Source organism: Streptomyces sp. AA4 (assembly GCF_000158875.1).
Lineage (GTDB): Bacteria > Actinomycetota > Actinomycetes > Mycobacteriales > Pseudonocardiaceae > Amycolatopsis.
Genome location: NZ_GG657746.1, coordinates 5,497,149 through 5,823,129, shown reverse-complemented (window position 1 = coordinate 5,823,129; position 325,981 = coordinate 5,497,149). Strand labels below are relative to the sequence as shown.

At 69.2% G+C, this 325,981-nt stretch carries 305 protein-coding genes, 4 tRNA genes, 5 pseudogenes and 1 riboswitch; of the genes and pseudogenes, 187 read left to right on the top strand and 127 right to left on the bottom strand.

Annotated elements, in window-relative coordinates:
• Positions 1-136: 136 nt before the first annotated feature.
• Together SSMG_RS26625 and SSMG_RS26620 are read right to left on the bottom strand one after the other, a co-directional pair.
• The gene (locus SSMG_RS26625) at positions 137-1,012 is read right to left on the bottom strand and encodes an SGNH/GDSL hydrolase family protein (protein ID WP_009081110.1); all 876 of its coding nucleotides are present in this window, start codon (positions 1,010-1,012) and stop codon (positions 137-139) included.
• A gap of 93 nt (positions 1,013-1,105) precedes the next feature.
• A complete protein-coding gene (locus tag SSMG_RS26620; protein ID WP_009081108.1) occupies positions 1,106-1,738 on the bottom strand; it encodes a bifunctional 2-polyprenyl-6-hydroxyphenol methylase/3-demethylubiquinol 3-O-methyltransferase UbiG in 633 nt (210 codons plus the stop codon).
• A gap of 169 nt (positions 1,739-1,907) precedes the next feature.
• Between SSMG_RS26620 and SSMG_RS26615 the strand changes: the two genes are divergently transcribed.
• On the top strand, positions 1,908-3,587 hold the full coding sequence (locus SSMG_RS26615; protein WP_037714949.1) for a folylpolyglutamate synthase/dihydrofolate synthase family protein: 1,680 nt from the start codon (positions 1,908-1,910) through the stop codon (positions 3,585-3,587).
• On the top strand, positions 3,584-4,003 hold the full coding sequence (locus tag SSMG_RS26610; RefSeq protein WP_009081105.1) for a DUF4233 domain-containing protein: 420 nt from the start codon (positions 3,584-3,586) through the stop codon (positions 4,001-4,003). Before SSMG_RS26615 ends, SSMG_RS26610 begins: the two co-directional genes overlap by 4 nt.
• Here SSMG_RS26610 and SSMG_RS26605 read toward each other — a convergent pair.
• Positions 3,994-4,374, bottom strand: coding sequence for a VOC family protein (locus SSMG_RS26605; protein ID WP_009081102.1), 381 nt, complete (start codon positions 4,372-4,374; stop codon positions 3,994-3,996). The genes SSMG_RS26610 and SSMG_RS26605 overlap by 10 nt on opposite strands.
• 53 nt (positions 4,375-4,427) lie before the next feature.
• Here SSMG_RS26605 and SSMG_RS26600 point away from each other — a divergent pair, with 53 nt between their 5' ends.
• The 5 genes from SSMG_RS26600 to SSMG_RS26580 all read left to right on the top strand — a co-directional run bounded on the left by SSMG_RS26600 (position 4,428) and on the right by SSMG_RS26580 (position 11,364).
• Positions 4,428-4,904: a GNAT family N-acetyltransferase gene (locus SSMG_RS26600; RefSeq protein ID WP_009081099.1), complete on the top strand. Its 477-nt coding sequence runs from the start codon at positions 4,428-4,430 to the stop codon at positions 4,902-4,904.
• Between the two features lie 97 nt (positions 4,905-5,001).
• Positions 5,002-6,561, top strand: a complete 1,560-nt coding sequence (locus SSMG_RS26595; RefSeq protein WP_037714945.1) for an alkaline phosphatase — start codon at positions 5,002-5,004, stop codon at positions 6,559-6,561.
• Positions 6,562-6,631: 70 nt separating this feature from the next.
• Entirely contained in the window at positions 6,632-7,042 is a 411-nt protein-coding gene (gene ndk / locus SSMG_RS26590; RefSeq protein ID WP_009081097.1) for a nucleoside-diphosphate kinase, read from the top strand.
• A gap of 136 nt (positions 7,043-7,178) precedes the next feature.
• Entirely contained in the window at positions 7,179-7,904 is a 726-nt protein-coding gene (locus tag SSMG_RS26585) for a maleylpyruvate isomerase family mycothiol-dependent enzyme (RefSeq protein ID WP_009081096.1), read from the top strand.
• 94 nt (positions 7,905-7,998) lie between these two features.
• A complete protein-coding gene (locus SSMG_RS26580) occupies positions 7,999-11,364 on the top strand; it encodes a phosphodiester glycosidase family protein (RefSeq protein WP_286156978.1) in 3,366 nt (1,121 codons plus the stop codon).
• A gap of 35 nt (positions 11,365-11,399) precedes the next feature.
• On the opposite strand, the gene SSMG_RS26575 is transcribed toward SSMG_RS26580, so the two are convergent.
• Positions 11,400-11,747, bottom strand: coding sequence for a hypothetical protein (locus tag SSMG_RS26575; protein ID WP_009081094.1), 348 nt, complete (start codon positions 11,745-11,747; stop codon positions 11,400-11,402).
• A gap of 58 nt (positions 11,748-11,805) precedes the next feature.
• On the opposite strand from SSMG_RS26575, the gene SSMG_RS42635 reads away from it, so the two are divergent.
• Genes SSMG_RS42635 through SSMG_RS26555 form a run of 4 tightly spaced genes read left to right on the top strand, consistent with a single transcriptional unit; the run spans position 11,806 to position 14,910 of the window.
• Entirely contained in the window at positions 11,806-12,279 is a 474-nt protein-coding gene (locus SSMG_RS42635; protein ID WP_009081093.1) for a MarR family winged helix-turn-helix transcriptional regulator, read from the top strand.
• Between the two features lie 47 nt (positions 12,280-12,326).
• Positions 12,327-13,268, top strand: a complete 942-nt coding sequence (locus tag SSMG_RS26565; protein ID WP_009081092.1) for an ABC transporter ATP-binding protein — start codon at positions 12,327-12,329, stop codon at positions 13,266-13,268.
• Entirely contained in the window at positions 13,268-14,071 is an 804-nt protein-coding gene (locus SSMG_RS26560) for an ABC transporter permease (RefSeq protein ID WP_037714943.1), read from the top strand. Before SSMG_RS26565 ends, SSMG_RS26560 begins: the two co-directional genes overlap by 1 nt.
• Positions 14,071-14,910, top strand: coding sequence for an ABC transporter permease (locus SSMG_RS26555; RefSeq protein ID WP_037718014.1), 840 nt, complete (start codon positions 14,071-14,073; stop codon positions 14,908-14,910). The genes SSMG_RS26560 and SSMG_RS26555 overlap by 1 nt, the downstream gene beginning before the upstream one ends.
• A gap of 219 nt (positions 14,911-15,129) precedes the next feature.
• Here SSMG_RS26555 and SSMG_RS26550 read toward each other — a convergent pair whose 3' ends face one another.
• The gene (locus SSMG_RS26550) at positions 15,130-16,560 is read right to left on the bottom strand and encodes a S8 family serine peptidase (protein ID WP_009081089.1); all 1,431 of its coding nucleotides are present in this window, start codon (positions 16,558-16,560) and stop codon (positions 15,130-15,132) included.
• Positions 16,561-17,070: 510 nt separating this feature from the next.
• On the opposite strand from SSMG_RS26550, the gene SSMG_RS26545 reads away from it, so the two are divergent.
• The 5 genes from SSMG_RS26545 to proB all read left to right on the top strand — a co-directional run bounded on the left by SSMG_RS26545 (position 17,071) and on the right by proB (position 23,763).
• Complete coding sequence (locus SSMG_RS26545) at positions 17,071-20,235, top strand: translation initiation factor IF-2 N-terminal domain-containing protein (RefSeq protein ID WP_009081087.1); 3,165 nt, start codon at positions 17,071-17,073, stop codon at positions 20,233-20,235.
• A gap of 146 nt (positions 20,236-20,381) precedes the next feature.
• Positions 20,382-20,711, top strand: a complete 330-nt coding sequence (gene rplU, locus SSMG_RS26540) for a 50S ribosomal protein L21 (protein ID WP_199785993.1) — start codon at positions 20,382-20,384, stop codon at positions 20,709-20,711.
• A gap of 48 nt (positions 20,712-20,759) precedes the next feature.
• The gene (gene rpmA / locus SSMG_RS26535; protein ID WP_009081082.1) at positions 20,760-21,017 is read left to right on the top strand and encodes a 50S ribosomal protein L27; all 258 of its coding nucleotides are present in this window, start codon (positions 20,760-20,762) and stop codon (positions 21,015-21,017) included.
• A 119-nt stretch (positions 21,018-21,136) separates the two neighbouring features.
• On the top strand, positions 21,137-22,660 hold the full coding sequence (obgE, locus tag SSMG_RS26530) for a GTPase ObgE (protein WP_009081080.1): 1,524 nt from the start codon (positions 21,137-21,139) through the stop codon (positions 22,658-22,660).
• Positions 22,657-23,763, top strand: coding sequence for a glutamate 5-kinase (proB, locus tag SSMG_RS26525; RefSeq protein ID WP_009081078.1), 1,107 nt, complete (start codon positions 22,657-22,659; stop codon positions 23,761-23,763). Before obgE ends, proB begins: the two co-directional genes overlap by 4 nt.
• Here the strand turns inward: proB and SSMG_RS26520 are convergent.
• Positions 23,760-24,383, bottom strand: a complete 624-nt coding sequence (locus SSMG_RS26520; RefSeq protein WP_009081075.1) for a TetR/AcrR family transcriptional regulator — start codon at positions 24,381-24,383, stop codon at positions 23,760-23,762. The two genes, proB and SSMG_RS26520, sit on opposite strands and share 4 nt — an antisense overlap.
• A 91-nt stretch (positions 24,384-24,474) precedes the next feature.
• On the opposite strand from SSMG_RS26520, the gene SSMG_RS26515 reads away from it, so the two are divergent.
• Entirely contained in the window at positions 24,475-25,719 is a 1,245-nt protein-coding gene (locus SSMG_RS26515) for an NAD(P)/FAD-dependent oxidoreductase (RefSeq protein WP_009081073.1), read from the top strand.
• A 2-nt stretch (positions 25,720-25,721) separates the two neighbouring features.
• Here the strand turns inward: SSMG_RS26515 and SSMG_RS26510 are convergent, their stop codons facing one another.
• From SSMG_RS26510 to SSMG_RS26490, 5 genes are read right to left on the bottom strand one after another with little or no spacing between them, the layout of a single operon-like run.
• Positions 25,722-26,189 (bottom strand): hypothetical protein, encoded by a 468-nt coding sequence (locus tag SSMG_RS26510; protein ID WP_009081071.1) that lies wholly within the window; start codon positions 26,187-26,189, stop codon positions 25,722-25,724.
• A 28-nt stretch (positions 26,190-26,217) separates the two neighbouring features.
• Positions 26,218-27,843, bottom strand: a complete 1,626-nt coding sequence (locus SSMG_RS26505) for an AMP-binding protein (RefSeq protein ID WP_009081069.1) — start codon at positions 27,841-27,843, stop codon at positions 26,218-26,220.
• 13 nt (positions 27,844-27,856) lie between these two features.
• Positions 27,857-28,591, bottom strand: coding sequence for an SDR family NAD(P)-dependent oxidoreductase (locus tag SSMG_RS26500; protein ID WP_009081067.1), 735 nt, complete (start codon positions 28,589-28,591; stop codon positions 27,857-27,859).
• A gap of 10 nt (positions 28,592-28,601) precedes the next feature.
• Positions 28,602-29,747, bottom strand: coding sequence for an acyl-CoA dehydrogenase family protein (locus SSMG_RS26495; protein WP_009081065.1), 1,146 nt, complete (start codon positions 29,745-29,747; stop codon positions 28,602-28,604).
• Positions 29,748-29,749: 2 nt separating this feature from the next.
• On the bottom strand, positions 29,750-30,544 hold the full coding sequence (locus SSMG_RS26490) for an enoyl-CoA hydratase-related protein (protein WP_009081064.1): 795 nt from the start codon (positions 30,542-30,544) through the stop codon (positions 29,750-29,752).
• 115 nt (positions 30,545-30,659) lie between these two features.
• Here SSMG_RS26490 and SSMG_RS26485 point away from each other — a divergent pair, with 115 nt between their 5' ends.
• Positions 30,660-31,286: a TetR/AcrR family transcriptional regulator gene (locus SSMG_RS26485; RefSeq protein WP_009081063.1), complete on the top strand. Its 627-nt coding sequence runs from the start codon at positions 30,660-30,662 to the stop codon at positions 31,284-31,286.
• Position 31,287: 1 nt separating this feature from the next.
• On the opposite strand, the gene argS is transcribed toward SSMG_RS26485, so the two are convergent.
• The 3 genes from argS to SSMG_RS26470 all read right to left on the bottom strand — a co-directional run bounded on the left by argS (position 31,288) and on the right by SSMG_RS26470 (position 37,057).
• On the bottom strand, positions 31,288-33,006 hold the full coding sequence (gene argS / locus SSMG_RS26480) for an arginine--tRNA ligase (RefSeq protein ID WP_009081062.1): 1,719 nt from the start codon (positions 33,004-33,006) through the stop codon (positions 31,288-31,290).
• A 57-nt stretch (positions 33,007-33,063) separates the two neighbouring features.
• Positions 33,064-34,353 carry an MFS transporter gene (locus SSMG_RS26475; protein WP_009081061.1) on the bottom strand — a complete coding sequence of 430 codons (1,290 nt, stop codon included), beginning with the start codon at positions 34,351-34,353 and terminating at the stop codon, positions 33,064-33,066.
• A 595-nt stretch (positions 34,354-34,948) separates the two neighbouring features.
• Positions 34,949-37,057, bottom strand: coding sequence for a RecQ family ATP-dependent DNA helicase (locus SSMG_RS26470; RefSeq protein WP_009081059.1), 2,109 nt, complete (start codon positions 37,055-37,057; stop codon positions 34,949-34,951).
• 165 nt (positions 37,058-37,222) lie between these two features.
• Between SSMG_RS26470 and nadD the strand changes: the two genes are divergently transcribed.
• From nadD to SSMG_RS26445, 5 genes are read left to right on the top strand one after another with little or no spacing between them, the layout of a single operon-like run.
• Positions 37,223-37,822 (top strand): nicotinate-nucleotide adenylyltransferase, encoded by a 600-nt coding sequence (nadD, locus tag SSMG_RS26465; RefSeq protein ID WP_078560899.1) that lies wholly within the window; start codon positions 37,223-37,225, stop codon positions 37,820-37,822.
• A 44-nt stretch (positions 37,823-37,866) separates the two neighbouring features.
• Positions 37,867-38,274: a ribosome silencing factor gene (rsfS, locus tag SSMG_RS26460; RefSeq protein ID WP_009081056.1), complete on the top strand. Its 408-nt coding sequence runs from the start codon at positions 37,867-37,869 to the stop codon at positions 38,272-38,274.
• Positions 38,271-38,885, top strand: a complete 615-nt coding sequence (locus SSMG_RS26455) for a histidine phosphatase family protein (RefSeq protein WP_009081054.1) — start codon at positions 38,271-38,273, stop codon at positions 38,883-38,885. The genes rsfS and SSMG_RS26455 overlap by 4 nt, the downstream gene beginning before the upstream one ends.
• Positions 38,886-38,889: 4 nt before the next feature.
• Positions 38,890-39,618, top strand: coding sequence for a diglucosylglycerate octanoyltransferase (octT, locus tag SSMG_RS26450; RefSeq protein WP_009081052.1), 729 nt, complete (start codon positions 38,890-38,892; stop codon positions 39,616-39,618).
• A 4-nt stretch (positions 39,619-39,622) separates the two neighbouring features.
• Complete coding sequence (locus SSMG_RS26445; protein ID WP_009081050.1) at positions 39,623-40,471, top strand: DegV family protein; 849 nt, start codon at positions 39,623-39,625, stop codon at positions 40,469-40,471.
• Here the strand turns inward: SSMG_RS26445 and SSMG_RS26440 are convergent.
• Positions 40,464-41,282, bottom strand: coding sequence for a DUF3626 domain-containing protein (locus SSMG_RS26440; protein WP_078560896.1), 819 nt, complete (start codon positions 41,280-41,282; stop codon positions 40,464-40,466). The two genes, SSMG_RS26445 and SSMG_RS26440, sit on opposite strands and share 8 nt — an antisense overlap.
• Before the next feature lie 5 nt (positions 41,283-41,287).
• Positions 41,288-41,440 (bottom strand): annotated as a pseudogene (locus tag SSMG_RS46395) (GNAT family N-acetyltransferase); the annotation flags it as partial.
• Positions 41,441-42,192: 752 nt separating this feature from the next.
• Between SSMG_RS46395 and SSMG_RS26430 the strand changes: the two are divergent.
• Both SSMG_RS26430 and SSMG_RS26425 read left to right on the top strand, forming a co-directional pair.
• Complete coding sequence (locus tag SSMG_RS26430; RefSeq protein WP_234392751.1) at positions 42,193-42,960, top strand: ComEA family DNA-binding protein; 768 nt, start codon at positions 42,193-42,195, stop codon at positions 42,958-42,960.
• Complete coding sequence (locus SSMG_RS26425; RefSeq protein WP_009081043.1) at positions 42,957-45,335, top strand: ComEC/Rec2 family competence protein; 2,379 nt, start codon at positions 42,957-42,959, stop codon at positions 45,333-45,335. The genes SSMG_RS26430 and SSMG_RS26425 overlap by 4 nt, the downstream gene beginning before the upstream one ends.
• 24 nt (positions 45,336-45,359) lie before the next feature.
• On the opposite strand, the gene thrC is transcribed toward SSMG_RS26425, so the two are convergent.
• The gene (gene thrC / locus SSMG_RS26420; RefSeq protein WP_009081041.1) at positions 45,360-46,625 is read right to left on the bottom strand and encodes a threonine synthase; all 1,266 of its coding nucleotides are present in this window, start codon (positions 46,623-46,625) and stop codon (positions 45,360-45,362) included.
• 13 nt (positions 46,626-46,638) lie between these two features.
• A riboswitch (SAM riboswitch) is annotated at positions 46,639-46,772 on the bottom strand.
• A 131-nt stretch (positions 46,773-46,903) separates the two neighbouring features.
• Between thrC and holA the strand changes: the two genes are divergently transcribed.
• A complete protein-coding gene (gene holA / locus SSMG_RS26415) occupies positions 46,904-47,875 on the top strand; it encodes a DNA polymerase III subunit delta (protein WP_009081039.1) in 972 nt (323 codons plus the stop codon).
• Positions 47,876-48,363: 488 nt separating this feature from the next.
• Here holA and rpsT read toward each other — a convergent pair whose 3' ends face one another.
• On the bottom strand, positions 48,364-48,624 hold the full coding sequence (gene rpsT / locus SSMG_RS26410; protein WP_009081037.1) for a 30S ribosomal protein S20: 261 nt from the start codon (positions 48,622-48,624) through the stop codon (positions 48,364-48,366).
• Between the two features lie 401 nt (positions 48,625-49,025).
• Between rpsT and SSMG_RS26405 the strand changes: the two genes are divergently transcribed.
• Entirely contained in the window at positions 49,026-49,889 is an 864-nt protein-coding gene (locus tag SSMG_RS26405; RefSeq protein ID WP_009081035.1) for a DMT family transporter, read from the top strand.
• Positions 49,890-49,911: 22 nt separating this feature from the next.
• On the top strand, positions 49,912-50,286 hold the full coding sequence (locus SSMG_RS26400) for a VOC family protein (RefSeq protein WP_009081033.1): 375 nt from the start codon (positions 49,912-49,914) through the stop codon (positions 50,284-50,286).
• On the opposite strand, the gene SSMG_RS26395 is transcribed toward SSMG_RS26400, so the two are convergent.
• Positions 50,283-50,894 (bottom strand): class I SAM-dependent methyltransferase, encoded by a 612-nt coding sequence (locus SSMG_RS26395; RefSeq protein WP_009081032.1) that lies wholly within the window; start codon positions 50,892-50,894, stop codon positions 50,283-50,285. The two genes, SSMG_RS26400 and SSMG_RS26395, sit on opposite strands and share 4 nt — an antisense overlap.
• Before the next feature lie 116 nt (positions 50,895-51,010).
• Between SSMG_RS26395 and lepA the strand changes: the two are divergent.
• Positions 51,011-52,859: pseudogene (gene lepA / locus SSMG_RS26390) on the top strand (translation elongation factor 4).
• A 120-nt stretch (positions 52,860-52,979) separates the two neighbouring features.
• On the top strand, positions 52,980-53,546 hold the full coding sequence (locus tag SSMG_RS26385; protein WP_009081027.1) for a Uma2 family endonuclease: 567 nt from the start codon (positions 52,980-52,982) through the stop codon (positions 53,544-53,546).
• Positions 53,547-53,592: 46 nt separating this feature from the next.
• On the opposite strand, the gene SSMG_RS26380 is transcribed toward SSMG_RS26385, so the two are convergent.
• Complete coding sequence (locus SSMG_RS26380) at positions 53,593-54,039, bottom strand: pyridoxamine 5'-phosphate oxidase family protein (protein ID WP_009081026.1); 447 nt, start codon at positions 54,037-54,039, stop codon at positions 53,593-53,595.
• A gap of 60 nt (positions 54,040-54,099) precedes the next feature.
• Here SSMG_RS26380 and SSMG_RS26375 point away from each other — a divergent pair, with 60 nt between their 5' ends.
• On the top strand, positions 54,100-55,149 hold the full coding sequence (locus SSMG_RS26375) for a nitronate monooxygenase family protein (RefSeq protein WP_009081025.1): 1,050 nt from the start codon (positions 54,100-54,102) through the stop codon (positions 55,147-55,149).
• A gap of 357 nt (positions 55,150-55,506) precedes the next feature.
• Here SSMG_RS26375 and SSMG_RS26370 read toward each other — a convergent pair whose 3' ends face one another.
• The 3 genes from SSMG_RS26370 to SSMG_RS26360 form a co-directional block, all read right to left on the bottom strand.
• Positions 55,507-56,979, bottom strand: coding sequence for an amino acid permease (locus SSMG_RS26370; RefSeq protein WP_009081024.1), 1,473 nt, complete (start codon positions 56,977-56,979; stop codon positions 55,507-55,509).
• A gap of 119 nt (positions 56,980-57,098) precedes the next feature.
• Positions 57,099-58,121, bottom strand: a complete 1,023-nt coding sequence (locus tag SSMG_RS26365) for an alpha/beta fold hydrolase (protein WP_009081023.1) — start codon at positions 58,119-58,121, stop codon at positions 57,099-57,101.
• 162 nt (positions 58,122-58,283) lie between these two features.
• A complete protein-coding gene (locus SSMG_RS26360; RefSeq protein ID WP_009081022.1) occupies positions 58,284-59,249 on the bottom strand; it encodes a zinc-binding dehydrogenase in 966 nt (321 codons plus the stop codon).
• A 60-nt stretch (positions 59,250-59,309) separates the two neighbouring features.
• On the opposite strand from SSMG_RS26360, the gene SSMG_RS26355 reads away from it, so the two are divergent.
• From SSMG_RS26355 to SSMG_RS26345, 3 genes are read left to right on the top strand one after another with little or no spacing between them, the layout of a single operon-like run.
• On the top strand, positions 59,310-59,510 hold the full coding sequence (locus tag SSMG_RS26355) for a hypothetical protein (protein ID WP_037714937.1): 201 nt from the start codon (positions 59,310-59,312) through the stop codon (positions 59,508-59,510).
• Positions 59,511-59,521: 11 nt separating this feature from the next.
• Positions 59,522-59,974, top strand: coding sequence for a ribonuclease domain-containing protein (locus SSMG_RS26350; protein ID WP_009081021.1), 453 nt, complete (start codon positions 59,522-59,524; stop codon positions 59,972-59,974).
• Positions 59,971-60,321 carry a barstar family protein gene (locus SSMG_RS26345; RefSeq protein ID WP_009081020.1) on the top strand — a complete coding sequence of 117 codons (351 nt, stop codon included), beginning with the start codon at positions 59,971-59,973 and terminating at the stop codon, positions 60,319-60,321. The genes SSMG_RS26350 and SSMG_RS26345 overlap by 4 nt, the downstream gene beginning before the upstream one ends.
• Positions 60,322-60,385: 64 nt before the next feature.
• Here the strand turns inward: SSMG_RS26345 and SSMG_RS26340 are convergent, their stop codons facing one another.
• On the bottom strand, positions 60,386-61,159 hold the full coding sequence (locus tag SSMG_RS26340) for an enoyl-CoA hydratase-related protein (RefSeq protein ID WP_037714935.1): 774 nt from the start codon (positions 61,157-61,159) through the stop codon (positions 60,386-60,388).
• A 96-nt stretch (positions 61,160-61,255) separates the two neighbouring features.
• Between SSMG_RS26340 and SSMG_RS26335 the strand changes: the two genes are divergently transcribed.
• Both SSMG_RS26335 and SSMG_RS26330 read left to right on the top strand, forming a co-directional pair.
• The gene (locus SSMG_RS26335; RefSeq protein ID WP_037714933.1) at positions 61,256-61,831 is read left to right on the top strand and encodes a helix-turn-helix transcriptional regulator; all 576 of its coding nucleotides are present in this window, start codon (positions 61,256-61,258) and stop codon (positions 61,829-61,831) included.
• A gap of 91 nt (positions 61,832-61,922) precedes the next feature.
• Positions 61,923-63,047, top strand: a complete 1,125-nt coding sequence (locus tag SSMG_RS26330) for a S9 family peptidase (RefSeq protein WP_009081017.1) — start codon at positions 61,923-61,925, stop codon at positions 63,045-63,047.
• Between the two features lie 246 nt (positions 63,048-63,293).
• Here the strand turns inward: SSMG_RS26330 and SSMG_RS26325 are convergent, their stop codons facing one another.
• From SSMG_RS26325 to SSMG_RS47750, 7 genes are all read right to left on the bottom strand, one after another.
• Positions 63,294-63,923, bottom strand: coding sequence for a hypothetical protein (locus SSMG_RS26325; protein ID WP_037714930.1), 630 nt, complete (start codon positions 63,921-63,923; stop codon positions 63,294-63,296).
• A 232-nt stretch (positions 63,924-64,155) separates the two neighbouring features.
• Positions 64,156-64,893 (bottom strand): sirohydrochlorin chelatase, encoded by a 738-nt coding sequence (locus SSMG_RS26320; RefSeq protein ID WP_009081015.1) that lies wholly within the window; start codon positions 64,891-64,893, stop codon positions 64,156-64,158.
• On the bottom strand, positions 64,890-66,152 hold the full coding sequence (locus SSMG_RS26315) for a sulfate adenylyltransferase subunit 1 (protein WP_009081014.1): 1,263 nt from the start codon (positions 66,150-66,152) through the stop codon (positions 64,890-64,892). The genes SSMG_RS26320 and SSMG_RS26315 overlap by 4 nt, the downstream gene beginning before the upstream one ends.
• Positions 66,152-67,072 carry a sulfate adenylyltransferase subunit CysD gene (gene cysD / locus SSMG_RS26310; protein WP_037714927.1) on the bottom strand — a complete coding sequence of 307 codons (921 nt, stop codon included), beginning with the start codon at positions 67,070-67,072 and terminating at the stop codon, positions 66,152-66,154. Before cysD ends, SSMG_RS26315 begins: the two co-directional genes overlap by 1 nt.
• A gap of 10 nt (positions 67,073-67,082) precedes the next feature.
• Positions 67,083-67,778 (bottom strand): phosphoadenylyl-sulfate reductase, encoded by a 696-nt coding sequence (locus SSMG_RS26305; RefSeq protein WP_009081010.1) that lies wholly within the window; start codon positions 67,776-67,778, stop codon positions 67,083-67,085.
• A complete protein-coding gene (locus SSMG_RS26300) occupies positions 67,775-69,475 on the bottom strand; it encodes a nitrite/sulfite reductase (RefSeq protein ID WP_009081008.1) in 1,701 nt (566 codons plus the stop codon). The genes SSMG_RS26305 and SSMG_RS26300 overlap by 4 nt, the downstream gene beginning before the upstream one ends.
• Before the next feature lie 101 nt (positions 69,476-69,576).
• Entirely contained in the window at positions 69,577-69,663 is an 87-nt protein-coding gene (locus SSMG_RS47750) for a putative leader peptide (RefSeq protein ID WP_350540000.1), read from the bottom strand.
• Positions 69,664-70,018: 355 nt separating this feature from the next.
• On the opposite strand from SSMG_RS47750, the gene hemW reads away from it, so the two are divergent.
• Both hemW and SSMG_RS26290 read left to right on the top strand, forming a co-directional pair.
• Positions 70,019-71,236, top strand: a complete 1,218-nt coding sequence (hemW, locus tag SSMG_RS26295; protein WP_050788287.1) for a radical SAM family heme chaperone HemW — start codon at positions 70,019-70,021, stop codon at positions 71,234-71,236.
• Between the two features lie 70 nt (positions 71,237-71,306).
• Positions 71,307-72,227, top strand: a complete 921-nt coding sequence (locus tag SSMG_RS26290; RefSeq protein ID WP_009081002.1) for an NADP-dependent oxidoreductase — start codon at positions 71,307-71,309, stop codon at positions 72,225-72,227.
• On the opposite strand, the gene SSMG_RS26285 is transcribed toward SSMG_RS26290, so the two are convergent.
• The gene (locus SSMG_RS26285) at positions 72,217-72,924 is read right to left on the bottom strand and encodes a TetR/AcrR family transcriptional regulator (protein WP_009081000.1); all 708 of its coding nucleotides are present in this window, start codon (positions 72,922-72,924) and stop codon (positions 72,217-72,219) included. The genes SSMG_RS26290 and SSMG_RS26285 overlap by 11 nt on opposite strands.
• Positions 72,925-73,018: 94 nt before the next feature.
• Here SSMG_RS26285 and SSMG_RS26280 point away from each other — a divergent pair, with 94 nt between their 5' ends.
• From SSMG_RS26280 to SSMG_RS26265, 4 genes are read left to right on the top strand one after another with little or no spacing between them, the layout of a single operon-like run.
• Complete coding sequence (locus SSMG_RS26280) at positions 73,019-73,426, top strand: SgcJ/EcaC family oxidoreductase (protein WP_037714921.1); 408 nt, start codon at positions 73,019-73,021, stop codon at positions 73,424-73,426.
• Complete coding sequence (locus SSMG_RS26275) at positions 73,423-73,776, top strand: hypothetical protein (RefSeq protein WP_037714919.1); 354 nt, start codon at positions 73,423-73,425, stop codon at positions 73,774-73,776. Before SSMG_RS26280 ends, SSMG_RS26275 begins: the two co-directional genes overlap by 4 nt.
• A gap of 57 nt (positions 73,777-73,833) precedes the next feature.
• Positions 73,834-74,652 (top strand): siderophore-interacting protein, encoded by an 819-nt coding sequence (locus SSMG_RS26270; RefSeq protein WP_037714918.1) that lies wholly within the window; start codon positions 73,834-73,836, stop codon positions 74,650-74,652.
• 10 nt (positions 74,653-74,662) lie between these two features.
• A complete protein-coding gene (locus SSMG_RS26265; protein WP_009080995.1) occupies positions 74,663-75,895 on the top strand; it encodes a serine hydrolase in 1,233 nt (410 codons plus the stop codon).
• Here the strand turns inward: SSMG_RS26265 and SSMG_RS26260 are convergent, their stop codons facing one another.
• From SSMG_RS26260 to SSMG_RS26245, 4 genes are read right to left on the bottom strand one after another with little or no spacing between them, the layout of a single operon-like run.
• Positions 75,896-76,894 (bottom strand): TIGR03842 family LLM class F420-dependent oxidoreductase, encoded by a 999-nt coding sequence (locus tag SSMG_RS26260; RefSeq protein WP_009080992.1) that lies wholly within the window; start codon positions 76,892-76,894, stop codon positions 75,896-75,898.
• A gap of 10 nt (positions 76,895-76,904) precedes the next feature.
• Positions 76,905-78,287: a dihydropyrimidinase gene (gene hydA, locus SSMG_RS26255; protein ID WP_037714916.1), complete on the bottom strand. Its 1,383-nt coding sequence runs from the start codon at positions 78,285-78,287 to the stop codon at positions 76,905-76,907.
• Positions 78,287-79,129 carry a nitrilase-related carbon-nitrogen hydrolase gene (locus SSMG_RS26250; protein WP_009080989.1) on the bottom strand — a complete coding sequence of 281 codons (843 nt, stop codon included), beginning with the start codon at positions 79,127-79,129 and terminating at the stop codon, positions 78,287-78,289. The genes hydA and SSMG_RS26250 overlap by 1 nt, the downstream gene beginning before the upstream one ends.
• Positions 79,122-80,627 carry an NCS1 family nucleobase:cation symporter-1 gene (locus SSMG_RS26245; RefSeq protein ID WP_009080987.1) on the bottom strand — a complete coding sequence of 502 codons (1,506 nt, stop codon included), beginning with the start codon at positions 80,625-80,627 and terminating at the stop codon, positions 79,122-79,124. The genes SSMG_RS26250 and SSMG_RS26245 overlap by 8 nt, the downstream gene beginning before the upstream one ends.
• 220 nt (positions 80,628-80,847) lie before the next feature.
• Here SSMG_RS26245 and SSMG_RS26240 point away from each other — a divergent pair, with 220 nt between their 5' ends.
• The 3 genes from SSMG_RS26240 (at position 80,848) to SSMG_RS26230 (ending at position 84,652) form a co-directional block, all read left to right on the top strand.
• Positions 80,848-81,540 carry a response regulator gene (locus tag SSMG_RS26240; protein WP_009080985.1) on the top strand — a complete coding sequence of 231 codons (693 nt, stop codon included), beginning with the start codon at positions 80,848-80,850 and terminating at the stop codon, positions 81,538-81,540.
• The gene (locus tag SSMG_RS26235; protein WP_009080983.1) at positions 81,537-82,607 is read left to right on the top strand and encodes a HAMP domain-containing sensor histidine kinase; all 1,071 of its coding nucleotides are present in this window, start codon (positions 81,537-81,539) and stop codon (positions 82,605-82,607) included. The genes SSMG_RS26240 and SSMG_RS26235 overlap by 4 nt, the downstream gene beginning before the upstream one ends.
• A 563-nt stretch (positions 82,608-83,170) precedes the next feature.
• Positions 83,171-84,652 (top strand): DUF4153 domain-containing protein, encoded by a 1,482-nt coding sequence (locus SSMG_RS26230; protein WP_009080981.1) that lies wholly within the window; start codon positions 83,171-83,173, stop codon positions 84,650-84,652.
• A gap of 5 nt (positions 84,653-84,657) precedes the next feature.
• Here the strand turns inward: SSMG_RS26230 and SSMG_RS26225 are convergent, their stop codons facing one another.
• The 3 genes from SSMG_RS26225 to SSMG_RS26215 all read right to left on the bottom strand — a co-directional run bounded on the left by SSMG_RS26225 (position 84,658) and on the right by SSMG_RS26215 (position 87,669).
• Positions 84,658-85,512 carry a hypothetical protein gene (locus SSMG_RS26225; protein WP_100266886.1) on the bottom strand — a complete coding sequence of 285 codons (855 nt, stop codon included), beginning with the start codon at positions 85,510-85,512 and terminating at the stop codon, positions 84,658-84,660.
• A 110-nt stretch (positions 85,513-85,622) separates the two neighbouring features.
• Positions 85,623-85,991, bottom strand: a complete 369-nt coding sequence (locus SSMG_RS26220) for an SSI family serine proteinase inhibitor (protein ID WP_286156977.1) — start codon at positions 85,989-85,991, stop codon at positions 85,623-85,625.
• A gap of 31 nt (positions 85,992-86,022) precedes the next feature.
• The gene (locus SSMG_RS26215) at positions 86,023-87,669 is read right to left on the bottom strand and encodes a PucR family transcriptional regulator (protein ID WP_009080978.1); all 1,647 of its coding nucleotides are present in this window, start codon (positions 87,667-87,669) and stop codon (positions 86,023-86,025) included.
• A gap of 130 nt (positions 87,670-87,799) precedes the next feature.
• On the opposite strand from SSMG_RS26215, the gene SSMG_RS26210 reads away from it, so the two are divergent.
• Positions 87,800-89,293 carry a CoA-acylating methylmalonate-semialdehyde dehydrogenase gene (locus SSMG_RS26210; protein ID WP_009080976.1) on the top strand — a complete coding sequence of 498 codons (1,494 nt, stop codon included), beginning with the start codon at positions 87,800-87,802 and terminating at the stop codon, positions 89,291-89,293.
• A gap of 7 nt (positions 89,294-89,300) precedes the next feature.
• On the opposite strand, the gene SSMG_RS42630 is transcribed toward SSMG_RS26210, so the two are convergent.
• Genes SSMG_RS42630 through SSMG_RS26185 form a run of 5 tightly spaced genes read right to left on the bottom strand, consistent with a single transcriptional unit; the run spans position 89,301 to position 92,431 of the window.
• On the bottom strand, positions 89,301-89,813 hold the full coding sequence (locus SSMG_RS42630; protein ID WP_009080974.1) for a hypothetical protein: 513 nt from the start codon (positions 89,811-89,813) through the stop codon (positions 89,301-89,303).
• Entirely contained in the window at positions 89,810-90,388 is a 579-nt protein-coding gene (locus tag SSMG_RS26200; RefSeq protein WP_009080973.1) for a hypothetical protein, read from the bottom strand. The genes SSMG_RS42630 and SSMG_RS26200 overlap by 4 nt, the downstream gene beginning before the upstream one ends.
• Positions 90,385-91,617 carry a hypothetical protein gene (locus SSMG_RS26195; protein ID WP_009080971.1) on the bottom strand — a complete coding sequence of 411 codons (1,233 nt, stop codon included), beginning with the start codon at positions 91,615-91,617 and terminating at the stop codon, positions 90,385-90,387. Before SSMG_RS26195 ends, SSMG_RS26200 begins: the two co-directional genes overlap by 4 nt.
• Positions 91,614-91,934, bottom strand: a complete 321-nt coding sequence (locus tag SSMG_RS26190; RefSeq protein ID WP_009080969.1) for a type VII secretion target — start codon at positions 91,932-91,934, stop codon at positions 91,614-91,616. The genes SSMG_RS26195 and SSMG_RS26190 overlap by 4 nt, the downstream gene beginning before the upstream one ends.
• Positions 91,934-92,431: a YbaB/EbfC family nucleoid-associated protein gene (locus tag SSMG_RS26185; RefSeq protein WP_009080968.1), complete on the bottom strand. Its 498-nt coding sequence runs from the start codon at positions 92,429-92,431 to the stop codon at positions 91,934-91,936. Before SSMG_RS26185 ends, SSMG_RS26190 begins: the two co-directional genes overlap by 1 nt.
• 215 nt (positions 92,432-92,646) lie before the next feature.
• Here SSMG_RS26185 and hrcA point away from each other — a divergent pair, with 215 nt between their 5' ends.
• The 18 genes from hrcA (at position 92,647) to SSMG_RS26095 (ending at position 108,009) form a co-directional block, all read left to right on the top strand.
• Positions 92,647-93,678 carry a heat-inducible transcriptional repressor HrcA gene (gene hrcA / locus SSMG_RS26180; RefSeq protein ID WP_009080966.1) on the top strand — a complete coding sequence of 344 codons (1,032 nt, stop codon included), beginning with the start codon at positions 92,647-92,649 and terminating at the stop codon, positions 93,676-93,678.
• Between the two features lie 51 nt (positions 93,679-93,729).
• Positions 93,730-94,893 (top strand): molecular chaperone DnaJ, encoded by a 1,164-nt coding sequence (gene dnaJ, locus SSMG_RS26175; RefSeq protein ID WP_037714910.1) that lies wholly within the window; start codon positions 93,730-93,732, stop codon positions 94,891-94,893.
• A gap of 2 nt (positions 94,894-94,895) precedes the next feature.
• Positions 94,896-95,648, top strand: a complete 753-nt coding sequence (locus SSMG_RS26170; RefSeq protein WP_037714907.1) for a 16S rRNA (uracil(1498)-N(3))-methyltransferase — start codon at positions 94,896-94,898, stop codon at positions 95,646-95,648.
• A gap of 417 nt (positions 95,649-96,065) precedes the next feature.
• Positions 96,066-96,443, top strand: coding sequence for a histidine triad nucleotide-binding protein (locus tag SSMG_RS26165; RefSeq protein WP_009080962.1), 378 nt, complete (start codon positions 96,066-96,068; stop codon positions 96,441-96,443).
• 169 nt (positions 96,444-96,612) lie between these two features.
• Positions 96,613-97,584, top strand: a complete 972-nt coding sequence (locus SSMG_RS26160; RefSeq protein WP_286157065.1) for a PhoH family protein — start codon at positions 96,613-96,615, stop codon at positions 97,582-97,584.
• On the top strand, positions 97,581-98,132 hold the full coding sequence (gene ybeY, locus SSMG_RS26155; RefSeq protein ID WP_009080958.1) for an rRNA maturation RNase YbeY: 552 nt from the start codon (positions 97,581-97,583) through the stop codon (positions 98,130-98,132). Before SSMG_RS26160 ends, ybeY begins: the two co-directional genes overlap by 4 nt.
• 9 nt (positions 98,133-98,141) lie before the next feature.
• Complete coding sequence (locus SSMG_RS26150; protein WP_009080956.1) at positions 98,142-99,467, top strand: hemolysin family protein; 1,326 nt, start codon at positions 98,142-98,144, stop codon at positions 99,465-99,467.
• On the top strand, positions 99,460-99,798 hold the full coding sequence (locus SSMG_RS26145; RefSeq protein ID WP_009080954.1) for a hypothetical protein: 339 nt from the start codon (positions 99,460-99,462) through the stop codon (positions 99,796-99,798). The genes SSMG_RS26150 and SSMG_RS26145 overlap by 8 nt, the downstream gene beginning before the upstream one ends.
• Complete coding sequence (era, locus tag SSMG_RS26140) at positions 99,795-100,694, top strand: GTPase Era (RefSeq protein ID WP_009080953.1); 900 nt, start codon at positions 99,795-99,797, stop codon at positions 100,692-100,694. The genes SSMG_RS26145 and era overlap by 4 nt, the downstream gene beginning before the upstream one ends.
• Before the next feature lie 76 nt (positions 100,695-100,770).
• Positions 100,771-101,100 carry a CD225/dispanin family protein gene (locus tag SSMG_RS26135; protein WP_009080951.1) on the top strand — a complete coding sequence of 110 codons (330 nt, stop codon included), beginning with the start codon at positions 100,771-100,773 and terminating at the stop codon, positions 101,098-101,100.
• Positions 101,097-101,546: a DUF2752 domain-containing protein gene (locus tag SSMG_RS26130; RefSeq protein ID WP_009080950.1), complete on the top strand. Its 450-nt coding sequence runs from the start codon at positions 101,097-101,099 to the stop codon at positions 101,544-101,546. Before SSMG_RS26135 ends, SSMG_RS26130 begins: the two co-directional genes overlap by 4 nt.
• Positions 101,547-101,720: 174 nt before the next feature.
• Positions 101,721-102,707: an RDD family protein gene (locus SSMG_RS47190; RefSeq protein ID WP_009080948.1), complete on the top strand. Its 987-nt coding sequence runs from the start codon at positions 101,721-101,723 to the stop codon at positions 102,705-102,707.
• Between the two features lie 45 nt (positions 102,708-102,752).
• Positions 102,753-103,211 carry a CD225/dispanin family protein gene (locus SSMG_RS26120; protein WP_009080946.1) on the top strand — a complete coding sequence of 153 codons (459 nt, stop codon included), beginning with the start codon at positions 102,753-102,755 and terminating at the stop codon, positions 103,209-103,211.
• Positions 103,212-103,263: 52 nt separating this feature from the next.
• Positions 103,264-104,037 carry a DNA repair protein RecO gene (gene recO / locus SSMG_RS26115; protein WP_199786341.1) on the top strand — a complete coding sequence of 258 codons (774 nt, stop codon included), beginning with the start codon at positions 103,264-103,266 and terminating at the stop codon, positions 104,035-104,037.
• Between the two features lie 26 nt (positions 104,038-104,063).
• Positions 104,064-104,882 carry an isoprenyl transferase gene (locus SSMG_RS26110; protein WP_009080944.1) on the top strand — a complete coding sequence of 273 codons (819 nt, stop codon included), beginning with the start codon at positions 104,064-104,066 and terminating at the stop codon, positions 104,880-104,882.
• Positions 104,879-105,298, top strand: coding sequence for a YbjN domain-containing protein (locus SSMG_RS26105; protein ID WP_009080943.1), 420 nt, complete (start codon positions 104,879-104,881; stop codon positions 105,296-105,298). The genes SSMG_RS26110 and SSMG_RS26105 overlap by 4 nt, the downstream gene beginning before the upstream one ends.
• 1,023 nt (positions 105,299-106,321) lie before the next feature.
• Positions 106,322-107,263 carry a permease gene (locus SSMG_RS26100; protein ID WP_199785992.1) on the top strand — a complete coding sequence of 314 codons (942 nt, stop codon included), beginning with the start codon at positions 106,322-106,324 and terminating at the stop codon, positions 107,261-107,263.
• The gene (locus tag SSMG_RS26095; protein ID WP_009080941.1) at positions 107,260-108,009 is read left to right on the top strand and encodes a TIGR03943 family protein; all 750 of its coding nucleotides are present in this window, start codon (positions 107,260-107,262) and stop codon (positions 108,007-108,009) included. Before SSMG_RS26100 ends, SSMG_RS26095 begins: the two co-directional genes overlap by 4 nt.
• Before the next feature lie 661 nt (positions 108,010-108,670).
• Here the strand turns inward: SSMG_RS26095 and SSMG_RS26090 are convergent.
• Positions 108,671-109,084: a Fur family transcriptional regulator gene (locus SSMG_RS26090; RefSeq protein ID WP_086024912.1), complete on the bottom strand. Its 414-nt coding sequence runs from the start codon at positions 109,082-109,084 to the stop codon at positions 108,671-108,673.
• Between the two features lie 2 nt (positions 109,085-109,086).
• The gene (locus SSMG_RS46385) at positions 109,087-109,779 is read right to left on the bottom strand and encodes a metalloregulator ArsR/SmtB family transcription factor (protein ID WP_286156976.1); all 693 of its coding nucleotides are present in this window, start codon (positions 109,777-109,779) and stop codon (positions 109,087-109,089) included.
• A 618-nt stretch (positions 109,780-110,397) separates the two neighbouring features.
• Between SSMG_RS46385 and SSMG_RS26080 the strand changes: the two genes are divergently transcribed.
• From SSMG_RS26080 to SSMG_RS26020, 13 genes are all read left to right on the top strand, one after another.
• A complete protein-coding gene (locus SSMG_RS26080) occupies positions 110,398-111,507 on the top strand; it encodes a hypothetical protein (RefSeq protein ID WP_037714904.1) in 1,110 nt (369 codons plus the stop codon).
• Between the two features lie 3 nt (positions 111,508-111,510).
• Positions 111,511-112,149 carry a class F sortase gene (locus SSMG_RS26075; RefSeq protein WP_009080937.1) on the top strand — a complete coding sequence of 213 codons (639 nt, stop codon included), beginning with the start codon at positions 111,511-111,513 and terminating at the stop codon, positions 112,147-112,149.
• Positions 112,150-112,345: 196 nt separating this feature from the next.
• Positions 112,346-112,936, top strand: coding sequence for a class F sortase (locus SSMG_RS26070; RefSeq protein WP_199785989.1), 591 nt, complete (start codon positions 112,346-112,348; stop codon positions 112,934-112,936).
• 85 nt (positions 112,937-113,021) lie between these two features.
• Positions 113,022-114,410 carry a glycine--tRNA ligase gene (locus tag SSMG_RS26065; RefSeq protein WP_037714902.1) on the top strand — a complete coding sequence of 463 codons (1,389 nt, stop codon included), beginning with the start codon at positions 113,022-113,024 and terminating at the stop codon, positions 114,408-114,410.
• A gap of 150 nt (positions 114,411-114,560) precedes the next feature.
• Positions 114,561-115,490 carry an ABC transporter ATP-binding protein gene (locus tag SSMG_RS26060; protein WP_009080934.1) on the top strand — a complete coding sequence of 310 codons (930 nt, stop codon included), beginning with the start codon at positions 114,561-114,563 and terminating at the stop codon, positions 115,488-115,490.
• Positions 115,487-116,227 carry an ABC transporter permease gene (locus tag SSMG_RS26055; protein WP_009080933.1) on the top strand — a complete coding sequence of 247 codons (741 nt, stop codon included), beginning with the start codon at positions 115,487-115,489 and terminating at the stop codon, positions 116,225-116,227. Before SSMG_RS26060 ends, SSMG_RS26055 begins: the two co-directional genes overlap by 4 nt.
• A 23-nt stretch (positions 116,228-116,250) precedes the next feature.
• On the top strand, positions 116,251-117,480 hold the full coding sequence (locus tag SSMG_RS26050; protein WP_037714900.1) for a sensor histidine kinase: 1,230 nt from the start codon (positions 116,251-116,253) through the stop codon (positions 117,478-117,480).
• Entirely contained in the window at positions 117,477-118,082 is a 606-nt protein-coding gene (locus tag SSMG_RS26045; protein ID WP_009080931.1) for a response regulator transcription factor, read from the top strand. The genes SSMG_RS26050 and SSMG_RS26045 overlap by 4 nt, the downstream gene beginning before the upstream one ends.
• Positions 118,083-118,161: 79 nt before the next feature.
• Positions 118,162-118,809: a YdcF family protein gene (locus SSMG_RS26040; RefSeq protein ID WP_086024911.1), complete on the top strand. Its 648-nt coding sequence runs from the start codon at positions 118,162-118,164 to the stop codon at positions 118,807-118,809.
• A 114-nt stretch (positions 118,810-118,923) separates the two neighbouring features.
• Positions 118,924-120,222: a deoxyguanosinetriphosphate triphosphohydrolase gene (locus SSMG_RS26035; RefSeq protein ID WP_009080929.1), complete on the top strand. Its 1,299-nt coding sequence runs from the start codon at positions 118,924-118,926 to the stop codon at positions 120,220-120,222.
• Between the two features lie 429 nt (positions 120,223-120,651).
• Positions 120,652-121,725 carry a serpin family protein gene (locus SSMG_RS26030; protein ID WP_009080926.1) on the top strand — a complete coding sequence of 358 codons (1,074 nt, stop codon included), beginning with the start codon at positions 120,652-120,654 and terminating at the stop codon, positions 121,723-121,725.
• Entirely contained in the window at positions 121,722-123,575 is a 1,854-nt protein-coding gene (locus tag SSMG_RS26025; RefSeq protein WP_009080925.1) for a glycosyl transferase, read from the top strand. Before SSMG_RS26030 ends, SSMG_RS26025 begins: the two co-directional genes overlap by 4 nt.
• Positions 123,576-123,638: 63 nt before the next feature.
• Positions 123,639-124,205, top strand: a complete 567-nt coding sequence (locus tag SSMG_RS26020; protein WP_009080924.1) for a carboxymuconolactone decarboxylase family protein — start codon at positions 123,639-123,641, stop codon at positions 124,203-124,205.
• A gap of 64 nt (positions 124,206-124,269) precedes the next feature.
• Here the strand turns inward: SSMG_RS26020 and sigJ are convergent, their stop codons facing one another.
• Positions 124,270-125,211, bottom strand: coding sequence for an RNA polymerase sigma factor SigJ (gene sigJ / locus SSMG_RS26015; protein WP_037714899.1), 942 nt, complete (start codon positions 125,209-125,211; stop codon positions 124,270-124,272).
• Positions 125,212-125,261: 50 nt separating this feature from the next.
• On the opposite strand from sigJ, the gene dnaG reads away from it, so the two are divergent.
• Genes dnaG through SSMG_RS25995 form a run of 4 tightly spaced genes read left to right on the top strand, consistent with a single transcriptional unit; the run spans position 125,262 to position 129,092 of the window.
• A complete protein-coding gene (dnaG, locus tag SSMG_RS26010) occupies positions 125,262-127,175 on the top strand; it encodes a DNA primase (RefSeq protein WP_009080922.1) in 1,914 nt (637 codons plus the stop codon).
• A gap of 1 nt (position 127,176) precedes the next feature.
• On the top strand, positions 127,177-127,698 hold the full coding sequence (locus SSMG_RS26005; RefSeq protein ID WP_009080921.1) for a hypothetical protein: 522 nt from the start codon (positions 127,177-127,179) through the stop codon (positions 127,696-127,698).
• 51 nt (positions 127,699-127,749) lie between these two features.
• Complete coding sequence (locus SSMG_RS26000; protein WP_037714898.1) at positions 127,750-128,517, top strand: trans-aconitate 2-methyltransferase; 768 nt, start codon at positions 127,750-127,752, stop codon at positions 128,515-128,517.
• Positions 128,517-129,092: a trans-aconitate 2-methyltransferase gene (locus tag SSMG_RS25995; protein ID WP_037714895.1), complete on the top strand. Its 576-nt coding sequence runs from the start codon at positions 128,517-128,519 to the stop codon at positions 129,090-129,092. The genes SSMG_RS26000 and SSMG_RS25995 overlap by 1 nt, the downstream gene beginning before the upstream one ends.
• Positions 129,093-129,105: 13 nt before the next feature.
• Here the strand turns inward: SSMG_RS25995 and SSMG_RS25990 are convergent, their stop codons facing one another.
• Entirely contained in the window at positions 129,106-129,285 is a 180-nt protein-coding gene (locus tag SSMG_RS25990) for a hypothetical protein (RefSeq protein ID WP_037717996.1), read from the bottom strand.
• A 164-nt stretch (positions 129,286-129,449) separates the two neighbouring features.
• On the opposite strand from SSMG_RS25990, the gene SSMG_RS25985 reads away from it, so the two are divergent.
• Both SSMG_RS25985 and SSMG_RS25980 read left to right on the top strand, forming a co-directional pair.
• Positions 129,450-129,522 (top strand) — tRNA-Asn (locus SSMG_RS25985).
• A gap of 1,580 nt (positions 129,523-131,102) precedes the next feature.
• Positions 131,103-132,176 (top strand): recombinase family protein, encoded by a 1,074-nt coding sequence (locus tag SSMG_RS25980; protein WP_009080916.1) that lies wholly within the window; start codon positions 131,103-131,105, stop codon positions 132,174-132,176.
• A 902-nt stretch (positions 132,177-133,078) separates the two neighbouring features.
• On the opposite strand, the gene SSMG_RS25975 is transcribed toward SSMG_RS25980, so the two are convergent.
• The 3 genes from SSMG_RS25975 to SSMG_RS25965 all read right to left on the bottom strand — a co-directional run bounded on the left by SSMG_RS25975 (position 133,079) and on the right by SSMG_RS25965 (position 138,850).
• On the bottom strand, positions 133,079-133,624 hold the full coding sequence (locus SSMG_RS25975; protein WP_009080912.1) for a hypothetical protein: 546 nt from the start codon (positions 133,622-133,624) through the stop codon (positions 133,079-133,081).
• Positions 133,625-134,363: 739 nt separating this feature from the next.
• The gene (locus SSMG_RS25970; RefSeq protein ID WP_158688097.1) at positions 134,364-137,018 is read right to left on the bottom strand and encodes a DEAD/DEAH box helicase; all 2,655 of its coding nucleotides are present in this window, start codon (positions 137,016-137,018) and stop codon (positions 134,364-134,366) included.
• A 359-nt stretch (positions 137,019-137,377) separates the two neighbouring features.
• The gene (locus SSMG_RS25965; protein ID WP_199785988.1) at positions 137,378-138,850 is read right to left on the bottom strand and encodes a Fis family transcriptional regulator; all 1,473 of its coding nucleotides are present in this window, start codon (positions 138,848-138,850) and stop codon (positions 137,378-137,380) included.
• A gap of 167 nt (positions 138,851-139,017) precedes the next feature.
• On the opposite strand from SSMG_RS25965, the gene SSMG_RS25960 reads away from it, so the two are divergent.
• The 7 genes from SSMG_RS25960 to SSMG_RS45610 all read left to right on the top strand — a co-directional run bounded on the left by SSMG_RS25960 (position 139,018) and on the right by SSMG_RS45610 (position 150,453).
• Entirely contained in the window at positions 139,018-140,883 is a 1,866-nt protein-coding gene (locus SSMG_RS25960; protein WP_199785987.1) for a hypothetical protein, read from the top strand.
• 14 nt (positions 140,884-140,897) lie between these two features.
• Positions 140,898-142,523: a class I SAM-dependent DNA methyltransferase gene (locus tag SSMG_RS25955; protein WP_009080908.1), complete on the top strand. Its 1,626-nt coding sequence runs from the start codon at positions 140,898-140,900 to the stop codon at positions 142,521-142,523.
• Positions 142,495-143,742, top strand: a complete 1,248-nt coding sequence (locus tag SSMG_RS43805; RefSeq protein WP_158688096.1) for a restriction endonuclease subunit S — start codon at positions 142,495-142,497, stop codon at positions 143,740-143,742. Before SSMG_RS25955 ends, SSMG_RS43805 begins: the two co-directional genes overlap by 29 nt.
• Entirely contained in the window at positions 143,742-146,951 is a 3,210-nt protein-coding gene (locus SSMG_RS25945) for a type I restriction endonuclease subunit R (RefSeq protein ID WP_009080906.1), read from the top strand. The genes SSMG_RS43805 and SSMG_RS25945 overlap by 1 nt, the downstream gene beginning before the upstream one ends.
• A gap of 186 nt (positions 146,952-147,137) precedes the next feature.
• A complete protein-coding gene (locus tag SSMG_RS25940) occupies positions 147,138-148,922 on the top strand; it encodes an AAA family ATPase (RefSeq protein ID WP_100266884.1) in 1,785 nt (594 codons plus the stop codon).
• The gene (locus tag SSMG_RS25935; RefSeq protein ID WP_009080903.1) at positions 148,919-150,268 is read left to right on the top strand and encodes a hypothetical protein; all 1,350 of its coding nucleotides are present in this window, start codon (positions 148,919-148,921) and stop codon (positions 150,266-150,268) included. The genes SSMG_RS25940 and SSMG_RS25935 overlap by 4 nt, the downstream gene beginning before the upstream one ends.
• A 32-nt stretch (positions 150,269-150,300) precedes the next feature.
• Entirely contained in the window at positions 150,301-150,453 is a 153-nt protein-coding gene (locus SSMG_RS45610; protein ID WP_158688095.1) for a hypothetical protein, read from the top strand.
• 332 nt (positions 150,454-150,785) lie between these two features.
• On the opposite strand, the gene SSMG_RS25930 is transcribed toward SSMG_RS45610, so the two are convergent.
• Positions 150,786-151,142 carry an alpha/beta fold hydrolase gene (locus tag SSMG_RS25930; RefSeq protein ID WP_009080902.1) on the bottom strand — a complete coding sequence of 119 codons (357 nt, stop codon included), beginning with the start codon at positions 151,140-151,142 and terminating at the stop codon, positions 150,786-150,788.
• A gap of 593 nt (positions 151,143-151,735) precedes the next feature.
• On the opposite strand from SSMG_RS25930, the gene SSMG_RS25925 reads away from it, so the two are divergent.
• The 9 genes from SSMG_RS25925 (at position 151,736) to SSMG_RS45605 (ending at position 156,982) form a co-directional block, all read left to right on the top strand.
• The gene (locus SSMG_RS25925) at positions 151,736-152,107 is read left to right on the top strand and encodes a hypothetical protein (RefSeq protein ID WP_009080900.1); all 372 of its coding nucleotides are present in this window, start codon (positions 151,736-151,738) and stop codon (positions 152,105-152,107) included.
• A gap of 75 nt (positions 152,108-152,182) precedes the next feature.
• Positions 152,183-152,737: a DUF3558 family protein gene (locus SSMG_RS25920; protein WP_009080899.1), complete on the top strand. Its 555-nt coding sequence runs from the start codon at positions 152,183-152,185 to the stop codon at positions 152,735-152,737.
• A 1-nt stretch (position 152,738) separates the two neighbouring features.
• Positions 152,739-154,022, top strand: a complete 1,284-nt coding sequence (locus SSMG_RS25915; RefSeq protein WP_009080898.1) for a hypothetical protein — start codon at positions 152,739-152,741, stop codon at positions 154,020-154,022.
• Positions 154,023-154,027: 5 nt separating this feature from the next.
• On the top strand, positions 154,028-154,750 hold the full coding sequence (locus SSMG_RS25910) for an ESX secretion-associated protein EspG (RefSeq protein WP_009080896.1): 723 nt from the start codon (positions 154,028-154,030) through the stop codon (positions 154,748-154,750).
• 15 nt (positions 154,751-154,765) lie between these two features.
• A complete protein-coding gene (locus tag SSMG_RS25905) occupies positions 154,766-155,221 on the top strand; it encodes a YbaB/EbfC family nucleoid-associated protein (RefSeq protein ID WP_100266883.1) in 456 nt (151 codons plus the stop codon).
• Positions 155,222-155,226: 5 nt separating this feature from the next.
• On the top strand, positions 155,227-155,553 hold the full coding sequence (locus tag SSMG_RS25900; RefSeq protein ID WP_037714889.1) for a YbaB/EbfC family nucleoid-associated protein: 327 nt from the start codon (positions 155,227-155,229) through the stop codon (positions 155,551-155,553).
• A complete protein-coding gene (locus SSMG_RS25895) occupies positions 155,550-155,918 on the top strand; it encodes a hypothetical protein (RefSeq protein ID WP_009080891.1) in 369 nt (122 codons plus the stop codon). The genes SSMG_RS25900 and SSMG_RS25895 overlap by 4 nt, the downstream gene beginning before the upstream one ends.
• A gap of 110 nt (positions 155,919-156,028) precedes the next feature.
• Complete coding sequence (locus tag SSMG_RS25890) at positions 156,029-156,703, top strand: hypothetical protein (RefSeq protein ID WP_158688093.1); 675 nt, start codon at positions 156,029-156,031, stop codon at positions 156,701-156,703.
• Between the two features lie 24 nt (positions 156,704-156,727).
• On the top strand, positions 156,728-156,982 hold the full coding sequence (locus tag SSMG_RS45605; protein WP_009080888.1) for a hypothetical protein: 255 nt from the start codon (positions 156,728-156,730) through the stop codon (positions 156,980-156,982).
• Between the two features lie 65 nt (positions 156,983-157,047).
• Here the strand turns inward: SSMG_RS45605 and SSMG_RS45600 are convergent, their stop codons facing one another.
• From SSMG_RS45600 to SSMG_RS25880, 3 genes are all read right to left on the bottom strand, one after another.
• Positions 157,048-157,446 (bottom strand): hypothetical protein, encoded by a 399-nt coding sequence (locus tag SSMG_RS45600; protein ID WP_009080886.1) that lies wholly within the window; start codon positions 157,444-157,446, stop codon positions 157,048-157,050.
• 491 nt (positions 157,447-157,937) lie between these two features.
• A complete protein-coding gene (locus tag SSMG_RS25885; protein WP_009080885.1) occupies positions 157,938-158,126 on the bottom strand; it encodes a hypothetical protein in 189 nt (62 codons plus the stop codon).
• Between the two features lie 671 nt (positions 158,127-158,797).
• Positions 158,798-160,003, bottom strand: a complete 1,206-nt coding sequence (locus SSMG_RS25880) for an IS110 family transposase (protein WP_009080881.1) — start codon at positions 160,001-160,003, stop codon at positions 158,798-158,800.
• A gap of 347 nt (positions 160,004-160,350) precedes the next feature.
• Between SSMG_RS25880 and SSMG_RS25875 the strand changes: the two genes are divergently transcribed.
• On the top strand, positions 160,351-161,226 hold the full coding sequence (locus tag SSMG_RS25875) for a hypothetical protein (protein ID WP_009080880.1): 876 nt from the start codon (positions 160,351-160,353) through the stop codon (positions 161,224-161,226).
• Positions 161,226-163,010: a GMC family oxidoreductase N-terminal domain-containing protein gene (locus tag SSMG_RS25870; RefSeq protein ID WP_009080878.1), complete on the top strand. Its 1,785-nt coding sequence runs from the start codon at positions 161,226-161,228 to the stop codon at positions 163,008-163,010. The genes SSMG_RS25875 and SSMG_RS25870 overlap by 1 nt, the downstream gene beginning before the upstream one ends.
• Before the next feature lie 811 nt (positions 163,011-163,821).
• On the opposite strand, the gene SSMG_RS25865 is transcribed toward SSMG_RS25870, so the two are convergent.
• The gene (locus tag SSMG_RS25865; RefSeq protein WP_009080875.1) at positions 163,822-164,421 is read right to left on the bottom strand and encodes a hypothetical protein; all 600 of its coding nucleotides are present in this window, start codon (positions 164,419-164,421) and stop codon (positions 163,822-163,824) included.
• Positions 164,422-164,626: 205 nt separating this feature from the next.
• On the opposite strand from SSMG_RS25865, the gene SSMG_RS25860 reads away from it, so the two are divergent.
• The 5 genes from SSMG_RS25860 (at position 164,627) to SSMG_RS25840 (ending at position 171,090) form a co-directional block, all read left to right on the top strand.
• Positions 164,627-164,893, top strand: coding sequence for a DUF2845 domain-containing protein (locus SSMG_RS25860; RefSeq protein WP_009080874.1), 267 nt, complete (start codon positions 164,627-164,629; stop codon positions 164,891-164,893).
• A 993-nt stretch (positions 164,894-165,886) separates the two neighbouring features.
• Complete coding sequence (locus SSMG_RS25855) at positions 165,887-167,206, top strand: MFS transporter (protein WP_199785985.1); 1,320 nt, start codon at positions 165,887-165,889, stop codon at positions 167,204-167,206.
• Between the two features lie 78 nt (positions 167,207-167,284).
• Positions 167,285-168,652 (top strand): glutathionylspermidine synthase family protein, encoded by a 1,368-nt coding sequence (locus SSMG_RS25850; RefSeq protein WP_009080871.1) that lies wholly within the window; start codon positions 167,285-167,287, stop codon positions 168,650-168,652.
• Between the two features lie 10 nt (positions 168,653-168,662).
• On the top strand, positions 168,663-169,886 hold the full coding sequence (locus SSMG_RS25845; RefSeq protein ID WP_158688092.1) for an acetyl-CoA carboxylase biotin carboxylase subunit family protein: 1,224 nt from the start codon (positions 168,663-168,665) through the stop codon (positions 169,884-169,886).
• Between the two features lie 52 nt (positions 169,887-169,938).
• A complete protein-coding gene (locus SSMG_RS25840; RefSeq protein ID WP_009080867.1) occupies positions 169,939-171,090 on the top strand; it encodes a GNAT family N-acetyltransferase in 1,152 nt (383 codons plus the stop codon).
• 82 nt (positions 171,091-171,172) lie between these two features.
• On the opposite strand, the gene SSMG_RS25835 is transcribed toward SSMG_RS25840, so the two are convergent.
• Genes SSMG_RS25835 through SSMG_RS25820 form a run of 4 tightly spaced genes read right to left on the bottom strand, consistent with a single transcriptional unit; the run spans position 171,173 to position 174,788 of the window.
• On the bottom strand, positions 171,173-172,696 hold the full coding sequence (locus tag SSMG_RS25835; RefSeq protein WP_037714882.1) for an AbgT family transporter: 1,524 nt from the start codon (positions 172,694-172,696) through the stop codon (positions 171,173-171,175).
• Between the two features lie 25 nt (positions 172,697-172,721).
• Positions 172,722-173,753 carry an MAB_1171c family putative transporter gene (locus SSMG_RS25830; RefSeq protein ID WP_009080865.1) on the bottom strand — a complete coding sequence of 344 codons (1,032 nt, stop codon included), beginning with the start codon at positions 173,751-173,753 and terminating at the stop codon, positions 172,722-172,724.
• 17 nt (positions 173,754-173,770) lie between these two features.
• Positions 173,771-174,247 (bottom strand): hypothetical protein, encoded by a 477-nt coding sequence (locus SSMG_RS25825; protein ID WP_050788283.1) that lies wholly within the window; start codon positions 174,245-174,247, stop codon positions 173,771-173,773.
• Positions 174,248-174,299: 52 nt separating this feature from the next.
• A complete protein-coding gene (locus SSMG_RS25820; RefSeq protein ID WP_009080861.1) occupies positions 174,300-174,788 on the bottom strand; it encodes a helix-turn-helix domain-containing protein in 489 nt (162 codons plus the stop codon).
• A gap of 421 nt (positions 174,789-175,209) precedes the next feature.
• Between SSMG_RS25820 and SSMG_RS25815 the strand changes: the two genes are divergently transcribed.
• The 5 genes from SSMG_RS25815 to SSMG_RS25795 all read left to right on the top strand — a co-directional run bounded on the left by SSMG_RS25815 (position 175,210) and on the right by SSMG_RS25795 (position 181,014).
• Positions 175,210-176,130, top strand: a complete 921-nt coding sequence (locus tag SSMG_RS25815) for a hypothetical protein (RefSeq protein ID WP_009080859.1) — start codon at positions 175,210-175,212, stop codon at positions 176,128-176,130.
• A 5-nt stretch (positions 176,131-176,135) separates the two neighbouring features.
• On the top strand, positions 176,136-177,416 hold the full coding sequence (locus SSMG_RS25810; RefSeq protein ID WP_037714877.1) for an NAD/NADP octopine/nopaline dehydrogenase family protein: 1,281 nt from the start codon (positions 176,136-176,138) through the stop codon (positions 177,414-177,416).
• Entirely contained in the window at positions 177,406-178,692 is a 1,287-nt protein-coding gene (locus SSMG_RS25805) for an aspartate aminotransferase family protein (protein ID WP_009080857.1), read from the top strand. Before SSMG_RS25810 ends, SSMG_RS25805 begins: the two co-directional genes overlap by 11 nt.
• Complete coding sequence (locus SSMG_RS25800) at positions 178,689-179,657, top strand: TauD/TfdA family dioxygenase (protein ID WP_009080855.1); 969 nt, start codon at positions 178,689-178,691, stop codon at positions 179,655-179,657. Before SSMG_RS25805 ends, SSMG_RS25800 begins: the two co-directional genes overlap by 4 nt.
• Positions 179,658-179,913: 256 nt before the next feature.
• On the top strand, positions 179,914-181,014 hold the full coding sequence (locus SSMG_RS25795; RefSeq protein ID WP_009080854.1) for a M20 family metallopeptidase: 1,101 nt from the start codon (positions 179,914-179,916) through the stop codon (positions 181,012-181,014).
• A 41-nt stretch (positions 181,015-181,055) separates the two neighbouring features.
• Here SSMG_RS25795 and SSMG_RS25790 read toward each other — a convergent pair whose 3' ends face one another.
• On the bottom strand, positions 181,056-182,651 hold the full coding sequence (locus SSMG_RS25790) for a gamma-glutamyltransferase family protein (protein ID WP_009080852.1): 1,596 nt from the start codon (positions 182,649-182,651) through the stop codon (positions 181,056-181,058).
• A complete protein-coding gene (locus tag SSMG_RS25785) occupies positions 182,648-183,610 on the bottom strand; it encodes a 3-keto-5-aminohexanoate cleavage protein (protein WP_286156975.1) in 963 nt (320 codons plus the stop codon). Before SSMG_RS25785 ends, SSMG_RS25790 begins: the two co-directional genes overlap by 4 nt.
• Positions 183,611-183,838: 228 nt before the next feature.
• Between SSMG_RS25785 and SSMG_RS42625 the strand changes: the two genes are divergently transcribed.
• Positions 183,839-184,858, top strand: coding sequence for an alanine racemase (locus SSMG_RS42625; protein ID WP_158688091.1), 1,020 nt, complete (start codon positions 183,839-183,841; stop codon positions 184,856-184,858).
• Entirely contained in the window at positions 184,855-186,081 is a 1,227-nt protein-coding gene (locus SSMG_RS25775; RefSeq protein ID WP_037714872.1) for an MFS transporter, read from the top strand. Before SSMG_RS42625 ends, SSMG_RS25775 begins: the two co-directional genes overlap by 4 nt.
• Positions 186,082-186,306: 225 nt before the next feature.
• Here SSMG_RS25775 and SSMG_RS44910 read toward each other — a convergent pair.
• Together SSMG_RS44910 and SSMG_RS43800 are read right to left on the bottom strand one after the other, a co-directional pair.
• Positions 186,307-186,441: pseudogene (locus tag SSMG_RS44910) on the bottom strand (IS110 family transposase); the annotation flags it as partial.
• Between the two features lie 303 nt (positions 186,442-186,744).
• Positions 186,745-187,149 (bottom strand): annotated as a pseudogene (locus SSMG_RS43800) (IS110 family transposase); the annotation flags it as partial.
• A gap of 850 nt (positions 187,150-187,999) precedes the next feature.
• Between SSMG_RS43800 and SSMG_RS25770 the strand changes: the two are divergent.
• From SSMG_RS25770 to SSMG_RS42620, 4 genes are all read left to right on the top strand, one after another.
• Complete coding sequence (locus SSMG_RS25770) at positions 188,000-188,584, top strand: hypothetical protein (protein ID WP_037714869.1); 585 nt, start codon at positions 188,000-188,002, stop codon at positions 188,582-188,584.
• A 71-nt stretch (positions 188,585-188,655) separates the two neighbouring features.
• On the top strand, positions 188,656-189,927 hold the full coding sequence (locus tag SSMG_RS25765) for a 7-cyano-7-deazaguanine synthase (RefSeq protein WP_050788281.1): 1,272 nt from the start codon (positions 188,656-188,658) through the stop codon (positions 189,925-189,927).
• Entirely contained in the window at positions 189,924-191,135 is a 1,212-nt protein-coding gene (locus SSMG_RS25760) for an ImmA/IrrE family metallo-endopeptidase (protein WP_009080839.1), read from the top strand. The genes SSMG_RS25765 and SSMG_RS25760 overlap by 4 nt, the downstream gene beginning before the upstream one ends.
• Positions 191,136-191,137: 2 nt before the next feature.
• The gene (locus tag SSMG_RS42620) at positions 191,138-191,668 is read left to right on the top strand and encodes a hypothetical protein (RefSeq protein WP_158688090.1); all 531 of its coding nucleotides are present in this window, start codon (positions 191,138-191,140) and stop codon (positions 191,666-191,668) included.
• Positions 191,669-192,135: 467 nt separating this feature from the next.
• On the opposite strand, the gene SSMG_RS25750 is transcribed toward SSMG_RS42620, so the two are convergent.
• Positions 192,136-192,666, bottom strand: a complete 531-nt coding sequence (locus tag SSMG_RS25750) for a hypothetical protein (protein ID WP_009080836.1) — start codon at positions 192,664-192,666, stop codon at positions 192,136-192,138.
• 809 nt (positions 192,667-193,475) lie between these two features.
• Here SSMG_RS25750 and SSMG_RS47185 point away from each other — a divergent pair.
• The 3 genes from SSMG_RS47185 (at position 193,476) to SSMG_RS45595 (ending at position 196,198) form a co-directional block, all read left to right on the top strand.
• Positions 193,476-194,039: a helix-turn-helix domain-containing protein gene (locus SSMG_RS47185; RefSeq protein WP_234392749.1), complete on the top strand. Its 564-nt coding sequence runs from the start codon at positions 193,476-193,478 to the stop codon at positions 194,037-194,039.
• Entirely contained in the window at positions 193,994-194,542 is a 549-nt protein-coding gene (locus SSMG_RS47180) for an integrase core domain-containing protein (RefSeq protein WP_037714865.1), read from the top strand. The genes SSMG_RS47185 and SSMG_RS47180 overlap by 46 nt, the downstream gene beginning before the upstream one ends.
• Positions 194,543-195,220: 678 nt before the next feature.
• On the top strand, positions 195,221-196,198 hold the full coding sequence (locus SSMG_RS45595) for an MFS transporter (protein ID WP_158688089.1): 978 nt from the start codon (positions 195,221-195,223) through the stop codon (positions 196,196-196,198).
• Positions 196,199-196,983: 785 nt separating this feature from the next.
• Here SSMG_RS45595 and SSMG_RS25735 read toward each other — a convergent pair.
• The 5 genes from SSMG_RS25735 to SSMG_RS25710 all read right to left on the bottom strand — a co-directional run bounded on the left by SSMG_RS25735 (position 196,984) and on the right by SSMG_RS25710 (position 205,936).
• Positions 196,984-200,226, bottom strand: coding sequence for a carboxyl transferase domain-containing protein (locus SSMG_RS25735; protein ID WP_037714862.1), 3,243 nt, complete (start codon positions 200,224-200,226; stop codon positions 196,984-196,986).
• Positions 200,227-200,314: 88 nt separating this feature from the next.
• A complete protein-coding gene (locus tag SSMG_RS25730) occupies positions 200,315-200,962 on the bottom strand; it encodes a TetR/AcrR family transcriptional regulator (RefSeq protein WP_009080832.1) in 648 nt (215 codons plus the stop codon).
• Positions 200,963-201,055: 93 nt separating this feature from the next.
• Positions 201,056-202,399, bottom strand: a complete 1,344-nt coding sequence (locus SSMG_RS25725) for an MFS transporter (RefSeq protein ID WP_009080831.1) — start codon at positions 202,397-202,399, stop codon at positions 201,056-201,058.
• Positions 202,396-204,135 carry an AMP-binding protein gene (locus SSMG_RS25720; protein WP_009080830.1) on the bottom strand — a complete coding sequence of 580 codons (1,740 nt, stop codon included), beginning with the start codon at positions 204,133-204,135 and terminating at the stop codon, positions 202,396-202,398. Before SSMG_RS25720 ends, SSMG_RS25725 begins: the two co-directional genes overlap by 4 nt.
• A 1,312-nt stretch (positions 204,136-205,447) precedes the next feature.
• Complete coding sequence (locus tag SSMG_RS25710; RefSeq protein ID WP_158688088.1) at positions 205,448-205,936, bottom strand: peptidase inhibitor family I36 protein; 489 nt, start codon at positions 205,934-205,936, stop codon at positions 205,448-205,450.
• 214 nt (positions 205,937-206,150) lie between these two features.
• On the opposite strand from SSMG_RS25710, the gene SSMG_RS45590 reads away from it, so the two are divergent.
• Positions 206,151-208,007: a hypothetical protein gene (locus SSMG_RS45590; protein ID WP_158688087.1), complete on the top strand. Its 1,857-nt coding sequence runs from the start codon at positions 206,151-206,153 to the stop codon at positions 208,005-208,007.
• 16 nt (positions 208,008-208,023) lie between these two features.
• Here the strand turns inward: SSMG_RS45590 and SSMG_RS25700 are convergent.
• Positions 208,024-209,252 (bottom strand): IS3 family transposase gene (locus SSMG_RS25700; RefSeq protein WP_234392748.1). Its coding sequence is split into 2 segments (ribosomal slippage): positions 208,024-208,973 and positions 208,973-209,252, totalling 1,230 coding nucleotides; the frame shifts between segments, so codons are not numbered across the junction.
• Positions 209,253-210,084: 832 nt separating this feature from the next.
• Here SSMG_RS25700 and SSMG_RS25690 point away from each other — a divergent pair.
• The 4 genes from SSMG_RS25690 to SSMG_RS44425 all read left to right on the top strand — a co-directional run bounded on the left by SSMG_RS25690 (position 210,085) and on the right by SSMG_RS44425 (position 213,204).
• Positions 210,085-211,338, top strand: a complete 1,254-nt coding sequence (locus tag SSMG_RS25690) for a glycoside hydrolase family 27 protein (protein ID WP_009080826.1) — start codon at positions 210,085-210,087, stop codon at positions 211,336-211,338.
• Between the two features lie 147 nt (positions 211,339-211,485).
• A complete protein-coding gene (locus SSMG_RS25685) occupies positions 211,486-211,965 on the top strand; it encodes a hypothetical protein (RefSeq protein ID WP_009080825.1) in 480 nt (159 codons plus the stop codon).
• A gap of 292 nt (positions 211,966-212,257) precedes the next feature.
• Positions 212,258-212,512 (top strand): hypothetical protein, encoded by a 255-nt coding sequence (locus SSMG_RS25680; RefSeq protein ID WP_009080824.1) that lies wholly within the window; start codon positions 212,258-212,260, stop codon positions 212,510-212,512.
• Between the two features lie 200 nt (positions 212,513-212,712).
• Positions 212,713-213,204 (top strand): hypothetical protein, encoded by a 492-nt coding sequence (locus SSMG_RS44425; RefSeq protein ID WP_050788277.1) that lies wholly within the window; start codon positions 212,713-212,715, stop codon positions 213,202-213,204.
• Between the two features lie 115 nt (positions 213,205-213,319).
• Here SSMG_RS44425 and SSMG_RS45585 read toward each other — a convergent pair whose 3' ends face one another.
• Positions 213,320-213,466, bottom strand: a complete 147-nt coding sequence (locus SSMG_RS45585; protein ID WP_158688086.1) for a hypothetical protein — start codon at positions 213,464-213,466, stop codon at positions 213,320-213,322.
• Positions 213,467-213,973: 507 nt separating this feature from the next.
• Here SSMG_RS45585 and SSMG_RS25670 point away from each other — a divergent pair.
• Both SSMG_RS25670 and SSMG_RS25665 read left to right on the top strand, forming a co-directional pair.
• The gene (locus SSMG_RS25670; protein WP_037714853.1) at positions 213,974-214,429 is read left to right on the top strand and encodes a hypothetical protein; all 456 of its coding nucleotides are present in this window, start codon (positions 213,974-213,976) and stop codon (positions 214,427-214,429) included.
• Between the two features lie 181 nt (positions 214,430-214,610).
• Complete coding sequence (locus SSMG_RS25665; RefSeq protein WP_158688085.1) at positions 214,611-214,892, top strand: hypothetical protein; 282 nt, start codon at positions 214,611-214,613, stop codon at positions 214,890-214,892.
• 813 nt (positions 214,893-215,705) lie between these two features.
• On the opposite strand, the gene SSMG_RS43780 is transcribed toward SSMG_RS25665, so the two are convergent.
• From SSMG_RS43780 to SSMG_RS25635, 5 genes are all read right to left on the bottom strand, one after another.
• Positions 215,706-218,879 carry an RICIN domain-containing protein gene (locus SSMG_RS43780; protein WP_009080815.1) on the bottom strand — a complete coding sequence of 1,058 codons (3,174 nt, stop codon included), beginning with the start codon at positions 218,877-218,879 and terminating at the stop codon, positions 215,706-215,708.
• A 929-nt stretch (positions 218,880-219,808) separates the two neighbouring features.
• Complete coding sequence (locus SSMG_RS25650) at positions 219,809-221,257, bottom strand: alpha/beta fold hydrolase (protein ID WP_255409889.1); 1,449 nt, start codon at positions 221,255-221,257, stop codon at positions 219,809-219,811.
• Between the two features lie 918 nt (positions 221,258-222,175).
• Positions 222,176-222,340, bottom strand: coding sequence for a hypothetical protein (locus SSMG_RS45580; protein WP_158688083.1), 165 nt, complete (start codon positions 222,338-222,340; stop codon positions 222,176-222,178).
• 537 nt (positions 222,341-222,877) lie between these two features.
• Positions 222,878-223,504: a LysE family translocator gene (locus SSMG_RS25645; protein ID WP_199785984.1), complete on the bottom strand. Its 627-nt coding sequence runs from the start codon at positions 223,502-223,504 to the stop codon at positions 222,878-222,880.
• Between the two features lie 373 nt (positions 223,505-223,877).
• Positions 223,878-224,216 carry a hypothetical protein gene (locus SSMG_RS25635; protein ID WP_009080809.1) on the bottom strand — a complete coding sequence of 113 codons (339 nt, stop codon included), beginning with the start codon at positions 224,214-224,216 and terminating at the stop codon, positions 223,878-223,880.
• Positions 224,217-224,329: 113 nt separating this feature from the next.
• On the opposite strand from SSMG_RS25635, the gene SSMG_RS43775 reads away from it, so the two are divergent.
• Positions 224,330-224,815 carry a DUF6010 family protein gene (locus SSMG_RS43775; protein ID WP_234392745.1) on the top strand — a complete coding sequence of 162 codons (486 nt, stop codon included), beginning with the start codon at positions 224,330-224,332 and terminating at the stop codon, positions 224,813-224,815.
• Here SSMG_RS43775 and SSMG_RS25630 read toward each other — a convergent pair.
• Positions 224,754-225,167 (bottom strand): hypothetical protein, encoded by a 414-nt coding sequence (locus tag SSMG_RS25630; protein ID WP_009080805.1) that lies wholly within the window; start codon positions 225,165-225,167, stop codon positions 224,754-224,756. The genes SSMG_RS43775 and SSMG_RS25630 overlap by 62 nt on opposite strands.
• A 94-nt stretch (positions 225,168-225,261) precedes the next feature.
• Here SSMG_RS25630 and SSMG_RS44905 point away from each other — a divergent pair, with 94 nt between their 5' ends.
• A complete protein-coding gene (locus SSMG_RS44905; RefSeq protein WP_037714842.1) occupies positions 225,262-225,501 on the top strand; it encodes a hypothetical protein in 240 nt (79 codons plus the stop codon).
• A 17-nt stretch (positions 225,502-225,518) separates the two neighbouring features.
• Positions 225,519-226,730: an MFS transporter gene (locus tag SSMG_RS25620; protein ID WP_199785982.1), complete on the top strand. Its 1,212-nt coding sequence runs from the start codon at positions 225,519-225,521 to the stop codon at positions 226,728-226,730.
• Positions 226,731-226,734: 4 nt separating this feature from the next.
• Here SSMG_RS25620 and SSMG_RS47175 read toward each other — a convergent pair whose 3' ends face one another.
• Complete coding sequence (locus SSMG_RS47175) at positions 226,735-226,857, bottom strand: hypothetical protein (RefSeq protein ID WP_255409769.1); 123 nt, start codon at positions 226,855-226,857, stop codon at positions 226,735-226,737.
• 103 nt (positions 226,858-226,960) lie between these two features.
• Here SSMG_RS47175 and SSMG_RS25615 point away from each other — a divergent pair, with 103 nt between their 5' ends.
• Positions 226,961-228,280, top strand: coding sequence for a GGDEF domain-containing protein (locus tag SSMG_RS25615; protein ID WP_009080804.1), 1,320 nt, complete (start codon positions 226,961-226,963; stop codon positions 228,278-228,280).
• Between the two features lie 16 nt (positions 228,281-228,296).
• On the opposite strand, the gene SSMG_RS25610 is transcribed toward SSMG_RS25615, so the two are convergent.
• The gene (locus tag SSMG_RS25610; protein ID WP_037714840.1) at positions 228,297-228,608 is read right to left on the bottom strand and encodes a hypothetical protein; all 312 of its coding nucleotides are present in this window, start codon (positions 228,606-228,608) and stop codon (positions 228,297-228,299) included.
• A 418-nt stretch (positions 228,609-229,026) separates the two neighbouring features.
• On the opposite strand from SSMG_RS25610, the gene SSMG_RS25605 reads away from it, so the two are divergent.
• Positions 229,027-229,623, top strand: coding sequence for a bifunctional DNA primase/polymerase (locus SSMG_RS25605; RefSeq protein ID WP_037714837.1), 597 nt, complete (start codon positions 229,027-229,029; stop codon positions 229,621-229,623).
• 524 nt (positions 229,624-230,147) lie between these two features.
• Here the strand turns inward: SSMG_RS25605 and SSMG_RS25600 are convergent.
• Positions 230,148-230,351 (bottom strand): hypothetical protein, encoded by a 204-nt coding sequence (locus SSMG_RS25600; protein WP_009080798.1) that lies wholly within the window; start codon positions 230,349-230,351, stop codon positions 230,148-230,150.
• Between SSMG_RS25600 and SSMG_RS45575 the strand changes: the two genes are divergently transcribed.
• Entirely contained in the window at positions 230,341-230,496 is a 156-nt protein-coding gene (locus tag SSMG_RS45575) for a hypothetical protein (RefSeq protein WP_158688082.1), read from the top strand. The genes SSMG_RS25600 and SSMG_RS45575 overlap by 11 nt on opposite strands.
• A 225-nt stretch (positions 230,497-230,721) precedes the next feature.
• Complete coding sequence (locus SSMG_RS45570; RefSeq protein ID WP_009080796.1) at positions 230,722-230,988, top strand: hypothetical protein; 267 nt, start codon at positions 230,722-230,724, stop codon at positions 230,986-230,988.
• Here the strand turns inward: SSMG_RS45570 and SSMG_RS42600 are convergent.
• Positions 230,975-231,376: a hypothetical protein gene (locus SSMG_RS42600; RefSeq protein ID WP_009080795.1), complete on the bottom strand. Its 402-nt coding sequence runs from the start codon at positions 231,374-231,376 to the stop codon at positions 230,975-230,977. The two genes, SSMG_RS45570 and SSMG_RS42600, sit on opposite strands and share 14 nt — an antisense overlap.
• Before the next feature lie 105 nt (positions 231,377-231,481).
• Here SSMG_RS42600 and SSMG_RS25585 point away from each other — a divergent pair, with 105 nt between their 5' ends.
• From SSMG_RS25585 to ligD (SSMG_RS25575), 3 genes are read left to right on the top strand one after another with little or no spacing between them, the layout of a single operon-like run.
• Positions 231,482-232,039: a DNA polymerase ligase N-terminal domain-containing protein gene (locus tag SSMG_RS25585; protein ID WP_009080794.1), complete on the top strand. Its 558-nt coding sequence runs from the start codon at positions 231,482-231,484 to the stop codon at positions 232,037-232,039.
• The gene (ligD, locus tag SSMG_RS25580; RefSeq protein ID WP_009080793.1) at positions 232,036-232,980 is read left to right on the top strand and encodes a non-homologous end-joining DNA ligase; all 945 of its coding nucleotides are present in this window, start codon (positions 232,036-232,038) and stop codon (positions 232,978-232,980) included. Before SSMG_RS25585 ends, ligD (SSMG_RS25580) begins: the two co-directional genes overlap by 4 nt.
• On the top strand, positions 232,977-233,840 hold the full coding sequence (gene ligD, locus SSMG_RS25575) for a non-homologous end-joining DNA ligase (RefSeq protein WP_009080792.1): 864 nt from the start codon (positions 232,977-232,979) through the stop codon (positions 233,838-233,840). Before ligD (SSMG_RS25580) ends, ligD (SSMG_RS25575) begins: the two co-directional genes overlap by 4 nt.
• Positions 233,841-233,888: 48 nt before the next feature.
• On the opposite strand, the gene SSMG_RS25570 is transcribed toward ligD (SSMG_RS25575), so the two are convergent.
• Entirely contained in the window at positions 233,889-234,632 is a 744-nt protein-coding gene (locus SSMG_RS25570) for a trypsin-like serine protease (RefSeq protein WP_009080791.1), read from the bottom strand.
• Between the two features lie 187 nt (positions 234,633-234,819).
• Between SSMG_RS25570 and SSMG_RS25565 the strand changes: the two genes are divergently transcribed.
• The 10 genes from SSMG_RS25565 to SSMG_RS25520 all read left to right on the top strand — a co-directional run bounded on the left by SSMG_RS25565 (position 234,820) and on the right by SSMG_RS25520 (position 240,545).
• Positions 234,820-235,734 (top strand): hypothetical protein, encoded by a 915-nt coding sequence (locus SSMG_RS25565; protein ID WP_009080790.1) that lies wholly within the window; start codon positions 234,820-234,822, stop codon positions 235,732-235,734.
• Between the two features lie 258 nt (positions 235,735-235,992).
• Positions 235,993-236,259, top strand: coding sequence for a gas vesicle protein (locus SSMG_RS25560; protein ID WP_009080789.1), 267 nt, complete (start codon positions 235,993-235,995; stop codon positions 236,257-236,259).
• 24 nt (positions 236,260-236,283) lie between these two features.
• A complete protein-coding gene (locus SSMG_RS25555) occupies positions 236,284-236,715 on the top strand; it encodes a gas vesicle structural protein GvpA (protein WP_199786339.1) in 432 nt (143 codons plus the stop codon).
• Positions 236,712-237,440 carry a GvpL/GvpF family gas vesicle protein gene (locus SSMG_RS25550; protein ID WP_009080787.1) on the top strand — a complete coding sequence of 243 codons (729 nt, stop codon included), beginning with the start codon at positions 236,712-236,714 and terminating at the stop codon, positions 237,438-237,440. The genes SSMG_RS25555 and SSMG_RS25550 overlap by 4 nt, the downstream gene beginning before the upstream one ends.
• Positions 237,440-237,667 carry a gas vesicle protein GvpG gene (locus SSMG_RS25545; protein WP_009080786.1) on the top strand — a complete coding sequence of 76 codons (228 nt, stop codon included), beginning with the start codon at positions 237,440-237,442 and terminating at the stop codon, positions 237,665-237,667. Before SSMG_RS25550 ends, SSMG_RS25545 begins: the two co-directional genes overlap by 1 nt.
• Positions 237,668-237,688: 21 nt before the next feature.
• Positions 237,689-238,264, top strand: a complete 576-nt coding sequence (locus tag SSMG_RS25540; RefSeq protein ID WP_009080785.1) for a hypothetical protein — start codon at positions 237,689-237,691, stop codon at positions 238,262-238,264.
• A complete protein-coding gene (locus SSMG_RS25535) occupies positions 238,257-239,270 on the top strand; it encodes an SRPBCC family protein (RefSeq protein ID WP_009080784.1) in 1,014 nt (337 codons plus the stop codon). The genes SSMG_RS25540 and SSMG_RS25535 overlap by 8 nt, the downstream gene beginning before the upstream one ends.
• A gap of 14 nt (positions 239,271-239,284) precedes the next feature.
• Positions 239,285-239,623 carry a gas vesicle protein gene (locus tag SSMG_RS25530; protein ID WP_009080782.1) on the top strand — a complete coding sequence of 113 codons (339 nt, stop codon included), beginning with the start codon at positions 239,285-239,287 and terminating at the stop codon, positions 239,621-239,623.
• Entirely contained in the window at positions 239,620-240,366 is a 747-nt protein-coding gene (locus SSMG_RS25525) for a GvpL/GvpF family gas vesicle protein (protein ID WP_009080780.1), read from the top strand. The genes SSMG_RS25530 and SSMG_RS25525 overlap by 4 nt, the downstream gene beginning before the upstream one ends.
• 8 nt (positions 240,367-240,374) lie before the next feature.
• On the top strand, positions 240,375-240,545 hold the full coding sequence (locus tag SSMG_RS25520; RefSeq protein WP_286157064.1) for a gas vesicle protein: 171 nt from the start codon (positions 240,375-240,377) through the stop codon (positions 240,543-240,545).
• A 23-nt stretch (positions 240,546-240,568) separates the two neighbouring features.
• Here the strand turns inward: SSMG_RS25520 and SSMG_RS25515 are convergent, their stop codons facing one another.
• A complete protein-coding gene (locus SSMG_RS25515; protein WP_009072274.1) occupies positions 240,569-241,801 on the bottom strand; it encodes an IS110 family transposase in 1,233 nt (410 codons plus the stop codon).
• Between the two features lie 359 nt (positions 241,802-242,160).
• On the opposite strand from SSMG_RS25515, the gene SSMG_RS44415 reads away from it, so the two are divergent.
• The gene (locus SSMG_RS44415; protein ID WP_009080778.1) at positions 242,161-242,469 is read left to right on the top strand and encodes a gas vesicle protein K; all 309 of its coding nucleotides are present in this window, start codon (positions 242,161-242,163) and stop codon (positions 242,467-242,469) included.
• 8 nt (positions 242,470-242,477) lie between these two features.
• On the opposite strand, the gene SSMG_RS25505 is transcribed toward SSMG_RS44415, so the two are convergent.
• Positions 242,478-244,085 carry a hypothetical protein gene (locus SSMG_RS25505; RefSeq protein ID WP_009080777.1) on the bottom strand — a complete coding sequence of 536 codons (1,608 nt, stop codon included), beginning with the start codon at positions 244,083-244,085 and terminating at the stop codon, positions 242,478-242,480.
• 207 nt (positions 244,086-244,292) lie between these two features.
• Here SSMG_RS25505 and SSMG_RS25500 point away from each other — a divergent pair, with 207 nt between their 5' ends.
• The 5 genes from SSMG_RS25500 to SSMG_RS25480 all read left to right on the top strand — a co-directional run bounded on the left by SSMG_RS25500 (position 244,293) and on the right by SSMG_RS25480 (position 249,180).
• Positions 244,293-244,832, top strand: coding sequence for a PH domain-containing protein (locus SSMG_RS25500; protein WP_037714827.1), 540 nt, complete (start codon positions 244,293-244,295; stop codon positions 244,830-244,832).
• A 44-nt stretch (positions 244,833-244,876) separates the two neighbouring features.
• Entirely contained in the window at positions 244,877-245,428 is a 552-nt protein-coding gene (locus SSMG_RS25495; RefSeq protein WP_009080775.1) for a (2Fe-2S)-binding protein, read from the top strand.
• Positions 245,425-246,429, top strand: coding sequence for a xanthine dehydrogenase family protein subunit M (locus SSMG_RS25490; RefSeq protein ID WP_009080774.1), 1,005 nt, complete (start codon positions 245,425-245,427; stop codon positions 246,427-246,429). Before SSMG_RS25495 ends, SSMG_RS25490 begins: the two co-directional genes overlap by 4 nt.
• Positions 246,426-248,516 (top strand): xanthine dehydrogenase family protein molybdopterin-binding subunit, encoded by a 2,091-nt coding sequence (locus tag SSMG_RS25485; RefSeq protein ID WP_009080773.1) that lies wholly within the window; start codon positions 246,426-246,428, stop codon positions 248,514-248,516. The genes SSMG_RS25490 and SSMG_RS25485 overlap by 4 nt, the downstream gene beginning before the upstream one ends.
• Before the next feature lie 67 nt (positions 248,517-248,583).
• Positions 248,584-249,180 carry a gamma carbonic anhydrase family protein gene (locus SSMG_RS25480; RefSeq protein ID WP_009080772.1) on the top strand — a complete coding sequence of 199 codons (597 nt, stop codon included), beginning with the start codon at positions 248,584-248,586 and terminating at the stop codon, positions 249,178-249,180.
• A gap of 207 nt (positions 249,181-249,387) precedes the next feature.
• Here the strand turns inward: SSMG_RS25480 and SSMG_RS25475 are convergent, their stop codons facing one another.
• The gene (locus SSMG_RS25475) at positions 249,388-250,248 is read right to left on the bottom strand and encodes an NAD(P)-dependent oxidoreductase (protein WP_009080771.1); all 861 of its coding nucleotides are present in this window, start codon (positions 250,246-250,248) and stop codon (positions 249,388-249,390) included.
• A gap of 227 nt (positions 250,249-250,475) precedes the next feature.
• Here SSMG_RS25475 and SSMG_RS25470 point away from each other — a divergent pair, with 227 nt between their 5' ends.
• On the top strand, positions 250,476-251,687 hold the full coding sequence (locus SSMG_RS25470) for an IS110 family transposase (protein WP_009082077.1): 1,212 nt from the start codon (positions 250,476-250,478) through the stop codon (positions 251,685-251,687).
• On the opposite strand, the gene SSMG_RS25465 is transcribed toward SSMG_RS25470, so the two are convergent.
• Positions 251,586-252,566 (bottom strand): NAD(P)-dependent oxidoreductase, encoded by a 981-nt coding sequence (locus SSMG_RS25465; RefSeq protein WP_009080768.1) that lies wholly within the window; start codon positions 252,564-252,566, stop codon positions 251,586-251,588. The two genes, SSMG_RS25470 and SSMG_RS25465, sit on opposite strands and share 102 nt — an antisense overlap.
• A gap of 95 nt (positions 252,567-252,661) precedes the next feature.
• Between SSMG_RS25465 and SSMG_RS25460 the strand changes: the two genes are divergently transcribed.
• A complete protein-coding gene (locus SSMG_RS25460) occupies positions 252,662-255,820 on the top strand; it encodes a BTAD domain-containing putative transcriptional regulator (RefSeq protein ID WP_009080766.1) in 3,159 nt (1,052 codons plus the stop codon).
• Here the strand turns inward: SSMG_RS25460 and SSMG_RS25455 are convergent.
• Complete coding sequence (locus SSMG_RS25455; RefSeq protein WP_009080765.1) at positions 255,749-257,161, bottom strand: amidase; 1,413 nt, start codon at positions 257,159-257,161, stop codon at positions 255,749-255,751. The genes SSMG_RS25460 and SSMG_RS25455 overlap by 72 nt on opposite strands.
• A 111-nt stretch (positions 257,162-257,272) precedes the next feature.
• Between SSMG_RS25455 and SSMG_RS25450 the strand changes: the two genes are divergently transcribed.
• Complete coding sequence (locus tag SSMG_RS25450) at positions 257,273-258,238, top strand: Lrp/AsnC family transcriptional regulator (protein ID WP_009080763.1); 966 nt, start codon at positions 257,273-257,275, stop codon at positions 258,236-258,238.
• Positions 258,239-258,241: 3 nt separating this feature from the next.
• On the opposite strand, the gene helR is transcribed toward SSMG_RS25450, so the two are convergent.
• Positions 258,242-260,422, bottom strand: a complete 2,181-nt coding sequence (helR, locus tag SSMG_RS25445) for an RNA polymerase recycling motor ATPase HelR (protein ID WP_009080761.1) — start codon at positions 260,420-260,422, stop codon at positions 258,242-258,244.
• 720 nt (positions 260,423-261,142) lie between these two features.
• Complete coding sequence (locus SSMG_RS25440; protein ID WP_050788275.1) at positions 261,143-261,535, bottom strand: aldo/keto reductase; 393 nt, start codon at positions 261,533-261,535, stop codon at positions 261,143-261,145.
• Between the two features lie 160 nt (positions 261,536-261,695).
• Here SSMG_RS25440 and SSMG_RS25435 point away from each other — a divergent pair, with 160 nt between their 5' ends.
• Positions 261,696-263,942: an ATP-binding cassette domain-containing protein gene (locus SSMG_RS25435; protein ID WP_037714824.1), complete on the top strand. Its 2,247-nt coding sequence runs from the start codon at positions 261,696-261,698 to the stop codon at positions 263,940-263,942.
• A gap of 242 nt (positions 263,943-264,184) precedes the next feature.
• Here SSMG_RS25435 and soxR read toward each other — a convergent pair whose 3' ends face one another.
• A complete protein-coding gene (soxR, locus tag SSMG_RS25430; protein ID WP_009080755.1) occupies positions 264,185-264,637 on the bottom strand; it encodes a redox-sensitive transcriptional activator SoxR in 453 nt (150 codons plus the stop codon).
• 96 nt (positions 264,638-264,733) lie between these two features.
• Here soxR and SSMG_RS25425 point away from each other — a divergent pair, with 96 nt between their 5' ends.
• The 4 genes from SSMG_RS25425 to infA all read left to right on the top strand — a co-directional run bounded on the left by SSMG_RS25425 (position 264,734) and on the right by infA (position 267,488).
• Positions 264,734-265,369 carry a DsbA family protein gene (locus tag SSMG_RS25425; protein ID WP_037714818.1) on the top strand — a complete coding sequence of 212 codons (636 nt, stop codon included), beginning with the start codon at positions 264,734-264,736 and terminating at the stop codon, positions 265,367-265,369.
• Complete coding sequence (locus SSMG_RS25420; protein ID WP_234392892.1) at positions 265,369-266,301, top strand: NADP-dependent oxidoreductase; 933 nt, start codon at positions 265,369-265,371, stop codon at positions 266,299-266,301. Before SSMG_RS25425 ends, SSMG_RS25420 begins: the two co-directional genes overlap by 1 nt.
• 184 nt (positions 266,302-266,485) lie before the next feature.
• Positions 266,486-267,277 carry a GNAT family N-acetyltransferase gene (locus SSMG_RS25415; RefSeq protein WP_009080750.1) on the top strand — a complete coding sequence of 264 codons (792 nt, stop codon included), beginning with the start codon at positions 266,486-266,488 and terminating at the stop codon, positions 267,275-267,277.
• Positions 267,267-267,488 carry a translation initiation factor IF-1 gene (gene infA, locus SSMG_RS25410; protein ID WP_009080748.1) on the top strand — a complete coding sequence of 74 codons (222 nt, stop codon included), beginning with the start codon at positions 267,267-267,269 and terminating at the stop codon, positions 267,486-267,488. Before SSMG_RS25415 ends, infA begins: the two co-directional genes overlap by 11 nt.
• 44 nt (positions 267,489-267,532) lie before the next feature.
• On the opposite strand, the gene SSMG_RS25405 is transcribed toward infA, so the two are convergent.
• A complete protein-coding gene (locus tag SSMG_RS25405) occupies positions 267,533-267,982 on the bottom strand; it encodes an SRPBCC family protein (RefSeq protein ID WP_009080747.1) in 450 nt (149 codons plus the stop codon).
• 45 nt (positions 267,983-268,027) lie between these two features.
• On the opposite strand from SSMG_RS25405, the gene SSMG_RS25400 reads away from it, so the two are divergent.
• On the top strand, positions 268,028-268,606 hold the full coding sequence (locus SSMG_RS25400) for a TetR/AcrR family transcriptional regulator (protein WP_009080746.1): 579 nt from the start codon (positions 268,028-268,030) through the stop codon (positions 268,604-268,606).
• Positions 268,607-268,617: 11 nt separating this feature from the next.
• Here the strand turns inward: SSMG_RS25400 and SSMG_RS43765 are convergent, their stop codons facing one another.
• Complete coding sequence (locus SSMG_RS43765; RefSeq protein ID WP_100266879.1) at positions 268,618-268,878, bottom strand: hypothetical protein; 261 nt, start codon at positions 268,876-268,878, stop codon at positions 268,618-268,620.
• 156 nt (positions 268,879-269,034) lie between these two features.
• Between SSMG_RS43765 and SSMG_RS25395 the strand changes: the two genes are divergently transcribed.
• The 7 genes from SSMG_RS25395 to SSMG_RS47170 all read left to right on the top strand — a co-directional run bounded on the left by SSMG_RS25395 (position 269,035) and on the right by SSMG_RS47170 (position 274,382).
• A tRNA-Ile gene (locus tag SSMG_RS25395) sits at positions 269,035-269,111 on the top strand.
• Between the two features lie 130 nt (positions 269,112-269,241).
• The gene (locus tag SSMG_RS25390) at positions 269,242-269,529 is read left to right on the top strand and encodes a hypothetical protein (protein WP_009080744.1); all 288 of its coding nucleotides are present in this window, start codon (positions 269,242-269,244) and stop codon (positions 269,527-269,529) included.
• 385 nt (positions 269,530-269,914) lie between these two features.
• Complete coding sequence (locus SSMG_RS45565) at positions 269,915-270,073, top strand: site-specific integrase (protein WP_009080742.1); 159 nt, start codon at positions 269,915-269,917, stop codon at positions 270,071-270,073.
• A 244-nt stretch (positions 270,074-270,317) separates the two neighbouring features.
• A complete protein-coding gene (locus SSMG_RS25385) occupies positions 270,318-272,042 on the top strand; it encodes an alpha/beta hydrolase (protein ID WP_234392744.1) in 1,725 nt (574 codons plus the stop codon).
• 391 nt (positions 272,043-272,433) lie between these two features.
• Positions 272,434-272,685: a hypothetical protein gene (locus SSMG_RS25375; RefSeq protein ID WP_009080739.1), complete on the top strand. Its 252-nt coding sequence runs from the start codon at positions 272,434-272,436 to the stop codon at positions 272,683-272,685.
• A 366-nt stretch (positions 272,686-273,051) separates the two neighbouring features.
• Positions 273,052-273,882: a hypothetical protein gene (locus tag SSMG_RS25370; protein WP_234392743.1), complete on the top strand. Its 831-nt coding sequence runs from the start codon at positions 273,052-273,054 to the stop codon at positions 273,880-273,882.
• A 95-nt stretch (positions 273,883-273,977) separates the two neighbouring features.
• Complete coding sequence (locus SSMG_RS47170) at positions 273,978-274,382, top strand: helix-turn-helix domain-containing protein (RefSeq protein ID WP_009080736.1); 405 nt, start codon at positions 273,978-273,980, stop codon at positions 274,380-274,382.
• Here the strand turns inward: SSMG_RS47170 and SSMG_RS25360 are convergent.
• Positions 274,327-275,544: a hypothetical protein gene (locus SSMG_RS25360; RefSeq protein ID WP_199785981.1), complete on the bottom strand. Its 1,218-nt coding sequence runs from the start codon at positions 275,542-275,544 to the stop codon at positions 274,327-274,329. The two genes, SSMG_RS47170 and SSMG_RS25360, sit on opposite strands and share 56 nt — an antisense overlap.
• Before the next feature lie 87 nt (positions 275,545-275,631).
• Positions 275,632-276,498, bottom strand: a complete 867-nt coding sequence (locus SSMG_RS25355) for an SAM-dependent methyltransferase (protein ID WP_009080733.1) — start codon at positions 276,496-276,498, stop codon at positions 275,632-275,634.
• A 562-nt stretch (positions 276,499-277,060) separates the two neighbouring features.
• Here SSMG_RS25355 and SSMG_RS25350 point away from each other — a divergent pair.
• The gene (locus tag SSMG_RS25350; RefSeq protein WP_037714807.1) at positions 277,061-277,639 is read left to right on the top strand and encodes a hypothetical protein; all 579 of its coding nucleotides are present in this window, start codon (positions 277,061-277,063) and stop codon (positions 277,637-277,639) included.
• A gap of 48 nt (positions 277,640-277,687) precedes the next feature.
• Complete coding sequence (locus SSMG_RS25345) at positions 277,688-278,509, top strand: hypothetical protein (RefSeq protein WP_009080730.1); 822 nt, start codon at positions 277,688-277,690, stop codon at positions 278,507-278,509.
• Between the two features lie 240 nt (positions 278,510-278,749).
• Here SSMG_RS25345 and SSMG_RS47745 read toward each other — a convergent pair whose 3' ends face one another.
• The 3 genes and pseudogenes from SSMG_RS47745 to SSMG_RS25335 form a co-directional block, all read right to left on the bottom strand.
• A complete protein-coding gene (locus SSMG_RS47745) occupies positions 278,750-279,874 on the bottom strand; it encodes a VOC family protein (protein WP_353611771.1) in 1,125 nt (374 codons plus the stop codon).
• Between the two features lie 83 nt (positions 279,875-279,957).
• Positions 279,958-280,563, bottom strand: a pseudogene (locus tag SSMG_RS47740) (sugar phosphate isomerase/epimerase family protein); the annotation flags it as partial.
• Complete coding sequence (locus SSMG_RS25335; RefSeq protein ID WP_009080725.1) at positions 280,553-281,452, bottom strand: shikimate dehydrogenase; 900 nt, start codon at positions 281,450-281,452, stop codon at positions 280,553-280,555. The pseudogene SSMG_RS47740 and the gene SSMG_RS25335, both read right to left, overlap by 11 nt.
• Before the next feature lie 146 nt (positions 281,453-281,598).
• Between SSMG_RS25335 and SSMG_RS25330 the strand changes: the two genes are divergently transcribed.
• The 3 genes from SSMG_RS25330 (at position 281,599) to SSMG_RS25320 (ending at position 284,904) form a co-directional block, all read left to right on the top strand.
• Positions 281,599-282,258, top strand: a complete 660-nt coding sequence (locus SSMG_RS25330; protein ID WP_009080723.1) for a TetR/AcrR family transcriptional regulator — start codon at positions 281,599-281,601, stop codon at positions 282,256-282,258.
• 130 nt (positions 282,259-282,388) lie between these two features.
• Positions 282,389-283,759, top strand: coding sequence for an MFS transporter (locus SSMG_RS25325; RefSeq protein ID WP_009080721.1), 1,371 nt, complete (start codon positions 282,389-282,391; stop codon positions 283,757-283,759).
• A gap of 200 nt (positions 283,760-283,959) precedes the next feature.
• On the top strand, positions 283,960-284,904 hold the full coding sequence (locus SSMG_RS25320; protein WP_009080719.1) for a hypothetical protein: 945 nt from the start codon (positions 283,960-283,962) through the stop codon (positions 284,902-284,904).
• Positions 284,905-284,914: 10 nt separating this feature from the next.
• Here the strand turns inward: SSMG_RS25320 and SSMG_RS25315 are convergent, their stop codons facing one another.
• From SSMG_RS25315 to SSMG_RS25300, 4 genes are all read right to left on the bottom strand, one after another.
• Positions 284,915-285,883, bottom strand: a complete 969-nt coding sequence (locus SSMG_RS25315; protein WP_199841090.1) for an ornithine cyclodeaminase family protein — start codon at positions 285,881-285,883, stop codon at positions 284,915-284,917.
• A gap of 19 nt (positions 285,884-285,902) precedes the next feature.
• Positions 285,903-287,378: a sodium:solute symporter gene (locus tag SSMG_RS25310; protein ID WP_009080715.1), complete on the bottom strand. Its 1,476-nt coding sequence runs from the start codon at positions 287,376-287,378 to the stop codon at positions 285,903-285,905.
• Complete coding sequence (locus SSMG_RS25305; RefSeq protein WP_037714803.1) at positions 287,375-287,599, bottom strand: DUF3311 domain-containing protein; 225 nt, start codon at positions 287,597-287,599, stop codon at positions 287,375-287,377. Before SSMG_RS25305 ends, SSMG_RS25310 begins: the two co-directional genes overlap by 4 nt.
• A gap of 256 nt (positions 287,600-287,855) precedes the next feature.
• Positions 287,856-288,464 carry a TetR/AcrR family transcriptional regulator gene (locus tag SSMG_RS25300; protein ID WP_009080711.1) on the bottom strand — a complete coding sequence of 203 codons (609 nt, stop codon included), beginning with the start codon at positions 288,462-288,464 and terminating at the stop codon, positions 287,856-287,858.
• A gap of 80 nt (positions 288,465-288,544) precedes the next feature.
• Between SSMG_RS25300 and SSMG_RS25295 the strand changes: the two genes are divergently transcribed.
• Positions 288,545-289,486: an NADP-dependent oxidoreductase gene (locus SSMG_RS25295; protein WP_009080708.1), complete on the top strand. Its 942-nt coding sequence runs from the start codon at positions 288,545-288,547 to the stop codon at positions 289,484-289,486.
• Here SSMG_RS25295 and SSMG_RS25290 read toward each other — a convergent pair.
• From SSMG_RS25290 to SSMG_RS25275, 4 genes are read right to left on the bottom strand one after another with little or no spacing between them, the layout of a single operon-like run.
• Positions 289,483-289,923, bottom strand: a complete 441-nt coding sequence (locus SSMG_RS25290) for a nuclear transport factor 2 family protein (RefSeq protein ID WP_009080707.1) — start codon at positions 289,921-289,923, stop codon at positions 289,483-289,485. The two genes, SSMG_RS25295 and SSMG_RS25290, sit on opposite strands and share 4 nt — an antisense overlap.
• A gap of 16 nt (positions 289,924-289,939) precedes the next feature.
• Complete coding sequence (locus tag SSMG_RS25285; RefSeq protein ID WP_037714801.1) at positions 289,940-291,682, bottom strand: FAD-dependent monooxygenase; 1,743 nt, start codon at positions 291,680-291,682, stop codon at positions 289,940-289,942.
• A gap of 57 nt (positions 291,683-291,739) precedes the next feature.
• Positions 291,740-292,663, bottom strand: a complete 924-nt coding sequence (locus tag SSMG_RS25280) for a VOC family protein (protein WP_009080702.1) — start codon at positions 292,661-292,663, stop codon at positions 291,740-291,742.
• Between the two features lie 16 nt (positions 292,664-292,679).
• Positions 292,680-293,531 carry a fumarylacetoacetate hydrolase family protein gene (locus tag SSMG_RS25275; RefSeq protein ID WP_037714799.1) on the bottom strand — a complete coding sequence of 284 codons (852 nt, stop codon included), beginning with the start codon at positions 293,529-293,531 and terminating at the stop codon, positions 292,680-292,682.
• Between the two features lie 114 nt (positions 293,532-293,645).
• Between SSMG_RS25275 and SSMG_RS25270 the strand changes: the two genes are divergently transcribed.
• Positions 293,646-294,326 carry a GntR family transcriptional regulator gene (locus SSMG_RS25270; protein WP_037714797.1) on the top strand — a complete coding sequence of 227 codons (681 nt, stop codon included), beginning with the start codon at positions 293,646-293,648 and terminating at the stop codon, positions 294,324-294,326.
• Positions 294,327-294,370: 44 nt separating this feature from the next.
• On the opposite strand, the gene SSMG_RS25265 is transcribed toward SSMG_RS25270, so the two are convergent.
• Together SSMG_RS25265 and SSMG_RS25260 are read right to left on the bottom strand one after the other, a co-directional pair.
• Positions 294,371-295,375, bottom strand: a complete 1,005-nt coding sequence (locus SSMG_RS25265) for an FAD-binding oxidoreductase (RefSeq protein WP_009080697.1) — start codon at positions 295,373-295,375, stop codon at positions 294,371-294,373.
• 1 nt (position 295,376) lies between these two features.
• Complete coding sequence (locus SSMG_RS25260) at positions 295,377-296,606, bottom strand: cytochrome P450 (protein ID WP_009080695.1); 1,230 nt, start codon at positions 296,604-296,606, stop codon at positions 295,377-295,379.
• A gap of 135 nt (positions 296,607-296,741) precedes the next feature.
• Between SSMG_RS25260 and SSMG_RS25255 the strand changes: the two genes are divergently transcribed.
• Entirely contained in the window at positions 296,742-297,671 is a 930-nt protein-coding gene (locus SSMG_RS25255; RefSeq protein ID WP_009080693.1) for an AraC family transcriptional regulator, read from the top strand.
• Positions 297,672-297,716: 45 nt separating this feature from the next.
• Here the strand turns inward: SSMG_RS25255 and SSMG_RS25250 are convergent, their stop codons facing one another.
• Positions 297,717-298,055, bottom strand: a complete 339-nt coding sequence (locus SSMG_RS25250; protein WP_009080691.1) for a hypothetical protein — start codon at positions 298,053-298,055, stop codon at positions 297,717-297,719.
• 191 nt (positions 298,056-298,246) lie between these two features.
• Here SSMG_RS25250 and SSMG_RS25245 point away from each other — a divergent pair, with 191 nt between their 5' ends.
• From SSMG_RS25245 to SSMG_RS25230, 4 genes are all read left to right on the top strand, one after another.
• A complete protein-coding gene (locus tag SSMG_RS25245) occupies positions 298,247-299,110 on the top strand; it encodes an alpha/beta fold hydrolase (protein WP_009080689.1) in 864 nt (287 codons plus the stop codon).
• Between the two features lie 68 nt (positions 299,111-299,178).
• On the top strand, positions 299,179-299,454 hold the full coding sequence (locus SSMG_RS25240; protein WP_037714794.1) for a hypothetical protein: 276 nt from the start codon (positions 299,179-299,181) through the stop codon (positions 299,452-299,454).
• A 15-nt stretch (positions 299,455-299,469) separates the two neighbouring features.
• Complete coding sequence (locus SSMG_RS25235) at positions 299,470-299,745, top strand: hypothetical protein (protein WP_009080687.1); 276 nt, start codon at positions 299,470-299,472, stop codon at positions 299,743-299,745.
• A 71-nt stretch (positions 299,746-299,816) separates the two neighbouring features.
• Positions 299,817-304,331 (top strand): cation-translocating P-type ATPase, encoded by a 4,515-nt coding sequence (locus tag SSMG_RS25230; protein ID WP_234392742.1) that lies wholly within the window; start codon positions 299,817-299,819, stop codon positions 304,329-304,331.
• Between the two features lie 27 nt (positions 304,332-304,358).
• Here SSMG_RS25230 and SSMG_RS25225 read toward each other — a convergent pair whose 3' ends face one another.
• The 3 genes from SSMG_RS25225 to SSMG_RS25215 form a co-directional block, all read right to left on the bottom strand.
• A complete protein-coding gene (locus tag SSMG_RS25225) occupies positions 304,359-305,111 on the bottom strand; it encodes an HD domain-containing protein (protein ID WP_009080684.1) in 753 nt (250 codons plus the stop codon).
• Between the two features lie 13 nt (positions 305,112-305,124).
• Positions 305,125-306,072: a GlxA family transcriptional regulator gene (locus SSMG_RS25220; RefSeq protein ID WP_037714792.1), complete on the bottom strand. Its 948-nt coding sequence runs from the start codon at positions 306,070-306,072 to the stop codon at positions 305,125-305,127.
• A gap of 76 nt (positions 306,073-306,148) precedes the next feature.
• Positions 306,149-306,619 carry a MarR family winged helix-turn-helix transcriptional regulator gene (locus tag SSMG_RS25215; RefSeq protein WP_009080681.1) on the bottom strand — a complete coding sequence of 157 codons (471 nt, stop codon included), beginning with the start codon at positions 306,617-306,619 and terminating at the stop codon, positions 306,149-306,151.
• A gap of 95 nt (positions 306,620-306,714) precedes the next feature.
• Between SSMG_RS25215 and SSMG_RS25210 the strand changes: the two genes are divergently transcribed.
• Positions 306,715-307,542 (top strand): SAM-dependent methyltransferase, encoded by an 828-nt coding sequence (locus tag SSMG_RS25210; protein WP_037717938.1) that lies wholly within the window; start codon positions 306,715-306,717, stop codon positions 307,540-307,542.
• Between the two features lie 2 nt (positions 307,543-307,544).
• Here the strand turns inward: SSMG_RS25210 and SSMG_RS25205 are convergent, their stop codons facing one another.
• Positions 307,545-308,027, bottom strand: coding sequence for a hypothetical protein (locus tag SSMG_RS25205; protein WP_158688080.1), 483 nt, complete (start codon positions 308,025-308,027; stop codon positions 307,545-307,547).
• Between the two features lie 58 nt (positions 308,028-308,085).
• Between SSMG_RS25205 and SSMG_RS25200 the strand changes: the two genes are divergently transcribed.
• Positions 308,086-308,679: a TetR/AcrR family transcriptional regulator gene (locus tag SSMG_RS25200; protein ID WP_009080675.1), complete on the top strand. Its 594-nt coding sequence runs from the start codon at positions 308,086-308,088 to the stop codon at positions 308,677-308,679.
• A gap of 94 nt (positions 308,680-308,773) precedes the next feature.
• Positions 308,774-309,184 (top strand): hypothetical protein, encoded by a 411-nt coding sequence (locus SSMG_RS25195; RefSeq protein WP_037714789.1) that lies wholly within the window; start codon positions 308,774-308,776, stop codon positions 309,182-309,184.
• Here SSMG_RS25195 and SSMG_RS25190 read toward each other — a convergent pair.
• From SSMG_RS25190 to SSMG_RS25170, 5 genes are all read right to left on the bottom strand, one after another.
• Positions 309,181-311,460 carry a hypothetical protein gene (locus tag SSMG_RS25190; protein WP_009080672.1) on the bottom strand — a complete coding sequence of 760 codons (2,280 nt, stop codon included), beginning with the start codon at positions 311,458-311,460 and terminating at the stop codon, positions 309,181-309,183. The genes SSMG_RS25195 and SSMG_RS25190 overlap by 4 nt on opposite strands.
• 22 nt (positions 311,461-311,482) lie before the next feature.
• Positions 311,483-311,555: transfer RNA gene (locus SSMG_RS25185), tRNA-Asn, on the bottom strand.
• 9 nt (positions 311,556-311,564) lie between these two features.
• A tRNA-Leu gene (locus SSMG_RS25180) sits at positions 311,565-311,639 on the bottom strand.
• 71 nt (positions 311,640-311,710) lie between these two features.
• Positions 311,711-312,514: a hypothetical protein gene (locus tag SSMG_RS25175; protein WP_009080670.1), complete on the bottom strand. Its 804-nt coding sequence runs from the start codon at positions 312,512-312,514 to the stop codon at positions 311,711-311,713.
• A 53-nt stretch (positions 312,515-312,567) separates the two neighbouring features.
• Positions 312,568-313,173, bottom strand: a complete 606-nt coding sequence (locus SSMG_RS25170; RefSeq protein ID WP_009080668.1) for an aldo/keto reductase — start codon at positions 313,171-313,173, stop codon at positions 312,568-312,570.
• Between the two features lie 157 nt (positions 313,174-313,330).
• Here SSMG_RS25170 and SSMG_RS47735 point away from each other — a divergent pair, with 157 nt between their 5' ends.
• Positions 313,331-313,660: a hypothetical protein gene (locus SSMG_RS47735; protein WP_009080666.1), complete on the top strand. Its 330-nt coding sequence runs from the start codon at positions 313,331-313,333 to the stop codon at positions 313,658-313,660.
• Entirely contained in the window at positions 313,602-313,736 is a 135-nt protein-coding gene (locus tag SSMG_RS43760; RefSeq protein ID WP_353611804.1) for a hypothetical protein, read from the top strand. The genes SSMG_RS47735 and SSMG_RS43760 overlap by 59 nt, the downstream gene beginning before the upstream one ends.
• Positions 313,737-313,769: 33 nt before the next feature.
• On the opposite strand, the gene mmsB is transcribed toward SSMG_RS43760, so the two are convergent.
• The 8 genes from mmsB to SSMG_RS47165 all read right to left on the bottom strand — a co-directional run bounded on the left by mmsB (position 313,770) and on the right by SSMG_RS47165 (position 323,759).
• The gene (gene mmsB / locus SSMG_RS25165; protein WP_009080664.1) at positions 313,770-315,011 is read right to left on the bottom strand and encodes a multiple monosaccharide ABC transporter permease; all 1,242 of its coding nucleotides are present in this window, start codon (positions 315,009-315,011) and stop codon (positions 313,770-313,772) included.
• The gene (mmsA, locus tag SSMG_RS25160) at positions 315,008-316,528 is read right to left on the bottom strand and encodes a multiple monosaccharide ABC transporter ATP-binding protein (RefSeq protein ID WP_009080663.1); all 1,521 of its coding nucleotides are present in this window, start codon (positions 316,526-316,528) and stop codon (positions 315,008-315,010) included. The genes mmsB and mmsA overlap by 4 nt, the downstream gene beginning before the upstream one ends.
• Positions 316,525-317,631 (bottom strand): multiple monosaccharide ABC transporter substrate-binding protein, encoded by a 1,107-nt coding sequence (gene chvE, locus SSMG_RS25155; protein ID WP_009080661.1) that lies wholly within the window; start codon positions 317,629-317,631, stop codon positions 316,525-316,527. Before chvE ends, mmsA begins: the two co-directional genes overlap by 4 nt.
• Before the next feature lie 17 nt (positions 317,632-317,648).
• Entirely contained in the window at positions 317,649-319,154 is a 1,506-nt protein-coding gene (gene araA, locus SSMG_RS25150; protein WP_009080659.1) for an L-arabinose isomerase, read from the bottom strand.
• A gap of 26 nt (positions 319,155-319,180) precedes the next feature.
• Positions 319,181-319,858: an L-ribulose-5-phosphate 4-epimerase gene (locus tag SSMG_RS25145; RefSeq protein WP_009080657.1), complete on the bottom strand. Its 678-nt coding sequence runs from the start codon at positions 319,856-319,858 to the stop codon at positions 319,181-319,183.
• Positions 319,858-321,528: a ribulokinase gene (gene araB / locus SSMG_RS25140; protein WP_037714787.1), complete on the bottom strand. Its 1,671-nt coding sequence runs from the start codon at positions 321,526-321,528 to the stop codon at positions 319,858-319,860. The genes SSMG_RS25145 and araB overlap by 1 nt, the downstream gene beginning before the upstream one ends.
• Positions 321,529-321,633: 105 nt before the next feature.
• Positions 321,634-322,650 carry a LacI family DNA-binding transcriptional regulator gene (locus SSMG_RS25135; protein WP_009080654.1) on the bottom strand — a complete coding sequence of 339 codons (1,017 nt, stop codon included), beginning with the start codon at positions 322,648-322,650 and terminating at the stop codon, positions 321,634-321,636.
• Positions 322,651-322,784: 134 nt separating this feature from the next.
• Positions 322,785-323,759, bottom strand: coding sequence for a helix-turn-helix transcriptional regulator (locus tag SSMG_RS47165; protein WP_009080652.1), 975 nt, complete (start codon positions 323,757-323,759; stop codon positions 322,785-322,787).
• 157 nt (positions 323,760-323,916) lie between these two features.
• On the opposite strand from SSMG_RS47165, the gene SSMG_RS25125 reads away from it, so the two are divergent.
• Positions 323,917-325,089: a glycosyltransferase gene (locus SSMG_RS25125; RefSeq protein ID WP_009080650.1), complete on the top strand. Its 1,173-nt coding sequence runs from the start codon at positions 323,917-323,919 to the stop codon at positions 325,087-325,089.
• Positions 325,090-325,095: 6 nt separating this feature from the next.
• Here SSMG_RS25125 and SSMG_RS25120 read toward each other — a convergent pair whose 3' ends face one another.
• A complete protein-coding gene (locus SSMG_RS25120; RefSeq protein WP_009080648.1) occupies positions 325,096-325,890 on the bottom strand; it encodes an IclR family transcriptional regulator in 795 nt (264 codons plus the stop codon).
• Positions 325,891-325,981: the final 91 nt, after the last annotated feature.

Below are 325,981 nucleotides of genomic sequence, written 5' to 3'. Positions count from 1 at the left end.
CCGCAGGGCGGCTTTGTATCGGGGTTGGGGGAGGGGTGGGTGCCCCGAGGGTTGGGTGGTTTGGCGGCGGTTTTAATGCCGTGAGGGGAACCCTGAGGGACTCTGAGTCCCTCAGGGTTCCCCTCACGGCGTTTTTTTAGCGGAGTTGTTGGAGGATTACCTTTGCTTCGCCTGCCATTCCTTCGTAGAAGGGGTGGTAGGGGGCGGCGGCCAGCAGGTTCAGGTCTTTGCCGTTGATCCATGCCACGCCGTGGGGCTGGCAGGCGTCGTGGCCGAAGGACGGGGTGTAGGTGTCCACATAGGACGACTGGCCGTCCGCGGCTACTGCGTTGCTTACTGCTGCGTTCAGGCCTTCTTCCACGCTGGAGAGCCAGGCGTAGTCGCCGTTCGCGAAGGGCAGGGTTTTCGGGCAATAGCCGTGTGCGGGGGCGATGCGCGGGTAGCCGATGGCCAGGACCGTCGCGTGGGGGGAGCGGGCGTGGATTCCGGCCAGTACTTGCTGGACGGCGGCTTGCGTTTTCGGGAGCAGCGCCTTGATCGTGTCTACGCCGTCTACGGTGAAGTGGCGTTGGCACGGGTTGCCGGTCGGGTCCGAGGCGCGCAGGGTCGGGCAGGTGTCGACCAGTTTGCCGAACAGGCCCGAGTCATTGCCGCCGATGCCGACGGTTACCAGGTCGGTGTCGGGGCGCAGGGCGGAGAACTGCGGCGGATTCTGGCCCAGGGGCACATTTTGCGGGGCGGTCATGTGCGAGGTGTTCGCGCCGCCGCAGCTGACGTCGGTGAAGCGGTCCACATCCAGTGAGCTGGCTACCAGCGACGGGTAGTTGGACGTCGAGCGGAAGCAGCCGAACGGATCCAGCCGGGGCAGCGGGATGAGCGGTCCCGACGTGTACGAGTCGCCGAGGGCGACGTAGTGGCGGTAGTGCCGGGGCGCGGCGCTCGCGGCCGCCGCCGTCGACAGAAGCAGTGCGATCGCGGCGATCGCGGACAGCACTATTCGGATGATGCGCATGCGAACCCGTCCTCCCTAGCGGTACGACCCGCTTTAGCTTTCGGCGCCGCGGGCGCTCGCGCTCTCCGCCGATCGGGTGGTCGGGGCCGGTTTTCACCCGGCTGCGGGGTGATCCGTGGGTTTCCGCCAGGTCAGCAGGTACCGCCAGAACAGCAGCGGGCGGACTGTGCTGCCGGGGAGCAGGCGCGCCGAGTCCCGGCGGACGTCGTTCAGCGGCGGGAATTTCAGGTGCACCGGGGCCTTGGCGACCGGGTCCGGGCCGCCGTTGAGGCGGTCTCCGGCGAAGACGAGCAGCCTCGCCAGTGCGTTCGCGGGGACGGCGACGAGTTCGCGGGCGTAATCGCCAGGACGGCTGGGGCGGGCGCAGCCGAGAACGGCCAGGACGCCTCCGGGGGCGAGGGCGTCGCGCAGTCTCGTGACGGTTTCGAACGGGACGTGGTGCAGCGAGGCCAGGGCGGAGATATAGGCGTAGGACTCGGGTTCCAGCGGTTCGGTGGTGATGTCTGCACGGCGGTATTCCACTGTGCCGGGTCCGGGGGAGCCGGTGACGGTGGCTCGGGCGATCATTTCGGCCGACGTGTCGATGCCTTCGACAGTCATTCCGGCGGCGGCCAGTTTGCGGGCGAAGCGGCCGTCTCCGCAGCCGACGTCCAGGGCGCGTCCGGGGCCTGGCGGCAGGAGCCGGAGCAGGGCCGGGTGGTAGTGGTGGTTGTGGTCGAAGGGCATGCGCCCGACCTTGCCACGGATCGCCGCGGGCGTGATCGCGACCGACGCCCCGGGGCCGTCGGGCGCGAGGCGGCCCCGGGTACGCTCGACGGTGTGCCAGGCCGAACCTTTCGCCTGGTCTTCCCGGTCGCGCGACCGCGCCGGGACAGCGACTTCAAGGAGTGCACGAGTGCCGCGCGGTGAGGAGCCCGAGGAGACCCGGCGTCCGGATCTCGCCGATCCGGACAGTTTCGCGGGGGTCGACGAACTGGGCGCGCTCGCGCACAGCGACGACGAGGACGACCCCGGCAACGAGCTGGAGCCGGACCTCGACGCGCCCGACGCGGCCTACACCGTCGGCGGCGGTTCGCGCGGCGGCATCGGCGGCATCGGCCAGCTCGGCGACAACCTGGCGCTCGGCCCGGTCCCGGACCTGCGTCCCGAAGACGGCGCCGAGCTGCACGAACTCGACGACGAGGGCGCGCCCGCCGAGTTCGGCGACGAGAACGGCCCGGAGGCCCGCCGCGACCTGATGGCCGCCGAGGCCGAGCTGAACCAGCGCTGGCCGGAGACGAAGCTCGAACCGTCGCTCGCCCGGATCCAGGCGCTGATGACGCTGCTCGGCGAGCCGAACCACGGCTACCCGGTGGTGCACGTCGCGGGCACGAACGGCAAGGGCTCGGTCGCGCGGATGGTCGATTCGCTGCTGACCCGCATGGGCCTGCGCTCGGGCCGCTACACGAGCCCGCACCTGCAGCTCGTCACCGAGCGGATCGCGCTCGACGGCCGTCCGGTCTCCGCCGCCCGCTACGCCGAGCTGTACCAGGACATCGCGCCGTACGTGGCGATGGTCGACGGCGCGAGCGAGGACGGCGTGCCGATGAGCAAGTTCGAGGTGCTCACCGGGATGGCGTTCGCCGCGTTCGCCGACGCGCCGGTCGAGGCCGCGGTGCTCGAGGCGGGCATGGGCGGCGCGTGGGACGCGACGAACGTGGCCGACGCCCAGGTCGCGGTCATCACGCCGATCGGGCTGGACCACACCGAATACCTCGGCCCGACGCCCGCCGACGCGGCCGCGGAGAAGGCCGGGATCATCAAGCCCGGATCGGTCGCGGTGATCGGCGAGCAGGACCCCGAGGTGCTGAACGTCCTGCTGAAACGCACGGTCGAGGTCGACGCCGCGGTGGCGCGCGCGGGCAGCGAGTTCGGCGTGCTCGAACGCGAGGTCGCGGTCGGTGGGCAGATGCTGAAGCTGCAGGGCCTCGGCGGCGTCTACGACGAGATCTTCCTGCCGCTGCACGGCGCGCACCAGGCCGCGAACGCGGCGCTCGCGCTGGCCGCCGTCGAGGCGTTTTTCGGGGCGGGCAAAGACAAACAGCTCGTCGTGGAGGCGGTGCGCGAGGCGTTCGCCGAGGTCGAGAACCCGGGCCGGCTCGAACGCGTGCGGGCCGCCCCGGCGGTGCTCGTCGACGCCGCGCACAACCCGATGGGCGCGCGGGCGCTCGCCACGACGATCGCCGACGAGTTCAACTTCCGCCGGCTCGTCGCGGTCGTCGGCGTGCTGGCCGACAAGGACGCGCGCGGCATCCTGGACGCGCTGGAGCCGGTGGTGTCGGACGTCGTGGTCACGCGCAGTTCGTCGCCGCGGTCGCTGCCGGTCGAGGACCTGGCGGAGCTGGCCGCGTCGATCTTCGGCGAGGACCGCGTGCTCGCCGAACCGGATCTGGAGACCGCGATCGAGACCGCGATCGGCCTCGTGGAGCAGAACGACGACCCGGAGGAACCGCTCGCGGGCGGCGGCGTGCTGGTGACCGGATCGGTGGTCACCGCGGGCGACGCGCGCACGCTGTTCGGGAAGGAGCCAGCGTGAGCGAGACCCCGGAAACGCCCGATACGCCGGTCAAGCCGCCCGCGAAAGACCCGATGAAGGGCTTTCGCGGCGTCATGGCGGGCACGCTGATCATGGAGGCGATCACCGTCGCCCTCGCGCTGCCGGTCGTCGCGAAACTCGGCGGCGGCATCACGAGCTTCACCGGCTGGACGGTCATCGCGCTCGCGGTGGTGCTGATCGTGCTGTGCGGAATGCTCAAGCACGTCTGGGCGGTGCCGGTGATCCTGCTGCTGCAGCTGGCGATCATCGCGGTCGGCATCACGCAGCCGGCGATCGCGATCATCGGCATCATCTTCCTGGCCGCGTTCCTGTGGTTCCTCTGGCTGCGCCGGGACGTCGCACGCCGGATGGCCGCGGGGACGCTGCCGAGCCAGCAGCCGCAGGCTCAGCGGTAGACGCTGACCTCGATCAGATTCCGGTCGGGGTCGCGGAAGTACACGCTGCGGATCGGCCCGGTCGCGCCCGTGCGGTCGACCGGGCCCTCCTCGATCGGCACCCCGGCCCCGGCCAGCTCTTCGACAACCTGCTCCAGCGAATCGCTCGTGATCAGGCACAGATCCGCGCTGCCCGGCGTCGGCCGGTCCGCCTTGGGCTCGAATTCGCGCCCGGCCTCGTGCAGGTTGATCTTGCTCGTGCCGAACGCCAGCGCCTTGCGCCCGGGCCCGAACGTCACCTCGGTCATGCCGAGGACGCGGGTGTAGAAATCGACCGTCGCGCCGAGGTCGGCGACGGTGAGGACGAGGTGGTCGAGCCGGTCGATGCGCATGATTTCACCCTATTCCGATGTAACGGCCCGGCCGCCACGGCGACGGTGCAAGTGTGATCGTGGTGCGCGAGCTGAGCGCGGAGAACTGGGCGGAGTGGCGCGACCTCCGGCTGGCCGCGCTGCGCGAGAACCCGGAGGCGTTCAGCTCCGCACTCGCGGACTGGCAAGGCGAAAACGACGCCGAACCGCGCTGGCGGGCGCGGCTGCGCGACGTGTCGCTCAACGTCCTGGCGGACCTCGACGGCGTTCCGGCGGGCATGGTCAGCGGGCACCTTTCCGAACGCGGCGACCGAGCGGAGCTGCTTTCGATGTGGGTTGCTCCGCCGGCGCGCGGCAGGGGAGTCGGGGACGCGCTCGTCCGGGCCGTGGTGCGCTGGAGCGAGGGGCGTGGGGCGAGCGAGCTGGCGTTGCGCGTCGCGGGCGGCAACGAGCACGCGCTTGCCCTGTACCGGCGGCACGGGTTCGTGGCGCGTCCAGCCCCGGAAGGCCCCTGCGAGCACGAGATGGTTCGGGAAGCGCACCGAGCGTGACGACCGGTTGTGAGCTTCCTCCTGACGAGTGAGGCGTTCACCCGGCGGTCAGCCCGAGTTGGCCGCTTGGCCGTGGTCGCCGGATAGAACGACCGCCATGACCGAAACGACCCCTTCCCGCCGCTCCGTGCTCAAAGCCGGAATCGCCGTCCCCGCGCTCGCCGCGGCGAGCGGGCTGCTGCTGCCGGGCGCCGCCTCGGCCGCCCCGCTCGTCCGCCGCGACCGTCCGGTGCTCGCCCACGGCGTCGCGTCCGGGGACGTGACCACCGGCTCCGGCATCGTGTGGTCGCGGGCCGACCGCCCGGCGCGGCTGACGGTCGAGGTCGCGCGCGACCCGTCGTTCCGGCACGCCCGCCGCGTGCCCGGCCCGTTCGTCACGCCGGCCACCGGCGGCACCGGAAAGGTGCGCGTCGCCGGGCTGGCTCCGGGCACCGAGTACCACTACCGCGTCACCGCCGTGGACCTCGACGGCCGCAGCGCGAGCGAACCGGTCGCGGGCCGCTTCGCCACCGCGCCGGTCGGCCGCGCGAACACGCGGATCCTGTGGAGCGGCGACGTCGTGGGCCAGAACTACGGCATCAACCCGGCACTCGGCGGCATGACGATCTTCTCCGCGATGGCCGACCGCCGTCCGGACCTCTTCCTGCACAGCGGCGACACGGTGTACGCCGACGGCCCGCTCACCGAAACCGTCACGCTCCCCGGCGGCGGGGGCACCTGGCACAACATCGTGACGCCGGAAAAGTCGAAGGTCGCCGAAACCCTCGACGAATACCGCGGCCAGCACGCCTATAACCGGCTGGACGCGAACTTCCGCCGGTTCGCCGCGGAAGTTCCCGCCTATGTCCAGTGGGACGACCACGAGGTCGTCAACAACTGGTACCCGGGCGAAATCCTCAACGACCGCCCCGAATACACCGAGAAGCGGGCCGACGTCCTGGCCCAGCGCGCGTTCCAGGCGTTCCACGAATGGCATCCGATCGACCGCCGCCAGGCCGTCGACGGCCGGGTCTACCGGAACTTCCGCTACGGCAGCCGGGTCGAGGTGTTCGTGCTCGACATGCGCACCTACCGCGACGCCAACACCTCGGACCAGACCAAGCCGGGCCACATCCTCGGCGACGCGCAGGCCCGCTGGCTGGCCGACGCCCTCCGGCGGAGCACCGCGACCTGGAAGATCGTCCAGGCGGACATGCCGATCGGCCTCGTCGTCCCGGACGGCAAGGACATCGAGGCGGTCGCCAACGGACTGCCCGGCGCGCCCGGCGGACGCGAGACCGAACTCGCCTGGGTGCTGAGCCAGATCGCGCGCCACCGCGTGCGCAATGTCGTGTGGCTGACCGCCGACGTGCACTACACCGCCGCGCACCATTATTCGCCCGAGCGGGCCGCGTTCCAGGACTTCGACCCGTTCTGGGAATTCGTCTCCGGCCCGCTCAACGCCGGTGCCTTCGGCCCGAACAAACTGGACCCGACGTTCGGCCCGGAAGCGGTGTTCGTGCATGCCCCGCAGACGCAGAATTCCTCGCCGGTGCAAGGATTCCAGCACTTCGGCGAGGTGAATGTGGACGGTGCGAGCGGGGAGCTGACCGTCGACCTGCGCGACGCGACCGGGGCCTCGCTGTGGTCGAAGACGCTGCGGCCGCAGCGGCGCTGACCGGCCCGGAAAGGGCGTCGGATAGGCTCACCGCCGAATAACACGAATCCGCACAAGGAGAAATACCGTCGTGACTGAACGCACGCTGGTCCTCGTCAAGCCCGATGGCGTCGCGCGCGGCCTCGTCGGCGAGGTCGTCTCGCGCATCGAGCGCAAGGGCCTGAAGCTGGCCGCGCTGGAACTGCGCACCGTCGAGCGCTCGGTGGCCGAGGAGCACTACGCGGAGCACAAGGAGCGCCCGTTCTTCGGCGACCTGCTGGAGTTCATCACGTCCGGCCCGCTCGTCGCGATCGCCGTCGAGGGCCCACGCGCGATCGCCGCGTTCCGCCAGCTGGCCGGCGGCACCGACCCGGTCGAGAAGGCCACCCCGGGCACCCTGCGCGGCGACTTCGCGCTGGAGACCCAGTACAACCTGGTGCACGGCTCGGACTCGCCGGAGTCGGCCGAGCGCGAGCTGAAGCTGTGGTTCCCGGACCTGTGATCCGGAGCTAGACCCCCCGCGACGCCGGGCCGGGACTTCGGTTCCGGCCCGGCGTTCGTGTTTTTCCTGGACCCCGGTGCCGCCGTCGACGCGCAGGACGGTGCCCGGAACCCAGCGGATCGGTTAACCTCCACCGGTGACTGCTCTGCCGCTGCCGCCGCGCGACTACCTGCCCCATCTGCGCTCGCTCACCGCGGCCTTCGCCGCGGAAGCCGCGGGCGATCTCGACAATCCGGTCCCGCACTGCGGCGACTGGACCAAGCGCGACCTCGTCACGCACCTCGGCAACGTGCACCGATGGGCCGCCGGGATTGTCCGGACCGGGGAGCTGAGCAAGCAGGAATTCGACGTCTCGCCGGGCGACGACCTCGCGCCCTGGTACGCCGAGAGCGCGGCCGAGCTGCTGGACGCGCTCGAAGCGGCCGATCCCGCCGACGCGTGCTGGGTTTTCGGGGCCGCGGAGAAGACGAAGGCGTTCTGGTTCCGCCGTCAGGTGCATGAAACTGCCGTGCATCTGGTCGATCTGTTCGGCGCACGCGGCCTAACGACGCAGCTTGATCCGTTGATCGCCGCCGACGGTGTCCACGAGGTGCTCGGCACGATGCTGCCGCGCGTCGACCGCTGGAAGCACGAGGTTCCGCTGGCCGCGCCGATCACCTTGCGCACCGCCGACACCGGGCATGCGTGGACCGTCGTGCCCGGCGAACCGCCCGAGCTGGGCGAGGGCGAAGCGGTCGCCACCGTCACCGCACCGGCGCAGGATTTGCTAGTGCTGCTGTGGAATCGCTCCGACGCACAGCCCGAGATCGCTGGCGACGAAGGCGTCGCGAAGGAGTTTCTCGCCGCGCGCATGACTCCCTGAGCGGATAATCCTGCGCCATTCAGGTCCCGTTCACCGGAGGGACTTCCCGCGGTCGCGCCGATGGATTTGGCTGAGCTGAGCCATTTTCGCGACTGTGGGGTACCTGGTGAAAAGATCAAGATCCGTGCTGCTCAGCGCCCTGCTGGTGCTGCCGCTGGCCACGCCGGCGCATGCCGACCCGCTCTCCGCTCCGCTCGGCTCGCCGCCGGTCGAGAGCGCCTCCGCCTTCTCCTCGTCCCGGGAGGCCCCGGCCGTCGCCGCGGCTCCCGCCGCCGACGACGGCCTCGAGACCAGCAGCGCCACCAACGCGGTGGCGCCTGGTCTGAACCTCACTCAGTTCGACCGCTTCGACCCGAAAGGCTGGATCCGCGGCGACGCGCTGAGCGTCGACCTCACCAGCAAGGTCCTGAAGCCGACCTACCTCAGTCCGGGCACCGTTTCCGCGCGCACCCCGCTGTCCCAGCAGGTCGCTCGCGCCGGTGCGGTCGCGGGCGTGAACGGCGATTTCTTCGACATCAACGCCTCCGGCGCGCCGCTCGGCGTCGGCATCGACAAGGGCGAGCTGCACAACGCGCCCGCTTCCGGCCACAACACCACCGCGGCGATCACCGACCAGGGTCGAGCGAAGCTCGCCGACATCTTCCTCGAAGCGTCGGTCACCCTGCCGGACGGCCGCGCTGTCCCCGCCACGAACTTCAACAGCCCGGTGCTCGCGAAGGACGCTCTCGGCGTTTACACATCGCTCTGGGGCGCTTCAGCGCGCGCGACGTCGGTTGCCGGTGCGCAGAAGGTTCTTGAGGTCGAGATCCGCGACGGTGTCGTGACGCAGGTGCGTCCGAATCCTGCGGACGGTCCGATTCCGGCGGGCAGCACGCTGCTGCTCGGCCGCGAAGCCGGCGCGGACGCGTTGTCGACGCTGCACGTCGGTGACCGCGTGGGTGTTTCGTACGCGCCGCGGACCGACGCGGGCAAGATCGCGGTCGCGGTCGGCGGGAACAAGACGCTGCTGAAGGACGGACAGCTGCAGCAGCTCGACGACGTCACCCTCGCCCCGCGGACCGGCGTCGGCTTTTCCGCGGACGGCAAGCGGATGTGGCTCGTCACCGTCGATGGCCGCCAGGCTGACAGCCGTGGCATGACCGAGCTGGAAATGGCCCGGCAGCTGAAGCGGCTCGGCGCCGACGACGCGATCAACCTCGACGGCGGCGGCTCCTCGACCTTGCTCGCCCGCGGCGAAGGAGAAGCCGCGCCGTCGGTGCGCAACTCGCCTTCGGACGGCGGAGAACGCTTGGTGCCCAACGGCATCGGCGTCGCGACCGTGCCCGGCAGCGGACGGCTGACCGGCTTCGCGCCCGCCCCCGCGCAGGAGGGCGACAATTCGACGCGCGTGCTGTCCGGTTTGAGCCGCGCGCTCGTGCCGAACGGACACGACGAGACGGGCGCCGCAGTGGCGTCGCGGCCGTTCTGGACCACGTCGAATCCGTTCCGCGGCACGGTCACGAAGAACGTTTTCACCGCACACCCCGACTTCCTGCACCCGGACGCGCGAGCCGACGTGACGGTCACCGCGCACCAGAACTTCGTCAACGGCCGCACGAAGCTGACCGTGCTGGGCACGCCGGTCCGCCTCGGCGCGAGCACCAAGCAGGTCGCGCTTTCCGGTGCGGAGGCGCGCGGCGAGTTCCAGGTCTACGGCTACGACGCGGACGGTTACGGCACCTGGATCGAACCGTCGGACGTGAAGCTCGAATACGACCCCGCCGTGGTGAAGATCGAGCCCGCGGGCAAGGGTTTCGCGGTCAGCGCGAAGACCGCTTCCGGGGCCACCGCGATCACGGTCCACGCGGGCGGGAAGACCATGCACCTGGCGGCTTCGGTGGGCACTGAAGCGAAGGTCGCGGCTCCGCTGGCCGGTCCCGAAGGCTGGTCCGCCACGGTGTACCCGGCTGTCGTCGGCGCCGCGCTGTCGTCGGCGGACGGACGCAACGGCGGCAAGGGCCTCGCGCTCGACTACCGGCTCACCGGCACCACCGCCACCCGCGCCGCGTACGTCAACGCCGCCAACCCGATCCCAGTCCCAGCGGGCACGCAGAAGATCGGCATGTGGATCAACGGCGACGGCAAGGGCGCCTGGATCCGCGCGGAACTCCGCGACGGCGCCAACACGGCGTCCATTGTGGACCTTTCGCGGAGTGTCGACTGGACCGGCTGGCGGTACGTGACCGCCGTGGTTCCCGCCGGACTGCCGGACGGACAGCGCCTCACCCGGTTCTATGCCGTGGAAACCGTGGCGGACAAGCAATACGAGGGCAAACTGGTGTTCAACGACCTCACCTTCGAGGTCGCGCCGACCACTGCGGTGCCGCACGATCCGGCCGTCCCGGACCCGGCGCTGGTCGCCAACGGCACGCTCGGCAAGGGCGGCCTCAAGATCGCCGTCGTCAGCGACGCGCAGTTCACCGCCGACGCCCCGGACGGTCCGCTCGTCGCCCAGGCTCGCCGGGCGCTGCGCGAAGCCGTTGCGGCGAAACCGGATCTCGTGTTGATCAACGGCGATTTCGTCGACCGCGGGACCGCGCCGGACTTCGTCCTGGCCCGCAAGATCATCACCGAAGAGCTGGACGGCCGCGTCCCCTGGTACTACGTCCCCGGCAACCACGAGGCGGAGGGCGGCAACGGCCTGAAGAACTTCCAGGACGCCTTCGGGGAAACGCACCGCGTGGTCGACGTCCACGGCGTCCGGCTGATCCTGCTGGATTCCTCGCGCGGCTCGCTGCGCGCGGGCGGATTCGACCAGGTCCGCATGCTGCGCGAGGCGCTCGACAACGCGGCGCGGGACCGTTCGGTGCGCGGTGTGGTCGTCGCGATGCACCATCCGGTGAAGGACCCGAGCCCGACCGGGAATTCGCAGCTGGGCGACCGGAAAGAGGCCGCGCTGCTGCAGACGTGGCTGACCGGTTTCGAGGAAAAGTCCGGCAAACCCGCTGCTTCGCTGGCCTCGCACGCGGGCGTGTTCGGCCTGTCGCGCACGGACGGCGTGCCGTACCTGGTGAACGGCAACTCGGGCAAGACCCCTGCCGCGGCTCCTGGCGACGGCGGTTTCGCCGGCTGGACCCTGGTGCAGGTCGACCCTTCGGACCGCAGCCAGCCGGTGCGGTTCGAGACGCGTCCGAACGTCGACGCGCTGACCGTGACCGGTCCGGGCACTCTTTCCTGGGGCGGGACCGGAAAGGTGACCGCCGCGGTTACTCAGGAGGGCCGGTCGATTCCGGTGGCATACCCGGTGAGCGCGGTGTGGGGCGGCCGCGGGGTGCACATCGGCAGCTGGCCGCCCGCGCCGTGGGACGTGGTTTCTCTCGACCCGGCCACCGGAACGGTGCGAGGCCTGCGTCCGGGAACGGCGGAGATCTCGGTGACGGTGAACGGGGCGACCCGCTCGGTGCCGGTGACGGTGCGCTGAGGTGTGACGGGCGGGGCGGTCTTCGGGCCGCCCCGCTATTTCCTCGCGGTGCCGCGCCAAAGGCTGATCGCGAGCGGAACGATCACGACGTCGAGGATCGGGTGGAACACGCTGAACGGGTTGGGGTGGACGGCGACCAGCCGGTAGAGCCCCAGCAGCCCGCCGATCGCCGGGAAGACCGCGGCCGCGAGGAAGAACGGCCGCGCTCGCCGGAACACTCCCGCCGCGATCACCGCGTAAAGGACCCCGAAGGCCGCTGATCCGACGGTGTCCGAACCGGTTCCGTAGACGGCCAGCTGGCTCACGTGGGTCACCGCCGACAGGGCGAGGACCGAGCCGAGCAGCCGGGAACGGGTCTGCGAAACCGCGGGGGAGAGCAGCACGGCCGGTCCTCCAAACAGTCAGGTCACCTGACCAAAAAAGTAAGGTAGCCTGACGGGTGTGTCAAGCAGTCCTCCGGAGCCGCCCGCCCTCGTCGCGCTGACCGGCTCGTCGCGGCTCGGCGCGCTGGCCCGGCGGCTCGCCCAGGCGGTGACCGCTGGCGTGCTCGCCGGGGTGCAGCAGCGCGACGCCCGGATCCGCGCGGTCCACCTGCGGGTGTTCGCGTCGCTGGAAGACGGACCGGCGCGGGCGGTCGCCGTCGCCCGGCTTCTCGGGACGACCAAGCAGACGACCGGGCCGGTGATCGACGAACTCGTCGCGTGGGGCTATCTCCGCCGTCGCGAGGATCCGGCCGACGCCCGGGCGAAACTCGTCGATTTCACCGCGGCCGGGCGGGAGCTGGCGGAGGCGGCGGCGGAAGCGGTTCGCGTACTGGAATCCCGGATGGCCGACGCGGTCGGGCGCGAGGAGCTGGACCGGTGCCGGGAGACGTTGTGGCGGGCGATCGGAGCGGTGGAGCCGCCCGGCCGCTGAGCAAACCGGTCGAGAATTGTCGGTGCCTCCCTCTACTGTCGTTCCTCGTGGGAGAGTCGGCATCGGGACCCGCGCTCGTGCAAGCGAAGGCGCTGGTCAAACGGTTCGGAGAATTCGAGGCAGTACGCGGCATCGACGTCGAGGTGCGGCCGGGGGAGGCGTTCGGCTTCCTGGGGCCCAACGGCGCCGGGAAGTCGTCGACGATGCGGATGATCGCGTGCGTGTCCCCGCGCACCGACGGCGATCTGCGCGTCCTCGGCATGGACCCGGACGTCGACGGGCCGCGGATCCGCGCGCGCCTGGGCGTCGTGCCGCAGGAGGACAACCTCGACGTGGAGCTGACCGTGCGGCAGAACCTCCACGTCTACGGGCGCTATTTCGGCCTTTCCCGCGCGCACGTGCGGAAGAAAGCCGTCGAGCTGATGGAGTTCGCGCAGCTGTCCGACCGGGCCGAGAAACCGGTCGATTCGCTGTCCGGCGGCATGAAACGGCGGCTCACCATCGCCCGGTCGCTGGTCAACGACCCGGAACTGCTGCTGCTCGACGAACCGACCACCGGGCTCGATCCGCAGGCGCGGCATCTGTTGTGGGACCGGCTTTTCCGGCTCAAGGCGCGTGGCACGACGCTGATCGTCACCACGCATTACATGGACGAAGCCGAACAGCTCTGCGACCGGCTGGTCGTCATGGACGGCGGCCGGATCGCCGCCGAAGGCTCGCCCGCCGAGCTGATCGCGCGGCATTCCACCCGGGAAGTCGTCGAACTGCGGTTCGCGCCGGGGGAGCAGCAGGGCGCGGCCGACCGGCTCGACGGGCTGGCCGAACGCGTCGAAGTCCTCCCGGACCGGGTGCTGCTCTACACGATGACCGGCGAGGCCACGCTCGAGCGCGCGCACGAACGCGGCCTGCGCCCGCTGTCGAGCCTGGTCCGCCGCAGTTCCCTGGAGGACGTCTTCCTCCGCCTCACCGGCCGGACGTTGGTGGACTGATGACCGCACCCGCCACCGGCCGCGTGGTCGGCCGGTTCCACGGCGCCTGGCTGCGCGTCGAGGGCTACTGGACCTGGTACCGCAGGCACTGGCTCAGCACGCTCTACTCCACCGGCCTGCAGCCGGTCCTGTTCCTCGCCGCGATGGGGCTCGGCTTCGGTTCGCAGGTCAAGGCCGGTCCGGCGACCGGCGGGGTGTCCTACCTCGTCTACGTCGCCCCGGCGCTGCTCGTGGCCGGCGCCGCGCAGCAGGGCGTCAGCGAATCGAGTTATCCGGTGCTCAGCGGATTCAAATGGCAGAAGGACTATCTGGCGGTCACCGCGACGCCGGTGTCGCCGGGCCAGGTCCTCGGCGGCCACCAGATCTGGACCAGCCTGCGGCTCGCACTTTCCGGCACCGTCTACGCGTTCGTCGCGCTGCTGTTCGGCGCCTGGGCGAACGCGGGAGCGCTGCTGGTGATCCTCGTCGGCGTCCTCACCGGGCTCGCCTGCGGTTCGCTAATGGCCGGGATGGCGGCGTGGACCTTCGACGAGGGACAGCGGATCGGGCTGGTCTTCCGCTTCGTCGTCATCCCCATGACGCTGTTCTCCGGCACGTTCTTCCCGATCTCCCAACTGCCGCTGTACCTGCGCTGGCTGGCCTGGATCTCCCCGCTGTGGCACGGCACCGAACTCTCGCGCGCCGCCACGCTCGGCGGGCGCGAACTGCTCCCGGTGCTCGGGCACGTCGCGTACCTGGCGGTGCTGGTCGCGGTCGGCTGGACGATCGCGCACCGCGGCTTCTACCGACGGCTGGTGGCGTGATGACCGATCTGCGAGAAGCCCCGATTCTCCCGCAGCGGCGCGGGATTCTGCTCCGCGTCCTGCCCGCGGGCATGTACAGCGGCCGGGCGACCGCGCTGATCGAACGCGCGCTCACCGTCTACGGACGCTCGTGGACGATGCTCGTGTCGGGCGCGCTCGAGCCGTTGTTCTACCTGCTCGCGTTCCAGGTCGGCTTCGGCAAACTGGTCACCACCGTGGCCGGGCCGGACGGCCAGCCGATGAGCTACGTCGCGTTCGTCGCGCCCGCGCTGCTGGCGTCGTCGGCGATGAACGGCGCGGTCTTCGAGTGCACGTACAACCTGTTTTTCAAACTGCGCTACGCCAAAACCTACGACGCGATGCTGGCGACCCCGGTCGGCCCGCTCGACGTCGCGCTCGGCGAGATCGCGTGGGCGATGATCCGCGGCGGCCTGTATTCGGTCGCGTTCCTGGCGGTCACCGGAGTCATGGGGCTGCTCACGTCATGGTGGGCGCTGCTGCTCCTGCCCGCCGCGCTGCTCGTGTCGTTCGCGTTCGCCGCGATCAGCATCGCGCTGGTCAGCTTCTTGAAGTCGACGTCGCAATTCGACTACATCCAGCTCGTCCTGATGCCGATGTTCCTGTTCTCCACCACGTTCTTCCCGCTCACGGTCTACCCGGAGGCACTGCAGTGGCTGGTCCGCTGCTTCCCGCTGTACCACGGGATCGAGCTGATGCGCGGGCTCGCGACCGGCATCTTCTCCTGGAGCATGCTGGGCAACCTCGCGTACCTGCTGGTGCTCGCCGGGATCGGAATCTGGGGCGCGACAAGGAGGATCGCGAAGCTGCTGCTGACTTGAGGGTGTCGGGTCAGCGGGAGGGGCTGGGCAGTCCGGTCTGCGCGGGGGCCACCGCGGAACGGGCGTCGATGAGGCCGTGGGCGTAGGAGCTGTCGTGGCCGGAGCCGTAGCGTCGTCTTGCGTGCCGCCGCCGGTCAGGTCTGCTGGTGCTCGCCGGGATCGGAATCTGGGGCGCGACAAGGAGGATCGTGAAGCTGCTGCTGACTTAGGGGTGTCGGGTCAGCGGGAGGGGCTGGGCAGTCCGGTCTGCGCGGGTGCCACCGCGGAACGGGCATCGACGAGACCGTGCCCGTAGAAGCCGTTGTATCCGTCATAGCCGGAGCAGTAGGCGTCCTGCGCGCCGTCGCCGGTCAGGTCGTAGTTGTCCGGGCACGGCATCGGCGTCGCGCGGGAGTCCAGGGCTCGGCGCAGTTCGGCGGCGGTCCACGCGGGGTGCACCGACTTCAGCAACGCCAGCACTCCGGCGACGTGCGGCGCGGCCATCGACGTCCCGCACATCGGCGCGTATCCGCCCGGCACGGTCGAAACCACGCACCGGTCGTCGTCGCCGCCCGGGGCCGTGACATCGACCACACCGAGGCCGTACGAGCTGTAGCCCGACTTCACCCGGTCCTGGCTGATCGCCGACACCGTCACCGCGTCGCGCAGCCCGGCAGGCAGTGCTTCGCACTTCCCGGCGGCGGAGGGCGAACCCGAATGGGCCGACGGCGTCAGGTCGACCGCCTCGTTGGTCGCGGCGGCGACGTTCAGCGTGCCCTGCGAAGTCGCGTACTCCACGGCCCGCGCCAGCACTTCGTGCACCACGCCGCGGTCGTTGCCGCGCACACAGGACAGCGACCACGGGTTCACGAACCAGCTGCTGTTGGCAATCGGCAGATGCCGCGCCGCCGACCACATGATCCCGCAGACCGCCGCCTCCGGGTCGGCGTAACCGCGGTCGTCGATCACCTTCACCGAGGCGATCCGCACGCCGGGGGCGACGCCGGTGATGCCCTTGCCGTCGTCGGCCGCGGCGATGATGCCCGCGACGTGCGTGCCGTGCGCCGAGGTCGTCGGCTGCCACGCGGCCGGGCTCGGGTCCGGGACGCCGGTGAGACAGCCCGCCGAATCGTCCGGGTCGATCGCCGCCGCGAGGTCGGGATGCTTCGGGTCGACGCCGGAGTCCAAGACGCCGACGACCACCGAACGGCTGCCGCCGGTGACCTGGTGCGCGGCCGGCGCGTTGATCAGGTTCATGTCCCACTGCTGCGAGGACAGGTCCGACGTGGACACCCGCGCCGGGTCGCTGAGCGGCAGCGCGGCGCGCGCGGGCTGGGCGGCGGCGCCCGGCTGTTCGGCGGCCGTCCGGGTGGCTTGCGCGCTGAAGGCCCGCTCCGGGCCGAGCCGGTCCGCGAACGCCCGATCGGCTGACGTGACGACCGCCACGGAAATCTGCGGGTAGTAGCCGACGAGCTGCCCGCAGCCGGCGCTCGTCTGCTGGCGGGCGGAAGATTCCGGGGTGCCGCGGTCGAACGCGACGACGTAGCGCACCTCCCGGCCGCCGGAGGAGCATCCGGGACTCGCGTCGGCGGCGGGGGAGACCGCGGCGCAGCCGGCGAGGACCAGCAGCGAGCACACGGCCGCCCGCAGCGGCCGCGCCAGCACAGACACCGGACCTCCCACCGTGCGCGGGGCTCTGCCGGGCGCCCGCGCGAGCGCCCGAGCCCGCACGCTAACCACCCCGGGCCCGGCGCGACAAGCGAACCGCGGAAGTTCGCCCGGGCGCATGATCGCGGCACGCCCGGGCGCCTGCCGCGGGGCACCGACTACACCGGGTGTCCCCCCGGGTGTGGGATACTCGCGGTGGCCGCTGCGCCGACGGGCATCCCGCCCGCGTCGTGAGCGGCCCGGAGGAGTGCCGGACCGGCACCACGCGCGTCGCCCCCGGGAGGCCGGGCCAAGGTCGATGTCGTGGCGGGTGGCCCGGGGGTCGCGAGCAGGCCGGCACCCCGCCGAGCAGACCAGGAACCGAGCGGCCGCCGACCCGGCGGACCGCACGGCTGCCAGCAGGATTCCCGCCGCTGGTCACCACCACGGCGGGCACGGAACAGAAAGGGCCCCTGCGCGGCCGCGTCATCACCGGTGCGAACCGGCTGACGCGCCCGGGGGCGGAGGAGACATATGTCGAACGCGGACACACCCGCCGATCAGACCGGCGGGAATACCGCCGCACCCACGACCAGCAGGCTGGGCGAGCTGCCGCCGCGCATCCGCGTGCACGCGCTGGCCAAGCTGCTCGGCCTGAGCAGCCGCGACCTGCTCGGCAAGCTCGCCGAGCTGGGGGAGAGCCCCCGCAGCGCCCAGTCGAGCGTGACCAAGGAGGTCGCGCACCGCGTGGCCGTCATCCTCGACGCGGAGGCCGCCGGATCGGGCGACACCGCCGCCGAGGCCGCCGACCAGGGCGCGACCGCCGGGAACGAAGCCGCCGGGCAGGCCGCCAGCCAGCCGGCCGCCGAGGCCCAGGACAGCGAGGCCGCCCCGGCTGCCGCTGCCCAGGAGACCGCGGACGCCGCTCCGGAAACCGCCGCCGCGGAGGACGCCGCTTCGCCCGAGTCCGGCACTCCGGAAGCCGCTGCCGCGCAGGCTTCGGAACCCGCCGCTGAGCAGGAGGCCGCCGCGGCGGCGGCGACCCCGGCCGGCCCGTCCGCCGCCGAGACCGCCGAGCCGGAAGCCGCTCCGGAGTCCGGCGAGAAGCGCACCCGCACCCGTCGGGCCCGCCGGGCCGTCGCGCCCGCGATCCCGGCCGAACAGCAGGAAACCGAGCAGGCCACCCCGGCCCGCGGCCCGGTGCACGTGCCGGTCTTCGCCGCGCCCTCGCCGGTCTTCCTGCCGCCCGAGCCCGCGCAGCCGGCGCGGAGCAAGCCGGAGCCGTTGTTCGGCGTCGGCGAGGCTCCCGCGCAGGCCGAGCGTCCGGGCCGGACCGAGAGCGCCGCCGAGGAGGAAACCTCGGACGAGGCTCGCGACGAGCGTTCCGACGAGGACAACGACGACGCGGGCGGCCGCCGCCGGCGCCGTCGCGGCCGTCGCGGCCGCGGCCGGGGCAAGGGCGGCGACGAGGCCCAGTCCGAGAACGAGGACGAAACCTCCGAAGACCAGCAGGTCCAGCAGTCGAAAGACGGCAAGGACAGCAAGGACAAGACCGAGAAGCCGGACGAGGCGGGCGAAGCCGACGCGGACTCCGACGACGACGCCGAGTCCGAGAGCGGCACCAAGCGCCGCCGCCGTCGCCGCCGCCGCAAGGGCGGGGAGGACGACGCGGCCGAGACGACCGGCAGCGACGACCCGCCGAACACCGTCACGCACGTCCGCCAGGCCAAGGCCGCCGAGGCCGAGCGCCCGGCGCGCGACGAGGTGCGCAGCGTCCGCGGCTCCACGCGGCTGGAGGCCAAGCGCCAGCGCCGCCGCGACGGCCGCGAGGCGGGCCGCCGCCGCGCCCCGATCCTGTCCGAGGCCGAGTTCCTCGCTCGCCGCGAGTCGGTCGACCGCACCATGGTCGTCGCCGAGAAGGGCGACTCCACGCAGATCGCCGTGCTCGAGGACGGCGTGCTGGTCGAGCACTTCGTGACGTCGTCGGGCACCGGCTCGATCGTCGGCAACGTCTACCTCGGCCGCGTCCAGAACGTGCTGCCCAGCATGGAGGCCGCGTTCATCGACATCGGCCGCGGCCGCAACGCCGTGCTCTACGCGGGCGAGGTCGACTGGGACGCCGCCGGCCTGGAAGGCAAGGCGCGCAAGATCGAGCAGGCGCTGTCCACCGGCGACAGCGTGCTGGTGCAGGTCACGAAGGACCCGGTCGGGCACAAGGGCGCCCGGCTGACCACGCAGATCTCGCTGCCCGGCCGCTTCCTCGTCTACGTCCCCGCGGGCGGGGCCACCGGCATCTCCCGCAAGCTGCCGGAGAACGAGCGGCGCCGGCTCAAGGACATCCTCAAGCGGATCGTCCCGGAGGACGCGGGCGTCATCATCCGCACCGCGTCGGAGGGCATCAGCGAGGAGGAGCTCGACCGGGACGTCCAGCGGCTCAAGGCGCAGTGGGACGTCATCAAGGAGAAGGCCTCGGCCGGGTCCGCCAAGAAGGGCGGCGCCCCGACCATGCTGTACGAGGAGCCGGACCTGCTGGTGAAGGTCGTGCGCGACCTGTTCACCGAGGACTTCGCGAAGCTGGAGGTCCAGGGCTCGACCGCGTGGGAGACCATCCACGGCTACGTGCAGCACGTCGCGCCCGACCTGACCGACCGGCTCAAGCGCTACACCGGCAACGGCGACGCGTTCGCCGACCACCGGATCGACGAGCAGATCACGAAGGCGCTCGACCGCAAGGTGTGGCTGCCCTCGGGCGGCTACCTGGTCATCGACCGCACCGAGGCGATGACCGTCATCGACGTCAACACCGGCAAGTTCACCGGCTCGGGCGGCAACCTCGAGGAGACGGTGACCCGCAACAACCTGGAGTCGGCGGAGGAGATCGTCCGCCAGCTGCGGCTGCGGGACATCGGCGGCATCATCGTCATCGACTTCATCGACATGGTGCTCGAGTCCAACCGCGAGCTGGTGCTGCGCAGGCTCACCGAATGCCTCGGCCGCGACCGCACGCGCCACCAGGTGGCCGAGGTCACGTCGCTGGGCCTGGTGCAGATGACGCGCAAGAAGATCGGCACCGGGCTGCTCGAGGCGTTCTCCACGCCGTGCGAGCACTGCAAGGGCCGCGGCGTCGTCGTTTCCACCGAACCGCAGCGCACCGCGGGCGGGGGCACCGGGAACGGCCACAACGGCGGCAACGGGCACAACGGCCACAGCCACGGCGGCGGCGACACGAAGAGCTCGCGGCGGTCCCGCGGCCGCGGCAAGGGCGAGGAGCAGCACCACGAGCCCAAGCCGGAGCCGGCCGCCCCGGCCCCGACCCCGGTGCAGCGCGAGTCGGTCGTGTCGGCGGTGCAGGCCATGGCCAACGCGTCCAAGGCGAAGCACGAGCACCACGCTCCGGAAGCCGCCGAGGCGAAGGAGCCGGAGACGGCCGCACAGCCGTCCGAGCAGGGTGAGCAGCAGCCCGAGCCCAAGACGGAGGCCCCGGCCCCCGTCCAGCAGCCGGAGCCGACGCAGCCGGAGCCCGCGGTCAGCGAGGCCGCGCCGGCGGCGGAGGCCCCGAAGGAGACCGCCGAGGCGGCCTCCGAAGAAGAACCCGAGGTCGACGTCCCGGCCCCGGCCGTGCGCAGCACCCGGCGCCGTCCGCGCCGCGCCGCTTCGCGTCCGGCAGGGCCGCCGGTGAAGGCTTCGGAGCAGAGCTGATCCACCACGGGTACCCCGGGTGCAGCAGCGCCCGGGGCCTCCCGTAACCTGTAGTACGGCTCATCGCAAGCATGAGCCGCTGCGCGAGCACCTGGACCGCCTTCGGGCGGGCCGGCCGCGCCAGCCCCCTAACCCATTGTCGAGTAATGCAGGAGACTTCCGTGTCGGCGTACGCGATCGTCAAGACCGGCGGCAAGCAGTACAAGGTTGCCGTTGGCGACGTCGTAGAGGTCGAGAAGCTCGAGGGCGAGCCGGGCACCGAGCACACCTTCCCCGCCGTGCTGTTCGTGGACGGTGGCGAGGTCACCACGGACGCCGACGCGTTGGCGAAGGTCTCGGTCACCGGCAAGGTCGTCGAGCAGACCAAGGGTCCGAAGATCCGGATCCACAAGTTCAAGAACAAGACCGGCTACCACAAGCGCCAGGGTCACCGGCAGAAGCTGACCCGCGTCGAGGTCACCGGCATCTCCAAGTAGTTCTCCGGATCTTCGAAAACCGAAACTTTCCCAGAAGGGGCTTGAGCGATGGCTCACAAGAAGGGTGCGTCCAGCTCCCGCAACGGTCGTGATTCGAACGCCCAGCGCCTGGGCGTCAAGCGCTTCGGCGGCCAGGAGGTGAACGCGGGCGAGATCCTGATCCGCCAGCGGGGCACCAAGTTCCACCCCGGCGTGAACGTCGGCCGCGGCGGCGACGACACGCTGTTCGCGCTCGCTGCCGGTGCGGTCGAGTTCGGCTCGAAGCGCGGCCGCAAGACGGTCAACATCGTGCCAGTCGAGGCCTGATTTTCGGTCTCGGCAGCGTCAGAACCTCCAAGCGAGGGGTGGGACCGGAATAACTCCGGCACCACCCCTCGTTTGTTTTTGTCCGGATACTTTTTTCGCACGTGAAGTGAGGCAGAACCATGGCGTCCCGGTTCGTGGACCGCGCGGTCATCCATCTGACCGCCGGGGACGGGGGAAACGGCTGTGCCTCGGTGCACCGCGAAAAGTTCAAGCCGCTCGGCGGCCCGGACGGCGGCAACGGCGGCAACGGCGGTGACGTCACGCTCGTCGTCGACGCCAACGTGCACACCCTCCTCGACTTCCACTTCCGTCCGCACGCCCGCGCCGGCAACGGCAAAATGGGCATGGGCAGCAACCGCAACGGCGCCGCGGGCGAGGGCCTCGAGATGAAGGTCCCGCCGGGCACCGTCGTGTTCACCGAGGACGGCGAACTCGTCGCGGACCTCACCACCCCCGGCACCCGGTTCGTCGCCGCGCAGGGCGGCCGCGGCGGGCTCGGCAACGCCGCGCTCGCGTCGAAGGCCCGCAAGGCGCCCGGGTTCGCGCTGCTCGGCGAGCCCGGCGAGAGCCGCAACCTCGTGCTGGAGCTGCGTTCGGTCGCCGACGTCGGCCTGCTCGGCTTCCCGTCCGCGGGCAAGTCGTCGCTGATTTCCGTGCTGTCCGCGGCGAAGCCGAAGATCGCCGACTACCCGTTCACCACGCTCGTGCCGAACCTCGGCGTCATCACCGCCGGGTCGTCGGTGTTCACCATGGCCGACGTGCCGGGCCTGATCCCGGGCGCGTCCGAGGGCCGCGGCCTCGGACTGGACTTCCTGCGCCACATCGAACGCTGCGCCGTGCTGGTGCACGTGGTCGACTGCGCGACGCTGGAGCCCGGCCGCGATCCGCTGTCCGATGTGGACGCTCTCGAGGAGGAGCTGGCCCGCTACACACCGGGGCTGGGCGGCAAGCTCGAGGAACGCCCGCGCGTGGTGGTGCTGAACAAGATCGACATCCCGGAAGCCGCCGAGCTGGCCGAGTTCGTGCGCCCCGACCTGGAGGCTCGCGGGCTGCGCGTGTTCGAGGTGTCCACCGCTTCGCGCAAGGGCCTCAAGGAGCTGACCTTCGCGCTGGCGGAGGTCGTCGAGGCTTACCGCGAGGCGCAGCCGGTGCTGGAGCCGGAGAAAATCGTGCTGCACCCGCACGCGATCGACGACAGCGGGTTCACCGTCGAGCGCGATCCGGAGGAGGAAGGCGGGTTCATCGTCCGCGGGTCGCGCCCCGAGCGGTGGATTCGGCAGACGAACTTCGCCAACGACGAGGCCGTCGGCTACCTCGCGGACCGGCTCAACCGGCTCGGCGTCGAGGAGGCGCTGGCGAAGAACGGCGCCCGCCCGGGCAGCCCGGTCACCATCGGCGACATCCAGTTCGAATGGCAGCCCTCGACCCCGGGCGTCGCGGTGCACCTGTCCGGCCGCGGCACGGACGTGCGGCTGGAGCGCACCGACCGCGTCAGCGCGTCCGAGCGCAAGGAAGCCCGCCGCGTGCGCCGCGACGGCACCGGCGAGGACGAGGACCTGGTCGAAGAGGAGGCCGCCCCGTCCGTCGACGCCGAACTGGACGACGTGTGGGACGACGAGGAGCAGGCGGAGCGCGACCGGTGAGCGGCACGCGGCAGGAGATCGCGGAAGCCCGCCGGCTGGTCGTCAAGGTCGGGTCCTCGGCATTGACCACCGCGGGCAGCGGACTCGACGTGGCTCGCCTGGACGCGCTCGTCGACGCCATCGCGGACCGCGTGGCCCGCGACGCGCAGATCGTCCTCGTGTCCTCGGGCGCGATCGGCGCCGGGCTCGCGCCGTTGAAGCTGGGCAAACGCCCGCGCGACCTGGCCACCCAGCAGGCCGCGGCGAGCGTCGGACAGCTCGCGCTGGCGCACGCGTACGCGGAATCGTTCGGCCGTTATTCGCTGACGGTCGGGCAGGTGCTGCTCACTTCGGACGACGTCGTCCGCCGCGCGCACTACCGCAACGCACAACGCACGTTCTCCCGCCTGCTCGCGCTCGGCGCGGTGCCGGTCGTGAACGAGAACGACACCGTTGCCACGCAAGAGATCCGCTTCGGCGACAACGACCGGCTCGCTGCTTTGGTGGCGCACCTCGTCGGCGCCGACGCACTGGTCCTGCTGTCCGATGTAGACGGTCTGTACGACGGCGACCCGCGCGACGGCGCGACCCGCAAGATCACCGAGGTGCGCGGCGAGTCCGATGTGGAGGGCATCGCGGTCGGCATGTCGTCCTCGGGCCTGGGTACCGGCGGCATGGTCTCGAAGCTGTCCGCGGCGCGCACCGCGGCCGGCGCCGGAATCCCGGTGCTGCTGGCCGCTGCCGCCGACGCCGGGGACGCGCTGCGCGAGGCGAACGTCGGCACCGCGTTCGCGCCCGCCGACACCCGCCTGTCCGCCCGCCGCTTCTGGCTCGGGTACGCCGCCGACACCTCCGGCCGCCTCCGCCTGGACGACGGCGCGGTCCGCGCGATCCTCCGCCGCCGCTCGCTGCTGGCAGCGGGAATCACCGGCGTGGACGGCGATTTCGAAGCAGGCGACGTCGTGGACCTGGTGGACGCGGCAGACGTCCCGGTAGCGCGCGGCGTGGTGGGCTTCGACGCGGGGGAGCTGCCTGCGTTGATCGGACGGTCGAGCCACGAGGTCCCGGTGGAGCATCGCCGGGAGGTCGTCCACGCGGACGATCTCGTCCCGCTCCGCCGCTAAGACCCCGCGAGATGCCGAGCCACCCGGGCCAACTGCTCGGCGTAATACTCCACAAAGGACTCTGACGACGGGTCCTCCCCGGTGAGCGCTTCCGCGACCCGGGGCAGCGCCGTCGGTGCGCTGGCCGCCGCCATCAGCATCAGGAGCAGCGTCTTCGGGTCCACATCGGACGGAAAGTCGCCCGCTTCCTGCCGCGCGCGCATGTACTTGAGCTGGCCTTGCAGGAACTCGCGCTGCGCCTGCGCGCCCGCTCCGTTCGAGGCGCCCTCGGCCATGTTCTCCCGCAGGAACAACCGGGCCTGGTCCTGGTCGGAGAGCCCGCTCCGGGCGAAGTCCGCGAGCACGTCCGCGAGCGGACGGTCCGGAGTGGTCATCGACGAGAACCCGGCGAATGGTTCGCTCGCGACCTCGGTGTACAGCCCTTCCTTGCCGCCGAAGTAGTAAGAGATCAGCTGTTTGTTCACCCCGGCGCGCTGGGCGATGTCGCTGACCCGCGCGGCCGCGTACCCCTTGCTGCCGAATTCGGCTTTCGCCGCCTCGAAAATGCGAGCCTTCGTGCGTTCGGGATCGCGCTGACGCTCGCCAGGGCGCGGCGCGCGGCGCGGGGTCGTCTCGGACACCTCAGCAGCCTAACCGACGGATAATCATCCTGTGGGTTGACGTAATCATCTGCATGGATGATTCTGGATCCAGTCGAGGAGAGGAACGACCGTGAAGAAGATCAAGGTGGCGGTAGTGGGCGGCGGCACCGGCGGACTGTGCCTGGCGCACGGCCTGTCCCGGGCGGGGATCGAGGTGGCGGTGTACGAGCGCAGCCGCACGCGGACCGAGCGGCTGCAGGGCTACCGCGTGCACATCGCGCCGATGGGCTCCGCCGCGCTGCACGAGTGCCTTCCGCCGGCGGCGTGGGAGCGGTTCCTGGCCACCACGGGGGCAAGCGAGGGCACGTTCGGTTTCGTCACCGAGAAGATGCGCGAGTTGGCGGCCTTCGACCCGCCGCCCAGCTCGAATCCGGCCGCCGCGCACCATTCGGTCAGCCGGATTTCGCTGCACCAGGTGCTGTCGTCCGGACTGGACGGAATCCTCTGGTACGACAAGGAATTCGTGCGCTACGAGACCGATGCCAAAGGCGTCGGCCTGCATTTCGCGGACGGCACCACTGCCGAGGCGGATCTGGTCGTCGGCGCGGACGGCGCGAGTTCCCGGGTCCGCGCGCAGTTGTTGCCGCACGCGAAGCGGGTCGACACCGGAATCCGGAACGTCATCGGCAAATTCCCGCTGACCGAAGAGTCCCGCGCGCTGCTTCCGCGACGACTGGCGACCGCCCCGACGCTCGTGCTGCCGCCGGCGGGCTGCGGGATGTTCACCGCACCGCACGAATTCCCGGCCGCTTCGGTCAACGACGAGACCGCGACCGTCGACCCGGTGCTGTTCGACAACACCAGCAGCTACGTGATGTGGACCTACGGCGCGAAAGCCACGCATTTCCCGGCCGGCCTCGCCGAATTGGACCCTCCCGCGCTCCGTGCGCTGATTCTCGACCGGCTCCGCGACTGGCATCCCGCGTTCAGCCGCCTGGTGCGGGATTCGCCGGACGCGACGGTGGCCGTGCTGCCGATCCGCACGTCGGTGCCGGTCCGCGAGTGGGAAACCGGTCCGGTCACCCTGCTCGGCGACGCCGTGCACAGCATGACGCCCTTCCGCGGCATCGGCGCGAACATCGCCCTCCGTGACGCACAAGTGTTGTGCCGCAACCTTTCCCGCGGCGGCGACGTGACCGCCGCAGTGGCCGACTACGAGCGGCAGATGCGGAAGTACGCGTACCCGCAGGTGCGCGGTTCGCTGCGCAGCGCCGGACAGTTCGTCACCGAGAGCCGCTTCAGTCGCGGAGTCATGCGTGCGTCGATGGCCGCGGTGGGAGCGGGACTTTCGCTGCGGCGGAGGCTGCGCCGCTGACCTCAGCCCGCGCTGTACCAGCGTCCGCCCGGCGGCATGGCGTACTCCGTGTACAGAAGTGCGGCCAGGGTTTGCCATCCGGTTTCGTCCGCGGTGAACGTTCGGCCGCCCGGCGCGATCAGCACGGCCTGGCCGCTCGCGTCGGCGACGAGCGAGATCGGCACTCGGTACTCGTCGTAGTCGTGCCGCACGAGCCAGCGCCACCCGATCGTGAACCGGCGGCGCGTGGGCACCGGGCAACGCTCGGCAATCCCGGGGCCTTCGATTGTCCACAACGGAATCACCCGCAGTCCGGCGAGGTGCACGAGCTGTGGTTTCTTGCCGTCCGGTTCGAAGCGGTAGTACGGACGCTTGCACCACCGCTCCCAGCGCAGCCGTCGCCGTTCGCGCCGGATCGGGCCGCGCAGCCGGGAGACTGCTTCCTCGACCAGCGCGAGGGCGCGGGTGTAGTCGGGATCGTCGCGGGACACGAGATTCTCCCCTCTCTCGCGCCCGAAGCTACTGAAGCGGCTGGGGACCGGTCCCGCTCTGTTTGTCCACCAGCGCGCGGAGCTGGAACTTCTGGATTTTGCCGCTGGCGGTCCGGGGAAGGTCCGGAAACAGCTCCACGCGCTCCGGCCAGTACTGTTTGGCGACGCCCTTCTCGGCGAGAAAGCCGCGCAGCTTCTCCAGATCCAAGGAAGCACCGGGGGTGAGCACGAGGCAGGCGCACGCGCGTTCCTGCAGCCGCGGATCGGCGACCGCGACCACGGCGACCGCCTCGACGTCCGGGTGTTCGTAAAGGACGTTCTCCACGTACGCGACCGGGATGTTCTCTCCGCCGCGGATGATCACGTCCTTGGTGCGGCCGGCGATGCGGAGATAGCCGTCGGCGTCGACAGCCGCGAGGTCGCCGGTGTCGAACCAATCGCCGGTGAAACTCTCGCGGGCCAGCTCGAGCCGTTCCGCGTAGCCGACGAACAGGAACGGCCCGGCGACCTGCAGCCGGCCCTCGGCGCCCGGCGGCAGTTCGGTCCCGTCCGCGTCGACGACCCGGATCCGCATTCCGGGCCACGGATAACCGTCGGTGTCGATCAGCTTGTCGTCCGGATCGCCCGGGATGCCGAGCGTGACCAGCGCGTCCTCGCTCTGCCCCCAGCCGCCGAGCACGACGAGTCCGGGGAGTTTCCGGCGTGCCTGCCGCACGAGCGCGCGGGGGATCGGCGCGCCCATGCAGCAGAACCGTTGCAGGGAGCTGAGATCGTGCTCGGCGAGATTCGGTGCGGACAACAGGTCGTGCAGGAACGGCGTGGCGGCGGAGGTGTAGGTGATGCCGTGTTCGGCGACCAGCTCCACGAACCGCGCGGCATCCCACACGTCTTGCAACACGCACGTCGCACCGTTCTGCACGCCGAGCCTTGCGCCGTAAAGGAAACCAGTGAGATGCGCGAGCGTCGAAGCCATGTGCAGGACGCTGTCGGAGGTGATGCCGAGTCGCTGGGGGAGCGGATTGTTCGCCGCGACCGCGGTGTTGTGGGTGTGCATCACGCCCTTGGGCTCGCCGGTGGTGCCGGAGGTGAAGATCAGCAGGGTGACGTCGTTGGGATCCGGCCGCCAGGACGGCAGTTCGCGCCGTTGCTCCCAGGGCGTCGCGGCGAACTCGTCCCAGGACGACCCGACCACCAGCACGTGCTCCAGTTCCGGCCACTGCGGACGGAGCCGCCGCGCCATCGCCGGATAGTCGAAACCGCGGAATTCCCGCGGGATCACCAGGACTTTTGACCTCGCGAGCGCCACCATGAAGCCGACCTCGCGGTCCCGGTAGATCGGGATGAGGGGATTGCTGACCGCGCCGATCCGGCTCGCCGCGTAGTGCACGACGATCCACTCGATCCGGTTCGGCAGCTGGAACGACACGACGTCGCCGGGCCGGACGCCCAGTTCCAGCAGCCCGAGCGCGCACCGGTCGACCTCCCGTTTGAGCTGGCCGAACGTGATGCTGCGCTGCGAATCGACGAACGCGGTCTTGTCCGGCGCGGCCGCGGCGGCGTCGTCGAGGTAGTCGGTGATGGTCCGGTTCACCCAGTACCCGGCGCGGGTGTGGGCTTCGATCGTCTCGTCGTCGAGGATCGTCGCGAACGGCATGGCGGGCTCCGGGTCAGCTCATCGTGAGGCCGCCGCTGACGCTGACGGTCTGGCCGGTGACGTAGGCGGCCTCGTCGGAGGCCAGGAAGGCGACCACGTTCGCGATGTCGGACGGCTGCGCGAGCCGGCGGAACGGGATGGCTTTCGTCAGCGCTTCGCGCAGTTTCGGGTTGTCGCCGCCGAGCGAGGCGAACAGTTGGGTGTCGGCAGGACCGGGACAGACGACGTTGGCGTTGACCGTGTTGCGCGCCAGTTCCCGGGCGATCGACTTCGTGAACGCGATGATGCCGCCCTTCGCCGCCGAGTACACCGCCTCGCCCGACGAGCCGACCCGACCGGCGTCGGAGGCGATGTTGACCACCGAGCCGAAGCCCTGCTCGACCATCACCGGCAGCACCTCGCGGCACGTGTTGAGCACGCCGTAGAGGTTGATCTGCACGACGCGGTCCCAATCGGCGCGATCGGACTCCACGAACGGGCCGGCTTTGTCCCATCCGGCGTTGTTGACCAGCACGTCGATCCGGCCGAACTGCGCGCGGACCTGCTCGACCGCGGCGGCGACGGATTCCGGCGAGGTCACGTCGGTCTTTATGCCGATCCCGCCGATCGCGGCCGCGGTTTCCTTCGCCGTGGTCTCGTTGAGGTCGCTGACCACGACGGTCGCGCCCTCGGCGGCCAGCTTCTCGGCGATGCCGCGGCCGATGCCCTGACCTGCGCCGGTCACGATGATGACTTTGTCCTTCAGCATGTTTTCTCCATCAGGGTGCGTAGGCGCGGCCCAGCAGGTTGCGCGCGATGACAAGCTTCGACACCTGCGCGGTGCCGTCGCCGATTTCGAGGCCGATCACGTCGCGAAGCCGTTGCCCGACCGGGCTTTCGCTGGAGTACCCGAGGTGCCCGAACGTCAGGAGGCACTGGTGGATCGTCTCGGCGGCGAGCTTCGGCGCCCAGAACTTCGCCATCGCGGCCTCGGTGCTGTGCTCGACGTCGTTGTCCTTGCGCCACAACGCCTCGTAACAGACGTGCCGGGCGCCACGCAGGTACGTCGCCTGCTCGGCGAGCGGGAACGCGACACCCTGGAAGGTGCCGATCGGACTGCCGAACGCCTCGCGGTCGCGGGACCACTGCAGTGCCTCGTCGAGCGAAACCTGTGCTGCGCCAAGGCAAGCGAGCCCGATGATCGCGCGTGAATAGTCGAAGCCCTGCATCACGGAGACGAACCCGTGGCCTTCGCCGCCGACCAACGCTTCCTTCGGGACGGGCAGTCCGTCGAAGTGCAGGGAGGCCCGGCCGATCGCCCGGCTGCCGAGGTCGTCGAACGCCGCCCGCGAGACGTACGCGTCGTCCAGTTCGACCCAGAACGCGCTTACCCCGCGGGCGCCGGGGCCGCCGGTGCGGGCGAGCACGAGCGCGACGTCGGCGGACATGCCCAGCGTGATCGACGTTTTCTCGCCGGTGAGCCGCCAGCCGGCCCCGTCCGGCTCGGCCTTCATCTCCAGCGTCGCGGCGTCCGTGCCGTGCCCGGGTTCGGTGATGCAGAACGCGGGCACGACTTCGCCGGACGCGATCGGCGGCAGCCACGCCGCCTGCTGCTCCTCGGTCGCGTTGCGGGTGAGGATGTCGCTGACCAGCGCGCTGACGATGATCAGGTAAGCCGCGTTGAAGTCGCCGCGCGCGACCTCCTCGGCCGCCATCCCGGCGACGACCGCGCTGGCCTCCTGGCCGCCGTGCCGTTCCGGGATGCGCAGGCCGGTCAGGCCCATCGAGGCCAGGTCCGCGACGAGCTGCGGGCGCAACGTCGCCGCCTTGTCGTCGGATTGATAGTGCGGCGCAAGGACTTTGATGGCGAACCGGCGCAGTTCTTGCCGGTAGGCGTCCTCGTCGTCGGTGAACGCGAAATCCATCGTCAGTGCCAGTTCACGTGCGAGACGAAGTCCGGCTTGCGCTTCTCCGCAAACGCTTGCGCGCCCTCCAGGCCCTCCGGCGAGGCGGTGAACAGGTCGAGCGCGGACATGGCCAAATTGGACAGTCCGGCCTGGTGGTCGGTGTCCGCGTTGAAGGACTGCTTGAGAAACCGCAGGGCGGTCGGGCTTTTCTCGGCGGCCTCCTCGGCCCACGCCTTGGCGGTCTTGAGCAGCTCGCCTGGCGGGACGACCGCATTGACCAGGCCCATCCGCTCCGCCTCGGCCGCGTCGTACTGGCGGCAGAAGAACCAGATCTCGCGCGCCTTCTTCTCGCCGACGACGCGCGCGAGATACGCCGAACCGAACCCGGCGTCGAACGACCCGACCCGCGGCCCGGCCTGGCCGAACCGCGCGGTTTCGCTGGCGATCGTGACGTCGCACAGGACGTGCAGCACGTGCCCGCCGCCGATCGCGACCCCGTTGACCGCGGCGATCACCGGCTTCGGGATGTCGCGGATGACCTTGTGCAGGTTGCCGATCTCGAACATGCCGCTCTCGGTCGGGCCGTAGTCGCCCGTCTCCGCGCGCTGTTTGACGTCGCCGCCGGTGCAGAACGCCTTCTCGCCGGCCCCGGTGAGGATCACCGCCTGGACCTGCTTGTCCGCCCACGCCAAGCGGAAGGCCTTGATCAGCTCGTCGACCGTCCGCCCGCGGAAGGCGTTGTAGCGCTCCGGCCGGTCGATCGTGATGACCGCGGCCGGACCGTCGATTTCGTACCGGATGTCCTCGAACTCCATCGTCCGCTCCCGTCTGTCGTCTGACCACGGTGACAAAATTTGACTGTTGAGTCAAGAGTTGAACTCATGGTCAACCGGTAGGCTTCCGGGACAGCGGAAAACCGGGAGGAGCAGGATGGGCGCGGTGAAACCGCCGTCCGAGCGCGTGCGGCGCAAGCGGGGCAAGCGGATCCAGGAGATCCTGACGGCGGCGGCCGAGCTGTTCGGCGAGCGCGGCTACGACGCGGTGAGCCTGGAGCACGTCGCCGAGCGCCTCGACGTCACGAAGGGCTCGCTGTACTACTACTTCTCCAGCAAGGACGAGCTGGGCACGGCGGCGATCGAGACGCTCGGCGACGAGTGGACGGCCCGGCTGGAGCAACTGCTCGAGCGCACTGAGGGCACGCCGGAGGTCCGATTGCGCGCGCTCATCCACGAGCACGTCACGATCGCGGTCAACGACTATCCGGCGGCGCTGCGGCTGTTCCTGATGCCGCGCGAATGGCCGAGCGCGCAACGCGAGCGCATCAAGGAACTCCGCCTCCGCCACGACGCGCTGTTCCGCGCGCTGATCGAAGAAGGCCTGGCGAGCGGCGAGTTCACCGTCACCAGCGTCGACACCGTGCTGCAGTGCATGCACGCCGCGATGAGCCAGGCGCCGACGTGGTGCGGTGAACTGCCGCCCGCCGCGCGGGGGAAAGCGGTGGCCGAGGTCGCCGACACGTTGATGGCGCTCGTCCACATCGGACAGTTCGGCCGGTGAGTCAGAGGCGGCGCGGGGCCTCGATGCCGAGCAACGCCAAGCCCTGCACGAGCGTGCGCGACGTGAGCTTGGCCAGCTGTACCCGCGAAGCCCGCAGCTCCGGCGTTTCCGCGGTCAGCACCGGGCACTGTTCGTAGAAGCGCGAGAACGTGACCGCGGTGTCGTACAGGTACGTACAGAGCTTGTGCGGCGCGTACGCGGATGTCGCCGCGCTGATCGCTTCGCTGAACCGCAGCAGCGTCAGCGCGAGCGCGCGTTCCGCCGGTTCTTGAAGCACGACTGGCGCGTTGTCGTCGGTTTCGCCTGCTTTGGCGAGAATCGACTCGATCCGCGCGTGCGCGTACTGCAGGTAGACGGACGTGTTGCCGTCCTTGGCGAGCATGCGGTCCCAGTCGAACACGTAGTCGCGCTCGCGGTCGCTGGACAGGTCGGCGTACTTCACCGCGCCGATTCCGACTGCGCGCGCGACCTCCCGCTGCTCTTCCTCGCTGAGTTCACTGCGCTCGGCAACGACTTCCGCGGCCTGCGCGACCGCTTCGTCGAGCAGGTTGGCGAGCTTGATCGTCTCGCCGGCGCGGGTGCGCATCACCTTGCCGTCCGCGCCGAGGATCGAGCCGAACCCGATGTGCTCGGCGTGCACGCCGTCGAGCCAGCCGGCCGCGCGGGCCACCGCGAAGATCATCGCGAAATGCTGTGCCTGCGGGGTGCCGACGACGTACAGCAGGTCGGTCGCGCCGCGTTCCGCGGTCCAGTACCGGATGGTGGCGAGGTCGGTGGCCGCGTAGCCGTAGCCGCCGTCGCGCTTGCGGACGATGAGCGGGAGCCGGTCGCCTTCGCGGTTGGCGAAGCCTTCGGGGAACACACAGACCGCGCCGTCGCTGATTTCGGTCAGCCCGTCGGCTTCGAGTTCGTCGACGACCTCGCCCAGGTACGGGTTGTAGAAGCTCTCGCCGTAGATGTCGTCGTCGGTGAGCGTGATGCCGAGTTGGCGGTAGGCCGCGTTGAAGTGCCTTGTCGACTCGTCGACCAGTTCCTGCCAGAAGGCGAGCGTGTCCGGGTCGCCGCTCTGGAGCTTCACGACGCGCTCGCGGGAGCGGGTCGCGAAGGCCTCGTCGGCGTCGAACTTCCGGCGCGCGGCCTGGTAGAACGCGTTGAGGTCGCTGCGGTCGCCGGACGGTTCGTCCAGGTGGTGCTCGATGAGCATGCCGAACGGCGTGCCCCAGTCGCCGAGGTGGTTGTGCGGCAGCACCTCGTGCCCGACGACGCGCAGCAGCCTGCTGATCGCGTCGCCGAGCACCGTGGAGCGCAGGTGCCCGACGTGCATTTCCTTGGCCACGTTGGGACTGCTGTAATCGAGCGCGACCCGGCGCGGCTGCTCGGTTTCCGGGACGCCCAGCCGGTCGTCGCGCGCCTGCTCGGCGACGCGCTGCTCGAGCCATTCGCGGCGCAGCACGAAGTTCAGGAACCCGGGCCCGGCGATCTCGGGCCGGTCGGCGACGCCGTCCAGCTCCAGGTTCTCGACGATCCCGGCCGCGACCTCGCGCGGCGGTTTGCCGAGCCGCTTGCCGAGGCTCATCGCCAGGTTGCACTGGTAGTCGACACCGTCGCGAGTGGACACCGCGACGAGCGCCGCGGACGGGTCGAGGTCGACGTCGAACGCGCGGCGGAGCGCGGCCACCACGCGTCGGGCCAGTTCCTCACTAACCTCGGGCTTGCGCACGGTGTCCCTCCTTCGCGTAGTCGATCGGTGAAGCCTACCGACCGCGCGCGAACGGGTTTACCGCAGTTCGCTGCCCTTCGTTTCGGGCATCCGGAGGATCACGACGAACGCGATCACGGCTCCGCCCGCGACGTACCAGAAGAAGGCCGTGGCCGCGCCCGCCGCGGACAGCGCGCTGAGCACGAGCGGCGCGGTGCCGCCGAACACGGCGACGGTCAGGTTGTACCAGGCGCCGATGCCGAGCCCGCGCAGTTCGGTGGGGAAGAGCTCGCTCATGATCGCCGGCGCGAGCGAGGTCATCGCGGTGTAGAGCGCGAGGCCGACACAGAACACGATGAGCAGATTCCCGATCCCGGGCCGCACGAGGTAGGAGAGCGGCACGATCACCAGCGCGGTCGCCGCGGACCAGACGAGCAGCTGAGGCCGCCGCCCGTACCGGTCGGCGAGCGCGCCCATCGGGTACTGGAGGACGACGAACAGCGCGGTCGCGACGGAAAGCGCGAGGAACGTGTCGACGTCGTTCGCGCCGCGCCCCTTGACCGCGAACGACGGGAGGGCGCTGAAGAACGTGTAGTAGCACAGCGTGTTGAGCATCGAGAACCCGATGAGCTGCCCGACCGCGCGCGGATGCTGGGTGATCGTGGTGAGCAACGGCCGCCGAACTTGTCGTGCGACGTCCTTTTTCTCGTGGTACAGCTCGGTTTCCGCGAGACTGCGGCGCAGCCACAGCCCGACCAGTCCGAGCACGCCGCCGAGCAGGAACGGAATCCGCCAGCCGAACGAGGTGAGGTGCGCCTTGTCCATGGTGCGGGCGAGCACGAAGCCGAGGACGGTCGCGATGAGGACGGCGGACCCGGTGGAAATGTAGAAGAAGGCGGAGTACCGCCCCCGCCGCTCCTTGGGCGCGACCTCGCCGAGGTACGCGGAAGCGTTCGACACCTCGCCGCCGAGCGAAAGCCCCTGCGCGATCCGCGCGAGCAGCAGGAGGATCGGAGCCAGCCAGCCGACCTGCGCGAACGTGGGAAGCACCCCGATCGCGACGGACCCGCCCGCCATCAGCGAAATGGTGAGGATCATGGCGGGCTTGCGCCCGTGCACGTCGGCGAACCGCCCGAGCAGCACGCCGCCGAGCGGCCGGAAGAAGAACGCGAGCGCGTAGGTGGCGAACGTGTTGATCAGGGCGAGCGTTTCGTTGCCGGGAGGGAAGAACGCGCCGGCGAAGTAGATGCTGAAGGTCGCGTAGATCGTCCAGTCGAACCACTCGAGCGCGTTGCCCGCACTGGCAGCGAACAACTTCCGCACCGGCAACCGATGCCGGGCAACGCCTTCGGTCGCAGGACCGGCCATCGGCAACCTCCACACGTCCGCACGGGTGGAACGGGACTTTGCCAGAAATGCCCGGAGATCGGTAGATCTCGGCAAAGGATGGCAGTTAGTGCATGTCCCACTGCGGTGGGTGATGCGGGAGTGCTTTGGCCGCAGGGGATCGTGCGGTGATCCGGGAGACGGCGCGGATAGCTGCCGTACCCGGGACGGGTCGTTGCGCGGCCGGTTGCCGTGCGGGGACGGGCGACGGACGCGGGTGACGGCCGGAGATTGAGCGGCGGCGCGACCGGCCGCCGTGCGAAGCGACGCGGGCGGCACCGGACGGTAGCTGGCAGCGCGAGCGGTTGCCGTGCGAAGCGACGCGGGCGGCATCGGACGGGAGCTGGCAGCGCGACCGGCCGCCATGCGAAGCGACGCGGGCGGCGGCCGCCGGAGATTGAGCGGAGGAGCGGTCAGCCACCGCACGATGGCCAGCCGTCGTGTGGTGGCTGATCGGCGACACGGATGCGCAAACCGCTCTGGCCGAGGCCGACCGCCGGGCTGCTTGGCGGAGCGCACTCGCCAGCCGCCGCCCCCGGCCACCAAGCCAACCCGGCCAGCCCGATCCCAGCGCACCTCAAGCAGTAGTCGCCAACGCGAACGGCAACACCCCCTCCGCCCCGGCCTTGCGCAGCAGCCGGGCCGCCAGCGTCATCGTCCAGCCGGTGTCGATCAGGTCGTCCACCAGCAGCACCGGCCCGCGCGTTTGCGCGACGTTCGCCGCCACGTCCTCCGGCAGGCTCAGCCGCCGCCACAGATCGGCCAGTCGCTGGGCGCTGTTCGCTTGCCGCGGCGGCGGTCCGGCCGACGCCAGCTCTCCCAGATAGTCCAGCCGGCCGATCGCCGACAGCCGCAGCGCGAGGCTGTCGACCAATTGCGGACGCGTCGCCGACGGGATCGCCACCACCGCCACCGGGCGTTGCGCCCACTGCCATCCCGCGAGCACCTTCACGCACGCGTCGAACACCGAGTCGGGGACCTCGGCGTCCGGCGCGCCCGGGCCGAGCAGTTCGCGCAACCGGCCGCCCCAGCCCACGTCCGTGAGCCGGCCCAGCGCCTGTCCCGGCTCGGCCTGCTCCTCCGTCTTGATCCGGCCCGACAGCGGCACGTCGAGCCCCTTCATCCCGCTGGGCCACTGCTTGCGCGGCGCCACCTCAACGCCGGGCCGGTCCAGCCGTTCCCGCGTGGCCCCGGCGATTTCCTCGGACACCGCCGTGCTCCAGTGCTCGCCGGTGCAGTTGTCGCACCGGCCGCACGGCGCTGCCTCCGGGTCGTCGAGCTGCCGCCGCAGGTACTCCATCCGGCACCCGGCCGTGCGGATGTACCCGAGCATCGCCTCCTGCTCGGCCGCCCGCGCGACGCCGACGCGTTCGTACCGTTCCCGGTCGTACTCCCACGGCTGCCCGGTGCTTTCCCAGCCGCCGCGCACCCGGCGCACCGCACCGTCCACATCGAGCACTTTCAGCACCATCTCCAGACGGGACCGGGAGAGCTCGACCGACGGCTCCAGCGCGGCTGTCGAAAGTGGACGGTCGGCGTACGCGAGCGCGTTGAGCACCTGCGTGACCCGCAGTTCGTCCGGGAACGCCAGCGACCCGAAGTACGCCCAGATCGCCTTGTCCTCCCGTCCGGGCAGCAGCACCACCTCGGCCCGCTCGACGCCGCGACCGGCGCGGCCGACCTGCTGGTAGTAGGCGATCGGCGACGACGGCGCGCCGAGGTGCACCACGAACCCGAGGTCCGGCTTGTCGAACCCCATGCCGAGCGCCGACGTCGCCACGAGCGCCTTGACCCGGTTCTCCAGCAGGTCGTCCTCCGCGGCCTGGCGGTCGGCCGGATCGGTTTTCCCGGTGTAGGCGGCCACCGGATAGCCGCGATCGGACAGCAGCGCGGTGACGTCGTGCGCGGCGGCGACGGTGAGCGTGTAGATGATGCCCGACCCGGGCAGCTCCGCCAGGTGCTCGGCGAGCCAAGCGAGCCGTGCCTCGTCGCTGGGCAGTTCGGCGACCGCCAGCCGCAGGCTTTCCCGGTCGAGCGGACCGCGCAGCACGAGCGTGTCCGTCTCGCCGCCGATGCCGAGCTGCTCGGCGACGTCCGTGGCCACGCGGTCATTCGCGGTCGCGGTGGTGGCCAGCACCGGCACGCCCTCCGGCAGGTCTCCCAGCAGCGTGCGCAGCCGCCGGTAGTCCGGCCGGAAATCGTGGCCCCAGTCGGAAATGCAGTGCGCCTCGTCCACCACCAGCAGGCCTGCGCTCGCGGTGAGCTTCGGCAGCACGCTGTCGCGGAAGTCCGGGTTGTTCAGCCGTTCCGGACTGACCAGCAGCACGTCCACCTCGCCCGCGGCCACCGACGCCTGGACCTGGTCCCACTCCTGCGCGTTCGCCGAGTTGATCGTGGCCGCGTGGATCCCCGCCCGGGCGGCGGCGGAGATCTGGTTGCGCATCAGGGCGAGCAGCGGCGACACGATGACCGTCGGCCCCGCTCCCTGTTCCCGCAGCAGCGCGGTGGCCAGGAAGTACACGGCCGACTTCCCCCAGCCGGTGCGCTGCACGACGAGCGCGCGCCGGTGGTGCGCGACCAGTGCCTCGATGGCGGTCCACTGGTCCTCTCGGAGGGCGGCGTTGTCTCCGGCGAGCGCGCGGAGGAGGGTCTCCGCGCGGGTCCGTAGAGCTTCGGTGGTGTCCACGTCCCCGGTCTACCCCATGGCCCCGACAATTCCCGAGCCGCCCGGACCCGAACGGACAGTTTCCGGCCGGAAACGCAGAGTTATGTGACTCATGTCACAACAGTAACCTAGGTCGCAGCCGGGACGGGAAGCCCTCGCGTGCCCGCGCGTATAGGCTCACCGGCTATGTCACCACGCCGGATCGGGGTCATGGGCGGCACCTTCGACCCCGTGCACCACGGCCACCTCGTCGCGGCCAGCGAGGTGCAGTCGCGCTTCGCGCTCGACGAGGTCATCTTCGTGCCGACCGGGCAGCCGTGGCAGAAGTCCGGCCGTCGCGTCACCCGCGCCGAGGACCGGTACCTGATGACGGTCATCGCCACCGCGTCCAACCCGGTCTTCTCGGTGAGCCGGGTCGACATCGACCGCGGCGGGCAGACCTACACCGTCGACACGCTGCGGGACCTGCACGAGGAATACCCCGACGACGAGCTGTTCTTCATCACCGGGGCCGACGCCCTCGAACAGATTCTCACCTGGCACAAGGCCGACGAGCTGTTCGACTTCGCGCATTTCATCGGCGTCACCCGCCCCGGCTACCGGCTCAACTCGCACCATCTGCCGAGCGGCAAGGTGAGCCTGGTCGAGGTCACTGCCATGGCCATTTCGTCCACCGGATGCCGCGAACGCGTCGAGCGCGGCGAGCCCGTCTGGTACCTCGTGCCCGACGGCGTTGTGCGCTACATCGCCAAGAAGGACCTCTACCGCAAGGACGCCGAGGCCTGACCGGGTACCCTCGTCCGGGCGTACCCGAAATCTGAAGGAGCACTGTGGCAGCGACGTCCGAGGCACGGGACCTGGCGGTGGCGGCCGCGCACGCGGCGGCGGACAAGCTGGCCAGCGACGTGGTCGTCCTGGACGTGTCCGAGCAGCTCGTGATCACCGACGCGTTCGTGATCGCGTCCGCGGCGAACGAGCGGCAGGTCGGCGCGATCGTCGACAACGTGGAGGAGAAGCTCCGCCTGGAAGGGCACAAGCCGGTGCGGCGCGAAGGCGCGCGCGAGGGCCGCTGGGTGCTGCTCGACTACGTCGACGTCGTCGTGCACGTCCAGCACGCCGACGAGCGCTCGTTCTACGGCCTCGAACGGCTGTGGAAGGACTGCCCGCGGATCGAGGTCGAAGGACTGGCGACGGTCCCCGCCAGCGACGCCGGCGACGCGGACGGTCCGGAGGCGTGAGCCCGCGGCGGCTGCTGCTCTGGCGGCACGGCGAGACGGACTACAACGCCGCCGGCCGCATGCAGGGACACCTCGATTCGGCGCTGACCCCGGTCGGCTGGAACCAGGCGCGCTTCGCCGTGCCCGCGCTCGCGCGGTTCGCGCCGGACCTGGTGATCGCCTCCGACCTGCGCCGCGCCACCGACACCGCGACGGTGCTCACCGACGCGATCGGCGTTCCGCTGCAGATCGACAAGCGGCTGCGCGAGACGCACCTCGGCGAATGGCAGGGCCTCACCGGAGCCGAGGTCGACGAGGGTTATCCCGGCGACCGCGAGCTGTGGCGCGCCAACGCCGCGTGGGCCCCGCCCGGCGGCGAGTCCCGGGTCGAGGTGGCCGAACGTGCCGCCGAGGTGGTCGACGACCTGATGCAGCCGAACTCCGACGCAGGGGAATCGGTCCTGCTCGCCTCGCACGGCGGCCTGATCCTCGCGCTGACGGCGAAGCTGCTCGGCCTTCCGGTCGAGGTCTGGCCGTCGCTCGGCGGGATCATGAACTGCCACTGGGTCGATCTCGGCCACCGCGAGGGGAAGTGGCGGTTGCACGCGTACAACGCGGGCATCACCGGCTGACCCGATGAGCCCGCAGCTGCTCGTCTTCGGCGATTCACTCTGTTTCCACGGCCCCGAGGGCCCTTGCGCGGCCGACGATCCGCGCCTGTGGCCCAACGTCGCCGCGAACGCATTGTCCGGCCGAGCCGACCTCGTCGCGGGCATCGGCTGGACCGCGCGCGATCTGTGGTGGTCGCTCACCGGCGACCCACGCGTGTGGGCGGACCTGCGTCGCGTTGACGCTGTAGTGCTCGCGGTCGGCCACATGGACACACTGCCGTCGCCGTTGCCGACCTATCTGCGTCAGGGACTTCGCTACCTTCGCCCCGACGGCGTGCGTCGCGTTGTACGCGGTGCCTATCTCGCTGCGCAGCCTCGGTTGTCTGTCCTCATGCGAGGACGTCCCCGTGTGCTTCCGGCGCGGCTGAGTGTGAGCTACCTGGACCAGTCCGTCGAAGCGTTGCGCGCGTTGCGACCTGAGTTGCCTGTGTTCGGAATGCTTCCTTCGGTACACCGCGCTGATGCGTACGGGCGCGTACACACAGGACGCGCCGAAGCAGCCGCTGCACTCGCCTCGTGGGCCGCGCGACGCGAAGTGCCGTTGCTCGACACGCCCGGCGTAGTTGGCGAACATGTCTTGAGCGGCGCGGGAAATCCCGACGGCATGCACTGGGGATGGGCCGGGCACGAAGCCGTCGGCACCGCGATGGCGAAACTCGTTGCCCCGCACCTCGGCTCTGGCGACGTAGGCTGACGACGTGTCGGTCGCCGTGGTCACGGACTCCACCGCGCACCTGCCCGAAGGCTTCGCCGAGCGGCACTCGGTGCGGGTGGTGCCCCTGCATGTCCTCGTGGAAGGCGTGTGCTCGCTCGACGGCGTCGAAATGGGTCCCGCCGCGCTCGCGGAAGCGCTGGGGGAGCGCAAGATCGTCACGACTTCCCGGCCCACTCCGGCTGAGTTCGTCACCGAATTCCGCGCCGCACTCGACGCCGGCGCGGACGCGGTCGTGTCCGTGCACCTGTCGCGCGAGTTGTCCGGCACCTGGGAAGCCGCCGTTCTGGCCGCGGAAGAAGTCGGTTCGGACCGGGTCCGCGTCGTCGATTCCCGCACCACAGCGATGGGTTTGGGCTTCGCCGCCCTCCACGCCGCCGACGCTGCCGCTGCCGGAGCCAGCCCGGCGGAAGTCGAAGAGGTCGCGACGAAAGCGGCCGAACGGTCGTCGACGTTGTTCGTGGTCGAGACGTTGGAACACCTGCGCCGCGGCGGCCGCATCGGCTCGGCCGCGGCGTTGCTCGGCACCGCGCTGGCGGTGAAACCGGTGCTGCACATGTCCGACGGGCGGATCCTGCCGCTGGAGAAGGTGCGCACGATGAACCGCGCGATCGGGCGGTTGGTCGAGTTGTCGGTGCAGGCGGCGGGCACCGGACCGGTCGAGCTGGCGGTGCATCATCTCGCCTCGCCGGAGCGGGCCGTCGAATTGGCGAACCGGCTGGAGGAAGTGATTCCGGGCTGCGCCGGGGGATGCGTGGTCTCGGAGATCGGCGCGGTCATCGGCGCGCACACCGGGCCTGGCGTGCTCGGCGTGGTCGTACAGCGAGCTAGCTGAGTTCCTGGTTGCCGAACCGGGCGAGCAGGTGCCAGACGCGCTTGCGATCTTGCTCGTCGTGACCAGCGGCTTTCCCCAGGATGCGCGGGTCGAGCCGTCCGTCCTCGGCGAGTTCGGCACCGAGCGCGGTGAATGCCGGCCCGCGGTAATCGGGTTGTCGAAGCAGTTCTTCAGCGGTGATCCGGAACCCGTCGTGCCATTCGACCGGGCCCAATTTTCGCGCCGCTGTCTCGATTTCCGTCCCTCGATAGGACGGATCGAGAACCAACGCTTCGACGTCCCGCGCCAAGTCCACCTCGCCGTGCACCTGCGCCTCGATGTAGTCCTCCAGAAGATCTTTGCCGTCCGCTTCCGCGATCGCGACCAGTTCGGACAGGTGCTCCTCGACGCCGAAGGACGTCGGCTCGAAAACACTGTCGGGATAACTGAAAGTCGTTCGCGACATAGTGTGCCGGGCGAGTCGCAGATGCGCCGAACCGAACCTCGGCGACCCGCCCGCCTTCCGGCCGCGGAAATTCAGCGACCCGTATTTCGGCCGATGCGCCGGTGCGGCCTCGTCGTAGGCACCGCCGAACAACCGGCTTTCCCAGCGCCAGCGTTCTCCGCCCGGATGCGCGGTCAGCCCACCGTTGCTCACGCCGGTCTCGAACTGCGAGCGGTACCGGCCGTCCCGGGCCATCCGTTCCAGGATCGGCACCCCGCCGACCAGCCGGTCCGGGTGGAAATGCGGCGTGACCCGCCACGACGGATCGGCCCGGTTGCCGGTCGCCAATGCGGCGATGTGGGCGACTGCGCGCTCCCAAGGTTCCATTCGGATCACTGCCCGGCCATGGTGATTGTGCGTTCAAAGTTGACGTATCCGGCGCGCCGGAACGCGTTCGCCATCGGGGCATTGGCGAGGTCTGTTGCCGCCCGGATGCGAGAAACCTCTTGTGCGGCAAGGATTCGAGTGCCCTTGGCGAGTTCGTCGCCTCGGAGCGCGATCCACATCCATTCCAGCCTCCGCCGCCGAGCCGCGAGATCGTCGGCGAGTTCGTGCTCGAGTTGGCAAAAGAGATCGAGTTCGTCCGCCCCGGAGATCGGGCGCAAGGTCAGATCGCTGTGGTCCACGGCGACATGCTCTCGTTCGACGGCTGGCTACCAGGTCTAGCGGATGCCCGGCGGCGGGCGCGAACGCTTTTCGATGACCGGTACCGCAGGCCAAACCCGCCAGTATGACCGCGTATCCCGACTGATTCGGGCGCGTCACCGGCGATGACGGCCGAGTTGTCCCCAAGGGGCGGGTTGTCCACAGATCGCGCGGAACCCTCTCGCCGCCGGGCCGGCCGACGCCTAGCGTCGATCGTGTGTTCGAGCAGTCCGCCCGAGATCAGGGCACTCCCGTCAACGTCAGGCTCACCTGGCTGGCCGACCAGCTGGCCGCGATCCCGCATGCCGCCGGCCCCGGCGGCCGGTCGGCACGCCGCTGGCCGCCCCTCGGCCGGGCGGTGCGCGACCGGCGGCCGAGTGCGGAGGATTCGCTGCCCACGGTCGCCGACAGTCGCCTGCTGGCAGACGTAGGCGGCACGCACGCTGGGCTGTCTGCAGTTGCCGACAGCTCGCCGCTCCCGGACAGCCGATCGGGGCTCGACGCCGCTCGTGCGCCGGTGCTGCGGACGCGGGGCCGCACAGCTCGATTGTCTGCACCTGCCAACAGTTCGCCGGTCCCGGAGGGCCCATCGGTGCCCGACGCGGCTGGTACGCCGTTGTTGCGGCCACCAGACCGCACCGCCCGATTGTCCGCACTCGCCGACAACCCAGCCCCACCGGAAAATCAGCTGACCGCCGGAAAACTGGTCCGCAGCTGGCTGCCCGAACACACCGAACACCGCCTGACCCGTCGCTGGCTCCCCGGCTCAACCGGCCTGCCCGGCTTCCTGGGCCGGAGAGGAATGATCTTCGCCCTCGCTTTGCTGGCAACTGCCGCCGTCATCGCCGGAGGGCTGGCAATCTTCGGCCGCTCACCCGCGGCTGAGATCGCCCCGCCCCTCCCGACCGCTCGCGCGCAAGTGCCGCACGCGTCGAAAGCCAACGAGAACCTGGTAATCAGCGTGGTCGGCCACGTGCGTTCGCCCGGCCTCGTCACGGTGCCGTCAGGTTCGCGCGTCGCCGACGCCCTGCGCGCAGCCGGTGGCGCCAACCCAGGCGTCGACCTGACGACACTCAACCTCGCCCGCAAACTCACCGACGGCGAGCAACTGGCAGTCGGTGTCCCAGCCGCCCAAGCGGCACCGGTCGGCTCAAGCGCGGCGGCCAGCAAGATCGACCTGAACTCCGCGACCGCCGAACAACTCGACAGCCTCCCGGGCGTCGGCGAGGTCACCGCCCGGCGCATCACCGACTGGCGCACCCAACACGGCGGATTTTCGAGCGTCGAACAACTCCGCGACGTCGACGGCATCGGTGAGAGCAAATTCGAAAAGCTGCGCGAGCAGGTGACCGTCAGATGAAGCTGGAAACCGAAGAAAAGTCGCGGCGGGACCACGATTTCCGTCTCGTCCCCGCTGCCGTCGCCGGATGGGCGGCCACGCTCGCCGGACTGCAACTCGGCTGGTGGGTCGCGACCGCGATCGGAGCAGTAGCAGCGATCGGTGCCGTGGTCCTGCTAGCGCGCGGCCGCGCCAGATACCTCGGTGCCGGGGGAGCCCTCCTACTCGTAGGGCTCGTTGCCGCAGTGCCCACCGCTTTGCGCATCCACGACGCAGCAGCCGACCCGTTGGCAGCCGCAGCCACGCATGCCGTAACAGCGACGCTGCGAGTCGAGATCAGCGAACGTCCACGCCCGATTCACCAAGCTGGCTACGCCGATCAGCAGGCAGGCACTCGCTCAGTGGCGATTCCGGCACAGGTCACCAGGGCCACAGTGGACGGTCAGCCGGTCGCATCGACCGGCCGGGTCCTGTTGCTGGCCCCAGTCACCGGATGGAGCGGCCTGCTGCCCGGCCAGGAAGTAACGACGTCCGGTCGCCTCATGCCCGCCCGCGGCGGCGAACTGACCGCCGCAGTCCTCTCCGTCCGTGCCGCGCCAGTCGATATCGGGCCAGCGCCATGGTGGCAGCGCGCCGCCTCGGCACTGCGGAACAGCCTGCACTCGCTCTGCGCGATCCTCCCGGAGGAACCAGCGGGACTCCTGCCCGGACTGGTGCTGGGCGACACGACTGCGTTGCCCCAACGGGTCGAAGCGGAATTCAAGGCCTCCGGACTCACCCATCTGATGGCGGTGAGCGGTGGGAACCTCGTCATCATCGGCGGAGCTGTTCTGCTGCTGTGCCGATTGGTCCGAGCGGGCCCGAGGTTTTCCGCGACGGCGGCCGGAGCCTGTCTGATGGGATTCCTCGTCCTGGTGGGCCCCGAACCGAGTGTGGTGCGAGCAGGCGTCATGGGCGGCATCGGGTTGCTCGCGCTGGCCCTCGGACGGCGTGGTTCAGCATTGCCCGCATTGGCCTTCGCGGTGTGTGTCCTGGTGGCATGGGATCCGACGATGGCGGGGAATTTCGGTTTCGCGCTCTCGGTTCTCGCGACGGCAGGACTCGTGCTACTCGCGCCGCGCTGGGCAGATTCGTTGGTACGAAAGGGAGTCCCACCTGGTTACGCCGAAGGCCTCGCGGTGCCGCTGGCCGCGTTCGTGGTCACCGCGCCAGTCATCGCCGGGATGGCGGGCACGGTCAGCCTCGTCTCGGTGGTCACCAATGTCCTTGCGGCACCGGTCGTCGCGCCGGTCACGGTGCTGGGAGTGCTGGCAACCGTCGTCGGACCGTGGTGGCCGGGTGCGGGTCACCTGCTGATTCATGCCGCAGAGCCGGAAGCCCAATGGCTGATCACCGTCGCGCGGCACGGAGCAAGGGCGCCGGGCGCGGCGCTGTCCTGGCCCGGCGGTTGGTGGGGCGGATTGTGCGCGGCTGCCTTGCTGGTCGTAGTCGTGGTGGCGGCGCGGTTTCGGCGGCTCCGGCTGCTGGTGGCGATCGGGCTGGTCCTCGTGCTGCTGACGGTCGTGCCGGCCAAAGTCCTGGCACCTGGCTGGCCGCCGGACGGCTGGGCGATGGTGGAATGCGATGTCGGGCAAGGAGATGCGGTCGTCCTGGCCACCGCCGAGCCCGGTCGCGCCGTGGTCGTCGACACCGGGCCGGAGCCGGGGCCGGTCGACGAATGCCTGCGGAGGCTGGGCGTCGAACGGGTGCCGTTGCTCGTGCTGAGCCACCTGCACGCGGATCACATCGGCGGTCTCGCCTCGGTATTCGACGGGCGAGCCGTCGGCGCGATCGCGGTCGGACCAGGGCGCGCGCCCGCGTGGGCGTGGCAGTCGGTCTCCGGCGAGGCGCGGCGTCGGGGTGTGCCGCTGGTGCAGTTGAGCGAAGGGCAGCGGCTGGAATGGCCGGGGCTGTCGCTGGACGTACTAGGTCCGCGCTACGCCACCACGCGGTCACCAGCGTTGCAGGACGGCACGATGATCAACAACAGTTCGGTCGTCCTGCGCGCGGACACCGGCGCCGGCCGGGTCCTGCTGACCGGAGACGTCGAACTTGCCGCACAGGCGGATCTGCTCGCCGAGGGCGTCGACCTGCGGGCTGACGTGTTGAAGGTGCCGCACCACGGTTCGAGGTATTCGCTGCCGCAGTTCCTCGCGGCGGTGCGGCCGCGCACGGCGCTGATCAGTGTCGGCGCGGGCAACGGATACGGGCATCCGAGCAAGTCCACAGTGGACGTTCTCGGGACGATGGGAGTGCTGGTCACCCGGACCGACGTCGACGGCGACACCGCCGTTGTGCCCGAGGGAAGCGGGCCGGCGGTCGCGCGCCGGGGCGAGCCGCGGGGTCCGCCGCGGTAGCGCGACGGACCCCGGGCCGGTGCGTCAGTAGCCGAGCGCCTTGGCGACGGCTTCGGCGGACGGCGGCACGGTGGCCTTCGGGCCGAGGTGGTTCTCGACCGCGTCGAGGGTCTTGAGGCCGTCGCCGGTGATGAGGAGGACGGTTTCGGCGTCCGGGTCGAGCTTGCCGGTTTCGACGAGCTTCTTCGCGGTCGCCACGGTGACGCCGCCGGCCGTCTCGGTGAAGATGCCTTCGGTGCGCGCGAGCAGCCGGATGCCTTCGACGACCTCTTCGTCGGTGACGTCCTCGATCGCGCCGCCGGTGCGGTTGACCACGTCGAGCACGTACGGGCCGTCGGCCGGGTTGCCGATCGCGAGCGAGCGGGCGATGGTGTCCGGCTTGACCGGCTGGACCACGTCGTGGCCGTTGCGGTACGCGGTGGAGACCGGCGAGCAGCCGGTGGCCTGCGCGCCGAACACCTTGTACGGGCTGGCGTCCACGAGGCCGAGCTGGCCGAGTTCGCGGAAACCCTTGTCCACCTTGGTGAGCTGGGAACCGGAGGCGATCGGGACGACGATCTGCTCGGGGATGCGCCAGCCGAGCTGCTCGGCGACCTCGTAGGCGAGCGTTTTCGAGCCCTCGGAGTAGTACGGGCGGACGTTGACGTTCACGAACGCCCACTTCGGGTGCTCGGCGGCCAGCTCGGTGGCGAGCCGGTTCACGTCGTCGTAGTTGCCGTCGACCGCGATCAGGTCGCCGTCGTAGACGGCGGTGGTGAGGATCTTCGCGCGCTCGAGGTTCTTCGGGATCAGCACGACCGACCGCCAGCCGGCGCGCGCCGCGGCGGCGGCGGTCGCGTTGGCCAGGTTGCCGGTCGAGGGACACGCGAGGACCTCGAAGCCGAACTCGCGGGCGGCCGCGAGCGCGACGGCGACCACGCGGTCCTTGAACGAGTGCGTCGGGTTGCCGGTGTCGTCCTTGACCCACAGGCTCTTGAGGCCGAGCTCCTTCGCGAGCCGGTCGGCGCGCACGAGCCGGGTACAGCCGGGTTCGGTGTTCGGAGTCTCCTCGACGGTCGAGGGGACAGGGAGGAGTTTCTTGTAACGCCAGATGTTGCGCGGGCCCGCCTCGATGTCCTCGCGGCGGACGCGGCCGAAGTCGTAGGCGACCTCGAGCGGCGAGAAGTCTTCGACGGAGACGAATTCCGGAGCGAGCGGCTGCCGGTGCCCTTCTTCCTTCGACACCAGTTCGACGGCCGGACCGAGGTCGATCGTCTTGTTGGCGGAGGTGGCGCTGAGGGCTGCAGTCATCGCGAGGTTCCTTTCCTCATCTGCCCCGCCGAAGCGGGCCGGAATTGGCACCGTGGTCGTCAGCTACCCCGCGATCGCGGGATGACAGGCTGCACGCCGGTTGCCGGGGCTTCGTCGGGCCGTTCCCTCTGCCCCTCTGGATGAGCGGTATTCGGTTGTCGGAGCGCCGCAGGGCGCGTCCTCGGCTACACCGTACGACATCCCGATCAGCTCGTGCCACGGAGGCGGGCCACATCACCGGAGCGGACGGCCCGGCGGCCGGGTGAGAAGATGGCCGGGTGACCACCGCACCCGCGCCGCTGCACCTCGTCACGGGCGAGGAAGAACTGCTCATCGAACGGGCTGTGCGAGCGTCCCTCGACGCGGCCAGGGCCGCGGACCCGACGGCGGACCTCACGCGGACGCGGGTGTCCGATCTCACACCGCCGGCGCTGGCCGAGCTGGTGAGCCCGTCGCTGTTCGCCGAGGGGCGCGTGATCGTGCTGGAGTCGGCCCAGGACATCTCGCAGGAGCTGTCCGACGCGGTCCTCGCGTACGTGAAGGCGCCGGCCGACGGCATCGTCCTCGTGGTCGTGCACAGCGGCGGCGGGCGGAGCAAGGCCGCCAAGGCGCTGCCGGGCGCGTTGAAAAAAGCGGGCGCGGAGATCACCGAATGCCCGAAGCTGACCAAGCCCGCCGAGCGCGAGGCGTTCGTCCGCAACGAGGTGCGCCGCGCGGGCGGCAAGATCGACGGCGCGGGCCTGATGGCGCTGCTCGACTCGGTCGGCTCGGACCTGCGCGAACTGTCCTCGGCGGCGACCCAGCTGGTCGCCGACACCGGGGGAGTCGTCGACGAGCAGGCGGTCCGCCGCTACCACACCGGACGCGCCGACGTGACCGGCTTCGCGGTCGCGGAGAAGGCCGTCGCGGGCGACCGGGCCGCTGCGATGGAGTCGCTGCAGTGGGCGATGCAGCTGGGCGTCCCGCACGTCCTGGTGGCCGACGCCCTCGCCGACGCGGTCCGCACGATCGCTCGTGTGTCCGCAGCCGGGCGCGGCAACCCGAACCAGATGGCGGGCGAGCTGGGCATGCCGCCCTGGAAGATCCGCAAGGCGCAAGGCCAGTCCCGCGGCTGGGGCCAGGACGGCCTGGCCACCGCGATGCGCGTCGTGGCGCGGCTGAACGCCGAGGTCAAGGGCGCGGCGGCCGACGCGAACTACGCCCTGCAGCGCGCGGTCCTCGACGTGGTCGCGGCCAAGGGAGACCGCTGAACTCCAGGCGGGACCGCCTTGGCGGAGTTGTCGTGGTGACGCTGTCGGGGCTTTGCGGTTGCGGCCGAGGGATGCCGCTGCTTCTCGGGTGACGGGATCACTTGGCGGGAGTCGCAGCGGGGGAGCCGGTGAACGCTGTCGGCGCTCGGCGGTTGCGGCCGAGGGGCACCGCTGCTTCTCGGGTGACGGCAGCACCTCGCGGGAGTCGTCGGGAAGCCCGTGAATGCCGCTGGGATTCTGTGTTTGCGGCCGAGGGCATCGCTATCCCTCGGCTGACGGATCACCTGGTGGGAGTCGTCGGGAAGACCACGAATGCCGCCGCGACTCTGCCTCTCGGCCGAGGGTGCCGATGTCCCTCAGCTGCCGGGAGCGCCTCGGCGGGACCCGTCGGCAAGCCGGTGAACCGCCGGATCCGCGGCGGCCGCGCCCCCCGGGACACGGAAAAGGCCCGGCAGCCGAAGCCGCCGGGCCTTCCGGAAAGACTGCGCTCAGAGCTGGTTCGCGCGCTTCGCGAGAGCCGACTTCTTGTTCGCGGCCTGGTTGGCGTGGATGACGCCCTTGGTGACGGCCTTGTCGAGCTTGCGAGCGGCGTCGCGCTGCAGTTCGAGGGCCTTGTCCTTGTCACCGGCTTCGGCGGCCTCGCGGAACTTGCGGATCGCGGTCTTCACCGAGGACCGGATCGCCAGGTTGCGCTGCCGCGCCTTCTCGTTCGTCGTGATGCGCTTGACCTGCGACTTGATGTTGGCCATGGAGGCGTTCCTCTTTCACTCGGTGAAGGTCGCTGCCGCGTTCGTGTGGCTCCGGACCAGCCCCGAGGGACTGCCGGGTTTCCTCCCTGACGGAATGCCGCACGGCAACAGTCGAAAATCTTAACAGCCCTGCTCGCGGCGCTGGCGAGGGCCCCGCAGCGCGCGACCGCCCGGCATCCCGGCGCCGGCTCGGTTACGGTGGGCTTCGGTAGTGCCTAGGGTTCCGTCGCCTGCCCGTGGCCCCCGAGGCGGGGCGCGAAGACCGCGAAGACAACGAGGGCGGGCGGGCCTGGTCCGAGCGGCACCTTCGGCGGGACACCGAGCCCCGCCGTTCATCTGACGGGACAAAAGCCTGGAGGACCCGGTCTTCGGCGTGCGCCGAAAACCTGAAAGGGTCGCAGATGAACACCACCGCCCTCGCCATGGTCCTCGTCGCCGCGGTCGTGCACGCCGCGTGGAACCTCGCCGCCAAACGGGTTTCCGGCGGCGGTCCGCGCTTCGTCTGGCTGTACTACACGGTTTCGGCGGCGGCGATGCTCCCGGCGATCGCGGTCGCGCTGGCCGTCGAACCGGAACGTCCACAGTGGACTTGGCTGTTCGCCGCGCTGGGCACCGCGGTGCTGCACGTGGTCTACGGGATCGTGCTGCAGCGCGGCTACGAGGTCGGCGACCTGTCGATCGTCTACCCGCTGGCCCGCGGCACCGGACCGCTGGTGTCGGTGCTCGTGGCCGTCCTCGTCCTGGGGGAGCGGCCCGGCGTGCTCGGGCTGGTCGGGGCCTTCCTCGTCGTCTCGGGCGTCCTGGTGATCAGTCTCGGCGGCAGCACCGGCGACGCGAAGGCCCGTCGCGCCGGGGTGTTCTACGGCGTCGCCACTGGAACGGTCATCGCGGCGTACACGCTGTGGGACGCGCACTCGGTCACGTCGCTCGGCGTGCCTCCGCTCGTGTACTTCGGCGGTGGTGCGATTGGACAGAGCATCCTGCTGGCGCCGACCGCTGCCCGCGGCCGGTCCGAGATCAAGCAGCTGTGGCGGGACCACCGGCGCGAGGTGCTGATCGTCGGGCTGGCCTCGCCCGCCGGATACCTGCTGGTCCTGTACGCCCTGCGGATCGCGCCGGTCAGCCTGGTGGCTCCGGCGCGCGAGTTGTCGATCGTCTTCGGCGGCGTCGCTGCCTGGCTCGTGCTCCGCGAACGCAACGCCGTCCGCAGGCTGGCCGGATCGCTGGTGGTGCTGGCCGGGATCGCCGCGATTGCGGTCGCTTGAGCCGCTCGGGTAGGCAGGAGCCATGGACGTACTGAGCAGCCGGGTGCTGATCCACCCCCGCGACCACGAGGTGTCCACCGCGTTCTACCGCGACGCGCTCGGCCTCGCGATCGAGCGCGAATTCCCTGGCGGAACGCGGTTTTTCGCCGGGGGCGGGTCGATCGAGGTGGTCGGCACGGGCGAGGCCGGGCCCGGCCCGGACGTCAATCTCTTCCTGCAGGTCCGCGATCTCCCGGCGACCCTGGCCGAACTGGCCGGACGCGGGGTCGAACCGGTGCGCGAGGCCCGGCGCGAACCGTGGGGCACCGACGAGGCGTGGATCGCCGACCCGGACGGGCTGCGGATCGTGCTCGTCGAGGTCCCGGAGGACCATCCGCTGCGCCGCGACCAGCGCTAGCCCGGTTTCACGGCCCGCAGCTGGGCGGCGAGCGCGGCGAACCCGGGCGGGTCCCAGGTCCAGGTCTGCAGGTCGGTGAATCCCGCTGCGGCGGCCTCGTCGGCCAGCTCGTGCCGGGTGACCGGAAGCCACTTCTCGTGTGCCGAGAGCAGCAGCCGTCCGCCTGGCCGCAGCACTCGGAACAGTTCGGCGAATGCAGCCGGGCGGTCCTCCCAGAACTGGACGTTGTTGACGGTCAGCACGACGTCCGCGGACGCGTCCTCGCAGCCGGTCCGGGCCGCGTCGCCCGCGCGCACCTCGGCGCGGTCGCCGCAACGGTCCGTGCAGAGGGCGCGCATCTGCGGGGAGGGTTCGACGCCGATGACCTCGCCGGCGAGTTTGCTCGCCGCGTCGAGGCCGACCCCGGGTCCGGGTCCGATGACGAGGACAGTTTCGTCGGGTTCGAGGCGGGCCAGGTCGACGACGCGGTGCTCGGTCGCGGCGTTGCCGGCCGCCATCAGCTTGCCGCCGAGCCTGCCCAGCAGCCCGCTGGGGTGGCCGAACGCCCGGTCGAGCGCGGCCTCGAGGACGCCGGGGCCGGGCGGCGAGGGGGAGGGTGAACTGGTCATGCTTCGAGGTCATCACGAGACGCGCGGGGCCGCATCGGGGATGACCCCCACCCGCACCCGGAGGTCCATGGGACGATGGGGTACGGACATCCCCCACCATCCCGAGGACAGCCCGAGTGACAGCGCCCAAGACGTTCGCCGACACCACCTTCACGCCGCCGGAGTTGATCCGCAACTTCTGCATCATCGCCCACATCGACCACGGCAAGTCGACGCTGGCGGACCGGATGCTGCAGCTCACCGGCGTCGTCGAGGAGCGAGCCATGCGCGCGCAGTACCTCGACCGCATGGACATCGAGCGGGAACGCGGCATCACGATCAAGGCCCAGAACGTCCGGCTGCCCTGGCAGGTGGACGGCAAGGACCACGTCCTGCACCTGATCGACACGCCCGGCCACGTGGACTTCACCTACGAGGTCTCGCGCGCGCTCGAGGCGTGCGAGGGCGCGATCCTGCTGGTCGACGCCGCGCAGGGGATCGAGGCGCAGACGCTCGCGAACCTGTACCTCGCGCTCGAGAACGACCTGCACATCATCCCGGTGCTGAACAAGATCGACCTGCCCTCGGCGGACCCGGAGAAGTACGCGGCGGAGATCGCGCACATCATCGGCTGCGAGCCCTCGGACGTGCTGCGCGTGTCGGCGAAGACCGGCATGGGCGTGACCGAGCTGCTGGACGAATGCGTGCGCCAGGTCCCGCCGCCGGTCGGCGACGCGGACGCGCCCGCCCGCGCGATGATCTTCGACTCGGTCTACGACACCTACCGCGGCGTCGTCACCTACATCCGCGTGGTGGACGGCAAGATCACGCCGCGCGAGAAGATCAAGATGATGTCCACCGGCGCGACGCACGAGCTGCTCGAGGTCGGGATCATCTCGCCGGAGCCGAAGGCCAGCAAGGGACTCGGCGTCGGCGAGGTCGGCTACCTGATCACCGGCGTGAAGGACGTGCGCCAGTCGAAGGTCGGCGACACGGTGACGTCCGAGCGCAACGGCGCGAAGGAGGCGCTGGCCGGCTACCGCGACCCGAAGCCGATGGTGTTCTCCGGGCTGTACCCGGTGGACGGCTCGGACTACCCGGAGCTGCGCGAGGCGCTGGAGAAGCTGCAGCTCAACGACGCCGCGCTGACCTATGAGCCGGAAACGTCGGTGGCGCTGGGCTCGGCTCCGCTGCGGCTTCCTCGGCCTGCTGCACCTGGAGATCACCCGCGACCGGCTGGAGCGCGAGTTCGGCCTGGACCTGATCTCGACCGCGCCGAACGTGGTGTACCGCGTGGTGCTGGAGGACCGCAGCGAGGTGATCGTCACGAACCCGTCGGACTGGCCGAGCGGGCTCAAGATCGCCGAGGTGCACGAGCCGGTGTCGAAGGTGAGCATCCTCGCGCCGTCGGAGTTCGTGGGCACGATCATGGAACTGTGCCAGGCGAAGCGCGGCACCCTGCTGGGCATGGACTACCTGTCCGAGGACCGCGTCGAACTGCGCTACACGATCCCGCTGGCGGAGATCATCTTCGACTTCTTCGACACGCTGAAGTCGCGCACGCGCGGCTACGCGTCGCTGGACTACGAGGAGTCCGGCGAGCAGGTGGCGGACCTGGTGAAGGTCGACATCCTGCTGCAGGGCGAGACGGTGGACGCGTTCTCCGCGATCGTGCACAAGGACGCTGCTTATACCTATGGAAACCGCATGGCGACGCGCCTGCGGGAACTGATTCCGCGCCAGCAGTTCGAGGTCCCGATCCAGGCGGCGATCGGCTCGCGCATCATCGCGCGCGAAACGATCCGCGCCATCCGCAAGGACGTCCTGGCGAAGTGCTACGGCGGCGACATCTCGCGGAAGCGGAAACTGCTGGAGAAGCAGAAGGAAGGCAAGAAGCGCATGAAGACCGTCGGCCGGGTGGAGGTGCCGCAGGAAGCGTTCGTCGCGGCACTGTCCACTGAGGACAACGGGAAGAACAAGAAGTAGGCCCGCTTTCGGGTGAACGGCGGCTCCGGGTTTCCGGGGCCGCCGTTTTTTGTCGGTGGCGGCTGGTGTTCTCAATTGCGGACAGGGAGTCTCTGGCGCGAACAGGGAAAGGAGAGCACCATGACGGTCATGACGGAAATCCAGAATCCTCCCGGGTCGGGGCCCATGACGGTGCACGACCTCGAGGGGATGCCGCAGGATGGCCGCCGTTACGAACTCATCGACGGAGTGCTGCTCGTGACTCCGGCGCCCGGATACCGCCATCAGAAGATCGGATACCGGCTCTACCACGTGCTGGAGGAGGCGTGCCCGCCCGAGTTCGACGTCCTCGGCGCGCCGTTCGCCGTGCACGTCGGCGACCGGATGGAGCTGCAACCGGATGTCCTGGTCGGCCGCAGCGAAGACTTCACCGCCAAGGATCTGCCGGTGCCGCCCGTGCTCGCCGTCGAGATTCTGTCGCCGAGCACGTCGATCCACGACCTGAACACCAAGAAAGCGGTCTATGAACGGCTGCGGGTGCCGAGTTACTGGGTGATCGACCCGGCGGCGCCTGAGCTGACTGTGTTCGAACTGGACGAGGACGCCTTGTACCAGCAGGTCGCGAAGGCCGGGGGAGCCGAGGTCTTCGAAGCGCGACAGCCGTTCCCGGTCCGGGTGGTGCCCAAGGCGCTTGTCGAGAGGGGCTGAACGGAGCGGGCCGAACTCCGCGCGTCCGGCACGCGCCGCTGGCGGATCAACCGTTCCCGATGATCCGGCCCACCTCCACGAACACCGCGGCCCGGCGTTCGGCGGCCATCACCCGGTCGTACTCCGCCCAGTCGTCGTGGGTTCCGGTGGCGGCTCGGAACACCTCGCGCAGCAGGGGCGGGAGACCGTCGGCGGGGAAGGACGGGTCGGGGTCGTCCGGGCCGATCAGGCGGACCGGGCCGGTCACCGACAGCCAGCGCCAGCCGCGGCGGAACGTCACGGTCGCGTGGCCGTTGCGGCGCAGCAGCGTGAGCTTGTGCGCGCCGCCGACGGCGACGAAGCCTACGCTCGGCTTGCCGGTCACCGGGTCGTCCAGGATGCCCGCGTTCACCACGGACGCGTGCACGGTGCCGTCGGCGCGGGTCGTGGCCACGGTGGCCAGGCCGTTCTCCTCCACCGTCAGCGCGCGGAGCTGTTCCAGGGTTGCCGTCATGCTGTTCTGCAACGCGGCGGCGACCCGGCACATTTCCGGTGCGGCGCTACGCTCGGGGACATGTTCGATGATCTCGAGTTCCCGGTGATCGCGGCGCCGATGGCGGGCGGCCCGACGACTCCGCAACTGGTCGGCGCCGTCACGAACGCGGGCGGGTTCGGCTTCCTCGCTGCCGGCTACCTCAGCCCGGAGACGCTGGACGCCCAGATCGCGCACGCCGCCGACCTCACCGGCGGGCGGTTCGGCGTCAACCTGTTCGTCCCCGGCGGCCGGTCGGTGGCCGACCTCGGCGCGCACCGCGAACGGTTGCTCGCCGAAGCCGTGCGCTACGGCGTCGAACTCGGCGACCCGGTCTGGGACGACGACGAGTACCCGGCGAAACTCGACCTCGTCGTGCGGCACCGGGTTCCGGTGGTGTCGTTCACCTTCGGCGCGCCGACGTCCGCCGAAGTGCAGCGGATCCACGAGGCGGGCGGCAAGGTCGCGGTCACCGTCACGAATCCGGAGGAAGCCGACCTCGCCGCCGCGCGCGGAGCCGACGCTCTCGTCGTGCAGGGCTTCGAAGCCGGCGGCCACCGCGGCGTGTTCACCGACGACTCGGGCAACCCGGCCGGCGGCGAGGAGTACGGCCTGCTCGCGCTGCTGCGGTTGCTCGGCGCGCGCACGAGCCTGCCGTTGATCGCGGCCGGAGGACTGATCAACGGCGCGGACATCGCGGCGGTCCTGGCCGCCGGCGCGTCGGCGGCGCAACTGGGGACGGCGTTCCTGCTCGCGACCGAGGCAGGCACCGGCGACACCCAACGCCGCGCGCTCGCCGAAGCCGGCCGGCCGACGGCGTTCACGCGCGCCTTCAGCGGACGCCCGGCGCGGGGCATGGTGAACCGCGTCCTGAGCGACCTCTCCTCACACGCGCCCTCCGCGTACCCGCAACTGCACCACCTGAGCAAACCGGTCCGCGCGGCGGCCGCCAAAGCCGGGGACCCGGAAGCGATGTCGCTGTGGGCCGGGCAGACGTACCCGCTCGCCAGCGACGGCTCAGCGGCCTCGATCGTCGCCCGCCTGCGCACGGAGGCGAAGGCAGCAGCGGAACGGCTCGACCGGCTGCGCTGAGGCTTTCGCTTCGGTGAGGCAAGGCCGCGACGGCTCGACTGGTTGCGTTGGCTTCTTCGCTGTGGCGAGGGCTGGGCCGCCGGGTTTGCGTCGTTGCGTTGCCTTCTCCGTTTTGGCGAGGGCTGGGCCGCGATGGCTTGATCGGCTGCGCTGAACACCCTGGGTGGCGAGGCGGCTAGACCCGTTGCGGCGGCCCGTTACGGCGAAGGGCACGGACATGGCCTCGGCCGGTCGCTGTGTTCTGGCTGCGCGGCGGAACTGCTGGCTGCGCTGAAGTTCCGCCGCGTCAGCAGAGCAAAAGAAGCGGGGGACGCCAGCCAAAGGCGTCCCCCGCAACAAACAACCCAGCCGAAGCGATCAGTCCGAAGTGGACTCGACCCCTCCGGAATCATGGTCGCCGCGTTCCATGGCGGAGTGGCGTTTGCCGTAGGCGAAGTAGATCCCCATGCCGATCACGAACCAGATCGCGAAGCGCAGCCACGTTTCCGGCTTCAGGAACGTGATCAGCCAGACCGAGAACACGACTCCGATGATCGGGACCACCGGCATGCCCGGCGTCTTGAACGTGCGCGGCAGTTCGGGGCGCTTGTAGCGCAGCACGATCACCGCGATGCAGACGACCACGAAGGCCAGCAGGATGCCGATGTTCGTCAGTTCCGCGGCCTCTCCGATGGGGAGCACGCCGGCGATCAAGGCCGAAGCGACGCCCAGGATCCACGTGATGCGCGACGGGACCTTGCGCACCGGATGGGTCTTCGAGAACCACTTCGGCAGCAGGCCGTCTCGGCTCATCGAGTAGCCCACTCGGGTCGCGCCCAGCAGGAAGGTGAACAGGACCGTCAGGATGCCGATGATCGCGCCTACCGCGATGATCGCGCCCAGCCAGCCGAGTCCGACCTTCGCGAAGGCGCTCGAGAACGCGGCTTCCGGGTTGATGTCGGTGTACTTCACCATGCCGGTCAGGACCAGGCAGGCCAGCACGTACAGCACCATCGAGATCGCCAGCGAGTAGATGATCGCCTTCGGCATGTGCTTCTGCGAGTCCTGCGATTCCTCGGCCGCGGTAGACATCGCGTCGTAGCCGAAGACGGCGAAGAAGACCGTTGCCGCGCCGGTGAACGCGCCGCTCAGGCCGAACGGGAAGAAGTTGCTGTAGTTGCCGCTCTGGATGTGGAAGGCGCCGACCACGATCACCAGGACCACGAGTGCGACCTTCAAATACACCAGCAGCGTTTCGAAGCGCGCCGCGTTTTTCATGCCCTGGTTGAGAATGAAGGCGATCAGCAGGCAGAGCAGCACCGCGAACAGGTTGATCTTGTACGACCCCGGTTCGACGCCCGCCGGTTCCGTCCCGGGCGCGCCGGACATCCAGTGCGGCAGCGAGATGTGCAGGAAGCCCAGCAGATCGTTGAAGTAGCCGGAAATCCCGATCGCCACCACGGACACGATCGCGGTGTACTCCAGCAGCAGGTCCCAGCCGATGAACCAGCCGACGATCTCGCCGAGCACCGCGTACCCGTAGGTGTAGGCCGAGCCCGCGCGCGGGATGAGGCCGGCGAACTCCGCGTAGGAGAACGCGGCCGCGGCGCTCGCGATGCCCGCGATCAGGAACGAGATCAGCACGGCCGGGCCCGCGGTCTTGTTCGCGACCGCGCCGGCGAGCGAGAAGATGCCCGCGCCGATGATGCCGCCGACGCCGATCGCGGTCAGCTGCCGCAGGCCGAGCGTGCGCTGCAGGCCGCTTTCGCCTGCCTGCTCGATGGTTTCGATCGGCTTCCGCCGGAAGATCCCGGACCCGGAGCCCAGGTTAGGGCCGCGCGGAGCTGACATCGACGTCTCCTCAGACTGGTGGTTCGCCGGACCCGGGTTCCGGGCCCTGGCAGGGCACCGTACCCGGAGGCGCCCCGCCTGTCACCGACTCCGGAGTGTGACTATCTCGGCGGCGCGGGTCACCCGGTCGCCGAGTCGTCCTCGACGGCGTTGACCGTGGGCGCCGGGCGGGCGGCGGAGCGGACCGCGCCCGCGGCGAAGAACGTCAGCAGCTCCGCGACCTCGGCCGGGTCGTCCAGTTGCGGGCAGTGGCCCCAGTCTTCGCGGACGACGAGCCTGCTGTGCGGCACCAGGGTGTGCAGCTTCCGCCCGGATGCGGCCGTCACCAGCTTGTCCTTGCCGCACGCGACCGCGAGCAGCGGGATCTTGATCAGGTCGAGCCGGTACGCGTCGGCCAGCTCCGCGACGAGCTGGCGGGCCTGTTCGAGCCGGGACGTCGTGGCCCGGTAGTCGGGGAACAGCGTGGTGAACCGCCGGACCTGGCCCGCGTCGGCGTGCTTCGAGTCGGCGTAGAGGATCCGCGGCACGAGCTGTTCGGCGACCGCGCGGACCAGGAAACCCGGCACTGGCAACGGAAGCGAGGAGTACAGCCGGAGCGGAAGCGGGTTGCGGCCGACCGTGCGCACCAGCCACGAGTCGACGAAACCGGGCGCGGCGATCGAGACGACGCCCGCGGTCGGCAGCCGGTGGTTCTGCGCCGCGCGCAGGCTCATCGTGCCGCCGAGCGAGTTGCCCGCGAGCACCACTGGACCGAGCACGGCCTGTTCGCGCACCACGGCGGCGGTGAACGCGTCGAGCTGCGGCAGCATCGGTCCGGGACGCAACGGCTGCGCGTCGCCGAAGCCGGGAAGGTCGACGGCGATCGCGGCGATCCCCGCGGCGGCTAATTCTCCGAGTACCGGACGCCACGTGTCGGCACTGTCGCAATACCCGTGGAGCAACACGAGCCGGGGGGCGCGGGGTTTCTCCCCGCCCTTGCGGCGCGTGCGCTTCGGTGCGGGCGCCTCGGCGACGGACGGCCCGACCTCGAGCACGCGCGTGCGGATCCCGGCGAAGCGCCGGAACGACTCCCGGACGGGCGCCGGGTCGCTGGGGTGCCGGCCGCCCCGGTCGGCGGGTGCGGGCCGCTGCGTCGCGGTCATGTTCTCCAGGTTAACCGCCCAAGGTCGACTTCTGGTGGAACTTCGGGGGTCACTATCTGATTGCGAAGCCGGGGTGTTGACGATTCACTGGAGAACGGGTAAAAGCGCTGGCCCGGGCGCAGGCGAACAGCAAAAGCCCAGGCCAGCGCGGTGCGATCAGGATCAGCGGGTGAAAACGATCTTGCCCGCGGTGTCCCCGGCGGCCATCGCGGCGAATCCCGCGGGGGCCTCCGCAAGGGGGAGCTCGGCGCCGATCTGCGGCTTGATGCCCTTCAGGTCGAGGTAGGCGAGCAGGTCGGCCAGCTCGTCGCGGGTGCCCATGGTCGAGCCGACGACCCGCAGCTGCAGGAAGAACACGCGCTGCAGGTCGGCCGACGGGTCGGGGCCGCTGGTCGAACCGGACACGACGACCACGCCGCCCGGCTTCAGCGACTTGAGCGTGTGGCCCCAGGTGGCCTTGCCGACGGTCTCGAACACCGCGTCCACCCGCTCGGGCAGCCGCGCGCCGGACTCGAACGTCTGGTGCGCGCCGACGCTCTCGGCCAGCGCGCGCTTCTCCTCGGTGCGCCCGGTGACCCACACCCGGAACCCGGCCGCGCGGCCGAGCGCGATCAGCGCGGTCGACACGCCGCCGGACGCGCCCTGCACGAGCATCGTCTGACCCGGCCGCAGCTCCGACTTCACGAACAGCATCCGGTACGCGGTGAGCCACGCGGTGCCCATCGTCGCGCCCTCGGCGAAGCTCAGGCCGGCCGGCTTCGGCACCGCGTTGCGGGCCGGGACCACGACCTGGTCGGCGAACGTGCCCTGGTGCTTCTCGGTGAGCAGCGTGCGCTTCGGGTCGAGCGTGTCGTCGCCCTGCCAGCCCGGCGCGTTGATCACCGAATGCAGCACGACCTCGGTGCCGTCGTCGAGCGTTCCCGCTCCGTCGCAGCCGAGGATCATCGGGAACTGGTCTGCCTTGATGCCGACGCCGCGCAAGGTCCACAGGTCGTGCATGTTCAGGCTGGCGGCTTTCACGTGCACCCGGACCCAGCCGTCGGGCACCTCGGGTTCCGGCCGCTCGCCGACGACCAGCGAATCGAGCGGGGACTCGGCGTTGGGTTCCTGCGCGTATACGGCGAACATGGCAGCAACCTACCTCCCCTGCCCGGCCCGGCGCAGGCGAGCGCGCGTAGGCTCACACTCGTGTTCGACGGGCTGGCCAACTGGTGGGACGGGGTCGAGCTGTGGCTCGCCCAGGCGTGGTTCCCCGTGCAGTTCGTGCTGGTGATGGCGGTGCTCGTGCCGCTGTGCCTGCTCGCCGCGTGGGCCATCGACAAGCTGGTCGAACGCTTCGGCCGCCGGTTCGGCACGGCCCGTGACGACGAGCGTCCCGGCCGCTCCTAAGCTGGCACACCATGGTCAACCGAAGGCGGATCACCGCTGCGCTCGTCGGTCTCCTCGTGCTGGTGCTCGGCGGGTGGCTCGTCAAGGAAACCGCCGGCTCCTCGGATTCGCCGGCGCCCTCGTCCTCGTCGGGCGCTCCCGCCGCCGCTTCCGGGAAGGTGCCGGGGGCCGATTCGAAGCTGCCGGTCAAACCGTTGTCGTCGCTGCCGCCGCAGGCGAAGGACACGTGGAACCTGATCGAAAAGGGCGGGCCCTACCCGTATCCGCGCAATGACGACGTCGTCTTCCAGAACCGGGAAAAGAAGCTTCCCGCGGAGAAGAACGGCTATTACCACGAATACACCGTGAAGACGCCGGGCAGCCCGGACCGAGGGGCGCGCCGGCTGATCACGGGGGCAGGGAAAGAGTTGTATTACACAGGGGATCATTACGCGTCGTTCGTCGTCGTGGACCCCGCGCGGTGAGCGGGGACACGGCGCGGGCCGCGGCGGACGCGGCTTTCGCGCGCGGGGCTTACCCGCATCAGGTCGACGGAACTCGGACAGTGGACAAGCTGTCGACGCTGGACGCGATCGGCGAGGCGCTGTCTTTCCCGTCTTATTTCGGGCGGAATCTCGACGCGCTGTACGACATGCTCACGGATTTGTCGTGGTTGCCGACCGGCGAGCACGTGCTGATCTGGACCGGGTCGGACGGATTGAAAGCCGCCGAGCCGAAGGCTTATCTGGCGGTGCGCAGCGTGCTGTCGGACGCGCAGCGGGCGATGGGCTCCGGCGACCGGCGGCTGACCTTGGTGCTGGTGGACGATTAAAGGTCCGTGAGGGGAACCCTGAGGGACTCAGAGTCCCTCAGGGTTCCCCTCACGGACAGCAACGTCAGTCCTGCGGAACCCAGTTCGGCTTGCGCTTCTGCGCGAAGGCCTGGATGCCTTCCTGACCTTCTTCGCTGGCGAAGAAGCCCGCGGACAGGGCGTTCATGTCCGCGAAGCCCTCGGCCGGGGTCGCCGGACGCGGACGGGCCAGCAGTTCCTTCGTGGCGGCCAAGGCTTTCGGGCCGCCCAGGGTCAGCGACTTGAGGTAGCCCTCGACGGTCTTGTCCAGCTCTTCCGCCGGGACGCAGGCGTTCAGCAGGCCGATCTCCACCGCGCGCTTCGCGTCGAAGACGTCGCCGGTCAAAAAGAGTTCGTGCGCGGCCCGGGCGTTGAGCCGGGGGAGGACCGTCAGGCTGATGACCGCCGGGACGACGCCGATCCGGACCTCGGAGAAGGCGAACGTCGCTTCCGGGACCGCGACCGCGATGTCGCACGCGGCGACCATGCCGATGCCGCCCGCGCGAGCCGGGCCGGCCAGCCGCGCGACGACCGGCTTCGGGCTCGTCCACAGCTGGTCCAGGATCCGCGGGAACTCGTTCACGCCCTGGTCGGACGAACCGGCGCCGCGGGCCTCCTTCAGGTCCATGCCCGCGCAGAAGACCGGGCCGGTGTGGGTCAGCTGCACCACGCGCACCGCGTCGTCCTCGCGGGCCTTGTCCAGCGACTCGCTCAGTTCCCGCCGCAGCTGCGCCGACAGCGCGTTGCGGTTGTGCGGGGAGTCCAGGGTGATCGTGGCGATGCCGGCCGCCACCTCGTAGTGCACCAGTTCGTCAGCCATGCCTGACACTTTCGCACACCGCTTCCTCGGGAGCCGGGGCGAAGTTCATGCACGAAAAGTCATGCACGAGAACTCGTGCACTGCTACCTTGAGGGCATGGCAGACCCTCGCACCGCCGATTCGAAGGCACTCAAGGCGCTCGCGAACCCGTTGCGGCAGCGGATTCTCGAACTGCTGGCCGCGTCCGGGCCGGCGACCTCGACGACGCTCGCCGAGCGGCTGGGCGTGACCAGCGGCGGGACGAGCTACAACCTGCGGGTACTGGCGGAGAACGGGTTCGTCGAAGAGCTTCCCGAACGCGCGCGCGGGCGGGAGCGCTGGTGGCGCGCGGTGCCGCATGACGTGCGGTTGCCGCCCGAGGCGGAGCGCGATGATCCGGCGAAGGCGGCGATCGGCGAGCTGCACCGGCTGTGGCTCGCGGGCGACACCGAACTGTACGAACGGTTCGAGCGCGAGCGGCCGCGGCTGGGCGAGTGGGCGGACGCGATTCCGTACTCGCGCGGCGCGATCACCGTGACGCTGGACGAGCTGGGCGACTTTTTCGAGGCTTATCTCGCTCTGCTGCGGCGGTATCAGCGGCCGGCCGACGAGACGCCGGAGGGGGCTCGCCGGGTCGAGACGCGGATGCTCGCGTTCCCGGCTCCGGGCGGGGAGGGAGCCGGCCAGGACTGAACCGGAGGAAGGCCTGGGTGCCGAGCGGCCACTCGGCACCCAGGAACAAGGGAAAACGTCGCACGATCTCCCGAAGCAAGGAGAACACTTCATGCTGCCCTGGGGCAAATCGCGGCTCGCCGCCGCGATCCTCGTGCTGGGCTCGGTCCTCGCGACCGCCCAGCCGGTACAAGCACAACCGTCCGCTGACGTCAGTTTCGCCGGAGCCGGCGGAATCACGTTGCACGGCACGGTGTTCCGGCCGGACGGGCCGGCGAAGTCCGCGATCGTCCTGCAAGGCGGGTCGGACTGGAAGACCCGCGACAATCTGCGCGTGCAGGCCGAGATGTTCAAGCGGATCGGCGTCACGACGCTCGTGTACGACCGGCGCACCAGCGGTTATTCCAAGACCCAGCGCGATTACGGCGTGCTGGCGGACGATCTGGTGTCGGCGGTCCGCGCGTTGCGGGCGCAGACGGGAGCCGCCGACGTCGGGGTCTGGGGAGTCAGCGAGGGCGCCTGGGTCGCGCCCCTCGCGGCGACGCGGTCGGACGACATCTCGTACGTGATCACCGTCGGCGGATCCGGGTTGGGCGGAGCCCGGCAGACGTCGTGGTACTGGGGCAATGTCCTTCGCCACCAAGGGATTGGCGGTTCGCTGCTGACGACGTTGCCGGTGCGGGGCACGCGCTTCGCGATCGGCGCGGGACTGTTCCCGGAGGCGGATTACGACCCGGTGCCGGTGCTGCGGCGGCTGAAGCAGCCGATCCTGGCGTTGTGGGGCGACCTCGACATCAACCACGCGCCGGTCGAGAGTTCCCGGATTTTCGCGGACGCGCTCGCGAAGCACCCGAACCACGCCATTCGCTTCATCGCTGGCGGCGGGCCGGATCTCTACGCGACCAGCGACGCCGGATTCAACCGGCTGCCCCGGGTCGTGCCGGGATATGCGGAGGCCGTCGGGGAATGGCTGGCGAATCGGCAGGGCGTGCACGTCGAAACCGCGGCCTTCGCGCAGCGGCCGACGGAAGCACTCCGACCGTTGGCGTGGTGGGAATCTGTGATGGCGCAAGGGATCGCGCTCGCCTTGCTGCTCGGCGGGTTCGCGGTCGGCGGCTTGGTCGCGCTGATTCGCCGCCGGGGGACCAGGTCGTCGCGGTGGCTGGCCGGGCTGGGGACGGCGACGGTCGCCGGGTTCGTCGGAATCCTCAAAAAGGGAAAAAGATGTCCGGGATGAAAAATCTCGGACCGGTGCTCGCCGGGCGTCCGTTGCCGTGGCTGGCAGTGCAGTTAAAAAACGGTCGCGACGGTGGCGGCGCTGGCGGTGACCCTGGCGGGGCTGCGGAAACCGGATCGGCGGCGCGGGGCGATCGCGCCGCTCGTCGCCGGGCTGGTGTTCGTACCGTGGGCGCTCTACTGGGGACTGTTGCTGCCGTGAACCGAGGCGCGGCCACCCGGGCGCAGCGGGTGGCCGCGGTCCGGGTCAGCCGATGGTCGTCGTGGTGAAAACCGGGCTGGGGTTGGGGAAGCACGCGGTCGGCGCGGTCACGTCGCCGATGATGCTGCCGGCCACGGCCTTGAAGGTCAGGCCGGGGTCGCGGTAGCTGGTGCCGGACAGTTTCGTCTCGATGGTGCCGGAGTCGCCCGCCTTGAGGTGCGCGGTGATGGTTGGCAGTTCAAAGGTCGAACCGCCGGCGATCGGGCCGGGGAAGCTCAGCGTTGCCACGCCGTTGGCGACACTGATCGTCGGCGGGGTGTCGCCGAGGCCGGAGCCGCCGGCGAGGTCGGCGCTGACGTAGGTCGAGTTCGCCGGGATCGGGAACTTCAGCGCGAAGGTGTTGATGTTCTTGACTTTGTTGCCGCCCACGTCGCTCGGGACGGTGTTGGGCGCGGGGTCGATGACGACGTCGAACGCCCCGCCGGGCGCGACCGTCGCGGGCGCGGTGACGTCGGCGTTCTGGGTCAGCGACACCTGCTGCGGGCCGACCACCGGCGCGTCGGCCTGGCAGTCGAAGTTGATCGCGGTCGCGGCGGACGCCGGGGCCGCGCGGGCGAGCGGAAGCGCGGCGACCGCCGTCAGCGCGGCCAGCCGGTAAGAGTGAGGTGCTTTCATCTGTGTGCTCCTACCTGCGGGTTTCACGGGGGAGAGAGAAAGCTGCGCAGCGATTAGAGAGTTACCGGCAAGTTAAGTAATACGTCAAGGAGTGACCGTTCACAGGAGCGCACCGTGACGGAAAATGTGAATATCGCTCACCTTGTGGCGGTAGGGGCGGGCCTGATCGGCCGTTCGGGCCTACCGACCGTGGTCCGGCCGGGCGAGCCAGCGACCAGAGCGGGCCGCCCGGTCAGGCGGCGGTCCGCAGCAGGCCGGAGATCGCGGCCGCGTACCGGCCGATCACGACGTCCGCGACGCGCGGGTCGTCGGCGAGCGGTTCGGCGATGAACGCGCCCGGGTCGGCTTCGCGGGCCAGCGAGGCGATCCGGTCCGGCAGCAAGCCCGGGGCCAGGAACCACGACGCCACCACGAGATGCCGGACGCCGCGCTCGCGCAGGCGGGCGGCGGCGGCCGGGATGTCCGGCTGGGCGGCGCTGGCGAACGCCTCGCTCACCGGCATTCCGAGCCGCTTTTCCCAGCGGGTGGCCAATCCGGCGACGACCGCGTTGGCCTCTGGGTTGGAGGAACCGACGGCGCTCAGCAGCACCCCGGTTCCGCCGCGGCGGCGGGCACCGGCGAGCCGGTCCAGGGCGACGGCTTGCAGTGCCGGGTCGGCGCCGAGCACGTCCGACACCTGGATCCGGAACCCGGGGCACTCCGCGGTCACCTCGTCGACCAGCGCGGGCAGGTCGACCCGGGCATGGAAAGCGCTGCCCAGCAACAACGGCACGACGACCGCAGAGCGGTGCCCGTAGGCGTACAGCTTGCGCAGCACGTCCGTGACGCGCGGCTCCGACAGGTCAAGGAACGATTCGTGCACGTCCAGCCCCGACGCCTGCGCACGGACGACGTCGACCAGCGCCCGCACCGTCGCGGCGGAGCGGGGGTCGCGACTGCCGTGCGCGACGGCGACCAGGGGCGGCGTCACGAGAACCGCTCGCCGACGAGACCGGCGGCGAGCGTGTCGCCGTCCTTCGGGTCGATCACCAGGAACGCGCCGGTGCGCGGGCTCACGCCGTAGTCGTCCACCGGCAGCGGCTCGGCCAGTTGCAGGCTGACGCTGCCGATGTCGTTGAGTTCCAGGCTTTCTGGAGAGTCCACACTGGACAGGGTCTGCTCGTCGAACCGGGCGTGCAACTCGGTGGCGAGCCCCTGCACGGTCCGCGTGCCGTGCTTGATCAGCACCCGTGCGCCGGTCTTGAGCGGCTTCGACGACAGCCAGCACAGCGTGCCGGTGATCTCGTCGGTCACCTCCGGCGGCGCGTCGGCGGCCGCGATCAGGTCGCCGCGGCTGATGTCGATGTCGTCGGCGAGCAGCAGGGTCACTGAGGTTCCGGCACCCGCTTCCTCCAGCGGTCCGTCCGCGGTGTCGATCCGCTCGACGCGGCTGCGGATCCCGTGCGGCTGCACGACGATCTCGTCGCCCGGGCGCACCGTGCCCGCCGCGATCTGACCGGCGTAACCGCGGTAGTCCGGGTACTCGGCCGTGCGCGGGCGGATCACATACTGGACCGGGAACCGCAGCGCGGAATCGTGCGGATCCGGGGCCGCCGGCACGTTTTCCAGGTGCTCCAGCAGCGACGGCCCGTCGTACCACGGGGTTCGCTCGGACCGCGTCGCCACGTTGTCGCCGACCAGAGCGGAGACCGGGATGGCGACGACGGACGCCGAGTCGTAGCCGAGGGATTCCGCGTGCGCGGTGAACTCCTTGGCGATGACGCCGAAGGTGTTCTCGTCGTAGCCGACGAGGTCGATCTTGTTCACCGCCAGCACCAGCTGCGGCACGCCGAGCAGCGCGAGCACGGCCGCGTGCCGCCGGGTCTGCTCGACCACGCCGTTGCGCGCGTCGACCAGCAGCACGGCCAGCTGCGCGGTGGACGCGCCGGTGACCGTATTGCGGGTGTACTGCACGTGCCCGGGCGTGTCGGCCAGCACGAACGACCGCTTCGGCGTGGCGAAATACCGGTACGCGACGTCGATCGTGATGCCCTGCTCGCGCTCCGAGCGCAGGCCGTCGACGAGCAGCGACAGGTCCGGAGTGGACAGTCCTTTGTCGACAGACGCGCGGGTGACCGCGTCGAGCTGGTCGGCGAGGACGGACTTGGTGTCGTACAGCAGCCGGCCGACCAGCGTGGACTTGCCGTCGTCCACGCTGCCCGCGGTGGCCAGCCTCAGCAGGCTCGACATCAGAAGTAGCCCTCCCGTTTGCGGTCTTCCATGGCCGCCTCGGACATCCGGTCGTCGGCGCGGGTGGCGCCGCGTTCGGTGAGCCGCGAGGCCTGGACCTCGGCGATGACTTCCTCCACAGTGGACGCCGTGGACTCGATCGCGCCAGTGCACGAACCGTCGCCGACGGTCCGGTAGCGCACGCTCAGCTCCCGCACTTCCTCGCCGGGACGCGGCCCGCCCCACGGGCCCTCGCTGAGCCACATGCCGTCGCGCTGGTAGACCGCGCGCTGGTGGGCGTAGTAAATCGAAGGCAGTTCGACCTTTTCGCGGGCGATGTAGTTCCACACGTCCGCTTCGGTCCAGTTGGACAGCGGGAACACGCGGACCTGCTCGCCCGGACGGTGCCGTCCGTTGTAGAGGTTCCACAGCTCCGGCCGCTGCCGGCGCGGCTCCCACTGGCCGAAAGCGTTGCGCAGGCTGAAGATCCGTTCCTTCGCCCGCGCCCGTTCTTCATCGCGGCGGCCGCCGCCGAAGACCGCGTCGAACTTGTTCTCCGCGATCGTCTCCAGCAGCGGCGTGGTCTGCAGCGGGTTGCGCAGGCCGTCGGCGCGCTCCTCGAGCCGCCCGTCGTCGATCCAGTCCTGGACCTTCGCGACGACCAGCCGCAGCCCGTGCTTTTCCACCACGCGGTCGCGGAACTCCAGGACCTCGTCGAAGTTGTGCCCGGTGTCCACGTGCAGCAGCGGGAACGGCACCGGCGCGGGCCAGAAGGCCTTGATCGCCAGGTGCAGCATCAGCGTCGAGTCCTTGCCGCCGGAGAACAGGATCACCGGCCGGTCGAACTCGCCCGCGACCTCGCGGAAGATGTGGATGGCCTCGGACTCGAGTGCGGCGAGATTGTCTACCGCGGCGTCGGCCGCCGGTTCCAAAGTCGTCATGCTTCCTTCCTCAGCCATGCAGTCCGCACTCGGTTTTGGCCTGCCCCGCCCACCGGCCGCTGCGCGGGTCCTGCCCCGGCTCGACCTTCGCGGTGCACGGCGCGCAGCCGATCGAGAGGTAGCCGATCGACACCAGCGGGTTCTCCAGGATCCCGTTCGAGTGCAGGTAGCCGTTGAACTCGTCGTCGGTCCACGCCGCGATCGGGTTGATCTTCACCAGGCCGTTGCGCTCGTCCCAGGTGACGATCGGCGTGTTCGCGCGGGTCGGCGCGTCCACCCGGCGCACGCCGGTGACCCACGCCGAGTACTTGCCGAGCGTCTGCCGCAGCGGCACGACCTTGCGCAGGAAACAGCACTGGCCGGGGTCGCGTTCGTGCAGCTTCGGCCCGTACTCCGCGTCCTGCTCGGCGACGCTCTGCTCGGCCTGTGCGTTGACGATCCGCACTTCCGGGTACACCGTCTGCACCGCGTCGCGCACCCCGAGGGTTTCGGCGAAGTGGTAGCCGGTCTCCAGGAACAGCACGTCCACCGCGGGCTTGACCTTCGTGACGAGGTCGATCAGCACGGCGTCCTGCATGTTCGAAGCCACGATGAAGTCGTCGCCGAAGGTCTCGGCCGTCCAGCGCAGCGCCTCCTCGGCGGTCGCGTCGGCCAGTTCCTTCTCGGCGCGTCCGGCCAGAGCCCGGTAGTCCGCCACGGCGGTCACTGCAGCACCCCTTCGTCCGCCCGCAGCGCCCACTGCGGGAACCGTTCGCCCGGCTCGCGGCCCGCGACGTACGCGCGCACCACGCGTTCCACGTACTCGACCAGTTCGCCCGCGGTGACCTTGTGGCCGCGCAGCTTCCGGCCGAACCCGGCGTCGAGGCCGAGCCCGCCGCCGAGGTGCACCTGGAACCCCTCGACCTGGTTGCCGTCGGCGTCGGTGACGATCTGGCCCTTGAGCCCGATGTCGGCGGTCTGCACGCGGGCGCAGGAGTTGGGGCAGCCGTTGAGGTGCACCGACACCGGCGTCTCCAGCTGCGCGTTGATGTCGGCGAGCGACTTCTCCAGGTCCGCGACCAGCTGCTGCGCGCGCACCTTCGTCTCGACGATCGCGAGCTTGCAGAACTCCAGCCCGGTGCACGCCATCACGCTGCGCCGCCACGGCGACGGCTTGGTCTGCAGGCCCAGTTCGGCCAGCTCGGTCTCCAGCGCCGCGACCTTCTCCTCGGGCACGTCGAGCACGACCAGCTTCTGGTGCGGGGTCAGCCGCACCCGCCGCGACCCGGCCCGTTCGGCCGCGTCGGCGACCGCGACCAGCGTGCTGCCCGACACCCGCCCGGCGACCGGCGCGGCCCCGACGTAGTAGTTGCCGTCCTTCTGCGGATGCACGCCGACGTGGTCGACCGGCGTGTCCGGGTTCTCCGGCGGCGGGCCGTCGATCAGCTTCCGCTTGAGGTACTCGGTTTCGAGGACCTCCCGGAACTTGTCGATGCCCCAGTCCTTGACCAGGAACTTCAGCCGGGCCCGCGAACGGAGCCGCCGGTAGCCGTAGTCGCGGAAGATCGAAACGACGCCTTCCCAGACCTGCGGCACCTCGTCCAGCGGGATCCACGCGCCGACCCGCTGCGCGAGCATCGGGTTCGTGGAGAGCCCGCCGCCGACCCACAGGTCGAGGCCGGGGCCGTGCTCGGGGTGGTTGACGCCGACGAAGGCGACGTCGTTGATCTCGTGCACGATGTCCGGCAGGCCCGAGATCGCGGTCTTGAACTTGCGCGGCAGGTTGGCGAACCGCGGGTCGCCGATGTACCGCTCGCGGATCGCGTCGATCGCCGGGGTCGCGTCGAGCACCTCGTTCGCGGCGATGCCGGCGACCGGCGAGCCGAGCACGACGCGCGGGCAGTCGCCGCACGCCTCGGTGGTGGACAGGCCGACGTTCTCCAGCCGGGACCAGATGGACGGCACGTCCTCGATCCGGATCCAGTGGTACTGCACGTTCTGCCGGTCGCTGATGTCGGCGGTGTCGCGCGCGTGCTCCCGCGAGATCTCGCCGACCACCCGCAGCTGCTCGGTGGTGAGCGCCCCGCCGTCGATGCGGACGCGCATCATGAAGTAGCGGTCGTCCAGCTCTTCGGGCTCCAGCAGCGCGGTGCGGCCGCCGTCGATGCCCGGCTTGCGCTGGGTGTAGAGGCCGAACCAGCGGAACCGGCCGCGAAGGTCGCCCGGGTCGATGGAGTCGAAGCCGCGGTGCGCGTAGATGTTCTCGATCCGCGCGCGGACGTTCAGCGGGCTGTCGTCCTTCTTCGAGCGCTCGTTCGGGTTCAGCGGCTCCCGGTAGCCGAGCGCCCACTGACCCTCGCCGCGCTTCTGGCGAGTCCGAGGCGCGCGGGCCTTCGCGGGCGTCTCACGCGGGGGTGCGGACATGGAGATCCTCCGGGCGGGGTGGTCGAGGCGGCTCCGCCGCGGCGTCGGTGCGGGGCGGGCCGGTGGTCCAGGTGGCGGGCTGGGCAGGCTTTGCGCGGGAGTCAGCGAACAGGCCGGCAGAGCGCGCTCGCGACCCGCAGAAGGTCGACGTGGCGGCGCGCCACGAGAAGGACACCGGCAGGACTCACCGGCTCAGATTGCCACGCGGGCCGAACGTCGTCCAAGGGCGTCCGGATCGTGGGAGAAGGCTCACTCCAGCGGTGCGAAACGGCCGCGGATGTGCATTGGCCGGGCGATCTGCCAGGTATTTCCCGGCTTTCGGACGCATCGTGGGACGGTTTCGGGCGCTTGTCAACCGGGTGCTCGGCGGGCGGCGCATCGTTCGGCGGCCGAACTTTCCTCCACTGTCCTGCGGCGCTGCACCGTACGTGAGGGGAACCCTGAGGGTCTCTGAGTACGTGAGGGTTCCCCTCACGTACGGTGCCTTGCCTGTCGCGGCTCGGGGGCCGGGGCTGCGCGGCGACCCGGGCGCGGCGGGGGAGAATGGACGTCGTGCCTGTTCCCGACACCCACCGTCCTCCAGCCGGACTGCCCGAGACCGCGCTCGCCGGCCTCGGCACCCGGCCGTTCGGCGTGTACGTCCACGTGCCGTTCTGCGCGACCCGCTGCGGTTACTGCGACTTCAACACCTACACCGCGGGCGAACTCGGCTCCGCCGCCTCGCCCCGGTCGTGGCTGGACGCGCTGCGGCGCGAGCTGGAGCTGGGCGCGGAGATCCTCGGCAGCGCGCCGCCGGCGGAGACGGTGTTCGTCGGGGGCGGGACGCCGTCCCTGCTCGGCGCGGACGGGCTGGCCGAGGTGCTCGACGGCGTGCGTTCGGCGTTCGGGCTCGCGCCGGGCGCGGAGGTGACGACCGAATCGAACCCGGAGTCCACTTCGCCCGAGTTCTTCGCGGGCATCCGTGACGCGGGTTACACCCGGGTGTCGCTGGGCATGCAGTCCGCGGCCCGGCACGTGCTGAAGGTGCTCGACCGCGTGCACACGCCCGGCCGTCCGGTCGACGCCGCGCGCGAGGCCCGGGCCGCCGGGTTCGAGCACGTCAATCTCGACCTCATTTACGGCACGCCGGGGGAGCGCGTCGAAGATCTGCGGGCGTCGCTGGACGCGGTTCTGTCGGCGGGTGTCGATCACGTGTCGGCGTACGCGTTGATCGTGGAGGACGGCACCGCGCTGGCCCGCCGCGTGCGACGCGGCGAGCTGCCCGCTCCGGACGACGACACGCTGGCCAGCTACTACGAGTTGATCGACTCGGTCCTCGCCAGTGCGGGCTTGACCTGGTACGAGGTGTCGAACTGGGTGAGCGACGAGGCCGCACGGTGCCGCCACAACCTCGGCTACTGGCAGGGCGGCGACTGGTGGGGCGCCGGACCGGGCGCGCACAGCCACGTCGGCGGCGTGCGGTGGTGGAACGTCAAGCATCCGGCCAAGTACTCCAGCCTCCTCGCCGAGGGGCAGAGCCCGGAGGCCGACCGCGAGGTGCTCACGCCGGAAGACCGGCACTTGGAGCGGATCATGCTGGAGCTCCGGATCTCCGACGGCCTCGCGTTGTCCGCGCTCGACGAGGCCGGGCTCAAGGAGGCCCGGGCGGCCGCCGCGGAAGGCTTGCTCGAACAGTCCGATTTGGACAGTCAGGGCCGCGCGGTGCTCACCGATCGCGGCCGCCTGCTCGCGGACGCCGTGGTCCGGAGGCTCGCCGGCTGAATTTTCGCCCGCCGGGCATAAATCCGTTCGATCGTTTGTTGGGCTAACCATACGAGCGAGGGAGACGCGTATGCCGCAAGCGGTCAGATACGGCGAACACGGCGGGATCGAAGTGCTGCAGCTGGCCGAAGTGCCCCGGCCGGCGCCGGAATCCGGGCAGGTGCTCGTGCGGGTCCGGGCCGCGGGGATCAATCCGGGGGAAACGAAGATCCGGGTGGGCGCGCTGGCGGAGCGCTGGCCGTCGACCTTCCCGTCCGGGCAGGGCAGCGACCTGGCCGGAGTGGTGGAGGAACTGGGCGCGGACGTCGAGGAAATCCAGGTCGGCGACGAGGTCGTCGGATTCGTGCACACCCGCTCCAGCCACGCCGAGTACGTGCTCGTCCCGGCGGAGCACCTCGTCCCGAAGCCGAGCGGGCTGTCGTGGGAGGTCGCGGGCGGGTTGTTCGTGGCCGGAACGACCGCGTACGCCGCGGTCGCCGCGGTGTGCCCGCGCGAGGGCGAGACGGTGGTCGTGTCGGGGGCCGCGGGCGGGGTCGGCTCGCTGGCCGTGCAGCTGGCGAGGCTCACTGGGGCGACCGTGATCGGCATCGCGAGCGAAGCGAACCACGAGTGGTTGCGCGAGCACGACATCGTCCCGATCGCGTACGGCGAAGGGCTCGAAGAGCGGCTCCGCGAGCTGACCGGCGACCAGGTGCACGCGTTCGTCGACACCTACGGCGACGGTTACGTCGAACTCGCCCTGCGGCTCGGCGTCTACCCCGGCCGGATCGACACGGTGGTCGACTTCGCCGCCGCCGAGAAGTACCGGGCGAAGACCGACGGCAACATCGCCGGGGCCAGTGCCGAGGTCATGCGCGACCTCGTGGCGTTGGCGGACAAGGGATTGCTCGACGTCCCGATCGCCGCGACGTACCCGCTCGCCGAAGTCCAGGCCGCCTACCGCGAACTGGAACAGGGCCACACCCGCGGAAAGATCGTGCTTACCTGCTGACCATCGCCGCCAGCCCCGCCACGAACGCCTCCAGGGCGAAGTCGAGGCGGGGCCGGCTGGTCTCCGCGGTGAAGAATTCCCCGGCCCGCAAGAGGTTCGGGAACGCGCTCGCGGGCAGCGACCGCATGTAGTCGGCCATCTGCCGCCCGCGCTCGCTCATTTTTCCCGGGTCGTAGTCGCCGAAGGTCCAGCCGCTGGCCTCGTACGCGAATGCCTTGGCGTACGTGCTCAGCGCGTCGCCGGCGAACACCGCCCGTTTGAGGTCCAAGCCGCCCGCGCGCAGCAGCTGCAGCATGACTTCGCCCTGCCGCAGCGAATTCGGCGTCACCGGGATCGGCGTCTGCCACGCGACTTTCGCGATGCCCGGATACGCCATCATCGCCCGGATCTGGTGCCGTACTTGCTCTTTGACCTGTTCGGTCCACCGCTGCGGATCCGGTTCCGGGCACGGCACCTCGCTGAGCGCCGCGTCGAGCATCAGCTCGTCGAGTTCCTCTTTGTTGGCCACGTACGCGTAAAGCGACGCGGGCCCGGTCTCCAGCTGCTGCGCGACCCGGCGCATCGAGACGGCGTCGATGCCCTCGGCGGCGAGGATTTCGAGCGCGGTTTTCACGATCAGTTCCTGCGACAGCATCTGCTTCGCGGCGCGCCGGCGCGGGCTCGGCGTCCGGCGCCAGGGCGGGGGCGGTGCGGTCATGTCCGAAGCCTAGCCGACCCCGCCCTTGACGCGAACGGTGTTCGTGAGTACACCTGGGGTTGTACGCGAACGACGTTCGTTAAGGGGAATCAGCATGTCGCAGCGCGAAGAAGTCCTGTCCGTCCTCGCCCGCCTCGCCGACGCCTGGAACAGCGGCGACGCCACCGCTTACGGGAACCTGTTCACCGAAGACGCCGATTACGTGACGTTCTTCGGGCACCGGTCGGCCGGCCGCCAGGCGATCGCGGACTCGCACCGGGAGCTGTTCGAGGGACCGCTGAAAGGCTCGAAGCTGACCGGATTCGGCGACCCGCGGGTGCGGTTCCCGCGGGACGACGTCGCGGTCGTCGTGGCCGGCGGCGGTTCCTCGCTGACCGGCGGCGGCGACCCCGCCGCGGAGGGCCGGGAAAGCACGCTGACCTACGTCCTGGTGCGGGACGACGAGGGCTGGAAGATCACCGCGTTCCAGAACACGCGGGTGTCGAAGCCGTGGGAAGCATGAGGACGATCGTCGAGGTGTCCGGAGTCGTCCCGGCCCCGCCCGCGGAAGTGTTCGCGCGGGTCGAGGAGCGGCTGACCGCGCCGGGCCCGTATCCGATGAAGCTGGAAGTGGACCGCGAACGCCGGTTCCTCGCCGTGCAGGGCGGCTGGTGGTACCGCGCGGAGTACGAGGTCGCCGACGATCCGGCCGGTTCGCTCGTCACCCACCGGATCCGGAACGCGGCGACCGGGCAGTGGTGGGCGGTGCTCGCGGCGAACCGGTTCTTCGTCGGGTTCCGGGAACGGGTCACGGCCGGTTTCCTGGCGACGCTTCCCGAACTCTCCGGCGGCGGCACTGGGCGGAAAGAGTGAAGGCGCGTACCGTGGGAGCCACGACTTAGGTAAACCTTACTGAAACAGGGGTGTTCGATGGCCGAAGGTCCGGCGCGCAAGGGGAGGACCGCGGTGCGGCTGGAGGTGCTGCGCAAGGAGCACCTGACGCCGCACATGATCCGGATCGTGGCCGGCGGCGAGGGGTTGAAGGAGTTCCGCCCGAACGAGTTCACCGACGCGTACGTGAAGGTGATCTTCAAGGTGCCCGGGGTGGAGTATCCGGAGCCGTTCGACCTGAACCGGATCCGCGAGGAACTGCCGCGCGAGCACGCTCCGCGGCTGCGCACGTACACGGTCCGCTCGTACGACGAGGCGGCGGGCGAACTGGTGCTCGATTTCGTGGTGCACGGCGACGAGGGGCTCGCCGGTCCGTGGGCGCAAAGCGCGCAGCCGGGCGACGAGCTGCTGCTGGCCGGTCCGGGCGGGGCGTACGCGCCGCGTGCCGACGCCGGCTGGCATCTGCTGGTGGGCGACGAATCGGCGGTGCCCGCCATCGCCGCCGCGCTCGAAGCGCTGCCGCCGGGGGCGCTGGCGCACGTGTTCCTGCTCGTGGCGGACGAATCCGAGCACCAGCCGCTCGCGACGAAGGCCGACGCGCAGGTCACGTGGCTGCACCGGTCGGCGTCCGACGACCTGGTCGCCGCGGTGAAGGGGCTGCCGTGGCCGGACCGGGACGTGCACGCGTTCGTCCACGGCGAGGCCGGTTTCGTGCGGGAGCTGCGGCGGTACCTGTTCGACGAGCGCGGCGTCGCGCGGGACGCGGTGTCGCTGTCCGGATACTGGCGCGAGGGCAAGAACGACGAGGCCTGGCGCGAGGAAAAGGCAGCGGAGCGGAAAGCGGCCAGTACGGCGTAAGGTCGCCGCCATGGCGACCGAGGTGAAGGTGGAGGCCGATCCGGCCGACGCGGGTTTCGACGGGGCACGGCTGCGGCGGATCGACCGGCAATTCGCCCGGTACGTCGACGACGGCCTGCTGCCGGGCTACCTCGCGGTGGTGAGCAGGCACGGCCGGATCGTGCACGTCGCGTCGCACGGCGCGCGGGACGTCGAGGCCGGCGCCCCGGTCGAGACCGACACGATCTGGCGGATCTTCTCGATGTCGAAACCGGTCACGTCGGTGGCCGCGATGACGTTCGTCGAGGAGGGCCTGATCGACCTCGCCGACCCGATCTCGCGCTGGCTGCCGGAATTCGCCGAGCCGAGGGTGTACGCGAAAGGTTCGGCGCTGGCCCCGGTCACCGAGCCGGCGGCCGAACCGATCCGGCTGTGGCACCTGCTTTCGCACACCGCGGGCCTCACCTACGGCTTCCACCACACGCATCCGGTCGACGCGATCTACCGCGCGGGCGGGTACGAATGGGGAACGCCGTCCGGGCTGGATCTGGCGGAGTGCACGCGGGCGTGGGCGCGATTCCCGCTCGTGTTCCAGCCCGGGGCCGAGTGGAACTACTCGGTGGCGACCGACGTCCTCGGCCGGCTGGTCGAGGTGCTCGCGGGCAAGCCGCTCGACGAGGTGTTCGCCGAGCGGATCTTCGGCCCGCTGGGCATGACCGACACCGGGTTCTGGACCTCGGACACCGACCGGCTGGCGGCGTTGTACGTGCCCGCGCCGAAGACGAAAAAGCTGGTGCGCAACGACGTCTTCGGCGCACTGGGCACGTCCCGCCCGACGTGCCTGTCCGGCGGCGGAGGCCTGGTCTCGACGGCGGCGGACTACCACCGGTTCACGCAAATGCTGCTGCGCCGCGGCGAACTCGACGGCGTGCGAGTGCTGAGCCCGCGCACGGTGGACCTGATGACGGCCAACCACCTGCCGGGCCACGTGGATCTGGAGGCGTACGGCCGCCCGCTGTTCGCGGAGATGCCCTTCGACGGGTACGGCTTCGGTCTGGGCTTCTCGGTCCTGATCGACTCGGTGAAGGCGAAAACCCTTGCCACGCCTGGTGAGTACGCGTGGGGAGGGGCGGCTTCGACAGCGTTCTGGGTGGACCCGGACGAGGATTTGACGGTGGCGTTTTACACGCAGCTGCTGCCGTCGTCGACTTATCCGATCCGGCAGCAGCTGCGGCAGCTGGTTTATCAGGCGATGGTGGACTGATCAGGCGGTCAGCTTAGGAATCACCTGCGCCCCATAAGCCGCCAAGGTCTCCTCCCGCTCGTCGTGCATCAGGTACAGCGCGAACTGGTCCACTCCCAGCTCCGCCAATTCCTCCAGCCTCGCGATGTGCGCCGAGGCCGGGCCGAGGAGGCAGAAGCGGTCGACGATCTCGTCCGGCACGAACGCGGTCGACGGGTTTCCGGCGCGGCCGTGGTGGGAGTAGTCGTAGCCTTCTCGCTCGCGGATGTAGTCGGTCAGCTCGTGCGGCACCGGGCCGGACGAGCCGTAGCGGGCTACCAGATCCGCGACGTGGTTGCCGACCATTCCGCCGAACCAGCGAAGCTGTTCCCGTTGGTGTGCCAGGTCTTCGCCGACGTATGCCGGGGCCGCGACGCAGATCGTGATTCCGCCGGGATCGCGGCCCGCGGCGCGCGCGGCGTCTCGGACCGCGCCGATGGTCCAGCGGGCGATGGCCGGGTCGGCGCATTGCAGGATGAAGCCGTCCGCGTGTTCGCCCACGGTCTGCAGCGCCTTCGGACCGTACCCGGCCATCCACATTTCCAGCCGCCCGCCGCGGATCCACGGGATGCGGACCGCGGTGTCGTTCATCGTGACCTCGCGGCCCTCGGCGAGATCCTTCACCACGCGCATGCATTCCCGCACGGTGGCCAAAGTGGACGGCGGACGGCCGACGACGCGGTGCGCGGAATCGCCGCGGCCGATGCCGCACACCGTGCGGTTGCCGAACATGTCGTTGAGCGTCGCGAAGGTCGACGCCATCACCGACCAGTCCCGCGTGCCCGGGCTGGTCACCATCGGGCCCACGACCAGCGAGGACGTCGCTTCGAGGATCCGCGAGTAGATCACGAACGGTTCCTGCCACAGCACGCACGAGTCGAACGTCCAGCCGTACCGGAACCCGGCGTCCTCGGAGGCCTTCATCATCCGCACGACCTCCGCCGCGGGCGGGTCGGTCTGCAGCACGATCCCGAAATCCATCAGGAAACCCTCAATTCAGATACTGATTGAGTTCGCGGGACAAGAACTTTCCGTGTCCAGGGCTGCCGTGGAATCCGTCCGGCGACACCACGACGCGACCGCGCGACAGGACAGTGTGGACCTTCCCGGTGAGCGAAAACCCTTCGTACGCCGAGTAATCCACGTTCATGTGGTGCGTAGCCGCCGAGAGGGTCTGCGCGGCCGAAGGGTCGTACACCACGATGTCCGCGTCCGAACCCGCCGCGATCACGCCCTTGCGCGGGTACAGGCCGAACATCCGCGCGGGCGTCGCCGAGCACGTCTCGACCCAGCGGCCCAGCGAGATCTCGCCCGCGACGACGCCCTGGTGCAGCAGGTCCATCCGGTGCTCGACGCCCGGCATCCCGTTCGGAATCGCCCGGAAATCGCCGCGGCCCAGTTCTTTCTGGTCCTTGAAACAGAACGGGCAGTGGTCGGTCGAAACCACGGACAGGTCGTTCGTCCGGAGGCCGCGCCACAGGTCCGCCTGGTGCGATTTTTCCCGCAGCGGCGGCGAAGCCACGAACTTGGCACCCTCGAAATCAGGTTTCGCCAGGTCCTCAATGGACAGATAGAGATACTGCGGGCAGGTCTCGGCGAAGACGTTCTGCCCGTTGTCCCGAGCCTCGGCGACCGCGGCGAGCGCCTGCGAAGCCGACAAATGCACGATGTACAGCGGGGATCCGGTCACCTGGGCGAGCCGGATCGCCCGGGAGGTCGCCTCGCCTTCCAGCTCGGGCGGCCGGGTGAGACCGTGCTGCACCGGGTCGGTGTGCCCGGCGGCGACCGCCTGCGCGGCGAGTTCGTCGATCGCGATGCCGTTTTCCGCGTGCATCATGATCGTCGCGCCGATCTCGCGCGCCTGCTGCATGGCGCGCAGGATTTCCCCGTCGGTGGAATAGAAAACCCCGGGGTAGGCCATGAACATCTTGAAACTGCCGACGCCGCCGTCGACGCACGCCCGCATTTCCTTCAGCGTGGAGTCGTTGACGTCCGACACGATCATGTGGAACCCGTAGTCGATCGCGCAGTTGCCGTCCGCTTTGGCGTGCCACTTGTCCAGAGTGGACAACAGCGAGGTGCCCTTGGCCTGCACGGCGAAGTCGATGATCGTCGTCGTGCCGCCCCACGCGGCGGCGATCGTGCCGGTCTCGAAGGAATCGACGGAATGCGTGCCGCCGAACGGCATTTCCATGTGCGTGTGCGCGTCGATTCCGCCGGGAAGCACGTACTTTCCGGTCGCGTCGAGAGTTTCGTCGCCGGTCAGCGTCCCGGGCGCGCCGACCGCCGCGATGGTTTCGCCGTCCACCAGCACGTCGGCGGCGACCGCGCCGGACGGCGAAACTACTTGCCCGCCGGAGATCAGGACACTCATCAGGCCTCCGCGAGCGGGCCGTAGGTGTCCGGGCGGCGGTCGCGGTAGAACTGCCACAGGTCGCGGACCTCGGCGAGCTTGCCCAGGTCGAGATCGCGGACCACGATCTCCTCCTCGGTGTCCGAAGCCGCCTCGCCGACGAGCTGGCCGCGGGGGTCCACAAAGTACGATTGGCCGTAGAAGTCGTTGTCGCCCAGCGGTTCCACGCCGACCCGGTTGATCGTGCCGACGTAGTACTCGTTCGCCACCGCGGCCGCCGGTTGCTCCAGCCGCCACAGATACTCCGACAGTCCGCGGCTCGTCGCCGACGGGTTGAACACGATCTGCGCCCCGGCCAGCCCGAGTGCACGCCAGCCTTCGGGGAAGTGCCGTTCGTAGCAGATGTACACGCCGATCCGGCCGACCGCGGTGTCGAAAACCGGATACCCGAGGTTGCCCGGCTTGAAGTAGAACTTCTCCCAGAAGCCTTTCACCTGCGGAATGTGGTTCTTGCGGTGCATGCCGAGGTATTTCCCGTCGGCGTCGATCACCGCCGCGGTGTTGTAGTAGACGCCCGGCTGTTCCTGTTCGTACATCGGCACCACGAGCACCACGCCGTGCCGTTCGGCGACCTCCTGCATGAGCTTCGTGGTGGGGCCGTCCGGGATCGCCTCGGTGTAGGAATAGAAATCGGCGTCCTGCACCTGGCAGAAATACGGGCCGTAGAACAGTTCCTGCAGGCACACCACCTGCGCGCCCTGCGAAGCCGCCTTGCCGACGGCGTCGACCGCGTTCGCGATCATCGATTCCTTGTCACCCGTCCACCGCTGCTGGATCAAGCCGGCTCGGACCGTGTCAGACACTGGTTTCCTCCTCGTTCCGGTGCGCGTTCAAGGGAAGGCTGAACAGGGTGTAGGCGATCAAGGCGCCGACGAATCCCACTGCCCAGTTGTAGTCGTACAAAGGTTTCAGGAAAGGAATGAGCCCGTCCGCCGGGAACGGCCCGCCGTAGGCGCCGCCGACCGCGAGCACCGCGCCGATCAGGGTCGCGACGAGCGCACGCCAGTGCCAGCCCGCGGTGAACCAGTACTGCCCGCTCTCCAGGTACAGGTCGGCGAGCTTCAGCCGGGTCCGCTTCACGACCCAGTACCCGGCGACGAGCACCCCGGCGACCGCGCCGAGCAGGCCGCCGTAGAAGCCGAGCCAGGCAAAAATGTAGATGTCCGGGTCGGAATAGAGCCGCCACGGCTGGATCAGGATGCCGATCACACCGGTGATCAGGCCGCCGAGCGCGAAGGTGATCCGCTTCGGGAAGGCGTTCGAGAAATCGTAGGACGGGCTGACGACGTTCGCCGCCAGGTTGGCCGAGATCGTCGCCAGCACCAGCGCGATCAGCGCGACGACCACCACGACCGGGCTGGAGAACTTGTCCGCCAGCTGCGCCGGGTCCCAGATGTCCTGCCCGTAGAGCACGTGCCCGCCGGACGTGGTGAGGATGGCGACGATCGCGATGAACGTCATCGTCGTCGGCAGCCCGAGGATCTGGCCGCGCATCTGCTTGCGCTGGCTGCCGCCGAAGCGCGTGAAGTCCGGCATGTTCAGCGACAGCGTCGACCAGAACGCGATCATCGCCATCAGCGACGGCGCGAACACCTTCCAGAACCCCGGTCCCCAGCCGAGCTTCCCGCCGTCGTGCAGGATCGGGCCGAATCCGCCCGCCTTGACCAGCACGTAGCCGAGCAGGATCAGGAACCCGACCGACACCAGCGGCGCGGTCCAGTTCTCGAACTTGCGGACCGCCTCCATGCCGCGCCAGATGATCAGCATCTGCACGAGCCAGAACACCGCGAACGACAGCCACAGCGTCCAGTGCTGCCCGGCGAGCACCGCCGAATCGCGCCAGCCGGATCCGGCCAGGCGTCCGACGATCACGTAGATCGCCTCGCCGCCCACCCAGGTCTGGATGCCGAACCAGCCGCACGCGATGAACGCGCGCAGCAGCGCGGCGAGGTTCGCGCCGCGCAGGCCGTAGAACGCGCGGGCGAACACCGGGAACGGGATGCCGTATTTGGTGCCCGCGTGGCTGTTGAGCAGCATCGGCGCGAGCACGATCAGGTTGCCGATCGTGATGGTGATCAGCGCCTGCAGCCAGTTCATGCCGAGCGCGATGAGCGACGCGGCCAGCGCGTACGAAGGGATGTTGTGCGCCATCCCCATCCAGAGCGCGAAATAGTTGTAGGTCGTCCAGGTCCGTTTCTCGACCGGGACCGGGGCCAGTTCGTCGTTGAAGAACCGGCTGCCCCGCAGCGCCCGCACGTCGCCGAGGTCCACCCGGCTGTGCTCACGTGTCGTCGGCTCCATTGCGGAATCCTGCGCGCCGGGCGGGGGCCGGGGGCAGAGACAGACTGTTCACTGTTCGGCCGCCCTCGGCGCAGTCTGTCGATTGCGCCGGACCGCGCGAAAGTGCATGACGTACGTCACAACACGGCCGACATCCGGGGGCAAAACGGCGGAAACATCTCCACCGGATCTCCACATCTCGCCCGGACGGCCTCCACGGCGATTGCCTAAAGTCGGCGGCATGGACAACGGGGGAAGACGGGTGCTGGTCGTCGAGGACGACCTCACCATCGCCGCGTCGATCGACGCCCGGCTGAGCGCGGAAGGGTTCTCCGTGACGGTCGCGCACGACGGTCCGGCGGCGGTCGAGGCGGAGGCGGCGACCAGTCCCGACCTGGTGGTTCTCGACGTGATGCTGCCCGGTTTCGACGGTCTCGAGGTCTGCCGCCGGATCCAGGCGCGGCGGCCGGTGCCGGTGCTGATGCTCACCGCCCGCGCCGACGAGACCGACCTGCTGGTGGGCCTCGGCGTCGGCGCGGACGACTACCTCACGAAGCCGTTCTCGATGCGCGTGCTGTCCGCGCGGATCCAGGCGCTGCTGCGCCGGGTGGAGCGCTCGTCGGCCGCGGCGGAGGAGCGGATCGTGCTGGGGGACTTGGAGATCGACATCGCGGAACGGCGGGTTCGCCGAGGGGGCGAACCCGCCCAGCTGACGCCGATCGAATTCGATCTCCTGGTGCATTTCGCGCGCCGGCCGCGTGCGGTGCAGCCGCGGGAACGGCTGCTGAGCGAGGTGTGGGACTGGGACGTGCAGGCGACCGGGGCCGGCACCCGGGCGGTGGACAGCCACATCAAGGCTCTCCGGCGGAAACTCGGGGCCGATCTCATCCGGACCGTGCACGGAGTCGGGTACGCGTTGGAGGTTCCGGCGTGAAGCCGTTTTTCGCGAAAGCCGTCGAGGTGCTGCCGAGGCCGCTGGACGGGATCCGCTCGATCAAGCTGAAACTGGCGATCCTGATGGTCGCGTCCGGCGGGATCGCGTTCGCGTTCTTCCGCTACCAGATCGGCTGGCTGCCGCCGCGCACGACGGTGACCGCGGTGGTGATCGCGCTGCTGACGTCGCAGGTCCTGGCGCACGGCATGACGCGGCCGCTGCGCGAGATGACCGCCGCCGCGCGGGCGATGGCGAAAGGCGACTACACGCGCCGGATCCGCGCCACCGCCCGCGACGAGGTCGGCTCGCTGGCCGCGGCGTTCAACCAGATGGCCGCCGACCTGTCCACCGCGGACCGCCAGCGCCGGGAACTGATCGCGAACGTGTCGCACGAGCTGCGGACGCCGATCACCGCGTTGAACGCCGTGCTGGAGAACCTCGTGGACGGCGTCGCCTCGCCGGATCCCGCGACGCTCCGCACGGCTCTGCACCAGACCGAACGCCTGGGGCGGCTGGTCACTGAGCTGCTGGACCTGTCGCAGATCGACGCCGGGACCATGCCGCTGGACCGGTCGCCGGTCGACCTCGAGGACCTGCTGGCCGAGGTCGCCGCGGAGGCGGAAGCGATGGCCGCCGCGGCGGGCCGGGGAGTCCGGTTCGCGGTTTCGGTGACCCCGCCGGGCGCGACGGTGCCCGCCGACCGGGAGCGGATCTACCAGGTGGTGCTGAACCTGCTGGAGAACGCCGCCCGGCACGGCCCGGCCGGGGGAGAGGTGGCGGTGCTGGCGCGGGTCGAGGCCGGGGAAGCGCGGATCGAGGTGCACGACCAGGGGCCGGGTATTCCGGAACCCGACCGGGACCGGGTGTTCGAGCGGTTCACCCGGGGAGAACGCGCCGGAGGCGGCGGGACCGGACTGGGCCTGGCGATCGTGCGGTGGGTGGTGGAACTGCACGGAGGAACCGTCGCGGTGGTCGACCCGGAGCCGGTCGAGGCGCTTCCCGGGGGAGGCCCGGCAGGCGGCGGTGGCGGGCCGGGGTGCCGGATCCGGGTGACGTTGCCTGCTTGAGGCTCGGCTTCGGGCGCGGTCGGCGGTGGTGGGCTCGCAGTCCGGGTGACGTTGCCTGTTTGAGGCTCGGCTTCGGGCGCGGTCGGCGGTGGCGGGTTCGGGCTCGCAGTCCGGGTGGCAGCTGCTTGAGGCTCGGCTTTGGCTGTGGTTGGCGGTGGTGGGCTCGCAGCCCGGGTGACGTTGCCTGCTGGGGGCTGCGTCTCGGGCGTGGTTGACGGTGGTGGATTCCGGCGGGCGGTTCGGGTGCCGGGCGACGGCGCCCGCCTGGCGGCGGGTGTCGGGCATGGCGGTCGTTGATCCGGGTTTCCCGGAGGCGGTCGGTTCTGGAGCCGGGTTCTCGTCGAGGGCGTGCTGCGTGTCTCCGTCAGAGTCCGTGAGGGGAACCCTGACGGACTCTGATTCCGTCAGGGTTCCCCTCACGGACCGCCGAATCGCGCACCGGCCGGGCGGGAACTCCCGCACGCCAGCCGCCTCCGCAGCACCCTCCCGAGCAATTGCGGTCGTCGAGTTTCTCCCGCGGCCCATCACACATTCAGCTGTTTGCTATCGCGAAGAGAGGTTTCATGTCCCAGCAGATCCAGCAGCACCCCGCCCATGCCGTTCCGCCCTGGGTCGTGCGGGTCGTCCGGCAGCCGGGGCCGCGGCCGTTGTTCGAGCGGGCCGAATCCGCGGTGCCTGCCGGGGCGAAACCGGCCGCGCTGGCGGTCGCGGTCGCAGGGGCGGTCGTCGTGCCGGTGGACCGGCCCGGGATCGGCTGGGTGCTGGCTCTGCTGATCGCGACCGCGGTGTTCTTGGCGTGCGCGCGGCGGTTCGGCACGAGAAACGGAACGAGGCGGTGGCGGCAGGCAGCGTGGGCGCTGCTGGCGATCGCGCTGCTCGCGGTCGGAGCCGTGCGGGCGGCGGAATGGCTGTTCGCCTTGTGCGCGCTCGCGGCGGCAGTCGCGGCGTCGCTCGCGGTCGTCGGCAAGCGGACTGTGCACGGCACGACGTACGACGTTCTCGCCGTCCCGCTCGAAGCGTTCCGCGCGGTGCCGTGGCTGTTCCGCCGGGGTCCCCGTTCCGGTCGGCGGCAGGGACGGGTCCTCGGGGCGGTTCTGCTGTCCGGGCTGGTCCTCGTGGTGTTCTTGCCGTTGCTGATCAGCGCGGATCCGCGGTTCGCGCAGTTCGTCGGCGACCTCGTTCCGGAAGTGCGTCCCGTTTCGGTCGTCCAAGGCGCGCTGGTGTTCGCCGTGGGTTTCGCGGCGATGGCGGCCGTCTTCCTGATCGCTTCGGATCCCTTGCCTGAGAAGGAAAACCAGCCAACGACGTTCGGCGAGCGGCTGTCGTGGACGTCCCTGCTCGGCACCTTGTCCGTGCTGTTCACCGCGTACGTCGGCGTGCAGGCGACCGCTCTGTTCGGCGGCACGGGCTACGTCCTCCGCACCGACGGCCTCACCTCGGCGGACTACGCGCGCGGCGGTTTCTGGCAACTCTGCGCCTGCACCGTGCTGACCCTCGGCATCGTCGCCGCGGCACTGCGCTGGGCACCGAAAACCACCCGCGCCGACCGGACGGTGTTGCGGGTGCTGCTCGGCGCGCTCACCGTGCTGAGCCTGGTCGTCGTGCTGTCCGCGTTGAGTCGCATGTGGACATACCAGCAGGCCTACGGATTCACCGTGCTGCGCCTGCTGGTGGAGGTGTGCGAGATCTGGCTGGGCGTGGTGTTCGTCCTGATCGGAGCGACGCTCGGCACGCTCCGTGCGGGCTGGCTGCCGCGGGCGGCGATCGCGACCGCCGCGCTGGCACTGCTGGGATTGGCCGCGGTGAACCCGGAAGCGGCGATCACGACCGCCAACCTGGACCGGGCGGCGGAAGGCAAGCCGCTCGACATCCGCTACTTGAGCCGGTTCTCCGCCGATGTGGCCCCAGTCGTAGCGGAACGCCGTCCCGACGCGGCTTGCCTGTTGCGTCCGCTCGCCGGTTCCCTGCCCGACGACCCGTGGCCTGCCTGGAATTTGAGCCGTTCGCGGGCCAGGGAGATCGTCCAGGCGAAGCCGTGCGCGTGACGGGTTCAGTTCCGGGGCACGGTCAGCCGCCAGTCGGCCGAGGGCTCTTCGACCTCCGGGAGGTACGAGGCGGGCGTGACGGCGCAGCGGTGGCGGACCAGGTCGCGGCGCTCCGCCGGAGTCAGCTCCGCGGTGCTGAACGGGCTCTCGTGGTCGATGTCCGCGTTCGCGTCGACGTGGAACCGGTAGGCGTCCGCGGTCAGGTAGTCGCGGCGGAAGTCGGTCTTCCATTGCGAATTGTGGCCCCAGCCGAGCGATCCGTCGCTGGTCGGCCGATGGCGGCGGAGGAACGATTCCTGGAGCGTCGACCGGTCCGCGAGCCCGGCTTTCGCGTGGCGTTCCCCGGCCCGCACGCGCACGCCCGCGCGGACGAACAGCAGTTCGCCGAACATCAAGCACGGCCACTGCTCGGCGACGATCTCGATCGGCTCTTCCGGATCGCCGCTCTGCTCGACGGCCGCGATCTCGTGGAAGAACGGATCGAACCGCGCGACCTCGACGCGCCGCATGCCGAGTGCGGAGAAAAAGCGGACGTACTCGTCGGCCGTGACGCGCACGTCGTGCTCCGGCAGGTGCAGGTGGTGCGCGAACGGCGTTTCGGCACCGTCCGGGAGACCGGACTGGAAGCCCAGCAACAGGAGGTCGCTGATCCGGCTGAGCGCATACGCTTGCTCGAGCAGATCGCCCCAGACGTATTCCGTGCGCTGCCATTGTCCGCAGACTGCCAGCGGGGCCAGCATTTCGCGCATTCCGACGGCGTGCTCGTCGAGCCACGGGGACAGCACGTCGGAGAACAACGCCGAGCCGGGGTAGCCGTGCACCGCGTAGTACAGCTCGCGCAGGGTCGTCGGGGTGAGCACGACGACGCAGCCTAGGCGGAATCGCGACGGAGTCCCACCGAATTGTCCGCCGCGGCAACCGATCCCCGGGGTCGCCGGAACCGATTGCCGCGGTCGCGAGCGGCCGGACGCTAGAGCGCGAACACCCCGTTGGACTGGCTGTCCGCCGCGCATTTGTTCGGGTACGTCGCCCGGTACGTCACCGGCGTGCCGCGCCAGCTGCCCAGCGCCGTGACGTCCACCGGCGAGTAGATCATCGTGCACTTCTGCCGGTGCGGCGCGATGCGGGAGAAATCGCCGTCGACCGCCTTGAGGGTCGCGCAGGCGGTGTCGCGGTGGCGGTGCGTGCCGCCGGTGGGGTCGCAGGTCAGGGTCGCGCTCGTGACGCGCCCGGAGGTCTCGTGCAGGGTCAGCTGCAGCATGGACTCCGGGACGTGCGGCGCGGCCAGGCCGCCGAACCCGAGCAGGGCAGCTGCGACCGGAGCGAAGGAAGAGAACACCATGGGAGGGATATCGGCGCCGCGAACCCGATCACTGTGCTCCTCGTCCGGGTGGGTTTTCCTCGCTCGGACGGGTGGCGGCGCCGAGGTCGTGCGCGAGCAATGCCACGTACAGCGACAACATCGACTCCGGATCTTCCAATCGCACTCCCAGCACCTGTTCGATCCGGGCGAGCTGCTGGTAGTACGCCGTCCGCGAAGTGTGGGCGGCGACGGCCGCGGCGGACTTGTTGCCGCCGTGTGCGCAGTAGTGCCGCAAGGCCGGGACGAGGCGACTGCCGGAGGCGGCGTCGCGTTCCAACAGCGGGCCTAATTCTCGAGCGGCGAAGGCGTGTACGCGCTCGTCGTCGGCGAGAAGGTGCAGCAGGCCGCGTAGCCGAACATCTTTGAGACGGTGCAACGGCTGTCCGTCGTCCTCGTCGAGAGCAGCGGCAGCGACATGTGCTGCTTCGACCAAAGTACGGTGCGCTTCAGCGGGGCCTGTGACAGTCGTGCCGACGCCAAGCGCGGCTGGCGCGGATGTGCGCGCGTCGTGGATGTCGGTGGCTAAGCGCTCGAGTACGGCGTCGGCGTTGGCTTCCGGCGAGAGCGCGAGAAGCGCGCGTACGGCGGTTTCGTCGGTCGAGACCAGCGCGGACACCTTCGCGCGTCGCGTCGCGAGCGCGGTCGCTTCGGCCAGTTCGCGCAGCAGCGGCGGCGTGGACAGCGTTGGCCGCGCCGTGGCGGTAATACGCGGCCGTACCGCGAGGCCGACCAACTGTCGTCCGGTCAACGGCACGGCGAGCGCGGAAGAGCGCGCGAGGATTTCCGCGGTCGGCGCGGGCGAATTCAGCAGTTCGGTCAACACCGCGCGGTGTGCTTGCCGTTCGAGAGTGTCGGAGTCGCGCGCGACGAGACGGTGCACCGCGAGCGCGGACGCAGCCCGTTCGGCGACCACCTGATACCGATGCGGCGGCGGTTCGGCGCACACCAGCACCAGCCGTCCCCAGTCGTGCCCACGCGCGCCGACGACGGTGACCAGCCAGCCCGCTGCCGAGTGGTACCCGGTGCGCTCGCCGACCTGCACCACCCGCGACCGCGCTGGCCAGCCGATCAGCAGCTCGCCCGGATCCGTGCCTGCCGTGTCGTAGGCGAGGACTTCGTGTTCCAGCGTTTCCAGCACGACCGGCTGTTCGGTCAGCCGCGCCACCTCGGCCAGCACCGCGGATGGCTCGGCACCGGCGACGGTCAGCGACGTGAACGTTTCGTGCACCCGTTCCGCCGCCCGGAGCTCGGCGAGCTGCGCGTCCACGATCATTCCGTTCACTGCCTCGGTCACCGCGACATAGCGCGTCTCGCGGGACAGCGTCACCAGCGGCAGCCCGCGTTGCTCGGCCGCCGTAACGAGGGCGCGCGGCAGCCGGTCGTTCCAGTGCCGCACCAGCTCGACCACCAGACCCGCGACGCCCACCTCAGCGAGATCGGCGACGTACCGGGTCAGCGCCGCGTCGTCGTCCGGGAGTGCGACGCCGGTGGTGAGCACCAGTTCCCCGCCGCGCAGCAGGTGCGCGATGTCGGCGACCTCGGCCGCGTGCGCCCAGCGCACCCGCCGTTCGAGCCCGGTGCTGCCCGCGACCACGCGCGGGCACCCCTGGCGCAGCACCGGCAACGCGAGCGCCTCGGCGACGGTCGGGTACATCGGTCCCCCTTGCTGGCCGGCAGGGCACAGACTGTACGGCGGAGAGGGGTAGTCCGTACACGTTGTCGATGGCGGAGGCGGGCGCCTCGCCCGGAGACTCGTGGACACCCGACCGGAAGGAGCGGACGTCGTGACCGACCGCATCAGCCATTGGATCGACGGCAAGCCGGTCGTCGGCTCCGGACGCACCGGCGACGTGTACGACCCGGCCACCGGCCAGGTCAGCGCGCAGGTGGACTTCGCCGGACCGGCCGAGGTGGACCAGGCCGTGGCCGCCGCGGCCGCCGCGCTGCCGGGCTGGCGGGGCACGTCGCTCGCCGGGCGCACGCGCGTGCTGTTCGCCTTCCGCGAGCTGCTTCAGGCGCGCAAGGACGAGCTGGCGAAGATCGTGACGAGCGAGCACGGGAAGGTCGAATCGGACGCCGCGGGCGAGGTCGCGCGCGCGATCGAGAACGTCGAATACGCGTGCGGCGCGGCGCAGCTGCTCAAGGGCGGGTTCAGCGAGAACGCTTCCACGGGCGTCGACGTCTACTCGATCGCGCAGCCGCTGGGCGTGGTCGGCGTGATCTCGCCGTTCAACTTCCCCGCGATGGTGCCGCTCTGGTTCGTGCCGAACGCGCTGGCGTGCGGCAACACCGTCGTGCTCAAGCCGAGCGAGAAGGACCCGTCCGCCGCGTTGTTCATCGCGGAGCTGCTCGCCGAAGCGGGCCTGCCGTCCGGTGCATTCAACGTGCTGCAGGGCGACAAAGTCGCGGTCGACGGGCTTCTCGCGCACCCGGACGTCAAGGCGGTCTCCTTCGTCGGCTCGACCCCGATCGCCCGCTACGTCTACGAAACCGGCACCAACCACGGCAAGCGAGTGCAGGCGCTCGGCGGGGCGAAGAACCACATGGTCGTGCTCCCGGACGCCGACCTCGACCTGGCCGCGGACGCCGCCGTGTCCGCCGGTTTCGGCTCGGCGGGGGAGCGGTGCATGGCGGTTTCGGTGGTGGTCGCCGTCGAGCCGATCGCGGACGAGCTGGTGGCCAAGATCGCCGACCGGATGCGGAAACTGCGCGTCGGGGACGGCCGCAAGCCGTCGTCGGAGATGGGTCCGCTGGTGACCCGGGCGCACCACGAGAGAGTTTCGTCCTATGTGGACACCGGCGTGGCCGAAGGCGCGGAACTCGTGATGGACGGCCGGGGCGTGGAAGCGGACGGCGCGGGCGAGGGATTCTGGCTCGGTCCCACGCTTTTCGACCGCGTGACGCCCAGTATGGCGGTCTACACCGACGAAATCTTCGGGCCGGTGCTGTCCGTCGCGCGCACGACGAGCTTCGACGACGCGCTCGCGCTCATCAACGCCAACCCCTACGGCAACGGAACGGCCATCTTCACCGCCGACGGACGGGCGGCGCGCCGCTTCCAGAACGAGGTGGAAGTGGGCATGGTGGGCGTGAACGTGCCCATCCCGGTCCCGGTCGGCTACTACTCCTTCGGCGGCTGGAAGGACTCCCTGTTCGGCGACACGCACGCCTACGGGCCGGAGGGATTCCACTTCTTCACGCGGACGAAGGTGGTCACGTCCCGCTGGCCGGACACCTCGCACGCCGGGGTGAACCTGGGGTTCCCGAAGAACTCCTGACCCGGGTTCACCACACGCCGTTCTCGCCGACGATGCTCGCCACGGAGCCACTGTTCCCCAGCAAGCACACCGCGACGACCCGCTCAGTCGCCAGCCGCTTGCCTCGATCCGGACTGACGGCGTGGGTGCGGCCGCCCACGCGAAGCTGCCATTTTTCGGTGGTTCCCGGACCTCGCGGCACGTGCTTGAACCCGACCGGATAGTCGTCGGTGATCGGACCGGCGCCGAAATCGTGCGCCGGCCCGGGCACGACCGTCAGCGGCGCGCGGCAGTCGGCGAACTGCCGCCGCCCGAACCGGATCGCCAGTACGAGAATGATCAGGGCGACCGCCACCGCCACCAGCGCGGACGCGGTGAAGCCGGCCTTGACGACCGCGACGACCGCGATCGCCACCTCGATCGCGACGAACACCCAGATCGCCCAGAAGAACCAGCCCAGGACCACCCCGCGCTGGCTCGGGTGCAGCCGCCCGGCGAGATTGGCGGCGGCGACCTCGCCGGGATCGGCCTTCGCGGTCACGCGGCGACCACGTTGACCAGCAACTTGCTGCGCGGGGTGAAGACCGCGCCGTTGGTGCGGCCGCCGAGCACCCGGCTCTTCAGGTCGGGATCGAGCCGATAGCTCTTGCCGTTCACGACGAGGTAGGTGAAGGGGATCCGTTCCGTGATCTCGTACAGGTACATCGGGGGCAGGACGCCGGACGGCCGGTGCTGCACGTGCCCGAAATCGTGCGTCAGGCCCGCCACCACGTCGACCTTGCCCCCGCGCCAGTCCGCCAGCCGCCGCCGGATCGCGCGCCCGGGATACACCGCGAGGACGAGCCACACCAGCGACATCACGAACAAGGGCGCGTTCTGCGACCAGTACGAGGTCAGCGGCTTGTGCAAGAAGGCGGCGAGGTCGTTGGACGTCCGGATCTCCGAGGGGCTCATGCCGATCTTGATCGGCGTCAGGACCGCCAGCGCGATGAGGACGAGAAGCACCACGACGAGCGTCCAGAAGTTGCCGTCCAGCACCATCCGCCGCTGGGACGGATGCAGTTTGCCTTCGCGGTTGGCCTGGTCCGCGGCTGCCTGCACCGCTTGCTCGGTCACTCGCCGGAGCCGCCCTTCGCCTCTTCGGCCTCGCGTTCCTTCTTGGCGGCTTCGGAAGCTTCCGAGTACCGGTCGTACTGTTCGTTCTCCTGCCGCCGGGTCTCGGCGCCGACGCCGACCGTGTCGGCGGGGCTCCACTTCGGCAAGCCGCCCTCAGCTTCCCTCCAGGCCTTCGGGCTGAGCACCTTGCGGCCGTCCTCCGAGTAGGTTTCGCCCCAGTCGTCGACCCGTTTCTTCCAAGTGTCGTTCAGCGGGGACTGCACCTTGTCCTTGGCCGCGTCCTTCCAGCCGTCGGCCTTGGCCGCGGCGGACTCGGCCTTGCCCGCGTCCTTCAGCTCCCCGGCCTTCTTCTCCAGGTTCACGGCGACGTCGACGCTCTTGTCGGTGATCTTGCCCGCGGCCTTGCCAGCCTTGCGCAACGCGTTCGCGGCCTGCTCGATGGCGGCTTTCGACTTGCCCGCGCTCTCCGCGAGCTTGTCGAGCTTCTCCACGACCTTCGCGATCCGGGTGCCGATCTTCTCCGCCAGGATCCCGCCTTCGACGACGGTGTCGGCGATGAACGCGGCCACCGTGCCGCCGAACGTGCACCACGACGACGCCAGCGCGGCAAGGCCCTTGACGATCAACTCGCCCACGAACGACGAGATCATGTCGCGGATCAGCCCGCGCTCGGTGCCGACCAGGGCGCCGGCGACGTTCATCGCGGTGGACGCGCCGTTGGCCTGCCCGGCCGCGTTGCGGAGCTTGTCCGCGTACTCCTTCGCGCGGCCCTGGTAGGCCTGGCCGCCCTGGCCCTGGAAGTTCGGTGCCACCTTGCTCGCGGCCTGCTCGTACTGGTCCGCGCTCTCGGTCAGCTGCTTCGAGATGTTCGACCAGGTCACGGCCTTGGCGGTGACCGCTTCCGGGTTGCCCGCGAGCTGGTCGAGACCCTCCTTGAGGAAGCTGATGTGCTCGATCAGCCAGCCGACGCCCGCGCTGGCCAGGCTGCCGAGCGGGTCCATCGCCACGCCGAGCAGGTCGAGACCGTCGGTGACGACGTCCACGCCGAAGTTGCCCCAGTCGCCGTTCCGAAAGTCGGTGAGCGTCGCGGCGCCGTCGTTGACGATTCCCGCGCCGGAGGTCTGGGCGTTGAGGTTGTCCAGTTCGTTCGAGGACGACCCCATGTTCGTGGTCGGCCCGCTCGGCGATTCCGATTTCGCGACCAGCGGGTTTGCCTTCGTCTCGGTCATTCCGGCAGCTCCTTGCCGAGGCCGTTGATGTGGCCGACAGTCTGTTGCTCGTGCGCGTCGTAGTGGTCGTGGGCCTGTTGCAGCAGGTTCGCGATCTCGTCGCCTTCGCCTCCCAGGTCCTTCACGAACGAGGTCGCGCTCGACATCCACAGCTGCAGCGGCATCGCGAACACCTGGCCGACGATGCCGAACGCGTCGTCGCCGAACGACTGGCCGGAGTCGGTGGCCTGCGCCGCGGTGTGCACGCCCGCCGCGATGTTCTCGACCTCGCTCTTGTGCTCGCGCAGCGACGGAAGGTCGACGTGAGGTCCGGTCATCAGTTCCTCCCCAGGATCGAGCCGCCGCCGTAGTAGTCGTCGTCCTCCGTCGGGTCCGGCGCCGGGCGGGCGGGGCGCGCGGGCCGGGCAGGCGGGGCGGGAGGGGCCGAATCTTCCTGCGCGTCGAAGAATTGCGGCTGCGGCGGGGCGGGAGGGGCCGGTTCCTCCGGGATTTCCGGCTCCGGGATCTGTTCTTCGAGGAATTTCATCGCGTCGCTGTGCTCGCCGATCACCGGAGCCATGATCGCGGTCAGCTGCTGTGCCGCCTGGGCTTGGGCGCGCCGGGCGGTGGCCAGCACGGCGGCCGCCAGGGCGGCGCGCGGCATCTCGTCCGCGCGGGGGCCGAACTGGAGTTCCTGCAGCGCACCGGCGGTGTTGACGGTCGCGGTGACCGCGCCGTCCTGGCTCGTCGCGGTCGCCGACACGTGCTTCAGCCGTTCCTGGGCCTCCGCGGCCCGCTGCCGGATTTCGGCGATTTCGGGAGAAAGTGCGTTCATGTCGGCCACTGCTTTCGGCTGGAGCGGTTCATGGTCTTTCCGAGGCAGAAAACCCGGTTCCGGTTCCCGCTGCAAGCGAAGATCCCAGTTGCCCGGTTCGTCGCTATTAAAAATCGTTTCCCTCCCCTTTACCCGGAGGCGGCGGGACCGGAGGGCGCGCCGGGCACTCCCGGGTCCGTAAACTCGTTGTGAGTAGCAGGAGGACCGCGAAGGAGGTGCCGGTGGCGAACACGGACGAGCGTCGCTTCGAGGTGCTGCGCGCGATCGTCGCCGACTACGTCGCCAATCAGGAGCCAGTCGGGTCGAAGACGATCGTCGAGCGGCACAACCTCGGCGTTTCCAGCGCCACCGTGCGCAACGACATGGCCGCGCTGGAGGAAGAGGGCTACATTGCCCAGCCGCACACCAGCGCCGGCCGGATCCCGACCGACAAGGGGTACCGGCTGTTCGTCGACCGGCTTTCGGAGATCAAGCCGCTGTCGGCGGCCGAGCGCCGAGCGATCACCAGCTTCCTCGACTCCGGGACCGACCTCGACGACGTGCTGCGCCGGTCGGTGCGGTTGCTCGCGCAGCTCACCCGCCAGGTCGCGGTGGTGCAGTACCCGATGCTCACCAACACCGTCGCCCGGCACCTCGAGGTGGTCCCGCTCACGCCCGCGCGGCTGATGCTCGTGCTGATCACCGACTCCGGCCGGGTCGACCAGCGCACGGTCGACCTCGGCGACGTGGTCACCGAGGAGACCGTGCTGCGGCTGCGCACCGTGCTCAACGGCGCGCTCGCCGGGCGGCGGCTGGCCGACGCGGCGGCCAACGTGGCCGAACTGCCCGAGGCCGCCCCGCCGGACCTGCGCGACCACCTCACCCGGATCTGCACCACACTGGTCGAATCGCTGGTCGAGCACCCGGAGGAGCGGATCGTGCTCGGCGGCACCGGCAACCTCACCCGCAACGTCGCGGACTTCCCCGGGTCGCTGCGCCAGGTGCTCGAAGCGCTCGAGGAACAGGTGGTGGTCCTGAAGCTGCTCGCGGCGGCCCGCAACCCCGGTGCGGTCACCGTGCTCATCGGCGAGGAAAATGAGGACGAGCAGATGCGCAGCACCTCGGTCGTGTCGATCGGCTACGGCCGGGACGACATGCTGCTCGGGGGAATGGGCGTCGTCGGGCCGACCAGGATGGACTACCCGGGAACGATCGCGGCGGTCCGCGCGGTCGCCAACTACGTGGGGCAGATCCTGTCCGGCCGCTGACCGGCGGCGGGCCGGGGACGCGGCGGAACACGAAGGAGAAGGCAGAGCAACGTGGCGAGGGACTACTACGGGATCCTCGGGGTGGCCAAGAACGCGAGCGATCAGGAGATCAAGCGCGCGTACCGCAAGCTGGCCCGCGAGCTCCACCCCGACGTGAACCCGTCGGAGGACGCCCAGCACCGCTTCGGCGAGGTGACCACCGCGTACGAGGTGCTCTCCGACCCGCAGAAGCGCAAGATCGTCGACCTCGGCGGCGACCCGATGGACCCGGGCGGCCGCGGCGGCGGGGGCGGCGACCCGTTCGCCGGCTTCGGCGGGCTCGGCGACATCATGGACGCCTTCTTCGGAGCGGCCGGCGGGGGCGGCGGACGGGGCCGCGGGCCGCGCAGCCGCGTGCAGCCCGGCTCCGACGCGCTGATCCGGCTCGGTCTCACGCTCGAGGAGTGCGCGACCGGCGTCGACCGCGAGATCACCGTCGACACCGCGATCGTCTGCGACCTGTGCCGCGGCGCGGGCACCGCCGAGGGCACGACCACCAAGACCTGCGACACCTGCGGCGGGGCCGGCGAGGTCCAGTCCGTGCAGCGGTCGTTCCTCGGCCAGGTCGTCACCGCGCGCCCGTGCCCGGTCTGCCGCGGCTTCGGCGAGGTCATCCCCGACCCGTGCCGCCAGTGCGGCGGCGACGGCCGGATCCGGTCGCGGCGCGGCGTCACCGCGAAGATCCCGCCCGGCGTCGGCGACGGCATGCGGATCCGGCTGTCCGGACAGGGCGAGGTCGGCCCCGGCGGCGGCCCGGCGGGCGACCTCTACGTCGAGATCGACGAGGCCCCGCACGAGGTGTTCGTCCGCGAGGGCAACGACCTGCACTGCAACTTCCGCATCCCGATGACCACCGCGGCGCTCGGCGCGACGGTCCCGATCGCCACCCTGGTCGACGGCGACTACGAACTCGACATCGAGCCCGGCACCCAGCCCAACACCGAACTGGTGCTCACCGGCAAGGGCATGCCGCGGCTGCGCTCGTCCGGCCGCGTCGACGGCCGCGGCGACCTGCACGTGCACATCGACGTCGTGGTCCCGACCAAACTCGACGAGGCCCAGCGCGACCTGCTCGTCGACCTGGCCCAGCAGCGCGGGGAAGAAGTCCCGACGCTCGCCGCCAACGGCAGCAAGCACGGCGGCCTGTTCTCCAAGCTCCGCGCGAAGAACCGCTGACTGTGCCGGACACCACACTGCCGGTCTTCCTCGCCCCGGCGGTGCCCGCCGAAGGACGGGCGCTGCTCGACGGCGAGGAAGCCCGGCACGCGGCCACCGTGCGCCGGCTGCGCGTGGGGGAGCAGCTCGTGCTCTCCGACGGCGCCGGCGCGATGGCCCGCTGCGCCGTGGACGCCGTCGAAGCGGGCCGGGCGGCCTCGGTCACCCTCACCGTTCTCGAGCGCTGGCAAGAAGAACCGCCCGCGCTGCGCGTCCACGTCGCCCAGGCGCTCGCCAAAGGCGACCGCGGCGAACTGGCCGTCGAACTGGCCACCGAAGCCGGCGCCGACGCGATCGTGCCCTGGCGCGCCGCCCGCAGCGTCGCCCGCTGGGACGACGGACCCCGCGGCGAGAAAGCCCTCGCCCGCTGGCGCGCCACCGCCCGCTCGGCCGCGAAACAAGCCCGCCGCGCCCACGTGCCCGCCGTCGCCGAACCCGTCGGCACCCGCGAACTCGCGCAGCTGGCCGCCACGATGTCCGCGACGCTCGTCCTCGAATCCGGCGTCGCCAGCAAACTCGCCGACCTCGCGCTGCCCGACGGCGGCGACCTCCTCCTCGTCGTCGGCCCCGAAGGCGGCATCACCGACGAGGAACTCGCGCTCCTCGAAGAATCCGGAGCCACGACGGTCCGCCTCGGCCCGACCGTCCTCCGCACCTCCACGGCGGCCGCCGTTGCACTAGGCGCACTGGGCGTCCTCACCGGCCGCTGGCACTGACCGCGAACACCCCCGCAAAACCCGGAAAACCCGGCAGAACCCCTAAAGATCCGCACCAGGTGATGGCGCGCCGCACCCCCGCCAGCTACTCTGCTTCGCAACATGCGAACCCCAGGGTTTCAGCCCGCCCCCCGGCGGGCATTACCCTCGAGTACGCGAACCCATGCCCCGCCGGGCACCTCCCCCCTCGGTCCGGCGGAGCCGCGGCGGCGGTGGAGCGACCCCCAGGCTCCACCGCGCCGCGGCGTCTTCGTATCGCCTGGCGGCGATACTTCGCCTCCGCGGTTCCCGCCATTGCTCCCGGGGGGCCGAGCCCCCCGGACCCCCACGGTGCGGTGGTTGCCTTCCGTGCGTCTCTCGCGTTGGTGCGCGGTGGTTGCGTGTGGTGTGGTGGTGCCTCTTTGTAGGGTGGGGTTTATGAGCGATGCGGGTGCTGCTGAGACGTTGTTCGAGCGGATCATTGCTGGGGAGATTCCGGCGGACGTGGTGTACCAGGACGACGCCACGTTCGCGTTCCGCGACATCAATCCGCAGGCGCGGGTGCACGTGCTCGTGGTGCCTCGGAAGAGGTATCGGAACGTGGGGGAGCTGGCCGAGGCGGATCCCGAGTTGTTGTCCCGGGTGTTGCTGACGGCGCGGAAGGTTGCGGAGCTCGAGGGGATCTCCGGCAGCGGGTATCGGGTGGTGTTCAACACTGACGCCGACGCCGGGCAGACGGTGTTTCATGTGCATGCCCACGTGCTCGGCGGGGAGCAGCTGGGGTTGTTCGGGCGGCCGCAGGCCGGAGTGCACTGAAACCGGGCTGCGGGGCGGGGAGCAGGGCAAGTAGCATTCGAAGAGTCCCTGTACGTCGACTTGCGAAGTGCGCAGAAAGCAGGACCGAGGCCACGTGGCCGGAACTGAGACGGGTGGAGCCGCCCGACCTGACAATCGGGTATCGGCCGAGGCACAGGTTCGATTCCCGATCCCGGAGGCGGCTCAGCTGAGCCTGCTGGGGTCGCGCGACGAGAATTTGCGGGTGGCCGAGGAGCTGCTGGCGGCGGACGTGCACGTGCGCGGCAACGAGGTCACGTTGACCGGATCCGCGGCCGACGTGGCGTTCGCGGAGCGGGTTTTCACCGAGCTGGTGCAGCTCGCCGGCGGCGGGCAGCAGGTCGGGCCGGACACGGTTCGGCGGACTGTGGGGATGCTGTCCAGCGGCGACGCGTCGCCCGCCGAGGTGCTGAGCCTCAACATCGTGTCGCGCCGGGGCAAGACCATCCGGCCCAAGACGCTGAACCAGAAGCGGTACGTCGACGCGATCGACAAGCACACGATCGTCTTCGGCATCGGGCCCGCGGGCACGGGCAAGACGTATCTCGCGATGGCGAAAGCCGTGCAGGCGTTGCAGGCCAAGCAGGTCACGCGGATCGTGCTGACCCGGCCGGCGGTCGAGGCGGGGGAGCGGCTCGGATACCTGCCGGGGACGCTGAACGAGAAGATCGACCCGTACCTGCGGCCGCTCTACGACGCGCTGCACGACATGGTCGAGCCGGAGTCGATTCCGCGGCTCATGCAGGCGGGCACGATCGAAATCGCACCGCTGGCCTACATGCGCGGGCGAACCCTCAATGACGCCTTCATCATCCTCGACGAGGCGCAGAACACCACGCCCGAGCAGATGAAGATGTTCCTCACCCGCCTCGGGTTCGGCGCCAAGATCGTCGTCACCGGCGACATCACCCAGATCGACCTCCCCGGCGGCCAGCGCAGCGGGCTCCGCGTCGTGCGGGACATCCTCGGCGGCGTCGAGGACCTGCACTTCGCCGAACTCACCAGCCAGGACGTCGTCCGGCACAAACTGGTCGGCGACATCGTCGACGCGTACGAGAAGTGGCAGGCCGTGCAGGACGCGCAAGAGCAGCAGGCCGGCGGCTGGAAGGGCACCCGCCGATGAGCATCGAGATCGCCAACGAATCCGGCGTCGACGTCGACGAGGCGTCCATCGTCTCCGCCGCGCGCTACACGCTCGAGAAAATGGAGGTCAGCCCGCTCGCCGAGCTGTCCATCCTGTGCGTCACCCTCGAGGTGATGGAAGACCTCCACGAGCGCTGGATGGACCTGCCCGGGCCCACCGACGTGATGGCCTTCCCGATGGACGAACTCGACTCGTCGCGCCGCCCCGACGCGCCCGACTCGTCCCCGGCCCTGCTCGGCGACATCGTGCTGTGCCCGGCGTTCGCCAAGGACCAGGCGAAAACCGCGGGCCACCGGCTGATCGACGAACTGCACCTGCTCACCGTCCACGGCTGCCTGCACCTTCTCGGCTACGACCACGCCGAACCCGCCGAGGAACGCGAGATGTTCGGGCTGCAGAAGCGGATCCTCGGCGAATTCCAGGCCGCGGTCGCCGCCCACCAGGCCCGCGACGCGCAACGCGACGTCGACGACCGCGTCCTCGGCATCGCCGGGCTCGACGCGCCGCCGCCCGGGGAAACGCCCTAGGCTCCGACGATGGGAAACCCCCCGGCACAGGTCGTCGTCGCGGTGACGCTGGTGCTGCTCGCGGGCGTGTTCGCGGCCGCGGACGCCGCGGTCGGCACGGTGTCGCAAGCCCGGGTCGACGGCCTCGTCCGCGCCGGCCGCGTCGGCGCCCGCCAGCTCGCCGCGGTCGTCGCCGAACGCCGCAGGCACATCAACCTGCTGCTCCTGCTCCGGCTCGCCTGCGAACTCACCGCCACGGTCCTGGTCACCGTGTCCTTCGTCGCCTGGTTCGACCGGCTGTGGCTCGCCATCCTGGTGTCCGCGGTCGTCATGGTCGTGGTCAGCTACGTCCTCATCGGCGTCGGCCCGCGCACCATCGGCCGCCAGCACCCCTACCGCGTCGGCACGGCCGTCGCCGGACCGGTCCGCGCCCTCGGCACGGTCCTCGGCCCGCTGTCGCGGCTGCTCATCGTGCTCGGCAACGCGATCACCCCCGGGCGCGGCTTCCGCGAAGGCCCGTTCACCTCCGAGGTCGAACTGCGCGAACTCGTCGACCTCGCCCAGGAACGCGGCGTCGTCGAGGACTCCGAACGCGAGATGATCCACTCGGTGTTCGAACTCGGCGACACCGTCGCCCGCGAGGTCATGGTGCCGCGCACCGAGATCGTCTGGATCGAACGCACCAAAACCGTGCGCCAGGCCCTCGCGCTCGCGCTGCGCACCGGCTTCACCCGCGTCCCGGTGATCGACGATTCGGTGGACGACATCGTCGGCGTGGTCAACATCAAAGACCTCATGCCCGAGTACATGGGCCCGGACGGGCCGAGCACGGTCGTCGACGCGGTGATGAATCCGGCCAGCTTCGTGCCCGACTCCAAACGGCTCGACGAGCTGCTCAAGGAAATGCAGCGCACGCACAACCACATGGCGATCGCGGTGGACGAGTACGGCGGCACCGCCGGCCTGCTCACCATCGAGGACATCCTCGAGGAGATCGTCGGCGAGATCACCGACGAATCCGACGCCGACGAACGCCCCGAAATCGAGGAACTCGAGGACGGTTCGGTCCGCGTGTCGTCCCGGCTCGGCGTCGGCGACCTCGGCGAACTGTTCGGCATCGACCTCGAAGACCACGACGTCGAGACCGTCGGCGGACTGCTCGCCGAGCGACTGGGTAGGGTCCCGCTGCCGGGGGCCGAAGCCGAGGTCGCCGGACTTCGGCTGTTCGCCGAAGGGGGCAAGGACCGCCGCGGCCGCATGCGCATCACGTCCGTGGTCGTCCGGCCGTCGTCGGCGCGCCCGCGCACCCGCCCGCCCCAGCCGCAAGAGCACGACAGGAGAGTCGAACATGCCTGACCTCGACGCCGAGGACCAGAAGCTGGTCACGCTGGCCCGTTCGGCCCGCGCCCGCACCGGCGCGGACGAAGGCGCCGCGGTCCGCGACACCGACGGCCGCACCTACGCCGCGACCACCGTCGACCAGCCGACGTTCAAGCTCACCGCCGTGCAGGCCGCGGTCGCCGCCGCGCTGTCTAGCGGAGCCGAAGGCCTCGAAGCCGCCGCCGTGGTCACCGCCGACGCGCTCGTCGCCGAGGCGTCCGTGCACGCGGTCCGCGACGTCTCCAAGGCCGCGCCGATCATCTTCGCCGACCCGTCCGGCGCCGTGGTCGAGGTGCTTCAGCCGTGACCGAACCGCACCGTTCCGGTTTCGCCTGCTTCGTCGGCCGCCCCAACGCGGGCAAATCGACGCTCACGAACGCGCTCGTCGGCACGAAGGTCGCGATCACCTCCAGCAAACCGCAGACCACGCGGCACGCGATCCGCGGCATCGTGCACCGCGACGACGCGCAGCTGGTGATCATCGACACGCCCGGCCTGCACCGGCCGCGCACGCTGCTCGGCCAGCGGCTCAACGACGTCGTGCACGAGACCTGGTCCGAAGTGGACGTCGTCGGGTTCTGCGTGCCCGCCAACGAGAAAATCGGCCCCGGCGACCGGTTCATCGCCGCCGAGCTGAAAAAGATCGCCCGCCGCCCGCCGGTGATCGGCGTCGTCACCAAGACGGATCTGGTGAAGCCGGAGCAGGTCGCCGAGCAGCTGGTCGCGCTGCAAGAGGTGATGGAGTTCGCCGACCTCGTGCCGGTGTCCGCGGTGGACGGTTTCCAGGTGCAGACAGTCGCCGACCTGCTGGTGCAGCGGCTGCCCGAGGGACCGCAGCTGTACCCGGGCGGCGAGCTCACCGACGAGCCCGAGCAGACCCTCGTCGCCGAGCTGATCCGCGAAGCCGCGCTCGAAGGCGTCCGCGACGAACTGCCGCACTCGATCGCGGTGACCGTCGAGGAAATGCTCCCCCGCGAGGACCGCGACGACCTCATCGACATCCACGCCCTGCTGTACGTGGAACGCCCCAGCCAGAAGGGGATCATCCTCGGGCACAAGGGGGAACGGCTGCGCGAGGTCGGCGCGACCGCGCGCAAGCACATCGAACGGCTGCTGGGCACGAAGGTGTATCTCGACCTGCACATCAAGGTGGCCAAGGACTGGCAGCGGGACCCGAAGCAGCTGCGCCGGCTGGGTTTTTGACCGGTGGTGATCGTGCCCGGCGGCGCGGGCGGGTAGCGTCAGGCCGGACCGCACCCGATTTGTCCAGGGGGACCGCATGACCGGCCCGTATCCGCCGCAGGGCCCGTACCCTCCGTCGTACGGCTACCCGCCGCAGTACCCGCCGCCGCCGGACAGCAACCTGGTGTGGGCGATCCTGGCGACGGTGTTCTGCTGCCTGCCGCTGGGGATCGTCGCGATCGTCAAGGCCAGCCAGGTGAACACGTTGTGGTACCAGGGATACGCGGCCGAAGCGCACCGCGCGGCGGACGAGGCGCGCAAGTGGGCGATGTGGTCGGCGCTCAGCGTCGCCATCCTGATCGGGCTGTACGTGATCGTCGCGATCATCGTGGTGGCGGTCGCCGGCCGAGTGCTCTGGTTCCATTGAGCACCGTCTACACCGGACAGCCGGCGCGCGGAACCCGTGCGGTGGCAAGGGCTCTCGCCGGTCCCGCGGCCGCGGCGGGCGGCATCGGCCTCGCCTGCGTCGCGGTGTGGCTCGGCGACCCGACCACTCCCGGCGGCTGGCTCCCGGTGTGCCCGACGAAGCTGCTTTTCGGGATCGACTGCCCCGGCTGCGGCGGGCTCCGGATGGCCTACAGCGTGCTGCACGGCGATTTTTCCGCCGCACTGCACTACAACGCGGTCGCTTTGGCGTTCACCGCGCTGTTCGCGTGGAGCGGTCTCGTTTGGACGACGGGACGGCTGCGCGGCCGCCCGATGCGGTCCTGGCTGCACTGGCGCTGGACCCCGCTCGTGGTCGCGATGGTGTTCGTCTTGTGGTTCGTGGCGCGCAACCTTCCGTTCGCGCCGTTCACCGGCCTGTCCGTCTGAGTTGGCCGCGTTTTCGCTGTCCCCGGAACCTCTCCGGCGGCCGGCGCGCCCCGCCGGTCACCCAATGCGGAGACCTGCTCGTCCTCGCGCCGCCGAACGAGGTACGCTCCCGCGCACTGGCGTGTCCACAGCGGACTCGGCCAGGCCAGCTTGCAGCAACGAGGGGGACACTCGATGACCTATCCCTACGGCCAGCCCGGCGGCCCGCCCCAAGGCGGACCGTCGTTCGGCGCGCCGCCGGGATACCCCCAGCCGTACGGTCCCGCCCGGGTCTACGCGGACTGGGGCCAGCGCGCCGGGGCCTACCTCATCGACTTCGCCCCGCTCCTCGCCGGGCTTCTGCTCGCCCTGCTCGTGTCGATGGTCTCGGGCGTCGCGAGCACGATCGTCTACCTCCTCGCGATTCTCGGCACTCTCGCCTGGACGGTCTTCAACCGCTGGATCAACGGCGGCAACACCGGCCAGTCGCTGGGCAAGCGGATCGTCGGCATCAAACTCGTCAGCGAGGCCGCCGGCGAACCGATCGGGGCCGGGACGGCGTTCGTCCGCGACCTCGCGCACGCGCTCGACAGCATGGCGTTCGCGCTCGGCTACCTGTGGCCGCTGTGGGACGACAAGGCGCAGACGTTCTCGGACAAGATCCTCGGCACCGTCGTGGTGCCCGCCGGGCCCGCGGCCGCGCCGGGCGCCGGATTCGGGCAGCCGGGCGGGTTCGGCCGGCCCGCTCAGCCCGGCGGTTTCGGTCAGCCCGGCGGTTTCCCCGGGCAGCCGGGCGGATTTCCCGGGCAGCCGGGCGGATTTCCCGGTCAGCCAGGAGGGTTCGGCCAGCCGGTTCCGGCGGGCGGATTTCCCGGCCAGTCCGCGCAGCCGGGCGGGTTCCCGGGACAGCCGGGATTCGGCCAGCCCGTCCCGGGCGGATTCCCCGCACAGCCGTCGCCGAGCGCCGGATTTCCCGCCGCGCCGCAGGGATTCGGGGCCTCGCAGCCGGGATTCGGCCAGCCGCCGGTCCCGGGAACGCCGCCGCGGCAAGGGTTCGGCCAGCCGGGCCCCGCGCCGTTCGACCAGCCCGAACCGACCCAGGTCGTGCTTCCGGCCCGCGAGCCGGAAGCGACGCAGATGAGCAAGCCGGAAACGCCGGAGACCGGTCCGGCCCAGTCCTGATCCGCACCGGATCACGGTAAGTACGAGGAACTCGGGGGAACCCAGATGACCAATCCCTACGGCCAGCCCCAGCAGCCCTACGGCGGCCAGCCGCAGCAGCCCTACGGCCAGCAGCCGTACCCGCAGTCCGGTGCGACGCCGGCGCAGCCGTACCCGCAGCAGCCCTACGGCCAGCCCGCGCCGTACGGCCAGCCGGCCTTCGGCGGCGCGCCGGGCGGCGACCTGAACTCCATCAAGGACTACAAGGGCTGGGCGATCGGCTGCATCTTCCTGATGTGGATCCTCGCGATCTTCGCGATCATGAAGTCGAACGAGGTCCAGTCGTACAAGATGCAGGGCAACTACGCGATGGCCCAGCAGGCGTCGCAGACGACGAAGACGCTGTGCCTCATCGCCACCATCCTCGGCGCGCTCGGCTGGGTCATCGGGATCATCGTGTTCATCGTCAGCCTCGCGGCCGCGTCCGAGGTGCACAGCTACTACTGCACCGGCAGCTACTGCTGAACCAGGGTGTCCCGCCCCGGCATCGACGGCGAAGTGCGACGATGTCGGGGTGGTGAACCTCTACCGCGACACCGGGGTGGTGCTGCGCACGCACAAGCTGGGCGAGGCCGACCGGATCGTCACCCTGCTCACGAAGCGGCACGGCAAGGTCCGGGCCGTCGCGAAGGGCGTGCGGCGCACGTCGTCGCGGTTCGGGGCGCGGCTGGAGCCGTTCGGGCACGTGGACGTGCAGTTCTATCCCGGCCGGTCGCTCGACGTCATCACCCAGGTCGAGACGGTCGACGCGTTCGCCCTTCCGCTGGTGGCCGACTACCAGCGCTACACCGCGGCGTCCGCGATCGCGGAGACCGCGGACCGGCTCTCGGCGGAAGAGGGCGAACCGGTCCTGAAGCTGTATCTGCTGGTCGTGGGCGCGCTGCGGGCGCTGGCCGGCGGGCAGCGGGACGCGTCGCTGGTGCTCGACGCGTTCTTCCTCCGGGCCATGGCCTACGCGGGCTGGGCCCCGGCGATCACCGAATGCGCCCGCTGCGGCCTGCCCGGCCCGCACGCCGCGTTCAACGTCGCCGCGGGCGGTTCGATGTGCCCGGACTGCCGCATCGCCGGCTCGGTGCATCCCGCGCCCGAGGTGCTGACCCTGCTGGACGCGCTGCTGCAGGGGGAGTGGGCGGTCGCGGAATCGTCGCCGGGGATCACCCGCCGGGACGCGTCCGGCCTGGTCGCGGCGCACCTGCAGTGGCATCTGGAACGACAGCTGCGGTCGCTTCCGCTCGTGGAGCGGCGTGCCCGGGAGGCCGCCGGGCCCGGCCCAGTAGGGTCGGCCGGGTAGGAAGTCCATTCTTCAGGAGGCCGCGAGTGCTGCGCAGGGGACGGGAGACCCGCTCGGCGGGGTACGAGCTGCGGGAGCCGGATCCGCACCCCTCGGGCGCGAAGCCGCCGGAAATCCCGCCGGACCTGGTGCCGAAGCACGTCGCGCTCGTCATGGACGGCAACGGCCGCTGGGCCAACCAGCGCGGCCTGCCGCGGATCGAGGGCCACAAACGCGGCGAGGCCGTGATGATCGACGTCGCGAGCGGGGCGGTCGAACTCGGCGTGAAATGGCTGTCGGTGTACGCCTTCTCGACCGAGAACTGGAAGCGCAGCCCCGAGGAAGTGCGGTTCCTCATGGGCTTCAACCGCGACACCATCCGCCGCCAGGTCGACTACCTGGGTTCGATCGGCGTGCGCATCCGCTGGGCCGGGCGGCGGCCGAAGCTGTGGGCGAGCGTGATCAAGGAACTGCAGATCGCGGAAGAGAAGACCAAGAACAACACCAAGCTCAACATGACGATGTGCGTCAACTACGGCGGCCGCGCCGAACTCGGCGACGCGATGCGCCGGATCGGCCAGGACGTCGCGGCGGGGAAGATCAACCCGGACAAGATCGACGAGCGCACCATCGGGAAGTACCTGTACCAGCCGGAAATGCCGGACGTGGACCTGTTCCTCCGGCCGTCGGGGGAACAGCGGACCTCGAACTTCCTGCTGTGGCAGTCGGCGTACGCGGAGATGGTCTACCAGGACACGCTGTTCCCGGACTTCGACCGGACCCACCTGTGGCAGGCGTGCCTCGACTTCGCGAAACGCGACCGCCGGTTCGGCGGCGCGGTGGACCAGGCAGGGAGCACGAAATGAGCACCGCGGAAGCCGCCGAGACCGGCGCACTGCTCGCCCGGGCGCGCGAAGCGCTGGAACGCTACCTGGAAGTCCACGTCGACGACGACGGCGCGCTCACGTTCTCCCACGCGGACGTCCCGTGCGTCATCCAGGCCACTCGTCTAGCCGACGGCCTGACCGTGCTCAGCCTGACCTGCGTGGTGGCCTGGGACCTCCCGGACGACCCGTCCCTCGCGGCAGCGGTCGCCGAACGGGCCGGCCAGGGTTTGTTCGGGACGCTGGGCGTCGGCCACACGGACAGCGGGATGGACGTGACCTTGCGGTACGCGTTCCCGGCGGAGGGGATGGACCCGTCGCCGTTGGGGACGTTGCTGATGTTGGTGGTTTCGACGGCTTCGCAATTGCGGACTGAGCTGCCCGGGGCGGTGGCCTGAGGCGGGTTTCCCTGCTGTGGCTGGGTTTGGTTGCCCGGTTATGTGTTGCCGTTGCGGCGTTTCTGCGGCAGTTCGGTGTGCGCGGGCTGACTGAATCCGGCATCCACGGGCTTCGCTGAGGCTTCGGTTCTTGGCGAATCTCCTTGGCTAGACCCGGTTTCCGCTCCGGTTCGCGTCGGCGGGAACTCGATCACCGCTCGCCCCAATTTGTTCCTCCTGCCTTGCGGATCTCCTTAGCCAGTCGACATTCGCGCCTCGACCAGCCTGTGCCGGGCGTCGCCCGCTTGGTTTCCCGTTGTCCTCGGCGCTCGCGGACGCTCCGCCGCTCGCCTCGACTTGGGATGAGCGCTGCGTCCGAAGCCCTGTCGCCTGTTCGATGCGCCGCTTCGCCGCCGAGCCTCGCGTTCGAAGTTGCACCGCCGTCCGCTCTAAGCCTGCTGTCTCCTCGCGCCGCCGAGTCGTTCAGTCGAAGCTGCTCCGCTCACCTGTGCGAGCCCGTTCCCTCCTCGCGGCACCATGCCGTTTCCGTCGAGGGACCTCCGCTCACCACTCTGAGCCTGCTCCTTCCCGCACCGCCAAGCGCTTCCCGCGGATCTGCTGCGTCGTGCGCTCTGAGCCCGTTGGTTCCCCGCACCGCCAAGCGCTTCCCGCGGATCTGCTGCGTCGTGCGCTCTGAGCCCGTTGGTTCCTCGTGCATCGATGCCGTTCCATCGCATCCGCTCCAGCAACGCCCCCGAGCCCGCTCGCTCCCAGCGCCGCCACTCCCGTCCGGCCGAGCCTCTCGACCGTCCGCCCGGAGCCCTGCCCCTCCTCGCATCGCCCGCCCGATTCCGCCCCCTTCCTCCCTCCCAATCGGGTGACATTCACGCAAAACCGGCGCGGGGGGTCCCCTCGCGCACCCGGCGGCTGGGGTTCTGTCGGACCCGGCTGGCATCATCGCCGTCGTGGAAACCCTTTCCAACAACGCCGCCGAGGAACGCCCCCGCACGCGGCGGTTCCGGATCAGCTCCATCGAGATCCTGTGTGCCGTCCTGCTGGGTCGCGGTCCTCGCGCAAAGCAAGCTCCAGGACCTCTTCGACGTGCCCGCGCTGCGCACCGGATCCACCGTGTTCGTCGCGGTGTGCGTGCAAGCGCTGCCGTTCCTCGTGCTCGGCGTGCTGATCAGCGGCGCGATCGCCGCCTTCGTGCCCGCCCGCGCGCTGGAACGGGTCCTGCCGAAGAAGGCGTCGGCCGCGGTCGGCGTCGCCGGGCTGGCCGGAGTCGCCTTGCCCGGCTGCGAATGCGCCTCAGTCCCGGTCGCGCGCCGATTGATCGGGCAGGGCGTCGCGCCCGCCGCCGCGCTCACCTTCCTGCTCGCCGCACCCGCGGTGAACCCGGTCGTGCTCGTAGCCACCGCGGTCGCGTTCCCCGGCCGTCCGGAAATGGTGTTCGCCCGCTTCGCCGGTTCCCTCGCCACCGCGATGGCGATGGGCTGGATCTGGGCCCGCTGGGGCAAACTATCGTGGATCACCGAGCGAGCGCTGCGCCGCTTGCCCGACGTCCAACCGGGACACCGATGGCGCGTATTCGCCGAAACCGCCCGCACCGATCTCGTGGAAGCAGGCGGATTCCTCGTCCTCGGCGCGCTGATTTCCGCTTCCCTCAACGTGCTCGTGCCCGCGAAGTGGTTCGAAGTGCTTTCCGGCCAGATCATCGTCGGCGTGGTGGTGATGTCGGTACTGGCCGTGGTCCTGGCGCTGTGCAGCGAGGCCGATGCTTTCGTCGCCGCTTCGCTCACTGCCGTGCCCCTGCTGCCGAAGCTGGTGTTCCTGGTGGTCGGCCCGGCCGTCGACGTCAAGCTTTTCGCCTTGCAAACCGGCACTTTCGGCCGCTCCTTCGCCGCACGGTTCGCCCCGGTCACCTTCATAGTGGCGATCGCCTGCGGCACCGTAGCGGGCGTGATTTTCCTCGGAGGCGTCCAATGAGGCGCGAAACCCAGAACGTACTGCTGATCCTCCTGGGCGGCGCCCTGGTGAAGATCGCCCTCAACGGCGACTACCTGCGCTACGTAAAACCGGCCCAGCAACCGTGGATCATCGCCGGTGGCGCAGTGATGTTGTTGCTGGGCGCGACAGCCATCGTCCGGGACATCGCATCTGCCCGCGCCGCAGCAAAAACAGCCCCCGAGTCAGACACCGAACATTCGGACGCGCACGGCCACCACCATCACCCCGCCCGCTCAGCCTGGCTTTTGGTCGTCCCCGTGCTGGCGGTGTTCCTAGTCGCCCCACCCGCCCTCGGCGCGGATTCCGTCACCCGCACCGAAGCACGCCTGCCCGCCAGCGCCGCGACCACGTCGGCAGCCGCGTTCCCTCCGCTCCCCGCCGGAGCAGTGGTGCCGATGGCGATGAACGAGGTGGTGACCCGCGCGGGCTGGGACGCCAACGGCACCCTCAACGGACGCACCGTCGAGATCTCCGGTTTCGTAGTGCACACCGGAGGCCAAACCTTGTTGGCCCGCTTGGTAATCAGCTGCTGCGCCGCCGACGCGGCCCCCGTCACCGTGCACCTCAAGGGCGACGACGCCGACCGTTTCCCGAGCGACACTTGGCTGCGCGTCGCGGGCCAGATCGTCCCCGGCACCGCGACCGAAGCCAACAGCTACACCCCGGACCTGGTCCCGGCGACAGTCGAACGGATCACCGCGCCGAAGGACCCGTATGAATACTGAAACGAGCAACGCCCCCGACTCGTCCGCCGAGACCGCCTCAGAACGCGGACCGCCCCGCCACCCCGCCCGGTGCACCTGAGTTCTCTTCAGCTGATCCCCGAAGCGGTCCCGCTTCGCGTGCTCGCTCAAGGCCGCCGCTTGGACGACCCCCGAACGGACCCTGGCCAGAGATCGGCCCGAGCCACTCAGAGCTGCGAAACCCCGCGCCCGGACGATCCCGCAGCGGCCCGCTTGCCGGACGCAAGCTCCGAGCCCACGGCAGGAGCCCCGGTTGACGCGTGGCGTCCGCCGCGCCCCGTCTCGGCGGACGGTTTCGCCGGTCAGGTAGCGAGCGCGAGCGGTTCGACCAGTCGAGTCAGGCCTGCCGGGAGTTCGCGTTGGTGCGACGTTCGGCCCGTCAAAGCGGCTGGGTTCCTGGCCGGTCGGCGACCCGAGCGTCTCCGGCCAGCCTGCCGCAAGGACCGGCAGTCACCAGACCCGGACGGCCCTGGTCAGCGTGCTCGGCGAGCGAGGCCACCGGCAGCCAGCTTGCTTGCCGCCTCGGCCAACCGCAGTGGGGTCCGACGGCGACGGGTCAGCTAGTGTGCCCGGCGACCGGGCCGCCACGGCAGGCGTGCTCACTCCCCGGCCAACCGCAGCGCAGCCCCGACGGTGACGTGGGTCAGCTCGCGTGCTCGGCGCAGGTGCCGGTGATCTCCACGGTATGGCTGATGTCGGTGAACCCGTGGTCCGCCGCGATCTTCTCCGCCCAGCGTTCCACCGCCGGACCCTCGACCTCCACCGTGCGCCCGCACACGCGGCACACGAGGTGATGGTGGTGGTGCGACGAGCACCGGCGGTAGATGGCCTCGCCGGAGTCGGTGCGCAGGACGTCGATCTCCCCCGCCTCGGAGAGCGACTGCAGCGTCCGGTAGACGGTCGTCAGGCCGATGCCGTCGCCGCGTTTGCGGAGTTCGTCGTGGAGTTCCTGGGCCGAGCGGAAGTCGTCGACGGTGCTGAGCAGGTCGACCACCGCCGCGCGCTGCTTCGTGGACCGCCGGCCGGGCACCGGGGCCGGTTTGGGGACCGAGGACATCGTCACTTCCCTTCCTGCACGTGGGCGACCGCGTCGACGACGATGTGCGCCAAGTGGTCGTCCACCAGCCGGTAGACGACCTCGCGTCCGCGCCGCTCGCCCTGGACCACGCCCGCGGTCTTGAGAACGCGGAGGTGCTGGCTGATCAACGGCTGGGCGACGTCGAGTTCGTCCACCAGTTCGTGCACGCACCGGTCCGCCTCCCGCAACTGCAGCACGATAGCGATCCGCACCGGAGCGGCGAGCGCCCGGAGCAGTTCGCCCGCGTCGGCGAGCACGCCCGCGGGCAGGACCGCAGGTCCGCGGCGGCCAGCCGAGCCCTCGGTGCTGCTCGCGTCGACGGGATGCGGCGGGTCCGCGGGCAATTCCGCCTGCCCGCCGTCGACGGCTGCCTCGCCGGAGACAGCGGAATCACCTTCGGCGGCTGCCTTGCCGGAGAGAGCGGAACCATCTTCGGCGGCTGCCTTGCCGGAGAGAGCGGAACCATCTTCGACGGCTGCCTTGCCGGAGACAGCGGAACCGCGCTCGGCGGACGTCTCGACGCTGACGGCCGGACCCGGATCGGCCGGACCTGGAGCGGCTTGATTCGCCGCGGGTGCCTCGTCCGCGGTGGCGGGAACGGCATTCTCGAGTGCGGTCGGAGCCGGAGCGGCAGGGCTGCTCGCCCCGGTCTGGTCCGCGGCAGCGTTGTTCACTGAAGCCTCGGCGTTCCTGGTCGTTGCCGGTCCGGGGAGTCCCGCCGGGGTCGGGTCGGTGGGTTCAGCATGTGGCTCGGCCGCTGCAGCACCCAGAGCTGCCGGACCGGCGGCGGCTGCCGAACCCAAAGTCGCGTGGTCCGCAGACGCGCCTCCGGTGCTGGCCGACACCGAGGCGACCGAACTCGCGGCAGCCGCCTCCGCCGGACCAGCGTGCCCCGCCGAGGCAGAGGCCAAGGCCAACCCCGAGACCGGCCCCGCAGACCCGGCCCCGAGACCGTCGGACAGGGCGCTCGAAGGTGCCGACCTCATCGCTGCCTCCACTCGCGTCCCGCCCACCGGCCCCGCCCCCAAGGCCAGCAGGGGGTGGCGTTTCCGAAGCCGGATGTCATTGCCGATAACCTTCGCCGCCATCGTAGTGTTCCCTTCCCCGGGCGCGGTGATCGCCGGGGGCGGGGGAGACCGGCGATCCGGATTGACCCGATCGGGTGAGTTCGTGAAGATTTGGCTTGTCGGCTTCGCAAGTCGTGGCGGACGGTGCAAGGTTGTCGCGGGGTCGATCGTCGCGTCTCGTACAGTGGCGGACCGCTCGGGGTCGCCGGAAGGCAGTGGGGAGACATGACTCGTTTCGTGACTAAGGCCGCGGTGGCGGCCCTGGTGGCACTGCCGGCGCTGGCCCCGGCCGCCGCGGCGCAGACGCAGGCCGGGCAGGCCGTCGACGAGAAGACGGGTCCCGTGTCGTTCGCGAACGCGGCGTCCGTGCGGCTCGGCGGCGACCCGCAGCACGGCGGCGCGCTGATCACCGAAACCCAGCGGTCCCCGCTCACCCCGGGCCAGTCGCAGCTCGGCACGGACCGCGTGGCCGTGCCGAAGGACCAGGGCGAGCGCAACACCTTCGGCCCGAACTACGAGATCGACCTCGGCAAGTACGCGGACAGCTCGGCCAGCCCGTACCCGCCGGGCATCGCGAGCCGCGACCACCAGGTCGTCGCCGCGCTGCAGACCACTCACGTGCCCACCGCCGTCGCGGAGACCAACTACGCGCTGCGCGACCTGAGCCGCAACAAGCCCAAAGCGGTCGACAACACGATGCTGGTCCTCGAAGGCGCGCGCAGCTCGGTCGACTGCTCCGGCCCCAGCAAGGCCGCTGGCGCCACCACCGCCGCCCGCGTCTGGGTGCGCGGCGAGGGCGACGCGCTGAAGCAGGTCCCGATGCCCGCCACCGGGACGCTCAGCGTCACCGGCCTCAAGATGGGCTCGCCCACGAGCGTGCCGCAGAGCGACCCCGGCAAGACCACCTCGGACCTCGTCCTGTCCCGCGTTTCCGCCTTCGACCAGCTGATCAAGCAGGACGGCTGGCGTTCCGGCGACGTCACCGCGCAGGCGGGCTGGCGCGTCGAGATCACCACGCACGCGCGCGACGCCAAGAACACCAAGCTGAGCGACGTGCAGACCACCATCGTGCTCGGCGGCGTCAGCTGCTCGATCCCGAAGAACTTCGTCGCCGCGGCGGGCAACGGCTCGGGCAGCGGGGGCGCCGTGCAGCAGCCGTCGGTGCCCACCGAGGTCCCGGCCGGCTACCTCGGCGCCCCGGCCGCCGCGTCGTCCGACGACCTGCGCCTGCCGCTCGGCTTCGGCCTGCTCGGCGGCGGTCTGCTGTTCGGGGCCGTCGCGATCGTGCTCGGCCGGCGCCGTGCGGCGCGGGTCGTCCGTTCCCGCGGCGAATAAGCCGTGCCGCGCACCGTGCTGACGGTCGCGTCGGCGGTGATCGCCGTCCTCGCGATCGCGGCCGGCGTGATCGTCCTGACCTGGGTGCCCGCCCCGGCCCCGGTCGCCGTCGCCGACCCGCCGCCCGGTTCGCTGCCGGGCGAGGACGGCGCGCCCGCCGAACTCCCCTCGGACGGCCAGGCGATCGGCCTGCAACGCCCCGGCAGCATCCGCCTGCCGGACGGCTCCGAGGCCCGGCTGAAACGCACCGAGATCACCCAGACCGGCATCCTGCCGATCCCGCGCGGCCTCAGCGACGCCGCGTGGTGGGGCGCCCGCCTCGGCGCCCCGCAGGGCGCGGCGGTGCTGTCCGGCCACGTCAACTGGGCCGGCACGAAGGGTCCCTTCGACGACCTGTGGCGGGTCCGCACCGGCGACAACGTCAGCATCGTCGACGCTTCCGGCGGCCGCTGGCTCTACCGCGTCACCGGCGCGACCACGATCCCGAAGGAACAGCTGCCCGCGCAGGCCCCCGGCTGGTTCGCCCAGACCGGCCCGCACCGCCTGGTCCTGGTCACCTGCGGCGGCGACTACGTCGGCGGCACCGAGGGCTACGACGAGAACCGCATCGTCACGGCCGACCTCGTCTCCCGGCCGGACTGAACCGCCCGGACCCGAAGCAGGACCCACACCGCGCGCGGTGGTCCCAAAAACCCGCCGAAATCCGTGCAACCCCGTCGGCTCCCCACCGCATGTCTCCCCGGAGAAACCTTCAGACCAGGGGAGCACGATGCAGGGGACACAGGCCCAACCAGCACGCAAACGCGGCGCACTGATCGTCGTAGCTGCCGTCGCAGCAGTGGCAGCAGTCGTCGCCGCGGTGCTGATTTTCTTCGCCGGCAAGGACGACTCGGCACAGCCGCCGCAGCAGACCGGCACCGCGCAGGTCGGCGCCGCCCAGCCCAGCGGCAGCCAGGCCGGAAACACCCAGCCGGACCCCGGACAGACTCCCGGCACGGTCAAGCTGCCCGGCGGCGGGCAGGCGAAGCTGATCCCCGAGGAGGTCGGCGCGGACGGCGCGCTGCCGATCCCGAAGAGCCTCGCCGAAGCGGCCTGGTGGGGCTCCGGCCTCGGGGCCGCGCAAGGCGTCACGCTGCTGTCCGGGCACGTCAACTGGGCGGGCAAGTCCGGGCCGTTCCAGGAGCTCTGGAAGATGAAGGCCGGCGAGGTCGTCACGGTCACCGACACCGCGGGCAAGCAGTGGGAGTACAAGATCGACGAGGTGCGCACGATCCACAAATCGGACCTGGCCGCCGAATCCGCGAAGCTCTTCGACCCCGAGGGCCCGCACCGGCTCGTGCTCGTCACGTGCGGCGGCGACTACGTGGGCGGACAGGAGGGCTACGACGACAACCGGGTCGTCACGGCCTCTCCGGTCACCCGTTCGTGACCTCCGACCTGCGCGGAGGCCCCGGGGACCGGCCGGATACGCTGGACCTTCCGATAACTGACCCCGCATGCGTCCGGAGCGTGGAGTGCCCGCCAACAAAATCGAAACCGTCGTCAGTCTGTGCAAGCACCGTGGCTTCGTCTTCCCGTCGGGAGACATCTACGGCGGCACCAGGTCGGCGTGGGACTACGGGCCGCTCGGCGTTGAGCTGAAGGACAACATCAAGCGCCAGTGGTGGAAGACCGTCGTGCAGAGCCGCGAGGACGTGGTCGGCATCGACTCGTCGGTCATCCTGCCGCGCCAGGTCTGGGTCGCCTCGGGCCACGTGAACGTGTTCACCGACCCGCTGATCGAGTGCCTTTCGTGCCACAAGCGGTTCCGCGCCGACCAGCTCGCCGAGGACTTCGAGGCGCGCACCGGCAAGACGACCACCGAGGACGACCTGTCCGAGGTGCCGTGCCCGAACTGCGGCACCCGCGGCAAGTACACCGAGCCGCGCGACTTCAACATGATGCTGAAGACGCACCTCGGCCCGGTCGAGACCGAGGAAGGCCTTGCCTACCTCCGCCCGGAGACCGCGCAGGGCATCTTCGTGAACTTCCTCAACGTGCAGAAGGCCTCCCGCAAGAAGCCGCCGTTCGGCATCGGCCAGATCGGCAAGTCCTTCCGCAACGAGATCACGCCGGGCAACTTCATCTTCCGCACGCGCGAGTTCGAGCAGATGGAGATGGAGTTCTTCGTCGAGCCGGGCGACGACGAGCAGTGGCACCAGTACTGGATCGACGCGCGCACCGACTGGTACAAGGACCTCGGCATCAAGCCGGAGAACCTGCGCCACTTCGAGCACCCGAAGGAAAAGCTCTCGCACTACGCGAAGCGCACGGTCGACATCGAGTACCGGTTCGAGTTCAACGCCGGGCAGGAGTGGGGCGAGCTGGAAGGCATCGCCAACCGCACCGACTTCGACCTGACCACGCACTCGAACCACTCGGGCGTGGACCTGTCGTTCTTCGACCAGGCCTCGGGCCAGCGCTACCGGCCGTTCGTGATCGAGCCCGCCGCGGGCGTGGGCCGGTCGATGATGGCGTTCCTGATCGACGCGTACGACGAGGAAGAGGTGCCGAACGCCAAGGGCGGCACCGACAAGCGCACCGTGCTGCACCTCGACCCGCGGCTCGCGCCGTTCAAGGCGGCGGTGCTGCCGCTGTCGCGCAACGCCGACCTGTCGCCGAAGGCGCGCGACCTGGCCGCGCGGCTGCGCAAGCACTGGAACGTCGACTTCGACGACGCCCAGGCGATCGGCCGCCGCTACCGCCGCCAGGACGAGATCGGCACGCCGTACTGCGTCACGGTCGACTTCGACACGCTCGAGGACGACGCGGTGACCATCCGCGAGCGGGACAGCATGAAGCAGGAGCGGATTTCGATCGACCAGGTCGAGTCGTACCTGGCCGGTCGGCTGATCGGCTGCTGAGCGTCGCGCACTCCGTTCCGGACGGCCCTTTCCCGCACCGCGGGGGAGGGCCGTCCGGCGTTTCGCCCCTCGCACCCCTGACACCTGTCACGGCCGGGTCATGACGCTCGGCCTGCGTCCCGGCGGCCCCGGCCCGGCAGGCTTCAAGCCATGGACAACACACAGGAAATCGCGGCGGGGGCGGCGATCCGCCTGGGCGGGATCGCGAAGCGCTACGGCGACGTGCGCGCGGTCCGCCACGTCGACCTGACCATCGCGCCGGGGGAAGTGGTCGCGCTGCTCGGGCCCAACGGGGCGGGCAAATCGACCACCGTCGACATGATTCTGGGGCTCACCGCTCCCGACGAGGGCGCCGTTTCGGTGTTCGGCCGGACGCCCGCCGACGCGGTGCGCGCGGGGATGATCGGCGCGATGCTGCAGGGCGGCACGCTGCTCGACGACCTGACCGTGCGCGAAACCGTCGGTCTCGTCGCGAAACTGCACCGCCGTCCGATGCCGGTGCGGGACGCGCTGCGTGCCGCCGGGGTCGAGGACATCGCCGACCGGCGGGCCAACAAGCTGTCCGGCGGCCAGAAGCAGCGCGTGCGGTTCGCGGTCGCGCTGGTGTCGAACCCCGATCTGCTCGTGCTCGACGAGCCGACCGCGGCGATGGACGTCGGCAGCAGGCGCGAGTTCTGGAAGTCGATGTACTCGTTCACCGACACCGGCCGCACCGTGCTGTTCGCGACCCATTACCTCGAAGAGGCCGAGGAATTCGCCGACCGGGTCGTGCTGATGCGCGCCGGGGAGATCGTCGCCGACGGGTCCGTCGCGGAGGTCCGCGCCCTCGCCGGCGGCCGGACGATCCGCGCGGTGCTCCCGGCCGGGGTCAGCGACCAGCTGGTTTCGAACCTGCCCGCCGTCACGTCCTTCGAACTGCGCGGCGAACGCGTCGCACTGTCCAGTTCGGACTCCGACACCACCTTGCGCGCGCTCCTCGCCGCCGTCCCGGCCGTGCACGACATCGAAATCGGCGCGGTCGGCCTCGAAGGCGCGTTCCTTTCCCTGACCTCCGACGAAACGGAAGAAGCAGTCCGATGAACCCCGCCTACCTGGTCGTCGAAACCCGCAGGCTGTTCCGCTCGCCGCGGTTCCTGATCTTCGTCGTCGCCTTCCCGGTCCTCATGTTTCTCTTGCAGGCCACGGTGTTCACCGACAAATCCGCGCCCGACCACGTCGCGGTCGCGGGCGTGCTCATGGTCAACATGATGACGTTCGGCGCCTTCGCCGCGGCCGTCACGAACGGCGCCCGGCTCGCGATCGAGCGGGCGGGCGGCTGGCAACGGCAGCTCCGGCTGACCCCGCTGTCCGGCGCGGGCTACCTCGGCGGCAAAGCGCTTTCCGGGATGCTCGCCGGGCTGCCCGCGCTGATCCTGGTGCCGGTCGTCGCCGCGTTCTCCCAGGGCGTGCACCTTGACCCGGCGGGCTGGCTGCGGGTCTTCCTCGGCATTTTCCTCGGCACCATTCCGCTGGTGCTGCTCGGACTGCTGCTGGGTCAGTTCGGCACGCCGGAGTCGATGCAGCCGATCAGCATGATCGTCACCCTCGGCATGGGTTTCCTCGGCGGGCTCTGGATCCCGCTGGAGGGCATGCCGTCCTGGATGCACGACGTCGCGCAGGTCATGCCGACCTACTGGGTCCTCGGACTGGTCCGGCCGGTCGTGGCGAACCAGCTGCTGGTGAGCCTGCCGGCGGCGATCGGCGTGCTGGCCGCCTGGACGCTCGCGCTCGGGATTGTCGTGGTCGGGCGATACCGTAAGGACAGCGCCCGGGTTTGACCGGGCGGGGAGGGGACAGGAACGTGTGGCCACTCGGCCGAGAGGCGACGACCGGCAAGCCGGCTCCGCGCCGGTACGCGCTCAACGACAAGGCAGCGTGGTGGGACGATCCGCTGCCGGAAGCGCGGCGCGGGCCGAACAAACCGGGCTGGGCGATCTTCTCGGCGGCGTTCCTGCTGCCCTTCCTGATCCCGGCGACCCGGGGACTGGTCGGGGACCCCGGACCGCTGTGGGCGCGGATTCTGCTCGGCGTCACGATCTACGCCTACGCCGCCTGCTACGCGGTGTTCCCGGCGCTCTTCGGCAAGCCGCGGCGGCTGAAACTCTGGTTCGGCGGGGTCATGCTGGTGCTGGGCCTGCTGAGCGCGCTGCTCACCGATGCCAGCCCGTACGTCCTGCTCTACGCGACCGCGACGCTGGCCTTCCTGTTCCCGGCGGCCTGGGCGGTCATCTTCGACGGATCGGCGCTGGGCCTGCTGGTGCTGGTGCTGTATCTGCGAGGAGACCTGGCGGATCGGTTCAGCGACCTGACGACGGTCGGCTCGGTCACGCTGGCGATGTTCTTCATGTCCAACCTGATCCGGGCGATCCGGCGGCTGGAGCTGGCGAACACGGAGATCGCGACGCTGGCGGTCGCCAGCGAACGCGAGCGGGTGGCCCGGGACCTGCACGATCTGCTCGGGCACAGCCTCACCACGATCACGGTGAAATCCGGGCTGGCGCGGCGGGTGCTGGAAAGCTCCGGCGACATCGACCGGGCGGTGCAGGAGATCCGGGAGGTCGAAGGGCTGAGCCGTTCGGCGCTGTCGGATGTGCGGGCGACGGTGACGGAGTACCGGGAAGTGTCGCTGCCGGCGGAGATCGCGGGGGCGCGGGCAGCGTTGCGCGCCGCGGAGATCGAGGCCGAGCTGCCGCACGCGGTGGACAATGTGCGCGCGGAGCTGCACAGCACGTTCGGCTACGTGCTGCGCGAGGCGATCACCAACGTGCTGCGGCATTCCGGGGCGAAGGCGGTCAAGGTGCGGCTGGGCCATGACTGGCTGGAGATCGAGGACAACGGCTGCGCGACGGGGGACGTCGTGCCGGGCAACGGCCTGCGCGGACTGTCCGAGCGGCTGGCCGCGATCGGGGGCACGGTGACGACGCGGGCGCGGTCCGGGGGAGGATGGGTCGTCCGGGCGGAGGTCCCGGAGCCGAGCCCGGACGGATCCGCCGTCGCGGTGCGGGCCGAACCCGCGGGAGGACTGGCGTGATCCGGGTGCTGCTGGCCGACGACCAGGCGATGGTGCGCGGCGCGCTGGCCACCGTGCTGGGTCTGGAGGCCGACATCGAGGTGGTGGCCCAGGTCGGCTCCGGCGACGAGGTCGTGGCCGCGGCGAAGGAAACGGCGCCGGACGTCGCGCTGCTCGACGTGCAGATGCCCGGCATGGACGGCCTCACCGCGGCGGCCGAGCTGAAAACCGCGCTCCCGGCGTGCCGGGTGATCATCTGCACGACCTTCGGCCGCCCCGGCTACCTGGCCCGGGCGATGGCCGCGGGCGCGGCCGGGTTCGTGGTGAAGGACGCGCCGCCGGAACAGCTCGTCGAGGCGGTGCGCCGGGTCCACAGTGGACTGCGGGTGGTGGACCCGGCGCTGGCCGCGGAGTCGCTCGCCACCGGGACGAGCCCGCTGACCGCCCGGGAACGCGACGTGCTCAGCGCGGCCAAGGACGGCAGCACGGTCGCGGACATCGCGAAGTCCCTGTTCCTGTCCGACGGAACGGTGCGCAACCATCTGTCGTCGGCGATCGGGAAGACGGGTGCGCGCACGCGGGCGGAGGCGGTGCGGTTGTCGGAGGAACGCGGCTGGCTTTGAGGGGTTTCGCGGCTGGAATTTCCGGCGGCGTCGGGGTGCCTTTCGAGACCCGGACCGCGGCTCTGGGAGGATGGCCGCCATGGAGGCGTGGACAGGTCCGACCGCGGGAAACTGGGTGCGCCGCATCGTTTTCGGTGTGGTGCTGGCCCTCGTCGCGGTCATCGGGGGCACCGCGTTCCGCGTGTGGCAGGTCGCGCGCGAGAACGACCGGACGCCGGCCGACGCGATCGTCGTGCTGGGCGCCGCTCAGTACAACGGCAAGCCCTCGGAGATTTTCACCGCGCGGCTGGAGAAGGCGCGGCAGCTGTACACCGAAGGGGTCGCCAAGACCGTCATCACGGCGGGCGGCAAGAAAAGCCGCGACAACTTCACCGAGGCGACCGCCGGGGCGCGCTGGCTGACCAAGCACGGCGTGCCGGCGTCCGCGACGCTGCCGGTCGGCGAGGGCAACGACACCCTGCGCAGTCTGCGCGCGGTCGCCGATCAGGTGAAGGCGCGCGGCTGGCGTTCGGTGGTGCTGGTCAGCGACCCGTGGCATTCCTACCGGTCGCGCACGATGTCCGAGGACCTCGGGCTGGAAGCCTGGGCCGCGCCGACGCACAGCGGGCCGATCGTGCAGGAGCGGTCCACGCAGGTCCGCTATATCTTCCGGGAAACCGGCGCGCTGCTGTTCTACGAGCTGACCAAGTCGCCCGCGGACGACCTGTTCGGCACGACGATGGGCTGAATCGCCGGTCCCCGCGCCACTGTGCCGATCGTTGCTGATCCGACCACAGCCACGGCCGAATGGCTTTCGTGGCAACGGTCACCTGCCGTGCGGGGGTCGGCCTAAGCTGGCGGGGTGAGTGACGGCTACCGCGAGCACGACCGCGCCCGCGTGCTGGCCGAGGAACCCAAGGGCGCGGCGCTGGCCGGTGCGCGGCCCGACGGGCGCAGCGCGTTCGCCCGCGACCGCGCGCGCGTGCTGCATTCCGCCGCGCTGCGCCGGCTGGCGGGCAAAACGCAGGTGGTCGGCCCGGGCGAGGGCGCGGAGGTCAGCGGCGCGCCGCGGACCCGGCTCACGCATTCGCTGGAGGTCGCGCAGATCGGCCGCGGCATCGCCGAGGAGCTGGGCGCGGACCCGGACCTGGTCGACACCGCGGGCCTGGCGCACGACATCGGCCACCCGCCGTTCGGCCACAACGGCGAACGCGCGCTCGACCAGGCGGCCCAGGCGTGCGGCGGCTTCGAGGGCAACGCGCAGACGTTGCGCATCCTCACGAGGCTCGAGCCCAAGGCGGTCGGCCCCGACGGCGCGACGGCCGGGCTCAACCTCACCCGGGCGTGTCTCGACGCCACCACGAAGTATCCGTGGCCGCGCCGGTCCGGGGAGCCGAAATACGGCGTGTACCCGGACGACCTGCCCGTGTTCGGCTGGATCCGCGAGGGCGCGCCCGGCCTGCGCCGGTGCCTGGAAGCGCAGATCATGGACTGGTCGGACGACGTCGCGTATTCGGTCCACGACGTCGAGGACGGCGTGCTGGCCGGGCGGATCCGGTTGCGGCTGCTGGCCGATCCGGAGGAACGCGCGGCAGTCGCCGAAGCGGCGGCGCGGCACTTCTCCACGCTGTCGGTGTCCACTTTGGAGGGTGCGGCGAAGGAGCTGCTCGACCTGCCGGTGGTAGCCGAACTGGTACACGCGGAACCGGACGGTTCGCTGCGGGCCCAGGTCGCGCTGAAGCGGCTCACGAGCGAACTGGTCGGTCGGTTCGCGTCGGCCGCGGTCACCGGCACCCGAGCGGGCTACGGAGAGGGCCCGCTCACCCGCTACGCCGCCCGGCTGGCGGTGCCGGAACAGGTCGGGGCGGAGGTGGCGCTGCTCAAGGCACTGGCGCTGCGGTACGTGATGAGCGACCGCCGCCGGCTGGCAATGCAGGACGGGCAGCGAGAGGTGATCACCGAGCTGGTGGCGGCCCTCTGCCGGCGAGCGCCCGAAGCACTGGACCCGCTGCTGGTACCCGCGTGGAATGCCGCAGCCGACGACGCGGCGCGGCTGCGCGTGGTGGTGGACCAGGTGGCGTCCCTCACCGACGCGCAGGCGTACGAATGGCACCGCTGGCACACCGGCCGCCACGGAACGGCTCCGCCTGGCGAACCGTGAGCCGCGGAGCCGGTGCCGTCTGCTGAACGGCGCGATGCTGACGCTCCGGGAGGTGTGGGGAGGAGCTGTCCGGCGGTCGGTGAGGACCGGAACCGTGGGAGGTCGGACGTCGCGCAACAGCGTTCGCCTGGCGAACCTGTCAGCCACGGCGTGAAGCGTGGCGGTGCTGCTTGGCGTGGAATCTGGCGCGATGGGTGGTGTGGAGCGGTGGCGTCTGGTGACCGGCGAGGTCCGGAGCTGTGAGACCCCGGACGGCGCGCAACGGCGTCGCCTGACGAACCGTGAGCCGCGGGGTACGGCGTGGAGTTGTGCTGTCCGGCGGCCGGCGAGGTGCGAAATTTGGCACCCCGGACAGCACGGAACAGCACGGAACGACGCCGCCTGGCGAACCGGGAGCCGGGGGACCACCCGTTCCGGTACGGTCGCCGCATGGCCCTGGACAGCCACCTCACCTTCACCCTGGCGTTGCACGGTGCGACCGCGCCCCCGGGAAGCGACGCGTGCTTCTCGCCCTACTCGGCGGCGAGCGCGCTCGGCCTGGCCGAACAGGCCGCCCGCGGGCGCACCGCGGAAGAGCTGGCCGCCGTGCTCGGGCGCGATCAGAGCGGGCTGCTCCACGCCGCCGCTGAGCTGGGCGACGGTGCCCAGCTGGCCGTCGCGAACACGCTCTGGGCCGCGGACGGGATCACCGTCGAGGACAACTTCCAGGCCGCACTCGTGCGCTGGCCCGGCGGCAAAGCCGAGACCGTGCCGTTCGAGACCGATCCCGAGGGCGCGCGCCGGCGGATCAACGACGACGTGGACCAGACCACTCACGGCCTGATCCCGGAGTTGCTGCCCGAGGGCGCGATCCACCCGCATACGCGCGCCAGCCTGGTCAACGCGCTCTACCTGAAAACTGCCTGGCGGCGTCCGTTCCCCGAACACGCCACCGCGGATGCCGACTTCCACACCCCCGACGGCGTGCGTCCGGTGCCGACGATGCACCTGGACGAATCCGTCGGCTACGCGCACGAAAACGGCTGGCAGGTCGTCCGGCTGGCGGCCGAGGGCGGCGTCGAGACGGTGATCCTGCTGCCGGACGGCGACCTCGAAAGCGCCGAAGCCGCGCTCGACGCGCAGTCGTTGCGCGCGCTCGTGGAAAGCCCGAAGCAGCACAAAATCAGGCTGGCGCTGCCCAAAATCTCCCTCGACGTGCGCGCCGACCTCGAACGGGCGTTGCAGGGCCTCGGCGTGCGCGAGCTGTTCACCGACGACGCGGATCTCACCGGGCTCACGCCGGACCGTCCGCTGTGGGTGGACAGCATCCTGCACCAGGCCGTGCTCCGCCTGGACGAACAAGGTCTCGAAGGCGCGGCCGCCACCGCGATCCAGATGCGCACGATGTCGCTCATCTCCGGCGAACCGCTCGAAGTCCGGGTCGACCGGCCGTTCCTGCTGCTCGTTCGCCACGCCGAGACCGGCGCGGTGTACTTCTTCGCCCGGGTGGTGCGCCCCGCGTGAGCGTGTTCCGGCCCGAAGCGAACCCCGAAACGAACCGCGAAGGCAGTCCCCAGGCGAAACCCGAAGCACCGCCTCGCGAACCCGCCGCGGCCGCGAGCGCCGCCGCCGAACCGCGGATGCGCCGGTCCTGGGCCGACGCCGGGATCATCGGCGCGTACCTGGCGTTCTCGGTCCTCCTGTTCGGCGGCCTGTGGGCCGACCTCGGACAGGGCTACCTGTGGAACAGCGCGTCGGACCAGAACCTGTGGGAATGGTTCTTCGCGGTCACCGCGAAATCGGTGCAGCACCTGGAAAACCCGCTCACCAGCGGCCTGCAGAACTACCCGCTCGGCGTGAACATGATGGCCAACACGGCCATGCTGGGCGTCGGCGTCCCGCTCACCCCGATCACGCTCGCCTTCGGCCCCACCGTCACCTGGGCGATCGTGCTCACCGGCAGTCTCGCCGGCAGCGCGGCGGCCTGGTACTGGGTGTTCTCGCGGCACCTCGTGCGGCACCGCGTGTCCGCGGCGATCGGCGGCGCGTTCGCCGGATTCGCGCCGCCGATGATCTCGCACGCCAACGCGCATCCGAACTTCGTCGCGTGGTTCCTGCTGCCGTTCATCGCGCTCAAGGTGATCCAGCTGGCGCAGGGGCAGCGGCCGGTGCGCAACGGGATCTGGCTCGGCGTGCTCACCGCGTACCAGATTTTCCTCGGCGAAGAGCCGCTGCTGATCTTCGCTCTCGGCTTCCTGATTTTCGCGGTCGCCTACTGCGTTTCGCGGCGGCGCGAGGTCAAGGCGATGGTGCGGCCGGTGCTGCTGGGCGGCGGCATCGCGGTGGCGCTGACGCTGGTGGTCGTCGCGTTCCCGTTATGGTGGCAGTTCTTCGGCCCGGACAGCTACACCGGGCTCGAGCACGGCCAGGTCGGCAACGACACCGCCGCGATGACCCGGTTCGCGACCCAGTCGGTGTCCGGGCAGCCGGAGGCGGCGGCCGCGGTGTCGCTGAACCGCACCGAGGAGAACGCGTTCTTCGGCTGGCCGCTGATCGTGTTGATGGTCGTGGTCACGGTGTGGCTGTGGCGCGAGGTCGTGGCCCGTTCGCTGGCGATCTCGATGTTCCTGATGGCGTGGCTTTCGCTCGGCTCCGAAATCACCGTGCTGCACGAGAACACCGGCGTGCCCGGTCCGTGGAAACTCCTGGCGGACCTGCCGTTGTTCGAATCGCTGCTGGAATCGCGGCTGGCCATGGCGTGCGTGCCCGCGATCGGCGCGCTGCTGGCGATCGCGACCGACCGCGTGTTTTCCGCGGCGGAAAAGGGCGACCTGAAGCTGCCGGTGCGGCTGATCTGGCTCGGCGCGGTCGCGGCCGTGCTGCTGCCGATCGCGCCGACGCAGCTGCTCGTGCAGAAACGTCCGCCGACGCCCGCGTTCTTCGCCGACGGCACCTGGCAGACCTACGTCGCGCCCGGCGGAACCGTCGTGCCGGTGCCGCTGCCGAGTTCGGGGGAGTCGGAGCCGCTGCACTGGCAGATGGACGCCGGCCTGCGGTACGCGATGCCCGAGGGCTACTTCGTCGGACCGCAGGGCCCGGACGACAAACGCGGCCGCTACGGCTCCTACCAGCGGCCGACCTCGATGCTGTTCGACCGGGTCCGCGACTCCAAGCAGGCACAGGAGATCACCGACGCCGACCGGGACCAGGCGATCGAGGACCTGCGCTACTGGAACGCCAGCGTCCTCGTGCTGATCCCGCGCGAGCACAGCGACGCCTATCGCGCGACCGTCGACCTTCTGCTGCGCAAACCCGGGCAGTACGTGGACGGCGTGTGGATCTGGGATGTGCGCCCGATCACCGCGCGCCGCTGACGCTGTCACATCTCGCGCGGCTGTCCCGTTCCTCCTGCGAACCACTCAGAAGGAGGACCCGACATGCCTCGTATCCCGGTCAAACGAGCCGCGGACGGCGGCCCGGTGCTGAAGCTCTTCTACCGGATCGCCGGCAAGCGGTACGGCGCGGTGCCGGAGCCGATGGCCGTCGTGGCGCACCACCGCGGGCTGCTGCGGACCAGCATCGCGCACGAGCTGATGGCGGAGAAGGCGTCGAAGCACCTGCCCGCCAACGTGCGGGAACTCGCGGTCTACCGCGTCGCCACGAAGATCGGCTGCTCGTGGTGCGTCGATTTCGGCACCATGCTGCAGCGGCACGACGGCCTCGACATCGACCGGCTCAAGCACATCGACGAGTACGCGACGTCGCCGCTGTTCACCCGCCAGGAGCGGCTGGCGCTGGCGCTCGCGGACGCGATGTCCGGGCCGACCGTCACGGTCACCGACGAGCAGATCGCTGAGCTGGTCGCCGAATTCGGCGAGAAGGGCGTGGTCGAGCTGACCTACCAGATCGGCCTGGAGAACTCGCGGGCGCGGATGAACAGCGCGCTCGGGATCGTGGACCAGGGCTTCACGTCCGGCGACGCCTGCCGGGTCCCGATCCCCTGACTCCGGAAAGGTCCGTGAAGGGCTCCTTGAGGGAATCTGATTCCTTCAAGGAGCCCTTCACGGACTACTGCTCCGGCCGCCTGATTCCGGTGAGCTTCTCCGGGTTGACCTGGTCGTACACGCCGACGATGCGGCCGTCGCGCACGCTGAACGTCTGGACGCGCTCGTCCAGGGCCAGGTAGCCGTCGACCGCGGGCAGCCCCGGCAGCCACAGGCCGAGGTCGCCGTTGACGAGCACCGGCCGCCCGTTCTCCATCGTGCCCGGCGCGTATTTCGCCAGCACCCCGAGCACGAAGCGGGCGACCTTGTCCGGCCCGACGATCATCCGGCGGCTCGTGCGCGAGCGGCCGTCGGAATCGCCGATCATGACCACGTCCGGGTGCAGCAGTTCGGTGACCGCGCGGATGTCTCCCGCCAGCAGCGCGACGACGAACTTCTCCAGCACCGGCTGCTGCTGCGCCAGTTCGAGCCGGGCGGGCGGGTCGGCGTCCTCGACCGCGCGGCGGCCGCGGGAGGCGTGCTGGCGCGCGGCCGCCGGGCTGCAGCCCAGTGCGTCGGCGATTTCGGCGAAGGGCACCGCGAACGCGTCGTGCAGCACGAACGCCACGCGCTGCTCGGGGGTCAGCCGGTCGAGCACCACCATCGCGGCCATGCGCAGGCCGTCGTCGCGCACCGCGGCCTCGAGCGGATCCTCGCTGGCTGGCGCGCCGAGCGGCGTCACGATCGGCTCGGGCAGCCATTCGCCCACGTACTTCTCGCGCCGCACCGCCGCCGACCGCAGCCGGTCGAGGCAGATCCGGCCGACCACGGCGGTCAGCCAGCCGCGCAGGTCGCGGATCCCGGCGCGGCCCGCGTCGTCGAGCCCGGACAGCCGCAGCCAGGCCTCCTGCGCCGCGTCCTCGGCGTCCGCGCGGGTGCCGGTGAGCCGGTAGGCCGCGGCGATCAGGTGCGGCCGGTGGGCGTCGAACTCGGCGGCGAGGTCCTCCAGCGCGGTCGTGGTGCTCATGTCCCGAGTGTGCCGCACGGCGCGGCGGGAGGGAGAACTATTGTGGTCGCGTGGCAGGACGGATTCGGGAGAGCGATATCGCGGAGGTGCGTGAGCGCAACCGGATCGACGAGGTCGTGGGGGAGTACGTCGCGCTGCGCCGCGCCGGCGGGGGCAGCCTGAAGGGCCTGTGCCCGTTCCACGACGAGAAGACCCCGTCGTTCAACGTGCGCCCCACTCACGGGACCTTCCACTGCTTCGGCTGTGGCGAGGGCGGCGACGTCATCAAGTTCATTCAGAAGATCGACCTCGTGTCGTTCGTCGAGGCGGTCGAGCGGCTCGCCGACCGGGTCGGGATCCGGCTGACCTACGAGGGCGGCGGCGCGTCGGTGCAGCGCGACCGGGGCACGCGGTCCCGGCTGATCGAGGCGCACCGCGCGGCGGCCGAGTTCTACGTCGAGCAGCTGGGCACCGACGAGGCGCGCGCGGCGCGGGACTTCCTCACCGAGCGCGGGTTCGACGCCGCCGCGGCCAAGCAGTTCGGCTGCGGGTTCGCGCCCGGCGGCTGGGACAAGCTCACCAAGCACCTGCTCAACCGCGGGTTCGAGGTGAAGGAGCTGATCGCGTCCGGCCTGTCGAAGGAGGGCCAGCGCGGTCCGATCGACCGGTTCCACCGGCGGCTGGTGTGGCCGATCCGCGACGTCGGCAACGACGTGGTCGGCTTCGGCGCGCGGCGGCTGTTCGACGACGACCGGATCTCGGCGAAGTACCTCAACACCTCCGAAACGCCGATCTACAAGAAGTCGCACGTCATGTTCGGCCTCGACCAGGCCAAGCGGGAGATCGCGAAACGGCACCAGGTCGTGGTGGTCGAGGGCTACACCGACGTGATGGCGATGCACGCGGCGGGCGTGCCGACGGCGGTCGCGTCGTCGGGCACCGCGTTCGGCGAGGACCACATGAAGGTCCTGCGCCGGCTGATGATGGACGACGACGCCTTCCGCGGCGAAGTGATCTTCACCTTCGACGGCGACGAGGCGGGGCAGAAGGCGGCGCTCAAGGCGTTCGAGGGCGACCAGACCTTCGCCGGGCAGACCTACATCGCGGTCGCGCCGGACGGGATGGACCCGTGCGAGCTGCGCATCGCGAAGGGCGACGCCGCGGTGCGCGACCTGGTGGCCCGGCGCACGCCGCTGTTCGAGTTCGTGATCAAGAGCATGCTGAAGCAGTTCGACCTGGATTCGGTCGACGGCCAGGTCGCCGCGCTGCAGAAGACCGTGCCGATGGTCGCCGCGATCAAGGACCGGGCGAGCCGGGACGGATACGCGTCGAAGCTCGCCTGGTGGGTCGGCTGGCAGGACGTCGCGCAGGTGGTCAACCGGGTGCGAGGCGCGGCCGGCGCGGCGGCACGGCGGGGGCCGGTCGAAGTGCAGCCGAGGCGGTCCGCGGCCCGGCAGGAGGCCCCCGCGCCCGAGCCGGAGAAGCAGGATCTGCCGCGTCCCGCGCCGAACGACCCGCGGTTCGTCGGGCAGCGCGAAGCGCTCAAGGCCGCGCTGCAGCAGCCCGCGATCGCCGGTCCGGAGTACGACTCGCTGCCGGAAGAAGCGTTCACGCACCCGGTGTACGTCGCGGTGCACCTGGCCGTGCTGAAGGCGGGCGGGGCGGCTTCCGGGCTCACCGGGCCCGCGCTGCTGGACGCCGCGTCGGCGCACTGTCCGGAAGGGACGGTCCGCCGCGTGCTCAGCGAACTGGCGGTGGAACCGTTGCGCGCCTTGGGAGAAGTGGACTCGCGCTACATCTCCGGCGTCCTCGCGGGCGTGCAGGAGAACCTCGTCGGCAGGCAGATCGGCGAGATCAAATCGAAGCTGCAGCGGCTGTCGCCGGTCGAGGCCCCGGACGACTACCGGGCCCTGTTCGGCGACCTGGTCGCGCTGGAGCAGTACCGGAAGTCGCTGCGCGAGCAGGCGGCGAGCGGGTGGGAGTGACGTGGGACTGCTGAACCGGTTCTTCGGCGGCGGCCTGCCCCCGGGTTTCCCCGGCAAGCTGGACGAGGGCGAGGACCCGGTCGCCGCGGCCGAGGTCGAGGGCGGCGGGCATCTCGTGGTGACGTCGCTGGGCCTGTGGATCCCGACCGGCGACGGCGCGCGACGCGTCGGCTGGCACCTGGTGGGCAAGGCGACCTGGGGCGACGGCGTGTTCACGCTGACCGAATCGGAGGAGACCGGGCGGGCCGGCGCGGTCGCGGTGCTGGCCGACCGCGAGCCCGTGCGCTTCCGGCTGCCGCGGCCGGGGAAGGTGCCGCAGCAGGTGCGCCTGCGCGTCGACGGTTCGGTCCGGGGACGGCACCGGCACGAGTTCCCCGAGGGCGGCGCGTGGTTCGTCCAGCGCAAGGTCCCCGGTCGCGACGGGGTGGAGCTGCAGGTCCGTCCCGATCCGGGCACCGACCCGGAGCTGGTCGAGGCGGTCGCGGCGGAGGTCGCGGAGAAGCTGGCCAAGCGCGCGGAGTAGCAGTACGCTCGTACTCAGTACGGATGTACTGTTACTGGCGGGAGGCTGCTCGTGTGGGATCCGGCGAAGTACCTCGACTATTCCGACCTGCGGGGCCGGCCGTTCTATGACCTGATCGGGCGAATCTCGGCGGCTTCCCCTCGTCGGGTGGTCGACCTGGGCTGCGGCCCCGGCACCCTGACCCTGGACCTGGCGCTCCGCTGGCCGGACGCGGTCCTGGAGGCGATGGACAGCTCGCCGGAGATGGTCGCCGCGGCCCGGGAGCGCGGGGTGGCCGCCGAGGTCGGCGACGTCCGGACGTGGACGCCGAAACCGGACACCGACGTGGTCGTCTCGAACGCCGTCCTGCAGTGGGTGCCCGGGCACGAGGACCTGCTGCGCCGCTGGGCCGCGGAACTTCCCGCCGGCGCCGTGCTGGCGGTGCAGGTCCCCGGCAACTTCTCGGCCCCTTCGCACGCCCTGAGCCGTCAGCTGGCGGCCTCTCCGGAGTGGTCGTCGCGCCTCTCGTCGGTGTCTTTGCGAGCCGAAGACGCCGTCGGCGAGCCGCGCGACTACGCGAACCTCCTCGCGGACGCCGGTTGCCTGGTCGACGCCTGGGAAACCACGTACGTGCAACGACTTTCGGGCTCGCGCGCGGTGCTGGAGTGGATCACCGGAACCGCCCTCCGCCCGATCCGCGCCGCACTGGGCGACGAGGACTGGGCCGCCTTCCAAGACGACCTCGCCCCGCTGCTGGACGAGGCCTACCCGCCGCGCCCGGACGGCACCACCTGGTTCGAATTCCGGCGGATCTTCTTCGTCGCCACGATCCCCGGCTGATGTCGTACTGGAACACGAACGTCGCCCGCCACCCGGGCATCCTTCGTGCGGTGCCCGGCGGATGCTCGACCGCGCTGGACGTCGGCTGCGGAGACGGCCTGCTGGTGCGGAAACTGGCTTCCGTGGTGCCTTCGGTCACCGGGATCGACAAGTCCCCGGAGATGGTCGCTCAGGCCCGTTCGCTGTCGGGTGACAGGTTCGTCGAGGGAGACTTCCTCGCCGCCGACCTCGGCGCCTACGACTTCATCTGCTCGGTGGCGACCATCCACCACCTGGACTTCGAAGCCGCCCTCACCCGGATGCGGGACCTGCTGAACCCAGGAGGCGCGCTGGTCGTGGTCGGCCTGGCCCGCGACGCGAACGTCACGGACCGAGCAGCGACGCTCGCGGCCGCCCCGCTCGTGCGCGTGGTGAAGACGGTCCGCCGCGCCCACGGCCCGGACGGCATGCCGGAGAGGCAGCCGCGGATGAGCTACCGCGAAGTACGCACGGCCGCGCAACGGCTGCTGCCCGGGGTGCGGTACCGCCGACACGTGCTCCGCCGGTACTCGCTTACCTGGCGAAAACCGTCCTGAGCTGGGGTTTCTCTCAGCGGTTCCCGCGCCCGAACTTCTCGCCGAGCTTCGCCCGCGCCACCCCGGCGGCCCCCTGGACCATCGGATGGTCGGCCAGCCTGCGGTAGGTGCGCACGATCTGCTCGTACCGTCCCCGGCCGGCCCTGGTGCCCAGCACGTACCCCAGGCCCACGCCCAGCAGGAACTTCTTCATCGACGGCCACACCTCTCTCCGCAGGACTTCCGACTGTCCATTGTCCAACACAACCGGCTTCCGTGCGGAGCCGCCGGAAACCCACCCCCCCTGTGCGAGGGCGGAACGGCATGGGCTAAAGTTCTTCCTGTCAGCCCGGAGAGATCCGGACCGGCGAAGCACGATCCCCTGTAGCTCAACTGGCAGAGCATTCGGCTGTTAACCGGAGGGTTCTTGGTTCGAGTCCAAGCGGGGGAGCAAAGCCCAGGTCAGTGACCTGGGCTTTTTTGCTACCCGCAAGTAGGGGCGATTTAGTGTCGATTTTGACAGTCGTCCAAGCGGTCGGCTGTCGGGGTCGCTGGTGGTCCGCTGCGGTTGCAGGGTCGCAGTTCGAAGCCGTGGGTCGGCGCTGCGGTTGGCCGCTGTCGATCTTGGCGCGGTTGATCCCGCTCGATATGTCGATTCGGCGCTTGAGGCGTGCATCCAGGGCTGTGGCAGCGTCGGGTTGACGATCGAGTTCCGGGACCAGGTGTGAGCACGCAGGTCTGCTGCCGCGTGCCGTGGCTTCGACTTAAACTCTGCGCGATTCAGGCGGTCGGCCGTTGAGGTCGTTGCGGTCGAGTCGATCAATGCGGGCTGCGGGACGAAACGTCGCAGCGCTGAAAGAGTCATTGCCGGAGGCGTGCTGAAGCTGCGGACCGTGCGTCGTTCGGAGATTCTGCGGTCGGACGTCAATCGTCGTGCGGTGAACCGCGATCGGGTGCCGACTTGTGTCTTTGAGTGCGATGATCGAAATATATATGCGAGAATTTAGTGAAATTGCCCTCGAAACCTTCTTTCCCTGTGCTGATGGGAATGGTGAAGAGAGATGAGGAATGAGATGCTGAACTGCACTCTTCGAAAACCATCAGAAGCAGTTAGGGGCCAGCACGTCCGGCAAGTTGTCCAGTGGGTCGCGCTTGTTGTGGGCGCTGCTCTGTGCCGCAGGGATCGCGTTAGACGGATGTTCCTGACCTGCGGGAACGGTGCGGCTGACCCCCTCGCTGCCAGAATGGGCCGGACACGTCCCTGACCCGCGGTTATCGAGAACCCGCAGGACGAACGCCGCAGCTGACCGCACCTGAGCGCGGTTCGACGCTGTTCGGCGTCGTTGGGACCGTGGCCCTGCTCCAGTTCTGCTCCAGCAAAATTGGCATGAATGCGCATCGGTGCACACGTGCGTACGATCGTCTCGCGGTTCGGAGGCCTTGTCCAGAGCGTGGCTCCGGCAGGCCGCGAGGCGTCCCGTCTCGCGGCATCGTTCGACAGCTCATTACTCCCGGTAACACGCATTTGCCGAATTCGATCGCCGGGACACTCTCCCCGCCGACGACTGTCCGGGCATAGATGGGTCGGCGTGCGCGGGTCCCTGGGGATTTGGTGCCCATGTCCCAGGCAGAAGCGGCCGGGCTCGGTGATCTCGCCTCCCACTACCACGCTGGCTGACCTCCGGCAGGCCGCGGTCGGCCAGCGCTCCCGCTGTTCGGCGGTCCCGTCCGGCATGCTCAGGTCGTCGGCCGCGCTGATGCGCTGGAGCGCCGCGAACTGTTGCTCGTTAACCTGCTCTGCCGACGCAATTGCCGCTCCGCCGTGCGGCCGTTCTCTCGCGGCGCTGAGATCAGCGCGCTACGGAAATTATTAGCCTGGGCAGCCTGTCAATGGTTGCGATTTGGTGCAAACGAGGCCTTCTTCGCAACGGATTTCGCTGAATTGGGACCGTTCTGCTGTCTGTTCATGACGGACACTTGTGTTGAGCAGCCGGATGAGGTGCAGCGAGGATCGGTTGTTCGGAGGGTGTCATGGTTGGTACGGATCAGGACTCCTGGCGCGTCATGGACGAGCTGTGGGGAACGGCTGAGTCGACGGTGGAGCGGGACACGGCTGGCCCAGTGGCGTTCTACGGTCGCTGCTCGACCGAGGAAAACCAGGACCCGCGGACGTCACGAGCCTGGCAGCTCGGCGTGGCTCGCAGATTCGTCGAACCGCTAGGCGGTCGGGTGGTGGTCGAGTTCTTCGACGTGGACCAGTCCCGGTCGGTGCCGTGGCACCGCCGCGCCGAGGCCGCACGGCTGCTCGGCCTGTTGAAAAATCCAGGCCGGGGGTGGCGCGGCGTTGTGGTGGGGGAAGGCACGCGCTGCTGGTTCGGCAATCAGTTCTCGTTGGTCGCGCCTCGGCTGGCCGCGTATGCTGTCGACGCGTGGGTGCCTGAGCTCGGCGGGCGTTACGACCCGAAGAATCCGTCGCACGCGGTGCTGATGAGCGTGCTGGGCGGGATGAGCGAGTCCGAGCGCCGTCACGTGCAGGCACGAGTGCGTGCGGCGATGGACGCTCAGGTCGTCAACGAAGGACGGCACGAGGGCGGCCGGGCGCCGTGCGGGTATGTCGTGGCCGACGGCGGGCCGCATCCGAACCCGCGGAAGGCTGCGGAAGGGGGACGGCTGCGGGTGCTGCGGATCGACCCGGCCGCCGCGCCGATCGTGCGCAGGATTTTCGCCGAGTACCTGGCCGGCAGCGGCGACCGGACCATCGCCGCAGGGCTGAACCGCGATGGCGTGCTTTGTCCGTCGGCGTGCCGGCCGCGGCAGAACCCGCACCGGCGCGCCGACGGGTGGCAAGGCAGCACGGTGCGGTCGATCCTGGAGAACCCGCGCTACAGCGGGTACGCGTTCTTCGGCCGCTGGACAAGTTGCGAGCTGCTGGTCGACCCGGAGGACGGCGCAGCGGGACACGTCATCCGGTTCCGGCGCGCCGATCCCAGCACGGTCGTACGGTCACGAACACCGGCTCATCCGCTTGTCGTGACGGTCGAAGACTTCACCCGCGTCCAACTTCTGTGCCGCGGGAAGCGGCATGTCCGCCGTAGCGAGGCATAACCTTCGCACTGAATGGATGATCGCTGACGGGCCGTGGAAACCCGTGCCCTGCTGCAAGAAGTAAACATGCGGCTGGCCGTCGCGTCCCACTGCTTGGCGAGCGGGGCGGCAGCATGGCAGCGTCGTTTGCTGACGGGCTTGCGGTTTCGGCTGGAACGGCTCGGCGCGGCCGTAGAGAAGCTCTTCGACGACACCGACGACTGGTCAAGCACACCTAGCGGATCTGGTTGACTAGCTGGGCGCGGGGCCGTCAAGCAGTGACTGGGCCCCCGGGCGAGTCAGTTGGCTGGAGGAAAGCCTTGGTCTCGTCGTAGGTCTGTCCTGTTTGGAGGCAGTGGCAGAGCCGTCCGAGCGGTTGAACAGGTGCCGCAGGGCGGTGGAGTGGCAGGCCGTGGTCGCGGCGCTTTCTGCAGTGGCGGGTTCACTGCGAGTGGTGGCGAAGAAGGCCCAGAACCGGTCGACGGCAGCGATGCGGTCGTTTTATTCGCCGGAGGTGAGGGAGATCGACCGCTCGGACGCGTGGGTGACGGGTGCGGATCCGGCGTAGGCCTTGAGCGCTCGGGCGGCGGCGAAGCGAGAGTGATCGCCGACCCCGGCCGAGGACATCTGGACTCTCGGGTTGACGCGGTCGGTTGCGGGGGACGAGGAGAGTCCCAGTCCCTCATCAGCAGTGCTTCGGCGTTGAGGCGGCCAGCCAGCACCGGGTTGCCAACACAATGCCGATACGACACTTCGTCAGTCCTTGTCGATCTCTTGGATCAGCGGCGTGCCGAGGTGAGCGTCGTTTTCGCTGAACGAGGCCAGGCACTGTGGTGGTCGATATGGCCGTGGTGCCGCGTCACTCTTGAGGGCAAGGAACCGGCTTACGCGGCAAGCCCGTGATAACCCTGGCTCTCGCGTATCTATCGGGATATCGATTCCCAGATCGCATACGCGCGGTCGACTTCGTTGGCCAGAATCTCCAGCTTAGGGAACTCGTCATCGAGCATGTCCCAGTCGCAAACCAGGGAGCCGTCCACTAGCGCGGTCCACGCTTCAACGAAGTGCGCGAGCGACTGCCGGATATGACTCTCGTACGCAACGACATGCCGGACCTGCCGTCCGCCGCGCTTCGCCTCGGTTTCTTCCTGTTCCGCGGGCATCGTTCGCACGAATGGCGATGGCACAGGCTCTGGGCCTCGTTCTGGATGCAATATGTCGGTTCCTCGATTGTGCAGTTCGGTGGTGCGGAGGATCAAACTCTCAAAGTCTTTCCACTCCACGACTTGCGCAATACGGCTGAAGTCCTTGACGATCCAGAGGAGATTGCCCGAAACGTCACTGCCGTAGGGTGGTGTCAGCCGTGCGGCGAGCCAGCGCGTCTGTTCTGCGACGTACCTGAGCCGACGGGTAAGAGACTGCCACTCGGCGACCAGGTTGTCGATGTCCTCATACTCGTCAGACGGCATGCCGTTCCTCTCATGGGTTTGATTTTTGTACCTTGTGGACCACGGTCTGAGGCCCGGACACTTCGCTATCTTGGCCCAATCGGCAGGCTGGTCGCCACAGTGATGTCCACAAGCCGTGCTACTTGTGAGTAACAATGGCGTACGGGCCACCACCGACATACGCAGCTCGTCCTCGGCTCTTGGCAATTGCTCCACAAGGCTTTCGTTCAGCAACGAGGTAGTGGACTTCGACGCCTCGGTTGCGGGCGTCGGCGTTGTACTCTAGCTGGGCGAGGGTGCGGGTGATCACTTGGTCGATCTCCTCAGCCGGGTTCGTTTCCGTGACCGTGAAGCCGGGCGGTGCGTGGTCGTGGATGTTCCGCGACAGCAGCAGGAGGTTGAAGTTGGAGGCAATCTGATCCCGGAAGCGCGGGTGAGGGCGGGTAGCAGCCTCGACAACGACGGGGCGGGCCAGGACTGCCAGATGGCCTTGCGCCCGGCAAACGAGACGGAAAGGTGTACGAGAGGAACCAGCGTTGGTAAAGCTCCGTAATCATCTCGCCAGCTCAAATCTGGTGGATATGGGCTGGTATGCGGTGCACCCGGCATCTCCCGCGTTGAGGGGCCGGGACTTTTAGTTGGGTAGGGTATTCGGGCTGGGAGGCTGCGGGGAAGGGCTACGGCGTAGCCGCAGCGATGCCGCCGGTAGAGAGGTCAGTGATCGTACTACCAGAGTTCGACGCTGGAGGGTGTCGCACGATTAGTTACCGGGCCTGATCCGGTTCTGGGTGAGCCGATCGATCACTTGGCTCGGCAGGCAACCGTTCTCGGTCATGACAGACCGGACGTGTTGCCTCTGAGCCTGCTCGGAGGCGATTCCAACTGCCGTCGTCAGCAGGTCAGCCCAGACCACGGCAACATCGCCGGCGATCTCCTTCACCACTCCGGTCGAGGCCAGGTAGACATTGGGATTCGCCGCCTGTGCGTGCTGCGGATCTACCGACAACTTGTCCGACACGATGATCGCTGGGCTGCCCGCCGGGGGATGATCCATTCCTCGGTCCGCGGCCAGTTGGTCGAGTTGGGTGTTGGCCTGGCGAACATCCTTGAGCGGAAGCAGGCCATCGTCGTGCTCCTCTGACTTGGCCTCAATGGTCATCCACGCGGCGGTGCCCCACACCCAGGCGGAGTCGCAACGACCCTGGCCCTTTGGCTTGGAAGCCTCTGCCCCGAGGCGCGCTCCCAGAATCGTCAGGCCGCGTTCATACCGGGTCGCCTCATTCTGGGCGAGTGCTTGCTGCATCTCGATGAGGTCAGCGTTGATCTGCTTCGGCTTCAGTTGGCCGCGCAGGCGGGCGACGACCTGGTTGACCGCCTCGATATCCGCCGGGACGGGTGGGATCTCCTCAGCGCCCGGAAGCTCCCGCATCTCCTTGAGCCAGGTGCCACGATCGGCGGCGAGAGCGGCTTCGCGAACGAGCTGGCGGGCGCGCGACCGCTGGGTCTCGTCCTGCGCACCGAGATGCAACCACACGGCAGCGAGGTACAGCAGCAGGCCACGGTAGCCGCGCGTTGCAGCCGGGCCGACATGGGGCACCGCTTCCTGAAGCTTCTCGCTAGCGCCAATCCAGTCGCCGCCGAAGGCCAGCTGCCACGCCTGAACTTCCAGCGCAGCGGCGTTGCCGAGAGCGTCAGTTCCTGGTGGCTCAACCTTGACGGCGTCCTGCCGGAACTCGGCCACCGCTGGCTCACCTTGCTCACGCCAGTCGGCACTGTGTTCGAGGAACATCTCGACGTTCTCAATGATCTCGCAAGGCTCGACGCCCTTGCTGTTTTGCCAACCGAACTCGACCTCGGCCTGCAACTCTGGTTCGAGCGCCTTGAGATTCTCGGGCCGGGAGAAGTACTTCATGATGTCCGGACCGAGCACGACCACCACGGCGTAGTCGTTCGGGCCGCGGGTGCAGCGGCCGGCGCCTTGCACGATGCGGGTCCGAAGGCGCTCGGAGAGGGCGGCGTTGGCTTCTGCCCGCTCGCTCAGGAATCGCTCCTGCAGCCCGACAGCATCCGGCTTACCGCCGAGGACAACAATCCGGCAGGCATCACCGGGCAGATCGAGTCCGTCGTAGCGGTTGGCCAGACCGAGCACCCCAGTCGGAGCGGCGGCGAAGGACTCTAGCCCCTCACGCTCCAGGTCGTCCCGTCCCCTGACAGGGATGCCATCGCCGGCCAGTGCCGTGGCTGTCGTCTCGGTGTTGGCGACGGTCTCTTGACTCAGAACGAGCGCTTTGTCGGTCAGGCTAATGATCTGCTTGGTCAGGCCGACAGCATCCCCACCCTTGACGAGGTCCGGGAAGACAAACAGCCGCCGACCGGAGCGCGGAGGCGTCTTGGTCGGCAGCGGCATCCGCACGATCTCCGGTCGGCCGAATGCTCGCTCTAGCTCGCCGCCCGAGCCGAGCGTCGCCGACAGGTAGATGCGCTGCTTGGCGCGAGCGAAGATGTGGTTCTCGTAGGTTGGTGGGATCATCGGGCGAATCTGGATGCCGCCGTAGGAGGGGTAGACACAGCAGGCTGCCAAACCAGACCGGATCATCGCGAGCTTGTACGAGTGGGGCTGGGGCAAACCCGCCAGGGCGGCGTCGAGCTCAGTCAAAGCCGTCTGATCGACCGCGGGTAGGATCAGGCGCACCTGGTGGTGTGCGCCGGGGTCGGGCTCGCCTTCGAGGCGCTGGATGAGGAGCCCGGACAAGAACGGCTTCAGCGCCTCCAACACCTCGAGGTATGCATCCTCGTCGTCGTAGCGACGGATGTAGATGCCGTACTCGTTCCCGACGAACTGCTCACCAGCATGGGCGTCGTCGAAGATCAGCAGTCGAGGTTCGGGCAGCTTTGGGCTGCTGTTGAAGACAGCGCTGTAGGTCGTAATCCCGATCGCCTCGCCACCCTCGACGGACGCCTCATCCGCCGGACCCCATTGCCTGGCGCTGCCGGTCAGGAGCGCAGCCGGAACACCCTCGCGCCCGGCCGTCGCCGCGACCTGACGCGCGAGCTGCTTGGTCGGTGTCGCGTAAACGACTGGCCCTGCAGCTTTCCGCCGTACCCACTCCCCAATGAGCAGGCCGGGCAGCGTTTTGCCCGTGCCCGTCGGCAGCTCCAGCGCTAGGTCTGCAGTGTCCTGATGGCCCTCCGCATAGGCACGAATGACGTCGCCCTGATGCAACCAGAGCGAGTCGACAGCGGCCGTGGTCCGCGACAGAGCACCGCTGAGGTACAGCTCCTCCGGCGACGGGAACTGCTGGACCACCCGCTTGGTCTTGCCCTGAAATGCCATGCTTTCGATGCCTGCCTGTCGTTCCGTCGAGTGCGGGTTGCGGGTTGCGATGCAGTTGGCCGCTGTGGCCGCTAGCGTCATCGCGGATCACTCGGCCTGCAGTACCGAATGCTGTTGGATTGGACCAGTAGCGTTCCTAGAATCGCTCTGGAATGGGCGTCGTTACTGACCGTTTCCGGTTCGTAACATGGCAGCTGTCGTGACATCCGATCCTCAAGATGTGGACCGCGAACACGATGGTCGTTGACCCGTGCCGCTCTTGAACGCCGACTGAGGTTTCCACGGCTGCTCGGAGACTTCCGAACCAGGTTTGATCACGCGGACCGAGCCAGAGAATCATCGTCGCTGCACCGAAGAAGTACCCGGATGATCTGCGGGAACGTGCTGTGTAGCGACTGAGCTGGGCGGCCGAAGCTTCGGCCGCCCAGCTGCGCGGTGTTTCATGCGGCGCCGTGCTGGCCTGTCGAATCCGCGCTCGGCGCTGCGCCGGCATTCGCTCCGTCCAGGGCGATCAGTGCTTCGTCGAGCAGGCGCTGGATGGCTGCGTTCAGGCTCGCGCATTCGCTGTCGATCTTCGTTGCGGACTTCTGAATGGTGGCGGAGAGTTTCTTGACGGAGTCGATCTTCGCGAGGTGGGTCAGCGCTTCGGTGATCTTGTCCTCGGCGGTGGAGATCTCTTGGACTCCCTTGCGTCCGGACGTCGCGATGGCTGTCGTCCGCAGGAGCATGATGACGGTGCGCAGCAGGTCAGGGTCGTCGATGGCCGGGTCGAACGCGAGGATGACCCGCTGGGAGCCGAGGACCCGGATGGTCTGACCGCTGTTCTGGTCGGCGGTGCGGACTAGTCCGAGCGACGCTGCTGCGTCCCGGTTGCGTTCGGCGTCTTCCAGGTAGGCGGTCCATCCGGCTCGTGAAGAGTCGGTCATCTCGATGACGACACGCACGGTGCCGTCGTTGAGGCTGAGCACGCCGTCGCCCTTTTTGCAGCGGGGCAGGTTGCCGGGGATCGAGCTGGTGTCGCTGTAGTCGTCGCCGAGGCCCGAGGCGATCGTGGCCAGAACGGCATGCAGCTGGTTGGCGTAGGAGTCGCCTTTGATCGGCGTGACCTTCGCCAGGCTGGTCCTTGCTTCCTGGACGCGCAGTGCCGTGGATACTTCGTCGATCTTGCCGGCGAGCTCGGTGTGCTGCTTGCTCAGTTGCTGCGCGAGCTGCGCCTGGCGGGCGGCAAGTTCGGCGGCGTGTTTGGCCATCGGCGAAGTCGGGTCGGATGCGTCGAATTGCTGCGCGGCGGTGGTGAGGAGTTCCGTCGTGCCGGCGGTCAGCTTGGCACCGAGGTCGGTGCCGAACTTGTCCAGCAGGGGACGCAGCCGTTCGAGGAGTTCCGGGTTGTCGCCGGCGAAGATGCGGCGCACCTCGTCGTGCAGGTCCTTCTTCGCCGCTGACACGGCGGTGGTGAACTCGGTGCGGCTCTGTACGTCGGCTTCGGTGATCGCGGTCTTGGCGTCGCGGGCCGCCTTCGTGACGACGTCGGATGCTTCGCGCACTGCCCGCTGGGTCAGCTCGGCTGCGCGTGCGGTGGAGTCTGCGGTCTTGTCGCCGACGTCCTTGAGGAGCCGTTCGATGGCTTGGGCCTCCTGAGCTTGCCCCGTGACGCTGAGGGCATGGGCGCCGATCCGGATGGCCTCGGTGACGTAGTTGGTCAGGTCGGCGGCGGCGAGTTGGTCGAGGTCCTCGACAAGTGGGCCGCGCTCACCGGTGATCCACCGTTGGGCTTCCCGGGTGACGTCGCGGTCGCTGATGCTCAGCTGTTCGATGATCACGGCGGCTGCTTCGTGGTCGAAGTGCGCCGGCCGTGAGATGGGGTGCGTCATTTCAGCTCCTGGGCTCAGGCTGCCGCTGACCCGGCAGCTCATGGACCCCAGCATCCGAGCGTCGAATCGAATCTCCGATTCTAAATACTGATAACCCCACTTATCAGAACTTGGGGTTCTCGGATTTGCCGCCCGGTGCGTAGTCTTGGAGGCACTCCGGACGGACCGGACGGACCGAGGGGAGGTGGACTGCGATGGGTGCGGGACCGGTGCTGACGCTGAAGGACGTTGCTGATCTTGCTCGTGTTCGTCGGCCGGTGGTGAGCATGTGGCGCCGCCGGCCCAGGGCGCGGGGCGTGCACCTTCCGTTTCCCGACCCGGTCGAGGTCGTGGGCGGGGTGGAGCGGTTCAGCCGCGATGAGATCGTCGTGTGGCTCGAGCGCACTGGGCGCGGTAACAACCCGGAGGCAGGCCTCGATGCACCAGCATTGAGCGTGCCGGAGGCAGTGTCGCTGGAGGAACTCGTCGTGTGGCTCTGTCTGGCGTCCTTGACCGGCGAGGAGCTGGCCGCGGCGACGACCGAGCAGCGCGCCGACAAGGCACGCGAGGTCGACCCCGGCGACCGGATGCTGCTCCGCGAAATCGTCTCAGCCCGGGCGGTGCCGGCCACGCTGCGGTTTGTCGACGGGCTCCTCGATGCCTCGTACGGCCCCGGGGAAGCCCTCGATCGCCTGCACCGGAGCCGGGCAGGACGGGGCAGCCGCGACCTGACCTCGGACGCGGTGGACCTCGTCCGCACCATCGCCCAGGCATGCGCCCTCCATCTCGATCCCGAAGGTGTGCCGCTGGTCCACGCCGGCAGAGCGACCAGCGCAACCCTTGCCCTCGCCCCGAGCTTCACCCAGCTCATCGTGCCGGGCGATACCCCGGACGTGCGGGGTATGCGGCGTCGCGCAGCAATCCGCGGCATCGAGACGGTCGAGCGCGCGGCGACGCCGCGCGTGCGCTTCCTCTCGGCTGTCGGCGAGACCGTGGACTCCGCCCTCGAGCTGGTCGACGAGGTGGTGCTCGACCTCGACGAGGCGGAGCTCGCCGTCATCGTCGGGCCGGCCGCAGCCCTGTGCGACGAGCTGCACGGCACCCAGGAGCAGCGCCGAGCCCAGACTCTCCGCGCTGAGGGGCTGGCCGTTGCGCTGCGCCTGCCGCGGGGCATGTGGCGCGAAGCGCATCGGCAGGCGCTCGGATTGTGGGTCTGTGCGCCGGGCGGGTTCACCCAGCGGCCGCTGGTCGCCGATCTGGCGGCGTTCGACAGCGCCGAACGCGACCTGGAGGACCTCGCCTCGGACGTGACAGCGGCTCTGGCCAGGGTCCGCGGCCGCGCGTTCCGGTACCTCCGCCCGCACGACCTGCCCGCGATCCTCAGCTCCCGCGCAACCGTCGTACCCGCCGGTGCACGGGCGACCCGCCTTGCCACAGCGGACACGGGACGACACACAGCTGCCATTAACACTGCGACCTTGGTTACGAGCGAAGCGATTCGTCCGTTCGACGTCCTGGCAGAACCCGCCGCCGGCACGACGCTGCTGCGCCGCCGGTCTCTCGGCGAACTGACCGACCAGGGCCACGTCCGGGTCCTTCGCGGCAGCCGGATACACAGCGACCACGCCGACCCCGCCGGGTCAGTGCCAGTTTTGTCCGCGACCGCTCCGCACGGTCTGTTGCGGCTCGACCCGTTCGATGCGACGCAGCTGTACCCACGTGCCGCACGCACCAATCCCGGGGATGTCGTGTTCACCGACCGACCGCACCCGGTCGCCGCCGTCGACGACACCGGCGGAGCGCTGGTGGCCGCCCCGTCGAAGATCCTCCGGATCAGCCCGAAAGCTGGCATCGGCCCTCGAGCGGTGGCCGCGATCATCAACCGGCTTCCGCGCGTGCCCTCGGAGTGGAAGACCTGGAGCGTGCCGATCCTCGACACCGCTGAAGTGGATCGACTCGAAGCGGTCCTCGCGGCTGTGGCCGAGCACGAAGCGACGCTTCGACACCACTTGGAAGAAACACGGAATCTCGTCACTGCCATGATCGACGGAGTCGCCGCAGGCGCGGTGACTCTCGCGACGCGGACAACGAAATAGGAAGGACAGGCAGCATGCCTCCCCGCAAGAAGAAGGAACCGTCGGCACCGTCGACGATGAAGGAGCTGAAGGACACGCTCTGGAAGGCCGCCGACCGGCTCCGCGGCTCGCTGTCCGCGAACCAGTACAAGGACGTCATCCTCGGCTTGGTATTCCTCAAGTACGTCTCGGACGCCTACGACGAACGCCGCGAAGCCATCCGCGCCGACCTGACGGCCGAAGGCTACGACGCCGAGCAGATCGCCGACCTGATCGACGACCCCGAGGAATACCAGGGCTACGGCGTCTTCGTCGTGCCGCCCACCGCCCAATGGGACTACCTCGCGCAGTACGCCAAGGGCAAGCCGGCCGAAGGCACCGAACCGGCCAAGAACATCGGTCAGCTGATCGACGAGGCAATGGACCTCGTCATGAAGACCAACCCGGCACTGCAGGGCACGCTGCCGCGCCTCTACAACAAGGACAACATCGACCAGCGCCGCCTCGGGGAACTGATCGACCTCTTCAACAGCGCCCGGTTCAGCCGCCAGGGCGAACACCGCGCACGCGACCTCATGGGCGAGGTCTACGAGTACTTCCTCGGCAACTTCGCCCGATCAGAAGGAAAGCGGGGCGGCGAGTTCTTCACCCCGCCCAGCGTCGTCCGAGTGATCGTCGAGGTGCTGGAACCCTCGAGCGGCCGCGTGTACGACCCGTGCTGCGGCTCCGGCGGCATGTTCGTGCAGACCGAGAAGTTCATCTACGAACACAACGGCGACCCTAAGGACGTCTCGATCTTCGGGCAGGAAAGCCTGGAAGAGACCTGGCGGATGGCGAAGATGAACCTCGCCATCCACGGCATCGAGAACAAGGGCCTCGGAGCCCGGTGGGGCGACACCTTCGCCCGCGACCAGCACGCGGACCTCCAGATGGACTACGTGATGGCCAACCCGCCGTTCAACATCAAGTACTGGTCACGTAACACCGAAGACCCACGCTGGAAATTCGGTGTACCTCCGGCTACCAATGCTAACTACGCCTGGATTCAACACATCCTGTACAAACTTGCTCCCGGCGGCAGTGCCGGCGTGGTGATGGCTAACGGCTCGATGTCGTCCAACTCCAACGGCGAAGGTGCCATCCGAGCCCAGATCGTCGAAGCCGACCTCGTCTCCTGCATGGTTGCGCTGCCGACACAACTCTTCCGTAGTACTGGCATCCCGGTCTGCGTGTGGTTCTTCGCCAAGGACAAGCGCGCCGGTAAGCACGGCGCGGTCGATCGATCTGGTCAGGTGCTGTTCATTGACGCCCGCGAACTCGGCTACATGGTCGACCGCGCCGAGCGCACGCTGTCGAACGAGGATATCGCCAAGATCGCCGACACCTACCACGCCTGGCGCGGAACCCGCTCCGCTGCCCAGAAGCGCCTGACCTACGCGGATGTTTCCGGCTTCTGCAAGTCGATGGGCCTGCCCGACATCAAGGCCGTCGACTACGCCCTCGACCCTGGCCGTTATGTCGGCGCTGCCGAAGTCGAAGACGACGGTGAACCCATCGACGACAAGATCCAGCGCCTCGCCAACGAATTGATTGCTGCCTTCGACGCGTCGGCCCAACTGGAGAAGGTTGTCCGTGAGCAATTGGAGCGGCTCGATGTCTGACTGGTCTACTGCGCCCCTGCCAGAGGTACTCGAGTTTCGGGAAGGCCCGGGGATCATGGCTGCTGACTTTCGCGACGGCGGAGTGCCACTGATTCGTCTGGCAGGACTCAAACTGGGGGCCAACCTGCTGAACGGGTGCAACTACCTCGATCCCGCGAAGGTCGAGCAGAAGTGGAAGCAGTTCCGGCTTCGAAAAGGTGATGTGCTTCTCAGCACCTCGGCTTCCCTTGGGGAGGTTGCAACGGTTGTTGACGAGGGTGTGGGAGCTGTGCCATACACCGGAATTATCTGTTTTAGGCCTCGAGACTGTCGAGTGGATCCGAGGTTCATTCAGCACATGCTGCGGACGCCTTCGTTTAAGAACCAGATCGAAGCCATGGGTGTCGGATCCGTGATGAAACACTTCGGGCCTTCGCATCTGCGGAGCATGACCGTCTCGTATCCCGGTGTTCGAACGCAGCGTGCGATCGCGGATGTATTGGGCGCACTTGATGACAAGATTGCCGCGAATAACCGTTTATCGGCTACTGCGCGGAGCCTCGCTGATGCAATATTCATGAAAAGTCTAAGGCAGGGTTTCGGAACGCCGATGACTTTGGGTGAACTCGCAAGTCGTGGCGTCCTGACGCTAGGTGATGGCTATCGGACGAAGCGAGCGGAGCACGGCTGGCCAGGATACCGAATTCTGAGGGCAGGGGATGTTCGGGACGGACGCATCGCTCCTGAGGGTGACGACTTTGTGTCGAAATCGTATGCTGGACAGATTGGTTCGAAACTGTCGCAGCCAGGCGACATTATCTTAACAACAAAGGGGTCGGTGGGTCGTGTGGCGGTTGTGCCGCCTGACCTCGAAGTGGTCGTCTACAGTCCGCAGATTTGCTACTTCCGCGTCCTTGACAAGGAGATGATCGATAGCAGCTACCTCGCTTCTTGGTTTAGAAGCTCAGACCTTCAGGCTCAAGCGTCACAACTAATGTTCAAGAGTGACATGGCACCTTACATCAACCTTCGTGACATTCGTACTTTAGTTGTTCCGGTGCCCGGCAAGATTGAACAGTGTAAACAAGTAGAGGTGCAGCGCGGTCTCCTCGATGTTGTCCACGCCGCTCACTCCGAAAACAAGCGGCTCGGACGTACGCGGGACGAGCTTCTGCCCCTCCTGATGTCAGGCAAGGCGCGCGTGCGCGAAGCCGAGAAGGTCGTGGAGGGGGTTGTGTGATGGCGGAGCAGCTGGGGTTCAGTGAGGCGGAGTGGGAGAGCGTCGCGTTGGAGACGCTCGCCGAGCAGGAGTGGCAGCCGCTCCCAGGGATCGCCGTCGTGCAAGGCGCTGAAAACGGTCGGGCCTCGTGGGACGACGTTGTGCTTCCTGGACGGATGCTGGCCAAGATGCGGGAGCTCAACCCCCAAGTGCCAGCGGAGTACCTGGAGCAGGCGCTCGCGGAGATCATTCAACCGACCTCACAGGACGCGATCGCGGAGAACTACCGGCTGCACCAGATTTGCACCCAGGGCTACCGCGGGATCAGCTACATCGACGCCGACGGCGTGGAACAGAACCCGACGATCAGACTGGTCAGCCACCAGGTCGGCGACAACGAGCTGCTCGCGGTCAACCAGGTCACCGTCCGTACGGCGGAGGTCGAGCGCCGCTTCGATGTCGTGCTCTATCTCAATGGCATGCCGGTCGCGATCTTCGAGCTGAAGCAAGCGGGCGCGGCCAAGGCCGATCTGGACGCCGCGCATGCCCAGTTGGCGACCTACTTGCGTGAGTTCCCGATGGCGTTCCGGTTCGCTGTGGTGACCGTGATCAGCGACGGGATCACCGCCCGCTACGGCACGCCGTTCACGCCGCTGAACCACTACTCGCCGTGGAACGTCGATGACGACGGCAAGCCGGTGCAGCTCGGCGAACCGCTCGACGACGTCCACCTCGGCACCGAGCTGGAGTTCCTGATCGAAGGCGTGTTCAATCCGGAGCGGTTCCTCCAGCTGCAACGGAACTTCACCGCCTTCGACGGCGGAGCCGACGGTTACGCGAAGCGGATCGCCAAGCCGCATCAGTACTTCGCGGTCACCAAGGCGGTCGGGTCGACGGTCGCGGCTGTGGAGAGCAACGGCAAGGCCGGCGTCGTGTGGCACACCCAGGGGTCGGGCAAGTCGATGGAGATGGAGCTGTACGCCCACCTCGTGGCTACGCAGCCCAAACTGAAGAACCCGACCATCATCGTGGTGACCGACCGCAAGGAACTCGACGGGCAGCTGTACGAATCGTTCAACCGGTCCCGTCTGTTGAACGAATCTCCGATCAAGGTTACGACGCGTGCGCAGCTGCGCGACGAGCTGGCCAACCGCGCCACGGGCGGCATCTACTTCACAACATTGCAGAAGTTCGGGCTCAGCAAAGCCGAGAAGGACGCCGGACTGGAGCACCCGCTGCTTTCGGACCGTCGCAACATCATCGTGATCGCTGATGAGGCCCACCGGAGCCACTACGACGACCTCGACGGCTACGCCCGCCATCTCAAGGACGCTCTGCCCAACGCTGCACTGATCGCGTTCACCGGAACGCCGATCTCCTTTGAGGACCGCAACACCCGGGAAGTGTTCGGCCGCTACATCGATATCTACGACCTGACCCGCGCCGTCGACGACGGTGCCACCGTTCCGGTCTACTTCGAGCCCAGGCTCGTCAAGGTCAAGCTGATCGATGACGTCACCGAGGACGACCTGGACAAGGCCGCGGACGAGGCGACGCTCGGGCTCGACGAGGTCGAGCGCGCGAAGATCGAGAAGTCCGTTGCGGTGATCAACGCCGTGTACGGCGCCCCAGCGCGTCTGGAGGCGTTAGCAGCAGACATCGTCGCGCATTGGGAGACGCGGTCGGAGGAGATGTGCAAGTTCATTGGTTCTCCCGGCAAGGCGTTCATCGTCGGGGCGACGCGTGAAATCTGCGCCAACTTGTACGACGAGATCGTCAAGCTCAAGCCCGAGTGGCATCATGACGCGGTCGACAAGGGCGTGATCAAGGTCGTCTACTCCGGTACCGCCCAGGACGTCGTGCCGGTGGCGCGGCACGTCCGCCGTGACAGGCAGAACAAGGTCATCCAGAAGCGGCTCCGTGATGCCGAGGACGAGCTTCAGGTCGTCCTGGTCAAAGACATGATGCTGACCGGCTTCGACGCGCCTCCGCTGCACACCCTCTATCTTGACCGTCCGCTCAAAGGCGCCTTGTTGATGCAGACATTGGCGCGGGTGAACCGCACGTTCCGCGGCAAGCCGGACGGATTGCTCGTCGCCTACGCGCCCTTGGCGGACAACCTGAACAAGGCGCTCGCCGAATACACCGACACCGACCGAGCCCAGAAGCCGGTCGGCAAGAACATCGACGAAGCTGTCGCGCTCACCACCACGCTCATCGCATCGCTGGATCAGCTGTGCGCCGGCTACCCGTGGCGGAGCAAGCTCGACGGCGGGCCGAAGAGCTGGGTCAGGGCGGCCTACGGCCTCACGAACTACCTCCGTTCCCCGGGCACTCCGGGCAACCGGCCTCCGGAGGGCGAGGAGCCGCTCGGCGACCGGTTCCGCAAGCTGGCCAACCAGCTGGCCCGGGCGTGGGCGTTGTGCGCCGGCAACCAGACCCTCGATCACCTTCGCGTCACCGCGAAGTTCTACGAAGAAGTCCGTGTCTGGATGGGCAAGTTCGATGCCTCGGAACGGCAGGCCGAGGGCAAGCCAGTGCCGGAAGAGATCGAAAGGATGCTCTCCACACTGGTGGCGACCTCCACGGCGTCCGGCGAGATCGTCGACATCTACGAAGCCGCCGGCCTGCCCAAACCGTCGTTGTCCGACCTGGGACCGGAATTCCAGCTCAAGGCCCAGTCAGCGACGAACCCGCACCTGGCGATCGAGGCGTTGCGCGCGCTGCTCGTCGAAGAATCGGATCACGTCACCCAGCACAACCTCGTCCGCCAGCGGGCGTTCTCCGAACGCATCGCCGAGCTGATGCGCAAGTACACCAACCAGCAGCTCACTTCGGCAGAAGTCATCGCCGAGCTGATCGAGCTGGCCAAGGAAGTCGCCGAGGAGGGCAACCGCGGGCAGTTCTTCACTCCGCCGCTGTCCCACGATGAGCTCGCGTTCTACGACGCCGTCAGCACCAACGAGTCGGCCGTCGAGATTCAGGGCGACGACGTGCTCGCCCAGATCGCACGCGAGTTGGTGGCAGTCATGCAACGCGACGTCAAGACCGACTGGACTGTCCGAGACGACGTGCGCGCCAAACTCCGATCGTCCATCAAACGTCTGCTCGTGAAGTACAAGTACCCGCCTGACAAGCAGCCTGAAGCTATCCGGCTTGTCATCGAGCAGATGGAAGCGATGGCACCCCGATACGCGGCTGACGGTGGATCAGGCACCGCATCCAGGTAGTGACGCTGAAGACCGCGCAGCGGTTCGCGCCGCGTAAGGCGAAGGCCCGAAGCGCTGATATCTCACTATGTGCATCGAGTCGCCGGCACGACGGTGGCGATTCTCGTACCGTAACCGGCGGCAACGCCCCAGCACGGATTGGACGTCGACCCAGTGGCACGATTCTCTGAACAGTCTCGAGAGCTGGTGGACGAAACAGCCCGGCTGTGGGTTCAGCACAGCCTGCTCGGGGACAGGTCGCTGACGGATCCGTCGCGTGACGGGGTCTGGACGGTCGATGTCCTTCGCGACCTCGACCGTCGGTTCAACGGCAATCCGCTTGTCAGCGGGGAGGGAGACGGCACTTTCGCCGGCAAGTGGGCGATTCAGCTTGAGCACGCTGGTCCGGAGTTGGTGCTGCTGGCCGCTGAAGTTCTGCTGGTGCACTTCCTGTTCGTCGGCTCGGTGACATACCGGGGCAAGCTCGATGTCATCAATGCGACGGTGGCCGGCACGGAGGTCACGTTGGATCCGGAGTCGGTGCCGATGCAGGCGATGAGGCAAGGCATCGGCCATCCTGGTGTCGGCTTCAACACGAGGCGGGACTTGCAGGTCGGCTATTTGATCGATTTCTGTCTGCGTCTCAAAGAGCTGGGCCGGGATGAGCGTGCTGTCCTGCTTGATGATGCCTGGGCGCTGCGCGACTTCGCTGACAAGACGGACAAGCCACTGCGGGAGATGCGGCACATTGTGCTTCACCTGTTGCATCCGGAGACTTTTGAGCGCATCTCCTCGGGCCGGCACAAGCGCGAGATCGCGACCGCGTTCGGCGACTTGGCCGAGACTTCGGGGCTCGACGTCGACGAGCAGCTGTTCGCGATCCGGGACAAGCTGGCGACGCTGATGCCGGAGGGCAACGCATCGGGGCAGGCGATCGACTTCTACCACCCGCCGTTGCGCGTCGCGTGGGAGAGCGCCGGGGACTCAGGGGAGGCAACGGGGGATCTGGAGGCCTTGGAGTGGAAGAAGCAGATCGTCCTTTACGGACCGCCGGGCACCAGCAAAACCTACCAGGCGCGGGGCCTCGCGGAGACGATCATCCGCCGTGCCGCGCTGCACCGTTGGGGCTTCAAGAACTTCATCGAACGCGCTGAGCTGGTCGAGGCCGCTGTGGCGGCGAACGTCTTCTGGGTGCAGCTGCATCCGGGATTCGGTTATCCGGAGTTCGTTCGCGGGTTGCGCCTCGACGGCGACCGTACCCGCTACCACCCGGGCCTCCTGCCTTCGGTCGTCGACCGCTACCACGGCCAGGCATTCCCCGACGGGCTCGCGGCGTTGCCGGTGGTCCTGGTGCTGGACGAGATCAACCGGACCGACCTGAGCGCGATGTTCGGCGAGGCGTTCAGCCTGCTGGAGGCCGGGCAGCGCGGTCGTGAGGTGACTCTGCCCGGCAGCAACCCGGACGAGCAGCCTGCCACGCTTGCGCTGCCCGAGGACCTCTACCTGATCGGCACGATGAACGAGATCGACCAGTCGGTGGAGACGTTGGACTTCGCGTTGCGCCGCAGGTTCTTGTGGCGGGAGTGTCCGTTCGAGCGCGAGACGCTTCTGGAGATCATCCAGGATCGCTGGGCCGGCGCTGTCCGCGGCGTCCCGTACGACTACGCGGCTGAACAGCTCGCACGTTTTGCCGATCACGCCGAACGGCTCAACATTGCGATCTCCGAATCGGCGGTGCTCGGCCGTGCGTACCACGTCGGACACACCTACTTCGCGGACATCGTCTTCTTCCTCGGCATCTGGCTGAGCACGCGCAAGAGCCGCCCCGCCAACGGCGGATACCTCTGGCGCCAGCCCCGCGACCAGCCGCAGCCGCCGCTGCTCGATCTGTGGAGCCGCTCGCTCAAACCGCTGCTGGAGCAGTACCTCGCGGGCGTCGACGACCGTGACGAACAGATGGACCGGTTCCGTCGCGTCTTCCTCGGGCAATGACCGACCGCATCGTCTTCGCGGATCTGGCCGGCCCGGTCGAGCGCGACCGGGTCTTCACCGCGGAGGAAGACCAATGGCTTGTCGCGCTCGCTGTCGAAACCCGGCCGGAACAGTTCACGCTGAACCTGGCACCCTCGTGCGCGTCGGCGGATCCGCAGCCTATCCTCGAGCGGCGACTCGACGGTGGCTGGCGCGCCGGACGTTACGTGGGAGAGCTCCGCCGAGACGGCCGGATCCTGGAGATCCGGCCGCGGCTGGGCATCGACACCATCGCCAGCTGGGCCAGCGCGGCCCTCAACCTGCACACCGTTCCCCGGGCCGCGGAGGCCCGCGGCAATTCAGCCCTCATCGCCGAACTGACCGCGGCGCTGTGGCGAGCCGCGCTCACGGCAGCCGCTCGCCACGGACTGCCGAGCTTCCGGACCCGCCGGGGGCATGTCGGCTCCGCGGTGCGCGGAAGCCTCGACTCGCCGGGAACTTTCGCGCTCCGGGCGGCGCGCAGCCCTTTCGTGGCCTCCGTTGAACGAGCGAAGCTGCTCGGGAACCCGGTCAGTCAGGTCATTGTCGCAGCCGACCAGGTCCTCGACACCCTCCTGCACCACCGGCCGGGTTGGCGGGGCGACCGCGTCGAGGAAATCGTGCCGCGGCTGCGAGAGAGCGTGGGCGCACGCCCTCGGCTTCCGAGCCTGCGCGACCTCCGCAGCGTCCGCTACACCCCGATCACGTTGCCGTACAAGCGCGTCGCCGACCTGTCCTGGCAGATCGTGCAGCGCACCGCCCCGCAAGCGTCACCCACTGACGAACGCACGCATGGCCTGCTCATCGACGTCGCCGAACTGTGGGAGCTGTTCCTTCTCCGCTGCGCCCGCCGCGCCACCGCGCTGCCCGTCACGCACGGCACCCAGTATCACGTCCCCGCACCGCTGTTGCGATCAGCGCGTCATCCCACGGCAGTGCTGGGTCGCCTCTTCCCCGACATCCTCATCGGGCCCGCCGAGTCGCCGACCGCGATCGTCGACGCCAAATACAAACCCCTCAACGACCGTCGCGGAGTGGACCGGGAAGATCTCTACCAGCTCAACGCTTACCTCACCGCGCACAACGCAGAACTCGGCGCTCTGGTCTACCCGACCCTCGACCAGCACCCGTCACCGCTCATTCAACAGCGCAATCCCTGGCTCACCCACCAGAACCGACCCATGCACTTCACCCAAGTCCCGATCACCGAAGGTGCCTGCGTGAGAGCGCTGACGGAACTGCTCACAGACGGGCACGAAAACACACGCAACCGCGCACCGGGCCATGACTTGCCCAGCGGGGCGGCTGGAAGGACGCGCGGACCTTAACCGCGGCCGGCAGAACGGGGTCCTGCGCGTGCTTGGGACTGCGGCTCGACGGCACGAACCCTGCCGATGCCGCGGCGGCGCTGCGGTCGCTGGCGGACCAGGTCGCCGCGCCCGCCATCGTCGTGGAGGCAGCCTATCCGGCTTCAGCGGTCACCGTGGTAAAGCGCATCCTCGGTGCGGGATGACGGCGAAGCCGTGGCTGTGCAGTACGCTCGCCAGCTCGTCGGGTGCCGACATCATCGCCCAGCGCCCGGTATCGAGCCGTAGGAAGGTCCGGCCGGGCCGGCTCGCAAGCGTCTCGGCTTCGGGGGTCAGCGCGTCGGTCGGTTTCGCGCAGGCGACGGAGACGCCGGTCGCCCCCGTCCAGCGGGGTGGCGAGCACCGCAGGTTCGAACAGCGTCCGGCCGGGATGACCGGTCGCCTGCCTCACAAGCCACTTGGCCTGCTCGTCGGTCAGGCCCTGGCCATCGAGGTCGGTCAGTTCGATGGCTGGCCACCGCCCTCGGCACCGGCGATCTCATCGCGCACCTGCTGCCTGCCGCGCTCCGACCACGTGTCGGTCATGGCACGGCCGTCGTGGGGCAGGTTTCGCGTCGACGTACACGGCGAGGGAGATCCAGTCCGGTGCTTGGTCCGCGACCTGCCCGGTCACGATGCCTGCATAGCTGTGTCCGACGAGGATTACTTCGCGCAGGTCGTTCGCCGCCAGCAGGTCGTGCACGTCCGACACGTGGGTGGCGAGACCGACCTTGTCGTGCGGTACGTCGGCCAGCCCGGACAGGCTCACGGCGTGCACTTGGTGGCCGTACTCGGTCAGCAGGCGTGCCACGGGCTCCCAGGGCCCGCTAGCGCATTGCGTGCTGTTCCTCGGCATGGCTGAGCGTCCGGCCGACGGGCGGCGGGGCAGGCTAACTCGGCTGTGTCCGCGTTGTGCGGCGCGAGGAGATCGAGTGGTCGCCGTTGCGGTCCAGAAGGCCTGATTGCAGGGTCTGACGGCACGCTCGTGCGATCAACAGCGCGGCTCGCGGACAGCGTGCCGTGGGGAATCGGCCCGGAGGCCGGATGCCTGGGGTGCGATCAGGGCGGCTTTCGCATTCCGACGGCCTTCTGGGGGGCGGAAAGCGTGCTCGAAGCGGCGGAGCCGTTCGACCAGACGGGCCAGTTTGTCGGTGTCGTTGCGGTACGTCGCAGACTTTCACAGGTCAGAAACTGTGAAAGGGTCGTGCGCGAGAGTGGTGCGGGTTTCGCGATCCACGCCCGCGACGGGATCGCGTGCGATACTCTGGCGACGATGTGATGACGGGTTGTGAGGGGAGCGTCACATGGGGAGATCGGGCGACGGTTCGCCGCCTGATGCGGGGGGAAGGGGCGAACGCGGGATGGCCGGGTTGCGCCGCGTCGCGGTGTCACGCGTATCCGGGCGGCTCGTCGGCCTCGCGGGTCGCGAGGATTGCGGGTGTCGCTGAGATGGCGTCCGAGCTGATGCATTCTGCGGGGCCGGGCGGGTACCGGTTCGAGCCGGGGACTGTCGCGGCGTTGATCTCCCGGTGGGAAGACGTGCTCCACGGATTGCAGAGTGACCAGAAGGTCCAGGAAATGGCGTTGGCTTCCGCGCAGCCGCCCTCGCCTGACCCGCCTGCCGTTGAGCAGGCGCGACTTGTGCAGGCATCGTTGCAGCGCTGTATCGACCACAACGTGTCGATGCAGCGTCAGGCTTATGCGTACATCAACGCGCTGAAAAAAGCCACCGGAACCTATACGCAGCATGATGCCGAGGTCGCGGACGCTCTTGGCAAAGTGAATCCCGGCAACTCCGCTCCTGGCGGAATTTACCAATAGGATATCTGTGACTTTCTCTCGATTTCGTATTGTTCTGGCCGGTATCGCAGGCGTGGTGGCTGTCGCGGCCGGCGGGTGCTCCGAGCCGACCCAAGGGAGGGCAAACCCGACGCCTTCCGGCACCAGCCAAAGCGGTTCGCCCTCCTCTCCGGGGGGGGCGAGACTGCGGAGGCGCCGAAGGTTCCGGCTCCGGTGAACGTGGACAAATACCTTGCGGATCCGTGCAGCATGCTGACGTCGGCGCAGCTGTCCGCGCTGCAGTTGAGCCAGCCCAAGGCTGATTCGAAGTCCAGCGGCGTCGGTTGCGGGTGGCGGTTCAGCGACGGGTACACGGCCGTCAGCGCGACGTTTCTGACCACCGTGAAGAACGGCCTGACGAACGCCTATCGGCAGAAAGCGTCCGGCTACTACAAGGACGGCTACTTCGAGCCGACGGTGGTGAGCGGTTTTCCGGCCGTGCTGGCCAACACCGCGGATCGCCGCAGTCAAGGCCAGGCGACCATGCTGGTCGGCGTGTCGGACCAGACCGAGATGCTGGTGCTGATCCAGGGCACGCCGGGCAGCAATGCGACGACAGCGGCCACGAACGTGACCAAGGCTGTCCTGTCGACCATGCAGGGCGGGCAGTGACATGGCGGGGCAGTCGATGTCCGCGCAGCAGATCTACGACAACTTCGCCAACGCTGTCGGGCCGGGCGGACTGATGCAGGCGGCCGACTACGTCACCTCGTTCCAGTCCCAGTACGAGAGCCGGGCGGCGGACAGCCGGGCGCTTGCCGCGGCGATGGAGGAGGGCTGGACCGGCGACGCGGCGGGGGCCGCGTCACGAGGTGCGGGCCCGTTGGCGGCCGAGCACGCGCAGGCCGCGGAGTCGATGAGCATGGCGCACGCAGGCCTGACAACGCAGTCGTCCGCGTGGCACGACGTCAAAGCCAAGGTGCAGCCCGTGCCTCCGGTGCCGCAGGCCCCTCCGCCGATGACGGAGTTTCTCGGCGTGCAGAGCGTGATCGACGCCGACATCGAAAACCAGACCCGGCAGAGCAACAACGTCGCGGCGGCGAACGTGGCGGTGATGAAGTCCTGGTCCACGGCGTCGGACGAGACCGGCCGCGCCATGCCCACCAGTTACGGCCAGGCCGACGCGAACGCGATGAACGTCAGCAGCGCGCCGCCGCCGGCTCCGGTGGTGCACAGCTCAGCCGGACACAACGGTGGCTCGGCCGGTCCCCTGCAGCCCGGTCACAGCGCAGGCCCTGCCGGCTCGTACGGCGGTGCGAACGCCGCACCGTTCGCCGCCGGAGCGGCGGCGTCCGGGCGGTCCACGGCTCCCGGCGGCGTGGCACTGCCGCGGGCTGCGGGGCGTGGCGGGGATGAGTCGACGTCGTCGGCCGGCTACGTGACGCCAAGTGTGCAGACCGGGCTCGAGCAAGGCGGCACGTCACGCGACCCCGGTCTTTACCGCCGCGGCGTGCTGGACCCGAATCCTCCCGCGGGCGCGGGCAACGGCGGTTCCTGGAACTCCGATGCGCCCGCCGTCGGCGGCGGGCTGCCCGGCGGCGCAGGCGGGCGCGGTTCGTCCGGCAGCGGAGCTGGTCCTGGCGGCCGCGCCGGCGGAGAGAACGCGCCGGGAGGCGGCCGCGGCAGCGGGATCGGCGCTTCGGAGGAAGCGGCGGCGCGCAGCCGCACCGGCAGTGCGCCGGGGTCGTCGGGGCGGCCGGGCGGCGGAGCGGTCGGCGGGACGGGCACCGGCGCGGGCCGCAAGCGGGAGGACGACGAGGAGCACGAGCGCAAGTACGTGCTGTCCGACGACGAGGCGTTCCTGGCCGCGGACGACGGGCAGCAGCTGGTGGATCCGCAGACCGGGATGGCCGCGAGTCCGGCCGTGATCGGCGAGGCCCCCAAGAAACGGGTGTAGCGCCGATGTGGTTTCCCGAGCCGGTCGGGTTCGCCGCGGCGGATCTCGCGGCATTGGTGACCGAGGTGACCGGCGCCGACCTGCATGTCGCGCTGGCACCGCAGGCGGAGTGGCACGACGCGGAGGCGCAGGCGGACGTCGACCGGCGTGTCGCGGCGCTGAAGGCCCGGTACGACGGCGCGGCGTCCAGCGTGGACGAACCGGAGCTGGCCGACGTGGCCGAGTTGTTGAGCCGGCCGCCGCACGCCTGTTACGGCTGGTTCAGCGACGGCAGCCGGCATTTGTCGGCGTTGGCCGCCGGGTCGTCGTGGTTCGGGTTGATCGCGGTCCGGGACGGCGGCGAGGTCTGGGTGCGGACGTTCCGGCGCGAGCGGTTGAGCGCGATGCTGGCGGACGTGCTGCCGCACGAGCACGTGCGGTCGAACGCGCAGCCGATCACGGTGCTGCGCAGCGAGCTGGTCGAAGCCCGCGACACCGGTGTCGCCCGCGACAGCGCGGTGCGGAGGGCCGAGCGGGTCATCGCCAGGCCGCCGCTTGTGAGCGCCGAGCTCTACGCCGAGCAACGTGACCGCAGCGGGCGTCGCCGCAGCGAGGTCCCGCTGCGGGTCTACGACACCGACAGCGGGCGATGGGCGTTGCAGATCAGCAAGCACTACGACGACGAGCGGTGGGACCTCACGCCGGCGACCGCCTCGCGCGTGGCCGACCTTCTCGACGGCCTCCACTGACTACAGGACTCCATGATGACCGTGGACATACTGAAGGCGTTCGGCATCGGCAACGGCCACGACGTCGCCGCCCGGCAGCGGCGTCTCGCGGACCTCGACGCCGAGTTCGCCGGGCAACGGTTCCGCGGCGTGTCCCGCGACAGCAGCGTGACCGCCACTGTCGACGGCCGCGGGGAGATCGTCGAGATTGTGGTCCGCGACGACGCGCTGCGGTCGCCGCATCCGGAACTGGTCGGCCCGGCTGTCGTCGAGGCCGTCAACCGGGCTCGCGCGGCGGCCGGGCAGCACGCGCGCGCGGCGGTGTCGGCAGTGCTCCATCCCGACGCGCCTCCGCCGGCAGCGCCGCCGGAACCGGCGGCCCCGCCTGCCTTCGCTCCGGCGGCCGCGACCGCGCCGCCGCCCCCGGCGCGCAGGGGACGTGCCGACGACGAGGACTTCGGCGACTACGACTTTCTGGCTCTCGAGGAGTGACGTCCATGCCCGGGTACAACGAGCTTTACGCCCTCACACAGGAAATCGAAGCGAATCTGCACCGGGCCGAGGCAATCGCCTCGGCCGCCGCCGGGGCGGCGATCAACCGCCGGATCCCCGGCGGCGCGGGGGCGGTCACGGTGACGGGGCGGGGCACGCTCGTGTCGGTGACCATCGACCCGCACGGCCTCTCCTCGGCCAACGGCCGCGCGCTCGGTGCCCAGATCGCACAGACCATCCGCGAGGCCGAGGCCCAAGCGCGTGCGCACGTCGAGCAGACACTGCAGAACGCATCCGCGGCCGGCCAGGCCGCCAGGAGGGGGAACGCATGACCGGCAAGGGATTCGAAGTCGTCCCGCAAGCGCTCCGCGGAGCGCAGACCGCGTTCGTCGACGCGGCGGAACGCCACCTGCAGCTCGTCGGACAGGATCTCCCGGACTTCCGGATGAGCGAGCAGGACCTCGGCATCCTCGGGCACCTGGCCGGAATCGTCCCCGAGTACAACGCGGCGGTCGACCAGATCATGCGCAAGGTCGCCGCCAGCAGCGACAGCCTCACCGCGGCGGCCCACAGCCTCGACACCGCCGCGAAGGCCTACGAGGCGCAGGACGAGGAGTACTACAAGAAGTTCGGCTGGCTGGCCGGCAAAGCCGACAACAGCGGCGTCTACCAGCCCGAGCAGAAAGGCGGCCGCTGATGACGAACCCGCACGGGAGGTCGTTCCCGGACCCGACGGGCGGCACATCGCCGTCCTGGCCGAACCCGTTCCCGGACGCCCCCGCCCCGGCTCCTCCCAAACCGAACCCGGTGCCGAACATCTCCAGCATCCCGTACCCAGACGACGCCGACCGGAAAATCCGGGAAGCGGCGCAGAAAGTCAATCATCCGGACGTCATCCAGATGCTCGACAAGATCAAGAACGACCTGTTCGGGAACGCGGAGAAAATAAACCTCATCGCGCAGGCCTGGGCGAAGAACACCGCCCTGGTCGACTCGCGGCTGGGCATCCAGTACGCGACCCAAACCCTCTCCGCGTACTGGTCCGGTCCCGCGTTCAGCCAGTACTCCGCGTACTCCGCCGACGCGACCAGCGCGCTCGACACCGATCAATCCGCCCTGGCGGCCATGGGCACGGCGCTCGGCGGCTGCGTCTCCATCGTGTACAACACCTACGCGGCCGTAATCAGGCTGATCGGGAACACGGCAGCTGATATCGTCAACGCCGGTGTGAGCGTGGGAATCGCTCTGATCCCGGGTTTCGGGGAGTTGGAGCTGTCCAACGCCATTCAGGCGATCACCGACCTACTCACCAATTTCGTGAAGAACTGCACGGACTTGCTGTCCAGTGCTGTCGAGCAATTCGGCCAGTACAAAAGCGCCAGCGTCGGGTTCACAGCAAGCGCAACCGGATTCAATCAGCTGACCCCGCTGCCCGACCAGATCGGGAACCCGGGAAGCTGGCACGTCAACCCGGCAAACTAGCCGAGCGAAACGGAAGCAGAGGACATGGACATCTTCTGGTGGGCGGTCATCATCATCGCTGTCCTTTCCATGTTCATGCTGTGCGTCGGGCTGGCTGTCGTCGTTCCGGTGAGAAATTCGTTGCGACGGCGTCAGGCACAAAACAGATACCACGTTGATCCCGGCGGTGCCGGGAATCCCATGTACGGCCGCCGTCCGCCGGCTCCGCAGCAACCGCTCGGTCAGCCGGGGCCGCCTTACGCGCAGCAATGGCCGCCGACCGGGCCCGGGCGACGATAAAAGTGTCCGGTGCGCCTGCCATGGGTTGGACGCAGCTGTCTGATTCCGCGCCGGACCTGCCCGTGCTAGGGCTGGTCGACCATGTGCTTGCAATCGATGCAGGTCGTATGGCGCATGATCTTGTTCGCTCGGTCGCGCCCGTAAAAGGGGTAGCATGGTGTGCCGCAGGCTGAGATGAACGCCAACCCTTGCCGAACGGGCCGTGTGCCCGTCCAATGTGCTACCCGGGCAACTTGTTGATCCGCCAATGTCGCCATTTCCGGCATCCAGCCGCTTGAGGGAACGACGATGCGCTGGGTGCGGGATTTCAGGCAGTTGCCGAGGTCGACGAGGGCATCACCCAGCTCCATTGCCGGCCACGCCGTCAGCAAATCATCAGATTCCGCTATGTACGCTGAAATCTTTTCTTCAAGATCGCGTACGATTAACGTGATCTCGGACAGCTTGTTTTTTGCGTATACCACGCTTCTGCATCTTTCTTCGACTTAAGCGCTGGCTAGGTTTCGTGGATCCGGCGTGGGACGGTCGGGGAGTTCGGCGGGGGTCCCGCGGCGGCTACCGTGCACGTCTGCTGGCGGGAAGGCACGCTGACCGGGAATGCGACACGGCAGCGTCGATCGTTCTGGCGTAAACCCAGGGTTGTCGCTCGTCGTCCATGCAGGTGCTCCGTAGGCGCGGTTCCGGCGACAGAGAGGAGTCCGGAGGGCTCCTGAGCCGTCGCTCCCCAGCCAACCGAATACGCATCCGCGCGACCACCGCGCTGGCACCGCATTTCCACCGCATTTGCGAGGTTCGGCTGGTTCAAGGACGTGGTGGTCCGAGCCGGCTGCGCCCGCAGCACCGCTGCGCGGAACCACGGACGCGGTCCTGTGGCGAATCTTGTCCGCGCAGCACCGCAATTCGTCTCGGCCTGGCCCGTCGACAGCTGAACTCGTTGACAGCTGGGCGGCGGCGGTCACTGGCCGGGCAGGGTCTTGAGCCGGTCGCCGAGGTCGAGCTGGATGGTGGTGCGCATGTCCTCGTCCGGGGTGCCGGAGTGGACTCTGATCTCGGACCCGGCCAGGTCGTAGTCGTGGCCGGATAAAGGGAACCAGCAGGGCAGGTCGCGGCGGTCGAGGTCGGCTAGGTAGGCGTCGGCGGCCACGATGTCCTGCAGGTTGTCGTCTTCGGGGTCGGGTCGCCGTAGGCAGTCACCTGGTGCGGGAGGGCGAGGCGTTTGTGCAGTCCGACGTCGAGGATTCTTCTCAGCCGGACGACCGGGTCTACTTCGACGCCCCGGTAGGGTTCGTAGCCGTAGGTGGCGTCGACCTTGAAGCGACCGGTGCCGGGGTGGCCCCTGCGGCCCGGTGATCCACATGCCCTGCACCAGCCAGCCCGCTGGCAGGCTGAACTCGCTCTGCTCTGCCCGGCCCGGTCCTCCATCGACTCCGGGGCCGTTGCCTCGCGCACCTGGAGGAGCGCCACGTGGCCGCCTTTGCCGGGGCTGTTGTAGCTGTCCATGACGTTGCCATCCAGGCTGATGAACTCTGCTTTCGGAGCCAGATTCCGATCGCAGGACTGCTTGGCGGGCAGCGTCGCGGGTACGGTTTCGCGACGGCGGCGAGTGCGGCGCGCCGCTGTTCGAAACGCGGTTGGTATTCCTTGAGCATCTGTTTCATCGCCTGTTCCGTCTGGCGTTTCTGCGTTTCGCTGTCGTCGCCGCTCTCGCATCCCGACAGCAGCAGCGTGACCACGACAGCGATCGCAGCGAAGGACCGCGCTGGTATCCGCGTCGATGGCCCTCCTTCGGTGCGGGGGGGTGTCCTTATGTGGTTGTCAAGCCGCTGCAGGGGCGCTCGCGGGTTCGGGGTGTCGGTAGTGGGTGTTGTTGCGGAGCATGGCGTGGAGGACGTCGCAGCGTCGTCGGGCCAGGCAGATGAGGGCGGCGTTGTGTTTCTTGCCCTCGGCTCTCTTTTTGTCGTAGTAGTGCCTGCTGGTGGGGTCGGACAGGGCGGCGAAGGCGGCGAGGAAGAACGCGCGTTTGAGTTTGCGGTTGCCGGTGCGGGCGGGGTGCTCGCCTTTGATGCTGGTGCCGGAAGCTCGGGTGACCGGGGCGATCCCGGCGTAGGCCGCGAGATGCGCCGAGGACGCGAACCCGGAGGCGTCGCCGATCTCGAGCAGGATGCGCGCGCTGGTCCTGACTCCGATGCCGGGCATCGACGTCAGGACCCCGGCAAGAGGGTGCGCATCGAGTATCCCCTCGACTTGTCCGGCGACGGCTTTGCGTTGCTGGAGCACGGTTTTCAGGCTGTCGGCGAGCCGGGGCAGGACGGTGTCGGCGGCTGTGGTGCCGGGGACGGTGACGGTCTGCTCGTCCAGCGCGGTCATGATCGCCGCGACGAGGTTGTCGCCCATGCGGGGCGCGTGCGCGATGGCGATCGCGGTGAGTTTGCGGCGTCCGGCTTTGCGGATTCCGGCGGGCCCGCCGCAGCGGGAGAGGATCTCCAGCACCGCCGGGTGAGCGATTTTCGGGCCGATGGCGCGTTCGAGTGCGGGGTGGATGCCGGTGAGCAGGCCGCGGACGCGGTTGGACAGACGGGTCGCTTCGGCGGCGAGGTCGTCGTCGAACCCGACCAGCACGTCGAGTTCGGCCAGGGCGTCGTCGCCGAGGTCGACCTGGCGCAGGGTGTGCGGGAGCGAGCGGGCGGCGTCGGCGATGACGAACGCGTCGCGGGCGTCGGTTTTCGCCCGGCCGGGGTAGAGATCGGCGATGCGGCGCATCGCCAGGCCGGGCAGGTAGGCCACCTGGTGCCCGGCTGCGCGGGCGATCGCGACCGGCAGGGCTCCGATGGTGGCGGGCTGGTCGACCACGACCAGCAGCCGCCCGTGGCCGGCGAGTTTGTCGAACAACGCCCGCAGTTTCGGTTCGCTGTTGGGCAGCGGAGCGTCGTGCAGCCGCTTGCCGTCCGGGTCCAGCCCCACCGCGTGATGCTCGCCCTTGCCCACGTCCAAGCCCAGAAAAACCCTGATACCGCTGGTCATCCACCATGCCCTTCGCCGTGGTGCGGGTGGGTCGCCCGGTCGAGCATCGAGCGCCGGCACCCACGTTACGAGGAGACCTGCCCAGCGGCGGCCGTGTCCTTATCAGCGGTCGGTCGATGCCACCAGGCCCGGTGACACCACCCCCCGGATCATCACTTCGACTGGGGGACACAGTCATGCCGGACCTGGCGACCACAGCTCCTTGATCAGGAACTACGAAAACGGTAACGGGGGCTATGGGCAAATGCCCAACGAACTAGGCCGAACGGAGTAAGAACTGCCAATGCCGGGGGCCGGTCCGGCGGGAATGCTGGGCGGGCCCATCGCCCCGTCGCCGTGGAGGTGCCGTGAAGCCGGAGTCCGACCGTCGAACATTCCTCGCCCGCATCGGGCTGCTCGGCGCCGCCGTGGCCGCCGGGGGGCTGCTGGCCCCGGCGGGCGGCCGGGCGCAGACCCTGGACGACGTCGTCGCCGGGCTGCGGCCGGTGCTGGGCGAGCTGGCCAGGGACACCCTCAACGGGCTCGTCGTGATGACGTGCCCGGGGCCGGACGCCTACTCGAAGGCCCAGGGCACGCCGCGCGGAGAGCCGGGAGCCCTGGAAGCGAGGGCGACCGACTTCATGATCACGTCGCTGGACCACTTCGTCCCCTTCCCCGACCAGCTCGGCGCCGCGCTCGCGCAGGGCTTGGCCGCCGGCCTGGACGGCAGCGGCGTCGTCCTGCCCGGTTCCCTGGCCGGCCTGCCGCTCGGCTCGGTGCGGACCCTGGACGACGCGCTCACGACGCTGCTCGGCAACAACGCGACCCTCCCGCTGTCGTCGGTGGTGGCGTTGCTGCTGAACCTGGTCGCGACACAGGCGAACCCGGCGTCGGTCAACGGGCTGTTCCTCTCGCCGTTCGCCCGGCTGTCGTTCGCCGACAAGTGCCGGGCGTTCGAACTGCTCGAAGGCCCCGATCCGGACCTGCTGTCCACTTTGGACTCGAAGGCACCGGCTCCGTTCACCGAGACCCTGTCGGGCGTGCTGCGGTTCCTGGCCGGCGCGCTGTTCGAGGTCTCCGCCTACGGCAGCTACGGCGAGTGGGGCGTCTACGACGCGAAGGCCAAGACGATCACCCGGCGGCCCGTCGGCTGGGAGCTTTCCGGGTACCAGCCCGACGGCGTCGTGCACGGGTGGGACGAATTCAAGGGCTACTACCAGGGCCGGAAGAAGGTGGCGAACTGATGCGCGACGTGATCGTGGTCGGCGCGGGCGGCGGCGGACCGGTGGTCGCCAAGGAACTCGCGGCGAAAGGCCTCGACGTGCTCCTCCTCGAGGCGGGTCCCCGGCACGCCGACCTCGCCGAGGAGTGGACGCACTACGAGAACGACGCCAACAACCCGCTGACCGGGTTCCTGCGCTTCGGCCCCGCCGACCGGTCCAAGCCGGCGTGGTACCGGGAGACACCGCAGAATTCCTTTCTGTGGCAGCTTTCCGGCGTCGGCGGCACCACGCAGCACTACTTCGGCAACTCGCCGCGCGCGTTCCCGGGCTCGTTCGCCGGCTACACCGGGGCGGACGCTGGGGCCTACGACACCGAGCACCGGTTCCCGTTCAGCTACTCGGAACTCGTGCCCTACTACGAGTGGGTCGAAGCCACCCTCCCGGTGCAGACGGCCGCGATGGGAACCAAGGAAGAGGTCTTCTTCCGCGGCTGCGAAAACCTCGGGCTGCCGGTGCAGACCGGCAAGACGACGACGCGGAACTCCTACCGGCCGCAGGAGAACGCGATCCTGCAGCCCGGCGGTTTCGCCGGCAAGGTCACCGGGCTCGAGAACGAGCCGCGGCTGTTCTACCCGCAGTCCACCGGCTGCACCTTCTGCGGGTACTGCATCCTCGGCTGCAGCCACCCCGCCAAGGCTCCCCGGAACCAGACCGCGAAGCGCTCCACCGACAACAGCTACGTGCCGATGGCGTTGACCGCGGACCGCTGGGCCGCGGGCGGGCGAGCGGTCGAGCTGATCACCGACGCGTTCGTCACCCAGGTGCACACCGAACAGCGCAACGGGAAGACGACCGCGACCGGTGTCACGTGGGGGGCCGGCGCGACCGGGGAACAGCACCGGGAGGACGCGAAGGTCGTCGTGCTGGCCGGCGGGTGCACGGAGAATCCGCGGCTGTGGCTCAACAGCGGCCTGCCCAACCCCAACGACTGGGTCGGCCGCGGCTACACCGACCACTACTTCGACTGGGTCTTCGCCACCTTCGACGAGTACACCGGCACGAGCAAGGGCACCGGCTCGTCGGCCCGCTCGGACTGGCCCGGCCGCGGCGGCGTGATGAACGTCGGCATCCCGCCCGCGCTGCTGTCCTTCACGATGGCGATGTCCGACAGCGGGGTTCGCGGCCAGTACACCAACGGCCGCGGCTTCACCGGCACCTGGGACGGTCCGGCGGGCCGGTTGATGGGCAACGAGCTCAAAGACATGATGATGCACGGCATCGACCGGATGTTCGCGATGCTGATCATGACCGACGACCACGTCGAGGCACAGAACCGCGCGTCCCTGTCGGCGATGCCGGCCGACGAGCACGGGTCGGTCGCGAAGGTCGAGATGCACCAGCGCAAGCGCAGTGCGCGCACCGTCGAGAACCGGGAATTCCTGGTGCGCCGCGCCGTCGAGATCGCCCGGGCCGCCGGTGCCAAGAACGTGTACCGGATGGATTGGGCCCCGATCATCCTGCACGTCCAGTCCAGCATGCGGATGGGGCTGTCCGAAGAGGATTCCGTCCTCGACGCGAACGGGCACGCCCGGTGGGTCGACGGCCTCTACATCGCCGACAACTCGGCGCTGTCCAACGGAACGAGCGGCGCCAACCCGACCCTGACCATGCAGGCGGTGTCGACCCGCACGGCGGAGAAGATCTTCACCGACCGCTTCGGCGGCGACCCGTGGGTGCGCTCCGGCGCACCGGTCGTCTCGACGGACGCCCGCATCACCCGGAGGCTGGCCGAACTCGGCCTGTAGAGCCTGCTCTGGCATCCGCAGGAATCGCCCTGCCGCTTCGGTGGGGAGCCGCCTCGACCGTCGGGGCGGCTCTCCGGCCTAAAACGCCCGGTCACCGCCAACGCCGCTCAAATAGCCGCATCTCGGCAGACGAGTGTGCCGGGTGCCAGAACATCCGGACCAGTTTCGAGCGCGAGACCGCGAACGTTGCTGTCGAGTTCGCAGGCGGGTCCGCCACGGCCGTCGAAAATGCCGCGGCGGAGGGCGGTGCGGCCGACAAGGGAAGCTGCCAACCTGGTTCTCCGGCTGTCCCCGATCTCATCGGAAGGGCTGCCGCCGAGGACCTGCAGCGCGGCCGGCCCCTCGGTTGGGTTCCCGGACGAGGTCACACCGGCGCGGATGCCGCGGTACGCGCCCAGAAACTGCGACGTTCGGTTTCACCGACGAGATCGCGTTGCGTGCCGAGGTCGACCGCGGCGGCGCGATAGACCTCGGGAGTCGCGCTGGTCGGTTCGACGACGTCGAAGACGGGCGGTTCAGCATCCCAGGGCTCGATCTCCGCTCCGCATCGCCTGGCGGTGCGCGCGACCTCCTGAGCGCAGGGCAGTTTTCGAGGAAACCGGTGCCGCGCCGGGGCAAGCGCCGCGGGGGTCGTCAGCGTGCGGTCGTCGAAACGCTGGCTGTACCGTGTGCGCGGATGACTGGCTGTCGCGGTGGGGCGCTGCAGGTCAGGTCCATTGGCGATGGGCCCATCGCCAGGAGGCGGAGTGCAGGTATTCGTCCAACGACGTCGGCGGCCGGTGCAGGATCCGCCTCGGGGCCTCGCCGCAGTTCAGTTCTGTTTCCCGCTGACGCGAGCGGACGGAGACGAGAGCGATGTCGCATGCGAGGTTGCGGACGGTTCTGCTCGGAGGACCGTTGATTCGTTGCGATCGGTGTGCGGGGAAAGCCGCACTGCCATCAGAAGTTCGGTCGCTTCGACCACGATCTGGCCCGCTCCGGTGGCCTCGACGACCACGCCCGGGCACAGGCGCGCCGCTACGTCCTCGACCGGTTCGCGGTGGCAGGTCGCGCCGAGCGACCGGACCGCTTCGGGTTTCGGGCCGTCGGTGATCCGGTCGAGGACGTGCGCGTCGAGACCGCGCTGGAGGCCGAGCACCAGCCGGTCGTTTCCCGGAGGCGCCCAGCCGTAGGCGCCGCGCACGATCTTTTTGGCGGTCCCGAACACTCCCCGGGCCAGGCCGCGGACCAGCAGCTCGCCCTGCGCGGGGGCCAGGTCGGGTGCCTCGGAGACCTCGAGCGTGTTCGAGTGTCGCGGCTCGAGGTCAACGCGCGCACAGCGGTTTCCTTCCTCCGGAGTCTCGTTCGGGGCGGGATTACCCGTTCTGGCTCCGTCGAAGCCTGGTCGGTCCGCAGCAGGCGGAGGCGCCATCGCCGGGCCGGCGGTTGTCAGCGATGTGCGCCTGGCCGGTCAAAACGGCAGGAAGTCCCGCCGGCCGGAGCGTCGTCCGCGGTGTCTGCCCGCTTGGCTCGGCTCCGAACGCCCCGTTCGTGCCGGGTTCGGGACCGGTCCCGCAGGCGAACTCTACGCTCGGATTCTCGTGGGCAGATCCGGTCGCTTAGGCAGGTAGCCGCCGATGCTGTGGCCATTCAGACGACGCACCCCGGTGAAGGTCGGCATGAGCAAGGCCGAGGTGCTCAGCCTGCTGGGTGCACCCCTTGATTCCACGACTCGCGAGGAGGTCGCCGGAGCCGCCCCATACGCCGCGGTACGCCTGCGCGGCCAGACTCCCCCGCATTACGAGTACTGGCTGTATGTGGGGATGCCCTCGGGGTACGACACGCAGGTGACATTCACCAACGGCTTGGTGTCCCAGGTGACCACGCCCCGTTCCGCTTCCTGACGGCGAGCGGCTCACCCCGGTACCGGCGGAGAAGCAGGCGAGCCCGGCCCCTCCTTGCAGCCATCACGCGAGTTCCGTTCTGACGCGGTCCGCTGCCGAGGCCACCGCGCCACTCCAACTTCGCCTGCAACGCACTGCCACGGCTGACAACCGCAGTCTCGACCACGGTGTTGCCGAACTCGTCGTCGCGGGCGGCAAGGCGCCCAGTGCCGCGTGGATCGGCCCGGCAGACGACGCGGATTCCGACCGGCTCGCACCGGAGGCAGCGAATGAGGTCACGCAGTGAACGCAACGAATATCGTGGCGCTCGTCGTGGCGCTGGGCGGATGGATCCTGGCACGCAACGGACAGTTCACGTCAAGGATCCGATTTCAACTGGCAGTTGCGTCTTGGGATCGATGCACTTATAGTCGCTACCGGGTGCTCCGCAACGCTTCGGCCGACGAGCCGCATCGTCTCCGCGTCGCATACAGCTGTGCGCGGCCGACGTTCGGACATTCATTACGCAGTCATCCCGTGCAAGTCCGATCTCGCTCGTCAGAGACCAGGCTGGGAATGGTGCGATCACGAGGTGGTCGCACCATTCGTTCTGCTGTTCGGCGGGCGCAGCCGTCCCGCCCGATGCCTTAAGGAGTAAACCGGTGCAGGAAACCGGGCCCAAGCCGTGCAGGCGGTTAATACTTCGGTGTGCGGTCAGCTCAACGAGGTCGAGCTCGAGGTGTGCGAGGCGAGCCCGTCGGCGGATGATCCGTTGTGGTGAACTGCCCGGCCGTGGGCCGCTGAGCGGTCGTGACGCCTCGTACGGTGCCGCAAGCTGACCCGTTCGGCTGCCGGGAGGGAGGACCGCGCGTCGGCCTGCTGAACGGATGACGTTGTCCACGAATCGAAATGGGCGTGAAGGATTCGCTGCTGTCGGCCGCGATGCGCCGCTACCGGTGCGAACTGTGTCGAACAGACCGGGGCGGTGACCCTGCCACCTTCTCAGCATGGGGTATGACGATGTTCGGTAACTCGGCACCAGTCCGGGAAGATCTGCGGAGACGATTGACCTCGCAGCTGAAGCAGACGCTTTTCTCGGACAGTCCGGTGGCCAGGGCTCTGACGATCGCCACGATCTGCGGAGCCTTGGCGAGTGGACTTTTCTTCACGGTCAGTGCGCTCTTTTTCACTCGGGTGGTCGGACTGCAAGCCGCCACGGTGGCTCTCGGCCTGACAATTGCCGGTGCTTTGGGCGTGCTCTGCACTCCGCTCAGCGGATATGCCGCTGACCGAGTGAACCCGCATCTACTGATCGTTCTGGGCACGGCAGGGCAGGGGCTGGCCTATTTGGCCTACGTAGCGGCTTCCGGGACGACCTCGTTCATCGTCACCGCATGTTGCGTGGTCGCCTGCCGCTCGATACAAAGCACTGCGCGGCTGGCCCTTGTCGCACAGACTTTCGTCGGGCCTGAGCGAGTTTCACTCCGGGCCAGGTTTCGCTCGCTCGACAACGTCTTCATCGGAATCGGGACGCTTGTCGCAGGCTTTGCGCTTCTGTCCGATACACCGGCCGCGTACCGCGTTACCATGATCTTCCCGGGGATTTTCTTCCTGCTGGCCTGCCTTCCGCTGATAGTCCTGGCTCGTCGCTTGCCTCCTACCGCCCGGAACGAGAACGCGGGCGGCGCGGACACGCCAACTTCCGGGCTCCCTTCCGGATCCGTCTTGCGCGACAAGACATACCTCGCCGTGACTGCGCTCAACGCGGTGATGGCCATGCAGTTCGGTATGCAGGCTGTAGGCGTTCCGCTCTGGATCACCACTCGGACTCATGCGCCGCCGGTGGTCATTTCGGTGCTGCTCATCATGAACACTGTTCTCATCGCACTGTTGCAAGTGCGTGCATCCCGGAGATCTGACGACATCGCCTTTGCGGGCCGGTTGGTCCTTCGTGCCGGCATCCTGCTCGCGGCCTCCTGTGTACTGTATGCGCTGTCCGGTCACGTCGTCGCAGTGGTCGCGACAGCACTTCTGCTGGTGGCCGGATTGGCGCAGACCGGTGCGGAAATGTTCTCCGAAGCGGGCAGTTGGGGCTTGGCATTCGAACTCGCCGACCCAAGCCGAGCCGGGGCATACCAGGGTGCCAGCCAAACCGGGTTCGCGCTCGGCACCATGCTGGGGCCGTACGTGGTGACTGCGACCGCGGTGGAACACGGCACGATGGGCTGGGCCGCGGTGGGTGGGCTTTTCCTTGCGGCTGGCGTCGCGACCTGTCTCGTCGCGCGAAGTGCGGCGGCTCGGCAACGATTGGTCGGCGTGGCGGAGACCGGATGACCAGCAAACGCCCTATTGCCCACGCAGTTCCCGGAGGCGTGCCTCGTTGCCCGCTGCTCACTGTTTCGAGAGGTGCATGTGCGTAATCAGCTCACAGCTCGTTTCCTGAATTCGCCCGCAGCGCGATCAATTCTGTCGACGCCAGAGGTGGACTCTGAGGCTTCGCAGCTGCTCCGCAGTGCTTTCGGCCCGGAATTCTTGACTCGGCCGCTGTTTCTGGAGCGGCAGGAGACGGAACAGATCCGGTCAGCCCTCAATGTCATTGCCGATGTCTTGTTCTCCCTGCCGGAGCGGATGTGCGACGGCGATCTCCGGCGATTCGCGGGCTTGGTCGGGATCCGCGAGGACCAAGCAGATCTGCTCGGGGAAGGGATACAGGAGCCGCCGGTCCGGTACGGGCGAGCGGATCTGTACTTCGACGGCGACCGCTTCCGGACGTTGGAGTTCAACCTCGGGAGCCCGGTCGGAGGGCTGCAGGTCGCCAGCATCAGTCGCGCATTGTATGGCAGTAACGAGCACATGCGGGATTTCGTCCAGTCCGAAGCGCTTGAGCTCGAGGATCCGCTTCCGGCGCTGGCTGCGATGCTTCGCGCCTTCGCCGCAGACCACGGACGGGACCCGGTCGTCGCGGTCATGGACGGACCAGCCAGTTATGCGGCAACCGAACCGCATCTCGCGGGCATCGCCCGCGGGTTGCGGGGACAGGGCATCGAGGCGTTCGCCTGCTCTACCGCAGACGTCCGGGACACCGGCACCTCGCTGCGAGCCGCCGGGCGGCATTTCTCGCTCGTGTACCGGTTCTTCACGCTCAACGAGATGACCGATTCGGTGGCCGCGTCCGAGCACGCGGCTCAGCTTCTCGGTGCTTTTCGGACCTACGGCGTGCCGGTGTTCACACCGTTGAGCGGAGTCCTTTTCAGCAACAAGACCGTCTTGGCGATGCTGCACAGCAAGCGGCTGCTCGGCTCCCTTTCGGCTGCCGAATCCGAGGCTGTGAGGGAGGTGCTCCCGTGGACCCATGTGCTCGCGGACGAGGAAGTCGAGGTGCGGGGAGCGCAAGAGAACTTGCTTGAGTACGCACGGCAGCACCGCGATTCTCTCGTGATCAAGCCCTCGGACGGGCTTGGCGGGCAAGGTGTCGTTCTCGGGAACCAGGTCAGCTCTCCGGAATGGGAAGCCGCGCTTCGGGAGGGCGTCGTCCACGAGCATGTCCTGCAGGAAAGGATTGCCCCGCCTGTTGAGCAGTTTGTCGCACCGGAACCCGGGGCGGCCACGTCCTGGGTCCCTCTTTGGGGAGCGTTCCTGATCGGCCGCGAATACGCGGGCACGATGGTCCGGGCTGCCAGGGCTTCAGAATCAGGCGTGATCGCCCTGTCCCGCGGCGCTCAAGTCGGATGCGTCTATCGCCAGACGGGCCATTGTGGCAACGCCGACTATGCGGCTTGACGAGGAAAAGATGACGGAAACCATTCCGCAGCCTGTTCGAGACGTCCTGATAGTGAACCGCCGCCGCCTCGAGCTCGTCGAGCGCGTACTCGACGACCGTCGCCTGCGGGCGGCAGTGATCACCGAGCCGGATTGCGCGGAGCTCTACTGCGGTATCGACGACGTGATTCACGTTTCAAATGTGCAGAACCTGGACGAGGTGCGCGTGGCCGCGCTCGAACTCTGGGACCGTCGCAAGTTCGACGCGGTGCTCGCCCCGGGAGAAACATCGATCCCGGCGGCTGGCTATCTCCGTTCGTACTTCGGACTTCCCGGCATCTCCTTCGAGGTCGCTCACGCGTTCTGCGACAAGAGCGCGATGAAGGCGCGGCTGCGGCGCGGAGGCATCCCAGTGGCCGGCAGCACGCTGGTCTACCGGGCATCCGCACTGCCCGCGACGATCGCTGCCCATGGTTTTCCAGCGGTGGTCAAACCATCGTGGTGCGATGGAGCTGCTGACGTGCATGTCATCGCGAACGAGTTCGACGCGGCGGCGATCGCGTTGCCCGACGGGCCGCTTTCGGTTGCCTCCGAGCCGCCCTTCCTCGTCGAGGACTACGTGCCGTTCGACGAGGAGTACCATTGTGACGGATTGGTCCAGGACGGACGAGTGGTTTTCACCGCGGTCGCGAAGTACCTGACCCCGCCGCTGCGCTCCATCGGCAAAGTCTTCGGTTCCTGCACGCTTCCTCACGAGGATCCGGACGCGGCGGCGCTGCGACGGCTGCACGCCGACGTCGTGAAGGTCATGGGACTACGCGACTCGGTCACCCATCTCGAGGTGTTCCGCAGCCCGGACGGTTTCGTCGTTGGCGAGATTGCCTGCCGTCCGGGCGGCGGCGGGGTCCCTCACATGCTCAGGACCGCCTATGGTTTCGACACCTGGGACCACTACACCGCGGCCTCCTTGAACGAAAAGCGCAACTGGTATCCGAGAGCGACCGGCAAGGTGCATGCCTGGGTCATGTTCCCGGTGGAACCGGGCGTGGTGAAACGGGTACCCGATGTCGCGGCGTTTGAGGAGTGGCCCGAGATCGACGATTTTCAGCTGAAGATCGCAGCGGGGGACAAGTTCGCGAGCAAGCGCTATTCAACTACGGGGTCGGCAATCGCTTATTGCACGGTTCCGTCCGCCGCGGACCTCACTGCTCTGGTCGCCAGGCTGCAGGACGAGTTCGTCATCGAGTACGAGTGAACGCGGCGGAAACTGACTGGCATATTCACAGCGGACTGCGAGGGTGCGAGAGATGGCGAGAATAAGCACGACGGACTCGATCGCGCAGGTGGACGAGTCCCGGATCCAGCGGCTCACCGTCGGCAGGTCCTTCTACGTCAGCCAGCCATGGCTTCTGTCGGTCGAACGCCTTCGCGGCGATCAGGTTCGCTACCTGATGAGCGAGGACGACGACGGTTCCCTCCTGGGCCTGCTGCCCGTTTACGACCAGAAGCCGGTCGCGCGAGGCGGTCCCTACGACGTGCACCGTCGGTTCCTGGGAGCTTCCGGGGGATTGTTTCGGGACGAGGATTGGTCTCCTGCTCTCGTGCTCGGACAGAACTCCGCGTTCTCCGCGGAGTTTCTGCTTGCGAACGATCTGCCTGCCGATGCGGAGAAAAACGTTCTGCTGGAGCTTCTCGGCGGGGCGGAATCTGTGCGACGCGAAACGGCCTCGCCCAGTGTCGCCGCGTTGTACCTGAATGAGAACGGCAGCAGGCAGCTTGCCGGCCTCGACCGGTACGAGCCGTCGATTCTGTGTGGTGTGGACTGTGAAATAGCGGTTGCCTGGAATTCCTGGGACGACTACCTTCGGCACCTGGGGAAGCGGGCTACTGTGGTTCGCCGGGAGCGAAGCACGTTCGAAGCCGCGGGCTACACCGTGACCGTGGAGCCGCTCAGCGGGTGCCTGGATGCCTCGCTTGTCCTGTTTTCCAACCTCCAGCGGAAGTACGGCGACAGTTCGCCGATCGAGGCGCGCGCCCGTTATCTGCAGATACTCGTGGATGAAGTCGATTCATACAGTCGCCTGTTCGTGATGAGAAGAGGTGAAGTGGTACTGGGCGTGTGTCTGGCATTCGAATGGGAGAAAGCGCTCTACATTCGCCAGTTCGGTCTTGACTACGACGCAGCGGTGAACGCTTTCGAATATTTCAACGTGACAATCTACGAGCCGGTTCGATATGCTGTCGAACATGGCCTGGACCGGATTCATTTCGGCCGGAGCACCTATACCGGCCGGATGCTCCGGGGCGCCGCTGCCAGACCTCTGGCTGGGGTGAGTGTTTCGGCGGTAGCCGGCGTGCCCGGCGACGACCAGAGCTTCCGGCAGTGGAATGCCGGACGCTTGCGGGCAGTCCGGTCCGGGAGCCACGCTCAGATCACCGAGACCTTCCGCGGGGAGTGACGGACTTCGTCGAGCAGATCCGGTCGTCGCCTCCGGGGACAGGAGCCGACGACCGGATCGGTGTCGTTACCGCCGCCCGACCTCACGCACCGGGGCCGAACGGGATGCCCAGCAGGTACCACGCGATGAAGAAGGCGATCCACACGGTCCAGACGGTCCCTGCGAGCGGGACCGTGAACGAGGCCAACGTGCCGATGCCCGCCGATTTGCGGTAAGTCTGGATGAACCTCAACGCCATGGCAAAGTAGGGGCTCATCGGCGTGACGCAGTTGGTCGCTGAGTCGGCTACCCGGTAAATGGCCTGGGTAGCCTCCGGGGCTATCCCGATAAGCATGAGCATCGGCACGAAGATCGGTGCGACGAGCGACCACAGCGCCGACCCGCTGGTGATGAGCAAGTTCAGCACTGTGATCAGGACGGCGACGCCCACGAGCACGAGCCAGCCCTGCGTCCGGAGGCCCCGCAGCGCCTCGGCACCGCTGACCGCGAGAATGTCGCCGATGTTCGTCCACTTGAAATAGGCCAGGAACTGGGAGATCGCGAAGAACAGCACCAGCGTCGGTGCCAGCGAACGGACTCCGTCGGTCATCGCTGCGACGACGTCCCGTGCGCCGGCGAACGTTCCTGCGATGGTGCCGTGGACCACGCCGAGCACGGCGAAGAACAAACCCAGCGCAGGGGCCATCCCCGTGAACAGCGGCGAGTTCACCACTCCTCCGCCGGAGCCGCGCAGCGGAGACCCGGAGGGAACCATCGCCACGACCAGGCCCGCGACGAATACGACGGCGACTATGCCGGTGACACGCAGCGCGCGGCGTTCGCGCGCGGGCGGCGCGATCTCCTCGAGGTCTCCGGCGCTGGGCTCGTCGACCTCCAGATCCGGCCGTCGCGCCAGGACGGCTTCCACGACCACGGTGATGGTCACTGCGACCAGCACCGACGAAGCGAGACCGAAGAAGTAGTTCGCCACCGGGGTGACGATGTGATGCGGGTCCACCGTCTGCGCCGCCGCGGTGGTGATGCCGGAGAGCAGGGCATCGGTGGTGGTCAGCGACGGGGACGCGTCGTAGCCTGCCGAGATGGAGACGAAAGCCACCACGCAGCCCAGGACGGGGCTGCGATTTGCGGCCCGGAAAGCCATCGCGCCGATGGGAATGAGAGTCACGTAGGCCGCGTCTCCTGCGATGTGGCCGACCATCGCGGTCAGTGACAGCGCGAAGGTCAGCCACCGTCCCGAGACCTTGGCCACCATTCGACGCAGGAGCGCCGTGACGAATCCGCTGCGATCGGCCACCGAGATGCCGAGCATCACCACGATGATCGTCGGCAGCGGCGGGAAGTTCGCCAAGTTTTTGACCGCGCCGTCGAGCATAACCGCGAGGCCGTCCGTGCTGAGCAGGTTCCGGACCGCGATGGTTTTTCCCGTCGATTCCTGGACCGCGCTGAATCCCGCCGCTGCCAGCACAGCACTGAGCACGATGACCCCGACGGCCAGGAGCCAGAACAGCCAGAACGGATCCGGGAGTTTGTTCCCGACGCGTTCAATGGCCGCGAAGGAACGGAACGCGGCGCGCGAAACAGCGCGTCGTGGTCCGACGGTCTTCACGTGAACATCCTTAAGGCGGGTGGTTTCAGGCAATCCGGGACTGGCGCGACATCCGGACCAGCCACTGCACTTCGTCGGCCAGATCGGTGCGGCCGGACGCCCGAGGTTCCTCCTCCGCGCCGAGGACGAGCCGTCCGTCGTTGATTTCGACGACCCGGCGGCAGAGGTGGTAGCCGATTTCCCGGAAGCGGAGGCGGTCCGCCAGCCGAGAGGTCGGCGGATCGAGCGCGATGAAGGGGACGCGTTCGTAAAGATCGCGCCACAGCGGGTAAAGCGCTTGATAGCTGCGGTAGTCGCGCAGCCACGTCGAGGCAGCCGAGAGCTTCGATTCCCACGACGGCAGGGTCAATCCGATGATCAGCAGCGGAACGCCGGCACCGATGCACAGCGGCGTGACGAACTCGATGTCGGGAAGGTCCACGTGAAGATAAAGAGCAGTCACCCCGATCAGGCGATGGGCACAGTAGAGCAGGTAGACGGTCGCTCCGACGGCGGTGATCCTCAGCCCTCGGCGCAGCCAGGCACCCGGTGCCACACGGGCGTAGCGCAAGCACAGGAGCAGGATCTCGAGCAGTCCGGCAGCGAAGGCGACGGTGTAGAGCACCAGGTAGACGGCGACCTCGGGCTGTCCCATGTTGTCCAGCAGGTAGTTTCCTGATCGGCTGGAGACGACGTGCTCCGCGGCCAGCCACAGGCTGACCAAGGTGCCGGCCATCACCGCGGAGACGGCGAGCCAGACGATCGCGCGCCGGCGGGCCTGCTTCGGCGGGTAGGTCCAGTAGCTCAGTGCCACGAGCATTCCTGTGCTGCAGGCGACGCCGCCAAAGACGTGCACGCCGAGCGCGGTGAGGTCAGGGATGCCGGTCAGCTGGTCGACGATCGCGGCGATGCCAGGGGCCGCGAGGGTCAGCGAAGCGGTCTTGGCCCCGAACGCCGCGGTCAGCATCAGCAGCGCGCGGTCCTGCCGGTTGGCGCGCAGGCCAATCGCCAGGTGGACGCACGCCGCCAGGCAGCTCACGGCGCAGGCCAAGAACGTCCAGTTCTCGATGTCGTCCAACGCATATCCCCTTCGCGTCAGATCCTGCGCAAGGACTTCGAGATCCGGGCGAGCACGTCGGCTTCGGCCGAGGGAAGCTCGCCGGGCGGGCCGGGATCACTGCGGCCGAGCCGCTCCAGCAAGATCGTCGCGACGATCTCCGCCTCTTGCTCGTCGCTGTCGGCGTACCCGCCGCGGCCCAGCATCCGGCGGACAAGGGCCGGGTCGAGATCGGGAAACAGCAGCTTGGCCGCCTGGTCCGTCATCGCGTCGGTGCTGATGTGCCCGCAGAGCATGTGGGAGAACTCGTGGGCGATGATGTGGTTGCGGTGCTGAACCCCGGCTGTCGCTTCGTAGACGACCAAGTCGGCTTCGTCGGTTTCGAGCCACAAGCCGCTCAGGCCGGATCCGTGCATGTCGAGCGGAACGAGCCGGATCGGTCGATTCCGGTCTGAGCTGACCTTGTCGCGCAAGGTCAGGACATCGCAGGGATCCGGCAGGCGGAGCGAATTCACCAGCGTACGGGCCTGACGGCGCAGCCTGCGAAAATCGCGCGGCCGCCGCGGTTCACTTCTGTCCCGTCGGATCATCTCCGGCCTCCTCGTCGACTGGGGGGAGGCCTTGGAGCTTCCGTACCTGGTCGAGAACGGAAGTGACGGCTTCGAGGTTCTCGCTCGAGAGCCCGATGGCCCGCATGGCGATGCCCCGGATGCCGGCGTCGCGCATCCCTTCGAGCATTTCCAGCTGCTCGGCGATCCGGTCGGATTCGTCGCGGTCGAGGAAGTAGCCGGGCGTGACGCCGAAGTACTCCGCGAGTGCCACCAGCAGTTCTGGCGAGGGGTTGACCCGCTTGCCCGCGCGCAACGCTGACAAATAGGCACCGCTCACCCGGAGACCGGGGTGCCGCTCACGTATTTCTTCGGCGACCGCATTGTTCGTCAGCTTCTTCCCTGCGGTGCGATTCATCCGGAACAGCTGGTCGAGCCGCTCGCTCAGGACCGGCGCCTGATCCTCCGCTGGGGTGCCCGGGTTCTGTGTGTCGCCTTCGCCAGGCACTCTCTACCTCCTGCTGCGTCGGGACCGTCCAGGCCCGTGCCTCCATCGTGCAGGCAACGGACAGTTCACGTCAAGACGGAAAATCAACTGACAGTTGCATTGCGATCCGTCTCGTGCTTATAGTCGCTCAGGGCGCTCGACGAGACCGCCGTCCATGGCCACACGGACGGAGAAGTCAAGCGGACGACCCAGCCGAAAGGGGAGGTTCGGTATGACAGTGCAGCTCGCGTCCCGCTGCGGAGAATCCGCCGGAACACCGTCGCGCCCTTGACAGAAAGCGGTGCCGGAGCTGTTCGCCGAGGGGGCGCAGCTCCGGCACCGGCCCGCATCGCCCGATTCTGATCGTCAGTCATGCCTGGGGAAGTGCTCCCCGGGTGTCTTCGTGCGCAAAAAATCTCACCGCCTCACAAAGGATTGAGTCATGCTGGAAACAGGGCCGACCGCCCGGATCGCACTCGACGACGCCGAATGCGCGCTGGTTGCGAACATCGTGCACAAGGTGGGTGAAAACTGCCCCGGCCAGACGGAATACCGTTACCTGAGTTTCTTGCGGGACTATGCGGGCACTCTGCTCGACCGGATCCGCGAATTCCGTGATTCAGTCGTGGGCCAGCCAGTTCTCGTGACGGGTCTGCCGCAGTTCGACGACGTCGAGCGCAGCAAGATCCTCGCGCTGCTGATCGGCCAGTCGGTCGGAAACTGCGTTGCCTACAGCGACTACAACGGATCCTATATCACTGACATCCGGCCGACCGAGCTGTCCAAAGAAAAGAGCGCGGGCACCGATCTGCTGGCCATGCACAACGACCTCGCCTGGGCGAGCGACGTCTGCCGGCCGAGGACTCTGGTCCTGGTCCCGCATGTCGCGGAAGGAGCCGTGCCGCGTACCTTGCTCGCGCCTGCCGCCGAAGTCGTGGAACGGCTCGGTGCCGACGTCGCCGATATCCTGCGTTCGCCGGTTTTCGAAGCCCGCTCCGGCTCGTCGCTTGGCTGGAAATACGAACGCGTTCGCACAATGGCGCTGCTAGCGGACATCGATGGCAAAACTGTAGTCCGGCTCAATTTCTCCGCCTTCACGCCTGCGGCTCATTTGGACGCCGAGCAGCGTGCGGCCGCCGGCGCGGCGCACCAGCAGTTGCACGAAGCCGCCCTGGCCGTCGGCCGGATTCGCGGGCACGCCGTGCGCAAGGGCGAGGCACTGATCATCCCGAACGACTACTGCCTCCACGGACGCGACCCGATCGACTCGGGGGCATGCCAGAGGCTCTTGCTGCGTTCGTACGTCGTGCCCGACAGCGTCGTGGAACACCACGGCCGCACGATGATCTCGCTCGAGCACTGAGCGAGATGCCGGACATCGTCGTGATCGGCGGCGGGCACGTCGGCCTGACCCTGCTCACCGATCTCGTATCCACGCAGAAATCCCACGGCTTCCGGCCCACGCTGCTGTTCGTGCGGAGAGGCTCCGGCCAGCGGGTGTTCGGCTCGCTCACCCGGACCAATCTCCTGGACGGCAGGCAGGACTCGGTCGAACTGCGGGCTGGGCATTTCGGTTCGCTCTACGGCGAAGATGCCGACGTCCTCCTCGATCGGGCCGAGCACATCGTCGTCACCGTGCCGGACATCCCGGCGCTGCGACTGGAGTTGATGGATCGCATCGCCGGGCTCGGCCGCCTGGCGGGCAAGGTGATCACGTTCGTCCGCGCCGGACAGGGCGGGCAGCCCGTGGTCGCCGACTGGGTGCGCCGTACGCCGCAGCTGCGAAACGCGTCGGTTGTCCTGGTCGAGGACGCGTTCTACGGTACTCGTGTCTCGGGCGCGCACATCGCGTACAAACGCAAGTTTTCAGTGAACGTGTCCGTGTACTCGAGGACTCCGGAGAGCGCGGCGGAGCGGGTACGGGCGCTGTTCCCGCTCGGCGCGGAGATTGGCAAGCAGTCATGGCCGGATGTCGCGGTGCGGCCGGGCATCGGACTGCTTTTCGATCCGCTCGGCTATATCATCCACGTCGGAGTGGCGTTCCACAGCCGGAACCTGGTCAAGACCCGCGCCGGCCGTCGGTACCTGCACTACACCGACGGGATCGACCGGGAGCTGGCTCCGCTGCTGGCGGCGCTCGACCAAGAGCGCGTCGATCTGGCGCGTGCCTACGGGGTGAAGACGGAGACGTTTCCGCGCATCATTGAACGCCAGTACGGGCTGCCCCATCGGTCCGACTTCTACGAAATGATGCAGTCGTGCCGGGAAATCTACCGGTCGACCTCGTGCGCGTCCTTGGCTGAGTTGCGGCAGTCGCGGCTGGTGCGCGAAGACCTGCCGGGACTGAGGACGATTCGCTGGCTCGCGGACGTCGCAGGCGTGACACTGCCGGTCACCGAGCGATACGAGACGGAGGTGGCCCGGACCGCCCTCGACCTCGGCGTCGCCCAAGCCGACCTGGACGGATATCTCCCGCAATTGGCGGAAATCCGTGCGGATATGCCTTTCCTGCGCTCGCTTCTGGTGTCGCCGCACGCGCTTCAAGTGGTCGGCGGCGACGGCACCTCCGCGAACGTCCTTCGGCGGCTGCCCTGGTCTTGCATGCCTGGCCCGCTGGTCCACGAAGAAAGGATGCTGAGTGCTGGATGACGCGCTGGAAGCGGCATACGCGCGCTATGCGCTGAAACGGCCGGAGAGCGCGAGGTTGCATGCTGGTGCGGCCGCGTATCTGCCGTCCGGGACCACGCGGTCCGTGCTTGACTTCGCACCGTTCCCGTTCGCCGTCGCCTCCGCGACGGGCTGTCGGCTGACGGATGTCGACGGGCACGAGTACCTCGACTACCTGGGCGACTACAGCGTCGGGCTTGCCGGCCACAACCCGGCAGAGGTGCGCGAGGCGATCGAGACCGTACTCGCGGGCGGGTGGTCGTTCGGCGCGGTGGCTCCCGAGGAAGCCCAGGTGGCCCGCTTGCTGTGCGAGCGGTACCCGTCGATGGACCTCGTACGTTTCACGAGTTCGGGCACCGAGGCCAATCTGGTGGCGGTGTCGCTGGCCGCCAAGGCGTCGGGACACGCCGCGGTGCTGGCGTTCGACGGCGGATACCACGGCGGTTTCTTGAGCTTCAGCCGCGACGGGGAATCGCTCAACGTCCCCTTCGAGTCCGTGGTGTGCGACTACAACGACCTCGAATCAGTAGCGACGGCCTTCGAGTCTCGCCAGGGGCGGTTCGCCTGTGTGCTGGTCGAGCCGATGCTCGGCTCAGGCGGCCGGATCCCGGGAGACCCGGCTTTCCTGCGCGGGGTGCGGAACTTGTGCGACGAGTACGGTGTCCCGCTTGTTTTCGACGAGGTGCAGACGTCCCGGACGGCGCTCGGCGGCGCGCAGGCCGTGCTGGGGATCACGCCGGACCTGACCACCGCCGGGAAGTACCTCGGCGGCGGATTCGGCTTCGGCGTCGTCGGAGGCAGGAACGGGATCATGCGCATGCTCGATCGCGCGAACGAACCCCACTTCGACCACTCGGGAACGTTCAACAACAACCGGTTCAGCATGGCCGCGGCCTTGGCCATGCTGAACGAAGTGCTCACCGCCGAACGTCTCGACGAGCTGTTCCACCGAGGTGAACGGTTGCGCAAACAGGCTAACGAACTGTTGCGCACCAAGGGGTTCCAAGCCACCGGCTGGGGCTCGCTGATCAGCATCCACCCGGTCGACCGGGCGGTCAGCCGCGCCGCGGACCTCGCCGGTGCCGACCGGCGCCGGGTGCGGCTGCTCTTCCACGAGCTGATCGAGCGTGGCGTGTACATCGGCAAGTCCGGCTTCGTGACGTTGTCGCTGGCCCAGGACGACCTGACCGACGAGACCTTTTTGACCGCTCTGGAGGGCGCGCTGAGCGCCCACGACGACTACGGACGGATTTCATGACCACTGCTGGCATGCTCGACTCGATCACCTTCCGGGACGGCTTCCCCGCGATGGCCTGCCGGCAGGGGAACTCGGCAAACCCGGTCGAAAGCCTCGCGAGCCTGACCGCGGAGCAGCGGGCCATCACCCGGGAACTACTCGACACAACAGGTTCGGTGCTGTTTCGCGGCTTCGAAGTCCGCACCGTCGACGACTTCGAACGCGTTGCCAAGGGCCTGCTGGGCGAACTCGCGCCGTATCGGGGCGGCGACTCGCCTCGGCAGGCGGAGAAGGGCTTCGTCTACAACGCAGCGGGACCGAGTCCGTCCCGGTTGCTTCGCGCGCACAACGAGCTCTCCTACGCGCCTTGGCACCCGACGACGCTCTGTTTCGGCTGCGGCAGGCCAGCGGACGAAGGCGGCGCGACCACGATCATCGACGGGCACCGGGTGTATCTGGCTCTGCCGGAGGAAATCCGGGAAGCTTTCCGCACCAAGGGCGTCACCTATATCCAGCACCTGCCGAATGAGAGCGGTGACCCGAGCGGGATCAAATCCTGGCCCGAGACGTTCGAGACCGGAGCGCGGGACGAGGTCATGACGCTGTGCGAGGCGAATTACACCTCCGCCGAGTGGACTGAAACCGGCTTGCTCACCACGAATCGCACGCCGGGAACGTTGCCGGTCGGCTCTGACGGCAGGGAGGCGTGGTTCAATCAAGCGCACATTTGGCGCAAGGACGAGAGCGTCACCCCGGACGTCACGAACATGGACCTCTGGCGGACGCGGTTCGGGTACGGCGCGATCTTCGGCGACGGCACAGAGATCCCGGCCTCGTATGCCGACGTGGTCAGCCGGACGCTGATCGACTGCACGGTACCGGTGAACTGGGAGACCGGCGACGTGCTGCTGGTGGACAATCGGGCCGTGATGCACGGTCGGCTGCCGTTCTCCGGTCTGCGGGAGGTGTTCGTGGCGTTCGCCTGACATCTCTGTTCCGGCAGCAAGGCCTCCGCCGACGGCGGACGTTCGGGCTGGACGCGCAGCATGCCGATCAGAATGTCGCGTTCCTGGCATTCGGCCGCTCCGACAAAGGGATGCTGGCAGACCGGGTACGCCGTCGTCGCGTCGTTGTGCGCACGGCACCTGGTCGCCAGCTTCCCCGGCTCGTTCCGCACGGGGACAGCGGACTGATTACCAACGCACAGAAGGGCTCTGCGGACATGGGAGTTATCGTCAGCGCATGATCACGCACACCGCCGTCCCGGTTTCCGTCGAATCGATGCTCGACGACCTCAAGATCCTCGTGGAAGTCGAGTCGCCGTCGGGCGACGTAGAGGCTTTGACCCGCTCGGCCGCGGTGGTCGCCGGGATCATCGAGACTCGTCTCGGCGGACAAGCGGTTTTCGTCGAAGGCGAGGCTGGTCCGCACGTCCACTGGTCGGGCGGAGGAGAGCCGCGGGTGCTGATCGTCGGGCACCACGACACGGTCTTCCCGCACGGGACCTTGGCCCGCCGCCCGTTCGCGGTCGAGGACGGACGGGTGACCGGCCCAGGGGTCTTCGACATGCTCGGCGGTCTGGTGCAGGCGATTCACGGTCTTGCAGCGCTGGACGACCTGACCGGCGTGGAGATCCTGGTGACGTGTGACGAGGAAAACGGCTCGCATACTTCGCGGGCCCTCATCGAGGAGCGAGCGCGGGCGTGCGGTGCGGTACTGGTGTTCGAGGGCGCGGCCGAGGGCGGCGAGCTGAAAACCGGCCGCAAGGGGTGCGGCACGTTCGAGGTGCGGGTCACCGGCCGGGCCGCGCATGCCGGTCTTGAGCCGGAAGCCGGGGTCAACGCCTTGGTCGAAGCTGCCCGTCAAGTACTGCGCATCGAGGAGCTGAGCCGCCCCGAGGCGGGCACCACGGTAACCCCGACCATCGCTTCCTCCGGCACCCAGAGCAACGTCGTGCCTGCTGAGGCCACGATCGTGGTCGACGTCCGGGTCGCGAGCACAGGGGAGAGGGATCGGATCGAAGCCGCGTTCGCCGCTTTGAAGCCGGTTGCCGGGGAAGCCTCGATCGAGGTGCGCGGCGGTATCGGACGCCCGCCGATGCCCGAGTCCGCGGCATCGCGGCTTCTCTCGATTGCTCGCGGGCTGCTGCCCGGCATCGAGGGCGTCGCGGTCGGAGGCGGGAGCGACGGCAACTTCACCGCGGCGATGGGAGTGCCTACCCTGGACGGTCTCGGAGCCGTCGGCGGCGGTGCCCACGCTGACCACGAGTACCTGTTCGTTGCCAGCATGGCCGAGCGCGCGAACCTGGCGACCAGCTTGGTAGCGGAGATCCGGAAGTCGTGAGCGCGGGGCGGTCCGCGTCGGCGACCGACGCGGACCGCCCGTCACCAGCTGGCAGTCAGGCCTTCTTGCCTGCCGTCGTCCAAGCCGCAGGCGAACCCGTTGCCCCGTTCGACGAGGCGCTTGACCCCGCCGACGCTGGCTTTGACCACAACAGGATGACCGCGGTCGGCCAACGCCTCGACGACCTTGCCCGGCATGGCATCGTCGATGCGCAAGTGTGGTTCGACGTCGGCTTCGACCTTGTCGCACCCCGGATAGTAGGTCCACTGCGGCCGGCTGAGAGCCTGCAGCGAGGTATCGCCGTCGTGCAGCAGCGCCAGCACGGTCTGGGCGTTCCACTGCGTCTGGCCGTCGCCGCCTGGCGTTCCGCCGAGCCAGCGCAGACCGCCAGGCCCGCTGATGCTCCACGGCAGGATGGTGTTGACCGGGCGTTTGCCCGGTGCGGTGCGGTTCGGCTCGCCAGGTCCGAGAGTGGAACTGCGGCCGAGCCGGTCGCCGAGGAAGAGGCCCAGCTCGGGAACTCCGGCCCCGGAGCCGAATGCCAGTCCTAGACTTTGCACCCAGCTGACGCCGTTGCCCTCGGCGTCCAGGACCGCGAAGTGTGTGGTGTCGCCCTGGTGGTAGTGCCCGGCGCAGACTGACGCGCCGCGTCGTCGCGGGTCGACCCCGGCGGCCAGTTCGGACAGCACGGGCTCGGACAGGGGGTTCGGCAGCTTCATGAAGTCCGGGTCGCCCAAGTGCCGCAGACGCCAGCCGTAGGTCTGGTTGGCGATCTCGGCCAGCACGTGCATCCCGGTCGGCGAGTCCGACCGGTGCTCGGCGGCGAGCCGTTCGTAGAGAGCCAGATTTTGCAGCAGCAGAGGCCCCTGGGTCGGGGCCGCGGTGGTGGCGACGGTATGCCCGGCGAACCGCAGTGTCAGCGCGGAGTTCAGCGACGCGTTGTCCCGCAGGCAGTCGTCGCGTGTGACGAACCCGTCGAGACGGTCGCTGACGTCTGCGATGGCTTCCGCCAGCAGGACGCGCAGGGCCGCGGGCTCGTCCGCGTGCTTCGCGATCAAAGCGTACAGCGCCGCGAGGCCTGGCTGCCGCAGAGCGGAGCCGACCGCGCCTTCTGCCGCCGCGGGTTCGTAGCGCGTGCGCAGCTGAGTGTCCTCGACAGACTCGAGATTGTCCTTCGTCCACCGGTGGAATTGCTCTGTCACCGGGACGCCGCGTTCAGCGAAATCGATCGCTGGCGCGAGCAGCCTGCTCATCGGCAGCGAGCCGAACTCGCGGTAGACGGCGAGCCAGCCGTCCATCAAACCCGGTGTCGAAACCGATAAAATGCCGGTCTCAGGCACGGTTTTCAGCCCACGTCCGGCGTACGCCTCGACGCTCGCTCCCGAGGGTGCCCGGCCCAGCGCCGTGAGCGCCACCGCGTCGGCCGAGCCAGCCCGGTGCAGCACCGCGACCCCGTCGCCGCCAGGCCCGCACGCCATCGGCATGGCCACGGTCATCACGGCTGAGACCGTGACCGCCGCGTCGAAGGCGTTTCCCCCGTCGCGCAGCACGTCGAGCCCGGCGATGGTGGCCAGAGAGCTGCCGGTCGTCACCATCGCCGCGCCCCATTGACGACGGTCGCGCAGCACGACTCTCATGCGATCGCCCGGTCCACAGACGGAAGTCCGATAGTTTTGCGAGCTTCTTCGGGAGTCATCGGTTCCCGGCCGAGTTCCGCGGCGATGCGCACCACGCGTTCCACGAGGCGCGGGTTGGTGGCGGGACTGCGGTCGGCCCAGTCGTAGTAAGGATTGTCCTCGAGGCCGACCCGCACGTGCCCGCCGAGACTCAGCGCGAGGGTGTTCGCCGCGAGCTGAGAGCGGCCGATTCCGGCGAAGGCCCAGGTCGTGTCCGTGGGCAGGCTTGCCAAGATCGCGGCGGCGTTGGCCGCGCTCACGTCGGCGGTGCCCCGCGAACCGAGTAGGATGTTGCAGTAGTGCGGCCCGGTCAGGATGCCTCGCTCGATCAGGAAGTTGGCGTAGTTCGCCATGCCGACGTCGAAGATCTCCAGTTCGGGCACGACGTTGTGCTCGCGCATGGCCGCGGCCAGGCCGGCGATGGTTTCGGGGCTGTTCACCGACGGGCCGCTCGCGAAGTTCATCGACCCCAGCGTCAGCGAAGCCATTTCCGGCTTGGCCGGGCCGCCGATGCGAACTGAGGCGCTCCGTTTGTCCAGTTCCGACCAATTGCGCCCGCTTGTAGTCACCACGAGCACAAGATCGGGCGCTACGGACGCGACCGCATCGCATATCTCGGCGAATCGTTCAGGGTGCCAGGTCGGCTCTTCGTTGTCGTCCCGGGCATGCAGGTGCACCATGGCAGCACCCGCGTCCCTGCAGCGCCGCACGTCGGCGGCGATTTCCTCGGGCGTGATCGGCACAGCTGGCACCTTCGCCCTGCGCGGCACCATCCCGGTCGGGCACAGGTTGACTATCACCTTGTCGGCGGTACTCACAATTCCCCCCTTGTGCAAACGGCTCGGCTTGTTGAGCGCAAAGCTATCGAGCCGCAATTCTCCCCTGTCGAAACCGGGAATATAGCTACCGTCAAGAGGCACGTCAACCAGAACTTGTCGACAGTGGAGTGAATCATAGTCCTTGCTGACGGCGATCCTTGATGTTAGATTCCTTCCTGCTGCGAAACAGCGCCTGGGGAGGGGGGTGTTTCATTATGCGTAAGTGCAAGAGCACGCGCTGCAAGAGCCTTTGATGTCATGGCGGGTACGGCCGATCGGCCGTACCCGCCATCTTAAACAATCGATGATGGTGTCTTCGTGAGTCCTGTCGTGTTCGTCAGCAGGCCTGTGGTCGAGCGCAATATCGAGAGGTATCACGCCCGGTTCAAGTGCTCTTCGGTCGCATTGCGTGCCCATGTGAAGGGCCATCGGACGGTCGAGCTCGCGCGGTTCCAGGAAGCTGCCGGCGCGTCTGGAATCGCCGTGCACACGACGGCGGAAGCGCGTCGTTACCTCGCCTCGGGCATAACGGATATTGTGCTTGCTTGGCCGTTGATATCACCAGAGCGTTGGTCGTTCTTTGCCGATTTTTCTGCTTTCGCTGATGCGCGCGGTGCGACAGTTTCCGCGCATGTCGGAGATCCCGATGCGGTCCGGCAACTGGGCGTGTTGTGCACTGCGGCGGGCACCGATCTGGCCTTGCGGATCGACGTGCACTTCGACGACCGGGGAATCGCTCCGGAGCGAGTTCTCGACCTGGCGCGATTGGTCGAGACCACCCCAGGGGTGCATCTGGACGGTGTCACCGGTTACTGGGGCCCGGCCACCGATGACGAGGTTCGGAACTGGGACGAATGCGGCCGCGCGATGGCACGCACGCTGGTCGAGGTCGCGGGAGAGGTGCGGGCGGACGGCATGACGTGCCCGACCGTCGCGGTCGGAGGCACGCCGAACGCGCTCGCGGTGCTGGACGTTCCGGGGGTGACCGAGGTCTGCGGCGGCGCCTACGCCCTATGGGACTCGGGGTCGGCGGAGGCAGGGTTGTGCACGCTCGAGGATGTGGCGGTCTCGGTCCGCGCCACCGTGCTCGACGTCGCCGACGGCGCGATCCGTACTGATGCTGACGAGCTGTTGGCCGACGCTTCTCAGGACTGGGCGCCCGAGATCGTGGCCGTCCGTGCGGACGGCACGCCGTTCACCGAGGCTCGGGCCGGAGAGGTCGTCGACCTGATCCCCGCGCATCTCTGCCCGTTCGTCAAGAAGGCGGGCCAGCTGGTCGTCACCGACGACGACGGCCGGCCGGAGGGCAAGTGGGATACGCTCTACTTCGGACAGGAGACGAACAGGTGAGTGAAGCCGCACTCGAAGACCGCGGCGTCATTCGCCGAGTAAGCGCGCAGATCGTTACGCAGCACCTGCTGGCACAGCTCGGCTGCTACACTATCTTGCCTGTTCTACCGGTCCTGCTGGGCCGGCTCGGCGGCGGGCTGAGCGCGTGGTTCATCGGCGTGGCGTTGTTCGCTTTCAACGCTGCGATCCGCGGTGCTTCCCTGTTCTGCGGCGGGATGCTGCACCGGTCCCGGGTCCGGGACAGCATGACGGCCGGGCTACTAGTGGCCGCGGCCGGTTTCGTCGCGCTGCCTGTCGCGCCTGGCACGGCAGGTGTGCTGGTCTGCCTCCTGGTGGCCGGGATCGGCATCAGTGTCAACGGCCTGATGGCGAGGGTGTATGTGGTGATGCGCCTGAGCACCTCCGGCGCCCGCAACACCGTTTTCTCGGCTATCCAGACGGCCGCCAACGTCGCCGCGGCGTTGGGGCCTTTGATCGGCAACCTGTTGCTGGGCGGGCAGTACCTCACGCCGTTGCTTCTGCTGGTTGCCGGTTTGTACGCGGTGGCCGCGGTGGTCGCGTTCGCCACGGTCCCGGCTGACTTGCGTCCGGGTGACGACGCGGTCCGCCCGCCATTGCGGATGGGCATCCTGAAGGTCGTCATGACCGACCCGGTGGTACGACGGATCTCGCTGGTCGTCGCTGCCGGGCTGTTTCTCTATGGGCAGTTTTTTTCCGCTGTGGCCTTGAAATTCACGCAGCTGACCGAGTCCTCGGCGGTGCGCGCTGCCGCGTTCGTGACCAACGCGGTCCTGGTCGTGGTGCTCCTGATCCCCTTCAGCGCCTACGCCCGGCGAAGGCTCGCTGCGGGAGTTCGGCCGTTTGGGTTCCTGCTTGCCGGAGTGGGTTTGTTCGCGGTGTCGTTCGCCGTGATGGCGGCAACCGGGGAGACGCTCGTCGGAGCGTTCGCGGCTGTCGTGCTGTTCTCGATAGCGGAAGCGGTCATCTCGCCGATGATCAGCACCGTGTTCGGCGATCTGACCGGCGACCGGCCAGCCGTCGAGGTTTTCAACATGCGCCAGGTAGCGACAACGGCCGGCGAGTCCCTGGGCGGCTTCGCTGGCGGTGCTTTGTTCTTGACAGCTTCAGCGCACAACGTGGGCTATGTGTATTGGATAGGATTGGCCGCGTTAGGAGCTCTCGTGGTATCGACGCAGTGGCGTAGAAGGAAGAACGTTTCATAGTCGGCCAGCCGGCATAATGGACATTATTTATGTTCGCCTATTATTTGGGTTCTGTGAGAGCAGTCTGCGCGGGGCTGCTGATCGGCTGATCTGCTGGTCGTGCGAGGAAAGCGTTGCCGTTTGGGAAACCTATTCAGCGCGACAAGCGCAATCAGTAATATGACAGGAACGAATTCCTTGAAGGTCTGACTTCGCTTCTTATTCCCCGGGGGTCCTGTGTGGTTGTCAAGCCGCGGCTGCGGTGGGAGCTGGCTCGGGGTGTCGGTAGTGGGTGCCGTTGCGGAGCATGGAGTAGAGGACGTCGCAGCGGCGGCGGGCGAGGCAGATGAGGGCGGCGTTGTGGTTCTTGCCTTCGGAGATCCGGACGGCAGGGAGGCCGGGGATGGTTCCCACGTTCACTCTGTGACCGATCGTCGAGGGAGGTGCCCAGCTGCTGCCCCGACAGCATCGCCACGACTACGCCGCAGGCTTTCACCGTGGCCTCCCCGCCGACGACCTTGTCCGGCTTCGGAGTTGACGAGCCAGGCGGCTCGCCACGCGCTGCTGTCCAGCCCATATCCACCAGGTTGGAGCTGGTTCGACGTCTACAGGGCTTTACCGCTGGTTCCTCTTGTGCACGTTTCTCGTCTTGCTTGCCGAACCCGCGCCGTCTGGCTGTACCGGCACGTCCAGTTCGGCCAGGGCCTCGTCGCCCACGTCGACCTGGCGCAGGGTGTGAGGCAGGGGAGCGAGCGGCGTCGGCGATGATGAACGGGTCTCGGGCATCGGTTTTGGCTCGGCCGGGGTAGAGGTCCGCGATGCGGCGCATCGCCAGGCCGGGCAGGTAGGCGACCTGGTGGCCGGCGGCGCGGGCGACCGTGACCGGCAGCGCCCCGACCGTGGCCGGCTGGTCGACCACGGCCAGCAGCGGACCGTGCTGGGCCAGCTGGTCGAACAGGCCCGCAGCTTGCGTTCGGTGTTGGGCAGCGGTCCGTCATGCAGCCGCTTCCCGTCCGGGTCGAGACCGACCGCGTGGTGGGCGTCCTTGCCGGTGCCCAGGCCGAGAAAGACCTCAAAACTGCTGCGCATCCACCATGCCGTTTGTTCGCCGCGACGTGGTCACCGGGTTGGGCATCGATGGCCGGCACCCACGTTACGTCGAGGTCTACCAAGCTGGTGGCCGTGTCCCTATTCAGCGGTCCGTCGATGCCACCAGACCCGGTGACGCCACCCCCGGATCATGCGTGCGACTGGGGGCGTTAGTCATGCCGGGCCTAGTGACCACGGCTCCTTGATCAGGAACTACGAAGAAGGTCACGGGGTCCGCGAAGGTGACCGACCTGAGTCTCGCCAGCGCGGGTTTCAAGGTGTGCCGCCGCGCCGACGTTGTGAATGCCGGAAACATACTCATGGGTGATGACCGGCTGGTTCGTGGCGTGTGGGCGGGCGGTTGACGGAGTGACGGCACGGTGGGTCCATGATCACGTACTGTGATCGTGAGATTGCGAAACATGCTGTTAGCGCGAGTATCTGCGCGGCTGGTGCTGCGTTCGCGATTCGATGGCTCCGAAGATGTGGCGATCCTGGTGCTGTGCGCCATGAGCGAAACACGCGGCGATCGTCGTCGGTCATCGCGTCGTCGTAGCGTGGTCCGTCCGGTCTCGCGGCGCGGATGTGGGCAATCTGGACCGTGACGACGGGGACTCGCCGTTCATCTTCATGACCTGCTCGGGGCGGCCGCGTGCGTAGCAACGGACAAGACTGAAGGCGAACAGCGCCTTCTTTGTCAGTTCGGGTCGTTGCGGACTGTACGACCTTAGACCGGCAGTTTTGGGCGGACGAGTCATCGTGGCTGGCGAGCCCACGTTTCACAGATTACTTATTGACATCTATTGCGAGCTTGAGCGACTATAGATGTCAATAAGTCAGGGAGGTGCACGTGCCTGATGGTGACTACATCGCCTGGCACGCGGCAGCGAAGTGGCGCAAACTTGCCAACCTGCTGAAGTCGGGCGCATCGGACATCGAGATCGAAGACAGCGCAGCTTCCGCTGTCGCCAAGACCATCCGAGCGTCCGGCGGGGTGCCTGACTTCGCAGCGGCTGCGCAACAGGTGTTCGCAGCCGTCGCCGTCGACTCTGCGGTGGTGGCCCGCCCCAAGCCGTCGGCGACCGTGGTCGGCCGGATGCTGTCGGATTCGATCCAGGCACTTGCGGTCCGGTTGCAGAACTCGATGCAGTTGGTCTCTCCGGCCCAGGCCGCTCAGCTGCTGGCGCGCCAGATGATCGGCCGGATCGTGGCGGCTGGCATCGACCACGACGTGCCTGCTCTTGTCGGCAAGGGGCACTTCACGGCGGGGGAACTGCAGACTGCGCTGCGCAGGGTGGTTGACTCCACCCCTATGAAGGAGCTGGCGATCCGGTGGTTGGCGCATCCGACCGGCATCGGACTAAGGGCTCCGAACCGCAGAACCGCTGCCAAACCGCTCGACGAACTGCTCGGCACTGCTTTGGATGAGCTGTGAGCGCCGTCTCGCGAAGCGTTATCGCCTTTCGCTCGTCGTCTGACCGGGCGGCGAGACGCATCGAGTTCGGGGTGGACGCTCGGCTGGACGGACAAGGCGTCCCCGACGTGCTGTCCCGTCAACTTGACCCGCTCGCGGCGGACTTGCTGGAAGTCGCGGCCGCCGTTTACGCCGTCGACCGCAGCGTGGTCCGACCGCGCTACGCGGGGTTCGAACGCGGGGAAAACTGGGCGCGGCAGATCGACCTGACGATCCCGGTGCGCTGCCGGGAACGCTGGGAGTCCGTGCGGACCGACCTGGCGGAACTGCTCGCATGGCTTACCGACGACGAATGGTCCGTCTCGTTCAGCGAGTCGGATCGCGACAGGCTCACCGGAGGCCAGGGATACCTGGTGAGCACCTTGCCGGACGACATCGAGCCGGTGCTGTTCTCCGGCGGCCTCGACTCGTCCGCGGGGCTGGCTCTCCGCCTGGGCGGGCCGCCGCTGCTGCCGGTCAGCGTGCGCACGAACAACGACATGGCCGGGGTCCAGGAGCGCGTCCTGTCCCGACTCCGCGGCGTGTCCCGCGAGGTCCTGCCAGCGGCCAGTTTCCGGGTCAACCTCACCGAGTCCAGGACCCGAGCTCCTGGGGCGAAGCAGGAGAATTCCCAACGCTCGCGCGGTCTGCTCTTTCTCGCCGCGGGCATCGCGGTGGCGATCACGCTCGGAAAGGGACGGCTGTGGTTCCTCGAGAACGGGATCGGCGCGATCAACCTGCCCTACTTGCGGTCCCAGGTCGGATCGCAGGCGACGCGGTCCGCGCATCCGCGGACGGTGCAGGCGATGGCCCGGCTGGCCGGGACCCTCACCGGTCAGGATTTCGCAGTGGAAACGCCGTTGCTCGGCCTGACCAAGGCCGAGGCGGTGTCGGCTGTGCCACCGGAATACGAGCACGCTATCGCGTGCAGCGTGTCCTGCGACACGGGATTCGCGTCCCGGATCAGCGGGCATCCGCCCTGCGGCACCTGCACCTCGTGCTTGCTGCGGCGGCAGGCGGTGACAGCTTCGCGGTATCCGAAACTCGACGAGGGGAAGCGATTCCGGCGGATTCCGGACCGGACGACGCCGGAGCTGGCCGCGATGCTGTGGCAGGCTTCCCGGATCGAGTCGCGGCTGGCCGAGCAGGATCCGTGGAGCGGCTTCGTGGAGGAGTTCCCGGAGATCGCCGGAGCTGCGGAGTTCGTGCCCCGGGACCGTCTGCTGAGGCTGTTCGGCGCCTACGTCTGCGAGTGGCCTAAGGTTTTGGCCTCGATGGACGTGCCGGTCGGAGACTGGTTCAGCGGGCAGGAATTGGCTTCGTGACGACGGGAAAGACGATGGAACAGACCGAATCGGCCCAGGCGCTCGCCTCGCGGATTCGGGGTGCCCGCGAGGCGGCGAACCTCACCCAGGCACAGGCGGCAGCCGAGCTGGGCGTGAGCAGGCCGACACTCATCGCGATGGAAAAGGGCACCCGGTCGGTCAGTCCGCCGGAACTGGTCAAACTCGCGAACGCCTATGGGCGCGACGTCGCCACCCTGCTGCGCCCGACCGCGCCGCCGGCGTCGATCCGAGCCAAGTTCCGTACGGCGTTCACCACCGGGCCCGACAAGAGCGAACAGCTCGAGACCGCCGTGTCCGAGCTGGAGGAACTGGCCGACAACTACGTCGATCTGCTGCGGCGATCCGGATCGAGACTGCCCGGCCGACAGCCCGCGAGCAGATCGCTGGACTATCTCGCGCCCGACCGTGCCGGCGAGGACCTCGCGACGGAGGAACGCAACCGGCTCGGGCTCGGCGACGGGCCGATCCAGCAGCTCCGGGAGATGCTCGAAGTCGAAGTCGGGCTCCGGGTGTTCTTCCTCGACCTGCCCTCGAAGATCGCCGGGCTGTTCATCTACGTCGATCCGCTCGGCGGTTGCGTCGGTGTCAACCGCAACCACCCAGCCGAACGACGGCGATGGACGATGGCGCACGAATACGCCCACTACCTCTCCTCGCGCGACCGCAGCGAAGTCACCCCGATCGGCGCACGGGGCAGGATCCCGGACACGGAACGGTTCGCCGAGGCCTTCGCCGGGAACTTTTTGATGCCCCGCAACGGCATTACCCGTCGTTTCCACGAACTCAGCCGGGACAACGGAGGAAAGCCGACTCCGGCGACCATCGTCCAGCTCGCGCACGCCTACCGGGTATCGGCTCAAGCGCTCTGCCTTCGCCTGGAAGACCTTGCGCTGGTGCGCCCGGCGACCTGGGATCGGCTGAAGGACAACAACTTCCAGCCGCGAGCCGCGGCGGAGCGACTGCGGTTGCCGAACCTTCCCGACAACGGCTCCCGGCTGCCGTATCACTACCGCACGCTTGCGACGCAGCTGTTCGTCGACGGAGACATCACCGAGTCGCAGTTCGCCCGGTATCTCGGGACCGACATCGTCGGCGCGCGTGAGGAGTTCGAGCGCTTGACCTCCACCACGGATGTAGGGGACGACGGAGAGATGCAGGTGCTCGACCTCCTCGACGGCGTGGAGTGATCGTGCCGTCTTCGCTGTTGCTCGACTCTTGCATCGCGATCAACCTCGCGGCCACCGGACGCTCACGCGACATCGAGGAGGTGCTCGAGCTCAAGTACCTCATGGTGGTACCGGCCGCGAAGGAATGCGGCAGCATCGAACTCGCCGGCGACCTGCCGATCGTGCGGCGCGCGCACGGCGGAGGCGGGCAAGCCCTGGTGGCCGAGGTTCTCTGGCTGATCGAGGCGGAATACGACATGTACGTCGAACTGGCGGCGGACGTCGACGACGGCGAAGCAGCGACCGCCGCGACTGCGCACCATCGGTCCATTTCCGCCGCGACCGATGATCGGAAAGCCCGTCGCGTCATGAAGAGCTTAGGTCTGGCCGAGCCAGTCGGCACCCCGGACCTCCTCAGGGACTTCGAAGCTGCAGCCGGGCTTCCGCCCGAGGAAACAGGTGCGATGCTCAGAGATGTCCGGGACAGGGCTCGTTATGTTGCTCGCCGGAACGACCCCCTGCACGACTGGTGGGAAGACCGGCTTCAGCGCTGACGGCGCGAAGGCCTGCGACTGGCCCGGACCAGCTCCGCCTGCGGCCAGGGCCGATTCACTGGCATGGGCGTCGCTGTCTCGGCAGCTGTCTGGCGCGATCGCGCGTACTGGATGCTCCAAGAGGCCGAGGCCAAGACCCGGCTGTTCCGCACTCTCGGGAAACGCGGTCTGAGCTGATTTGGTACCGCATTTCCGACACGAGCAAAACTCTCGCGTGGTGCATTCTAGGAGGGTCGAGGCCTCGTCGGCCGCAGTTAGTCGGACGCGGCTTGCAGGAAATCGCTCAATCGGTCCGCCTTGTTGATCCAACCGCGTTTACTGGCCTGTTTCCGCGAAATGAGGACGATTCCCGCGCGTTCGAACGCGGCCGCCAATGCGTGCGGACGTCGCCGCGTGGACTGGGTGCAGCCGCTCGGCCAGCGCCCGCTGAATCCGTCCGGGCTCAGCAGGTGCGGAACTCGGTGCGTTCAGGCCAGCAGATCTCCGCGAAAGCACCCGTCCAACGGTCGCCGCGTGCCGGTCGACGGGCGCAGGGAGTCCGCTGCGGCGTGTTTTCCGGTCGGGGTCTGGATCATCGGGATGATGTGCGTCTCGTCCAGCAGGGAGGCACGCCTGGCGACGACGACGGGAAAGTTGTTCCGGCTTTCCGGCCGAGGAGCTCGAAGCCAGCCCGCGGCCGTCTTCCCTTTGCCGAGCCTGATGCCTTCGAAACTGGAGTAGATGACGACCTCGCAGCCGTCGATGATCCCCCGGTAGGTTACGTCCGCGGCATGTTTTCCTCCGGACGGGCGCAAGCGCAGTGCGCGTGCCCACTGGGCTGCCGTGGCCGGGGCTCCGGGCCCACAATCGACGGGCGGAAAGCCGATCACCTGACGGGAATTTCCTCGCTGCACTACGAGGGACTCGTAGTGCAGCGAGGGGTCGTTTTCCCTGGCGCGAGCGGTGATCGCACGTCGCAAGTTGGCGTCGCGTACTTCATGCAGCGGCTTGCGTCGCACCGGTACTCCTGGTTCGTTCCGTCGTCGTCAGGTTGACCAGGACATCTTGCCGTACCGGCCGATTACCCGATCGAGTTCCCCGGTTTGCAGGAGCGGGCCGGCCCGGGCGAAGTGTTCGGGAACGCTGGGGCCCGATCGGTGAGGCGTCTTCCGCCCTGGTCGACGAGACCGGCAACCTGATCATCGAACTGGAGGACCTGTGGCCTCCACCGCCGCGCCGCGCGACGACCGGTTCGCGGCCGTCACCGACAATCTGACGGTCGGCGGGTTCTCATTCATTTGTGCTGGGCAGCGTGGGTTGTGGGTTGTGTGCGTTTCAGTAGTCGTTGGATCTCGGTGGCTTGTGGTGCTTCGAGGCGTCGGTAGATGTCCTGGGCCGATGGACGGGAGACCCCCAACTCGTCGGTTCCACGGTGCGGTGAGCGTGGTAGGGGTCGGTGACAGCCCTTGCCAAGGCCACGTTGGCATGCCTGTTCCAAGGTCGAAGCGGCGAGGTTCCGGTGTGTGGAATCGTGAGATGGACTCACCTGCCGCCGCCCCGCGACCATCGTCGTCGGACGGAGGAGTACGAGCCTTGACGAACTCGGTCCGCCCGCTGGCGGCGGCCGAATCCGAGCTGTCCGCGACCGCGGCTGCTGAACCCATCACCCAGAACAAGGAGTCCTGAGGCGTGGCCAATCCATTCCGGCTCTCGAAGCCCGTTCAGTGCAAGCCGCTCGACGAATGGGGCTGTGGGGTTCCAGAAGTCTAATCATGCATTCTGACCAGCGGCAATTGCTCTTTCGGCGGGTAGGGCATGATCGCCGGGCATGTCGCTGCGTCTGCTCTACCTGATCTTCCTCCGGCTGCTGGGTCTGTTGGTGTTGTTCGGTCGCTCGTCGGCGTCCAAGAACATCGAGTTGCTGGTGCTGCGCCACGAGGTCGCCGTACTGCGCCGAAGCAACCCGAAACCTCGCCTGGACTGGGCCGACCGGGCTGTGTTCGCCGCGCTGGTCCGGCTGATGCCCACGACGCTGCGATCACACCGGCTGGTCGCCCCGGGAACGATCCTGCGCTGGCACCGTCGGCTGGTAGCCGCGAAGTGGACCTATCCACACCGGCGCGGGCGTCCGCCCGTCGACGAAGCGATCGCCGGGCTGATCGAGCGGATGGCCACAGAAAACCACAGCTGGGGCTACAAGAGAATTCAGGGCGAGTTGCTCAAGCTTGGCCACCGGGTCGGGGCCTCGACGATACGGCGGATCCTGAAGCGGGCGCGTATACCCCAGCGCCGGCCCGGCACACCGACACGTCCTGGCGGCAGTTCCTGCGCACGCAGGCCTCGACGATGCTGGCCTGTGACTGCTTCCACGTCGACTGCGCGTTCACCCTGAAGCGGATCTACGTGTTCTTCGTACTGGAGGTCGGCAGCCGCTACGTCCACGTCCTCGGCACGACCACGAACCCGGACGGTAGATGGACCACGCAGCAGATCCGCAACCTCGTGGTGGCGCTCGGCGATCGAGTTGACGAGTTCCGATTTCTCGTCCGTGACCGGGCTGGGCAGTTCGCGGCCTCGTTCGAAACCGTCCTGGCTGACGTAGGCATCGAGACGGTGCGGATTCCCGCGCGTTGCCCGCGGGCGAACGGCTACGCCGAGCGGTTTGTGCTCACGGCGAGAACCGAGCTCACCGACCGTATGTTGATCCTCAACGAGCGGCATCTGCAAGCCGTCCTCACCGAGTACGTCCGGCATTACAACGGTCGACGGCCGCACCGTTCCCGCAAGCTTCGCCCACCCCGGCCGACCCACCCCGTGGCAGATCTGAACTCTCAGCGGATCAAGCGACAGCGGCTCCTCGGAGGCATGATCAACGAGTACGAACCGGCCGCGTAAATCCGCTGGTCAGCGCCGGTGAGCGACTTCTGGAACCCCACAGCTTGAGTTCTTTGAGCTGCTGGACTGAGCGGTGTATGCGCGCCATGCCACAACGCCGGCTCCGGTCGCGACGAGGACGCCGAGGAGCGCGGCGACCGCGGAGACTGCGTCGGTCCATTTCACCGGATCGGCTGCTGCGAGTACGTGCACGGCTGAACGTCGATCGTCACGGCCCGATCGTTACAGCGTGCCCACGGAAGCTCCTCGCCGGCGGATGAAGCAGGGATGCACACGCATGATGAGTGAATCCACCTTCCCTTGAGACCCTGGTGGAGCGGCTCCTGGATGAGGTTTTCGACTCCTTGGCTGGGCTCAATGAGGATGAGTTCGTGGCTTTTGAAAGGTCTCAGTTGCCAGTCCCATGTCGTGCGCGGCGCGTCGCGAGGATTTGAGGCCGTCGAGTATCGGGTTGTCTGCTGATCATGAACATGCTGGCTTGGCGTAGCTAGTGCTTGAGCAGCGCATGAACCAGAAAAATGCACCAAAGCTCGCGTAGCACCTTCGCGTGGTGGCACGGAAGCAATCCGAAGGTGCCAGCTGCACCGCGCTGCGCGAATCGGGGTGCAAAGTGTCGTACCCAAGGGCGATCGCGATGGCGACAGTGGGTCCTCACGATCGAGCGACAAGGAAAATCAGATGACGGAGTTGCCGACCTCTCAGCGACGAGCGCGTCGTGCTGTCGCCGCAGGTGCAGTTGTAGTTGCCACGGTCATGATCCGAAGCACCGCTCGCCAGCGTGGCGAGTCGTTCGGTCTTCACGCCCCGTCGCGCAGGGAACGGGTTCGGCGCAAAACCGTCACCACGGTGGTGCCATATCTTGATCAGCGCGAAAAGAGTCGCTGGGTGGTTTTCCTTGCCTATGGGCTTCTGGCGGCCGCAAGCCAGGCGCTGTTCGTGAATTACGCGCCGGTCACCGGGGACGCCGCTCGGCACTTCGGCGTTTCCGTCAGCGAGATCGGTTGGCTGTCACAGGTTTTCCCGCTGGTTTACGTGGTTGTCGCCATCCCTGCGGGGATCGCGCTTGACCGGTTTCTCCGGCCTGCCCTGGTTTTCGGTGCGGTGCTGACTGCCGTCGGCGCGTTTGTGAGGCTGGTGGGCGACGATTTCAGGTGGGCGTTTGTCGGGCAGGTTGTCGCCGCGGTGGGACAGCCGTTCGTTCTCAACGCGATACCCCCCCCGTCGATCCGTATCCGGGAACCGCTGCCCGCATGCTGCACGCTGTTCATGGACTCCGTACGCTGCCGCCGGGCCTTCATCCGCCGACCGCGCTGCCGGCGGTGTAAGGTACGGAGACCGTCGATCCTGTTGCCCGGGAACAGAAACCAGATCAGCCTGCTCTCAGCACTTCGAGCAGGTGTCCTGGCGCAGCGGTGCCCCGCAGCCCTGCTTGCCGCGATGACCCTGTGCGTGCCGAAAACCACGTCCATGGTCAAGCGACCTGTCTGTACTCATGGAAGACTCCGCCGAGGCGGTCATGTCGGCGTATCACGAGGCGTTCGATCCGCTCGGGTCCCAGTGCCTGGGGTCGGGCTCGCATGCGTGCCGCGGCAGCCAGCGATCGGTGGGTTCGATGCAGATTGCAGTGCTGCTCGTACTCACGAAGCGCATGCCTGAGGTGAGTCTCGTTCCAGATCAACGTGCGGTCCAGCAATTCGGCCCGCAGCCGGTGTTCGAGCCATCCTGGCCGCGAAGACCGCAGAGGAACTCGTGGAGCTCTACCGTGACGAGGACGTCGACGTTCGTCGGCTTTACCGCGAGCTGTCCCGGGCCCGAGCCAGGGGCGCCATCAATGACCAGCGCACCGAGAAGGGCCTCACGGCGCTTGGAGTGGCTGTGTGGGGGCCGCACGGGGCGGCGCACGGCGCAATGGCTCTGGCCCATGCCGACGACGCGCTTCCGTGCCGACCCGGTCCGAGAGTGGGTCGCACTGCTCAAAACCGCGGCAGCCCAGGTCGAGGATGAGCTTGTGACGAAGGAATGAATGCCAGGAAGCCCGGGAGCGCTCCGTGTTCCGGTTCGCGGCCAGGGCGATGGCGCTCGACAGCGCTTACGCCACCCGTAGGACAAGGGAGCCGGTCCAGGTGCTGTCCTTCGTCGCGGAGCCTTGTTCCGGCAGCGCGGAAGAAGCTGCTCGGGAGTTCGATCTCGAGTGGGACAGCTTGGTCGCGGCCGCCCGCGCGTGTGCTGACCTGGGCCGTGCTGTCCTGGCGGTCGCGGTGTCCTGTGTCTGGACGGTTATATCTGCGACGATCGTGTGCTGGCCGGGCGACCAGGAGCTGTACTCATCGCACTTTGGGTCCGCGTCACCTTCGTCTCCCAGAGGTCTGCCGCGTTCGGGTCGTCTGGGTTGGCCAGGCCCGGCCGCATGGTGTCGTTATCGCCGCGGCACGGGCCGTCGTTCACGGTCGGGTGCCGAAGGAGGGCCTGCCGAGTTTGTCGGGCAAGAGCCGGTAGGCGTCGTGAATCCAGTCGCAGAGCAGCGGGCGGCTGTCGCGCGGGTCGATGATGTCCTGTACTCCGAATCGTTCGGCGGTCCGGAAAGGCGATGACAGCGCGGCGAGCTCGTCGGAGATGCGGGCCAATTCGGCCGCGGGGTCGTCCGCCTGCTCAATCTGCGCGCGGAATGCGGCCTCGATGCCGCCTCGGGACGGCAGCGATCCCCATGTTCCGGACGGCCAGGCCCAGCTTCGGCTCGCCCGGTGCCGGTTGATGATTCCCGCGCCGCCGACACCGAACACGCGGCGGACGATCAGTTCGGCCTGCGGGACTCGCGCTTGGTAGACGGCGGTGATCGCCCGCGCGCCGTGGCGGATCGTCGCGGCTTTTTCGGCCGCGGCGCCGATCGTCATCCCGGCTTGGTCTGTCAGGCTGACGAGCGGCAGGTGGAAAGTCTCGCACAGGTCGACCAAGCGGGTGACGGCGAGGGCTCCTTCGGCCGACATGGTCGCTCCGAGGGTCGGGTCCGCGGCGATCACGCCGACTGGATGTCCGTCGAGCCGGGCCAACGCGGTCAGGGTGCCGTCGCCGTATTCGGCGTACCGGAACACTGAGCCGGCGTCGAAGACCGCGTTCAGGAGTGCGGTCGCGTCGTAGGCGCGGCGAGGATTGCGCGGGACGGCGCCGAGCAGGCTTTCGTCGCGGCGATCTGTCGGGTCGTGCGACGCGGTCACCGGCGGCAGTTCGTACACGCTGGAGGGCAGATAGGAGAGGAAACGGCGAATGACGTCGAAGGCGGCTTGTTCGTCCGGGACGATCCGCTCGACGGCGCCGTTGCGGCGGTGGATGCCTGCTCCGCCGAGTTCCTCTTTGGTCAGGCGCTCGCCGGTGCCGCCGGCCACGATCGGGGGGCCGGCGGTGAACATCTGGCCGATCCCGTCGACCAGGATCGACAGGTGGGACATGACCATCCGGGCGGCGCCGAGGCCGACCGTGGGGCCGAGGCCGGCGGCGACAACGGGTACGACGGACAGGTTGTCCACGACGGCGTCCCAGCCGGGATTCACCGGCACGTACGTGTACCCGGCCTCGCTGATCATCTTGACCGAGCCTCCGCCGCTCGCTCCGTCGAGCAAGCGGACGACGGGCAGTCGCATCTCGTTCGCGTATCGCTCGGCGAAGATCTGCTTGTCGTGGATCGCGGCGTCCCCGGAACCCGCGCGCAAGGTGAAGTCGTCGACGCCCAGAACTGCTTTGCGGCCATCGATTTTCGCCGTTCCCGCGACGAAGTTCGCCGGCGTGAACTCGGGCGCGGAGCTGTGGTCGTCGCGAGCGGTGAAGCCCGCCAGCGCCCCGATCTCCGCGAAGGATCCCGGATCGGCCAGCGCCTCGATGCGTTGCCGTGCGTCCAGCTTGCCGTTCGCGTGCTGGCGCGCCACCTTGGCCGGGCCTCCCATGTTCAGCGCGGATCGGCGGCGTCGCTCGATTTCTGCGACCTCGGCCGCCCAATCCCCGTCGCTGCCCACATCGACCGGAGGTGCCTCCGCGGAGCCGGCGTCGGCCGGTGCCCCGTACGCGAGAACGGTGCCGGCTTCGACGACGTCTCCGGCGTGCGCCGTGACGGTTTCGATGCGCATTCCGGCGGTGGCGCGGACAACGACCTCCATCTTCATCGCCTCGATGACGGCGATCGGACTGTCTTCTCCGACCGCGTCTCCGGCGGCGACGTCCAAGCTCAGCACGACGCCGGGCATCGGCGCGACCACGGCAACTGAATCCGGCGGCACCTCGACGCCGCCGCCCTGTTCGTGCCCGGCGTCTTCCTCGACGGCGAGACGTGGCCGGGTGTGGCCGAGCAGTTGCTCGAGGTGGCTTGCGATGAATCCGGTGTCCCACGGCCCGGACCGGAAGGGCTTCGACGACACGATGCCGTGCAGCAGATCGGCGTTCGTCGCCACCCCGTCGACTGCCAGTCCTTCGAGCGCCGCCGTTACCCGTGCGCAGGTGTGCGGCAGGTCGTCGGCGTGCGCGATCACCTTGGCCAGCAACGAGTCGTAGCGTGGGCTGGTCCGATAGCCGGCATAGCCGTACGTGTCGACCCGCACGCCGGGCCCGGACGGCATCTCGAAGCGCCGCAGGACCCCTGCGCTGGGCGCCGGCGAGCCGTTGTGGTCCAGCGTCTCGGTGTTGATCCGGACCTGGATCGCCAGCCCGCGAGGGCTCGGCGCGCTGGTCAGGCCGAGGTCGGCGAGGGTCGCGCCGCCCGCGACGGCGAGTTGCGCGGCGACGAGATCGACCCCGGTGACCTCCTCGGTGACGGTGTGTTCGACCTGCACGCGAGGGTTGGCCTCCATGAACCAGAAGGCGTTCTCCTCGATCAGGAACTCGAAAGTTCCCAGCCCGGCGTAGGAAACCCGGGCGGCAAGCCGCAGCGCGGCCGCGGTGACCGCTTCCCGCAGCGGCTCGCTCAGCCAGGGGCTGGGTGCCACCTCGACCAGCTTCTGATGGCGACGTTGAATGCTGCAGTCTCGTTCGCCGAGCGCGACGACTTCGCCGGTGCCGTCCCCGAGGATCTGCACCTCGATGTGCTGCGGGCGAGTCAGCAGCTTCTCCACGTACACCGCGCCGTCGCCGAAGGACTTGAGCGCTTCCCCGCTCGCTTCCGCGTACGCCTCCGCGGTGGCAGCCGGGTCGGTGACCGCGCGCATTCCGCGACCGCCGCCTCCCGCGAGCGCTTTGATCATCATGCTGCCGTGGTGCGCGGCGAAGGCTTCGGCTTCGGCGAGCGAGGTCGCCTCACCGGTGCCGGGCAAGACCGGCACCTCGCAACTGATCGCGTACGCGCGGGCGCGGGCCTTGTCGCCGAAGAGGTCCAGCACCTCCGGCGCGGGACCGACGAACTGGATTCCGGCCGCTGCGCACTTACGCGCGAACCCCGCGTTCTCGCTGAGGAATCCGTAGCCCGGATGGATCGCCCGGGCACCGGTCTCCCGCGCAGCGCGCACGATCGCCTCGGCGTCCAGATACGCCGCGGTGCCCACGCCGGGAATCCGCACCGCCTCGTCCGCGCAACGGACGTGCAACGACTCGGCGTCGTCGGCCGGGTAGACCGCGATCGCCCGCCCGCCGCTCTCGTGCACTGCCCGCGTGACTCGGACAGCGATTTCGCCGCGGTTGGCGATGAGGACCGGACTCGATTCCGACATGGTCGTGGACTCCTTCGGCGACAAGACGTCAGTGCGGCGGCGGACAGCCGCGGGCGCTGCCGCCTGCGGTGGGGCGCGGCGGCCGCCGTTACGACGAAGCGTCCGCTCGCGGTTGGGAAATGCTGCGCATGAGCTGCTCGGTCAGGCCGCGCACGACCTGTTCCTGGCTGAGTTCTCCGCCGGAGCGGAACCACACCGCCGGCGATTGCGCGGCGCGAATGAGGGTGAACGTGGTCAGCCGGATGTCGGCGTCGACGAAGGACCCGTCCGCGATGCCTTCGGCCAGCAGGTCCGCGAGCAGGCGTTCGTAGCGCCGCTCGACTTCGCGGACCTGCGCCGCGTGTTCCGCGTCGAGGCCGAGATTGGTCGTGAGGAGAATGACGTGCCGGGCGAACTCGTCGAAGTTGGTCGCGGCGAGGCTGGCCAGCGCGGCCTCCATCCGTTCGGCCGCCGGGGCCGGACGGGCGGCGATCTCCTCGAGCTTGTCCAGTTCCGTCCCGGACGCCGCGATCCGCGTGGCGACGATCAGTTCCTGCTTGCTGCGGAACTGGTAGTAGAGAATCCCTTTGCTGACCCCCATTTCTTTCGCGATGTCGGTCATCGTGGCGGATTCGTACCCCTTGCGGGCGAAGACTCGCGCCGCGGCGGCCAGGATGTCGCGGCGTTGGCTTGCTCGTTGCTCGGGATCGCGGACGACGCTGCCCCGCAAGCCGATCTCCACCGTCTCGTCGCTCATGTTCTCGGCAACCTTCCCCTTGGTTTATACCAGTCAGTATAAACCAAGGGGAGTCTGGTTTCGCGTACATGATCAGTCAACGGCTCTCGGCGGTCAGCAGATCGACGCGTCGTCGGCAGAGCGCGACGACGGTGCGTCGGCGCCGGTCGCCGAGCCGGGGGAGAAGGTTTCCGGGAGCACCCAGGCAGAGGCCAGCGTCACCAGCGCCATGGCCAGCAGGAAGGCCGATACCGAAGCCGACGTGCCGGTCGCCTCCAGCAGGGCGGTCATGAGGAACGGCGTCGATCCGCTGACCAGGATCGCGGCGGTCTGATACGCCAGGGTGGCACCGGAGAATCGCAGCCGAGGAGGGAAGAGCTCCGCGATGTAGGCGGCGGCCGGGCCGAAGGTGACCCCGGCGGCGGAGAACCCGGCCACCGACGCGACGCCGACCAGGACGATCGACCCGGTGTTGACCAGCCAGAAGAACGGGAACGTCCACAAGGCGACGGCGACCGATCCGGCGATGATCACCCGGCGCCGGCCGAACCGGTCGGACAGCGCCCCGCTGACGTACACCGTGCCGATCATGGCCATCGCCGCGATCAACGCGGTGGTCAGCAGATCGCTCTTGCTCAGGCCGAGGTGATTGACGCCGTAGGAGAGCACTCCGGTCATGATCACGTACGACATCGCGTTGCACGCGAACAGCAGGCCGGACGCGATCAGGACCAGCCGCGGGTGCGTGCGCAGGAGTTCGCGGATCGGCGCGGCTTCCACCTTTTCCTTCTCCGCGGCCTGCGTCTTGAGCCGGCGGAACTCCGGGCTGTCCTCGATCCGGAAATGGATGAACAGCACGACGGGGACCAGGAGAACGCTGGCCAGGAACGGAACGCGCCATCCCCAGGCGAAGAACTGCTCGGAGGTGGTCGCGGTGCTCACGAAAATGAAGGCCAGGCTGCCGAGGACGAAACCGAGCGGTGCGCCCATCTGCCCGAAGGTTCCCGCGCGCCCGCGGTGCCGGGGCCCGGCGCTTTCGGTCAGCAACAGGACCGCGCCGCCCCACTGGCCGCCGACCGCGATTCCCTGGGCAAACCGCAGCACGACCAAGAGAATCGGCGCCGCGACGCCGATCGTCGCGGCGGTCGGGAGCAGGCCGATGAGAATGGTGGCAGCGGCCATGGCGATCAGGCTGATCAGCAGGACCGGCTTCCGGCCGATGCGGTCTCCGAGGGAGCCGAGGACGACGCCGCCGAGCGGCCGTGCGATGAACCCCGCCCAGAAGGTGGCGAATGACATCAGGATCCCGGCGGCGCCGGACGCGGACGGAAAGAACAGTTTGCCCAGCACTAACGCGGCGGCGGTTCCGTAAATGAAGAAGTCGTGCCATTCGAGAGCGCTGCTGAGCAGGCCCGCGACCATCAGTTTGCGCGGCATGGCCGTGGAAGAGGTCGTCATGGATTTCTCGTTTCGCCGATGTTTCCTGGGGAAGCGACCTGCTCGAGCACATGGTCGCGCACTTTGAAACGCTGGATCTTGCCGGTCGGAGTGGTCGGGAGCGTCGGGACGACGAGAATGTGCTGAGGACACATGAACGCCGGAATGGTTTCGCGCGCCCAGCGAAGGATTTCGTCGGCGTCGAGCCGATCGCCTTGCACGCAGACGGCGATGTCGTGTTCGGAGCCGTCCGCGCTCGGAACAGGCACGGCCGCCGCCAACGTGACGCCGGGGTATTCGGAGACCAGTTCCTCGAGATGCTGGGCGGAGATGTTCTCGCCGCGGCGACGGATCCGGTCGCCCATCCGGTCGAGGAAGAACCACATTCCGTCCTCTCGTCTCCAGACCGCGTCGCCGGTGTGGAACCACAGGTTCCGCCAGGCGTGCACGGTGTGTTCGGGCTTGCCGAGGTAGCCGTCCGCCAGGACGGAGGGTGCTTTCGGCCGCAACACCAGCTCGCCGGGAGTGCCGGGCGGACACGGATTGTCCGCCGGGTCGTGCACCGCGGCCTCGAAAAACGGGCTGGGGCCGCCCATCGGCCCGCGCGCGTCCAAATCCGGACCCGCGATGACCGGGATCCCGGCCTCGCGCATGCGGCTTTCGAGCTGGTCGTGGCGCAAACCGCGGTAGTGGTCCGGCGGAGTTCCCTCGCCCGGTTCGCATTCTTTGACCAGGCCGAACATCGCCACGCCGGCCTCGGTCTGCCCGAATCCCGTGGTGGCGTAGTCGAATCCGAATCGCTGGGCAACGGCGAGGTGGTCGTGCGGCAGAGGCTGCATGTGCACTTTGTTGAGAGTGTTCTTCCGGTCGTCCGGCCCTGGCGGCGCGCTCATCAGCCACGGCACCATCACCCCCATCAGCGTGGCGCTCGTGGCGCCGGACGCGGCGATCCGGTCCCAGAACGAGGACGAGCTGAATTTGCGCCACATCGCGACCGACGCCCCGGCCCACGCGGCCCGGGTGACGTTGAAGATCCCCGCGCCGACGTGGAACATCGGCAGGTCGCTGTAGACGACGTCGTCAGCGGTCGTCAGCTGCCGCACCGGCCAGGTGTACTGATTCATCCACCGATGACTCTGCACCACCCCTTTCGAGTGGCCGGTCGTTCCCGAGGTGTAGATGACGTTCGCGGTGTCGCTGTACCGCATCTCGACCGCCGGCGCGTCGGCCGGCCCGAGGAAGCGCGCGCCGTCGAGAAGTTCGAAGGGCACCGCGGGAGCGGCTGCATCGGTTTCGCCGAGCGAGCACAGAACTGCTTCTGTTCCGGACGGCAGGGCGGAGCCGGCCTCCGCCACTCGCCGGACCAGGGCCGCATCGGTCACCAGCAGGCGCGGTGCCGTGTCGTCGATCTGGTAGCTGAGCAAGCTCCCGGTGTATGCGGGGTTGATCGGACAGTAGACGGCACCCGCCTTCCAGATGCCGAACATCCACAAGGCGGTCGCGACCGGGTCCGCGAGCAGCACGCTGACGCGTTCCCCCTTGCCGACGCCGTGCGCGGCAAGGTTCCCCGCGATCGCGCCGGTCGCGTCGGCGAATTCCCGGTAACTCCACTCCCGGCCGCTGTCGCCGTCGAGCAGGAAGCGCTTGGCTCCGTTCGCGGCGGCCCATCGGTCGAGAGCCTCGGTGACCAGTTCCGGGTCCCGAGTCAGCAGATCGACGGCCTCGTGCCGGCGAGCCTGCCCATGCGTGGCGGACACCCAGTCGCCTCCTCGAATTAGACCAACAAGTTTATTCCCGTGAGTATGAAGCACGCCGAGGGTCGTGTCCAGGGTTTGCAGGGCGGTCCCGAGGGGGGAGGAGTGCCGGAAGCAGTCACTAGGTCGGCGCGACCTGGCGCAGGCGAAGTTGCTGGAACAGATGGAGCAGGACGACCTGTGACGTGGAACGCCGGGGTTCTGGTGCGGGTGGAGGACGATGCGGCACTTCTAACCGACCGAAAGGACGCGGTGCGCAGCTAGTACCCCGCTGACGATCCGGCGGCGGTCCAGCACCCGGCGGACGTTGTCGAGGCCAGCTTTGCTTGTATCCGTACGGCGCGACCGCCGATACTGGAGCGAGGTTGCGGACGGGGCGTCACCCCTCTCCTCGATCGCGGAAGAAGAGCGCACCGCTACCAGCCCGCCGACGGCGCTTGCGAATCGCCGCCCTTATCAGAGCTGGCAGCGAGGAGTCGGCGGAACCGACTGTCGACGTAGTGACTCCGGGCCGCATCCGAAACTAAGATCGGGGATGAGGCCTCGCCTGGCGATTGCGAGGCCTCCCTAGCGAAAATCCTCACGGAGCTCGACGAAAGGCATGACTCCGATCAGCCCGCCTCATGCAGCTACGGTGTACCGATTCCAGGGGGCCGCCCCCCGCCCTCTTGACGTACCCATCGCGATGGCTGGAGTCATCCACTGTGGACAGATCAATTCCTTTGGTTTCGGTGATTTCCACAAAGCGCCGTGGCGACGACGCCGCGCGACATTTACCGCACGGTCGGCCTCGATGAGTGGCTGGGGCACGAGGACCGCATCGTCGACGGGGCCGGATGACTGTGGCTGCGTGCCGCCCCGATCACACAATTTCAAAACCGGCCAGGCCGTCAGTGCGATCGCAGCTGTTCGAATACCTTAAGGACGTGCGTGGCTAGTTGGTGGGTCGCGGGCATCAAGGCGACCCGCGGCGACAGAGCCATGCCGACGGGCGTCTCCGGTGCCTGGGGCCGGTGCTCGGTGCGCGTCTCGTCGCCGCGGGAGTTGCGGGAGGGTGCCGTTTCGATCGAAGGATACTGCTGCCGCAGCATGTTGCGAGGTCGAGCGAACACGGCGTGGCTGTTCGCCGCTGGGACGGATGTCGTAGTCACAGCCGTGTCGTGATCGGGTTTCGCGATCGGTCGTCGCCGTGCCTGCGTGGAACTGACCGCTGCGAAGAGGCTTAAACCGGAAAGGCCGTCTCGTAGGACTGAGGGCACTGAGCTGGCCGACCGCATCAGCGGACGGCCAGCTCGCAATGACAAACGCGCTGCGGTTACGGCGTGAGCGTCACCTTGTCGATCATGTTGTCGATGGAGCCGAGGTGCGCCTTGGCGCAGTAGGCGCGGCATTCGTCGATCCCGACGAAGTATCCGCCGGTGGCGTCGTACCTGGCGAAGTTGGCCTTCGCGCCGCCGGTCTGGTTGTTGATGTACGACGATGTCTGGTGCGCCCACTTCACGCCGTTGGGCATGTAGTACGCGGCGAGGTTGTAGCCGCCGTAGGCGACGAAAGGCTTGGAAAATCCGGTGAAATTGGGTTCGGAATAGATGCACACCGCACCTCGTCGGCAACTGGCGGCGGGGGACGCCGCGCCGATCCGCGGGGCCGCGATGAACCTCGTTCCGTCCGGGAACTCGACGGAACTGGCGTCCCTCTGATGCGCGGTGGGATTTGCCGCAAGCACAGCGTTCACCTGGGCGGCCTCAGTGGCGGCCGATTGCGCGAACGCGGCACCGGAGAAGCCCACCAGCCCTGCTGCCACTGCCAGCAGACAGCCGATCAATTGACGTGTTCGTGACATCGTTGCTCCTGTCTTTCCGTTTCGGGCGACCGCGGGTTCAGCGGTGCCCGCCTTGCGTGCCTTCGGTGGCGTTACCCGGCTCAGGTTTAGCCCGGCGGGGTTGTTCTGTGTCGGCGCCTGGACTCCGAACAACGTCTTCTGAACAATGGCCGACGGGGTGGGAGGGGGAAGGCGCATGCCGAGGCGGGAGCGTCCGCTCGATCCGGACGACGACGCGTTATCGCGGTTCGCGCACGGTTTACGTGATCTGCGGCGGAAGGCCGGCAGTCCGACGTACCGGGAGCTGGCGCGCTGCGCGCACTATGCTGCTGGCACGTTGTCTGACGCTGCGGGCGGGCGCAAGCTTCCCACGCTCGCGGTAACGCTTGCCTATGTCAGGGCTTGCGGCGGAGATGTCGGCGACTGGGAGAAGTATTGGCATGCCCTTGCTGCGGAACTGGCCGCCGAGAACGCGGCTCCCGACTTTCAGGCATCGGCGGAACGTGCACCTTATGTCGGCCTGGGCCCATTCGAGCTTCCCGACGCAGACCGCTTCTTCGGCCGGGAACGAGTACTCGACGAACTGGACGGCAACCTGGCTCGCCATCGTTTTCTCGCGGTGTTCGGGCCGTCCGGGGCGGGTAAGTCGTCACTGTTGCGGGCCGGCCTGGCGGCTCGGCGGGCCGAGTCGACCGTGGTTTTGTTCACCCCGGGGGCGGATCCGTTCGAAGAATGCGCTCTCCAGCTCGCTCCACTGCTCGGGGCTACCGCAGCGCACGTGTGTGCTGAGCTGCGGTCGGCACCGGGGACGCTGCGGCTTCTTCTTCGCCAAGCGGGGCAGGGCCGCACGACAGTGGTGGTCGATCAGTTTGAAGAACTGTTCACCTTGTGCGGTGATCTGGCTGTTCGCGCTGCTTTTATCGACGCCCTGATCGAGGCGGACACGGCCGACATCGTGCTCGGTGCCCGCGCGGATTTCTACTCGCGATGCGCTGAACACCGTGGTCTTGCCGATGCCGTCTCCGGAGCCCAGATGCTGCTCGGGCCGATGACTGCCACCGAGCTGCGGGAGGCCATCGTCAAGCCCGCGACTCGCGCTGGACTCACCGTCGAAGGCACCCTGGTGGCTGAACTGGTGGCCGAGGCGCATGAGAAGCCCGGCGTCCTTCCGCTGCTCTCCCACGCGCTGTTGAAGACTTGGCGGCGGAGGCGCGGGACTACGCTCACTCTTTCGGGGTACCACGCAGCGGGCGGCATCCGGGCTGCGCTGGCCAGGACCGCAGAAGCCCAGTACTCGGCATTCGATGAGGACGAACGGGCCGTCGCTGCGCAATTGTTCCTGCGCCTCGTCGACGTGGGGGAGAACAGCGGCGCCACGAAACGTCGGGTCAACCGCGGCGAGCTGGACTTGGACGATCGCGGCGAGGGCGTTCTCGAACGGCTGGCCGTGGCCCGGCTGGTCTCGGTTGGCTCCAATTCCGTCGAGTTGGCCCACGAGGCGTTGATAGAAGCGTGGCCCCGGCTCGGCGAGTGGCTGGCGAAGAATCGCGCGGGCTTGCGGATCCACCGGCAGCTCACCGACGCCGCCGCGGCGTGGGAAGAAACGAATCGCGAACCTGACCTGCTGGCGAGGGGTACGCGGCTGGCCGTCGTCCGGGAGTGGGCGGAGACCGGCGAAGACGTCATGACAGTCCGCGAACGGGAGTTCTTGCGCGCCAGCATCGAGGCAGAGGATGCGGCGCAGCGGCGGACGGAGCGTCACGCCCGGCAGTTGCGCTGGCTCTCGGCAGGCCTGGCGGTGCTGCTGGCCGGTGCGGTGGCGCTTGCGGGCGCGGCTTTGCTGAGCCGGCAGACCGCGACCGAGCAGCGGCAGATCGCGCAGTCGCGCCAATTCGCCGCACAGGCGGACTCGGCGGCCGAGCACGATCCGGCGAAGGCAGCGCAGCTCAGTTTGGCCGCGATCGATGCCAGTTCCACGTTCGAGGCACGCGCAGCCTGCTCAGCACGGCTGGGCGGCCCTCGGCGCACGGCTGAACCGCCCCGGGTTCGGTAGAGACTCGTTGTTGGGGTCAGGCGACCAGACTGATCAGGTCGCCGTCCTCGTACAGGGTCTCGAATTCGACGGGTGGCCGGTCGCCGCATGCTCCGTGGAGGCGCTGGGTGTTGTACCACTCGATCCACGCGGCAGTCGCGACGTCGACTTCTTGCTTATTGTGCCATGGCCCGTTCGGTTTAATCAACTCGGTTTTGTAGAGCCCGATGGTGGATTCCGCGAGCGCGTTATCGAGGGCATCGCCGACCGTGCCGATCGACGCGTCGATACCGGAATCAGCAAGATGCTGCGTGAATCGGAACGACGTGTATTGACTTCCGGCGTCGGAATGGTGGATCAGCTTGTCCTGCCCCTTTCGCCATCGGTAGTCCCGATGACGCAGTCCCTGCTCGATCGCGTCGAGCACGAGGTCGGTTTCCTTGGACATGCTCACGCGCCAGCCGACGATCCTGCGGGAGAACACATCGATCGCGAACGCGACGTAGACGGTGCCTGCCCAGGTCGCGACGTAGGTGAAGTCCGCTACCCACAACCGATTCGGTGCACCTGCCGTGAACTGGCGGCTCACCAGGTCCGCGGCGCGGGCACCGCCGGGATCGGACACCGTGGTGCGCACCTTCTTCCCGCGGACCGCGCCGGCCAAGCCCATCGCGCGCATCAGTCGTTCCACCCGGCCCCGGCCCGCCCGAACGCCTTCCCGGTTCAGCTGACGCCATACCTTCCGGGCACCGTACACCAGGTAATTCTCGTCGTACACGCGCTGAATTTCCTTCTTCAACTCCTCATCGCGAACTTCCCTCGCCGACATCGGACGGGAAAGCGCGGCATAATAGGTGGACGGAGCGATCTTGATCCCGAACTCGGTCAGCACGGCACAGATCGGCTCGACTCCGAACCGGTCCCGATAATCCGTGATGAACGCTACGAGCGCGGCGGTCGAGGGTCGAGCTCCCTCGCGAAGAAAATCGATGCCGCTTTCAGGATCTCATTCGCCCGGCGCAACTCACGATTCTCACGCTCGAGCTCGCGCACCCGCTCCGACTCCGCAGTCGTGACACCCGGCCGCGCACCCTGATCGGTCTCAGCCTGCCGCACCCACCGGCGCAGCGACTCGGCCGACACCCCCACCTTCGCCGCGATCGACGTGATCGCCTCCCACTGCGACGAGTACTGCTCTACCTGCTCAAACACCAACGCAACCGCGCGCTCACGCACCTCACGCGGATGCCTCGAAGACCGGCCCATAACTCCATCCTCACTCACACGATGGAGCCTCCATCAAACCCGGGGCGGTTCAGTTCGCTCGGATTCCAGTGCGTCGTATGGCTTTGCGGTGTTCGTGGACGAGGGTCGTGTGACGGAGATGGGGCCGATCGATCTCGACGAGTGGGAGCCCTTCTCGATGGGGCCGAAGCCGGGCGGGGTGATCGCGTGACGCAGGACATGCGCGAGCGGTTCAAGCGCGACACCGCCGAGCACGTGATGACGGTGTTGCACGATGACGGCCTGTACCGGAGGTCGCCGGGAGGTGCGCGTGCGGAGTAGGCCAGGTCGGCCAGTCGATCGGATCTGTCGGGACGAGGTCGCGGCGGCGCTGGCAGTCGATCGGCGCTCCGTGGCGGTCGCGGTGGTCGGCGATGCGGCAGAGCAGGATCAGGACGTGGTCGAGGACCGGATCGCCCCCGCCCGAGGAGACGCAGGCGACGCCGTCCGGCACGCCGGAGACGTCGCCGGGCAAATGGGTGCACCAGCGCGGCGTTGACGCGCGCGCGTTCGTCTCCGGAGTTGACCCGAAGCCCAGATGAGCACCTCGTGGCGCGAGGACCAGTCCTTCAACCGGATGCAGCCTGCCGAGGTCACCCTCGACCGCGACGGCGGGCGTCGGGCGGCGTCGACTGCCAGGCGTATAACGGCATATACGAATCGTCGTGCGGCGAGAAACCGCCGAACTCGCGGAATGTCGCACATATGGCGAGTTGTGTTTGACTATGGTGAATTCTGTGTAACTTGTCGCGCGTGAAGGGGCCTGGCATAGGAGGGCGTCGCGCGGCCGCAGCGAGCGAACAGGAGACAGATCATGGTCAGACACTGGCGTGGCAGAGCAGCAGCCGGTGCGGCGGCCGTACTCGTGGCGGTGGCGATGGCAGCCAGCGGCGCGCCGGCGGCGGTGGCGCTGGACAACGGCGTCGCCCAGACTCCCCCTCTGGGGTGGAACAGCTGGAACGCCTACCGGTGCGGCATCGACCAAACCAAGATCAAGGCGGCGGCCGACGCTGCGGTCTCCCGGGGGTTGAAGGACGCGGGCTACCGGTACGTCAACATCGACGACTGCTGGCAGGCCAGCACGCGCGACGCGCAAGGCAACCTACGGCCCGATCCCGCACGGTTCCCCGACGGGATCAAGGCGTTGGCCGACTACGTGCACGGCAAGGGCCTGAAACTGGGGATCTACGCGACCCCGGGCACCCGGACCTGCGCCAACATCTGGGACAACTACCCCGGCACGCTGGGCAGCAAGGGCCACGAGGCCCAGGACGCCCAGACCTTCGCGTCCTGGGGCGCGGACTACCTCAAGTACGACTGGTGCCAGGCCGACCGCGACGGCGTGGACGCCAAGAAGGCGTTCACCGCGATGCGCGACGCCCTGGCCGCCACCGGGCGCCCGATCGTCTACAGCATCCACCGCGAACCCCAGCTGCCGGTGGAGTCCTGGCGGCCCCAGGTGGCCAACTCCTGGCGCACCACCGCCGACATCAGACCGACCTGGTCCAGCCTGATGTCGATCCTGGACAACCAGGTCGGCCTGGAACGGTACTCCAAGCCCGGCGCGTGGAACGACCCGGACATGCTGCAGGTCGGCAACGGGAGCTTGACCGCCGAGGAGAACCGCGCGCACTTCAGCCTGTGGGCGTTGCTGTCGGCGCCGCTGCTGGCCGGCAACGACCTGTCGGCGATGAGCGAGGCGACCCGGCAGGTCCTGGCCAACACCAAGGTGATCGCGGTGAACCAGGACTGGGCGGGCAGTCAGGGCGTCCGGATCCGGGGCGGCGAACAGCAGATCTGGCGCAAACCCCTGTCCGATGGCTCGCAGGCCGTCGTGCTGCTCAACCGCTCCGCGACCTCGGCCTCGTTCACCGCGTCCGCGGGAGATCTGGGTTTTCCCGGCCGCACGGACCTGACCGCCGAAGACCTGTGGCGGGCCACCAGCACGGCGGTAGCCGGGTCGGTGACCGCCACCGTTCCCGGGCACGGCGTGGTCATGTACAAGGTGTCCAGCAAGGCTGGCCCGGGCGAGCGCGCCTACGGAGCCGTCGAACCGCCGCAGCGCTGACCGCGAGGCCCCGCCGCCCCGCCGCGGGCGTGGGAGCAGATCGAGGCGGCGGTGCCGCGCGAGCAGATCTCCTAGGCGCTGGAGGACATCGTCGCGCTGGCCGGTCCGGCGGACGACGACGCCGACGCCGCGTGGCGGGCCGAGCTGGTGAAGCGGTATCCGACGGTGCGGACGTTCCTTCCGTTGCTGTGCAAGGTGATCCGGTTCGGCGCGGCCCCGGACGGCGAGGCGGTGCTGCGCGCGCTGAAGGCGCTGCCCGGGTTGTGGGGCGGCGGGCGGAACAAGGTCGGCGCCGGAGAGATCGGCCAGAGCCTGCTGGCCGGGCGCCCCGCGCGCGAAGCTGCCGGCCGGGACGCCTGTACGGCCACGAAACCGATGGTGCTGGCCAGCCGCGGGCTCCCGGCGGACCCGCGCGAGCACCTCGAGGAGCGGACGCGGCTGCTGCACGACACCTACCGCGAGGTCGCCTCGCGGCTGTCCGCCAACGCCGCGGCCAGCTTCGACGACGTCGGCCGCCTGCACCCTGAAGGCGCTGCGGGCGGAGCCGGACCCGCCGAGCCGGGCGAACCTGCGAGGCCTCACCCATTTGATGATGCCGCGCGTCAACCTGCCCGAGGGTGCTGCTAGGTGTCCTCCTTTTAAACCTGCCTCGGCCGCGCCGGGCGGATGCGCTGCCACCTCGCAGCGAAGGCAGCGCGGCCGCGTTACGACCGCAGCCACACCGGCACCCGGTCGCTGAGCGAACCGCAGGCCCGCCGGATATGCCTGCTCGCCCCGGCGGCGGCGCCCGGGCCGTGGCCGCGGCTGTGCGCGCAGTACCGCGTGATCGCTCGCCCACCGGATCGCCGACCCGGGCGAGACCGCGCTGCTGGTCGACCGCGACGGCACCCGTATCACCCGCTACCAGGTCGAGTCCCTCGTGCAGGCCCTCGCCGCGGCCGCCGGTGTCCCGGACCCGCAGCAGATCACCCCGCAGTCCACGCGGCACGCGTTCAACACGGTCGGCAAGGCCCGCTGCGCCACCCCCGAACAGCGCCGGCGCGCCCTCGCGCACGCCAGCGCCGGCACCGCGGCCCTCTACGGCCACACCGGCGACCGCCTCGCCACCGACCCGGCTCGCCTGGTCGCCGCCTCCGTCTTCGCCGTGCCCGGCACGAGCGCCGGGGCGCCATGACGACCTTGAACCGGGGGATGTCCCTCCCCGGCGCGGGGGATTTGCGGCGCATGTCCTGGACAGGTGAAGGTTCACCCGGGCGAGGGACATTTACGATCACCGGCATGCCAGCGTCGTCCGGGTCGCCGGGTCCGGGGGATTCATCCCGTGCTGTGTATGCCTCGATATGGGCCTACAACCGTGTTCATCGCGCCGCGGCGATGCCCGAGGCCGCTGACGAGCGCAACGCGCTGCGGTCGTACACGGTCGCGGGCGCGGGCCTGACCGACGAGCCGACCGGCGGGCAGCGCTGGACGCTGGACTTCCTGCCCGGCGGCGCGCCCGGACCGGGCCAGCGCGACCGGACCGGGAACGTGGTCGCCAGCCGGTGGGGAGCCCCTCCCTACCGGCTGCTGACCGAAGGGGTGTCGCTGCGGGCGGCATGGGACGCGATCACCGCCGCCTGGCCCTCAACCCTCGCCGACGCCGCCGACGCACTCCAGCCGCTGACCCGCAGGCGGGCCGCCGGAGCCGACGTCCGTGACGAGGACGACGCCCGGCTCGTCCCGCTCCGCCGCCGGCACCGCGGCATCAACCTGCTCGGCAAGTACTCGTTCCTCCTGCCCGCCGACCTCGCCGACGGCCTCCGCCCGCCGAACGACCCCGGCACCGCCCCGGCCGGAGGCGGGGACGACGAGCAGGGAGCGGTGTGATGCCCCCGACGGGTCATTACCCGAGGGCGGCGTCGACCGACCGGGCGACCCCGGAAGCCGACACGGCGGCCTTGCGGGGTTCGGCGCAACCGTCTTCGGGATAGACGCAGTCGGGCTACGACAGGTCTCCGGCGAGCATGCGCTGACGGCTGAGTTCGGTGCCGAGTTCGGTCCGGGCGGCGGGATTGTCGAGGTAGAACATGACGAAGCGGTACAGCTGGTCCCGGTCGGCCGCGAACGCGGCGCAGTTGAGCGCGATCATCGGCCGCGGCGGAAGCTTGTCGAACTTTCACCGGCGTGCGTACTGGCGGCGTTCCCACGGAGCGTTCGCGTACGCGATGACCGGCACGTAGGCGGGTGTCGTGAAAGGACGTCGCTTTGCAACCCGCGAGTGCGTCCCAGGGCAGGAAGCAGGAGAAGGTCCAGCCTCGGTGGCGGATGCCGCGTCGGGACAGGACGACCCCGCCGCGCCGGACCCGCCCGGCCGCCGCGAGCGCGAGGCAGCTGCCGAAGTACAGCGCCGCTACGCCGCAGAGCCCGCCCGGCGCCAGCCTGGCGGGGATGCCGGGGCCGGATCGGACGTAGTCGACCGCCGCCATGCCGAAGAACACCGCCAGGCAACCGAAAAATGCCCAACAGCAGCACGAAGATCAGTGTCGAACCGCGGATTTCCGCCGCGGGTCCGTCTTCGCGGTTCACGATCGCGATGTTCGCGTCCCGATGCCGCGGCCGCAGTCGCGAGACGTAGCCGAGTGCCGCGGTCAGGAACATGATCGCCGAGAAGGCCGTCGCCCAGCGCGGGCCGCCGGGGTGGCCGACGGCGACGAACCCGAAGCCGACCGGAATCGCGGCTGCGCCGAGGAGCAGGACGAACACCACGGCGGCGACGGTCCGGCCCGCGCGTGGGGCGGGCCATTCGGGGCGTGGCAGGGCGTCAGAAGACGGCATCCTGCACGTCCCGGCTGCGCCGTCGATCGTCTTTCCCGCGTCCGCCACGGCCTTGGCTCCGTCCGCGATGGCGGTCCCGGCCGCGCCGATCACGTTCTGGTACAGGCTGTCGACTGCGCCGGAGGTGAAGACGCCGACGACCGAACCGCCGACCGCCCCGACCGCGGCGCCGACGACGTTGCCCACGCCGCGGAACACGGTACCGACCGCGGCCCCGATCCCCGCGCCCGCGGCGACCGACGCGCCGAAGCCTGCCGCGCCGGACACGACGGCCTAGGCGGCGGGCTTCCCGTTGGCGATGTCGTGCACAACCCTGGCCACCGCAAGGGCCCCCGCCCACCTTCAGCCCCACTCGGGGAGCCTTCTTCTCCAGCTCAGCCGCTGCTTTCGCGGCGTCGTCGGCGCCGTGTGCGGCCGCTTGTCCCGCGTCCACGTCGCGGTAGACCCGGGCGGCGGTCGTGCCTTCCGGCGCGTTCTTCGCGAGGTTCAGGAAATTTGGCGGACTCGTCGGCGAGGAACTGGGACTGCTTGGTCAGGATCGACGCGTGCTGGGCGGCGAGCGCGCCGGCCGCGCCGTTCGCGAGGTCGTCGATGACGAGGAACCACTTCTGGCTGATGTCGCTCCAGACGTTCGCCAGCGTGTCCGCGGCGAGCTTGCCGACCAGCCGGGCGGCGTCGGCGCCGTGCTGAGCGGCGTGTGCCCGATGTGCGTGGCCGACGAACGTGACCTGTCGATCTAGGGACGATTTAAGGACGAAATTGAAGGTCGAACGAGGCCGGCCGACTGGAGTCGAACCGCAACATGAACAGTTGCGAATTCTCCAGCTAGATCGAATGACATCGATTCGAAACGGCCCGCAACAATTAACCGGAGGGTTCTTGGTTCGAGTCCAAGCGGGGAGCAAAGCCCAGGTGAACGACCTGGGCTTTGTCCTGCCCGGAGGTCGGGGCGATTTGGTGTCGACTGTGACGGTCGCCCAAGCGGTCGGCTGCCGGGGTCCGCTGCGGTCGCTGGCGGCGGTTCGGAGCCGCCGGGCGCTGCGGATCTCGGCGCGGCTGATCCCGTTCGATTCGCGTCTGCCGCGCCTCGGGCACCTCCAGCGCCAACCGGCTCAGCACCTCTCGGGTTGGCGATTTCACCGAAGGCATCCACCCGTCCTCTGGGGTGAATGGCTATCGAGGTGCCGGACCTTCGAGCCTTGATCATCGAAGCGCCTCTGGCCCGGTCCGGTCACGAACACCAGGTGCGCGTGTGCATTTCGTTCCACGACACAAACATTCGCCCGGATCCGGGCACCGGGCAGAGCTCCTCCCGGGCAGAATATGCGGCCACCCGAACTCGGGGGGTGGGCGACAAGGTCGTCACCCACCCCCACGCCCGCCTCGGCATCGCGGACGGCGCCCCGGACCGCCTGACGAATCCGCGATTTCGCCCGACGCATCGGACCCATTGCGTCCGGCCGCCGAATGCTCGCCGGGGCGATGGGCCGGCGAGCAAACGCCTACGGGTGTCCCGTCTCAGCGGCTGCCGTTGTTCAGGCGTCTCCTTCGCGCTAGCCGAGGTTGGACACCTTGAAGCTCACCGGCCCCGCGACGATGGTTCCGTCGGGACCCCTGAGCGCGACGGTATAGCTGCCTGCCGCGAGCTCCTTTGTGTACCGAATCGTGTCTGACTGCGTGCTGACGGTGATGGTGTCGAGCACGGCGTGCGCCGCGGGGTTGACTATTTCGATCTGGTACCGCGCCCCGGCGACCCAGGCGCCCCCAGCGTTGTACTGGATAGCGAACGGGAGCCCGCGGGACGTGTCGGCCGGTGCGGTAATGCTCGCCGCCGCCGGGGCAGGGGCCGGCGCGGGGGCCTGGGCGGTAAAGGTCCAGTGGGTTTTGGGGTTGTCGTCGTTGGGGGTTGATTGCTGGAGTGCTGTGCCGGCTTGGGCGAGTTTTGCTCCCTTGTTGTCGAGGACCATGTTGGTGCTGCGGTTGACGATGAGGTATTCGCCGGTGGTGGAGGTGGGTTGCAGTTTCCAGTCTTGGCTGGAGGCTTTGGGGTCGAGGGGTTGGATCAGGACGTTTGCGCCTTTGTTGGTGGCTCCGCCGCCGTCGAGTGCGAGTCCGGTGTGGACGTTGACGAATTGGACGTAGCCGTTGGTGGTGCTGTCTTTGGCTTCCCAGAGTTTGTTGTCGTTGAGGTCCTGGTTGGAGAGCACGACGGGGGAGCCTGCTGGTTTTCCGTTCGTGTTGAGGATGAGTTTGTCTCCCGCGGCGGCGCCGATGGCGTAGTGCTTCCCGGCCGCCACTGGTGGCGGGGTGTGTTCGGTGAGGGTCCAGTGGGTTTTGGGGTTGTCGTCGTTGGGGGTTGATTGCTGGAGTGCTGTGCCGGCTTGGGCGAGTTTTGCTCCCTTGTTGTCGAGGACCATGTTGGTGCTGCGGTTGACGATGAGGTATTCGCCGGTGGTGGAGGTGGGTTGCAGTTTCCAGTCTTGGCTGGAGGCTTTGGGGTCGAGGGGTTGGATCAGGACGTTTGCGCCTTTGTTGGTGGCTCCGCCGCCGTCGAGTGCGAGTCCGGTGTGGACGTTGACGAATTGGACGTAGCCGTTGGTGGTGCTGTCTTTGGCTTCCCAGAGTTTGTTGTCGTTGAGGTCCTGGTTGGAGAGCACGACGGGGGAGCCTGCTGGTTTTCCGTTGGTGTTGAGGATGAGTTTGTCTCCCGCGGCGGCGCCGATGGCGTAGCGCTTCCCGGCCGCCGCCGGCGGACCCACCCTCACCGACGGACCCTGGCCACCGTAGTCCGCGTCGGTTGGCCGGGTGACTTCAAGCGTTACCGTGACACTGCCTGTGCTTCCATTGAGCTGGATATTGTATGTGCCGTCCGGATTCGCGTTGCTTGCCGAAGCGTTGACGCACGATATTTGCCCCGTCGGAACGATGGTGTCATCGTTTCCGCTATCCGCTTCGTACAGTCCATGGGCCGTCGGGGTAGCGATGCAGAAGGTAGGATTGGCTTGAGACGATTGAATGGGTATCGCTGTCGAGGAATTCGGCAACGAGTAATCTCTCGAATTGTTTCCGTCTGGGCCGATCGGGATGTCGACCGGGTGTTCTTCGGGTACGTCGAAGAACCTGGGCCCCGCGATTCCGAGGTGTACTTCGCGCAGCCCGCCGGGTGCTGGATAGGCCGAGTTGTTGAGGACTGTGTACGGCGGATTGTCCTGCGGGGAGAAAATCGCCAGCTGTCCGTAGACTTCATACTCTCCGCCGGAGTCTCCGCCGTCTGCCACCCGCAGCGAACGAGGCCGGACGGAGTAGGTGCTCAACTCCTCGTCTTCTGCCACGTAATGGCACAGGGGATTGTCGCATTCCTGCGCGTCTGCGAAATTATTGCCGCGAGTGGGATCGTTTACCGTCAGCTCAGGAGAACTAGGAGTGTAAAGCGGGACGTAATTGCGCGGGTTGGCGTTCGAGGGAATGAGCGGAACGGGGTCATTCCAGAAATTGTCCCGAGGGCGGTTGTCGTATCGGCCCATGGAGCGCAAAATGGTCTCCACGCTTGCTGTAGAGAACTGCGCTCCGTTTCGGAATTCGTCGTTGCTGTTGAATTGATACCACGAGTTGGAGGTCACGCCGGCCAGATACGCTTCGCCGTGCGCCCACCCAACAAGCGGGGAACCGCTGTCGCCTCTGTGGGAAACAGCTTGACGGGATGCCGCGACCAGGCCGGGAATTGCCTGTTCAGGATCATTGTACATGAAGCGGAAGCGTTGTGCGGCGAGGCCTCCGTAGCGGTTGCTGCCCAGGCGGGGAATGCTCAGCCGAACAATGGGGGTGCCTGGAGATTGAACATTCAGCTGATCAGCCGGGGCGCCGCCTCCGGTGATTCGCGCGAGTAGCGCCCGCTGTTGGTCGGAATTGATTGCTCCGCCGTTTCGGTCATTATTGACCTGGTGGAAGGTGTCGGTGATTCTCTGCTCGGAGGGAACCATTCGTCCGAACAGGGTGGCGACGATTCTGTCTGCGTCATTGACGTTGACATCGGCGTCGCTCGGCAGTCGCAGGAATTCAATATTGTCAACCGGCCGTTGAAGCCTGACTACGGCGAGGTCGTTGCTAATCCTGTTTTCAGGGGTGCTAGGAGTTCCGCCTGGCAAGGGATAACCTTGGGCGATTCGCATTTCCGCCACGGGAACCGTGGCGACCGTGCCGTTTCTTTGCGTTACGCTGACCGTGGCCCGTACGGCCTGATCTCGGCTGGTGCGCTGTGCCACGACATGCGCAGCGGTGACCACGAGATCCGGTGCGATAAACGCGCCGGAGCCTACTGAGCGCGTACTCGTGCTGCCGTCTTCGCTGTCGTGTGTTACGGAGAAGCGCGCGAGAAAAGAAGGTACTGGTTCGTAGCGTTCCGTGGCGAGAGGATGATCACTGGGCGATTGGTCGCCGACTGCAAGGGCCGGAGCTTGCGGAAGGGCTAATCCGACGGCAAGCAGCGCGACCATGGCCTTCGCACGGTGCCTTCGGTTTACGGGTGTTCGCACACGTTTGCCGACCTTGCCGCCGAAGTAAATCGGAATTCTTCCAAGCATTTCCATTCCTCTTGTTTTCGCAGCCCATGAAAACGGGCTTGCAGATACTCCGCCTGTAGAAATAATGGACGCCAGAGCGCCGATGTTCTTGTCGGTGAGCGCGCGAACCCAGCGGTCGGCGGGCTTGGCAATCTGGTGTGCCTCCATCTTCGCCGCAGTAGTATGACGCTCCGAGTAGACCTGACGACGCGGCGTAATACCGGTACCCGTTGAGGTAAACAGCAATTCACCGGTGAAGCATGCGATAAATCACTGACCGCACATTGAATATTAACTACCGAAACGGGTGTCCGAATTGCCGGGAGGCAGTTTTGTGCCGGGCGGGGCACGGCTGGCCGGAGTGGCGATGGTGCCCAGCGACGCATCCGGAGTTCATTGTCACTGCTCCCGCTGCGGCATCGCCGAGATCGGCCCGAACCCGCATGGCCCTGAGTTTGGCGCCTGCGGTCTGGCGGATGTCCGTCAGGGGAAGGGGGTCGCTGCCGAAACGGTGCGGTGTCGCGGCCGTCTGGGCTTGGACCGCCGGCGTTCTCGACGAGCGGAGCACTAAATTCGGGCCCCGGCTTGCGATTCCGGGGAGTCGCGCGCTTTGGCCATCCGAACGCGGGCCTCGCGTCGGGCCGCATCGGATCAACTCGCGATTCGCGACCAGCCGCGACGCCTCGAGCCTGGACTCGACCTCCCCAGGCGAAGACGTCCTGCGTCACCCATCGGCAGGTCGCTCACGAGCATTCGAGCAGGACTGTGGGGCCCCGAGCAGGACCGGCACGAGGAACGCCAGATCGCTCAGCAGCCGCGGAGGCAGCATCGGAACTCGTACCGGCGCTTGGTCGGGAAAAACGCGATCAGGCCCAGTCCGACCGCCATGGAGACGACGAGTTTCTCGTTCTCCGGAGACTGCGGCCGCGAACGTGGCGGCCGTCGGCATCGGCGCGGCCGGATCGTCGATCCGTGGCGCACCGACGGAGCGGGGAGGGCTGTCCGGCCCGGCTGCTTAGCGCGCCGGCCGCGGACGCCCTCCCCGCTCTGTGACTGCACGGAGGGGTTTGCTTCACCCGATCGTCATGGACTTTCGCTCAGCTGGGGACAGCGGCACGCCACGGGTCGATCAGAGTTCCAGGTGCGACGCTCTTGTCCGCCGGGACAGTGCTGGCCTTGTCGCCCGGCATCGGCGGCGCAGTGCACACCTGATTAGCCGCCGGTCGCTCGCCGCGCTGGAGGTACCGGGACAGCACGACCCCGGCGCAACCGGGGGACGGCGACAGCGCGCTGTCGAGCGTGGGCATCACCCCGTGCGAACCCGCGCCCCGCACCGCGACCAGCTTCGAATTCGGGAAGTAGCCCAGGAGCGCCACCGCGTTCTCCCAAGGGGTCGCCGGGTCGAACTCGTTTTGCAACATCAGGGCGAACGGCGCGGCGTTGCCTCCGGAGGATTTCGTCTCCTTGGGGACGAAACGCAGCTCTCCGTCGCCGAACGGGCTCGGATCGGCGATCGATTTCGGAAGACCGTATCTCACGATTGAGGACAGGACCTCGAATACCGTGACCGCGATCTTCGCTATCGCGGCCAGCGTGTCGGGCTTCATCAGGGCAGCCAGCAGCTGATCAGGGGATGTTCCCGGGTCCGCGGAATTCATTGTCGTTTTGAGGGCGGCCAGAACGCCGGCGGGGATCTTCCAGTCCTTCCCCACGGGAAGGCTCACCGCGTCGGAAATCGTCGTCAGCACGCTGGCCGCGGTGTTGAACTCAGTCGAGTTCCAGTACCCCGATTGCGTCTCGTCGGAGAACAGCTGGTCGTGGACCTGAGCGAAGGTGATCGCGGGGTCGTTCGCCAAGTAGCGCCTGGCCAAGGTCAAGGATCGGGCGAAGCTCGCGAACGCTGAGTCCGAGTACGCGGAGGACTGCCAGACGCTCTCGAAGTCCCCGCGGGTGATGCCAGGCAACTGTCCGAGGTCCGCGGCCTTCAGGACACCCTCGTACGCGGCGGTCACCTTCGCCGCCGTGGCACCCAGTTGATACGTTTTGTTCTGTCGCGCCAGCCATTCGGTCAGCTGCGTCCCACGGCGTTTGAACGCAGCTTCCTGGCTCGTTGCCGGCTGGGGCACTCCGGGGGCCAGCATGTTGCTGTCCAGTACGAACCTGCCTGATCGGGAAGGGAACAGCGACTGGTAAACCCGTCCCAGCTTGGTTCCGTACGAAACGCCGTAATAGTCCAGCACCGACGCGCCGAGCAGGCTGCGCACCAGGTCGAAGTCCCGTGCCACGTTCTCTGTGCCCAGGAATGCCGCGTGAGTGTATTTTCCGATGCACCCGTAGTCGACATTTGTGCCGATGTGAGAACTATTTCGATAGGTGTCGAGGTTGTCCTGGGACGCGGGTTGGCACTCGATCGGGCTGGAGGCGCCTGTGCCCCGGGGGTCGAGGCCGACGATCTGGTAGTTCTGAAGCAGATCCGGCATCGTCCCGGCGACCCGCAACGCCCACGTGCCCGCGGCCCCGCCGGGACCGCCGCGGTTCACGAACATCGTCCTCGGTTGTTCCCCCGGCGACATTTGCGCCCCGACTCGCAACGCGTGGACGGTGATGCTGGCCTTGTCCGGTTCGAGATAGTTGACCGGAACTGTGATGTCGGCACATTCGACCGTCCGGTAGGCAAGCACGGAGCTGCCGGACCTCTGGGTACGGGCGGCTTTCTCCGCCGCGGTGCAGTTGTCGTACTTCCACGACACCTGCTGGCCTCGGTACTGCTGCGATAACGAGTCTGTCGGCACGGGCGACAAGGCCTGTGGGCTGTCCGCGGTCTCCGCGGAAGCGGGATTCTGGACTGCCGTCACCGTCATGGCCGCCACGCAGACCGACAAGGCCGCGCCGAGATATCTTCGTCTCATGCTCACCAACTGGCTCTCCTTCGCTGGGCGCACGCAGACCGTCCGGCCGTGCGGTGCCGAGGCACCCGGCCGGGCACCATCGACACAGGGTGAACGAACCGGCCGGAATCCTCCACGGGCGGCCGCAAAATTCCCCTGAACAAGGGGTGTTGCACTTCACAGTGAAATTTCGGCAGGCTGTCGGGACGGCCGTAACCGGGTATTCTTCCCTTGTGCTGCGCACCTGCCTTGGAGGAATTCTGACGATCGCTTGATCATGAAGAAATAGACCTCGCCGAGATGATTTTTAGCATCATGCGCCACGTCGAGGGTCGCGCCGGCCCGGGCGAAAAGGCCATCGCGGTCAAAGGCCGCGACTACGGTCGGCAGGTCTGCCAGATCGCGGCATCCTTGACTGGAAGTTCCCGCTTGGACCTCACCCGATCTGGGTGCTCGGCGACCGGTGCCGCCGCTTCGCCTCCGCCTGCGTCGAGTGCGCTGGTCCGCACCGCGCAGCACGGCGAGGCGAGTGCTGTGAAACGCGAAGCTGCGAAGACAAAAGCGATGACGCGACGACTAGCAGAGTTCGACGCGCTCGGACTGGACCTTGGTGACGGTCCCCAATACGTGGGTTTCCGTATAGTATTTGCCGTGCCCGAGGCACTTGCCGTAGACCGTCACGGTGTCGGTGACGAAGCCGTTGCAGGTGCGTTCTCCAGCTTGCGGGTCCGGGCCGGGCATGTCCTTGTTGATGACAACTTGGAGGTTGACTTTCCGGTCCCGCAGCCCGTTCTGCCGCCGCTTCCGACAAGTTCGCCGCCGTTGACGTAGGGCTTGTTCGCGAAATACGCACACGCCTGGACCTGGCCCGGATTCGCCGAGGCGGGCGACGCCGATGCCGCGGACGTCATGCTCACGCAGGCCCCCGCGACACAAGCCGCCACCACCATTGCTTTCCGCATAATCGATCTCCTCGCTGGTCGTCTCGATGTCGGGACACGAACCCGAAGCACTGCGCGAAGGTTCAGGTTCTTATCTGCCGGTCATTTTCTTCGTTTGCTTCGTATTATTGCGATCGAGGGCAATATGATAGAAATCATTGTCACGATGATTCCGAGGAGTGCTGTGGTTGTCGTGAATGCCATGTGTTGTCGATTGTCGAACATCCATGCCTGCACCTGTCACGCCGACGAGCGGCACGCCAACTCACCGGAGGCGGACCGGCTGCGGGAGGCTGCCGCGACTTCCGGCTCGCCACCCAGGACGCCGCGGGCGCGGTCATGGCTGGCTGGAGGCGACCTTGCTGCCGAAGCCGATGAGGACGACACCCGTGATGCGGTGCATGGCCCGCCGTACGGCGGGCTTTTCGAAGAACGCGCGGGCTTTGGCCAGCAGCAGCACATAGCTGGCGAGCCAGACCAGGGTGAGGGCGGTGTGGATGAGGACCAGCACTGCCATGCCGGCTTGCGGGACGAGCCCGGAAGGGACGAGCGTCGGGAGCGGGCCGGGGTAGAACACGGCGATCTTCGGGTTGAAGAGGTTGCTGATCAGGCCGGTCCGCCAAGGGTTTCCGCCTGCGGAGGATGTCGTCAGGCCGGACTGTGCCGCGTGCTTTCGGCTGTGGAGGAGTGCTTGAATGCCGAGCACGAGCAGAAAGGCCGCTCCGGAGAGCTTGACGATGGTGTAGGCCGTGGCGGACGCGGCCAGCAGGGCGGCCAGGCCGACCACGGTGAGCAGGCCCCACCCCAGCAGTCCCGCAGTGACGCCGCCGACTGTCTTGAGGCCGTCCTGCCAGCAGGCGGCGATGGCCCGCTTCGTCGCTACCGCCATGTCGGGGCCGGGTACCACCGTCAGTGCCGCGAGAATTCCCACCGCGTAAGGAACTGTAAGAACTCCTCGCATCATCGAACGCTGACGTTCCCACGCTCGACGCCGGGTTGTCGATAGCGTTCTTCCCCGGGCTGCAGGTGAGCATGCCGATTCCGACGATCTGGGAAGACGCGTTCCGCCGCCGGCTACGTTGTCGCGGAGAATTGACGCCCCTCATCGTGCTGAAGTCAGATCCGCAAGTCCCAGCTTGCGATGTTCGTCGCGAGGGAGAGCAGTTCGGCAAGGCTGGCCTCGTCCTCGCGCAGGGCGTCGGGGCACCAGGCGAGACTGAGCACGCCATTCCAGCTCGCTCACAGGACCGTGGCCGCTTTGCGTGCGTCGAGCGGGCGGATCAGGCCCTCGGCGACGCCGCGCTCGAGAGCGTCGATCATGCGCGCGTTCTGCTCGTCTACGCGGCGGGCCAGGCGTTCCGCCGTTTCGGCCGCGGCGGGGTAGCTGCCCAGCGGTGCCGGTGCACTTGTGCGGTGCCGCGGTCGGCTTGGTCGGAGAGGAAGAACAGCGAGCCCGAGTCCGCGGGCCAGTGCGGCCGGGATTCCGTTGCGGTGTCCGCGGTCGCCCGGCGCGACGCGGAGCCGTCGGGGTCGACGAGCCAGAGTTCGGTGTCGAGGTGGTCGCCGGTTCGGCTGAGGGGCGCGAGGACGTAGCAGAGCAGGTGTCCGTTCGGGGCCAGGGCCGGGGTCTGCGGTGCGCGACCGTCAACCACGAGTTCGGCGGTCAGACCTGTCATGCGAGCAGTTTGCCTTGACCGCGTCGCCGCGGGTGGCGTTGTTGGCGAGAAACCGGCGAGAATTGTCTCTCCGGACGGTTACGCGCTCGCGACCGCAGCCATAGCGTTGGCCTGTGATCATCGTTTCCGCCATTCTCATCGGCATTGTCTACTGCCTGCTCAACTCCTTCCTCGCCGAGCCGCATCGTCGTAAGTTCAACGCGATCATGGTCGCCGGCGCCGGAGCGGCTTACTTGAGCAGCGGCGCATTCGGCCCCCTCGAACTGGTCTTCACCGCCGCGGTGACCTACTGCGCTTACCGCGGCCTGAAATCCTGGGCGTTCATCGGGATCGCCTGGCTCCTGCACACGACCTTGGACGTGCTGCATCACCTGAAAGGCGCGCCGATCCTCCCGTTCGCGCACACCTCGTCGCTCGGCTGCGCGATCTGCGACCCGGTGATCGCCATCTGGTGCTTCAGCGGCGGAATGTCAGTGAAGGAGCTTCGCGCGCGATTTCTCTCCGCACGTTCCGGAAAGGACGCCACGGCAGCGGATGTCACTCCGGGCGAGGAACACCGTAGTATTGGTGGTAATACTCAGACCAGCCTTCCACAGTGAAATTTTCGAAGTCGCGGGCTTCCTCGCACTCCGTCAGGTAGGTCAGGGCCTCGCGGGCCAGCTCGTCCGGGCGAGCGGCGAGAAACTCTTTGGTCGCGTCCAACCCGGCCCCGCACAAGAGCTGCACGTCGATGGCGAATTGCGAATCCCAGCCGGACGTTTTGGCTTGCCAGACGAGCAGCACGTCGTCCAGCGAGCCGTGGTGGAACAGCTGGATGCAGCAGACCTTCATCAATTCGGCGTTCGCGTCGAGCCTGGCGCGCATCTCGGTCGCCAGGATGCCGCGGACCTCGTCCAGCTGGCTGCCGGTCGGATGCAGCCCGTATCGCTCGAGAAGGTCGTCCTCGGTCATCTGCCGGATACTACGGCCGGGCGCGGGGAGGGCGCGCCTGATTTGTCGGCCGCGACGTGCGGAGGACTCCCGGGCGGTCCGTTGCCGCGCGGCGATGCTGTTCGACGCGCGCAGCCCGTCCGTCCGGAGATCTCCTGGCCGGGACGACTTCTCGCGCTGCCTGCTGATGTTCCGGATCTTCGACTCGGGCGAAGCGGCACGGGGCGTGAGTGCGGATTTGCCCGCGGGCAAGGAGATCCTCGACGGTTTCCTGCGGCTCTGGGAGCTGGCCGCCGCACCGGCGTCGGAAACCGGGCCAGCCCGTACCTGCGGGGGTGTGCCGCCCCGGTGGTGATCGGCCAAGCTGGGCGGGTGGCGACGTATCGGCAGGTGTTCGGCAGACCGGAGTTCCGCGCGCTGTTCGCGAGCATGGTGGTTTCGGTCGCGGGCGACCAGTTCGCGCGGGTGGCGTTGTCGTTGCTGGTCTTCGACCGGACGCGTTCGGCGGGCTGGACCGCCGGGGTCTATGCCTTGACCTACGTGCCGTCGATTTTCGCCGGTCCGCTGTTGTCGGGCCTGGCGGACCGGTGGCCGCGGCGGCGGGTCATGGTGGCGGCGGACCTGGTGCGCGCCGGGCTGGTGACGGTAATGGCGATTCCCGCGCTGCCGCTGCCTGCGGTCGCCGCGCTGCTGGTGGTGGTCCAGGCGGCCGGCGCGCCGGGCAACGCGGCTCGTGCGGCGACGGCCGCGGCGGTGCTGCCCGGCGAGGAGTTCGTGCTGGGCAAGGGCGTGCTGGACATGGTGGTCCAGCTGGCGCAGGTGGTGGGGTTCGCGACCGGCGGGACGCTGGTCGCGTTCCTCGGGCCGGGTCAGGCGCTCGTCGCGGACGGCGTGACGTTCGTGGTCTCGGCGGCGGTGGTGCGGTTCGGGATCCGGGCTCGGCCAGCACCCGGAGTAACCGCGGGGGACGGGACCCGGCTGGGGCGCTGGTGGGCTGATCTGCGGGCCGGGACGGTGCTGGTCGCGCGGACGCCGCGGTTGCGTTCGCTGGTGGGATTGGCTTGTGTGGCCGGTTTTTACGTCACGGTCGAGGGGCTGGCGGCGCCGTATGCGGAGTCGATCGGCGGGTCCGCTCAGGCGGTGGGGGTGCTGCTCGCGGCGAGTCCGGCCGGGACGGTGCTCGGGATGCTGATCGTGTCGCGACTGCCGTCGCCGGTGCGGATGCGGTTGCTGGGGCCGCTCGCGGTGGCTGCCAGCGTGCCGCTCGTGGTGTGCGCGCTTCACCCGGGCCTGGCCGTGACAGCGGTCCTGTGGGGACTGTCGGGAATGGCGAGCGCCTACCATCTGCCCGCGTCGGCGGCGTTCACGCTGGCGGTTCCCGATCACCGGCGGGCCCAGGCCTACGGGCTGGCCGCGACCGCGTTGACGACCAGCCAAGGAGCCGGGATCGCCCTCGCCGGACTGGCGGCGACCGCGGCGGCTCCGAGCACGGTCCTAGCCGTCTCCGGGGGACTCGGCGTGCTGACGGCGCTCGCGGCGGGCGCGGCTTGGAACCGCGCCCGCCGCGCCGCCGGACCGGCGTAGCGGATCAGCGGGTCCACTCGTTTCCGCGGCCCCATTCGTTGCCGCGGCGGGTCCATTCGTTGCCCTGGAAACGGATCCACTCGTTTCCGCGGGAACGGGTCCATTCGTTGCCGGGTGCGTTGCGCATAGTGACGCCTTTCTCCTCCGTGGTTGGTCCGACCGGCGTATCGACGGCCGGGCGGCCCTGCGATTACTGTGATTAATCTTCGTGGACAGGGGCGGATACCAGCGTGACTGGTGAGAGTGGCGGACGCATAACGAGGCGGGGATTCCGGTCCCTGCCGCGCCCCGCGCTGTGCCTGGTGCTCGCGGTCGACGCCGTCGCGGTCGCGATCGGGGTGTTCTCGGCGGTCTCCGTCTCGGTCACCCGGACGGAGTGGCTGTGGTTCGCGCTCCTCACCGCGGCCGCCGTGGGACATCTCGAGGCGGTCCGCACGATCGAGCGCAGGCGTGAGCAGGCGTCGAAGAAAGCGCCGTACACGAATCTCAAGAGCCTGTGGGTGTTCGCCGCGCTGCTGGTGCTGCCGCTGCCGCTCGTCATCGCGTTGACCGCGGTGTCCTACGCATATTGCTGGTATCGGGTTTACGGGCCGACGATTCTGTATCGAAAGATCTATTCCGCCGCCACCTTCGTACTCGCGTCGGCCGTCGCCTCGACGATCCTGGACTCCATTTCGCCGAGCGGCCCCCGGTTGCCGCACGACGGGTGGTCGCTGCTGCTCGTAGCAGCCGCTGCCGCCGCGTGGTGGCTGGTCAACTACGCACTGGTCGTCGTCGCGATCGGGTGGTCCACGCACGAAAAACTGCCGCTCCGGCAGGCCTTGGGACATCCCGGCGACCAGCTGGTCGTCGCCTCGGCGCTCGGGCTCGGCGCGACCATGGCCGTCCTGCTGGTCCACGAGCCGTGGGCGCTGCCGGCCCCGATGATCGCCGTGCTGTGCGTGCACCGCGATCTCTTGCTGCCCCAGTACCTGCGGGCGTCCCGGACGGATCAGAAGACGGGCTTGGCGACGCCGGTGTACTGGGCGGACGTGGTCACCGCCGCCCTCGAACGGGCGAGGCTCAGCCAGACCGGTCTCGGCGTGCTGTTCCTGGACCTCGACAAGTTCAAAGCCATCAACGACACCTACGGGCACCCGGCCGGCGACCAGGCCATCCGCGCCGTCGCCGACCGAGTGCGGTCCGAGGTCCGGGCCGAGGATCTCGTGGCCCGGTACGGCGGGGACGAGCTGGCGATTCTCCTGCCCGGCCTCAGGTCCGGCGAGTTGCTGGCCGTCGCTGAGCGGATTCGTTCCCGGCTGGCGCATACCCCGATCGTGCTCACCGCTACTACGGACGGGGAGCCTCGGACGCTGCCCGGAGTGAGCACTTCGATGGGGGTGGCGTCCTACCCCGAGAACGGGGTCTCGGCCGAACAGTTGCTTCGGGCCGCGGACGGCGCGTTGTTGCGGGCCAAGCAGAACGGCCGCAATCAGATCAGGGTGGCCGGAGTCGGGAGTGACGCGGTGCTGGCGCGGGCGAATCCGCGCCAGCACCGGCCGTCCGGATGAATCGGTTTCGACGCCTTCAGTAGGCCGATTGCTCGACAAAATCGATCTGGTCGGCCGCGTTGACGTGGATGTGGGCGTAGAACGAGTTGTCGTAGTGCCCGATCACCGACGCGATCATCAGGCTGGTGGTGCAGCCGTACGGCGGGCAGGTTTCGAAGGGGAAGTCCGTGTCGCCGACGGCCCGGATCGAGGCGTCCGGCGACATCGGGAGTTCGTGCGTGGTCGGGTCGTCCGGGTCGGGGACCAGGTGGGCGCCGCCGTTGCCCTGCTGCACGACTTTGACGAATTCCGGCATGTCCCGCTTGGTGTCGTAGCCGATGAATTCCACGTCTTCGCTCGGATGGCGAGAGGTCCGGGTGGCCGAGGCCGCCTTGGCGGGCGGGACAGCGACTGGGGCCGACGCGCCAGTTGGGGCCGGAGACGCGCCGTCGGAGGTGCATCCGGCGGTGAGGCCGATCAGTGCCGTCGCGGTTGCGACGAGGAGAAAATGGGCAGGGCGAAGCGAGCTTTTGTGCATGGTGTCCCCCTGGAAACGTGGCGATTCGGTCGCTTGCTGAGGAGACGGGCGGGCGCGGCGCCGGTTGTGGGCGTGACGATTTCGTGACGCGAGCGGACCCGGCGCGCTGCCGGTTTGCGCCCGGTTCTCTGGCTGGTCCGCGACTCGCCGCGGACGCATGGTGGTCGGGCGGTACCCCGGTTCCCGCGCCGCCGGTCGCGGCGTTCGCTTCTCGGAAGGGACTCTTGCGATGACCGCTGTTGCGCGCGGAAGCCGTTCCCGCTGTCTGGCCGGGGACCACGGGGCCGCCCTGGGTTCGCTGCGCGCCGCGGCCGAGCATTACGCCGCCCTGGGCTGGCCGATCCTGCCAGGCCCGGTGTGCGACGGCCTGACGACGTGGCATCCGGTCACCTTCGAACGACTCGGCGGCCGGGAGCCGACGGTGCCCCGGTCCGAGGCCACTGTCGACCGTTGCGTGGTCGCGGAATGGTGGTCTATTCACCGGCAAGCGATTCTCGCGCCGGTGGGAGAGCATTTTTCCGTCCTGCGCGCGCCGACCTATCTAGGCTGGCAAACCCTCGCCGCATTCGACGGCGGGCGGCCGCTCGGGCCGATGGCGTTGTCTCCGCACGGAGCGTTTTTCTTCGTCGAGCCCGGCACTTTCGGGGATTGCGCGCTGGGGTCCGGTGTGGAGGTCGTTGCGCCGGGAGACCTCGTGGTGCTTCCGCCGAGCAGGGTCGTCGCGGGCGTGGTGTGGTGGCGCATTTCCCCGCTGGAGCGGGAGATGCTGGGCGACGGGGCCGCGATTCTGGAGAAGCTCGCGGAACTTTCCGGCGGTTCCGCGTAGTTCTCGTGCCCGCCCTTGCCGGTGTCACACGTCCAGGTGGTCTCGCGGTTGTCCTCCCGGCGAGCGGTTTATCCCGGCGCGGGACCGGTTGACGCGAGGGAAGCGAGGATCGCCATGACTCGGGCAGGTCCCGGCCCGAGCGGGCGAACGCGGAGGCGAACCGCCGGACTTCGCGCCTCGGCCGCTTGCGCGCGGCCGGGCGCGAAGGCTCACTAAAGCCCGGGCGAGCGGGGATATGCCTGCCCGGAGCGGGGACACCACGGGCCCGCGCGGCGTGCCGGTGACATGGTCCAGGCCGGGGCTTCCGGCCGCGACCGTCGCGAGACCGAGGTTCTTCAGCATGGGACTTGCTCCTGGCGGGAGGAATGATCGCGGCGGGCGAACGCCGGCCCGGGGTCCGTCGAGAAACCTGCTGGCGGAAGGCGATCGGCTTCCACTTCGTTCCACCATCGTGTCGGGTCCCGATTCTCTGACCGGGATTTCCGCAACCCAATGGGGGAACTGCTTTCCGCGCGGGAAAAGCGTTATCCGGTTTCGTCCGGGAGGTGCCGCGGCAGGTGCGCGCCCCGCTCCTCGGCCCGGCGCAACACCGGCGCGGCCAGAATCCCGTGGATCAGCACGGAAAGTGCCGCCGCCAGCGCGCCCGCCCGCCACAGCTGGTCGGCACCCGGCAGCCCGCCCTGGTGGAGTCCGTAGGCGAGGTTATAGAGAGGTCCGATGCCACGCATGCCGAAGAACGCGATAGCGAGCGCGGCGTGGTCGCGTTCGATGCGCTCGGCGACCTTGGCCGCGTCGACGCCGGCGCGCCTCAGCGCCCGCGCGGTCGGCCGCCTCCGCGACGAGCCCGCGGGCCTGGTCTGTGAGCAGCCGTGACACGTCGACCGAGTAGCCGCGGCGGCCGGGCGCGGCCTGGCCGAAGAACTGCGACAGGAACTGGTCGAACGGGCTGTTTCCCTGCCCGGGCGGGAAAAATCCGGTCATCGGAGCGCTCACATCTCAGGACTGCTCGGAATCGGGGTCGGGAATCCGCTTACCCGCTGCCCGCGGCGGTAAACGGGCTCCGCGACTAGCCGCCGCCCAGGCGGGTAACCGGGGGTCATGCTGACCATCGATCCCGGCGCGGCCCGGACCATCCAGCGCCTCGCGACCGAACAGGGCGTCGCGCCGGAGGGCGGGCTGCGCGTCACCGCCCGCGAAGGCTCCGCCGGCCTGGCGACCTCGGTGTCCGCGCTGGCCACCGAAACCGACACCGTGCTGACCGACGACGAGACCGGCGCCCGCGTATTCCTCGACCAGGCCAGCTCCGACGCGCTCGACGGCCGCGTCCTGGTCGTCGGCGACGACGGAGATTTCACTGTGCGGTGAAGCCCGTTGCCGGGAGGTCGGCGGCCCAGAGCAGGCAATGCACCACCCCGGTGAGCCGCGGTTCCCGCGCGGCCAGGCTGAGCTGCGCTTCGAGGCCCTCGACGTCGCCGTTCAGCTTCGCCAGCACCGCCCGCAACGCCGCGCGCACCCCGGGCGCGAGGTCGTCCACGTCGGCCACCTCGCCCTCGCCCACCGCGACGGCCGTGAACACCGCGTCGTCGGGGCGCGGTCCGAACCGCTCGTGGACCGCCTCGGCGCAGCGCTGCACGAGGCCGCGCAGCACGCGCTGCCGCACGGGAAGTGCGTCGAGTTCGCCGAGCAGCCGGACCACCTCGTCGAGGTCGCCGGTGCGGGTCGCGAGGACGAGGTCGACCGCGAGGGGTGCCATGGATCGCTCCTGCCTGCCGGGAACCGTTCGCTTACCCGGGCAGCGAGCCGTCAATCACGTTTCGCGTTCCCGGCGCGCGGGCATCCGGCGGTCGGAGGTGGTGGGATGTCCTCGAAGGACCGGCTGGCCGCGTACCGCGCCAAACGAGACCCGCGGCGGACCCCGGAGCCGAGCGGGGGCCGCCGGAACGCCGAACCGGTGTTCGTCGTCCAGCGGCACGACGCGAGCAGCCTGCACTTCGACTTCCGGCTGGAGATCGGCGGCGTTCTCGTCTCGTGGTCGGTGCCGAAGGGCCCGTCGCTGAATCCTTCGGACCGGCGTCTCGCCATCCGCACCGAGGACCATCCGCTCGACTACGCCCGGTTCGAAGGCGTCATCCCCGCTGAGGAGTACGGCGGCGGCACCGTGATCGTGTGGGACACCGGGAGGTTCGAGGTGCTCACCGACTCCGCCGAACAAGCCCTCGAAGACGGCCACCTCAAGGTCCGTCTGCACGGCGAAAAGCTGCGCGGCGCCTTCTCCCTGATCCGCCGCGACTCGTCCGGCCAGGAGCAGTGGCTGCTGATCAAAAAGGACGACGACGGGGCCGACCGCCGGCGCAAACCCGCGAAAACGCAGCTCGAACCCGTGCTCAGCGGCCGCACCAACCGGGATCTCGAATGACCGGTCCCGGCTGGCGCGAGCCGACCCTCGCCACGCTCACCGACCGCCGCTTCTCCTCCGAGGAGTGGATTTACGAGCGCAAGCTCGACGGCGTCCGCGCCATCTGCGTGCGCGACGGCGGCACCCCGACGCTGTACTCCCGCAACCGCAAGACGATGGACAACGCGTACCCGGAGATCGTGGAAGCCCTTGCCGCACAAGGCGGACCGCGGTTCGTCGCGGACGGGGAGATCGTGGCGTTCGACGGCGACCAGACCAGTTTCGCCGCGCTCCAGCCGCGGATCCACCTGACCGATCCGGAGCGCGCCCGCGCGACCGGCGTGCGCGTGTACTACTACCTCTTCGACCTGTTGTACTACGACGACCAGGACACCACGTCGCTCCCGCTGCGCGAGCGCAAGTCGATCCTGCGCGACGCCTTCACCTTCAAAGACCCGCTTCGGTTGTCCTCGCACCGCAATACCGACGGCGAGAAGTACTTCGAGGAGGCGTGCCGCCGCGGCTGGGAGGGCGTGATCGCGAAACGCGCCGACGCGCCGTACCACCACGGCAGGTCGCCGGACTGGCTGAAGTTCAAATGCCAGCAGGGCCAGGAGCTGGTGATCGGCGGGTTCACCGCGCCGCAGGGGAGCCGCGTCGGGTTCGGCGCGCTGCTGCTGGGCTACCACGAGAAAGGGCGGCTGCGGTACGCGGGCAAGGTCGGCACCGGTTTCGACCACCAGCTGCTGACCTCGCTGCACGCCGAGCTGACTCGCCGCGAAACCGACAGTTCGCCGTTCGCCGATCCGGTGCGCGAACGTGGCGCGCGCTGGGTGCGGCCGGAGCTGGTCGCCCAGATCGGCTTTTCCGAGTGGACCCGCGACGGCCGGTTGCGCCACCCGAGGTTCACCGGCCTGCGCGAGGACAAGAAGCCGTCCGACGTGATCCGGGAGCGCCCGTGAAGATTTCCCATCCCGACAAGGTGTTCTACCCCGAGGACGGCCCCACCAAGGGAGACGTCGTCGAGCATTACCGCGCCGTCGCGCCCGCGATGCTGCCGCACCTGCGCGGCCGCCCGCTCACGCTGCGGCGGTATCCGGACGGCATCGAGGCGGAGGGCTGGTTCCAGAAGCACCCGGGCGAGCACTTCCCGTCGTGGCTGCGCACCGAAGCCGTGCCGCGCCGAGGCGGCGGCACCGACGAGTACGTCGTGTGCGACGACGAGGATTCCCTGCTGTACCTGGCAAACCAGGGCACCGTGGAGTTCCACGTCTGGCTGTCCACTGCGGACGCGCCGGACAAGCCGGACCTGCTGGTGCTCGACCTGGACCCGCCGGACGGCACCGACGTCGCCGACCTGCGCGCCGCGGCCCGCCGCATTCGCGACCACTACGCCGACGCCGGGCTCACCGCGTACCTGCAGGCGACCGGCGGCCGCGGCTTCCACGTGGTGGCGCCCCTCGACGCCACCGCGACCACGGACGTGGTCCTGGAACTCTCGCGCGCCCTGGCGGACCGCGTCGCGTCCGCCGACCCGGACCGCCTGACCACCGCCCAGCGCAAGGACAACCGCGGCGACCGGGTGTTCGTCGACGCGAACCGCAACGGGTACGCGCAGACGTTCGTCGCCCCGTATTCGCTGCGCGCCCGCCCCGGCGCGGCCTCGGCGACCCCGCTGGACTGGGCGGAACTCGGCAAGGCCTCGCCGAACGGCTGGGGCCCGGACAAGCTTCGCCGGCGGTTGGCGCGCAAGGAAGACCCGTGGCGCGGGATGGCGAAGGACGCCGCGTCGGCGGAGAAGGCGTTGGAGAAGCTGAGCTGAGGGGACGCGGCGCCGCGCCGGCGGGGCCCCGGCGCGGTGCCGCGAGGATCAGACGCCGGAGATCTGCTGGATCCAGTCCCGTCCGGCGGCGACGCTGCCGTAGGTGGTGACGCTGGAGCGGTCGCTGGTCGAGCAGACGCCGACCTGGACGCCGCCGTCGACCATCGGGCCGCCCGAGTCGCCGCCCGCCACCGCGCCGTTCGGGGTGCTCGCGGTGATCGCGGGGCCGCCGGCGTTGTCGCTGTCCTGGGTGTTCGTGATGGTGACGGCGGCCCTCTTCAGCACGCTCGACTGGTGGTGGCCCTCGTCGGTGCTCTGCGTCGCGCCCCAACCGTAGACCGTGGCGCTGTCGCCTTCCTGCGCGTCGTCGGAGCTGCTGGCGAGGCGGGCGTACGTGCTGCCGCCGTTGGTGTTCAGCTTGATCAGCGCCAGGTCGCCGCCGGAGTAGACGTAGGTGGAGGCGGCCTTGGCGTGCACGCCGCCGCTGGCGCTGTTGGAGCCGATGTAGAGGTCGATGTCGGTGAGCCGCTGTCCGTTGTTGTCGTACATGCAGTGCTTCGCGGTGAGGACCCAGCGGCTGCCGATCAGCGTGCTGGTGCAGAAGAACGTGTAGCCGTTCGCGTGCCCGTTGAACCGCGTGAGGTAGCCGGGGTTCTGCGCGGTGCTGCCGCCGATGATCGACGGCTGGGCGTCGGGCGCGGCGGGGCTCGCGGACGCGGGGGTCACGGCGAGCGCGCCGAGCGCCGCGCAGGAACCGGTCAGCACGGCGAGGGCCCGGGTGAGTGCGCGCATGTCGCTCCTTGGGGACAGTTTCCGATGGGGGACGCTTTCGAACGTAAGCAGCGCGGCCGTGCGGCGGAATCCGCCGAACCGCCCGTGGCGGGCAAGCGGCGGCGACGCGACTTTCGGCGGGTTGCCAACCGGTGAACCGTTGCCGAGAATCCGTTTCGACCGGTCCGTTTTTTCCAGGAGAGGCGAAATGCGGTTGTTCGCCCCGGCTTCGGGCGGGGAGCGGCTGGCCAAGGCGCTGGCCGACGGGCCGTTCGAACGCGCCCTGACCCTGGCGATCGAGCGCAGCGGCCTCGGGCTGGCGCGCTTGCGCGAACGGCTCGCGGCCTCGGGCGTGCCGGTCAGCACGACCACGCTCAGCTCGTGGCGCACCGGACGCAGCCGCCCGGAACGGCCGGAATCGTTGCGGGCGCTGGCTTTGCTGGAGCCGGTGCTGGACGTGCCGCCCGGAGCGCTGCGCGCGCTGCTGGACCGGCCGCGCACCGGCGCCCCGGCCCCGCGCGCGGCGCGGTGGGACCGGCTGTGGGAAAGTCGCAGCCTGCTCCCGATGGTGCTGAATTCTTTCGAGGATTCTTCCCCGGAATCGGTCAGCGTGCACGAGACCTTGCACGTCGACGCCGCCGGACGGATGCGCAGCCTGCACGTGCGAGAAGTGCTGCGGGCGCTGGACGAACCGGCGTTCGTGCGCATCGTCGCGCTGCGCGGGTTCACGCCCGGACAGTCGCCGGCGCTGGTGTCGGCGCGGTACTGCCGTCCCGGATGCGTGCGGACGAGGCCGGAGCAGGCCTTCTCGGTGACGGAACTGGTGCTGGACCACCCGCTCGCGCCGGGCGAGACGGGGATCGTCGAATACCGGTTCGCGTTCCGGGACGAGGAGCCGGATTCGCGCTACGACCGGCGTTTCCGGCTGCCGATCGCGGAACACCTGCTGGAGGTGCGTTTCGATCCGGCCGCGCTGCCCGCCGAATGCGTGTCGTACCGGCAGGATTCGCCCGCCGGCCCGGAACTGGAGACCGCCGAGGTGCGGATGCGGCCCGGCGTGCCCGCGCACGTGATCCGGACCGGGCAGGGAGCGGGAATCCACGGAGTGCGCTGGCGGTGGTGACGCTGCGCGATCCACTGAGGACACCGGGCGAGTGTCCTTTATGGACAAAAGGAGATTTCCTTTGCCAGTGCGGCGCTTCGCACGCGGTCGGCTACTGAGCGTCCGAATCTGCGCTGAGTGGCGGGGCGGCACTGCGCTGTTCGGCGCAATTTAAATTTTCCTGGCGAGTAGCCAGTTTTGGCCGGAGAGTCCCGGGTAGCCGACACCACATGTTTCATCGGCCTGACGAGAACGGACGAGACGACGGCCGGAGGCGTGATGGCTGAGAACGGCCGGTCGCCTGCCGGGCTGATGCGCGACGCGCGTGCGGTGTTCGAGGAGCTGACCGAAAAGGACATCGAATCCGTGTCGGCGTTCACCCGGGACGGCGACGGATGGAAGCTGCTGGTCGAAGTGCTCGAGCTGGAACGGGTGCCGGACACCACCAGCCTGATGGCCACGTACTGCGTGCGGGTCGACGAGCAGGGCGGCTTCCTCGGCTACGAGCAGGTCCGGCGGTACGCGCGCGGCCAGATCGACGCGTGAGGAAGGGAAGGAGTTTTCATGACCATGGCGACCGGACGGTCGGGCTCGAACGGCCAGCTGCAACGCGGGCCGGGCACCGGAAACCTCTACGACATCCTCGAGCTGATCCTCGACAAGGGGCTCGTGATCGACGCGTTCGTGCGGGTTTCGCTGGTGGGCATCGAATTGCTCACGGTGGACGCGCGGATCGTGGTGGCCAGTGTGGACACTTACCTGCGGTTCGCCGAGGCGTGCAACCGGCTGGACCTCACCCGTGCGTCGAGCGCTACGACGCTGCCCGATCTGCTGGGCGAGGTCACCGAGAAAGGCGCCAAAGGAAAGTCCAAAGGCGCGCTGACCGGCGCGGTCGAGACGTTCGCCGAGCAGTTCCAGAAGTCCAGCGACAAGGACGGCGAGGAAGCCGAGGAACGGCCCCGCAGCCGCAGCCGCCGGAGCACCGCGAGGTCGAGCGAATGAGCACCTACCTGTACGGCATCACGTTCGCCGATCATCCCGGCGAGGTGGGCGGTCTGCGCGGCGTCGGCCCGTCGTCCGCGCCCGCGCGGGTGCTGCCCGCCGGGGACGAACTGAGTGCGGTGGTCGGCGACGTCGACGGCGAACTGCGGGCGAAACGGCGGGATCTGCTTGCCCACCAAGAGATCTTGCAGGCCCTGTGCGAGAAAGGGCCGACGCTGCCGATGCGCTTCGGTGTCGTCGCGGACGACGATACCGCTGTGGCCGAGGAAATCGCGGCCAAGGCCGAGGTGTACACGGCCGCGCTGCAACGCGTTCGCGGGCACGTGGAGATGAACGTCAAGGTCGCGCACCGGGAAGAGGCGGTACTGGGCCAGATTCTCGCCGGGGACGAGGAAATCCGGAACCTGGCCGCGAGTCTGCGGGAGGACGCCGGGCGCGGCCAGGCGGAACAGGTCCGGTTCGGCGAGCTGGTCGCCGGCCGGCTGGAGGCACGCGAGGGCGAGGACGCCGACGCGGTGCTGAGCTACCTGCTTCCGCTGGCGTCCGAGCATTCTCCGGGACCGCGGGTCGACGGGTGCTTTTTCAACTGCTCGTTCCTGGTGCCGCAGGAGAAACTGGCGGAATTCCAGGACGCGGTGCAGCGGTTGACGACCCTGGTCGAAGAGGTGGCGGAGGTCCGCGCACAAGGACCGTTGCCGCCCTACAGCTTTACCGAGGATCACTAGTGGGACTGCTCGGCGAGCTTCTCCTGCTGCCGCTGGCGCCGGTGCGCGGCGTCGCCTGGGTGACCGGGCACGTGATCGATGCCGCCGAGCAGGAGCAGATCGCCCAGTTGAAAAGGGAACTGGCTGCCCTGGAAAGGGAACTGACGACAGGCGGGATCAGCGAGGAGGAGTTCGACCGCAGAGAGGACGAAATACTCGATCTGCTCGAAGAATTCGACCGGGGGTAGCCGGATGAACGGAGCGAACAGATGACACCGGGAATGAAGGTCGCGGCCGCCGTGGTCGGCGGTTACGTGCTCGGGAGACGGAAGAAAGCCAAACTGGCCATCACCATGGGGGCCTGGCTCGTCGGGAAGAAGCTGAACCTGGACCCGAAGAAGCTGCTTTCGGACGTCACGCGCGAACTGGCTTCGTCGCCCGAACTGGCCGGGGTCCGCGATCAGGTGCGGGACGAGGTGCTGGGCGCGGGCAAGACCCTCGCCGCGGACATCCTGACCCACCAGGCGGGGCGGCTGGCCGGATCGCTGCAGGAGCACACCGACACCCTGCGGGACAAAGCCGCCGGCCTTCCGGCGGCGGTCACCGGCCGGGATTCCGGGGACGAGGATCAGGACCGGGAGCCGGAAGAGGACGACGACGCCGAGGACGAGACCGAAACCCGGCCGCGGTCCCGTAAACGTCCGGCGAAGTCGCAGAGCACGGCGCAAGGACAACGCAAGCCCGCGCGCAAGACGTCGAGCAGTTCGTCCTCGCGGAAACGGACCTCTTCCGGGAGCCGTACGCAAAAGCGTTCCTCGGGCACGGCGGGGGTGAACCGTGGCTGAATCCCGTTCTGACAGCGAAGAACTCGGTCCCTTGGCGAAACTCCGGGAACTGGCCTCGCGCAATCCCGCGACGGAGCGATTGCTGCACGCCGGCGAGGAGTACGCGCAGGCGAAGATGGAACACGTGATGTCCTCCGCGGGCACCAAGCTGGGAGAGGCCTCCCGGCGGCTGGCCGACGCGGGCGGCAGCGGCTCGGTGAAAGGATTGTTCAGCGCGGGCGAAAAGATCGCCGAAGGGAAGTCTCCGGTCAAGGCCGCGGTCGCGGCCGGCGGCAAAGCCCTCAAGGAGTCGGTCTCGGGCCTGTTCGGCAAACGCGGTTCCGGCGGCGGCAAGAAGATCATCAACATCGTCGAGGACATCGACGTCGGCGTGCCGGTCCGCGAGGCGTACGACCAGTGGACCGAATTCCAGAAGTTCAGCAGTTTCGCCAAAGGCGTGACGAGCGCGGAGCAAACCGACGACACCACTTCGCAGTGGCGGTTCAAGATCTTCTGGTCGAACCGGTCGATGAAGGCCACCGTCACCGAGCAGATCCCCGACGAGCGGATCGCGTGGACCACCGAGGGGGCCAAGGGCACGATCAAGGGCGTGGTGACCTTCCACGAACTCGCCCCGAACCTGACGAAGGTCCTGCTGGTCATCGAGTACTACCCGTCCGGGCTGTTCGAGAAGACCGGCAACATCTGGCGGGCGCAGGGCCGCCGGGCGCGCTTGGACCTCAAGCACTTCCGCCGGTTCATCATGATGGCCGGACAGGCGTCGGGCGACGGCTGGCGCGGCGAGATCCGCGACGGCGAGGTCGTGCGCTCCCCGGAGCAGGTGCGCGAGGACGAGGACGCGCCGCGCGACGAGGAAGAAGACACCGGCGGCGAAGAGCCCGAGGACGAAGAGCTTCCGGAGGAAGACGAAGAAGACGCCGACGACCTCGACGAGGAAGACGAAGAGGAAGACGACGAGCCCGAGGACGAACGTCCGCGGGGCCGCCGCGCCGTCGCGGCGCGGTGACGAGGAGGCAGCAGATGAGCGAGTCCAGCCTGTCCGCCGGGAGACCGGCCGCGGTGTCCCGCCCGGCGGGGTCCGGCGGCGGCGCGAACCTCGCCGACATCCTGGAACGGGTGCTGGACAAGGGCATCGTGATCGCCGGGGACATCCAGGTCAACCTGCTCGACATCGAGCTGCTGACCATCAAGGTCCGGTTGCTGGTCGCGTCGGTCGAACGGGCCAAGGAAATGGGCATCGACTGGTGGGAGCACGATCCGTCCCTGTCGTCGGGCTCGCGGCGCAAGGATCTGCTGGAGGAGAACGAACGACTGCGCGCGCAACTCGAACTCGCGCGGGGAGAGCGAGCGGAACAGTGAGCTGGTATTGCTACGCCGTCGCCGAATTCGCGGCGGACAACCCGGTCTGCGGTCTTGCCGGGCTTCGCGGCTCTCCCGTCTCCGCCGTTTCCGGGACCGGGCTGACCGCACTGGCCAGCCCGGTCCCGGACGAGGAGTTCAGCGAATCCGCGCTGCAGGAGAACCTGGAAAACCTTCCGTGGCTGGAAGAAATCGCCCGCGCGCACAACGCGGTCGTGGCCGAGGCGAGCCGCCGGACCTGCGTGCTGCCGCTGCGAATGGCGACGATTTACCGGGACGAGGACCGGGTGCGGGAAATGCTCGCCGAGCATTCCGCGCAGTTCTCGGCCGCGTTGCGCCGGGTTCGGGATCATGCCGAGTGGGGCGTCAAAGTGTTCGCCTCGCTCTCCCCGCGGGAAGAGGCTCCCGCGGAATCGCCCGCCGACGGACGTTCCTACTTGCGGCAACGTCTTCGTCAACGCCAAACGCGGGACGCTCGCACCAACGAAGCAGTCGAGGTCGCGGAGCGGATCGAACGGGAACTCGCGCAACTGTCCGCGGACATCCACCGGCACCGCGTCCAGGATCCCGCCCTGACCGGTCGCGCCGACCGCAACATCCTCAACCTGGCCTGCCTGGTGCCCGACACCGGCCGGGACCGCTTCCTGTCCCAGCTGGCCGAGTTGCGGCACTCGGACGTCGCCGGAATCGAGGTCGAGGTGACCGGCCCGTGGGCTCCCTACTCCTTCGCGGGGATCTCGTGACCGCCGCGGTGGAGGAAACCGACCGGCTGGCCCTGGTCGACCTGCTGGACCGCCTGCTCGCCGGGGGCGTCGTGCTGACCGGCGACCTCGTGCTGTCGGTCGCCGAGGTCGATCTGGTGCACATTTCCCTGCGCGCGTTGATCACCTCGGTCCGCGAAGACCGCCCGGCGCCATGGTGAAAGACATCTCAGGTTGTTAGAAGTCAAGCCGTGTGGGCTGGAGGAGGTGGGAAGGCTTGGTGTTCGTCGTAGAGGCGGTCCGTCTGCAGGCAGTGGTGGAGTTGTCCGAGGAATTTGTTGAACAGGTGGCGTTGGGCTTGGTGGTTCCAGTCTCCGGCGGCGCGGCGGGTGTCGAAGTGGCGTCGTGCGCCGGGGCTGGCTCGCAGCGAGGCGAGCGCCCAGACGGGTCCGACTGCGGCGAGGCGGCGGTTTTTGATGTGGCGGTGCGAGACCACGGTTTTTCGGCCGCTGGCGCGGGTGATCGGTGCGGATCCGGCGTAGGCCTTCAGTCCGCGGGGATCGGTGAAGCGGGTGCGGTCGTCTCCGATTTCGGCGAGCACCCGGGCGCCGGCCAGCAGTCCGAGGCCGGGGAAGCTGGTGATGATCGTGGCGTCCGGGTGCTGTTCAAAATGTGTCCGTGCCGCCTCCGCCAGACTGTCGGAGGCGGCGCAGGCGGCCTCGAATTGGCTCAGCAGAGCCGAAAACTGGATGCCCATCGCGTTCTCCACGATCGGCGGTTGCCGCAGCCGCTCGGACCGGAACACGCCGTGGAGGCGGTCGACGTCGGCATCGACGTTGCGGCGGCGTCCGGCCTTGGTCAGCAGTGTCCGCAGCCGGGCGCGGGTCAGTGTCGCTGCGAGCGCGGGTGTCGGGGCGGCGGCGAGGACGGTGCGGGCGTCGCGGCGGGCCAGGCCGCCCTCGGGCTGTCCGGCGAACGCTTCCAGCGCCGCGGGGTAGAACTCCTTGAGCAGCGACCGGAGCTGGTTGCCCAGCTGCTGGCGGGCCCAGACCGCGTCCTGTTGCGCTCGTGCCAGCACCCGCACCGCTTGGGCCAGTTCGGTGTCGGCCGGCAGCGGTCGGTGCGCGGCCGCGTCGGTGCGCACGATGTTGGCCAGCAGCGCGGCGTCCGCGGCGTCGGACTTCGCGCCCGACACCTGGTGCCGGGCCCGGTAGCGCGATGCCGAGAGGGGGTTGATCGCGTAAATGGTGCGGCCGGTGGAGCGCAGCGCGGCGACGAGCAGCCCGTGGTCGGTTTCGATGCCGACCGGGATCTGCGCGTCGGCGGTGTCTCCGGCCTCGGCGAGCAGGTCGAGCAGCCGGGCGAACCCGGTGGCGTCGTCGCCGATGCGGGCTTTGGCGATCACGGTTGCGGTGTCGTCGATGATGGCGACGTCGTGGTGGGATTCGGCCCAGTCGATGCCGCAGAACAGTGTCAAACCGTCACGTTTCCTTTCCTGTTGCTGCTGCTCACGGGTCCAGGCGGGGTCACGCAGCGCCCTAATCGCGGGACTCGGCGGTCCGTCATCTCAGTAGCCGTTCGTGACTCCAGCACACCGCAGGGTCCTCGTTCTGTCGAAGAGCTCGAAGCTCGGGAACACATCGAGAGGCCACCTCCTGCGGCGGACTCGGGCCACGACATCCCACCACCACGATCACCAGTCCACCGGCGGACGCGCCGTTCTTTCACAAGTCGTCGAACGACGGGAACCCACAGGCGTCGCCCGCCGGCGGACCAGCACCAACCGACCCGGTCACGAGCCGGAAGAACTATCCCTACTACCGATTAGGAGCGACGATGGACGAGACCGAACGCCTCCTCGGCGCGGCGGCCGGCGTGCTGCCCACCCGCCTCGAAACCGACGCGGATTCGGTGGAACGCGACCTGATGAAGCTGGTCCTGACCATCATCGAACTGCTCCGGCTGCTGATGGAACGCCAGGCCCTGCGCCGCGTCGAGGAGGGCGGGCTGACCGAGGAGCAGGAGGAACGGCTCGGCCTGACGCTGATGCTGCTGGAGCAACGCCTGACCGAGCTTCGAGACCGGTACGACCTTTCCGCCGCGGACCTGAACCTCGACCTCGGTCCGTTGGGGACGCTGCTCTGATTGGCTCGCTACCCGGAGCTGGGGGCGGCTTCATGGAGCCGGTAGAGGCGGTTGTTTTGGAGGGCGTAGACGGTGACCGGCCCGGCACCGGGCCGCGCGGTGGCTTGCCAGGCGTTGCCGTCGGGGATGCCGGGCGCGGGGGAGGGGAGTCCGGTGATGCCGCCGCCGATGACGACGTTGGCGGAGTCGGTGACGAGGACGCAGTCGGGGTGCAGGTCGGTCCATCCGGTGATGAGCGCGCTGCCAGTGGAGGTGAGGCCGCCGTGAGCGGCGGGGAGGTCGGTGGCGGTGTCGGTGTTGATGGTGGCGCCGAGTTCGGGTCCGTGGCAGCCGAGGGTGAAGCGGGGGTTGAAGGGGTAGGCGCCGAGGGCTGTGGCGGCGGGGATGACCTGGGGTTGGATGTGGAGCTGGTCGAGCACGCCGGCGGATTCGGTGCGCAGGGCGATGGGGGCGAGGGCGAGCGGGGCGTAGCCGCGGCGGGTGAGGTCGGCTTTGGTTCCGCCGAGGGCGTGCGTGGTCAGGGAGATCGCGCAGACGCCGATGACGACGGCGGTCAGCGGCCATTGTGGACGGACCAGCGTCGCGAGGACTAGCAGTGCGGTGAGCGCGAGGGCGCTGACGATGGCGTAGCGGCTGATCAGGCCGATGTTCCCGCCCGGGGCCAGGTTGCTGGTGCGGCCGAGCGCGACGAGCACCGCGAGCGCGGCGGCGTACCCGGCGATGCCGATCCATCCGGCGGCGCGCGGGTCGGTTGTGGCTGCGATGGCGCAGGCGGTGAGGAGTGCGGTGGTGAGGGCTCCGGCGAGGACGGCTATGGCGGCTTGGTCGCCGGTCCAGAGGCTGCCGAGCGCGGCGGCGGCGACGGAGAGGCGGCCGTCGGGGTCGAGCGCGGTGGTGGCCAGGGATTGGGCGCCGCTGGGTTTGGTGAGCAGCCACCCGGCCATCACGATGGTTCCGGCGGCGGCCGTGGCGATGGTTTTGGTCCGGTTTTCGCGGCGGAGGAGGAAGATCGCGGCGACGAGGAAGAACGCGGGCAGTCCGGCGCCGAAGCTGAGGCTGGCCAGCAGCGCGGCAACCGCGGCGGTCCAGACGCGGCCGCGGTGGGCTTGGGCGGCGGCGAGGACGCTGAAGAAGACGGCGGGGATCCAGCTGATGCCGTTGGTGCCTTGCAGCCAGATCTCGGCCAGGTGCGAGGAGAACAGCAGCCACGACATCCCGGCGGCGAGCGCCGCTTTCCGCTGCGGGGACAGGGAGGCGGGCAGCATCGAATAGAGGCACGCGCCGATCCCGGCGACCAGGGCGACGGTGAGGACGGTGAGGACGCGGTTGTCGCCGCCGAACCAGGCGGCGTCGGCGTAGAAGAGCAGCGAGGGGATGACGAAGGGCTGGTCGAGGTGGTAGGTGAGCACCTGGCCGAGCACGAGGTGGCCCTGGTCGTCGGTGATCTTCGCGAGGACGTGCCAGTAGTCGAGCAGAACGTGCGCCCGCGGAGCCCGCAGGGCGGTCCACAACGCCAGCACGGCGGGAACGGCGGCGAACGCGGCCAGCGCGACGACCCCGGCGCGGGATCTCCGGGCAGCGGGCAGCGCAACAGCGGGGGAAGCGAGCGCGGTCAAGACCTCTCCTAGCGAAGTGACGTCACCCGGTCGACGTGCCCGCTGAGGCGGATTTTCGGTGTGACCTGCTGCTTCTACCGCGTCCGGGGTGGTTCGGACAAGAGTGTCGATGATCTCTGTTCCGGAGGTAACGGATTATCCGGACAAAACGATGAGTTGACCGCAACCGTGCGAGCACACCGAATCGTTGTCTGCGGAGGCAGGGTGATGCGCCAGGGCGAGGTCTTCGCGGTGATCCGGCGCAGGCCGACAATGGTCCTGAGCTGGGTAAGCACTGCTGGCTTGGCCGCGGCGGCGGTGTGGTTGATTTTCGCCGTGCCGGACGACGCTGGTTTCTGGTACTTGTTCCAGGGATTGCTCGCGCTGTGGTTGATCACCTGGTTCGTCTGGCTGTGCGGCGCCAACCCCAGGCTGGTGGTGGCGGAAGACGGGGTGGACGTCACGAACTACCTCTTCCGTTACTGGATTCCCTGGGGCGCGGTGTCTCGGGTCGAAACCAGCGACCGGACAGTCCTGGTCTTGACGGACGGCCGCCGGATGAGACCCGCCGTCGGCGAGTGGTCGCTGCAGGGCCGACGGCACGGCAACCCGGTGCAGCGGGAGATCGGCGAGCAGGTCGCGCGGGCCAGGGAGGCAGCGGGGAAGAACCCCGGCTCCGAGGTCCGGCGTCGGCTCCACGTCCATCCGGTCCCGTGGCTGGCGGCCTTCGCGGTGCTCATCCTGCTCCTGTGGTGGGTGCGCTCCTGACCAGGGCGAGGTTTGGGGCCGGGAAGAGCGGGTATGGCGGCGGTATGCGACCGGCCGAGACGGAAAGCCTGCCTGGAACCGTCGGTGCGGACCCGACGATCGACGTGCGCGTCGACGGGACCGAGCACCGGCTGACCGTGGATCCGCGCCGCACGCTGCTGGACCTGCTGCGCGAGCAGATCGGCGACTACAGCGCCAAGAAAGGCTGTGACCACGGCCAGTGCGGTGCCTGCACGGTCCTGCTCGACGGCCGCCGCGTCCTGTCCTGTCTGACGCTCGCGCTCACCTGCGACGGCACCGACGTCACCACAGCCGCTGGCCTGGCCGAGAAAGGCGAGTTGCACCCGCTGCAACAGTCGTTTGTGGACAATGACGCGTTCCAGTGCGGCTACTGCACCCCGGGCCAAATCTGTTCGGCAGCTGGGTTGCTGGCCGAGTTCGAGAACGGCGCGCCCAGTCACGTCACCGCATCGGTTGCGGACACTCCGCAATGGACTGACGAGGAGATTGCCGAGCGGATGAGCGGGAACCTCTGCCGGTGCGGGGCGTACGCGGGGATCGTCGCGGCGATCCGCGAGGCGGGGGAGAAGCGATGAAGCCGTTCGCCTACGGCAAACCGGCGACGACAGCCGAGGCGGTGCGGGCTGTGGCGGCCGAGCCGTCCGCGATGTTTCTCGCCGGCGGCACGAACCTGGTCGACCACCTCAAACTCGGGGTCGCGCAGCCGGACCGCCTCGTCGATATCACTGGCCTGATGTCGACCGAGATCCGCGAGGACGACGGCGAGTTGGTGATCGACGCGGGCGTCCGCAACAGCGACCTCGCAGCCGACCGGCGCGTCCGGGAGCGGTATCCGGTGCTGGCCGAAGCGTTGCTCTCCGGAGCGTCGCCGCAGCTGCGGAACATGGCCACTGTCGGCGGAAACCCGTTGCAGCGCACCCGATGCGTCTACTTCCAGGACGTCACGACGCCGTGCAACAAGCGTTCTCCCGGGTCCGGTTGCTCAGCCATCGGCGGCTACACACGCCATCACGCGATCCTCGGCGCGTCCGACCAGTGCGTCGCAACGCATCCTTCCGACATGGCGGTGGCCATGACGATGCTCGACGCGCGCGTCCACGTGATCGGCCCGTCCGGCGAACGCACCCTGCCGTTCGCGGAACTGCACCGGCTCCCGGGCGACCATCCGGAGCGCGACACAACGCTCGAACACGGCGAACTGATCACCGACATCACGCTGCCCGCGACGTCCTGGTCGCGCCGGTCGACTTATCGCAAGGTGCGCGACCGGGCCTCCTACGCCTTCGCGCTCGTCTCTGTCGCAGTTGGACTGTCCATTTCGGACGAAACCATCGAAGACCTCCGAATCGCCTTCGGCGGCGTGGCCCACAAACCCTGGCGCGCTAAGCGTGCTGAGGAGGTCCTTCGCGGCACGAGGCCCAGCGAGGACGTCTTCCGCGCGGCCGCCGATGCTGAACTCGCGGACGCGCAGGCGTTGGACGGCCTCGACGGAGGCAACGCGTTCAAGATTCCGCTCGCCGCGCGGACCCTGGCCGCGGTCCTGCGCGACCTGACCGCCGAGGAGCGCGACCGATGACCGGACTGCGGGAACCCCGGGCGATCGGACGCGGTCTCACCCGCCGCGACGGTCCGGCGAAGGTGACCGGAACCGCGCCGTACGCCTACGAACACCCCGTCGAAGCGCCGCTGTACTGCCATCCGATTCAGGCGGCCATCGCTCGCGGGCGCTTTCGGCGGATCACCGCCGTCGAAGCCGAAGCCCTCGACGGTGTCCGGGCCGTGCTCACGCCCTTCACCGCGGAGCGGCTCGCCGACACCGACGACGCGGAACTCGCGGTGCTGCAGGATTGCGAAATACCGTTTCGCGGCAGGGTGATCGGGCTCGTGCTGGCTGAATCATCGGAGACCGCGCGGCACGGGGCGGAACTCGTCGACGTGGAGTACGAGACCGATCCCTTCGAAGCCCAGCTCACCGCCGACGACCCCGCGTTGTTCCGGCCGGACAAGGTCAACCCGAGCTTCCCGGCCGACACGAGCGAGGGCGACCTCGACGCCGAGTCCGCGGTGTCGGTGGACCAGACTTACCGCACGGCGATGTACCACAACAACCCGCTGGAACCGCACACCACGACGGCCCTGTGGGACGACGGCGTGCTGACCCTGTGGGATTCCACCCAAAGCGTCCACTCGGTGCGGTCCACGGTGGCGAAAACGTTCGGCCTGTCCGCCGAACGCGTCCGCGTGATCTGCCCGTACCTCGGCGGCGGCTTCGGCTCGAAGGGCATGCCGCACGCCAACGTCGTGCTCGCCGCGCTGGCGGCCCGGGCCGTTCCGGGCCGTCCGGTGAAGCTCGCGCTGACCCGGCAGCAGATGTTCAGCCTGGCCGGCTACCGCACGCCGACGATCCAGCGGGTCCGCCTCGGCGCCGACCGCGACGGACGGCTGGAGTCGCTGCGCATGGACGTCGTCGAGCAGACCTCGCGGATCAAGGAATTCGCCGAGCAGACCGCGGCGCCCGCCCGCATGATGTACGCCGCGCGGAACCGGGCCACCAGCCACCGGCTGGCCCGGCTCGACGTGCCGGTGCCGTCGTGGATGCGCGCGCCGGGGGAGTGTCCCGGCATGTTCGGCCCGGAAGTGGCGATGGACGAACTCGCCGAAGCGCTCGGCATCGACCCGATCGAACTGCGGGTGCGCAATGAACCGGAGCGCGATCCCGAGACCGGCCTCCCGTTCTCCAGCCGGAACCTGGTCGAATGCCTGCGCGTCGGAGCCGAACGCTTCGGCTGGAACTCGCGGCAGCGCGGGCGCCGAGACGGACCGTGGCTGGTCGGCAGCGGCGTCGCGGCGTCGGTGTACCCGGCGAAGCGGATGCCCGGGTCGAGCGCGACGATCCGGTTCGAGAACGGTCGCTACGCCGTCGAAATCGGCGCGGCCGACCTGGGGACGGGCGCGTGGACGATCCTGCCCCAGATCGCCGCGGACGCCCTCGACGTGCCCGTGGAATCCGTCGACATCCGGATCGGCGACACGGATCTCCCGAAAGCCACGGTCGCCGGCGGCTCGACCGGAACCGCGTCGTGGGGCTCCGCCGTGGTCGCGGCCGCACAGGCGTTCCGGGAAAAGTACGGCTCGGACCCCGGCGACGGCGACGAGGCAGAGGCCGAAACCCCGAAAAACCCGGCCGAGAAGAACTACTCCATGTACGGGTTCGGCGCGCAGTTCGCCGAGGTGCGAGTCGACGCCGACACCGGCGAAATCCGGGTCTCGCGACTGCACGGCACCTTCGCCGTCGGCCGGATCGTCAACCCGGTCACCGCGCGCTCGCAGTTGCTCGGCGGCATGACCATGGGCCTGTCGATGGCGTTGCACGAAAACAGCGTCCTCGACCCGCGCTTCGGGCACGTCGTCAACCACGACCTCGCCGAGTACCACATCGCGACCAACGCCGACGTCGAAGACCTCCGCGCGGACTGGCTCGACGAGACCGATCCGCACCTGAACCCGATGGGCAGCAAGGGAATCGGCGAGATCGGCATCGTCGGCACCGCGGCCGCGATCGCCAACGCGGTCCACCACGCGACCGGGGTCCGGGTGCGGGACCTGCCGATCACGCTCGACAAACTCCTGCCGGGCCTGCCCGGGGCGACGAGCGGCCGGTGAACGGCCAGCCTCCAGGCGGACCCGGAACTCCTGGCAGGGCGAACGGACGGCGGGCTAGCTTGGGACGATGTTGATCGAACATCGAGGGCAACGGCCAGTGGTGCCCGAGTCGGCGTACGTCGCCCCCTCCGCGGTCCTGTGCGGGGCAGTCGTCCTCGGCGAACGCGCCCGGATCCTGCACGGCGCGGTGCTCACCGCGGAGGACGGGGAGATCCGCACCGGGTCGGACGTCGTGGTCATGGAGAACGCGCTGGTCCGCGGCCGGGCCGCGCACCCCGCGACCCTCGGCGACGCGGTCCTGGTCGGGCCGCACGCCCACGTCAACGGCGCTGTTGCCGAGGACGAGGTGTTCGTCGCGACCGGCGCCTCGCTGTTCCCGGGCTCGGTCGCCGGAAGCGGGGCCGAACTGCGGATCAACAGCGTGCTGCACGTCAATTCCCGCCTCGCACCCGGCGCGGTGCTCCCGATCGGCTGGATCGCCGCGGGGGACCCGGCCGAGCTCTTCTCCCCGGACCGGCACGACGAACTGTGGGAACTCCAGCGCACCCTCCACTTCCCGGGCACCGTCTACGGCATGCCGAGGGGCGCCTCGATGCGCGAACTCATGCTCCGGCAAACCCGGTTCTACGGCGCTCATGAGGACGACCGTCTTCTCGACGGATGACGGCTGCCGAGCTGGTCAGTCCAGCGAAACGGGAACGGAGATCGTGCCCGGTTCCCCGCCCGTCCGCAGCGACCGGCACTCGGCTCCGGACGTCGGCAAATCCGCCTGCCGAGCCTCGAGAAACGCCCTCCCCGACGGCGTAAGCCCCCGCCGGATGCGCGCCCCCGCCACGGCTCTGTGGCGAGGAACGCGGCTCCGCCGACCGGCTCACGCCTTGCCGCGGATCACCTCGAACAGGCTGGTCCAGCTGTCCCGTTCGTGCCCGGCGGCGACAGCCCGGTCGTAGTGCTCCTTCACCGCGGCGGGCAGGGCCAGGTCGATGCCCGCGTCCCGGCTCGCGGCGAGGACGTGGTCGGCCGTCGCGCCCATCATCCGGGCGTTCGCCTGTTCGCCGGGGTGGCTGCCGCTGTCGACGTTCTTCGCCGCTTCGTCGAGCGACGTCTGCACCAGCGTCAGCAATTCGGTCGCGTAAGGCACCAGCGTCGCGGCGGACACCCCGGCCGTGCCGACGAGCGCGGCGGAGTGCAGGAACGCCGAGAGCGTGGTGAGGAACAGGTCCAGCAGCGACTGGTAGTACAGCTGCGCCAGGCCCGGGTCCGCACCCCGGTAGTCCGGCCGTCCGATGACGCGCAGCGCCGGTTCGATCCGCTCGAACGTCGGCTGCGCGCCGCTGTAGAACACGAACGAACCCTCGGTGCCGACGACCGGCGCGGGCACCATGATCCCGCCGGCGATCATCTCCGCCCCGCGCGCGGCCAGCCATTCCGCGGCCACCCGGGTGCGTTCGGGCGTGTCCGAGCTGAGGTTCACCACGATCTTGCCGCGCAGCGCGTCCTCGGTCGGCGCGAGAATGTCGTACATCGCCTGATAATCAGTGAGACTGAGAAGCACCAGTTCGTTCGCGGCCAGCGCTTCGGACACGGTGGCCGCGCGCTTCGCCCCGGCGGCCACCACGTCGTCGGCCCGGCTCGCGGTGCGGTTCCACACCGTGACCTCGTGGCCCGCGGCCAGGTAAGCCCGCACCATGGCCTGGCCCATCGGGCCGAGGCCGATCATCGTCACCTTCATCGGTCGTTCCCTAAGTTTGTGGGTGTCTGGGGTTGGTGCCCTGGATGCCCGGGGCGGTGGGGTGTAGCTGATCGGTTGTTGCCTGTTGTCGAGGCTCGAAAGGACTGGCTGCCCCGCCGTGCTGGACGCTCCGTTCGCTGATTGAGAGCTGTTGCGGGTCGTCGCTGTTTAGGGATCTGTCGGCGGGGTTGTCCACGGGCGTGACCTGCAATGACAGGAGTGGATGGGTGGCGATTCGCCTTGAGGTCTGGGTCGGGATCGATGTCGGCAAATCGATGCATCACGCGTGTGCGATCGACACCGACGGGAAGGTGCTGTTCAGTCAGAAACTCGGGAATGATCAGCGCGCGATCGAGCAGTTGATCGCTCGTGCCAGTGCGGCCGCTCAGCGGGCGCAGTGGGCGATCGATGTGACGAGTCCGATGGCGTTGCTGCTGATCACGGCGCTGCTGGCTGCCGACCAGTCGGTGACCTATGTGCCGGGCCGGGTCGTGAACACGATGACCCACGGATTCCGAGGCGAAGGAAAAACCGACGCCAAAGACGCTCGGGTGATCGCCGAAACCGCCCGGCTGCGAAGGGATCTGACCGAGGTCACGATGCCCGATGAGCTGGCGGTCTCGCTGACCCAGCTGACCAGCTACCGCGCCGACCTGATGTCGGACTGGGTGGCCGGGATCAACCGGCTGCGGGCGCTGCTGGGCTCGATCTTCCCCGCTCTGGAGGCCGCGTTCGACTACTCCAACCGAACCCCGCTGATCCTGGTCGCCGGGATGTGCACCCCCGCCGAGATCCGCACCGCCGGAATCGGCGGTGTCACAACCCATCTCACCGACAACAAGGCATGGGGTCCGGCGATCGGCAAGACCGCCGCGACCGCGGTCGCCGCCGCCGACGCCCAGGACCTGGTGCTGCCCGGCGAAGCCGATGCCGCGATGCTCGTCAAACGCATCGCCCGCAAGCTGCTCGACCTCGACCGCGAGATCAAAGACACCGACAAGCTGATCACCGCCCGATTCCGGCGACATCCGTGGGCGAGGATCATCGAGTCCCTGCCCGGCATGGGCCCTGGACTGGGCGCCGAATTTCTCGCCAGCACCGGCGGTGACCTGGCGACCTTCGCGACCGCCGGCCGCTTGGCGTCCTATGCCGGATTGGTGCCGGTGCCACGCGACTCCGGTCGTGTCAGCGGAAACCTGCGCCGTCCCAAACGCTACAACCGACGCCTGCGCAGGGTCTTCTACATGGCCGCCCTGTCCAGCCTGCGCACGCAAGGCCCGTCCAGGCGGTTCTACGACAAGAAGCGCGCCGAACGACTCATCCATACCCAAGCCCTCCTAGCGCTGGCCCGGCGACTCGTCGACGTGCTCTGGGCACTGCTGCGCGACGGCCGCGAATTCACCCTCGACACACCGAATCCGGTCACTGTTGCGGCTTGACACGGTCATTGAGAGTCCCTTCAGCAGTTCGATGACGCTCGTGAGGTTTTCCGCGCCGTGGCCGTCGGCGGCCCGGCGCAGGAGCAGCTGGTGCAGCGGCGCCAGCAGTTCGGAGCTGACGCCCTGGTCAGCGGCCGCGAGGGGCAGGTTCTCGAAAGCGGCGGCCTGCATCCCCAGGTTCGACACGACGTTCTGGCTGTAGTCGCCGCTGTCGACCTCCGCGGCAGCCTGCTGGACGAAGCCGCTCATCGCGGTCAGCCAGCCGCTCAGCAGCGGCGCGAATTCGACGGCCGAGAGCCCTTCGCTGCGGATCAGCGCGTAGGCCTGCAAGACACCGGTGAACTGGCCGTACATCCCGGACAGCAGCGCGAGGTCGTGCAGGGCCGCCAGCCCCGGGTCCTCGCCGACGTAGTTGCTGCCGCCGAACGCGTCGAACGCCTCGCGGTGCGCGTCGAACACGTCCTCGGGCCCGCTGTAGAACACGAACGCGCCCGGCTGCCCGATCATCGGCGGCACCGCCATGATGCCGCCGTCGAGGAACTTCCCGCCTCGCTCCGAGACCCATTTGGCCAGCTCGCGGGCCTGCCGCGGGGTGCCGTTGGTCAGGTTCGCCACCGTCCGGCCCGCCAGCGAGGCCGGGTCGAGCACCTCGCGCACGGACGCGTCGTCCAGCAGGCAGACGATCGCCAGCTCGCTCGCCGCCACCGCTTCGGCGGCCGACCCCGCGGCCACCGCACCCCGCTCCACCAGCGGTTTCGTCTTGTCCGCCGAGCGGTTCCAGACCGTCACCGGCCGTCCCGTCTCCAGCAGCGCACCGGCCAGCGCGCTGCCCATCGCTCCCAGCCCCAGCACTGTCGCCGAGGTCGCGTTCCCGGACATGTCGTCCCTCCCGTTCGTTGATCTGCCGGCCACGCTGCCCGGCGCCGCGCACGGTTCGCTGCGGGTCCGCGCACGGATGCGGTTACGGTGGATTCGTGCGATTCGGCATCCTGGGGCCCTTGGCCGTGAGCAGCGACGACGGCGAGCCGGTGCGGGTGCCCGAGGCCAAGGTCCGGACCCTGCTCGCGGTCCTGCTCGTGCACGAGGGCCGTCCGGTGTCGGCGGACCGGCTGGCCGACGACCTGTGGGGCGACCGGCCGCCCGGCAATCCGGTCAACACCCTGCAGACGAAGGTCTCGCAGCTGCGCCGCGCACTCGAACGCGCCGAACCCGGCTACGGCGGCGCGCTCGTGCATCAGGCCCCCGGTTACGTCCTGCGGACCGAACCGGAGGCGGTCGACGTCGGACGGTTCCGTGCGTTGACCGCGGCGGCGCGCACAGCGGAAGACCCGCGGTCGAAGGCCGACCTGCTCACCGAGGCGCTGGCGTTGTGGCGAGGCCCGGCGCTCGCCGAGTTCGTCGACGAACCCTTCGCGCAGCCGGTGCTCCAGCGGCTCGAAGAGGATCGCCTTGTCGCGCAAGAGAATCTCGCCGACGCACGGCTCGCGCTGGGCGAACATGCCGCCCTGACCGCGGAACTCGCCGACCTCGTCCGGCAGCATCCGTTGCGGGAACGGCTGCGGGCGCTCCAGTTGCGCGCGCTGTACGCCGCCGGGCGGCAGAGCGAGGCGCTGGCGTCCTACGACGAACTCCGCCGCCGCCTCGCCGACGAGCTAGGCCTCGACCCCGGCCCCGAACTGACCGCGCTGCACCGGTCGATCCTGGCGCAGGACCCGGCCCTGACCGCCGTCGCCCCGCAGCTTCCGGTGCCGCTCACCGCACTGGTCGGCCGGACCGCCGCGATCCAGGCGGTCAGCACGCTCGTCCGCGAATCCCGGCTGGTCACGCTCACCGGACCGGGCGGCGTCGGCAAAACCCGGCTCGCCCTGGAGACCGCGCACCGGCTCGGCGGCGAGTTCGCCGCGGGCGCGTGGCTCGTCGAGCTGACCGGCATGGACCGGCACGAATGCGCGCTGAGCCAGTGCCCGCCGGTCGAATGGGTGGTGGAGGCGATCGCCGCGACGCTGGGGATCCGGGACGCGGCGGCGCCCGCCCAGGCGGATCCGGCGGAGCGGCTCGCCGAGTCGTTGCGCGGCAAGGAAACCCTGATCGTCCTGGACAACTGCGAGCAGCTGATCGAGCCGGTCGCCGCGACCGCCGCACAGCTGCTGGCGGCCGCGCCCGGACTGCGGATCCTCGCCACGAGCCGGGAACCGCTCGGCCTCGCCGGGGAAACGCAGTTCCCGGTGCCGCCGCTGGACCACGACAGCGCCGCGCAGCTGTTCACCGCGCGGGTCGCCGACACCGGGTACACTGTGGACAGTGCCGACGCGGACGCGGTCGCCGAGATTTGCCGGAAACTGGACGGATTGCCGCTGGCGCTCGAACTCGCCGCGACTCGCGTGCGCGCGTTGGGCGTACCGGAGTTGCTGCGCCGGCTGGACGATCGGTTCCGCTTGCTGGACACCACGCGCCGGGGCGTGCCCGCCCGGCAGCAGACGTTGCGGGCGATGATCGACTGGAGCTGGGAACTCCTGAGCGAGCCGGAACGTCTTGTGCTGCAACGGTTGTCCGTGCACGCCGAGGATTGTTCGCTGGACGCGGCCGAGACGGTTTGCGCGGGCGACGGCGTCGCCGAGGGCGAGGTGCTGGGTCTGCTGGTGAAGCTCGTCGACCGTTCGCTGGTCGTGCCCGCGAACACGCGATACCGGCTGCTCGAATCGGTCGCGGTCTACGGCCTGGAGCGGCTGCGCGAAGCGGGCGAGGTCGAAAAGACCCGGCGTCGGCACGCGGAGTACTACGGGCAGTTCGCCGGTGCGGCGGACGCCGGTCTCCGCGCCCGCGACCAACGACGCTGGCTGCAGCGACTCGACGCGGACCTGCCGAATCTCCGTGCCGCGGGGGAGAATCTGGCCGGATGGGGGAGCGCCGACGACGCGTTGCGGCTCGCGAACCGGCTGACCTGGTACCGCTTCCTGCGCGGCCGGATGGCCGAGGCGATGCGCTCCCTGCGCGCCGCCCTCAGCCTGCCCGGCGGCGACGCGGACCTGCGCGTGGAAGCACAGGCGACGCTCGCCGCGCTCGGCATCCTCGCGGGCGACCGACCCGATTGGCGTCCCGTGGCCGAGCAGCCGATGAGCGCCCGGGCCAAGTGGTTCCTCGGCTACGCACTGTCCACAGTGGCCGATCTGTCCGGCGCGGAACCCCTGACCCTGGACGCGCTCGCCGCCTTCGAAGCCGCCGACGACCGATGGGGCATCGCCGCGGCGAGCGCCGACCGGGCCAGCCAGGCTCTCGCGCGAGGAGATGTCGCCGGAGCCTGGCGTTATGCCGACCGCTGCGCGGATCTGTTCGCCGAGATCGGCGACAAATGGGGTCAGCTGCAGGCGATTTTCGCGCACGGCGCACTCAGTTCCCTGTCCGGGAACTACGCGCGCGCGGAGGCGGTCCACACCGAAGGATTGCGGATCGCCGAGGAGCTGGGCCTGTGGCCGGAGGTGTCGTACCAGCTGTCGTGGCTGGGGCGGGTCGCGTTGCTGCGCAAGGATTTCCCCGCCGCCCGCGACCTGCACGACCGGGCTCGGGAGATCGCCGCCGAACACGGCTTCACGCCGGGGGAGATGTACGCGCTGACCGGGCTGGCCCTCGGCGCCCGGCGCGAGGGCGACCTCGATCTCGCGGAAAAGCATTTGCGGACGCTGCTCGAATGGAACAAGCAGGTCGATTTCGAACCCGGGAATACGCTGATCCTCGCGGAACTCGGTTTCGTCGCCGAATTGCGCGGTGACCCGGCAACTGCGCTGCGGCGGCAGCAGGAAGCGTACGAGATCGCCCATCGGACGGGCGACCCGCGAGCGATCGCGTTGGCGCTGGAGGGTTTGGCGGGAGCGCACGCGCTGGCTGGTGCGGCTCGCGAAGCCGCGCGGTCGCTGGGCGCGGCCGCGGCTTGCCGCGCTGGCGTCGGCGCGCCGTTGCCCGCGGCGGAGCGCGGGGACGTGGACCGGATCACCGCCCGCGCGAGCGAGCTTCTCGGTGCGGAGGAGTTCGCGGCCGAGTTCCGCGCGGGCGGCGAGCGAGGATTCTCAGAAGACCGGCTGCCGGTTCCCGTGCCCGGTCGCCTGCTCGAAAGCGTGCGCGGCGCGCAGCAGCCCTAGCTCGCCCCGCAGCGGCGCGATGACCTGCAGCCCCACCGGGCGTCCGTCCTCGGTGAACCCGGCGGGCACCGACAGCGCCGGGCAGCCGGTCGCCGAGATCGAGTACGCCGAGCGCATCCACTCCAGGTAGTCGTGCATCGGCTGTCCGGCGACCACTTCCGGGTACTCCCACTCGACCGGGAACGGCGGCACCTGGCTCACCGGCGCGAGCAGCAGGTCGTACTGGGTGAAGAACTCGCGCATCCCGGTGATGAGCTGGAGCTGCCGCGTCTGCGCGCTCGCCAGGTCGGCCCCGGAAAGCTTTGCCCCGAAAGCGATGTTGTCCGCGAGCGTCTGCTTCATCTTGTCCGGATGCTGTTCGAGCAGTTTCCCGAATCCCGCGTGGAACAGCCATCCGCGCAAGGTGCGGAACACCTCGTCGGCCGCGGTGAGGTCCGGGCAGGCCGGTTCGACGCGGCAGCCGAGGCCGGCGAACACCTTCACCGCCGGTTCCAGCACCGCGGTGACCGCCGGGTCGACCGGGAGGCCGCCCAGATCCGGCGACCACGCCACGCGCAGGCCGGCGAGGTCGGCGTCGAGCGGTCCGGCGAACGGCGCGGCGGGCTGGTCGAGCGAGATCGGGTTGCGCTCGTCGGGCCCGGCGATCACGGAGAGGAGCAGCGCGACGTCGGCGACCGTCCGGCCCATCGGCCCCTGCACGCCGAGCGCCTCCCACGGCAGCGTCGCGGGCCAGGTCGGCACGCGACCGGGCGACGGACGCAGGCCGACGACGTTGCAGAACGACGCAGGATTGCGCAGCGAACCGCCCATGTCGCTGCCCTCGGCGAGCGGTTGCAGGCCCGCGGCCAGCGCTGCCGCCGCGCCCCCGCTGCTGCCGCCCGCGGAGAGATCGCGCCGGTACGGGTTGCGGGTGGCCCCGAAGACCGGGTTCATCGTGTGCGAACCGGCCCCGAACTCCGGCGCGTTCGTCTTGCCGAGCGTGAGCGCGCCCGCCTTCCGGATCCGCTCGACGACGAGGGTGTCGCTGTCCGGCACGTGGTCGGCGAAGATAGGGGAGCCGTACGTGGTGCGGACCCCGGCGACGTCGTGCGTGTCCTTGTGCGCCACCGGGATCCCGTGCAGCGGACCGATCTCCTCGCCGTGCGCGAGCCGTTCGTCGGCGGCCGCGGCCTCGCTCAGCGCGCGCTCGGCGGTGAGCGTGACGATCGCGTTGATCTGGGGGTTGCCCTGCTCGATCCGGTCGAGATGGGCCTGCAGGACCTCGCGAGCGGACAGTTCGCGCGTGCGCAGCCGCCGGGCCAGTTCGACGGCGGGCAAGTAGCAGATCTCCTCGGCGCTCACTGGCTTCCCTTCCTGACCCCGGTGTCCGTTCGCGACGTCAGCTTCGCGCGCGGTGCTGGCCTCGGACAAGAGCTGCTCGACAAATGACGGAATCGGCCACAGGATTGGCTGATGACCGCACCGCTGGACCCTCTCGACCGCCGGATCGCCGGCGCGCTGCAGGTCGACGGCCGCGCGTCCTGGCGGCGGATCGCCGAGGTGCTGGACGCGCCGGAACGCACGGTCGCCCGGCGCGGGACGCACCTGCTGCGCACCGGCGTCGTGACGGTTGTCGCCGTTTCGCCGCACGGTGTGCCGCTGCTGGTGCGCGGCCGCTGCCGGGCCGGCCTGGGCCGTCCCGCGGGCACCGCACTCGCGGGACGGCCGGAGACGAGCTTCTGCTACCTGATCACCGGACAGGGCGAACTGGTCGCCGAGGTCTTCTGCGACCGCAACCGGCTGCCGACGTTCATGTTCGACGAGATGGCGGCAATCCCCGGTCTGCTCGATCTGACGGCCGATACCGTCACGCGCTACTACCGCACCATCCACGAATGGCAACCCGGCGTGCTGAGCCCGGCCGAGACGGAGGCGATCTCGTCGCTGCCGCAGCCGACCCCGCAGCCCCGGCAACCCGACGGTGTCGTCTTCAGCAGCGACGAACGGGCCATCGTGCGCGCGCTGCGCGAGGACGGCAGGCGGACCCACGAGGAGCTCGCCCGCGCTGCCGGGATCTCGGAATCGACCGTCCGCCGCCGGCTGGAAGCGTTGCGGCGAGAGGAAAAGGTGTTCATCCGGGCCGTGGTGGAGCCGGCCGTGCTCGGGCTGCCGGTCGAGGCGCTGCTGTGGATCCGGTGCCGCCCGCACGACGTCGACGACATCGGCCGCGCCCTGCTGGGCTCGCCGTACGTCCGGTACGCGGCGGCGATGACGGGCGAGTATCAGCTGCTCGCTGACGTGACCTTGCCCGACATCGCCGCGTTGCACGAGTTCGTCGGCCGTTCCGGCTGGTCCCGGCAGGCGGATTCGGTGCATACCGGGGTGGTGCTGAAGGCGTTGAAGCGCAGCAGCGTCCTCGCGCCCGAGCTGCGCTCCTGACGGCTAGCTCCGCTCCTCCAACCCGTTCAGCACCGACGGCAACGCGCCGCGGTGCAGCACGCCAAGCCGTTGCGTCGCCCGGGTCAGCGCGACGTACAGCTCGGCCGCGCCGCGCGGCCCCTCCGCGAGAATCCGGTCCGGGTCCACGAGAAGCACGGCGTCGTACTCGAGCCCCTTCGTCTCCGCCGCCGGAACCGCACCCGGCACGTCCGGCGGCCCGATCACGACACTGGTCCCCTCCCGACCCGCCTCGGCACGGACGAATTCCTCCACCGCGGCGGGCAATTCGTCGTCGGAGACCTTCCTCGACCACGGCCGCACCCCGCACGCGCGCACCGATTCCGGCGGTTCGACGCCCGGCGCGAACTCGGCCAGCACCGCCGCCGCGACGGCCATGATTTCCGCCGGAGTCCGGTAGTTGACGGTGAGCGAACGGTAGGCCCACCGGCCCGGGACGTACGGATCCAGCATCGCGCCCCAGTCGGTCGCGCCGGCCGCCGACCGGCGCTGCGCCAGGTCGCCGACCACGGTGAACGACCGGCTCGGGCACCGCCGCATCAGCACCCGCCAGTCCATTTCGGACAGTTCCTGGGCCTCGTCGACCACGACGTGCCGGTACGTCCAGTCCCGGTCGGCGGCGGCGCGTTCGGCGAGGTCGCGGGTGTCGTGCTCGACGAAGCGTTCGGCCAGGTCGGTGTCGTAGAGGAGGTGCTCCGCGGACAGGCCGATGTCCTCGTCCATCTCCTCGCGGTCGAGCCGCATGATGTCCAGCACGCCGGCCGCGTACTCGGCCTCCGCCTCGCGTTCGGCCTGGTCCTCCCGCTGTTTCGCCCGGTCCGGCGCCTTGCCCAGCAGGTCGATCAGCTCGTCGAGAAGCGGGATGTCCGACACCGTCCAAGGTTTGCCCGGCTCGCGCCGCAGCGCCTGGCTCGCGCCGGCCGCGTTGAGCCGCGCGGGGGAGGAGTAGAGCGTGGTGAGCAAGCTCTCCGGGGTCAGGATCGGCCAAAGACTGTCGATCGCCTTGACGAAGGCCGGGTTGGCAAGGAGCTCGTTGACCAGCGTGGAGCGGAGGTCCTCCCATTCCTCCTTGTCGTCGCGCGTGAGCCAACCGCGCCCGATGCGGGACATGGCGCGTTCGGTGAGCACGTACGTGACGATCTCGACGAACACCGCCCGCGCCTCGTTGTGCGGCCGCCCGCTCTGCCGCGCCTCGTCGCGGGCCCACTCGGCGGTCGCCGCGTCGATCCGGACGGTGGTGTCGCGGAGTTCGATCAGGATCGGGTCCGCGGGCAGCTCCTGCCGGTCCGCGACCGCCGCGTTAAGGACGTCGAGCATCTGCAAGGACCCCTTGAACCGCGCGACCTCCGGCTCGTCCTCGGCCTCCGCCCGCAGCCCCGGCAGCAGCCCGCCCGGGGTGGTGAACACCACGTCGGACTCGCCGAGCGACGGCAGCACGCGCCCGATGTGGTTCAGGAACGCCGGATTCGGCCCGAGGACGAGCACGCCGTGGCGCTCCATCCGCTCGCGCTGCGTGTACAGCAGATACGCGACGCGGTGGAGCGCCACGACGGTTTTCCCCGTTCCTGGTCCTCCCTCAATGACCAGGACGCCCGGATGGTCGAGCCGGATGATGCGGTCCTGCTCGGCCTGGATCGTCGCGACGATGTCCCGCATCCCCTCGCCGCGAGGCGCGTTGACCGCGGCGAGCAGGGCGGCGTCGACGTCGTTGCCGCTGTCGGTGTCCGGCTGCCCGAACACCTCGTCGGTGAACGAGGCGACCTGCCTCCCGCGCGTGTGGAATTGCCGCCTCCGCCGCATGCCCTCCGGGGTGGCCGCGGTCGCGGTGTAAAACGCACTCGCCGCCGGCGCGCGCCAGTCGAGAAGAACGGGTTTGTACTCGTCGTCCTCGTCGAAAAGCCCGATCCGGCCGATGTAGGAATGCTCGCCTTCGGCCGAGTCGAGCCGCCCGAAACACAACCCGGAGTCAGCGACCGACAACCGCCGCGTTTCGCGAGCGAGCGCCCGCACCTCGACGTCGCGCTCGCCCGGGGTCTCGTCGTTTCGTTTGAGGGCAGCGGTGTGGCGCTCCTTGGCCCGCTCGCGCTCGCTGTCGAGCCGCCGGTACAGCCCGGCGACGTAGTCCTGTTCGGACCGCAGTTCTTCTTCGTACCCCTGGTTTGACAAGTGCCCCTCGCTGCTGTTATTCTGAACCCAGATTCGGCGCGAACTTCTGCTTGGGTGATGAAGACGCGTCGATTTTTTATTGTCCACCTTCTGTCAAGTGGCCGGTGGGCTGGTTGTTTTCTCGCGGCTTTTGTCGGCGGTCGGCGATCGGCGGGTTGCGTGGGTCGGCGGGTTGCGCGGGTTTCAAGCCGGACCGAGTCATCCGCTCGCGCCGGATGTCTCACCGCGCCTAGGCCAGGTCATGGCTGGCTGAACCAAGCCTCCACGTACGCCGGGCGGTAGTGGACGGCTCGAGCTCGGACGGTAGAGCCGAGTCCGCGGGCGCACTCAGGGCTGTCGCGGGCGGACCTGGGAGGGGTTTCCGGCCGCGGCTCGCGAGGTCCTGGCGTGGTGCGCCCGGCGATGACAGCACGGGCTTGTCCCGAGCGCTTCGGCCGTCGGGGCCGGTTGTGCGGTCGCTCCGCTGTGGCGGGTGGGTGGGGCAGAGAGCCGCGCGAATGCGCTCGCGCCGGACGGATCCTCGGCGGCGACATCCGCCCGCACATCCCCAGACCCGATCTCGCCCGCAACCACCGCACACTTGCTCCCGACAACTGGATTTCCCTGGACGAGCAGCGATTCTGCGCCATCCCCCGGGGCTTGCGGCAAGCCCCGGGGTGCGCTATATCTTGAAAAGGGCGGAGGAAATCATTTGTCACGATGCGCGGATTCCCGCGCGGTTCACGCCTGCGTCGCGGCCACCCAGTTCCGCACCGCCGGCCGATTGCCCTCCGGCTTGTCTCCCGCCTTCGCCCCGGAGTCGACCAGCCACGACTGGCAGTCCAGCGTGAACATCCGGCAAGGCCCCGCGGGAAGCACCTCGCTCCCGCGGTCCAGGGCGTCGCGCAGGTCCGCGAGCAGGGTGAAGTCGAGCGCGCGCATCGTCGCGTCCAGTTGCTGTGCGCTGCCCGCCCCGACGATCGCCGACGCGATGCCCGGCCGCGTCGCCACCCAGTCGATCGCGACCTGCGCCATCGTCGCATTCAGCTCGTCCGCGACCATCTCGAGCGTCTTCAGCAGCTCCCACTGCCGCGCGGTCCAGGTCCCGGCCCCAGCGGCGCCCTCTCCGGTCAACCGGCCCTCGCCGCTCAGACCGGTGGGCGAGCTGAGACCTGGCCCAACCCCGCCCGCCCGCCGAGCTCCGCCCCTGCCGAGACCGCCGCCCCGCTGCCGAAACCACCCGTGCCCGCAACCCTCCCCGCCCCAACCCCCGCCGGGACGTAGGCTGCGAAGCATGCCGTCGAACGTGATCAGTCTCCGCGGCGTCCGCACGCACAACCTGGCCGACGTGGACGTGGACATCCCCAAACATCAGCTGGTCGCGGTCACCGGCGTGTCGGGGTCCGGCAAATCGTCGCTCGCCTTCGCCACGCTCGCGGCCGAGTCGCGGCGGCAGCTGTACTCGACCATGCCCGCGTTCGTGCGGACCAAACTGCCGCACGATCCGGCTCCGGAGGCCAGTTCGCTCAGCGGCCTGACGACCGTCGTCGTGGTGGATCAGCGGCCGCTCGGGACGAATTCGCGCTCGACGGTCGGCACCGCCACCGAGGTGTGGACCATGCTGCGGATGTTGTTCTCCCGCCTGGGCGAACCGTCCGCCGGGTACTCGCCCGCCTACTCGTTCAACGATCCTTCCGGCATGTGCCCGGCGTGCGCGGGGCTCGGCACGGTCACCGACATCGACGGCGAGCGGATGATCGACCGCGAGCGTTCGCTCAACGACGGGGCGATGGTCTTCCCGAGTTTCGCCGTCGGCAGCTGGATCTGGAAGCGCTATGTCTACTCAGGATTCTTCGACAACGACCTGCCGTTGCGGGAATGGCCTGAGGACCTGGTGCAGTTTCTCCTGCACGGGCCGACGCAGAAGCCGCCGAATCCGTTGCCCCGCTTCCCGGCCAGCGCGAAGTACCAGTCGATGGTGCCGCGGATCCGGCGGCTGCTCGTCGAACGCGAGGCCAAGATGGGGCCGGCGGTGCGGGCGGCGCTCGCCGACGTGACGCGGCAACGGCCGTGTCCGGAGTGCGACGGCAGCAGGCTCGCTCCGGCCGCCCGGGAGAGCCGGATCAACGGGGTGTCCATTGTGGACCTCGGGTACCGCGACGCGGCGGGGTTGCTGGAATTCTGTGCCGGACTGGACCACGAGTGGGCGCGTCCGCTCGTGGCGGCCCTGCGGTTGCGCCTGGAATCGATGATCACGCTCGGCCTCGGGCATCTGCACTGCTACCGCGCGACGCCGACGCTCTCCGGCGGCGAATCGCAACGGCTGAAACTGGTGCGGCACTTGGGGTCCAGCCTCACCGACCTCACCTACGTCCTGGACGAACCGACGGACGGGCTGCATCCGGCCGACGTCGCGTCCCTCGTTGACGTACTACGACGGCTGCGTGACCATGGCAACACCGTGCTGGTGGTGGATCACCACGAAGCGGTGATGGTCGCGGCGGACCATGTGATCGACCTGGGTCCCGGAGCCGGCGAAGCGGGCGGACGCGTGGTCTTCCACGGGCCGCCGGAGAAGCTGCGGAAGGCGGACACGACGACCGCGCGGGCGTTGCGCACCGGCGTCCGGCTCAAGGACACGCTGCGGGAGCCCACCGGCTGGCTGCCGTTGCGCGGGCTGGACCGGCACACGCTGCGCAACATCGACGTCGACGTGCCGACCGGCGTGCTCACGGTGATCACCGGCGTGGCCGGGTCCGGGAAGTCGACGCTCGCGGGCGAACTCGCCGAGCGGCACCCGCGGTTCACCGTCGTCGACCAGAGCCAGATCGTCGCGACGTCGCGGTCGACGGTCGGCACCTGGCTCGGCCTGGCCGATCCGGTGCAGCGCGCGTTCGCCGAGGTCAGCGGCGAGTCGCCGAAGCTGTTCAACCCGCGTTCGCAGGGCGGGTGCCCGGCCTGCCGCGGCACCGGCGTGCGGCGGACCGACCTGGCGTTCCTCGAGGACGTCGACACGCCGTGCGAGGAGGGTCGCCCCGGATTCCGTCCCGAGGCTCTGCAAGCCCGGTGGAGTCTCACGGTGCTCGAAGTGCTGGCCACGCCGGTGTCGGCACTGGCCCGGTACGTGCCGCATCCGGACGTGGTCCGGCTGGCCGCGCTGCTCGGCGAACTGGGCCTCGGGCACCTGGCGAGCGGCCGCACGCTCGACACGCTCTCCGGCGGCGAACGGCAACGGCTGAAGCTCGCCCGCCAGCTCGACTCGACCAGCGACGACCTGCTCGTCGACGAACCCACCGCGGGCCTGCACCCCAGCGACACCACGCGGATGGTGGCGCTGCTGGACCGACTCGTCGACGAGGGCCGGACGCTCGTCGTGGTCGAGCATTCGCTGCACGTCGTCGCCGCGGCGGACTGGGTGCTCGACCTCGGCCCCGGCGCGGGCGAGAACGGCGGCCAGGTGCTCTACACCGGCACGCCCAAGGGACTCGCCGAGCACGACGGCGCGACGGGGCGGTACTTCCGGTCCGCGCTCGGCGGTTAGCAGCGACCTGCCCAGCGCCGCGTGCGTGCGGGCCGCGTTCACGGTCGCAGCGGTTGTTAGCGCGGAAACCGCCGAGCGCTGGTTCCGTCGGTACGGGCTGCCTTCATGGCCGCAGCGGCTGTGCATGCGGCGACCCGCTGAGTGCCGGTTGCGCGCCTGCGGGCCGCCGTCACGGCCCCTCCGGCTGCTAATGCCGCAACCCGCCGAGCGGCTGGCCGTGCGAGCCACCGGCACAGCACCCGCTAATGCGGAAACCTCCGCGCCCCCGCGCCGCCCTGGCCGAGAACGTCGTCCGGATTGGAGTACGGGCACGATTTCAGCGACAGGCATCCGCAGCCGATGCAGTCGGAGAACCGGTCGCGCAGCGCGGTCAGCTCCTCGATCCGCTCGGTGAGGCGGTCGTGCCAGCGGCGGGAGATCCGCGCCCAGTCGCGTTTGGTGGGGATGCGCTGGTCCGGCAGTTCGGCGAGCGCCTCCTTGATCTCCTCCAGCGACACCCCGACCCGCTGCGCGGTCCGGATGAAGGCGATCATGCGCAGCGTGTCGCGCCGGTACTCGCGCCGGTTGCCGCTCGTGCGCCTGCTCGCGATGAGGCCGCGGCTTTCGTAATAGTGCAGCGTCGGGACGCTCACGCCGGCGCGTTCGGCGATCTGTCCCGGCTTCAGCCAGACGACCTCGCGCGTGATCTGGGGCATGGCAGCTCTTTCCGTGCTTGACATCAAGTCCGCTTGATGAAGTCCACTGTAAGCACCGCCCGGCAGACGGCGGCGAGCGCGCGTGAAGGGGATTTTGTGACGACTACGACCCTGCAGGTCTGGGCCGACGTGCTCTGTCCGTGGTGCTGGATGGGACATCGCCGCCTCGCGCAAGCGATCGCGGAATCCGGTGTCCCGGCCCGGATCGAGCATCGGAGTTTTCTCCTGGGCCCGGAGGGACCTGGCCCGGAACGGCGGCGGATCGCGGAGACCGCGACCGCCGAATGGGGGATGAGCCCGGCGGAATGGGGGAGGCGCCGGGACCGGATCGAGCAGGCGGGACGCGCGCAGGGCCTGACCATTCGCATGGACACCGCGTGGGCGCTCGATTCCCGCCCGGCGCATCGGGTGCTGAAGCTGGCCGCGGCGCGCGGACTGGACGAAACCGCGGCCTGGGAGGCGATGTTCGCCGCGCATCTGCGGGACAACCTGGACCTGGCGGAGTGGAGTGTGTTGGCGAACTTGAAGACCGGATTGGAGCGCGACGAAGTGCTCGCGCTTGGCGATAACGAGGAGTACGCAGCAGAAGTGTTGGCAGATCACGAAGAAGGACAGTCGCGCGGGATCCGTTCTGTGCCGACTGTCGGGCACGGCGACCGCCTTCTCGCTGGTGCGCGCAGTGTCGAAGAATTGGCGGAATTTGTTCGCTCGGCAGCGAAGGCGGTGGCGTGATGTCCGAGATTCCTGTGATGATGCGCGCCGCCGCGATTGACGAGTTCGGGCCCGCGGAAGGATTGACTGTCCACAAGGTGCCGGTTCCGGTCGCGGGGCCGGGAGAAGTGCTCGTGCGCGTCGAGGCCGCTGGTGTGCAGCCGACCGACGTCGCGATCCGGGACGGCTGGACGCCGCCGGGCGTGACCATCCAATTTCCGCAAATCCTGGGCAACGAGTTCTCCGGAACAATTGTCCAGGTGGGTGCTGAGGTGACTGAATTCGAGGCAGGACAACAGGTTGCCGGGTTCCGGTCGCTGGGCTGCTATGCCGAGTACGTCAACGTTCCGGCCAGTCAGGCGGCTGTCAAACCGGAAAAGGTCGATTGGCAAACGGCGGGCGCGTTGTCTGCCTCCGGGCAGACGGCACATACTGCGTTGGAGCGGCTCAGTGCCAAGCCCGGCGAGACGATTCTCATTCACGGCGCGGCGGGAGGTGTCGGCTCGATGGCGGTCCAGTTGGCGCGGCATCGTGGGCTGCGCGTGGTCGGTACCGGCAGCGAGCAGAACCAGGAATATCTCCGCACCCTCGGTGCCATCCCAGTGGTATACGGCGAAGGCGAACTAGACCGCCTTCGCGAAGCCGCCCCGGACGGGATAGACCTGGCTTTCGACACCGCCGGGCACGGGAATCTTCGTCTCGCCGCGGAACTGGTGGCCGATCGCAGCCGGATCGGGACCATTGTGGAGCCCCCGCTGGCCGCTGAGACCGGCGGGCAGTGGCTCAACAGCGACCGGTCCGCCGGGCGGCTCCGCGAGTTGCTCGACCTGTGCGCGCGAGGAGAGCTGCGGGTGCATGTCCGGAAGGAATATCCGCTCGACGACGCCGCGAGCGCCCATCGCGAGGTGGCTGAAGGACACGGTCGCGGCAAGGTGGTGCTGCGGATCGGCTGAGGGAAGTTAATTCGCTGGACGGGGCCGGAGCGTGCCGTTATGGTTCGCTCCGACCGTGACTCGACGCCGGGAGGTGAGCCCCATGAACGCTGTTTCGATGTGGGTGCTCCCCGTGTCGTCACGGTCGGGCGACTGACGGAGGGTTGCCGGGAGCGCCGCGAAGGCACTCCGAAAGGTGACCGTCATGGACACTCTGCGTTTCACCGCGGGCGAACCCGCGGTGCGCATCACCCGGGTCGGACCGGGACTCTGGGAAGCTTGGGACGACGGCCGCTTGGCCGGCCGCGGCGAGGCCACCGCGCGGCCGGACGGGCGGGTCTTCCTCAGCGTCGACGCCTGGCACCGTTCCGTCTTCGACCAGCTTGCCCGCGAGATGCTCGCCGCGCTGCCGGACCCGCTCCACACCGTGGTCGACGAAACCGACCGCGAGCTGCTCGACGGCTGGCAACGGGCCGGTCTGACCGTTCGGCGGCGCGAGTGGGAGTACGTCGTGCCCACGAACCCGCAGGTCACCGGGCCGGTCGAGCTGCCGTCGGGCGTCACAGTCGTGCCCGCCGGATCCGCTGAAGAGGGTCCGTTGCGCGAGCTGGACCGCGTCGTTCGCGCCGAGGTCGAGGCGACGGTCGGCTGGTCGGAAATGCCCGCCGAGGTGCTGCCCCGGCCGGCCGGCGACACCGTCGTGGACCCGTCGAAATACGCCGTGGCGGTCGAGGACGGCGAGTACGTCGGGCTGGTCCGGGTAGTTCAGGTGACGCGCCTGCCCCGGATCGGGCTCATCGCCGTCCGGGCGGACCGGCAACGTCGCGGCATCGCACGCGGGTTGCTGACGCACACGCTCGATGTCCTGCACCGAGCGGGAATCCCGACGGCCTCGGCCGAGGTGAACGAGGCCAACGAAGCGGCGACGGCGCTGTTCGAGGGCGTCGGCGCGCGGCGGGCGAACAGCACGGTGGAGCTGATGCGCCATGGCCGGTAAGGGCGGGATCGAAGTAGAGGGAACCGTGGTCGAGTGCCTGCGCGACGCCCGGTTCACCGTCGAACTGGCGAACGGGCACCACGTGCTGGCCCACGTCAGCGGCAAGATCAGAAAGAACTTCATCAAGATCGTGCCGTTCGACCGGGTTTTGGTGGAGCTGAGCCCGTACGACCTCGACCGGGGCCGGATCCTGTTCCGGTACCGGAACTAGCCCGGTCCGTCCTCGCGGTTCCCGGCTCGGGGCCGCGAGGACGGTCAGCTCGTTTTCGCGGTCGCGAGCCGCGTCAACGTGTCGCATTTCCGGCCGAAGTTCGCCACGACGTCAGCGCCGATGATCCGCACCATGACCGCCCGCAACGGCGTGTCGAGGACGACGCGCTGGGTCAGCTCGGCCCCGCCGGGGACGGCCTCGACGCTCAGTCCGAGGTCCATTTTCCCGAGCGGAACGGGCTGGCAGAGCGTGAACTCGTGTCCGGGCCGCCAGTTCGTGAAGGTGAAGTCCTTCGCGATTTTCGCGTGCACGCTGCCGCGGAATCCGCCGCTGGGGTAAAGGAATCCGGTCGATCCCGTCGCGGGCGGGCCGTGCAGCACGACGCGCGCGACGTCCGGATCCCAGCGCGGCCAGTTCTCGACGTCGGCGAGGACGTCCCAGAGCGCGGCCGGGTCGACCGCGAGGGTGCGGGCGGAGGTTCTGTCCCAGGTCATGGCCCTGAAGATATACGGAACTGGCAGTCTCGTAAACTGTGCGCTATGACGCACAACCGGCGCGGACGACCGCGCGAGCAGGGCATCGACACGGCGGTGCGGGCCGCGGTCAACGCACTGCTGGAGGAGGTCGGCTACCAGCGGTGCACGGTCGACGCGATCGCCGCGCGCGCCGGAGTCGGCAAGGCGGCGTTGTACCGGCGCTGGAAGTCCAAAGCAGAACTCGTCTTCGCTGCAGTCGTGCACGACGACGCACTCGCGGCACCCCCCGACACCGGCACCCTGCGCGGCGACGTAGCGGCTGTTCTGGCCGACATTCAGTCCGCTTTGGACGGACCGCAAGTGCGAAACGCCTTGCCCGGCCTGCTCGCCGACCTCCGCGCCGAAGACGCGCCCACCGCTCGCCTAGGCGAGTTGTTCCTGATCCGGGAACGGGAATACTTGGCCGAAGTACTCGACCGCGCGCTCTCCCGCGGCGAACTGTCCCGACGCCCCGAGTTGCCCGCAGTGCACGCGATGCTGCTCGGTTCAGTCTTCGCCTGGCTCCATTTTTTGCGCGAAACAGCACCGCCTGAGGGTCTCGCCGCCGGCCTGTACGGAGCCATTGTCGAACTGGGCAGGTAATCGCTGCCCGTTCACCTTCGAGGCCGCGGCGACGGCCTCCGCCGAGCCAGTTCGGCCGCGATTATCGCTTCCATCCGCGTATTCGCACTGCGAAGCCCACGATATCCGCGGTATCCCACCACGATTACCGCAATCCCAACGACCGCGGCAATCGACAGCACCGACCCGTGTGCGAGCAGGCTGTCGCGATAGTCGCGAGCGAGATAGCCCAGCCCGAGCCCGGCGGCGAGAGCGTCGAGCAGCGCGAGCGGAACCCGGCGGGGAACGGTCATGGCGGTCTCCTCTCGGGACCCGACCCCCTGCAATCTAGGCGACCGGAGCTGTCCCGCGAGGGCTCTCGACCCGAACGGCCTACGCCCCCCGGCCCGCGCGGGGCCTGTGCTAAGTTGACGTGAACTGGGGGGATCGACCTGCGGAAGCGAACCCAGGGGCCGGTAGCTCAGTTGGTTAGAGCAGGGGACTCATAATCCCTTGGCCGTCGGTTCGAGCCCGACCCGGCCCACCATCTTGCCCTTGATATAGCCGCTGACCAGCGAAAACGCGCCGAACGACGATCTTGAAACGATCTCGGCGGCGGCGCTGGAACCGAGCACAGCGCTTGGAACCCAAGGGATCTTTCGAGTACGACTGACTCCATGACCGCCGTTGAGGCGCTCGAGCCCGAGGACGTCAGGGAGCTTGTCTCGGACTGGAGAACGCACCTGAGGGCCAAGAACCGCGTCGACTCCACGATCGACGCCTGCCTCGACAGCGTGGCCATGCTGGTCGACTGCCTCGAGGGCGAGAATTTCTCGCTGCTGGCCGCCGAGGTCGGTCGGCGGGAGCTTGAGCGGTATTTCGAATATCTCCGGCAACGGCCGAAGTTTCGCACCGGCGAGTCGATTTCGCACAACTGCATCGCCAAGCGTTTCCCCGTTCTATAAAATAAAGGTTCCGCAGGTCACGGACACTCCGCCGACGGTGTTGCGCGAGGCTGAACTCAAAGTCTTGTTGGCGCGACCGCTAAAGGGAAGGGTTTTTGTCGCGCTCCGGGATCGGGTGATCATCCTGGACCTTGCCGATTGCGGCGTCCGGCTCAGCGAATTGTCCCCGTTGCGTGTCGCAAGTCCGGCGGAGCGGGAGCTTCGGCATGGGCGTCATCCGCGTTCTGGGCAAGGGACGTCGTGCCCGCGACGGGTGCCTTTCAACCCGGCGACCGGCGAGGTGCTCAGGCGCTGCCTCCGCGCCCGCGCGCGGCCGCATGGCAGGCGCACCACCGCGGCCTGGCTTGGCCGCTACGGCGAGCTGAACGAGTGAGCCATCCGGTCGATGCCGGACCGTCGAGCTGGGCAAGCAGGCATCGGCCCGGTGTTCCCGCACCTCTTCCGGCACACGTGGGCGCACCGGTGCAAGCTGGCGGGCATGAGCGACGAGGCGATCATGCGGATCGCGGGCTGGCGCAGCCGGCAGATGCTTGACCGTTGCTGAACCGCGGCTTGCCCCGGATGGTGCCGGAAAACGTGCACGAGGCGGATGGGTGAATAATTCATGCGCTATTCGTTGAATACTGCACGTGACAGGCGGCTGGCCGCATGGGTAACCTCTCGCGAATCGTCGGTGAAGCAGTACGGTCGAGTGAGCGATAGGGTGAGCTGGTTTCCGGTGATCCGCCTGTCGGCTACACCCTGTCGGCAACGGACAAGGCGTCCGTTTCGCCAATTTGGGAGCGTATGTGAAGATCTCTGCGAGAACATTTCTCGGTGTCCTGACGGTCAGCCTGTTGTCAGGTTCGCTGACCTTCGTTTCAACTGCTCCGGCCAGTGCCGAGGGGGACGCCCCTGTCCTTGCGAAAAGATATCTCGACCAGAAGATCGCCTGGGGTGATTGCCCTGGGTTGAACAAGACCATGGCGGCGATGGTTCCGACGCCGATCCGGCAGAAATGCGGGACTTTCATCGCGCCCAAAGATTACTATCATCAGGATTTGGGTGATATCAAGGTCGGAATTACCCAGGTCGCTCGCGACGATAATCTCGGCCCGAAGCGGGAGCTGTTCATCAATCCCGGGGGGCCGGGCGGAGCCGGCTTCCCGTTGCCGGCGGCTACCGCGGTCAAGCAGCCGCAGTTGCTGCTCGACCATGATTTCGTGGCGGTGGATCCACGGGGGACCGGGTTGGGCACGCGGGTGGATTGCGACGAAAATGAAGCGGATCCGTCGGATGGAGCGAAGCCGTCGGCCGACTCTCGGGACCTGTCCGACGCCGCGATCGCAAAAGCGCGTGCGGACGTGAAGAAGTGGGTCGCCGTCTGCGCGGCGAAGCACGGCGACCTGCTGCCCTATATCACCACTGAGCAGACGGTCCGGGACATGGATCTGGGGAGAGCGCTGCTGGGTGCCCGAACCATCGACTACCAGGGCACTTCTGCCGGAACGTGGCTCGGCGCCCAGTATCAGAAATTCTTCCCGGAGCGAGCGGGCCGGTTCGTCCTGGATTCCAATGCCCAGTTCTCTGACAGCTGGCAAGCCACCTTCGAGTCGCAGCCGATGGCGATGCAGCGGCGGTTGGAAAAGCAGTTCCTTCCGTGGGTGGCCCGGCATGATTCGAAGTACCACCTCGGCGACACGCCGGAAGCGGTCAACAAAACCTATGAGGCGATTCGCGCGGCCGCCGGAAGCGGCAAGCTCGGCCGCCTGACGCCAGATCAGCTTGACGTGGCCGTGACGGAATCGTTGTACAGCTCGTCGTCCTTTGCGATGCTGGCGGGGAAACTGCAACAGCTGGACAAGGCGGTGCAGAGCGGAGAGCCCGCGGGCGACAGCACCGTGCTTTCCTGGATTGTCGACGCGGTGAAGAAGATCTTCCCCGAAAACAACCCACCGGTGTTGTCCGATACGGTGTTCAGGACGATCACCTGCAACGACACCGCCTGGCGCGGCGACGAGGACTACTGGGCCGATTTCGCCCGGAAGCAGGTCGCCGACGGCAATTCGCTGGTTGGTCCCGGCTTCGCCGTTCAGCCCTGTAATTACTGGCCGTACCGGCCGGTCGGCCTGACGCCGGTGACCGGCCGCACCGCGCCGGGCGCGCTCATGCTGCAAAACACGCTCGACCCCGCGACTGCCTATGAGGGCGCCGTCGTCGCGCACCGGAACAACCCCGCGACCCGAATGGTGACCGTGATCAACGCGGGCGACCACGGCGTGGCCGGGCACAACTCCTGCGCTGATGCCGTGGTGAATCGATACCTGCAACAGGGGGTACTGCCCGGGAACGACGTGGTCTGCCAGGGCAGGCCTATGCCGGGCGAGGACAGCGTATACGAAGTAGGACCACAGCTGGCGGATGCTCAGCCAGCCGCGAGCGGCGAGCGGGTGACCGCTGCGGCGCAATATGTCGACGCGGTGCTGGCGGCGATCTCGACCAGAAGCTGGAGCCAGATCTTCCCCGCTGGCTGAGGTGGCCTCGGTCAGTCGGGAGAAGGGCGAGGTTCCCGAGCAGCCGGTACTGGTGGAAGCCATTGGCATCGCCAGCGCTGAGAACCGCAGCTGGAGAGTGATCACGGGAGGGGTCCGCCAGGAGTTGGCGGGCCCCTCCTGCCCGCTCGTCTCGTTCGAGCCGAGCGGAGCACAGATTCGCGGCGGGTTGATCCATGCCGCCGCTGCGGCTGTGCGGCAGGGTAATATCGCGTGCCGGATCGCTGGGATCATCGTGGGGGTAGCCATCACGCCGGTGCGGCGAAGGTCCTGGACGAAACCGATGACATAGCCCAGTCCGTCTGGAATGTCGTGCAGACAGTGGTGCGCGAAATTTCGGCACCGGGCTGGTCCCGGTCATGCTGTCCTGGGCATGGCCGGTTACCGCGTCGTCGATGCCGAATACGTCGCGGTCGTGCAGTCCGTGGGTTTTGCCGTCGCAGGCGTGGTCACCGTGCCGGCGACGTCCTGGCTCGCTGCCCGATCCGTCGAGCTGTCCGAGGCGAATGCCGAAATCGTACGATTGACCATGCACGGGGAACGCACCCGCATTTCGCGCGATCCCGCGGGAACGAGTGACGACGCGCTCGGTGCCTGGCGCTCGGCGCGCTCCTGCTGGGCCTGAGCCACTCGTCGACCGCATCGAGCACGTGACGCACCAGGACCATCTGCGTCCGCCACCGGATTTGCCACCGTCGTGGCGGGGACGAGGGCGGTGCGATCTCCGAAAGCCCCTGCGGCGCGGTGAAGGTCCGCTCATCGCTGGAAATCCCAACTTCGCCGACGGTGTTAACGGGTTTCCGGATCACTATAATTTCGTGATTATCTCATGTCGGCGATATTTCTTATTTAATTGTTCGAAAGGGTGATCTTCGGGGGAAATATTGCTCATTGCGCGGGAAGTCGGCCACTATGTTTCCGACCGCAACGGAGCGGCTTCGCGCGTCGCGGTTTGTCTATCGTCGACCGGATTACCTTAAGGATGATGTTCATGCGATTGAGGCAGATCGTCGCACTCTGCGCGACAACGGGTCTGGTGGGAGCCGGACTGGCAGTGGGCACGGCCGGGGTGGCGGCCGCCGCTCAGGCCGCTCCCAGTGCCTACGGATACATCGCTGGTGCGTCTGGGAGTCTTCCATTGGGCTACTGGCCGAGCGGGGCGAACATCCTGTCCGCCGCGGCCCCGGCGGCGCCGGAGTTCGATCCTGGTGCCAAGGTTCCCGGGAACGCGACAAAGTCAGTGTCGGTTCCCGTCGGCGACATCAACCTTCTGCTGGAAGGCGACGGCGTCGGCGGGGGCGTGCTGGCGGTCGACACCACGGCGAACCCGGCCACGGGGGTGTCGACCGCGAAGGCGGCCGCTCTGACTGCGCGAGCTGATGTGAAGCTGACGGCGGGGAAGCTGATCGATTCGATCATCGGCGGGGTCCCGGACGGCGTGGGCAAGAGGTTGTTGCTGGCGGCGAAGGCCTTTGCCTACGATGCTGAAGCAAGCGTGAAATTCTCTCTGTCCGGACTTGGCACCAGCTGTCAGGCGGGCCCGGCCGGTACGCCGGCTGCTGCCGAAGCGTCCCGCCTGAAGGTCGATGCCGAAATCTCCATCGCGGGGTGGGCCCCGTTCCCGCCGGTGCACATTAATCAACCCCTGGGCGGCAAAGCGGTTGACGTTCCGGGACTTATTACCATTGGTACCGGCGTGGTGAACGACCTTCCCGATGGGGGCATCTCGGCCGATGCGGCTTCGGTCAGCGTGGCGGGCAAGTCGTTGAACCTGGGACATGTCGAGTGCCACCCGGGCGTCTTGGCGGATGGCCAAGAGTGACGTTCCCGGCGGCCGGAGGCGGCGCGGCAATGCTTTGCCAGTAGTCGTCTGAGCTGTTCGTCTTCAGCAGCTGATCGCGGGGTGGGGCGCGGCTTGTGAGCGCCTCACCCCGCTTGCCGATGGTCAGCGCTACCGGCCCCGGCGCAAAGTTCGTAGCCGGAAAGGAGGACCACCGGCACCTCGGCGTGGCGCTGGGCGTCGGAGCCTCCGGAACGAACGGGATCGGGCTCGCGCTGGCCGGTCGGCGCATGGTCGTGGTCGTCGGCGACGAGCACTGCAAAGCTGCTTGGCGGGAGCTGCTCGCGACGACAGCGGCCCGGATCCGCTCGGCGGTCCAGGCCGCGCGGGAGCTGTACTGCCACCGCAACACGGTGCTGAACCGATTGACCCGGATCCAGCGGCTGACCGGCCTCGACGTGACCGATACCGGCCGGTGGTCCCAGGTCATGCTGGCGCTTTCCGCGCTCCGGTATCACGGCGAGGACCTGCGTTCCGAGTAAGCAGCGCGCAGAAAAGAACGAGTCCGCCGATTTCGATCAGGAATTTCATGTCGTCGGGCACGAATCGCAGGTTGAGTGCGAGGTAGACGAAGACGAGAAGGCCGGTGAGGAAGCGCCGGATGTCGCTGCGCTGGTTGTCGAGGACAACGGCGACCACGCCGATGACCAGGGGGGCGAGCATGACGAATACGCGTTGGGTGTCGGTGGCGACCATTCGTCCGGCGAGGCAGCAGAGTGCCAGGTAGCCGCTGGCTACGAGCAGCGGATTGAACGGGCCTCGCTGGCGGTACAGCCGGTAGAGGCCGTAGCCGAAGATGATCCAGAAGAAATGGAAGGTGTCGAAGAGCGCGGCGTGCTCGCTGCGTTTGTTCGACGACAGCGCGAAGACGATGTTCGAGGCGAGGCTGTGGTTGCCCTGGCCGCTGCCGAGGCTGTAGTTGCCCCCGATGAAGTTCTGTGCCCACAGGCGGAAACCGGCATACGCCAGCGCCGCGACTGCCGTTGCGAGCACGCCGAACAACACCTGGCGGTCGCGCAGTGACCGCGACCGGGTCCAGGCCAGGAGCGGGTACAGCGGGGCGAGCAGCAGGGTGGTCTTTTTGTTGATGGTGCCGACGACGATGACGAGGGTGAACAGCAGCAGTTTGCGTTTGAACAACAGCCACAACGCGATGAGGTAGAGCAGATTGTTCAGCGGGTCGACCAGGAATGGGTTGCTGAAGGCGTAGGGGCCGTACCAGAACGTGCTGGAGAGGGCGATCGCGGCGAGTACCGAGGTGAACAGATGCAGGGTGAGGTGCCGCCAGCAGAATTCGAAGAACACGACGGTGCACGCGAGCGTGACGGCGGCGGTGAATCCGAGCCACAGCACGTCGAGCGGGAGTCCGGTTATCTTGCGTGCCAGATGCACCAGCCACGGGCTGAGCATTCGAAGCGCGAACGGGTTGTCGACTTGCGCTCCGGTGTGTTCGGACATGGCGTAGTAGTTGAGCGCGTCGCCCCAGGCTTTCTCGTGCGCGCGCACGTCGAGCGGCGCGTACGAGATGAAGTTGAGCAGCGACGCAATTGCCAGCGTCAGGTACACGGCCGCCCGCCGGACGGCCGTGTTGTGCCGTGCGGCGGTCCGCGAGACGGGAGTGGGCGACTCGATCCCTGTGGTCACCTGCGAGAGCCTAACCAAGGGCGACCCGGTGTCGATGCAGGACTCGTCGGCATGCCCGCGCGGCTCGGTGTTGGTCGCGGGAAAACCTCAGCCGGTGAACTCGGCCAGCACCGAGCGTTCGATCTCCGACACCGGCAGATCCCGTCCTCCCGGCCGGAGGTACCGGGCGGCGAATTCCTCGGGTCCGGCTTGTTCTCGTTCGTGCCAGCCGTATTCGGCGAGGAACGCTTCGACGTCATCGGGCATCAGGCCGAAGCGCCAGAGGTGCTGCTTGAGGACGAAATCGGAATAGGCGGCCTCAGCACCGTAAAGAGCAGTGCCGTCGAGGAAATCCTTGCGGAGGTAGGTGAACGCCAGGCGGCTGCCCGCGGGGGCGGTGGCGAGGAAGTCGAACGTGCGACGGACGCCAGCCTCGGTGAGGTACTGCGTGACGGCCTCCCAGATGAAGAAGGTCCGCCCGGCGGAGTAGCCATGCTGGGCGAGGGCGTCGGCGAGATTCTGGGTTTCGAAGTCGATCGGCACCAGCGTCACGTTTTCGGGGACGCGGCCCAGCGCTCTCGTGAGGGCGGTGCGTTTGCGGGCGATGTTGGCGGGCAGGTCGACCTCGTAAACCGGGATTTTCGCGAGTGCGGGGAGGCGGCAGGCGCGGGTGTCGAAGCCTGCGCCGAGGATGACTACTGCGTCGATCCCGCCGTCGAGAGCGGCGTGGAGGGCATCGTCGACAAAGCGCTTTCGGCACAGCATGCTCGCCCACAGGCCGGGCATCTTCTTCTCCGTCGCGGAGGTCAACGCTCGCCGGATCGGCCGGTATCGCGTCAGCGCGACGGCGAGACGTCCGCCGGCGGGCAGGAGGCGGCGGGCCCACGGGTCGTCGATCAGGGGGCGGGTTTCGTGCTGGTCGGCGGCGACGATGACCATCGGCCCGAACGCGGTCCGGTCGGCTCCGGTTCCCATGAGCGGCTCCTTGGGCAGGGCGAGATTCCGTGAACACAGACCAGGCTTCCCGGCCACGATACGGCGTTCGGCTGAAGGGCTCCACGACGGACAGCCAGGGAGAATCAATCGGCGCTGGGCTGCTGGTGAAACAGTGCGGAGGTCAACGCCTCGGTAGCGGCGCGCGCGGCTGAAGCGGTGTCGCCGTCGAAGGTGTCGAGCAGGGTTTGCCAGCGCCAGGGGCCGACGCGGAGACCGCGAGTTTGCCTTCCCGGTGGGCGCGTTCGACGATGCTGCTCAGCAGGGCGCGCCGCCGTCAGCAGTTCGTCTCGGCTGGAGAAGTGGTGGTAGAGGGTCCGCAGTGCGACACCGACAGCCGCGCCTTGTTCGTCGAACTCAAGGAGGGTGGGTCCGGACCGACACGGAGGTGCTGGGGCCGATCGGTCCCGCGGTGGAGTGAGAATCGGGTTCTGCGCCGCCGTGTTCGGGCTGGGTGTGGTGCCGGGAAAGGGGATCCGAGCTGATATTCGCGTCAGCAAATACCTCCGTGTCGTTTCGGCGGATCCGGGTTTACGTTCGGGCGATGGCGAATGAATTGACCATTCCGCTCCTGCCCTGTCGCTCCATCGACGACGTCGCGCCGTTCTACGAGATGCTCGGTTTCGAGATCACCTCGCGGCAGGCGCGGCCGTACTCACACCTCGCCGTGCGGCGGGAGGACATCAATCTGCACTTCTTCGGGATGGACGGCTACGACCCGGCGCAGTCTTACAGCACGTGCCTGGTCATCGTGCCGGACGTCAACGAACTGTTCGAGGCCTTCGCGGCCGGGATGCGGTCCGGGCACGGGAAACTGCTCGTCTCCGGCATTCCGCGGATGACCAGGCCGCGGCTGCGCAACGACCGGTACACCGGGTTCACCGTCGTCGATCCGGGCGGCAACTGGATCCGGATCAACCAGGCCGCCAAGGAACCGGAAGCGCGGACGAAACTCGCGAAGGCACTGGAGAACGCTGCGCGGCAGGCGGATTCGCACGGCGACGAACGCCAGGGACTGAAGATCCTGGAAGGCGCGCTGAAGCGGGCGACCGGCGACGAACCGGAGTTCCAGGCGGTGCGGGAGTTCCGCGACGAACTCGTCGAACGGATCAAGGGGGACTGAGCCGCCGCGGTTGACCTCTACCATGGTCGAGGTTCGAGAATCGCGATCATGACACTATGGATCTGTGCCCGCTGCGGCATCGAGCAGCCTGGCTTCCCGGAGCCGCCGCACTGTGTGCTGGACCGCGGGGAGGTCGGGATCGAGGAGCGCGGGGACCTGGGCCCGCACTCCGGGAACTGGCGGACGCACGAACAGCTCGCCGCCGAACCGCACACGGTGCGGCAGCGCGACCACGGCCGCGGGGTGCACAGCTTGCGGCGGGAACCGGTGGTGGGGATCGGGCAGTGGTCGTTCGTCGTGCGGACCCCGCGGGGGAACGTGCTGTGGGATCCGCCGACCACGATCGAATCGGATACGCTCGCCGCGGTCCGGGCGCTCGGCGAGGTCGCCGCGGTGGCGACGAGCCATCCACACATGTTCGCCGCCCAGGTCAGCTGGAGCCACGCGTTCGGGCGGATTCCGGTGCTGGTCAACGCGGCGGGCCGGGAATGGCTGGGCCGCACCGACCCGGTGCTGGAGTTCTGGACGGTGCACGCCGAACCGGTGCCCGGCGTCGAACTGATCGAGGTCGGCGGTCACATGCTGGGCAGTTCGGTGCTGCGCACGCCAGACGGCACGATCCTCTCCGGCGACACGATCAGCGGCGGACTGGCCCCGGACTGGGTCTCGTTCCAGCGCAATTTCCCGAAGCACATCCCGCTGTCCGCCGCGGTGGTCCGGCGCATCGTGGACCGGCTGGACGGCTGGTCCTACGACCGGCTGTACACCCTCGGCGGCGACACGATCGACGGGGATGCGCGGGCTGTCGTGCATCGTTCGGCGGAGGCGCACATTCGTTGGGTGAGCGGGGAATTCGACCATCTGACCTGAGCGGCGGCCTCAAGTCCGGCAGATGAGGCGGCCCCGGTGACCGGTGCCGGGACCGAGATGCCGACGGCTCGGCCATCTCACCCAGGAATGGCTTGCGGACCGGGATGCTCCGCAGGCGCGCACTGGCATTACCAACAGGAACGCGATCCGCACGCCGCCGTCCGGAAAGCGCCCTTCCGGGACGAGCTACCCGACGAACTGACGGAGCTCACCGGGCCGAGCAAACGCTCAGCCCAGCTCTCAGGCAGGCACGTGCGCCCGGGCGAGCCGGCGGCGGCGGTGGGCGGCCATCCGGACCGGGGCGTCCGTCCAGCCGTAGCCGTCGTGGTCGCCGAGGCGTTGGACCAGTGCCAGGAATACCCGGCCGCCGAGTACTTCGGTGCAGACCTGCAGGTAGTCGCCTTCGGGGGTGCGTTCGTGGAGCACTCCGAGGTCCCGGTACGCGGCCAGCTGGTCCGCGGGCAGGTCGAGGCGGGCGTCGAGGTCGGCGTAGTAGTTGTCCGGGACGGCCAGCAGGGGAGCGCCGGCGGCGCGGGCGGCTCGGGCCGCGGCGAGGAGGTCGTCTACGGCTAGGGCGATGTACTGCGGTTCGGACACGCCGGGTGCCCATTCTCCGCGCCGCAGCAGGGAAACCGTGAGCGCGAGCCGGAGTTTGCGGTGCGGGTCGGCGACTGCTCGGCTGCGGACCAGGCCGAACGGGGCGGCGAACTCGCCGGCCGCGGCGGGTTCCAGGCCGAGCACGGTGCGGTAGAACAGCGCCGCTTCGTCGAAGTGGTCGAAGGGCTGGGCGAGTCCGATGTGGTCGATGCCGGTGATGCCGATGCCGTCGGCGGTTTCGCCGGTGGCTACGAAATCGCCGGTCCAGTCGTCTTCGTTTCCGGTGCGGCAGAAGAACAACGCGGTCCCGTCCGGTGCGGTGACCGCGGCGAGGTCCGCTTCGGTGGGGCCGCGTTCCCGGGGCAGGCGCTTCGCATCGAGCCGGACGGCCCGGCGCGCGGCGGCCGCGGGGTCGGCGGATTCGACGGCGAGAGCGGCGACGGCCGCCGGGCCGCCGGAGCGGTTGACGAGGATCCGCGCCGGGCCTTGTTCCCAGCGTTCCACGGGTTTGGTGCGGTGGATGCCGGTGCGCGCGAAACCGAGCGCGGACAGCACCGGGGCCAGGGAAGCGTCGGCGGAGAGTTCGACGAACGCCGGGCCGCGGACTTCCGGCGCGGGCTGAGCGACGGGGTCTGCAGCCGCGGTCGCTTCGGCCAGCGCCAGCAGGGACCGGTGCGCGTCGATCGCGGCGCGCTCGGGATCGGCTTGGCGGAAGACGTCGTTGAACACCTCGAGCGACAGCGGCCCGGCGTATCCGGCGGCGAGCACGGGGGCGAGGAAGCCGGGAGGAAGAAAGCGCCCTGACCGGGGAAGAGCCGGTGGTGCCGGCTCCACTGCAGCACGTCCATCGACAGGTGCGGCGCGTCGGCGAGCTGCAGGAAGAACAGCTTGTCCCCGGGGATGTCCGCGATGGCAGCGGGGTCCGAGCCGCGCGAGAGGATGTGGAAGCTGTCCAGGCACAGGCCGAGCGCCGGGTGGTCCGCGCGGCGCACGGCTTCCCAGGAACGGTCGTAAGTGGACACTTCTTTGCCCCAAGCCAGTGCCTCGTAAGCGATCCGCAGCCCGCGGGCGCCGGCTCGTTCGCCGAGCGTGTGCAGCTGCTCGGCGAGGCGGTCGAGGTCGGCGACCGCGTCGTCGGCCACCGACGAGCAGACCAGCACGGTGTCCGCGCCGAGTTCTTCCATGAGGTCGAATTTGCGTTCCGCGCGGCGCAGGTTCGCCGCGAACCGGTCCGGATCGGTGGAGTCCAGGTCGCGGAAGGGCTGGTACAGGTCGATCGACAGGCCGAGGTCCGCGCAGCGCAGCCGGACCTCGCCGGGCGGCAGGGGAGAGGCGACGAGGTCGGGTTCGAAGATCTCGACGCCGTCGAATCCGGCGGACGCGGCGGCGGCGAGTTTGTCGTCGAGCGTTCCGGAGAGGCAGACGGTGGCGATTCCGGTGCGGAGTTCACGCGACACGGGTGGTGCCTCCTGTCGTTTCGGCGCCGACCAGTTCGGTGAGGTGGCGCAGCATGCGGGCGGGGTCCGGTTCGCGGCCGCAGAACAGTTTCAGCGCCGCGGCGGCTTGGTGCACCGCCATCCGGCCGCCGTCGAGGGTGCGGCAGCCGAGCGCGCGGGCGGCGCGCAGCAGCGGGGTCTCCATCGGCCGGTAGACGATCTCGGCGACCCAGAGTTCCTTGCGCAGCAACGAGATCGGCAGCGGCAGTCCCGGATGCTCGGCCATGCCGACGGGGGTCGCGTGCACCAGTCCGTCGGCTTCGGAAAGCTCCCGTTCCAGAACGCCCCCGGCCCACGCCCGGCCGGGTCCGAACCGCGCGGTGAGGTCGTCGGCGAGCCGGACCGCGCGGGTGAGGTCGGTGTCGAGCACGGCGAGCGATTCGGCGCCGAGCGTCAGCAGCGCGTGTGCGGCGGCCGCGCCCGCCCCGCCCGCGCCCAGCAGCACGACGCGGCGGAGCGGCGCCTCGGGCAGACCGGCGACGAAACCGTCGCGGAACCCGGACCAGTCGGTGTTGTGCCCGACCGCGCGGCGGCCCTCGAAGACGACGGTGTTGACCGCGCCGATCGCCGCCGCGTCCGGCGACAGCTCGTCCAGGTGCGGGATGACCAGCTGTTTGCACGGATGCGTCACGTTGACCCCGGCCAGGCCCTCCGCGCGGGCCTGGGCGAGCAGCTCTCCGACGGCGGCGGCCGGAACGCCGAGGACGTCGAGGTCGAACCGGGTGTAGGTGCACTCCAGGCCGAGCGCCCGGGCCTCGCGCTCGTGCAGCGCGGGGGAGAGCGACGGGCCGATCCCGGTCCCGACGAGGCCGGTCAGCAGGCGGCCGGACGGGGTGCGGTCGGGGGACATGGCACGGCTCCTCGGGGTCGGCGAATCCGATCAATGCACGCTGGCAATGAATGTACTAGTTAGTTACTTGTACCGTGTCGGCGCGCGAAAGGGAAGCGGCGGGCGGATATCCTCGGCGGCGTGAGCCGAGCAGCGAGGACGATCCCGTGAGCGCCGAACCCTCCGACGCGCCGGAGCGGCAGCGGGACGCCGAACGCACCCGCGCCGAGATTCTCGACGTCGCGACCGAGGAGTTCTCCGACCGCGGCTACGACGGCGCCCGGGTCGACGAGATCGCCGCCCGCACCCGGACCACCAAGCGGATGATCTACTACTACTTCGGCAGCAAGGAAGGCCTGTACGTCGCCGTCCTGGAGCGCGCCTACCAGGGCATCCGCGCCCTGGAGCAGCAGCTCGACGTCGACCACCTCGACCCGGCGCGCGCCATGCGGGCGCTGGCCGAGCTGACCTTCGACCACCACGAATCGCATCCCGCGTTCATCCGGCTGGTCGGCATCGAGAACATCCACCACGCCGAGCACCTGCGGACCTCCCCGATCCTGCCCGGTCTCGCCGCGCCCGCGATCGACGTGCTCGCCGGCATTCTCGAACGCGGCCGCGCCGCCGGATTGTTCCGCGACGACGTCGACGCGCTCGACGTGCACATGATGATCAGCGCGTTCTGCGTGTTCCGGACCGCGAACCAGCACACCTTCCAGGTCATTTTCGACCGCGACCTGCTGGATCCTTCCCGTCGCGACCACTACCGGCGGATGCTGGGAGACCTGGTTCTCGAGTACCTGACCGCGCACGTCGGGCGGGCCTGACCGGACCGGATCGCGGCGAAGGGCTTGACACGCCCGCGGCGGCTAACTCACTATCCGGTACATAAACCAGCCGGGACCTTCCGGCCGGACGGACCCGTCGACCGCCGCCGCGGTCATCAAGGAGGCTGACGTGGACGACGCTGTCCCGCGCCAGGAGCACGATCCCGCATCGCCGGACGCCGCCCGCCGCACCCCGCGCCAGGCCGCCGTGTCGTCGTGGATCGGCAGCGCGCTCGAGTACTACGACTTCTTCATCTACGGCACCGCCGCGGCGCTGATCTTCCCGAAGGTCTTCTTCCCGGCGGGCAACGCCGCGACCGCGACCATCGCCTCGCTCGCCACCTTCGGGGTCGCCTACGTCGCGCGTCCCGTCGGTTCGTTCATCCTCGGGCATCTCGGCGACACGCTGGGCCGCAAGCGCGTGCTGCTGCTGACGCTGCTCGGCATGGGCGCCGCAACCTTCCTGATCGGCGTGCTGCCCGGGTACGGTACGATCGGGGTCGCCGCGCCGATCCTGCTGGTCGCGCTGCGGCTCGTGCAGGGGCTCGCGGTCGCCGGAGAACAGTCCAGCGCCGGGTCCGCCACGCTGGAGCACGCGCCGCCCGGACGGCGCGCCTATTTCACGAGTTTCACCTTGGCGGGCACGCAGTTCGGCCTGATCCTGGCGACCGCGGTGTTCCTCCCGCTGTCCTCGATGCCGACCTCCGCGCTGCTGTCCTGGGGCTGGCGGATCCCGTTCCTGCTCAGCGCCCTGGTCACGGTCGCCGGCTGGTGGATCCGGCGGTCGCTGCAGGAAAGCCCGGAGTTCTCCGCCGCGCGCGAGCAGAACGCCGTCCCCAAGGCCCCGCTTCTGGTGCTCCTGCGGCACCACACCCCGGACGTGCTCAAGATCGTGGTGAGCGCGCTGATTTCGGTCACCAGCACGATCGTCAGCATCTACTCGCTCACCTACGGGGTGTCGACGATCGGCCTGCCCCGCAGCGCGATGCTGTGGATGATCATGCTGAGCAACGTGGTCGCGCTGGCGGCCATTCCGTTGTGGGGCAAGGCAGGCGACCGCTTCGGCCGCAAGCCGGTCTTCGCCGTCGCCGCGCTGGGCGTCGCGGTGCTGATCTGGCCGTTCATCTGGGCGGTCAGCCAGGCGAACATCGCGCTGGTGTTCGTGCTCGGGATCCTGCTGTCGGGCGTCGTGTACAGCGCCTACGGCGGGGTCGGCTACGCGCTGTGGACCGAGCAGTTCGGCACCAAGGTGCGGATGTCCGGGGTCGCCGTCGGCACGCAACTGGGCTTCGCGCTCGGCGGTTTCGCCCCGACCATCGCCGCCGCGCTCGCCGGAGCCGACCTGAAGAACTGGCTGCCGGTCGCCGGACTGACCGCCGGAGCAGCGGTGGCGGCGGGGCTCGCGGTGCTGACGATGCGCGAGACCTACCGGGTGCCGTTGGCAGAGCTGGGGAAGCGGGCGCCGCGCGAGGTGGGGGAGAGCAGCACCGTGGCTGCGTGACGCGTTCGAGAGGAAGGGCGAGGAGTCTCCGCAGGAAGACTCCTCGCCCTTCGCGCACTCGCAGCTCGCCATCACCCGCGGTTGAACGCCCAGCTCGAACGGCCATTTCGGACGGCGAAGCAACGGACTCCGCCCTGTCTCGTCCTAAAAGACATGCGGATCATGGCGGAGCAGGTATCGAACGCGCCGGCGGGTGCGGCATGAGAAGCGCCGAGGCTCGATACCGCGCGCTGGTGCGCGTGCTTCCGGCGTGGTACCGCGCCGAACGCGGCGACGAGATGGTCGGCACCCTGCTCGACCTGCACGAAGAGCGGGACCGCGCGGCGCTCTGGGGTGAACTGCGGGCGTTGCTGGCACTGGGCCTGCGCACCCGGCTGGCGGCCCGGGCGGCCCCCGCGCGCACGGTCGCCTTCGGGGATCTCGTGCGGCACGTTTCGCTGCTCGGCCTGCTCTGGGGCGTGCTCAGATCCGCCTGCGACGTGGGTTACACGCTCTGGATGCTGGTCGCCTTTTCCGGCCCGTACCCCGGCGCCTTCCACTCGGCGCTGGTGTCCGGCCTGAGCCGGGACCTGGTCCTGCTGGCAGTCGCGCTGATCCCGCTCGTGCTGCTGGTGGACGGGTGGCGGCGGACGGCGCGGATCGCCGCCGGGGCGATCCTGGCGGCGGGCGCGCTCTGGTTCCTGGTCCGGCATTCGTTCGATCCCGGCGCGGCCGGGTACTTCGCTCCGCAATGGCTCCCGCTGGTACTCGTGCTGGCGGGCTTCCACGTCGACGCCCCTTCGCCGCCATCGCGACCGTGGTGGCGGATCATCGGCGGCAGCCTCGTGCTCGCTCCCGTGCTCGCGCTCAGGTTCGGCCTGCCGGGCGATCTCGGCTGGTTCGCCGGGCTGTCTCCGCTCGTCTGGCTGTGCGCGCTCGCCGGAGCCGGATATCTGCTGGTCCGGCCCCGCACCGGGCCGCGTCCGGCGTGGACGCTCGCGCTGGCCGTGGGCATCGGGCTGGCGGTCACTCATTATGTGGTGCGGAAAAACGGGATCCTTCCGTTCGACGTCGTTGTGCTCGCGCAGGTCTGCTGTGCCGGGGCGATCGTCGTGGCGCTGGCTGTCGTCGGGATTCGCGATTACCGCCGAGCGGTCGCGAATTAGCGCTCCGAAATCACCGGTCCAGCGCGATTTCGACGCCCAGTCCCTTGGCCGCGACGTGCCTCAGCACCAGCGCCGCCGTCGCGATGTCCTGCACTGCCACGCCGACCGAGTTGAACAGGGTGATCTCGGTTCTTCCGGTGCGCCCGGGGCAGACCCCGGCGAGCACCTCGCCCAGTTCGGTTTCGAGCTGCTGCTCGCTGATCGCCCCCTCGCGCAGCGCGGTGATCGCGGCACCCGATTCGGTCAGCGCGGTATGCCTGCTGTCCACGACGACGCGAGCGCGGCGCAGGCATTCCGCGTCGATTTCGCGGTGGTGCGGGCGGGGCGGCGCGCCGACCACGTTCAGGTGCTGGCCCGGCCGCAGCCACGCTCCCCGGACGATCGGGTCCACCGCCGGGGTGAGCGTGCACACCACGTCGGCGGCTTGAACCGCTTCGACAGGCGTCTCGGCCACGCAGATTTCGCGACCGGAACCGGCCATCTCGTCCCGGAACGCTTGTGCGGTCGCGGGATCGCGGCTCCAGACCACCACCGTCCGGATCGGACGGACGACCGCGATGGCTTCCAGGTGCGCGCGGGCCAGCGCCCCGGCTCCGATCAGGCCGAGCACTGAACTGTCCGGATTGGACAGTGCCCGGGTCGCTACCGCGGAGGCGGCCGCCGTGCGGAAGCGGGTGAGCACCGCGCCGTCCAGCAGGGCTTCCGGGCGGCCGGTCGCGGTGTCGACCAGGATGATCGACGACTGCTGGCGCGGCCTGCCGGACTCCGGGTTGCCCGGCAGGTCGGCCAGCAGCTTGACGCCCCCGGCGCCGTCCACGGTGGCCGTCATCGGCACGAGGAGACCGTCGTTGCCGGGAATCGGCGCGCAGGCGCGACCGGGCTGGGTGGCCCCGCCGAGCACCAATTGCCGATGCGCGTGCTCGACGGCCTCGATCACCTCGCGCAGGTCGAGGACCGCCTCGACGTCCGAACGCGTCACGATGCGCACGATGTCCGCCTCACCGTTCTCCGGTCGCCGCGGCGCTCGCGGGCTGGACCGGTTTCCTGGCCGGGGAAAGGATTTCGCGAGCGCGGCGCACGATCGGGATCTCGTGGTCGACCGGTTTGCCCGCGTACAGCGCGGACAGGCCCGCCGCGACGGCGGCGTTCACCGCGGCCGCGATCAGCCCGCTGTTGACCACCCCGCCGACCGGAGCGTGGCTGAAGAACAGGAACGCGACGGTGGCGCAGCCCGCGACCAGCCCGGCGGCCAGCGGGACTGCCCGCAGCTTCCGGAAGAACAGGACGCCGAGCCAGGCCGGGACCAGTTGCGCGGTCAGCGACAGCGCGAGGTTGAGGAACGTCAGCATGATCGAGGACGCGAACGTGGTCAGCGCCGCGGTGCCGACCAGGAACGCCGCCATGATCGGCTTGAGCCTGCGCTGCGCGGCCGGTTGCGCGCGCTTCGGCAGGATGTTGCGCGTGAGCACGCCGCTGAACATCAGCGCGTTGCCCGCCAGCACCAGCACCCCGGCCAGCCCGGCTCCCGCCGCGACCAGGCCCACGACCCAGTCCGGCGCGAGTTCGCGGGTCACCTCGAGAAAGACCGAATCGGCGTTGTGCAGGCCGGGTTTCGTCCGCAGCCCGTAGTAGGCGGCGAACACCAGCAGCGGGTACATCAGCATGTACAGCGGCATCCAGATCACGGACTTCTTGACCCCGGCCTCGGACCGCGCGGAGAACAGGAACTGCGCGGGCAGCGTGAGGTAGAACTGCAGGGACTGCAGGAAAATCGTGGTCATCGCGAAGACCAGGCCGGTGCCGCTGACCGTGGCCAGACTCGGCGTCGTCTCGACGACGGCGAAGACGCCCGGGACGCCCTTCGCCGCGATCACCGCCGCGAGACCGGCGAGCACGATGCCCAGCAGCATGAAGACGTCCTTGACGATCGCCACGAACGCGGTCGAGCGCATGCCCGACGCGGCGACGTAGACGAACGCGATGACCCCGGCCCCGACGATCGCCTCGAACCGGGTGACCGGGACGCCCAGTCCGGAAAGGACGGTCTGCAGCCCGATGAACTGGAAGATCGCCCACGGCACCAGCGCCAGCACGAACGACACCGCGGTGAGCCGTTCCAGCAGCCGGTTGCGGTAGTGGCCGTACATCACGTCGGCGACGGTGACCGCGTCGTACGCCTTGCCCGCGCGCCACACCAGCGGGGCCAGGAAATAGCCGAGGACGTAGCCCGCCAGGATGTAGCCGATGAACCAGATCCCGTAGGACGCGCCCTTGGCGTAGATGCCGCCGGGGAAGCCGAGCATGGTGCCGATGCTGTAGATCTCGCCCACGGCGAGGAAGAAGATCAGGCGGCTCGGCAGCGACCGGCCGGCGACCAGCGTGGCGACGGCGCCCTTGCCCGTTCCGCCTCGGCGGGCGGCCAGCGCCACCCCGATCGACAACGCGACGACGACAGCGAATACGGCCGCGATCATTCTTCCCCGCCTTCCACTCGCCGGTACTGCGCGCGGTCGAAGAAGCGCCACGACGCCCACAGGCACAGCGTCGTCAGCGGGAGCCAGGCGAACAGCCACGCGAACACCAGTGGTATGCCGAATACGGTGACCGTGCTCTGGCTGCAGAGCGGCACGCCGACGAAAATCGCCACGCCGGGCAGGCCGAGTGCGAGCACGAGGGACCAGCGACTTCCGATCATGCGACCTCCTGAAGCCGGGGACGGCTCCACCGGGGCGACCGCGGCCGGACCGGTGCTCCCGGCTCGGGCGGCGGTGCCCTGGCGGTAATTTGGTATACCAGAAGACGGTAGGAGGGCGCAGGGCGTTGCGACAGGTCCAGTTGTGAGCTGGATCTCAGTGCCAGTTGTGCTCGCGTCGAGGTCTGCCGGCCGGAGGCTGCGGTGCGGTTCGCGGATTCCGGGGCGACGGACCCGTGGCCGATCTCGTCGCCGCGGGTCAGCGCGAAGGGGGTTCGGCCGGGCGGCTGCTCGTTCCGCCGCGGGCGGACGGCCGGAGCCCGTCCATCAGCAGGTCCAGGAGGCGGCCCGCCAGCGCTTGGTGCTCTGCGGAACCGGCCACGGTGAAGATGCCGATGAGGGCGGCGGCGATGTCCTCGGCGGGGACGTCCGCGCGGAGTTCGCCGCTCGTGCGACCGGCTTCGAGGAGGCCGTCGATGGCCGAGAGCAGTTCGGTCCGGGTGTGGGCGTGGGCGATCTCTCCGGATTCGACCATGGCCAGCAGCGTGTCGAGCATGCCGTTCTTGGTCGCGATCCAGTCTCCGAACAGGTCCATCCAGCGGCGCAGCGCGGCGGCCGGGCCGAGGCGGGCGAGGAGGTCCCGGGCGCCGGTGGTGAGGCGCGAGACCTGGTCCTGGTAGACCGCGTCGACCAGGGACTCCCGGGTGGGGAAGTGCCGGTAGAGGGTGGCGATGCCGACTCCGGCCTCGGCGGCGATCGCGCGCATGGACGGCTCGGTCGCGGCCGAGGCGAACATCCGCGTCGCCACGTCCAGCAGGTGCTGCCGGTTGCGGGTCGCGTCTGCGCGCGGGGTCTTCGCGGCGGCCAAAACGGATCACGCTCCACTTGTGCTAGCTTCGAGAGAGGATAAACGGAGCATAGTCCGTTTGCGACTCTTCCAGGAGTGACATGAGCGGGAAAGAAACGAGCCGGGCGGTGCGGTTCGAGGCGTTCGGCGGGCCGGAGGCCTTGCGCGTCCGCGAGGTGCCGGCGCCGCAGGCCGGTCCGGGGCAGCTTCGCGTGCGGGTGGCCGCGGCGGGGCTGAATCCGATGGACTGGTTCATGACCTCGGACGCGGAGACGGCCGCGCGGTTCGGGCTGAGCCTGCCGTGCGGGTTCGGCACCGACTACGCCGGGACCGTCGACCAGGTCGGCGACGGAGTGACCGAGTTCGCGGTCGGAGACCGGGTGTTCGGCGGGGCGCTGTCGCGGGCGGTCGCCGACTACGTCGTGGTGGACGTGGCGGGGACAATCGCGGGGGGCGGCGACGCGCACCGGACCCCGGACGGCCTCGACGACCGCACGGCGGCGACCCTTCCGATCGCGGGCTGCACGGCGGCCGCGGCGTTGGCGGTGGTCGACCCGGGGCCGGGCGACACGGTGCTGATCGGTGGCGCGGGCGGCGGGGTCGGCGTGTTCGCTGTCCAGCTGGCCCGGCTCGCGGGCGCGCGAGTGATCGGGACGGGGTCGGCGAGCTCGGCCGAGGCCCTGCGCGCGTTGGGGGCGGAACCGGTCGCGTATGGCGAGGGCCTGGTCGACCGGGTCCGCGCGCTGGCTCCCGCCGGGGTCACCGCGGCCATGGACCTGCACGGGACGGAGACCGCGCACGCGGCGCGCGAACTCGGCGTGCCGGACGGCCGCATCACCACGATCGCCGGCCAGATCGACGGGATCACCCCGGCGAACGGAGCCAACGCGGCCCCGGGTTCGCTGGAGGAGATCGCCGGGCTGGTCGCGGCGGGACGGCTGCGGGTGCCGATCGCCGCGACCTTTCCGGTCGAGGAGATCCGGGCGGCGGTCGAGCTTCAGTCGGGGCGGCATGTGCACGGGAAGGTGGTCATCGACCTTTAGGCGGCCGGGGTGTCCCGCAGCCACGGGTAACGGCCGGCGTCCGCGTCGCCGTAGTCCGGGTCGAGGTAGATGTGCAGGCGCTGGATCCGGCCGTCGCGGATTTCGAACACGTTGCAGAAGCGGCCGCCCAAGCCTTCGGTCGCTCGCCATGGGGTGCCGTCGGCGAGGACGCCGTGGGTGATGCCTTCGACGACGACGTAATCGCCTTGCTGGACATAGTTGAAGTACGGCACCTCGTGCACGATCGAGGAGAACAGCACGAAGATGTCCGCGAACAGCTGCTTGATTTCGGCGATGCCGCGCGCGGGCCGGTGCTTCGGGAAGTAGACGTAGGCGTGGTCGGCGAAGAGGCCGAGGAAGTCCTCTCCCGCGTCCATCTGCTTGAAATACGTTTCGGCGATCGCCTTGCGGTCGACGGTGACTTCGTTGTGCACCATGGCATTCCCTTCGGAGTTATCGAGCCAGCACCTGGCGGAGGACGTCGCGCAGCGTCGCGGCGGGATCGGCGGCGAGATCGGCGCTGCGCCAGGCGATGTGGTGATCCGGGCGGACGAGCAGGCAACCGCGTTCGCTGATTTCGCGGACGCGTTCCCACTCGCCGAGCGGGTCGAGGTAGTCGCAGCCGAGGCCGATCTGCCGGACGGCCAGTTCGATCCCGAACTCGGTGGCGAGCTTGCCCGCCGCGTCCAGCCAGTCCTGTCCGCCGATGCCGGTGAGCACGGTGAACCGGCCGTGGCCGGTGATGTCCACAGTGGACACTGGAGTTCCGGCGTGTTCCAGCCACGCGTGCGGCAGCCGGGCGCCGGGATGGGTGGTGGCCTCGTAGTACAGCTCCGGGTCGCGGGCGGGGGCCGGCCAGGGCGTTCCGTCGGACGCGACCGCGGCCGAGGCGTAGCGCTGACCGAGTTCGACGCCGTGCGCGTTGAACTGGTAGTTCTGCAGTTCGACCGCTCGGCGCAGTTCGGCGCGGCGGGCCTGGCCTTCGGGCGTGTCCGCGGCGAGCCCGGCGAGGCTGCGCCAGCCCGCCTCGGCGCTCTGGCCGGGACGGAAGCCGAACGCCTGCGAAATCGGCCGCATGTTCTCGACGCTGCGCATCGCGCGGTCGACCACCTGCTTGCCGACCGGCTGCCGTTCCGCGTCGTAGGTGTCCAGCAGCGCTTCCCCGGCCTCGCCGCGGAGCACGGACGCGAGCTTCCACGCCAGGTTGAACGCGTCCTGCACCGAGGTGTTCGTGCCGAGCCCGTTCGCGGGCGGATGCCGGTGCGCGGCGTCCCCTGCGAGGAAAACCCGGCCGCGCCGGTAGGAACGGGCGACCAGGTGGTTGATCTGCCATTCGCTGACGGCCTTGATCCGGACCTCGACGTCCGGGTCGCCGATGATGGTCGACGCCCGTTCGCGAACCGCGGCGGGGGAGAGGTCGGGCTCGCCGTCGGCCGGGTCGTACATGAAGAGCATGACCCATTCGGTCCACGGTGTGACGCAGATGAACGTGCCCGAACCGACCCAATAATCGTTGCCCGGCTGGCACATCCAGTACAGCGTTCCCGGGCGGTGCGCGGTGTAGCGGGTGAGATCGGCTTCCAGCCACACGTTCGCGGCCCGTCCGAGCCCGGACTCGCCGTCGAACTCGAAGCCGAGCTGGCCGGCCACCGTGCTGCGGCCGCCGTCCGCGGCGATCACGTATCGCGCGACGATTTCTTGCTCGGCACCGGTTTCCCGGTCGACGACCACCGCGTGGACGGCTTCCGGCGTCTGCGAGATGCGTACGAGTTCGGTCGAGAACCGGAGGTCGGCGCCGTGCCGCTCGGCTCCGTCGCGCAGCACCGGTTCGAGGATGTGCTGCGGGATGTTGCACATCGCGCTGGGGCTGGCGGCGACGTAGTCAGCGTGCCGCGCGGTGCCGCTGCCCCAGGTTTTGAGCCGCGCCAGTTCCTGTCCGGCGAAGCTGGTCGCCCAGACGTTGTCGCCCATCAACGCGTTGGGCACCGCGACTTTCCGGACGGCGTCCTCGAGACCGAGGTCGCGGAAGACTTCCATGGTGCGCTGGTTGGTGATGTGGGCTCGCGGGGAATGCGCGGTGCCCGGGTATTTCGTGATCGTGACGGCGCGGACGCCCTGCGCGGCGAGCAGAGCGGACGCGGTCAGGCCGGCGGGACCGGCCCCGACGACGAGTACATCGGTTTCGCAAGCGGGCATGACGGATCGACCTCCTGGGGCGCGCCCAGTCAGCGGGAAGGAAGGGAGACGGCCGGGTCAGCCGGCCTGGTGCGCGCCGGTCATCAGCGCGGCGAGATCCTCGGGGTGCAGGAACGACGGCGGGGGCGGCGGGCCCCAGCTGAACAGGCCCTTGGCGCCTTCCAGCGTCTCCGGCGTCCAGAGCTGGTCGTCGAGGATGCTGTCCATGTCGGAGTAGTACTCGGAGAAGTTCCCGGCCGGATCCTTGAGGTACCAGAAGAAATTCGACCCGGCGTGGTGCCGTCCGAGGCCCCACACGTGCCGTTCCGGATGGTCCTCGAGCATCGCGGTCGCGCCGCGTCCGACCTCGTCGACGTCCTCGACCTGCCACGACGTGTGGTGCAGGAAGGCGACCGGCGCGGCGAGCGCGAGGACGTTGTGGTGGTCGGTGGAGCAGCGCAGGAAAGCGCCGTGCCCCTTGATCGCGTCGCTGGTCTTGAAACCCAGCCCGGCGGTGAAGAACTGGATGGTGCGCTCGTGGTCGGGGGAGCCGACGACGACGTGGCCGAGCTTGCGCGGACGCACCGGCCCGGTGCGCAGCACGCCGGGCGCCCGCGTGCTCGTGCGCTCCAGCCTGCCGGGGCCGTTGTACGGCGTGGGCGGTTCGGGATCCTGGTGCAGCCGTTCGGCGATCCGCACGACCACCTGGAACCCGGTGACCGGTTCGCGGGTGACCAGCGCGTCGCCGGCGATCTCCGCCGGAATGTCCAAAGAGGACAGCCGGCGGCGGATGCGGGCGAGGTCGTCCGGGTCGTCCGCGCCGACGCTGAGTTCCATCAGCTGCCGTCGCGGCGCGTGGACGATCTTCAGCTGACGGCCGCCGTCGCGGGTGCGGAACCAGCCGTCGGCGTCCTCGGCGAGCCCGAAGTCCCGGTAGTAGCGGGCGGTCGCGGCGACGTCGGGCACGCCGACGACGAGCGAGTTCAACCGGTGCAATGCCATTGTCCAGCCCTTTCCGCTAAGCGGCGACCATCCGCTGCCGCAGTTCGCCGATGCCGTGGACGTAGCTGACGAGCTGGTCGCCCGCCTGGAGCCAGCGCTGCGGCGTGCGGCCCATGCCGACGCCGGACGGCGTGCCGGTGAAGACGACGTCGCCGGGCAGGAGCGGGGTCACCGCGGACAGCCGGGCGATCAGCGCGGGCACCGGGAACACCATCTGCGAGGTGCGGCCCTTCTGCACCTGCTCGCCGTTGACGAGGGCGCCGAGTTCGAGGTCGTCGCGATCGGGCAGTTCGTCCGGCGACACGACCACCGGGCCGAGCGGGCCGAAACCCGGGTAGGACTTGGCGAGACTGAACTGCGGGGCGGGACCGGCCAGTTGCAGCCGCCGTTCGGAGATGTCCTGCCCGACGGTCAGCCCGGCGACGTAGTCCCAAGCCTCATCCTCGGCGACCCGGTCCGCGTGCTTGCCGACGACCGCGACGAGTTCGACCTCCCAGTCGACGTTCCCGCCCTCCGGGAGAACGACGTCGCCGTACGGGCCGGTGAGGCAGGTCGGGAATTTGGTGAACACCGGAGGGGTCTCGGGCACGGCGAACGACGATTCGGCCGCGTGGTCGGCGTAGTTGAGTCCGATCGCGAACACCTGGCGCGGCGCCGGGATCGGATTGCCCAGCTGGTCGTCGCGCACCGGCCGTTCGAGCGCGTGGCCTTCGCCGAGCGTCGCGGCGAACTCGGACAGTTCCGCCCAGCGCTCGTAGGCCTGCTGGACGTCCGGGCCGAACCGCCCGCCGCTGGCCTCGGCCGCGTCCACCGCCTTTCCCGGTGCGGTGACCAGGGCCAGTCGTCCGTCCACAGTGGCGACTTTCATGCGGGGCTCCTTCGCGTCCGGCTTCGGTGCCCTCCAGTTGTACTCGCCCAGATTCGATGAGGCAATAAACTTTCGAAAGTTGCTCTCGGATTCGTATCCGCTAGAGTGGGTGGCATGGCAGGGGACGTGACGCGCGCGGAGGGTGTCTACCAGCAGCTCCGGGCGGACATCCTGGGCGGCCGGATGGTCCCCGGGCAGCGGCTCAAGTTCCCCGAACTGTGCGAGCGGTACGCGACGAGCGTCGGCGCGGCCCGCGAGGCGCTCACCCGGCTGACCGCGGAGGGGCTGGTGAAGACCAGGCCGCACCTCGGGTACACGGTCACGCCGCTGTCGCACGAGGATCTCGCGGACCTGACCAAGGCGCGCCTGGAGATCGAATCGCTGGTGCTGCGGCTGTCGATCCTGGAGGGCGACGTGCAGTGGGAGGCCCGCGCGGTGGCCGCGCACCACCTGCTCGAACGGACCCCGTTCACCGACCCCGCCGACCCGGACCGCCCGGCCGACGCCTGGGTCGCCGCGCACGCGGATTTCCACCTGGCCCTGTTCGACGGTTGCCGCAATCGCCGGCTGGTCGCCACGGCGCGTGGTCTGCGCGAGGAGGCGGAGTTGTACCGGCAGTGGTCGGTTTCGTTCGGCCAGGAGGAGGATCGGGATCTTCCGGCGGAGCACAGGGCGATTCTCGAAGCGGCGCTGGCCCGTGACGCGGATTTGGCGGCGGAGCGGCTTCGGGACCATATCGCGCACACGGCGCAGCTGTTGATCAGCTGCGCCGAGGACGAGCCCAACCGGCCGTAGAACTGGTTGTCCCGCAAGGGATTCCGGACAGCCTTCGCTTCTGGTCAGACAGCGGCCGGGGTGAAGTTCTCCCGGTGGATCCGGCGCGGCGCCATCCGGCGGCGCTTGAACGCTTTCACCCCGGCCTCGACCATCGGCGGCGGTCCGCAGAGCCAGCCCGACCAGCCGCGGGCGCTGGGGACGTCTTCGAGGAACCGGTCGGTCGGGAAACCGGTGCGGTGCGTGCCGTCGGGCTCGTCGGACAGTACCGGGAGGAACGAGAATCCCGGGTAGCTGCCGGCGAGGTCGGCCATCAGGTCGAGGTCGTAGAGGTCGGCCGCCCCGCGGACTCCGTGGTACAGCAGCACTTTCCGGGCCGGGTCCCGGCGGAGCGCGGTGCGGGCGAGGCCGATCAGCGGGGCGAGGCCGGTCCCGCCGCCGATGAGCGCCATCGGGCCGCCGTCGTCCTCGTCGGGCGGGGGCAGGAAGAAGTCGCCGAGCGGGCCGGTGACCTGGACCTGGTCCCCGACGGCGAGTCCGGCGAAGATCCACTGTTCGGTCGCCGCTCCGCCGGGCACCAGGCGGACGTGCAGTTCCAGGACTTTGTCCTCGTCGGCGGTGTTGACCAGCGAGTACTGGCGGCGCACGCCGGCGCCGGGCACGGTCAGCTCGACGTATTGGCCCGCGTGGAACGCCAGCGGTTCCGGCAGGCCGAGCCGCAGCCGCCGGGTGTCGCGGGCGATGTCCCGGATTTCCCGGACGGTCGCGGCGAGGTCGCGCAGCGGGTGCGTGGCCCGGCCGCCGCCCGTGGTTTCGACGACGACGTCCGAGCGGAGCCGGGCCTGGCAGGCCAGCGCGAGGCCCGCCGCCCGCTCGTCCTCGGTCAGGGTGTCGGCGGGGGAGTCGCGGTGGTCGACGGCGCCGTCGACCACCCGCAGCTTGCAGGTGCCGCAGGTGCCCTGGTTGCAGGAGTTCGGCATCCAGACGCCGGCGCGGAGGAACGCGTCGAGCATCGGCTGGTCGTCCTCGCACAGCACTTCCCGGCCGCCGACGGTCGCGGTGAACGGCATGTCAAGCCTCCCAGGCGACGTGCAGCGACGTCGGGCCGCGGAAGCCCCAGCCCCAGAATTCGACGTCCGCGGAGGTGTCCCGTTCGAGGTTCGGGATCGACTCGAACAGCTCCTCCAGCGCGATCCGCATGACGTGGTTGGCGAAGTAGATCCCGGCGCAGGCGTGGTTCCCGGCGCCGAAAGCCAGGTGCGGCAGCGGCGGACGGTGCAGGTCGTAGCGGGTCGGGGCCTCGTAGACGCCGGTGTCGTGGTTGGCCGAGCCGTAGGACAGGATCACCGGCGTGCCCGCGGGCAGGTCGACCCCGGCGACGGTGACCGGTTTGGTCGAGATCCGCGCGGTGGCCGACCAGATCGGCGACGTCCACCGCATTCCCTCGGAGATCGCGCGGGGGATCAGCGCCGGGTCGTCCACCACCTGTTCGAGCTGGTCGGGTTCGCTGAACAGCCCCGCCAGCGTCGAGGCCATGCCGTGGCCGGGTTCCTGCATCGCGCCGAGCAGGTACACGTAGATGGTCGGGTAGATGTACTCGCGGTCGCGGGTCTTGCCCGGCGGCATCCCGTCGTGCAGCCAGTGCGAGATCGCGGTGTCGGCGGGTTCGGCGATCCACTGGTCGATCAGCGGGTCGACCGTCGCCTGGATCTCGGCCTTCGCCTCGTCGCCCTGGACGAACCCCTCCGGATTGGCGAACTCGCCGTCCTCGGTCATGGCCGCGTTGGTGAAGGACCGGCTCAGTTTCGCGAACCATTCGCGCAGTTTGTCCGAGCTGACGCCGTTCAGGCCGAGCAGATCGCCGAGCGAGCGGACGCTGACCGGTTCGCAGTACTGGGAGACGAGTTCCGCGCGGCCGTCGTTCTCGAACTTCTCGAGGTAGCCGCGGGCGATCGGGCGGACGAGGCCGTCGATCCACCGGTCGACCTCGACCGGCTGGAGGGCGGGTTCGACCATCGAGCGCAGGTCGGCGTGGATGTCGCCGTTGACCCCGATGATCGCCGGATGGCCGAAGGTGCGGCCGCCGGCCGGGGTGATGACGGCTTCGAAGTCGGGGCTGGCGGCGATCTCGCGGCAGATCTCCGCGGTCGTCGCGACGTGCGAGCCGAGCACCGGCACGTACGCCAGCGGGGCCTCGCGGCGCAGCCGTTCGTAGGGCTCGTACGGATTGCGCTCCAGCTGGGCCATGGTGATGTCGCCGATCCAGGAAAGGTCCGGGACGGTGGTGCTGTTCGTCGTCATTGACGCGGCCTCCTTCGTGCGGGTCGGGGAGAAGGTAGAGCCGCGCGGGCCGGGCCCACGACACGCGAAGCGCGGATCCGGTACGCATTGCGCGACGAATCCGGCGCGTCGCCGCTGATCAGCTAGCATGCGTCCATGTCCGCACGCCGGGGTGCGGCGCCGCGGGACTGGGAGCGAGTCTCGAAGTCGGTGGCCGACGCCTACTTTCCGCACCAGCTGACGCCGCTGCGCGCCGGCCGCGAACCGCGGCTGACCCTGCGGACGCTGGACCTCGGCCCGGTGCTGATCGGGTACGTCGGGTGGGGAGCCGACGTCGAGATCGCCTGCGACTACCCGTCCGCCTACGAGGTCAACCTGCCCCTGACCGGCCACCTCGCCAGCCGCGGCAGGCACGGCCCGGTGACGTCGGTGCCCGGGCAGGCGACGGTCTTCCGGGCCGACACCCCGTCGCTGATCACCCACTGGGACGCGACGTGCACGGTGCTGGGCGTCAAATTCGACCGGGACTGGCTGGACCGCGAGGCCGAGCGGGTCGTCGGCGCCGTCCGGGCGGCCGGCGCGCTCCCGGACCAGCTGCCGCTCGAACACGGCCCGGCGCGCGACTGGCGGCATCTCGTGGCCGGGCTTTCGTCGCAGATGCGCGACGGCGCGTTGTTCGTCGACCAGCCGATCGTCCGGGAACAGCTGGCCGGAGCGGTCGCGGCGGGGTTTCTGCTGGCTGGCTGCCCGGAACCGGGCCGCGTCCCGGCGCCGCGGCCGCGGGCGATCACGCGGGTGGCGGAGGCCGTCCGCGCCGACCCGGCCCGAGCCTGGACGGCGGCGGAGATGGCGGCGGTTGCCGGGACTACGGTCCGCCGGTTGCAGGAGAGTTTCCGGGAGTGGGTGGGGTGCACGCCCACCGAGCATCTCGTCGGGGTGCGGTTGCAGCATGCCCGGGCGGATCTTGAGGAACGCCCGGAATTGTCGGTGAGCGAGATCGCGGCGCGGTGGGGGTTTTCCAGCGCCAGCCGGTTTGCTGCGGCGTTTCGGAAGCGGTATGGGGAGTCGCCCTCGCGGGTTCGGTGAGTTCTCTGGCTCCGCGTGCGAGCGCGAGTTGCGAGGGCTGGTCGGTCAGGAAAGCCGTTTCTTTTTCCAGTAATCCGTGAGGCAAGCCGCGAAGGCACCGGTCAGTCCGATGGTCGCGTAGGAAATTGCTTCGTTGTCCGGGAAAATGATCTCCAGGACGACGCCCGCGACGAGCAGGGCGCCGAGGGCGGCTGCCTCGGACTTGTGCCCGCTCCTCTCCGTCCTCGGTCTTTCTTTCTCGTGATTCGCCTCAGCCGGACGGGTTCGACGCCGCTTCCGGCCGCAGAGCGCGGAGATGAAGGGCACGGCGAGGATGCCCAGCGAGAGCCCGATGATGATCGCGATGCCGATCGGCTCCGCGTAGGGCTCCAGCAACTGAAGCACGAATGCCCAGGCGACCCACCCGACCGCCAGGAGAAGAAACCGCGCTGAAGGGCCGCGCCCTCGGCGTCTCTCGGGGGGAACCACCGGTGCCGGATTGCCCTTTTTCCGTGCGCTCAAACCTTGATCCGCGCCCGCGGGCAGGCAGAGCCGCACAGCGCGCGAGCGACCCATGCCGGTGAGACAGTGGCCGGGTGTTCGACACTTTCTCGGAATGGGACATCCCCGTCCACGAATCAGTCGCCATCCACGGGCGCAGCGGGGGAGAAGGACCGCCCGTGGTGTTGTTGCACGGGCATCCTCGGACGCATACCACCTGGTACCGGGTGGCCCCGGCGCTTGCCCAGGCCGGGTTTGCGGTCGTGTGTCCCGACTTGCGCGGGTACGGCCGGTCGTCCAAACCCGAGCCCGACGAAAAGCACGAGGTCTACTGCGACCGCGCGATGGCAGCCGACGTCGTGGCGTTGATGCACCGCCTCGGCCACCGCCGATTCGCTGTCGTGGGCCACGATCGCGGCAGCTACGTCGCTTATCGGACCGCGCTGGACCATCCCGATTTCGTGTCTCGCCTAGGCGTCTTGGACAGCGTGCCGATCCTCGAAGCGCTCGAACGCGCGGGCGCCGAGTTCGCCACGGCGTGGTGGCACTGGTTTTTCCTCGGCGCCTCCCCGCACGCGGAGCGGGTGATCACGGCCGATCCCCTTGCCTGGTACCACCCGGACGAACAAGCCATGGGGCACGAGAACCACCGGGACCTGGTCCGCGCGGTCACGAATCCGGCCACGGTACGGGCGATGCTGGAGGATTACCGCGCGGGGCTGACCGTCGATAGGGCTCATGACGAGGCGGATCGGGCGGCTCGGCGGCGCATCGCCTGCCCGACTCTGGTCGCCTGGTCCGCGCGGGACGACATGGAGGAGCTTTACGGCGACCCGGTCGCGGTCTGGCGTTCCTGGGTCAGCGGCGAGCTGACCTCCGCCCGCATCGACTCCGGGCACCACATGGCCGAGGAAAATCCCGGCCAGCTCGCCGAAACGCTCGTCCGGTTCCTCGGCTGACTTCCGCCGTTCGGGTGTTTGCCGGGCTCGCCACCGGGTATCAGAGGGACCACGACAAGGAGGCGAGGATGCCGTCGCGCGCACGCAGCACCACGGGAACGAAAGCGGGTCAGGGTTCTCCCGGGCACGCCGGGAACGAACAGGAAGACAGGTCGGTGACGGTAGCCGGGGTGAAGGTTCCCGGCGACCTGCCCAAGCGCGCGCTGTGGTGGGGCGGCTTGGCGGCGCTGGCCGCGGTCGGAGTGCTCGAGTGGCCGGTCGCGGTCGTGGTGGGCGCGGGCAGCTACGTCGCCGAGAAGCTGTCCCGGGACGACGCTCGCCGGGATCTCGCGGCCGGGGACTAGAACCGGAGAAACACCATGTCTGACACCGCACGCAAGCCCGCCCCGCGCGGCCGCCGGGCCGCGGCGAAAGCGGCCGAGAACAATTCCCTTCAGGTGAGCCTGCCGCTCGTCGGAAAGGTTTCGCTGCCGCCGCCGCAGCAGCTCGCGTATTTCGGCGGCATCGGCGTGTTGACGGCGCTGCAGCTCATCGAATGGCCGGTCAGCGTTGCCTTGGCTGCCGGGCACGTCCTGGCGACCAGCAGCGGCGACAAATCCTTGCGTGCCTTCGGGGAAGCGCTCGAGGACGCCTGAGACCGGCCCGGCCAGCGCTGAGCGGGCAGCGGGTCGACGGGTGGAGAATGACGAGAAATATGACGGAGAATGTGTCTTCCTTGCTGTCGTGCGCCCTCCGGCTCCCGGCGGCGGGAGTGAACGCGGCGTTGTCGGTGCCCGAGCGGGTCGTCCGCGGAGCGAGCCAGGTCGCCGGCGTAGCCGCCGAAGCGGTCAACCTCGGCGCCGACGCGGTGGTCACCGGGGCGGGAGCCAGCGTCCGGGCCACGACGTGCGCGGCGCGGGTGCTGCGCGACGCCGTCGTCAGCGGGGCCGAGGGAACCGAAGCGGTGTGGCGGCACGGGCAGAAGCTCCACCTCGGCCTGCGGCCCGAACCCGGCGACGACGCGAGCCGGTTCGGGCGCGTGGTGCGCAAGCTGGTCCGCGAGGCGATGGCCCGGCCCGACGTGCTCGCCGCCTACTGGGACGCCGGGCTGTCCCGGATGGTGCTCACGATGGCGGAAGGCGCGGCCAGCGACCGGCTGGTGGCGGCCGTGACGGCTCGCGCGCGAAAGCACGGGCTTTCCGTTGGGGCACAAGACGAAGCGTCCGCCCATCCCGGCGATCTCCGCACGGTCCAGACGCAGGCGGCCGCGCTCGCGATCAGCGGCGCGGGACTGGCGATGGCGGCGGCCACCACGCCGTTGCGGCTGCGCCGGCCGCCGGAAGTGCTGTCCGCCGCGCTCACGGCGGTGCGGGAACATCCGGTGGCGCAGGAGTTCTTGCGCGCCAAGCTCGGCAGGCCCGCTGCCGAGCTGGCGGTCGCCACCGCGAACGCGGCGGTGCACGGCGTCGGGAAGTCCCCCGCGGACCTCGCGCTCGACGTGCTGCTGCGCGCCGGGCAACTGGCGGACGCGGTGGCGCAGGTCGTCGCGTTCGAACGGTCCTGCGACCGGCTGTGCGTGCCCGACCGCGACTGCCCGACAGTCCGTCCCGAGCGCAGGGCGGCCCCGCCGGATCCGGTCAGCGACTACGCCAAAACCGCGTTGACCGGCGGGATGATCGGCGCGGCGGGCACCGTGCTGTTCAAACGCGACCTCAGCCAGGCCAGCTCCGCGATCCTGGCCAGTTCTCCGAAGCCCGCTCGGTACGGATGGACCGCGTACGCCTCGGGCGCCGGCCTCGCCCTCGCGCGGGAGGGGGTGCTCGTCCGGAACCCGGACCGGCTCCGGCTGCTGCAGGCGGCCGACACCCTCGTGGTGCACAGCAACGCCTTGTGCGGCGACCAGCGCACGGTCTTCGAGGCCAACCCCACCGACACCGAGTGGGCGGAAGGCAGGTTGTGGCAAGCGGCCCTGCGGGCGGTGGAAGGCGAGGACAGCCCGGTGCGGCTGCGGCCGACGCCCGACGATCCCGAGGCCGGCACCGGGTTGATGATCGCCTCGGCCGACGGCGTGGACGTCGGTACCGTGCTTGTCGGATGGGTGCCCGATCCGCTGACCGAGAGCGTATTGGACGCGGCCGGGCAGGCTGGCCTGCGGATCGTGGTCGTCCAGAGCGGTTCCCCGGGCGTCGAGGCGGCCCTGGCCGACGAGGTCGTCACCGATCGGGCGATGGCCGACGTCGTGACCGGCTGCCAAGAGGACGGCCGCGTCGTGCTGACGCTGGCCCGCGTCCCGCCGAGCGCGGACGCGTCCGCTCGCAAGGAAGTGCTGGAGGGTCTGCTGCGCGGCGATCTCGCGGTCGCGGTGGCGCACGGATGCGACGCCGCGGTCTGGGCCGCCGACCTGTTGTCGATCAGCGGTCTCGCGGGAGTTTGGCGGTTGCTGCGCGCCGTCCGCGCGGCGCGTGCCGCGGGCGATCGGGCGACGACCTGCGCCGAGGCCGCCGCGGCTTTGTCCGGTCTGGTGGTCGCTACGGACGGGCAGCGGCAGTGGCGGCGCCTGCTGTCGCCGTTGGCACGGCTGAGCCCGGTCAACCTCGCTACTGGAGTCGCGCTCGCCTCCGGATGGCAGGCCGCCGTGGCGATGGCCGCGGAAACGGCTCCGGCGCCGCGGCCGCGCGTGGCCTGGCATGCGCTGCCGCTGGAGGAAGTGCGGCGCAGGCTGGCCTCGGACCCGCGACGCCGCCGAGCGCACCGCACCGGGCTGCCCGAACGCGCCCGGCACTTGGCCGCGGAAGCCGCCGAACTGCCCGGGACGGCACCGGTCGCGACCGGGCTTCGCCTGGCTGGCGCGATGCGCGGGGAGCTGAGCGATCCGCTGACCCCGGTGCTCGCCGTCGGAGCCGCCGCGTCGGCGATTCTCGGGTCCACTGTGGACGCATTGCTGGTGCTGGCCGCGATGGGGGCCAACGCGCTGGTCGGCGGGGTGCAGGGGCTGCGCGCGGAGCAGGCGCTGGCCGGCTTGGCGGCGACCCAGACCCAGCAGGCCCGCCGGCTGGCCTCGGCGGACGCGGAGCCGGAAGCGGTCGACGCCGCCGATCTGCGGCCCGGCGACCTCGTGGAACTGCTGGCGGGCGACGTCGTGCCCGCCGACGCGCGGCTGGTGCGGCTGCACGATCTCGAGGTCGACGAATCGGTGCTGACCGGGGAATCCCTGCCGGTGCCGAAACAAACGGCGGCGACCCCGGCGTCGGACATCGCCGACCGCCGGTGCATGGTGTTCGAAGGAACCACCGTGGTCGCGGGATCGGCCCGCGCGATCGTCGCGGACACCGGCGACCGCACCGAGGCCGGACGCGCCGTGGCGCTGGCGTCCCGCACCGCACCGGCCGCCGGGGTCCAGGCGAGGCTGCGGGAGCTGACCAGCGAGGCCCTGCCGCTCACTCTGGCCGGTGGAGTCGCCGTCACGGGGTTGTCGTTGCTGCGCGGGCGGACGGTGCGCGAAGCGGTCAGCGGCGGGGTCGCGGTGGCGGTCGCCGCGGTGCCGGAAGGACTTCCGCTGGTCGCCACGGTCGCGCAGATGGCTGCCGCGCGCCGGCTCAGCCGCCGGGGCGTGCTCGTCCGCTCCGCACGCACGCTGGAGGCGCTGGGCCGGATCGACACCGTTTGTTTCGACAAGACCGGCACGCTGACGACGAACGAACTGCGGGTCATCAAGGTCGCGACGGCGACCGGCGAGGTTCTCCCGCTGGAAGAGGCGGAACAGTCCGCCGCGGCGGCCCAGGTGCTGCGGACCGGAGCGGGCGCCTGTCCGTCCGAAGAGGACAGTGGACGGACCAAACACGCGCACGCGACCGATGCCGCGGTGCTCGCCGCGGCGCCGTCCGACCGGAAGTGGGAACAGGTCGCCGGTTTGCCGTTCGAGGCCAGCCGCGGTTATGCGGCCGCGGCTGGAGTCGAGGGCGAAACCGGTTGGCTGGTGGTCAAAGGAGCGCTGGAAGTGGTGCTCCCGTGCTGCCCGGACGCTCCGGCGGACGCCCTTTCCCGGGCCGAGACCTTGGCGGGCTCCGGCCTCCGCGTGCTCGCGGTGGCGCGGCGTCCCGTGCCCGCGGAGCAGTTGTCCGAGGCCGTCGACAAACCGTTGGCGGACTTGGAGTTCGTCGGCTTGCTCGCGTTGGCGGACAGTCCGCGGCCGAGCGCGGCGCCGATGGTGTCCGGGCTGCGCGCGGCGGGTGTGCAGCCGGTCGTGCTGACCGGCGACCACCCGCGTACCGCCTTGGCCGTCGCCGTCGCATTGGGCTGGCCGGAGGACACCGCGGTTGTGACCGGCCAGGAACTGGCGGCGCTCGACCGCGCTGGCCGGGCAGAGCTGCTGCGCGAGGCGGGGGTGGTAGCCCGGGTGGCTCCGGAGCAGAAGCTGCAAGTGGTCGAGGCGCTGCGCGCCGCGGGCCGGGTCGTGGCGATGGTCGGCGACGGCGCGAACGACGCGGCCGCCATCCGGGCCGCCGACGCGGGCATCGCGCTGGCCGCCCGCGGCTCTGCGGCCGCGCGCAACGCGGCCGACATCGTGCTGACCGACGGCGACCTGCGGGTGCTGACCGACACGGTCGACGAGGGACGAGCCCTGTGGCGCAGCGTCGCGGACGCCATCAGCATCCTGATCGGCGGCAATGCCGGCGAGGTGGGCTTCACCGTGCTGGGCACGCTGCTGTCCGGGGCCTCGCCGTTGTCCACCCGGCAGTTGCTGCTGGTCAACCTGCTGACCGACATGTTCCCGGCGATGGCCATCTCGGTCACCCCCAGCGCCGCGCCGGACGACGGCCAGGACGTGGGCACCGGGTCGCTCGGCGCGCCGCTCACCCGGCAGATCCGCGACCGGGGCATCGTCACCGCACTGGGAGCGACCACCGCCTGGCTCGCCGGCGCCTTCACGCCCGGCACCGCGCGCCGCACCAGCACGATGTCGTTGTGCGGCCTCGTCGGAGCCCAGCTGGTGCAGACCCTGTCCGGCCGCGCGCACAGTCCGCTGGTCCTGGCCACCAGCCTCGGCTCGGCGGCGGTGCTGTTCGGGGTGGTGCAGACGCCGGTCGTGAGCCACTTCTTCGGCTGCACCCCGCTCGGCCCGGTGGCGTGGGCGGGAGTCGGCGGCAGCATCGTGGTGGCGAAGTTCGCGCCGCCGATGCTGCCCGTGGTGGAGACGATCGTGTCCCGGGTCGCGCCGAAGCTGCCGAACGCGGCCCGCTGAGCCGTCCGGAGTGGACGGTCGGGTTGCTCAGTCTCCCCACGTGTTCGCGTCGAGGACCATGTCCCAGGTCGGATAGGGCACCTCGGGGTGGCGCTGGTGGAGGATCTCGCCGGGGAGCGTCATCGAGGGCGCCTTGCGGGGGTTCGCGAGGCTTTGGCCGACCATGACGTCGGTGAGGGCGCGGCACCCGCCGAGCCGGGGATAGCGCGCGTGCACGCGGTCGGCGAATCCGGGCGGAAGCTGCCCGGGACCGTCGGGGCCGGTGAGGTCGATGCCGATGCCGATCTGCGCGACGCCGATCTCGGCTGGGCGACGGCGCTGGAATACCGGCGATTCGTGCACGTGCTGGGTGGTGTGCAGGGCGATCGCGTCCCACACGGTGTCCACGCGGTGGTCGGTGACGCCGTGGCTTTCCAGGAACTGCGCGGCGAAATCGGCGCCCGCGATTTCGAACCGCTGGTCGGTTTTGACCTCCTCGGTCAGCCCCATGTCGTGGAGCACACAGATGAGGAACATCAGTTCGGAGTCGTAGTGTTCGTCCGGCCGCTTGCCCTGCCGCGCGGCGGCGGCCCGCGCGAACAGGAAACTGCGCAGACTGTGATTGCGCAGGAACGGTTGCTGCGCGCGAGTCACCAGCGTCTGCGCGCTGCGCGCCAGCCGGGTGGCGGGGAAGGGCAGATCGGCTGGGGCCGCACTCGCCGCCGGGGTGCTGAGCGCGATCGCGGCGGCACCGGCCGCGGCGCCGCCGAGCACGGTGCGGCGGGAAACGGAATCCGACATCTGGTGGTCTCCTTTACGAGTGCGCGAACCGCTGGCGGTACGCGGTCGGGGTGATGCCAAGGACTTGGACGAACAGGCGGCGCATGCTTTCGGCGGACCCGAAACCGCACCGGCGGGCGACGGTCTCCACTCCGGCGTCGCACGATTCGAGCAGGACGCGGGCGGCCTCGACGCGGATCCGGGCGACGTACTGGCCCGGCGTGACCCCGAGTTCCTGCTGGAACAGCCGGGTCAGCTGACGCACGCTCACCCTCGCGCGCGCGGCCATGCCGGACAGCGTGTGGTCGCCCGCCGGTTCGGCCGCGACCGAGTCGAGCACGACCCGCAGCGCCGGGGTTTTCGGCACCGGAACGTCGCTCCAGACACTGAACTGCGACTGTCCGCCGGGACGGCGCAGGAACACGACCAGCTGCCGCGCGGCGTCCCGGGCGACGTCCGGCCCGAGGTCCTCCTCGACCAATGCGAGCGCCAGGTCGATGCCGGCGGTCACCCCGGCCGAGGTGACGATCCGGCCGTCGCGCGTGTAAATGGCGTCCGGACGCACGGCGACGCCGGGAAACCGCGCGGCGAGTTCGGCGCACATCGCCCAGTGCGTGGTGGCCTGCCGTCCCTCCAGCAATCCGGCCTCCGCCAACAGGAACGCGCCGGTGCACACCGACGCGACGCGGCGCGCGGTCTCGCCGAGCCGCCGGATTCCGTCGAGCAGGTCCGGTGCCGTTTCGTCGGCCTGGCCGGGCGGGGGTCCGGGGACGAGCACCGTGTCGACCGGTCCGTCTATATCGGACAGTGCACAATCGACACTCAGCACCACCCCGGTGTCCGAGCGCACCGGCCGTCCGTCCACAGAGGCGAGACGCACCCGGTAGCCGCCCGCGCCGTCGAGCACCTGGACCGGTCCCGCGAGATCGAGCAGCACCACGTCGGCGCACACCGCTACGACGATCTCGCGCTTGTCTGCCATATCCCCACTCTTGTCCCCGGATCCCGGTGGCCACAAGGACAACCAGCCCACAGATCCGGCCAGGCCGGCTGGTTTCTCACTCCCTTTCCCGTCGGGCGTCGTCGCTCTGCAGCACGACGACCAGACGGGCGAGTTCGGCGCGGAAACCTTCCGGATCGGCCAGGACTTCCCACGCCCGGCGGGAATCCCGGCCGGGAGCGGCGCGGTGCGCGCGCCGCCCGGCGGCGGTGATCGAGACGAGCACCCGGCGGGCGTCGGCCGGATCCCGTTCGCGGCGCACGAGCCCGTGCCGGAGCAGCCGGTCGACGGTGCGGCTCGTCGTCTGCGCCTGCACCCGGCAGCGGCGGGCCAGTTCGGCCTGGCCGAGCGCGCCGTCCCGCAGGACGTGCAGCACGACGAAACCGGCGTGGTTGAGCCCCGTTTCCGCCAGTTCGGCGTCGAACGCGTTCTGCAGCAACCGCGCCGCGGTGGCCAGCAACCGGCCCAGCGGCCATTCGTCCGGCGGCAGCGCGGCGTCCGGTTCGACGGGGTTTTCGTTACGGGGCATGGCGGACCCGCCCGGAGCGCTGGTACGGTTCGGAAATCATCAGCATGCTGCCGATTATCCGCGGCGGCGGATTCCCTGTCGAACCGGAGGCCGGAATGCCCGAAACCGACGTCCCGTCCGGGGTCGGCCGGACCGCGCTGGCGATCGCCCGCGGCCGGGCGGCCGAGCAGCTGCGGCCGGACCGCCTGTTCAGCGATCCGTGGGCCGCGGCGTTCCTCGACGGCGACGTCGGCCCCGAGACCGGGCCCGGATCGGAGTTCATGGCGGGTTATTTCGCGCTGCGGACCCGGTTCTTCGACGACTATCTGCGCACTGCGGTCGCGGCGGGTTGCCGCCAGGTCGTCCTGCTGGCGGCCGGTCTCGACACCCGGGCGTTCCGGCTGCCCTGGCCCGCCGACACCCGGCTGTTCGAACTCGACCTGCCGGACACCGTGCGGTTCAAGGAAAAAGTCCTGACCACCCGGGGCGCGGAACCCGCCTGTGCGCGAGAAGTGGTGCCGGTCGACCTGCGCGACGACTGGTCCGCCGCTTTGCTCCGGCAGGGTTTCCGCCCGGACCGGCCGACCGCGTGGCTCGCCGAAGGACTGCTCGTCTATCTCACCGAAAGCGAGAACGACGCGCTGCTCGCCGCGGTCAGCGCGCTGTCCGCGCCCGGCAGTCACTTCGGCGCGGAACACATCAACCCCGACACGCTCACCTTGCCGCCCTTCCAGCCCGCACTGGCCGCGTTCGCTCGGATCGGCGCACCGTGGCGGTCCGCGGTCGCCGATCCCCGGCAGTGGCTGGCCCGCCACGGCTGGCAGGCGCGGATCACCGATCCCGCGGAATTGGCTCGCAGCCTGGATCGTCCAGTGCCGCCAGCGATGGATCCGGCCACAGTGGACACTGCGCGGCTGTGGCTCATCGAGGCGACCCGGGGCTGAGTTCAGCCGTCTTGCGCGGCGCGCCGCAGCAGACGGGACATCAGAGCGTGGTGCACGGGCACGGCAAGCGACCACAACGCGGCGGCCGGTCGCCGGTCGAAACGCACGAAGGTGGTCCACCGCACCCGCGTGCCGCGCAGTTCAACGACATTGCGCGCGGTCAGCAGCCACGAGCGGGCCTCGAGCACAGCCGCCTGCTCGGTCGAACTCACGAGCGCCCAACCCAGCACGTGCGTCGGCGAGTCCTTCGGGCCCATCCGCAGGCCGAGCCCGGCCCGCCACGCGAATCGCAGAAAGCCGCGTACCAGCCGCGGCGCCTGTTCCCACCCCGCCCGCGCCCATTGCTCAGGCGAGCGGAGACCGGGTGCCGGGTCGCTGAATTCGAACCCGCCGGCGTAACCGGCGGAAGGCAGCGCGCCGACGGTGTCCGTCGGCTCCAGGACGATGCGCCGAACCTGCACGGGGACCTCGCTGTTAGTAGACACGTATCTACTAACGGGACCGTACGGGCGTGGTAGACAGGTGTCAACTAGAGTGGGACGCATGCCGCCGCGTCGCCGACTCGATCCAGCCCAGCGCCGCGCCGAGCTCCTCGAGGTCGCCGCCCGGGAGTTCGCGGCCAAGCCCTACGACGCGGTGCAGATGGAGCAGATCGCCGAGCAGGCCGGGGTTTCGCGGGCGCTGCTCTACCGGCACTTCCACGCCAAACACGACCTGTTCGCGGCGGTGTACCGGCAGGCGGCCGACCGGTTGCTCGCGGACACCGAACCGGACCCGGACGTCCCGCTGACCGAGCAGATCGCCCTCGGCCTGGAGGTCCATTTCGACTACTTCCTGGCCAACCGCAACACCGTCCTCGCGGCGAACCGCACCCTGGCCGGCGATCCGGTGGTCCAGGCGGCGATCACCGACGAACTGACCGTGCTGCGGCAGCGGCTGGTCGACGCCTCGGGGCTCACCGGGCACGCGGGGGAGTTGCTGTCCGCCGCGCTGACCGGGTGGCTGCAGTTCGTCCGGGTACTGTGCGTGGAATGGCTGCTGACCGACGCCATGTCGCGGGCGGAACTGCGTGACCTGTGCGTCGGCGCGCTGACGGGGGCGCTGGAGAAGATCACCGGCGAGGCGGGGCGAGGCTGATGAGAGGGCGAAGAGCTTCCGTTCCGGTTCATCTCCCGCGCGGCGCGCGAGGTCCGGTCCGAGAGCGGATTCCAGACTGTGAATGAGGAAGTGCGTGCCCGGCGAGATCAGACGCAGTAAGCACGTCACCGCGCTCGGTGCGGTCAGCCTGGGGTACCTCGGCTCCGCGGTGCCGGAGGTGGGGTACGCGTTCGGGTCGGTCAAGGTGCCGTGGAGCCAGGTCTGCTTCGTCCGAGAGCGCGGCAACCGGATCGAGATCGGGTTGGAAAGCCGGAGCATCTTGTGGGAGTTCGACCATCTCGAACTGCTGGCCGCGCTGTCCCGACGCTATCGGGCGCGCGCCGGGGAGAACGAGAGGCGGTTGACTGCCGCGGTCGAAGCCAGCCGCTCGGGTGACCGCGCCAGTGCCCAGAGCGGCGGGAAGGGGTTCGACAAGAGCTTCCTGGTTTTCGCGTTGGCGCCCTTGTCGATCCCGCTCACGCTCTGGGATATGGCAACCTTCTAGCCGCGCGCCGTCGCAAGCTCCGGCAAGCACCAGTGACTTCCTGTGGTCCAGCCGAGAAACCGTCGTCCCGTTCCGCCGTCCACCCGGCCTTCCGAAGTGAACCGGCCGCCTTCCACCACATGCGCCAAGCCGTCGACTGCCGGAGCGAAGCGTTCGGCCAGGCCTGCTCGCGCCACCTGTTCGGCGAGCTGACCCAGCAGAGCGCGCTGGGTGTCGACGTCGCAGAAGCTCAAGAAAAACAGCGCCTGACGCCAAGCGTAGGCCGCGTTCTTGACCCCCTGCAGCGCCGCGTGGTAGTGGTCCGTGCGGGTCGCCAACCGGGTCACCGCCCAGGTCAGCGACTCGGCGGCCAGTGCCGGCGCGGATGCCCGCAGCCGGGGTTCAAGATCCAGCGTGTGCACCAGAACTGCCAGGTTCTGCGTCGTGAGAATCTGGCTCTGCTCCAGGACCGTGCCGTTCTTGGCGACCGAATAGAGCTTCCGCACCGGCTGCGCTTCGGCGGCTCGGGCCGCGCACACGTCGGCGAAGTCGTCGGCGGTGCGTTTCGCGAGCGCGCGGAACCGGCGCGGGGGCTCGGTGGACGGCCACGATTCCGGCAGGTCGTAGTAGCGGGCGTAGAGCGTGCCCGCCATCGTGCGGCTCGCGAGTTCCGCCGCCGTGCGCCATTTCGCGGTGAACCGGCCCATGAAGATGTCCGCGGCGACCTCTTCGACCAGCGGCATCGGCAGTCCGGCCTGCTTCGCCAGCGCACCGAGTTCGCGCACCAGCGTGTTCGGCAAGATCGCCTGCGGGAACGCGCTCAGCGCCAGCAGCACTGTCTGGGCCAGCGTCTGGCGGGCCGCGCGGGAGGCGTCCGGGCGTCGCTCGCGCAGCGGGTCGACGGCCTGGACCCAGGGCAGTTCCTCGATCCGGACCTGCTGTTCCAGGTCGAGCAGCAGCAGGCCGCGCCGGCGGCGGAAGGCCGCGTAGGTCTGGGCGTAGAGCGTCGCCAGCTGCTCGTCGGCGAAGTTCGCGGCCAGCAACTGCGCGGTGATCTGCGGCAGGACCGTCGCGAGGACGTCGGCCGAGGTGATCACGTTCCGCGCGACCAGTTCCTCGATCGGCGCCTCCAGCGCGCGGGCGACCTTGGCGACCAGGTGAGCCGGTGCGTCCTCGGCGACCGGTTCGAGCGAGGGCAGTCCGCCGTCCGCCGGGAAGCGGTCCAGCCGCTCGGCGAGCGCGGCCGCGAGTTCGGCGTGGGTGGGCCGCGCGGCGACCTCCGCCTGCAGCGCGCGCAGCGCCGCCCGCGGTTCCGAACCTGGCTCGCCGTGCTTGGTGATCGTGTTCGCCAGGGCACGGCGGACCCAGCCGACGTCGCGGCCGGTCAGTTCCGCGCTGTCGTGCTCGCACGCCAGCAACGCACGGTGCAGCCGCGCGAAGTTGCTCTTCGGGTGGAGGTGCGCGGTCGACGCGGTGTGCTCGACGCTCGCGGTCGCGTAATCCGCCAGCCACTCGGCGCGGCGCTGCTTCCAGTCGGCAGGCCAGGTACGGCACGGCCAGCCGCCGGCGACGCCGGTTTCGGCCAGCCGCGGCAGTGCGCCTTCGACGGTGTCGCACCACAGTTCGACGAGTCGGTCGAACAGCGGGTGCCATACCTGCAGGGTTTCCAGCATCGCCGCGATCGCGGGCTGAGTGCGCGCCGACCGCAGCGATTCCCGGACTTCGCCGACGGTGCTCAGCCGCACCAGCGCGCCGGACGGCCGCGGCGCCGAGCCGGGCAGCGGGGCCAGGCGCAGGCGGTGCATGAACGGACGAAGCTCGAAGACCAGGTCGAGCGCGGCTTCGGCGTGCCCGTGCTCCAGCAGCCACGCGACGACCGGCAGCGCGGCGTCCTCCGGGACCTCGATCCGGTACGACTCGGCGGCCAGCATCGCGCGCAGCGCGGAGAGCCCGGCGTCGGTGAGATACCAGAGGTTGAGCCGTTCGCGGTCCGTCGTGCCCGGTCCGTCCGCGCACAGGGCCGCCTCGGCGGGCGAAAGCGGGACCTCGGCGAGGTAACGGCCGGTGGCGAATCCGCCGTGCACGACTTCGAGGGTCACCCACGCCGGAGTGTCCTCGACCGGAACCCGCGAGCCGATCCGCAGGCCGCCGGTGGCCATGCCGGTCAGGACGTCCTGCCACTGGCTCGCTTTCGCCGCCGCCCGCCGGCGGGTCGCCCGGTCCTTCGCGGACAGGGCGGTGCGCACAGCCCGGCGGAGCTGCCCGTAGGCGTACTCCGGCGACGCGGTGTGTCCCATGTGGATTCCCCCTGGTGTCAAGACTTGGAGGCAGGATTCGAACCTGCGCCCTCCCGGAGAACAGCCGGGTGTTCTGCCTGCTGAACTACTCCAAGACGCGGGGATGGACATGGAGGCAGGATTCGAACCCGCGCCCTCCCGGTCCTGAGCCGGGCGATCTGCCGCTGATCTACTCCATGGTGTTTCCCGCGGCGGAAAGCTTAGGCCGTCGCGGGACCGAGCCGCCACTGATTTCCGGGAGGGGCCCGCCTCAGCGTTCGCCGGGCTTGCCCGGGACGGAGCAAGCCGGTGGTGCGCCAGCGGCGAAATGCACGCCAAGCAGCGCCTTCGCCCGCGCGAATTCGGCGAGCGTGAACGGCAGCGGCGGACGGCGGACTTCGAGCAGTTCCCCAGGCCGCCCGTGCAGCAGCATGGTGGTTCCGGTCACGCGCTCGTCCCGTGGGCGGCCCCCGGTTTTCCGCTGGACCGTGCAGGACGGGCCGAGCATCGCGGCGAGGAGAGAACACACGTCGGCCCCGGAGTCGGTGGCTTGCGCGGCGATGGCGAGCATCCGAGTCGGGAGGTCGACGAGGTCGTGCGCGTCCGCCCGGACGACCCAGACGTTTTCGCCGCCGCTGGAGCGGGCCGCTTCGACGATGTCCGCGCCGGTGGTGCCTTCCGGGGCGCGGAGGAGGAATTCGTCCACGGCGCCGTCGGGCGCGGCGAGGACTTGCATGGACGCGATGTCGTAGCGGTGGGCGGCCAGGGTGGCGGTGAGGGCGGCGAGGCTTCCGGGGACGTCGCGCACGGTCGCGCGGAGGCGCCATTCGATCGCGGCCCCCTGCCCGGGCGGGGAGGTGCGCGGCGGCCGGTGGCTCCAGCGGTGCCGCAGCGTGGCGGCGGCGAGGAAAAGCACGCCCAGCGCGAACATCAGCACGGGCGCGACGCGATTGTTCGAGAGGGTGCTGACGAACAGGTCGGCGATCCCGGTGGCGAAGAACAGCGCCGCCAGTTCGACCAGTTCCCGGTTGACCGAACGCTTCCGGCGCGTGCTCGGTGTCTCGGATGCTGTCATGCCCTCCAGCGTCGCGGCGTCCGTTTACCGCCGGGGTCGAGTCCTGTCACGATTCAGTTAACCGGCCCGGGCGGCGGCGTCCACACCAAGCGCGGATCGGTCTGCACGAAGCTGCCCAGCAGCTGGTCCACGCGCATCAGCACGTCCAGGTCGAGCCGGACGCCCGCGGCCTTCGCGTTTTCGGTGACCTGCTCCGGCGTGCTCGCTCCCGCGATCGCCGACGCGACGGTTTCGTGCTGCAGGGTCCACGCGAGCGCGAGCTGGGCCATGGTCAGCCCCGCGTCGTCCGCGACGCCGCGCAGCAGTTCCACCCGGTCCACCAGTTCCGGGTACCGCAGCGGCCGAGCGTACGCCGGTCCGGTCGCGCGCGAGCCGGGCGGGACGGCGCCGTGGGCGTATTTCCCGGTCAGGACGCCTTGGGCCAGCGGGACCGCGGCGAACTGGCCGATGCCGAGCCGGTCGGACACCGGGATCACCTGCGCCTCCGCCACGCGCCACAGCATCGAGTAGTGCGCCTGGTTCGAGATCAGCGGCACGTCGTAGCGCGCGGCCGCCTCGGCTGCCTGTGTCAGCTGCTCCGCCGTCCACTCCGCGGTGCCGACGTAGCGCACTTTGCCTTGCCGCACCAGGTCCGAGAGAGCCAGGAACGTTTCCGCCACCGGTGTTTTGCAGCAGCCGCCGCAGCGAGCGCTCCAGGGACGCGATCACGTGTTTGCGGCTCCGCCCGGAGTCGTTGGGGCCGGGGCCTTCGGGCCAGAACACCCCGGTGCACAGGATCAGGTCGTCGCGGCGCGTGCCGGTGAATCGACCGCCTTCGTGACTTACGTCCGCGCCTTGGAAGCGATGATCCGGCTCGATCCGCGCTGCGCCGAACTCGCCGCGGAGGCGGGCGACACGTTCCAGAAGCTCGGGGAGGTCCGGCGCGAGCTGCATCCGCGGTACATCCAGGGGGTCGCGCTCGCCTACCTCGGCGAGCTGGAGGAGTCGCGTCGGGTGCTGCACCGGGCGGTCGAGCTGAGCCGCGCGTGCGGCGACCACTCTGCTCGCTTTCCTTACCACGAGCGGCAGTGCGCCGGAGTTCGCCGGGATCCTCGGCGTGCATCCGCAGACGGCCCGCAACCGGTTGCGGAACGCCCTCTTCGGTGACCGGCTGCACGATCCGGATGCGCGGTTCGGCCTAGAGATCTCGTTGCGGGCGCGCAAGCTCCGCCCAGCCGGGTAAGCGGCCGGCGGGACGACGCCCACCGGCCGCCGGTCAGCGGGCGGCGGCTCCGGCGCGGCGTTTGGTCCAGATGTCGTACGCGACCGCCGCGAGCAGGACCGCGCCTTTGACGAGCATGACGCGTTCGCTGGGCGCCCCGATCAGCGACATCCCGTTGTTGATCACCGCCATGATCAGGCCGCCGGTGATGGCTCCGACGACCTTGCCGACGCCGCCTTGCACCGCGGCGCCGCCGATGAACGCCGCGGCGATGGCGTCGAGTTCGAAGTTGACGCCCGCCGTGGGACCGGCCTGGTTGAGCCGCCCGGCGAAGATGATCCCGGCCAGCGCCGCGAGGACGCCCATGTTGACGAAGACCCAGAACGTCACCGATTTGACCTTGACCCCGGACAGGGTCGCGGCCTGCAGGTTCCCGCCGATGGCGTAGATGTGCCTGCCGAACACGGATTTCCCGGCGACGAGGGAGTAGCCGAGCACGAGCACGGCGAGCAGGACGAGGACCCACGGCAGGTTCCGGAACCGGGCCAGCTGCACGACCACCGCGAGCACCAGCGCGGCGGCGACGGCGATCTTGAGCACGAACAGCGGGAACGGGTCGACCTCCTGCCCGTAGCCGAGGCGCGCGACGCGTTTGCGCCATTGCGTGAGCACGATCCCGGCGACCACGACGACTCCGGCGAGGAGGCTGACGAGGTCCGCGCCGCCGAGCGGGCCCAAGCCGATGTTGCCGAGGTAACCGCCGGTGAAGCCGTTCGACAGGGTGCGGATGGCGTCCGGGAAGGGGCCGATGCCCTGGTTGCCGAGCACGGTGAGGGTGAGCGCGCGGAAGGCGAGCATCCCGGCCAGCGTCACGATGAAGGCGGGGATGCCGAAGTAGGCGACCCAATACCCCTGCCAGGCGCCGATCACCGCGCCGACGACGAGGGTGAGCACGACCGCCAGCGGCCAGGGCAGCCCGAGGTTCACCGTGAGGACCGCGGCGACCGCGCCGGTCATCGCCACGACCGACCCCGCGGAGAGGTCGATGTGCCCGGAGATGATCACCAGGATCATCCCGATGGCGAGGATCAGCACGTAGGAGTTCTGCACGATGATGTTCGAGATGTTCTGCGGTTCGAGCAGCGCGCCGCCGGTGATCGCCTCGAACAGGATCACGATCAGCGCGAACGCGACGTAGATGCCGCTTTGCCGCAGGTTGATCGAGATCCGCCGGGGGCTGCGCCCGGCGGGCGGGGCGGCCGGATCGGCGGGCCGCACGGGGTTCGCGGTGGTCATGGCCGTTCCTTCGTCATGTGTCGCATGAGCAGTTCCTGGGTGGCGTCGGCCCGGGCGACCTCGCCGGTGATCCGGCCCGCGGACAGCGTGTAGATGCGGTCGCACAGGCCGAGCAGTTCGGGGAGTTCCGAGGAGATGACGAGGACCGCTTTCCCCTGCGCGGCCATCTCGTTGACGATCGTGTAGATCTCGTATTTCGCGCCGACGTCGATGCCGCGGGTCGGCTCGTCGAGGATGAGCACGTCCGGATCGGTGAAAAGCCACTTGGCCAGCACGACTTTCTGCTGGTTCCCGCCGGACAGCTTGCCGGTGACGCTGCGCACCGACGGCGCCTTGATCCGGAGGTCGCGGTGGAACCGGGTCGCGACGTCGTGTTCGGTGTGCTCGTTCACCCAGCCGCGGCGGGACATGCTGGGCAGCCCGGCCGCCGACGTGTTGCGCTGGATGTCGTCGATCAGGTTGAGCCCGTACCGTTTCCGGTCCTCGGTGGCGTAGGCGAGGCCGTTGCGGATGGCGTCGCGGACCGACCGCAGCGTGATCTCCTTGCCGTCCTTGACCAGCCTGCCCGAGATGTTCGTGCCGTACGACCGGCCGAAGACGCTCATCGCGAGTTCGGTGCGGCCCGCGCCCATCAGCCCGGCGAGCCCGACGATCTCGCCGCGGCGCAGCGTCAGGTTCGCCCCGTCCACCACGACCCGGCCGGGCTGGCTCGGGCTGTGCACGGTCCAGTCCTCGATCCGGAGCACCTCGTCGCCGATGTCCGGTTCCCGCGGCGGGAACCGGTGCTCGAGGTCGCGCCCGACCATGCCGGTGATGATGCGTTCCTCGCTCAGCCCGGCAGCGCTGAGCGTTTCGATCGTCTTGCCGTCGCGCAGGATCGTGACGGTGTCGGCGATCGCGGTGACCTCGCCGAGCTTGTGCGAGATGATCACGCACGTGACGCCGTCGTCGCGAAGTTCGCGCAGCAGCGCGAGCAGATGAGCCGAATCGTCGTCGTTGAGCGCGGCCGTCGGCTCGTCGAGGATGAGCAGTTTGACGCGTTTGGACAGGGCTTTGGCGATCTCGACCAGCTGCTGTTTGCCCACGCCGAGTTCGCTGACCGGCGTGACCGCGTTCTCCCGCAGCCCGACCCGGCGCAGCAGGTCGGCGGCCTCGTGGTTGGTCCGGTTCCAGTCGACCCAGCCGCGTTTGGCCCGTTCGTTGCCCAGGAAGATGTTCTCGGCGATCGAAAGCTGCGCGCACAGCGCGAGTTCCTGGTGGATGATCACGATGCCGCGGCGTTCGCTGTCCCGGATCGACCCGAACGCGCAGGCCTGGCCGTCGAAGGTGATCTCCCCGGTGTAGCTGCCGTGCGGGTGGACGCCGGACAGGATTTTCATCAGGGTGGATTTCCCGGCGCCGTTCTCTCCGCACACGGCGTGGATTTCCCCGCGCCGCACGGAGAGCGTGACGTCGGACAGCGCGGTGACGCCGGGGAAGGTCTTGGTGATCCCGCGCATGCCGAGCAGTTCGGTCATTTCAGCTGGCCCGCCGTGTAGTAGCCGGAGTCGAGCAGTTCCTTCTGGTAGTTGGACTTGTCGACGACGACCGGCTGCAGCAGCTGGGCCGGGACGACCTTCTTGCCGTTGTCGTAGTCGGTGGTGTTGTTGACCGCGGGCTGCTGTCCTTTGAGGACGGAGTCGGCCATCTTCACCGTGACGTCGGCGAGCTTGCGGGTGTCCTTGAACACGGTGGAGTACTGCTCGCCCGCGATGATCGACTTGACCGAGGCGACTTCGGCGTCCTGTCCGGTGACGACCGGGTAGGGCTGTCCGGCGGAACCGTAGCCGTTGCTCTTGAGCGCGGACAGAATCCCGATCGACAGGCCGTCGTAGGGGGAGAGCACGCCCTGGACCTTCGCGCCGCCGGTGTAGGTCTTGGTGAGCAGGTCTTCCATGCGGCGCTGCGCGGTCGCCGGGTCCCAGCGCAGGATCGCGGTCGGCGCGAAGTCGACCTGGCCGCTCTTCACGATCAGCTTCTTGCTGGCGATCAACGGCTTGAGCACCGACATGGCGCCGTTGTAGAAGAAGGTCGCGTTGTTGTCGTCGGGCGATCCGCCGAACAGCTCGATGTTGAACGGACCTGGTCCGTCGCCGAGTCCCTTGAGCAGGGAGTTCGCCTGTTCTACGCCGACCTTGAAATTGTCGAAGGTGGCGTAGTAGTCGACGGCGGTCGAATTGCGGATGAGCCGGTCGTAGGCGATCACCGGGACCTTGCGGTCGGCGGCCTCCTGCAGCTGGGTGGTGAGCGCGGTGCCGTCGATCGAGGCGACGATCAGCAGTTTCGCGCCCTTGGTCAGCTGGTTCTCGATCTGGTTGACCTGGGTGGGGATGTCGTTCTCGGCGTACTGCAGGTCGACCTGGTAGCCGAGCTTTTCCAGCGCGGCCTTGATGTTGTCGCCGTCGTGGATCCAGCGTTCGGACGATTTGGTCGGCATCGTCACGCCGACCAGCGCGCCGGCGGACCCGCCCGCCTGCTGGTCGACCGTTTTCGCGCTGGACCCGCAGGCGGCGGCGCCGAACGCGAGCACGGCGACCCCGGCCGCGGCGGCGACGGCGCGGATTCCTCGAATGAACCTCATTGTTCGTTCTCCTTCTTTCAGAAACCCTGGGCGAGCCGGTGGTAGGCCTGGTTCCAGCGGATGCGGTCGGCGAAGTCGGCGGTGGTGGTCGTTTCGTCGATGAGAAGCAGTTCGACGTCGAGCATGCGCGCGAAATCCCGCACGGTCTCGGTGCCGACCGCCTGCGTGAGCACGGTGTGGTGCGGGCCGCCCGCGGTGATCCACGCTTCCGCGGACGTGGTGAGCGACGGCGCCGGCTTCCACACGGCGCGGGCCACGGGCAGGTTCGGCAGCGGCTCGTCGGGCGGGACGACCTCGATCTCGTTGGCCACCAGCCGGAACCGGTCGCCGAGGTCGGTCAGGCCCAGCACCGCGCCGCGGCCGGGGGCGGCGTCGAAGACCAAGCGGACCGGGTCCTCGCGGCCGCCGATACCGAGCGGGTGGATTTCGCACGAGGGGCGGTCCGCGGCGATGCTCGGGCACACCTCCAGCATGTGCGCGCCGAGGATTTTCGCTTCGCCGGGACCGAAATGGTAGGTGTAATCCTCCATGAAGGACGTTCCGCGCGCCGAACCTCGGCCCATCGCCTTCACGGCGGCCAGCAGCGCGGACGTCTTCCAGTCGCCCTCGCCGCCGAAGCCGTAGCCGTCGGCCATCAGCCGCTGCACGGCCAAGCCCGGCAGCTGGCGAAGTCCGCCGAGATCCTCGAAATTCGTGGTGAACGCACCGAATCCGCCTTCGCCGAGGAAGGACCGAAGACCGAGTTCGATCCGCGCGGCATACCGGAGCGATTCATGCCGTTCCCCGTCGCGGGCCAGTTCCGGGACGAGCGCGTACTCGTCGGCGTACTGCGCGACCAGGCTGTCGACGTCCGCGTCGGAGGCCGCGTCGACCCGGTCGGCGAGTTCGGTGACGCCGTAGGTGTTGACCGAGACGCCGAACCGCAGCTCGGCCTCGACCTTGTCGCCTTCGGTGACCGCGACGTCGCGCATGTTGTCGCCGAACCGGGCCAGTTTCAAGGTCCGCAGGTGCGCCGCGCCGATCGCCGCCCGGGCCCAGGCGTCGATGCGGGCGACCACCGCCGGATCGGCCGCGTGCCCGGCGACGGTCTTGCGCGGGATCCCGAGGCGGGTCTGGACGAACCCGAACTCCCGGTCGCCGTGCGCGGCCTGGTTGAGGTTCATGTAGTCCATGTCGAGACTCGCCCACGGCAGCGTCGCGTCGAGTTGGGTGTGCAGGTGCAGCAACGGTTTGCGCAGCGCGTCCAGGCCGCCGATCCACATTTTCGCCGGGCTGAACGTGTGCATCCACGCGACGACCCCGACGCACGCGGGGTCGGCGTTGGCCTCCTGCAGCACCTGCCGGATCCCGGCGGACTCGGTCAGCACCGGTTTCCCGACCAGCTCGCACGGCAGCCCGCCGGAACCGGCCAGCAGCTGCCGGATCCGCAGCGACTGCCCGGCGACCTGGTCGAGGGTCTCCTCGCCGTAGAGCGCCTGGCTGCCGGTGAGGAACCACACCTGCGGCTTGGTCGCGGAAATCATCTGTTCTCCTTGCTGGCTAAGGGGTTTCAACGCTGCCCGTAGACGTTCTGGTAGCGCGCGTGCAGCCGGTCGACGTCGGTTCGCGACAGCGGGACGGGCGTGCCGAGCTGGTGTGCGATGTGGACAGTGCGGGCCACGTCCTCGACCATCACCGCGGCCTTCACCGCGTCTCGCGCCGTGGCGCCGACGGTGAACGGGCCGTGGTTGCGCATCAGGACCGCGGGGGAGCGGGTCGCGCGCAGGGTTTCGACGAGGCCGCGGCCGATCGAGTCGTCGCCGATCAGCGCGAACGGGCCGACCGGGATCTCGCCGCCGAACTCGTCGGCGATCATCGTGAGCACGCACGGGATCGGCTCGCCGCGCGCGGCCCACGCGGTGGCATAGGTCGAATGCGTGTGCACGACCCCGCCGACCTCGGGCAGGTGCCGGTAGACGTAGGCGTGCGCGGCGGTGTCGGACGACGGTGCGAGTTCGCCGTGCACGAGCTTGCCGTGCAGGTCGGTGACGACCATCGTGTCGGCGCTCAGGTCGTCATAGGACACTCCGGACGGCTTGATCACCATCAGGTCCTCGCCGGGCACCCGCGCTGAAACGTTGCCCGCGGTCCAGACGACCAGCTCGTTGCGCGTCAGCTCGCTGTGCAGCCGCGCGACGGATTCCCTCAGCTCCGCGATAGTCCCGCGCGCCTGGGCGGTCAGCGTCATCAGTTCTGTCCTTTCGCGACAGTGGCCAGTTCGCGCCGGCGCGCGGCGAGACGGTGCAACACGTCATTGCCGCCGCGGCCGAAATAGTCGTGCAGCGCGGTGTATTCCGCGTACAGCTCGTCGTAGGCCGACACATTCGCCAGCACCGGCTGGTATGCCATGCGCTGGACCGACCCCATCGCCGCCGCGGCCGCGCGCACGTCGGGGTAAGCGCCGGCGGCGACCGCGGCGTGGATGGCCGAGCCGAGCGCGGGTCCTTGCGCCGAGCCGATCACCGAAAGCGGGAGGCCGGTGACGCCGGCGTAGATCTGCATCAGCAACGGGTTCTTCGTCAGTCCGCCCGCGACGATCAGTTCGGTGACCGGAACCCCGGCGGCCTCGAACGTTTCGATGATCTTGCGCGTGCCGAACGCGGTGGCCTCCAGCAGCGCCCGGTAAACGTGCTCGGGCCGCGTGCTCAGGGTCTGCCCGACGAGGACCCCGGACAGTTCGTGGTCGACCAGGACCGACCGGTTGCCGCTGTGCCAGTCGAGCGCGACCAGTCCGTGCTCGCCGATCTCCTGCCGGGCCGCGAGCCGGGTCAGGAATTCGTGGAGGCCTTCGGTTCCCGCGGCGGCCGAATAGGACGCCGGGACGCAGTGGTCGACGAACCAGCCGAAGATGTCGCCCACGCCGCTCTGACCCGCTTCGTAGCCCCAGAGCCCGGGGACGATGCCGCCGTCGACGACCCCGCACATGCCCGGGACCTCGCGCAGATCGGCGCCGTTCATGACGTGGCACGTCGACGTGCCCATGATCGCGACCATCTGGCCCGGCTCGACCGCCTGCGCGGCCGGGGCGGTGACGTGCGCGTCGACGTTCCCGACCGCGACCGCGATCCCGGCGGGCAGCCCGGTCCAGGCCGCGGCTTCCGTGCCGAGCTTCCCGGCGAGCGAGCCCAGCTGGCCGATCGGATGGTCGAGTTTGTCGTCCACAAAGGACTCGAACCCCGGGTGGAGGCCGGCGAGGAACTCTCGGCCCGGGTACCGGCCGTCCTGGTAGATCCCCTTGTACCCGGCCGTGCAGGCATTGCGGACGTAGGTGCCGGTGAGCTGCCAGACGATCCAGTCGGCCGCCTCGACCCAATGCCGCATGGCCCGGTAGACCTCGGGGGCTTCCTCGAACAGCTGCAGTGCCTTGGCGAATTCCCATTCGGACGAGATCAGCCCGCCGTACCGCGGCAGCCACGGTTCGCCGCGTTCGCGGGCCGCGGCGTTGATGCGGTCGGCCTGCGGTTGCGCGGCGTGATGCCGCCACAGCTTCACGTAGGCGTGCGGATTGCCCGCGAACTCCGGCAGTTCGCACAGGGGAGTGCCGTCTTCGGTAGTCGGGATCATCGTGCAGGCGGTGAAATCCGTGCCGATCCCGATCACGTCCCGCGGATCGGCGCCCGCGTCGGCCAGGGCGGCGGGGACGGCGGTGCGCAGGACGTCCACGTAATCCGACGGAACCTGCAATGCCCAGCCTGGCGGAAGCTCTTCGGCGGTGGCCGGAAGCCGGTCGTCGACGACGCCGTGCCGGTACTCGGTCACGGCGCTGCCCAGTTCGGCGCCGTCGCGCACCCGGACCACCACCGCGCGCCCGGACAGCGTGCCGAAGTCGATGCCGACGACGAGGGAATCTGCTGGCACTGGAGGGATTTCCTTCCGGATTCCGCGCCGCGCGACGGGGTGCCGCTCGACTGTTAGCGCTAACATTCGCGGGCTGCTCAGAGGGGTCCGGCGCGGCGGGCGCCGTTACCGGGGCCCGGTGCTGTCCCGGACGATCAGATCGGGGGCGACGAAGTGGCGGATGTCGGGGTCGCCGCCGTCCATGCGTTCGACGAGCAAGCGGAACGTCCGCCGTCCGACCTCGATGAAGTCCTGCCGGACGGTGGTCAGCGGCGGGCTGAAGTACGCCGCCTCGGGCACGTCGTCGAACCCGGCCACGCGGACCTGGCCGGGCACCGAAATGCCCGCCTCGGCGAACGCGCGCAGCACGCCCAAGGCCATCTGGTCGTTGGCGACGAACACCGCGTCCGGCCGCCCTTCGGCGACCAGGCGGCGTCCCGCGTCATAGCCGGAACGAGGGCTCCAGTCCCCGCGCAACGGCGGCGGAACCGGCGCGCCGCGCCGTTCGAGCGCTTCCCGCCAGCCGCGTTCGCGCTCCAGCGATTCCAGCCAGTCCTCCGGTCCGGCGACGTGCCACACGGTTTCGTGCCCGAGCGACAGCAGGTGCTCGGTCACCCGGCGCGCCCCGTCGTACTGGTCGACCGAAATCACCGGCACCGGAACGAATTCCCCGCCGCCGACCGCGACCATCGGGATGTCGTCGGGCACCTGCCGCAGTGCCTCGCCCGCGGCGACGTGCGGCGCGATCACCACGATCCCGCCGACCGCCTGCCGCCGCAGATTGTCCACCGCCTCGGCGAAAGTCGACCGCCGCGGCCGGCTGACACTGGAAATCGTGACGCCGTAGCCCTCTTCGCGGGCGGCGTGCTCGATCCCGTACAGCGTGCTGGCCGGACCGTACAAATTGGACTCCAGCGCGACGACGCCGAGAATGTTCGACCGCCCGGTCGCCAACGTCCGGGCCGCCGAGTTGGGCCGGTAGCCCAGCTGCTCCACCGCGGCGAGCACCCGGGCCCGCGTCTCTGCGCGCACGGTCCCGGTGTCGTTCACGACGCGCGAGACCGTCATGTGCGAAACGCCCGCCATCGCGGCCACCTCGGCAAGCCCGGGCTGGCGTTTGGCTGACGAACCGTCGGTGGGCATCCCCGCACCTCCTCGCTGAAGCTCGCGGCGTGAGCATGGCAATGTTAGCGATAACAGGCAGCCGGTCAAGCCCTTGTCGGCAACTGGTTGCCGGACTGTTGCGAGCGACCGCGCGCCCGTCGACCGGTGAGCGTTCAGCCGGTGATCGCGGCGACGAGCTCGTCCCGGCCGCTGGCCGCGGTCTTGCGGAAGACTGCTTTCAGGTGCTCGTTGACGGTGTGCACCGACAGATCGAGCCTGCGGGCGATCTGCTTGGCCGCCGCGCCGTCGCACAGGTGCTGGACGACCTGGCGCTCGCGGGGAGTGAGGCGGTACCAGTCGCAGAACGACGGCAGCAGCCGCTTGCCGGTGCAGGCTTCGATGACGACGGCCACGTCGCCGGAACCGTCGTCGAAAGGCTGCGTGTGACAGCTGATCCAGCGGCCGTGACTGGCGGCGGGCGCGGTCAGCACCGGGCGGCGGGCCCGGGGATCGGCCAGGTGCCGGCGGGTTTGCAGGGACAACCCGGCCAAGTGCGCGGCATCGGTGAAATCCGGGGTGCGGCGGCTGGCTCGCAGGCGTTCCCGCCAGGCGAGCGCTTGCGGGGTCGCGGCGCGCAGCCGGTGATCCGGCCCGACGATGAGCACCCCGGGCGCCAGCATCGGGATCTGGGGCGCCAGCGGTCCCGCGGTGACGTACCAGCGCAGCACGCGAGCGAGCGCCGGGCCCAGCCGCGCCGCCCGGCGTGCGTCCTCGTCGTCGAACCGCCTGCCGCCGTGGGAGCGCAACAATTCCAACGAACCCCAGCTGCCGCGGCGGTCCCGGATCTGGACCAGCAGTGCACTGCCGACGCCGTACCCGTCGTACAGCGCCGGAGCCGACGGCGAGCGCTCGCAGGCGTACGCACGGTGCAGCAGGGCCAGTCCGAGGTCGGGGTCGAACTTGTGCCAGAAGCTGAAGGCCGCCGGTCCGAACTCGGCGGCCGGGCTGGTCGCCGCTACCCGGAGCGCGTCGTGCGGCACCAGCGGGGCCAGCGCACGGGACAGCGCTTCTCCGACCGCGTCCGAGCCCTCGTTGTGCCGGACAGCCTCGTGCACTTCGCTCAGCGAACACTCCACCGTCCCGCCCATACGCCAAGCATGGTCGTCCAGTGCCGGACCGGCAACGACGTTTGTCCTCCCCCTAATTCCTGGTATGCCCCGGCACCGCGGACGCGTGCCAGCCTGAGCGCAGCGCAGGTTACGTCGGCAATGGCCGGCCGCGAACGAACTCTGGAGGACTCACCACATGCGCGTGCTGCTGACCGGTTTGCCGATTCGCTCCCACCTCGTACCGGCGGTGGTCCCGGTGGCGAACGCGCTACGGCGGGCCGGGCACGAGGTCGCGATCGCCACCGGCAGTGCGATGCGTGCGGAGCTCGAGCGGCTCGGCGTGCCGGTGCTGGTGTTGCCGGATGTCCTTGCTCCCGAAGAGATTCCGGCGAGAACGCCCGGTCCCGGGTCGTCGGTGGACGCGGTGCGCGGGTGGCGGCCGGAGATCTCCGGCCCGCTCAGCGTTCCGCTGTTCGACGAACGGATGACCGCCGCCTTCACCGCGAACCTGCTCGACGCCGCGAAGCCGTGGCGGCCGGACCTCATCGTCCGGGAGACCAACGAATACGGCGGTTTCCTGGCCGCGGAGATGCTCGGCGCCGACCTGGCGGTGCTCGACATCGCACCGCTGATCGTGCGGCTGGTGCCGGATCTCGTCAAGCGGCTCAACGCCGTGCGCGCGGAGTTCGGCCTCGCCGCGATCGATTCGCTGGCCCCGGCGTTCGGGAAAATCACCGCGGGCTTCCTGCCCGAATCGTGGTACCCGCAGGGGATGCGCACCTCCCGGCACCGCTGCTTCCGCCTCCCCGAGCAGCCCGGCGATCCGCTCGACGACGCGATCGCGAAATTGCCCGCCGACGCGCCGCTGGTGCTGATGAGTCTCGGCTCCAACGCGCACACGCTGTTGTCGTCCGAATCGCAGCTGCGGACGATCGCGGTCGAAGCCTTGGGCGCGTTGCCGATCCGCGCGGTCGTCGCGCTCGGCCACGACCCGGCGGCGTGGACCGGCCCGCGTCCGGTGAACGTGCATTTCGTTTCCTTCGTGCAGCAACGCCTGCTGCTGGGCGCGTGCGACGCCTTCCTCACGCATGCCGGATTCAGCGGGATCCGGGAAGCGCTCTCCTGCGGCGTGCCGATGGCAGCGGTGCCGTTGTTCGCCGACCAGCCCGCGAACGCCGCCCGCGTCGAAGCTCTGGGCATCGGCCTCCAGGCGGATGCCGCGGGGCTGAACCCGGACAAGCTCGCCGCGGTGCTCGGCAAGGTCCTGGCCGAGCCGTCCTACCGGCTGGCCGCGCGCGGGTTTCAACGCCGGATCCTCGCCCTGCCTTCGCTGGACCGGTTCGCCGCTGATCTCGAAGCCCTCGGCTGAGGTGCTTCACCGCCGGGGGACCGGTCGGGAAAGCCGCAATTCGATCAACTCCGCACCCCTCCGCAGGAGATCCACCCACTGCTCCGGGTCGTGCTCGAAACGGGAAGCGGACCATCCCACGGACAGGCTCCCGTACGGTTCCCCGCGCAAGAACACCGGCACCGCGAGCGTCGCCACCCCCGTGTCGTACTCGCCGGTGGTGAATGCCCAGCCCCGCGCCGCGACCTCAGCCAATTGCTCCCGCAGGACGGCGAGATCGGTGACCGTGTCCGGGGTGAACCGGGCCATCGGGCGGTCGGCGAACAGCCGGTCGCGTTCCTCCTCGGGCAGGAACGCGAAGTACGCCTTGCTGGTCGCGCCCGCGTGCGCCGGGTACAGCTCGCCGACCAGGGAATAGCCGCGCAGGCGGCCGTCCGCGCCTTCCGCGGCCAGCACGCACCGCGTGTGCGCTCCGTCGGGCAGGGACAGCAGGGCGGCGTGCCCGGTTTGGGCGGCGAGGTCGGTCAGGACCGGGACCACCAGCAGGTCCAGCGCCCCGGCCCGGTCCCACATGCGGCCGAGGTGCAGCGCGGCCGGGCCGATCCGGTACTTGCGGGTGCTGTCGTCGCGGACGAGGAAGCCGCGGTGGGCCAGCACGGCCAGGAGCCGCTGGGCGATCGACGTGTGCAGCCCGAACTCGCGCGCCACCGCGGTGACGCCCCATTCCGGGCGGGCGCGGTCGAACGCGAGCAGCACCTGCAGCGCCCGGTCCGCGGTCTGCGGCAGGCCGGGCGGGGTGGCGCGGTCGTCGGGGTCCGGCATCGGGCCATTGTGCGAATAACGGGAAATGTTTGTAAAGCCGCCGGGCTCGGACGGAATCTGGTCGGACCAATCCCCGGCGGCCCTTCAGAGG

Excerpts from the sequence above, each read along its gene's own strand:
- SSMG_RS26240 (WP_009080985.1), top strand. The coding sequence starts at position 80,848 with ATGGACAACGGGGGAAGACGGGTGCTGGTCGTCGAGGACGACCTCACC.
- SSMG_RS26505 (WP_009081069.1), bottom strand. The coding sequence starts at position 27,843 with ATGCCGTTCGCGACGATCCTCGACGACGAGACGATCGAAGCCCACACC.
- nadD (WP_078560899.1), top strand. The coding sequence starts at position 37,223 with ATGTCACCACGCCGGATCGGGGTCATGGGCGGCACCTTCGACCCCGTG.
- SSMG_RS26285 (WP_009081000.1), bottom strand. The coding sequence starts at position 72,924 with ATGACCGCACCGCCCCCGCCCTGGCGCCGGACGCCGAGCCCGCGCCGG.
- SSMG_RS25970 (WP_158688097.1), bottom strand. The coding sequence starts at position 137,018 with ATGACGCTAGCGGCCACAGCGGCCAACTGCATCGCAACCCGCAACCCG.
- SSMG_RS26500 (WP_009081067.1), bottom strand. The coding sequence starts at position 28,591 with ATGCTGAAGGACAAAGTCATCATCGTGACCGGCGCAGGTCAGGGCATC.
- SSMG_RS45565 (WP_009080742.1), top strand. The coding sequence starts at position 269,915 with ATGCCGGACCGTCGAGCTGGGCAAGCAGGCATCGGCCCGGTGTTCCCG.
- SSMG_RS25815 (WP_009080859.1), top strand. The coding sequence starts at position 175,210 with ATGCTGGAAACAGGGCCGACCGCCCGGATCGCACTCGACGACGCCGAA.
- SSMG_RS25490 (WP_009080774.1), top strand. The coding sequence starts at position 245,425 with ATGAAGCCGTTCGCCTACGGCAAACCGGCGACGACAGCCGAGGCGGTG.
- SSMG_RS25370 (WP_234392743.1), top strand. The coding sequence starts at position 273,052 with ATGCGATTGAGGCAGATCGTCGCACTCTGCGCGACAACGGGTCTGGTG.
- SSMG_RS26350 (WP_009081021.1), top strand. The coding sequence starts at position 59,522 with ATGGTCAACCGAAGGCGGATCACCGCTGCGCTCGTCGGTCTCCTCGTG.
- SSMG_RS25240 (WP_037714794.1), top strand. The coding sequence starts at position 299,179 with ATGCCGTCGCGCGCACGCAGCACCACGGGAACGAAAGCGGGTCAGGGT.
- SSMG_RS26020 (WP_009080924.1), top strand. The coding sequence starts at position 123,639 with ATGCCTCGTATCCCGGTCAAACGAGCCGCGGACGGCGGCCCGGTGCTG.
- chvE (WP_009080661.1), bottom strand. The coding sequence starts at position 317,631 with ATGAGGTTCATTCGAGGAATCCGCGCCGTCGCCGCCGCGGCCGGGGTC.
- SSMG_RS26330 (WP_009081017.1), top strand. The coding sequence starts at position 61,923 with ATGCTGCCCTGGGGCAAATCGCGGCTCGCCGCCGCGATCCTCGTGCTG.
- SSMG_RS26270 (WP_037714918.1), top strand. The coding sequence starts at position 73,834 with ATGGCCGAAGGTCCGGCGCGCAAGGGGAGGACCGCGGTGCGGCTGGAG.
- SSMG_RS25630 (WP_009080805.1), bottom strand. The coding sequence starts at position 225,167 with ATGACCGAGGACGACCTTCTCGAGCGATACGGGCTGCATCCGACCGGC.
- SSMG_RS25265 (WP_009080697.1), bottom strand. The coding sequence starts at position 295,375 with ATGCCGTTCACCGCGACCGTCGGCGGCCGGGAAGTGCTGTGCGAGGAC.
- SSMG_RS26475 (WP_009081061.1), bottom strand. The coding sequence starts at position 34,353 with ATGGCCGGTCCTGCGACCGAAGGCGTTGCCCGGCATCGGTTGCCGGTG.
- SSMG_RS25175 (WP_009080670.1), bottom strand. The coding sequence starts at position 312,514 with ATGACAGCATCCGAGACACCGAGCACGCGCCGGAAGCGTTCGGTCAAC.
- SSMG_RS26400 (WP_009081033.1), top strand. The coding sequence starts at position 49,912 with ATGGACGTACTGAGCAGCCGGGTGCTGATCCACCCCCGCGACCACGAG.
- SSMG_RS25990 (WP_037717996.1), bottom strand. The coding sequence starts at position 129,285 with ATGAAGAAGTTCCTGCTGGGCGTGGGCCTGGGGTACGTGCTGGGCACC.
- SSMG_RS25895 (WP_009080891.1), top strand. The coding sequence starts at position 155,550 with ATGACCGGCAAGGGATTCGAAGTCGTCCCGCAAGCGCTCCGCGGAGCG.
- SSMG_RS25855 (WP_199785985.1), top strand. The coding sequence starts at position 165,887 with ATGACGATGTTCGGTAACTCGGCACCAGTCCGGGAAGATCTGCGGAGA.
- SSMG_RS26265 (WP_009080995.1), top strand. The coding sequence starts at position 74,663 with ATGGCGACCGAGGTGAAGGTGGAGGCCGATCCGGCCGACGCGGGTTTC.
- SSMG_RS25635 (WP_009080809.1), bottom strand. The coding sequence starts at position 224,216 with ATGACAGGTCTGACCGCCGAACTCGTGGTTGACGGTCGCGCACCGCAG.
- SSMG_RS25310 (WP_009080715.1), bottom strand. The coding sequence starts at position 287,378 with ATGATCGCGGCCGTATTCGCTGTCGTCGTCGCGTTGTCGATCGGGGTG.
- SSMG_RS45590 (WP_158688087.1), top strand. The coding sequence starts at position 206,151 with ATGCCGAGGCGGGAGCGTCCGCTCGATCCGGACGACGACGCGTTATCG.
- SSMG_RS26405 (WP_009081035.1), top strand. The coding sequence starts at position 49,026 with ATGAACACCACCGCCCTCGCCATGGTCCTCGTCGCCGCGGTCGTGCAC.
- SSMG_RS25935 (WP_009080903.1), top strand. The coding sequence starts at position 148,919 with ATGACCGACCGCATCGTCTTCGCGGATCTGGCCGGCCCGGTCGAGCGC.
- SSMG_RS25800 (WP_009080855.1), top strand. The coding sequence starts at position 178,689 with ATGACCACTGCTGGCATGCTCGACTCGATCACCTTCCGGGACGGCTTC.
- SSMG_RS26340 (WP_037714935.1), bottom strand. The coding sequence starts at position 61,159 with ATGGCTGACGAACTGGTGCACTACGAGGTGGCGGCCGGCATCGCCACG.
- ybeY (WP_009080958.1), top strand. The coding sequence starts at position 97,581 with ATGAGCATCGAGATCGCCAACGAATCCGGCGTCGACGTCGACGAGGCG.
- rpsT (WP_009081037.1), bottom strand. The coding sequence starts at position 48,624 with ATGGCCAACATCAAGTCGCAGGTCAAGCGCATCACGACGAACGAGAAG.
- SSMG_RS44905 (WP_037714842.1), top strand. The coding sequence starts at position 225,262 with ATGCTGTTCGACGCGCGCAGCCCGTCCGTCCGGAGATCTCCTGGCCGG.
- SSMG_RS26030 (WP_009080926.1), top strand. The coding sequence starts at position 120,652 with ATGGCCCTGGACAGCCACCTCACCTTCACCCTGGCGTTGCACGGTGCG.
- SSMG_RS26485 (WP_009081063.1), top strand. The coding sequence starts at position 30,660 with ATGGGCGCGGTGAAACCGCCGTCCGAGCGCGTGCGGCGCAAGCGGGGC.
- SSMG_RS25390 (WP_009080744.1), top strand. The coding sequence starts at position 269,242 with ATGACCGCCGTTGAGGCGCTCGAGCCCGAGGACGTCAGGGAGCTTGTC.
- SSMG_RS25880 (WP_009080881.1), bottom strand. The coding sequence starts at position 160,003 with ATGACCAGCGGTATCAGGGTTTTTCTGGGCTTGGACGTGGGCAAGGGC.
- SSMG_RS25845 (WP_158688092.1), top strand. The coding sequence starts at position 168,663 with ATGACGGAAACCATTCCGCAGCCTGTTCGAGACGTCCTGATAGTGAAC.
- SSMG_RS26290 (WP_009081002.1), top strand. The coding sequence starts at position 71,307 with ATGCCGCAAGCGGTCAGATACGGCGAACACGGCGGGATCGAAGTGCTG.
- SSMG_RS26495 (WP_009081065.1), bottom strand. The coding sequence starts at position 29,747 with ATGGATTTCGCGTTCACCGACGACGAGGACGCCTACCGGCAAGAACTG.
- SSMG_RS25270 (WP_037714797.1), top strand. The coding sequence starts at position 293,646 with ATGGCAGGGGACGTGACGCGCGCGGAGGGTGTCTACCAGCAGCTCCGG.
- SSMG_RS25120 (WP_009080648.1), bottom strand. The coding sequence starts at position 325,890 with ATGCCGGACCCCGACGACCGCGCCACCCCGCCCGGCCTGCCGCAGACC.
- SSMG_RS26490 (WP_009081064.1), bottom strand. The coding sequence starts at position 30,544 with ATGGAGTTCGAGGACATCCGGTACGAAATCGACGGTCCGGCCGCGGTC.
- SSMG_RS26370 (WP_009081024.1), bottom strand. The coding sequence starts at position 56,979 with ATGTCAGCTCCGCGCGGCCCTAACCTGGGCTCCGGGTCCGGGATCTTC.
- SSMG_RS26080 (WP_037714904.1), top strand. The coding sequence starts at position 110,398 with ATGACTCGTTTCGTGACTAAGGCCGCGGTGGCGGCCCTGGTGGCACTG.
- SSMG_RS25975 (WP_009080912.1), bottom strand. The coding sequence starts at position 133,624 with ATGCCGTCTGACGAGTATGAGGACATCGACAACCTGGTCGCCGAGTGG.
- SSMG_RS26145 (WP_009080954.1), top strand. The coding sequence starts at position 99,460 with ATGCCTGACCTCGACGCCGAGGACCAGAAGCTGGTCACGCTGGCCCGT.
- SSMG_RS25480 (WP_009080772.1), top strand. The coding sequence starts at position 248,584 with ATGTTGATCGAACATCGAGGGCAACGGCCAGTGGTGCCCGAGTCGGCG.
- SSMG_RS25225 (WP_009080684.1), bottom strand. The coding sequence starts at position 305,111 with ATGTCGGATTCCGTTTCCCGCCGCACCGTGCTCGGCGGCGCCGCGGCC.
- SSMG_RS26195 (WP_009080971.1), bottom strand. The coding sequence starts at position 91,617 with ATGACCGAGACGAAGGCAAACCCGCTGGTCGCGAAATCGGAATCGCCG.
- SSMG_RS25670 (WP_037714853.1), top strand. The coding sequence starts at position 213,974 with ATGATCGCCGAGAAGGCCGTCGCCCAGCGCGGGCCGCCGGGGTGGCCG.
- SSMG_RS26260 (WP_009080992.1), bottom strand. The coding sequence starts at position 76,894 with ATGGATTTCGGGATCGTGCTGCAGACCGACCCGCCCGCGGCGGAGGTC.
- SSMG_RS25860 (WP_009080874.1), top strand. The coding sequence starts at position 164,627 with ATGCTGTGGCCATTCAGACGACGCACCCCGGTGAAGGTCGGCATGAGC.
- SSMG_RS26595 (WP_037714945.1), top strand. The coding sequence starts at position 5,002 with ATGACCGAAACGACCCCTTCCCGCCGCTCCGTGCTCAAAGCCGGAATC.
- SSMG_RS26185 (WP_009080968.1), bottom strand. The coding sequence starts at position 92,431 with ATGAACGCACTTTCTCCCGAAATCGCCGAAATCCGGCAGCGGGCCGCG.
- cysD (WP_037714927.1), bottom strand. The coding sequence starts at position 67,072 with ATGACGACTTTGGAACCGGCGGCCGACGCCGCGGTAGACAATCTCGCC.
- SSMG_RS45570 (WP_009080796.1), top strand. The coding sequence starts at position 230,722 with ATGCTGACCATCGATCCCGGCGCGGCCCGGACCATCCAGCGCCTCGCG.
- hydA (WP_037714916.1), bottom strand. The coding sequence starts at position 78,287 with ATGAGTGTCCTGATCTCCGGCGGGCAAGTAGTTTCGCCGTCCGGCGCG.
- SSMG_RS25405 (WP_009080747.1), bottom strand. The coding sequence starts at position 267,982 with ATGACCTGGGACAGAACCTCCGCCCGCACCCTCGCGGTCGACCCGGCC.
- SSMG_RS42600 (WP_009080795.1), bottom strand. The coding sequence starts at position 231,376 with ATGGCACCCCTCGCGGTCGACCTCGTCCTCGCGACCCGCACCGGCGAC.
- SSMG_RS25375 (WP_009080739.1), top strand. The coding sequence starts at position 272,434 with ATGGCCGGTTACCGCGTCGTCGATGCCGAATACGTCGCGGTCGTGCAG.
- SSMG_RS25730 (WP_009080832.1), bottom strand. The coding sequence starts at position 200,962 with ATGAGCGACGAGACGGTGGAGATCGGCTTGCGGGGCAGCGTCGTCCGC.
- SSMG_RS25290 (WP_009080707.1), bottom strand. The coding sequence starts at position 289,923 with ATGGTGCACAACGAAGTCACCGTCGACCGCAAGGCGATCGCCGAAACG.
- SSMG_RS25995 (WP_037714895.1), top strand. The coding sequence starts at position 128,517 with ATGTCGTACTGGAACACGAACGTCGCCCGCCACCCGGGCATCCTTCGT.
- SSMG_RS26380 (WP_009081026.1), bottom strand. The coding sequence starts at position 54,039 with ATGACGGCAACCCTGGAACAGCTCCGCGCGCTGACGGTGGAGGAGAAC.
- SSMG_RS25910 (WP_009080896.1), top strand. The coding sequence starts at position 154,028 with ATGTGGTTTCCCGAGCCGGTCGGGTTCGCCGCGGCGGATCTCGCGGCA.
- octT (WP_009081052.1), top strand. The coding sequence starts at position 38,890 with ATGAGCCCGCAGCTGCTCGTCTTCGGCGATTCACTCTGTTTCCACGGC.
- SSMG_RS26425 (WP_009081043.1), top strand. The coding sequence starts at position 42,957 with ATGAAGCTGGAAACCGAAGAAAAGTCGCGGCGGGACCACGATTTCCGT.
- SSMG_RS26365 (WP_009081023.1), bottom strand. The coding sequence starts at position 58,121 with ATGACCGCGACGCAGCGGCCCGCACCCGCCGACCGGGGCGGCCGGCAC.
- SSMG_RS26385 (WP_009081027.1), top strand. The coding sequence starts at position 52,980 with ATGACGGTCATGACGGAAATCCAGAATCCTCCCGGGTCGGGGCCCATG.
- SSMG_RS25495 (WP_009080775.1), top strand. The coding sequence starts at position 244,877 with ATGCGACCGGCCGAGACGGAAAGCCTGCCTGGAACCGTCGGTGCGGAC.
- SSMG_RS25690 (WP_009080826.1), top strand. The coding sequence starts at position 210,085 with ATGGTCAGACACTGGCGTGGCAGAGCAGCAGCCGGTGCGGCGGCCGTA.
- SSMG_RS26095 (WP_009080941.1), top strand. The coding sequence starts at position 107,260 with ATGAGGCGCGAAACCCAGAACGTACTGCTGATCCTCCTGGGCGGCGCC.
- SSMG_RS25475 (WP_009080771.1), bottom strand. The coding sequence starts at position 250,248 with ATGAAGGTGACGATGATCGGCCTCGGCCCGATGGGCCAGGCCATGGTG.
- SSMG_RS26315 (WP_009081014.1), bottom strand. The coding sequence starts at position 66,152 with ATGTCGAGCCTGCTGAGGCTGGCCACCGCGGGCAGCGTGGACGACGGC.
- SSMG_RS47165 (WP_009080652.1), bottom strand. The coding sequence starts at position 323,759 with ATGGGCGGGACGGTGGAGTGTTCGCTGAGCGAAGTGCACGAGGCTGTC.
- SSMG_RS43765 (WP_100266879.1), bottom strand. The coding sequence starts at position 268,878 with ATGACCGTTCCCCGCCGGGTTCCGCTCGCGCTGCTCGACGCTCTCGCC.
- hemW (WP_050788287.1), top strand. The coding sequence starts at position 70,019 with ATGGACGTCGTGCCTGTTCCCGACACCCACCGTCCTCCAGCCGGACTG.
- SSMG_RS25190 (WP_009080672.1), bottom strand. The coding sequence starts at position 311,460 with ATGGGACACACCGCGTCGCCGGAGTACGCCTACGGGCAGCTCCGCCGG.
- SSMG_RS26060 (WP_009080934.1), top strand. The coding sequence starts at position 114,561 with ATGGACAACACACAGGAAATCGCGGCGGGGGCGGCGATCCGCCTGGGC.
- soxR (WP_009080755.1), bottom strand. The coding sequence starts at position 264,637 with ATGCCCCAGATCACGCGCGAGGTCGTCTGGCTGAAGCCGGGACAGATC.
- SSMG_RS25145 (WP_009080657.1), bottom strand. The coding sequence starts at position 319,858 with ATGACGCTGACCGCCCAGGCGCGCGGGACTATCGCGGAGCTGAGGGAA.
- SSMG_RS25500 (WP_037714827.1), top strand. The coding sequence starts at position 244,293 with ATGCGCCAGGGCGAGGTCTTCGCGGTGATCCGGCGCAGGCCGACAATG.
- SSMG_RS25565 (WP_009080790.1), top strand. The coding sequence starts at position 234,820 with ATGCGGTTGTTCGCCCCGGCTTCGGGCGGGGAGCGGCTGGCCAAGGCG.
- SSMG_RS26165 (WP_009080962.1), top strand. The coding sequence starts at position 96,066 with ATGAGCGATGCGGGTGCTGCTGAGACGTTGTTCGAGCGGATCATTGCT.
- SSMG_RS25560 (WP_009080789.1), top strand. The coding sequence starts at position 235,993 with ATGGCTGAGAACGGCCGGTCGCCTGCCGGGCTGATGCGCGACGCGCGT.
- SSMG_RS25305 (WP_037714803.1), bottom strand. The coding sequence starts at position 287,599 with ATGATCGGAAGTCGCTGGTCCCTCGTGCTCGCACTCGGCCTGCCCGGC.
- SSMG_RS25335 (WP_009080725.1), bottom strand. The coding sequence starts at position 281,452 with ATGTCCCCCGACCGCACCCCGTCCGGCCGCCTGCTGACCGGCCTCGTC.
- SSMG_RS25550 (WP_009080787.1), top strand. The coding sequence starts at position 236,712 with ATGAGCACCTACCTGTACGGCATCACGTTCGCCGATCATCCCGGCGAG.
- SSMG_RS25215 (WP_009080681.1), bottom strand. The coding sequence starts at position 306,619 with ATGCCCCGTAACGAAAACCCCGTCGAACCGGACGCCGCGCTGCCGCCG.
- SSMG_RS43780 (WP_009080815.1), bottom strand. The coding sequence starts at position 218,879 with ATGGAGGCACACCAGATTGCCAAGCCCGCCGACCGCTGGGTTCGCGCG.
- thrC (WP_009081041.1), bottom strand. The coding sequence starts at position 46,625 with ATGACTGCAGCCCTCAGCGCCACCTCCGCCAACAAGACGATCGACCTC.
- SSMG_RS26230 (WP_009080981.1), top strand. The coding sequence starts at position 83,171 with ATGTCCCAGCAGATCCAGCAGCACCCCGCCCATGCCGTTCCGCCCTGG.
- sigJ (WP_037714899.1), bottom strand. The coding sequence starts at position 125,211 with ATGAGCACCACGACCGCGCTGGAGGACCTCGCCGCCGAGTTCGACGCC.
- SSMG_RS25355 (WP_009080733.1), bottom strand. The coding sequence starts at position 276,498 with ATGGGAACCGGAGCCGACCGGACCGCGTTCGGGCCGATGGTCATCGTC.
- SSMG_RS45595 (WP_158688089.1), top strand. The coding sequence starts at position 195,221 with ATGACGGAGTTGCCGACCTCTCAGCGACGAGCGCGTCGTGCTGTCGCC.
- SSMG_RS26440 (WP_078560896.1), bottom strand. The coding sequence starts at position 41,282 with ATGGAACCTTGGGAGCGCGCAGTCGCCCACATCGCCGCATTGGCGACC.
- SSMG_RS25810 (WP_037714877.1), top strand. The coding sequence starts at position 176,136 with ATGCCGGACATCGTCGTGATCGGCGGCGGGCACGTCGGCCTGACCCTG.
- SSMG_RS25465 (WP_009080768.1), bottom strand. The coding sequence starts at position 252,566 with ATGTCCGGGAACGCGACCTCGGCGACAGTGCTGGGGCTGGGAGCGATG.
- SSMG_RS25125 (WP_009080650.1), top strand. The coding sequence starts at position 323,917 with ATGCGCGTGCTGCTGACCGGTTTGCCGATTCGCTCCCACCTCGTACCG.
- SSMG_RS45580 (WP_158688083.1), bottom strand. The coding sequence starts at position 222,340 with ATGCCCGGCCCGGACCCGCAAGCTGGAGAACGCACCTGCAACGGCTTC.
- araA (WP_009080659.1), bottom strand. The coding sequence starts at position 319,154 with ATGATTTCCGCGACCAAGCCGCAGGTGTGGTTCCTCACCGGCAGCCAG.
- SSMG_RS25435 (WP_037714824.1), top strand. The coding sequence starts at position 261,696 with ATGCCGTCGAACGTGATCAGTCTCCGCGGCGTCCGCACGCACAACCTG.
- SSMG_RS25925 (WP_009080900.1), top strand. The coding sequence starts at position 151,736 with ATGGCGTCCGAGCTGATGCATTCTGCGGGGCCGGGCGGGTACCGGTTC.
- ligD (WP_009080793.1), top strand. The coding sequence starts at position 232,036 with ATGACCGGTCCCGGCTGGCGCGAGCCGACCCTCGCCACGCTCACCGAC.
- SSMG_RS26375 (WP_009081025.1), top strand. The coding sequence starts at position 54,100 with ATGTTCGATGATCTCGAGTTCCCGGTGATCGCGGCGCCGATGGCGGGC.
- SSMG_RS26625 (WP_009081110.1), bottom strand. The coding sequence starts at position 1,012 with ATGCGCATCATCCGAATAGTGCTGTCCGCGATCGCCGCGATCGCACTG.
- SSMG_RS25980 (WP_009080916.1), top strand. The coding sequence starts at position 131,103 with ATGGTTGGTACGGATCAGGACTCCTGGCGCGTCATGGACGAGCTGTGG.
- SSMG_RS26360 (WP_009081022.1), bottom strand. The coding sequence starts at position 59,249 with ATGTTCGCCGTATACGCGCAGGAACCCAACGCCGAGTCCCCGCTCGAT.
- SSMG_RS26090 (WP_086024912.1), bottom strand. The coding sequence starts at position 109,084 with ATGTCCTCGGTCCCCAAACCGGCCCCGGTGCCCGGCCGGCGGTCCACG.
- rpmA (WP_009081082.1), top strand. The coding sequence starts at position 20,760 with ATGGCTCACAAGAAGGGTGCGTCCAGCTCCCGCAACGGTCGTGATTCG.
- SSMG_RS25255 (WP_009080693.1), top strand. The coding sequence starts at position 296,742 with ATGTCCGCACGCCGGGGTGCGGCGCCGCGGGACTGGGAGCGAGTCTCG.
- SSMG_RS25280 (WP_009080702.1), bottom strand. The coding sequence starts at position 292,663 with ATGGCATTGCACCGGTTGAACTCGCTCGTCGTCGGCGTGCCCGACGTC.
- SSMG_RS47185 (WP_234392749.1), top strand. The coding sequence starts at position 193,476 with ATGTCGCTGCGTCTGCTCTACCTGATCTTCCTCCGGCTGCTGGGTCTG.
- SSMG_RS25645 (WP_199785984.1), bottom strand. The coding sequence starts at position 223,504 with ATGATGCGAGGAGTTCTTACAGTTCCTTACGCGGTGGGAATTCTCGCG.
- SSMG_RS25735 (WP_037714862.1), bottom strand. The coding sequence starts at position 200,226 with ATGTCGGAATCGAGTCCGGTCCTCATCGCCAACCGCGGCGAAATCGCT.
- SSMG_RS25450 (WP_009080763.1), top strand. The coding sequence starts at position 257,273 with ATGACCGCACCGCTGGACCCTCTCGACCGCCGGATCGCCGGCGCGCTG.
- SSMG_RS25210 (WP_037717938.1), top strand. The coding sequence starts at position 306,715 with ATGCCCGAAACCGACGTCCCGTCCGGGGTCGGCCGGACCGCGCTGGCG.
- mmsA (WP_009080663.1), bottom strand. The coding sequence starts at position 316,528 with ATGACCGAACTGCTCGGCATGCGCGGGATCACCAAGACCTTCCCCGGC.
- SSMG_RS25840 (WP_009080867.1), top strand. The coding sequence starts at position 169,939 with ATGGCGAGAATAAGCACGACGGACTCGATCGCGCAGGTGGACGAGTCC.
- SSMG_RS26620 (WP_009081108.1), bottom strand. The coding sequence starts at position 1,738 with ATGCCCTTCGACCACAACCACCACTACCACCCGGCCCTGCTCCGGCTC.
- SSMG_RS25400 (WP_009080746.1), top strand. The coding sequence starts at position 268,028 with ATGACGCACAACCGGCGCGGACGACCGCGCGAGCAGGGCATCGACACG.
- SSMG_RS25930 (WP_009080902.1), bottom strand. The coding sequence starts at position 151,142 with ATGCCGAGGAACAGCACGCAATGCGCTAGCGGGCCCTGGGAGCCCGTG.
- SSMG_RS45605 (WP_009080888.1), top strand. The coding sequence starts at position 156,728 with ATGGACATCTTCTGGTGGGCGGTCATCATCATCGCTGTCCTTTCCATG.
- SSMG_RS45575 (WP_158688082.1), top strand. The coding sequence starts at position 230,341 with ATGCCACGCATGCCGAAGAACGCGATAGCGAGCGCGGCGTGGTCGCGT.
- SSMG_RS26275 (WP_037714919.1), top strand. The coding sequence starts at position 73,423 with ATGAGGACGATCGTCGAGGTGTCCGGAGTCGTCCCGGCCCCGCCCGCG.
- SSMG_RS25870 (WP_009080878.1), top strand. The coding sequence starts at position 161,226 with ATGCGCGACGTGATCGTGGTCGGCGCGGGCGGCGGCGGACCGGTGGTC.
- SSMG_RS25320 (WP_009080719.1), top strand. The coding sequence starts at position 283,960 with ATGAGAAGCGCCGAGGCTCGATACCGCGCGCTGGTGCGCGTGCTTCCG.
- SSMG_RS25530 (WP_009080782.1), top strand. The coding sequence starts at position 239,285 with ATGAGCGAGTCCAGCCTGTCCGCCGGGAGACCGGCCGCGGTGTCCCGC.
- SSMG_RS26280 (WP_037714921.1), top strand. The coding sequence starts at position 73,019 with ATGTCGCAGCGCGAAGAAGTCCTGTCCGTCCTCGCCCGCCTCGCCGAC.
- SSMG_RS25220 (WP_037714792.1), bottom strand. The coding sequence starts at position 306,072 with ATGGCAGACAAGCGCGAGATCGTCGTAGCGGTGTGCGCCGACGTGGTG.
- SSMG_RS45585 (WP_158688086.1), bottom strand. The coding sequence starts at position 213,466 with ATGATCGCGCTCAACTGCGCCGCGTTCGCGGCCGACCGGGACCAGCTG.
- SSMG_RS44425 (WP_050788277.1), top strand. The coding sequence starts at position 212,713 with ATGCCCGAGGCCGCTGACGAGCGCAACGCGCTGCGGTCGTACACGGTC.
- SSMG_RS25275 (WP_037714799.1), bottom strand. The coding sequence starts at position 293,531 with ATGAAAGTCGCCACTGTGGACGGACGACTGGCCCTGGTCACCGCACCG.
- SSMG_RS25570 (WP_009080791.1), bottom strand. The coding sequence starts at position 234,632 with ATGCGCGCACTCACCCGGGCCCTCGCCGTGCTGACCGGTTCCTGCGCG.
- SSMG_RS25585 (WP_009080794.1), top strand. The coding sequence starts at position 231,482 with ATGTCCTCGAAGGACCGGCTGGCCGCGTACCGCGCCAAACGAGACCCG.
- SSMG_RS25260 (WP_009080695.1), bottom strand. The coding sequence starts at position 296,606 with ATGACGACGAACAGCACCACCGTCCCGGACCTTTCCTGGATCGGCGAC.
- SSMG_RS25285 (WP_037714801.1), bottom strand. The coding sequence starts at position 291,682 with ATGCCCGCTTGCGAAACCGATGTACTCGTCGTCGGGGCCGGTCCCGCC.
- SSMG_RS25350 (WP_037714807.1), top strand. The coding sequence starts at position 277,061 with ATGGCGAATGAATTGACCATTCCGCTCCTGCCCTGTCGCTCCATCGAC.
- SSMG_RS25485 (WP_009080773.1), top strand. The coding sequence starts at position 246,426 with ATGACCGGACTGCGGGAACCCCGGGCGATCGGACGCGGTCTCACCCGC.
- SSMG_RS25420 (WP_234392892.1), top strand. The coding sequence starts at position 265,369 with ATGTCCGAGATTCCTGTGATGATGCGCGCCGCCGCGATTGACGAGTTC.
- SSMG_RS25965 (WP_199785988.1), bottom strand. The coding sequence starts at position 138,850 with ATGAGCTGCCGGGTCAGCGGCAGCCTGAGCCCAGGAGCTGAAATGACG.
- SSMG_RS25415 (WP_009080750.1), top strand. The coding sequence starts at position 266,486 with ATGGACACTCTGCGTTTCACCGCGGGCGAACCCGCGGTGCGCATCACC.
- obgE (WP_009081080.1), top strand. The coding sequence starts at position 21,137 with ATGGCGTCCCGGTTCGTGGACCGCGCGGTCATCCATCTGACCGCCGGG.
- SSMG_RS25295 (WP_009080708.1), top strand. The coding sequence starts at position 288,545 with ATGAGCGGGAAAGAAACGAGCCGGGCGGTGCGGTTCGAGGCGTTCGGC.
- SSMG_RS25915 (WP_009080898.1), top strand. The coding sequence starts at position 152,739 with ATGGCGGGGCAGTCGATGTCCGCGCAGCAGATCTACGACAACTTCGCC.
- SSMG_RS25795 (WP_009080854.1), top strand. The coding sequence starts at position 179,914 with ATGATCACGCACACCGCCGTCCCGGTTTCCGTCGAATCGATGCTCGAC.
- SSMG_RS26395 (WP_009081032.1), bottom strand. The coding sequence starts at position 50,894 with ATGACCAGTTCACCCTCCCCCTCGCCGCCCGGCCCCGGCGTCCTCGAG.
- SSMG_RS25200 (WP_009080675.1), top strand. The coding sequence starts at position 308,086 with ATGCCGCCGCGTCGCCGACTCGATCCAGCCCAGCGCCGCGCCGAGCTC.
- SSMG_RS26325 (WP_037714930.1), bottom strand. The coding sequence starts at position 63,923 with ATGAAAGCACCTCACTCTTACCGGCTGGCCGCGCTGACGGCGGTCGCC.
- SSMG_RS26560 (WP_037714943.1), top strand. The coding sequence starts at position 13,268 with ATGACCGCACCCGCCACCGGCCGCGTGGTCGGCCGGTTCCACGGCGCC.
- SSMG_RS25605 (WP_037714837.1), top strand. The coding sequence starts at position 229,027 with ATGACCGCTGTTGCGCGCGGAAGCCGTTCCCGCTGTCTGGCCGGGGAC.
- SSMG_RS25345 (WP_009080730.1), top strand. The coding sequence starts at position 277,688 with ATGACACTATGGATCTGTGCCCGCTGCGGCATCGAGCAGCCTGGCTTC.
- SSMG_RS26120 (WP_009080946.1), top strand. The coding sequence starts at position 102,753 with ATGACCAATCCCTACGGCCAGCCCCAGCAGCCCTACGGCGGCCAGCCG.
- SSMG_RS25235 (WP_009080687.1), top strand. The coding sequence starts at position 299,470 with ATGTCTGACACCGCACGCAAGCCCGCCCCGCGCGGCCGCCGGGCCGCG.
- SSMG_RS25905 (WP_100266883.1), top strand. The coding sequence starts at position 154,766 with ATGACCGTGGACATACTGAAGGCGTTCGGCATCGGCAACGGCCACGAC.
- SSMG_RS25945 (WP_009080906.1), top strand. The coding sequence starts at position 143,742 with ATGGCGGAGCAGCTGGGGTTCAGTGAGGCGGAGTGGGAGAGCGTCGCG.
- SSMG_RS26040 (WP_086024911.1), top strand. The coding sequence starts at position 118,162 with ATGGAGGCGTGGACAGGTCCGACCGCGGGAAACTGGGTGCGCCGCATC.
- SSMG_RS26545 (WP_009081087.1), top strand. The coding sequence starts at position 17,071 with ATGTCGAACGCGGACACACCCGCCGATCAGACCGGCGGGAATACCGCC.
- SSMG_RS25650 (WP_255409889.1), bottom strand. The coding sequence starts at position 221,257 with ATGTTCGTGAACCGCGGCGGTCCCGGCGGGGCCGCGGGCACGTGGGCG.
- SSMG_RS25555 (WP_199786339.1), top strand. The coding sequence starts at position 236,284 with ATGGCGACCGGACGGTCGGGCTCGAACGGCCAGCTGCAACGCGGGCCG.
- infA (WP_009080748.1), top strand. The coding sequence starts at position 267,267 with ATGGCCGGTAAGGGCGGGATCGAAGTAGAGGGAACCGTGGTCGAGTGC.
- SSMG_RS26605 (WP_009081102.1), bottom strand. The coding sequence starts at position 4,374 with ATGCGCATCGACCGGCTCGACCACCTCGTCCTCACCGTCGCCGACCTC.
- SSMG_RS26335 (WP_037714933.1), top strand. The coding sequence starts at position 61,256 with ATGGCAGACCCTCGCACCGCCGATTCGAAGGCACTCAAGGCGCTCGCG.
- SSMG_RS26245 (WP_009080987.1), bottom strand. The coding sequence starts at position 80,627 with ATGGAGCCGACGACACGTGAGCACAGCCGGGTGGACCTCGGCGACGTG.
- SSMG_RS25725 (WP_009080831.1), bottom strand. The coding sequence starts at position 202,399 with ATGACGACCTCTTCCACGGCCATGCCGCGCAAACTGATGGTCGCGGGC.
- SSMG_RS25865 (WP_009080875.1), bottom strand. The coding sequence starts at position 164,421 with ATGGCGCCTCCGCCTGCTGCGGACCGACCAGGCTTCGACGGAGCCAGA.
- SSMG_RS47190 (WP_009080948.1), top strand. The coding sequence starts at position 101,721 with ATGACCTATCCCTACGGCCAGCCCGGCGGCCCGCCCCAAGGCGGACCG.
- SSMG_RS47175 (WP_255409769.1), bottom strand. The coding sequence starts at position 226,857 with ATGCGCAACGCACCCGGCAACGAATGGACCCGTTCCCGCGGAAACGAG.
- mmsB (WP_009080664.1), bottom strand. The coding sequence starts at position 315,011 with ATGACCACCGCGAACCCCGTGCGGCCCGCCGATCCGGCCGCCCCGCCC.
- SSMG_RS26055 (WP_009080933.1), top strand. The coding sequence starts at position 115,487 with ATGAACCCCGCCTACCTGGTCGTCGAAACCCGCAGGCTGTTCCGCTCG.
- SSMG_RS25790 (WP_009080852.1), bottom strand. The coding sequence starts at position 182,651 with ATGAGAGTCGTGCTGCGCGACCGTCGTCAATGGGGCGCGGCGATGGTG.
- SSMG_RS25955 (WP_009080908.1), top strand. The coding sequence starts at position 140,898 with ATGCCTCCCCGCAAGAAGAAGGAACCGTCGGCACCGTCGACGATGAAG.
- SSMG_RS47180 (WP_037714865.1), top strand. The coding sequence starts at position 193,994 with ATGCTGGCCTGTGACTGCTTCCACGTCGACTGCGCGTTCACCCTGAAG.
- SSMG_RS25900 (WP_037714889.1), top strand. The coding sequence starts at position 155,227 with ATGCCCGGGTACAACGAGCTTTACGCCCTCACACAGGAAATCGAAGCG.
- SSMG_RS26135 (WP_009080951.1), top strand. The coding sequence starts at position 100,771 with ATGACCGGCCCGTATCCGCCGCAGGGCCCGTACCCTCCGTCGTACGGC.
- SSMG_RS25600 (WP_009080798.1), bottom strand. The coding sequence starts at position 230,351 with ATGCGTGGCATCGGACCTCTCTATAACCTCGCCTACGGACTCCACCAG.
- SSMG_RS25135 (WP_009080654.1), bottom strand. The coding sequence starts at position 322,650 with ATGCCCACCGACGGTTCGTCAGCCAAACGCCAGCCCGGGCTTGCCGAG.
- SSMG_RS26555 (WP_037718014.1), top strand. The coding sequence starts at position 14,071 with ATGACCGATCTGCGAGAAGCCCCGATTCTCCCGCAGCGGCGCGGGATT.
- SSMG_RS26150 (WP_009080956.1), top strand. The coding sequence starts at position 98,142 with ATGGGAAACCCCCCGGCACAGGTCGTCGTCGCGGTGACGCTGGTGCTG.
- SSMG_RS26105 (WP_009080943.1), top strand. The coding sequence starts at position 104,879 with ATGAGCACCGCGGAAGCCGCCGAGACCGGCGCACTGCTCGCCCGGGCG.
- rplU (WP_199785993.1), top strand. The coding sequence starts at position 20,382 with ATGCAGGAGACTTCCGTGTCGGCGTACGCGATCGTCAAGACCGGCGGC.
- SSMG_RS26190 (WP_009080969.1), bottom strand. The coding sequence starts at position 91,934 with ATGACCGGACCTCACGTCGACCTTCCGTCGCTGCGCGAGCACAAGAGC.
- SSMG_RS26300 (WP_009081008.1), bottom strand. The coding sequence starts at position 69,475 with ATGTCCGCACCCCCGCGTGAGACGCCCGCGAAGGCCCGCGCGCCTCGG.
- SSMG_RS26215 (WP_009080978.1), bottom strand. The coding sequence starts at position 87,669 with ATGTACCCGACCGTCGCCGAGGCGCTCGCGTTGCCGGTGCTGCGCCAG.
- SSMG_RS25540 (WP_009080785.1), top strand. The coding sequence starts at position 237,689 with ATGACACCGGGAATGAAGGTCGCGGCCGCCGTGGTCGGCGGTTACGTG.
- SSMG_RS44415 (WP_009080778.1), top strand. The coding sequence starts at position 242,161 with ATGGACGAGACCGAACGCCTCCTCGGCGCGGCGGCCGGCGTGCTGCCC.